Source organism: Microcystis panniformis FACHB-1757, from assembly GCF_001264245.1.
Lineage (GTDB): Bacteria > Cyanobacteriota > Cyanobacteriia > Cyanobacteriales > Microcystaceae > Microcystis > Microcystis panniformis.
In genome coordinates, this window is the sequence record NZ_CP011339.1 from 1,786,058 (window position 1) to 2,247,430 (window position 461,373).

Annotated in this window: 388 protein-coding genes, 3 tRNA genes, 1 other RNA gene and 62 pseudogenes (2 of these 454 only partly in view); 223 read left to right on the plus strand and 231 right to left on the minus strand. The window is 42.9% G+C overall.

The window, feature by feature from the left end:
- Nucleotides 1–566 carry the 5' portion of an ATP-dependent Clp endopeptidase proteolytic subunit ClpP gene (gene clpP / locus VL20_RS08625; RefSeq protein WP_002736918.1) on the minus strand. 136 nt of this gene lie to the left of the window's left edge, so only the first 566 of its 702 coding nucleotides appear in the window; the start codon lies at nt 564–566; the stop codon falls past the left edge of the window.
- A gap of 65 nt (nt 567–631) precedes the next feature.
- On the opposite strand from clpP, the gene VL20_RS32430 reads away from it, so the two are divergent.
- A complete protein-coding gene (locus VL20_RS32430; protein WP_284526056.1) occupies nt 632–766 on the plus strand; it encodes a hypothetical protein in 135 nt (44 codons plus the stop codon).
- A 79-nt stretch (nt 767–845) separates the two neighbouring features.
- Here the strand turns inward: VL20_RS32430 and tig are convergent, their stop codons facing one another.
- Nucleotides 846–2,243 carry a trigger factor gene (gene tig, locus VL20_RS08630; RefSeq protein WP_052276247.1) on the minus strand — a complete coding sequence of 466 codons (1,398 nt, stop codon included), beginning with the start codon at nt 2,241–2,243 and terminating at the stop codon, nt 846–848.
- A 324-nt stretch (nt 2,244–2,567) separates the two neighbouring features.
- Between tig and VL20_RS08635 the strand changes: the two genes are divergently transcribed.
- Nucleotides 2,568–3,605, plus strand: a complete 1,038-nt coding sequence (locus VL20_RS08635) for an aspartate-semialdehyde dehydrogenase (protein ID WP_052276248.1) — start codon at nt 2,568–2,570, stop codon at nt 3,603–3,605.
- A 166-nt stretch (nt 3,606–3,771) separates the two neighbouring features.
- On the opposite strand, the gene VL20_RS31460 is transcribed toward VL20_RS08635, so the two are convergent.
- Nucleotides 3,772–3,942 (minus strand): hypothetical protein, encoded by a 171-nt coding sequence (locus VL20_RS31460; protein WP_162490487.1) that lies wholly within the window; start codon nt 3,940–3,942, stop codon nt 3,772–3,774.
- On the opposite strand from VL20_RS31460, the gene dapA reads away from it, so the two are divergent.
- The 4 genes from dapA to dxs all read left to right on the plus strand — a co-directional run bounded on the left by dapA (nt 3,890) and on the right by dxs (nt 9,690).
- On the plus strand, nt 3,890–4,780 hold the full coding sequence (gene dapA, locus VL20_RS08640) for a 4-hydroxy-tetrahydrodipicolinate synthase (RefSeq protein ID WP_052276249.1): 891 nt from the start codon (nt 3,890–3,892) through the stop codon (nt 4,778–4,780). The two genes, VL20_RS31460 and dapA, sit on opposite strands and share 53 nt — an antisense overlap.
- 239 nt (nt 4,781–5,019) lie before the next feature.
- Nucleotides 5,020–6,768 (plus strand): ribonuclease J, encoded by a 1,749-nt coding sequence (locus VL20_RS08645; RefSeq protein ID WP_052276250.1) that lies wholly within the window; start codon nt 5,020–5,022, stop codon nt 6,766–6,768.
- Between the two features lie 167 nt (nt 6,769–6,935).
- Nucleotides 6,936–7,706 (plus strand): nickel pincer cofactor biosynthesis protein LarB, encoded by a 771-nt coding sequence (gene larB / locus VL20_RS08650; protein WP_052276251.1) that lies wholly within the window; start codon nt 6,936–6,938, stop codon nt 7,704–7,706.
- A 73-nt stretch (nt 7,707–7,779) separates the two neighbouring features.
- The gene (gene dxs / locus VL20_RS08655) at nt 7,780–9,690 is read left to right on the plus strand and encodes a 1-deoxy-D-xylulose-5-phosphate synthase (RefSeq protein ID WP_052276252.1); all 1,911 of its coding nucleotides are present in this window, start codon (nt 7,780–7,782) and stop codon (nt 9,688–9,690) included.
- A 625-nt stretch (nt 9,691–10,315) separates the two neighbouring features.
- Here the strand turns inward: dxs and VL20_RS08660 are convergent.
- Entirely contained in the window at nt 10,316–12,427 is a 2,112-nt protein-coding gene (locus VL20_RS08660; protein WP_052276253.1) for a serine/threonine-protein kinase, read from the minus strand.
- Nucleotides 12,428–12,739: 312 nt separating this feature from the next.
- Nucleotides 12,740–13,366, minus strand: coding sequence for a TetR/AcrR family transcriptional regulator (locus tag VL20_RS08665; protein WP_002785652.1), 627 nt, complete (start codon nt 13,364–13,366; stop codon nt 12,740–12,742).
- Between the two features lie 534 nt (nt 13,367–13,900).
- Here VL20_RS08665 and VL20_RS08670 point away from each other — a divergent pair.
- Both VL20_RS08670 and VL20_RS27850 read left to right on the plus strand, forming a co-directional pair.
- Nucleotides 13,901–15,409, plus strand: coding sequence for a hypothetical protein (locus tag VL20_RS08670; RefSeq protein ID WP_002785650.1), 1,509 nt, complete (start codon nt 13,901–13,903; stop codon nt 15,407–15,409).
- 115 nt (nt 15,410–15,524) lie between these two features.
- A pseudogene (locus VL20_RS27850) lies at nt 15,525–15,803 on the plus strand (hypothetical protein); the annotation flags it as partial.
- 79 nt (nt 15,804–15,882) lie between these two features.
- Here the strand turns inward: VL20_RS27850 and VL20_RS08675 are convergent.
- On the minus strand, nt 15,883–17,037 hold the full coding sequence (locus tag VL20_RS08675) for an ISL3 family transposase (RefSeq protein ID WP_052275466.1): 1,155 nt from the start codon (nt 17,035–17,037) through the stop codon (nt 15,883–15,885).
- 208 nt (nt 17,038–17,245) lie between these two features.
- On the opposite strand from VL20_RS08675, the gene VL20_RS08680 reads away from it, so the two are divergent.
- From VL20_RS08680 to VL20_RS08695, 4 genes and pseudogenes are all read left to right on the plus strand, one after another.
- Nucleotides 17,246–17,506 carry a hypothetical protein gene (locus tag VL20_RS08680; RefSeq protein WP_081417934.1) on the plus strand — a complete coding sequence of 87 codons (261 nt, stop codon included), beginning with the start codon at nt 17,246–17,248 and terminating at the stop codon, nt 17,504–17,506.
- Nucleotides 17,507–17,655: 149 nt separating this feature from the next.
- Nucleotides 17,656–18,495 (plus strand): annotated as a pseudogene (locus VL20_RS08685) (ISL3 family transposase); the annotation flags it as partial.
- A gap of 356 nt (nt 18,496–18,851) precedes the next feature.
- Nucleotides 18,852–20,163: pseudogene (locus VL20_RS08690) on the plus strand (ISAs1 family transposase).
- 18 nt (nt 20,164–20,181) lie between these two features.
- A pseudogene (locus VL20_RS08695) lies at nt 20,182–20,589 on the plus strand (ISL3 family transposase); the annotation flags it as partial.
- A gap of 489 nt (nt 20,590–21,078) precedes the next feature.
- Here the strand turns inward: VL20_RS08695 and VL20_RS08700 are convergent.
- The 4 genes from VL20_RS08700 to VL20_RS08715 all read right to left on the minus strand — a co-directional run bounded on the left by VL20_RS08700 (nt 21,079) and on the right by VL20_RS08715 (nt 27,383).
- The gene (locus VL20_RS08700) at nt 21,079–23,064 is read right to left on the minus strand and encodes a M48 family metalloprotease (RefSeq protein WP_052276256.1); all 1,986 of its coding nucleotides are present in this window, start codon (nt 23,062–23,064) and stop codon (nt 21,079–21,081) included.
- Nucleotides 23,065–23,132: 68 nt separating this feature from the next.
- Nucleotides 23,133–23,855 carry a DNA repair protein RecN gene (locus tag VL20_RS08705; RefSeq protein ID WP_004163389.1) on the minus strand — a complete coding sequence of 241 codons (723 nt, stop codon included), beginning with the start codon at nt 23,853–23,855 and terminating at the stop codon, nt 23,133–23,135.
- 177 nt (nt 23,856–24,032) lie between these two features.
- Complete coding sequence (locus VL20_RS08710; RefSeq protein ID WP_052276257.1) at nt 24,033–25,778, minus strand: VWA domain-containing protein; 1,746 nt, start codon at nt 25,776–25,778, stop codon at nt 24,033–24,035.
- A 450-nt stretch (nt 25,779–26,228) separates the two neighbouring features.
- Nucleotides 26,229–27,383, minus strand: a complete 1,155-nt coding sequence (locus VL20_RS08715; RefSeq protein ID WP_052276258.1) for an ISL3 family transposase — start codon at nt 27,381–27,383, stop codon at nt 26,229–26,231.
- Nucleotides 27,384–27,431: 48 nt separating this feature from the next.
- Between VL20_RS08715 and VL20_RS08720 the strand changes: the two are divergent.
- Nucleotides 27,432–27,740, plus strand: a pseudogene (locus tag VL20_RS08720) (ABC transporter ATP-binding protein); the annotation flags it as partial.
- 102 nt (nt 27,741–27,842) lie between these two features.
- Here the strand turns inward: VL20_RS08720 and murA are convergent.
- Nucleotides 27,843–29,156, minus strand: a complete 1,314-nt coding sequence (murA, locus tag VL20_RS08725; protein WP_052276259.1) for a UDP-N-acetylglucosamine 1-carboxyvinyltransferase — start codon at nt 29,154–29,156, stop codon at nt 27,843–27,845.
- Nucleotides 29,157–29,347: 191 nt separating this feature from the next.
- Between murA and VL20_RS08730 the strand changes: the two genes are divergently transcribed.
- Together VL20_RS08730 and VL20_RS08735 are read left to right on the plus strand one after the other, a co-directional pair.
- Nucleotides 29,348–29,431: transfer RNA gene (locus tag VL20_RS08730), tRNA-Leu, on the plus strand.
- Between the two features lie 62 nt (nt 29,432–29,493).
- The gene (locus VL20_RS08735; RefSeq protein WP_052276260.1) at nt 29,494–30,288 is read left to right on the plus strand and encodes a TrmH family RNA methyltransferase; all 795 of its coding nucleotides are present in this window, start codon (nt 29,494–29,496) and stop codon (nt 30,286–30,288) included.
- Nucleotides 30,289–30,330: 42 nt separating this feature from the next.
- Here the strand turns inward: VL20_RS08735 and VL20_RS08740 are convergent, their stop codons facing one another.
- Nucleotides 30,331–31,068 (minus strand): TIGR02391 family protein, encoded by a 738-nt coding sequence (locus VL20_RS08740; protein WP_052276261.1) that lies wholly within the window; start codon nt 31,066–31,068, stop codon nt 30,331–30,333.
- 482 nt (nt 31,069–31,550) lie between these two features.
- Between VL20_RS08740 and VL20_RS27855 the strand changes: the two are divergent.
- Nucleotides 31,551–31,817, plus strand: a pseudogene (locus VL20_RS27855) (IS30 family transposase); the annotation flags it as partial.
- Between the two features lie 274 nt (nt 31,818–32,091).
- Complete coding sequence (gene purH, locus VL20_RS08755) at nt 32,092–33,627, plus strand: bifunctional phosphoribosylaminoimidazolecarboxamide formyltransferase/IMP cyclohydrolase (RefSeq protein WP_052276262.1); 1,536 nt, start codon at nt 32,092–32,094, stop codon at nt 33,625–33,627.
- A gap of 167 nt (nt 33,628–33,794) precedes the next feature.
- Here the strand turns inward: purH and VL20_RS08760 are convergent, their stop codons facing one another.
- A complete protein-coding gene (locus tag VL20_RS08760) occupies nt 33,795–34,949 on the minus strand; it encodes an ISL3 family transposase (protein WP_052275591.1) in 1,155 nt (384 codons plus the stop codon).
- A gap of 461 nt (nt 34,950–35,410) precedes the next feature.
- On the opposite strand from VL20_RS08760, the pseudogene VL20_RS33680 reads away from it, so the two are divergent.
- The 7 genes and pseudogenes from VL20_RS33680 to VL20_RS27865 all read left to right on the plus strand — a co-directional run.
- Nucleotides 35,411–35,686, plus strand: a pseudogene (locus VL20_RS33680) (BrnA antitoxin family protein).
- A gap of 404 nt (nt 35,687–36,090) precedes the next feature.
- Entirely contained in the window at nt 36,091–36,672 is a 582-nt protein-coding gene (locus VL20_RS08770; protein WP_052278414.1) for a hypothetical protein, read from the plus strand.
- Nucleotides 36,673–36,861: 189 nt separating this feature from the next.
- A complete protein-coding gene (locus VL20_RS08775; protein ID WP_052276263.1) occupies nt 36,862–37,080 on the plus strand; it encodes a hypothetical protein in 219 nt (72 codons plus the stop codon).
- Nucleotides 37,077–37,346 (plus strand): type II toxin-antitoxin system RelE family toxin, encoded by a 270-nt coding sequence (locus VL20_RS08780; protein WP_002748618.1) that lies wholly within the window; start codon nt 37,077–37,079, stop codon nt 37,344–37,346. Before VL20_RS08775 ends, VL20_RS08780 begins: the two co-directional genes overlap by 4 nt.
- A gap of 148 nt (nt 37,347–37,494) precedes the next feature.
- Complete coding sequence (locus VL20_RS08785; RefSeq protein WP_002754145.1) at nt 37,495–37,707, plus strand: type II toxin-antitoxin system VapB family antitoxin; 213 nt, start codon at nt 37,495–37,497, stop codon at nt 37,705–37,707.
- Nucleotides 37,694–38,092 (plus strand): type II toxin-antitoxin system VapC family toxin, encoded by a 399-nt coding sequence (gene vapC, locus VL20_RS08790; RefSeq protein ID WP_052276264.1) that lies wholly within the window; start codon nt 37,694–37,696, stop codon nt 38,090–38,092. Before VL20_RS08785 ends, vapC begins: the two co-directional genes overlap by 14 nt.
- A 342-nt stretch (nt 38,093–38,434) precedes the next feature.
- Nucleotides 38,435–38,557, plus strand: a pseudogene (locus VL20_RS27865) (helix-turn-helix domain-containing protein); the annotation flags it as partial.
- Between the two features lie 48 nt (nt 38,558–38,605).
- Here the strand turns inward: VL20_RS27865 and VL20_RS27870 are convergent.
- Nucleotides 38,606–39,328: pseudogene (locus tag VL20_RS27870) on the minus strand (IS1 family transposase); the annotation flags it as partial.
- A gap of 192 nt (nt 39,329–39,520) precedes the next feature.
- Between VL20_RS27870 and VL20_RS08805 the strand changes: the two are divergent.
- Nucleotides 39,521–40,550, plus strand: a pseudogene (locus tag VL20_RS08805) (RNA-guided endonuclease InsQ/TnpB family protein); the annotation flags it as partial.
- Nucleotides 40,551–40,589: 39 nt separating this feature from the next.
- Here the strand turns inward: VL20_RS08805 and VL20_RS08810 are convergent.
- The 5 genes from VL20_RS08810 to VL20_RS08830 form a co-directional block, all read right to left on the minus strand.
- A complete protein-coding gene (locus tag VL20_RS08810; RefSeq protein ID WP_284526059.1) occupies nt 40,590–40,847 on the minus strand; it encodes a type II toxin-antitoxin system PemK/MazF family toxin in 258 nt (85 codons plus the stop codon).
- 86 nt (nt 40,848–40,933) lie between these two features.
- Nucleotides 40,934–41,179: a hypothetical protein gene (locus VL20_RS08815; RefSeq protein WP_002739747.1), complete on the minus strand. Its 246-nt coding sequence runs from the start codon at nt 41,177–41,179 to the stop codon at nt 40,934–40,936.
- A 76-nt stretch (nt 41,180–41,255) separates the two neighbouring features.
- Nucleotides 41,256–42,518 carry an NAD(P)/FAD-dependent oxidoreductase gene (locus VL20_RS08820; RefSeq protein ID WP_052276267.1) on the minus strand — a complete coding sequence of 421 codons (1,263 nt, stop codon included), beginning with the start codon at nt 42,516–42,518 and terminating at the stop codon, nt 41,256–41,258.
- Complete coding sequence (locus VL20_RS08825; RefSeq protein WP_052276268.1) at nt 42,515–43,474, minus strand: hypothetical protein; 960 nt, start codon at nt 43,472–43,474, stop codon at nt 42,515–42,517. Before VL20_RS08825 ends, VL20_RS08820 begins: the two co-directional genes overlap by 4 nt.
- The gene (locus VL20_RS08830; RefSeq protein WP_052276269.1) at nt 43,474–44,934 is read right to left on the minus strand and encodes an MBOAT family O-acyltransferase; all 1,461 of its coding nucleotides are present in this window, start codon (nt 44,932–44,934) and stop codon (nt 43,474–43,476) included. The genes VL20_RS08825 and VL20_RS08830 overlap by 1 nt, the downstream gene beginning before the upstream one ends.
- 162 nt (nt 44,935–45,096) lie before the next feature.
- Here VL20_RS08830 and VL20_RS08835 point away from each other — a divergent pair, with 162 nt between their 5' ends.
- A complete protein-coding gene (locus VL20_RS08835) occupies nt 45,097–46,068 on the plus strand; it encodes an FkbM family methyltransferase (protein ID WP_052276270.1) in 972 nt (323 codons plus the stop codon).
- A 164-nt stretch (nt 46,069–46,232) separates the two neighbouring features.
- Here the strand turns inward: VL20_RS08835 and VL20_RS08840 are convergent, their stop codons facing one another.
- Entirely contained in the window at nt 46,233–46,658 is a 426-nt protein-coding gene (locus VL20_RS08840; RefSeq protein ID WP_043999872.1) for a hypothetical protein, read from the minus strand.
- A 273-nt stretch (nt 46,659–46,931) separates the two neighbouring features.
- Entirely contained in the window at nt 46,932–47,930 is a 999-nt protein-coding gene (galE, locus tag VL20_RS08845; protein WP_052276271.1) for a UDP-glucose 4-epimerase GalE, read from the minus strand.
- Between the two features lie 208 nt (nt 47,931–48,138).
- Here galE and pap point away from each other — a divergent pair, with 208 nt between their 5' ends.
- The 4 genes from pap (at nt 48,139) to purN (ending at nt 51,204) form a co-directional block, all read left to right on the plus strand.
- Nucleotides 48,139–49,632, plus strand: coding sequence for a polyphosphate:AMP phosphotransferase (gene pap, locus VL20_RS08850; RefSeq protein WP_052276272.1), 1,494 nt, complete (start codon nt 48,139–48,141; stop codon nt 49,630–49,632).
- Nucleotides 49,633–49,736: 104 nt separating this feature from the next.
- Nucleotides 49,737–50,288, plus strand: a complete 552-nt coding sequence (locus VL20_RS08855) for a DUF6036 family nucleotidyltransferase (protein WP_002758648.1) — start codon at nt 49,737–49,739, stop codon at nt 50,286–50,288.
- The gene (locus VL20_RS08860; RefSeq protein ID WP_052276273.1) at nt 50,285–50,569 is read left to right on the plus strand and encodes a hypothetical protein; all 285 of its coding nucleotides are present in this window, start codon (nt 50,285–50,287) and stop codon (nt 50,567–50,569) included. The genes VL20_RS08855 and VL20_RS08860 overlap by 4 nt, the downstream gene beginning before the upstream one ends.
- On the plus strand, nt 50,566–51,204 hold the full coding sequence (gene purN, locus VL20_RS08865; protein ID WP_052276274.1) for a phosphoribosylglycinamide formyltransferase: 639 nt from the start codon (nt 50,566–50,568) through the stop codon (nt 51,202–51,204). The genes VL20_RS08860 and purN overlap by 4 nt, the downstream gene beginning before the upstream one ends.
- Before the next feature lie 51 nt (nt 51,205–51,255).
- Here the strand turns inward: purN and VL20_RS08870 are convergent, their stop codons facing one another.
- Both VL20_RS08870 and VL20_RS08875 read right to left on the minus strand, forming a co-directional pair.
- Nucleotides 51,256–51,840: a Uma2 family endonuclease gene (locus VL20_RS08870; protein ID WP_052276275.1), complete on the minus strand. Its 585-nt coding sequence runs from the start codon at nt 51,838–51,840 to the stop codon at nt 51,256–51,258.
- A 46-nt stretch (nt 51,841–51,886) separates the two neighbouring features.
- A complete protein-coding gene (locus VL20_RS08875) occupies nt 51,887–52,474 on the minus strand; it encodes a Uma2 family endonuclease (protein WP_052276276.1) in 588 nt (195 codons plus the stop codon).
- 381 nt (nt 52,475–52,855) lie between these two features.
- On the opposite strand from VL20_RS08875, the gene VL20_RS08880 reads away from it, so the two are divergent.
- Nucleotides 52,856–55,576 carry a valine--tRNA ligase gene (locus VL20_RS08880; RefSeq protein ID WP_052276277.1) on the plus strand — a complete coding sequence of 907 codons (2,721 nt, stop codon included), beginning with the start codon at nt 52,856–52,858 and terminating at the stop codon, nt 55,574–55,576.
- Nucleotides 55,577–55,645: 69 nt separating this feature from the next.
- Here the strand turns inward: VL20_RS08880 and VL20_RS08885 are convergent, their stop codons facing one another.
- Together VL20_RS08885 and VL20_RS08890 are read right to left on the minus strand one after the other, a co-directional pair.
- Nucleotides 55,646–57,082: an NADP-dependent isocitrate dehydrogenase gene (locus VL20_RS08885; RefSeq protein WP_052276278.1), complete on the minus strand. Its 1,437-nt coding sequence runs from the start codon at nt 57,080–57,082 to the stop codon at nt 55,646–55,648.
- A 1,301-nt stretch (nt 57,083–58,383) separates the two neighbouring features.
- Nucleotides 58,384–58,986 (minus strand): Uma2 family endonuclease, encoded by a 603-nt coding sequence (locus tag VL20_RS08890; RefSeq protein ID WP_052276279.1) that lies wholly within the window; start codon nt 58,984–58,986, stop codon nt 58,384–58,386.
- Between the two features lie 292 nt (nt 58,987–59,278).
- On the opposite strand from VL20_RS08890, the gene VL20_RS08895 reads away from it, so the two are divergent.
- Nucleotides 59,279–60,019: a choice-of-anchor C family PEP-CTERM protein gene (locus VL20_RS08895; RefSeq protein ID WP_052276280.1), complete on the plus strand. Its 741-nt coding sequence runs from the start codon at nt 59,279–59,281 to the stop codon at nt 60,017–60,019.
- A 179-nt stretch (nt 60,020–60,198) separates the two neighbouring features.
- On the opposite strand, the gene VL20_RS08900 is transcribed toward VL20_RS08895, so the two are convergent.
- From VL20_RS08900 to VL20_RS08915, 4 genes are all read right to left on the minus strand, one after another.
- A complete protein-coding gene (locus VL20_RS08900) occupies nt 60,199–60,609 on the minus strand; it encodes a type II toxin-antitoxin system VapC family toxin (protein WP_004268192.1) in 411 nt (136 codons plus the stop codon).
- Nucleotides 60,606–60,911, minus strand: coding sequence for a hypothetical protein (locus VL20_RS08905; protein WP_002752790.1), 306 nt, complete (start codon nt 60,909–60,911; stop codon nt 60,606–60,608). Before VL20_RS08905 ends, VL20_RS08900 begins: the two co-directional genes overlap by 4 nt.
- Nucleotides 60,912–61,054: 143 nt before the next feature.
- Entirely contained in the window at nt 61,055–62,002 is a 948-nt protein-coding gene (locus VL20_RS08910) for an RpnC/YadD family protein (RefSeq protein ID WP_052276281.1), read from the minus strand.
- Between the two features lie 116 nt (nt 62,003–62,118).
- Nucleotides 62,119–63,102, minus strand: coding sequence for an RpnC/YadD family protein (locus VL20_RS08915; protein WP_052276282.1), 984 nt, complete (start codon nt 63,100–63,102; stop codon nt 62,119–62,121).
- Between the two features lie 295 nt (nt 63,103–63,397).
- Between VL20_RS08915 and VL20_RS08920 the strand changes: the two genes are divergently transcribed.
- The 3 genes from VL20_RS08920 to VL20_RS08930 all read left to right on the plus strand — a co-directional run bounded on the left by VL20_RS08920 (nt 63,398) and on the right by VL20_RS08930 (nt 65,600).
- Nucleotides 63,398–64,105: an SIMPL domain-containing protein gene (locus VL20_RS08920; RefSeq protein WP_052276283.1), complete on the plus strand. Its 708-nt coding sequence runs from the start codon at nt 63,398–63,400 to the stop codon at nt 64,103–64,105.
- 151 nt (nt 64,106–64,256) lie between these two features.
- Nucleotides 64,257–65,180, plus strand: a complete 924-nt coding sequence (locus tag VL20_RS08925) for an alpha/beta fold hydrolase (protein WP_081417870.1) — start codon at nt 64,257–64,259, stop codon at nt 65,178–65,180.
- Between the two features lie 42 nt (nt 65,181–65,222).
- A complete protein-coding gene (locus VL20_RS08930) occupies nt 65,223–65,600 on the plus strand; it encodes a hypothetical protein (RefSeq protein ID WP_002758665.1) in 378 nt (125 codons plus the stop codon).
- A gap of 108 nt (nt 65,601–65,708) precedes the next feature.
- Here VL20_RS08930 and VL20_RS08935 read toward each other — a convergent pair whose 3' ends face one another.
- Both VL20_RS08935 and bicA read right to left on the minus strand, forming a co-directional pair.
- Complete coding sequence (locus VL20_RS08935) at nt 65,709–67,124, minus strand: cation:proton antiporter (RefSeq protein WP_052276284.1); 1,416 nt, start codon at nt 67,122–67,124, stop codon at nt 65,709–65,711.
- Between the two features lie 119 nt (nt 67,125–67,243).
- Entirely contained in the window at nt 67,244–68,938 is a 1,695-nt protein-coding gene (bicA, locus tag VL20_RS08940) for a bicarbonate transporter BicA (protein ID WP_052278416.1), read from the minus strand.
- A 302-nt stretch (nt 68,939–69,240) separates the two neighbouring features.
- On the opposite strand from bicA, the gene VL20_RS08945 reads away from it, so the two are divergent.
- Nucleotides 69,241–70,161 (plus strand): LysR family transcriptional regulator, encoded by a 921-nt coding sequence (locus VL20_RS08945; RefSeq protein ID WP_052276285.1) that lies wholly within the window; start codon nt 69,241–69,243, stop codon nt 70,159–70,161.
- 48 nt (nt 70,162–70,209) lie between these two features.
- On the opposite strand, the gene ftsH4 is transcribed toward VL20_RS08945, so the two are convergent.
- The 3 genes from ftsH4 to VL20_RS08960 form a co-directional block, all read right to left on the minus strand.
- Nucleotides 70,210–72,087, minus strand: coding sequence for an ATP-dependent zinc metalloprotease FtsH4 (gene ftsH4, locus VL20_RS08950; protein ID WP_002785593.1), 1,878 nt, complete (start codon nt 72,085–72,087; stop codon nt 70,210–70,212).
- A gap of 67 nt (nt 72,088–72,154) precedes the next feature.
- A complete protein-coding gene (locus VL20_RS08955; RefSeq protein ID WP_052278417.1) occupies nt 72,155–73,348 on the minus strand; it encodes a tetratricopeptide repeat protein in 1,194 nt (397 codons plus the stop codon).
- Between the two features lie 135 nt (nt 73,349–73,483).
- The gene (locus VL20_RS08960; protein ID WP_052276286.1) at nt 73,484–74,698 is read right to left on the minus strand and encodes an RNA-guided endonuclease InsQ/TnpB family protein; all 1,215 of its coding nucleotides are present in this window, start codon (nt 74,696–74,698) and stop codon (nt 73,484–73,486) included.
- A gap of 78 nt (nt 74,699–74,776) precedes the next feature.
- Between VL20_RS08960 and VL20_RS27880 the strand changes: the two are divergent.
- A pseudogene (locus tag VL20_RS27880) lies at nt 74,777–74,983 on the plus strand (IS200/IS605 family transposase); the annotation flags it as partial.
- 168 nt (nt 74,984–75,151) lie between these two features.
- Here VL20_RS27880 and VL20_RS08965 read toward each other — a convergent pair.
- Nucleotides 75,152–76,623, minus strand: a pseudogene (locus tag VL20_RS08965) (leucyl aminopeptidase).
- 234 nt (nt 76,624–76,857) lie between these two features.
- On the opposite strand from VL20_RS08965, the gene VL20_RS08970 reads away from it, so the two are divergent.
- A complete protein-coding gene (locus VL20_RS08970) occupies nt 76,858–77,097 on the plus strand; it encodes a hypothetical protein (RefSeq protein WP_044034906.1) in 240 nt (79 codons plus the stop codon).
- A gap of 60 nt (nt 77,098–77,157) precedes the next feature.
- Here the strand turns inward: VL20_RS08970 and VL20_RS08975 are convergent, their stop codons facing one another.
- From VL20_RS08975 to VL20_RS08995, 7 genes and pseudogenes are all read right to left on the minus strand, one after another.
- A complete protein-coding gene (locus VL20_RS08975; protein WP_002757688.1) occupies nt 77,158–78,567 on the minus strand; it encodes an NAD(P)(+) transhydrogenase (Re/Si-specific) subunit beta in 1,410 nt (469 codons plus the stop codon).
- On the minus strand, nt 78,564–78,860 hold the full coding sequence (locus VL20_RS08980; RefSeq protein ID WP_002785583.1) for an NAD(P) transhydrogenase subunit alpha part 2: 297 nt from the start codon (nt 78,858–78,860) through the stop codon (nt 78,564–78,566). Before VL20_RS08980 ends, VL20_RS08975 begins: the two co-directional genes overlap by 4 nt.
- Before the next feature lie 194 nt (nt 78,861–79,054).
- Nucleotides 79,055–80,202, minus strand: a pseudogene (locus VL20_RS08985) (Re/Si-specific NAD(P)(+) transhydrogenase subunit alpha).
- A 601-nt stretch (nt 80,203–80,803) separates the two neighbouring features.
- A complete protein-coding gene (locus VL20_RS32440) occupies nt 80,804–81,016 on the minus strand; it encodes a hypothetical protein (RefSeq protein WP_052275239.1) in 213 nt (70 codons plus the stop codon).
- On the minus strand, nt 80,991–81,500 hold the full coding sequence (locus VL20_RS32445) for a transposase (RefSeq protein ID WP_284526061.1): 510 nt from the start codon (nt 81,498–81,500) through the stop codon (nt 80,991–80,993). The genes VL20_RS32440 and VL20_RS32445 overlap by 26 nt, the downstream gene beginning before the upstream one ends.
- A complete protein-coding gene (locus tag VL20_RS32450; RefSeq protein ID WP_284526062.1) occupies nt 81,440–81,823 on the minus strand; it encodes a hypothetical protein in 384 nt (127 codons plus the stop codon). Before VL20_RS32450 ends, VL20_RS32445 begins: the two co-directional genes overlap by 61 nt.
- A gap of 164 nt (nt 81,824–81,987) precedes the next feature.
- Nucleotides 81,988–82,503, minus strand: a complete 516-nt coding sequence (locus tag VL20_RS08995; protein WP_052276287.1) for a helix-turn-helix domain-containing protein — start codon at nt 82,501–82,503, stop codon at nt 81,988–81,990.
- A gap of 235 nt (nt 82,504–82,738) precedes the next feature.
- On the opposite strand from VL20_RS08995, the gene VL20_RS09000 reads away from it, so the two are divergent.
- From VL20_RS09000 to VL20_RS09015, 4 genes are all read left to right on the plus strand, one after another.
- The gene (locus VL20_RS09000) at nt 82,739–83,065 is read left to right on the plus strand and encodes a hypothetical protein (protein ID WP_052276288.1); all 327 of its coding nucleotides are present in this window, start codon (nt 82,739–82,741) and stop codon (nt 83,063–83,065) included.
- 92 nt (nt 83,066–83,157) lie between these two features.
- The gene (locus VL20_RS09005; protein ID WP_052276289.1) at nt 83,158–83,739 is read left to right on the plus strand and encodes a papain-like cysteine protease family protein; all 582 of its coding nucleotides are present in this window, start codon (nt 83,158–83,160) and stop codon (nt 83,737–83,739) included.
- 6 nt (nt 83,740–83,745) lie between these two features.
- Complete coding sequence (locus VL20_RS09010) at nt 83,746–84,120, plus strand: hypothetical protein (protein ID WP_052276290.1); 375 nt, start codon at nt 83,746–83,748, stop codon at nt 84,118–84,120.
- Between the two features lie 11 nt (nt 84,121–84,131).
- Nucleotides 84,132–84,326: a hypothetical protein gene (locus VL20_RS09015; RefSeq protein ID WP_052276291.1), complete on the plus strand. Its 195-nt coding sequence runs from the start codon at nt 84,132–84,134 to the stop codon at nt 84,324–84,326.
- A 263-nt stretch (nt 84,327–84,589) separates the two neighbouring features.
- Here the strand turns inward: VL20_RS09015 and VL20_RS09020 are convergent, their stop codons facing one another.
- From VL20_RS09020 to VL20_RS09030, 3 genes and pseudogenes are all read right to left on the minus strand, one after another.
- A complete protein-coding gene (locus tag VL20_RS09020) occupies nt 84,590–85,366 on the minus strand; it encodes a PspA/IM30 family protein (protein ID WP_052276292.1) in 777 nt (258 codons plus the stop codon).
- Between the two features lie 550 nt (nt 85,367–85,916).
- On the minus strand, nt 85,917–86,573 hold the full coding sequence (locus VL20_RS09025; RefSeq protein WP_052276293.1) for a PspA/IM30 family protein: 657 nt from the start codon (nt 86,571–86,573) through the stop codon (nt 85,917–85,919).
- Nucleotides 86,574–86,595: 22 nt separating this feature from the next.
- Nucleotides 86,596–87,490, minus strand: a pseudogene (locus tag VL20_RS09030) (hypothetical protein).
- A 78-nt stretch (nt 87,491–87,568) separates the two neighbouring features.
- Here VL20_RS09030 and VL20_RS09035 point away from each other — a divergent pair.
- The 3 genes from VL20_RS09035 (at nt 87,569) to VL20_RS09045 (ending at nt 90,058) form a co-directional block, all read left to right on the plus strand.
- Nucleotides 87,569–88,129, plus strand: a complete 561-nt coding sequence (locus tag VL20_RS09035) for a DciA family protein (RefSeq protein WP_052276294.1) — start codon at nt 87,569–87,571, stop codon at nt 88,127–88,129.
- A 376-nt stretch (nt 88,130–88,505) separates the two neighbouring features.
- The gene (locus VL20_RS09040) at nt 88,506–88,781 is read left to right on the plus strand and encodes a hypothetical protein (protein WP_052276295.1); all 276 of its coding nucleotides are present in this window, start codon (nt 88,506–88,508) and stop codon (nt 88,779–88,781) included.
- Between the two features lie 278 nt (nt 88,782–89,059).
- Nucleotides 89,060–90,058 carry a Gfo/Idh/MocA family protein gene (locus VL20_RS09045; protein WP_052276296.1) on the plus strand — a complete coding sequence of 333 codons (999 nt, stop codon included), beginning with the start codon at nt 89,060–89,062 and terminating at the stop codon, nt 90,056–90,058.
- A 6-nt stretch (nt 90,059–90,064) separates the two neighbouring features.
- Here the strand turns inward: VL20_RS09045 and VL20_RS09050 are convergent, their stop codons facing one another.
- Together VL20_RS09050 and lgt are read right to left on the minus strand one after the other, a co-directional pair.
- Complete coding sequence (locus VL20_RS09050; RefSeq protein ID WP_002757675.1) at nt 90,065–91,015, minus strand: branched-chain amino acid ABC transporter permease; 951 nt, start codon at nt 91,013–91,015, stop codon at nt 90,065–90,067.
- A gap of 12 nt (nt 91,016–91,027) precedes the next feature.
- Nucleotides 91,028–91,879, minus strand: a complete 852-nt coding sequence (gene lgt, locus VL20_RS09055; RefSeq protein WP_052276297.1) for a prolipoprotein diacylglyceryl transferase — start codon at nt 91,877–91,879, stop codon at nt 91,028–91,030.
- A gap of 73 nt (nt 91,880–91,952) precedes the next feature.
- Between lgt and VL20_RS09060 the strand changes: the two genes are divergently transcribed.
- Nucleotides 91,953–92,035, plus strand: a tRNA-Leu gene (locus VL20_RS09060).
- A gap of 465 nt (nt 92,036–92,500) precedes the next feature.
- On the opposite strand, the pseudogene VL20_RS09065 reads toward VL20_RS09060, so the two are convergent.
- The 4 genes and pseudogenes from VL20_RS09065 to VL20_RS09080 all read right to left on the minus strand — a co-directional run.
- A pseudogene (locus VL20_RS09065) lies at nt 92,501–93,244 on the minus strand (ISL3 family transposase); the annotation flags it as partial.
- A gap of 17 nt (nt 93,245–93,261) precedes the next feature.
- On the minus strand, nt 93,262–94,260 hold the full coding sequence (locus VL20_RS09070; RefSeq protein WP_052275630.1) for an IS630-like element ISMae24 family transposase: 999 nt from the start codon (nt 94,258–94,260) through the stop codon (nt 93,262–93,264).
- Between the two features lie 249 nt (nt 94,261–94,509).
- A pseudogene (locus VL20_RS09075) lies at nt 94,510–94,935 on the minus strand (transposase family protein); the annotation flags it as partial.
- 321 nt (nt 94,936–95,256) lie between these two features.
- Nucleotides 95,257–96,114: an IS5-like element ISMae4 family transposase gene (locus VL20_RS09080; protein WP_052278419.1), complete on the minus strand. Its 858-nt coding sequence runs from the start codon at nt 96,112–96,114 to the stop codon at nt 95,257–95,259.
- A 546-nt stretch (nt 96,115–96,660) separates the two neighbouring features.
- On the opposite strand from VL20_RS09080, the gene VL20_RS09085 reads away from it, so the two are divergent.
- The 7 genes from VL20_RS09085 (at nt 96,661) to VL20_RS09115 (ending at nt 105,460) form a co-directional block, all read left to right on the plus strand.
- Nucleotides 96,661–97,692 carry a hypothetical protein gene (locus VL20_RS09085; RefSeq protein ID WP_052276299.1) on the plus strand — a complete coding sequence of 344 codons (1,032 nt, stop codon included), beginning with the start codon at nt 96,661–96,663 and terminating at the stop codon, nt 97,690–97,692.
- Nucleotides 97,693–97,726: 34 nt separating this feature from the next.
- The gene (locus tag VL20_RS09090) at nt 97,727–98,710 is read left to right on the plus strand and encodes a hypothetical protein (RefSeq protein ID WP_052276300.1); all 984 of its coding nucleotides are present in this window, start codon (nt 97,727–97,729) and stop codon (nt 98,708–98,710) included.
- Between the two features lie 24 nt (nt 98,711–98,734).
- The gene (locus VL20_RS09095) at nt 98,735–100,018 is read left to right on the plus strand and encodes a hypothetical protein (protein WP_052276301.1); all 1,284 of its coding nucleotides are present in this window, start codon (nt 98,735–98,737) and stop codon (nt 100,016–100,018) included.
- A gap of 72 nt (nt 100,019–100,090) precedes the next feature.
- A complete protein-coding gene (locus VL20_RS09100; RefSeq protein ID WP_284526063.1) occupies nt 100,091–102,073 on the plus strand; it encodes a hypothetical protein in 1,983 nt (660 codons plus the stop codon).
- 248 nt (nt 102,074–102,321) lie between these two features.
- Entirely contained in the window at nt 102,322–103,269 is a 948-nt protein-coding gene (locus VL20_RS09105; protein ID WP_128575177.1) for a hypothetical protein, read from the plus strand.
- 21 nt (nt 103,270–103,290) lie between these two features.
- Entirely contained in the window at nt 103,291–104,382 is a 1,092-nt protein-coding gene (locus VL20_RS09110) for a hypothetical protein (RefSeq protein WP_052276303.1), read from the plus strand.
- A 214-nt stretch (nt 104,383–104,596) separates the two neighbouring features.
- The gene (locus tag VL20_RS09115; RefSeq protein ID WP_052276304.1) at nt 104,597–105,460 is read left to right on the plus strand and encodes a hypothetical protein; all 864 of its coding nucleotides are present in this window, start codon (nt 104,597–104,599) and stop codon (nt 105,458–105,460) included.
- An 18-nt stretch (nt 105,461–105,478) separates the two neighbouring features.
- Here the strand turns inward: VL20_RS09115 and VL20_RS09120 are convergent, their stop codons facing one another.
- On the minus strand, nt 105,479–106,111 hold the full coding sequence (locus VL20_RS09120) for a Uma2 family endonuclease (protein ID WP_052278420.1): 633 nt from the start codon (nt 106,109–106,111) through the stop codon (nt 105,479–105,481).
- A 52-nt stretch (nt 106,112–106,163) separates the two neighbouring features.
- Here VL20_RS09120 and VL20_RS09125 point away from each other — a divergent pair, with 52 nt between their 5' ends.
- Nucleotides 106,164–107,162, plus strand: a complete 999-nt coding sequence (locus VL20_RS09125) for a DUF4438 domain-containing protein (RefSeq protein ID WP_052276305.1) — start codon at nt 106,164–106,166, stop codon at nt 107,160–107,162.
- Nucleotides 107,163–107,831: 669 nt separating this feature from the next.
- Nucleotides 107,832–108,308: a response regulator transcription factor gene (locus tag VL20_RS09130; protein ID WP_249264925.1), complete on the plus strand. Its 477-nt coding sequence runs from the start codon at nt 107,832–107,834 to the stop codon at nt 108,306–108,308.
- Here VL20_RS09130 and VL20_RS33685 read toward each other — a convergent pair.
- The 3 genes and pseudogenes from VL20_RS33685 to VL20_RS09140 all read right to left on the minus strand — a co-directional run bounded on the left by VL20_RS33685 (nt 108,287) and on the right by VL20_RS09140 (nt 113,645).
- A pseudogene (locus VL20_RS33685) lies at nt 108,287–108,511 on the minus strand (hypothetical protein). The gene VL20_RS09130 and the pseudogene VL20_RS33685 sit on opposite strands and share 22 nt — an antisense overlap.
- A gap of 185 nt (nt 108,512–108,696) precedes the next feature.
- A complete protein-coding gene (gene clpB / locus VL20_RS09135; protein ID WP_052276307.1) occupies nt 108,697–111,315 on the minus strand; it encodes an ATP-dependent chaperone ClpB in 2,619 nt (872 codons plus the stop codon).
- Nucleotides 111,316–111,743: 428 nt separating this feature from the next.
- Nucleotides 111,744–113,645: a transketolase C-terminal domain-containing protein gene (locus VL20_RS09140; RefSeq protein WP_052276308.1), complete on the minus strand. Its 1,902-nt coding sequence runs from the start codon at nt 113,643–113,645 to the stop codon at nt 111,744–111,746.
- A gap of 369 nt (nt 113,646–114,014) precedes the next feature.
- On the opposite strand from VL20_RS09140, the gene VL20_RS09150 reads away from it, so the two are divergent.
- The 3 genes from VL20_RS09150 to VL20_RS09160 all read left to right on the plus strand — a co-directional run bounded on the left by VL20_RS09150 (nt 114,015) and on the right by VL20_RS09160 (nt 115,946).
- Nucleotides 114,015–114,278, plus strand: a complete 264-nt coding sequence (locus tag VL20_RS09150; protein WP_002785547.1) for a HypC/HybG/HupF family hydrogenase formation chaperone — start codon at nt 114,015–114,017, stop codon at nt 114,276–114,278.
- 116 nt (nt 114,279–114,394) lie between these two features.
- Nucleotides 114,395–115,507: a hydrogenase formation protein HypD gene (gene hypD / locus VL20_RS09155; RefSeq protein WP_052276310.1), complete on the plus strand. Its 1,113-nt coding sequence runs from the start codon at nt 114,395–114,397 to the stop codon at nt 115,505–115,507.
- An 85-nt stretch (nt 115,508–115,592) separates the two neighbouring features.
- Nucleotides 115,593–115,946: a hypothetical protein gene (locus tag VL20_RS09160; RefSeq protein WP_052276311.1), complete on the plus strand. Its 354-nt coding sequence runs from the start codon at nt 115,593–115,595 to the stop codon at nt 115,944–115,946.
- Here VL20_RS09160 and VL20_RS09165 read toward each other — a convergent pair.
- Nucleotides 115,943–116,439: pseudogene (locus tag VL20_RS09165) on the minus strand (HNH endonuclease). The gene VL20_RS09160 and the pseudogene VL20_RS09165 overlap by 4 nt on opposite strands.
- A gap of 384 nt (nt 116,440–116,823) precedes the next feature.
- Here VL20_RS09165 and tumA (VL20_RS09170) point away from each other — a divergent pair.
- From tumA (VL20_RS09170) to VL20_RS09180, 3 genes are all read left to right on the plus strand, one after another.
- On the plus strand, nt 116,824–117,054 hold the full coding sequence (tumA, locus tag VL20_RS09170; RefSeq protein ID WP_002785543.1) for an antitoxin TumA: 231 nt from the start codon (nt 116,824–116,826) through the stop codon (nt 117,052–117,054).
- A gap of 203 nt (nt 117,055–117,257) precedes the next feature.
- Complete coding sequence (locus VL20_RS09175) at nt 117,258–117,539, plus strand: hypothetical protein (protein ID WP_052276312.1); 282 nt, start codon at nt 117,258–117,260, stop codon at nt 117,537–117,539.
- On the plus strand, nt 117,526–117,750 hold the full coding sequence (locus VL20_RS09180) for a DUF2283 domain-containing protein (RefSeq protein ID WP_002766959.1): 225 nt from the start codon (nt 117,526–117,528) through the stop codon (nt 117,748–117,750). Before VL20_RS09175 ends, VL20_RS09180 begins: the two co-directional genes overlap by 14 nt.
- Before the next feature lie 181 nt (nt 117,751–117,931).
- Here VL20_RS09180 and VL20_RS09185 read toward each other — a convergent pair whose 3' ends face one another.
- Both VL20_RS09185 and VL20_RS09190 read right to left on the minus strand, forming a co-directional pair.
- Entirely contained in the window at nt 117,932–118,156 is a 225-nt protein-coding gene (locus VL20_RS09185) for a hypothetical protein (RefSeq protein WP_002785537.1), read from the minus strand.
- Nucleotides 118,134–118,421 (minus strand): BrnT family toxin, encoded by a 288-nt coding sequence (locus VL20_RS09190; protein ID WP_002785531.1) that lies wholly within the window; start codon nt 118,419–118,421, stop codon nt 118,134–118,136. The genes VL20_RS09185 and VL20_RS09190 overlap by 23 nt, the downstream gene beginning before the upstream one ends.
- Nucleotides 118,422–118,905: 484 nt before the next feature.
- On the opposite strand from VL20_RS09190, the gene VL20_RS09195 reads away from it, so the two are divergent.
- From VL20_RS09195 to VL20_RS09210, 4 genes are all read left to right on the plus strand, one after another.
- Nucleotides 118,906–119,100 (plus strand): NAD(P)H dehydrogenase subunit NdhS, encoded by a 195-nt coding sequence (locus tag VL20_RS09195; RefSeq protein ID WP_002759298.1) that lies wholly within the window; start codon nt 118,906–118,908, stop codon nt 119,098–119,100.
- 2 nt (nt 119,101–119,102) lie between these two features.
- Nucleotides 119,103–119,777, plus strand: coding sequence for an HAS-barrel domain-containing protein (locus VL20_RS09200; protein WP_002759297.1), 675 nt, complete (start codon nt 119,103–119,105; stop codon nt 119,775–119,777).
- A gap of 591 nt (nt 119,778–120,368) precedes the next feature.
- Entirely contained in the window at nt 120,369–120,584 is a 216-nt protein-coding gene (locus VL20_RS09205) for a hypothetical protein (protein WP_012268295.1), read from the plus strand.
- Complete coding sequence (locus VL20_RS09210; RefSeq protein WP_072926821.1) at nt 120,581–120,862, plus strand: type II toxin-antitoxin system RelE/ParE family toxin; 282 nt, start codon at nt 120,581–120,583, stop codon at nt 120,860–120,862. Before VL20_RS09205 ends, VL20_RS09210 begins: the two co-directional genes overlap by 4 nt.
- 56 nt (nt 120,863–120,918) lie before the next feature.
- Here VL20_RS09210 and VL20_RS09215 read toward each other — a convergent pair whose 3' ends face one another.
- A complete protein-coding gene (locus VL20_RS09215) occupies nt 120,919–121,254 on the minus strand; it encodes a hypothetical protein (protein ID WP_052276313.1) in 336 nt (111 codons plus the stop codon).
- Between the two features lie 294 nt (nt 121,255–121,548).
- Between VL20_RS09215 and rpe the strand changes: the two genes are divergently transcribed.
- The gene (gene rpe / locus VL20_RS09220) at nt 121,549–122,256 is read left to right on the plus strand and encodes a ribulose-phosphate 3-epimerase (protein WP_002736739.1); all 708 of its coding nucleotides are present in this window, start codon (nt 121,549–121,551) and stop codon (nt 122,254–122,256) included.
- A 48-nt stretch (nt 122,257–122,304) separates the two neighbouring features.
- On the opposite strand, the gene hisN is transcribed toward rpe, so the two are convergent.
- Entirely contained in the window at nt 122,305–123,111 is an 807-nt protein-coding gene (gene hisN / locus VL20_RS09225) for a histidinol-phosphatase (protein WP_052276314.1), read from the minus strand.
- Between hisN and VL20_RS31465 the strand changes: the two genes are divergently transcribed.
- The 6 genes from VL20_RS31465 to hypF all read left to right on the plus strand — a co-directional run bounded on the left by VL20_RS31465 (nt 123,110) and on the right by hypF (nt 127,428).
- A complete protein-coding gene (locus tag VL20_RS31465; protein WP_162490488.1) occupies nt 123,110–123,250 on the plus strand; it encodes a hypothetical protein in 141 nt (46 codons plus the stop codon). The genes hisN and VL20_RS31465 overlap by 2 nt on opposite strands.
- Entirely contained in the window at nt 123,235–123,378 is a 144-nt protein-coding gene (locus tag VL20_RS27890; protein ID WP_167341526.1) for a hypothetical protein, read from the plus strand. Before VL20_RS31465 ends, VL20_RS27890 begins: the two co-directional genes overlap by 16 nt.
- A gap of 161 nt (nt 123,379–123,539) precedes the next feature.
- The gene (locus VL20_RS32455) at nt 123,540–123,671 is read left to right on the plus strand and encodes a hypothetical protein (protein WP_284526064.1); all 132 of its coding nucleotides are present in this window, start codon (nt 123,540–123,542) and stop codon (nt 123,669–123,671) included.
- A 265-nt stretch (nt 123,672–123,936) separates the two neighbouring features.
- On the plus strand, nt 123,937–124,359 hold the full coding sequence (locus VL20_RS09230) for a coiled-coil domain-containing protein (protein WP_284526065.1): 423 nt from the start codon (nt 123,937–123,939) through the stop codon (nt 124,357–124,359).
- A 99-nt stretch (nt 124,360–124,458) separates the two neighbouring features.
- On the plus strand, nt 124,459–125,133 hold the full coding sequence (locus tag VL20_RS09235) for a hypothetical protein (RefSeq protein ID WP_002766973.1): 675 nt from the start codon (nt 124,459–124,461) through the stop codon (nt 125,131–125,133).
- Between the two features lie 27 nt (nt 125,134–125,160).
- The gene (gene hypF, locus VL20_RS09240; RefSeq protein ID WP_369800450.1) at nt 125,161–127,428 is read left to right on the plus strand and encodes a carbamoyltransferase HypF; all 2,268 of its coding nucleotides are present in this window, start codon (nt 125,161–125,163) and stop codon (nt 127,426–127,428) included.
- 355 nt (nt 127,429–127,783) lie between these two features.
- On the opposite strand, the gene VL20_RS09245 is transcribed toward hypF, so the two are convergent.
- Nucleotides 127,784–128,074, minus strand: a complete 291-nt coding sequence (locus VL20_RS09245; RefSeq protein WP_052276315.1) for a hypothetical protein — start codon at nt 128,072–128,074, stop codon at nt 127,784–127,786.
- Nucleotides 128,075–128,558: 484 nt separating this feature from the next.
- Between VL20_RS09245 and VL20_RS09250 the strand changes: the two genes are divergently transcribed.
- On the plus strand, nt 128,559–130,289 hold the full coding sequence (locus tag VL20_RS09250; RefSeq protein ID WP_052276316.1) for a diflavin flavoprotein: 1,731 nt from the start codon (nt 128,559–128,561) through the stop codon (nt 130,287–130,289).
- Between the two features lie 142 nt (nt 130,290–130,431).
- Here the strand turns inward: VL20_RS09250 and VL20_RS09255 are convergent.
- Nucleotides 130,432–131,648 (minus strand): annotated as a pseudogene (locus tag VL20_RS09255) (RNA-guided endonuclease InsQ/TnpB family protein).
- 50 nt (nt 131,649–131,698) lie between these two features.
- Between VL20_RS09255 and tnpA the strand changes: the two are divergent.
- Nucleotides 131,699–132,100 (plus strand): IS200/IS605 family transposase, encoded by a 402-nt coding sequence (tnpA, locus tag VL20_RS09260; RefSeq protein ID WP_052276317.1) that lies wholly within the window; start codon nt 131,699–131,701, stop codon nt 132,098–132,100.
- A 12-nt stretch (nt 132,101–132,112) separates the two neighbouring features.
- Here the strand turns inward: tnpA and VL20_RS33690 are convergent, their stop codons facing one another.
- The 3 genes from VL20_RS33690 to VL20_RS09270 all read right to left on the minus strand — a co-directional run bounded on the left by VL20_RS33690 (nt 132,113) and on the right by VL20_RS09270 (nt 133,039).
- Nucleotides 132,113–132,238 (minus strand): DUF3368 domain-containing protein, encoded by a 126-nt coding sequence (locus VL20_RS33690; RefSeq protein ID WP_369800451.1) that lies wholly within the window; start codon nt 132,236–132,238, stop codon nt 132,113–132,115.
- 131 nt (nt 132,239–132,369) lie between these two features.
- Nucleotides 132,370–132,768, minus strand: a complete 399-nt coding sequence (locus VL20_RS09265; RefSeq protein WP_284526066.1) for a PIN domain-containing protein — start codon at nt 132,766–132,768, stop codon at nt 132,370–132,372.
- The gene (locus VL20_RS09270; protein WP_002754799.1) at nt 132,755–133,039 is read right to left on the minus strand and encodes a UPF0175 family protein; all 285 of its coding nucleotides are present in this window, start codon (nt 133,037–133,039) and stop codon (nt 132,755–132,757) included. The genes VL20_RS09265 and VL20_RS09270 overlap by 14 nt, the downstream gene beginning before the upstream one ends.
- 494 nt (nt 133,040–133,533) lie before the next feature.
- On the opposite strand from VL20_RS09270, the pseudogene VL20_RS09275 reads away from it, so the two are divergent.
- Nucleotides 133,534–133,815 (plus strand): annotated as a pseudogene (locus tag VL20_RS09275) (flavin reductase family protein); the annotation flags it as partial.
- 75 nt (nt 133,816–133,890) lie between these two features.
- A pseudogene (gene bchH / locus VL20_RS09280) lies at nt 133,891–137,555 on the plus strand (magnesium chelatase subunit H).
- Between the two features lie 290 nt (nt 137,556–137,845).
- On the opposite strand, the gene moaC reads toward bchH, so the two are convergent.
- On the minus strand, nt 137,846–138,346 hold the full coding sequence (gene moaC, locus VL20_RS09285; RefSeq protein ID WP_052276318.1) for a cyclic pyranopterin monophosphate synthase MoaC: 501 nt from the start codon (nt 138,344–138,346) through the stop codon (nt 137,846–137,848).
- 43 nt (nt 138,347–138,389) lie between these two features.
- Between moaC and VL20_RS09290 the strand changes: the two genes are divergently transcribed.
- Nucleotides 138,390–138,463: transfer RNA gene (locus tag VL20_RS09290), tRNA-Arg, on the plus strand.
- 291 nt (nt 138,464–138,754) lie between these two features.
- Entirely contained in the window at nt 138,755–140,068 is a 1,314-nt protein-coding gene (locus tag VL20_RS09295) for a tetratricopeptide repeat protein (RefSeq protein WP_052276319.1), read from the plus strand.
- Between the two features lie 15 nt (nt 140,069–140,083).
- On the opposite strand, the gene VL20_RS09300 is transcribed toward VL20_RS09295, so the two are convergent.
- From VL20_RS09300 to VL20_RS09310, 3 genes are read right to left on the minus strand one after another with little or no spacing between them, the layout of a single operon-like run.
- Nucleotides 140,084–140,497: a type II toxin-antitoxin system VapC family toxin gene (locus VL20_RS09300; RefSeq protein WP_052276320.1), complete on the minus strand. Its 414-nt coding sequence runs from the start codon at nt 140,495–140,497 to the stop codon at nt 140,084–140,086.
- Nucleotides 140,494–140,757, minus strand: coding sequence for a hypothetical protein (locus VL20_RS09305; RefSeq protein WP_002766985.1), 264 nt, complete (start codon nt 140,755–140,757; stop codon nt 140,494–140,496). Before VL20_RS09305 ends, VL20_RS09300 begins: the two co-directional genes overlap by 4 nt.
- A 60-nt stretch (nt 140,758–140,817) precedes the next feature.
- The gene (locus VL20_RS09310; protein ID WP_052276321.1) at nt 140,818–141,057 is read right to left on the minus strand and encodes a hypothetical protein; all 240 of its coding nucleotides are present in this window, start codon (nt 141,055–141,057) and stop codon (nt 140,818–140,820) included.
- Between the two features lie 304 nt (nt 141,058–141,361).
- On the opposite strand from VL20_RS09310, the gene VL20_RS09315 reads away from it, so the two are divergent.
- Together VL20_RS09315 and VL20_RS09320 are read left to right on the plus strand one after the other, a co-directional pair.
- Nucleotides 141,362–141,619, plus strand: coding sequence for a type II toxin-antitoxin system RelE/ParE family toxin (locus VL20_RS09315; protein ID WP_284526067.1), 258 nt, complete (start codon nt 141,362–141,364; stop codon nt 141,617–141,619).
- The gene (locus VL20_RS09320; RefSeq protein WP_052276323.1) at nt 141,616–141,945 is read left to right on the plus strand and encodes a helix-turn-helix domain-containing protein; all 330 of its coding nucleotides are present in this window, start codon (nt 141,616–141,618) and stop codon (nt 141,943–141,945) included. Before VL20_RS09315 ends, VL20_RS09320 begins: the two co-directional genes overlap by 4 nt.
- Nucleotides 141,946–142,083: 138 nt before the next feature.
- On the opposite strand, the pseudogene VL20_RS09325 reads toward VL20_RS09320, so the two are convergent.
- A pseudogene (locus VL20_RS09325) lies at nt 142,084–142,452 on the minus strand (DUF5615 family PIN-like protein).
- A complete protein-coding gene (locus VL20_RS09330; RefSeq protein ID WP_002736820.1) occupies nt 142,452–142,691 on the minus strand; it encodes a DUF433 domain-containing protein in 240 nt (79 codons plus the stop codon). Before VL20_RS09330 ends, VL20_RS09325 begins: the two are co-directional and overlap by 1 nt.
- A gap of 287 nt (nt 142,692–142,978) precedes the next feature.
- Between VL20_RS09330 and VL20_RS09335 the strand changes: the two genes are divergently transcribed.
- The 14 genes and pseudogenes from VL20_RS09335 to VL20_RS09390 all read left to right on the plus strand — a co-directional run bounded on the left by VL20_RS09335 (nt 142,979) and on the right by VL20_RS09390 (nt 152,551).
- Nucleotides 142,979–144,121, plus strand: coding sequence for a tetratricopeptide repeat protein (locus VL20_RS09335; protein ID WP_052276324.1), 1,143 nt, complete (start codon nt 142,979–142,981; stop codon nt 144,119–144,121).
- 161 nt (nt 144,122–144,282) lie between these two features.
- Nucleotides 144,283–144,621 carry a XisI protein gene (locus VL20_RS09340; protein ID WP_002743169.1) on the plus strand — a complete coding sequence of 113 codons (339 nt, stop codon included), beginning with the start codon at nt 144,283–144,285 and terminating at the stop codon, nt 144,619–144,621.
- Nucleotides 144,622–144,695: 74 nt separating this feature from the next.
- Nucleotides 144,696–144,815, plus strand: a pseudogene (locus tag VL20_RS33695) (YgiT-type zinc finger domain-containing protein); the annotation flags it as partial.
- 89 nt (nt 144,816–144,904) lie between these two features.
- The gene (locus tag VL20_RS09345; protein WP_284526163.1) at nt 144,905–148,780 is read left to right on the plus strand and encodes a CHAT domain-containing protein; all 3,876 of its coding nucleotides are present in this window, start codon (nt 144,905–144,907) and stop codon (nt 148,778–148,780) included.
- A 122-nt stretch (nt 148,781–148,902) separates the two neighbouring features.
- Nucleotides 148,903–149,118 (plus strand): annotated as a pseudogene (locus tag VL20_RS33700) (hypothetical protein).
- A gap of 12 nt (nt 149,119–149,130) precedes the next feature.
- Entirely contained in the window at nt 149,131–149,460 is a 330-nt protein-coding gene (locus VL20_RS09350) for an LPP leucine zipper domain-containing protein (protein ID WP_052276325.1), read from the plus strand.
- Between the two features lie 344 nt (nt 149,461–149,804).
- Complete coding sequence (locus tag VL20_RS09355; RefSeq protein ID WP_002761387.1) at nt 149,805–150,104, plus strand: type II toxin-antitoxin system Phd/YefM family antitoxin; 300 nt, start codon at nt 149,805–149,807, stop codon at nt 150,102–150,104.
- Nucleotides 150,076–150,375 (plus strand): Txe/YoeB family addiction module toxin, encoded by a 300-nt coding sequence (locus VL20_RS09360; protein ID WP_002761386.1) that lies wholly within the window; start codon nt 150,076–150,078, stop codon nt 150,373–150,375. Before VL20_RS09355 ends, VL20_RS09360 begins: the two co-directional genes overlap by 29 nt.
- A 29-nt stretch (nt 150,376–150,404) precedes the next feature.
- Complete coding sequence (locus tag VL20_RS09365; protein ID WP_043999266.1) at nt 150,405–150,641, plus strand: hypothetical protein; 237 nt, start codon at nt 150,405–150,407, stop codon at nt 150,639–150,641.
- Between the two features lie 36 nt (nt 150,642–150,677).
- Nucleotides 150,678–150,968: a hypothetical protein gene (locus VL20_RS09370; RefSeq protein ID WP_052276326.1), complete on the plus strand. Its 291-nt coding sequence runs from the start codon at nt 150,678–150,680 to the stop codon at nt 150,966–150,968.
- The gene (locus tag VL20_RS09375; protein WP_052276327.1) at nt 150,952–151,350 is read left to right on the plus strand and encodes a toxin-antitoxin system TumE family protein; all 399 of its coding nucleotides are present in this window, start codon (nt 150,952–150,954) and stop codon (nt 151,348–151,350) included. The genes VL20_RS09370 and VL20_RS09375 overlap by 17 nt, the downstream gene beginning before the upstream one ends.
- Nucleotides 151,347–151,502, plus strand: coding sequence for a hypothetical protein (locus VL20_RS09380; protein WP_002767005.1), 156 nt, complete (start codon nt 151,347–151,349; stop codon nt 151,500–151,502). Before VL20_RS09375 ends, VL20_RS09380 begins: the two co-directional genes overlap by 4 nt.
- 269 nt (nt 151,503–151,771) lie before the next feature.
- Nucleotides 151,772–152,014 carry a CHAT domain-containing protein gene (locus tag VL20_RS27910; RefSeq protein WP_284526068.1) on the plus strand — a complete coding sequence of 81 codons (243 nt, stop codon included), beginning with the start codon at nt 151,772–151,774 and terminating at the stop codon, nt 152,012–152,014.
- A 252-nt stretch (nt 152,015–152,266) separates the two neighbouring features.
- Nucleotides 152,267–152,551 (plus strand): LPP leucine zipper domain-containing protein, encoded by a 285-nt coding sequence (locus VL20_RS09390; protein ID WP_052276328.1) that lies wholly within the window; start codon nt 152,267–152,269, stop codon nt 152,549–152,551.
- Between the two features lie 25 nt (nt 152,552–152,576).
- On the opposite strand, the gene ureC is transcribed toward VL20_RS09390, so the two are convergent.
- From ureC to acnB, 8 genes and pseudogenes are all read right to left on the minus strand, one after another.
- A complete protein-coding gene (gene ureC, locus VL20_RS09395) occupies nt 152,577–154,286 on the minus strand; it encodes an urease subunit alpha (protein WP_002735350.1) in 1,710 nt (569 codons plus the stop codon).
- 81 nt (nt 154,287–154,367) lie between these two features.
- Nucleotides 154,368–155,264, minus strand: coding sequence for a polyphosphate kinase 2 family protein (locus VL20_RS09400; RefSeq protein ID WP_046661511.1), 897 nt, complete (start codon nt 155,262–155,264; stop codon nt 154,368–154,370).
- Between the two features lie 178 nt (nt 155,265–155,442).
- Nucleotides 155,443–155,784 (minus strand): XisI protein, encoded by a 342-nt coding sequence (locus VL20_RS09405; protein ID WP_052276329.1) that lies wholly within the window; start codon nt 155,782–155,784, stop codon nt 155,443–155,445.
- A complete protein-coding gene (locus VL20_RS33705) occupies nt 155,772–155,918 on the minus strand; it encodes an element excision factor XisH family protein (protein WP_110980738.1) in 147 nt (48 codons plus the stop codon). Before VL20_RS33705 ends, VL20_RS09405 begins: the two co-directional genes overlap by 13 nt.
- A 31-nt stretch (nt 155,919–155,949) precedes the next feature.
- Nucleotides 155,950–156,915, minus strand: coding sequence for a hypothetical protein (locus VL20_RS09410; protein WP_052276330.1), 966 nt, complete (start codon nt 156,913–156,915; stop codon nt 155,950–155,952).
- A 131-nt stretch (nt 156,916–157,046) separates the two neighbouring features.
- Nucleotides 157,047–157,313 carry a BrnA antitoxin family protein gene (locus VL20_RS09415; RefSeq protein ID WP_002746336.1) on the minus strand — a complete coding sequence of 89 codons (267 nt, stop codon included), beginning with the start codon at nt 157,311–157,313 and terminating at the stop codon, nt 157,047–157,049.
- On the minus strand, nt 157,261–157,554 hold the full coding sequence (locus VL20_RS09420) for a BrnT family toxin (RefSeq protein ID WP_002735016.1): 294 nt from the start codon (nt 157,552–157,554) through the stop codon (nt 157,261–157,263). The genes VL20_RS09415 and VL20_RS09420 overlap by 53 nt, the downstream gene beginning before the upstream one ends.
- A 139-nt stretch (nt 157,555–157,693) precedes the next feature.
- Nucleotides 157,694–160,302 (minus strand): annotated as a pseudogene (acnB, locus tag VL20_RS09425) (bifunctional aconitate hydratase 2/2-methylisocitrate dehydratase).
- Between the two features lie 159 nt (nt 160,303–160,461).
- Between acnB and deoC the strand changes: the two are divergent.
- From deoC to hisG, 3 genes are all read left to right on the plus strand, one after another.
- The gene (deoC, locus tag VL20_RS09430) at nt 160,462–161,139 is read left to right on the plus strand and encodes a deoxyribose-phosphate aldolase (protein WP_052276331.1); all 678 of its coding nucleotides are present in this window, start codon (nt 160,462–160,464) and stop codon (nt 161,137–161,139) included.
- Nucleotides 161,140–161,447: 308 nt separating this feature from the next.
- Entirely contained in the window at nt 161,448–162,200 is a 753-nt protein-coding gene (locus tag VL20_RS09435) for an HAD family hydrolase (RefSeq protein ID WP_052276332.1), read from the plus strand.
- Between the two features lie 60 nt (nt 162,201–162,260).
- Nucleotides 162,261–162,908, plus strand: coding sequence for an ATP phosphoribosyltransferase (gene hisG / locus VL20_RS09440; protein WP_002761364.1), 648 nt, complete (start codon nt 162,261–162,263; stop codon nt 162,906–162,908).
- A gap of 189 nt (nt 162,909–163,097) precedes the next feature.
- Here hisG and chrA read toward each other — a convergent pair whose 3' ends face one another.
- A complete protein-coding gene (chrA, locus tag VL20_RS09445; protein ID WP_052276333.1) occupies nt 163,098–164,255 on the minus strand; it encodes a chromate efflux transporter in 1,158 nt (385 codons plus the stop codon).
- Nucleotides 164,256–164,713: 458 nt separating this feature from the next.
- Between chrA and VL20_RS09450 the strand changes: the two genes are divergently transcribed.
- The 8 genes and pseudogenes from VL20_RS09450 (at nt 164,714) to VL20_RS09480 (ending at nt 169,530) form a co-directional block, all read left to right on the plus strand.
- Nucleotides 164,714–165,829 (plus strand): TIGR03032 family protein, encoded by a 1,116-nt coding sequence (locus VL20_RS09450; RefSeq protein WP_052276334.1) that lies wholly within the window; start codon nt 164,714–164,716, stop codon nt 165,827–165,829.
- 345 nt (nt 165,830–166,174) lie between these two features.
- Nucleotides 166,175–166,435 (plus strand): hypothetical protein, encoded by a 261-nt coding sequence (locus tag VL20_RS09455; RefSeq protein WP_002733873.1) that lies wholly within the window; start codon nt 166,175–166,177, stop codon nt 166,433–166,435.
- Nucleotides 166,436–166,651: 216 nt separating this feature from the next.
- Nucleotides 166,652–166,951, plus strand: a pseudogene (locus VL20_RS09460) (type II toxin-antitoxin system VapC family toxin); the annotation flags it as partial.
- A 208-nt stretch (nt 166,952–167,159) separates the two neighbouring features.
- Nucleotides 167,160–167,768: pseudogene (locus VL20_RS32460) on the plus strand (DUF4347 domain-containing protein).
- Nucleotides 167,769–167,879: 111 nt separating this feature from the next.
- Complete coding sequence (locus VL20_RS33710) at nt 167,880–168,116, plus strand: hypothetical protein (RefSeq protein ID WP_052276336.1); 237 nt, start codon at nt 167,880–167,882, stop codon at nt 168,114–168,116.
- Between the two features lie 36 nt (nt 168,117–168,152).
- On the plus strand, nt 168,153–168,683 hold the full coding sequence (locus VL20_RS09475; RefSeq protein WP_052276337.1) for a hypothetical protein: 531 nt from the start codon (nt 168,153–168,155) through the stop codon (nt 168,681–168,683).
- Nucleotides 168,684–168,704: 21 nt separating this feature from the next.
- Entirely contained in the window at nt 168,705–168,842 is a 138-nt protein-coding gene (locus VL20_RS31680) for a hypothetical protein (RefSeq protein ID WP_167341542.1), read from the plus strand.
- Between the two features lie 160 nt (nt 168,843–169,002).
- Complete coding sequence (locus tag VL20_RS09480; protein WP_052276338.1) at nt 169,003–169,530, plus strand: hypothetical protein; 528 nt, start codon at nt 169,003–169,005, stop codon at nt 169,528–169,530.
- A gap of 67 nt (nt 169,531–169,597) precedes the next feature.
- On the opposite strand, the gene VL20_RS09485 is transcribed toward VL20_RS09480, so the two are convergent.
- Nucleotides 169,598–170,002, minus strand: coding sequence for a type II toxin-antitoxin system VapC family toxin (locus VL20_RS09485; protein ID WP_052276339.1), 405 nt, complete (start codon nt 170,000–170,002; stop codon nt 169,598–169,600).
- Nucleotides 169,999–170,244, minus strand: coding sequence for a hypothetical protein (locus VL20_RS09490; RefSeq protein ID WP_052276340.1), 246 nt, complete (start codon nt 170,242–170,244; stop codon nt 169,999–170,001). The genes VL20_RS09485 and VL20_RS09490 overlap by 4 nt, the downstream gene beginning before the upstream one ends.
- A 254-nt stretch (nt 170,245–170,498) precedes the next feature.
- Here VL20_RS09490 and VL20_RS09495 point away from each other — a divergent pair, with 254 nt between their 5' ends.
- The 6 genes and pseudogenes from VL20_RS09495 to VL20_RS33715 all read left to right on the plus strand — a co-directional run.
- Entirely contained in the window at nt 170,499–170,846 is a 348-nt protein-coding gene (locus tag VL20_RS09495) for a DUF4347 domain-containing protein (protein WP_052276341.1), read from the plus strand.
- A complete protein-coding gene (locus VL20_RS09500) occupies nt 170,843–171,853 on the plus strand; it encodes an RpnC/YadD family protein (RefSeq protein WP_052276342.1) in 1,011 nt (336 codons plus the stop codon). Before VL20_RS09495 ends, VL20_RS09500 begins: the two co-directional genes overlap by 4 nt.
- Nucleotides 171,854–171,874: 21 nt before the next feature.
- Complete coding sequence (locus VL20_RS09505) at nt 171,875–172,846, plus strand: RpnC/YadD family protein (protein WP_052276343.1); 972 nt, start codon at nt 171,875–171,877, stop codon at nt 172,844–172,846.
- A 396-nt stretch (nt 172,847–173,242) separates the two neighbouring features.
- A complete protein-coding gene (locus tag VL20_RS27935) occupies nt 173,243–177,673 on the plus strand; it encodes an ELWxxDGT repeat protein (RefSeq protein ID WP_128575178.1) in 4,431 nt (1,476 codons plus the stop codon).
- 554 nt (nt 177,674–178,227) lie between these two features.
- Nucleotides 178,228–179,202 carry a DUF4351 domain-containing protein gene (locus tag VL20_RS09520; RefSeq protein WP_002785426.1) on the plus strand — a complete coding sequence of 325 codons (975 nt, stop codon included), beginning with the start codon at nt 178,228–178,230 and terminating at the stop codon, nt 179,200–179,202.
- 20 nt (nt 179,203–179,222) lie between these two features.
- A pseudogene (locus tag VL20_RS33715) lies at nt 179,223–179,324 on the plus strand (bluetail domain-containing putative surface protein); the annotation flags it as partial.
- Between the two features lie 5 nt (nt 179,325–179,329).
- Here the strand turns inward: VL20_RS33715 and VL20_RS09525 are convergent.
- From VL20_RS09525 to VL20_RS09550, 6 genes are all read right to left on the minus strand, one after another.
- Nucleotides 179,330–180,109: an HNH endonuclease gene (locus tag VL20_RS09525; protein WP_052276344.1), complete on the minus strand. Its 780-nt coding sequence runs from the start codon at nt 180,107–180,109 to the stop codon at nt 179,330–179,332.
- Nucleotides 180,110–180,149: 40 nt separating this feature from the next.
- Nucleotides 180,150–181,235 (minus strand): alanine dehydrogenase, encoded by a 1,086-nt coding sequence (ald, locus tag VL20_RS09530; protein WP_052276345.1) that lies wholly within the window; start codon nt 181,233–181,235, stop codon nt 180,150–180,152.
- Between the two features lie 83 nt (nt 181,236–181,318).
- Nucleotides 181,319–181,621, minus strand: a complete 303-nt coding sequence (locus VL20_RS09535) for a DUF3181 family protein (protein ID WP_004161125.1) — start codon at nt 181,619–181,621, stop codon at nt 181,319–181,321.
- Entirely contained in the window at nt 181,614–181,868 is a 255-nt protein-coding gene (locus VL20_RS09540) for a hypothetical protein (RefSeq protein ID WP_052276346.1), read from the minus strand. Before VL20_RS09540 ends, VL20_RS09535 begins: the two co-directional genes overlap by 8 nt.
- A 108-nt stretch (nt 181,869–181,976) precedes the next feature.
- Entirely contained in the window at nt 181,977–183,845 is a 1,869-nt protein-coding gene (locus VL20_RS09545; protein WP_052276347.1) for a cation:proton antiporter, read from the minus strand.
- 129 nt (nt 183,846–183,974) lie between these two features.
- Nucleotides 183,975–185,189 carry an RNA-guided endonuclease InsQ/TnpB family protein gene (locus VL20_RS09550; RefSeq protein WP_052276348.1) on the minus strand — a complete coding sequence of 405 codons (1,215 nt, stop codon included), beginning with the start codon at nt 185,187–185,189 and terminating at the stop codon, nt 183,975–183,977.
- Nucleotides 185,190–185,357: 168 nt separating this feature from the next.
- Here VL20_RS09550 and VL20_RS27940 point away from each other — a divergent pair.
- Nucleotides 185,358–185,501, plus strand: a pseudogene (locus tag VL20_RS27940) (transposase); the annotation flags it as partial.
- A 391-nt stretch (nt 185,502–185,892) separates the two neighbouring features.
- On the opposite strand, the gene pta reads toward VL20_RS27940, so the two are convergent.
- Complete coding sequence (gene pta / locus VL20_RS09555; RefSeq protein WP_052276349.1) at nt 185,893–187,989, minus strand: phosphate acetyltransferase; 2,097 nt, start codon at nt 187,987–187,989, stop codon at nt 185,893–185,895.
- Nucleotides 187,990–188,601: 612 nt separating this feature from the next.
- Nucleotides 188,602–190,398: an N-acetylmuramoyl-L-alanine amidase gene (locus VL20_RS09560; protein ID WP_052276350.1), complete on the minus strand. Its 1,797-nt coding sequence runs from the start codon at nt 190,396–190,398 to the stop codon at nt 188,602–188,604.
- A 228-nt stretch (nt 190,399–190,626) separates the two neighbouring features.
- Between VL20_RS09560 and VL20_RS09565 the strand changes: the two genes are divergently transcribed.
- Entirely contained in the window at nt 190,627–191,061 is a 435-nt protein-coding gene (locus VL20_RS09565) for a peroxiredoxin (protein WP_052276351.1), read from the plus strand.
- Between the two features lie 316 nt (nt 191,062–191,377).
- A complete protein-coding gene (locus VL20_RS09570; RefSeq protein WP_052276352.1) occupies nt 191,378–192,382 on the plus strand; it encodes a glycoside hydrolase family 10-like protein in 1,005 nt (334 codons plus the stop codon).
- A 343-nt stretch (nt 192,383–192,725) separates the two neighbouring features.
- Here VL20_RS09570 and cruG read toward each other — a convergent pair whose 3' ends face one another.
- Nucleotides 192,726–193,916: a 2'-O-glycosyltransferase CruG gene (gene cruG, locus VL20_RS09575; protein WP_052276353.1), complete on the minus strand. Its 1,191-nt coding sequence runs from the start codon at nt 193,914–193,916 to the stop codon at nt 192,726–192,728.
- A gap of 1 nt (nt 193,917) precedes the next feature.
- Nucleotides 193,918–194,831: pseudogene (gene cruF / locus VL20_RS09580) on the minus strand (gamma-carotene 1'-hydroxylase CruF).
- A gap of 497 nt (nt 194,832–195,328) precedes the next feature.
- On the opposite strand from cruF, the gene VL20_RS31685 reads away from it, so the two are divergent.
- The 3 genes from VL20_RS31685 (at nt 195,329) to VL20_RS09590 (ending at nt 198,386) form a co-directional block, all read left to right on the plus strand.
- Nucleotides 195,329–195,469 (plus strand): hypothetical protein, encoded by a 141-nt coding sequence (locus tag VL20_RS31685; protein WP_002772241.1) that lies wholly within the window; start codon nt 195,329–195,331, stop codon nt 195,467–195,469.
- A 15-nt stretch (nt 195,470–195,484) separates the two neighbouring features.
- Entirely contained in the window at nt 195,485–196,993 is a 1,509-nt protein-coding gene (locus tag VL20_RS09585; protein WP_052276354.1) for a serine/threonine protein kinase, read from the plus strand.
- A gap of 349 nt (nt 196,994–197,342) precedes the next feature.
- Complete coding sequence (locus tag VL20_RS09590) at nt 197,343–198,386, plus strand: IS630 family transposase (protein WP_052276355.1); 1,044 nt, start codon at nt 197,343–197,345, stop codon at nt 198,384–198,386.
- Nucleotides 198,387–198,461: 75 nt separating this feature from the next.
- Here VL20_RS09590 and VL20_RS09595 read toward each other — a convergent pair.
- A pseudogene (locus VL20_RS09595) lies at nt 198,462–200,049 on the minus strand (glycoside hydrolase family 57 protein).
- A gap of 147 nt (nt 200,050–200,196) precedes the next feature.
- Between VL20_RS09595 and VL20_RS09600 the strand changes: the two are divergent.
- Nucleotides 200,197–201,351 carry a histidine kinase gene (locus VL20_RS09600; protein ID WP_052276356.1) on the plus strand — a complete coding sequence of 385 codons (1,155 nt, stop codon included), beginning with the start codon at nt 200,197–200,199 and terminating at the stop codon, nt 201,349–201,351.
- On the opposite strand, the gene VL20_RS09605 is transcribed toward VL20_RS09600, so the two are convergent.
- The gene (locus VL20_RS09605) at nt 201,329–202,132 is read right to left on the minus strand and encodes an alpha/beta fold hydrolase (protein ID WP_284526164.1); all 804 of its coding nucleotides are present in this window, start codon (nt 202,130–202,132) and stop codon (nt 201,329–201,331) included. The genes VL20_RS09600 and VL20_RS09605 overlap by 23 nt on opposite strands.
- 220 nt (nt 202,133–202,352) lie before the next feature.
- Between VL20_RS09605 and rnpB the strand changes: the two genes are divergently transcribed.
- An RNA gene (gene rnpB / locus VL20_RS26615) (RNase P RNA component class A) lies at nt 202,353–202,850 on the plus strand.
- Between the two features lie 287 nt (nt 202,851–203,137).
- Nucleotides 203,138–203,842, plus strand: coding sequence for a ribonuclease III (rnc, locus tag VL20_RS09610; RefSeq protein ID WP_002748582.1), 705 nt, complete (start codon nt 203,138–203,140; stop codon nt 203,840–203,842).
- Nucleotides 203,843–203,858: 16 nt separating this feature from the next.
- Here the strand turns inward: rnc and VL20_RS09615 are convergent, their stop codons facing one another.
- Complete coding sequence (locus VL20_RS09615; RefSeq protein ID WP_052276358.1) at nt 203,859–204,929, minus strand: WD40 repeat domain-containing protein; 1,071 nt, start codon at nt 204,927–204,929, stop codon at nt 203,859–203,861.
- A gap of 87 nt (nt 204,930–205,016) precedes the next feature.
- Nucleotides 205,017–205,310 carry a hypothetical protein gene (locus VL20_RS09620; RefSeq protein ID WP_052276359.1) on the minus strand — a complete coding sequence of 98 codons (294 nt, stop codon included), beginning with the start codon at nt 205,308–205,310 and terminating at the stop codon, nt 205,017–205,019.
- Between the two features lie 430 nt (nt 205,311–205,740).
- On the opposite strand from VL20_RS09620, the gene VL20_RS09625 reads away from it, so the two are divergent.
- Nucleotides 205,741–207,981 carry a glycoside hydrolase gene (locus tag VL20_RS09625; RefSeq protein ID WP_052276360.1) on the plus strand — a complete coding sequence of 747 codons (2,241 nt, stop codon included), beginning with the start codon at nt 205,741–205,743 and terminating at the stop codon, nt 207,979–207,981.
- Between the two features lie 409 nt (nt 207,982–208,390).
- Here the strand turns inward: VL20_RS09625 and VL20_RS32465 are convergent, their stop codons facing one another.
- The 6 genes and pseudogenes from VL20_RS32465 to VL20_RS31090 all read right to left on the minus strand — a co-directional run bounded on the left by VL20_RS32465 (nt 208,391) and on the right by VL20_RS31090 (nt 213,378).
- A complete protein-coding gene (locus tag VL20_RS32465) occupies nt 208,391–208,609 on the minus strand; it encodes a hypothetical protein (protein WP_230457591.1) in 219 nt (72 codons plus the stop codon).
- Between the two features lie 109 nt (nt 208,610–208,718).
- Nucleotides 208,719–210,003, minus strand: a pseudogene (locus VL20_RS09635) (NF041680 family putative transposase).
- A gap of 539 nt (nt 210,004–210,542) precedes the next feature.
- On the minus strand, nt 210,543–211,613 hold the full coding sequence (locus VL20_RS09640) for an IS630-like element ISMae27 family transposase (RefSeq protein WP_052276363.1): 1,071 nt from the start codon (nt 211,611–211,613) through the stop codon (nt 210,543–210,545).
- 497 nt (nt 211,614–212,110) lie between these two features.
- Entirely contained in the window at nt 212,111–212,323 is a 213-nt protein-coding gene (locus VL20_RS32475; protein WP_052275239.1) for a hypothetical protein, read from the minus strand.
- Nucleotides 212,298–213,131, minus strand: coding sequence for a transposase (locus VL20_RS31690; RefSeq protein ID WP_284525807.1), 834 nt, complete (start codon nt 213,129–213,131; stop codon nt 212,298–212,300). The genes VL20_RS32475 and VL20_RS31690 overlap by 26 nt, the downstream gene beginning before the upstream one ends.
- Nucleotides 213,132–213,222: 91 nt before the next feature.
- On the minus strand, nt 213,223–213,378 hold the full coding sequence (locus VL20_RS31090) for a hypothetical protein (protein WP_158499335.1): 156 nt from the start codon (nt 213,376–213,378) through the stop codon (nt 213,223–213,225).
- A 390-nt stretch (nt 213,379–213,768) separates the two neighbouring features.
- Between VL20_RS31090 and VL20_RS09650 the strand changes: the two genes are divergently transcribed.
- The 8 genes from VL20_RS09650 to VL20_RS31695 all read left to right on the plus strand — a co-directional run bounded on the left by VL20_RS09650 (nt 213,769) and on the right by VL20_RS31695 (nt 223,186).
- Nucleotides 213,769–215,274, plus strand: coding sequence for an IS5 family transposase (locus tag VL20_RS09650; RefSeq protein ID WP_052275229.1), 1,506 nt, complete (start codon nt 213,769–213,771; stop codon nt 215,272–215,274).
- A 320-nt stretch (nt 215,275–215,594) separates the two neighbouring features.
- Nucleotides 215,595–218,900 (plus strand): endonuclease/exonuclease/phosphatase family protein, encoded by a 3,306-nt coding sequence (locus tag VL20_RS09655; RefSeq protein ID WP_052276364.1) that lies wholly within the window; start codon nt 215,595–215,597, stop codon nt 218,898–218,900.
- Entirely contained in the window at nt 218,897–219,913 is a 1,017-nt protein-coding gene (locus tag VL20_RS09660) for a 5'-nucleotidase C-terminal domain-containing protein (RefSeq protein WP_052276365.1), read from the plus strand. Before VL20_RS09655 ends, VL20_RS09660 begins: the two co-directional genes overlap by 4 nt.
- Before the next feature lie 26 nt (nt 219,914–219,939).
- A protein-coding gene (locus VL20_RS27970; RefSeq protein WP_128575271.1) for an IS1 family transposase occupies nt 219,940–220,634 on the plus strand; the annotation gives its coding sequence in 2 pieces (ribosomal slippage) (nt 219,940–220,282 and nt 220,282–220,634; 696 coding nt in all).
- A gap of 115 nt (nt 220,635–220,749) precedes the next feature.
- Nucleotides 220,750–221,232, plus strand: a complete 483-nt coding sequence (locus VL20_RS09670; protein ID WP_052276366.1) for a calcium-binding protein — start codon at nt 220,750–220,752, stop codon at nt 221,230–221,232.
- Between the two features lie 93 nt (nt 221,233–221,325).
- Entirely contained in the window at nt 221,326–221,844 is a 519-nt protein-coding gene (locus VL20_RS09675; protein ID WP_071591795.1) for a PEP-CTERM sorting domain-containing protein, read from the plus strand.
- 437 nt (nt 221,845–222,281) lie between these two features.
- Nucleotides 222,282–222,701: a retroviral-like aspartic protease family protein gene (locus VL20_RS09680; RefSeq protein ID WP_211571687.1), complete on the plus strand. Its 420-nt coding sequence runs from the start codon at nt 222,282–222,284 to the stop codon at nt 222,699–222,701.
- A gap of 308 nt (nt 222,702–223,009) precedes the next feature.
- Nucleotides 223,010–223,186 carry a hypothetical protein gene (locus VL20_RS31695; protein ID WP_002743097.1) on the plus strand — a complete coding sequence of 59 codons (177 nt, stop codon included), beginning with the start codon at nt 223,010–223,012 and terminating at the stop codon, nt 223,184–223,186.
- Here the strand turns inward: VL20_RS31695 and VL20_RS09685 are convergent, their stop codons facing one another.
- Nucleotides 223,187–224,377: a HEAT repeat domain-containing protein gene (locus VL20_RS09685; protein WP_052276368.1), complete on the minus strand. Its 1,191-nt coding sequence runs from the start codon at nt 224,375–224,377 to the stop codon at nt 223,187–223,189.
- 636 nt (nt 224,378–225,013) lie between these two features.
- On the opposite strand from VL20_RS09685, the gene VL20_RS09690 reads away from it, so the two are divergent.
- Nucleotides 225,014–225,235 (plus strand): DUF4926 domain-containing protein, encoded by a 222-nt coding sequence (locus tag VL20_RS09690; RefSeq protein WP_052276369.1) that lies wholly within the window; start codon nt 225,014–225,016, stop codon nt 225,233–225,235.
- A gap of 152 nt (nt 225,236–225,387) precedes the next feature.
- Here the strand turns inward: VL20_RS09690 and VL20_RS09695 are convergent, their stop codons facing one another.
- The 8 genes and pseudogenes from VL20_RS09695 to ileS all read right to left on the minus strand — a co-directional run bounded on the left by VL20_RS09695 (nt 225,388) and on the right by ileS (nt 234,227).
- Entirely contained in the window at nt 225,388–226,170 is a 783-nt protein-coding gene (locus tag VL20_RS09695; RefSeq protein WP_002755908.1) for an energy-coupling factor ABC transporter ATP-binding protein, read from the minus strand.
- Nucleotides 226,171–226,289: 119 nt separating this feature from the next.
- On the minus strand, nt 226,290–227,063 hold the full coding sequence (gene cbiQ / locus VL20_RS09700; protein ID WP_052276370.1) for a cobalt ECF transporter T component CbiQ: 774 nt from the start codon (nt 227,061–227,063) through the stop codon (nt 226,290–226,292).
- Nucleotides 227,064–227,380: 317 nt separating this feature from the next.
- Nucleotides 227,381–228,317, minus strand: a pseudogene (locus VL20_RS09710) (IS110-like element ISMae40 family transposase).
- A 351-nt stretch (nt 228,318–228,668) separates the two neighbouring features.
- On the minus strand, nt 228,669–229,172 hold the full coding sequence (locus tag VL20_RS09715; protein ID WP_052276371.1) for an NAD(P)H-quinone oxidoreductase subunit J: 504 nt from the start codon (nt 229,170–229,172) through the stop codon (nt 228,669–228,671).
- Nucleotides 229,173–229,916, minus strand: a complete 744-nt coding sequence (gene ndhK, locus VL20_RS09720; protein ID WP_002760976.1) for a photosynthetic/respiratory NAD(P)H-quinone oxidoreductase subunit K — start codon at nt 229,914–229,916, stop codon at nt 229,173–229,175.
- A 47-nt stretch (nt 229,917–229,963) separates the two neighbouring features.
- Complete coding sequence (gene ndhC / locus VL20_RS09725) at nt 229,964–230,326, minus strand: photosynthetic/respiratory NAD(P)H-quinone oxidoreductase subunit C (protein ID WP_002739390.1); 363 nt, start codon at nt 230,324–230,326, stop codon at nt 229,964–229,966.
- 572 nt (nt 230,327–230,898) lie between these two features.
- Nucleotides 230,899–231,138: a hypothetical protein gene (locus VL20_RS32480; RefSeq protein WP_284526073.1), complete on the minus strand. Its 240-nt coding sequence runs from the start codon at nt 231,136–231,138 to the stop codon at nt 230,899–230,901.
- A 230-nt stretch (nt 231,139–231,368) separates the two neighbouring features.
- On the minus strand, nt 231,369–234,227 hold the full coding sequence (gene ileS / locus VL20_RS09735; protein ID WP_052276373.1) for an isoleucine--tRNA ligase: 2,859 nt from the start codon (nt 234,225–234,227) through the stop codon (nt 231,369–231,371).
- A 209-nt stretch (nt 234,228–234,436) separates the two neighbouring features.
- Between ileS and VL20_RS09740 the strand changes: the two genes are divergently transcribed.
- Nucleotides 234,437–235,009, plus strand: coding sequence for a Uma2 family endonuclease (locus VL20_RS09740; protein ID WP_052278426.1), 573 nt, complete (start codon nt 234,437–234,439; stop codon nt 235,007–235,009).
- A 368-nt stretch (nt 235,010–235,377) separates the two neighbouring features.
- On the opposite strand, the gene VL20_RS09745 is transcribed toward VL20_RS09740, so the two are convergent.
- Together VL20_RS09745 and VL20_RS09750 are read right to left on the minus strand one after the other, a co-directional pair.
- Entirely contained in the window at nt 235,378–236,109 is a 732-nt protein-coding gene (locus tag VL20_RS09745) for an undecaprenyl-phosphate galactose phosphotransferase family protein (RefSeq protein WP_002760967.1), read from the minus strand.
- A gap of 1,355 nt (nt 236,110–237,464) precedes the next feature.
- On the minus strand, nt 237,465–238,256 hold the full coding sequence (locus tag VL20_RS09750) for an HpsJ family protein (protein ID WP_052276374.1): 792 nt from the start codon (nt 238,254–238,256) through the stop codon (nt 237,465–237,467).
- Between the two features lie 393 nt (nt 238,257–238,649).
- Between VL20_RS09750 and pgl the strand changes: the two are divergent.
- From pgl to VL20_RS09765, 3 genes and pseudogenes are all read left to right on the plus strand, one after another.
- A pseudogene (pgl, locus tag VL20_RS09755) lies at nt 238,650–239,370 on the plus strand (6-phosphogluconolactonase).
- Nucleotides 239,371–239,608: 238 nt separating this feature from the next.
- Nucleotides 239,609–240,245: pseudogene (locus VL20_RS09760) on the plus strand (FHA domain-containing protein).
- 104 nt (nt 240,246–240,349) lie between these two features.
- On the plus strand, nt 240,350–241,597 hold the full coding sequence (locus VL20_RS09765) for a site-2 protease family protein (RefSeq protein ID WP_052276375.1): 1,248 nt from the start codon (nt 240,350–240,352) through the stop codon (nt 241,595–241,597).
- Here the strand turns inward: VL20_RS09765 and VL20_RS09770 are convergent.
- Nucleotides 241,516–242,280: a metallophosphoesterase family protein gene (locus VL20_RS09770; RefSeq protein ID WP_052276376.1), complete on the minus strand. Its 765-nt coding sequence runs from the start codon at nt 242,278–242,280 to the stop codon at nt 241,516–241,518. The genes VL20_RS09765 and VL20_RS09770 overlap by 82 nt on opposite strands.
- 157 nt (nt 242,281–242,437) lie before the next feature.
- On the opposite strand from VL20_RS09770, the pseudogene tpiA reads away from it, so the two are divergent.
- Nucleotides 242,438–243,162, plus strand: a pseudogene (gene tpiA, locus VL20_RS09775) (triose-phosphate isomerase).
- On the opposite strand, the gene VL20_RS09780 reads toward tpiA, so the two are convergent.
- Nucleotides 243,149–243,940: a fumarylacetoacetate hydrolase family protein gene (locus VL20_RS09780; RefSeq protein WP_052276377.1), complete on the minus strand. Its 792-nt coding sequence runs from the start codon at nt 243,938–243,940 to the stop codon at nt 243,149–243,151. The pseudogene tpiA and the gene VL20_RS09780 sit on opposite strands and share 14 nt — an antisense overlap.
- 145 nt (nt 243,941–244,085) lie before the next feature.
- Between VL20_RS09780 and rpsF the strand changes: the two genes are divergently transcribed.
- Nucleotides 244,086–244,475 carry a 30S ribosomal protein S6 gene (rpsF, locus tag VL20_RS09785; RefSeq protein ID WP_004161283.1) on the plus strand — a complete coding sequence of 130 codons (390 nt, stop codon included), beginning with the start codon at nt 244,086–244,088 and terminating at the stop codon, nt 244,473–244,475.
- On the opposite strand, the gene VL20_RS09790 is transcribed toward rpsF, so the two are convergent.
- Together VL20_RS09790 and VL20_RS09795 are read right to left on the minus strand one after the other, a co-directional pair.
- Nucleotides 244,476–245,159 (minus strand): Uma2 family endonuclease, encoded by a 684-nt coding sequence (locus VL20_RS09790; protein WP_052276378.1) that lies wholly within the window; start codon nt 245,157–245,159, stop codon nt 244,476–244,478.
- Between the two features lie 209 nt (nt 245,160–245,368).
- Nucleotides 245,369–245,956, minus strand: a complete 588-nt coding sequence (locus tag VL20_RS09795; protein ID WP_052276379.1) for a DUF3782 domain-containing protein — start codon at nt 245,954–245,956, stop codon at nt 245,369–245,371.
- Nucleotides 245,957–246,675: 719 nt separating this feature from the next.
- Here VL20_RS09795 and VL20_RS09800 point away from each other — a divergent pair.
- Nucleotides 246,676–247,152, plus strand: a complete 477-nt coding sequence (locus tag VL20_RS09800) for a PEP-CTERM sorting domain-containing protein (protein ID WP_284526075.1) — start codon at nt 246,676–246,678, stop codon at nt 247,150–247,152.
- A gap of 240 nt (nt 247,153–247,392) precedes the next feature.
- A pseudogene (locus VL20_RS31095) lies at nt 247,393–247,572 on the plus strand (30S ribosomal protein S6); the annotation flags it as partial.
- Nucleotides 247,573–247,578: 6 nt separating this feature from the next.
- Here VL20_RS31095 and VL20_RS09810 read toward each other — a convergent pair.
- Nucleotides 247,579–248,298, minus strand: coding sequence for a Uma2 family endonuclease (locus VL20_RS09810; RefSeq protein ID WP_052276381.1), 720 nt, complete (start codon nt 248,296–248,298; stop codon nt 247,579–247,581).
- 209 nt (nt 248,299–248,507) lie between these two features.
- Nucleotides 248,508–249,095 (minus strand): DUF3782 domain-containing protein, encoded by a 588-nt coding sequence (locus VL20_RS09815; RefSeq protein ID WP_052276379.1) that lies wholly within the window; start codon nt 249,093–249,095, stop codon nt 248,508–248,510.
- Nucleotides 249,096–249,270: 175 nt separating this feature from the next.
- Between VL20_RS09815 and VL20_RS09820 the strand changes: the two are divergent.
- From VL20_RS09820 to VL20_RS09830, 3 genes and pseudogenes are all read left to right on the plus strand, one after another.
- Nucleotides 249,271–249,716 (plus strand): annotated as a pseudogene (locus VL20_RS09820) (DUF29 domain-containing protein).
- 387 nt (nt 249,717–250,103) lie between these two features.
- Entirely contained in the window at nt 250,104–250,988 is an 885-nt protein-coding gene (locus tag VL20_RS09825) for an Rpn family recombination-promoting nuclease/putative transposase (protein WP_052276382.1), read from the plus strand.
- Between the two features lie 37 nt (nt 250,989–251,025).
- Nucleotides 251,026–251,346 carry a DUF2887 domain-containing protein gene (locus VL20_RS09830; RefSeq protein ID WP_052276383.1) on the plus strand — a complete coding sequence of 107 codons (321 nt, stop codon included), beginning with the start codon at nt 251,026–251,028 and terminating at the stop codon, nt 251,344–251,346.
- A gap of 158 nt (nt 251,347–251,504) precedes the next feature.
- On the opposite strand, the gene VL20_RS09835 is transcribed toward VL20_RS09830, so the two are convergent.
- The 3 genes from VL20_RS09835 to VL20_RS09845 form a co-directional block, all read right to left on the minus strand.
- Nucleotides 251,505–251,744 (minus strand): type II toxin-antitoxin system HicB family antitoxin, encoded by a 240-nt coding sequence (locus tag VL20_RS09835; RefSeq protein ID WP_043996231.1) that lies wholly within the window; start codon nt 251,742–251,744, stop codon nt 251,505–251,507.
- Complete coding sequence (locus VL20_RS09840) at nt 251,731–251,946, minus strand: type II toxin-antitoxin system HicA family toxin (protein ID WP_002767633.1); 216 nt, start codon at nt 251,944–251,946, stop codon at nt 251,731–251,733. Before VL20_RS09840 ends, VL20_RS09835 begins: the two co-directional genes overlap by 14 nt.
- 503 nt (nt 251,947–252,449) lie before the next feature.
- Nucleotides 252,450–252,653 (minus strand): PIN domain-containing protein, encoded by a 204-nt coding sequence (locus tag VL20_RS09845; RefSeq protein WP_284526076.1) that lies wholly within the window; start codon nt 252,651–252,653, stop codon nt 252,450–252,452.
- A gap of 144 nt (nt 252,654–252,797) precedes the next feature.
- Between VL20_RS09845 and VL20_RS09850 the strand changes: the two genes are divergently transcribed.
- On the plus strand, nt 252,798–253,304 hold the full coding sequence (locus tag VL20_RS09850) for an ISAs1 family transposase (protein ID WP_052276384.1): 507 nt from the start codon (nt 252,798–252,800) through the stop codon (nt 253,302–253,304).
- Here VL20_RS09850 and VL20_RS09855 read toward each other — a convergent pair.
- Entirely contained in the window at nt 253,301–254,344 is a 1,044-nt protein-coding gene (locus VL20_RS09855) for an IS630 family transposase (protein WP_052276385.1), read from the minus strand. The two genes, VL20_RS09850 and VL20_RS09855, sit on opposite strands and share 4 nt — an antisense overlap.
- A gap of 411 nt (nt 254,345–254,755) precedes the next feature.
- Here VL20_RS09855 and VL20_RS09860 point away from each other — a divergent pair, with 411 nt between their 5' ends.
- Both VL20_RS09860 and hpf read left to right on the plus strand, forming a co-directional pair.
- A complete protein-coding gene (locus VL20_RS09860; protein ID WP_052275229.1) occupies nt 254,756–256,261 on the plus strand; it encodes an IS5 family transposase in 1,506 nt (501 codons plus the stop codon).
- A gap of 1,071 nt (nt 256,262–257,332) precedes the next feature.
- Complete coding sequence (hpf, locus tag VL20_RS09865; protein ID WP_002771638.1) at nt 257,333–257,932, plus strand: ribosome hibernation-promoting factor, HPF/YfiA family; 600 nt, start codon at nt 257,333–257,335, stop codon at nt 257,930–257,932.
- A 58-nt stretch (nt 257,933–257,990) separates the two neighbouring features.
- Here hpf and VL20_RS09870 read toward each other — a convergent pair whose 3' ends face one another.
- Nucleotides 257,991–258,401, minus strand: coding sequence for an Hsp20/alpha crystallin family protein (locus VL20_RS09870; RefSeq protein ID WP_052276386.1), 411 nt, complete (start codon nt 258,399–258,401; stop codon nt 257,991–257,993).
- Between the two features lie 232 nt (nt 258,402–258,633).
- On the opposite strand from VL20_RS09870, the gene VL20_RS32485 reads away from it, so the two are divergent.
- Nucleotides 258,634–258,816 carry a hypothetical protein gene (locus VL20_RS32485; protein WP_284526165.1) on the plus strand — a complete coding sequence of 61 codons (183 nt, stop codon included), beginning with the start codon at nt 258,634–258,636 and terminating at the stop codon, nt 258,814–258,816.
- A 14-nt stretch (nt 258,817–258,830) separates the two neighbouring features.
- Nucleotides 258,831–259,979 carry an IS4 family transposase gene (locus VL20_RS09875; protein ID WP_052276387.1) on the plus strand — a complete coding sequence of 383 codons (1,149 nt, stop codon included), beginning with the start codon at nt 258,831–258,833 and terminating at the stop codon, nt 259,977–259,979.
- 103 nt (nt 259,980–260,082) lie between these two features.
- On the opposite strand, the gene VL20_RS09880 is transcribed toward VL20_RS09875, so the two are convergent.
- Nucleotides 260,083–260,724, minus strand: a complete 642-nt coding sequence (locus tag VL20_RS09880; RefSeq protein WP_002771642.1) for an L-threonylcarbamoyladenylate synthase — start codon at nt 260,722–260,724, stop codon at nt 260,083–260,085.
- Here VL20_RS09880 and larC point away from each other — a divergent pair.
- Nucleotides 260,701–261,957 carry a nickel pincer cofactor biosynthesis protein LarC gene (gene larC, locus VL20_RS09885; protein ID WP_072925245.1) on the plus strand — a complete coding sequence of 419 codons (1,257 nt, stop codon included), beginning with the start codon at nt 260,701–260,703 and terminating at the stop codon, nt 261,955–261,957. The genes VL20_RS09880 and larC overlap by 24 nt on opposite strands.
- Before the next feature lie 148 nt (nt 261,958–262,105).
- Here larC and VL20_RS09890 read toward each other — a convergent pair whose 3' ends face one another.
- Nucleotides 262,106–262,558, minus strand: a complete 453-nt coding sequence (locus VL20_RS09890) for a DUF29 domain-containing protein (RefSeq protein WP_052276388.1) — start codon at nt 262,556–262,558, stop codon at nt 262,106–262,108.
- 305 nt (nt 262,559–262,863) lie between these two features.
- A pseudogene (locus tag VL20_RS28005) lies at nt 262,864–263,030 on the minus strand (helix-turn-helix domain-containing protein); the annotation flags it as partial.
- 111 nt (nt 263,031–263,141) lie between these two features.
- Here VL20_RS28005 and VL20_RS09895 point away from each other — a divergent pair.
- From VL20_RS09895 to VL20_RS09905, 3 genes are all read left to right on the plus strand, one after another.
- Nucleotides 263,142–264,257 (plus strand): DUF262 domain-containing protein, encoded by a 1,116-nt coding sequence (locus tag VL20_RS09895; protein WP_052276389.1) that lies wholly within the window; start codon nt 263,142–263,144, stop codon nt 264,255–264,257.
- Nucleotides 264,247–264,750, plus strand: a complete 504-nt coding sequence (locus VL20_RS09900; protein WP_052276390.1) for a HEPN domain-containing protein — start codon at nt 264,247–264,249, stop codon at nt 264,748–264,750. The genes VL20_RS09895 and VL20_RS09900 overlap by 11 nt, the downstream gene beginning before the upstream one ends.
- Before the next feature lie 125 nt (nt 264,751–264,875).
- Nucleotides 264,876–265,292, plus strand: a complete 417-nt coding sequence (locus VL20_RS09905; protein ID WP_128575183.1) for a RidA family protein — start codon at nt 264,876–264,878, stop codon at nt 265,290–265,292.
- A gap of 40 nt (nt 265,293–265,332) precedes the next feature.
- Here VL20_RS09905 and VL20_RS09910 read toward each other — a convergent pair whose 3' ends face one another.
- The 23 genes and pseudogenes from VL20_RS09910 to rfbF all read right to left on the minus strand — a co-directional run bounded on the left by VL20_RS09910 (nt 265,333) and on the right by rfbF (nt 292,449).
- Complete coding sequence (locus tag VL20_RS09910) at nt 265,333–267,213, minus strand: DNA-directed RNA polymerase subunit gamma (protein ID WP_052276391.1); 1,881 nt, start codon at nt 267,211–267,213, stop codon at nt 265,333–265,335.
- A 180-nt stretch (nt 267,214–267,393) separates the two neighbouring features.
- Nucleotides 267,394–268,904: pseudogene (locus VL20_RS33720) on the minus strand (WD40 repeat domain-containing protein).
- Between the two features lie 42 nt (nt 268,905–268,946).
- The gene (locus VL20_RS09920) at nt 268,947–270,527 is read right to left on the minus strand and encodes a photosystem II high light acclimation radical SAM protein (protein WP_052276392.1); all 1,581 of its coding nucleotides are present in this window, start codon (nt 270,525–270,527) and stop codon (nt 268,947–268,949) included.
- A gap of 236 nt (nt 270,528–270,763) precedes the next feature.
- A complete protein-coding gene (gene smc, locus VL20_RS09925) occupies nt 270,764–274,294 on the minus strand; it encodes a chromosome segregation protein SMC (RefSeq protein WP_052276393.1) in 3,531 nt (1,176 codons plus the stop codon).
- Nucleotides 274,295–274,466: 172 nt separating this feature from the next.
- The gene (locus tag VL20_RS09930) at nt 274,467–274,736 is read right to left on the minus strand and encodes a YciI family protein (protein ID WP_002762776.1); all 270 of its coding nucleotides are present in this window, start codon (nt 274,734–274,736) and stop codon (nt 274,467–274,469) included.
- 356 nt (nt 274,737–275,092) lie between these two features.
- Complete coding sequence (locus tag VL20_RS09935; RefSeq protein ID WP_052276394.1) at nt 275,093–276,028, minus strand: glycosyltransferase family 2 protein; 936 nt, start codon at nt 276,026–276,028, stop codon at nt 275,093–275,095.
- The gene (locus VL20_RS09940) at nt 276,025–276,405 is read right to left on the minus strand and encodes a GtrA family protein (protein ID WP_052276395.1); all 381 of its coding nucleotides are present in this window, start codon (nt 276,403–276,405) and stop codon (nt 276,025–276,027) included. Before VL20_RS09940 ends, VL20_RS09935 begins: the two co-directional genes overlap by 4 nt.
- A 66-nt stretch (nt 276,406–276,471) precedes the next feature.
- Complete coding sequence (locus tag VL20_RS09945; protein WP_052276396.1) at nt 276,472–277,395, minus strand: transketolase family protein; 924 nt, start codon at nt 277,393–277,395, stop codon at nt 276,472–276,474.
- On the minus strand, nt 277,392–278,195 hold the full coding sequence (locus VL20_RS09950; RefSeq protein ID WP_052276397.1) for a transketolase: 804 nt from the start codon (nt 278,193–278,195) through the stop codon (nt 277,392–277,394). Before VL20_RS09950 ends, VL20_RS09945 begins: the two co-directional genes overlap by 4 nt.
- 10 nt (nt 278,196–278,205) lie before the next feature.
- Nucleotides 278,206–279,156: an FkbM family methyltransferase gene (locus tag VL20_RS09955; RefSeq protein ID WP_052276398.1), complete on the minus strand. Its 951-nt coding sequence runs from the start codon at nt 279,154–279,156 to the stop codon at nt 278,206–278,208.
- The gene (locus VL20_RS09960) at nt 279,153–280,202 is read right to left on the minus strand and encodes an NAD-dependent epimerase/dehydratase family protein (RefSeq protein ID WP_052276399.1); all 1,050 of its coding nucleotides are present in this window, start codon (nt 280,200–280,202) and stop codon (nt 279,153–279,155) included. Before VL20_RS09960 ends, VL20_RS09955 begins: the two co-directional genes overlap by 4 nt.
- An 11-nt stretch (nt 280,203–280,213) precedes the next feature.
- Nucleotides 280,214–280,450: an NAD(P)-dependent oxidoreductase gene (locus tag VL20_RS09965; protein ID WP_052276400.1), complete on the minus strand. Its 237-nt coding sequence runs from the start codon at nt 280,448–280,450 to the stop codon at nt 280,214–280,216.
- 61 nt (nt 280,451–280,511) lie between these two features.
- On the minus strand, nt 280,512–281,258 hold the full coding sequence (locus tag VL20_RS09970) for a Uma2 family endonuclease (protein ID WP_052276401.1): 747 nt from the start codon (nt 281,256–281,258) through the stop codon (nt 280,512–280,514).
- Between the two features lie 34 nt (nt 281,259–281,292).
- Entirely contained in the window at nt 281,293–282,144 is an 852-nt protein-coding gene (locus tag VL20_RS09975) for a Uma2 family endonuclease (RefSeq protein WP_052276402.1), read from the minus strand.
- Between the two features lie 256 nt (nt 282,145–282,400).
- The gene (locus VL20_RS09980) at nt 282,401–283,171 is read right to left on the minus strand and encodes a Uma2 family endonuclease (RefSeq protein ID WP_052276403.1); all 771 of its coding nucleotides are present in this window, start codon (nt 283,169–283,171) and stop codon (nt 282,401–282,403) included.
- Between the two features lie 34 nt (nt 283,172–283,205).
- Entirely contained in the window at nt 283,206–284,036 is an 831-nt protein-coding gene (locus tag VL20_RS09985; RefSeq protein ID WP_052276404.1) for a Uma2 family endonuclease, read from the minus strand.
- 35 nt (nt 284,037–284,071) lie between these two features.
- The gene (locus VL20_RS09990; protein WP_052276405.1) at nt 284,072–284,860 is read right to left on the minus strand and encodes a Uma2 family endonuclease; all 789 of its coding nucleotides are present in this window, start codon (nt 284,858–284,860) and stop codon (nt 284,072–284,074) included.
- Between the two features lie 115 nt (nt 284,861–284,975).
- Entirely contained in the window at nt 284,976–285,716 is a 741-nt protein-coding gene (locus VL20_RS09995; RefSeq protein WP_052276406.1) for a Uma2 family endonuclease, read from the minus strand.
- A gap of 148 nt (nt 285,717–285,864) precedes the next feature.
- Nucleotides 285,865–287,889 (minus strand): hypothetical protein, encoded by a 2,025-nt coding sequence (locus VL20_RS32500; protein WP_284526081.1) that lies wholly within the window; start codon nt 287,887–287,889, stop codon nt 285,865–285,867.
- A 277-nt stretch (nt 287,890–288,166) separates the two neighbouring features.
- Entirely contained in the window at nt 288,167–289,042 is an 876-nt protein-coding gene (locus tag VL20_RS10005) for a Uma2 family endonuclease (RefSeq protein ID WP_052276407.1), read from the minus strand.
- Nucleotides 289,043–289,103: 61 nt separating this feature from the next.
- The gene (rfbH, locus tag VL20_RS10010; protein ID WP_052276408.1) at nt 289,104–290,441 is read right to left on the minus strand and encodes a lipopolysaccharide biosynthesis protein RfbH; all 1,338 of its coding nucleotides are present in this window, start codon (nt 290,439–290,441) and stop codon (nt 289,104–289,106) included.
- 74 nt (nt 290,442–290,515) lie between these two features.
- Nucleotides 290,516–291,634 (minus strand): CDP-glucose 4,6-dehydratase, encoded by a 1,119-nt coding sequence (gene rfbG / locus VL20_RS10015; protein ID WP_052276409.1) that lies wholly within the window; start codon nt 291,632–291,634, stop codon nt 290,516–290,518.
- Nucleotides 291,619–292,449: a glucose-1-phosphate cytidylyltransferase gene (gene rfbF / locus VL20_RS10020; RefSeq protein WP_052276410.1), complete on the minus strand. Its 831-nt coding sequence runs from the start codon at nt 292,447–292,449 to the stop codon at nt 291,619–291,621. The genes rfbG and rfbF overlap by 16 nt, the downstream gene beginning before the upstream one ends.
- 519 nt (nt 292,450–292,968) lie before the next feature.
- On the opposite strand from rfbF, the gene VL20_RS10025 reads away from it, so the two are divergent.
- The gene (locus VL20_RS10025) at nt 292,969–294,540 is read left to right on the plus strand and encodes a hypothetical protein (RefSeq protein ID WP_052276411.1); all 1,572 of its coding nucleotides are present in this window, start codon (nt 292,969–292,971) and stop codon (nt 294,538–294,540) included.
- Nucleotides 294,541–294,808: 268 nt separating this feature from the next.
- Here VL20_RS10025 and VL20_RS10030 read toward each other — a convergent pair whose 3' ends face one another.
- The 7 genes from VL20_RS10030 to VL20_RS10060 form a co-directional block, all read right to left on the minus strand.
- The gene (locus tag VL20_RS10030) at nt 294,809–295,321 is read right to left on the minus strand and encodes a PEP-CTERM sorting domain-containing protein (RefSeq protein ID WP_052276412.1); all 513 of its coding nucleotides are present in this window, start codon (nt 295,319–295,321) and stop codon (nt 294,809–294,811) included.
- A gap of 127 nt (nt 295,322–295,448) precedes the next feature.
- On the minus strand, nt 295,449–295,628 hold the full coding sequence (locus tag VL20_RS32505) for a hypothetical protein (RefSeq protein WP_002756784.1): 180 nt from the start codon (nt 295,626–295,628) through the stop codon (nt 295,449–295,451).
- A 293-nt stretch (nt 295,629–295,921) separates the two neighbouring features.
- Complete coding sequence (locus tag VL20_RS10040; RefSeq protein WP_052276413.1) at nt 295,922–296,929, minus strand: Ig-like domain-containing protein; 1,008 nt, start codon at nt 296,927–296,929, stop codon at nt 295,922–295,924.
- A 36-nt stretch (nt 296,930–296,965) separates the two neighbouring features.
- Nucleotides 296,966–298,642, minus strand: coding sequence for a DUF4127 family protein (locus VL20_RS10045; protein WP_052278430.1), 1,677 nt, complete (start codon nt 298,640–298,642; stop codon nt 296,966–296,968).
- Nucleotides 298,643–298,722: 80 nt separating this feature from the next.
- Complete coding sequence (locus VL20_RS10050) at nt 298,723–299,106, minus strand: hypothetical protein (protein WP_072926339.1); 384 nt, start codon at nt 299,104–299,106, stop codon at nt 298,723–298,725.
- A 117-nt stretch (nt 299,107–299,223) separates the two neighbouring features.
- A complete protein-coding gene (locus VL20_RS10055; RefSeq protein WP_052276415.1) occupies nt 299,224–300,741 on the minus strand; it encodes a glycoside hydrolase family protein in 1,518 nt (505 codons plus the stop codon).
- 79 nt (nt 300,742–300,820) lie between these two features.
- A complete protein-coding gene (locus VL20_RS10060) occupies nt 300,821–301,930 on the minus strand; it encodes a DUF2235 domain-containing protein (RefSeq protein WP_052276416.1) in 1,110 nt (369 codons plus the stop codon).
- Between the two features lie 520 nt (nt 301,931–302,450).
- Between VL20_RS10060 and VL20_RS10065 the strand changes: the two genes are divergently transcribed.
- Nucleotides 302,451–303,179 (plus strand): hypothetical protein, encoded by a 729-nt coding sequence (locus VL20_RS10065; protein ID WP_052276417.1) that lies wholly within the window; start codon nt 302,451–302,453, stop codon nt 303,177–303,179.
- Nucleotides 303,180–303,291: 112 nt separating this feature from the next.
- On the opposite strand, the gene cysK is transcribed toward VL20_RS10065, so the two are convergent.
- The 5 genes and pseudogenes from cysK to VL20_RS28025 all read right to left on the minus strand — a co-directional run bounded on the left by cysK (nt 303,292) and on the right by VL20_RS28025 (nt 307,335).
- Nucleotides 303,292–304,251 carry a cysteine synthase A gene (gene cysK / locus VL20_RS10070; RefSeq protein WP_052276418.1) on the minus strand — a complete coding sequence of 320 codons (960 nt, stop codon included), beginning with the start codon at nt 304,249–304,251 and terminating at the stop codon, nt 303,292–303,294.
- An 88-nt stretch (nt 304,252–304,339) separates the two neighbouring features.
- Nucleotides 304,340–305,574, minus strand: a pseudogene (locus tag VL20_RS10075) (RNA-guided endonuclease InsQ/TnpB family protein).
- A gap of 106 nt (nt 305,575–305,680) precedes the next feature.
- Entirely contained in the window at nt 305,681–305,827 is a 147-nt protein-coding gene (locus VL20_RS31700) for a hypothetical protein (RefSeq protein ID WP_167341543.1), read from the minus strand.
- A 125-nt stretch (nt 305,828–305,952) separates the two neighbouring features.
- A pseudogene (locus VL20_RS10080) lies at nt 305,953–306,960 on the minus strand (RNA-guided endonuclease InsQ/TnpB family protein); the annotation flags it as partial.
- A 138-nt stretch (nt 306,961–307,098) separates the two neighbouring features.
- Nucleotides 307,099–307,335: a helix-turn-helix domain-containing protein gene (locus tag VL20_RS28025; protein ID WP_369800453.1), complete on the minus strand. Its 237-nt coding sequence runs from the start codon at nt 307,333–307,335 to the stop codon at nt 307,099–307,101.
- Nucleotides 307,336–307,636: 301 nt separating this feature from the next.
- Between VL20_RS28025 and VL20_RS28030 the strand changes: the two are divergent.
- A pseudogene (locus VL20_RS28030) lies at nt 307,637–307,801 on the plus strand (helicase); the annotation flags it as partial.
- Nucleotides 307,802–307,819: 18 nt separating this feature from the next.
- Here VL20_RS28030 and VL20_RS10090 read toward each other — a convergent pair.
- Together VL20_RS10090 and VL20_RS10095 are read right to left on the minus strand one after the other, a co-directional pair.
- Nucleotides 307,820–309,273: pseudogene (locus VL20_RS10090) on the minus strand (SAM-dependent methyltransferase).
- 2 nt (nt 309,274–309,275) lie between these two features.
- On the minus strand, nt 309,276–309,935 hold the full coding sequence (locus VL20_RS10095; protein WP_052276420.1) for a type II restriction-modification system restriction endonuclease: 660 nt from the start codon (nt 309,933–309,935) through the stop codon (nt 309,276–309,278).
- Between the two features lie 662 nt (nt 309,936–310,597).
- Here VL20_RS10095 and VL20_RS32510 point away from each other — a divergent pair.
- The 3 genes from VL20_RS32510 (at nt 310,598) to VL20_RS10105 (ending at nt 313,673) form a co-directional block, all read left to right on the plus strand.
- Nucleotides 310,598–310,720: a hypothetical protein gene (locus VL20_RS32510; protein WP_002737208.1), complete on the plus strand. Its 123-nt coding sequence runs from the start codon at nt 310,598–310,600 to the stop codon at nt 310,718–310,720.
- A gap of 24 nt (nt 310,721–310,744) precedes the next feature.
- Complete coding sequence (locus VL20_RS10100; protein ID WP_052276421.1) at nt 310,745–312,385, plus strand: MBL fold metallo-hydrolase; 1,641 nt, start codon at nt 310,745–310,747, stop codon at nt 312,383–312,385.
- Nucleotides 312,386–312,782: 397 nt separating this feature from the next.
- The gene (locus VL20_RS10105) at nt 312,783–313,673 is read left to right on the plus strand and encodes an Rpn family recombination-promoting nuclease/putative transposase (RefSeq protein ID WP_052276422.1); all 891 of its coding nucleotides are present in this window, start codon (nt 312,783–312,785) and stop codon (nt 313,671–313,673) included.
- Between the two features lie 64 nt (nt 313,674–313,737).
- Here the strand turns inward: VL20_RS10105 and VL20_RS33730 are convergent.
- Together VL20_RS33730 and VL20_RS10115 are read right to left on the minus strand one after the other, a co-directional pair.
- Nucleotides 313,738–314,301: pseudogene (locus VL20_RS33730) on the minus strand (PEP-CTERM sorting domain-containing protein).
- Nucleotides 314,302–314,465: 164 nt separating this feature from the next.
- Entirely contained in the window at nt 314,466–315,692 is a 1,227-nt protein-coding gene (locus VL20_RS10115) for a molybdopterin molybdotransferase MoeA (RefSeq protein ID WP_052276424.1), read from the minus strand.
- A gap of 15 nt (nt 315,693–315,707) precedes the next feature.
- On the opposite strand from VL20_RS10115, the gene VL20_RS10120 reads away from it, so the two are divergent.
- Nucleotides 315,708–316,589: a glutaminase gene (locus tag VL20_RS10120; RefSeq protein ID WP_052276425.1), complete on the plus strand. Its 882-nt coding sequence runs from the start codon at nt 315,708–315,710 to the stop codon at nt 316,587–316,589.
- 148 nt (nt 316,590–316,737) lie between these two features.
- Here VL20_RS10120 and VL20_RS10125 read toward each other — a convergent pair whose 3' ends face one another.
- Complete coding sequence (locus tag VL20_RS10125; RefSeq protein WP_128575184.1) at nt 316,738–319,854, minus strand: TIGR03032 family protein; 3,117 nt, start codon at nt 319,852–319,854, stop codon at nt 316,738–316,740.
- A gap of 624 nt (nt 319,855–320,478) precedes the next feature.
- On the opposite strand from VL20_RS10125, the gene tumA (VL20_RS10135) reads away from it, so the two are divergent.
- Nucleotides 320,479–320,721, plus strand: a complete 243-nt coding sequence (tumA, locus tag VL20_RS10135) for an antitoxin TumA (RefSeq protein ID WP_052276426.1) — start codon at nt 320,479–320,481, stop codon at nt 320,719–320,721.
- A gap of 164 nt (nt 320,722–320,885) precedes the next feature.
- Here the strand turns inward: tumA (VL20_RS10135) and VL20_RS10140 are convergent, their stop codons facing one another.
- The 9 genes and pseudogenes from VL20_RS10140 to VL20_RS10175 form a co-directional block, all read right to left on the minus strand.
- On the minus strand, nt 320,886–326,081 hold the full coding sequence (locus VL20_RS10140) for a beta strand repeat-containing protein (RefSeq protein WP_052276427.1): 5,196 nt from the start codon (nt 326,079–326,081) through the stop codon (nt 320,886–320,888).
- A gap of 258 nt (nt 326,082–326,339) precedes the next feature.
- Nucleotides 326,340–326,807, minus strand: coding sequence for a hypothetical protein (locus VL20_RS33735; RefSeq protein ID WP_052278432.1), 468 nt, complete (start codon nt 326,805–326,807; stop codon nt 326,340–326,342).
- 36 nt (nt 326,808–326,843) lie between these two features.
- The gene (locus VL20_RS33740; protein ID WP_052278433.1) at nt 326,844–327,080 is read right to left on the minus strand and encodes a hypothetical protein; all 237 of its coding nucleotides are present in this window, start codon (nt 327,078–327,080) and stop codon (nt 326,844–326,846) included.
- Between the two features lie 50 nt (nt 327,081–327,130).
- Nucleotides 327,131–327,196 (minus strand): annotated as a pseudogene (locus VL20_RS33745) (DUF4351 domain-containing protein); the annotation flags it as partial.
- Nucleotides 327,197–327,260: 64 nt separating this feature from the next.
- Entirely contained in the window at nt 327,261–328,697 is a 1,437-nt protein-coding gene (locus VL20_RS10155; protein ID WP_052276428.1) for a carotenoid oxygenase family protein, read from the minus strand.
- Between the two features lie 116 nt (nt 328,698–328,813).
- On the minus strand, nt 328,814–329,506 hold the full coding sequence (locus tag VL20_RS10160) for a Uma2 family endonuclease (RefSeq protein ID WP_052276429.1): 693 nt from the start codon (nt 329,504–329,506) through the stop codon (nt 328,814–328,816).
- A gap of 21 nt (nt 329,507–329,527) precedes the next feature.
- Nucleotides 329,528–330,178: a Uma2 family endonuclease gene (locus tag VL20_RS10165; protein WP_052276430.1), complete on the minus strand. Its 651-nt coding sequence runs from the start codon at nt 330,176–330,178 to the stop codon at nt 329,528–329,530.
- Nucleotides 330,179–330,199: 21 nt separating this feature from the next.
- Nucleotides 330,200–330,955, minus strand: a complete 756-nt coding sequence (locus VL20_RS10170) for a Uma2 family endonuclease (protein ID WP_052276431.1) — start codon at nt 330,953–330,955, stop codon at nt 330,200–330,202.
- Nucleotides 330,956–330,976: 21 nt separating this feature from the next.
- Nucleotides 330,977–331,606: a Uma2 family endonuclease gene (locus VL20_RS10175; protein ID WP_052276432.1), complete on the minus strand. Its 630-nt coding sequence runs from the start codon at nt 331,604–331,606 to the stop codon at nt 330,977–330,979.
- A 276-nt stretch (nt 331,607–331,882) separates the two neighbouring features.
- Here VL20_RS10175 and VL20_RS10180 point away from each other — a divergent pair, with 276 nt between their 5' ends.
- Both VL20_RS10180 and VL20_RS10185 read left to right on the plus strand, forming a co-directional pair.
- Nucleotides 331,883–332,353, plus strand: a complete 471-nt coding sequence (locus VL20_RS10180) for a DUF29 domain-containing protein (protein WP_052276433.1) — start codon at nt 331,883–331,885, stop codon at nt 332,351–332,353.
- Between the two features lie 54 nt (nt 332,354–332,407).
- Nucleotides 332,408–336,579: pseudogene (locus VL20_RS10185) on the plus strand (DEAD/DEAH box helicase).
- Nucleotides 336,580–336,924: 345 nt separating this feature from the next.
- Here VL20_RS10185 and VL20_RS10190 read toward each other — a convergent pair.
- Both VL20_RS10190 and VL20_RS10195 read right to left on the minus strand, forming a co-directional pair.
- Entirely contained in the window at nt 336,925–337,461 is a 537-nt protein-coding gene (locus VL20_RS10190) for a deoxycytidylate deaminase (protein WP_052278434.1), read from the minus strand.
- An 88-nt stretch (nt 337,462–337,549) separates the two neighbouring features.
- On the minus strand, nt 337,550–338,401 hold the full coding sequence (locus VL20_RS10195; RefSeq protein ID WP_052276434.1) for a zinc metalloprotease HtpX: 852 nt from the start codon (nt 338,399–338,401) through the stop codon (nt 337,550–337,552).
- A gap of 465 nt (nt 338,402–338,866) precedes the next feature.
- Here VL20_RS10195 and VL20_RS10200 point away from each other — a divergent pair, with 465 nt between their 5' ends.
- The 6 genes and pseudogenes from VL20_RS10200 to VL20_RS28050 form a co-directional block, all read left to right on the plus strand.
- Entirely contained in the window at nt 338,867–339,610 is a 744-nt protein-coding gene (locus VL20_RS10200; RefSeq protein WP_052276435.1) for an energy-coupling factor ABC transporter permease, read from the plus strand.
- Nucleotides 339,611–339,620: 10 nt separating this feature from the next.
- Nucleotides 339,621–339,944: a PDGLE domain-containing protein gene (locus VL20_RS10205; protein WP_052276436.1), complete on the plus strand. Its 324-nt coding sequence runs from the start codon at nt 339,621–339,623 to the stop codon at nt 339,942–339,944.
- A gap of 268 nt (nt 339,945–340,212) precedes the next feature.
- A complete protein-coding gene (locus VL20_RS10210) occupies nt 340,213–341,070 on the plus strand; it encodes an IS4 family transposase (RefSeq protein WP_284526085.1) in 858 nt (285 codons plus the stop codon).
- Nucleotides 341,071–341,245: 175 nt separating this feature from the next.
- Nucleotides 341,246–341,596 (plus strand): hypothetical protein, encoded by a 351-nt coding sequence (locus VL20_RS10215; protein WP_284526086.1) that lies wholly within the window; start codon nt 341,246–341,248, stop codon nt 341,594–341,596.
- 408 nt (nt 341,597–342,004) lie between these two features.
- Nucleotides 342,005–342,589 (plus strand): annotated as a pseudogene (locus VL20_RS28045) (ISAs1 family transposase); the annotation flags it as partial.
- Nucleotides 342,590–342,709: 120 nt separating this feature from the next.
- Nucleotides 342,710–342,886 (plus strand): annotated as a pseudogene (locus VL20_RS28050) (ISAs1 family transposase); the annotation flags it as partial.
- Between the two features lie 205 nt (nt 342,887–343,091).
- Here VL20_RS28050 and VL20_RS32525 read toward each other — a convergent pair.
- Together VL20_RS32525 and VL20_RS10225 are read right to left on the minus strand one after the other, a co-directional pair.
- On the minus strand, nt 343,092–343,304 hold the full coding sequence (locus tag VL20_RS32525; RefSeq protein WP_052275239.1) for a hypothetical protein: 213 nt from the start codon (nt 343,302–343,304) through the stop codon (nt 343,092–343,094).
- Complete coding sequence (locus tag VL20_RS10225) at nt 343,279–344,112, minus strand: transposase (RefSeq protein ID WP_284525807.1); 834 nt, start codon at nt 344,110–344,112, stop codon at nt 343,279–343,281. Before VL20_RS10225 ends, VL20_RS32525 begins: the two co-directional genes overlap by 26 nt.
- Nucleotides 344,113–344,211: 99 nt before the next feature.
- Here VL20_RS10225 and VL20_RS10230 point away from each other — a divergent pair.
- Nucleotides 344,212–344,484: pseudogene (locus VL20_RS10230) on the plus strand (ISAs1 family transposase); the annotation flags it as partial.
- 246 nt (nt 344,485–344,730) lie between these two features.
- Here the strand turns inward: VL20_RS10230 and VL20_RS28055 are convergent.
- The 4 genes and pseudogenes from VL20_RS28055 to VL20_RS10250 form a co-directional block, all read right to left on the minus strand.
- Nucleotides 344,731–344,961: pseudogene (locus VL20_RS28055) on the minus strand (transposase family protein); the annotation flags it as partial.
- A gap of 311 nt (nt 344,962–345,272) precedes the next feature.
- Nucleotides 345,273–346,427 carry a pyridoxal-phosphate-dependent aminotransferase family protein gene (locus VL20_RS10235; RefSeq protein ID WP_052276437.1) on the minus strand — a complete coding sequence of 385 codons (1,155 nt, stop codon included), beginning with the start codon at nt 346,425–346,427 and terminating at the stop codon, nt 345,273–345,275.
- Between the two features lie 399 nt (nt 346,428–346,826).
- Nucleotides 346,827–347,717, minus strand: coding sequence for an indole-3-glycerol phosphate synthase TrpC (gene trpC, locus VL20_RS10245; RefSeq protein WP_052276439.1), 891 nt, complete (start codon nt 347,715–347,717; stop codon nt 346,827–346,829).
- 139 nt (nt 347,718–347,856) lie between these two features.
- Nucleotides 347,857–348,069 carry a hypothetical protein gene (locus VL20_RS10250; RefSeq protein WP_002735306.1) on the minus strand — a complete coding sequence of 71 codons (213 nt, stop codon included), beginning with the start codon at nt 348,067–348,069 and terminating at the stop codon, nt 347,857–347,859.
- A 420-nt stretch (nt 348,070–348,489) separates the two neighbouring features.
- On the opposite strand from VL20_RS10250, the pseudogene VL20_RS10255 reads away from it, so the two are divergent.
- Together VL20_RS10255 and VL20_RS10260 are read left to right on the plus strand one after the other, a co-directional pair.
- A pseudogene (locus VL20_RS10255) lies at nt 348,490–349,166 on the plus strand (hypothetical protein).
- 2 nt (nt 349,167–349,168) lie between these two features.
- The gene (locus VL20_RS10260; RefSeq protein ID WP_046662919.1) at nt 349,169–349,459 is read left to right on the plus strand and encodes a DUF3288 family protein; all 291 of its coding nucleotides are present in this window, start codon (nt 349,169–349,171) and stop codon (nt 349,457–349,459) included.
- A gap of 42 nt (nt 349,460–349,501) precedes the next feature.
- Here the strand turns inward: VL20_RS10260 and VL20_RS10265 are convergent.
- Both VL20_RS10265 and VL20_RS10270 read right to left on the minus strand, forming a co-directional pair.
- Nucleotides 349,502–350,406, minus strand: a pseudogene (locus tag VL20_RS10265) (Npun_R2821/Npun_R2822 family protein).
- Between the two features lie 355 nt (nt 350,407–350,761).
- Complete coding sequence (locus VL20_RS10270; RefSeq protein ID WP_052276440.1) at nt 350,762–351,757, minus strand: glycosyltransferase; 996 nt, start codon at nt 351,755–351,757, stop codon at nt 350,762–350,764.
- 238 nt (nt 351,758–351,995) lie between these two features.
- Between VL20_RS10270 and VL20_RS10275 the strand changes: the two are divergent.
- A pseudogene (locus VL20_RS10275) lies at nt 351,996–352,390 on the plus strand (helix-turn-helix domain-containing protein).
- A gap of 60 nt (nt 352,391–352,450) precedes the next feature.
- On the opposite strand, the gene shc reads toward VL20_RS10275, so the two are convergent.
- From shc to VL20_RS10310, 7 genes are all read right to left on the minus strand, one after another.
- Nucleotides 352,451–354,358 carry a squalene--hopene cyclase gene (gene shc / locus VL20_RS10280; RefSeq protein WP_052276441.1) on the minus strand — a complete coding sequence of 636 codons (1,908 nt, stop codon included), beginning with the start codon at nt 354,356–354,358 and terminating at the stop codon, nt 352,451–352,453.
- A 375-nt stretch (nt 354,359–354,733) separates the two neighbouring features.
- Nucleotides 354,734–355,489 (minus strand): translation elongation factor Ts, encoded by a 756-nt coding sequence (tsf, locus tag VL20_RS10285; RefSeq protein WP_052276442.1) that lies wholly within the window; start codon nt 355,487–355,489, stop codon nt 354,734–354,736.
- Nucleotides 355,490–355,605: 116 nt separating this feature from the next.
- Nucleotides 355,606–356,403 (minus strand): 30S ribosomal protein S2, encoded by a 798-nt coding sequence (gene rpsB / locus VL20_RS10290; protein WP_002760998.1) that lies wholly within the window; start codon nt 356,401–356,403, stop codon nt 355,606–355,608.
- Between the two features lie 272 nt (nt 356,404–356,675).
- Nucleotides 356,676–356,843: a hypothetical protein gene (locus VL20_RS31100; RefSeq protein WP_158499336.1), complete on the minus strand. Its 168-nt coding sequence runs from the start codon at nt 356,841–356,843 to the stop codon at nt 356,676–356,678.
- 341 nt (nt 356,844–357,184) lie between these two features.
- Nucleotides 357,185–357,652 carry a thioredoxin-dependent thiol peroxidase gene (gene bcp, locus VL20_RS10300; protein ID WP_052276444.1) on the minus strand — a complete coding sequence of 156 codons (468 nt, stop codon included), beginning with the start codon at nt 357,650–357,652 and terminating at the stop codon, nt 357,185–357,187.
- Between the two features lie 2 nt (nt 357,653–357,654).
- The gene (locus VL20_RS10305) at nt 357,655–358,503 is read right to left on the minus strand and encodes a M56 family metallopeptidase (RefSeq protein WP_052276445.1); all 849 of its coding nucleotides are present in this window, start codon (nt 358,501–358,503) and stop codon (nt 357,655–357,657) included.
- Nucleotides 358,503–358,991: a BlaI/MecI/CopY family transcriptional regulator gene (locus VL20_RS10310; RefSeq protein WP_002761005.1), complete on the minus strand. Its 489-nt coding sequence runs from the start codon at nt 358,989–358,991 to the stop codon at nt 358,503–358,505. Before VL20_RS10310 ends, VL20_RS10305 begins: the two co-directional genes overlap by 1 nt.
- Before the next feature lie 20 nt (nt 358,992–359,011).
- Here VL20_RS10310 and VL20_RS10315 point away from each other — a divergent pair, with 20 nt between their 5' ends.
- The 5 genes and pseudogenes from VL20_RS10315 (at nt 359,012) to VL20_RS10330 (ending at nt 363,980) form a co-directional block, all read left to right on the plus strand.
- On the plus strand, nt 359,012–359,302 hold the full coding sequence (locus VL20_RS10315) for a small RNA NsiR4-regulated ssr1528 family protein (RefSeq protein WP_002732452.1): 291 nt from the start codon (nt 359,012–359,014) through the stop codon (nt 359,300–359,302).
- Nucleotides 359,303–359,453: 151 nt separating this feature from the next.
- A pseudogene (locus VL20_RS10320) lies at nt 359,454–360,733 on the plus strand (RNA-guided endonuclease InsQ/TnpB family protein).
- A gap of 91 nt (nt 360,734–360,824) precedes the next feature.
- Entirely contained in the window at nt 360,825–361,658 is an 834-nt protein-coding gene (locus tag VL20_RS32530; RefSeq protein ID WP_284525807.1) for a transposase, read from the plus strand.
- Nucleotides 361,633–361,845 (plus strand): hypothetical protein, encoded by a 213-nt coding sequence (locus VL20_RS28080; RefSeq protein ID WP_052275239.1) that lies wholly within the window; start codon nt 361,633–361,635, stop codon nt 361,843–361,845. Before VL20_RS32530 ends, VL20_RS28080 begins: the two co-directional genes overlap by 26 nt.
- A gap of 974 nt (nt 361,846–362,819) precedes the next feature.
- A complete protein-coding gene (locus VL20_RS10330) occupies nt 362,820–363,980 on the plus strand; it encodes a nucleotidyltransferase family protein (RefSeq protein WP_004161310.1) in 1,161 nt (386 codons plus the stop codon).
- Nucleotides 363,981–364,256: 276 nt separating this feature from the next.
- On the opposite strand, the pseudogene VL20_RS32535 reads toward VL20_RS10330, so the two are convergent.
- Nucleotides 364,257–364,476 (minus strand): annotated as a pseudogene (locus VL20_RS32535) (IS4 family transposase); the annotation flags it as partial.
- Nucleotides 364,477–365,185: 709 nt separating this feature from the next.
- On the opposite strand from VL20_RS32535, the gene VL20_RS10340 reads away from it, so the two are divergent.
- From VL20_RS10340 to VL20_RS28100, 8 genes are all read left to right on the plus strand, one after another.
- Nucleotides 365,186–365,443: a hypothetical protein gene (locus VL20_RS10340; RefSeq protein ID WP_052276447.1), complete on the plus strand. Its 258-nt coding sequence runs from the start codon at nt 365,186–365,188 to the stop codon at nt 365,441–365,443.
- Nucleotides 365,444–365,743: 300 nt separating this feature from the next.
- On the plus strand, nt 365,744–366,022 hold the full coding sequence (locus tag VL20_RS10345; protein WP_052276448.1) for a hypothetical protein: 279 nt from the start codon (nt 365,744–365,746) through the stop codon (nt 366,020–366,022).
- A gap of 13 nt (nt 366,023–366,035) precedes the next feature.
- Complete coding sequence (locus VL20_RS10350) at nt 366,036–366,650, plus strand: C40 family peptidase (RefSeq protein ID WP_004161316.1); 615 nt, start codon at nt 366,036–366,038, stop codon at nt 366,648–366,650.
- A 141-nt stretch (nt 366,651–366,791) separates the two neighbouring features.
- Entirely contained in the window at nt 366,792–368,219 is a 1,428-nt protein-coding gene (locus tag VL20_RS10355; protein ID WP_052276449.1) for an FUSC family protein, read from the plus strand.
- A 108-nt stretch (nt 368,220–368,327) separates the two neighbouring features.
- On the plus strand, nt 368,328–368,744 hold the full coding sequence (locus VL20_RS10360; RefSeq protein WP_052276450.1) for a XisH family protein: 417 nt from the start codon (nt 368,328–368,330) through the stop codon (nt 368,742–368,744).
- Nucleotides 368,732–369,061, plus strand: coding sequence for a XisI protein (locus VL20_RS10365; RefSeq protein ID WP_004162692.1), 330 nt, complete (start codon nt 368,732–368,734; stop codon nt 369,059–369,061). The genes VL20_RS10360 and VL20_RS10365 overlap by 13 nt, the downstream gene beginning before the upstream one ends.
- A gap of 29 nt (nt 369,062–369,090) precedes the next feature.
- Complete coding sequence (locus tag VL20_RS10370; RefSeq protein WP_052276451.1) at nt 369,091–369,939, plus strand: DEAD/DEAH box helicase family protein; 849 nt, start codon at nt 369,091–369,093, stop codon at nt 369,937–369,939.
- A complete protein-coding gene (locus tag VL20_RS28100) occupies nt 369,849–370,205 on the plus strand; it encodes a hypothetical protein (protein ID WP_128575186.1) in 357 nt (118 codons plus the stop codon). Before VL20_RS10370 ends, VL20_RS28100 begins: the two co-directional genes overlap by 91 nt.
- A 21-nt stretch (nt 370,206–370,226) precedes the next feature.
- On the opposite strand, the gene VL20_RS10375 is transcribed toward VL20_RS28100, so the two are convergent.
- The gene (locus VL20_RS10375) at nt 370,227–371,414 is read right to left on the minus strand and encodes an RNA-guided endonuclease InsQ/TnpB family protein (protein ID WP_052276452.1); all 1,188 of its coding nucleotides are present in this window, start codon (nt 371,412–371,414) and stop codon (nt 370,227–370,229) included.
- Nucleotides 371,415–371,504: 90 nt separating this feature from the next.
- Between VL20_RS10375 and VL20_RS10380 the strand changes: the two genes are divergently transcribed.
- The 3 genes from VL20_RS10380 to VL20_RS10390 all read left to right on the plus strand — a co-directional run bounded on the left by VL20_RS10380 (nt 371,505) and on the right by VL20_RS10390 (nt 374,382).
- Nucleotides 371,505–372,071: a photosystem I assembly protein Ycf4 gene (locus VL20_RS10380; RefSeq protein ID WP_052276453.1), complete on the plus strand. Its 567-nt coding sequence runs from the start codon at nt 371,505–371,507 to the stop codon at nt 372,069–372,071.
- A 31-nt stretch (nt 372,072–372,102) separates the two neighbouring features.
- On the plus strand, nt 372,103–372,795 hold the full coding sequence (locus VL20_RS10385) for a peptidylprolyl isomerase (RefSeq protein WP_052276454.1): 693 nt from the start codon (nt 372,103–372,105) through the stop codon (nt 372,793–372,795).
- 462 nt (nt 372,796–373,257) lie between these two features.
- Complete coding sequence (locus tag VL20_RS10390) at nt 373,258–374,382, plus strand: beta-ketoacyl-ACP synthase (RefSeq protein ID WP_052276455.1); 1,125 nt, start codon at nt 373,258–373,260, stop codon at nt 374,380–374,382.
- Between the two features lie 332 nt (nt 374,383–374,714).
- Here the strand turns inward: VL20_RS10390 and VL20_RS28110 are convergent, their stop codons facing one another.
- Entirely contained in the window at nt 374,715–374,894 is a 180-nt protein-coding gene (locus VL20_RS28110) for a hypothetical protein (protein ID WP_249264973.1), read from the minus strand.
- Here VL20_RS28110 and dnaG point away from each other — a divergent pair.
- Complete coding sequence (dnaG, locus tag VL20_RS10400) at nt 374,866–376,746, plus strand: DNA primase (RefSeq protein WP_052276457.1); 1,881 nt, start codon at nt 374,866–374,868, stop codon at nt 376,744–376,746. The genes VL20_RS28110 and dnaG overlap by 29 nt on opposite strands.
- A 12-nt stretch (nt 376,747–376,758) precedes the next feature.
- On the opposite strand, the gene VL20_RS10405 is transcribed toward dnaG, so the two are convergent.
- The 5 genes and pseudogenes from VL20_RS10405 to VL20_RS31105 form a co-directional block, all read right to left on the minus strand.
- On the minus strand, nt 376,759–377,997 hold the full coding sequence (locus tag VL20_RS10405; protein ID WP_052276458.1) for a glycosyltransferase family protein: 1,239 nt from the start codon (nt 377,995–377,997) through the stop codon (nt 376,759–376,761).
- Nucleotides 377,998–378,123: 126 nt separating this feature from the next.
- Nucleotides 378,124–378,781 (minus strand): annotated as a pseudogene (locus tag VL20_RS10410) (IS4 family transposase); the annotation flags it as partial.
- Nucleotides 378,760–379,119 carry a hypothetical protein gene (locus tag VL20_RS10415; protein ID WP_052276459.1) on the minus strand — a complete coding sequence of 120 codons (360 nt, stop codon included), beginning with the start codon at nt 379,117–379,119 and terminating at the stop codon, nt 378,760–378,762. The gene VL20_RS10415 and the pseudogene VL20_RS10410, both read right to left, overlap by 22 nt.
- A 117-nt stretch (nt 379,120–379,236) precedes the next feature.
- Nucleotides 379,237–380,070: a photosystem II manganese-stabilizing polypeptide gene (locus tag VL20_RS10420; protein ID WP_004160298.1), complete on the minus strand. Its 834-nt coding sequence runs from the start codon at nt 380,068–380,070 to the stop codon at nt 379,237–379,239.
- 311 nt (nt 380,071–380,381) lie between these two features.
- A complete protein-coding gene (locus tag VL20_RS31105; protein ID WP_052276460.1) occupies nt 380,382–380,579 on the minus strand; it encodes a hypothetical protein in 198 nt (65 codons plus the stop codon).
- A 51-nt stretch (nt 380,580–380,630) separates the two neighbouring features.
- Between VL20_RS31105 and VL20_RS10430 the strand changes: the two genes are divergently transcribed.
- Both VL20_RS10430 and VL20_RS10435 read left to right on the plus strand, forming a co-directional pair.
- On the plus strand, nt 380,631–380,975 hold the full coding sequence (locus tag VL20_RS10430) for a hypothetical protein (protein WP_004160301.1): 345 nt from the start codon (nt 380,631–380,633) through the stop codon (nt 380,973–380,975).
- A 187-nt stretch (nt 380,976–381,162) separates the two neighbouring features.
- Nucleotides 381,163–382,596 (plus strand): phosphoglucomutase/phosphomannomutase family protein, encoded by a 1,434-nt coding sequence (locus VL20_RS10435; protein WP_052276461.1) that lies wholly within the window; start codon nt 381,163–381,165, stop codon nt 382,594–382,596.
- A 42-nt stretch (nt 382,597–382,638) separates the two neighbouring features.
- Here VL20_RS10435 and VL20_RS10440 read toward each other — a convergent pair whose 3' ends face one another.
- Entirely contained in the window at nt 382,639–383,994 is a 1,356-nt protein-coding gene (locus VL20_RS10440; RefSeq protein WP_052276462.1) for a (Fe-S)-binding protein, read from the minus strand.
- 9 nt (nt 383,995–384,003) lie between these two features.
- Nucleotides 384,004–385,290 (minus strand): FAD-binding oxidoreductase, encoded by a 1,287-nt coding sequence (locus VL20_RS10445; RefSeq protein ID WP_052276463.1) that lies wholly within the window; start codon nt 385,288–385,290, stop codon nt 384,004–384,006.
- A 371-nt stretch (nt 385,291–385,661) separates the two neighbouring features.
- Here VL20_RS10445 and VL20_RS10450 point away from each other — a divergent pair, with 371 nt between their 5' ends.
- Nucleotides 385,662–386,849 carry an aspartate aminotransferase gene (locus VL20_RS10450; protein WP_052276464.1) on the plus strand — a complete coding sequence of 396 codons (1,188 nt, stop codon included), beginning with the start codon at nt 385,662–385,664 and terminating at the stop codon, nt 386,847–386,849.
- Between the two features lie 97 nt (nt 386,850–386,946).
- Nucleotides 386,947–387,678 (plus strand): RadC family protein, encoded by a 732-nt coding sequence (gene radC / locus VL20_RS10455; protein WP_052276465.1) that lies wholly within the window; start codon nt 386,947–386,949, stop codon nt 387,676–387,678.
- Nucleotides 387,679–387,762: 84 nt separating this feature from the next.
- Here radC and VL20_RS10460 read toward each other — a convergent pair whose 3' ends face one another.
- Nucleotides 387,763–388,053, minus strand: coding sequence for a DUF4164 family protein (locus VL20_RS10460; protein WP_052276466.1), 291 nt, complete (start codon nt 388,051–388,053; stop codon nt 387,763–387,765).
- A 558-nt stretch (nt 388,054–388,611) separates the two neighbouring features.
- Between VL20_RS10460 and purM the strand changes: the two genes are divergently transcribed.
- Nucleotides 388,612–389,637 (plus strand): phosphoribosylformylglycinamidine cyclo-ligase, encoded by a 1,026-nt coding sequence (gene purM / locus VL20_RS10465; protein WP_052276467.1) that lies wholly within the window; start codon nt 388,612–388,614, stop codon nt 389,635–389,637.
- A 657-nt stretch (nt 389,638–390,294) separates the two neighbouring features.
- The gene (locus VL20_RS10470; RefSeq protein ID WP_052276468.1) at nt 390,295–390,669 is read left to right on the plus strand and encodes a putative quinol monooxygenase; all 375 of its coding nucleotides are present in this window, start codon (nt 390,295–390,297) and stop codon (nt 390,667–390,669) included.
- A gap of 325 nt (nt 390,670–390,994) precedes the next feature.
- On the opposite strand, the gene psbA is transcribed toward VL20_RS10470, so the two are convergent.
- Entirely contained in the window at nt 390,995–392,077 is a 1,083-nt protein-coding gene (psbA, locus tag VL20_RS10475; protein ID WP_012264511.1) for a photosystem II q(b) protein, read from the minus strand.
- A gap of 399 nt (nt 392,078–392,476) precedes the next feature.
- Here psbA and VL20_RS10480 point away from each other — a divergent pair, with 399 nt between their 5' ends.
- From VL20_RS10480 to VL20_RS10490, 3 genes are read left to right on the plus strand one after another with little or no spacing between them, the layout of a single operon-like run.
- Nucleotides 392,477–393,694 (plus strand): GUN4 domain-containing protein, encoded by a 1,218-nt coding sequence (locus VL20_RS10480; protein ID WP_052276469.1) that lies wholly within the window; start codon nt 392,477–392,479, stop codon nt 393,692–393,694.
- A 26-nt stretch (nt 393,695–393,720) separates the two neighbouring features.
- On the plus strand, nt 393,721–394,056 hold the full coding sequence (locus VL20_RS10485) for a DUF433 domain-containing protein (protein WP_052276470.1): 336 nt from the start codon (nt 393,721–393,723) through the stop codon (nt 394,054–394,056).
- Nucleotides 394,053–394,238, plus strand: coding sequence for a DUF5615 family PIN-like protein (locus VL20_RS10490; RefSeq protein WP_052276471.1), 186 nt, complete (start codon nt 394,053–394,055; stop codon nt 394,236–394,238). The genes VL20_RS10485 and VL20_RS10490 overlap by 4 nt, the downstream gene beginning before the upstream one ends.
- Here the strand turns inward: VL20_RS10490 and cofH are convergent.
- Entirely contained in the window at nt 394,235–395,371 is a 1,137-nt protein-coding gene (gene cofH / locus VL20_RS10495) for a 7,8-didemethyl-8-hydroxy-5-deazariboflavin synthase subunit CofH (RefSeq protein ID WP_052276472.1), read from the minus strand. The genes VL20_RS10490 and cofH overlap by 4 nt on opposite strands.
- Nucleotides 395,372–395,703: 332 nt before the next feature.
- Nucleotides 395,704–396,390: a photosystem II biogenesis protein Psp29 gene (gene psb29 / locus VL20_RS10500; protein WP_170863942.1), complete on the minus strand. Its 687-nt coding sequence runs from the start codon at nt 396,388–396,390 to the stop codon at nt 395,704–395,706.
- 488 nt (nt 396,391–396,878) lie between these two features.
- On the opposite strand from psb29, the gene smpB reads away from it, so the two are divergent.
- A complete protein-coding gene (gene smpB / locus VL20_RS10510) occupies nt 396,879–397,343 on the plus strand; it encodes an SsrA-binding protein SmpB (protein WP_052276474.1) in 465 nt (154 codons plus the stop codon).
- Nucleotides 397,344–397,461: 118 nt separating this feature from the next.
- Nucleotides 397,462–398,010: a DUF2808 domain-containing protein gene (locus VL20_RS10515; RefSeq protein ID WP_052276475.1), complete on the plus strand. Its 549-nt coding sequence runs from the start codon at nt 397,462–397,464 to the stop codon at nt 398,008–398,010.
- Between the two features lie 98 nt (nt 398,011–398,108).
- Here the strand turns inward: VL20_RS10515 and VL20_RS10520 are convergent, their stop codons facing one another.
- Complete coding sequence (locus VL20_RS10520) at nt 398,109–398,426, minus strand: KGG domain-containing protein (RefSeq protein WP_052276476.1); 318 nt, start codon at nt 398,424–398,426, stop codon at nt 398,109–398,111.
- A 470-nt stretch (nt 398,427–398,896) separates the two neighbouring features.
- Nucleotides 398,897–401,155 carry an IMS domain-containing protein gene (locus tag VL20_RS10525; RefSeq protein ID WP_052276477.1) on the minus strand — a complete coding sequence of 753 codons (2,259 nt, stop codon included), beginning with the start codon at nt 401,153–401,155 and terminating at the stop codon, nt 398,897–398,899.
- Nucleotides 401,156–401,402: 247 nt separating this feature from the next.
- On the opposite strand from VL20_RS10525, the gene pdhA reads away from it, so the two are divergent.
- The 4 genes from pdhA to VL20_RS10545 all read left to right on the plus strand — a co-directional run bounded on the left by pdhA (nt 401,403) and on the right by VL20_RS10545 (nt 405,821).
- Nucleotides 401,403–402,437 (plus strand): pyruvate dehydrogenase (acetyl-transferring) E1 component subunit alpha, encoded by a 1,035-nt coding sequence (gene pdhA / locus VL20_RS10530; RefSeq protein ID WP_002761057.1) that lies wholly within the window; start codon nt 401,403–401,405, stop codon nt 402,435–402,437.
- A 283-nt stretch (nt 402,438–402,720) separates the two neighbouring features.
- A complete protein-coding gene (locus tag VL20_RS10535; protein ID WP_052276478.1) occupies nt 402,721–403,818 on the plus strand; it encodes an RRXRR domain-containing protein in 1,098 nt (365 codons plus the stop codon).
- A 170-nt stretch (nt 403,819–403,988) separates the two neighbouring features.
- Nucleotides 403,989–404,771 carry a hypothetical protein gene (locus VL20_RS10540; protein WP_052276479.1) on the plus strand — a complete coding sequence of 261 codons (783 nt, stop codon included), beginning with the start codon at nt 403,989–403,991 and terminating at the stop codon, nt 404,769–404,771.
- Between the two features lie 111 nt (nt 404,772–404,882).
- On the plus strand, nt 404,883–405,821 hold the full coding sequence (locus VL20_RS10545) for a glycosyltransferase family 2 protein (RefSeq protein WP_052276480.1): 939 nt from the start codon (nt 404,883–404,885) through the stop codon (nt 405,819–405,821).
- A 235-nt stretch (nt 405,822–406,056) separates the two neighbouring features.
- Here the strand turns inward: VL20_RS10545 and VL20_RS10550 are convergent, their stop codons facing one another.
- Nucleotides 406,057–406,398: a hypothetical protein gene (locus VL20_RS10550; RefSeq protein ID WP_052276481.1), complete on the minus strand. Its 342-nt coding sequence runs from the start codon at nt 406,396–406,398 to the stop codon at nt 406,057–406,059.
- 34 nt (nt 406,399–406,432) lie between these two features.
- On the opposite strand from VL20_RS10550, the gene aat reads away from it, so the two are divergent.
- The 3 genes from aat (at nt 406,433) to VL20_RS10565 (ending at nt 409,767) form a co-directional block, all read left to right on the plus strand.
- Nucleotides 406,433–407,014 (plus strand): leucyl/phenylalanyl-tRNA--protein transferase, encoded by a 582-nt coding sequence (gene aat / locus VL20_RS10555; protein WP_128575187.1) that lies wholly within the window; start codon nt 406,433–406,435, stop codon nt 407,012–407,014.
- A 225-nt stretch (nt 407,015–407,239) separates the two neighbouring features.
- Nucleotides 407,240–408,346, plus strand: coding sequence for a hybrid sensor histidine kinase/response regulator (locus VL20_RS10560; protein ID WP_052276482.1), 1,107 nt, complete (start codon nt 407,240–407,242; stop codon nt 408,344–408,346).
- A 47-nt stretch (nt 408,347–408,393) separates the two neighbouring features.
- Nucleotides 408,394–409,767 (plus strand): ankyrin repeat domain-containing protein, encoded by a 1,374-nt coding sequence (locus VL20_RS10565; protein WP_052276483.1) that lies wholly within the window; start codon nt 408,394–408,396, stop codon nt 409,765–409,767.
- A 96-nt stretch (nt 409,768–409,863) separates the two neighbouring features.
- Here VL20_RS10565 and VL20_RS31110 read toward each other — a convergent pair whose 3' ends face one another.
- The 4 genes and pseudogenes from VL20_RS31110 to VL20_RS10580 form a co-directional block, all read right to left on the minus strand.
- Complete coding sequence (locus VL20_RS31110; protein WP_158499337.1) at nt 409,864–410,013, minus strand: hypothetical protein; 150 nt, start codon at nt 410,011–410,013, stop codon at nt 409,864–409,866.
- 11 nt (nt 410,014–410,024) lie between these two features.
- Nucleotides 410,025–410,747: pseudogene (locus VL20_RS10570) on the minus strand (Stp1/IreP family PP2C-type Ser/Thr phosphatase).
- Nucleotides 410,748–410,791: 44 nt separating this feature from the next.
- Complete coding sequence (locus VL20_RS10575; protein WP_128575188.1) at nt 410,792–412,480, minus strand: ABC1 kinase family protein; 1,689 nt, start codon at nt 412,478–412,480, stop codon at nt 410,792–410,794.
- Between the two features lie 90 nt (nt 412,481–412,570).
- Nucleotides 412,571–412,876, minus strand: coding sequence for a DUF6825 family protein (locus VL20_RS10580; protein ID WP_002761072.1), 306 nt, complete (start codon nt 412,874–412,876; stop codon nt 412,571–412,573).
- A gap of 273 nt (nt 412,877–413,149) precedes the next feature.
- Between VL20_RS10580 and VL20_RS10585 the strand changes: the two genes are divergently transcribed.
- Nucleotides 413,150–414,373 (plus strand): ABC transporter substrate-binding protein, encoded by a 1,224-nt coding sequence (locus VL20_RS10585; protein ID WP_052276485.1) that lies wholly within the window; start codon nt 413,150–413,152, stop codon nt 414,371–414,373.
- 328 nt (nt 414,374–414,701) lie between these two features.
- On the opposite strand, the gene VL20_RS28135 is transcribed toward VL20_RS10585, so the two are convergent.
- Together VL20_RS28135 and VL20_RS34055 are read right to left on the minus strand one after the other, a co-directional pair.
- Nucleotides 414,702–414,887 (minus strand): PEP-CTERM sorting domain-containing protein, encoded by a 186-nt coding sequence (locus VL20_RS28135; RefSeq protein WP_221634802.1) that lies wholly within the window; start codon nt 414,885–414,887, stop codon nt 414,702–414,704.
- A gap of 52 nt (nt 414,888–414,939) precedes the next feature.
- Nucleotides 414,940–415,134 (minus strand): IS1/IS1595 family N-terminal zinc-binding domain-containing protein, encoded by a 195-nt coding sequence (locus tag VL20_RS34055; RefSeq protein ID WP_423251347.1) that lies wholly within the window; start codon nt 415,132–415,134, stop codon nt 414,940–414,942.
- Between the two features lie 266 nt (nt 415,135–415,400).
- On the opposite strand from VL20_RS34055, the gene VL20_RS10590 reads away from it, so the two are divergent.
- The gene (locus VL20_RS10590) at nt 415,401–418,421 is read left to right on the plus strand and encodes a plasmid replication protein, CyRepA1 family (protein WP_004161351.1); all 3,021 of its coding nucleotides are present in this window, start codon (nt 415,401–415,403) and stop codon (nt 418,419–418,421) included.
- On the opposite strand, the gene VL20_RS10595 is transcribed toward VL20_RS10590, so the two are convergent.
- Together VL20_RS10595 and VL20_RS10600 are read right to left on the minus strand one after the other, a co-directional pair.
- Nucleotides 418,418–418,909 carry a GNAT family N-acetyltransferase gene (locus VL20_RS10595; RefSeq protein ID WP_004161352.1) on the minus strand — a complete coding sequence of 164 codons (492 nt, stop codon included), beginning with the start codon at nt 418,907–418,909 and terminating at the stop codon, nt 418,418–418,420. The genes VL20_RS10590 and VL20_RS10595 overlap by 4 nt on opposite strands.
- 82 nt (nt 418,910–418,991) lie before the next feature.
- A pseudogene (locus VL20_RS10600) lies at nt 418,992–425,128 on the minus strand (translocation/assembly module TamB domain-containing protein).
- Nucleotides 425,129–425,588: 460 nt separating this feature from the next.
- Between VL20_RS10600 and VL20_RS10605 the strand changes: the two are divergent.
- The 4 genes from VL20_RS10605 (at nt 425,589) to VL20_RS10620 (ending at nt 430,879) form a co-directional block, all read left to right on the plus strand.
- On the plus strand, nt 425,589–426,779 hold the full coding sequence (locus VL20_RS10605) for a DUF3747 domain-containing protein (protein WP_052276486.1): 1,191 nt from the start codon (nt 425,589–425,591) through the stop codon (nt 426,777–426,779).
- A 323-nt stretch (nt 426,780–427,102) separates the two neighbouring features.
- Nucleotides 427,103–428,632 (plus strand): glucose-6-phosphate dehydrogenase, encoded by a 1,530-nt coding sequence (zwf, locus tag VL20_RS10610; RefSeq protein WP_052276487.1) that lies wholly within the window; start codon nt 427,103–427,105, stop codon nt 428,630–428,632.
- 149 nt (nt 428,633–428,781) lie between these two features.
- Nucleotides 428,782–430,137: a glucose-6-phosphate dehydrogenase assembly protein OpcA gene (opcA, locus tag VL20_RS10615; RefSeq protein ID WP_052276488.1), complete on the plus strand. Its 1,356-nt coding sequence runs from the start codon at nt 428,782–428,784 to the stop codon at nt 430,135–430,137.
- A 157-nt stretch (nt 430,138–430,294) separates the two neighbouring features.
- Nucleotides 430,295–430,879, plus strand: coding sequence for a Uma2 family endonuclease (locus VL20_RS10620; protein WP_052276489.1), 585 nt, complete (start codon nt 430,295–430,297; stop codon nt 430,877–430,879).
- Between the two features lie 506 nt (nt 430,880–431,385).
- Here the strand turns inward: VL20_RS10620 and VL20_RS10625 are convergent.
- Nucleotides 431,386–432,594: a phosphoglycerate kinase gene (locus tag VL20_RS10625; protein ID WP_052276490.1), complete on the minus strand. Its 1,209-nt coding sequence runs from the start codon at nt 432,592–432,594 to the stop codon at nt 431,386–431,388.
- A gap of 163 nt (nt 432,595–432,757) precedes the next feature.
- Here VL20_RS10625 and VL20_RS10630 point away from each other — a divergent pair, with 163 nt between their 5' ends.
- From VL20_RS10630 to VL20_RS10640, 3 genes are all read left to right on the plus strand, one after another.
- Complete coding sequence (locus tag VL20_RS10630; RefSeq protein WP_052276491.1) at nt 432,758–433,168, plus strand: universal stress protein; 411 nt, start codon at nt 432,758–432,760, stop codon at nt 433,166–433,168.
- A 418-nt stretch (nt 433,169–433,586) separates the two neighbouring features.
- Nucleotides 433,587–434,069 carry a photosystem I reaction center protein subunit XI gene (locus VL20_RS10635; protein ID WP_002737469.1) on the plus strand — a complete coding sequence of 161 codons (483 nt, stop codon included), beginning with the start codon at nt 433,587–433,589 and terminating at the stop codon, nt 434,067–434,069.
- A 57-nt stretch (nt 434,070–434,126) separates the two neighbouring features.
- Complete coding sequence (locus tag VL20_RS10640) at nt 434,127–434,243, plus strand: photosystem I reaction center subunit VIII (protein WP_002737043.1); 117 nt, start codon at nt 434,127–434,129, stop codon at nt 434,241–434,243.
- A gap of 199 nt (nt 434,244–434,442) precedes the next feature.
- On the opposite strand, the pseudogene VL20_RS10645 reads toward VL20_RS10640, so the two are convergent.
- A pseudogene (locus tag VL20_RS10645) lies at nt 434,443–436,643 on the minus strand (hybrid sensor histidine kinase/response regulator).
- A gap of 353 nt (nt 436,644–436,996) precedes the next feature.
- Here VL20_RS10645 and cobN point away from each other — a divergent pair.
- The gene (gene cobN, locus VL20_RS10650) at nt 436,997–440,638 is read left to right on the plus strand and encodes a cobaltochelatase subunit CobN (protein ID WP_052276492.1); all 3,642 of its coding nucleotides are present in this window, start codon (nt 436,997–436,999) and stop codon (nt 440,636–440,638) included.
- A 737-nt stretch (nt 440,639–441,375) separates the two neighbouring features.
- Here the strand turns inward: cobN and mgtE are convergent.
- Nucleotides 441,376–442,782 (minus strand): magnesium transporter, encoded by a 1,407-nt coding sequence (gene mgtE, locus VL20_RS10655; RefSeq protein WP_052276493.1) that lies wholly within the window; start codon nt 442,780–442,782, stop codon nt 441,376–441,378.
- 815 nt (nt 442,783–443,597) lie between these two features.
- On the opposite strand from mgtE, the gene rplJ reads away from it, so the two are divergent.
- The 5 genes from rplJ to VL20_RS10680 all read left to right on the plus strand — a co-directional run bounded on the left by rplJ (nt 443,598) and on the right by VL20_RS10680 (nt 446,651).
- A complete protein-coding gene (rplJ, locus tag VL20_RS10665) occupies nt 443,598–444,146 on the plus strand; it encodes a 50S ribosomal protein L10 (protein ID WP_002743152.1) in 549 nt (182 codons plus the stop codon).
- 44 nt (nt 444,147–444,190) lie between these two features.
- Nucleotides 444,191–444,583: a 50S ribosomal protein L7/L12 gene (gene rplL / locus VL20_RS10670; protein WP_002736522.1), complete on the plus strand. Its 393-nt coding sequence runs from the start codon at nt 444,191–444,193 to the stop codon at nt 444,581–444,583.
- A 104-nt stretch (nt 444,584–444,687) separates the two neighbouring features.
- Nucleotides 444,688–444,783 carry a photosystem II reaction center protein T gene (locus VL20_RS28150; RefSeq protein WP_012267019.1) on the plus strand — a complete coding sequence of 32 codons (96 nt, stop codon included), beginning with the start codon at nt 444,688–444,690 and terminating at the stop codon, nt 444,781–444,783.
- 127 nt (nt 444,784–444,910) lie between these two features.
- On the plus strand, nt 444,911–445,426 hold the full coding sequence (nrdR, locus tag VL20_RS10675) for a transcriptional regulator NrdR (protein ID WP_052276495.1): 516 nt from the start codon (nt 444,911–444,913) through the stop codon (nt 445,424–445,426).
- 232 nt (nt 445,427–445,658) lie between these two features.
- Nucleotides 445,659–446,651 (plus strand): 30S ribosomal protein S1, encoded by a 993-nt coding sequence (locus VL20_RS10680; RefSeq protein WP_002757124.1) that lies wholly within the window; start codon nt 445,659–445,661, stop codon nt 446,649–446,651.
- A gap of 152 nt (nt 446,652–446,803) precedes the next feature.
- Here VL20_RS10680 and VL20_RS10685 read toward each other — a convergent pair whose 3' ends face one another.
- The gene (locus tag VL20_RS10685; RefSeq protein ID WP_052276496.1) at nt 446,804–447,823 is read right to left on the minus strand and encodes an adenylate/guanylate cyclase domain-containing protein; all 1,020 of its coding nucleotides are present in this window, start codon (nt 447,821–447,823) and stop codon (nt 446,804–446,806) included.
- 162 nt (nt 447,824–447,985) lie between these two features.
- Between VL20_RS10685 and VL20_RS10690 the strand changes: the two are divergent.
- A pseudogene (locus tag VL20_RS10690) lies at nt 447,986–448,612 on the plus strand (RNA-guided endonuclease InsQ/TnpB family protein); the annotation flags it as partial.
- 197 nt (nt 448,613–448,809) lie between these two features.
- Nucleotides 448,810–449,367: pseudogene (locus VL20_RS10695) on the plus strand (RNA-guided endonuclease TnpB family protein); the annotation flags it as partial.
- 471 nt (nt 449,368–449,838) lie between these two features.
- Here VL20_RS10695 and VL20_RS10700 read toward each other — a convergent pair.
- Nucleotides 449,839–450,963 carry an RNA-guided endonuclease InsQ/TnpB family protein gene (locus tag VL20_RS10700; RefSeq protein ID WP_128575191.1) on the minus strand — a complete coding sequence of 375 codons (1,125 nt, stop codon included), beginning with the start codon at nt 450,961–450,963 and terminating at the stop codon, nt 449,839–449,841.
- Between the two features lie 201 nt (nt 450,964–451,164).
- Complete coding sequence (locus VL20_RS10705; protein ID WP_052276497.1) at nt 451,165–451,866, minus strand: DUF3120 domain-containing protein; 702 nt, start codon at nt 451,864–451,866, stop codon at nt 451,165–451,167.
- 163 nt (nt 451,867–452,029) lie between these two features.
- Between VL20_RS10705 and VL20_RS10710 the strand changes: the two genes are divergently transcribed.
- On the plus strand, nt 452,030–452,698 hold the full coding sequence (locus tag VL20_RS10710; RefSeq protein WP_052276498.1) for a hypothetical protein: 669 nt from the start codon (nt 452,030–452,032) through the stop codon (nt 452,696–452,698).
- A 178-nt stretch (nt 452,699–452,876) separates the two neighbouring features.
- Here VL20_RS10710 and VL20_RS10715 read toward each other — a convergent pair whose 3' ends face one another.
- From VL20_RS10715 to VL20_RS10745, 7 genes are all read right to left on the minus strand, one after another.
- On the minus strand, nt 452,877–453,638 hold the full coding sequence (locus tag VL20_RS10715; RefSeq protein ID WP_052276499.1) for a sulfite exporter TauE/SafE family protein: 762 nt from the start codon (nt 453,636–453,638) through the stop codon (nt 452,877–452,879).
- Nucleotides 453,639–454,190: a DUF2854 domain-containing protein gene (locus VL20_RS10720; protein ID WP_002763523.1), complete on the minus strand. Its 552-nt coding sequence runs from the start codon at nt 454,188–454,190 to the stop codon at nt 453,639–453,641.
- 418 nt (nt 454,191–454,608) lie between these two features.
- A complete protein-coding gene (locus tag VL20_RS10725; protein WP_052276500.1) occupies nt 454,609–456,291 on the minus strand; it encodes an alpha/beta hydrolase in 1,683 nt (560 codons plus the stop codon).
- 61 nt (nt 456,292–456,352) lie between these two features.
- On the minus strand, nt 456,353–457,588 hold the full coding sequence (locus VL20_RS10730; RefSeq protein ID WP_052276501.1) for an RNA-guided endonuclease TnpB family protein: 1,236 nt from the start codon (nt 457,586–457,588) through the stop codon (nt 456,353–456,355).
- A 158-nt stretch (nt 457,589–457,746) separates the two neighbouring features.
- Nucleotides 457,747–459,936 carry a chromosome partitioning protein ParA gene (locus VL20_RS10735; protein ID WP_052276502.1) on the minus strand — a complete coding sequence of 730 codons (2,190 nt, stop codon included), beginning with the start codon at nt 459,934–459,936 and terminating at the stop codon, nt 457,747–457,749.
- A 32-nt stretch (nt 459,937–459,968) separates the two neighbouring features.
- Nucleotides 459,969–460,442: a hypothetical protein gene (locus VL20_RS10740; RefSeq protein ID WP_081417847.1), complete on the minus strand. Its 474-nt coding sequence runs from the start codon at nt 460,440–460,442 to the stop codon at nt 459,969–459,971.
- A 186-nt stretch (nt 460,443–460,628) separates the two neighbouring features.
- Nucleotides 460,629–461,373 carry the 3' portion of a mechanosensitive ion channel family protein gene (locus VL20_RS10745; protein ID WP_052276504.1) on the minus strand. 566 nt of this gene lie beyond the right edge of the window, so 745 of the gene's 1,311 nt are visible here — the last part of the coding sequence; the start codon falls outside the window, past its right edge; the stop codon is at nt 460,629–460,631.

The window sequence follows — 461,373 nt, forward strand, 5'->3', positions numbered from 1 at the left end:
GGTTGACCGGTGTGATGAGCCAGCATGGTATTGAGTCTCTGTTTAATATAGAGGATCTCTTTAGCTTGGATGGCGATATCACTAGCTTGACCTTGGGCGCCGCCGAGGGGTTGGTGAATCATGATCCGGCTACTGGGTAGGGACATCCGTTTACCTGCCGCGCCACCACAAAGCAGGAATGCTCCCATACTAGCGGCTAAACCGAAACAAATTGTCGCCACGTCGGGGCGAATTTGTTGCATGGTGTCGTAGATAGCTAGTCCGGCATAAACGGAACCACCGGGGGAGTTGATATAAAGTTGGATATCCTTTTCGGGATCCTCTGCCTCCAAGTAGAGGAGTTGGGCGACGATCGAATCAGCGACCTGATCATCGACGGGAGTTCCCAAAAAGACAATTCTCTCCCGCAAGAGTCGAGAATAGATATCAAAAGCCCGTTCACCCATGCCAGACTGTTCGATTACCACGGGTAAAACGTTAGCTAGGGAGTTTCTCCCCGTGTTGGCGTAGATAGCAGGGCGACAATTACTGGTAATTGGGTAGTCAGGTGATCTCGATTCGAGCATAATTTTTTCGGTTCCGCTATCACAATCTTAGGGGTTTTGCTTGGCTGTGGAGCTTTTACTGGCAAATGTTAAGCATCTTTAGCACTTCTGTCCATCTATTATGCCCTAAGTTTTCCCCGGTTGGCAGGAATCAGTTATCAGTTATCAGTGAGCAGTTATCAGTTATCAGTGAGCAGTTATCAGTTATCAGTTATCAGTGATCAGGGAGTGGGGGAATGGGGGAATTCAAGCAATACCCTAAAACCCCAACACCCCAACACGACTGCTAACTCCTTACGGTTATTCTTCCTCAGCCTCAGCTGCCAACACTTCCACTTCGGTGAATGCGAAGGTTTCTTCTGTTTCCTCCTCCTCGGTTGTTTCTTCCTCTAGGGAACCTTTGGGGACGAGGGTGATAGTAGCCTTTTCTTTCAGCCATTCTAGGGTGTTTTCCGCCAGCATTTCTTCGGTGATCACCTGTTCCAGACGCTGCATATCTATGTCGCGATCGGACAATTGCTCCATGATTTTAGCGATTTTTTCCGCTACCGCTTCGGGACTGACTTCAATGCTGGCGACTTTAGCCAATTCCTGTACCACGAGAGTCTCTTTCAGACTTTCGATCGCATCGGGACGGGTGTTTTCCCGCATTTTGGGAATATTATCTTTTGTAAATAACTGGTTGACATCTAGCCCCATTTGTTGAAATTCCATGAAGCTTTGGGTCAAAATATGCGTCACTTCCTTTTCGATCAGCGTCTCCGGTAAATCTAAAGTCGCACCTTTGACCAATTCCTTGGTTAAAGCGTCATAAATGCTTTCTTTGGTTTCCTTCTCCGCTTGTTCTTGGAAACGTTTCTCTAAACTCGCTCTTAATTCGGCGATTGTTTCCTGATCGCTGACTTCTTGGGCAAAATCGTCGTCAAGCTCCGGTAATTCCTTTGCCTTTAACTCTTTCATCGTAATTGTAAAGATTACCGCTTTTGCTGCCACATCCTCTTTCGGATAATCTTCTGGGAAAGTTAAAGTCATCTCTTTGACTTCTTCCGGTTTCATGCCGATAATTCCTTCCACCATCCCCTCGATAAAGCGTCCTGCTTCCATATCCACCCGCAGATCTTCGCCGTCAATATCCGGGATATCTTCGCCAGTTTCGGCGGATTTTCCCCGATAATCAACGATCGCCACATCTCCCAGCTGCGCCCCGCGATCTTCCACGGGAACCAATGTCGCTAACTGTTCTTGACGCTCTTTAAACCAATTTTCCACGGATTCGGGATCATAAACGGTTTCTTCGGCAGTAACGCTCAGATTTTCGTAATCTCCGAGAATAATTGTCGGGGCCACATCCACGGAAACTGAAAAAGTCAAAGCTTTACCCGGTTCATAGGCAGCGATCAAATCCTCAAACTGAGACAATAGCTGGGGATTACCCAGGGACTCGATCCCCTCCTGTTTTAGGGCAGATTCGAGGCAATTTTCGATTAATTCCTCAATTACCGCCGCTTTTACCGCTTTAGTTCCCAATCTTTGCAGAAGAATCTGACGGGGAACCTTACCGGGGCGAAAACCGGGTATATTGGCCGACTTCGCTAAATTATTTACCACTTTCTCGTGGGTGTTTTTCGTGGTTTCGGCGGGAATTTCAATTTCTAAACCTATCTGACTGGCAGGAAGCTTTTCCTGAATAACTTTCATTGATTTTTCTAGCTCTTACGACAAGGAACGTTTATAATAGGGTGAGCGGTGTTTACGCCTGCGGTGGATCCGTCCCGCTCATGATATTCTAGGGGAATAGCTGCAGTTGCTCCCCAAGCTGTCACAATCTTTTTATTTTAGCGGTCAATGGGGTATATTTAATTTATTCCGTCCTTGGGGCAGTTAAGCCCAATCAGAAAATTTTGCTGATCAAAAGCCGATCAATCCAAGCTTGAGAATAACTCGGCGGACAAAAAAGATTTTTTACTGTAACGATTTCTTCGGATCATCATCATCACCCAACTCGTCAGGAGGTAACACAATTTGAGTCAAAAAGTACGGGTCGCTATTTTAGGGGCCACCGGGGCCGTGGGAACGGAATTACTAGAGTTATTAGCTAGTCGTCAATTCCCTCTCGCTAGTCTAAAATTACTGGCTTCCGAGCGTTCTGCTGGAAAAACCCTCGATTTTCGGGGCGAAAGTCTCCTAATCGAAGCGGTAAACGAGCGCTCTTTTCAGGACGTGGATATCGTTCTCGCTTCTGCGGGGGGATCCACCTCGAAAGCTTGGGCGAAAACTATTGTCGAGTCGGGTGCGACGATTATCGATAACTCCAGCGCTTTTCGCATGAATCCCGAAGTGCCTCTGGTTGTCCCGGAAATCAATCCCGACAGTGTGGACAATCACCGGGGCATTATCGCTAATCCCAACTGTACGACAATTCTTTTAGGAGTGGCGATCTGGCCTCTCCACCAAGTACAGGCGCTCGAGCGAGTAGTAGTTTCTACTTATCAGTCCGCTAGTGGTGCTGGAGCGCGAGCCATGGAGGAGGTAAAACAGCAAGCGCAAGCAATTCTGGACAATCGGCAACCTCCCACTAATTCCTTCCCCTATCCCCTCGCTTTTAATCTTTTTCCCCACAATACCCCGATTAATGGTCAAGGGTACTGCGAGGAAGAAATGAAAATGGTCAACGAAACCCGCAAGATTTTTGCTTGTCCAGAGCTGCGGGTTAGTGCCACCTGTGTGAGGGTTCCCGTCCTGCGCGCCCATTCGGAATCGGTTAACCTAGAATTTAGTCGGCCTTTTTCTGTGCTGAAAGCCAGAGAAATTCTTGAGTCTGCTCCGGGGGTAAGATTAGTGGAAGATTGGGACGCTAATTATTTTCCCATGCCAATTGATGCCACCGGTCGCGATGAAGTATTAGTGGGACGCATTCGTCAAGATATCTCCCATCCTAACGGTCTAGAATTGTGGCTATGCGGCGATCAAATTCGCAAGGGTGCGGCTTTAAATGCTGTACAAATTGCCGAACTTTTAGTTAAGAAAAATCTCGTCGGTTCAAGATTAGCAACAGTTTGATAGTTAAGCTATCAGCCATCAGCTAGATCAAGGCAATGATAACTAGAAAAATAGCTAATTAATCGTCGGATAAATAAAGTCTGAAAGCTGATTGCTGATCGCTCAAAAACTGATAACAAAGGACGAATCTAAAACCTAATTTGTTAAGCTAAAAGCTTCGATGTACTTAGTTGATAACCTTCTTTTTAGGTAGGAGGATTGCCAGATTCTTTCTTTTGCCTCTTGCCTTCAGAAGCTGATAACTGATAACTGATAACTGATAACTGATAACTGATAACTGATCAATGAGTGAAACATATTTTGGACGAGTAATTACGGCGATGGTGACACCCTTCACCGTCGAGGGTCAAGTTAATTATGGGATGGTGGAAAAATTGGCCGATTATCTAGTTACCCACGGTAGCGATGGTATAGTGGTCTGTGGGACGACGGGAGAATCACCCACCCTAAGTTGGCAGGAAGAATACGAACTATTTAGTATTGTCAAAAAAGCGGTTAATGGTCGGGGAAAAGTGATTGCGGGGACGGGTTCTAATTGCACTTCCGAAGCGATCGAAGCGACCCAACAGGCTGCTAAACTGGGTTTAGATGGTTCTTTACAAGTGGTTCCCTACTACAATAAACCTCCCCAAGAGGGTTTATATGAGCATTTTCGCGCCATTGCCAAAGCTTGTCCCGATCTGCCAGTAATGGTTTATAATATACCTGGTCGCACGGGTCAAAATATGACCCCAGAAACGATTATTAAACTGGCAGCAGTTGATAATATTGTGGCGGTAAAAGAAGCTAGTGGTAATTTAGAACAAACCTGTAAGATTTACTGTCATACTCCTGAAAATTTCGCTATTTATTCCGGCGATGATTTTCTTACCTTACCCCTAATGACCTGTGGTGCGGTGGGAGTGGTCAGTGTTGCCAGTCATCTAGTGGGAGAAGAAATTCAAGGAATGATTCAAGCTTTCTTAACTGGAGATGCGGCCAAAGCGATCGAGATTAATTTGAAATTATTTCCCCTGTTTAAAGGTTTATTCTGTGCCACTAATCCAATTCCAATTAAAGCGGCCTTAAATCTAGTCGGTTGGGAAGTGGGGGGTCTAAGACTTCCTTTATGTTCCCTAAGTCCCGAGCTAGAAGAAGGATTAGCAAAAGTTATGCAAGAATTGGCTTTAATCTAGAAAAATATTAGAAAATTTGGCTAACTAAACTAGGATTTTTTCGAGAAATAGGTTATAATGTTAATAGCTTAACTAGAAAAGAAATATAGTTTAGAACTGCTAGAAAGTATTGATACTAAGTGAATTTAACTAGGTGTTATTTCCCTAGTTAGAATAAGTCTAACTATCCATTTTTTGAGATTTCCCGTCCACAAAAACCACCTGAAAAATCACCATAACTTACCATCAAAGGATACCTAATGATTCAAGATAAAACCCAAGCAAAACTAAAGATCATTCCACTAGGAGGACTACACGAAATCGGCAAAAACACCTGTGTTTTTGAATACGATGATGAGATTATTCTCTTGGATGCTGGTTTAGCTTTTCCTTCCGATGATATGCACGGGGTCAATGTAGTGCTTCCCGATATGACTTATCTAAGAGAAAATCGCCATAAAATTAAGGGTATGATTGTCACCCACGGTCACGAAGATCATATCGGTGGCATTCCCTACCATCTCAAACAATTTGATGTACCAATTATCTACGGTCCGCGTCTAGCGATGGCTTTATTGCGGGATAAATTGGAAGAAGCAGGATTAGTAAATCGTACTAAATTAGAAACCGTTGCTCCTCGGCAAATGGTGCGTTTAGGTAAATCTTTCATGGTGGAATATATCCGCAATACCCACTCGATCGCCGATAGTTTTTGTGTAGCAATTCACACTCCTTTAGGGATAATTATTCACACAGGAGATTTTAAAATTGACCATACTCCCGTCGATGGCGAATTTTTTGATCTGCAAAAAATTGCCGAACATGGCGAGAAAGGGGTGCTATGTTTATTGAGTGATTCCACTAACGCGGAAGTACCCGGTTATACTCCCTCGGAAGCTTCCGTTTATCCCGGTTTAGAGCGGGTTTTTAACCAAGCAACGGGACGGATTATGATCACTACCTTTGCTTCCTCGGTGCATCGGATTAATCTGGTGTTGAAATTGGCCCAGAAATTTAACCGGAAAGTGGTGGTAGTGGGTCGATCGATGTTAAATGTCATCGCTCATGCGCGCAATTTGGGGTATATAAAATGTCCCGACGATATATTTGAACCCCTGAAAGCGACCCGCAATTTAGCCGATGATAAAATCGTCATTTTAACCACAGGCTCCCAGGGGGAACCTTTAGCGGCCATGACGCGGATTTCTAAGGGTGAACATCCTCATATTCGTGCGCGTCAGGGGGATACGATTGTCTTTTCCGCTAATCCGATTCCGGGTAATACGATCGCTGTGGTCAATACAATTGATCGCCTGATGATGCAGGGTGCTAACGTAGTTTACGGACGCGATAAGGGAATTCACGTTTCCGGCCATGGTTCCCAAGAAGACCATAAATTGATGCTATCTTTGACGCGGCCGAAGTTTTTTGTGCCAGTGCATGGAGAACACCGAATGCTGGTCAAACACGCTCAGATGGCCCAAAGTATGGGGATTCCCGCCGAAAATATGGTAATTGTCAAAAATGGTGACACGATCGAGTTAACTAGCGATCGCATTGGCCTCGGCGCGCCAGTGCCTTCGGGAATCGAGTTAGTTGATCAAGCGGGTGTGGTCCACGAACACATTATGCAGGAAAGACAACAATTAGCCGAAGATGGTGTGATTACGATCGCCGCCTTCGTTAACGCTGAGGGACAATTAAGCGCACCTCCAGAGATTAATTTGCGCGGTGTGGTGACAAAAGTGGAAATCCCGCTGCTGAATCAGTTAATTATTCGGGCGATCGAACGCTGTTTAAGCGATCGCATTGGTGAATTTAAAACTGCGACGGGGGACCCAGATTGGGCCGGTTTGCGGGCCGAAATCGAGACGACTTTGCAACGTTTAATCAAACGGGAGTTACAGAGTCAACCTCTAGTGATTTTCCTCCTGCAAGCGGCGGCAACGGAACCAGCGAACAATCGTACTTATCGCCGCCGCCGTCCCGCAGCTACCATGGCCTCCTAATATCAGTGAGCAGTGAGCAGTAATCAGTGAGCAGTAATCAGTGAAAAGATGGCAAGAAACTGCTATTTAATACTGGTCACTTAACACATACTGCTCACTTAAAACTCAAATCTGATAACTGTTAACTTACCCACTGATAACTGATAACTGATAACTGATAACTGATCATGTTGCACGCTGCCGATTTGCGATCGCTGCTGACCGCCGTTGCCAGGGGAGAAATTAACCCGGAGACAGCCTTAGATAAACTTAAACATCTGGCCTTTGAACCGGTGGAAGACTTCGCTAAAATTGACCATCATCGTCAATTAAGAACGGGATTTCCGGAGGTTATCTGGGGGCCGGGTAAAACCACCGCTCAAATCGCCCAAATTATCAATGTTTTGCGTCAAAATAGTCCCGTGGTTATGGCCACCCGGATTGAAGCAGAGATAGCAGCCCAGCTACAGGAACAGGTGACAGACTTAGTTTATTATCCCTTAGCCCGCATCTGTGCCATTGCCGCAGCTGCCCCAGAAAATCCCCCAAAAGGGATAATTTCCATCCTAACGGCGGGAACTGCCGATATTCCCGTAGCGGAGGAGGCGGCGGTTACTGCTCAATTATGCGGTTTTTCCGTGCAGCGTCTTTGGGATGTGGGAGTAGCGGGAATTCATCGCCTCTTGAATCATCGCCATCTATTGGATGCCGCCGATGTGTTAATTGTTGTTGCGGGAATGGAAGGAGCCTTACCAAGTGTGGTAGCGGGATTAGTCGATCGCCCGGTGATCGCCGTTCCCACGAGTATCGGTTACGGAACCAGTTTCGGTGGTATTGCTCCTTTGTTAACTATGCTCAATTCCTGCGCGGTCGGCATCGGTGTGGTTAATATAGATAATGGTTTTGGGGCTGCCATGTTAGCCGGCCAAATTTTACGCACGGCGGCCAGATTAGCTTAGATTTTTACTCATCTCAGACTGGAAATCCTATACAGTTGGTATAGGGATAAACTACTTTGAAAAAGAAGCCGATATGCACCTAAGTGAAATTACTCATCCCAACCAGTTACATGGTTTATCACTCCGTCAATTAGAAGATATTGCCCGTCAGATTCGCGAAAAACACCTCCAGACGATCGCCGCTACCGGTGGACATTTGGGACCGGGGTTAGGAGTCGTAGAACTAACGATCGCCCTTTACCAAACCCTCGATCTCGATCGCGATAAAGTCCTTTGGGACGTGGGACACCAAGCTTATCCGCACAAACTCCTCACCGGCCGCTATAACGATTTCCACACCCTGCGCCAAAAAAACGGCGTTGCGGGCTATCTAAAACGTTGTGAGAGCAAATTTGACCATTTTGGGGCTGGACACGCCTCCACGAGCATTTCTGCTGGGTTAGGAATGGCTTTAGCCCGGGATGCCAAGGGGGAAGATTTCAAGGTGGTATCGATCATCGGGGATGGCGCTTTAACCGGGGGTATGGCCCTAGAAGCGATTAACCATGCTGGACATTTACCGAACACCAACATCATGGTTATCCTCAACGATAACGAGATGTCCATTTCCCCCAACGTCGGGGCAATTTCCCGCTATCTCAATAAAGTTCGTTTGAGCGAACCCGTCCAGTTTATCGCCGATAATCTCGAAGAACAATTGAAACACCTACCCTTCTTCGGTGACTCCCTCACCCCCGAAATGGAACGAGTCAAAGAAGGGATGAAACGGTTAGCAGTTCCCAAAGTCGGCGCTGTCATTGAAGAATTGGGCTTTAAATATTTTGGCCCGATTGATGGTCATAATATTCCCGAATTAATCGCCACTTTTAAACAGGCCCACAAGGTTCACGGACCGGTTTTCGTCCACGTTGCCACCGTTAAAGGCAAAGGCTACGAATGGGCCGAAAAAGATCAAGTGGGTTATCATGCCCAAAATCCCTTTAATTTAGCCACGGGTAAACCGATTCCCTCCAGTAAACCGAAACCTCCCGCTTATTCTAAAGTTTTCGGGCATACTCTCACTAAATTAGCGGAAAATGACCCGCGCATTATCGGTATCACCGCCGCCATGGCCACCGGGACGGGATTAGATAAATTTCAGGCAAAACTACCGAAACAGTACATCGATGTGGGAATTGCGGAACAACACGCCGTTACTCTCGCTGGTGGTCTTGCTTGCGAAGGAATGCGCCCAGTTGTCACTATTTACTCTACTTTCCTGCAGCGGGCTTTTGATCAGATTATTCACGATATCTGCATTCAAAATCTGCCAGTTTTCTTCTGCATGGACCGGGCCGGTATTGTCGGGGCCGATGGACCGACTCACCAAGGGATGTACGATATCGCCTACCTGCGTTGTATCCCCAATATGACCATTATGGCCCCGAAAGATGAGGCGGAACTGCAAAGAATGGTCGTAACGGGGATTAATCATACCAGCGGCCCCATTGCCATGCGTTACCCCCGGGGCAACGGTTTAGGGGTTCCCCTGATGGAAGAGGGTTGGGAAGCTTTACCCATCGGTAAGGGCGAAATTCTCCGCAGTGGCGATGATATTCTCCTGTTAGGATACGGCACTATGGTTAACACTTCCCTACAGGTGGCCGAAATCCTCAGCGAACACGGCATCGAGGCCACAGTGGTTAATGCTCGTTTTGTCAAGCCCCTTGATACAGAACTTATCTTTCCCCTTGCCCAACGTCTTGGTAAGGTGGTGACTTTAGAAGAAGGTTGTTTGATGGGTGGTTTTGGTTCTGCGGTTTTGGAAGCTTTACAGGATGCTAATATTCTAGTTCCGGTCAAGCGTTTCGGGGTTCCCGATAAATTAGTGGACCACGCAACACCAGAGGAATCCTTCGCTGATTTGGGTTTAACCAGTCCCCAGATTGCCGAACAGGTTTTGGCGGCATTTTTTAGCCAAAAACAAACCGCTAACGTTGGTTAAAATCTCAAGATTAGCTTGGCCAGTTTTCCCGAAAAATTAGGGAAGACTGGCTTTTTTTGGTCTAGATAGTCAATGAACACTGCCGGCAATAAATAGGGTTTGCGGCAAAAAGTACGGGCGAAGCATTCGGACAATAACCTATCGGTGAAACTGTAGATTTTCGGCGTTGTCAAATTGAAAGATGCTCCCAATCAGCACCGGAACGGAAATTACTTTGATAGGAAAGATTACCCTGCATCTTGACAATTAGTGTTTAATGAACGAATAGTGCCGATAGTTGGGCTTAAGTGGGGAACAAGAGTCGCTCGATTTAGCAGTGGAATTAGCCCTAAAATCGGCGTAGGGCTAATTCATGAATTAGCCCTACAATCGGCGTTGTCAAATTGAAAGATGCTCCGAATCAGCACCGGAGCATTGCATCTTTCCTATTCTGATATGACAACGCCAGATTTTCTATCCGAATGCTTCGCCCGTACTTTTTGCCGCATACCCTATTTAGGAGAAAACTGCTCGATTCAATAATTTGAGCTAAAATCCAACATTTTTAAAGACATGGGTGCAGTTTCCCGCAAGTGTCGCTCATTTTCGATAGACAAAAGTTATTGCTGTCACCCCCAACACAAGTTTACTGTCCCACCCGCCAAATTTTGATAGTATTGTCACCACTTCCACTAGCTAAATAGCGGCCATCGGGACTATATACTACTGAGATAACCACATCAGAATGACCAGTAAGGGTACGCAATTCTTTTCCGGTTGCTACTTCCCAAATTTTGATAGTATTGTCATCACTCCCACTGGCTAAATAGCGACCATCGGGACTATATACCACTGACATAACCTCGCGAGAATGACCAGTAAGGGTACGCAATTCTTTTCCCGTTGCTACCTCCCAAATTTTGATAGTTTTGTCCCAACTCCCACTGGCTAAATAGCGACCATCGGGACTATATACTACTGACCTAACCCAGTCAGAATGACCGGTAAGAGTACGCAATTGTTTTCCCGTTGCTACCTCCCAAATTTTGATAGTTTTGTCATCATTCCCACTAGCTAAATAGCGACCATCGGGACTATATACTACTGACATAACAAAGAGAGAATGACCAGTAAGAGTACGCAATTGTTTTCCCGTTGCCACCTCCCAAATTGTGAGAGTATCGTCATCACTCCCACTGGCTAAATAGCGACCATCGGGACTATATACCACTGACATAACCTCGCGAGAATGACCAGTAAGGGTACGCAATTCTTTTCCCGTTGCTACCTCCCAAATTTTGATAGTTTTGTCCCAACTCCCACTGGCTAAATAGCGACCATCGGGACTATATACTACTGACCTAACCCAGTCAGAATGACCGGTAAGAGTACGCAATTGTTTTCCCGTTGCTACCTCCCAAATTTTGATAGTTTTGTCCCAACTCCCACTAGCTAAATAGCGGCCATCGGGACTATATGCTACTGACCAAACCACATTAGAATGACCAGTAAGGGTTTTATCTAAGAAGCGAAGACTAGATAAATCAGATATTAATAATTGAGGAGTAACCGGAAATCTTTTATATTTTAAATAACCATAAACTTGCGTTATTCCTATTCCTAATAACAAAACTCCACCAAGAGCTATCATTCTGTTTCTCAGATTATTCTTTTTAACCGGTTGTGCTGGTGTTTTTTTGGGTACAGGTGCGGGTGAAACCGGCGGAGAAGGATTAATATTAGGAATAACTGGCGGTTGTTTTTGAGTTACAACAGGCTGCGGATTTCGTTGTGCTGGTGGAGATGGTCTATTAGGAGTTATAGGAGGTAACTTTAATTGCCTTTCAATCTCATCTAAACGTTGTAAAATAACCCTAGTATTAGCCGGTCTATTCCTTGGTAATCTCCCCATCAACTCATCAATAAAATCCAACAATAACGGGTGAATATTTTCCGTTTCTTCTCGCCAAGCTAAAACATCATTAACCGCATCATAAATTTCTAAGGGATGTTTTCCGGTTAATAAATGTACAAAAGTTCGTCCTAAAGCATGAAAATCTGATTGAATCACTGCTTGGCCATGTTGTTGTTCATTGGGTGTATATCCGGCTGAGGTAATACCTGTTACTTGTTGACCTTTTCCCTTTTGATGATAGGTTTGGGTTTCTTCCCTTGCTGTCCCTGCTGTCCCAAAATCAATTAACACCAACTCGCCACTATTCCGCAACATAATATTAGGGGGTTTAATATCTTGATGCAGCCAATTCTGTTGATGAATTTTATCGAGAATTAAAGTAATTTCTCTCAGCCATTTAAAAGCCCGTTTTTGACTTAACTTATCATACTGGTTGAGCCACTGTTCTAAATCAATACCCTCCACTTTTTCCATAACTAAACAGTGTAATATTTTCCCCTCCCTCGTGGAATATTGAAAATAGGCATCTGCTCGAGGAACACCGGTGACATTTTGACGACTCAACTCTAATAAAACGTCATATTCCCGTTTAAATAATTCAACTGCTTTCGGTTCATTATTCCATTTTTCTTGTAATACCTTGAGGATTTTTGCCGTAAAACCTTCAAAAGCCTCATAAACAATGCCAAAACCAGTCGTATCACTCAATAACCGACTCACCCTATATTTACCATTTAACAACAATTGAGAGCCGCAACTTTGACAGTAACGAGTATTCGAGTTATTATTACTCGGATGACCCGGTTGATAACAATTGGGATTAATGCAGTAACAGGGTTTCATCTCGGCTATCAGTTATTTTATTGGGTGAATAATTGAAGGTTCCCTTTACCTGTCTTTGAAGGCATTTTATCATAAGTAGCTGGTTATAATTAAATTAAAAATGGATTTTAGGTTCGATCCCCCCTGCCCCCCTTGATAAGGGGGGTGCCGATCCCCCCTTAGTCCCCCCTTAATCCCCCCTTAATAAGGGGGGCATCTGATAATTTTTAACGCCTACCTACTTAAGTAAGCTAAAACGGATTTTAACCGCCTATCCTTAGATTAGCTGTCTCGGAGTCTCGGAGTCTCGACTAGGAAATTAATTTTGCACGACTACTTAACTAACACTCCATTCAGAAAAATTTCGGCAATACCTTCGGCCATTTCTTGTAAAGCTAAGGGGGAAGCATTGCTATCTAAAATAGTTTCACTGGAAAAACCGGCAATTGCAAACATTCCTAGAAAAACCTGGGCCACAATTTTCGGATTCATGGGACGATAGATACCACGATCGATCGCTGTTTGAAAAAAAGCCTCGGCCACATCGGTCATTTTAGCAATTACCTCCGATTGAATCCGATCTTTTAATTCGGGGTGAAATTGTGCCTCTATAAAACAAACTCGCAATAAATCGCTATTTTCTCGCATTCTCAACACCCTACGTCGCATCACCTGCGCTACCGCTTTATAACTGCCCATTTCGCTCAATTCCGTCAGCAAGTCGGTGAGAATATCCACCCATCCCCTAGTGGCCACTTCGATTAAAATCGCCTTTTTGTTGGGAAAATAACGAAATAAAGTTCCTTCTGCCACATTTGCTTTTCCTGCTAGGTCTTTGGTCGTGGTTCCTTCATAACCCTTAGCGGCAAATAAACGTAAAGCGGCCTGTAGAATACGACTACGGGTATCTTCTTCCCCAGAATTGGTCTCAGTTAGGGAACGTTGAAAAAGACTTTGCATAATTATTGACAGCTAGAACGGGATAGAGCCATTGTCATCGATCAAGTCAGGTGTTTACTCAAATGCTTCATAAAATTTTGAGTAATTGGAGTAACTTGGCCTTTAACAACGAGCGCACGAGCTTGACAATGGGCTAAGTTTCCAGCCAAGATAACCGAAAGATTTTCATTCTCCCAGATAAAGCCTAGTTCTAGACCCAAATACTAGGGCAAAACGTTGACACTTGCTCCCCTATCAATCAAACCTTACTCTGGACTGCTGAAAAACATCGTCAGTGCAAGGCTATAACCAGTATTTTCCACCATTTTTTACTGTCTCTAAACTATTATGGAAAACTACAGGCCGCATCCCACTCAGGCATGAGTATAATTACTCATTGACAAAGTTGTGAGAAAATAGAAAGAAATACAAGGAAAAAAGCCATGCTGGGGATACCCCTGCAAGAAAAAGCCCAACTAGAGAAATATCTCCTGGAAACCGCCAAAATTCTCTGAAAATATACCGAACCAGAAAAGCTCAACGACTTCGAGAATAATGAAAAACTTTCTAGACTCAACCAACCGAGGGGAAAAAAATAATTTCCTCATCCCCCTTGCCTATATCCTAGGAATAGCCCTCCCCTTTGTTTTAGTCTATTTTCTCCCCATTTACCACGTTACCGATACTTTTCTCTTTAGTAGATGGGGGGATTGTCTCGCGGCAGGTACAGTATATATGGATTGTCCTCCCAAAGTCCCCAACTATCCTAGTATAGGCATACTGGCAAGCGGCGGAGTAATTGCGGCGATAAAATCCCTATTGGGAATTAGCGAAAAAACCGAGGCTATCTACTACTTCCGTTTTTACCTAGCGTTTGTTGACGCTCTCAATTTTCTCCTTCTTACCTACCTAGCAAGAATCTTAAAATTCAAACGCCCCGTAATCATCGGTTTCAGCATTACCCTAGTGCTATTTCTCTGGGCGGCAGGTTCTCTCTGGGGACAGATTGACAACGTAGGCTTATTATTTTGCCTCCTGGCGACCATTGCTTTCTTCCAATCTTGGAGTGAGAAAAACACCCTCCTCAAAAATATCCTCTGGTTTCTCCTCGGGATGTTTAGTTTAGTCCTATTCATTCTCACTAAACAACTCTTTATTTTTTCCCTACCCTTTTTTGCCCTAGTTATCCTGACCACAGGTTACAAATTCCAGCAAAGATACCAGACTAAAGGCTTAATCTGGCTGGGAGCAACTCTACTTTTAAGCCTCGGATTTTTCCTCTACCTAGATAGCTTATTTGCAGTTCCCCTCAGACTGATTCAGTCTAGTTTCCTCTTTGTCTTAAAATCTGGTAGTGGTCACGGTGACAAAATCTCAGGAAATGGCTTTAATATCTGGATATTTCTCGGTTTAGAACCCCGCGCTTCCTCCCGAGTACCTTTTATGGATTTGCAACTAGGTAGCTGGAAAAAAGGTATCAGTCCTTACCAAGCAGGGCTTTTACTCTATGCTGGTTTCATGGGTTTTCTTATCTGTACAGGTTTAATCAAGATTTGGCAAATTCTCGCCACCAAAACCGAGGCGATTATCCCTAAATACAATCCTACCTATTTAATGGCACTTCTCTGCCTTTTCCATGGACTAAGTTACCTAGGTTTTAATATTCTTCTCAGTGGCACTCATCAGCGCTATCTCTATATAGGTTATCCTTTTATCCTGATCAGTATTATCTGGCTCTACTATCAGGATTTCCTAGTATCCAGACGCGCCCTACTCGCCTCTTTATTTGCTGCTTTTGCCTACGGTTGTTTTCTTTATTCCCAAGTCTCTAATGCTTATGTGGTACAAGCACAACAGTATTTAGGTTTTCAACAACCGCCGAATGTTCCCTTATTACCCAAGTTCTTCTTTATCTTTGAAAGACATCAGTTTCTAGGTGCTGTTCATCTGTTCTTGCTAGTCTTCCTAGTAGATATTTGGCAACAGCTAAGTAAAAGACAGATTGTTCGTCCTAGTTCAGATAATATAGTCATTCCAAATAAGTATGATGCAAGGGAAAAATAGGGTAAAATAAGGAGAAACGAGCAACCCATACAGAAAAATGTCTTATAGCCTAGACTGGAGAAAAAAAGTAGGTAGTGATCCGATAGTAGTGGCGTAGCTCTCTTGCTTATCTAGCCTGAGTTGTGTAGAATATTTAGAAGAACTCTTAGCGTCTCTGGGAACGATTAAAAAGAGCAAGAAAGTCAAGAGTGAAGTCCAAGAAATCGATGTTTGGTTTGAACCAGCCAGTTCAGCATCAAGGACGGAATTACCCTTGGGTTTACTTGCTAAAATGGCGGCGACTTGCTGCTTATTTGAACCCTTCCGTAACCCACCCTCCGAGGTAGAGATTCGCAGTTGCATCTCAAAGTTATATGCGGTTCATGGCGAAGTCTTAAGGAAGGCAAAACGGACCAGGGTAATCGCGCGTCGTTTTGTATAGATGGTAACAGACAAAAATCCCGGCTCTTCTGGTTTTCGTGTGTTAATTTTTGTTATGAATTAAAGCAAGCAAACAGCTTAAGTCGAAGATGTTCAAAATTGGTAAATCCATAACTCATTCTTTTAATAAGCTTTATTTTGGTATTCATTCCCTCAATTAATCCGTTGGTTGTCTGATTTTCAAAGTAATTACAAATACCTGGCAAATGCTTCTGGATCATCCTGGCACTACTTTCATATAATATCCCGCCTATTCTTATCCATTTTTCCAATTTTCTCTCAGCACCTCTGAACGTTCTACTACTTTGATAAATTTGTCTAATTTCTTCTTTCATTTCCCAGGCTATTCCTAAGCATGGATGTTCTTTCAGAATAACTTCTAGTTGTTGTTTTTGCTCGTCCTTTAAGTCCTCTTTATTCTTCCATAATAAATGAGGTAATCCTTTTTCATGCACCCCCATTAACTTTCTCAATTTATTAAGCTCGTCATTGATGATAGCCATTACATGAAAACGGTCATAGATGATTTTAGCATTGGGAAATAATTCCTTGATCACTGCTGTAAATCCTGACCACATATCGACGCTCACTTCTTTCACTTTCTCCCGAACTGCGTCTGGCTGTGCTTTTAAGGCTTCCATTAATTCTTCTTGCTTATGTCCTTTAATCACATCTAGTAAAATTTTCTTGTCCATATCTACGACCGTTGTGATGAAATCTTTATGTCCTTTTAAGTTACTAAATTCATCTAAGCTTATTCGTTCTGGTGCTTCCCACTCTTCCTTTTCTAGTTCTTTAGCACAGTGATTAAATATTAACTCAACTTCTGACCATCCTAACCCTTCTTCTCGACTTATTTCTTCGATGCTACAATTTTTTACTCTCTCATAAATCATCGATTCATAGCGAATTGTATGATGCTGTCTTAATCTCATAAAACTCAGTCTTTCGCTGATATACTTTTGGCACTTTTGACAATGAAACTGACGGCGTGGTACTTCTAAATATACTGGATTACCTAATATTGACAAGTCTCTGACTAGATTATACTCTGTCTGATTGATTCTGTCTAAGGTTTGATGGCAATTCGGACATTCAATTGTTTCATTTAAAAGAGCAAGCTTTAGGAAAATTGTCTGAGCAATTTTTTGATAATTGACCACTGTTACATTTGGTAAATCGAGGAGTTGATCAAAATTTATCCACATAACCCACCTCCTGTTCTGTGTTACTATTATACCATGCTCACACAGAACCTAGAAGAGCCAAATTGGCTCTTCTGGTTTCTGTGTGGAAACTAGGTCTATACTGATAGAATATCCGCAAAATAGTCCTAAAAGTCTTTCCCAGTAAACATTTCACGATTCCATAAGCAAAAATTATCACACAAAGTCGAGAAGAGCCGCTAATTTAGATTTGGCTAACCCAGCTAAGGAAGAAATTAAAAAACATACTTGGTGGAATCAAGGTAAGGGGTGGAAAAATATCTTAAATAATCTACGATTATTTATTCAACCTTTATGTTATTTCAATCTCTTAAAACCTTGGTTAGTCGTTGTTTTTAGTCCTCAAACAATTCGCTTGTTCTGTCGGTTATTTTCCCTGCTTAATAAATTAATAAATTCTCTTTTAGAGAAGGTTTTTCGGCTCTTCGGGAATTGTTATGCAAATAATTAACTTAAAATAAAATTCGATGAGAGTGCCTAGTCTCAAAAATAGCTGAAATCCATACAGGGAGACACTTAAGGCACAAATAGGTTAATACCAAAAGATAGACAATTGAGTTAAGATTTGATATAATAGCCAAAAACGAGATTATTTTACTTATGATACTTGACAAATTTTTGAACCTACAAGGAACCTGTATTCAAGGCTATCGACACCTAGAAAATATCGGTATAGTTTTCCAAATCGAATCGAAAAATCAAAAAGCAGTCTGTCCTCGTTGTGGGTTAGAGAGCGATAAACTACACCAAAATCATCGACATTTAGTCAAAGATTTACCGCTCTCAGGTCAACCAGTGTACCTACAAGTTAATCGTCGTCAATTTAAGTGCGGTAATTGTCAGAAACCCTTTAGCGAAGAGTTAGATTTTGTCGCCAAGAAACGAACCTATACGAAAAGACTAGCCGAGAATATACTCGAACAATTAAAATCAGGAGATATTTTAAATGTTAGTCGAAGAAATGACGTAACGGAAGAAGAGATTCAAAGAATGATAGAGGACATAGCTGAAGAAATTACAGAGACAGACCTATCGAAATTAAAAAGACTAGGAATTGACGAAATCGCTCTAGTCAAAGGACAAAAAAATTACTGTGCAGTTTTAGTAAATTTAGATACGGGAAAACTAATAGCTATTCTAGAGAAGCGAACACAAGAAGAATTGAGGGAAACGCTTACAGGGTGGGGAAAAGAGGTGTTAGAGCAAATTGAAGAAGTCAGCATAGACCTTTGGTTGCCCTATAAAAATTTGGTGAAAGAATTGATGCCATCGGCCGAGGTAGTCGCCGATAGATTCCATGTAATGAAACAAATTAATCAAGAGTTAGACGAACAGAGAAAAGCAGAAAAAAGAGCGGTAGAAGCGCAGAAAAATAAAAAACAGAAAGCGGAAAAAGAAGCGAAGCTAGAAGTTTTAAACAGGGTAAGCTCATCTAATTTGGTATAAATTGTACTTGACAAAGATTTCTGAATAGGGTAATCAAATCGCCATAGCACCGTCCCGCACTGCCAGTACCCAGACTTAGCCGCTGCTACCTCTGTATAATTTATAAGGCTCTTCGGTTTGTGTTATGCAATGGACTGGGGTTATAGGGGATGGAACCCTTATGTAGAAAGGCATTTGGCGATTTTTGTCAATTGTTTTTGATCTAAAGCAAACTCATCAATTAAGTCTCTTGCCAGATAAGGATTTAGTCAATTTATGCCCCCCTATCGAACCATACCAAGTAACGAAGAGCCATTTATAATTAGCCTTAGTCTCACTGTTGTTGATGAAAATTAATGAGGAAATAGCTCATGGGTAAAGGTTTTGCTCCCGTTCTCCCCACCGGAAATAAAGCTCAACTAAAACCTGAGCTTCCTTTAACATCAATAAATGAAATTCAAGCTAGTTTATTGACTTATCTTCAAGATATTCCTGACCCAAGAGTGTCCCGAACCCAAAAACATTTATTAACTGATATTTTAGTCATTGCTGTTTTAGCAGTTATAAGTACCTAGGCAAAATTATTTACACATGACGATCATTGCCCCGTAAGGGTTTTAGCTCGATCGGGCAGGTAATTAATTTTGCATGACTACTTAGCAGGAGCCAAAGGTTGGGAAGACATGGAAAATTATGGACTCAGTAAGCAGTCTTGGTTATCTGAGTTTTTAGAATTACCTAATGGCATTCCTTCTGATGACACTTTTCGGCGGGTTTTTGAACGGATTAACCCGGAAGTTTTGGCCAAAGTTTTGTCTCAATGGCTGCCCCATTTAATCGGTTCTCTTTCGGGGGAAATAGTTCCCATAGACGGGAAAAGTCTCAGAGGTTCTTACGACCGTAATCAAGGAATTAAAGCCTTGCATTTAGTGACGGCTTGGGCGGGGGAGCAGAAATTAGTTTTAGGACAAGTCAAGGTGGAAGATAAATCCAATGAGATTACTGCTATTCCCGCTTTACTAGAACTGTTAGACCTTCAAGGGGCAATTATCACCCTAGATGCTATGGGAACTCAAACGGCGATTATTAATCATATTCAAGCCAAAAAAGCTGACTACGTTGTCGCCCTTAAAGCTAATCATCCGACTCTTTATACTCAGGTCAAAAACTGGTTTGAGCAAGCTCAAGCACATCAATTTGATGGTATTCAATTTAGTTATGATTACCGTCTGGAAAAAGGTCATCATCGCCTCGAAAAACGTTGGTGTTGGGCTGTACCTTTAGAAGCTTTCGGCGGTCTTTATCAACAGGCTCAATGGCAAGGACTTCAAAGTATTATCATGGTTAAACGAGTTCGTCATCTTTGGAATAAAACCACTTGTGAAGTCCAATTTTATCTCAGTTCTCTCCCTGCTGATGCTCAAAAAATAGGTAATGCTATTCGTAAACATTGGGGCATTGAAAATCAGGCTCATTGGATTTTAGATGTTACTTTTAATGAGGATCAATGTCGGATTCGCTCTGGTCACAGCCCTCGTAATGGGAGCCTTCTTGAGACGAGTAGCACTTAACGCTCTTAACCAGGAATCCACTTACCGACGTAGTCTGGCACAAAAAAGTAAACGGGCGGCCATGGATAATAACTATATGATGGCTGTGCTGAAAGCCTTTTGTCAAGCCTAATTGAGATGCTCTTACCCTGAAGTTTTAAAGCGAAGTAAATATAGCTTGTTAAAAAATGAAAAAGATTTAACGGAAACCCAAAAAATTAAACTAGAAGCTATCAAATAAAAATTCCCAAATTTGAAAAAGATGCAGGAATTAAAGGAAGAATTTAGAAAGATTTATGAAACCTCAGAGAATCCGACAGAGGGAATGCTATCCATCTCGGAATGGTTGGCAAAATCCTCCAGTGTTTTTACCAAGAGTTGTCAAACAATCCGAAACTGGTTTGGAGAAATCATTAGTTATTTCGAGCGAAGGACAACGAATGGGGTGGTCGAGGGAATCAACAATAAACTTAAACTAATAAAACGGAGAGCCTATGGCTTGAGAAACTTTCGTAATTTTTGGGTTAGAAGTATGTTATCTTGGCATCTTGTCTGTTGATTTAGCATAAAGAGTAACGAAGAGCAGGTTTTTCCACGCAATTCCTATTTCTCTTCTGCCTAGAGTCCCTCCAAGAGCGTTAACGCTCTTGGAGGGACTCTGGCAAAAGTCTTACAGTATCTAAACTCTAGCTCTCTTATGGGGTAAGCCTTCAAGCTATCGCTAACTAACAGAAACCCGAAATTTGAGTTTTTATTAGAAAAAAAGTTAGCGTTCGCTTGTCAACCGAGGGTTTCAGAATCTGGATTCGGTCGGGGATTCCCGAAAGTTCCAGAAGAGCGTTAGTGATATGGAAAGAATCCCCTGTCACAGCGTAGCTTGACGGTGGGAGTATAGACCTCTTGCATAAATCCGAAAACAAACGATAGAAACAATAATGGGAGGGACTTTCAGTTAATTATTTATTAGTAGTTGATAATCTTCAAAAATGTTGCTGTACAAGGATCGACTTAAGACTTTTGCAAGAGGTCTTATGTCAATTGATTCAAATTAATTAACTCGCTGCCATAAACGTTGAATTTCTTTCCTCAGTTGTGCATCAGGAGGCTGGCTAAATTGTACAGAAGGATTGACCTGCACACCTGGAATATTCTGATTCCAGGGACTGTTGGAGACTGATTCTAAATTTATGCCACTTATCACAGGGCGAAACCCGTAGCGGACGAATACTTCCTGTTGGGAAGGCTGTCTGAGAAAGGCGACAAACTCCCTGGCTGCTTTCGCTTGTCCCTCATTCACATCCCGCCGTGCGATCGCGGCCGTCGCTACTGTCTCAATAGTCGGGTCAAGATAGTAGATTTGGTAAGGTTTTTCCTGGGTAGTTTGGGCTTGGGACCAGCGATAGAGGGCGATACTTTCGTAGGTAGTCGCCACATCAGCGTCGTTGGAGCCGCGAGCAATAAATTCCCGCAAGAGAATGTCACTCGAAAGGGGCGGCTGATAGACGGAACGCTTAATCAGAGCAAACAAAGATTGAATTCCCGGCCCATTCAAGTTAGTACCAGCTAGGGGACTTCCGCCAAGATTGGACTGGGACCACAAACTTAAGGTTAACTGACCACTGTTGGAACGGCTAGGGTCTGTCATGACAAAATCGAAGCTTCCCCAGGTAGATTGTCCGCCGATAGCAGTCCAGTTACGCTTTTGCATGGCCCGTTCTACACTTTGCCATTGAAAGCGTCTCCCAGGGAAGATAACCTTTCCTCTCTCGGGCCAAGCGATACCCACCAGGAAGGTTTTGACAATGGGTTGGGGCGTATCGTAGAAGGGATTGCTTTCTCCCTGTACCGCCAGGCGATCGCGCAACTCCTCTAAGATTTCCCCATTGGCTGGAATGAGGATAGTAGGCGTAAAGTCATGTTTCTGGTCGATGTAGTTATTAACTATGTCCTGAGAGCCTTGAAACTTCAGTTCTAAGTTAATGTTGGGATGAGATGCCTCGAATTGTGGCTCTAGGACTGCCAATGGTTCTTGAAGTTCCGTCCCACTGACGATGGTAAGGTTTTGCTGCACGCCAGGAAGAGGTGCATAAGCTAAAGCGAAAGCAATTAGGGCGATCGCATCCGAAATTATTGCCCGTCTGCGTTTCGATTGAGGGCTGTTTCTCCTAGTGGGAGGCGTTAAGAGTCCTGGTTGCATGGCGAGTAATTCTTGAATGCGGTTGTTAGTGGGAGGATGGGTGGCAAATAAGCGATTGACAAGTTTACCCTTGAAGGGATTAATAATTAGAAGGGGAGCTAACGCTGGGTTTTCTTCTGTGGATATTGACTGCTGTTGGCTGTTATTTTCTAATTTTTCTAAGGCGTTAGCGAGGGCGCGAGGATTTCCGGTTAAACTTGCTGAACCTGCATCAGCAGCATACTCTCTCGTTCGAGATATGGCTAATTGAGTTAAGGTAGCCGTAAGGGGCGCAAGTAGCAAGGTAGGGAATAAGGCGGCTAGGCGGATGGGATTGGCGTTGCGGTAGTTAAACATGGCAAACATTCCCGTCATTCCTGTTTCCGTGAGGAGAGAAATTGCTACAGAAATAGTGACAGCAACTGTAGCAGTAAGGGCATCACCGTGTTTAATGTGGCTAAGTTCGTGGGCGATAACGGCTTCTAATTCGTCTTCAGGAAGCAGTTTCATCAACCCTTCTGTAATGCAGACAACACCCCGTTGGGGATTCCTTCCAGTAGCAAAAGCATTAGGAGAAGAAGTAGGAATGATATACAGTTTAGGTTCTGGTAAATTTGCCCTGTAGCACAGCACTTCAACTATGGGTTTGAGTATAGCTTCTTCTTGAGAATTGGCAGGACGAACATCAAAAGCGGCTAAAACAACTTGGTCGGAATAGAACCAGAGACTAAAGTTAATTACAGCAGCAACGATTAAGCCGATAACTGCACCAATTATCCCGCCGATGAGTAGATAAGCCGTCAGAACTAAGATGCTGCTTAATAACGCTAATAAAGCAACTGTTTTTAAGAAGTTCATTAATCGTCAATCTCCAGGGTAGTATTGTGGTGTTGATTTTTCCAGTTTAGTTGATTGATTAGTCAGGTTCAAGAAATGATAAAATCAATATTTTCTTGAAAGCCACTCAATTCTTCACTCAAATTTCTTAACTCTATAAGTTCTTCCGAATTAGTCAAGTCAGCCGTCCGCAATTTATTTTGTAATTGTTGCAGAACCCCAGCCGAGTCTTGAATCACAGTGTACAAGCTAGTTAATTTTGCTTGACGAGTATCTTGTCCTTGTTGTGCTAATTCAATATTCCGTTCTAAACTGGCTTGCAACTGTTCTAATTGTTTACGAGATACACCGAAACTCGAACGAATTTTACTTTTAACTTCCAAGAGTTGCTGTTGTAACTCATTGATTGACAATAAGGATTCACTTTCTGGCAAACGTTGAGCAATTTGTTCTATTTTTGGGGGAAGTTCAATAGCACTATCGCAAGCTTGCTGTACGGCGATTAATAAGTCCATTTGCACTGAACTGCTGCTTAATAATTGGTTAGCTTCTTGACGCAGAACTTCTGCCTTTCCTGCTAAACTTTGAGCCGAACCTTGAATAACTTGCAGTTCCTGTTGTAATTGTTGTTTGACCCGTTTCTCCCCATCTGGTTCTCTAGCTTTCAAGGCGGTTGCGCCGACTACAGTTACCGCCAATGCTGTTGGTAAAGTAACAGTATTAGATAATCCCAAAAAGCGAACACCAACAACTAAAACGATCCCGCCTGCTAAAACGGCTAAAGGGTAATAAAGAGGGTTAGCAATTTTCATTTTTAGTTAACCGTTGATGATTGATGGTTGATGATTTAGTAGATTAATTCAGGAATTAATCACAGTCTCTACATTTGGTTGACTTACAAATGCGCCTCGGAACTCCGAATTCCGCCCCGCGCTTGACTCGGCGGCGAAGCCACCTCCGAATTCCATTCATAATTCATAATTCATTACTTAAAACTCTACTTGCAAGTCTCCCATCACAGTTGATATAGTCGCTGGATCTCCTTGACGATAGTAACCGCCGTTAACTTCGGCAATTTTTTGCAAAGCCTGGGGATTAAATTCTCCTTCTTTCCCATAACCAATAGTAAAGAAAGCAATTCGCTGATCGGAAGAAAAGCCACTCTTTTGCAACTCTTGTTCCAACTGATCCAGATTAATTTGTGACCCCGAATCTTCTCCATCAGTTAAGATTAACACGGCATTAATAGTATCAGTCCGCAAATTTTGAGATAGCCAGTTGCGGGCATAGAGGGCGCTATCATAAAGTCTGGTCCCACCACTGGACCGCAGTTGGCCAATAAATTCAATGCCGCGATCTCGCCCCTGTGGAGTTCCTTCTATAATCACAGGTTCGTTAATAACTGAATTGAAACTAATTAGGGCAATTCTTTCCTTCGGTCCCAGGTTCTGAACGTAATTAAGTAAAGTATTCTTAACTGATGTCAGTTTTTGCCCTTCCATCGACCCAGAAGTATCAATTACTACTGCTACTTGCGACGGTTTCTTGGCATAATTTTGCCAGCTTTTAAGCATGGCTTCAACTACTTCTGGTTGGGGCGAACGGTAAGAGTCATAGGTGGGTTGAGGATTCACGCCAAATTCAGCAGAAAACTTGCTTCCCAAGGCTACTCCTGGAACACCCGGTCGCAGTCCTAAATCTGCGGCAATTTGTTGGGTTTCGGGCAAAAGAATGAATTCAATTACCTTTTCAGCAGCTTCTTTTTCTCGGTCACTTATCCAAGGCGCATTGGCTAAAATTGCCCGCATATTGGAACTGAAAGTAGCCTTGGGATAGACGGCTTGATAGCGCGTTTGATTGGAACCAGCTTGGCTGTTAGCAGCAATTACCAAAGACTCGTAAACTGAGGCTACCGAAGCCCAAAAGGGTCCGTTGGCGACCATAGATTGGGCAAGGGAAGCGGTAGAAGTACCATAGCGAGTGATTTTACTCTGGATCTGTTGAATTTGTCCCTGATATTTTTCTACGTCAGCTACAGTCAGATCTTCCGGGCGCTTACCTGCTACAGCAGCAAATTGGGCCACCAGGGTTTGTAAGCCAGAATTAGAACGGGTAGGCGCGGTGTGGACGTAAGTGATGGGGAGGGGTGGGGCTTTGGGATCGAGTTGGCGGTAGTTGTCCAATTTAGCTAGGGCGACGAAGGGATCTTCTACTTTTTCTAAACCCTTGGCGAGGTCAGCGTTTGTCATGAAAACCATCGGACTGTAGGCGATCAGGGGTGAGTCGGTAATTTCCGGGATGTAATTTTGTCCTGGAAATAGCTTGTTCATCTGGTAGATGAGTTGACTCTGATAAATTTCGCCATCGACGGATAAAAGGGTGGGAAATTCGGGCGCATCGGCTTTGAGAGTTCCATTTTGGTACTGTTGGGCCAGCGAGAGAATCGTTTGGACCACATCGCCGCTTCCTTTAGCTTCGCAACTGAGGTAAAAGGCTTCACCGCTAGCGAGTTTGGGTTGGCTTTGGTTCAATTTCGTGGCTGCTTGCTGACAGAATTGGGCTAGGTCGCTTCCCACGAGAAATTTGACTTCAAGTCCCTGTTGTCTGGGTTGTTGGCTTCCTTGTTGTTGGGGTTGCTGTCCACAAGCACCTAGAAATACTAAGGTAGACAGGACGGTTAAGGGAGTAACTGAGGTTAAATAACGAGAAAAAGCAAGATTTTGGCGTTTAATCATGAGTCTTGACAGAGTAATAACCAATAAAGCACGAAGTTACTCGGATCAATGCAGATGGGATGAGAACATATTTACATCCATATCTTACATTCCCCACCCCTAACTATTTACCAATGGTCCTGACTGAGCAATTTTTAGTTAAGGTAAAATTATGAAAAAGTAAATTTTAGGTTAAAATTAAAGGCATCTAGACCAAAAAAACGACCAGTTCTCTTGCCGGCAATGCCCTCAAAACTCAACATAAAAGTAAACTTTTAAGAACGATTTGGGCTCTTTTGGATTTGGTGGGTAAAATGTATTCTGAGATACAGTCCTGCTGGCGAGGGAGTAGAGGGAACCACAGAGACACAGAGGACACAAAGATCGATCGATCCTATGTAAGTTAAACTTATCACACAGAACCTAGAAGAGCCAGATATGGCTCTTCTAGTTTTCGTGTGTTAATTTTTGTTATGAATTAAAGCAAGCAAACAGCTTAAGTCGAAGATGTTCAAAATTGGTAAATCCATAACTCATTCTTTTAATAAGCTTTATTTTGGTATTCATTCCCTCAATTAATCCGTTGGTTGTCTGATTTTCAAAGTAATTACAAATACCTGGCAAATGCTTCTGGATCATCCTGGCACTACTTTGATATAATATCCCGCCTATTCTTATCCATTTTTCCAATTTTCTCTCAGCACCTCTGAACGTTCTACTCCTTTGATAAATTTGTCTAATTTCTTCTTTCATTTCCCAGGCTATTCCTAAGCATGGATGTTCTTTCAGAATAACTTCTAGTTGTTGTTTTTGCTCGTCCTTTAAGTCCTCTTTATTCTTCCATAATAAATGAGGTAATCCTTTTTCATGCACCCCCATTAACTTTCTCAATTTATTAAGCTCGTCATTGATGATAGCCATTACATGAAAACGGTCATAGATGATTTTAGCATTGGGAAATAATTCCTTGATCACTGCTGTAAATCCTGACCACATATCGACGCTCACTTCTTTCACTTTCTCCCGAACTGCGTCTGGCTGTGCTTTTAAGGCTTCCATTAATTCTTCTTGCTTATGTCCTTTAATCACATCTAGTAAAATTTTCTTGTCCATATCTACGACCGTTGTGATGAAATCTTTATGTCCTTTTAAGTTACTAAATTCATCTAAGCTTATTCGTTCTGGTGCTTCCCACTCTTCCTTTTCTAGTTCTTTAGCACAGTGATTAAATATTAACTCAACTTCTGACCATCCTAACCCTTCTTCTCGACTTATTTCTTCGATGCTACAATTTTTTACTCTCTCATAAATCATCGATTCATAGCGAATTGTATGATGCTGTCTTAATCTCATAAAACTCAGTCTTTCGCTGATATACTTTTGGCACTTTTGACAATGAAACTGACGGCGTGGTACTTCTAAATATACTGGATTACCTAATATTGACAAGTCTCTGACTAGATTATACTCTGTCTGATTGATTCTGTCTAAGGTTTGATGGCAATTCGGACATTCAATTGTTTCATTTAAAAGAGCAAGCTTTAGGAAAATTGTCTGAGCAATTTTTTGATAATTGACCACTGTTGCATTTGGTAAATCGAGGAGTTGATCAAAATTTATCCACATAACCCACCTCCTGTTCTGTGTTACTATTATACCATGCTCACACAGAACCTAGAAGAGCCACCTTTTGGGGCTTTAGATGCTTTAACTAAGCGAAAATTACAACAGGAAGTGCTGAAAATTTGGGAGAGTCACCGGCAAGCGGTGATCATGATTACCCATGATGTAGATGAGGCAATTTTCATGTCCGATCGCATTGTTTTAATGACCAATGGGCCCCATGCTAATATCGGTGAGATTTTAACAGTGCCTTTTCCCCATCCCCGGGAGCGTCACGCCATGAGAGAAACTCAAGAATATTATGATTTAAGAAATCATGCTCTCGATTTTCTGGAGCGTTATTTTACGGCAGATGAATAGGCGGTAAAAAAGTCAGATAATATCTGTAGGGGCAAGGCATTCGGATAGGAAATCTACGGTTTCAGCGATAGGTTATTGCCCGAATGCTTCGCCCTTTTTCTATTAAGATGGGGACAGGGTAGCCAATTCTAAGGCTAAAGGATCAACCCGGCGTAAATTTGCCCCTAATGCTCTTAATTTACCCTCTAAATTATCGTAACCTCGATCGAGGTGATGGAGTCCCTGCACAATAGTAGTCCCCTGGGCCGCCAATCCCGCCACCACCAAAGCTGCCGAAGCGCGTAGATCCGTGGCCATCACCGGCGCCCCGGAGAGGAAAGGCACACCGCGCACTAAAGCCACATTTCCTTTGACCTTGATATCTGCTCCCAGACGCTTTAATTCGGCCACATGACGCAGACGATTTTCAAAAACCGTCTCATTAACTACGCTACTGCCCTCGGCTAAAGTTAATAGAGCCATAAATTGGGCCTGCATATCCGTGGGAAACCCGGGATAGGGTAGGGTTTCGATATCGGTGGCTTTTAAGTCTCTAGGGATAATCCGGAGACGATTAGGATCATCTTCCACCACTTCCGGACCGATTTCGTGCAGTTTGGCAATTACCGAAGCTAAATGGCTGGGAATCACGGGATAAAGACTAATTTCTGAGCGGGTAATCGCCCCGGCTATCAGTAAAGTCCCGGCTTCAATGCGATCGGGAATGATATTGTAATCGGTACTGTGCAGACGGGAAACTCCCTCAATGACAATTGTATTGGTTCCGGCACCGCGAATTTTTGCCCCCATGGAAACACAAAAATTGGCCAAATCAATCACCTCTGGCTCCTGGGCCGCATTACCGAGAATGGTTTCCCCGAACGCTAAAGTCGCCGCCATCATTAGGGTTTCCGTCGCTCCCACACTGGGATAATCCAGATAAATATTCGCCCCTTTCAGACGACCATTCCCTTTAACGCGGGCGTGTACCATGCCGCCATCAATTAATACATCTGCACCCATTGACTGTAGGCCTCTAACGTGCAGATCCACTGGTCTGGCCCCAATGGCGCAGCCACCGGGGAGGGGAACTTTTGCTTCTCCTAAACGGGCTAAAATCGGTCCGATGGCAAAAAAACTGGCTCGCAACTGGGAGACGAGATCGTAGGGCGCTTGAGCTTGTTTGAGGTCTCTGCCATTAATCTCTAGTCTATCTCCGGTGCGACGGACTTGCACGCCCAAAGCCGAGAGAATTTGACTCATCCGCTCGATATCGGCTAGAGCAGGTACATTACTAATCTGGCACTCGTCGGAGCAGAGTAAAGCTCCCGCCATAATCACTAGAGCGGCATTTTTGGCACCACTGATCTTAACTTCACCCTTGAGAGAGTGACGACCTTGAATTTCTAAATAGGGATGCTCGGTATCGATGGTCATAGGATCATTCATTTATCTTAGTTGGGAGTCTTGGCTAAGGAAAGCTTTGGTAAAATTAGACTGCATTTTATCAGATTTTTGAACGAATTATCGGTGATTCTACCCTGAAAAACGATTTTTGTCTTAATTATCTCAACTATCTTGACTTATGGATTGTCCGATAGTATAATAGGAGATTGTGAAAGAAAAATGCGGAACTGGCGGAATTGGTAGACGCGCTAGATTCAGGTTCTAGTGTCTGCAAAGACTTTCGGGTTCAAGTCCCGAGTTCCGCATTATCTCCCTCAAAACGTAGTTATTTAGGGCAGCCCTAGCGGGGTGAAAAATACGATTGGCTATGATTAGCAGTGTTCAAAACCCTTTAATCAAGCAAATTCGCAAGCTACACCGCACTAGAGAGCGACAGGAGCAGAATTTGTCCTTAATTGAGGGAACGCACTTACTAGAGACGGCTTTAGCGGTGAATTGTTCCCTAGAGACGGTCTGTTATACTGAAAAGTGGCAGCAAAGACAGGCAGAATTAGCAGAAAAGTTTCAAAATCAGGCGAAACGAGTCGAGATAGTTTCCCCGGAAGTTCTCGCTTCCCTAGCAACAACGGTTAATCCCGATGGTGTGATTGCCACTATTTCCCGTCATCACCTTCATCCAACCCCCCAAAATCCGCTACAATTGGGCTTAGTTTTGGAAAGATTGCAGGATCCGGGTAATCTCGGCACTATTATTCGCACTGCCGTGGCTACGGAAGTACAGGGTATCTGGTTAAGTCTCGATAGCGTCGAAATCGATAACCCGAAAGTGATCCGCAGTTCCGCCGGGGAATGGTTTCGATCGCCCCTAGTGGTAGAATCGGATTTATCGGCTTTAGTGAAAAAATATCAAGCACAGGGGGTAAAAGCGATCGCGACTTTACCCACAGCCACCAAAAACCACTGGGAGATTGATTTTACCCGTCCGACTTTAATATTATTAGGCAATGAAGGAGCCGGTTTATCACCCCAATTAGCGACTTTAGCCGATGAAACGGTGAAAATTCCCCTCTTTGGTGGTGTGGAATCTTTAAATGTTGCGATCGCTACTGCTGTCATCCTCTACGAAGCTAGAAGACAATTATCCTACAGTAGGGTGGATTAGCGTCAGCGTAATCCACCGTTAAACCAGACAAGAATTAGAGATTTATGTATTCTCGTTTTCTGTCTCCCAATCTAAATTATCTAGCATCTTCAACAATAAATTAATGAATACGATAATTTCTCCACCCTCCTCTGGTTTAGGATCGATGAATCGATGAGCGTAACGGTTACGAAAAAGCTTCATTGTACCCGAATATAAATCACGGTATGCCTCTAATTCTTCTGATGGAAGCTTATCTTTTTGTAGAGATTTATTGCTTCCAAAAATTAGGTTAACAATACCATTACCCGTGGCTTTTTGATTAATATTATCTATATTTCCCAGTTTCCTCATGCGGTCTTCTAAAACCACTGTCGCATTGCGAATCGCAGTATCCCACGCTTTTGGATTATCTCCACCCGCACTCACAGAAAAACGGACTCTCTCCCATAGTTCGCAGTCTAAATGTTCAACTTCAGTCAAGGGAATTAGATGACGAATAGCCGAGCGATTGGGTTCAGCAAAGTTAGAATCAACCGCTTCATAAGCTTTTTGTGTTAGAGCGCACTTGTATTCATCCGAGGCTATTGTTTGCAAATTAATATAACCAGATTTTTCTAATCCACCGAGCGTTGGGAATTCGACCTCAGGACAGCTATCAGAACCCGTGTAATTTGGCCAACTAGGACCTCCGAAAACCTGACAACCCCACAAAATATTGTCCTCGGCGGGAAAATCACCAGCCAGTACTCCTTTAACTATCCATCGCAAAAGGTTTTTTTGTTTTTCTGTTAAACTCATATTTACACCTCGAAAGGTAAATAACAGTACTATTATACTATGTAGTTTTGATTTTCGTAACGGGAATTTGCTAAAACCGACATCTATATAGGGTCTGCTGAAAAAGTACGGGCGAGGCATTCGGATAGAAAATCTACGGTTTCACCGATAGGTTATTGCCCGAATGCTTCGCCCCTACAGGACACGGGCCGATGAAGACGCAAGGTTTTGAACGACGATTCTCTCAAAATCTTGCACCTGTGAGAGCAAAACAGAACCCTAAAACCCTTACCTCGTCTATATTTCACATTTATTCAGCAAGCCCTATATAAATCCCTCGGATAGGTGAAACTGTTTCTATGAATAGTGAAATTTGAGACAGTCAACCAATTTTTTAAGTAGGGAGGCACAATTATTTGTAGGATGGGTTAGCGGTAGCGTAACATAATCGGGCGTTGGGTTTCATGCTTCAACCCAACCTACGTTCTATGAATAGTGAAAGTGGACATCAAGAGTTGAGTCAGAAACTAGGAGCAGATTTTTATTTTGCTACTCCTTATCATTCTTGGGAGAGGGGATTAAACGAGCCTACTAATGGACTGTTAAGACAATTTTTTCCCAAGGGAACGAATTTTAAAATCCTTAAGCCAGAGGAGGTGGAAAGAGCCGTAAACTTGATTAACAATCGTCCTCGAAAATGTCTTGACTATCGTAGCCCGAATGAGGTATTCTATGAAGGTAGATCAGACAGTAATGCAATTCAGACTTGAATTGGCCGATGATGGTAATCTGACAACATTTGGCGATGACGGTTGCCAAGGGGTTTTCACTAATCTCGATGGACTTCGTTACCCTAAAAAATCCTGTATTTTTTAACAAGTCAGACTAAATCTTTCAAGGAGGACTTTAAAAATTGCCTTGGCATAAGTTGCTATTTGAGAGATAAAAATATAGAAGCAGCTGATTATTTACTAACCTACTTTTTTTAATTTTTAACGGGTTAGGACTGAGATATACTGAAATGGTTGCTTATAGATCACTACTATGGGACGTTTAGCGCTGATCAGCGTGACTGACAAAACCGGAATAGTTGACTTTGCCCGTCAGCTAACAGAAGAATTTGATTTTGAAATTATTAGCAGTGGAGGAACCGCCAAAACGCTCCAATCGGAGGGAATTCCCGTGATTAAAGTGGGAGAATATACAGGATCTCCTGAAATCTTGGGCGGAAGGGTGAAAACTCTCCATCCTCGCATCCATGGCGGTATTTTGGCTAGACGGGATTGGCAGTCAGATTTAGCGGAAATGGAGGCTAATCAAATTCGTCCTTTTGATTTGGTGGTGGTTAATCTCTATCCCTTTGAACAGACGATCGCTAATCCTGATGTTACCACCGCTCAGGCGATCGAACAAATCGATATTGGCGGTCCGGCGATGTTACGCGCCTCGGCTAAAAATTTCGCCCATTTGACTGTCATCAGTAACCCGAAGTATTACGAGCAGTATTTAAGCCAATTACGGCAAAATAACGGCGAAATCTCCCTGGAATTCCGTCAAAAAATGGCGGGGGAAACCTTCGCTTTAACCAATGCCTACGATGGAGCGATCGCATCCTATTTCGCCAGCTTAAACGGGGAAACGACGCGCTTTAATTTGGCGGGAAATGCCCTGCAAACCCTGCGTTACGGCGAAAATCCCCACCAAAGCGCCACTTGGTATGGTAGCGGTACAATGGCTCAAGGTTGGGGAAAAGCGACCTTATTACAGGGAAAAGAACTAAGTTATAACAATTTAGTCGATTTAGAAGCAGCCCGCCGTTTAATCGTCGAATTCGGCAGGGAAGAACCGGCCGCCGCTATCTTGAAACACACTAATCCCTGTGGAGTGGCGATCGGTGGTAGCTTAGTGGAAGCTTATGCTAAAGCTTTTCATGCCGATGCTATCTCGGCTTTTGGGGGTATTGTTGCCCTAAATCAAGCCATAGATGAAGCAACCGCTAAAGAATTAACGAAAACCTTCCTAGAATGCGTGGTTGCCCCCGATTGTAGCCCTGAAGCCCGGGATATCCTCGCTAAAAAGTCAAAAGTGCGGATTTTATTGCTGCCGGATTTAAGCAGGGGAGAAAAACAAACAGTAAAAGTTATCGCTGGCGGTTTTCTAGTACAAGCGGCCGATGACGTGGTAGAAACCCCGGATGAGTGGCGAGTGGTGACAGAAAAACAACCTACCCCCGCACAATTAGCGGAATTACTGTTTGCTTGGAAAGTATCTAAGCACGTTAAATCTAACGCTATTGTGGTGACAAAAAATCAAACTACTTTAGGCGTTGGTGCGGGACAAATGAATCGCGTTGGTTCGGTAAAAATTGCCCTTGAACAAGCAGGGGAAGCTGCTAAAGGTGGCTATTTAGCTAGTGATGGCTTTTTCCCCTTTGATGATTCTGTTCGCACGGCGGCCCAGTTTGGTATCGAGGCAATTGTTCAACCCGGAGGTTCTTTAAAAGATCAGGATTCGATTAATGCCGCTAATGAGTTAGGTTTAATTATGGTCTTAACAGGCATTCGTCATTTCTTGCATTAATACAAGGTTAGGGTGTGTTATTGCTTAAATTAACGCACCCCAACCAGTTATTAATTAGGGTTTGCTGAATAAATGTGAAATGTAGGCAAGGTAAGGGTTTTGTGGCTTTTCTGGCGAAACAGGTGCAAGATTTTGAGGCTCTTCTGGTTTTCGTGTGTTAATTTTTGTTATGAATTAAAGCAAGCAAACAGCTTAAGTCGAAGATGTTCAAAATTGGTAAATCCATAACTCATTCTTTTAATAAGCTTTATTTTGGTATTCATTCCCTCAATTAATCCGTTGGTTGTCTGATTTTCAAAGTAATTACAAATACCTGGCAAATGCTTCTGGATCATCCTGGCACTACTTTCATATAATATCCCGCCTATTCTTATCCATTTTTCCAATTTTCTCTCAGCACCTCTGAACGTTCTACTACTTTGATAAATTTGTCTAATTTCTTCTTTCATTTCCCCGGCTATTCCTAAGCATGGATGTTCTTTCAGAATAACTTCTAGTTGTTGTTTTTGCTCGTCCTTTAAGTCCTCTTTATTCTTCCATAATAAATGAGGTAATCCTTTTTCATGCACCCCCATTAACTTTCTCAATTTATTAAGCTCGTCATTGATGATAGCCATTACATGAAAACGGTCATAGATGATTTTAGCATTGGGAAATAATTCCTTGATCACTGCTGTAAATCCTGACCACATATCGACGCTCACTTCTTTCACTTTCTCCCGAACTGCGTCTGGCTGTGCTTTTAAGGCTTCCATTAATTCTTCTTGCTTATGTCCTTTAATCACATCTAGTAAAATTTTCTTGTCCATATCTACGACCGTTGTGATGAAATCTTTATGTCCTTTTAAGTTACTAAATTCATCTAAGCTTATTCGTTCTGGTGCTTCCCACTCTTCCTTTTCTAGTTCTTTAGCACAGTGATTAAATATTAACTCAACTTCTGACCATCCTAACCCTTCTTCTCGACTTATTTCTTCGATGCTACAATTTTTTACTCTCTCATAAATCATCGATTCATAGCGAATTGTATGATGCTGTCTTAATCTCATAAAACTCAGTCTTTCGCTGATATACTTTTGGCACTTTTGACAATGAAACTGACGGCGTGGTACTTCTAAATATACTGGATTACCTAATATTGACAAGTCTCTGACTAGATTATACTCTGTCTGATTGATTCTGTCTAAGGTTTGATGGCAATTCGGACATTCAATTGTTTCATTTAAAAGAGCAAGCTTTAGGAAAATTGTCTGAGCAATTTTTTGATAATTGACCACTGTTACATTTGGTAAATCGAGGAGTTGATCAAAATTTATCCACATAACCCACCTCCTGTTCTGTGTTACTATTATACCATGCTCACACAGAACCTAGAAGAGCCGATTTTGAGAGAATCGTGCTTCAAAACCTTGCGTCTTCATCGGCCCGCGTCCTGTAGGGGCGAAGCATTCGGGCAATAACCTATCGGTGAAACTGGAGATTTTCTATCCGAATGCTTCGCCCGTACTTTTTCAGCAAGCCCTAATTATCGGTTAATTTCCCCTATTCAATAGTTTTAAATTTCCCAAAAGCGCGAGTATGTCCAGCTTTTGGGGAACAAAGAAAATAGTGCTATATTTGGCTATTTATTTAGGTCATTTCCTCAAATGCTTTGGACAAAAATTGACCATACTTGGCGATTAATGTTTCCTCTCCAACCATTAAAAGTGTCAAAATAATAGTAAAGTTTTGTGACAAAGTGCAGTCAGATATAAGAATCTTTGCTAGAACTCCAGGACGAAATATGAACAACGAACCTACTTCGAGCAACTCTCAAACTGATTGGCAACGATTGGATGCGATGAGCGATGAAGATATTGATTGATCAGATTGTCCAGAGATTACGCCAGAAATGTTTGCTAAGGCGGTAGTGCGGCGGGGTTTACCTGCTACAAAAGCCAAGGCTCAAGTTACACTCCCCATTGATAGCGATGTATTAGAGTGGTTTAAGTCTCAAGGGCGTGGCTATCAAACACAGATCAATCAATTGCTACGAGCGTATATGGAGGCACATCAATAACAGGCAGATTCATGTTTTTGTATTTGAAAACAAGGATTGCAGCGGCATAACAAGGGATTTACCATACTTTATTAGACTGAAAACCGCTATAACAAATCACCGCACCCGAAATAATAGTAAAATTTTGTGACAAAGTGCAGCCAGATACAAGGATCTTTGCCATAATTCTGGAAAGCTTCTATGATAAGTCTCCTTAAAAGGAGATTGTTGGCAGTAAGCTAATCTGGCTAACAGGCTTTTGAGTGTGATCTGGGGGAAGTTTCTTGCGATTGCGCCTAAATGGAGTGACATACAGAAAGTTGACCCATATCGTTACTCTGAAGAGTGTTATACAGAGAGTTTCCGTATAATTAACAGTTATGCGGCAACCCTCGAATAACAGTACCTACATAGAGTTAAAAGCCATGACTAGAATTCGAATTGAGCTGGTTGATGTATATTGCCGTGACACTGAGGATGTTACTGGTGCAGATGAATTTTACATCTTGGGTGGTGTCGGTTCTTACTCAAAATTAGGAGCGACAGGCGATGATCTGAAAATTCGCCCAGTCTTGACTGTTCCTATTAAAATTAACGACAAGCAGCGCAAACCATTTGGTAAAGGGGGCGGTATTATATTTGATGATGACGTACCTGAAAACAACACTTTGTACATTGCCTTGGCTGGATATGATGAAGACGCAAACAAAGACTGGTCAAAGCATGGTGAAATGGTGACGAAAGTGGGAAGTGCCATATCTGCGGGCTTAAAAGCGGTTCCCTATCCCCCTGCCCAAATTACGGGAACAATTCTTCTGCTTGCGATTGCGGGTGTAGGACTCGCAATGATGCTGGATAAAGATGATGAATTGGGACAACTCAAGCGTGATTTGCCAGTTTCAGCAATTTCCAGTGGGAGCCACGCCCAGTTTTGGACTCTCCGAAAAAAAGGAGGATGGTATTCGAGTTGGGATTACACCGTGACCTATCGAATTCACAAGGGATAATATAGCCGTAGGGTGCGTTCCCTAATCTGGATCCTACTGCTCCACTGATCGATTTTGGGGAACGTACCATGCACATTGATTGAAGCTATGAGTTTAAGTGCGATGCTGAAGGCACTGGGTAGCAGTACGCCATCGCTGTAGCAACTTGGAGGCTAGAATATATTAAGCCCTATACGTTAGATGTTGTATATGACTGAACGACTTGAGCAGGTGATCGCCCAATTACAAACCTTGTCAACCGATCAACAGGACGCGATCGCATCTCTGATTTTGGCAGAACTCGAAGAAGAAAAGCGATGGAATGACTCCTTTGCCGGCTCACCAAACTTGCTGGCTAAACTAGCAGCCGAAGCAATGGCAGAACATCGATTGGGCAAGACTCAAGAATTAGATCCAGAAACGTTGTGAAGTCTTGTACCACTGCTCGTTTTCGGGAGATGTTTGCAAATCTTCCAAAACCGATTCAAGAGCAGACCCGTAAAGCGTATCGGCAATTCAAAGAAGACCCAAGCTATCCCAGCTTGCGATTCAAGAAAGTCCATCCAAAGCTGCCCATCTATTCTGCACGCATCAATAGGGATTATCGTGCTGTCGGTCAATTAGAGGATGATACGGTGATTTGGTTCTGGGTTGGTTCCCATGCAGAGTACGATATGCTGCTGGAGCAATTGTAGTGCGATGCCGAAGGCACTACGCCATTGCCCTATGTAGCTTAAAGCTTGAGAGCCAACTAACAAAGATATGCCCAGAGGTGGGTTAGTCATCTATCGGATTAAAATGTAAAGAAAATAATCACTTATACTTCAATCTAATATCCATCCTATGCAAATTACCCTCAACCTTGATGAATCGCTTCTCAAGGAAGCCTTTCAACTGACTAACCTCACCACCCAAGAGGAACTAATGAATCTTGCTCTACAAGAATTCGTAAAATCCCGCCGTAAGAAAAACCTTCTCGACCTTGCCGGACAAATTCAATTTGCTCCAGATTTTGATTATAAAGCCCTACGTGAAACTCGTCATGTTGCTGATTGACACATCTGTGTGGATCAGCGTCTTCCGCGATCGCAGTGGTCAAGTTCGCCAGCAACTGGAAACGTTAATTGCAAATCGTGAGATTTTACTCACCCGCTTTACCCAGCTTGAACTGCTTCAAGGGAGCTTAAACGAGCAAGAGTGGACAATCCTCTCTACTTACCTCGAAGTGCAGGATTATGTTGAACTCAGTCCTTCTTCCTGGCAAGCGGCTGCACGTATTTACTATGATCTGCGTCGTCAAGGATTGACTGTTCGCAGCCCAATTGATTGCTGTATTGCTCAAGCGGCACTGGAAAATGATCTGCTTCTGATTCACAACGACCGTGATTTTGAAACCATTGCTCAAGTGCGATCTCTTCAAAATCTCCGTTTTCAGCCCTAGGGTGCGTTCCCTAATGGGGGTCCTACTGCTCCACCGATCGATTTTTGGGAACGCACCATGCCCATTGATTGAAGCTGTGAGTTTAGTTGCGATGCCGAAGGCACTGGTTGGTCTATCGGCGCGTTACGAGGGCAAGCCTAATCGTAATCAAATTCAGAATGGTACAGTCACACGAAGGTGGTATTGGAACAGTGGAAGAATGCAAACTAAAACCTGGGCTTGGAGCGCAAATTGGTGAAACTATCTTCATCGAAAATTTTGGGTCTGAAACCCCGTCGTTCTACGACGGCTTTACTGTTAAATATGAGCATCGTTTACGAAATATATGCTAAAATGTGAGGTATGGAAAAAGCCTATTCGTTTCGATTTTACCCCACACCCGAACAAGAGTCGCTATTGCGGCGCACTTTGGGCTGTGTAAGATTGGTTTACAACAAAGCTCTCCACGAACGAACACAAGCTTGGGGTGGTGATTCGGTAGTAGTGATGGCGGCTTAATCCTTTGCTTTGCTGTGCATTGTAGTCATGGATAAAATACCAAAGGGTTCCCCAACGTGATTCTCCATTTTTTTAGAGAAAGATAGACTCTCTCTCACCAGCCGAGAAATCCTTTGTCGAAAGGTATTATTTAATCTTTCAATATGATTAGTTTGACCAGTTTCTTGACCGACTGGTCGATGACGTTTACTGGGAATTACTGTCTTATATGACTCCCAAAAGTCTGTGTAAGCAACTGCACATTGTCGGTAAACGCCTGGTAAACTAGCCCAAAGTTTTTTGGCTGATTGACGACTCCTATCTCCGCGCATAGCAACCAATAATTTCTCTTGTATTTCTATCAATTAACCGCCAAATATAGACTTTTATCGTCTTAGAAAAAACCAAAGACCACATTTCATCACATTCTATAACCAATTTACCTTTTGGTTTGTCCGAAACCTTTATTTGACGGGGAACAGCCGCCAGTTTATTGTTGACATAATTTTGTTACCATGACCAACTTACCCCTGTTACTCTAGCAATTCCTCGTCAGGAAATTCGTTCGAGCAGGAGTTTATCAATTAATTGTTTGGTTTCGTCAGAGACGGTTTTATTAGTGGGATTGATCACAAACGGTTGACCGCAATCTTTACACTGACGTTTCGGCTTGCCATTATGTGTAGAACCATTTTTGATGGTATGATAAGAACCACATTTAGGACAACAAGATGTTGAAGTTTGTGAATCTTTTGTCAGAAGACAATGTTCTAAATCTTCATCGTAATTTAACCAAAGTTTAATTATCCAAGAGAAGATATTGATAAAAATAGCAATCATAAAAAGCAAATCCCCAACATTTATCAAGCAATTATTTTTATTAGTAAATATTCTACACGACTCAGTCCAGATAAGCAAGATGGCTTACCACTACTACCGAATCACTACCCTTCTTCAATGCTAACTGATTGGAAAAAGCAAGAAGAATTAAACTTTCTCAATGAAGTAAGCTGTGTACCCTTACAACAAGGGTTAAGACATTTACAAACAGCTTTCACTAATTTCTTTGCTGGTCGTACTAAGTATCCTAACTTTAAGAAAAAACATCAGGGAGGAAGTGCCGAATTTACCAAATCAGCCTTTAAATTTAAAGACAAACAAATCTATTTAGCCAAATGCACAGAACCTTTACCTATTCGATGGTCAAGACAAATACCAGAAAGCTGTGAACCAAGTACAGTAACAGTCAGATTACATCCTTCTGGACGTTGGCATATTTCAATAAGATTTGATGACCCAACAATTAAGCCATTACCAGTAACAGATAAAGCCATCGGAATTGACTTAGGAATTAGTAGCCTTGTGATTACCAGCGATGGTGACAAAGTATCTAATCCTGAGCATTTTAACAAGCATTATCGGAGACTGCGAAGAGCATCTAAAAGTCTTTCTCGAAAACAGAAAGGGTCAAAAAATCGGGAAAAGGCAAAAATCAAAGTAGCAAGGATTCACGCTCAAATCACCGATAGTAGAAAAGACCATTTACATAAGCTAACCACTCAATTAGTTCGTGAAAACCAAACGATTGTGGTTGATAATTTAGCCGTCAAGAATATGGTCAAAAACCCCAAGTTATCTCAGGCAATATCTGATGTAAGCTGGGGAGAAATCACTCGACAATTAGCCTATAAATGCCGTTGGTATGGGAGAAACTACATCGAAATAGATAGATGGTTTCCTAGCTCTAAAAGATGTAGTAATTGTGGGCATATTGCCCTTGAAAATGCCGTTAAATGTTCGAGAATGGGATTGTCCAGACTGTGGAACACACCATGACCGAGATATTAACGCGAGTAAAAATATTTTGGCCGCAGGGCTTGCGGTGTCAGTCTGTAGAGCGACCATAAGACCAGAACAGAGTAAATCTGTTAAGGCAGGTGCGAAAAATCCTTCGGGAAAGAAGCAGAAACCCAAATCGTGAGGTTTGGGAATCGCCGTCCGTTTTACGGCGGCGAGGATGTCAATACAGTCCCATTAAGATTCTCAGTCTGTCTTCAACCAATGCCAGGGTTTCTGAGGATACAGTTCCCCATCGCTTCTCAAGTCGTTCTACTGAGATTGATCTTACGTCCTCGCACTTGATAAAACTTGGCATTTTCACTCCTCCCTCTGGAGGTTCCACTTTTATGTGAAAAGGGATTCCTTTGTCTTTAGAAGTTACTGGCAAAACAACAACTAAGCCAGATGTACCCTGATTAAACAGGTCTGCTGAAATCACTAAACATGGACGCTTACCAGCCTGTTCATGCCCCCTTACTGGATTGAGGTCTGCTAGTCATATTTCTCCTCTGGTAATTTCTGCCACTACCCTTCTACTCCATCAGCGAGAGTTTGCTCCCATGTCTGCCTTTCAGAAATTTCCTCTTGCCATAAAGTCTCATTCTTCCTTAAGGCGGCGAAGGCTTCATTCGCTTGAACTAGAAAAACATATCTGCGATAATTTTCGATGGCTTTGTCTAATACTGTTGGGAGCGTATCCCCAGAGGAGTCAACGAGTGCTAACAGCGTTTTGTGAGCAGCCTCACTAATGCTAATTTTTAATTCAGGCATACTTTTCTCTCGTAGCTTGTGTAGGGCTATTGTAGCCAATTGTGTAAGGACTAACAACCTGGTTGGAACTGATTATTTATTCTCCCTTTTGCCTTTTTCCTCTCCTAATATGTAGCCTATACTCAACGGATTTAGTATTAGATAACACCTGTGAATAACGGGGTCGGAGAAGAATTTTTTTCGCCCAATGTTGAAACACTTTCAATTGATGGCGTTTGCTGGGTAAACGCAGAATATAGACAAATCGACGCATTATATCAGCTAATCTACCAGTAATATTAAGGCCAAAACTGGAGACAAGGGCTGATTGTTTACCCAGGGTTAACATATCACCTAAATGCAGATAATAATAGGGTTTGAGCGATTTTTTTCTGATCACTGCCGAGATATTTTTGGCTACTACACTGGCTGCTTGATAGGCTGCTTGTGCTGTGGCAGGAATTACCTGTTTACTCGGATAAATTTCGGCTATATCCCCAAGGGCAAAAACTTCGGGATAGTCGATTAATTGTAAACTGGAACGGGTTAATAATTTGCCTTGTGCTGTTTTCTGACAGTCTAAATTATTGATCCAATCCTGTGCTTGGGTTCCTGCTGTCCACAATAATAAATCAATGGGGATAACTTCATTTTTATTATCTTTAAATACGGTTATGGAATTAGCTGCAACTTCCTTTAATCCTGTGTTTAGATAGAGACTAACATTCTTGGCTAAAAGGGAACGACAGGAAGCAATACGCACCGATTTAGGGAAGTTTTGCAGTATTTCCTCGTTCCTTTCCACTAGGTGAACTTTGCCTTTTTTTCCTAAACGATCAGCCACCTTACAGGCTAATTCTACCCCATTGGGACCGCCGCCAATAATTGCTAAATCAATTGAGGATTTTCCTTGAGTTTCTAAGTCATGAATTGCCGTTTGTAATTTTTCTACATCCTCTAAACTCCGAAAAGTTAGCCCATAATCGGCTAACCCCGGTATAGCCGGCCAACGATTCCGCACTCCCACCGCTAAAACGAGGTAATCGTAATCTAAAATTTCCTCATTTTCTAAATATACTTGATGATTGTTTAAGTCAATATTACGGGCTTTTTGAGTTTTTAAATTAACCTGAGTTCCTGTTAATAATTGACGGTAGGAAGGGGCAATTTCCCAGCGTTGCAATTCTCCTGTAATTAGTTCATAGAGAAGGGGAGTAAAGAGAAAATGGTCTTTCGGTTCGACTAAAGTTATTTGCCATTGACCGGATTTTACTGCTGTTAATCGACTCAGATCGAGCGCCGTGTATAACCCTCCAAAACCACCCCCCAGAATGCAAATCTTAGTTATTGGTTTATTCATGGATTTTTATTCTCAGTTGTGTTTAGGATGGGTTTCAGTTCCGAAACTAATTGTTCTGAACGAATAATTCTCGCCGGGGGTAAAAGATGATAGTGAGTATCAGCAAAAATGGTAGAATCGGTCTTAATATTCAAGTCTGTTGGGTCGTAAATTGTTGGCACAACCCGACTTAATTCTTCGGCAGATTTGCGAATATTAGCAAGAGTCTTACCATCATTTTTAGCATAAACCCAGGGCAAAGAAACCACTAAAGTCGCCCCTTTTGCTTCCAAATCTTTCTTGAGTTTTTCAATCAATTTAATCGAGTGAGGAGAAGCAGGAGTATCAAAGGTCATTTGCCACCATTTCCCTGTTCTTTCCTTAACTATAGTCGGATCTCCTCTGTCAGTAATCGGATCGGAAAGATAACCCGTCATTCTGCCTTTAGTGAATAAATCAACCGTGGATTTAGTGACTGCACGCATCCCCGGAATACCTAATAACCAAGTATCCTCGATCATGGTTTTTAAAGGTATCCCACCTAACCCTGGTTTGCCAATAGCGACGCTAAAAGGTGCGGATCCCCAAAGTCCTTCGCCGCGATTAAAACCGTCCTCATCCATGAGCATGAGATATTCAGGAATCAGCAGAATTACGTCTCCTTGGCGCGCTTTTTCGAGAATCATAGCGGCAATGACATTTAACCCGATATCCCCCTGTAAACCGAAGTTAACCACCGGCATTCCCAATTCTTTGGCCATTAATTCCGAATTTATGGTATAATGCGCCCCCGATCCTGCCGTGACGATTAAACGCCGCGGTCCTTCGATCCTAGCTGCGATCGCCGATTTTTCTTCGTACATCATCCGCAACCAGCTTAATTCGCCGCCGTAGATGACATTATAAACAAAGCCGAGGGACCAAGCGACTCCCAGAGAGGCTAACCAGGGGAAAATGTTAAAGGATTTAGTATTCATCAGAATTCAAAGTAAATAAAGTCACCGGTATTAGTGGAAGCTAGGAGAATAGTTAAACCTAGCAATATTTTAGACAGCCAAGGCGATAGTAATAGTTCATATTCAAACTTTTTCTGGGCAATAGCCAGATGTTCGAGGATTAAAACAATGATACCAAGAACTAAAGCGACGCTTAAAACTGCTCCTTGATTGAGAGTATAGGAACTAAAAATCTCCCCGATATTAGCTAAGGAATAATTGAAAGGATTGGCAATAACCAGCATTTTGCCGATTAATCTTCTGGTGTTAATCTCCATGAAAAAGAGACAACCAAAAATGACAGCCAATTGCGTTAAAGCCCAGGAGACAATTTGCGGCTGAGAAACGTATTTTCCGACGAAAGCATAGAAAGGTCGGCCTAGATAACGCAGTAATAATAATAATGCCCCGTGGTAGGCACCCCAAAAGATGAAATTCCAAGCCGCACCGTGCCAGAAACCAGAGAGAGTAAAGGTGATAAATAGGTAAAAAGGCGCCCAATTTTTATTGGAACCCATCAGGGGTAAAAACACATAATCTCGAAACCAAGTGCTAAGGGTAATATGCCAACGTCGCCAAAATTCGTTAATACTTTGGGATGTGTAGGGAGCTAAAAAGTTTAATTCCAATCTAATGCCAACAAAATAGGCTAAACCAACAGCAATAAAGCTATAACCGCCGAAGTCAAAATAGATTCTCAGGGTGAATAAAAAGGCCTCAAACCAGATATACCAAGCATTATCGATCATCTTATCTAATTCGATGTAGGGCGCAATGTTATCGGCGAGGACAAATTTCATAAATAAACCGAGAGAAAGCCAACGCAACCCCTTCTCGAAGTTTTCTCCTGTAAATTTGAGGCGAAATCCCTCCATTTGTGGTAATAAATCCCGGCGACGCTCGATCGGACCTGCGACAATCTGGGGGAAAAAGGAGATAAAATTGACATAATCGAGGACGGCTAGGGGTTTCTTTTTCTTTTCCCGTAGGGAGTCCACCACGAAAGCCACCATCTGGAAGGTATAGAAGGATACCCCCGGCGGTATTTGGCTAGGCACGGGAATTGGGGAAAGTTCCTTCCAGTTAGGGGGGAGAGAAACGAATAATCCGATGATTTCCTCGACAAAAAAGCCGAAATACTTGAAGTAGGCGAGGACGAGAATATCGATGACGATAACGATAGTGGCCAGGAGATTCGCCTTCCAGCCGCTCATTTTCAGCACTAGCCAGACCATAATGTAGTTAAAGGCTAGGGAGACGACGAAAACGAGGAAACTGGTGCGACTGGCGTAATAAAATAGGATTAGGGACAGCGCCGCTAATCCGACTCCATCAAAAACACCTCGCCAGAGATTGAAGGACTTCGCCAGGTAGCGCGCCGTTAGGAAAGGAACGCTAAAAAGGATTAATATCCACCAAAATATAAAATCAGAGTAATTCAAGGCGTGTTAACTCCTGATGGTCTGTGTTACCTTGTTTGAGATGGGTTTCCTGACTTCTGATGCTCAGAGACGAGGGATTTTCTTGACAAGCCTATCAAACTTTGTCAGACTTGTCCATAAAATTACCTTCATCCATCCTAAAAAATCGAGGCTAGACAAGCAATGCTTTATCAAAAACTGTTAGATGCTCATAAACGCTATCGACAATTTAAGACTTATCCCCATATTGCCGATCAATATTGGTCTAGTCAGTTGGCAGAGCATAATATTAATCCTAATTATGTGGCATATGATGCTAAATCTGGTCAACTTTTTTACAAACCCTTAGGGATCAGTTTAAGCAAAAATAAGCAGGATTTCCTCTTGGGTAGTAAAGTTTGTAACAAAGCTGGCGCCTTAAAGGCTCTGGCTGATTGTAAATTTTATATCGATGGGCAACAGGAATTAATTATCGATATCGATGGAGTTAAGTTAATTATCGAGACGGGACAGGATTTAGATATCGCCCATGAAATTTTCCTTTTAGGTGTATATAATTTCCTCTATGACAAGCCCTGTGTAGCGATCGATATTGGCATGAATACGGGTTTTGCTAGTCTCTTTTTTGCCAATCGAGCTAATGTGAAAGCTGTCTATAGTTACGAACCTTTTAAGGCTACCTACGACCAAGCTTTAAGAAATTTTGCCCTCAATCCTAATCTAGCGGAGAAGATTAAAGCTTTTGATTATGGAGTCGGCGCTCGGGATGAAATTATTCAAGTCGAATACGATTACAAGGTTAAAGGTAGTGTTGGTATTTCTGGTATTGACAACCAATTAAAACCTTTTGCCTCGAAACAAACAGCTACAGCCGATTTAATTCTTAAACCTTTCACCGATGTGTTTAAAGGTATTACCTCTGATTATCCCGACATCGATATAGTTGCCAAGATTGATTGTGAAGGTTCCGAATACGAAATCCTCGATTCTTTAGCGGCAACCGGTCAATTAGGACAGATTAAAATTATCATGATGGAATGGCATAAAAAGGGTCCCGATGCTTTAGTCAAACATCTGCAAGAATTCGGTTTTATCATCTTCTCCCGGATGCCTCGCAGTAAAAATGTGGGTACTTTGTACGCAATTAAACCCTAAAGTATAGGAGTGAGGTGATAGGGAAATGGGGAAATGGGGAAATGGGGAAATGGGGAAATGGGGAAATGGGGAAATTTCCACTAATACCCCAAAACCCCAACACCTTCTAACTGATAACTGATAACTGATAACTGATAACTGATAACTGATAACTGATAACTGATTTACTGTGCTTGACAATAGGTATTAAAAGCTTCGCCAGTTTCTTTTTCTAATTGGCCGGCTTTTCTTACCTTTTCCTGTGCTAATTTTGCCCCGTTTTTATTGCGAGTTTCGATAACTTGAATTATTTCACGAGTGGCAGTGGCATAATCTTCATAGACTTGAGCGAAAGCGATTTTATATTTATCTAGTTCAGGATCCTTCACTGCTAATTTTTTCATATTTTCTGCGGCCTGTTCGATTTTATCGGCGGCTAATAGCCAACTTTTTTGGTCAATTTCTGTCCCTTGACCCTTGGTTAAGGATTTGGTTTCTTGGGCGACTTCGTTGGCAATCCGATAGATTTTTTGACATTGAAACTGTTTACTATCAGCACAACTTGCCAAAAAAGTCAAGCCTATAAATATTAAGATTATTTTGTTATTCATAGCATTGTATTTGAGATGATTCTAGGGAAGCTTATAGCGGTAAACTATCAGCCTCTAAGTAGGGAGGCACAATTATTTGTAGGATGGGTTAGGGGTAGCGTAACGTAATCGGGCGTTGGGTTTCATGCTTCAACCCAACCTACGTTCTATCGGCACCCCCCTTATCAAGGGGGGCAGGGGGGATCAAAGACAAAATCTATCTTCAATTTAATTGAAACCACTTACTTAGAATTGTTCAATCCGATAATACTAAAGTTTAGCACTCGATCGCTGTTAATCGTGTCTTTTTTGATGCCAATTCCAAGCGTGTTCAACTATTACCTTGAGATCGGCATATTGGGGATGCCAACCGAGAACCTGTTTAGCTTTATCACTACTCCCGATTAAAATGGGGGCATCACCTGCCCTTCTGGGACTTTCGATGACGGGAATATCTAAACCAGTTACCGCTCGCGCTGTTTCAATCACTTCACGCACGGAAAAACCGTTACCATTGCCCAAATTAAACACATTACTTTCGCCCCCATTTAAGAGATATTCTAAGCCTAAAACGTGAGCTTGGGCTAAATCATTGACATGGATATAATCCCGAACAGCAGTACCATCGGGAGTATCATAATCCGTGCCGAAAATTGACAGGGAATCCCGTTTTTTCAGGGCAGTTAATAAAGCCAGGGGAATTAAATGGGTTTCTGGTTGGTGATCTTCCCCTAATAAACCACTGGGGTCGGCTCCTGAAGCATTAAAATAACGGAAAGCCACCGATTTTAAACCGTAGGCCGCATCAAAATCCCTAAGAATTTGTTCCACCATTTCCTTACTGGCAGCGTAGGGACTGAGGGGATGATGGGGGTGATTTTCCGTCATCGGAATTTCCTTGGGCATTCCATAAATAGCACAGGTGGAAGAAAAAACAAATTTCTTCACATCGGCGGCGATCATCGCTTGCAAAAGAGTCAGACTACCACTAACATTATTTTGATAGTAAATAGCCGGTTCTTGTACCGATTCCCCCACGGCAATAAAAGCGGCAAAGTGCATGACGGCGGCAATATCACGACTAGCAAATAAATTATCCAGCAGCGATCGATCCCTAGTATCACCGACAATTAACTCAACTTTTAACACATCCTTAATAATTTCGGCGTGACCGTAGGATAAGTTATCGAGTACGATGACGGAATAACCGGCATTTTTGAGCGCTAGAACTGCATGGGAACCAATATAACCCGCACCGCCAGTGACGAGAATGGTAGGTTTAACTTGAGACACGCGATCATACCTATTTGAGATTGACTTGTCTATAACTTTATACCCTAATTTTGCTTTTAAGTAAGTCGTTATAATTAAATTGAAGATAGATATTGTCTTGGATACCCCCTTAATCCCCCCTTGATAAGGGTAGTGCCGATCCCCCCTGCCCCCCTTGATAAGGGGGGTGTCTGACAATTTTTAACACCTACCTACTTATTTGACCATCATGTTAAGTCCCCTCGATCTATCTCTTTCCCTTGACAAAGAAACTTATCAATCACAAATTAAAGATTTAATGCAACAACTGCGATCGCTACAGAAGTCCTGTTGGGAATGTAAATTACCCGTGGTGGTGGTTTTGGAAGGTTGGGCGGCGGCAGGCAAGGGAACTTTAGTCAAAAAAATGGTTAACTATATGGATCCTCGCGGTTTTACCGTCCATCCAATTTTAACCCCTTCCCTCCAAGAGGAAAGTTACCCGTTTTTATGGCGATTTTGGCAAAAACTGCCAGCAAAAGGCAGTATCGGCATTTTTTATCACAGTTGGTACACCCATCTACTAGAGGATCGACTCTTAAATAAATTGCCCTCCTCCCAGATTCCCCTAGTCATGCGCGATATCAACACCTTTGAGCGACAATTATCTGATGATCGGGTCGCAATCGCTAAATTCTGGATTCACCTCAGTCAAAAGGAATTAAAGTCACGCATCAGAGAATACGCCGAAAATGAACTAGAATCTTGGCGCGTGCGTCCGGAAGATTGGCAACAGGCCAAACGTTATGATGAGTATGCCAGTTTAGCCGAGGAAATGATTACCTACACTAGCACGGGGGCCGCCCCTTGGACATTGGTGGAGGGCAACTGTCAACGTTGGGCCCGGGTAAAAGTTCTCTCCCAATTAGTCGGTACGATCGCTCAAGCTTTGGATCAGCGGCAATTACCGATCGAACCCCCTGTCAATCTACCACCTCAAGCCCAATTACTGCCCACGGAACCCGATTATCTGGGGAGAGTGGACTTAAGTGCCAAATTGGAAAAAGAAGACTATAAAATCCGTTTGCGTCAGGCACAGGTAGAATTAAGAAAACTGCAATTAGAGATTTTTCAGGCAAATATCCCCGTTTTAGTCCTCTTTGAAGGGTGGGATGCCGCCGGTAAGGGAGGGGCGATCAAACGCTTAACCGATACCCTCGATCCTCGCAGTTATCAAGTGATTGCCTTTGCTGCCCCGACGGAGGAAGAACATCGCTATCATTACCTCTGGCGCTTCTGGCGGAAATTGCCCGCAGCCAAAACTATCGGTATATTCGATCGCAGTTGGTATGGACGGGTTTTGGTGGAGAGAGTGGAAGGATTCGCTAAAGATATGGATTGGCGACGGGCATATCAAGAAATTAACGAATTTGAGGCCCAATTAACCCATTCAGGCTGTGTTTTAGTCAAATTCTGGTTACATATTAGCCCCGAAGAACAGTTAAATCGCTTCAACGAGCGCCAAAATAACCCCTATCGTCAACATAAACTCACCGATGAAGATTGGCGCAATCGGGAAAAACAGCCCCTCTACCATGTGGCAGTTAATCACATGGTAGCCCGCACTAGCACCCCCGTCGCCCCCTGGACGATTGTAGCGGCAAATGATAAGTATTTCGCCCGCGTTAAAGTCATAGAAACAGTAATTGCCGCTATTGAAACCGGTTTGAAACAACGGGGATAGGGGAGATAGGGGTATGGGGATTTTTTCGATTCAGTTGTACAATTTACCTTTGAGTAGGCACTAAACTAAACTGGTAACTTGAGGCAGATAATCACGGCCAAAAAATGCGTGCAAACGTTGACGCTCAGAAGTTAGAACGCCTAATGCAAATCTTAGGTAAAGAAGCTCAGGGTTCAGGCACTATCTACTTTACAGGTGGAGCGAGTGCCTTACTGGTGGGATGGCGGAATTCCACAGTCGATGTGGATATCCGTCTAGATCCAGAACCGCCGGGCATTTTTCAAGCGATCGCCAAGCTAAAAAAAGAATTGAACATCAACATTGAACTGGCATCTCCGCAGGATTTTCTGCCCCCTATTCCGGGATGGCGCGATCGAAGCGTATTCATTGGCAAACGAGGTCAAATCTCTTTCTATCACTATGATTTTACAGCCCAAGCTCTTTCTAAACTATCGAGAGGGTTTGACCGTGACTTGAAAGATATTGAAGCTATGTACGAACACAAATTATTCTCTTTGAATGAGCTAGGGGAATGCTTTGAAGCGATTGCACCGGAACTAATCCGATTCCCCTCCCTTAACCCTGATGTGCTGAGAAGCAGAGTCGAGAACTTTATTGAACGTTTTCAATGTCCACCAGAGGAGAAACAATCATGAATCTCAATGAGTTGCCAGGGGCCGAGATCATCTTACCCGGACTGAGGGATCTTCACAATGGTGAGTCCAATACCATTGGGGCGTTGCTAGTTGCGATCGCATCGACGCGCCTAACGGAAGTCGGTTTCGATATCCCCAAAAATCACCTAGCTGCAGAGCCAGAGCTAACCTTGTATGCCTATCTCCAAGAGGAACGGGATGATGCTTATTCTTACTATAATGCTTTGCTGAATCGCCTCAACAGCTTTTGCAATGCACTCGAACTCGGTTATAAAATATGATGACAATTTCCCCCAGTTTAATTTCTCCCGATCTCAGTTTGGCCGATATTCCCCTAGAGGAAACCCTCTCTTTAGGAGTGATGGCTTCTGGTAGTGGTTCCAATTTTGCTGTTTTAGCAGCAGCGATCGCCAAAAAACAGCTAAATGCCCGGATTTCTGTCCTCATCTACAATAATCCCGATGCCAAGGTAAAAGAAAAAGCCGCTCACTACAATATCCCCGCGGTTTTCCTCGATCATCGTCAATTTAAACCCAGAGAAGAACTCGATCGGGCAATAGTCGAAACTTTCCAAGAATACGGCGTAAAATGGGTAATTATGGCGGGCTGGATGCGAATTGTCACCCCGGTTTTACTAGATGCTTTTCCCGATCGCGTGATCAATATCCATCCTAGTTTACTACCCAGTTTTAAAGGTGTGCGTGCCGTGGAACAAGCTTTAGCCGCAGGGGTAAAAGTGACCGGATGTACTGTGCATATCGCTCGCGCGGAGGTAGATAGTGGACCAATTTTAATGCAAGCAGTGGTTCCCATTCTCCCCGATGATACCGCGGCCAGTCTCCACGAACGCATTCAAGTGCAAGAACATCGCATTTTCCCAGTAGCGATCGCTTTAGCGGCGAAATTGAGCCTATAGAGACAGATTTCTGGACTTCCTTGGCGAGAATACCGGCAAAAAAACGAAAATTCAAAGCAAATCGTTAAATATCACTCCTTCGTAAATTTCCTGAAAACTGAGATCGAAATTGACAGAAGTTAAAGATAAACTGGCATTTTCGCCCTCGTATTCCGTTAATAACCATTTATTTTCTTCAGTTTTGTTATACTGCATGATATAGGGACGACTTTGACTAATGAGAATATATTCTTGCAATTCCGGCAGCGAACGATAATAAAGAAATTTATCACCCTGGTCATAATTTTGAGTCGATTTTGAGAGGACTTCTACTATTAATCTGGGATTGGTAACAGTTGTCCTACCAGTTTCATAATAAATCGGTTCACCCTCAATTAACATCACATCGGGATAGGTTGCTTGACGATATTGCGCTATCCATACTTTAACGTCACCGATAAATATTTTATAGTGAGACTGGGGTAACTTTAGGCGTAAATAAAAGTAAAAATTACCTGCAATTTTATTATGATCGGTAGTGCCTCCTGTCATCGGTACGATTTCCCCGTCTTGATACTCATTTTTATAGGCTGCCGTTTCCTCTAGTTCTAAATATTCGGCAAAGCTATAGGTACTTTTATCTGTGGCTATGGTCATAATTGATTGATTCTTTGGTTAACTTAAGCTGATTAAAACAACTGGTTTAATCATTGATTATATTAAAAGTAACTCCTTCGTAAATTTCCTGAAAACTGAGATCGAAATTGACAGAAGTTAAAGATAAACTGGTATTTTCGCCCTCGTATTCCGTTAATAACCATTTATTTTCCTCAGTTTTGTTATACTGCATGACATAGGGACGACTTTGACTGATCAGAATATATTCTTGAAATTCCGGCAGCGAACGATAATAGAGAAATTTGTCGCCCTGGTCATAATTTTGAGTTGATTTTGAGAGGACTTCTACTATTAATCTGGGATTGGTAACAGTTGTCTTGCCAGTTTCATAATAAATCGGTTCACCCTCAATTAGCATCACATCGGGATAGGTTGCTTGACGATATTGCGCTATCCATAATTTCACATCACCGATAAAAATATTATATTTCTGTCCTTTGAGGGCAAATTTTAAATAAGCGGCAAAATTGAGAGCAATTTTATTATGATCGGTAGTGCCTCCTGTCATCGGTACGATTTCCCCGTCTTGATACTCATGTTTATAGGCTGCCGTTTCCTCTAGTTGTAAATATTCGGCAAAGCTATAGGTACTTTTATCTGTGGCTATGGTCATAATTTAAGTAGCTGGTTATAATTAAATTAAAAATGGATTTTAGGTTCGCTCCCCTCTGTCCCCCTTAATAAGGGGGGTGCCGATCTCCCCCTTATTAAGTAGGGTTGATTCATGAATCAACCCTACCCTTAATAGGGGGGCATCTGAAAGTTTTTAATACCTACCCACTTATTGATTAGCTCTCTCAATTGATTATAGCAATTATTATACTGGTGAGATACAAAAAAGTTACCAGAAATTAGCTATATTTACCCCAGCAAAAGATAACAGCTATCTTAATAAGACTCTTGAAAATTTTTAGCCAGCAACTAAACCAGAATTTGATCTCTCCCAAATGTGGGACAATTGACAAAGAACTAAGAATTGTAGAATCTCCCCATCATGACCTCGGAACTATCGAAGCAATACGATCCCAAGATCACAGAAACCAAATGGCAGCAATATTGGGAAAATCAAGAAATATTTACAGCAAACCCCGAAAAAGGCGGCGAAACCTACTGTATAGTCATCCCCCCTCCCAATGTTACCGGTAGTCTCCACATGGGTCACGCTTTCGAGAGTTCCTTAATTGATACACTTGTTCGCTACAAGCGCATGACCGGCAAAAATACCCTCTGGCTGCCCGGGACAGATCACGCTAGTATTGCAGTACAAGCTATACTCGATCGCCAATTAAAAGCCGAAAAAACCGACCGTTATCAACTAGGAAGGGAAAAATTCCTCGAACGCGCTTGGCAATGGAAAGAAGAGTCCGGTAGTACCATTGTTAATCAACTGCGACGCTTGGGGGTATCCGTGGATTGGACGCGGGAACGTTTCACCATGGACGAGGGACTTTCCCATGCTGTCCGTACTGCTTTTATCAAACTCTATGAGGACGGATTAATCTATCGCGGTCAATACTTAGTTAACTGGTGTCCCGAATCCCGGTCGGCCGTTTCCGATTTAGAGGTGGAAAACAAGGATATTGAGGGAAATCTCTGGTATTTTCGCTATCCTCTTAGCGATGGTAGCGGTTATCTTCAAGTAGCCACCACAAGGCCCGAAACCATGCTCGGTGATACTGGTGTAGCTGTCAACCCGCAAGACCCCCGTTATCGCCATTTAATCGGCAAAACCGTCACTTTACCGATAATGGGGCGAGAAATCCCCATTATTGCCGATGAATTAGTGGATCCCGAATTTGGAACCGGTTGCGTCAAAGTTACGCCGGCCCACGATCCTAAGGATTTTGAGATGGGTAAACGCCATAATTTAGCCTTTATTAATATCATGAATTTAGACGGCAGTTTAAACGAAAATGCCGGAATATTCGCAGGTCAAGATCGTTTTGTTGCCCGCAAAAATGTCGTTAAAAAACTCGATGAAGACGGTTTTTTAGTTAAGATTGAAGCCTATCGCCATAGCGTCCCCTATAGTGATCGAGGTAAAGTTCCCGTGGAACCCCTTTTATCTACCCAATGGTTCGTTAAAATTGAACCTTTAGCCACAAAAGCTTTAGCCTGTTTAGATCAGGAAAACTCGCCCCGTTTTGTGCCAGAAAGATGGACAAAAGTTTATCGCGATTGGTTAGTTAAACTAAAAGATTGGTGTATTTCTCGACAACTGTGGTGGGGTCATCAAATTCCCGCTTGGTATGTTATCAGTGAAACTAATAACGAAATTACTAACCATACTCCCTTCGTTGTTGCCTGGGATGAAACCTCCGCTTTAGCCAAGGCCAAACAGGAGTATGGAGAGGATATAATTATTCAACAAGACCCCGATGTTTTAGATACTTGGTTTTCCTCGGGATTGTGGCCATTTTCGACTATGGGATGGCCAGAAAAAACCCTTGATCTAGACACCTATTATCCCACCACAACCCTCGTCACCGGTTTTGATATTATCTTTTTCTGGGTGGCCAGAATGACGATGATGGCGGGCTATTTTACGGGACAAATGCCCTTTAAAGATGTCTATATTCACGGTTTAGTTAGGGATGAAAACGGCAAAAAGATGTCTAAATCTGCCAATAACGGCATCGATCCCCTAATTTTAATTGATAAATATGGAACCGATGCTTTACGATATACCTTAATTCGAGAAGTGGCAGGAGCAGGACAGGATATCAGTCTGCAATATAACCGTAAAACCGATGAATCGGAATCCGTAGAAGCGGCCCGAAATTTTGCCAATAAAATTTGGAATGCTTCCCGTTTTGTGATGATGAATCTGGAGGGAAAAACCCCAGAAGAATTGGGAGAACCAGTTTTAGAAAATTTAGAATTAGCCGATTGCTGGATTTTATCTCGTTATCATCAAACAGTGCAAAAAACTAGAGATTATCTAGAAAATTATGGCATGGGGGAAGCGGCAAAAGGTCTATACGAATTTATCTGGCGCGATTTCTGTGATTGGTATATCGAGTTAGTGAAAACTCGTTTATGGAAGGATAAAGAATCGGTTTCCTGTGCCACGGCCCGGCAAACTTTGGCTTTTATCTTGGCAGGAACATTAAAACTATTACATCCCTTTATGCCCCATATTACCGAAGAAATTTGGCATCATTTAACCCAAGAAAATCAGCAGGTTTTGGCTTTAGAAACCTATCCAATAGCTGATAGTTCTCTGATCGATCTAGACTTAGAAAATACTTTTGAGTTATTAATTGAAAGTATTCGGGTGTTGCGTAATTTGCGGGCCGAAGCGGGGATTAAACCGGGGGCAACGATCACGGCAATTTTACAGACAGAAAACAGTCAAGAATTAGCTATTCTGCAACGCGGACAAGTGTACTTAAAAGACTTGGCCAAGATCGAAAACTTAATTTTGACGGCAAAATTAACCGAGGAAGTTAATCAAGCGATTGCCGATGTTGTCGCTACGGTAGAAATCCTCATCCCCCTGTCTGGATTGGTTGATATATCGATATTGGCTGGGAAATTAGAGAAGAATTTAGGTAAAGTAGAAGGAGAAATCAAGAGTTTGAGCGATCGCTTGAATAAACCTAGCTTTGTCGAAAAAGCTCCAGAAGCTTTAATCCAAAAAACGAAGCAAGCTTTAGCAGAGTCCGAAAAACAAGCCCAAATTCTCCAAGAACGATTAAAACGCCTGCATTAACGGAGGCAGTGGTTATTTTGGGGATTTTCCGAAAAATAGGGCAGTTTTCAGGCTACCCTAACCGGAAAATTAATCCCCAAAATGGGAGATGATTGCATCGGCAAATTCGGAACATTTCAGGGGAGGATTAACGGGAGGTTCCATCAGACGCGCTAAATCGTAGGTAACTTGTCGATTAGCGATCGCCGCTGCGATGCCTTTTTTAATCAAATCGGCCGCTTCTTGCCATCCCATGTATTCCAACATCATCACCCCAGAAAGAATCACCGAACCGGGGTTAATTCGGTCTAAACCGGCGTGTTTAGGGGCTGTGCCGTGGGTTGCCTCAAAAATAGCGCAAGTATCGCCAATATTCGCCCCGGGTCCCATCCCTAAACCACCGACGATCGCCGCTGCCGCATCGGAGAGATAATCACCATTTAGGTTCATGGTAGCGAGGATCGAGTATTCATCGGGACGGGTTTGGATCTGTTGGAAGATACTATCGGCAATGCGATCGTTAACCATAATTTTATCTTTCCATTGGCCATTGCCGTGGGTTTCCCAGATAGCATCGAGAACACTGGTCACTTCTTGGCAGATTTTTGCTTTTTTCTCGTCCGTGAGAGCATCATAACCCGGTTCCACCATGCGGGCGTTATCTTCGATGGTCAGATCGGGGTTTTTCTCCTTATTACTCAGGATCCATGATTCCATCTCGGTGACGCACACATCCCGGAATTCACTTTTAGCTAATTCGTAACCCCAATCCCGGAAGGCCCCTTCCGTGTATTTCATAATGTTACCCTTGTGGACGAGAGTAACCTGATTTTTCGGTTTCGGTAAAGTCAGCGCTCGTTCGATCGCCCGGCGGACTAATCTTTGGGAACCCGTCTTACTAATAGGTTTGATCCCGATACCCGCATCGAGGGGAATTTGTTTGTTACCGTGTTCGGGAGTGGCGGGAATTAGTTCGGTGTTGAGATAATTAATCAGTTTATCGGCGATTTCCGTGCCTTGTTTCCATTCGATGCCGAGATAGATATCCTCGGTATTTTCCCGATAGACGATGACATCGAGTTTTTCCGGGGTTTTATGGGGGGAAGGGGTTCCCGCATAGTAACGACAGGGACGAACACAGGCATAAAGGTCAAAAATCTGCCGCAAAGCCACATTCAGGGAACGAATGCCGCCACCGATGGGAGTGGTCAAGGGACCCTTGATGGCTATACCATATTCTTTGATCGCTGTCAAGGTATCTTGGGGTAGATATTGATAAGTCCCGTAGATTTCACAAGCTTCATCGCCAGCATAGACTTTAAACCAATGGATTTTCCTTTGACCAGCGTAGGCTGTGGCGATCGCTGCATCGATAACTTTTGCGGTTGCGGGCCAGATATCGACCCCCGTACCGTCACCACGAATGAAGGGAATGATGGGATCGTCGGGAACTAGAGGTTTTCCGTCAGAAAAAGTAATTGTCGAGCCTGTTGTCGGTGGGGTGATTTTTTCGTAGCTCACAGTCATGGGCTTCCAGAAACAGTATTTATCTATACGTTGGGAGTCTAGCGCCGTCAATATCTATACTCAGGGATTTTGGGTAATTTCTTAAAGATTCCTTTGCTGGCATCTCCGTCAAAACAACCTAGAGGAAAAGCCTGAAACCGAGACAGAGAGTAGGGTTAAGCCTAGAGCCGCCCGCCCGACGGTCAAATGTGTAGATACTTAGGGTTTACTGAAAAAGCTTTTCCTGGGGTCAGGGTGTGGGGTGTGGTGCGATTCGTTGGCTAGAAACTAGACAGTAAGACGTTTAGAGGATTAGCCGCTTGGTAAATGTAGTACCTTGATAACTTTATAACCATACAGGTGCGGGTTAGTAATAACCTTAGTCCTGTCCTCTAGATGCCTAGAGTGACGGCATTTCCTGCTGCTTTAGACTTGGTACATCTGAGGTAGTGAGCGAGGAAAAAAAGCGGTATCTGATAGCCTAAATCAGAAACCCGTTGAGCCAGAACCTATGGATAGCCCTGGGGCGAAGATACGAATTAACCATCGTCAACACCCACGAGCCAAAAGGCTGACAGGCTCGAAACAAAAGTTAACAGAGTTGGGGCTGATAGCTCATACCACTATCAGTAAGGCATTCCCGTTACTCTGTTGTGGACAGTATCATCCTAATGGTTCAACCAATGGTTATAGGGAACGAAGTAACCCTGATTGACTCTGCCCGTTTGGGGCAGTAGGAAACCATCCGCAAGTCAATAGAGGGAGAGGATGTCCTTAAAAGCCAAGGCTTTGAGTAATATCAAAGATATGCTGACAAAGGACGGGTAACTAGGAAGTCTAAGCAACAATCAACGGTCATATACGCCCTAAAACCAACAATCTTGTCTGGTGGGGATACAGCCAAGAGGGTTGAATAGACAAGGAAATAATAATTCCCATTATTATTCTACTAATGACAGTAGCCTAGTTACTCAGGAGCCGGATACGGCGAAAGTCGTAAGTCCGGTTTTGAAGCAGGGGGTGGGAAGGCGACTTCCTGCTCTACTGTAACGGGTGTGGGGTTTTATCGATTTTCAGGTGGTCAACTACCTAATTTTCAGGGAAAAAGTCCAGGAATTTTCCCCCTGATCACTCCCATTCCAGTACTTTTTGATTGACAAAAAGTCTAAAAGTCTTACCCAACAAGGTTTTTATATTTATTCAGCCAACCCTAGTTATCGCTGTTCTATCAGTGTTGAGGATTCCCGTGAGCAACAATATAGGACAGCGTTAATCGTGCTTAGTTGTTCTATATTGACGGAACCTTTCATCAGCGATCGCATTTACCAAATCTTAGCCATTACTAATACAAACCCCGGCAATTCTGGATCACCACTAATGGTTTCAGGAGCATTTAAAATCTCCAGTTCTCGATGGGGACGATAAATATAGACTTGGCGATTTTGGCGATCAATTAACCAACCCAATAAAGCACCATTGGCAATATATTCTTCCATCTTTTTCCGCAAACTGGATACTGTATCACTAGCAGAACGCAATTCAATCACAAAATCGGGACAGATGGGGGCAAAAGAGGCTTTTTGTTTTTCTGTTAAAGCATTCCAGCGTTCTAATTTAATCCAAGCAGCATCGGGTGAACGAGTCGCACCATTGGGCAGCGTAAAACCCGCACTGGAATCAAACCCAAGCCCCGTTCCATCTAGTTCTGACCAGTTCCAAAGTTGAGCGGCGATATTAAAATTGCGATTACCCGTATCTGAAAAAGCAGGAGGCATAACGATCACTTCTCCACTAGCGCTGCGTTCAATGCGTAAATCCCGATTGGCTAAACAAAATTCATAAAACTGCTCCTCCGTCATCGGCATAATCCAAGGAAGATCAATCATCAAAGGAGCCGAGGTCGCTTGTACAAGTAGTGTCGTCATATTTTCGCCCTACTCAAGAATTACATGAGTTAACAACTGAATGCCCTTCAATCTTAACTTAGCTCTAGTCATCGGCATTATTGACTACTAAAAGATAGAAGGCGATCGCTCTTATCGTTGCCAAAGAAGCCTGACGGAGAGGAATGTAAATATTTATAAAAATGTAGCTTAGAATACAGTTCGGGGGGGTAATGTGTATTGTTTTGTTATTCGCCTTTGGTGTTGGGTTATTGCTTGACCTGGCTGTGAGGGGGGCGATCGTATTTAAAACAAAATTGTTGGGGGAAGTATAATGGAACTTAAGTCATGTTCTCAAGTAACCACTATAGCTCTTGGAATAAGCAGTTCGATTCTCTTTACTGTTAGTTTTGTATCACCTGCTTCAGCAGTTAATCTGATTATCAATGGTTCTTTTGAAGAAGGAGATTATGACTCTAATGTTGTAGATCCTAATTTTGCACGACTAAGTCAGGGAAGCTCTGCTCTGACAGGATGGACAATAGGTGGTGCAGGCGTTGATTGGCACAACAGTAATGACATGAAATTTCCAATCGAGGGAGATTTAATTATAGATTTAAATCTTGATGGGGGAAGTAGTGGAACTTTATCTCAAACTTTTTCTACAATTATTGGACAATTCTATACTTTAAGTTTCTCTCTAGCGGGACCAGACTTGAGTGCGACTAATCCTTCTTTTCCTAATCCTCGTCAAGTTAGTGTTCAAGTTGCAGCAGTTAACCAAATTTTTTCAACATCCGCGTCTGACCACTTAGATCTTCAATGGCAACTACACGAATTAAGTTTTCAAGCCACTGGTAATCAGACAACTCTAACATTCTCAAGTCTTGACAACTCAGGATTTTGGGGTCCAGCTTTAGATAATGTCACTGTGGTGAGTAATGCTGAATCAGTCCCCGAACCCGCCTCAATCCTAAGCCTCCTCGCCCTAGGCACACTCGGCGCAGCCTCAACCCTCAAGCGCAAATTGAAATCCTCCAAATCCTCAGAAAAAGAAACCACAAAAGTCTCCTAATACCATCAATAAAATCCCACAATTCCCCTTCATTAATTGGAGGGGTTTTTATCAGTTGTCATACTAAATCCGTTGAGTAACGCACAGAAAACGGGTTTCTCCGAGAAACCCGTTTTCTATTAATGCTTGGGAATAGTTTTTCCTAGCTTAGGGGGAGTGAAAGTTTAATTTTCCCTCTGTTATTCAAATAGAATTATGAAACCCTCTTGCTGAAAATGATTGTCGTGAGTTAACACTTGAGTGATTTTTAAGCGCTGCATGACCGTCATTGAAATACAATCTGTCAGGCTATATTCTTTGTCTGGACGGCGGCGGTATAACTCGAAGCCTTGCAGGAATGATTCTCGGTTTTGCGGAATGACTTGAAGGCGGGGATTCTGGAGCAGATCATCGATAAATTCGACAGTACGCCGCTTCCGATTTGCTCCCCGGACTGACATAAAATTCAGTAGCTCTACCAAAACTTCATCCGTCGTCACAAGTTTAACGTTTTTGAGACTGGACGTAACTTCTCTGGCTCGTTGATGCCAATTATCTTGGGGATTGATTAAAGCAACCCAGTAGAAAGTGTCGGCAAAAATTTGTTTCATTGCCTTTTCTTGGGACTCCCATAAAGATAATGGTCATGCTCTTCTGCACCGTCAGATGGAAGCGGCTCAAGTTCTTCTTCGGGGAAGTTCAGATTCAACCTATCAACTATCTTTAAAATTGATTCTCCAGTCTCCTCTTGAGATATATCAGAAGCCATCAGATGAGTTTCCAGGGCATCTTTCAGTCGATTTAAAACGCCTTCTAGAGAGCTATCCTGGTAATCAATTGCTGCTAATTCAGGAGATTTGAGTGAATATCCGTCGGGATTCTTGGAGATGACAATGCTGATTTGATTGACCATAATCCTTCCTATCTCAGGCTAATCAAGAATTGGGACTTCTTTAGTCTAGCAAAATAAGCAGGACATTTAAGGTTCTTCAGGATTTGGAAATGATTGTTCATCGGGAATTTTAATTGTCTGTTTTTGAGATTGGGATTGAAAGTTTAATTTTCCCTGAATCTTTCTAACAGTTCTGAGCGAGATAAATTAGCCAGAGAAAGAAGTAACCCGGTGCGTTCCGAGATGGGAAGTTGGGCAATCTCTTCCACCAGACCAGATAATTCTGCATCTAGGGGGCCAAACCGTCCTTCCAGAAGACTGGTTATCAGCGATAGTTGTCCCTCTAAACTGCCTCGTTGTATCCCTTCTTGTATCCCTTCTTGTTTCCACTCTTCCCGTTGTTGTAAATAAGCTGGTGATAGGTTCATAATCTCCTCCTGTTCCTCGGTACTTAAATTATCTCTTAATTCTAAATTCTTGCGCCAGTTGGCCAGAATTTCTAGTAAATTCTCTTGGAAGGGATTACCTTCAGGCAATTGCACTAATTCTTCTACTGCTCGTTTTTGAGTTCCTCCTTTACCTAGCACCCTCAACCATAAAGTCTCCTCATTGACTGGTAATTGATGGATGGCGACAATTCCTGTTTTGAATAGGTTAGGGGAAAAATAAACTCCTTTTCCCCACTCCTCTTTCATCCCCTCTTCCGGTAGGAATGAAGGGGGGATTCCCACGACTTCTTCAATCATTCTCGCTGAAAAAGTAGGCGTTAAAATCCAGAGAACTGGTAGTTCAGCTTCTGTTAGAGTTTTGTTTGTCCGTTTTGCCTTCCTTAAGACTTCGCCATGAACCGCATATAACTTTGAGATGCAACTGCGAATCTCTACCTCGGAGGGTGGGTTACGGAAGGGTTCAAATAAGCAGCAAGTCGCCGCCATTTTAGCAAGTAAACCCAAGGGTAATTCCGTCCTTGATGCTGAACTGGCTGGTTCAAACCAAACATCGATTTCTTGGACTTCACTCTTGACTTTCTTGCTCTTTTTAATCGTTCCCAGAGACGCTAAGAGTTCTTCTAAATATTCTTTGGCAAATTGGTCGTGAATTTGGCGAGTCATTGCAGGGGATAATTAAGCCGAGAAAGTGCATTAACAATCTTGTTAGATCATAGCAAGTTTTGAGAATTTATCGAAGGAAATTTTAATTGTCTGTTTTTGAGATTGGGAGTGAAAATTTAATTTTCCCTGAATCTTTCTAACAGTTCTGAGCGAGATAAATTAGCCAGAGAAAGAAGTAACCCGGTGCGTTCCGAGATGGGAAGTTGGGCAATCTCTTCCACCAGACCAGATAATTCTGCATCTAGGCTGCCAAAGCGTCCTTCCAGAAGACTGGTTATCAGGGAATACCGTTCTTCTAAACTACCTCGTTGTATCCCTTCTTGTATCCCTTCTTGTATCCCTTCTTGTATCCCTTCTTGTATCCCTTCTTGTTTCCACTCTTCCCGTTGTTTTAGATAAGCTGGTGATAAGTTCATGATGTCCTCCTGTTCTTCTGTACTTAAATTATCTCTTAATTCTAAATTCTTGCGCCAGTTGGCCAGAATTTCTAGTAAATTCTCTTGGAAGGGATTACCTTCAGGCAATTGCACTAATTCTTCTACTGCTCGTTTTTGAGTTCCTCCTTTACCTAGCACCCTCAACCATAAAGTCTCCTCATTGACTGGTAATTGATGGATGGCGACAATTCCTGTTTTGAATAGGTTAGGGGAAAAATAAACTCCTTTTCCCCACTCCTCTTTCATCCCCTCTTCCGGTAGGAATGAAGGGGGGATTCCCACGACTTCTTCAATCATTCTCGCTGAAAAAGTAGGCGTTAAAATCCAGAGAACTGGTAGTTCAGCTTCTGTTAGAGTTTTGTTTGTCCGTTTTGCCTTCCTTAAGACTTCGCCATGAACCGCATATAACTTTGAGATGCAACTGCGAATCTCTACCTCGGAGGGTGGGTTACGGAAGGGTTCAAATAAGCAGCAAGTCGCCGCCATTTTAGCAAGTAAACCCAAGGGTAATTCCGTCCTTGATGCTGAACTGGCTGGTTCAAACCAAACATCGATTTCTTGGACTTCACTCTTGACTTTCTTGCTCTTTTTAATCGTTCCCAGAGACGCTAAGAGTTCTTCTAAATATTCTTTGGCAAATTGGTCGTGAATTTGGCGAGTCATTGCAGGGGATAATTAAGCCGAGAAAGTGCATTAACAATCTTTTTGGATCATAGCAAGTTTTGAGAATTTATCGGCTCTTCTAGGTTCTGTGTGATGAGTTTAACTTACATAGGATCGGTCTTTGTGTCCTTTGTGTCTCTGTGGTTCTTTACACTCATTGCTTAAAGGCCCCTTCTCAAGTTCCCAGAGCCTAGTCACCAATATTCCGAAAGTGACAGAAAAGGGATAATCTTCCACTCAATTGCCCAAAAAAAGGCTAGAATCGAAATATAGTATCGATCGCTAGAGATTTTTGATGAATTACAAAAAATTTTGCTTGGCTTTTTTGCTGTCCCTTATCCTCATCAACACTGGATTAGTTATGCCTAGTTACGCAGACGCAAGAGAATTGAGGACAATTACCGTGACGGGAGAAGGAATAGAAAATATCGCCACTTCTCAAGCAATAGTGCGCTTAGGGGTAGAAGTTCAAGGCAAAGAAGCGGGTAAAGTACAGAGGGAAACCGCCACTCGTAGCGATGCGGTGGTTAAATTTCTCCGTTCCCGTCAAGTGGAAAAATTGGAAACCACCGGCATTAGTTTACAGCCCAATTACGACTTCAGCAACAATCAAAGACGTTTAATCGGTTATATCGGGGCTAATTTGATTAGTTTTCAGGTTGATATAGCCCAAGCGGGGGTTTTAATCGATGAAGCGGTAAAAGTCGGGGCAACACGCATCGATGGGGTAAGTTTTACTGCTGGGGAATCAGCGATCGCAGCTGGACAGAGAACTGCTCTCATCAAAGCCACGGAACAAGCTAGAGAACAGGCCACAATCGTGTTACAGGCCCTTGGTTTAGTGCCAAAAGAAACGGTTTCTATCCAAGTGGGTAATACCAGTAATCCCGTGCCAATCGCCCGCTCAGAAGCGGTTTTTCGGAGTGCCGATGCTGCCAGTAGCCCGGTTATCGGAGGGGAACAAACCCTGCGCGCTGCTGTCACCCTCGAAATTAGCTATTAACATAACCTTTAGCTATCAGTTAAGCTGTACTGCATTTAAACTGTCTATTGAGTATTTTAGTACAAATGCTCAAACTCTCTCTCCTCGCTCTCCTGCTCATAGACAGTCCTAACGAGTAATTTAGATAGTCAACAGCTTAAAATCAGCACCGATGCTCGGAAAATCTAGAAAACTTTCGCCCTTATCCGTGAATTATCCTAACTTTTTACCCACTGTTAGGGAGGGATTGAGTGAAGATACCTCCCTTGCTCTCCTCGAAAATATCCAACAAATTGCCATCGATAGCCCCATCTATCCTCGATCGATTCTAACCACCTATAGTCAACAAGGGCAAGGTCAACCGCCTTTTGTCCTCCTGCACGGTTTTGATAGTTCCCTGCTGGAATTTCGGCGTTTACTACCTTTACTCGCCCAAAATAGGGAAACTTGGGCGATAGATCTACTCGGCTTCGGTTTTACTGAGCGATACCCAGATTTAGAAGTATCTCCGAAAACTATTAAAAGCCATCTTTACCATTTCTGGAGAACTGCGATCGCCGAACCGATAATTTTAGTCGGTGCTTCCATGGGGGGTGCAGTGGCCCTCGATTTTGCCCTCTCCTACCCGGAAATAGTGGCGAAATTAGTCCTCATTGACAGCGCAGGACTAGCTAATCCCCCAGTTTTGGGTAAATTGATGTTTTCGCCCCTCGATAAGTGGGCAACTAATTTTTTAGCCAATCCCCGCGTGCGCCAAAATATCAGTCGTACCGCCTATTTCGATCAAACTTTGGCCACTGTTGATGCTTGCACCTGTGCTAGTCTGCACCTGAATTGTCCCCACTGGAGTGAGGCTTTAATCTCCTTTACCAAAAGTGGCGGTTATGGGTCATTTTTGCCGCAATTAAGCCAAATAAACCGAGAAACGCTGATTATTTGGGGAGAAAACGATCAAATTTTAGGCACAAAAGACGCGAAGAAATTTCAGCAGGCTTTACCTAATAATCAACTGGTCTGGATTCCTCGCTGTGGTCATGTTCCCCACCTCGAAAAACCGGAACTTACCGCAGCCGCGATAGTTAAATTTGCGAGCTAAGAACTTATAATGGGATTATTTGACCCTATAGTGCCAACTTTTATGAAATTTTTGCCGATCGCTCTCGGTACATTCAGCCTTCTGAGTTTATCTGTCAATATTCCTGCTACCGTAGCCACACAACAGCTTTTTTGTCAAGGCCGCATGAATAACGGTTGGTCCTATTCGGCAGAATTTCTCAATGGACGTTTTGAACGCATTCGCTGGACGCGTTCTGGTCAACCTCCCCAAGTTTCTAGCCTTAGTTTTAAAAATACTAACAACAAAGGACAACCGATTTATCGGGGCAGTTTATTCGCCGCAGTCAGTGTGACTCTGATAGACTTATCGAAAGGAGATGTCCGTCCCGGTTCGCAAATTTCCGTGGGGGTGGAAGAATGGGGTTGGTCGCGGGGAAACTGCGCTCTTTCTAACCGTTGACATCCTCACCGCTGTAAACGGACGGTGATTCCTCTCTGTTTTCTAGAACGACAAAAAAGGCTGAAGCATTTTCAGCCTCGTCTAAAAAATCAGATTTTACCCGCCAAATTAAGGAATAGGATTAGCCGAATCCTTGCTTTCTAGGGTTTCGGGAACAGCTTCCGTCTTACCAAAAGCGATTCTCAGGAAGGGAGGGGCCAGGAAAGTCGTTAGGATTACCATAATAATAATCGACACCTCTAAAGGCTTATCCAAAATTCCGCTGGCCGAACCAATCCCAGCAAAAACTAAACCCACCTCACCCCGGGGAATCATACCCACACCGATGGCGAGGCGATTGATGCCGGATATACCAAAAACTGCCCAGCCCGTCACCAGTTTACCGATAATCGCCACAACCATCAAAAAGACAGCGATCAAAAGTCCGGCCCGATTCTCCGGTACCGTTGGGTTTAAAACACCGAGATCGGCACGCGCTCCCACCGTCACAAAGAAAATCGGTACAAGCAAATCGGCGATCGGTTTGATTAATTCATCCAACTCGTTGCGGGTATCAGTTTCATCAAGCACCAAACCGGCAGCAAAGGCCCCTAAAATCGCTTCCAGATGAATAGCATTGCCTAAAAATGCCATAAAGAAAGCGAAGACAAATGCGGGAATAACAATATTTCCCCTGGTTTTCAGCCGCTCCACGATCGCCACAAAACTTTTGTTAAAAATACCTCCCAACAAAATTGATCCGATCAAAAAGGCCGTAGCGCTGACAATCAGATAAATAACATTGGTCACATCAATCTCACCAGTTTTGGCTAAACTAGCGACCACAGCCAGAACAATAATACCGAGGACATCATCGATCACCGCCGCACCGACAATAATTTGCCCTTCTTTGGATTTGAGTTGACCTAACTCTGACAACACCTTCGAGGTAATACCGATACTGGTTGCCGTTAAGGCTGCCCCCGCAAAAATCGCCGGGATAGCCGCCACATGAAAGACGAGCATTAACCCGGCCGTACCCGCCGCAAAAGGTGCCGCCACCCCCACACAGGCCACCACCGTGGCTTGAATTCCCACTTCCTTGAGTTGTCGCAGATCCGATTCTAGGCCAATTTCAAACAGCAGAATAATCACACCGATTTCAGCTAGAACCGAAATCACTTCACTTTGGGACTCAAAGATGCGGTCCACGGCAGCCGGGGCCAATTGATTCAATCCTTGCAGTACCGTCATAATCAGCGAGTCCGAGGCCGATAGTCCCCCTTCGGGAAAGATGAGCAGATGCAGTGCCGAAACGCCGACAATCACACCGGCCACCAGTTCTCCCAGTACGGGCGGAAAATCCAATCGTCTGGCGGCCTCTGCGCCGAGCTTGCTGGCCAGATAAATCACCACCAGCGTCAGCAATACGCCAGAGAGAATAATCGGTGAATCCTCGGCCACAACGGTGGCGAGCAAGGGGAGCGGAGTCATGGGGGCTGCTATCTCCCCGATCGAAGGAGGCAGAATAGGGGACAAAATCATGAGTTTAAAGGGATGAGGGTTAAAGGTTTTAGGTGGTCATAAAACTGGAGGATAGGAAAAAGGGCCACCGCTCAAGGACAGTCAGGCTGCAGATGGGGTTGCCCAGATCAAGACAAGCATTAGTTGTTTAGTTGATTAACCTCAAAATCCTCTGGTTCTTGGTGAGGATGGGTCTTGACAAAAGTTACCGCTTGTTGTAGGGCGATGGTTCTGTCCATTAGCACATGATCGGGGGGGAGTTGGGCTAAAATGCCGAGACGTTCCAAACGATGCTGGATTTTGCTGGTGGCACCAACGATAAAGACTTGTAAACTTTTATCGATCGCATCTTTAATCGCATTTTCGATCGCTAAAGAAGCTGTCACCCCTAACAAAGGCACATCACTCAAGTCCAAGATTAAAACATCCGCTTCCTTCATGGCTGTGTGTTCCCTGGCGATCGCTTTCGAGACTCCAAAGATCATCGGACCACTGAGATAAAATAGGATGATGCGACCGTTAGCTTGGTTGAGTAACCTTTTTTCTTCTGGACTTAGGAGAATCTCGTCATCGTTATCGGTGATTGTTTTCACTTCCTGCGCTTGCAGTTCACTGAGGCGATCGATGGTGAGAATATTAGCAATAAAGACCCCCACACCCACAGCAACGATCAGATCGACGAATACTGTTAATAACAGTACACCGTACATGATTAGCGTCCCTTTCAGAGAAATCTTGTGGGAGCGTTTCAGGAAACTCCAGTCGAGAATATCGATCCCCACTTTTAGGGCAATTCCCGCTAATACCGCCATGGGGATACTCTTAGTTAAACCGGCGGCCCAGAGAACGACGACTAATAAAATTAAAGCGCGAGTAATGCCAGAAAGGGCAGTGGTCGCACCGGTTTGAATATTGACGACAGTTCCCATCGTGGCCCCGGCACCGGGTAAACCGCCACAGATTCCTGATACTAAGTTACCAATACCTTGACCGATCAATTCTTTATTCGATTTGTGTTCGGTACGGGTCAAACTATCGGCAATTACCGCCGTTAATAGGGTATCAATACAACCCAACATCCCTAAAACTGCCCCATCCACCAACATTGTGATCATTTGGGCAGCACTAAAGGTGGGCATTTGCAGGGTGGGTAAACCCACGGGAATATCCCCAATCCGGCGAATTTCAGCACCTTGGAAGAAAAACAGCGAAATCAGAGTTCCTATCACCAAAGCTAATAACTGAGGGGGGACAAAACGCTTGAATTTCGAGGGCATCAGGAAGATGATCGCCAAGGTGATCGCCCCCAGAATGGCTTCAGGGGGATTGATATTAGAGAGTAGTTCCGGGATTTTCTGCACTGTGCCTAAAACCCCTCCTTTGGGAGCGGCTTGCCCTAAAAAGGGCGGAATTTGCAGAATGATCAGGATTACCCCGATCCCAGACATAAAGCCAGAAATAACGCTATAGGGCATCAGGGTGATGTATTTACCCATTTTGAAGATACCGAACAGAATCTGGAAAATGCCCGCTAACATGACTACCGTAAAGGCCATGGGTAGGCCTAATTCGGGATTTCTGGCGGTTAAACTGGCCACGATCGCCGTCATTACTACCGTCATCGGCCCCGTTGGTTCCGAAATTAACGTGGGGGTGCCACCAAAAAGGGCAGCAAAAAAACCCACACAGACAGCACCGTACAAACCAGCGATCGCACCAGCCCCAGAAGCTACACCGAAAGCGAGAGCTAGAGGGAGAGAAACGATGGCAGCTGTGAGACCACCGAATATATCGCCCCGCAAATTGTCAAAATGAATACGATTGGTTATTTGCATGAGAATCCAACTGAGCAAAGGGTTTTTTGCCATAACAAAACCGGCGGTTGAGAGACCAGCCTTGATAGACAAAAGTTTATGGTTTTTAAAGATCGATTGTTATAAATCTATACTAGAACGGATATCTTGACAAGCAAATTTTATAAATTGAGTTTAAATCGATATATCTTTACAAAAGTATTGATTTAAACCTATGATATAAGCGGGGTGGGGAGGTTTTTACTCGTTCCCCTCCATTCCTGCTTCTGTTTAGCAAAGCTCCTCAAGGCAGTAACAGAAGTGTAGCTCTCTAGAGGCCTCTCTTGATTCACGCCACTTTACATCAACTGATTGTCTTTGAAGCGACCGCTCGTCATGGCAGTTTTACCAGGGCTGCTGAAGAACTATCGATCACCCAACCCACCGTTTCCACCCAGATGAAACAACTGACTAAATCAGTGGGTTTACCCTTATTTGAACAGATAGGCAAACGTTTGTATTTAACCGAGGCCGGACGCAGTTTATTAGTCACCTGTCAAGCAGTCCTCAAGGATCTTGATAACTTTGAGATGGCGATCGCCGATATCAAGGGCATTAAACAGGGTAAACTGCGTTTAGCTGCGGTATCCACAGCCCAATATTTAATCCCTCAGATCCTAGGTCCTTTTTGTCAACAGTACCAAGGGGTGGATGTGTCCCTAGAATTGACCAATCACCAAGACCTAGAAACAAGGATGATCAATAATGTTGATGACCTATATATTTTAAGCGAACCCCCCCAAGAGCTAAACCTGGAGATTCAACCGTTTCTGGAAAATCCCCTCGTGGTTATTGCTCGCAAAGATCACCCCCTAGCGGGACAGAAAAAAATTCCGATTAAACGACTGCAAGGGGAACCTTTTATTATGCGGGAAATGGGATCGGGAATTAGACGGGCAGTACAGCAAATTTTTCTCGACCATGGCATCACCGTATCTCTGCGTTTGGAAATCGGCAATAATGAAGCCATTAAACAAGCGATCGCTGGTGGTTTAGGAATTTCAGTTCTGTCTCAGCACGTCTTAAATTTAGATAATCCCAATGGGGAATTTACCATCCTTGACGTGGAAGATTTTCCCATCCAACGCCATTGGTATGTGGTTTATCCCAAGGATAAAAAACTATCTGTGATCGCCAAGACTTTTCTGGATTATCTCCTCAATATTCAGCCCCAATCCCTCTTAAAGGTCAAAATTTCTAGATGAGAAACCCCATCTTTGTTGAAGATGGGGTAAGGTAAAAATCAAATCAATCTAAACAGTAACAGGTTCTCGATCGAGGGGTTTAACGCGATCGAGCAGTGCTTGCAACTGTTCCCCTTCAATCACCTCTTTACTGAGGATTTCTTGGGCAATTTCTTCGAGTAAATCGCGATTTTGAGCAAGGATATCCAGGGCCTGCTGATGACCATTTTCGACAATCTCTTTCACTTCATTATCGATCGCTTTGGCCGTATCATCGCTCACCAAGCGCCGGGGATTCATCATGCCATCTCCCAGAAAACTATTCTGTTGACCTTTTTCGTAGGCTAGAGGACCCAAGGTCTTACTCATACCATAGGTCGTCACCATGCGTTCGGCCAAGTCCGTCGCCCGCTGCAGGTCATTAGCAGCCCCAGTAGTAATACTACCAAAGATAATTTCCTCGGCGGCCCGACCGCCTAAAAGAGTAGCAATTTGGTCGCGTAATTCCGTATCATCCATAAGGAAACGGTCTTCCGTGGGCATTTGCAGGGTATAACCGAGGGCTGCCATACCGCGAGGCACGATCGAAATCTTAGCAACTTTACCACCCCCCGGCATAACTGCACCGACGAGAGCGTGACCAACTTCGTGATAAGCGACGATTTTCTTCTCTTTTTCCGAGAGAACCCGGCTTTTCTTCTCTAAACCGGCCACTACCCGCTCGATTGCCTCATTAAAGTCCTCTTGGGCGACGGTGCTGCGTTGATTGCGGGCTGCCAATAAAGCGGCCTCATTGACTAGATTAGCTAAGTCAGCACCAGCAAAACCGGGGGTACGGGTAGCAATCTGTTTTAAATCCACATCTGAGCCTAATTTTACCTTACCTGCGTAGATTTCGAGGATTTTTAAGCGTCCAGCCAGATCGGGACGATCAACTAACACTTGGCGATCAAAACGGCCGGGGCGTAAAAGAGCGGGATCAAGAGTTTCTGGGCGATTAGTAGCGGCCAGCACGATTACCGTCGCATCACCAGCGTTAAAACCGTCCATTTCCGTCAATAATTGGTTTAAAGTCTGTTCCCGTTCATCGTTACCCCCCATAAAATTACCGTTAGCGCGAGATTTACCGATCGCGTCTAATTCATCGATAAAAATAATACAGGGGGCTTTTTTCTTGGCCTGTTCAAACAGATCTCGCACTCGGGCCGCACCTGCACCGACAAAGAGTTCCACGAATTCCGACCCCGAGATACTAAAGAAAGGAACTCCCGCTTCTCCCGCGACTGCTTTTGCCAGCAGGGTTTTGCCTGTCCCCGGCGGACCGACTAGGAGGACACCCTTGGGAATCCGCGCCCCGATTTGAATGTAACGTTGGGGATATTTAAGAAATTCGACGATTTCTGCCAATTCGGTTTTCGCTTCTTCCACACCGGCCACATCTTTAAAAGTGGTTTTGGTGGTATCTCCTTCCACATAGACTTTAGCGCGACTTTTGGTAATCGATAAAGCCCCGGCTGGACCACCGCCACCGCTGCGAGCGAGGAAAAATTGCCAAATACCGACAAAAATCAGGGGAGGAATCACCCAACTAAGGACACTGCCAATCCAGCCATTTTTTGGCGGTGGCGCGGCGGCGAATTCTACGCCCTTGGCTTCTAGACGTTTGGGCAATTCTAGGTCAAAAATCGGTGTAGTGCTGAAAATTCGTCCGTAGTTGCCCTCTTGGTCGTTTTTAAGCTGATAACGAATCTCATTCTGTCCCACGGATACCCTAGCGACGTTGCCATCTTCCACTTGGTCGATAAAAAGACTATAGGGAACTTTGGGGACGCTAGGGCCAAATAATTGCGGGAAAAGAAGGTTAACAATCAGAAATAAGCCGCCTACGGCTAATAAAACATTACCGATCAGGCGAGATTGTGAAGGAGGTTTGCTTTTTATACTCATTGCTGGGCCTGATTGATTAAAATTAGTCTCTATCCTCTCCTCATTGTAGGCTGTTGACTGCTCAAGTTCAGATTGAATCAGGCGGGGGATTACCGTCGTCTTCGGGCGGTTTTTGCCCTAGTAAAGCCTCTAGACGGGTTTGGGCAAGCTCAAAATCCGGCGCAATCCCTAAAGCTTTTTGATAACAGGCGATCGCTGCTTGGGTTTCGCCTAAATTTTCTAGGGTACTGCCGCGATTGTACCAAGCTTGATAAAAATTATCGTCCGCTTCTAGCACCTGTTGCCAACATTCTAAAGCCTCTTGCCAACGTTGCAGTCCGTATAGGGCGCTGCCTCTAGCGTTAATGACTTGGTGATCGTTGGGGGTGATTTCTAGGGCGCGATCATAACTATTTAAAGCTTCTTCGTAGTTACCGATCATGGCTAAGGCACTACCACGATTATGCCAGGCCGAGGCTAATTGGGGATCGATCGTCAAGGCCTGTTCCCAATCGGCGATCGCATTTGACCAATTGCCTAAATTTGCCTGTTCTAAGCCCTGATTAAACCAATCTTCGGCAGTTTCAGGGTTTTTACCCTCCTGGGGGGAAAATTGAGCGATGAGACTATCAATAATGCTTTCTGCGTCCTTATTTTCGATGCCCAATTGTTCGGCCATTTGGCCCGCTAGGGTAGGATCGTTTTGCAGACGGTCAAATAATTCATCGAGGGTCAGGGTTTCTAATTGGGGATTTTCTGGGTCAGCACCGTTAAAATCGCTAGTTTCACCCGAATATGAGAGATTTTCTGGGGGTTGCGGCTGGGAATAACTGCCCGGGGCCTCATCGTCGCCGGCGTATTCCCAGATTAAAGTGGCAGTTTCTTTGGTGTAGAGTTGATAACCGATCTCGTAGGAAGCTTCACCAATACGTTCAATCCCGGGGAAAGCGCGAGCTAATTCTCCCAAACGGATCATTCTGGTGGCGAGAAGTTGGTTAAGGGAAGCGGAGGATTGCAGACGGCTCCCAAAGCGCTCTAACCATTCTACCCAATCTTTTTGCCGACCTCGATCGCCCAATTTCTCAAAAAATCTCAGAATTCTGCCTTCGTGCCAACCGTGGGACACTCCATCGAGTAACTGCATATAGAGAAACTCGTAGTCTGTATCGGTTAGGGGAACAGATTCGATCGCTTGTACTCTCCCCTTTCCCCCTTGTCCCCCCAAAAGTCGGGTAAAAAAGTTTTCGATCGCACGCCAAAGTTTTCTTAAAAGTCCCTGCATTCTAATCTCGACACTGGTTTTATTAATCTTGCAAGCATCACCCAATTAGTCTAGCAGTTATCAGTTATCGGGGATTGACTCTCCCCCGCTAACCGCGGAGCGCGGTGTAGCGGGGGATTCTCGGTTCTTAGGCTTTTAACTAGATCGACCGAGTTTAACCCAGTCGATCCCCGTCAAATCGCCTCCGCGAGCGTTTTCTAACACGGTCAGTCCGACCGCGTTTTTTCCTCGGTTCTCAATTACCTTCGCTGATGCCGTATCTCTCGGTTCAATGTGGCCGCAAGAATCACACCGGTGAACTCTTTCCGATAACGCTTTTTTACCAGTAATTGCGCCACAATTCGGACACTCTTGCGAGGTTCCGTTTTTATCAACCTTAAGATAATATTTTCCCCGTTTCCAAACAACCAATGGTAGTATCTCGTTAATAAAACTACCAATACCTGAATCCAGAGATTGTTTTCTAACGATCCCTCTAGACCAGGAAACGAAGTTAATATCTTCAACAAAGATATTATCAGCGAGATCGCAAAGGTAATGAGCTAACTTAAAATGCCAATCTCTACGAGTATTAGACACTTTTTCGTGTAATCTCGCTATCTTATCTTGGAGTTTCAACCAATTGTTCGAGCCTTTGACTTGATGTTTCAAGCGTCTTTGTAGCAATTTAAGCTTACTCTGTACTTTCAACAAAAATCGAGGGGCTTTGATTAAATCTCCCCGTGAAGTAGCGACAAAACTCTCAATTCCCGCGTCAATTCCTAAACAGGTCTTCCCTACTGTCATATCGGGAACTAATTCCGTAGATTGGAAAGAAACCAAAACGTAAAATCCCGACGCTTTTTGGATAATTCGAGCTTGTTTAGGCTCAAACCCAGACGGGTACTTCCTAGATTTCCTAATCCGAATTTTTCCCAATTGTGGAAAATTTAAGTATTCGTCACCTAAGAAGTTTTTTGACAGCGCAGGAAAAATAAAACTTCGCATCTTTTTCTTAAATCTAGGAAAGCCGAAGCCTTTCGATTTCATGTGGTCAAACGCTTTATCTACAGTTTTTAAAACTTGCTGTAATACTTGAGCGTTAACTGTCTTTAATATCGGGTAGACTTTTTTAGCTTCCGTTATATTTTTAGCTTGAACGAAGTAATTTGGATAGGGTTGATCCGCAGGAATTATGTACTCAGAAACTAGCGAACAGCGATCCGCAAGACACTTTCGAGAGTTTAACCAATCTTTCCGTTCCGAGAGCGCGTAATTATAAACGCTCTTACAAACATCAAGAATGTGGACAATCTCTCGTTCCTGTTTCTTGTTCACCTTTAGTTTGTACTGGTAGGTAAGCGTTATCACTGTCGTTAGTTTCGTGATGTGATGTATAGTTAAATTGTAACACTTACTGCCTAGTATATCAACTAATTACAATCATGGACCAAACTAATCGCTAACCTTAAAACAGTTAGTAGTCGCTTAATTAGACAAGAATTTCCGGATTTGGCGGCAAAGTATTTCGACAACAAACCCTATTTTTGGGCGGGAGCTTATTTCGTGGCTAGTTGTGGCGACGTTACTGTCGAACAACTAAAAAAATACGTCGAGAACCAAAACTCCCCGAAAGTGGAAACGCTACCGCGTTAGTTTTATTCTGGTCGCGACTCATCTCCCGTTAACCGCTACGCGGTTTAACGGGAGTCCTCTCGCGACCTTGAGATAGGGGTGAGGGGTGGGGCAGATTTTTCAGGGATCGGTAAACAGTAAACAGTGAAAATACTCCTCACCTAATACCGCTTACCGATCACCGATAACTTAATTATTGGCCATTACCCAATTAACTAGAGTGCGGACGGGAAAACCGGTGGCCCCGGAATTATTAACGCCATTTTCTTTATCGCACCAGACCGGTCCTGCGATATCTAGGTGGAGCCAGGGAGTATTATTAATGAATTGCTTCAAAAATAAAGCGGCTGTAATGGAACCGCCGGGGCGCGGGCCGGTGTTTTTCATATCGGCAATTTGAGACTTCATCCCCTCGAAATATTTTTCTTCTAGGGGCATTGGCCAGAATTTTTCGCCGGCTAATTTAGCGGCCTCTTGGAGTTGAACAGTGAGACTCTCATCGCTACTCCATAAACCGGCGATATCGTCCCCCAAAGCGATGACACAGGCCCCAGTTAAAGTGGCTAGATCTACGATCGCATCCACCTCTAATTTTTCCGCAAAAACCAAGCCATCGGCCAGGGTTAATCGTCCCTCGGCATCGGTGTTATTGACTTCAATAGTTTTGCCATTAGAAGCGGTTAAAATGTCCCCAGGGTGCATAGCGCGACCACTAATCATATTTTCCGTAGCCGGACAGATAAAGTGTACTTCCACTTCTGGCTGTAATTGGGCGATCGCCTTGGCTGCCCCTAGGGTGGCGGCACCACCCCCCATATCCATTTTCATGGTTTCGATGCCGCTGCCGGCCCCTTTAATATTCAAACCGCCGGAATCAAAGGTTAAACTTTTACCGACGATTGCTAGTTTACGTTTCGGGGCTACTTGGGGTTTATAGATTAAATGAAGGAATTTCGGGGGAATATCCGAGGCTTTGGCCACTCCAAGGAAGGCTCCCATGCCCAAGCTTTCGCATTCTTCCTGTTCCAGAATTTTGAGACTTAATCCGTATTCGGCGGCAATTTGCTCGGCGGTTTCTGCCATGGTTAGGGGGTGACGGTGTTAGCGGGAGCATTGACTAATTCTCTGGCCAAAATCACTCCGGAACAGATTTGCTCGGCCTTGACGATCGCTGATGTTTGCTCTCCTAAACCCAATAACTCGACGGTTTCTAATTTGGCTCCTTTTTCCTCTTTAGTGGACTTGAAGCGGGTATCCTGATGATTGGCCAGCAGCAGCCCTTCTGCGATTGCTCCGGCAGTGGCGGACTGATCGCCAACTACCGGTAAACTGATGGCCAGAGCTTGGCTTTTTTGTTGTTTGGCCAGACGAGCGATGGCAGCGGCCGCTAGACGCAGGGTTTGCAGGTCGAAATCAGTAGTTTTTCCCAATCCCACCAGGATTAATTTGCGAATCGGACCACCACCTAGACGAGTCGCCGCACTGCTGCCTAATTTTCCCTCGAATTCCGTCTCGGAGATGAGCTCCCCTAGGTTTCCCCCTAGTTTATCGTTTAATTCTGCCAATTCTCCTGCAATCTCGATGGTTCCTTCTGGTAAACCTAGGGCTAAAGTATCTCCTGTCCAAGTAAGGAGCGAGGTGTCAGTCGATCGAATATCCATTCTTTATCTCGATAATTCTTTGCAAATTGCTTCTATTAATCACTATACTGTAAGCTCTATCAGTTATCATCGATCATCTGTTGAGGTTTAGTGGCTCCCTGTCAAGAATCAAGGTCTAGCTCTTGCTAAAATCATTGTCCCTGATTGCTGATGCTGACTGGGGATAACTGCCATGGGTTCCACTACTTAGAAAAAATTACCAAGTTTGTGTTGATCACTCAAGGAGAAATTTTTATGGAAATATCTCGTCCTAATCAAGTAGAATTAACCGCAGAAGAACAACAGGAACTAGAAAAGTTGCGAGCTATTATCGAACAGGCTAGTGTTGATGGCGTGATCACTCAAGGGGAAAGGGAAAGAATCGCCCTAGCTATGAGGTCTGATGGTAAAGTGACCCTAGAAGAATTAGAGTTAGTCAGAACTTTAATTACCGAAAAAGTGAGCAAAGGGGAATTAGTTCTTGATTATCTTTAAACTCTGGAAAATCGGATAAAAAAAAAGACGGGGTTTTCACCCCGTCCTATTTGTTAAGAATTATGACAAATCCTTGACTTGTGATACTAATTGTGCTACCACATCTTGAGCGCTACCAAAGAGCATAAAGGTTTTAGGATTGTAGAATAATTCATTTTCTACCCCAGCAAAACCCGATCGCATACTGCGCTTAATCACGATCGTGTGCTGTGCCTTATCCACGTCGAGAATCGGCATTCCATAAATCGGACTAGCTTTATCGTGACGGGCAGCGGGATTAACCACATCATTCGCCCCAATAATTAACGCCACATCAACGCGCTCAAACTCAGGATTAATATCATCCATATCGTAGAGTTGCGGATAGGGAACATTAGCTTCGGCCAATAATACATTCATGTGGCCGGGCATTCTTCCTGCCACGGGGTGAATAGCATATTTAACCTCAACGCCATTTTTTTCCAACTGTTCAGCCAATTCTCGCACTGCGTGTTGTGCTTGGGCCACCGCCATGCCGTAACCGGGTACAATCACCACAGAACGCGCATAACCGAGCATCATTGCCCCTTCTTCTGAATCAATAGCATGAACTGATTTATCAAGGCTAGAAGTGGCGCTCGCTTCGCCTCCAGCACTAGCACCTGTACCAAATGCCCCAAATAGTACACTAGCCAGCGATCGATTCATGGCTTTACACATGATCTGAGTCAGGATAATCCCCGACGCACCCACCAAAGCACCAGCGATGATCAACATACTATTCATCAGGATAAAACCGACTACGCTGGCGGCAAGTCCCGAAAAAGAGTTTAAGAGCGAGATAACCACGGGCATATCGCCGCCGCCGATGGGAAGCACGAATAAAGCCCCGAAAATTAGGGAAAGTGCCACCAAGGTCAGGAAAACATCGATCGAGGTGGGATCAAAAAAGAGATAGACACTACCCCCTAAAAAGGTGAGTAGCAAGAGAATGTTAAAGGGTTGTTGGAAAGGAAAAGTTACGGGCGCGCCACTGATTAATTCCTGTAATTTGGCAAAAGCGAGGACACTACCGGTAAAAGTGACACCGCCGATCAATATACCCAAAATAGCGATCAGTATCGAGTCAAAGGCAATATTTTCACCACTTTGCAGTAAACGCCAGTATTCGCCAATGGCAATTAAAGCACTGGCAGCACCGCCTAAACCGTTAAAAATCCCCACCATTTGGGGCATAGCTGTCATCGGGACTTTTTGCGCCGAAACTAGGCCGATAATCGAGCCAATCACTAACGCCACGGCGATTAAACCATAGCTGAGGATTTCTTGATTGATTAAGGTGGCAATAATGGCGATTAGCATCCCGATGGCAGCCAGAAAATTGCCTTGACGGGCGGTAGCGGGGGAAGATAATTGTTTAAGACCGATGATAAATAAAATGGCGGCAAGTAGATAGGACAACTCGATCCCTGTGATAAGGGCATTATTCATGATTTAGCCTCTTTTTTCTTGAACATTTGCAGCATTCGATCGGTAACGACAAAACCACCGACCACGTTAACCATCGCCAAAATAACGGCAATTAACCCTAAAATTACGGTTAATTGGTGCCAATCCGTGCCTCCGGCGATGAGGAGCGCACCGACAACGGCGATACCTGAAATTGCATTCGCTCCCGACATCAGGGGTGTATGGAGAGTGGGAGGAACTTTATTGATCACCTCGAAACCGACAAAGGAAGCGAGGACAAATACCACTAAAGCGGTTAAAAGTTGGGCAGTCATTGGTTAAGTAAAAAGGGGATAGGGTTTGGGGATAGGGAAGTGGGGTGATGGGGGATTGGGGAAGTGGGGGATTGGGGAAGTGGGGGATTGGGGAAGTGGGAATTATGAATTATGAATTATGAAGTGGGGAGAACAAAGCTGCCTTCTGACTCCTGACTCCTGACTCCTAACTCCTGACGACCGACTCCTGATAGCTAAAAAGCGGATAACTGTTCACTGAGGGCGGATTTAATGCGTTGGTTGCGGATTTCGCCAGCGTGGGTGACACAGGCACTATCAATGATGTCATCGGCAAAATCGAGGTTTAAACCGCCCTCTTTGCTGACTAAAAGCTGTAGCAGCATTTGCAGGTTTTTGGCGTACATCTGGCTGGCATTGGTGGCCACTGTGGCAGGAAGATTAACGGCTCCAACGATTTTTACCCCATTTTCGATGATTTCTCGTCCCGGTTGGGTGTAGGCGCAATTTCCGCCCTGTTCCGCCGCTAAATCAACGATTACCGCCCCCGCTTTCATGGTGGCGATCATTTCTTTGGTGACTAGCAGCGGGGCCTGTTTCCCTGGTACTTGGGCGGTGGTGATCACCACATCAGCCCGCTTAATTGGTTCCGTTAGGGCTTGACAAATGCGCTCCTGTGTGCTAAGAGAAACCTCTTTGGCGTAACCGTTATCGGCGACGGTATCTTCTTCTAGGGGCATTTCAATAAATTTCGCCCCGACACTCTGCACTTCTTCTTTGACTTGGGGACGAATATCAAAAGCCTCCACCACTGCCCCAAACGGCGGGCGGTGGCGCAAGCTTGCAATCCGGCAACTCCTGCCCCCAATACCAGCACCTTGGCTGGGGCAATCGTACCGGCGGCGGTAGTCATCATCGGGAACATTTTCGGCAGCTGCACGGCGGCGAGGAGTACCGCTTTGTAACCGGCGAGGTTAGCCTGAGAGGAGAGGGCATCCATACTCTGGGCGCGACTACTGCGGGGAATTAATTCCATGCTCAAAGCGGTGATCCCGCGATCGGCTAATTTGGCAATGCGCCGGGGTTGACGCAGGGGATCGAGAAAGCCGATGAGAATACCCCCATTTTTGAGGCGATCGATCTCGCTATCGCTAGGAGGGACGACTTTGAGAATAATATCGGCAGTTTCATAGATATATTCGCTGTTTTCGCTCAGGGCGGCTCCCACGGCACTATAGGCACTATCGGCAAAGTTGGCACTAATTCCCGCCCCATTTTGGACAATTACCTCAAATCCCGCCTTGACTAAACGGGCGACGGTATCCGGCACTAGCGCCACCCGCGCCTCGCCTTGGTCACTTTCTTTGATTACGCCGATTTTCATGGCTGGGTTTCTCCTTAATAAGTCCTTCTCTTGTCTTATGCTGTTAGGGTAAGGGTTTCGTTAAATGCGATCGATCCCCTGGGATAATTTCGAGTCAAAATTGCTTTTCACTTCCATCCTAGCTATCCTCACCTTTCTGGCTCTTTTTCGGGCTAAATCTTAGGATTATCTTCAGAATTAAAGGGTTTTGAGCGCCATTGCTTGAGATTTTTTTATAATTATGAGGTACAAAGCTTTCGTTCTGGGGAACGCCGAAACGCTTAACATTAGACGATATTCTGTCCTAGATACCAGATTAATTTATACTTCATATTTATGAGAAAGGCTGTAAGCTGTTCCTCAATTCTCCCTGACCGAGATTATAAACTAATAAGCAGAGAGACATTAAGGATAACATCTGACTGACGGACACATTTTTCAATACAAAGACAAGTACTGTTATGTGAAAGCCTCAAACTCCTGAATAAAAGAAAAGGTAATTTTGCCATAATAATCCTGACGAGCTTTGCGAGAAGAGCCAACAGGGAAAAGGGTCAACAGAAAATAAGTGGTCAAGTCGCAAGAAGGGACGCGCCTTATGAACAACTCCCGCCAGCCAACGTCAACCAATTTTCAAATAACTCAAACCACGCCGAAAATGAGCATCAACCTGACGGCGAGAGCCAGATTGTTGAACCGCCATGCCAGTTAAAGTAGCAAAGAGAATAGAAATGGCAACAATGAGATAGAGACGTTCTAAACAAGCAGCAGAGCGAACACGAGAATGTTCCCAGTCAAAAACGCCCGATTTACTGCCCTTGAAAGAGATGTTCAATGGGAAAACGAAGACCATACTGCCAGAAGGTGTCAAGGGTAGGAGGTTCATCGCTCAGAATTGCCCAATTATCCTTAACCCCTGGAACAGAGGCTAAAGCAAGATGAGCAGTGATTCTAGCCTCCTGCCAGACTTGAACGTTGCGATCAAAGCAGGCTTGCCGTTTGGGAGGATAGAGTTCTCTGACCTCATAGCCAAAACCCCGACGGCGAACACCGTAAATGAGGGTATCGCAAGGTAAGCGAAGACACCAATGCCAAGTATTTTTCCTGAGCCATTGAATTAATTGCTGATTGGCAAAGCCTCGGTCGGCTAACAGCATGACATTCTCAAAGCCCTGAAGATAGCCTTTGGCTCTGTCCAACAAGGGTTCGTATTTCTCAAAAGCTAGGCTGGCACTACCATGTTCTAATCCCATCCACATCAAGGGACGGCTCTCCCCCCGCAGACCACCGCTAGATAGACAAAGCAGTATTGATTCCACAACAGAGTGGTATCTATTGCTAGATACAGTCTTTCCCCCTTCTCCTTCCAAGTCTCGATGGCTTTCAATATTAAGGGGATGTATATCTTTTCCACCGCTACTCTTCCATTCTGGCAAAAGCGATTCCACCGTCTCTGATAACTATTGGCTTGTTCGGCTCTGCTTTGTACAAAGGGTTCCCATCTGGCTTGATTGAGACTTTGACTACTGAGTAGGGCTGTCACCATCCAACTGAGGACGGTTAAATGTCTTTTATCCACAAATCGGCTTCCTTGTTCTAGATAGGAATAAACTTGGGAGAAGATTCTGTTCTCGGTTTTCATCTTGTAGGGATTCTTGCTTTTTCCCTATCTACCCAGATATTTTTCTTTTTGGCAACCCTTGTCTTGTCAGGTTTTGACCCACTTGTGTCCGTCAGTCAGGGATAACATTGCCTCGATTCTTTGTGAGATTTTGAAAAAAAACTATTGTGCTATCCATTAAGAAATTACCTTAAAGTTTCTAAAATTAATGACAAAGGCAAATCGAGGGCTTGAGCAATTTGTTCAGCAGTTAGCCCTAATTGCACCAGTCTGGGAACGGTTTCTAGTTTTGCTTCTTTTAATTTTTCTTCAATTATCAAGTTTTCGGTTTCAATTATATCAGAATTATCCGTGGCTAAGTTTTCAGGAGATTGAGGGGAGTTAGGACAAAAATTAAGTTTGTCAATTTGTCCAGAATTAACCAAGTTATTGCTACTATTAGTAATTATTAATCTTTCAATTGCTGATCGAACATTTGATTTGTTTAAATCTTCGCCTAATGCTTCTGAGAGAATGTGCCAAAGTTCATAGGCTTTATCTCTAGCATGACCTTCACTGCATTTATAATCTTGGGCGATTTGAGCATATTTATAACCATTAAAAACGCTTTTTAAAATCCCCAATTGTAAAGTATCTAGGTGTTTTCCTGTTTGCCTAAAAACCACCTCATCAATAAGTTTAAAAATCTCTTGAGTATCCATGTTAATGACTTTTTTGCCCTCAGCTAGATTACCGTCATTATCCGTTATTATCCGACTTTTGTAAAGAGGCTTAATAAAAATCCCGACAATATCCGTTGTTTACCGTTTAGTAACTAGCATTTAATAAATAAAAAAATGAAGAATTAATTAAAGAACATATTGATAGTCGATCCAAATGTTATTTTTATGTTAGTCGGATAGACTAAAAACATCAAATGAAAGTAGAGTGTTAAATATGGCGAAAATTGACGGTATTCAATTACCTGCTGACTTAAGTGGTAGCTTAGGAGGCACTCCTGAAGAAGCTGCCAAAGTCTTTTTATCTGCAGCAAGTAAAGGTTTAGCTAAAGTTATTGCTGATGCACTTGTGGATGCAGTGGGAGAAACCATAGGAGATGGTGCCGCTCCTGATTGGACAAAATTAATTACAGGTGCTGCAATTAATCTAGACTGGGAAACACCTCCTAAAACTCTTCCTCAGAGAGTAGTTACCCTTGCTCAGACGGGGGAAAATGCTCTAGGTGGTGTGTCTGTTGGAATTTCTATTAATGCTACGTTTTAGAATCACTGTTCTAATGATAATCAAGAGTAACAAAGTTATGCTGCTGAGTTACTCTTTTTCCAATTACTTTATATCACTCCCAGAAAAAATCGATGCCTTTAAGAGTTGAACAAGGAAAGCCGATCATTTTACAAGCAGCAGCTTTTGTAGCTTTTGTCAGCGATGATACCCTAGGGCAAGCCACTAGAATTAACAAAATCACTTGGATTAAACAAGAACAAACCCAATGGTGTTGGGCGGCTTCAATGCAGATGGTTTTTCAGCAAAATGATGACATCACAACACAGCAATGTAACCTTGCCAATGTTGCTTTTGAATTAACAGGTTGTTGCAGTTCACCTAATAGTTCATTATGCAATAAACCCTTGCCGATTCTTAATATTGCTCCTATGTGGGTAAGGTATAGTTTTAATCCAATTTATATTAATGGTTTGATTGAATTTACCACCTTACAAACTGAACTTGATAATCAACGTGCAGTAGAAATCGGTTTTAAATGGAATGGAGGAGGAGGTCATGCTGTTTTAGCAGTCGGTTGGGATATAATTGATTCAGTCCCCCAGGTCATCATTTATGATCCTTGGCGGGGTGAAATAATTATTCCCTACGATCGAGTTAAAACTGCCTATGGCGAAGGTCAATGGCGATGGACATGGATTAATATTAGGAGATAAACTAAAATGGCACATTTTAAAACTTTACCCGATGACGTTTTAACTCAATTACAAAGAAAAGTAGGTTTTAGCTTGTCTAGAATAACTGAGTCTCTCGGTGCAGTTTCCCCTGCTTTGCATGAAAGTGTAGATGTCTGGAATCTACCCGCAAATGCAGTGGTTGAACCAAGCAACGATTTAACCCGTTTAGCTCGTCCATCAGGGCAATGGCATCTGCAAGTAAAATCAGATAATACCCCGATCGCCTATGCTCGCTCTAGCAGCCTTGGCAGTGAACCTACAGATTGGTCTGTGGATGGAATTTTTCAATCGGAATTAGCAGAAAATTCGATCAAGCTATTAGCTGGATTGATGAAAATATCCCTGAAGAAAATATCATAGTCAGATTATTAGTGATTCCAGCTTATCAAACCCATGCTTTATGGTTGATTGACGAAAGTAACATCAATAATCAAAAAATTCTTGTTATTGATGCTCCTCTTGAATATGGCTTTAATTTACCGCCCAGGATTGATAAACCTCAAGAAATAGAGCAATTTCTTAACCAACTACGCTCGGTTAAACACGCTGAAGGATTAACGGAATAGGGTGGATAATTCTGCTCGGCAAAACCTAATCAGATGTTTAATATCGACAAAGCTGCCATTGTGCGGCACTAACAACAGGGATAAGCTGCCCGCGTATTTAAATTGCTTGTTGAGATGAGGCAAGAGGCAACAGTAAAGGGATTGGGGGAGAACTAATCTAAGGATAGGCGGTTAAAATGCGTCTTAGCTTATTCCCTATCTCAACAACAAAATTAATAAATAGAGACGTACCGTAGATAATACGTCTCGACGCTCTCAAAGTTTTACAGTTCTTTTAACTTCGATCGCAATTCCTCTAATTCCGCATCCACTGCCGAATCCCTGACGGTGGTTGCTTGGGGTAAAGTGGGTTGACTACTAGAAGCTGTACCGGGTAATGCTCCCCCGGACATTTGTGCTTTTAGCATTGCTAATTCATCATCCACATCGCTACCCGATTCTAGTGCAGCGAATTGACGTTCCATGTCGCTACCAGTGATTTCACCGATCGCTTGACTACGGGCTTCTATCTGCATAACTTTTTCTTCCATGCGCTCAAAAGCGGACATGGAACTACTGGTATCGATACTGCCGAGGGTTTTTTGGATTTCTTCGTTAGCTTTTGCGGCTCTGGAGCGAGCTACTAACATATTTTTCTTGGTTTTTGCCTCAGAAATCTTACTTTCGAGCGCAATCAAGTTTTTTCTTAGACTTTCTACCTGTACTGTTTGCTGATCCAGTTGATTTTTGAGAATGGCGGCGGTTTCCGTGAAATCTTTCTTGCGTTTAAGAGCTTCCCTGGCGAGGTTTTCATCCCCTTTAGAAAGGGCTAATTTGGCTCTTTGTTCCCATTTATTGGCTTCTGACTGGTCTTTGCTGTATTTTTGTTCCGTTTGTCGTTGTTCAGCGATCGCTCTAGCGACCGCTTGACGTACCTGTACTAGATCCTCTTGCATATCACTGACAGCTTGTTCCAGCATTTTTTCTGGATCTTCAGCCTTGCTCACCATATCATTGAGGTTAGCTCGGACAACTCGGCTAAGGCGATCGAATAAACCCATGACGCTCTTGTTCCTCTCGGTGTGTACTAAATCAGTTAACTGTTCTTAAAATTTCCTATCTTGCCTAACGGCTCATCCTCTAATTTGACACTCTCCGCCCTAAAAGTGCGGAGATTCTTGGGCTGAATCCGGCCTCTACTAACTAAGTTAGCTTTGGACTTACAGTTTCATATCTAGTCCGACTACACCTATAAGGCAAGCACTCTTAAAGACTACTCCCCAAGCGTAAATTTCTGTGTGTCCCACAGTATTTAATTGTTTTGGGTTCTGACAGTTTGGACTTAATTAAACACCATTGACTGTTAGAAATTTTGAGATCACGGAGTAGGACGTTTAACCTGTTTGCTCACGTTCTCACGGTCGGAACCACTTGTGGGTATTTTAGCACAAGGCCATCCTAAAAGGACGGGGTTTTCAACCCAAATTTCTGATCAACTACAGAAGCAATCAGCAGTCAGTATTCATCAGTCAGATGTGAGTTTACTGATTACTGATTACTGATTACTGATTACTGTTCACTGAAAATACACCCCACACCCCACACCCCACATCACTCATCCAAGTTTTCTTGTTTTAACTTGAGTAATTCCGCTTCAATTTGTTTTTGTCCCTCCAAATCTTGGAATTGTCGCTCTAAGGGGTCTTTATACTGGATTAAATCGGCTTGGGATTCGGCTTCTAGGACTTTTGCTTCTAATTTCTCGAAAATAGTCCCCATCTGACTGCTGTTCAAACTGCCCATAATTTCTTGAGCTTTTTGGCTGGCGCTCGCTGATCGCAATCTGGCCAGATAAAGGCTTTTCTGTGCTTTCATCTCAGCATATTTGCGTTCAATTGTCAAGAGTTCTTTCTTTAATTTTTGTATAATAGCCGTTTGTTGTTGCAGGGAGGTTTGTAGGGGGGTGATCTGACTTTGATAGGTTTGCCATTGGCTGAGAGCTTGACGGGCGAGTTCCTCGTTACCGTGATGTAGGGCTAATTGGGCGCGTTCGTGCCAAGTTTGCGCCGCTTTTTCCTGTTGTTGTCGTTGGCGCTCGGTGCGTTTCTGGGTAGCGACGGCTGCCGCCAGGGCTTGTCGCATTTGGATCAATTCCCCTTCCATCTCCAAGATCGCCTTTTCCAGCAGTTTTTCTGGATCTTGATTTTCCTGAATCAGACTATTGACTTGGGCGCGAATTGCTTGGCCCATGCGCTCAAACAAACCCATTACCGTCCTCCCGATACCAACCCTAATAGTTTACCGAAGTGCCGCTCCTATCAATAATGATAGAACTAGGGACGGGGGACTGGGAGGGATCGGCTGTTTCTGGGGGTGCCGGACTACTGGGAGAGGGAGAAGGGGATACTTGTAATTCTGGCGGTAACTGTTTCATTAACTCCGTGGCATCCTGTCGGTTTTGATTAGCCAGACGACGGGCTTTTTCCCGTTGAAAAAAGGGTAAATTAGCGGGTGATTCTTCTCTTTGACGCAATTCCTCTAACATTCGTTCGTTAATTATCGCGGTCGAGGGGGCGGGGTTGACTTGGGGCGGTGGCGGTGGTGGTGCGGAAACTAGGGAAGATGCTGGAGGGGTACTGGGGTCCGGGGGGCGACGGGTAAAGATTGCTTGATCTTACTGACGGGTAATTGATGGGCCGGCATTGGGGATGGTGGCGGATTCGGGGGTAAGAGGGCATTAGTCAGATTGATAGCGGTGGGGGGACTCTGAACCACTGGTGGGGCGGGAATGTTAGTTATCGGGCTAGTTTTAACCGGAGGAGCGGGAATATTAACGATCGGACTGGTTTGAGGAGTTTTCTGTACTGGACGAGCGATCGCTATCAATCGCTCGAGGTGGCGGGAGTTATTTGGGTGCTGCTCGCGGGGGAATTCTCAGCTTTGCTCGGGGTGGGGGTGGTGCTGGTTAACCATTGATTGAGACTGAGGAGACTATTAGCAATTAAAAAGATCACCATTGCCCGGATGCCCCAAGGGGTAAAAAAGACATCTTTAGCTGGGGGATAGACGTTAATGACAGCAGCTTCTAGGTATTCTGGTTCCTGAGCGGGATCGATGGCTGAACTGGGTTGATGGACGATCGAGAGAGGCAAATCTTGGGAGGATGGGGATCGATCGGATTTCATGAGGGTATTAAAGGTTATGCTGAAAAGTTAGCAGGTTTTTTCGTCCTAGTCTAACGTGGTACTCTCTAGATTTTCCAGATGTCTTTACATTCTCTTGACAAAATTTTGGCGGCTATTACTCAACAGGCGGGTTGGGAAGAATATCGCCACTATGAGCAAGTGCTGCAATTATGGCCAAAAATTATTAATCCCCGTCTGCTGGAGCAAACCCGGCCTTTTTCCCTCAATCGCGGGGTTTTATCGGTGGCTACCAGTAGCGCCACTTTAGCACAGGAATTGTCTTTACAACGCTATAGCTTATTAAAACGGCTTAATAGTCAGTTAGAGACTCCCCTGAGCGATATCCGCTTTTCTGCTGCCCGTTGGCAGCAAGATAGTCAGTTAATTCCTCTAGAAGCGATCGCACCTAAATCCCTGAGAGATCATCCTAGTTATGTCACCCCGGAAAAACCGCCAGAAAATCCCCAGCAACCGGACAGTTTAGAGAGTTGGAGCCAGAAAATACTTCAGAGAAATCGAGCCTGGCCGATTTGTCCTCGTTGTCAGTCTCCCAGTCCCCCCGGAGAGCTTGAGCGTTGGCAATGTTGTGCTTTTTGTTTTGCCCAGTCGGGCGGAGTAAAAGATTCAATTTTTTTATAGTCTTGTGGAAAGAGTGCTTTTGAGTCGGGAATCAATAGGACTATCTTTTCTGTCTTAATTGAACCTGTATTCATCAATTCTATTCGGCTAAGGCTTGATCCCCGGTTTGTTATCGGCGATACTAGAGCCGATAACCGCGGCCACAACTGAGTTAAACTCCTCTGTTTTGAGACAGTGCTGCTTTTTGCAAAGTAACTGTTAAAAGATTCTAAAAATAAAATTTTTTTTGGGGATCACTAAAAACTATATGGCGTATCAGTCCTAGCTATGCTAGTCAGGAAAATACCCTTGGCACGGGGTAGGACAATATTACACAGAGCGAAAAGAGAGTCATCCCTTGAGTTCCTTATAATCATCTTCCTTTTAAAGCCAACCCATGCAAGCCGCAAACTTTCTTACTTCTTCCTGTCGATACTGCCGATACTATCAAACCCAAGGTCGGCGCGGTGGCACTTGTCAACAACTAGATGTTCCCGTCGAAGCTCATTGGAAAGCCTGCGCTCTAGCGATGCCTCCTTTTGGCACTGAATGGCAACAACTCAATCGGGTGGTTAGTTTAGAACAGTCTCTAGAATTAACCTGTGCAGTGTCGCCCACTCCCGTGGTGGTTTCCCCTAGTCGTCATGCTCCCCGACAACCGATCGCAGTTTAGAGTGTCTAGGTCCTAAACAGGAGCAAAAAATTGGCGTTGCCCATTAAAAATATGAATTCACCCTCCCACATCTTTCAGGGCGCTATTTTTGAGATAATAGATGAGTTGATTGCTAAGATAAAGCTGGGAAAAGCAGAATTGCTGTAGAAAGTATTCAGGAGTTGAGAGTTGGGGTTTTAGGGTTTTGGGGTATTAGTTGAAATTCCCCTATCTCCCCACACCCCATACCCCACACCCCACACCCCGCACCCCACTTCCCTATAATTAATGTCGCCAGAATGCCCCTGATGACTTCTCCTCGTCCCCTAAAAATTGGTATAGTTGGCACAGGGTTCGCCGCTCAACGTCGCGCTGAAAGCTTGCAAGCAGACGATCGCGCCCAGCTTCTGTATTTTAGCGGTAATAGTCCCGAATCAATCGCTAATTTCTCGCAAAAATACCAAATTTCTGCCCTAGATTCGGCAATAAGCCTGGCCAGTCATCCTGATCTCGATCTGATTGTCATTGCCAACGTTAATCAGGCCCATGCCTCGATCGCCCGTACTGCCTTAAAATCTGGTAAGCACGTTATCGTCGAGTATCCTCTGGCTTTTCACCCGGCAGCGGCAGCAGAATTAATCACCCTAGCCGAAACCGAGAACAAATTACTGCACGTCGAACATATTGAACTTTTGGGGGGACTGCATCAAACCCAACAGCAGTATTTAGACAGCCTCGGCAATATCCACCTAGCCCGTTATACCACAATCGCCCCCGGCAGACCAGCACCCCGGCGCTGGACATTTCATCGGGATTTATTCGGTTTTCCTTTAATTGCTGCTCTTTCTCGTATCCATCGCTTTACTAATTTATTTGGGGAAGTGGAGTCCGTATCCTGTCATTGTCGTTATTGGAATGTCCCAGAATCCAATTATTTTCTGGCCTGTTTGTGTGAGGCGCAGTTATTATTTAAAAATGGCTTAATTGCCGAAGTTACCTACGGCAAAGGGGAAGTTTTTTGGCAAAATGAGCGAACTTTCACTATTCATGGTGAGGGGGGCAGCTTAATTTTTGAAGGGGAAACAGGGCAGTTAATTAATAGTGAAGGTAGCCAAGCTTTAGAAGTGGAAACCCGTCGTGGTCTTTTTGCTAAAGATACCGCCATGGTGCTAGATTATCTGTTCGATCGGGTTCCTCTTTATGTTACTCCCCAAGCCAGTCTTTATGCCCTAGAAGTGGCCTATGCTGCCTATCAATCTTCTTTGTCGGGAAAAACAGTTTTTCTCGGGGCCAATTAAACCGACTTAGACTTTTTGAATTAACTTTCTGCCTAGTAAACCCTGGGGACGAACTAACAACATAATAAAGAGAATAGCAAAAGCGATCGCTTCTCGATAACCGGAATATTCTGCGGGAACAAAAGCTTCGGCAATACCCAATAATAAACCACCGATTACCGCTCCGGGGATACTTCCCAATCCCCCTAAAACGATCACTCCTAAACCTTTTAATCCGAAAGCAATGCCGAAATAGGGGCCAGCGATACTAACACTAGAACCGACTAAAGTTCCTGCTAAACCTGCCAAGGCACCACTAATAAAAAAGGTAATCACAATAAATTTTTCGGGATTGATACCCAACAAACTGGCAGTGGTAACATCTTCAGCTACCGCTTGTAAAGCTTTGCCCATTTTGGTAAAATTAACCCAGTAAGTTAGTAAAGCTACCATAACTGCTGAAACCAGAAAAATAATAATCTGAATTGTGCGAATTGCCACCGGGCGATCGGCTGTACCGAAATTAATTGCGGGGGGAAGATTGCCATAGATCCCATCGGGAAAAGTATAAATTTCTGCCCCGAATAAGTATTGAATGACATTGACAATCACCACGGCTGCCCCTAGGCTAGAAACCAGAGTTAAGAGAGAATCGGAACCCCGTACCCGGAGGGGTTTAAAGGCCAATCTTTCCAGAAGAACCGAGGTGAAACCTGAAAGGATACAGCCTAGCAAGAGTGCTAAAAAAAAGGGTAAGGAAAAGGGTAATTTGGCATTAGCCAATAAACCATTAAACCCGAAAACTCCCCCCGCTAGAGCGTAGGTAAAATAGGCACCGAGGGTAAAAATTGCGCCATGGGCAAAATTGATAATCCCTAAAATGGAAAAAATCAAAGTGTAACCGAGGGCAAAAATAGCATAGACACTACCGATCGATAAACCGTTTAAAACCTGTTGAAAAATCGTTACTAGATCCATTGTCAGGGTTAGCTAGGGTAACTTTTGATTATAACTGACGGTCGCCACCACATCCGGTAAAGGACGCTGCAGTTTATATAACCAGAATAAACCGAAAATACCAACAGCGATCGCCGCCAAACTAATTATTTGTGCCATTTTCAAAAGCCCAAACATTAAACTATCGGTGCGTAGTCCCTCGATCCAGAATCTACCTAGACTGTAGGCGATAAAATAGACTAGGGTAAGGGTGCCAATTTTTAATTTACTGGGGTGTTTTAACCCCCAGAAAAATAGATAGATGAGTAGGGCAAAAACTGCCAGATTCCAGAGAGATTCGTAGAGAAAAGTGGGGTGAAAATAATCGACGGTGATATATTTTAAAGGACGACTAGCGGGAGGAATAAACAACCTCCAAGGTAAATTAGTCGGACTGCCAAAAGCTTCCGAATTAAAAAAGTTACCCCAACGTCCAATCGCTTGACCGAGAATAACTGAAGGAGCCACCAGATCGAGTAATTGCCAAAGAGAAACTCGATTAATGCGAGCAAAGATTAGGGCTGCCAGCAAACCCCCGATAATTGCCCCGTGAATAGCGATACCTCCCTTCCAAATGGCGATAATATCAGCAGGATTTTGCGCGTATTCTTGCCACTGAAAGAGAACATAGTACAAACGGGCTGCAGGTATGGCCCCCACTACTAACCAAATAGCCAAATCAGCGATTAAATCGGGATTGATCGCTCTTTTTTGGGCGAGGTACTGGGAGAGGGTGACACCCAATAATACCGCCATAGCGATGAGAAATCCATACCAGCGCACCGAAATCGGTCCGATCTCCCAGAGGATCGGGCCGGGGGACTGAAAGACAAAACCTAAGAGCATAAAATTATTAAGAATAAAAAATTTTATCTTTCCTATAGTATCTTATGCTATGATTGAATACGGTAATACATTTGCGGATGTGGCGGAATTGGTAGACGCGCTAGATTTAGGTTCTAGTATCTTTTTGATGTGTGGGTTCGAGTCCCTCCATCCGCATTAACCTTCGGGTCGATGAAGTGTAACCTGATTTGGTATTGACGACCGACGACCCAAAACAAAGACTTCTTACCGATTCAGGAGAGAGGCGACTTCTCGTTTTAGTAAATTCAGGCATTTTGTTCGATAAATAAGGATTCTTTCAGTTCAAAAACTCTTTGGTTTGTAAGTACCTAAGCAAAATTAATTACACATTTCGATAAAGCTTTTGCCTCTTGCCTATTGCCTCTTGCCTGTCTTCACTAGGAAATTTATTTTGCATGACTACTTATTTTTTCCTTTTGACGGCTGACTCAGACAATGCTGACTCAACCAGAGGTTTTAAAATTTTTTAGAGGAAGTCTAATATCATTTTGCAAAAGTAATGACAGACTTAGTTGGTCATTAAACCTCTTGCCTAATTAATTTTTGATGGTTCAAAAATGAGAAAAATAGGCTCTTCTGGTTTTCGTGTGTTAATTTTTGTTATGAATTAAAGCAAGCAAACAGCTTAAGTCGAAGATGTTCAAAATTGGTAAATCCATAACTCATTCTTTTAATAAGCTTTATTTTGGTATTCATTCCCTCAATTAATCCGTTGGTTGTCTGATTTTCAAAGTAATTACAAATACCTGGCAAATGCTTCTGGATCATCCTGGCACTACTTTGATATAATATCCCGCCTATTCTTATCCATTTTTCCAATTTTCTCTCAGCACCTCTGAACGTTCTACTACTTTGATAAATTTGTCTAATTTCTTCTTTCATTTCCCCGGCTATTCCTAAGCATGGATGTTCTTTTAAGATAACTTCTAGTTGTTGTTTTTGCTCGTCCTTTAAGTCCTCTTTATTCTTCCATAATAAATGAGGTAATCCTTTTTCATGCACCCCCATTAACTTTCTCAATTTATTAAGCTCGTCATTGATGATAGCCATTACATGAAAACGGTCATAGATGATTTTAGCATTGGGAAATAATTCCTTGATCACTGCTGTAAATCCTGACCACATATCGACGCTCACTTCTTTCACTTTCTCCCGAACTGCGTCTGGCTGTGCTTTTAAGGCTTCCATTAATTCTTCTTGCTTATGTCCTTTAATCACATCTAGTAAAATTTTCTTGTCCATATCTACGACCGTTGTGATGAAATCTTTATGTCCTTTTAAGTTACTAAATTCATCTAAGCTTATTCGTTCTGGTGCTTCCCACTCTTCCTTTTCTAGGCTCTTCGTTACTTGGTAAGTACCTAGGCAAAATTAATTACATACTCGCCTCCAAAATTGTCCAGCACTTTTTTAACGTAAGCGAGGAGGCTCTTTCGGTCTTTATAGGCGCTAAATTCAATCCATTCATATTTTAAAAATCTCCATAATATTTCAATTAAATTTAAATGAGGTGAATAAGTGGGCAACCAAAATATTTTCAAGTTTTTCTTTTCCCATTCCTCAAGTTTCTCCATAAATGCCTCGCTGGTATGAATGGAAGCTTGGTCAATTATTATGACGGTTTTTTTCTGTATATTTTGGCAATATTTATCCAGAAAATTAATAACTATCTCGCTAGTAACCGTTCCGACCTGTGTCTCATAAAATAATTGATTATCTCGTTTCATTATTCCTAAAATATTTAGTCTTTTACCTTCAATTGGTGGTAACTTTATCGTGGTTTTTTCTTCTTGCCAAGCGTAAGGAATACAAGGCTTTGAATCCCATCCCATTTCATCCAAATATCCTATCTCAATCTCTCCTCTTTTTTCCTGTTTTTTTAGTTCTTCTAAAATAGGTAGTTTGACCTCAAGCTCCCACTCATCAGGGGTTTTGGCGACCCCTCTTCTCACCCTTTTCCACCTCATGTTGATTTTTTTTATGAGTCTTTTTATCGTGTCTTTGCTTACGGTTAATTTCCATTCTTCTACAATTTTTATCTGGATTTTTTTTAAGCTTTTCGGTTCTTCTTTTACCCAGTCAATAACTTGTTGACCTTGTGCTTCTGTCAATTTAGGTTTTCTCCCTCTTCCTCGACGATTATAAAAACCAATTAGTTTTCTATCTTCCCAGGCCGTCAACCAATTATAGATGGTCTTTCTCGTAACTCCAAATATTCCGCTCAATTCTTCTATCGTGGTTCCCTGAAAACTTAAGAGTATACATTTCGCTCGCTCTCTTACTTGATGATGTTTACTAGCTCGATAAATTCTCTCTAGCATTTTCTGGCTCTCGGGGTTTAGGTCTCTAATCAATCTCATTGTATTTTCCTGCTGCTTCGTTTTTTTATGTATTATACTTCTTAATTTTTTATTTGGGTAATTAATTTTGCATGACTACTTATGGTTCGATAGGGGGGCATAAATCGACTAAATCCTTATCTGGCAAGAGATTTAATTGATTAGTTCGCTCTAGATCAAAAACAATTGACAAAAATCGCCAAATATCTTTCTCTATAAGGGTTTCATCTCTTATAATCCTGTCCGTTGCATAAGACAAACCGAAGAACCCTTTTCTAGTTCTTTAGCACAGTGATTAAATATTAACTCAACTTCTGACCATCCTAACCCTTCTTCTCGACTTATTTCTTCGATGCTACAATTTTTTACTCTCTCATAAATCATCGATTCATAGCGAATTGTATGATGCTGTCTTAATCTCATAAAACTCAGTCTTTCGCTGATATACTTTTGGCACTTTTGACAATGAAACTGACGGCGTGGTACTTCTAAATATACTGGATTACCTAATATTGACAAGTCTCTGACTAGATTATACTCTGTCTGATTGATTCTGTCTAAGGTTTGATGGCAATTCGGACATTCAATTGTTTCATTTAAAAGAGCAAGCTTTAGGAAAATTGTCTGAGCAATTTTTTGATAATTGACCACTGTTACATTTGGTAAATCGAGGAGTTGATCAAAATTTATCCACATAACCCACCTCCTGTTCTGTGTTACTATTATACCATGCTCACACAGAACCTAGAAGAGCCAAAAAGGCATAAAATTGCATAAAATAGAACTCTTGCAAATTAATTATATGTTATAATGATGGGTTAACTAATTTTCCCCAAAAAATTAGTTAACCAGTACATTAGTCCTGAATGAAAACTTGAAGTTTAACTTTTAACTCAAAACTCTTTAGATATGCTTTAATTTGGTTATCAAAACCTCTTTATTTAAGCAGCACAAACTATCTCAATTTTTATAATTGAGAATAAATTCTCCTTGACTTGATTAATCTTTAGGCAACTTTTAAGAAGCTGCTATACCTATCCCTAACTCACAGTTATAAATAGCCGCCAACAAGTTAACTCTTAAACTATATCTTCGACGACGATTCCGATATTTACAGGATAAGATTTTAAAGATTTTGAGTTTCCTATTTATATGTTCAATGATAATCCTTTCTTTGGCTAAAGCCTTGTTATACTCTTTTTCTAACTCTGTTAATTTTCTATTTTTCGATTTCTTTTTCGGTGTATAACTATTACTATGGTATGCAGCTATTCCCTGATAACCACTGTCTTCTATGCTGGTAGTTAAAGGATGAAAACGAACTCGACTTTTTTTAAATAAACTAAAATCATGACCTCTACCTTTACCACAAAAGACACAGATAATTTCCTCGGTATTTTGATCAGCTACTAATTGGGATTTTAAAGTATGATAACCTCTTTTACCCCCCAAAAAATCTTTCTGTTTCTTTTTGGGGCGTTCAATGGGAGTTTCCGTTACATCCATTACCGTTACGACCGGTATCTCTGCTTGATTGAGTAAAGCTTTTTTTCCTTTTAAACGGAAGTTTCCCGATTGTAAAAGCATTTTTTCCGTCTTATTTACAATCCGACATATAGTTGATTCTGATAGTTCCCAGCTTGTACCAATGTGAAAATATGTTCTATATTCTCGCCAATATTCTAACGTTACTAAAACTTGTTCTTCTATAGATAGTTTAGGTTTCGGTCTCCTTTTAGATGGTGAATTAGAGTCGGCTTCAACACTTTTTACTGATTCTACCATCTTTCTATATGTTTGTTTATACACACCGAAACGGCGTTTGAATTGTTCATCTGATAAGTTTTGATAATCCATAATTTTGCTAATAAACATAGCAAAATTATAGATGATTTCCTGACCTAAGATCACATTTTATTCTTTTTTCCACTTCAATCTAAGAATTGAGAAAAAAGCAAAACCTTATATTATACCATAAAAAAATTATGCAAGAGGTCTAATCACTAAATAGAGCATTTAATTGATTATTATTCATTCTTAATTCTCCTGACTACTGACTCCTAACCCTCACAACAATTTTTGATTTTTGCAAGAGGTCTATTCTAAGGCGCAATTACGCTCTGAGAGAAGAATTGGGCTTGCAGATGTCAGTCACGACTATTGAAATTGGTATAACGTCCCTTAAATGAGTTACACCAAATAAGTGACCTAGATCGTGTGACTGGTAAGAGGGAGAGGAACAATCTATCCTAAACAGTAATAGAGAGCTAGATAGCAAAATACTCCTTAGCAAGATCTCGCTCTAGCTCTCGATGTGGAATACGAGAAGACAGACAAGGTTAGGTCAGACCTAATTCTGTCGAAATTGTTCTTAATTTTATCGACATTTTAGCGACTACTTGCGCTCAGGAAGGTACTTATATGGATCAGCCTTTTGAAAGTGATGTTATGGAGGACTTAGCCGCTAATTCCTCCTTTGCCGATGAGGGAGCCTTCGATGCTTGGGAAGGTATGGAAAGCGAAGGTTTTGAAGGATTTGAAGCCGAAGACAGTTTTGGCGAAGACCAATTAGGATGGGAAGATATGGGAGGAGAGGGCTTTCTGGGAGAAGACGAATACGAGGCGGAATTAGGGGAAGATTTCGGCGATGATTACCTCATCGATAGCGGAGTCAATGATTGGGATGCCCTAGAAGAAGCCGTTGCCGATGCCCTAGACGCGGAAGACAGCGATGAATTTTTCCGACAATTATTAGGAGGAATTAGCCGGGTGGCGGGGGCAGCCCGTCGGGGAGCCACCACTGCCAGCCGGGTAGCCCGGGGGGTGGGACGGGCGGTCCAAACTGCCGGACGAGTAGCTGGACAGGTGCAGCGAGTGGCAGGCCAAGTGCAGCGAGTGGCGGGACGTGCCGGACGCGCTGCCAATCCCTTGGCCAGCATTTTGGGGCAAATAGCACCACTGCTGCAACAGTATGCCGCCCAGGGCTTTGATGAATTGGATGCCCTAGAAGACTTAGCTGATTTATTTGCCGATGAGGAGCTAGATGAGGCTTTACCCGTAATAGCTGGTATAGCAGCCCGCACTATGGTTAGACCGGTGCTGCGCCGTGCCGCCCTCAGTAGTCCTCTCCGTCGTCAGATCGTTCACAGTACCACCCAAGTGGCTCGAAATCTAGTGCGCCGTCAGGGACCAGCTGCCCTGCGAGCTTTGCCGAGAATAGCTCAGAGTGTCGGACAAACCGCCGCTCGTCGTCGTTTATCCCCCAGTCGCTTACCGCAAGCTATCCGACAAACCGGGGCGAGAGTGGCGGCGCAACCCCGTTTAGTACGGCAGTTATCCCGTCCCGCCCCGGGGATGAGAAGAACTTCTGTTCGCCCCGGCCCCAGTCGCGGTGGTCTGCCCCAGCGCCTAAGACTACAAGGACCGGTGGAAATTATGATCACGCGCCTATAGCTATTTCTGCCCTTGCAATTAGGAGAGAAAAATCATGTATCAAGCCTTTGAAACCGATGTCATGGATGACTTGTTTTACGATCAAGTGGAAGGCCCCGCCCAAAGGGGCGACTATTACGATAGTTACGATGCCGGGGATGAATTCGGGGAATACGATCTGGCCGAAGCCGATGATGATGCCTTTATCGGTGGTTTAATTCGCGGCATCGGATCGATGCTCGGTAGTGGTCAGGGATTTGACGAGATGGAAGACTGGGGAGAACAGGGCTACGATTCTGGTTTCGATGCCCTGGAGGATGCCCTGGCCGATGCCCTGGCCGAGGAGGACACGGACGAGTTTTTCCGACGCTTGGGACGCATCGCTCGCAATGTGGGACGCAGAGTCGGACAAGTTGCTGGAAGAGTGGGCCGGGGAATTGGTTCCGTAGCCCGCGTGGTCGGACCGATCGCCAGTATGATTCCCCTACCGCAAGCGCAATTAATCGGACGTATTGCCAACGTGGCCGGAAGACTTTTGGCTGATGAGGCCGATGAGTTTGAGGCTTTGGAGGACTTATTTGACCTGGCCGAGACGGAAGATGCGATCGATGCGGCCGCTCCCTTTGTTTCCGCCGTTGCCCTGCGGACCGCTATGCCCAATATCTCGCGACTACCGCGGCAAACTCGCCGGCAATTGGTCAGTAGTGTCAGCCAAGCTACACGCACCCTCGCCCGTCGTCAAGGGCCGGCCGCCGCTAGAGCCGTGCCTCGCATTGTGCGCGGTGTTAGTCGTACCGTTGCCCAAAGAGGTTTACCCGCCCGGTCCGTGGCCCCTGCCGTGCGTCGTGCCGCCGCCCGAGTCGCCCAAAGTCCTCGCACCGTGCGCCGTTTAGCCCGTCCGCTCACGACCACATCTGGCCCGAGTCCGCATCGCCCCGGCCGGCAATCGATGTCCGGGGGACGACCTTGCCCCACCTGTGGCCGTAGCCATAGCTATCGTCTGCGCGGACCGGTAACTATTCGCATTCAAGGCAGTTAGGCAACCAACCGCAATGGGGGCAGTATGGGAACGAGAGCTTTTCTACACAATAAAATTTTAGATCTAACGGCGCGAGCGCGTCGTCTAGTCAGGGTAAATTATGCTTCCGTGGGGATTCGCCCCCAAGATTTACCCTACGCTCCCTCTCCCGACCATTTTCGGGCAGCTAATCAACGTCTGGCTAAGATTGATCGCCAAATTCAGCGTCGTCTTCAGCATCTACAAGGGACGTGGAACGAGTCACCGATAGAGCGAGTTTTAATCGATATAGCACTGGTAGAACGGGAAATTGACCGCGCTCGCCGTAGTTTTGGCCTATTTTTTGAAATTTTTAGTCAAAGGGGTTCCTCTTTTGCCGCCGCTCTCGCCGCCCATGATCTGATCGCGATCGATTGTTATCGGGCTGTTCGCGAGTCCTCCCCGGGATTATTTCGCGCACCGATGCTCAAACCCTTGTGTTATATGGAACACGGTTTCTCGCCTGCTACCATGCGTCGTGGAGTTTTGCTGACTCGTCTTTTGGGAGAACCTAATCCCTTCCCGATTATCCGGATTCCTTGGGATCGAGATAATCCTTGGCAACCGGTCTTTATCCACGAAGTAGCCCACAATCTGCAAGCGGATCTGGGTATCTGGCAGGAAAATCGTCAAGCGGTGATCCGTCGCATTCTCGGCACCAGTGGCGACCCCAGTATTACTCGCATCTACGGACGCTGGCATAAGGAAGTTTTTGCCGATTTAGCGGCGATTTTATTAGCAGGTCCAGCTGCGGCCTGGGGAATGGCACTTTTTCTGGCTCATCCCGCTCCCCGTACCCTTACCTATCGTCCCGGAGGAGCGCACCCGACGGCATATCTGAGGATTTTGATCTTAGCGGAAATGTTGCGACGGATGGGATTTGGTCAAGAGGGCGATCGCTTACGGCGCGTCTGGCAGCAACTCTATAACCCTAATCGTTTTCACCGTCTGCCGGCACGTCTGTTAACCACCTCGGAATTGTTAATTCCCCATCTGGTGGATGAAATTGCCTATCAAACCCGTCGCAATCTCGCCCAACAGGCCCTGGCGGATATTATTCCTTTTTCTGAAGATGATGAAAAAGCGATTCAAGCTGGTGCTAGACAATTAGTCCACGGAGAGGTTCCCCCCGATTTACCGCCGCGATTTCTGGTCAGCGCCGCTAGTTATGCCCTCGCTACTGGTCAAATTCCCGCCCGTCAGTTATCCAATCGGGTTATTAATCATCTTACCTCCCCTATTCCCCCATCTTCACCCAGTTTTAAAGAAATACAAGCCGCTTTGCTCTGAAAACTTAGGAATATAGGGGATAACTGATCACTGAAACAACCCCAACACCTTTTTTCCTTGCCCTGATAAATTATGAACACTTCATCTGGCAATCCGTTTAATTATAGTAGTGCCATGGCCAAAAATAATGGCCTGATGGCGAACAGTAGTTCTCGTATGGCGTTGGATAATCTTCTGCGGCGAGAATTAAAAGTCAGCGATCCCAATGATGCCAAACAGATAGCAGAGGCATTACTAAACCGCTATAAAAACAATCCTAGAGCATTAGCCATCAACAAGGAGGCGGAGGGAGTTCCCTTTCTTTTGGCTTCTGGTACACCGATGGCCTTGCAGCAAGCCCCCACATCCTCCGATGCAGAAATGCAGCAAGCGATCAATGATGTGGAGCGGGATTTGCGGGAACTGACCACCAACTCCATCCTCAAGGACGTGACCCCAGAATTGGAAGGCTGGGCGATGGCAGTTCGTTCTGCCATTCAGGAAGGGGTGAATTCGGCTCGTTTTGCCCTCGATCCCAGACAGCGGGATAAAACCTTCGGCATCCGTCGCACCTTGGGGGATTATGCTCGCCTGGCGCGGCTGGTTGGGGCGCTGACTCCTACCATGAGCCTCATCTATCGCAAGTTCGCTCAGAGTTTGGATGAAGTGGCTTCCGTCTTATTTGTGATGATGGGTGAAGCACTCTCTAATGTCGGCTTCGGCGGTCGTTATCTCTTACAGGCTCCCTATAGCGAGTTACAAGTGCGCCGGGATGCTGTTATCTATGCCCTGCGGAATTTAGTCGGGGCAACTCAAGAGGCTTATGCTCCCAACGAATGGCCCAGAGGGATCGATGCCTACCGCCAGCTTTTCCAACGGTTGGAAGAACAGGGACAAGGCGATCTTCGCGCTCTCCTGGTTGAAGGCGAGTTAAGTCGCGTCATGGATGCGCTCATTCAAAGGTCTGGTCAGGGTAGTGTCGCGGGTTTGCGCCAATTAGGGGCAACAGCACAGTTGGATGTCGAACGCCTGCGGCGCCTAGTCATCGTTGGTAAGAACTTGATCTATCCTGCTGCTCCACCTCTGACTGCTTTTCTGGAAGCTTTGCAGCTTTTTGTGGATGGTTTCGAGCCATCCGGTGGATTCCGGTTGCTGCGGATTGCCCGACCGCCGATTTTGTTCTATGGCCTGTATGGGATGTCCGCCTTTGATGAAGCTGAAGAAAGGCTGCTACGGCTGATCATTGAGCGCAATCAGCTTGCGGATAAACTGGACTGCTATTTGCAATGTGGCTGTACTTCTAAAACAGTTCTCTGCCAAATTGTTCTCGATAAAATTCTTTACGATCTCGATCGCGCGATCGACCTCTATGCTGTGGGGACGCAAGATACTAACGATCCTCTGAAGAAATCGCCAGAAAAACGGGCAGTTGCCTATAGCTACATCGTGGATGTTTTCCTATTTCCTAATCAGCCTAAAGGGGAAGCAAACCTTGAGCGAGGTCGCTGTCTCCTAGAAAATGATACTACAGGTTCCGAAGTTTTATTACCTGGCGAACAGGGTAATTCCCAACAGTACCTCAATCATCTCATTTATCAAAGTTGTTTGCAGATTCGCAAGGATCTTTATGTTTCTTCTGGAAACCCTGAACCCGCTGACACGAGGGTACTACTAGCACTTCCTGAAAATGACAAAACAATCAGAGACTTAGTTTGCCAAGAATTACAAGTTCAAAAAGACATGGAAGGTCGTTGGGAAAATCTGGTGCAAACGATGGCTCCGTCGTGCATACCATTTAGGAATGTTCGATGGAATAATTCAAACAATAAACACTCAGTATCAGGAGTATTTAATGTCATGAACAGCCTAATTAATCGAGCTTTACAGAGAGCTTTAGGGAAAACCGAAAATGATAGCCAAATCGATCTTGAAGTTAAATTTGAGTTACCAGGTAACTACGAAGAAAGCCTGAAGATTGTTGCTGATAAGCTCAGTCCTAAACTAGGCGAGTCAGCCCAAAATCTTGCTGAAGATTTTGATGATTTAGTTAATGACAATCCATTAACTGAGCCATGACAATTATTGATCACCGATTCATAAACTGGCTCTTCGGTTTGTGTTATGCAATGGACGGGGGTTATAAGGGATGGAACCCTTATAGAGAAAGGCATTTAGCGATTTTTGTCAATTGTTTTTTATCTAGAGCGAACTAATCAATTAAGTCTCTTGCCAGATAAGGATTTAGTCGATTTATGCCCCCCTATCGAACCATACCAAGTAACGAAGAACCCATAAACTTAGAGTTTTTAAGCAGGAGAGTACGGATGATGACACCTAGTACGAAAAGAGAAACTATACCAGAACCTAACACAGTAATTCACAAGAGGATTCAAGGCATTACTGAGGCAATTCTGAGCCTTGCTGATGCAAAACTAGCACTAAGTGTTGGCGAGGAAGCAGGAAACAACACAAATTCCGCAAATATGACAACAGCTGGATTAGCAGATATCGCCAATGCTATTAACAATTTGCAGCTATCTGTGAAAGTACCTGCTCCAAACATTTCCATCAATATCTCTGTCTACATACTCCTCATTAACCTCAATATCTTTATCTGGTGGTGGCTGTGTCGCAATAAACGAGACAGGATGGGTTGTTTGATGAACAATATGCGGCAATCGAAATTATGGGATCAAGCAATGAAGGGATACAGTGGAAAAAATGAACTTGAAAAGCGATTTACATCTATCTTTGAAACGCCTGTAGAGTCTATCGGTTTAAGAGCAGAATCTTTAGGTGAACCAACTCTACAAGAGGAAGAGGAAGGAGAACAAAAATGGATGGATTGTGCTTTAAAGATCGAGGATTTGTGTATGGAACTGTTGGGTTCTTTTGAGGTTAAATCCCCTGAAGCCGGACAACAAGCCGCTCCCCCAGCACCACCACCGCTAGAATTATTTCCTACTTCTTTAGAGGAGCAACTGACAGAGGAAAACCTAGCGCCAGCCCTGCCCTTACTTCACGAACTCAGTCAAGTTGAAGCCAGCTTGACACAAGAAGATCTGGACGTTGCCAATTTAGATCGTCTAGAAAGACAACTGGAAGTCCTGCAAAACAAATTAGCCGAGCATCCAGATTTGTTCAATGAAGATCTGGCCAGGAGTGCCTCAGAACCCTTGGGGAACAGTAAGCTCGCCCTGCGCTACCAGCGCCTGATCCAACTCCAGCAATTACGTCAATTAATCCTTCAATATTTTGCCTCAAATAGTTAAATCGCCGCAAGGAATCCAACCATGACCTACAACACCACAGAAACCATTCAACGCTTGTGGGCAACCTTTTTGAGAGATCAATTAGGAGCGATGCCACCGGAAGAGCGCCAACAGTACGAACAGCAACTCGAAGACCGTTTCGGTGAACTACTCAAGGGGGCGGCCGACGGTTCCAGTAGTCCCGATAGTTTCCTCGATTTAATGGGATTTGGACCCAAAGGACCGATTCCCTTCGAGAACGTTTCCTATCCCTATATCCAGCCAGATTTCGATGATTCCGTCGTTCCTAGTCAACTCCACGCCGCCGCCGAACTGTACTATATCTACCAACACGAACGGATGAAAGTTTTTCAAGTCATCCAAGTGCTGCAGCGTCTGTTTAGAGAGGGACGGATGCGGATTCAACGGGGACCGGGGGCGCGAGGTCTATATTTACTTGACAAATGGAAACCTTTGCGCTATACGATCCGCGATCGGATGATGGCCTATCGTCGCGCCTTTAACTACGGTAATGCCCAACCAGCTTCGGGGGCGATCATTAACCGCAATTTTCACCGGCAATTAGTCGGGTTTATGGTGGCCGTTGCCCAATATTTCCGGGATTTATTGATCGGGGAAGTAATTCGCGGTGGCACTCTCATTGAACAGCGACCCTTTGGCAGTATCGGCACGGTTCAACGCATCGGCTTGGATCTGCGCTATGCTCTCGATCGCTCCACCTACGGTAACATTTTGGCCCTGACGATGGAAACGGGACATTATCTCAATACGGTTCTCAACCTTTTGGATGCAGCCGATATCAAAAAAGCCTTCGATGCTAATACCAAATGGGATGTGATCGAAATCGTCTCCAATCGCTATCTGGGGGGTATTGCCGAACCTTCCCAACGGGCAAAAATGGCGGAAAGCGGTCGTCGGATTCTGCAATTTGTCGCCGATAACGACTTTAAAACTGCCCTTGACCCGATTTTATTCCAATCGGAACTCAGACCCATGGGTCCCCATTCGGAAGCTTGGTTAGCTGCCTATCGCATGACTCCCGAAGGCCGGGCTTTTCAGGGGGTAACTCCGGCGCTACGCAGTGTTATCGGTTCGGGGTCTGCTGGGGTGTAACGCTATTATTTTAGGGAGCATCTCACTTACGCGATGAGTAATTATACTTAGCCTAAAAGCCACTCTTAATCGTGTCTTGGAACGAAATAGAGGCTTTTAAAGACCGCGTACATGGAGAATTAAAACAAGAATTACCCTCGAAAAGCCTATTTTTCTACTAAGTATTTATGCTCATTGCAAAGGTGAGATGCTCCCTTATTTTAGAGGTGTCCCGATGAGTGCCGCTCTTTTGCCCGATTTCTCCATTAACCTCAATCAACGCCGTTGGTCTTGTGTCCTCGATCCCAACCTGGCCTTATCGGATTATGGTCTGCTCCTGGTCAAACAATTAGGACGATTTCTCGAATTATGGATAGCGCGAGAATTTTGGCATCTAATTGATAATAGCGATGTTTTCGATCGCTGGCGGCCTTGGCTAGAAGCGTCCCCAGAGAAGGGCAATTGCCCATCCCTTCTTACTCCGGAACTTTCTTCTCAAACCCGTCGCACTTTGCGGGAATGGGAAAGACTGCGACTAGAGACGGATTTAGGTAATCATCATCTATTTTGGATCGGCGATGGGCTTGGTGAATCCCTTTTGCCCAAAGAAACCGACAGCAGTTTAGTCAGTCGTTGGGAATGGTTAGCCCGCAGTTTAGATAGACAAATTCACACCGATCTGCTCGGCTATGCTTTCCGAGATGCGATCGCTTTGAGTGCCGCCTTGGGGTCGGCCTTTATCCTAACCCATCGCTCCCCGGAAGATCGGGCCCGCAACTTACCCCCAGTAATCTGTTCTACCTTGGAGAGTTGGGGCATCAACTGTCAGGAAATTGACCAACAAGATGCGATCGCTGCTTTGGAACGGGAACAATTACGCCAGTTATTCATCCAGTCTGGAGTCTCCAAATTGCTCTGGATGGGATTCCACCCAGTGGTTCTGCATTTAGTAGTTCCGGAAGCAATCAGGATCGATCCTCCTCCCAGTTGGTCCGAAGATATTTCTGCGAGCGAATTGGAATTAGAAGACTGGTCAGAAACTAGGGGAGAAAAAATTGATTTTTGGCAGGGTGCAAGGGGATTTTGGTATGAGATTTAACGTTGAAAAACCTTCCTTTTATTTTTCCAACTGACTTCTTACCCAATTCCGAAATGCTTTTACTAACTCTAGGTAATCTGTCTGGCCAGCTTGTTGTAAAAATATAGCAATTTCTAAGATGGGTAAATTAGGAAAAAATTGACTTGTTGGGGAGGTAATATAAGTGCCATTTTGTAATTGTTGGATGACCAGAGATTCCCCATTATAAACCCAAACCTCTGCCACGCCTAAATCTGCATAAACCTGAAGGCGATTTTGAGAACTGCTGGTGACATCAATTTCTATGACTAAATCTGGTGCAGGGTCTTCATTTAAGTCCAGTCGCTTTTTCCCCCGAACCGCCTCAATATTATCAATGTAAAAGCATTCATCCGGTTCTGCACCACTCAATTTAGGGCGTTTAAAGGTGGTAGAACCAAGGGGATAAATCGGGACTGCTGATTCTTCCGCTAGGGTTTCGACAAAGCGACCGATGAGGGTTTTACTAAATTCGTGTTCTGGGGAAGGAGCCATGATTTCTAAATTGCCACGATTGTAGGTCAGCCGCAGACGGCGATCGCTCATTTCTTCTAGCAGCGTTTCGTAGGTTTCCCAGCTAATCCCGGACAGGTGAATTATTTCAGCCGGTGGTGCGAGCAGTGTTGCAGTCATAGATTCAAGCAAAAATCCCATGCTTCCATTTTAGAATACTGATAACTGATATATGAATAATTCACGACCAGATAGTGCCAATTCCCTCCGTATTAACCAACCAGACTTAGTAATGGTGGCCGTTGCCGGTCAAATTGCCCATCCGGTCGGTCAGGCTAATCCCTATCGCATCGGTCATGATGGCATACCCCGAATCCTTCCGGCCACCGGGGGAATTGTCCTCAATCAACGGGTTGGCGATCGCTGTGTGGGTTTAATGGGGGATCATATTGAGCCGGGGGTGGCTCTCCATAATAATAGTCGGGAAATTATCGGCAGTCGTCGCGGCCCCAATCTCGCCCTGATTACCTATGCTTGTCTGGGCAATCGCGCTAGGGTGATTACCGGTCCTGCCACGGGTCAATCGGGTCTGGTGACGGGAAAACATGGGGGAGTAGACCACGTTTTGGTAGATTTTCCCCCTGCGGTTTTGCGTCGCTTACGGATCGGCGATCGAGTGCAAATCTATAGTTATGGTTTGGGGTTAAAATTATTAGACTATCCCGATCTGCGTTTATTTAACTGTTCCCCCGATTTCCTGCGGCGTTGGGGTTTAATTCCGGGTGATCGCGGTTTACAGGTCCCCGTGACTCATTTTGTCCCTGCTGCCGCTATGGGTTCGGGATTAGGCAAAAATACGGTCTGGCGCGGTGATTACGATATCCAGCTATTTGATCCGCAACTTCGCCGTCGCTATCGTCTCGATACTCTTCGATTCGGCGATTTGGTTGCCATTGGCTCGGCGGATACCCGTCACGGTCCTAGTTACCGTCAAGGTCGGATTACTTTCGGGATTATCGTCCATGGCGATAGTACGGTCAGTGGTCATGGTCCCGGGGTTATGCCTTTACTAACAGGTTCCTGCCAACGTTTACAACCTCTCTATGATGGCGGGGCTAATTTTGCCGCTCTGTTTAATTTGCGATCGCTACCCCCCGCTCAAGTCTATTCTCCTCTGGTCAATCCTTCCGGAATTACTCCTCGGTCTAGGGAAGTTTCTGTTAGTCACTAGACCTCTTGTAAAAATCAAAAATTGTTGTTAGGGTTAGGAGTCAGGAGTCAGTAGTCAGTAGTCAGGAGAATTAAGAATGAATAATAATCAATTAAACGGTCTATTTCCAGATTTTATGTAATTTAATCCTTGTTTTTGCCGTTTTTGAATCCTCAAAAATTAATTATGCAAGAGGTTTACTCTTAGTTTTTTATGGTTGAGCTAGAAACTCAATTATTGTTAAGTTTTTCTAATTTATTGGCAAGTTTTTCTGGAAAATTTTACAATGATCGAGCTTCGTCTTGATTAAAACCTCGATGGTTCTTCGTTACTTGGTATGGTTCGATAGGGGTGCATAAATCGACTAAATCATTATCTGGCAAGAGACTTAATTGATTAGTTCGCTCTAGATAAAAAACAATTGATAAAAATCGCTAAATGCCTTTCTATATAAGGTTTCCATCCCTTATAAAACCCGTCCATTGCATAACAAAAACCGAAGAGCCACCCCGATTTTTACCCTAATCTATATTCCCAAATTAAATGTTAAGATTAGCCCAATTATGGGCAGAAATATATTACTGTAATCTTGACAAGACCGTCTTGCACCTACTTTTATTGATTGTTTCCTATTTTCCAGATAGACGAAGCTTTTATTTAGTCAGAAAACAAGTTAGGAGAGAAAAGACAATGAATAACCAGCATCAGCAAAACCTTGGCTCTTTGTTCACCGATGTGTCCTATCAAGTAGTTTCAGAAATTTATAAGCACGATCATCACTACTGTATCATCTATCTAAAGGAAGATCAGAAAAAAAATTATTTAAAAGAATTAAAAAAATCTTTTGTTGAGGTGGATCAATTTGAAGTCAACGGTCAATGTTTTATTATTCTCGATGTATCCAGTCAAATTAAATCTTCCGCCCAAGAAATCGCCCAACTTCTCTCGGAAAGAGAACTACAAATCGCCACCCTAGTGGCCCTGGGACAAGCTAACAAACAGATAGCCCATCGCTTACATATTAGTGAATGGACTGTTGCTACCTATTTACGGCGAATTTTTGCCAAATTAGGGGTAGATAGTCGTGCCGCTATGGTCTATCGTTGTGCCTCTCTCATTCAACTGTTGCAATCAGATTTCGATGTTCAGGAATTAGCAACTATTTGATTAGCTAGTTTATAGGAGAGTGGGAAGCTTTTTTGGTTCTTCGTTACTTGGTATGGTTCGATAGGGGGGCATAAATCGACTAAATCCTTATCTGGCAAGAGACTTAATTGATTAGTTCGCTCTAGATAAAAAACAATTGACAAAAATCGCTAAATGCCTTTCTCTATAAGGGTTCCATCCCTTATAACCCCCGTCCATTGCATAACACAAACCGAAGAGCCGCTTTTTTTCAGTGATCAGTGAACTGATAACTGATACAGCCTTTCCGATCAAGATGAAGTATAACCGAATGTGGTATTGACGACCGCCGACCGACTCCTGACTGCACGAAAAACTTTTTCGGTAAACCCGAAATAATCAAAGGGTGAGCATTGCCCACCCTTGCTAATTAAGCAGTTACTACCGGGGAAGCTAACCGTTTAAAGGTCAATCTTTCATCGGCCACATCGACAAAAATCGTGTCTCCCCCTTTGAACTCGCCGCGCAGAATTGCCTTAGCGATCGGAGTTTCCACATATCTTTGTACTGCCCGTTTTAAGGGTCGCGCACCGTACACTGGATCGTGACCAATTTCTGCTAGATAATCGAGAGCAATATCGGCAAGTTTCAGGGCTAATTTTTGTTCCATCAAGCGATCGCTGAGATTGGCTGTCTGTAGTTTGACAATCGATCGCAGTTGCGCTTTTTGTAAACTATGGAAAATAATCGTTTCATCGATACGATTGAGGAATTCGGGACGGAAACTATTCCGCATTGCTTCCATCACCCGCGCCTGCATTTCCTCGTAACGAGACTCATCACCAGCCACGTCTAAAATGTATTGAGAACCGATATTACTGGTCATAATAATGATGGTATTTTTAAAATCAACCAGATGACCTTGAGAGTCGGTTAAGCGCCCATCGTCAAGGATTTGTAACATAACGTTAAAAACGTCGGGATGGGCTTTTTCAATCTCATCAAAGAGGATGACAGAGTAGGGACGACGCCGGATTGCCTCGGTTAGTTGTCCCCCTTCATCGTAGCCGACGTATCCCGGAGGCGCACCCATGAGACGGGAAACGCTGTGTTTTTCCATGTATTCCGACATATCGATGCGAACTAGAGCCTCTTCCGTGTCAAAGAGATTGCGCGCTAAAGCTTTCGCCAATTCTGTCTTACCAACCCCCGTCGGACCGAGGAAAATAAAGCTGGCCGTGGGACGGTTGGGATCCGATAAACCGGCGCGGGAACGTTGAATCGCTTCGGCCACGGCTGTGACTGCTTCCTCTTGACCGATGACACTTTCGTGTAATTCCTCTTCCAGATTGAGGAGTTTTTCTTTTTCCGATTCGATCAATTTATTGAGAGGAATTCCCGTCCATTTCGAGATAATTTCGGCGATATCCGATTCGAGAACTTCTTCCCTTAATAAACTTTTACCGGTGGTTTGTTTGTCGGCCAATTGAGTTTCTAGGGCGGACATTTGCCGCTGCAGATCGGTTAATTTTCCGAACTTTAATTCGGCGGCACGATTATAATCATAATCTCGTTCGGCCTGTTGAATTTCCAGATTAACTTGTTCGATCGCTTCTTTAACCCCACGAACTTTATCGATAATCTCTTTTTCCCCTTGCCATTGGGCATTTAATCCCGATTGTTCTTCCTTGAGGTTAGCTAGTTCTTTTTCTAACTTTTCTAACCGTTCTCGCGAAGCTGGATCGTATTCCCGTTGTAGGGAAAGTTTTTCCATTTCTAACTGGAGAATTTTGCGATCAATTTCATCGAGTTCTTCTGGTTTAGAAGTGATTTCCATCTTCAATTTGGCTGCCGCTTCATCAACTAAATCAATGGCCTTATCGGGCAAAAAGCGATCGCTAATATAACGATTAGAAAGCAGTGCCGCTGCTACTAAAGCATTATCGGCAATTTTTACCCCATGATGCACCTCATAACGTTCTTTAAGACCGCGAAGAATCGAAATAGTATCGACCACATTTGGTTCATCTACTAAAACCTCTTGGAAGCGTCTTTCTAATGCCGCATCTTTTTCGATATATTTGCGGTATTCATCGAGGGTAGTGGCCCCAATACAACGCAATTCACCCCGGGCTAACATTGGTTTTAATAAATTGCCCGCATCCATTGCCCCTTGAGTGGCTCCCGCACCGACAACGGTATGAATTTCATCAATAAACATGATGATATTGCCTTGGGAATCGGTGACTTCCTTGAGGACAGCTTTTAATCTTTCCTCAAATTCCCCGCGATATTTTGCTCCCGCAATTAAGCCACCTAAATCGAGAGAAATGAGAGTCCGATCTAACAGAGATTCTGGCACATCGCGGTTAATAATACGCTGGGCTAATCCTTCGACAATGGCTGTTTTTCCTACTCCCGGTTCCCCGATTAAAACTGGGTTATTTTTAGTTCTGCGAGAGAGAATCTGAATGGTGCGACGGATTTCGTCATCCCGTCCAATTACGGGGTCTAATTTACCTTCTCGTGCCAATTGGGTGAGATCTCGCCCGTATTTTTCTAGGGCTTCATATTTGCCTTCTGGATTCTGATCGGTCACTTTTTGACTACCTCTGACTTGTTGAATAATTTCTTTGAGTTTGCTTTCGGTAAGTCCGAATTCTTGAAAAATATTTTTACCGAAGCGATCATCTTTAGCGTAACCTAAAATCAAATGCTCGATCGAGATAAAGTCATCTCCAAATTCTCGACGATAATTTTCCGCTCGATCGAGTAAACTATCTAAACTACGACCTAAATAAATCGAGTCGCCGGGGTTAGAGATTTTCGGTTGACGACGGATAAAGTCATCGGTTCGATCCCGCAAACGGGCTAGACTAATATTAGCTTTACTAAAGACACTGCCCGCTAATCCCTCCTGTTCAAGAAGGGCTTTCATTAGATGTTCGCTTTCGATTTGTTGCTGGCTGTTCTGTTTGGCAATGTCCGGCGTTTTGACGATTGCCTCCCAAGCTTTTTCTGTAAATTGTTGTGGATTGGTTGGCTGCATTTTCTATAAGAGATTACTTTTATACCCTAGAGATTATTCTAGATTGACCGGTTTGTTGGCTTCTAGGGGCTTACCGTACCTAGTTCAGGGGGATTTCCCCTCAACTGTGCGATTTAAGCCGCTAAAGTTGATAAGCTGTCAGGGATTTAAACTGCGTCTGGGAAATTTTAGTACAAATGCTCGGATTCTCAACCAAGCTAAAATCTTAAGTAGCTGGTTATAATTAAATTAAAAATGAATTTTAGGTTCGATCCCCCCTGCCCCCCTTGATAAGGGGGGTGCTGATAGGCGGGGGGATCCCCCCTGCCCCCCTTGATAAGGGGGGTGTCTAATAATTTTTAACACCTACCTACTTAATTATTAAAGATGTTCACTGATAACTGATTACTGATAACTGATAACTGATTAATTCCCCCCTAAAATACTATCTAAGCGATTAAAGATTTAACTTTACTGATGATACCAACTGGGTCAATACCTTGGTGGGGGAACTGTTCCCATAAACCGCCACAACCTTCGTGGTGAGTACCGATATAGGCGTATTTAGGAGTTAAACCGCGTTCGAGTAACCAAGAACCATAACGGCTACCTAAACCCGTGCGACGGTTAAATGCTTCTACCACTAAAACAAAGGGAGAACTACCAACTTTAGCGATAATTTCTTCATCCACCCCATTGAGAGTCGGTTTATTAATTAAACCCACGTCGATCCCTTCTTGTTTTAGACGTTCCACTGCATCTAAAGCGCGGTATAAACCATCGCCAAAGCTGATGATATAACCGGCAGTGCCTTCCCGAATTACTTCATCTTTTCCGGGGACAAAGGTGTAACCATCGCCAAAGAAATTATTGCCTTTAGTATCAAGAATATTGGGAGTTTTAGAACGAGTCGAGAAGATAAAACGTAAACCGGGTTGATGGAAAGTTGCCTCGACACAAGCGGTCATTTGTGCCGCATCGGCCGGGAAATAAAGACGGGTTTCGTAACCGTCATCGAGTCCATTATCGGCAAAGAAATTATTCAAACCAAAGTGACAGGTATTATCCGCCATGTCATCGATACCGGAATGGGAAAAATGACATAAAAGATTAGAATAATTCAAGCGGGCCATGGTGATTTCAGAAATACACATTTCTAGAAAAGCGGCAAAAGTAGCGAAAATTCCCTGTTTACCTTTCTCCATACCAAAACCAGCGGCCGCCGAAAGATTGCCCCGTTCCATAATACCGGAAGGAATAAACACTTCGGGATGTTTATCGTGGATAATTTTTAGACCGCAGGAACCCTCTAAATCGCTATCTACTACTAATACCTTAGCCTTGCGTTCTTCCTCGCTCATTTTGCCTAAAAGACTGACTACAGCTTCGCCGAAAACGTTGCGGTTAGAACCCCATTTATCCCCAGAACCGAGGAATTTATAGTCATTAGAAGGCTTCTTAATACTGTTGAGATATTCCACGGCGGTGCTGTGTCCTTTTGCCTCTAAATATTTTAAAGCCAAGGGGACAGAAATCACATCATGACCGTGGTTAGAACCTTCTAAACCTTCAATTCCGGGACACATGGGACGTTTATTAATAATCGCAATCGGGCCCGGAGTATTAATTGCTTCACAGATATTGCGATACAAACTATCGATATCTTCCCCATCTCCCACTAACACTTTTAGACCATGGCCAACGAGAGTTTTGGCCACATCATAACCGGGTAAATATTTGGAGGGATTACCGGCAATCGTCACATCATTATCATCAATAATTAGCTTAACATTGATGTGTTGAGCTACGGCTAAACGGGCAGCTTCCGCGTCATTGCCTTCCTGTTGAGAACCATCGGAACCTAAACAAAAAACGGTTTTTCCGGGGTTAGCTAAAGCGACACCGTTAACGTAGGGCCACATATGTCCTAAACGGCCAGAACTAAATTTGACACCGGGGGTTAATCCTAATTCCGGGTGTCCGGGGAGTTTAGAATTGGCCTCGCGGTAGTGCATTAATTGTTCTGGGGGTAAAGAACCTTCTAACGCAGACATGAGATATTGAGTACCGACGCGGTGTCCCGCTTCATCGAAGAAAATTGGTACAAATTGACTAGGTTGACTGCGGAAAAGAGCATCGAGAATCACCACTTCCGGGACGGTATCGTAGGGGCCGCCGGTGTGTCCACCCACACCCCGGGCTGCACCCGTGGCAGTAAAAAAGATGATAGCATCGCGACAGAGTTGGATATTGGCTTTTAGGGCGCTTCTTTGGTCGTCGGTGAGGGTGGGGTTACTGGGGTCGAGACTGATGGGTTTATAGGCGCTCAAATCGATGGGAAAGGTTGTCATCGTAGATTTTCCTTAATGTAGAGAAATAACTATAGTCAGGGAAATCATAGCCTAGAATGTCACCCGATCGATTGATTGAATAATTTCTTATCATTGATGTAGTCCCTAATACAAAAGTTTTACCCCTGCTGGGATAGCGTCCACGGTGCGGGACGGGGGAAATCTTAAAAAAGATACGGGAAAAAAAGCTGTTCTTGAGGGCAATAGTCCAGAATGGCAGCTAAGACCAAGTAAAAAGGATAACCTTTGACTGTATAGCGTTTCTCACAGGGATGAAGTATGACCTGATTCTCGGTTGATATTACTGCAACCTCTAGCCCAAAAATCAGCGCATAATTAGCAAAAACTAGATTTTTTAAGGTAAAAACTATGTGTTTAGGCATACCGGGACAAATTACAGCAATTATTGATGAAAACCATCATCTCGCTCTCGTCGATGTGGGGGGTGTAAAAAGAGAAGTAAATATTACTTGTATTGTTGATGAAGACCATCCTGCTAATACTTGTGTAGGGGATTGGGTATTAGTTCATGTGGGTTTTGCCATGAATCGAATCGATGAAGATGAGGCGCAAGAAACCTTAAGTTTATTAACACAATTAGCAGAATTAGAGGCAGAATTTAATCATAATTAATGTTCTTAAAGTAGTCACCCATAAATTAATGCTGTTGTCTATCTCTAAGAAATGTAAATTACGGCAATTATTACTGACGACCGACAGCTAAAAATGATAATTAAAGGAGATAAACTATGAAATACGTTGATGAATTTCGTGATCCAGTTAAAGCGTCGGGATTAATTCAACAAATTGAACAATTATCGATAAGAATCTCTGAAAAGCGGGAAAAAGTTACTAAAATTATGGAGGTTTGTGGAGGTCATACCCACTCAATTTTTAGATACGGTATCGAGGCAATACTTCCGGAAACTATCGAATTAATTCATGGTCCTGGATGTCCCGTTTGTGTGATGCCGCGAGGTCGTTTAGATGATGCCATTTTTCTCGCACAACAACCGAACGTAATTCTGACAACTTTTGGCGATACTATGCGTGTCCCTGGTTCCCATTTTAGTCTGCTGCAAGCGCGAGCAAAAGGTGATGATATTCGCATGGTTTATTCTCCTCGCGATGCCTTAAAAATTGCCAGAGAAAATCTCGATAAAGAAGTAATATTTTTAGCATTAGGTTTTGAAACAACCGTTCCTAGTACCGCTTTAACTATTTTAGAAGCGCAAAGAGATGGCATCACTAATTTTAGTTTATTTTCTAATCATGTGGTGATTATTCCCGCTCTGAAAGCTTTGTTAGATAACCCAGATTTACAGTTAGACGGTTTTGTTGGTCCCGGTCATGTCAGCATGGTAATTGGCACAGAACCCTATCAAGTTATTGCCCAAGAATATCATAAACCTGTGGTAGTTTCTGGGTTTGAACCCTTGGATATTCTCCAATCAATTTGGATGGTATTAAAACAATTAGATGAGCAGAGATGTGAGATCGAAAATCAGTATGATCGAGTGGTACAAAATCAAGGAAATAGAGTCGCTTTATCGGCAATCAAGCAAGTTTTTGAACTGCGGGATCAGTTTGAATGGCGAGGTTTAGGAGAAATTGCTCAAGGAGGGTTAAAACTGCGAGATGAGTACAGTAATTTTGACGCGGAGAAGAAATTTACTTTACCCAATCAGCGCGTTAAAGATCACAAAGCTTGTCAGTGTGGCGAAATTCTTAAAGGTGTTTTAAAACCCTGGGAATGTAAAGTATTTGGTACTGCTTGTACTCCCGAACATCCCATCGGTACTTGTATGGTTTCTAGTGAAGGTGCTTGTGCCGCTTATTATAAGTATGGCAGACATCGGTAAATTTTTTTACTGATTAGTTTCCTTTCCCGCGAGGAAACGCTAGAATTTTCAGAGAAAAAATTAACAATCTCTCGATGATAAAAAAATGAAGATCAAAAATAATCTGGGTTTATTTGGCTTAACCACCTCTCTACTGCTAATTATCGCTTCGGAAATCGTTCTTGCTTCCCAAGAACAAACCCTAGAACTGCAACCAAGTCAACCCCCCAGCGCCGATTTTTTCAAACCCGTCACCAATCTAATTAAAGATTTAAACCATCAGGGAGTAACTATCACCGATCCCAATGATCCCATGGCGGTGCGCTACCGAGTCAATACCCCCTGTCCTGGTTGTGCGGTTTATCTAGGCACGGGAGTTGCCAATCCTCGCACCCAGACTAATAATAATGGCATGGGAATCAATTTTGGTCTTGGTTTCACCATGCCTTTTTCACCCTAAATACCGATGACATATTTACGCCATTCGTGATTGTGATTCCCCCTGGTGTGCTTTAATAGCTCAAAGTGGAGACTGCTGTAGGGACGACGTGGCTGGGCGCGTAGGGACATATTGGCCTCTTTTGGTGTACGATTGCCCTTATGCACATTACAACGCACACAAGCCGCCACTAAATTCTCCCAGGTATCACCCCCCCGCGAGAACGGGGAATCACATGATCGATGGTTAATTGTTCACCTCGGTAGAGACAGTATTGACAGGTGTGATGATCTCGTTCGAGAATATTACGACGGGTTAAAGGAATTTCCTTGTAGGGAACACGGACGTATTGCCTAAGACGGATAACAGAAGGCAAGGGTAAGTCACGACAAACCACTTTTCCGTTATGTTCTAGGGATTCAGCTTTTCCTTTCAACAATAAAACGATCGCGCGCCGCCAACTGGTAATATTTAGCGGTTCGTAGGAGGCATTCAACACGAGAACCTTGCTCATAGGTGTCTGGAGATCGCTTGAATTTACCCCGAATGGTAACACAGATAACTGGGATTGGAACCTATTACACTAAATCCGTTGAGTATAGATCTGGTAGGGTGCGTGTTTGCGGCGATAATTTCTGATGAAAAACTAAAATTAATAATCCGCGCCCCACGCACCAACCTTATCATCAAATTGGTGCGTTACGCTTTGGCTAATCCACCCTACTGGACTGTTTCAGCTAATTTGGTGTATTAGAAAAATGCTATAAATTCTATAATCTAAGACTTTAAGCCGAAATCTATTGCCCTATTTTAGCTGAAACAGTCCACTACGATTGATGTTTTTGTTTGAGCGCGATCGTTTATAATCAAAATATCATTATTTTGGAGTCAAAGAAAAATGCGTAAACAGACCATTCAATATACATCTTCTTTAGATGCTTTGATTGCCGTTGCCAAGCGGCTTAGCGTCTATGAAAACCAACATAAAATGGATTCCGAAGATTTTTATAACGAATACAATCAGGGAATATTGTCAGATGATATAATCTTTATAGAATGGGCAAACGATTATCGTCATTACCTTGCTTTGCGTCAAGAATTAGAACAAATATTAAATCATGCTGCTTAAACTTTTATCTGATTACCTCAATCAATTGCGATCGCCGATCTGGTAGGGTGCGTTCCCTGAAACCTTTGCGACTGCGACATGATTTGATATTCGGGAACGCACCACCCTTAAGGTTATGGTTTCGGTTGGTTACGGTGTTGGGGGTTTGGGAAGGAGAATTTAGATTAAAATAGATAACAGATAATTAGCAAAGTCTGCTCATAATGCCGAATATTATCTGGTCGGATTACTTACAATATCGAGCCAAACTGAGAGGATTTGAACTTGCCAAAATAGAAGAGATTCTCAAATACTCTGGAGAAAGGTACTACGATACTGAAACGGGTCGTCTTATTGCCTTAGGCAAGCATGATAATAGTTTAGTAATTATTCCTTATGAATACGATGATAATTTTATAACTCCTGTCACCATTCATGCGACAACACGCCAACAAATTCGATTTCGCCTAACAACTGGGAGATATACTATCCATGAGCAAACCTAAAATGAGATACTTTGAACAAGAAGACATTCTTCATTTAACTATTTCTGATGAACCAGAAGCTAACAGTGTAGAAATTAATCCAAATATTACGGCTGAACTTAATGATTTAGGAGAATTAATTGGCCTAGAGATTACTAATGCTAGTTCTTTTATCCGAGATTCAATTTTAGAGTCAACCCAAGGAAAAATATTAAATTTGTCCCCCCAATGACTTATTGAGTGCGATGCCGAAGGCACTGCCTAGCAGTACGCCGATCTTGTAGGGTGCGTGTTTGCGGCGATAATCCCCGATAAAAAACTCAAATTAACAATCCGCACCCCACACATCAACTTCATCATTAAATTGGTGCGTTACGCTTTCGCGCTTCGCACCCTACAAGATTACTCTTAACTTATTTTTCAGGAATAGCGGATAGGATAGCTCTAAGTGCTTTGTTTACATCTTCAGAATTTTTGAAAACTTTAGCGACATCTGATTCTAAAGTGACAGTTATTTTTGTCTCATTTACCTGAGAAGTAAAACGATTAGGATGAGCCTTAGTATAATTAAAATTATATTCAGGAAGTAGGTCATCTTGTAAATTTTGGTTAGTTTTAGAGTCCTGTGTATTTTTCATAGTCTTGGCGTTCCTTTTTGGTTGTTAAACGTGCGCTGATAATACGAATCATTTGATTTCTTTCAGTAAAACAAACTACTAAAAGGCGATTCTTGTCATCGTGTCCGATAATAATTTCTCGTTTTTCACCGACCGAATGCCACTCATCATCAAAAATGTAGGCTAGAGGATCTCGAAAAACAGCCTTGGCTTCTTCAAAATTGATGCCATGCTTTTTGAGATTAAGTTTTGCCTTAAGGTTATCCCACTCAAATTGTAAGTTCATAAACTCAATTATAGTTCAATCTACCCCTAAACGGTACACTTTTAAATTTTGTCGTTGTCATACTACCAAAGTATCAGAGTTAGAATATAGGGTGTGTTAGGCGGCGATTATCTTTGATAAAAAACCTAAATTAACAATCCGCGCCCCACGCACCAACTTCATTATTAAATTGGTGCGTTACGCTATCGAAAAGCGCATCCTAGGAGTTATTGCGATTGCCTGTAGCTGGGGTTGAGAGTTAAATAGAGCAAATTATAAATTATTAAAGCAAAATCGATGAGAACCATTCCCTTAACTTTAGAACAGCTTATTTAAGCAGTACAACAATTGTCGCCTGATCAACGAATTGCGATCGCCTGATCGGGTAGAGAACAGGGACGTATTGCCTAAGACGGATAACAGAAGGTAGGGGTAAGTCACGACTCCCTGATCACTAATTTTTGATAAGCTAAGAGACAGTAATTATAATTTCGTCGTCAATCCTATGATTTTGCCAGGTAGTACCGTTCGAGTCACCAATCCCGATGATACCTATTATAAATTTGAAGGTTTAGCCCAGCGTTTAAGCGATGGGAAAGTGGCCGTTCTTTTTGAGGGGGGCAACTGGGATAAGTTAGTCACCTTTAATCTCTCGGAATTGGAAGAAGTAATTATTGCCCCCGCTAAAGGCAAAAAATAACCATGCGTCCACCCTTACCGCAATTGGCTACGGATAACCGCCATCCCGATCATATCGCCGAAGTTATCGAGACAACGACGACCGAGTTTTTAGCGCAATGTTTGGAACCAGAGGAGTTAAACTTTCCTTTTATGCCCGCTTTTGGTAGTTGGGTAAAAGCCTACGATGAAGAAACGGGTAATAAAATTTTTGGGATTGTCACCTTTGCCACCACTGCACCCATCGATTCGGTACATCGCGCTAGAGCTTTGGGGTTGTCTTTGGCTGAATTGCGGGAACAACAGCCGCAGATTTTCGCTATGTTAAAAACGGAATTTCGGGCAACTATTGTCGGTTTTGAAACCTTACCCGGACAATTTAATGGCAATGGTGCTGGGCGAGGTTATATCTATCAATATATTCCTCCCCGTCCCCCACAAATTCATCAGGCAGTTTATCAATGTGAGTCGTTGGAAGTAGTTTATTTTAGTGAACAATTAGACTTTTTACGAATTTTATTACAGGTAAAAAATACTCCCGTGGAAGCTTTGGCAGCTGCTTCTATCCGTCAGATGTATCAATTGCGTCAAGCTGATCGACAATGGTTAGTGAATGTGGGCAGACAGTTAAGTGTTTTACTTAAGGATGATTATGATCGCTTGCGTTATATTCTCAGTCAAATTCATATTAGTCCTTAGATGATGGCGTTGTCAGATCAGAAGAGGAAAGATGCAATGCTCCGGTGCTGATTCGGAGCATCTTTCCATTTGACAAAGCCGATTGTAGGGCTAATTCATGAATTAGCCCTACGCCGATTGTAGGGCTAATTCCACTGCTAAATCGAGCGACTCTTGTTCCCCACTTAAGCCCAACTATCGGCACTATTCGTTCATTAAACACTAATTGTCAAGATGCCATGTAATCTTTCCTATCAAAGTAATTTCAGTTCCGGTGCTGATTCGGAGCATCTTTCAATTTGACAACGCCAAAAATGGGTTCTTCGTTACTTGGTATGGTTCTATAGGGTGGCATAAATCGACTAAATCCTTATCTGGTAAGAGACTTAATTGATTAGAACGTAGGTTGGGTTGAAGTATGAAACCCAACGCCCGCATGGGTTACGCTACCGCTAACCCATCCTACAAATAATTGTGCCTCCCTACTTAGTTAGTTATAAATAGTTGACTAGACAAAAAATGTCGATATAATAAATGGTTATGCGGTAACTCTCGCTATTTTTAGCCTTGATTGTAAACCCTAGATAGTTTAATTGATCGCCCCTTAAGAAAATGGCAATACAAACAACCTTTGCAGAGATTCTAGAAGCAGCCGAGCAACTTCCCCTTGAAGATCAAGAAAATCTCATTCATATCTTACAGAATCGTCTTCGAGATCAAAAAAGAACAGAGTTGGTTAGAGATGTTCAAGAAGCTCAACAAGAATTTGCACAAGGTCAATGTCAACCCCTGACACCTGAACAAATCATGGAGGAAATCCTTGCGTGAATTTTGTTTTATTACGCTCGAATATATTTATTAGAAATGCTCGAAAAATTGTGAAAAAACAGGCTTTTTTAGTTCAAAATATCCAAGAAACTTTAGCTTTATTATCCGTAGATCCATTTCAACCTCGATTAAGAACACACAAATTAAAAGGGGAGCTTAAAGACTCTTACGCTTGTAGTTTGGGCTATAATTTAAGAATTGTCTTTAAATTCGTTGAATATGAGCAGAAACAGGCAATTCTTTTAGAGTCAATTGGGACTCACGATGAAGTTTATTAGTGCGGATGATTATTGCGCTCAGTTTGCAGAAACCGAACCAGAATCAAGATAAAAACCTAAGATGCCTCATTAACAGATATTTCAGCTTTTTTGAGCGCAATTTGCCATTCTAAGTCAGCTATTTCTCGATCGAGTTCGGCAATTTCACTATTAACTTGCTTTAAATCGGCGATAATTTCTTGTTTACTGCGTTTTCTACCGTAGATAGCCAGTTCATCCTCTTGTAATTTCTCAAGGATAGAGTCTAGGGAAGCGGTTAAATCGGCCGAGGGACTATCCATAATACCTAAACGCATTAAGACCTGTACCGCTTTGACAACGTCTTGCTGATAAGCTTCTCTAGAGGGGTAATCTTGGGGGTTTTTGAGATTTAAAGCGTCAATGATATTCATATTCCATCTTATGAAGGTTAAATGCGAAACTGTGATTAGGTCACACTTATATACCTCAAGTTTCTGAGAAATTCCCTAACAGGGATTGCAATATCTTTTATTTTAGAGTAGAAATGATTGATTGTCAGTAGCGGTTATTACTTTACAACAATTAAAAATTTTTGTCTGTTACAATTTATACAAAATGCTCTGGGATTACCCCGACTGAAAACTCAAATCCGATTAGTGATCACTGATCACTGATTGCTGATAAGATTGTTACGAAAATATAAACACGAAATTCTATAGTTAGCCATGACCCAAAACGGAAGCTCGAAGTCGATCGTAGTCTCTCCCTCGATCCTATCGGCGGATTTTAGTAAATTAGGAGCCGATATCGAGGCTGTGGATAAGGCAGGAGCCGATTGGATTCACGTTGATGTGATGGATGGTCGTTTTGTCCCGAATATCACCATTGGACCCCTGATTGTCTCCGCTATTCGTCCCTATACGAAAAAACCTTTAGATGTGCATTTAATGATCGTGGAACCGGAAAAATATGTGGCTGACTTTGCGAAAGCGGGTGCTGACATTATTTCTGTTCACGCTGAACATAATGCTTCTCCCCACCTCCATCGTACTCTTTGCCAAATCCGCGAACTCGGTAAACAAGCGGGTGTGGTATTAAATCCCTCCACTCCCTTAGATTTAATCGAATATGTGCTGCATTTGTGCGATTTAGTCCTAATTATGAGCGTTAACCCCGGTTTTGGTGGCCAGAGTTTTATCCCGGAAGTTGTCCCCAAAATCCGTCAATTACGTCAAATCTGCGATGAAAAAGGCTTGGATCCCTGGATTGAAGTGGATGGCGGCTTAAAACCGGCTAATACTTGGCAAGTTCTCGAAGCGGGCGCTAATGCGATTGTAGCAGGTTCGGCGGTATTTAATGCCCCCGATTACGCGGCGGCGATCGAAGGTATCCGTAACAGCAAACGTCCCCAACCTCAATTAGCCACCGTTTAATTGCCGCGGGGGTGGGTTAGCTGTTGACTAATTATCTTGCTATTCGCACTAACCCACTCTGCTGATTTGTTCTAAAACCTGCCGCCATAAACCGGAATTAGAGACGGCTAAAACTTCGCTAGAATCAGCTTTTAGGGGATTACCTGACCAATCGCTAATTATTCCGCCCGCACCTTCAATAATCGGGATTAAAGCACAAAAATCGTAGTATTTTAGGTCTGATTCTAGGATTACCATCGGCATGGCAGTGCAGCCAGTGGCTAACATCATATAGTTATAGCAATCACCCCCAAAAGCGGTACGTTTACAGACGCTTTGCAGCTGACGAGCGATCGCTTGTTGTCGTTCTGTGATAAACATTAAGGGAGTGGTGGAGACTAAACAGGCATTTTTTAAGACAAGTTCCCGATCTTGACGGTAGGGATTAACAATCATCTGGTTATTATAAAGACTCGCTTTTCCCTTCACTCCTAACCAGCGATCGCCTAAAATCGGTTGATCGACAATTCCTAAAATCGGTTGATTTTCTGCCACTAGGCCGATTAAAGTCCCAAAAATCGGTAATCCCTTGACAAAAGAGGATGTGCCATCGATCGGATCCAATACCCAATAACGACCACTTTGGGAGGGAATATTGGCTCCTTCTTCCCTAATAACCCCATCTTCAGGCAATTCTCGCCGAATAATTGCCACCATTGCCTCCTCAGCTTCTTGATCGGCGATTGTTACTATTGAGGAAACTTGATCGAGTTTTGTCTCGGTTTCTAGATCAGGCTGCCGAAAATAGCGCCGGATAATCTCTCCAGAAGCGTCCGCTAATTGATGAGCTAGTTGGATAGTGCGATCGATATTCATGAGGGGAAACAATACAGCAGAATTTAGAAGACAGGAGACAGGAGACGGGAGTAGGGAGTCTGGGGAAGTGGGGGAGTGGGGAAGTGGGGAAGTGGGGAAGTGGGGAAGTGGGGAAGTGGGTAAGTGGGGAAGTGGGTAAGTGGGGAAGTGGGTAAGTGGGGAGATGGGGAAGTGGGGAAGTGGGGAAGTGGGGGATTTAGCGGAAATTTGCCTATCACCCTAAATCCCTATTGCCTCTTGGATAGTGCGAGCGATGTTCATCAATAAAAGTTATCCATACAGGAAAACAATAATGTTTATTTATGGGAAAGGGGAGATGGGGAAGTGGGGAAGTGGGGGAAATTTGCCTATCACCCTAAATCCCTATTGCCTCTTGGATAGTGCGATCGATGTTCATCAATAAAAGTTATTCATACAGGAAAACAATAATGTTTATTTATGGTAAAGGGGAAGTGGGGAAGTGGGGAAGTGGGGAGATGGGGAAGTGGGGAAGTGGGGAGATGGGGAAGTGGGGAAGTGGGGAGGTGGGGGATTTAGCGGAAATTTGCCTATCACCCTAAATCCCTATTGCCCCTTCCATAGTGCGATCGATGTTCATCAATAAAAGTTATCCATACAGGAAAACAATAATGTTTATTTATGGTAAAGGGGAAGTGGGGAAGTGGGGAAGTGGGGGAAATTTGCCTATCACCCTAAATCCCTATTGCGGCATCGAACCTAGAACTATCAATGGGTAACAGTTTGATTTTGACTCCATAATTAAATTAGTCAACGATCGACTCAATCTCAAGACGAGAAAAAATTAATCTATTAGGAGTTTAGCTGATGACGGCTTTTACGGAAAATGACCTAAAAAGGTTAGAAAATCTGATTATCAATGGACAAAAAGCGATCGAAACTCGTTTAACCTCTTTGGAGAATGGACAAAAAGCGATCGAAACTCGTTTAACCTCTTTGGAGAATGGACAAAAAGCGATCGAAACTCGTTTAACCTCTCTGGAGAATGGACAAAAAGCGATCGAAACTCGTTTAACCTCTCTGGAGAATGGACAAAAAGCGATCGAGAATAGCGTCGGAGAGATCAAAAGAGAAATTCAGGTCTTAGAGATAGGACAGACGGAAATTAAGGGAGAAATCAGGACTTTAGACGCAAAAATCACCGGTTTAAATGAAAGAGTGAAACTCATCGAGGCATCCGTGGGAAAAATTCCCGATTTAGCTGAAAAAATTTGGGAGGTATGGATGTGACTGCTTTTGTGGGTGGGGTAATTGGTTGGTTGATTCGGGGAAAATAAAACTAGGCAATGTAACATAGTATTAAGCATTTGTATCTTTTTATTAATTTTTATGGAACAGACAGCTTTAAATCTGATCGCAATTACCGTTTTTTCGATCACTCTTTCCGTATTTGTCACTCCTTTGCTGTCTATTTCGCCTTTTGTCCCCGCTTTAGCTACTTTTAGCCTCTTGGGATTAGTTACCGTCGATACTCTCACCTTTAATAACCGGGGTGTGACTTTACTACTGGATGCTCTTTCTCCTAGTAAACACCGTCAAAGAGTTATTCACCACGAAGCCGGACATTTTCTCACCGCTTATATTTTGGGCATTCCGATCGCCAGTTATAGTTTGACCGCTTGGGAAGCCTTTCGTCAAGGCCAGGAGGGAGTCGGCGGTGTTCAATTTGAACTAGCAGATTTAGAGCAAAAAGTCAAGAACTTTACCGATTTTCCGGCTTTTTTAGAGAGAATTTCTACGGTGTGGATGGCGGGAATTGCTGCCGAAACCTTAGTTTATGGTAAAGCAGCAGGGGGAGAAAGCGATCGATTTTATCTGCAATCGGCCTTAAAATTAGCGGGGGTCCCTGAGAATAATTATGCCCAAAAAGAGCGCTGGAGTTTATTACAGGCAAAAACTCTTTTAGAAAAACAACAGACTGCCTATCAAGCTTTAGTGATAGCTATGGAAAAAAGGGCAAGTGTGGAAGAATGCTGTCGGGTGATTAGTGAAAGTTTAGTATAACGGGAAAAGTAATCAGGGATGAATTTGATGATTTCCCCGTTAAATTATCAATCCGAGCAGCGATTAGCTTTAATTGTGCGCGGAGCAGTACAAGGGGTCGGTTTTCGTCCTTTTGTGTATCGATTAGCAACGGAATTAAACCTAACTGGTTGGGTGAGTAATACAGCAGCGGGAGTTTTTATTGAAGTCGAGGGCAATCGAGACAAACTAGAAACTTTTTTGACTCGATTATCTTTAGAAAAACCACCTCAATCCCTAATTGAAAATATTGAGACTCAATGGTTAAATCCCGTCGGATATCAAAACTTTAGCATACGCCAGAGTAGCGGTGGTGAAAAAAATACAATTGTTCTGCCGGATTTAGCCACTTGTCCCGATTGTTTAGCCGATATTTTTGACCCGAATAATCGTCGTTATCGCTATCCTTTTACTAACTGCACTAACTGCGGTCCTCGCTACAGTATTATCGAGAGTTTGCCCTATGATCGCAGTGCCACAACTATGAGGGGTTTTAATCAGTGTCCCGAATGTCAAAGGGAATACGAAAACCCTCTGGATCGCCGTTTTCATGCCCAACCGAATGCCTGTCCTCGTTGCGGACCCCAAATTAGTCTTTTAGATAGTCAAGGAACTGTATTAGCGGAAAAAGATCAAGCTTTAATCGCTACTGCTAGAGCAATTGAACAGGGAAAAATTATGGCGATCAAAGGATTAGGAGGATTTCACCTAGTCGTCGATGCAAGAAATACGGAAGCAGTGCAAAAATTGCGACAACGTAAACAGCGACCGGATAAACCTTTTGCCGTGATGTATCCTAATCTTGACTTAGTGAAAAACCACGGTTATGTATCTTCTTTAGAATCGCAATTATTGCAGTCTCCTGCAGCGGCAATTGTCCTGATTAAACAGCGAAAAAATTATCTTTCTGCTGCCGTTTCTCCGGGTAATCCCTATCTAGGAGTCATGTTACCCTATACTCCCCTACATCATCTTTTATTAGCAGAATTAGGCTTTCCGATTGTGGCAACCAGTGGTAATCTAGCCGATGAACCTATCTGTATCGACGAAAAAGAAGCTTTAGAAAAATTGGTAACTATCGCCGATTTATTTCTAGTTCATAATCGTCCCATCCTTCGACCAGTGGATGACTCTATTATCAGGGAAATGGCGGGAAAAGCGATGATTTTGCGCCGTGCGCGGGGATATGCTCCCTTTCCAGTTAAAGTTAATGAGGGAGATTTTCCCCCGATTATGGCCGTGGGAAGTTATTTTAAAAATACCGTGGCTATCTACCAAAAAAATCAAGTTTTTATTAGTCAACATATAGGCGATTTAGATACGGTTAATGCCGTCAATCATTTTGAAAATATCCTCGATAGTTTAAAAAAATTATACGAGTTTGCACCCGAAGTTATTGCCTGTGATGCTCATCCTGAATATCTAGCAACCAAGTACGCTTATAGTTTAAATTTACCCGTTATTCCCATTCAACACCATTACGCTCACGTTTTATCCTGCATGGCAGAACATCAGCTACAACCTCCGGTTTTAGGGGTTGCTTGGGATGGAACAGGATACGGTTTAGATGGCACAATTTGGGGGGGAGAGTTTATCCATATTGCTGCCGATTCTTGGGAGCGAGTCGCCCATTTTAAACCCTGGCCATTACCCGGAGGAGAAAAAGCGATTAAAGAACCCAGACGAGTGGCTTTAGGATTACTAGAAGTTATGGAAAATACTGATAGGATAAAATCAGCTTTTAGTGAACAGGAATGGTCGATTTTTAGGCAAATGTTAACAAAAAAAATTAATTGTCCTTTAACTTCTAGTGTCGGGCGTTTGTTTGATGGTGTGGCCGCGATTCTAGGTTTATGTTATCAATTAAGTTTTGAGGGACAGGCAGCAATGCAGTTAGAATTTGCCCTTGATGGCATTAAAACGGAGGAATATTATAATTTTTCTTTATCAGCTGACTCACCCATAGTTATTGATTGGAATCAGCTAATTTTAGGAGTTGTTGAGGATTTAGAAAAACAAGTACAAATCGGCATAATTGCCGCTAAATTTCATAATAGTTTAAGTGAGATTATTGTAGAAATTGCTCAGAAAATAGGTAGAGAAAAAATTCTCCTGACGGGAGGCTGTTTTCAAAATCGTTATCTGACGGAAAGAACAATTAATCGCCTACAAGCTTCAGGATTTCAACCCTACTGGCAGCAAACTGTTCCCACTAATGATGGTGGTATTAGCCTTGGTCAAATTATCGGGGCTTTTTCTCAACTTAAACAGTTCTAGATAGGACAAAATTAACTTCTTGGTTAGGATAGACAAGAGGCAAGGGGTGCCTCTCACATTTGCAGAAATACCGACAATCAGCAATTATCAGTGACCCTTAAATTATTACAGACATATCAGCAGCTGCCTGTAAGCATCCCACCGAAAAACCAATGCGCTCTAGGGTTTGGGTAGGGTTGATTCATGAATCAACCCTACTATAGAGTTCTTGCATAATTAATTCTTGAGAGTGCAAAAATGAGATGCACCCAGAGGTAAGAGGTAGTTATAAGCGTTAAAGATAAACCACAGAGACACAAAGAACACAGAGAGCCGATTTTTTTCTAGAATGTTGGGATGGTCGAAAATTGAGATTTTAGCTTAAACGATGCCACTCAACGATTTTATTGCCTACTTTCAAAATAATTGCTTGACCTAAACCCAGTTCTTGTGTCACATTAACTAGATGGGCGAAATTTTGATGAGTGATTGCTAGTCCCGGCAAACAGGCTAGAAAATCGAGACAGAGAACCGTAGAAAATTCCCAAGTTTGTCGGTAAACACGGCAATTATCCGGTAAAAAAGCCACAAGAGTGCGAAAATGACTCAAAGCGGCTTTCTCAAAATTGGCGCTAGTGCAGTCAAAAGACGAGTGCTGATAGCTCATAAAAACTTTGCCTGATAGGGAAAGAGCAGGGTTTCCCTCAGACTAGCACTTCCCTTCTGGGGATCACCTTCCCTTTAGAATTTCTCAATAGACTGGCAAATCCCCCCAGAGGAGTATTCTTACCCGCGAACAAATTGCTAGAAGCTAGGTTTCTTCCCGGAGATAGTGTACCTTAGATATTGATGTCCTTCCGGCTGGCAAGATAACCTGTAAATTTCCCCACTCGTCCCTAGAACGTAGGTTGGGTTGAAGCATGAAACCCAACCCCCGATCATGTTACGCTACCGCTAACCCATCCTACAAATAATTGTACCTCCCTACTTAACCTGTAAATTTCCCCACTCGTCCCCAGCGATAAAAGGCTGTATTTAGTCAAAAATCAAGTGTTGACTTTAATGCCAAACTTGCCTAATAAAAAATGATGACAGCCTCAAGTTGCCGCTTAACTAATTGACTACTTAACTGATAACTGGTAACTAAGATTATGAATAATGCAATTGTCAAACCGAGAGATGTACAAGTAGCACCGATTGCCGTCGATACTTTTGTCTTTCGTTCCCGCACTTGGGACCGGTTAAAATTCGAGATCGAATATGGATTACAAAAGGGAACCACCGCCAATAGTTATCTGATTAAAGGTGAAAAGGTCGCTCTTTTTGATCCACCGGGGGAATCATTTTCGGCCATATTTTTAGAGGCTTTAACTAAAAGAATCGATCCGAAAACTATTGATTATATTATCCTCGGTCACGTTAACCCCAATCGTGCCGTCACCCTCAAGGCACTTTTAGAAATCGCGCCTCAAGTCACTTTTGTTTGTTCTAATCCGGGGGCAATTTCCCTGAAAAAAATTCTCGAAACCGAAGCATTAAATCTGTTGGTTGTCAAGGGGGAAGAAATATTAAATTTAGGAGCAAACCATCAATTAGAATTTATCCCCACTCCTAACCCCAGATTTCCCGATCAACTCTGTACTTACGATAGCAAAACCGATATTCTCTACACCGATAAATTATTCGGAGCGCACGTTTGTGGCGACCAAATTTTTGATGAGGGTTGGAGCGTTTATAACGAAGATCGGCGTTATTATTTTGATTGTCTCATGGCTCCCTATGCCAGCCAAATTAGCAACGCTTTGGAGAAATTAGCCGCTAAATCGCCCTTATTTTATGCCGTTGGTCACGGTCCTCTGGTGCGTTACGGGATGCACGAATTGACCCTTTCCTATCAACAATGGTTAGCAGTACAAAAGTCCCAAGAGTTGACAATCGCCCTGATTTATGCTAGTGCCTACGGCAACACCGCCACCCTCGCTCAAGCGATCGCCATGGGGATCACGAAAGCGGCAGTAGCAGTGACGGCGATTAATGCCGAGTCCGCTGAACCAGAAGAGATCAAAACGGCGATCGAAAAAAGTGTCGGTTTTATCTTTGGTTCCCCCACTTTGGGAGGACACGCACCGACTCCCATCCAAACCGCCTTGGGGATTACCCTGTCCAATGGCGATAAAAGCAAGCTGGTGGGGGTTTTTGGCTCCTACGGTTGGAGTGGTGAAGCGATCGATCTTTTGGAAGGTAAATTCCGGGATGGCGGTTATCGCTTCGGTTTTGAGCCAATTCGGGTTAAATTTAAACCCACGGAGGCAATTTTAAAGACCTGTGAGGAAGCGGGAACCGATTTCGCTCAAGCAGTCAAAAAAGCTCGCAAAAGCAGACAACCGAAAACTAATGTTAACCAATCCCAAAGCGATCGGCGATCGCAAGCCCTGGGCCGTTTGGTGGGTTCTCTCTGTATCGTCACCTGCGAATTGGGGGAATTGCGCGGCGCCATGTTAGCCTCTTGGGTGTCGCAAGCGACGTTCACCCCCCCCGGATTGACTATTGCCGTGGCGAAAGAACGAGCGATCGAGTCTCTGCTTTATAGCGGTACGCCTTTTGTCCTTAATATCCTCCAAGAAGGTCAACATTTGGCTTTAATGAAGCATTTTCTTAAACCTTTTTCCCCCGGAGAAGATCGTTTTGCTAATATCGAAACCACTAAAGCTGAGAACGGTGGGCCGATTTTGGCCGAAGCGCTCGCTTATCTGGAATGTCGGGTAGAACAACGAATGGAGTGCGGTGATCATTGGCTGCTTTATGCGATCGCAGAAAAAGGCAGGGTTTTACACCAGGGTTTAACCGCCATCCATCATCGCAAATCTGGCAGTTATTATTAACTCATGGTGACGGGCAAGGGATCGCAAAAAACAAGGGTTTCGGCTGATCCCGAAAGTGAACAATACTCTCCCCTATCCTTCTGCTACTGTTTGTAAAACAAGATCATTGACATCCTCACCGCCGTAAACGGACGGCGATTCCCTACAGATCAAACAAACTTAATTGAACGATCTTTGGATGGGTTAACGCTTCACGGGATGCTGCTTCTTTAACAGAAGTCTTACACCTTCCTCTGCGTCCGTTTTTTGAGGTCTCCGATTGCCCACCGGCGACCTTGATATTAATTGCGGCGTTCACGTCTCGATCATGGAAAGTCCCACAAAAAAGACATTCCCACTCACGGATATTTAATGCTTTCTTACCGCCGATATTCCCACAACAGGAACATCGCTGAGACGTTGGCTCCCATCGGGAAATTATCCGAAAATCACGCCCATATTTATCAGATTTTGCCGATAGCATATCTCGAAAAGAACGCCATCCTAAGTCTGATATAGCACGGGATAACTTGCGATTTTTAACCATTCCGATGTGTTTAAATCCTCTAAAATTATCGTTTGATTTTCACGAACAACTCTAGTGGATAGTTTATGCAAGAAATCAGTACGAGTGTCTTTAATCTTTGCGTGGATTTTAGCTACTCGTTTCCTAGCTTTTTCCCGTCGTTTACTTCCTTTCTGTTTTCTAGAAAGGTTTTTCTGTGCTTTTCTTAGTCGTTTTAATCGTTTCTTTAACGGTTTCGGTGCGTCTATCTTTTCTCCTGTTGAGAGGGTAGCAAAGGCAGCAATCCCTAGATCAATTCCCACTGACTCCCCATTATTGGGAAGTATTTCGGACTGAATCTCGACAACAAAGCTGAGAAAATAGCGATCCGCCGCATCTTTAATCACGGTGACGCTAGAAGGTTTAGAAGGTAATGGACGACTCCAAACTATTCTTAGATCACCGATTTTCGCTAAAGTAACGCAGTGTTGGTTAACGGTAAAACCATTGTCAGTAAATCTTGCTGATTGCTTAGATTTACGCTTCTTAAATTGAGGAGGTTTGACTTTTCTTCCTTTTCTCTCTCCCTTGCAAGATGCAAAGAAGTTAGAGTAAGCAGTCTCTAAGTCTCTCAAAGACTGCTGTAAAGGGATAGAAGAAACCTCGGTTAACCACTGCTTTTTTTCTGTTTTTTTGATTTGAGTTAGTCTTTTAGATAACTCGGTATATTTTGGCTTTTTCTCCCCTTGTCGATAGAGTTCTTGGCAGTAGGCTAAGGTATCGTTCCAGACAACACGCACACACCCGAACAACTGAGACAAAAGCCTCTTTTGTTGGTCTGTTGGGTAAATACGGTATTGATACCTCGCTTTCATTGGGTTAAGATGTGTGTGTCTGTACTCTATTCTAACTAGGTCTGTTAATAATGTCAAGTCAGTTGCGAAGAGAAAGAAACTCTGTTTCCGATTTAAAGATACACTTGGTCTGTGTGACAAAATACAGAAGTAAGGTTTTTACTGGTAAAAGTCTGACTTTAGTTGAAAAGTCTTTTAGGGAAGTTGCGGGAAAAATGAATTTTCAGATATTGGAATTTAACGGGGAGTCTAATCATATACACGCATTGATTGAATACCCGCCAAAACTATCTATTTCCGTAATGGTCAATTCTTTAAAGGGAGTCTCTAGTCGTAGGTATGGACAAGCTGGTTATCCTAAACCGCACGGGAAAGACGCTCTTTGGTCGCCCAGTTATTTTGTATCTTCTGTAGGAGGTGCGCCACTGGAAGTTCTTAAGTGCTACATTGAAAATCAGGAAAAGCCGTCGTAAAACGACGGGGTTTTAACCCAAATTTTCGATAAATTTCTGGCTGTAGTATATGCCTTGTTGTTGCATCGTTTCTATGTAAGGTTTGACTGCAGCGATCTTTCCCAACTGTTTTGCTTTAATTAAAAGGGAGCATCTCACTTACGCGATAAGTAATTATACTTAGCCTAAAAGCCACTCTTAATCGTGTCTTGGAACGAAATAGAGGCTTTTAAAGACTGCGTACATGGAGAATTAAAACAAGAATTACCCTCGAAAAGCCTATTTTTCCACTAAGTATTTATGCTCATTGCAAAGGTGAGATGCTCCCTAATTAAAATACCGATCGAACCTGTAATTGGAATATTGAGAGATTTACACACCTGACGAGCAGCTAATTCATCGATAAGCACTAAAGAGGCTTTTTGTTCTAGTGCAAGGACGATGACTTCTGATTCTCCTCGATCTAGAGTCGGTAATAGTAAGGAAACCTGCTGTTGAGAGGCGATTTCTCGGACAGAAATCCACTGTTCTCGTAATAGATCGATCGAGCCAGTTTTGTCCTGATCGTAAGTGCTGATTTCAAGAGCTACTGCCTTAGGAATAACGATGCTTTTAACTATTTCTTGTAAAAGACCGAGTTGACCAATTCGCGCAAAAGCGATGAGGGGAGTAGCGTTACTTACAATCATCAGGCTCCAGTTTTTCTATTCCCTTTAATTCAACCGCTAACGCCGATTCGTCATAATCAAACAATACAATCCCTTTTTTAGACAAAATATCCATAAATTCTAGGCGATTAATTCTCGCTAATTCCGCCGCTTTTCCTAAAGAAAGTCGCTTTTCTTGAAAATAATAAATAGCGGCCAGAAGTTTAATTTCTTGACCGAGTTCATCAATTCCTATTTTTAAAGCGGCAAGAACATCGGGAGAAAATTCTAGATTTAATATTTCATTTTTCATTCTAAGTACCTAGTTAAAAATAAAGTTAACTTTAGAGACAAGGGAACTCCGGAACAGGGAACAGAAGGGTTTCTGACTTTTTTTAAGATGTCTCTTAATTATTACAGCTTACAGCGTTTCTCATAAAGATGAAGTATAATCTGATTTGGCATCGTCTCCTGACTCCTGATTGAGGTGATTAAACCGCACAGTGCGCTATTATAGCAGCGGGCAGAAGGCAGAAGGAAAATCCTTGCCAGAACTGAATTTTAGCGATTTAGGTTGTCCTAACCAACTCGTTCTCTGCTATAAGTCTTATTAAGGGGGTGTTAGACCGATGCAGGTGAGATAGTGGCAGCAATTCTCATTTTGAAACGATTTTGCCTTGTTTCAGCGATCTAGAGATTCGTTAAGAATTATTAACCCCTCTAGATGCAAGGGTTTTGATGTCATGAAACCTTAAAATGAGAATTGCTGATAATACCTCCCATCGACTCTACCCACTTTATATCCATTTTGTCCTTAATATCCTGCAAGAAGGACAACATATAGCTTTAATGAAGCATTTTCTTAAACCTTTTTCCCCCGGAGAAGATCGTTTCGCTAATATCGAAACCACTAAAGCTGAGAACGGTGGGCCGATTTTGGCCGAAGCGCTCGCTTATCTGGAATGTCGGGTGGGACAACGAATGGAGTGCGGTGATCATTGGTTGATTTATGCGATCGCAGAAAAAGGTAAGGTTTTACACCAAGGTTTAACCGCCATCCATCATCGCAAATCTGGCAGTTATTATTAATTTGTTGTTATGATCATTTCAGGGGGTGTGTTAAGGCAAAATAACGCACCCTGATTTATCAGAAAATAAATTCTTATGAAAAGTATTGTTTTAATTGTTGGCTTTGAAACCTTTAACACCAATTTATATCGGCAATCGGGCCTGTTGGCTAGTTCTAAATGTCCCGATTTAGAGGTAAAAGTATTTAGCGATAAATCCTTGACGAGCGAACCGGAAATAGTCGAGCAAGCTTTAGCCACTGCCGACGTTTTTTTTGCTAGTTTGATCTTCGATTACGATCAAGTTACTTGGCTGCGGCAACGAGCGGCACAGATTCCGATTCGCTTAGTTTTTGAGTCTGCTTTAGAGTTAATGAGTTTAACCCGTTTGGGAGAATTTGCCATCGGGGATAAACCAAAAGGAATGCCAAAACCAATTCAATTTATCTTAAGTAAATTTTCCAGTGGCAAGGAAGAAGATAAGTTAGCCGGTTATCTCAGTTTCCTCAAAACTGGTCCGAAACTACTGAAATTTATTCCCGCTAAAAAAGTTCAAGATTTGCGTAATTGGTTAATTATTTACGGTTATTGGAATGCGGGAGGAACCGAAAATGTTGCCGCTATGTGTTGGGTAATTGCCCAAAAATATCTAGGATTAAAAGTACGGGAAATACCCGAAGTTATCGAAACTCCCAATAAGGGACTATTACACCCAGATTATCAGGGTTATTTTCTCACTCCCCAAGAATATTTGACCTGGTATAAAAAAAATAAATCCCTTGATAAACCAGTGGTGGCGCTGCTGCTTTATCGGAAGCACGTTATCAGTAAACTACCCTATATTAATCAATTAATCCGTCATTTTGAAACGGCTAATTTAATTCCCCTACCCGTGTTTATTAACGGAGTGGAAGGTCATACAATTGTTCGGGATTGGTTAACCACAGACTACGAAATTCAGCAAAGAAAAAAAGGAATCATTGAAACTCCTTCTTTAAGTGAAGATGCGGTGACAGTAGATGCAATTGTCTCGACGATTGGCTTTCCTTTGGTGGGGGGTCCTGCGGGTTCTATGGAAGCAGGAAGACAGGTAGAAGTGGCTAAACGAATTCTGTCGGCTAAAAATATTCCTTATCTTATCGCTGCCCCTTTATTGATTCAAGATATTTATTCTTGGACAAGACAGGGAATCGGTGGTTTACAGAGTGTGGTTCTATACGCTTTACCGGAATTAGATGGAGCAATTGATACGATTCCTCTGGGGGATTAGTGGGGGAAACTATCTATTTAATACCCGAAAGATTACAGCGTTTAACTGGACGTTTAAATAGTTGGATTAAGTTACATAAAACCCCTCCCCAAGAACGCAAAATAGCCATCATTCTCTATGGATTTCCCCCGGGTTATGGAGCAGTTGGTACGGCAGCTTTATTAAATGTTCCCCGGAGTTTAGTTAAGTTTTTACAAGCTTTACAAGCGCAGGGTTATAGTGTGGGAACGATTCCCGAAGACGGGGAAGAAATTATTCAAAAAGTTAAATTTGCCGATGATGAAAATCTCTCTAAACAAAATCGTTTATCGATAGAAACTTTAGAAAATTGGCTAGGTTATCTATTAACTTCTCGCATTGAAAAACACTGGAAATCCCTTAAAGATGCGGGAATAAAAACTATTGGCGACCAATATCATTTAGGGGGAATTGAGTTAGGTAATATCTGGATTGGAGTGCAGCCACCTTTAGGAATTGCTGGGGATCCGATGCGGTTAATGTTTGAAAAAGATTTAACTCCTCACCCTCAGTATGCAGCCTTTTATCAGTGGTTACAAAAAGATTTTAAGACCGATGCGATCATTCATTTTGGTATGCACGGAACCGTCGAATGGCTGCCCGGTTCACCCCTAGGAAATACTGGTTATTCTTGGTCAGATATTTTATTAGGAGATTTACCGAATTTATATATTTATGCCGCTAATAATCCCTCGGAATCTATCCTAGCTAAACGTCGCGGTTATGGGGTGTTAATTTCCCATAATGTGCCTCCCTACGGACGAGCGGGATTATATAAAGAATTGATGATTTTACGAGATTTAATTGCCGAGTTTCGAGAAAATCCTGAGAAAAATTACGCTTTAAGAGATAGTATCCTCCAAAAGATTATTGATACAGGTATCTCTAAAGATTGTCCTTTTCTGGAAGCAGAAAAACAGGGAATAGAATTCACTTTAGAAAATGCCAAATTATTTAGCCGCTATGCACTAACTGATTATTTTGTCAAGGTGTATAATTACCTACAAATCGTCGAACAAAGACTATTTTCTTCGGGTTTACACACCCTAGGAACTGCTCCTAATCAGGAAGAATTAAAAGGTTATCTTGATGCTTATTTTACCGATTTATCTGAGCGAGAATTTCAGCAAATTATCGCTGACGAAGCAACCAATGAAAAGCTTAAAGAAGGCATTACTATTAAAAATTTATTAGGACAAAATAGCGAAGAATTAACTAATCTTTTGCGGGGATTAAATGGGGAATATGTACCCCCGGCGCCGGGGGGTGATTTACTCCGAGATGGTGCGGGAGTTTTGCCCACAGGACGCAATATACACGCTTTAGACCCCTACCGGATGCCTTCCCCAGCAGCCTACACCCGCGGACGAGAAATCGCCAAAAAACTGCTAGAACAAAACTTAACCGAAAAAGGAAAATATCCCGAAACTGTAGCGGTTTTACTCTGGGGATTGGATGTGATTAAAACTAAGGGTGAATCCCTGGGTATTCTCTTAGAATTAGTCGGTGCGGAACCAGTGAAAGAGGGGACAGGAAGAATTGTCAGGTATGAATTAAAACCTCTCGGGGAAATTGGACACCCGCGCATCGATATTCTGGCTAATTTATCGGGAATTTTTCGGGATACTTTTATCAATATTATCGAGTTATTGGATGATTTAATGCAGCGGGCAGCCGAGATAGAAGAATCGGAAAATGATAATTATATCCGTAAGCACTATTTAGCCTTAAAAAGTCAAGGAATTGACAATGCCAGCGCTCGTTTATTTTCCAATCCTGCCGGGGATTTTGGCTCTTTAGTTAATGACCAAGTAGTGGAGGGAAATTGGGACAATGACAACGAATTAGCGAAAACTTGGGAAAAGCGTAATGTTTTTAGTTATGGTCGTCAAGATAAGGGACAAGCGCGGCCAGAAGTGCTACAACAGTTATTAAAAACCAGTGAAAGTATTATCCAAGAAATTGACTCGGTAGAATACGGTTTAACCGATATTCAGGAATACTACGGCAACACGGGAGGATTAAAATTAGCCGCAGAAAAACAAAGCGGTAAACGGGTAATGACAAGTTTTGTCGAGAGTTTTTCCAATGATACAACTCCCCGCAAATTAGAGGAGGTTTTGCGCTTAGAATACCGCAGTAAATTACTCAATCCTAAATGGGCCAATGCCATGGTTAATCAAGGTTCCGGTGGGGCCTACGAAATCTCCCAAAGAATGACCGCTTTAATTGGTTGGGGCGGTACGGCTAATTTTAGTGACGATTGGGTGTATGATCAGGCAGCCGATACCTACGCTTTTGATGCAGAAATGGCGGAAAAATTGCGTCAAGCTAATCCCGAAGCTTTCCGTAATATTGTCGGTAGAATGTTAGAAGCACAGGGTCGCGGTTTTTGGCAAGCAGACCCCGACAAATTAGAGAAATTACAGGAATTATATCAATTGACCGATGAAAAATTAGAAGGGGTTACTTAGGTTTTTTAGGCTGCATCTCATTTTTGTCAATCTACCAAGTTGGGATTTTTACGGGGACACTCTCGGCTAAAATCGGTCATTACTTCCGATTTTACCACTCAATCCAAGCCTTTGGGGGTTCTACCCCCCAAACCCCCCGTTGGGGGCGTGGCGCCGCCCCCAAACCCCCCGCGCATTAGTTTTTCGGTGGGATGCTTACACGCAGCCGCTGACCCATCTGTAATAATTTAAGAGTCACTGATAATTGCTGATTGTCGGTATTTCTGCAAATGTGAGATGCACCCGGGTTTTCATCGCAACAGGGAATCCTGATGATAATCTGATTTCCCTCCTGTTTTACTCAGCAGACGGATATTTTCAATCAGGATTGATTTTTCTAACGCTTTGGCCATATCGTATAAAGTCAAGGCTGCCACAGATACCGCCGTTAAAGCTTCCATTTCTACCCCAGTTTCCGATTTTGTCACCACTTCTGCCCGAATTTCGTAGCCGGGTAACTCTGCTTTCGGGATAATCTGAACATTGATTTTTTGCAGGGGTAAGGGATGGCAAAGGGGAATTAAGGAGGAAGTTTGTTTGGCCGCCATAATTCCTGCTAGTCTGGCCGTCCCTAAAACGTCACCTTTAGGCGCATTTCCCTGTTCTATGGCTTCAAAAGTCGTTTTTAGCATTCTCACTTGTCCTAGGGCGATAGCAGTGCGTTTAGTGGGCATTTTCTCCGATACATCCACCATCTGGGCCTGGCCTTGGCCGTCGAGATGAGATAATTTTTCTTTACCCTCTTGCGTCATTGAATGAACCTGTGCTATAGTAGTTTACTGTTGAGAAAAACAAGGGCTTGTAGCTTAGTGGATTAGAGCGTGTGGCTACGGACCACAAGGTCGGGAGTTCGAGTCTCTCCAAGCCCGTTAGATACAATGGCATATACTACAGGAATTAGGGACATATAGTTCCTAATTTCTTTGGTTTTTTGCCCCATCTTCCCACTTTCCTATACTTTTTAAACAGGATTTAGTATCAGCAGCCAGTTTTGCCGAGGTATTTTTTACCCTCAAACAGTGAAAGAAACTAAACTTTTAGGATTGTATAATACTAAATCTGGTTATTAAAAACTGATTATTTATTCCCCCTTTTGCCTTTTGCCTCTTGCCTTTTGCCTGTCCTTATAAGTAACCTATGCTCAACGGATTTAGTATAATATGAATTCTCCTGCACCTGTGCCGACACCCTTTCAAGTTGCTTTAGAGCGTTACCAGAATGCTCTAAATTATTTAGATACTTCTCATAATAAATCTCTGAAAAAAGCACAGGCTTTAGAAATTATTGCCGCCAGAGATGCTCTTCATAAACAAATGGAAGCTGAGGCGGAAATTTCGGTTGATATGTCGTCAAAATTAATCGAACAAGATAATAGATTAAAACAGAAAAGCTACAAAATTACTCAAGTTCTTGACTTAGCTGAATATCGGGAGACTTTACCTATTTCTGCTCAGGCTTGGTGGTGGCATTTAGAAAGTAGGGAATCTCTGCATCCTTGCAATCGCTTTGATTGGCTATTGAGAATCGTTAAACTGGTTTTATTAGGGGTTAATTTTACATTAATCGGAACGATTGCTACTCGGTTTCTTAGTGGTGGTTCAGGTTTGCTAGAAATAGGGGGTGTTATTTTTTCGACTTTCATTTCTTTATTACAAACTGAAAATGCTCTCACACGGACGCGCCAGAAGGGTTTTGTTAAGTTAATGAAATTGCTTGGGATTGCTGAACATTGGTATGAAGAAATACAGTTTTCTGTAACAGTAATAGTCTTTGCTATTCTCTTGGGAATTTATCTAAATTTCTCTTGGTTTTCTGAGCTTTATAAGCAAGAAGGCAACCGTTTACAATCTCCTCCGCCAGCAAGTCAAGAATTTCCTAATTTAGCTTCAGCCGAAGAGAAGTATTTAAAAGCGATTGAGTTAGATCCAGATAATCTAGATGCTCATTATAAGTTAGCAACACTTTATGAAGAGTTACAGGATTTGACTAATGGGAAGAAACACTATTTAATTGCGGCAAAAGGTGGTTTTATAGATGCTTATAATAATCTCGCTTATTGGTATCTGCGCGATAATAAGAATGCAGAAGCAGTAGAGTTACTGGAAAAAGCCAAGAGATTATTAGGAGAAAAAGATGAAAAACTAGACCAATTTACTGAAGAGGAGAAACGCAATTTAGCAGTACAAAAATATAGTATTTATAAAAATCTAGGCTGGGCCAGATTTAAGCAAAATCGCAGTGAAGATGCAGTTCCTAATCTTTTAGTTGCTATTGGTATCGCTGAAAATCCAGCTTATCAGAAATTTATCCGCAATCCCGGTGCTGCTTTTTGTATTTATGCTCAACTTTTAGAAAAAGAAGACAAGAAATTATCTCAGGAAAATTGGCGTAAATGTCTTAATTTAGCTCAAGGGAGGGAAATTAAGACAGAGGAAGAACAATGGTTATATGAAGCGAGGAAAAAATTAAAGTGAAGTAAAGTTTAGTGACTATTCTCTGAGTAATGCGCTAAATCCTTCTTGCTGAAAATGCTTATCAAAGGTTAATATTTCAGAGATTTCCAGTTGTCTCATAATCTGCATGGAAGCACAATCAGTTAAGCTATAACCTTTATCTAATCGTCTTTGATAAAAATCAAAAGCCTGCTCAAATTGTTCACTGGTTTGGGGAATGATTTCTATACTAGAATCGTTTTTCAAATCGTTGGTTAAGTTAATAGCAGATTGGCGTAGATAATCTCCTCTTCCTGACAATGCGTTAAGTAATTCTGTCAAAATCATTTCGCTAGTAATTCCTGTAAATTTTCCTAGTCTTACTGTCATTAGTGTGGCAAGTTCATGGAGATTGTCTCTATAATCAGCGAGTGCTTGCAAATAGGATGTATCTAAGAAAATTTTTCTCATTCTTCCTCATCTTCTCTTGGTGCGCCGTACATATAGTGTTCAAAATTACGCGCAAAGTCTGTAGGTAAGTGTTTTCGCCATTCTGACTGGGGAACAAGTGCGCCAATTTCTGCAATTCTTTGCCAAAAAGGTTTTTTGCGGAATTCGGGATCAGCTTGAAGTTGAGCGAATTTTGCTTGTAATTCAGCTATTGTCGGAAGTTCCTCTATTGTCGGAATTTCTTCTGTGCGAGTGGGATTGTTTGGGGGATTCATAATCATTTAGTGGGATTGGTTTACTACATATATTATAACTTTGAATTGACGTTAGTTCTGTGTTTGTTATTCTTCCTCATCTTCTCTCGGTGCGCCGTACATATAATGTTCCGCGTTGCGCGCAAAGTCTGTAGGTAAGTGTTTTCGCCATTCTGATTGGGGAACAACGTTACCAATCTCAACAATTCTTTGCCAAAAAGGTTTTTTGCGAAATTCTGGGTCATTTTCTAGTGCATCCCATTTAGCATCGAGTTCTTCCATTAAATTGTCTGATTCTGCGTTAGATTGAGGGTTTTGTTTGTCCATACTTGATAAGAAGTGATAGTTTGTTTTTATCATAGCATTTTCGAGTTGGAGCGAGGTACGGAGATTATCGAGGGTAATTAACCACAGAGACACAAAGAACACAGAGATTATTCACCGATGTTATAATTTATAATGATGATGGCAAGAGAGCCGAATGTTTAACTGAAAGCTTGACATTATTTTATGTACAGACTATATTATATTTATGGAATAGAATATTATATTTGATCCAGATTTTAGGTTCTGGTTTTATCAACAAGAACAGGGACTTCAAAATGAAGTATTTGCTGTTTTAACTGTATTGATGAAACTTGGACTAGCACTGGGGAGACCACGAGTTGATACCATTGAAGGAGCTTCTTTTAAGAATATGAAAGAGCTTCGTATTCAGTATAAAGGTGAACCTTGGCGTGTTTTATTTGCCTTTGATCCTCATCGACAAGCAATTTTACTTGTTGGGGGGAACAAGTCAGGTAACAAAAGATGGTACAAAGAAAATATTCCTATAGCAGATCAACGTTATCAAAAATATCTGGAAAAACTTAAGGAAGAAAAGTCATGAAAGAATATACCAACTTCTCGGAAGAATTTAATAAACTTTGTGGAGAACGACAAGCAATTATTAAAGCAAGAGCTTCCCAAATTTATCTGGAGGAACTTACGCTTAAGTATTTGCAGGAAAAACTAGGTTTATCTTTATCAGAATTGGCAAAGTATCTTGAAGTACAGCAATCAATAGTACCTAAACTTAAACAAGAGCAAAATCCAGAGCTAAATACACTGCGCGAAGTAGTTAACGCATTAGGTGGAACTGTCGAAATTATTGTCAAAATTCCCAACAAAGAACCTATAATTATTGGTGACTATTCAGAAACGAAGTGTAATTAACCACAGAGACACAGAGGACAGGGAGATTATTTGCCAATGTTATAATTTGTACTCAATAATAAAGGTGTTCGCTTTTGGAACACAATATTTAAGATGGAATTAACGGGAAGACTCCATGAACGCTATAAAGCAAAAATCTTAAATTGATAAAAGTCTAATCCTAAAAATACGATCTGTCACTGACACAATTGCTCCCGTCTTTAATGCTTTTGTACAATCTCGTAAAACTATAGTTAAACGCTGATTAATTAGATTGTAGTTTTCATTGCCTAAACGGAATAGGATGACACTTGGTAAATTATCACCACTAATAGCGAGAAGTTGAGAAAAATCTAGATCGACAGTTAAAATTATCCGCTTTTCTCTTTTTGCTTTGGCAAGAATTTACTGATCAGATAAAGTTTGTAAGCCTTCATCTCGAAGATGAACGACATCATAACCTTGTTCTCTTAACCATGAGACTGTACGCAGAGAAATCCCCATATCGGCTAGAAACTCTATCTCCATTACTCGATTAATTCAAAATGATGAACTTGTTCTCTGGCTAACCAAGAAGCATATAATAAACATTGGTGAATATCTTCTCTTTCTAGGTCAGGGTATTCCTCTAATATTTCCTCTATCGGCTTTTCGTTAGCAAGTAGATTAAGAATTAAAGAAACAGGAATACGCATTCCTCGAATACAGGCTTGACCTGCCATAATTTTGGAGTTAAAAGTAATTCGGTCTAATTGTTTTAAGGTCATATAGTTTCCAGAAATATGAAGATGATACCTGTGGTAATTTTATTATAGCTAATTCTATAGTTGCGAGCGGAAGTGGGAAATTACTCCTTCAGTGAGGGTGCAAAGCTTGTCTCCAACCCCATAGGGAAGATTAGAGAATGGTGAGGTTTTAAGTTGTAGTAGTATAGTATAACAAGTTAGACGAGAAAACGGGTTTTTTTAAAAACCCGTTTTCTGAAATCGCACCGGATGAGGACTAAAGTCCAACAACGAACCTAATTAAAGCCAAACCTCAATTGATTCTAGTCATGAATAAATTTCTCAAACTCTTTACCCCCATTTCCCTGATATTAATTACGGTAGGATTTCCGGCGGCGACTTTTAGCAACACTGTTGGAGTTAACACAATTTTTCATGTAAAAGGGAAAGTTACCGTTAAAAAAGCACAATGGAAGAAATCTCTTCCCGCTTCTGTCGGACTTACCCTCAGTTTTGATGATAAGTTAGAAGTGGCAGCTAACGCTTCCGTTAAGGTTTATTGTAGTAATCTCAAGCAGTGGATGGTTAAACCGGGAAAGTATATTGTTTCTAATGGCTGTCCTCGGGGAAATCCTGTGATTCGACTTCTCAATAGTAATCATGATACCCTCAGTAGTAATGATACCCTCTATACTTTTGACCCCCGTCCCGCAGGACCTACCCCCCGTCCCGCAGGACAAACAGAAGAAGTCTTAGCAAAATTACCTTATCTAATTACTCCTCGTCAAACGAATATTCTCACCAATCGTCCTCCCCTGCGGTGGAATGCTGTTCCGGGTGCAACTAATTATACTATCAAAATAGATGGGGTTAATTGGGAAACGCAGACAAATAAAACTGAGATAGTCTATCCTGGTGAACCTCCTCTGGAAGCAGGAAGGCGATATCGAGTAACCATAGAAGCTGATAATGGTGCGTCTTCTAGACGTGATGATGAAAACGTCGGGTTTACAGTATTAGATGAACAGACGAAGAAAACGGTTTTAGATGCTGTTAAAGCTGTTCAACAGCAGCAATTATCCCCAGAGGAAGCAGGGTTAGTTTTAGCGCATCTCTATCGAGGTTATGGGTTGTATGGGGATGCGGTTGAGGTATTGGAAGGATTAGTTAAGCAAAATAGTCAGGTTGCTACGGTTTATCAACTGTTAGGGGATACTTACCTTAAGATAGGGTTGCCTCAGTTGGCAAAAAAACCTTATGATAAGGCGTTAAAACTGGCAACAAATACGCAGAATTTGTCAGTGCAAGCGGAGATACAAGCGGGTTTAGGAATAGCTTATCGTCTCTTGGGAAATAAGGATGAGGCGATACAGTGGTTAACTAAGGCGAAGGGGACTTATAATCAGTTAGGAGATACTTCGCAGGTTCAGGAATTGGATAAAACAATTAATGAAATTTTAAAGAGGGAGTAAGGATGGAAGTTATAGCACTCCCGTAGGGGCGAAGCATTCGGGCAATAACCTATCGCTGAAACCGTAGATTTCTTATCCGAATGCTTCGCCCCTACAACTTATTTGAAATTACTATAAATTATGGATAATGGCTACTACTTTTGTACGGAGGTAATTACACAATGGATAAAGATAAACTCATAAAATATCGTCAAGCAGTGCAAAATTTGTTAAGTCGCTATGTAGCAGAAGATGTTACCAGTGAAGACGTAGAAGTACAATTAATATTTGATGTGGAACGGGATCATTATCAGTGGATGAATGTAGGATGGGAAGGTTTAAAACGAGTTTACCGCTCGATTGTTCATTTTGATATTCGTGATAATAAGATTTGGCTACAACAAAATTTAACGGAATTGAATCCAGCAGAGGATTTAATTTCAATGGGTGTTAAGAGGGAGGATATTGTTTTGGGACTGCAACCACCTTATAAACGGCCTTATACTAATTATGGTACTTAAAACAAATTCTCCTTGTCCCCTTGTTCCAAGGCAAAGCCTTGGAACACAATATCTAAGGCTCTGCCTTAAAGTAATGCTATAACTGTGGTGAGGTTGTTTTTAGTAGTGAAACGGCAGAAAAAATCAGAACTTTACTACAGCACAAGGCTCAACCCGACAAATCTATTCAAGTTGATGTTTTTGCCTATCAATAAACTCTAGGGATAAAAAACCAATGAAAGTATCAATCAAATCAGGGATAGCGGTTGTCGTCATTACCGGGATGATGGGATTATCGGGAGTCATGTTAAACCCAACGGTGGGACAGGTGATTTCTCAGGTTTCACCGCAAGATAAATTAGCCGAAGCTGAGAGGCTAACTCAGCAAGTTATTCAATTGTATCAGCAGGGGAAATACAACGAGGCGATTCCCCTAGCAGAACAAGCTTTAGCTATCAGCAAACAACAATTAGGAGACAACCATCCCCTAACTGCACAAAGTCTCAACAATTTGGCATTACTTTACTATTCTCAAGGAAGATATAGCGAAGCCGAACCTCTCTACAAACAGGCTTTAGCTATCTGGAAACAACAATTAGGAGACAACCATCCCCTTACCGTCGCCATTCTCAACAATTTGGCTGCACTTTACGAGTCTCAAGGAAGATACAGCGAAGCCGAACCCCTCTACAAACAGGCTTTAGCTATCAGGAAACAACAATTAGGAGACAACCATCCCGATACTGCCACCAGTCTCAACAATTTGGCAGAACTTTACCGTCTTCAAGGAAGATACAGTGAAGCCGAACCCCTCTACAAACAGGCTTTAACTATCAGGAAACAACAATTAGGAGGCAACCATCCCGATACTGCCACCAGTCTCAACAATTTGGCAGAACTTTACCGTCTTCAAGGAAGATACAGTGAAGCCGAACCCCTCTTGAAAGAAGCCTTAACTATCAGCAAACAACAATTAGGAGACAACCATCCCTCTACCGCCACCAGTCTCAACAATTTGGCATTACTTTACTATTCTCAGGGAAGATACAGCGAGGCCGAACCTCTCTACAAAGAAGCCTTGACTATCATTAAACAACAATTAGGAGACAACCATCCCCTAACTGCACAAAGTCTCAACAATTTGGCATTACTTTACTATTCTCAGGGAAGATACAGCGAGGCCGAACCTCTCTACAAAGAAGCCTTGACTATCATTAAACAACAATTAGGAGACAACCATCCCCTAACCGCCACCAGTCTCAACAATTTGGCAGGACTTTACGGAGTTCAAGCAAGATATAACGAAGCCGAACCCCTCTACAACAGGTCCTTAGCTATCAGGAAACAACAATTAGGAGACAACCATCCCGACACCGCTTCCAGTCTCAACAATTTGGCATTACTTTACAAGTCTCAAGGAAGATATAGCGAAGCCGAACCTCTCTACAAAGAAGCCTTGACTATCATTAAACAACAATTAGGAGACAACCATCCCCTAACTGCACAAAGTCTCAACAATTTGGCATTACTTTACTATTCTCAGGGAAGATACAGCGAGGCCGAACCTCTCTACAAAGAAGCCTTGACTATCATTAAACAACAATTAGGAGACAACCATCCCCTAACTGCACAAAGTCTCAACAATTTGGCAGAACTTTACCAGTCTCAAGGAAGATACAGCGAAGCCGAACCCCTCTATCAACAAGCTTTAGCCATCTGGAAACAACAATTAGGAGACAACCATCCCCTAACCGCCACCAGTCTCAACAATTTGGCAGGACTTTACGGAGTTCAAGCAAGATATAACGAAGCCGAACCCCTCTACAACAGGTCCTTAGCTATCAGGAAACAACAATTAGGAGACAACCATCCCGATACCGCCTCCAGTCTCAACAATTTGGCATTACTTTACAAGTCTCAAGGAAGATATAGCGAAGCAGAACCCCTCTACAAACAGGCTTTAGCTATCAGGAAACAACAATTAGGAGACAACCATCCCGACACTGCTTCCAGTCTCAACAATTTGGCAGAACTTTACAAGTCTCAGGGAAGGTACAAAGAAGCTGAACTCCTCTACAAACAGGCTTTAGCTATCTTCAAACAACAATTAGGAGACAACCATCCCCTAACTGGCACCAGTCTCAACAATTTGGCTGTATTTTACCAGTCTCAAGGAAGATACAGCGAAGCCGAACCCCTCTACAAACAAGCTTTAGCTATCAGGAAACAACAATTAGGAGACAACCATCCCCTAACCGCCACCAGTCTCGATAATTTGGCATCACTTTACGAGTCTCAAGGAAGATACAGCGAAGCCGAACCCCTCTACCACAGGTCCTTAGCTATCATTAAACAACAATTAGGAGACAACCATCCCGATACCGCCATCAGTCTCAACAATTTGGCTGCACTTTACAAGTCTCAAGGAAGATACAGTGAAGCCGACCCCCTCTTCAAACAAGCATTAGCTATCCATAAACAACAATTAGGAGACAACCATCCCGCTACCGCCACCAGTCTCAACAATTTGGCAGGACTTTACTGGTCTCAAGATGATATTCCTCAAGCCATTAATTATCTCAGCCAAGGACTTGCAGTAGAAGAATACAACCTCTCAGAAAATCTAAAAATGGGGGATGACAAGCAAAAACAAGATTATATGGCAAAGGTTTTAGGGACGACTAATTCGGTGATTTCCCTCAATCTTCAAGCTGCACCGAATAACCCAGAAGTAACCCGTCTCGCCTTGAAAACTATCTTAGAACGTAAAGGACGAATTTTAGATGTTTCAACCAATAGCTTACAAATTCTCCGACAACGTACTGATGACCTCGAAAGTCAACAATTATTAACTCAACTGATTGAAGTTCGGACTCAACTATCTAACCTGACTTTTAAAAAGCCTGATGATTTTCCCTCACCAGAAATTTACCGTCAACAACTTGACGAAGTTACCGAAAAAGCAAAAGAAATAGAGGGTAAAATCGGTGTTCGTAGTGCCGAATTTCGTAGCCTATCCCAACCCATTACCCTGGAAGGGATTCAAAAGCTAATTCCTGCTGATGCTGCTTTAGTTGAAATAGTCCGCTATCAACCTTATAATCCTAAAAATGATAGTTTTGGCATCCCTCGCTATGCTGTTTATATTCTCTATCCCAATGGTGACATCAAAGCCAAGGATTTAGGAGAAGCTAAACCGATTGACGACAAATTAATTTACTTCCGTGACAATCTTGCAGACGCAGAAACTCCTCTCCCTCAACTGCAAAAATCAGCGCGTCAACTTGATGAGACATTGATGCAGCCTATCCGTCAATTATTAGGCAATACTAAAACGATTCTGCTTTCTCCTGATGCTGCACTTAATTTAATTCCCTTTGAAGCTTTAGTAGATGAAAATAATCAATACTTAGTGGAAAATTATCATATTACCTATCTCACTTCTGGACGGGATTTACTGCGCCTTAAAGATAAATTTGCCAGTCAACAATCTCCGCTTATTGTAGCTGATCCTTTCTACGGTAAAGCAGGGGAAAAAGTCGCTCTCACTCGTTCCATAGACCTGTCTGAGTTTACTTTTCCCGGTCTTCCGGGTACAGAACAAGAAGCTAAAGCGATTGAAAATATCTTACCTCAAGCCACTGTTTTAACGGGTTCTAAAGCCACAGAAAACGCCGTCAAACAAGTTAAAAAACCGAATATTCTCCACATCGCTACTCATGGTTTTTTTAAACCAGAAAGCAATGTGCTTGAGAATCCTTTATTGCGTTCTGGGTTAGTTTTAGCAGGAGTTACAATCGGTCAAAGTGCAGGAGATGATGGTGTTTTAACTGCTTTAGAAACTACCAATTTAAACTTAGTCGGAACCAAATTAGTTGTGCTTTCTGCTTGCGATACGGGGAAAGGAGATATTAAAATCGGTCAGGGAGTTTATGGATTGCGCCGCGCTTTAGTTATAGCAGGTAGTGAAAGCCAATTAATTAGCCTTTGGAAAGTATCTGATGATGCGACTAAAGATTTAATGGTCGCCTATTATGGACGCTTACAAAAAGGAGAAGGACGCAGTGAAGCTTTACGACAAATTCAATTAGGAATGCTCAAGGGTGAGAAGCAAAAACATCCTTTTTATTGGGCAAGTTTTATTCCTTCTGGTGATGCAACTTCGATGCAATTTGACTGATTAAGGGTTAGGAGTTAAACTTAGTGGCTCTTCTCGACTTTGTGTGATAATTTTTGCTTATAGAATCGTGAAATATTTACCTAGAAAGACTTTGAGGACTATTTTGCTGGCTCTTCTCGACTTTGTGTGATAATTTTTGCTTATAGAATCGTGAAATATTTACCTAGAAAGACTTTGAGGACTATTTTGCTGAAGAAACTATCAGTATAGACCCCGTTTCCACACAGAAACCAGAAGAGCCTTTTGCTGAAGAAACTATCAGTATAGACCCCGTTTCCACACAGAAACCAGAAGAGCCACTTAGTGGTAAGATTATTGGTATCACAAACAATTACTAGGAGAGTCACACAATGGCAACATTTACAGAAAACGACCTCAAAGAATTAAAAGACTTTATTGTAGGACAATTCAAAGAAGTTAATGACAAAATAGACAAGTCATCTGAACAACTTAATGGCAAAATAGACAGATTATCTGAACAACTTAATAGCAAAATAGACAAGCTATCTGAAGAAGTGAATAACTTAAGAGTTGACATAGCAAATATTAAAGGAGAATTAACAGGCGTGAATAAACGACTAGATAACTTGGAATTTACTAATCGAACCATCTTTGTTGCCATTGTTACTGCACTAATGGCAGGATCAGTTAAGTTATTTTTCCCAAATTGGCTCTTCTAGGTTCTGTGTGATAAGTTTAACTTACAATATGATCGATCGATCTTTGTGTCCTTTGTGTCTTTGTGGTTCGTTCCACCCCCTCGCTAGGAAGAATGTATCTTAGAATACATTTTACCCACCAAATCCAAGAGAGCCTCCTAGCCTCCGTTTTGATCCCGTCGCCCGCGCCAACCAACTCGCCAACGACGCTAAAAAGGAAAAATAAAGTCAAAAGTACAATCTGGGAGAGTTTTGGAGTATGAGACTTTATAGCGCTAAAGCGCAACTACGAACCTACTTTTGCCAGAGATCTAATGTTCTGACTTCTGATATATTGATCTTATCTGAAGGAGAAATGAGAAAAAATGAACCCAAAAATTGACCAGACTCAAGCTGGTAGTAACTTTGACAAAATTTGCGATCGAGTCATTTCTACTCGTCAACCAATAGAAATTACACGGGAAGGTGGTGAAAGCATTTCCTTGATTCTTACAGCAGAACTCAATAGCTTGATAGAAACTGCTTATTTATTCAGTTCTCATGAAAATGCAGTACGCCTCCTAGATGCACTACAACGTGCCAAAGCCAGAACGAATCAGCCTCAAACTTTAGAAAACTTATGCCAGGAGTTAGGTATTGACAAAGAAGAAAAAGTCTCAGCCTAAGCCAGAACGCGAACTCGTTTTTGATATAAGGTTTCTAGAAGACCTCAGATATTGGGTAGAAACTGAGAGAAAAATTGCCCTTCGTCTGTTATCTTTAGTTGAAGAAATTCGACGCAATCCTTTTGAAGGAACGGGCAAACCTGAACCCTTAAAATATCAAGATGCCAATGTTTGGTCTCGCCGCCTTACCCAATCTGATCGTATTGTTTATCTGGTTAGTCACGATCGGATAGAATTTTTGCAAGGTCGTTATCATTATAGCGATCGCTAAGTACCTAGACAAACTAAAACGCCAACCCCATGCTCAAAATAGAAATCACCGATACCTCCATCACCCTCATCCAACTCCTCCATGAAGTTGAAAAAGGACAAGACATCATTATTTTCCGAGAAGGTCAACTCATTGCCCAACTCTCGCCCCCGCTAAATTCCCGCCACCCTCTAAGTTCCCACCAGGCTTTGCGATCCCAACATCAACCCTCCGCGATCCAAAGCCTTGACATCCTGCAACAATTACGCCAAGAAGCACACTATTGATTTACCTAGACACCAGCTTTTTAGCTCCATTTTATTATGAAGGAACTCACACTCATCTCTCATCACTCCGGCTCCCTCAAACCTCTAATCGAAGGCGCAATCGCTGAAGCCCTACGTTCCACTGAAGCGGGTATCCAGCGTACCGAACAACGACTGCGAGAATTTGAGGACAAATATCAACTGTCCACAGCAGAATTTCTGCATCGCTACGAAAACGACGAATTTCAGGAAACCCTGGAACTTGACGAATGGATTGGCGAATTGCGAATGCTACAATGCCTACAGGAAAAAGCAGAAAGACTCAGAGGAATTGAATTTATTAATTGAAGATTATTTTCAACAGATTCAAACAATTATCGCAACCTGTTCAGTAGTAAAATTTTTTACGCTAGATTGTGAAAAACGCGATAGTTATGAAGGATTTATTCGAGCCGAAATTAAATTCATTGATAATTCAGTTCTGCATATTCGAGAGTTTGTCAATATCGAAACAATTATTAATCGTAATATGTACGCTTATCAGTATATGAATACCATGAATACCTTAATTTTCCGTTATGATAATACTCCACATCATAAAAAGCTGAACCTCCCAACCTATCCCCATCACAAACATGACAGCAGTGAAGAAAATGTAATCTCGTCCGCTGCTCCAACGCTGTTAGAAGTTCTTCAGGAAATTACCGCCAGAATCAGGAGTTTTCTATGAATGAACTAAAAAGAATCAGTATCAATAAACTGATTGAATATCTTTCCACCAACACTTTAGCCGAATTTGATGCCTATACTAGATTTAAGGAAATGGCAGCTAATGGCAACCCAGAAGAAGGATTGAAAATCTTGGCTAAATTTGATAAGTAGGTAGGCGTTAAAAGTTGTCAGATGCCCCCCTTATTAAGGGGGGATTAAGGGGGGACTAAGGGGGGATCAGCACCCCCCTTATCAAGGGGGGATTAAGGGGGGACTAAGGGGGGATCGGCACCCCCCTTATCAAGGGGGGCAGGGGGGATCAAACCTAAAATCCATTTTTAATTTAATTATAACCAGCTACTTAATTAATATACAGTATAAAGCATTAATTATCATCAAAAAATCACCAAACTAGAAGCGTAGGTGAAGGGATTTATGGATTGCGCCGCGCTTTAGTTATTGCGGGAAGTGAAAGCCAATTAATTAGCCTTTGGAAAGTTTCTGATGATGCGACTAAAGATTTAATGGTCGCCTATTATGGACGCTTACAAAAAGGAGAAGGACGCAGTGAAGCTTTACGACAAATTCAACTAGGAATGCTCAAGGGTGAGAAGCAAAAACATCCTTTTTATTGGGCAAGTTTTATTCCTTCTGGTGATGCAACTTCGATGACATTTGACTGAGTAAGGGTTAGGAGTTAAACTTAGTAGTAAAATTATTGGTAAGTACCTAAGCAAAATTAATTACACATCCAAACCGTCAGCAGTTACTCCGTCAGCTTTTTGCTGTGATCAGTAAACAGTGAACTAAAAACTAAAATCTGATCCCGTCTCCTGTCTCCTGTCTCCTGTCTCCTGTCTCCTGTCTCCTGTCTCGACTGGGAAATTAATTTTGCACGACTACTTATCACAAACAATTACTAGGAGAGTCACACAATGGCAACATTTACAGAAAACGACCTCAAAGAATTAAAAGACTTTATTTTAGGACAATTCAAAGAAGTTAATAGCAAAATAGACAAGCTATCTGAAGAAGTGAATAACTTAAGAGTTGACCTAGCAAATGTTAAAGGAGAATTAACAGGTGTGAATAAACGCCTAGATAACTTGGAATTTACTAATCGAACCATCTTTGTTGCTATTGTTACTGCACTAATGGCAGGATTGGTTAAGTTATTTTTCCCAAATTTTCCTATAAAGAAAAGAAAACGGGTTTTTTGAAAAAACCCGTTTTCTGAAATCGAATTCAAAATAGGAAATAGCGCTGGGCCATGGGTAAAACCGTAGCCGGTTCACAGATTAATAATTCCCCGTCAGCACGCACTTCGTAGGTTTCGGGATTAACTTCCATGCGCGGTAAAGCGTCATTAAGCTTCATACTAGCCTTACTGATATTGCGCGTATTCGACACAGCCACGGCGGTTTTTTTCAGCTTTAACTTCTCAGGAATGCCCGCTTTCATAGCATATTTAGAAACAAATGTCAAGGAAGTTTTGGCGATCGCACCACCAAAAGAAGCAAACATGGGACGCATATAAACCGGTTGGGGTGTGGGAATACTGGCATTAGCATCGCCCATTTGCGCCCAGGCGATTAAACCGCCTTTCAGGACAATTTCCGGTTTTACGCCAAAAAATGCCGGTTTCCAGAGAACCAAGTCGGCTAATTTGCCCACCTCGATGGAACCGACATAATCGGAGACACCATGGGTAATAGCAGGATTAATCGTATATTTAGCAATATATCGTCTTGCTCGCAGATTATCATTCTCTCCCGTTTCCCCGGTCAGTCTGCCCCGTTGTACCCGCATTTTGTGGGCAGTTTGCCAAGTGCGGATAATTACTTCTCCCACCCGTCCCATCGCTTGAGAATCGGAGGAAATGATGCTAAAAGCCCCTAAATCGTGGAGAATATCCTCGGCGGCAATAGTTTCCCGGCGGATGCGGGATTCAGCAAAGGCCACATCTTCGGGAATACTCCGGTCCAAATGATGACAAACCATCAACATATCGAGGTGTTCCTCTAAGGTATTCGTCGTATAGGGACGAGTGGGGTTAGTAGAGGAGGGTAAAACGTTCATTTCCCCGCAAACCCTGATAATATCGGGAGCATGACCACCGCCGGCCCCTTCCGTGTGGTAGGTGTGAATGACGCGATTTTTAAAAGCGGCGATAGTGGCCTCAACAAAACCGGCCTCATTGAGAGTATCGGTATGAATCGCCACCTGCACATCGTACTTATCGGCCACGCTTAAACAGGTATCAATGGCTGCCGGAGTGGTTCCCCAATCTTCATGGAGTTTTAAGCCAATTACCCCCGCTTTTACCTGTTCCGCTAGTCCTTCCGGCTGACTGCTATTGCCTTTACCCAAAAAACCCAAATTCATCGGGAAAGCTTCGGCGGCCTCTAGCATTCGATAGATGTTCCACTCCCCCGGGGTGCAGGTGGTGGCATTAGTTCCCGTCGCAGGTCCGGTCCCGCCACCAATCATTGTGGTAATCCCCGACGCAATCGCTGTCTCAATTTGTTGGGGACAGATAAAATGAATATGGGCATCAATCCCCCCTGCTGTCAAAATCATCCCTTCCCCGGCTAATGCCTCGGTAGCAGGACCGATAATAATATCAACATTATCTTGAATGTGGGGATTGCCGGCTTTACCGATTTTATAAATTTTGCCGTCTTTAATGCCCACATCGGCTTTAACGATGCCCCACCAGTCGAGAATTAGGGCATTAGTAATCACCAAATCCACCGCCCCATCTTCCCTAGAAATGGGGGATTGGCCCATCCCATCGCGAATTACTTTACCGCCGCCGAATTTTACCTCATCGCCGTAGGTGGTGAAATCTTTTTCGACTTCGATAAATAATTCCGTGTCTGCCAGGCGAACTTTATCTCCGACGGTGGGGCCGTAGGTTTCTGCATAGGTGCGGCGATCGATGCGATAATTCATAGGGGGAATTCTTGAAAATCGACATTGATCATACGATCGATTTTCCAGCAATTATCGCTTTTTAGGGATTTTCTTCCATTTTTAATCCGGCTCGTTTTCGAGGATTTCTTTGGCTTTCAGTAAAGCTTGGCGATGTTCTTCGGTGACGGTGGGATATTTTAAACCAAGGGATTCTAGGGTGTGATAAATAACCGCCCCCACAGCTAAACGGGTAAACCATTTGCGATCAGCCGGGATAATATACCAAGGAGCCCATTCAGTACTGGTATGATTGAATACCTCCTCGTAGGCTTTCATGTAATCACCCCAAAAAGCTCTTTCTTTGACATCATTTTCAGAAAACTTCCAGTTTTTTTCAGGGCGATCAATTCTTTCCAAAAATCGTTTTTTCTGTTCTCCTTTAGAAACATTGAGAAAGAATTTCAGGACAATAACCCCATTGTTAACCAGATATTTTTCAAAATTATTAATCTCCTCAAAACGTCGCTGCCAAACTTTCTTGGTTCTGTCTTCTGGGGGGAGTTTTTGCCGTTCCAATAAATTTTGATGGACGCGCACGACTAATAATTCTTCGTAGTAGGAACGATTAAAAATACCGATACGACCTCGCTCCGGTAAGGCTTTATAATATCGCCAGAGATAATCGTGATCTAGTTCTTCGGCCGAGGGTACTTTAAAGCTAAATACCTGACAGCCTTGGGGATTTAAGCCGGACATAACGTGCCTGATTGTACCATCTTTACCCGCCGCATCCATGGCTTGCAGATTAATTAACAGGGCATAGGTATCCTGGGCATAAAGTTTATCTTGAAACTCGGCCATTTTTTCGATCCCCTGTTGCAGCAGCAGCGTGGCATCTTCTTTGGTAATGTAGTCTGGCTTAAACCCAGGATCGTAGTCTTTGTGTAGAGAAATTTCTTTACCCGGTGGCACGATTAAGGATTGTAAAAACGCTTGGCGATCAATTTTGCTGACCATGCTCTTCTCCTTGATTGTTTTGACCCTTAAGATTACATTGTAGCACTTTTGCTCGGAAAATATCTAACTCTTGAACCGGCGAGTCAAGGATGAACTGGCAGAAATGACCTAGAAACAAGTATATTTAAATATTCGATTTTAGCTACTCCTCATCTGACGAGAAAGTAAAGAATAATTTTTAGGCGATCGCAAATTCGGTAAACTGACGCACTTCGGGAGGTTGAAAAGCTAAAACTATCTCACTGCTGGGAATTCCTAAGCGCATTAATTCCGTGGCGATACCTGCTTCTGTCCAATCTTCTTCAATATAAATTTTGTCATTTTTTAGACGAAGATAAACGGAAATTGCTTTAATTCGTTTGCCATTTTTCCAGCCAATATTAAACCAAAGATATTGGTTTCTATCATCGTCAAATATCAATATTTCTTCTAGGTCTTGATCGGGTACTTGTGAGGAAATTTCTGCATATTCTATGAGAATTTTCTTGATTATATTTTGATAACAATTTAGTTTATCCATTGAACTATTCCCTCCTGATTAGTGTCAACAATTAACAATAAAATTTGATACTTTTGCAAGATTATTTGTATGGCAGCTTGAGCGAAAAACTTTTCATAAATTTCTTGTCCGATTAAAAAAATAAAGAAATTAATACATACAAGATATCTATTACAATTTCAACAATTAATCTCGAAAATTGTCCGAACCACAGGTAAGACATGTACCATCATCAGGATCTATGACATTACCCAGACAATCTTCAGCTGTGCAATCTTCCCGCAATACTTCATAAGATTCATTACATACAAGGCAATAAATAGTGTTGCTAGTTGGTTCATTAGGTATTAGTTGAGCTAATCTTGGAATCTGTTCGTCTTCGTAATCTTCCCTAAAACCACTATAACAACTAGGACAGAAATAACGTCTTATTTTTTTATTAAAATTAAAATATTTATTATTTCCTGAAGGTGTTAATAAATCAATTACAAGGTTTATTTCTAAAGCCAGCCAATTATATAATTCTCTGGTTTCAGAGCTATATAGAACAGATTCAGGTTCATTTTGAATGAATTGTCCTCGAATTTTTATCCACGAGTTTGGCTCTATCAAATAATGACAAATTTCTAGAATTTCAACAAACAGATCTTTAATTTTTATATATAATTCAGGATCTACAGTGTGCATAATTATATTTCGCTTGCTTCTCAAATCTTCAAATCTTTGTCGAAAGTTATCTGGTAATCGACCAGTCGATACGGTATTATAAACTTTGACTAAATCCTGTGCATCAATTGTTTTAAATTCACTAAAACGGATATTGCGCTCATGAGATTTACTGGGATAATTACTCGGATATCCTGAAATTAGTAAATACGGGCTAACTGTAGCAATATTACCTTTTAAGAGAAATTCGGTTCCTTGTTGAATAAGGGAAAGGGCTGTACTCAATGGACGTTGTGCTTGTTTCCAATATTGCTCAGATGACAATTGATCGATTACTTCTTCATTCTCATCGCTATAATACACATTATAAAAATATTCCGCATTCTTAAGTTTTGTAGATAAACTTATCAGCGTATCCCAAGCCAGATTTAAAAAATCAATGCCAGCGGATTTAAAATCATCTCCAGTCGGTACATCTATAATCATAATTTTTCGTACTCACTTTTATCATTTCATTTAAGGCGATTTATTGGTAAATGAGATTGTGTGGCTTTTCATCCCGCTCAAAATGATAGCGAACTTTTTTATTGTGTGGCTTGTACCCGAACTAAACTTGACTATACTTTGTGAGCCTCCGCATAAATCCGTAAAGCGGCGGACATTTTTTGTTCACAATCCTCGCCCTGTGATTGAAACCAAGCTAGGGTTTCGGGATCTACTTGAACAAGAACATTTACTTTCTCTACAGGTTTCCACCACCGCGATTTACTAAAAAACTCCTCGGTTAAGGGCGGAATATCGGATGTGTCGATTTCCTCTTCCGTAAGAGCGTCAACTTTCTCCCAATTCGTCTCGGAGGTATTGTTCATATCGTTTTCGTTCATAGGGTAAAGCTTTACGAAGTGAAATAATACGAATTGTATCTCTACTCGGTTCTGTAAAAACGACAACTACCACTCGGCCATCGAGCGTACCGATTCCTATCAATCGATCTTCGCCATAATTTTCTCGTTCGTCAAGGGAAACTCGAATGGGATGTTCAAATATCCGCTGCGCGTCCGCGAAGTCTAGATCGTGCTTGATGATATTCGCTCGGTTCTTTTGTCGATCCCACTCGAATTTCATATTTTTATTTTATCGAGTTGTCATTCCGTATATCGAAAAAAATCCTATAATTGTCGAAAATTCGATCGTTAGAGGGGTCATCTTGATCGAAATCAAAAGAAATCTTTCGCCTCGATCGAAATGACCCATAACCGGTCAACTAACTCAAAACACCAGAAGGAATCCCTAAGATATCCTCAATTTTAGGTAAATCTTCTAGGGGAATTACCCGGCCTTCATCCTCAAAACCAGCGATTTCATTAAAGTTCAAATAGCGGTATAAATCGCCAGCAAAAGGATTAATTTTCTCGGTGACAATTGCCAGGTATTCCTCGACGGTGGGAATGCGTCCCAGCAGCGCACAAACCGCCGCTAATTCGGCGGAACCGAGATAGACTCGCGCATCTTTTCCCATGCGATTATTGAAGTTACGAGTCGAGGTAGAAAATACCGTCGCTCTGTCTTCAACCCGCGCTTGATTACCCATACAAAGGGAACATCCCGGCATCTCGGTACGCGCCCCAGAAGCGGCAAAAATGCCATACATTCCCTCATCGCGCAATTGTTTTTCATCCATGCGGGTGGGGGGACAAATCCACAGTTTAGCCTTAGCAACTCCTGCTCCTTCTAATATCTTAGCGGCGGCGCGATAATGACCGATATTAGTCATACAAGAACCGATGAACACCTCATCAATTTTATCCCCGGCGCATTCCGACATTAACTTGATATTATCGGGGTCATTGGGTGCGGCAACAATTGGTTCTTTAATCTCGTTTAAGTTGACGGTGATAATATCCGCATATTCGGCATCCTTATCAGCCTCCATCAGGACGGGATTAGCTAACCATTGTTCCATTTTTGCTACCCGACGCAGGATAGTTTTAGCATCACTATAACCCCGGGCCGCCATATTCTTTAACAGGGCTACATTAGAGCGTAAATATTCCGCCACTGTTTCCGTACTTAACTTAATCGTACAACCAGCGCAGGAACGTTCCGCCGTGGCATCGGTTAACTCAAAAGCCTGTTCTAATTTCAAATCCGGCAGCCCTTCCATCTCCATAATGCGACCGTTAAAAACATTTTTTTTGTTCTGTTTTTCCACGGTTAATTTACCCTCTTGGATGGCAACGTAGGGAATAGCATTAACAATATCGCGCAGAGTTACACCGGGTTGTAATTCCCCCGTAAAACGCACTAAAACCGATTCTGGCATATCCAAAGGCATTACTCCCAAAGCGGCGGCAAATGCCACTAAACCCGACCCCGCAGGAAAGGAAATTCCCAGGGGAAAACGAGTATGAGAATCGCCTCCAGTCCCCACCGTATCCGGCAATAACATCCGATTTAACCAGGAGTGAATAATGCCATCTCCCGGACGTAAAGCCACCCCACCCCGGGTAGAGAAAAAGTCCGGTAATTGGTGATGAGTTTGAATATCAACCGGTTTGGGATAGGCTGCCGTGTGACAGAAACTCTGCATGACTAAATCGGCGCTAAAACCTAAACAGGCTAACTCTTTTAACTCGTCTCTGGTCATCGGGCCGGTGGTATCCTGAGACCCTACCGTGGTCATAATTGGGTCACAGGAAGTACCCGGCCGCACTCCGGGTAAACCGCAAGCTTTGCCGACCATTTTTTGCGCTAGGGTGTAACCTTTACCGGTGTCATTAGGCATAGTGGGACGAGTAAATAGGGTACTAGCCTCAAGTCCCAAGGCGTGACGGGTTTTATCCGTGAGACTGCGACCGATTAATAGGGGAATACGACCGCCGGCGCGCACTTCATCCAGAATTGTCTCAGGTTTGAGGCTAAAGGTGCTAATAGTTGCGCCCGCTTCGTTGGTGATTTTGCCTTCGTAGGGATAGATTTTAATCACATCCCCCGTGTTCATTTGGCTAACATCGCATTCAATCGGTAAAGCGCCGGAATCTTCAGCAGTATTAAAGAAGATAGGGGCGATTTTACTGCCTAAAATATAGCCACCAGCACGTTTATTAGGTACAAAGGGAATATCATCGCCAATATGCCAGAGAACCGAGTTAATTGCCGATTTTCGGCTGGAACCAGTCCCAACCACATCCCCCACATAGGCGACCGGATGACCTAATTTTTTCAATTCGGCAATGGTTTCTAGGGACCCGGGTTGACGGGTTTCTAACATTACCAAAGCATGGAGGGGAATATCGGGCCGGGTGGTGGCATGGGGAGCGGGAGATAGGTCATCTGTATTGGTTTCTCCGGGTACTTTGAAGACGGTGACGGTAATTTCTTTAGCAAGTTTCGGTTTAGCGATAAACCAAGCGCCATTGGCCCAAGCATCGATAACCTGTTTAGCATAGGGATTGGTGTCGGATAATTCCAAAACCTCGTTAAATGCGTCGAATACTAGCAGGGTTTTACTTAAAGCGCTGGCAGCAGCGGCGGCGATATTAATATCTCTGGATTTCAGCAGTTCAATCAGAGAATGAACGTTATAACCACCGACCATGGTTCCCAGTAAGCTAACCGCACCCTGAGCGGAGATAACGCTAGATTTTATTTCACCTTTGGCAATTCCTGTTAAAAATCCCGCTTTAACGTAGGCCGCTTCATCAACTCCGGGGGAACACGGTCACGCAGCAGGGTCAGCAATTCTCCCTTGAGTTCTTCGGACGGATTTTTGAGTATTTCGCATAATTCCGCCGTTTGTTGAGCATTGAGGGGAAGGGGAGGGATACCTAATTTCGCTCGGTCGGCAACGTGCTGATGATACGCTTCTAACATAGGTCGATTTTCTCCTAGTCTTCACTTGTGACGGTTTCTTCCTAGGTTAATGGATTTTTGCTAGTCTCGGAATTTCTCGGTTAGCGAGACATGACTTTATTGTGCGATTTCCATAAAATGAGAAAATAGCGATCGATTGACTATATTAAGGCGTAGATAATGGCTATCACCGATTCTGATCTAGATTTAGCACAATATATCGACCATTCTCTCCTCATCCCCACCGCCACCCGTGAACAATTAGAGGCTTACTGTCAACAGGCCGAACAATATCGTTTTCCCACCGTCTGCGTTTATCCCGCTGCCGTTAAGCAAGCTGTGCAGTTACTCCACGGCAAAAAAACTTTAGTTTCTACCGTGATTGGTTTTCCCGCAGGGGCCACTACCTCCGCAGTTAAACGTTATGAGGCTTTAGAAGCTGTAGATAATGGTGCCAAGGAGTTAGATGTGGTTATTAATCTCGGTTGGCTAAAAGATGGGAAATCTGAGCAATTATTCCAAGAAATTGCTAGTATTTGTCAGGAAGCTGGCCAGACGGTAAAAGCGATTCTGGAAACCTCGCAACTGACGGACACCGAGAAACGTTTAGCGGCGGAAATTTGCATGGATGCAGGAGTCAGTTATCTAAAAACCAGTACCGGCTGGTTTGGAGGAGCAACGGTTAGCGATGTCAAGTTTCTCAAGGAAATTAGCAAAGGCCGGGTAGGAATTAAAGCATCCGGCGGAATTCGCACCCTAGAACAAGCACTCGCTCTTATCCAGGCCGGGGCCACTCGTCTGGGAACTTCCCGCGGTGTCGATTTAGTCCGTCAGCAAAAAGCTGCTTTTGAGGAGTAATACTAAATCCTGTTTAAAAGGTATAGGAAAGTGGGGTAGTGGGGTAGTGGGGTGTGGGGTGTGGGGTGTAGGGTGTGGGGTGTAGGGTGTGGGGTGTGGGGTGTGGGGAAGTGGGGAAGTGGGGAAGTGGGGTGTGGGGAGAATAAATAAAAAATAATCTCCTGAATCCTGTCTCCTGTCTCCTGTCTCCTGACTCCTGACTCCTGAATCCTGACTCCTGACTCCTGAATCCTGACTCCTGAATCCTGTCTCCTGAATCCTGACAGCTAAAATGATGACTGACATTCAATAAAAATAAGGGGGTTTATTTGCCGATAATTCGCTGTGGTAATCGAGAATTTAGAGATATTCAAGGGATTGTTTTTGATAAGGACGGTACGCTAGAGGATTCGCGAGCTTTCTGGTACGATCGAGCTATAGCCCGGGTACAAGCCATTGAATCGCAAATCCCTGGTTTAGAGTCTTTATTAACTAAAACTTTCGGTATTGGGGCAAATAGTCTCAATCCTGCTGGTTTAATGGCAGTGGGCAGCCGCAGAGATAATCATATCGTCGCTGCCGGTTGTATTGCTTCCACCGGCCGGGATTGGTTAACGGCCATGGCGATCGCAAAAGCGGCCTTCCAAGCGGCCGATGAAAAGGTTCCCCCCCGCTTAAATCCCCTCTATCCCCAATGTTTAGAAGTAATTCGTTATCTGCACGCGGCCGGTTTACAATTGGCGATTCTTTCCTCCGATACCACAGCACGAGTTGAGCAATTTGTCAAGGAAAATCACCTATTAAATTATATTAAAATTGTTCGGGGATGCGATCGAGGTTTAAGTAAACCCGATCCCTTATTATTACAAGAAACCTGTCAAGCTTTGGGGACCGCAGTGGACAAAACCCTGATGGTAGGGGACACTAGGGCCGATTGGGAAATGGCTAAACAGGCAAAATCAGCAGCAGCGATCGCAATTAGTTGGCAACCGGAAAACCATCAAGATTTACAATTAGCTGATGTGGTCATTAGAGAACTGACTGCCATCTCGGTTATCAGAGGCGAATTTTCAGTTCACTGATTACTGATTACTGTTTACTGTTCACTGAAAAACCCCACTTCCCAATTCATAATTCCCTCTATGCTAACAATTGCCTTACCGAAGGGTGCTTTACTAAACGAAAGTATCCAAATATTTCAGAAAATTGGCTTAGATTTTAGTGCCTTTCTTGACTCAAAAAATCGCCAATTACAGATTACCGACCCTACTAACCAAGCGAAAGCGTTATTAGTCAGAGCAACAGATGTACCAGTTTATGTAGAATACGGTCAGGCACAATTAGGCATCGCTGGTTATGATATTTTATTGGAAAAATCTCCCGATGTGGCTAATTTAATTGACCTAAAATTTGGTTATTGTCGGATGTCAGTAGCTGTCCCTGCTGATAGTCCCTATCAAAGTCCTCTAGACATTCCCCATCACGGTAAAGTTGCCTCAAAATTTGTCAATTGTGCTAAGGATTATTTTCGTCGTTTAGATATTCCCGTCGAGATTATACCTCTCTATGGTTCCGTAGAATTAGGCCCGATTACGGGGATGTCAGAAGCGATAGTTGACCTAGTGTCCACCGGTCGAACTTTACGCGAAAATGGTTTAGTAGAAATTGACGAATTATTTGCTAGTAGCGCTCGATTAATCGCCCATCCTCTAAGCTATAGACTAAATCGCGATCAGATTTATAACTGGGTAGAAAAGCTCAGTTTAACGAATCAGCACCCCCCTTATTAAGCGGGTATCAAGGGGGGATCAGCGCCCCCCTTATTAAGGGGGGATCAAGGGGGATCAGCACCCCCCTTATTAAGGGGGAATTAAGGGTAGGGTTGATTCATGAATCAACCCTACCTTGAATCAACCCTAGGGATAAAGGGGGGATAAAAGGCAAAATCTATTTAATTAGAACCATTTACTTATTTACCCCTAACCTAATTGTTTTAAGAGTAAACCAATGAGCGCACCAGCAATAATTAACCAAGTAGAATTAACCTGAAAACGTAGTAAAAGAATACCAGAGACAAGAGATAGAATGATAGCCAATAAATTAAAAGGTAAATTCCCGTAGGGTTGTAACCAAGTAGCTAGAGCTAAATTAAAAATTACCGCTACCATTAAAGCCACTGCACTAGCATTAATTGCGTCTAAAAAAGCCCCTGCCCAAGCAGATTGTCTCAGTTTAGGAATGAGAGGATTAAGTAATAAAACAAAGATAAAAGAAGGAAAGAAAATCGCTAGAGTTGCCACAATTGCCCCCGATACTCCTAATATTTGATAACCGATAAAAGTGGCTGTGGATAACACCGGACCGGGGGTAAATTGACCCACAGCAATAGCATCTAATAATTGTTGCTGGGTTAACCATCCTCTCCCCTGCACTAAATCCCCTTCTAAAAAGGCAACTAACACATAACCACTACCAAATAAAACACTACCCACCTTGAGAAAAAATAGCCCTAATCCTGTTAATGTCGGTGGGATATTGCTAGGAGTAGCAACCGCCGTCGCACCGCCTATTCCTGCCACAATCAGGGGAAAAGTAGCGAATTTTTTTAGGATAAACATCCCGATAATTCCCCCTAAAAGTAAAGCGATAATTTCATTTAAACCTAAAATTAATAATCCGATAACCCCCAATCCGATGAACAGTAATTGACGGGTTTTCAGTGCCTTTTTGCCTAAGCGCCAGAGTGCCTGAAAAATCACCGCAATTACTACCGGTTTAATCCCCGCAAAAATCGGAGCCACATCCGGTAAAGTCCCGTAGGTGGTATAAATCCAAGCTAGAAAACCCGTAATTAACACCGCAGGAGTGATAAAACAAACCCCCGTGATTATTAAACCCGCTAAACCACCAAAAATATAACCGATATGAATAGCCATTTCCGTGGAATTAGGACCAGGAATCAGATTAGTGGCCCCCACCAAATCGAGAAATCGCTCCTTAGTCATCCAACCGCGACGCTTAACCACTTCTTCCTCCATTAAAGCGATATGGGCAGCCGGACCACCAAAACCGATAATGCCGATTTTGAGAAATAAAAGGGCAAGTTGCGAGAGATTGGGAGGCGATGAAGTCAGCATTTTCTGATTACCAATAGTTTTTCTAGAATCAAGTTTATATCCAAAAGAATAAGCCTAAGTTAAATTATTAAGTAAGTAGTTATAGTTAAATTGAAGATAGATTTTGGGTTCGATCCCCCCTTGATAAGGGGGGTGTCTGACAACTTTTAACACCTACCTACTTAGCTAGATTTCGTCAATTCCAAAATTCCATAATTGCAAAAGCTTTTTACTCAAACTCAATTATAAGTATTTAATGCTCCCGTTCAAGTAAATTTGATACAAAAAAAGTTAAGAAAACTTTATAAATAATATTGATTAATTTGTTTATAATGAACCCCATTAATACCCACTGAAACCCATCAGCACCCCCCTTATTAAGGGGGGCAAGGGGGATCAAACCTTACTAAGGTTAGTCAAAAAACCATAGACAATAATCAATTATCACAATCGATGCTAATCTATGCAAAAAAAACTCTATGGACAGCCTACCGCCTAACACTAACCAGTTTTCAGATACCCAAGAGCCAGCAGCGAGTCCATCTCAGCGCCAAGCAGTGCCGGTCAATTATGAGTACAGCCTCAATCTGCCGGAATTACTCAACCAGCTTGACCTCTCGGTGTTGATTTCCACCTACCAAGCGGGACGAGTGGCCAGCATTGGCACTTATCAAGGACAAATGCGGGTGAGTTTCGCCCATTTTGACCAAGCGATGGGTTTAACCCGAACCGCTACCGGAATTGCGGTAGGCGCTCGTCAGGCAATTTGGCATTTACCCGCTAATCGAGAGATTGCCCCCCAGATTAAACCGGAAGGGGAACAGGATATCGCTTTTTTAGCTCGTTCTTCTCACCTCACCGGCCCGATTATGGGTCATGATTTGGCCTTTGGCAGTAATCGCCTTTGGGTGGTCAATACCCTGTTTAACTGTCTGGCAACCATCGAAGGAAATTGGAGTTTTCTCCCCCAGTGGAAACCGCCCTTTATTACCGAGTTAGTCCCCGGAGACCGCTGCCACCTCAATGGCTTGGCTATGGCTGAAAATAGCGGCACTCCCGTATATGTAACGGCATTGGGGGAAACCAACGAGGAAAGCCTCTGGCGAGAGAATAAAGCTCAAGGCGGATGCTTAATTGATGTGCCGAGGGGAGAGGTGATTCTGCGGGGTTTAGCTATGCCCCATTCTCCCCGTCTTTACCAGGGTAATCTCTATTTTCTCAATTCCGGTTATGGAACCTTGAACCGTTGGCATCCCCAAACTGGTAGCACGGAAATCGTGGCGGAATTGCCCGGTTTTACCCGGGGTTTGGACTGTTGGGAAGGTCACGCCTTTGTCGGGTTGTCCCAAATCCGAGAAACGGCGATTTTTGGCGGTTTACCCCTGGATGAGCGGCGTAATCAATTGCGGTGCGGGTTGGCTATTGTCAATCTAGCTACCAGTCAACTGGTGGCGACTTTTTGGTTCAATAGCGGCGTGGAGGAGGTTTTCGCTGTCACTCTGCTGCCGGGCTACCGCAACCCGGCGCTAATTGGACCGGATACCGACCTCGATGGCACTCAATCGGTGTGGATGGTGCCTTCTTTAGGGGCTTAATTTTGTAATTTTCAGCCTTTATTCAGGAAAAAACCATGTCAACTCCTTAAAATGACTAACCCTACTATCTTAGAAGAGCTACTAAAATGAGCAGTTACCGCTAATTCTCTCGCGGAATTTAAGCAGTCTTTGGCAAAAATCAATATCTAGAAAACGGGTTTCTTCAAGAAACCCGTTTTCTGGGTAAGAAACCCGTTTTCTGGACTTATGGCGAATCACCTGAATCAGTGAACAGTTGTTAGCCTTTTGGTAACTGATTCAGGTAATTGCATTTGCGTCTCTTGGTTATAATTCACAAACAGGCTATAATGTTAGTAAAACAACGTTAATCTCTAAGGTTTATCAATGACTCAAATATTGATCGAAATTCCCGACGAATTAATATCTCGTTTGCAAGAACAAAAATCCTCGGTTCAAGAGATTGTTATCAAAGCTTTGGAAAATTATGTTCAAGCTGAATTACCAGATATTACCAAGACTCGTACTTGGGAACTTTGTGGAAGTTTAGAAATTGTCCAACCTGAGCCTAAATATATTATCGGACAAGATAATCGGGGTCAAGTTGTAACTAACTACGCTGAAAACATCGATGAAATTATTTATTAAAAATTGTGGACAAAGAAATTATTGTTGATACTTCTGCTTTAATTGCCTTTTTTGTCAAATCTGAAACTCATCACGAAAGCGCTCAAAAATATTACTTAGAAAATCCTCATAATAAGTAGTCGTGCAAAATTAATTTCCTAGTGAAGATAGGCAAGAGGCAAGGGGCAAGAGGCAAGAGGTGGTTAGATATGTGTAATTAATTTTGCTTAGGTACTTAATTGGATTATTCTCGAATCGGTATTCGATGAAACTGTGACTTGGATTCGGAGCAAGGTATCTAGTCGAGCCTCAATTCAAGTGGGTCAAATACTAAGAGAAGATCATCGTTATATCAATGTGTCAGATAGCGATGATCTGGCAATATGGGAAGCTTTCTGTAAGTACAATGATAAAAAATGGAGTTACACAGATTGTTCTATTTTAGTTATGGCTCATCGTTTACAAATATTTAAGGTATTCGCTTTTGATGATCATATTCGTCAAATGGCAGGATTAGGAATTGTTTGTGTCCCATAAACTAATAAAAATACAATTTATGAACGTCGTTCAGATTGCATATCTTGCAACAACCCACGAAACTGAGAAAATGGGTTTCTCAAAGAAACTATTTAGAAAACGGGTTTCTTAAAGAAACCCGTTTTCTGTAAATTTTTGTTATATCCCCCTTGAAAAATTGGCGATTGTTTGCACAAAATAGTCGAAGTCATCCTTTACAGTCAGCGTCATGACTTCTACCCTGTTGCCGAGCCTTTCTGCTATTGACGATGTTTTGTTCAATTTTGCTCAATCTAATGGCTTGAGTCAAGTTAATCAGGTGGATAGTGTGAGAAATCAGGGTTTAACCGCACCCGAATTAAATACTGTAGTTTTCCTCGATGCTGGTGTTACCGATTATCAAAGTCTCCAAGCTGGGGTAATCCCTGGAGTCGCCACGGTTATTCTCTCTCCCAAGGAAGACGGAATCGAACAAATCTCCGCTTTTTTACGACAAAATCCCCAGATTAGCACCATTCACCTCGTTTCTCATGGTGCGCCTGGATGCTTATATTGAGGGAATTGTCAACTCAATTTAACAAATATTTACGATTACCGCCAACAGTTACAGAATTGGGCAAAGATTAATCGTATTCTACTTTACGGTTGTCAGGTTGCGGCGGGAGATGCGGGGACAGAGTTTATTAATAAATTGTCCCAAATTACTGGGGCAAAAATAGCGGCTTCCAGCGGACGGGTAGGAAATGCCGCCTTAGGAGGAAGTTGGGAGTTAGAGGTGAGTTTACCCGCGACAAAGGGAGAGAATCAAACTTTTGTTGAAACATTAGCTAAGATGTAGATGTAGGTTGCTCTCATGGGAAGTTTGGTGACGACAAGTAGCATTGATGATATTTATGGGGAATAATGAATCTAGAGGATCGCCTAACTTTCTGATTGACAGCGACTCGCCATGAACCAAACAACCGCCAATTATGATGAACCCTGGAAAGAAGCATTAACCGAGTATTTTGAAGCGTTTTTATACTTCTTTTTTCCTGAAGTTCACCAATTAATTGATTGGACAAAAATTCCCGAATCCCTAGAAAAAGAACTCAAACGGATTACCGCTTCCTCTAAAACAAAAAAACGTTTCGCTGACAAACTCTATTCAGTTATCAGTTATCAGTTATCAGTTATCAGTGACTAATTGGAAGCAAGCAGCAATCCCTTTGCTATAATAGTGATGGCACACCTGAAAACAAAAGCGACTACTGGGAAGCTGCCAGAACGGGAACAGTGGAAGTGGAGGTTAATCAGGGGATTATATGAAAAGGAGTTCGAGCGGGAACAGATAATTAAACTGTTTGAAATCATCGACAATATGATGACTTTATCCCCTGAATTGCAGTCAAGTTTAGAGAGTAAAATCAAACAATTTGAGGAGGAAAGAACCATGCCTTTAATGAGTAATATGGAGTTACGAGGAATAGAACGCGGTAAGGAAATTGGTAAGGAAATTGGGGAGTTACGAGGGATAGAACGCGGTAAGGAAATCGGTAAGGAAATTGGTAAGGAAATTGGTAAAGAAATTGGAGCGTTAGAAAATGCTCGTAACTATGTTAAAACGGTGCTGAAAACGCGATTGGGTGACATTCCAATAGACATTGAGCAAGCTGTGGATAAAATTTCTGTATTATCGATTTTAGATGAGTTACTGAAATCGGCATTAACCGTTAATTCTTTTGATGAGTTGCAGCAACTTTTAGAACAATAGTCTCAGGAATTTTCTTCTCCAATGAACCCAACAACCGCCAATTATGATGAACCCTGGAAAGAAGCATTAACCGAGTATTTTGAAGCGTTTTTATGCTTCTTTTTTCCCGAAGTTCACCAACTAATCAGTTATCAGTTATCAGTTATCAGTTATCAGTGACTAATTGGAAGCAAGTAAGTGGGTGAGTGGAATTAAATATAAGATGAACGTAGGTTGGGTTGAAGCATGAAACCCAACGCCAGATTATGTTACGCTACCACTAACCCATCCTACAAATAATTGTGTCTCCCTACTTAGCAATCCTTTTGCTATAATAGTCATGGCACACCTGAAAACAAAAGCGACTACTGGGAAGCTGCCAGAACGGGAACAGTGGAAGTGGAGGTTAATCAGGGGATTATATGAAAAGGAGTTCGAGAGGGAACAGATAATTAAACTGTTTGAAATTATCGACAATATGATGACTTTATCCCCTGAATTGCAGTCAAGTTTAGAGAGTAAAATTAAACAATTTGAGGAGGAAAGAACCATGCCTTTAGTAAGTAATATGGAGTTACGAGGAAGGAAAATTGGTGAGGAAATTGGGGAGTTACGAGGGATAGAACGCGGTAAGGAAATTGGTAAGGAAATTGGTAAGGAAATTGGTAAAGAAATTGGGGTGCTAGAAAAAAGCCGCGATGACATAAAAACAGTTTTAACTGTGCGTTTTGGAGAGATTTCTTCAGAAATTGAAGAGATAATCGGCAAAATGACTAACCCTACTATCTTAGAAGAGCTACTAAAATTAGCAGCTACCGCTAATTCTCTCGCAGAATTTAAGCAGTCTTTGGCTAAAATCAATATCTAGAAAACGGGTTTCTTTGAGAACCTATTTAGAAACCGGGTTTCTTCGAGAAACCCGGTTTCTGGACTTATTAACGAATAAAATTAATCTGACAAATATTAAGAAGAATAATCGGTTCAAATTCTTTTCGGTCAGAAGTAAGTAAAATTCCTTTTTCTTGATTGGCTAAAGTCAAAGCAAAACAATCAGCTAAAGAAATGCGCTTAATTAGTGCCTTATATTGGCTTACTTGTCGCCAAAACTTGCTACTTAAATCAAAGCGAGTTTTTATGTTAATATCACTTAATTCTTGAATTAGTTTTTCTGTTTCTGATTCTCCTATATCGCGATAAAAATTATAGTAAACTTCGCAAAGATTAACAACATGAATCATTTTGTTATTATTTTGATTAGTGATGGTTTCTCTGACAAGATCCGCTCCTGTTTCATTACGAACAAAAGCAATTACAGCACAAGCATCTAAAATGATATTCATCTATTAAGCTCCTCCCAATCAATTTCTGCTTGTTTTTGTTGGGCAAAATCTTCACTACTGGTGGGTGCATGAGCATATTTACCTTGTAATGATTTAATTAACTGTTGTCTTTCTTCTTCTGATTTAGGTTTAATTTGAGGCAAAAAATTTTGCTCGATTAACTCTCTAATTTGCAATAATTGTTCGCCAGAAAGATTAGCTAATGATTCAATTATTTGTTGACGTATTGCTGTAGCATTCATGATTATTACTGACAATTAAGTATAAAAAGTTACTATGGTTACAATCTATCACAAAAAATGCTAATTGGCCAGCAAACCTCTAAAATTAAGCAAATAACTGCCTCGCTTTGACGTTAGCGATCGCATCTTCGCAATAACTGAGAAAACGGGTTTCTTTGAGAAACCCGTTTTCTGTAAATTTTTGTTATATCCCCCTTGAAAAATTCGGGATTCTTTGCACAAAATAGTCGCATTAATCTTTTGCGGTCAGTGTCATGACTTCTACCCTCTTGCCGAGCCTTGCTGCTGTTGACGATGTTTTGTTCAATTTTGCTCAATCTGATGGCTTGAGTCAAGCTAATCAGGTGAATAGTGCGAGAAATAAGCGTTTAACCGCTACCGTAGTCTTCCTCGATGCTGGTGTTACCGATTATCAAAGTCTCCAAGCTGGAGTAATTCCAGAAGTCGCCACGGTTATTCTCTCTGCCAATCAAGACAGAATCGAACAAATATCCGCTTTTTTACCACAAAATCCCCAGATTATTACCACCACCTCTATTATTAAATCAGTGCGTTACGCTATCGCGCTTCACAGCCTACGAGTAAGCAAACAACTCAAATGAACCCAACAACCGCCAATTATGATGAACCCTGGAAAGAAGCATTAAGCGAGTATTTTAAAGCCTTTTTAGATTTCTTTTTTCCTGAAGTTCACCAATTGATTGATTGGACAAAAACTCCCGAATCCCTAGAAAAAGAACTCAAACGGATTACCGCTTCAGCCAAGACAAAAAAACGTTTCGCAGACAAACTCTATAAAGTTTGGTTACTCAGGGGTGAAGAAATCTGGATTTTGATTCATATTGAAATTCAAAGTCAATACGAAGAAAATTTCCCTCAGAGGATGTATATTTATAACTATCGGGCCTTTGATTTGTATCAGAAACCAGTTATCAGTCTCGCTATATTAGGAGATGAACGAGTAAATTGGCGACCAAATGCCTATAATTATACTATCGCCGGCTGTGAAGTCAGCCTGAAATTCCCAACAGTCAAATTACTGGACTATGAGGAAAGCTGGACAGAACTAGAAGCAAGTAGCAATCCTTTTGCTATAATAGTGATGGCACACCTGAAAACAAAAGCGACTACAGGGAAGCTGCCAGAACGGGAACAGTGGAAGTGGAGGTTAATCAGGGGATTATATGAAAAGGAGTTTAAGAGAGAACAGATAATTAAACTGTTTGAAATCATCGACAATATGATGACTTTATCAACTAAATTACAGGAAAGCTTAGAGAGTAAAATTAAACAATTTGAGGAGGAAAGAACCATGCCTTTAATGAGTAATATGGAGTTACGAGGAATCGAACGCGGTAAGGAAATTGGTAAGGAAATTGGTAAGGAAATAGGCAAGGAAATTGGTAAGGAAATTGGTAAGGAAATTGGGGCGTTAGAAAATGCTCGTAACTATGTTAAAACGGTGCTGAAAACGCGATTGGGTGACATTCCAATAGAAATTGAGCAAGCTGTTGATAAAATTTCTGTATTATCGATTTTAGACGAGTTACTGAAATCGGCATTAACCGTTAATTCTTTTGATGAGTTGCAGCAACTTTTAGAACAATAGTCTCAGGAATTTTCTTCTCCAATGAACCCAACAACCGCCAATTATGATGAACCCTGGAAAGAAGCATTAAGCGAGTATTTTGAAGCGTTTTTATACTTCTTCTTTCCTGAAGTTCACCAATTGATTGATTGGACAAAAATTCCCGAATCCCTAGAAAAAGAACTCAAACGGATTACCGCTTCCGCTAAAACAAAAAAACGTTTCGCTGACAAACTCTATAAAGTCTGGTTACTCAGGGGAGAAGAAATCTGGATTTTGATTCATATTGAAATTCAAAGTCAATACGAAGAAAATTTCCCCCAGAGGATGTATATTTATAACTATCGTGCCTTTGATTTGTATCAGAAACCGGTTATCAGTCTCGCTATATTAGGAGATGAACGAGTAAATTGGCGACCAGATTCCTATAATTATACCATTGCTGGTTGTGAAGTGAGTTTGAAATTCCCAACAGTCAAATTACTGGACTATGAGGAAAGCTGGTCAGAACTAGAAGCAAGCAGCAATCCCTTTGCTATAATAGTCATGGCACACCTGAAAACAAAAGCGACTACTGGGAAGCTGCCACAACGGGAACAGTGGAAGTGGAAGTTAATCAGGGGATTATATGAAAAGGAGTTCGAGAGAGAACAGATAATTAAACTGTTTGAAATCATCGACAATATGATGACTTTATCCCCTGAATTACAGTCAAGCTTAGAGAGTAAAATCAAACAATTTGAGGAGGAAAGAACCATGCCTTTAATGAGTAATATGGAGTTACGAGGAATAGAACGCGGTAAGGAAATTGGTAAGGAAATTGGGGTGCTAGAAAAAAGCCGCGATGCCATAAAAACAGTTTTAACTGTGCGGTTTGGAGAGATTTCTTCAGAAATTGAAGAGATAATCGGCAAAATGACTAACTCTACTATCTTAGAAGAGCTACTAAAATTAGCAGCTACCGCTAATTCTCTCGCAGAATTTAAGCAGTCTTTGGCAAAAATCCAATCCTAGAACTTCTTGAGAAACCCGGTTTCTTTGAGAACCTATTTAGAAACCGGGTTTCTTGTCTTTGAGAAACCGGGTTTCTTGTAATCAATGTTAATTTATGTTATGGAAACCTTGAAAGATTGGCGATTCTTTGCGTAAAATAGTCGCATTAATCTTTTGCAGTTAACGTCATGACTTCTATTAATACCCACTGAAACCATAATAAATCATAAGCAAAAATCAATGTTAATAATCGATTCTAATCTATACCAGAGATGAACGTGGGTTGGCTTAAGTACCTAAGCAAAATTAATGACACAAATCTAACCCCCCCCTTGCTCCTTGCCTATCTCCACTAGGAAATTTATTCTGCACGACTACCTAATTGTTTAATTTTCACCCTTTATTCAGGAAAAAATCATGTCAACTCCTTTTTTAGTTAAAGATATCCTCCCCGGTTCCTCTGGTTCTGACCCCCGCTATCTGACGGCGCTGGGCAATACCCTGTTCTTCACTGCCGATGACGGCGTAAACGGTGAGGAATTGTGGAGGAGCGACGGCACGGCCGCAGGTACGGTTTTGGTCAAGGATATCCGCCCCAGTATCTTTGGCTCCGACCCCCGCAATCTAACAGCAGTGGGCAACACACTGTTCTTCACTGCCAGTGACGGCGTGAACGGTCGGGAATTATGGAAAAGCGACGGCACAGCGGCCGGCACGGTTCTGGTCAAAGATATTTTTCCCGGTTTATCTGCCTCCCCCAGCAATCTAACGGCAGTGGGCAACACCCTCTTCTTCCGGGCCAATGACGGCGTGAACGGTTATGAATTGTGGAAAAGCGACGGCACAGCGGCCGGCACGGTTCTGGTCAAAGATATTTTTCCCGGTTTATCTGGTCCCTCCCCCAGCAATCTAACGGCAGTGGGCAGTACCCTCTTCTTCACTGCCAGTGACGACAATGACGGCTTTGAATTGTGGAAGAGCGACGGCACGGCGGCCGGCACGGTTCTGGTCAAGAATATCCGCCCCTACAATCTGACGGTGCTGGGCAACACCCTCTTCTTCGCTGCTTTTGACGGCGTAAACGGTGAGGAATTGTGGAAAAGCGACGGCACGGCGGCCGGTACGGTTCTGGTCAGAGATATCTGGCCTGGTTCCTCTGGCTCCAACCCCAGCAATCTAACGGCGGTGGGCAACACCCTTACCCTGTTCTTCACTGCCAATGACGGCGTGAACGGTACTGAATTGTGGAAAAGCGACGGCACGGCCGCAGGTACGGTTCTGGTCAGAGATATCCGCGCTGGTTCCTCTAGCTCCAACCTGGAAAATCTGACGGCAGTGGGCAGCACCCTGTTCTTCACCGTCGATGACGGCGTGAACGGTAAGGAATTGTGGAAAAGCGACGGCACGGCGGCCGGTACGGTTTTGGTCAAAGATATCCGCGCTGGTTCCTCTAGCTCCAACCCCGGCAATCTAACGGCAGTGGGTAATACCCTGTTCTTCACTGTCAATGACGGCGTAAACGGTGAGGAATTGTGGAGGAGCGACGGCACGGCGGCCGGTACGGTTTTGGTGGCCGACACCCGACCCGGTGCCTCTAGCTCCAACCCCAGCAATCTAAGGGCAGTGGGCAGTACCCTGTTCTTCAGCGCCGATAACGGCGTTAACGGTGCTGAATTGTGGGCCGTGAGTACGCTCCCAGTTCCCACCCTCGCTATTGCCGCCACCAGTGCCAACCAAACCGAGGGCAACAGTGGCAGTAAAGCTTTCACTTTCACCGTCACTCGTTCGGTTATCACCACGGGAAGCAATAACGTTGACTGGGCAGTGACCAGCAGCGGCAGCAATCCTGCCAATGCCACTGATTTTGTCGGGTCCGTGTTACCGTCAGGAACCGTGAGTTTTGCCCCGGGAGAAACCAGTAAAGTGATTACCGTTAACGTTCTGGGAGATACCACATTTGAACCGAACGAAAACTTTACCGTCATCCTCTCCAATCCCACCAACGGCGCTAACATTACCACCGCTACTGCCACGGGAACCATCGAAAATGATGATGTAGCAATCCCCATCCTCACCATTGCCGCCACCAGCAGCAGTCAAACCGAGGGCAACAGTGGCAGCAAGGCCTTTACCTTCACCGTCACTCGTGCGGATAACACCACCGGAAGCAATAACGTCAACTGGGCAGTTACCGGCACCGGCACTTTTCCCGCTAACGCTGCCGATTTTGTCGGGGGAGTGTTACCCAGTGGGGTAGTGAGTTTTGCCCCGGGAGAAAGCAGTAAGGTGATTACTGTTAACGTTCTGGGAGATACAACGATAGAACCGAACGAAAACTTTACCGTCACCCTCTCCAATCCCACCAACGGAGCTACTCTCGGCACTCCATCTACGGCAACCGCGACCATTATTGACGAGGACTCCGTTCCTTTTTTAGTTAAAGATATCTACCCCGGTTCCTTTGGTCCCTACCCCGGCAATCTGACGGCCCGGGGCAATACTCTGTTCTTCACTGCCTATGACAGCGTTAACGGTGAGGAATTGTGGAGGAGCGACGGCACAGCGGCCGGTACAGTTGCGGTCGCCGACATCAACCCGGGTGACTATGGCTCCTACCCCAGCAATCTGACGGTGGTGGGCAGTACCCTGTTCTTCCAGGCCTATGACAGCGTGAACGGTATTGAATTATGGAAGAGCGACGGCACGGCGGCCGGTACAGTTCTGGTCAAAGATATCCTCCCCGGTTCTTCAGGCTCCTTCCCCCGCAATCTGACGGCAGTGGGCAACACCCTGTTCTTCCAGGCCTTTGACAACGTTAACGGTACTGAATTGTGGAAAAGCGACGGCACGGCGGCCGGTACGGTTTTGGTCAAGGATATCAACCCCGGTGACTATGGCTCCTACCCCCGCTATCTAACGGCAGTAGGCAATACCCTCTTTTTCAGTGCCAGCGGCGTTAGCGGTACTGAATTGTGGAAAAGCGACGGCACGGCGGCCGGTACGGTTCTGGTCAAGAATATCCGCCCCAGTTCCTCTAGCTCCTTCCCCCGCTATCTAACACCAGTAGGCAACACCCTCTTTTTCACTGCGGATAACGGCGCGAACGGTCGGGAATTGTGGAAAAGCGACGGCACGGCCGCGGGTACGGTTTTGGTCAAAGATATTTTTCCCGGTTCCTCTTACTCCCCCCTCCGCAATCTAACGGCAGTGGGCAGTACCCTGTTCTTCGCTGCCGATGACGGCGTGAACGGTCGGGAATTGTGGAAAAGCGACGGCACGGCCGCGGGTACGGTTTTGGTCAAGGATATCGGACTCGGTTCCTTTAGCTCCAACCCCCGCAATCTAACGGCAGTGGGTAATACCCTCTTTTTCACTGCTAATGACTACGTTAACGGTGAGGAATTGTGGAAGAGCGACGGCACGGAGGCTGGTACGGTTCTGGTCAAGAATATCAACCCCGGTTCCGGTTTCTCTGGCAACTACCCCCGCAATCTAACGGCGGTGGGTAATACCCTGTTCTTCACTGCCGATGACGGCGTAAACGGTACTGAATTGTGGAAAAGCGACGGCACGGCGGCCGGCACGATTCTGGTGGGGGACATCCGCCCCGGTTCCTCTAGCTCCGACCCCCAAAACCTGAGAGTAGTGGGCAGCACCCTGTACTTCACTGCCGATGACGGCGTGAACGGTCGGGAATTGTGGGCCGTGAGTGGTCCCGCAGTTCCCACCCTCGCCATTGCCGCCACCAATGCCAGTCAAACCGAGGGCAACAGTGGCAGTAAAGCCTTTACTTTCACCGTTACTCGTTCGGTTATCACCACGGGAACCAATAACGTTGACTGGGCAGTTACCGGCACTGGAACCAATCCTGCCAATGCCACTGATTTTGTCGGGTCCGTGTTACCGTCAGGAACCGTGAGTTTTGCCCCGGGAGAAAGCAGTAAAGTAATTACTGTTAACGTTCAGGGAGATACAACAGTAGAACCGAACGAAAACTTTACCGTTACCCTCTCCAATGCCACCAACGGCGCTACTATTACCACCGCTACTGCCACGGGAACCATCAATAATGATGACTTTATCGGTACTTCTGGTCCCGACACCCTTGTGGGTACTTCTGGAGCGGATGCCATGACTGGGTTAGCCGGAAATGATACTTATACGGTAAATAACGCCGGGGATTTGGTGATTGAAGCTCTCAACCAGGGAACCGATACCGTGCAAGCTTCCATTTTCTATACTCTTCCCAACAACGTGGAAAATCTCCTTCTCACTGGTACTGGTAATCTTAATGGCACGGGTAATGGCTTAAATAACCAGATTACAGGGAATAGTGGCAATAATAACCTCAATGGTGCTGCTGGTAACGATAGCCTCAATGGTGCTGCTGGTAACGATACCCTCAATGGTGCTGCTGGACGCGATACTTTAACCGGTGAGACGGGGACAGACATCTTCATCTTCCGATTTGGTCAGTCCACCTCGGCAGCCCTAGACCGAGTTACGGATTTTGCTATTGGTACTGATAAAATTGACCTGCTTAGTCAAGCTGGTGGGGCCATTAATGCCCCGGTCGCTTTTACCCGGGCAACAGACAGCACCACGACCAATATTAACACCATTGTTACTAACGTCTTTACCGATGCTAATGGGGCAACAGCCGGAAATCAAGCTCTCGGAACTAACAGTGCTGTTTTAGTGCGGGACAATAGTTCTTCTACTTACCTAATTATCAACGACGGTACGGCGGGTTTCCAAAGTGCTAATGATTTGGTGATTAATCTGACTGGGTTAACGGGTACTTTACCGGCGCTCGGTACTATTGCGGTCAATAGTTTCTTTGTCTAAATTAATGGGGGGGATTCTTAAATCGAGTTCCCCCATTCACCAGTCATCAACTCATCGGCTCTGACAGGCGATCGCCATTGGTGTGAGTTTCAAACGTAAGCGTCAAAGTTGATCACAGGGAAGGAAATGGCGATCGCAGTGGGAGGCGGTCACTATGGCGTAAACTCAAGGGGGATTAGTGCAATCAGTAACGTTTAGTTCTTGACATCCTCGCCGCCCTAAAAGTGCGGCGATTCCTAAACCTCACGATTTAAGTTTCTGCTTCCACCACCGTCGCATACCACAGTTAAAAAACCATGTACTGTCTTACACAGAGTCCACAGACTTTCGCCCCATTTCAGAAGCCCGATTCCGTGTGTCCCACGGTACGTTGACCGCCTATAGCTTCTTGTACTTGTTGCGCGCGACTTTTTACCCGGCCAAGCTTTTCTGGTCGGAACCCCCTAAGCCGAGTTTTCAAGGTGCTGCGCCGTCCACTTGGTTTTCGAGACTGGCCTTTTAATTCTAACGTAAAGCCAACCTAGAACGGCGGGGTTTCAGACCCAAAATTTCCGATGACCAATGCACCTGACGACTACGATAGTCCTTGGAAAACGGCTCTGGTGCGGTATTTCCAGGAATTTCTGGCGTTTTACTTTCCGGCGGCTTATGAGTCCATTGATTGGACATTCCCCCATAGGTTTCTGGAGCAAGAACTGGCCCAAATTGTGGCAGATGCGGAATTAGGGCGGCGACGGGTGGACTGTTTGGTAGAAGTGACCCTGACCACGGCCAAGCAGGAATGGGTTTATATTCATGTGGAGGTTCAGGGGCGACCGAATAGAACCTTTGCTGAACGGTTGTTTATTTACAACTATCGGCTTTATGACCGTTACCGTCGCCCGGTTGCAACCTTAGCCGTGTTAGCAGATACAAATCCAAGCTGGCGACCCCAGGGATTCAGCTACGACTTGCTTGGTAGTCGGACAAGCATTGAATTTGCGACAGTAAAAATTCTTGACTACGCCAACTGTCTCAATGCTTTGCTAGACAATCCCAACCCTTTTGCCCTGGTGACTGCGGCCCATTTATTAACCCAACAAACCCGCAATAATCCGTCAGGGCGCTATGACGCCAAGTGGCAGTTGGCTCGATTACTATATGAGAGGGATTGGGATAAGCAACGGATTCTTGATTTGTTTGGCATTATCGACTGGTTAATGAAGTTGCCCCAAGACTTGGAGAAACAACTGTGGACATCCATTCAAAATTTGGAGAAAAATAAAGCCATGCCCTATGTCTTATCGGTAGAACGTATTGCCCGTCAAGAAGGTCGTCAAGAAGGTCGCCAGGAGGGTCGTCAGGAGGGGCTTCTCGAAGGAGAATCTCTGCTGATTGTGCGACAGTTGTCAAAACGATTTGGTACCCTGAGTCCGGATGTGGTGGCCCAGATTCGTGGGCTGACGGCGTCGCAATTAGAACAGTTGGGGGAGGCTCTCTTGGATTTTCAATCCTTGGCGGATTTGGATAACTGTTTGGATTCCCTTTAAATTCAGGTTTGTTAAGCGACCAGTTTAGTCAGTCCACTGCCGCAGCCCTAGACCGAGTTACGGATTTTGCTATTGGTACTGATAAAATTGACCTGCTTAGTCAAGCTGGTGCGGCAATATCGTACTTTTAGCCCTGAAATATATGATAGCGATGATAGTTTAAAAAATCTAAATCTGGTGAAAAGCGAGCGGGAACATTTAAAGTTTTACCGCGATAGTTGATAAAATTTAGTGCTAACGTCTCGCTACCTTGATCCTGAGCCTTTTTTTCGATCTCATGGCCAATAATTAATCTTAAATCCTCATCGAAACTAATTAAACCTCGATCGAAAGCAGTATCATGAGTACGAGCTAGGCACAAGCCATTATGAGGGTTTAAACGCTGTTCAGGAAATTGACTCCAGGGTAATATATGACTAGCTGTTAGTAACAGCGGAATGGGATTTCCTGTAATACAGCAACGATAGTTATATAATGCTAAAATTGTCTTTCTAAAAAAGTTTTGTCCGATTCTAACTTTTCTGATTGCCTCGTTTTCTGTTTTAATCTTTTCCGAAAAATCAAGTCTAGTAAAATCCTCTTGCTGTTCGTTGATAACTCCTAAAAGAACCTGTAATCTTTCCTCACTTTCTAGGGCTAATTCTGTCCAGTTATCCTCGAACTCCTGCCAGATTTGCCGATCAGCTTTACTGATACCTTTTAACCCCTGTACTCCTCGCAATTGATGCCTGGGATCGAGAGAACCAAAATTACATAGTTTCATCACCAGGGCCGATGGTGTTCGCTGTAACTTTTGAGCGACTTCGATAATAATAGGATTATTGGTGTGGAATTGTCCATAGGGAAATTTATAGTATAAATTGAGAGCGATCAGCAGCTCATCCCTTGTCCATAAATTCTTAGTCATAGCCCTTGGAAAATACCACCATCAGCCCTGAAATTACTGCTCAAATCAAATCGGGAAAAACTTCGCGCACTGCTGGATGAATTAACCGATGATTGGCGACATTTAACCCCTTAGCGAGGGAAACATCTTGATCCAAAGCTTTTACTCCATGGTCGGCTAATTTAATAACGTAGGGTAGGGTACTATTATTTAAAGCTTGAGTTGCCGTCCAGGGTACTGCTCCAGGCATATTAGGCACTCCATAATGTACTACTCCCGACTCCAGGTAAGTCGGTTGACTGTGGGAAGTGGCCCGCAGGGTTTCCACGCAGCCGCCTTGGTCCACTGCCACATCGACAATTACGGAACCAGGGTTCATTTTGGCGACTAAAGAGCGAGAAACCAGCGTCGGCGCTCGTTTTCCTAAGACTAGCACTGCTCCAATCAATAAATCGGCCCTAGGAACCACATTTTCTAATTGTGCCGAGCTACTATAAAGCAATTCTACCCGCGAACCGAATAAAGTCTCTAAATAGGCCAAGCGCTCGACGTTAATATCTAAAATAGTTACTTTTGCCCCCATACCGATGGCAATTCTGGCCGCTTCCGTACCCACCACACCACCGCCAAGGATAACCACTTGTCCAGGACTCACCCCAGGGAACCCCCCCAGTAAAACTCCCCTACCTCCCTGTTGTTTTTCCAGATAGCGGGCCCCAAATTGTACCGAAAGACGACCGGCAATAACACTCATGGGAGTTAAGAGAGGCAAACGACCATCGGCAAGCTCGACCGTTTCATAAGCGATCGCAGTTGTTCCCGACTCAATTAATGCTTCCGTTAAACAGCGCTCGGCTGCTAGGTGTAAATAGGTGAAAAGGAGAGCCTCCTTGTTTAAAAAGCCGTATTCTGCCTTAAGCGGCTCTTTTACCTTGACAACTAGCGGTTTATCCCAAACTTGGGCCGCTTTTTCCACAATTTTGGCCCCGGCTTTTTGGTAATCTTCATCGCTGAATCCGGCACCTAATCCGGCGGCCGTTTCCACAAATACCCTGTGACCGCGATCATTGAGTACACGCACACTACTGGGACTTAAACCGACGCGAAACTCTTGATCTTTAATCTCTTTGGGAACACCTATTTCCATGGTTTGCTTCTGGGGGACTATTTCTAACTACTTTAGCCTGTTAGTCCTAGTCTGCCAGTTATCAGGCATACTATTGGGGAATTTTAGTGACTTTTTTGGTATTCTTCGAGCAAATCGATTAAATCTATCTGACATTTGCTGGGTAACAAATCCGCTAGGGAAACTTGCAGATGACCACCTCCGAGGGTGACTTTTATCTCCCGCAGGATAGACATGACTGCATTCTCACTTAAACTGTCGTTTTCGAGCAAAGGGAAGACTTTTTCGGCAACGACGCTGTGTAAATGTGCTTCCCGGAGATAGAGATGCCATTTAGCCACGTCAATGTAGATATTGTCCCCGATTTGGGCCGCCAGATTTTCGATGTCCTGAGTTGTGTTAGCCATGGGATGTTACCGAGTAGTCAGCGATCGCCGCTATATAAATCAAATGTCCCACCAATAGGATAGCCCAAATTCCCGTGAACAGATTTAACCAAGTCCAATCGGAAAATTTAATGATATGAAAAAACCACAACCCTGAATTAATCGCTAAAAAACCCGCTACATGAACGGCGAAATTCATGCGATCATCTAAACGTCGGAAAGCGGGATCGTTTTTGCGATCGGGTTGACGGGGCCAACGGGGAGGCATAAGCAGTGATCAGTTATCAATTATCAGTTATCAGTGTACCGTTTTTTTTAGCTAAGTTAAGTTGCCAGAGTGCCTATCCTCACCAAGAAGTTAATTTTGTCCTATTACTTATCTACTGGTGACAATTTCCACTTCGGGTAAGATTTCTAAAGATAAACGGGTTCTGACGGTGCCAGAAAGACGTTTAAGCAGTTGTGGGCGTAAATCGCGCAGAATATAGATTAATTCATCTCCTGTGCGCCATTCTTCCCTTTCTGTGACTACCTGTAGGGAATTATCGCGGCGCAATAGTAGGGGCAGCAGTTCGCCATTTTCGATTAATTTAGTTAATCTGGTTTGTTGTTCGCTCAAATCATCGGCTTTAAAGATAGTTTTACCCAATTTAATCTGATTATCGTCTAAATACTGATTCCATTCCTTGACCGAAAAACTAGGCAGAAAAACCTGATTAACCTTATTTTTATCTGGGTTAGGGGTTCCCGCAAAGGCAGCCAACACCCGGGGAGGATGAAATTCCTCCCCGGCTCTTTGGGCTAAAACCAGATTAACCTCGCTATTATTAGTCAAAACCAGAAAAGTCCCCATGGATTCGATGCCGGCTTCTTGCAGTATTTTTGTATCAAGTGCGCTACTCTGCAGCACCGTCAAACCCTCTTGTTTTGCTTGCTGACAGGCCGCAGCATCCGTATCGATTAAAACCACGTTTTCACCTTGTTCTTGGAATAAACAGCCGATTAAGCGACCTAGGGGATTACAACCGACGATTACTGCCCCTGTTGCCGCAGAAGAAGTGATTTTTAGCCCTTTTGCCACCCACCGCGCCGTTAATCCCTGAATAAAAACGGTCATTAAAATTGTTAAAAAGACTAAAGCTTTGATCGCTTCACCGCCATTAATACCGGCACGGGTGAGTAAAATGGCAAATAAAGAAGCTACGGAAGCAGAAACGATTCCTCTAGGGGCAACCCAAGCGATAAATAACTTATGTCGCCAATTTAGGTCACTTTTTAGGGTACACAGAGCCACACTCAGGGGACGTACCACCAGCATCAAGACTAACACAGTCAGGACGCTGCCCCAACCCAAAGCGATGACACTGGCGATCGAAAGATCCGCCGCTAGTAAAATAAACAGTACCGACACGCAAAGAGTGGTTAATTGACCCTTAAAACGTCTTAATAACCGCTCATCGGGAACTGCCGCTGCTTTTAGCACAATTCCCGCCATTACCACCGCCATTAACCCCGATTCACTGCGGCTAAATTGCGATAAACCAAATAACCCCCAGACTCCCGCTAAAACCACGAGATTCTTTAACTCAAAAGTCAGAAAATTGCAAGTTTTTATAATAAAACTTAACAATCCGCCGCCGACAATGCCGATCGCCGCCCCGATACCTAAACGCAGGGTTAAACCAGTGATAATTGCCATGGGGCGGGAATGACTATCAATAATCGTATTTAGCACCACTACGGCTAAAATTGCGCCCACAGGGTCGATTAATACCCCTTCCCCTTCCAAAAGCGTCGCCACCCGTCGATCTACGGCTACTTGCTTCAGCAAAGGCCCGATCACCGTCGGACCAGTTACCACCACTAAGGAAGCGTAAAGAAATGCGATCGGCCAGGGAAATTCCCCCAACCAGTGGGCTGCCATACCGCCACCGATGAGAGTGATGGAAGTACCGAGGGTGACAAGGTTGCGTAAACTGCCAGAAACTCGCCCTAATTCCCGTCCGCTTAGGCTTAAACCGCCTTCAAATAGGATAATCGCCACAGAGAGGGCAACAAGGACTTCTAAACCAATTCCCAGACTTTGGGGGTGTAAAATTTCCCAACCATCGGACCCTAAAGCAATCCCAAAAATGAGCAGGAAAACAATACTGGGAACTTTCAGGTATTCGGCGATGACTTGGGCTGTAATCCCCGCCACCACAGTGATGACAATTTGCAGAGTAAGGGCGAAAGATGGATCCATGTTTAGCGATCGGTTATCGGCTATCGGTTATCGAGGCGGGGTTATGGTTGGGGTTTAATCATTCTAATTTTGACTCTCCCCCGCTAACCGCTCGCGCGGTGTAGCGGGAGATTCTCGGTTCATAGGTTTTTAACTAGATCGACCTGGTTTAACCCAGTCGATCCCCGTCAAATCGCCTCCGCGAGCGTTTTCTAACACGGTCAGTCCGACCGCGTTTTTTCCTCGGTTCTCGATTACCTTCGCTGATGCCGTGTCTCTCGGTTCAATGTGGCCGCAAGAATCACACCGGTGAACTCTTTCTGATAACGACTTTTTGCCAGTAATCGCGCCACAATTCGGACAATCCTGGGAAGTTCCGTTTTTATCGACCTTAAGATAATATTTCCCCCGTTTCCAAGCGACAAACGGTAGTATCTCGTTAATAAAACTACCGATGCCCGAATCCAGAGATTGTTTTCTAACGATCCCTCTAGACCAGGAAATGAAGTTAATATCTTCGACAAAGATATTATCAGCAAGATCACAAAGGTAATGAGCTAACTTAAAGTGCCAATCTCTACGAGTATTAGACACTTTTTCATGTAATCTCGCTATCTTCTCCTGAAGTTTTAACCAATTGCTAGAGCCTTTAGTTTTCCGTTTCAAGCGTCTTTGTAGCAATTTAAGCTTACTCTGTACTTTCAACAAAAATCGAGGGGCTTTGATTAAATCTCCCCGTGAAGTAGCAACAAAACTCTCAATCCCCGCGTCAATTCCTAAACAGGTTTTCCCCACTGTCATATCGGGAACTAATTCCGTAGATTGGAAGGAAACCGAAACGTAAAATCCCGACGCTTTTTGGATAATTCGAGCTTGTTTAGGCTCGAACCCAGACGGGTATTCTCTAGATTGCCTGATTCTAATTTTTCCCAATTGTGGAAAATTTAAGTATTCGTCACCTAGAAAGCTTTTTGACAGCGCAGGAAAAACAAAACTCCGCATCTTTTTCTTAAATCTAGGAAAGCCGAAGCCTTTCGATTTCATCTGGTTAAACGCCTTATCTAAAGTTTTTAAGACTTGCTGTAAAACTTGAGCGTTAACCGTCTTTAATATCGGGTAAACTTTTTTAGCTTCCGTTAGATTTTTAGCTTGAACGAAGTAATTAGGATAGGGTTCATCCGCAGGAATTATGTACTCGGAAACTAGCGAACAGTGATCCGCAAGACACTTTCGAGAGTTTAACCAATCTTTCCGTTCTGAAAGAGCGTAATTATAAACGCTTTTGCAAACATCAAGAATGTGGATTATCTCCTGTTCCTGTTGTCTGTTTACCTTTAGTTTGTACTGGTAGGTAAGCGTTATCACTGTCTTTCGTGAGCGTGATGTATAGTTAAATTATAACACTTACTGCCTAGGATATCAACTATAGCGGTTCTCACACCTGTGTGGCACAGTTTAACCTTTGCTAATTAAGCTTTTCACCATCGATAATGTATCTCTTGCGAACAGGAAACGCTATAATTACAATCATGGACCAAACTAATCGCTAACCTTAAAACAGTTAGTAGTCGCTTAATTAGACAAGAATTTCCGTATTTGGCGGCCGAGTATTTCGACAACAAACCCTATTTTTGGACGGGAGCTTATTTCGTGGCTAGTTGTGGCGACGTTAAGTAGTCATGCAAAATTAATTACCTGCCCGATCGAGCTAAAACCCTTACGGGGCAATGATCGTCATGTGTAAATAATTTTGCCTAGGTACTTACTGTCGAACAACTAAAAAAATACGTCGAGAACCAAAACTCCCCGAAAGTGGAAACGCTACCGCGTTAGTTTTATTCTGGTCGCGATTCATCTCGCTCCATTGAGATAGTTTTGATTCCCGCTCTGGCCCGGTCGGGAGGAAATAATACCAATTCTCCAAAGTCTGACTACAGAAGTTTAATCCCCCTAAATCCCCCTTAAAAAGGGTGACTTAAATTCGATGTGTAGTTTTCATTTAGAGAAATGGTATAAGCATATTCCAGAAAAAGGGTTTTTTTGAGAAACCCGTTTTCTAACTGATAACTCAAAAAGATTGGGATTGAATGGCTGTGATTACCACCGTATTGATAATATCGGGAACGGTACAACCGCGACTGAGATCATTGACGGGTTTTTTTAATCCCTGTAGGATTGGACCAATCGCTAAAGCTTTTGTTTCCCGCTGTACGGCTTTATAAGTATTATTCCCTGTATTCAGGTCAGGAAAAATAAACACCGTTGCTTGGCCCGCCACCTCTGACCCCGGCATTTTTTGGGCGGCTACTTCCCTATCCACGGCCGCATCGTACTGAATCGGCCCTTCTAGCTTCCAATCGGGGCGTTTTTCCCTGGCGATTTTGGTCGCTTGTCGTACTTTTTCCACGTCTTCTCCCTGGCCCGATTGACCCGAAGAATAGGAAAGCAGGGCGATTCGCGGTTCAATTCCGAATTTTTGGGCGGTTTCGGCGGAAGATAGGGCGATTTCGGCTAATTCCTCGGCACTGGGGTCGGGATTGACCGCACAATCCCCATAAACCAAGACTCGATCCTCTAGACACATAAAAAAGACCGAGGAGACGATCGCACAATCGGGCTTAGTTTTGATAATCTGGAGTGCAGGCCGAATCGTGTGTTGAGTGGTATGCACCGCCCCCGATACCATACCATCAGCATCGCCCTGATACACCATTAAAGTGCCAAAATAGGAGACATCCTGTGCATAATCCCGGGCCATATCGAGATTCATTCCCTTGGCTTTTCTCGCTTCGTAGAGGGTCTGCACATAGCTTTCAAAATGGGGACTAGCCACGGGGTCAATAATTTGCAGGCGATCGAGATCGAGAGTGATACCATGTTTTTTAATCACCATTGCAATCTCGTCCGGTTGTCCCAAGAGGGTTAAATCGACGATATCCTGTTCGATTAAAACTGTGGCTGCCTGGAGGATGCGCGGTTCAGTCCCTTCGGCCAAAACAATGTGACGTTTTTGCGCTTTGGCCTGTTGTACGAGATTATAGGTGAACATCTTCGGGGTAATCCCCTGGGTCCGCAAAGTGCGAATTTGCGCTTCTAGGCGATCGAGATTGATGTTACTGTGAAAAAGCTGCAGACTGAGGTTAATTTTATCGTAGTCCGTCGAGGTCAGGGTGGTTCGCACATCGTGGATGTGTTCGGCCGTGGTGTAGGTATCGGTGGTGACGGAGAGAATCGGTAAGGGATCGGGCAAACCGTCAATTAAACGGGCGATCGAAGGATTGAGGTTATGACCTGCTGTTAAGACTATACCAGCTAATTGGGGATAATTGGCCGATTGGTGGGCCTGTAACATCCCGATAATCACATCGCCGCGATCCCAAGGGGTGATAATTAAGCTATCTTCTTTTAACCGCTCTAGGGCATTTTGCATCTGCATGGCCACCACCAGAAAGTTACTAGCTAAACTATCTAATCTTTGCTGTCCGTAGAGAACTTTTGCCTGTAATTGTTGGGCGATTTCTGCCACTCGCGGGCTGCTAAGTTTGGCATTATGGGGAATCACTCCTAGGGCATATTCTTGGGGGGGAAAAATTTTAGTTAGGGTTTTCCGTAATTCCTCTATTTTTTCCTCTTCAGCTTGATTGATAATAATCCCAATCACCTTACAACCTTTATCTTGGTAGGTGTCGCAGGAAATCAGGATCGGACTAAGGGCATCTTCGATACTGCGCTGGTAGGCATTACCTAATATTAAGATGGGATGGCCGAGATTTTTGGCGATTTCTGTATTTAGTTCAAATTCAAAGGCGGAATTTTCTTGCAGATAATCGGAACCTTCACAGAGGATAAAATCATATTTGTTTTCTAAGTTTTTAAACTTTTTGATAATTTTTCCGATGATTTCATCAAATTTTTGTTGTACCAATAACTCCTTCACTTCGTCGTAACATAAACCGAAGGCCTCTTCGTAGGTTTGTTCTAATTTAAAATAATTGAGGATTAAGTCAATGTCTTCGTCCCGATGACCTTGGGAACAGTCGAGAACAATTGGCTGGAAAAAAGCAACTTTATTAGTTTTGCGGAGAATTAAGTCAATAATTCCTAAAGCTACTAACGCTTTACCGCTTCCCGTTGCCGTCGTGCTGATATATAAAGAGTTAGTCATGGGTAGAGAAGAATAATAACGAATAACGAGGGTGGGATTTAATTGGGCTACCTCAACCTTGAGGTGGTTTTGATCCCCCCTTAATCCCCCTTAATCCCCCCTTGATCCCCCCTTGATCCCCCCTTAATCCCCCCTTAATAAGGGGGGCAGCGATCAAGTTGTCTATAAGGGCGTGAATTGTTGGCAAATTTTCAGTAAACTATCTTTATTTGTTGGCTAATCCAGAGATTTTTGTCCCAGAGCGATCGCTGTTTAAATATCTACTAGAGAGTGATCGACTATACCTTGTAATCTAGCAGTTATTTTGTCCGATTGCTGTTCACTGGTAACATTTTTTCCATCGACTTGATTTAATTTCCTCAGATTACAATAAAGACTCCAGAAAATCCTATCACCGGCTTTCCAGCTAGGGCTTGGTTTTTCATAAAGATTTAAGTAGGTAGGCGTTAAAAGTTGTCAGACACCCCCCTTATCAAGGGGGGCAGGGGGGATCCCCCCGCCTATCGGCACCCCCCTTATTAAGGGGGGCAGGGGGGATCGAACCTAAAATCCATTTTTAATTTAATTATAACCAGCTACTTAAGCTTATCTCCCTCGGATTGCCATTAAATTTTAACTGGAAGCAATTACCCCAGATTGTTGAAACCATTGGCTAATTCCGGCGGCTAAAACTTGCGCTAATTGTTTTTGTGCCTGAGTATCGGTAATCCATTCAAATTCTTGAGGATTACTCATAAATCCTAACTCTAATAACAATGAAGGACTACTATAGGGACGAGTTAAAGCTAAATTATTCCAAAATACTCCATAGGAAGGACGGTTAAGATTTTTGGTTAAATAATCGTGGAGAAAAACTGATAAATCCGCTGCTTGGGGATGATACCAAAATATGCCAATTCCTTGAGTATTTAAGGCATCTCCATCATCAGGTAAAGCATTATAGTGAACTGATATTGCTAGGGTTGGTTGCAGATTATTAATCATCTCTACTCGTGCCGGTAAAGATAAGTCTATGTCAGTTTCTCTGGTTAAATAAACTGTTGCTCCCAATTTTTCTAACTCCTGTTTAATTAATTTAGACATAAGCAAATTAATCTCTTTTTCTGTGTAACCCGTCGGACCGACAGCGCCAGTTTCTTTACCTCCGTGTCCGGGATCTAATAAAATAACTTTGCCCTGTAAATTATCACTTTTTTCCGGGGGATGACGCAGGGTTAAGATTAAATTTGTCCCCTGGTAACGAAGACTATAACCCCACTGTTGTTTTTGGTTAAGATTAAAAGTGTATTCTATCGTAGTCGGGTTGATTTGTCGCCAATCTAAACGTCTGACCAAGGGATTATCCACTAGAAAAATTGTATCGGTTTGGGCAATGGTATTATAAAGGGTCAAAATAAATTTATCATCCTCTTGTGCCACGGCGATCGGTACAGGATGGGAGAGGGGAAAAATAATTTCTGTTGCTTGATTGATACTTCGAGAAGAGAGACCGCGAATATTAGCATTATCTAAGACCTCATTAACTATTAAACGGGTTTCTTGCTCTAAAATCCAACCACCATAATCTAACCGTAACCAATCCCCTTCTTTCCCAGTGACTCTCGCTTTCGTACCTTGGGGTAAAGGAGTTAAACGGGAATAATCACTACCCGGTCCCGTGCGCGCTACCCCTTGGGCAGCTATAATTTCAATCACTGGTAAATTTTGATCGCTAATAATATTAATTTCTCCTTGACCTTGTTGACTAATCGATCGATTATTTAATTGTGCTGTAAAAATAGGTTTTCCTAAGTTAGCCTCTTGCTTAAACTGCTGACAACCTCGATAGTAACCAGTTTTATCCTCGGAATTCGCTTGATTAAGATTAGTTAAAACTGCGGCATTACTAGGCAGTTTTGTGGTTTGAGTTTGGGGTAAAAGAGGCAGAATTTTATCTCCTAACTGCACAGAAACCTGAGCTTGGGGAGTGGCAATCGCACTAAAACAAATCCATTCCCCCACTAACCTCGTCCTATGGACAGAAGGACTGAGAGAGTTATCAGCAAAAGCTAATCCTTGGGGAATAACTGCTTGAGTATCTCGACGAATTATTTGACGATTAATAGTTTGGTTTTGATAGCGAATAGTGAAATTATTTTCGCCAACTTCTAGGGGAAAACTAGGGGCAAAATATCCTTTAGCACTGCGTTGAATCGGTTGATTATTGAGCAAAACTTGACCCGATGGAGGAGCAGAGCCAATAAAAAAGATTCTAGCGGCCGTGGTTTGATGATTATCGGGAGGATAAACAATCATTAATGAGGTAGATTTAGCGCTGATACTGTGATAAAAACCGATTAATAGCACTAAACCCCAACCAATTAAGATATTTTGCCCAAAAGTTCTCACTTTTAACCAGAATGGCCCCATATTATCCCCCTCTTAGCTGACAAATATTATCCTAAAACAAATTCTAGAGGTTTGTTGTTAGTCTTCTCATCTGTACTACATTTAAACTGATCAGGAAATTTAGTACAAATGCTCTGACTTCTTCTCCCCATCACCCCATCACCCCATCACCCCATCACCCCTCTCCCTGTTTTTGACCCTAATCCTTTATGATCGATATAGATTAACTTTTGTAAAGGAATCGGAGTTATGGCTTTAACCGTTGGAACAATCGCACCGAACTTTACCACCACCGACGATACTGGAAAAACCGTTTCCCTGTCGGATTTTCAAGGTAAAGTCGTAGTTTTATACTTCTATCCCAAAGATGATACCCCCGGCTGCACCAAGCAAGCGCAAAGTTTCCGGGATAACTACCAACAATACCAAGACAAGGAAATAGTAGTCTTCGGGGTGAGCATGGATGACCAAGGTTCCCATGCAAAATTTAAAGAAAAATACGGTTTACCCTTCCAATTGCTCGTAGATACCGATGGTGCTATCACCAAAGCTTATGACGTCGATGGGGGTGGCTATTCTAAGCGCGTCACCTATATCATCGATGGAGAAGGCAAAATTAGCCATGTGGATGACAAAGTGAATACCGCTAGTCACGCATCGGATATTCTCTGCGTAGTCGGTTAATTTTCCCTAAAATCTTTTCTGGGTGTGTTAGGGGAGCCTAATACACCAGGTATCTATTTTTTAGTTCACTGATAATCAGTTTTTAATAACCGGATTTAGTATGACTAAATAGGGCCTGCTGATGATGAACTGAATATTAAAAATCGGACTAAAATAAGTGGGTGGGTGGAATTAAATATAAGATGAACGTAGGTTGGGTTGAAGCATGAAACCCAACGCCTGCATGGGTTACGCTACCGCTAACCCATCCTACAAATAATTTGGCCTCCCTACTTAATACTATTATCAAATATCTTGGTGGGATTAATCGGCAATCATGGTTAAGTTTAGCAAGTACCTAAAGAGGTTTGGGATTGTTGTTGGAGTGGCTTTTTTGTTGTTGGTTACTCACCGAGCGGCTCCCCGAAAGGCAGTGGAAAATGAGCAGATGAAGGGGGTTTGGTTAACCAATATTGGCACGATATTGTTACATCACACTACGTCCTTAGACGAGGTGTTAAATCATCTTTCGCGATCGGGTTATGACCGGGTGTATTTTAGTGTTTATGGGTTTAGGGGAACGCTTTATCCGACTTCCCAACGTCCGACGAATTGGTTGTTTGTGCCGCCGTTGAGCAATCCTTGGAGAGCGGCGGTTAAGGAGTCTTTACGGCAGGGTTTGAAGCCCTATGCTTGGTTTGAGTATGGTTTGATGTTATCCCCTAATGATCCCATTGCCAAAAAGCATCCGGATTGGCTATTAAAAACGCCCGCAGGGAAGACGGTGGTGGAAACCAATGTCTGGTTAGATCCGGCGAATCCGCAGGTACAAGCCTATCTTTTGGGCAATATGGAGGATATTTTAAAAGAAAAAGATTTGGCGGGGATTCAGTTAGATGATCATTGGGCAGTTCCGCGTGTTTTTGGTAATAAAAGTCAGGCTTTAACGAATTTAACTCGCAAGTTACATGATCATGTCAAGGCGATTAATCCCAAGTTGGTGGTGAGTCTTTCGCCTAATCCTCACTCTTTTGCGGTGAATAAATATAATCAAAATTGGTTGGCTTGGGTGCGTCAAGGGATTGTGGATGAGGTGGTCTTACAGATCTATCGGAAAACTCCCAATCAGGTGGCGGCAAGTCTTTCGGGATCGGGACTGGCGACAGCTTCCAGGTATGTGCCAGTGGGGGTGGGTTTATATGCGGGTTGGAATCCTGATTTTTCCTTAAAGGGTTTACAAGCTCAGGTGAGGACGGTGGAGCGTCAGGGTTATGGCTATTCGTTATTTTCTTGGGAATTTGTGGTCATGCGTCATCTTTTTAATCATATTCCCCGGTTTTAAGTGAAAAGGCTAGTATAATTAAGGCTGTTCTAAGTAAGTGGTTCTAATTACATAGAAGATAGATTTTGCCTTCGATCTCCCCCTGCCTTCTAGGGTTGATTCATAGTAGGGTTGATTCATGAATCAACCCTACCCTGCCCCCCTTGATAAGGAGGGTGCCAATTCCCCCTTAATACTGGGGCTGATTCATTCTCCAAATCTAATTCTTTTTTTTGCTACTCTTAATGGCTTATGAGGTAAGCTAGGGAGTAGGGGAGTACAGGTTTTTGCTCTCATAGTAGATTGATTCATGAATCAATCTACCGTTAGAGGAGCCTCATACACCCAATGTTTATTTTCCAATTCACTGATACACTCGACCGCGCCAACTTTGGGGACGGGTAAAAGCAGAGATAAAAATGCGGATAACTGCCAGCGGATCCGCTAGGGGAGATAGCCAAAATAATCCTGAAGATAGATTGACTTTTTCGCCCCGATAGTAGCTAGGAGAAACAGCCAATAAAAGGGCAAAACGAATCAATAACAGCAGCAGGTTTAAAGTCAAGACAATTTTTAAACTCAGGAAATTGTAGCCAAAAAACAAAGCTGTGAGCAGTAAAGGGGTGATAATTATCGGTAATCCCTGAGTAAGAGCTAATAAGGCTAAATCGCCCCATAATTGCCCCTGATAGGAGGCATCTTTGAGGTCAAGAGATCTGCCCCATTCGCGCCAAGTTTCCCTGAGTCCTTCGTACATCCGCACGCGAATCAACTTCGCCCCATCGAGAAATCCCACCCGATAGCCTTTCGTTGCCGCTAGACGGGCGAGGGTGACATCATCGCAAAAAGAACCTTTTGCCCCGCTATAACCGTCTAAAGCCGCTAAAACTGACCGCCGGCAGAGAAAACATTGACCATTGGCCATGACTCGTTGGGGATCTTGCCCGCGCACTCCGGCCGCATCAAAGCGATAGAGCAAAGTCATCAATAAAGCCGGCTGTAACCACCATTCTCCCGGATAGGAGAGGATAAATTGCGGCGACAGGGAAACTAAGTCATAACCTTCTGCGATCGCAGCTTTGACCAAACTAGCGACTAAATTTGCTTGGGGTTGGGTATCGGCATCAATGCCCAAAATCCAGTCACTTTCAGGAGAACTAAACAAAAAACCATTGTGTAACGCCCAGGGACGACCTACCCAATCAGGAGGCAAAGGATCATCGGTTTTCAAGCGAAAGCGGGGGTCTTTTGCCGCTATCTCCTTGACTTTTTCCCGCGTACCATCTTGGGAATTGCTATCGACAATCAGAATTTCTCGCACTTCGTAACTCTGTTGACTCAATCCCCTTAAACAACCGTCAATCCTGGCCACTTCGTTTAACGTCGGCACAATCACGCTTACTGTCCCTAACATCTCCGGGGTGGGGGGTTGGGGAGTCAGGGGAGGACGACGACGCGCCCCTTTTAGCAGACGGGAAAGAAGGATAAAAAAGGCAACAGCCTGAGACAGCAGTAGCCCCAGGCAGAATGCACCGAGAATTATCTCAGTTAACAACTTATTTGGCTCCTCTCACCGAAACAACGGGGATTTTTAGGGTTGTTACTTCGCTGGTTGCCACTGTTTGCCCGGAAGCAACAGTCTTGGCGCGATTATAGAGGAGTGTTAAAGGCAGAATACCGGTGAGTAATCCTAAGAAAATCGGCGGATAAATACCGGCACCCATACTCATGACCGTCGCAAAGCCAAAATTACCCAAATACATGACAAAAGGCAGGGTTAAATCTTGACTTGGCAGTTTCACCGGTTGCGCTTGCCAGATTAAAGTGGCCACCGTCATAAAAACACAACCCGTGCCAAACCAACCGGCAAAATTTTCATAGGGCATCCCAAAAAAAGCCCCCGGTTGTTCCCAAATCCAGAAGGGGATGGTAGTTTGACTCATGGCCGGATCTAGGACAAAATCCCATGAAGTTAATAATACCGCCCCGATAGCGATCGCTCCTAGATTTTGTAGCCACTGGGGTATAGCAAGAGTGGATAAACCAACACGAGCGATAATATAGGCACTAAAACCGAGATAAAACCAAGATAGGGGGATAGTAAAGGGTACTAAACCCGCAATTTTGTAACCTAGGCCCGAAAGATAACGATAATGACCGAAAGGAAAGCCGGTACTGGTTCCTAATAGTTCGCTACAAAGGGATAAACTGATAGCGGGAACCATGAATCCTAACCAGTGCCACACTCCTAGAGTCCGATAGGCATAAACAGCCACCGCTGCCATTCCTAACACCATATACACCACACCCCCCCGGCCATTGACCAAGCAAAGAAGGTTTTGCCAAAATCCGGTAAATTGGCCACAAATTCGGGATGGGGCAGAACTAGCAACAATCCCGCTAGTCCAAAAGCCATCGATACAATATGACCGATGAGCAGAGCTTTTTCGATCGCAATTAGTCGTCTCATTAAATCTCTAGCGCTGCGAAAGGATAATCATTTTCAAGTTTACAAATCTTTATTAAAGAATTATTACCCAGATCGGTCACTTTCGGCAAAAAAGTTTTACAGGGGTTAGGGAGTTTCCTGTAGTGGTGGTTTAGGAGTCCCTAGGCAGTCCCGATGAAAAAATTTTCACCCCCACAGATGAAAGAGGTTTCCTTCCCCACACCCTACACCCCACACCCCACACCCCACACCCTCTTTCAAGTCAGGAGAATCAAGAACGAATAATAATCAATCAAATTGTCTATTTAGAGATTTTGTGGTACTCTATACTTAGTTTTTTCATTTTTTCAACCCCCAAAAATTAATTATGCAAGGGGCAATGACTAAAAATGCCTGAAAATAAATATATGTTAAAAATGATGCTTTTAGCCCGAAAAAAAGGTTCTTCGGTTTGTGTTATGTAATGGACGGGGTTATAAGGGATAAAACCCTTATATAGAAAGACATGGCTGCGATTTTTGCCAATTGTTTTCGATCTAGAACGAGCTAATCAATTAAGTCTCTTGCCAGATAAGGATTTAGTCGATTTATGCCCCCTGCTCGAACCAGACCAAGTAACGAAGAACCAAAACTCTCTCCACCAGACTCACTATAATTAACACAGTGGCCTAGCTATGTCGGCAGAATCCAGACATCGGAGTTTACTTGCCAATCGATACCAACTGGTCGAGTTGATCGGTAGCGGTGCCATGGGACAAGTATATCGAGCAGAAGATAAACTCTTAGGTGGCGTAACCGTCGCCGTCAAATTCCTCTCGCAAACTCTCCTCAACCAAAGAATGCGTGAGCGCTTCGAGCGAGAGGCGACTATTTCGGCACTTTTAGGCGAAAAAAGTATTCATGTTGTTAAGGTTCGTGATTATGGTGTAGATGACAAGGAAGTCCCCTTCTACGTCATGGAATTTTTGCCGGGGGAGAGCATGAGTGAAATCATCAAACATCAGCCGCTGCCCCTCCCGCGCTTTCTCAATCTCACCCGTCAGATTTGTTTCGGCCTGGAATGCGCCCATAAGGGTATTATCTTCCAAGGGGAGATCTGTCCGATTATTCACCGGGACATCAAACCAAGCAATATTATCGTGATTCAGGACTCAGGATTAGGGGAATTGGTGAAAATTCTCGATTTTGGCATCGCTAAACTCATCCAATCGGGAGAATCCCAAACCCAATCGTTTATGGGAACCTTAGCCTATTGTTCCCCAGAACAGATGGAAGGTAAAGAACTCGATCATCGTTCCGATATCTACAGTTTTGGGATTATGATGTACGAGATGATCACGGGAGAAACGCCCATTTTTCCCGATAATCCCTCCTTTGGCAGTTGGTATGAGGTTCACCACTACGCCGAACCCCGTTCCTTTCATTCTAGCTTGCAATTACCGCCAGAATTAGAACAGTTAATCCTGCGCTGCTTGGCCAAAGCACCCAGCGATCGCCCGTCAAGTGTTACAGATATACTACAACGTCTCGAACGACTTGAACCCCTAGTCAAAAATGAAATCGTCAAAAAAACCGACGATTACACCCGCAAAATCAAAACCCCTCGTGATTTAAATCAAACCATTGTTTCTGCTGCTAATGCGAGGGATATCTGTGTCAAGTCCAGTTGGCCCGAGGATAAACCGCGCCAAAAAATTGTCTTCTCACGCTGTCTCCAGGCTGCTGACGGCGTTTTTCCCGGTTTATGGGTAATGTTGGATCGAGAAGATATCGCCGTCCGGGTTGCTAGTGTCCGTTATAATCAATTCCTCTTTTTACCCACACCTCACCCGATGATTCTCTGGATTACTGTCCTCTATCATCGTCAATGGGGCCCCCGCTGGTTGCCTTGTTATTTGGACTTAAAAACCCCTCAAGGTCAAAAAATGACCAAAACCCTCGCCGAAGCCGGTCAATACTGGATTTTATTTTTCCCCCTCGAAGGCAGCAACATCTGTGAAAATGTGATCACCGTTAATATTCCCGCCAATCAATGCCAAATTTTGCAGCAATGGCTGACCGATGGTCAATCGGGCCAAGGTGGCAGCCCGCAAATTAGCAAGCGGATGCTAAAACAGAAACTCGATCAACTTAAACCCCAGATTCTAGCCAAATTAGAGTCGGAACTGGCCGGGCAGCCCTAAAAAATCAGGGGGCAGAACGGAGGTTGACGCTATCGGTTACGATCCAAAAATAATCGCTGTTCGGCACTTGACCGAACGTTCAATCAGCTGTAGCCAATAATACATTTGCACTAAATAATAAAATCGGCGTTGCAGCCATCAATATCTGAATGCTAATTGTGCATCGTATCTACAAGTTAACTTAGTCCCAAGTTTTAAGAATGGCCTAGAGAATAATTCATCCTTAAAATCAGCAACGCCGAATTAATTGGCACGGATATACTTTGCACGGCTACAACTTGCATTTTTTACTCAAGGACAATAATATAGTTTAAGAGTCATAATTAGAAGCAAAGCACTCATTAAAAACATGATTAACCTAGAATTCACGGAAGAAGAAAAGAACTCACTGTATTATGAAAGATTTCATCATCCCCATCCCCGGGTTCAACTGAAGATGGAAGTTCTCTGGTTAAAAAGCCAAAAGATACCGCACCAAAAAATTTGTCAGTTAGCAGGGATCTCGCCAAATACCTTATTAACCTATCTTCGCGATTATCAAGAAGGCGGAATAGAAAAATTAAAAGAAATCAACTTCTATCGCCCTAAAAGTCAATTAGAGTTTCAAAAAGAAACCCTCAAAAAATACTTCGAGAAAAATCCACCAGCCACAATAAATGAAGCTGTATATAGGATAGAAGAATTGACGGGAATAAAACGAAGTCCTACCCAAGTGAGAAAATTTTTAAAATCAATGGGAATGAAATGTTTAAAAGTAGGTTCTCTTCCTTCTAAAGCTGACCCAGATGAACAAGAGGACTACAAAGAAAAAAAGCTAGAACCCAGACTAAATGAGGCAAAAGAAGGAAAAAGGGCTGTTTTTTTTGTTGATGCCGCTCACTTCGTCATGGGAGCATTTCTCGGTTTTGTTTGGTGTTTTGAGAGACTTTTTGTTAAGTCACCGAGCGGGCGTAAACGCTTCAATGTTTTAGGAGCATTAAATGCAATAACTCATGAAGTTATTCTGGTAACATATGAAACTTATATTACGGCAACTCAAGTCTGTGAACTCCGGTCAAAAATAGCTGCTTTAGGACTAATGATTCCCATCACTCTAGTCTTAGATAATGCCCGCTATCAAAAATGTAAAATTGTTGAAGAATTGGCTCTTTCTTTGTCAATAGAGCTGCTCTATCTGCCGTCTTATTCACCTAATCTAAATTTAATTGAAAGGCTGTGGAAATTGGTCAAAAAGAAATGTTTATATGGTAAATATTATGAGAACTTTTCTGACTTTTCTTCAGCTATTTATGAATGTCTGAATGATGCCCATCTGAAACATAAAAAAGAACTGGATTCCTTGCTGACTCTACGATTTCAGAAGTTTAATAAATCTCAGATTATGAACGTCTAAAGTATAGAATCAGAAAGCAACAAGGTGCGCTACAGCTTGTAACGCACCAAAATTTTTATTAATCTCTAACAAAGATTACAGAGGTCGATAGACGCGATAATCAATATTGGGGAAAATATTATCGATTTCCTCGACTTTTTCCAACCAACCAGAGTCAATCTTCTCCGATTTCACATCTTCATAGATTTTATTTAACCGCAGCAGGTGGGAACGAGTGCGCCGGACAGCGTAGGGAACCATCGTACCGGTTCGCATAATAAACGCCCAGTCAGAAGATTGTGCTAATAATAACTCCCGGGCCGCCTGATTTAAAGCCCGTTCCTGTAATTCATCCTCCGCTTCATGATGACTTAATTCAATCATCCGTTCCGTGCCTTTGTGCAGGTGAGGATAGATCCAAGCGTTGGTTTCATTTAGCCAGTATTCATGGAAACCCTTATAACCCCAACTGGATTGGGAAGGACGACAGACCTGCTGATGGGGGTTAGACCGGAGATAATCGGCTAAATGGGTCATTTGGTAGATATTTTGGTCATACCAAGACTTGCGGAACAGAAAATCAATAAACCAGGGTCCCTCATACCACCAGTGACCGAATAGCTCGGCATCGTAGGGAGAAACAACCAGGGGAGGACGGCCCATAATTCCCGCTAAACTCTCCACTTGCCGCTCGCGATTATACATAAAATTGCCCGCGTGTTCGGCGGCTTTTTCTTTGGCCCAGTAGGGTCATAAAGCCCTTTTTCCGATAAACCACCGTCCCGGCTAGTAATTTTGTGGTACTTAATGCCTATATTCTTGCGTTGACCGTTGGGCATGATATAGGGCTTAATATACTCGTATTCCGCTTCCCAGCCCAAATCTTTATAGAATCCCGATAAACTATATCCCCCGGATAACCGACTTGGGAAGACCAAACCTGTTGAGAAGATTCGTGGTCACGACCGAAAGCAGCCACCCCAGTTTCTGTGAAAATGGGCGCGTAACTGCCGTAACGGGGACGCGGACGACCGTAGAGAATACCGTGGCCATCGACGAGGAAATAACGAATGCCCGCATCGGCTAACATTCTTTCTACCCCTTCGTAGTAGGCACATTCCGGCAACCAAATGCCCTTGGGACGACGACCGAAATTTTCTTCGTAGTGTTGACAGGCCACCTCAATTTGCGCCCACACCGCTTGCGGGTACATTTTCATCAGGGGCATATAACCATGGGTCGCACCACAGGTGATAATTTCTAGGTTATTACTGTCGAGGAATTGTTTAAATGCCTTGACCAGATCCCGATCGTATTTTTCCCAAGTTTGTCGGATACTTTGGAAGGATTCAGCGTAATATTCGGCTAAGTAGCGAATATGGCCATTATGTTGATTATGGTCGATTTCTTTAGCAATTAATTCTTCTAACTTACCTAAGTGTTCTTCATAGCGCTCTTGCAGTAACGGATCCCGCAGCATCGACACCAAAGGCGGAGTCATGCTCATGGTCATTTTAAAATCGATACCGTCCCGCTTGAGACCTTCAAAAACTTGCAGCAGAGGGATGTAGGTTTCTGTGATTGCTTCGTATAACCATTCTTCTTCGAGGACGTAATCGCTTTCGGGATGGCGGACGAAAGGGAGATGAGCGTGGAGAACTAGGGCAACATAGCCAAAAGCCATAGGATTTCTTCTTAGAATTAAGGAATAAAACTTTAAGATTAGGTTGAGTAGATTTTATACTATCTTAAGCTTCTACAATAAAGAATATGATAAAAGTCGATCGATCGTCGATCGATCTCGTCAATCCCTAGGTTTACTAATTTTCCGATGCTCCCATCTAACGAGCCACTGACTGCTTTAGGAAGAGAGACGACAACGCCTCTCTCGATTCAACTTTTGCTATTTGTTGATGACCGTCCCAGTTCTCAAGAAATTATCCGTCAAATTCAGTCCTATCTCCAGTCTTTAAAGTCTGATTACCCAATTGACCTACAGATCATCGAAATTCGCCAGCAGCCTCATTTAGTCGAACATTTTCGCCTTGTAGCTACCCCTGCCTTGGTCAAAATTGCCCCCGGCCCCCGTCATACCCTCGCGGGCAGTAATCTAGTGGAACAGTTTAAAAAATGGTTGGTACGCTGGCAAAAAGCGATTAAAGAGGAGGTCAAAAATCATCACGCTGAGGATGGACAACGTCAAGAGATGGAACATTCGGGCGAACTCATCCGCATCGCCGATGAGGTTTTTCGTCTTAAACAGGAAAAGGAAGAATTATTAGAACAATTAAAATTTAAAGACCAAATTTTGGCTATGTTAGCCCACGATTTACGCAGTCCTCTCACCGCCGCTTCCATCGCCGTGGAAACCCTCGAATTAGCCTATCATCAACCAGATACGGAGCGCAGTCTGCAATTACGAGAACAACTGCACCAACAGGCCCGCAAACAGTTCCGGATTATGAACCGTTTGATCACAGATATTCTACAAGCTTCTAAGAGCATGGCGGCGCAATTCACTCTCCACCAGAGTAAATTTTATCTGCAAGCTCTTTGTCAGGAAATTTTGTCTCAATTTACTGATACTTTTCAGGAAAAGACTTTAATTCTCCAAAGCGATATCCCCCAAGATTTGCCCCCCGTCTATGCTGATGAGGAGTTAATCCGACAGGTGATTATTAATCTCCTGGAGAATGGGATCAAATATACCCCCCCCGGCGGCGCAATTACCCTTTCTGTCCTTCATCGTACTACTCAAAAAGTACAAGTGAGCATCAGTGATACCGGCCCCGGCATTCCCGAAGAAAAACAAGAGCATATTTTTGAAGGTCATGTGCGTCTGAAACGGGATGAGGGGAAAGAAGGTTATGGCATCGGTTTATCGGTCTGTCGCAAGATTATTCGCGCCCACTACGGTCAAATTTGGGTGGATAGTGTCCCCGACCACGGCAGTAGTTTTCACTTCACTCTGCCAGTTTATCGCTAAAATGCTCCGCTAACCAATTATCAATGTCCCCTAAAACTAGGTCGGGGATTTCCCAGGAGAACAAATGGGCTGTATCCGGGTAACATTTCCACTGAGACAGTTTTAGTTTTTCGGCCGTTTCTTGGCTCGAAGCACTGGTAATATGGCGATCATTTGCCCCCGCCAGAACTAAGCAGGGAATTGTGATTTTGTCAAGAGATTTTAAACAATTGTTACCTTTTTTTAAAGCCCGATTTAAAGCGCGATTAGCAGCTGGAGAAGTGCCTAAGTAGGCGGGAACAGCATCTTGAGCGAGATATTGATAGGATATCGTTTTATGTTGTGAAAAAAGGTACTGAAACAGGGAACGACGAGCAAAAGTATCAATATTCCAACGCCATCCCGGTTTGATCTGATTGAGAATTGCCGCTATCCCCGTCAAGATCAGATCTGTAGTGCTGACAGGAGGATGACTACCCCAAGGCCGCGCAGCCGAGGCCACGAGAATTAAACCAGGAAAGCGCTCGGGATGCCGCAATACTAATTCCAGAGCGATTATACCCCCCAAAGACCAACCGAGAATTAAACATTGCTGGATTTTTTGGCGATCGAGCAGCCCGATTAAATCCTCTAGATGTTCTTCTAGCTGAAAATCCGGGCGATAACGACTTTTCCCGTAGCCGCGCAGATCCGGGGCCAGGGTTTGCCAGCGTTGGCAAAAATGATCGGTAAATACAGACATACTGGCTGCCGAACCGGGATGACCGTGCAGACAGAGGATCGGATAGCCATTACCTTTGATCTTAACGTTGAGAGCGATCGACATGGAGCAGTTATCAGTTATCAGTTATCAGTTATCAGTTATCAGATTTGAGTTTTAAGTGAGCAGTATGTATTAAGCGAGCAGTATTAAATAGCAGTTTCCTGCTGTCTTTTCACTGTTCACTGTTTACTGATCACTGATTATTGACTGGGATATATGAGCGATCGAGTCTCTGGTATGTCAAACTAGAGAATAGGAGAGAGTTGGTCTAGAGGTTGCGGGGTCATTTGATCAATGATTCCGAGGAAAGTCCGAACTCCCGAAAGACCACACTTGCTGGATAACGTCCAGTGCGCGTGAGCGTGAGGATAGTGCCACAGAAAAATACCGCCCCCTTTTTCAGTGTTGCCAAAGGCACGGCGTAGCCGTCCAGTAAACAGTAACGAAAGTAAATTTACTGATAACTAATAACTTTCCACTGATAACTGATAACTGATCACTGATAACTGATTGGGGGTAAGGGTGCAAAGGTGCGGTAAGAGCGCACCAGCAGTATCGAGAGGTACTGGCTCGGTAAACCCCGGTGGGGAGCAAGGTGGAGGGACAAAGGTTGGTCTTTTTCCTGTCCCGTTTTTAGGAACCGCTTGAGGTAATTGGTAACAATTATCCCAGATAGATAACCTCTATTCCAACAAAGGTAAAAGCAATTTTACTGCTGTTGGGAAATACAGAATTCGGCTTATGTCTGACTCTCTCCTTTATCAGTAATCAGTATTCAGTTATCAGTTATCAGCTTCTGAACGCAAAAGGCAAAGGCTCCAAAAAAGAATCTGGCAAATCTCCTACCTAAAAAGAAGGGTGGAAACTAAGTACATCAAAGCTTTTAGCTTAACAAATTAGGTTTTAGATTCGGCCTTTGTTACCATTTCACTGTTTACTGTTTACTTTTTACTTTTTACTTTTTACTTTTTACTGATCATTGAAAAAAATCTCCCCACTTCATAATTCATAATTTATAATTCATAATTTATAATTCCCGCTCCCATGTCCTTAAGTGATCCCCGTCGCCAAAAACAATTAAAAACCCTAGTGGAAAAGCTGGGTTTATCAGCTGATGTCCCCGTCAGGTGGGATTTATTGGATTTAGCTCTAACTCATCCCAGTGTTTCCCGTGATAAGAATTATGAACAATTGGAATTTGTAGGCGATTCTGTGGTAAGACTCGTGGCGGCGGAGGTATTGTTAGAAACCTATCCGGAGGCGCTCGTGGGAGAATTTGCCGCCCTGCGATCGATGATGGTTAGCGATCGCACTCTGGCGGAATTTGCGGATCGCTACGGTTTCGAGCGTTATTTGTTGGTATCAAGTAGTACGAGTATTGATCGGGCAGGGCGAATTTCTCGACTAGCAGACGCTTTTGAGGCAGTTTTGGGAGCTTTATATCTTAGTACACAGACAATGATTTTAGTGCGTTCTTGGTTAGATGAACCACTGCGGGAAAAAGCGGCCGAAATTCGTCGAGATCCGGCCCGACAGAATTATAAGGATGCCTTGCAGGAGTGGACACAAGCAAAATACAAAAAACTGCCGCAATATTTAGTTAAAGAAATCAATGGTTTAGATCAAGAGCGTTTTTGTGCGGAAGTGTGGTTAAATGAGCAAAAATTAGGAGTGGGAACTGGCAGAAGCAAAAAAGCAGCGGAACAGGCAGCGGCGAAATCGGCTTTTCTAGAAGTGGTTAAAGGCTAAATGGGGGCATTTTTGCCTAACGGACGAATTGCCAGAGGCGAATTTTAAAATCATAATTACCACTAGCCAAATACTGCCCATCGGGACTAAAAGCTAGAGATTCCACCCAGTCGGAATTATTATCAAACCAGGCCAATTGTTTACCCGTCGTCACATCCCATAAACGCACACCGTCATTACTGGCACTAGCGAGAATTTGTCCGTTAGGATGGAGTGCCAGGGAGCGAATTCGGGCTGTATGACCGATGAGAGTAAATAATAACTTATTATTGCTCGTATCCCAGATTTTAATCGTGCGGTCTAAACTACCCGTAATTAAATTTTTGCCGTCGGGAGTGTATAAAAGCTTGCTAACCGCTTGGGGATGGGCGGAAAATTTCGACAAAAATTTGCCCTCGCGGATGTCCCAAAAATTTACCTCACCGTTTTCATGACCACTAGCAAGGGTGACACCATCGGATTTCATCCCTAGGGAATAAACAAAATTACCCACCCAATTTAAACGATAGAGGGGACGGCGGGGAGGTTGCACTGTCCAGAGGCGAATTCCTTCCAAACCACCACTAATTAACGTTTTACCATCGGGAGTAACCGTAAGGGCGAGGACAGTATTACCGTGTTCGAGGGCAATTCCTAAATACTTGCCTTCCACCAGATTCCAAAAATTAATAGAACCATCTAAACCGCTACTAACTAATAATCTTTCGTTGGGACTAATGGCTAAAGCTTTGACGCTGGTTCTTTGGGCGCGAGTTTGGGAGACTTTTTCTCCTGTTTTTACCGACCAAATTCTCAGGAGAGGGTCCGTATCACTACCACCAGCGAGAACTAATTGGTTATCGGGGCTGAAAATCACAGCATTAGGGGTGGATTGTTGCCCTTCTAAGGTTTTAGCGAGGGTAAGTCTGCCTAAACCTTCTACTAGGATAGTTTCTGGGGTTTTTTCGCCACTTTCAGCCGCGGGTCGAGCGGGGGCAATGGGACTTTGGGCCTGAGTAAGCTGATGTTGCCCAATTGTCAGCGTGGTTAAGACACTGACCACAATTGCCCCGACAAGTTTCTCCGCACCCGTAAATCGGAATTTCATAAATTTAGTTGAATATTAACAAATGAACCGTGCTATAGATTCTAGCCTTTGAGGGGATTGATTGCCAAGCAAGGTGGGATTTTTGAGCTAGGAAGGTCGATTTTTTTCGTTTTTCAGGGTTGGTAAAGCTACTTGACCCGATTGGGGCGGTAAATAGTATCTCGCTGCTTCTTCTTGGTTGATTGGCTCGGTTTTTTGGCTCTGTTGCCATCGGGCGAAGATAGCGATCGCCATAATCGTTGCCCCTAAAGATAGCAGTGTCCATCTTTGTCCTACAACCCCGATGATGACATCTACTGCCGCTGCGGTAAAGATAAAGCTAGTTATTGGTTCTTGACGGTAAGCTTTCTTGAGAAAACGCGGCCAGAGGAGATTACTCATTTTATCTATTATTTCTACGGTTTCGATAATTCCAGCTTATCCTAAATAGTTGGACAAAGGTAAAGTTAAGTAGCTGGTTATAATTAAATTAAAAATGGATTTTAGGTTTGATCCCCCCTGCCCCCTTGATAAGGGGGGTGCCGATAGGCGGGGGGATCTGAAAGTTTTTAATACCTATCTACTTAACTGTGGGGTAAGGAGTCGGTCGTCGGTCGTCAGTAAGAATTGCGGCAATTGAACTCCCAATACTCATCACCGGAGAATCCGATCCTTTAACAAATACAAAGAGACGATACCCTCTCAAAACCCGTTGATAGGATTATGGTAGTGACCGAAATCAACTTTTAAGAATCTATAACAGGCTTTTTGTCCACTATTATCTAAATAACGGACAAAAAGCCTGTTATATGCACTTTTTCTCGGTATTATCATGACCTATCCTCTCTACGTCGCTTTTATTTGGCATCAACACCAACCCCTCTACAAATCCTGTCAAACTCGCACCGATGCTTCGGGACAATATCGCTTACCCTGGGTGCGACTGCATGGGGTGAAAGATTATCTCGATTTAATCCTGATTCTAGAACGTTACCCGAAATTACACCAAACAGTCAACCTTGTCCCCTCTTTAATCCTGCAATTAGAGGATTACGTCAACGGACTAGCTATAGACCCCTATCTTGCTCTCACTGTCACCCCAGAAGCGCAGTTAACCCTGGCACAAAAACACTTTATCCTCGAACACTTTTTCGATGCTAACCATCGTACCCTGATCGATCCGCACCCCCGTTACGGGCAATTATACGCAGAGCGTCAAGAAAACGGTCATAGTTGGTGTATTAGCCATTGGCATCTCCAAGATTATAGCGATCTCTTGGCTTGGCATAACCTCGCTTGGATCGATCCTATCTTTCACATTGACCCAGAAATCGCTGCCTGGTTAGAACAGGGAAAAAACTTCACTTTAAGCGATCGCCAGCGGATTATCTCCAAACAGCGTCAAATTCTGCGTCGTATCTTGCCGCAACACCGGTTAATGCAGGAAACAGGACAACTAGAAATCATTACCAGTCCCTACACCCATCCGATTTTACCCCTGCTGGCTAACTCGGAAGCCGGCCGGGTAGCGGTGCCGAATATGACCCTTCCTCGCCAATATTTCCACTATCCTGAAGATATTTCCCGCCATCTCCGGAAAGCTTGGCAAATCTATATCGATCGCTTTGATAAACAACCTCGCGGACTTTGGCCCTCGGAACAATCCGTTAGTCCTGCGATTCTCCCCGCTGTCGCTAAACAGGGTTTTCAGTGGTTATGTTCCGATGAGGGGGTGTTAGGTTGGTCTTTGGGACATTACTTTCATCGCGACGAAAAGGGCAATATTAGCGAACCAGAATTGCTTTATCGTCCCTACCTTCTGGAAACTAGCAACGGCAATTTATCGATGGTTTTCCGGGATCATCGTCTCTCGGATCTGATCGGATTTAGCTATAGTGGCATGAAAGCGCAAGAGGCCGCTACAGACTTAGTTAAACACCTAGAAGCGATCGCCGAAGAACTGAAAACCAACGCAGAAACCACGACGCTAGAAAAACCCTGGTTAGTTACCATTGCGCTAGATGGCGAAAACTGCTGGGAAAACTATCATCAAGACGGTTTACCCTTCCTAGAGAACCTGTATCAACTTTTAAGCGACCACCAAGCGATCGAATTAGTCACCGTCTCGGAATATCTCGATCGCTTTCCCGCTAATGCAAAAATACCCAGCCATCAACTTCATAGCGGCTCTTGGATCGATGCCAATTTTACCACTTGGATCGGCGATCCCGCTAAAAATAAAGCTTGGGAATATCTAATTTTAGCCCGTCAAACCCTCGCCAATCACCCGGAAGCGACGGAAGATAATAACCCCGACGCGTGGGAAGCATTGTATGCAGCGGAGGGTTCCGATTGGTTTTGGTGGTTTGGTTATGGCCATTCTTCTAATCATGACGCAATTTTTGACCAACTTTTCCGCGAACACCTGATCGCTCTTTATCAAGCTTTAAATGAGCCAATTCCCTCCTATTTGCTCGAACCGGTGGAAAAACACGGGGATAAACAAAGTAATCGTCCACTAGCTTTTATTCACCCCATTATCGACGGTTTTGGGGACGAACAGGATTGGGATAAAGCTGGACGGATCGAAATTGGTGGTGCCAGTGGTACGATGCACCGGACTTCCTTAGTACAAAGGCTCTTTTTCGGTTGGGATCATCTCAATTTTTATCTGCGTTTTGATTGGAAACCGGGGGCAAAATTAGGAGAAGAAATTCCCGCAGAAGTGCATTTATATTGGTATTATGATGAAGTGCATCGTCTGCAAAGTCCAATTCCCCTAGCAGATATTCCCCCTCGATCGCCCCTCGATTACGGTTATCATCATCATCTAGGAGTTAATTTAATCACGGAATTTACTTGGTTAGAAGTCGCTCAAGAATATTTTACTTGGCAACGAGTTCCTAGTAATGCCAAAGCTTCTTTTAATCAATGTTTGGAAATTGCTGTCCCCTGGGAAGGATTACACATTGAACCCGATGCTCGTCTCCATTTAATCGCAGTTTTAGCCAATCAAGGTCAATACTATGATTTCCTCCCCGTTGAAGAATTAATCTTCCTGCAAAGACCTTAAATCAATAATCAGTGATCAGTTATCAAACGTCAGCAAACCCTAGTTAAGTACCTAAGCAAAATTAAAATAAGGCTTTTGACCTGTTAAAATCCGATGTTAGTGCAAGAATATAGGATTGAGACCTTCAAAAACCTTGCATTATCCTTCTTACAGTATATAAACTGGTACAAAAAAAGAGGGCAACAAAGCCTGAAACGACCGGCTACTGACTCCTACCCCCACGAAAAACTTTTTCAGCAAACCCTAATTACACATATCTAACCACCTCTTGCCTCTTGCATAAGTTCATCTCCTGATATGTAGCCTATACTCAAGGGATTTAGTATAAACTTTCAGCACATATCGACTGTGCGGGAAAGCTCGGAGGAAGAGGAGAAAACTAATGATCTTCGTTACTCTTCATGCTAAATCAACAAATGCCAAGACAATACACTTCTAAACAAAAAATTCCCAAAGTTTCGGTTTTTTGGTTTGTGCGATGGACGTGGGTTGTTGAGATTTTCAATAGAATAGAACTCTGACTCTCTTGGGTTTGGTGGGTACAATGTATTCTAATATATAGTCCTCCCGGTGAGAGGGTGGAACGAACCACAAAGACACAAAGGACACAAAGATTAACCGATCTTATATAACTGTAGTTTAGACTAAAAAATTTGCCTAAAAATAATCCAGCCTTATGAAAATAGCTGAAATCAAAAATCTTGAAGCAAAAAGTAGAGTTAGGATGCTTTTGTTGCCTATTTTTTAGGGGTTGAATGTCGTTTTTTCACAGTAGGATAGGTCTTTCTTTTACTGCGAGTCTTCCCTTTTTCCCAGCCGGGAGACTTTCCTCTAGTTTTAGGTGGTTGAGCGGGCGAACCAATCTCTATCAAAAGGGAAAACAGAGACTGTGCTACCCTTTCAGGAGTTAATAGGGTTTGCGGTTTTTGCCAAGGAAGACGATAATCTGCTACCAAATCTTTGGCTAACCATAATTGCCAAGTCATCAACGGCATTAAATCACTCCATCTCTCACATTGAACAGGTGTACTTAAAGAAGGTAAAGTCCAATGTAATCTTTGCGAGTGCAAAGCGATACCAATGGTCAACTCCAAAACGACGTGCATATTGTGACCAAACTTTTTCTAAGGATAAAAATGCCTCTCCTACCCAAATTAACCATAAGGGGCGATGTGCCTCTCCCGTTTTTTTAGGATTCAACCTTTCCACTTTAATTAGACTTAATTTCTGCTGAGAAGCTGTTTTAAAATGTAACTGTTGCCATTGACTCACTCGGATTAATCCGAGTTTCGGGTCATTGATTTCCACTGTTGCGTCGGTTGGCCACCATGTGGATTCGTCATTGATTTTAAATTGTCTGCCATGTTTTTTCGGTCTTCCCTTACCCCCATAAGCTTCTGGTTCGCCATATAGACAACAATTAGAGCGGATTCTCATCAGTTTACTTGCTTGGATATCTGCTGTTTGATTTACCCATGAACTATTGCCGTATTCACAATCTAATACTACCAAAACTTTTTGTTGAATTGTTTTGCAGACTTCTTGGAGTTGCCATTTGGCTTTAGCTATCGGTGTTTCAAAGGATGTGATTCTTTCATGTCTTAAGGGTAATGCCCAACTTCTTTCCCCTTCGGGTAGCCAGACAATGGTGCTATAGCCTTGTCCTAATACTGTTCCATTTTTTGATGCCGCGCTATGTTGATAGCCTCTATCTTTCATCGTTTTAGCATCCTTCAATTCCCATGCTGTATGATCTATTGCTAACAAAACATACTCCAGTTCTGGTATTTCCTGAACATACCTTTTCATTAACTGGTTTCGGTTGGGACGACAATCTTCAATAGATTCGTATGTACTATGCCATTTCCTTCTGAAGAAAGGGGACAGTGAGAAGTCTCCCAAGCAATAGGCATTTCTGGTGGTCATGATGCTATCCATTAAGTCAAAGGTGGCATCTTTGGCATTACCTAACAGTTGGTAGGTATCTTGGCGAAATCTGGTATATCTGTTATATTTGGTCATAGAGAGCGGATAAATTCTTTAACATCTTTTATTTTCTCTCTATTTTGCTTGATTCTTCCTCTTTTTTCTTTTTAGGTTTCTCATTTAGTCTAAACTACAGATATAAGTTAAACTTATCACACAGAACCTAGAAGAGCCGAACTCTTGCCAGATAACTCATTGTTCGCTTAATTTTTTAAGGGAAGGGTTTTAAAATTGCTGTTACCTTTATCCTGTATGCTTTTTAGCGAATAAGGTAAGCATAACATTGTCGAGAGTGCGATCGCTATTATCACCATAAGTACAGGAGCAGCAAATGCGAATAAGCTCATTGCCTTGGCCTACCTCATTGGCGTATTTTTTGTGATTCCCCTGATTCTGGTGGGGATTTCGATTGTTCTATAAGGGACTCGCACAGAAATAGAATACTAGCTATACAGTCGCTTTCTTTAAGTTCTTCAAGGATTCGCCAGATGATTGGGTACATTATTAGAGCCTAAGTCCTTTACCGAAAATTTCGGTTGAATGACCCGCAGCAATTCTCACTTTATACCATTTTTCTAAATTCCTGACAGACATAGAGCTTCTAAAATCCAAGACCATCCCGTCAAATACCCGATCGTGTCATTGGATAGAGAATTTAAAAGATGGTAAAGTTTACTTCTTAAGTTATCAAGGGAGTTAAAATTGCCCCAGGCCAATAGGTTTTTCAAATATAGCCAAACTCTCTCAATTGGATTTACTTCTGGACAATAGGGAGGTTGATAAAATAGGATAATATTATCAGGTATTTCTAGGTCAGTCGCCGTATGTGCGGGAGCATTATCTAATTGAATAATATGTAATTCCTCAGAAAAAGCTTGAGAAAAAAGCGTTAAATATTGATTAAAACATTCCCCATCTAAATGAGAGAATTCATAGAAAAAACTGCTACATATTCGAGGTTCTATTAAACCATAGAGCCAGAGATATTGAAAATTATACTGAAAATTACCAAGGGGCTTTATGCCTTTAATTGTTATTTTATCTCTGACAATGGTATGACAGCCGAAGCGACTTTCATCTTGACACCAGAAGCGGACTTTTAAATACTGACTAACTTTTTCAGATTCTTTTTCTAGTAAAGCTTGTAGCTGTTCAGATAGATTATTTTGGAATATTTTTACTTCTCCTGGTAATTGTTTTAAATTTTGAGGTCGAGCCACTTTTAATTTAGCTTGTAATTCATTTCTTACGAGACGGTAAACAGTTATATAACTGGCAGGTATTTCTAAAATAATTGATACCCAAAAATGAATTTCTTTATAACTTTGAAATCCTTCTGGGTCTTTTAATTCATTCTGAATTAGAGCGGCTTCTTCCACTGAAATCTTTTTGGGTCTTCCCAGTTTTTCTGGTTCTGACAAGAGATTTTCTATCCCTCCTTCTCGATAACAACTTAACCAGCGATGAATAGTTCTTTCTGAGCGTCCTATTAACACGGCGAGATGACGAACCGTTTCTACCTCCTTAATTTTTAGTAGATACAGGGATTGTACTTTAGCAAAGTTTAAAGAGGTTACTTGTTGCTTCAACAAGGATTTTAAGTCTTCTACTGACTCAGCAACATTAATATTAGGGACTCCACTCATTGCCTTTTTACCACACAAACTATACCTTTACCAAGTATGACATACTTTTTGAAAAATGGTATTACCCATCTTCTGGTACTCTCCGAAAACCCTGACAATTTATAAATTTTGTAGCTCTTATCTAGGAGGTGATCTTGCTGCATAAATGCCCTAGCAATGGCACCTTGTTTTTTGATAAAAATTTGACCAAGTAATCAAAATCAAAAAATTAACAACAAACAACTCAATCTATTGATATTAAATGTTTTGAGAATCTTTTATTAATAAAAAAACTGGGAGTAACAGAGAATAGTCTGACTGACGGACACATTTTTCAATACAAAGACAAGTACTGTTATGTGAAAGCCTCAAACTCCTGAATAAAAGAAAAGGTAATTTTGCCATAATAATCCTGACGAGCTTTGCGAGAAGAGCCAACAGGGAAAAGGGTCAACAGAAAATAAGTGGTCAAGTCGCAAGAAGGGACGCGCCTTATGAACAACTCCCGCCAGCCAACGTCAACCAATTTTCAAATAACTCAAACCACGCCGAAAATGAGCATCAACCTGACGGCGAGAGCCAGATTGTTGAACCGCCATGCCAGTTAAAGTAGCAAAGAGAATAGAAATGGCAACAATGAGATAGAGACGTTCTAAACAAGCAGCAGAGCGAACACGAGAATGTTCCCAGTCAAAAACGCCCGATTTACTGCCCTTGAAAGAGATGTTCAATGGGAAAACGAAGACCATACTGCCAGAAGGTGTCAAGGGTAGGAGGTTCATCGCTCAGAATTGCCCAATTATCCTTAACCCCTGGAACAGAGGCTAAAGCAAGATGAGCAGTGATTCTAGCCTCCTGCCAGACTTGAACGTTGCGATCAAAGCAGGCTTGCCGTTTGGGAGGATAGAGTTCTCTGACCTCATAGCCAAAACCCCGACGGCGAACACCGTAAATGAGGGTATCGCAAGGTAAGCGAAGACACCAATGCCAAGTATTTTTCCTGAGCCATTGAATTAATTGCTGATTGGCAAAGCCTCGGTCGGCTAACAGCATGACATTCTCAAAGCCCTGAAGATAGCCTTTGGCTCTGTCCAACAAGGGTTCGTATTTCTCAAAAGCTAGGCTGGCACTACCATGTTCTAATCCCATCCACATCAAGGGGACGGCTCTCCCCCCGCAGACCACCGCTAGATAGACAAAGCAGTATTGATTCCACAACAGAGTGGTATCTATTGCTAGATACAGTCTTTCCCCCTTCTCCTTCCAAGTCTCGATGGCTTTCAATATTAAGGGGATGTATATCTTTTCCACCGCTACTCTTCCATTCTGGCAAAAGCGATTCCACCGTCTCTGATAACTATTGGCTTGTTCGGCTCTGCTTTGTACAAAGGGTTCCCATCTGGCTTGATTGAGACTTTGACTACTGAGTAGGGCTGTCACCATCCAACTGAGGACGGTTAAATGTCTTTTATCCACAAATCGGCTTCCTTGTTCTAGATAGGAATAAACTTGGGAGAAGATTCTGTTCTCGGTTTTCATCTTGTAGGGATTCTTGCTTTTTCCCTATCTACCCAGATATTTTTCTTTTTGGCAACCCTTGTCTTGTCAGGTTTTGACCCACTTGTGTCCGTCAGTCAGGTTCCCATCTGGCTTGATTGAGACTTTGACTACTGAGTAGGGCTGTCACCATCCAACTGAGGACGGTTAAATGTCTTTTATCCACAAATCGGCTTCCTTGTTCTAGATAGGAATAAACTTGGGAGAAGATTCTGTTCTCGGTTTTCATCTTGTAGGGATTCTTGCTTTTTCCCTATCTACCCAGATATTTTTCTTTTTGGCAACCCTTGTCTTGTCAGGTTTTGACCCACTTGTGTCCGTCAGTCAGGAGAATAGTACAAGTCATGGGGTTTCTCGGCACTTAAGGTATATTTGCTGATAAACCCCTTTTGTGGCAAGAATCTATAGGCAATGCACATTTGTGAGAAACGATACAGTACAAAATTAATCAAGCAAAAGATGATTTTTTAATCTTGTCTTATCTAGGGTTTGCTGAATAACTGTGAAATACTTATGATATAAGGATTACAGCCATATTAAATTCCCAAAAAGTCAAGAAAAAGGGACAGAAAACGGCTAAAATTGCTAAAATACCCTTGCACTTATCCGACAAGAACATATGTACCGAAAAACGAACGAGTCTTCAATTGCCCCAGAAAACTTTGAGTTGCCTTTTGAGGGAAAATTATCAGCAGATAATCGCTGGATAATAATGGCAGAGTTAATTCCCTGGGAAGAATTTGAAGAAGAATATGCCCAAAATTTTGACGAAGAAATGGGTGCGCCAGCCAAACCATTTAGGATGGCATTAGGAGCATTAATTATTAAGGAAAAATTAAAAACAAGCGACAGGGAAACCATAGAGCAAATCAAGGAAAACCCCTATTTACAGTATTTTCTAGGGATGTCAGCCTATAGTAATGAAGCTCTATTTGATGCGACAATGTTCGTTAATTTTCGTAAAAGAATCAGTAAGAATTTAATCAATAAAATTAATAAAAGAATGGTGATGAGAGAGAGAAAAAAGAAGGAAATTGAAGAAAAAAGTGAAAGAAAAGAAGAAGAAAAAGAGAGTCAAATAAAAAATAAAGGAAAATTAATATTAGATGCAAGTTGCGCACCTGCTGATCTAAGTTATCCCCAGGATTTAGGGATATTAAATCAAGCAAGAAAGAAAACAGAAAACATTCTAGATTGTCTCTATCAAAGTTTGAGAATCAAGCTGAAGAAAAAGCCAAGAACTTATAGAAAAAGAGCGAGAAAAGATTATTTAAAAGTAGCCAAAAAACGTCGTTGTTCTCAAAAAGAAAGACGAGAAGCTATCAAGAAGCAACTGCAATATATCAAAAGAAATCTATCTCAAATAGAGAAATTAATCGAGGGGGGATCAGAGTTAAGTAGTCTCAGCAAAAGAAACTACAAAATGTTGTTAGTGGTGACAGAAGTTTATCGTCAACAATTGTGGATGTGGGAAAATAAATCATCGAGAATTGATGATAGAATTGTGAGTATAACCCAACCACACATCCGCCCTATCGTTAGAGGAAAAGCAGGAAAACCAGTTGAATTTGGAGCAAAAATCTCAGTAAGCTGTTTTGAGAGTTATGTATTTTTAGACCATTTAAGTTGGGATAATTTTAATGAATCTGGGGACTTACAAGCGCAAGTAGAAGAGTATAAAGAATTCACAGGATATTATCCAGAATCAGTTCATGTTGATAAAATTTATCGAACTAGAAAAAATCTAGCTTGGTGTAAAGAAAGAGGAATTAGAATCAGTGGAGTTCCTCTAGGAAGACCACCTAAAAATATTAGTAAAGAAACTAAAAAACAAGCTCTTGAGGATGAAGGAATTCGGAATGCAATTGAAGGTAAATTTGGTCAAGCAAAAAGAAGATATAGTCTTGATTGTATCATGACAAAACTTGATAAAACTTCAGAAACTTCCATTGCCATTACTTTTTTAGTCATCAATCTTTCTAACCTGCTTAGACAGGTTAACTGTCTTTTTTTGTCCCTATTTCTTTATACATCTAAATTTAGCTTTATTCATCCCTCTTTGATTAGAAAAGATGATAAAAAAGCTGATTTCTCAACAGAAAAACTTATCTTAAATTCGGGCTGATTTTTGAGAGTTTTTGTTTTTTACTTTTTCAGCAAACCCTATCTAGATGTTAAAGAAAGTCCTATAGCGTTGTTTTTGGGTCTATTATTTTAAGTGCTTTTCCCATTAGAAATTTTTCAGACCCTATCACCGCAGGTTGTAGAAAAAAAGTCGGTATTCGATGAATACCACTCTATATTCGATGGAATCAGAAATTATTCGTCTGTTTCTACCTGTATTTTTTTACACACGGGACTTTTGCTCGATACTCCCCATCGTCACAGATAGACGAAATAAACGGAGCGAGTGTAATTTATCCAGATACAAAGGACAAGAAAGCGATGATTACTTTTGACGATCCAACCGCACTAGAGTTACCTCTTCTGGGACAAGATGATATTTACAACGACCTGAACATAGGCGAGACCGAGACAACCTTTTCGGAAACTCTCCGCATCCGCGACATTCAGGTAACTGGATTAGTATCGGACATGACAGGGACGCTGGTGAGCGATGTAGCTGGAATCTTTACGGCGATCACCAGTAATGGCTTTCACCTACAAGATCCCAATCCAGACGACGATCCGCGAACCTCGGAAGGCATCTTCGTCTTTAGGAACCGGCAGGACCTCATTGATGATATAAACGGACTGAATATCAACATTGGAGCGTCGGTTCAAGTCAGTGGACTGGTGCAGGAAAGACAACTGGATGTTATCAGCGAAGAAGGCGTTAGCGAACCCGCACTAGAGTTACTTCTTCTGGGACAAGATGATACTTACGATACTTACAACGACCAGAACATAACCTTTGACGACCAAGACACATACGATGATCCTTACGATATTTACAACGACCAGAACATAGCCGAGACAACCTTTTACGATCAGGACACAGCCGAGACAACCTTTTCGGAAATTCGCATCCGCGACATTCAAGGAACTGGATTACAATCGCCCCTAGAAGGGCGGGTGTTGCGCGATGGTGGATTTGTAGTCGGAATCGTCACGGGGTTCGCTACTAATGCTAATGGTTTTTACCTACAAGACCCCGATCCAGACAACGATCCGCGAACCTCGGAAGGTATCTTCGTCTTTACGGGATCGGAAAGATTCAAAGAACTTAATCTCACGGTCGGCGACTCGGTTCGAGTCAGTGGACAGGTGCAGGAAAATCGACCGAATGTTACTATAAACGGCGAAAGAGTACCCGACTTGACTGTTCTCAGTACCACACAAATTGCTGCCAATAGAGACACGAACACAATCGACGTGTTAAGTTCGGGCAATCCCTTACCCGCCCCCATTCTCATCGGATCGGGAGGTCGCGTACCCCCCAACCAAATCATCGCGGGAGCGAACTTTTCCCCTGACACCTTCGACATTCCCTTAGATTTAAACACTGGGATCGGCTTCTATGAAAGCTTGGAAGGAATGCTGGTAACGGTACAGGATACCATGGCAGTCAGTCCAACGATTATCCGAAGTACTAGCTCGGATTCAATATGGACGGTGGCGAATCGAGGGGCCGACGCTACCGGCATCAACAGTCGCGGTGGTATTGGCATCGCTCCAGATGATTTCAACCCCGAACGGATTCAAATCAGCGCCATAGACCTGCCACAAGTTGATGTAGGCGATCTCTTAGGGAATCTGACGGGGGTAGTTGATTATGCGTTCGGTGACTACCGGGTCTTAGTAACCGAACCGGTTCAAGCTACTCCTGGCGGATTGCAGCGGGAAGTGACGAATCTAATAGGCACGGCAGATAAGCTAACGATCGCCAGTTATAACGTGGAAAATCTCAATCCCACTGAATCGAACCCAGGTGGCCTCGAGAGATTCGGCGTACTCGCCAATCAAATCGTCAATAACCTGAGAGCTCCCGATATTATCGGACTTCAGGAAATTCAAGACAACAACGGCCCGATCAACGACGGTACGGTAGCGGCGGATTTAACCTATCAAGCTTTAATCGACGCGATCACGGCCGCAGGCGGTCCTACCTACCAGTTCCTGAATATCGATCCCGTCGATGGTCGAGATGGGGGTGCGCCAGGTACTAATATTCGAGTTGGCTATCTCTATAACCCTGATCGTGTTAGCTTTGTAGAAGGTTCCCTCCGACGGATCACCGACCCCATCGCCACGCCCGATAATGATGGTGCTTTTACCAACAGTCGCAAGCCTCTAGTCGCCACCTTTACGTTTAACGGACAGGAAGTGACGGTAATTAACAATCACTTGACCTCCAGACGCGGTGGCAATGGTTTATTTGGCAATGTTCAACCCCCCAATATTGGCGGTGCGGATGTACGAGCCAATCAAGCTACGGTTATCAATAGCGAAGTCAACGCAATTTTGGCGGACGATCCCAATGCTAACGTGGTGGTTTTAGGGGATCTTAACGGCTTTGATTTTGAAGAGTTCCAGCAAATTCTCAGTGGTGGGGTGCTAACCAATCTTTCTCAAACCCTGGATGTCAGAGATCGCGCCACCTTCAACTTCCAAGGTAACTCCCAAGCCTTAGACCATATTTTGATAACCAATAATCTCGCCAGTAAGGCCGAGTACGATATCGTTCGTGTCAACGTTGATTTTCTCGATCAGCCCGCTGATCATGAACCCATCCTTGCAACTCTCAACTTGCCGCAACAATCCCAGAGTTTTACCCTACAAATTCTACAAGCCTCCGATCAAGAAGCGGGTATTCCGGCTTTTCAAGATATTCTGGGCTTCTCGGCGGTAATGAATGCCTTGGATAACAAGTACACCAATACGCTGAAATTAACTACGGGAGATGTTTACATTTCCAGTCCCTTCTTTAATGCCAGCCGCGATATTTATGATAACGCCACAACGGGTAATCCACAGGCCGATCAAGGGGGCATCGCCGACATCCTGATTAACAATGAATTAGGCTGGGATGTGGCCTCGGTGGGCAACCATGAATTTAGCGGTGGTGCTGGTTCTTTCCTCAACCTAGTTGCCCCGAATCCTAATTGGGTTAACGGACAGAATGGCGGTGTCGGTATCGGACCTGGAGGCTATCCTGGAGCGGCATTCCCCTATTTAGCCAATAACCTCGATTACAGTCGGGCTACCCTTCCCAACGGTTTAGCCGTGGTCGCTAACGGGGGAGCGCCTTTACCCAATACCCTAACCGGAAGCGTGGTTAAGGACTTTAACGGCGAAAAAGTGGGAATTATCGGCATTGTTACCCCCTATCTCAAATCGATCGCCGATACGGGAGCGATCGAGGTAACGACCCGAGATATCAACGGCAACGTGATTACCGGAACGACTTCCGTGGATGTGCAAGTGGACTCCATCATCCGCAACATCACCCCCGAAGTCCAAGCTTTAAGCAATACGGGTATCAATAAGATTATTTTGATGACTCACCTGCAAGAATCCCGCATCGAAATCGCTTTGGCCGAGGAAATGGCAGCCCTCGGGTTAGGAGTTGATCTGCTTTTTGGGGGTGGTTCTCACCAACAGATGTCTTCCAGTACCGGAGTTCCCCCCTACGGGAAGATGAAACCCAACAAAATAACGGACAGTTATTGCAACCCTTTCCCCAAGTGTACGGGGGTGGAGATAATCGGGTTATTTACGTCAATTCAGCCGCAAATTATCGCTACTTGAATCAATTGGTCGTCACTTTTAATGATCGAGGTGTAATTACCACGATTGGAGATGATAGCGGTCCTTATGCCACTGATATTGCGGGAGTCGATCGCCTCTACGATGAATCGATTACTACTTTTGACCAAGTAAGAGCCAAAGCAGATCAAGATATAGTCGAAATTGTCGATGGGGTGCGAGGCTTCGTTGACATCCTAGACGGTACGATCTTCGGTCAAACCGATGTTTTTCTCAACGGGGTTCGGGGCGATGTGCGTACCCAAGAAACCAACTTGGGTAACTTGACCGCAGACGCTCAAGACTTCTACGCCGAAGCCTATTTGAATGAGCATAACCTACTTCCTGGCTTTAACCGGATCGATATTTCCTTCACCAATGGCGGCTCGATCCGCGATCAGATCGGACGGTTCGCGATCGGAGACTCGGGAATCATTCCCCTGCCCCCGCAAGCGAATCCCGATGTGGGCAAAGAGGAAGGGGATATCTCACAACTCGATATTTCCAATTCCCTACGCTTTGACGGCGATATCGTTGTCGGTACAGTGAACGCCACCGGATTCCTGCAACTGGCCGAACACATGATTTCTTCAGTGGAAACGGGGAACGGTCGTTTTGGTCAAATTGGTGGCTTTAACTTTAGTTATGACCCCAACGCTCCAACCAGTCAACGGATTCGCAGTCTTGCCTTAGCAGATGCAACGGGCAATAGTGTCCAAACCATTGTGAAAAATGGGGAATTAGTGGTTGCTTCTAACACCATTTTTAGTGTCGTTACCCAAGGTTTCCTGGCAAATGGCGGTGATAGTTATCCCACGGTGATCCAGAATATCCAACGCTTAACCGATTTTGACGAACCCGATTCTCTGGGGAACGCCAATCTCCGACCCGGACGGATACAGGATGCCTTTGCCGAGTATCTTTCGGCTTTTTACAACAATGACAACCGACAACAGCCCTTTAACCAAGCCGACACTCCCCAATCAGAAGATCAACGGATTCAAGGCGTTGCATAATAGAGATATGAATGGAGGAAATCAAAATGCAATGCCCTGAATGTAAATCTACCCATATCCGTAAAAATGGCATCAATAAACAAGGTAAACAAAATCATATTTGTGTAACCTGTGGCCGTCAATTTATTGATAACTATGAAAAACAGAAAGGCTATGACGAAAAAACGAAGCGAGAATGCCTAACTGCCTATGTTAATGGGATGGGATTTAGAGGAATAGAAAGGCTAAAGGGAGTTCATCATACGACCGTAATTAATTGGGTAAAATCTGTGGGAGAATTATTGCCAGTCGCCTATGACCCAGAAACAATTCCTGAAGTAGGGGAACTGGATGAATTGGAAACCTTTGTTGGCTCAAAAAAAACAAAATCTGGGTGTGGACAGCCGTTGACCACTTTAAAAAAGGAATTTTAGGTTGGGTAATCGGAGATCATAGTAGCGAAACGTTTCGCCCATTATGGGAATTAGTTAAGTCTTGGGGATGCTATTTTTATGTGAGTGATGGATGGTCAGTTTATCCATGTTTTATAGCAGAGGGCGACCATATAATTAGTAAGACTTATATGACCAGAGTAGAGGGTGAGAACACACGTTTAAGACATTATCTAGCCCGATTGCATCGCAAAACACTCTGCTATTCTAAGTCTACAGAAATGTTAGGATACTCTATTCGTTTATTAATTCATTATCTGAAGTTTCAAGAAGTGCCTATTCCTTACTGATTCATAGCTTAATTCAGCAACGCCCGGTTTCCGTCAAGATACGGTTCTCGACGGTGTCGCACCTTTACCGACAACCGTCAACGGAACACTTGGCGATGATACCTTTGATGCCGCTTTGCGCGATGGCAGACAATTTATCGGCAATAATCAAATTCTCAATACGGGAAGCGGTAATGACACTGTAAACGTTCGCTTTGCTGTCGGTGGTAATAACATCCGTACCGCTTCGGGCAATGACATCGTTTACGCAGGAACCAATAACCGTATCGATACGGGGGCAGGAGATGACATCCTCTTCTTGGGTTCTGCTAGTGGTAATAATATCGTCACTGGGGGTAGCGGCCAGGATCTATTCTGGATTACAGAAAATGATGCGCTCTTACCGGCAAATACCAACATTATCGCTGATTACAGAGCAAATCAAGGGGATCTGATTGGTTTCTTCTCTACTAGCTTAAGTTGGGATTCTCTCGGTACGGATTGGGATTATCGTCAAGCGGGTGCAAATACCATTATTGAAGCTTTTGGACAAGATATGGCTATTCTCAATGGAATTAATGCTTCTACCTTGACTCAAGCTAATTTCATCTTTAATTAGGCTCTCTAACTAACTAAATTGAGGGGCGAGACTCATCAAACGCGCACCTTTCAACCCTAATATTTTCAGCACATCTTATTGGATGAGGACAAAATGATGAATTCCTGGCAACGCAACGCAGTGATTACTTCTGGGGTAGTTCTAAGTCTTGCAGTTCAGCAAGTCAATCCTGCTCAAGCAGCTATCGTAAGTTACAATCTAGCTGGAACTATCCAAAATGGTTTATTGACAGGGCAAACTTTTTCGGGTACTTTTAGCTATGATAATTCCCTGTTGACGGGTTTAGGCTTTGAATTTTTAGATGTATCTCAAGTCAACTTGAACTTTTTTGGCTCAACTTTTACTGCTGTTGATGATGATTCTTTTCCTGATAGTCCTAAGGTGGAATTTTTAGATGGTATCCTTCTAGGGTTGAATTTTTCAACGTCTAGTTTTACTCCAGAATTTTCTCTAATTCCCGCTTTTGGTAGTACTGAGGCTACTTTTTCCTATATTGGAACTAATGATAGCGGTTCAGGCCCCGTTCAATATGTCCTGATTCCTGAACCTTCAACTGTTCTAGGAATTATTGCTTTAGGTATCGGCGGTTTTTTGGTGGGTAGAAAACGATAATATCATTAAAACTCGTGTTTTACTAATTTAAGCCACCTCCAAGGATTTGCTAGGGGTTTTGAATTGAGTTATGTGGGAGCATCCCACTTAGGCGATAAGTATTGGTACTTGTCGCCTATCAAGTAGGGTGAAAAATCAAAATATAGCACTTTTCACGTTACTGAGGTATCGACAAGTTTTGCCAACAAAGGGCTTAAGCCCTTTGCCCATACCTCATTCTGATGAAAACTGCTATAATACTAAATCCGTTGAGTATAGGCTACATATCAGGATAGGCAAGAAGCAAGAGGCAAGAGGAGCAATAGATAATCAGTCTTTAATAACCAGATTTAGTATCAGTTATCAGTAACCGCTCTAATCTCTAGTTAGTCTCCAAATGTCTTCTCTAATTATAGGGATTACTAAATAATAATATGGAAAAGAAACAGACAAATCCGATGGGCAAAGTTTTCACACCTTTAACAATAATTAATCGTGCCGATGAATCAGCAGCTGCTAGAGGTTTTATCTCTCCTTCAGAAATTCGCTCTGTTACTTTACCAAAAGTTTTAGTTGATACGGGAGCAACAACACTCTGTTTACCTGCTAATATTATTGACAGACTGGGGCTAGATTTACTTAAAGAAGTCGATGTTAGTACCGCGACTGGATTGAGCAAAGCGAGAGTCTTTCAGGATGCTAAAATATTGCTTTGTGGTCGCGAGGGAACTTTTGAATGTTTAGAATTACCCGGTGGTCGCGATCCTTTAATTGGAGTAATCCCCCTAGAAGCACTGGGTTTAGAATTAGACCTACAAAACCAAACTTTGAAAGTTTTACCCTCCGAATCTCTAGATACTTATCTAACAATTCTCTAAAAATTGATAACCTTCATGGATCGATCACCCTTATTTTCTCAATTTAAGTAGGGAGGCACAATTATTGGTAGGATGGGTTAGCAGTAGCGTAACATGAGCGGGCGTTGGGTTTCATGCTTCAACCCAACTACGTTCTGATAACTGTTAACTGATAACTCACACCTGATAACTCACACCTGATAACTGATAACTGATAACTGATAAGTAGGAAGACACAATTATTTGTAGGAAGGGTTAGCAGTAGCGTAAGCGGAATTCTTGAGAAGGAGAGAAGAAAATAGAGAATAAGTTCTGAAGGAATCACGGCGATGAAACAGGAAATTAAGCCCTTTAACCCTGATAAAATCTACGAAATAGTGCTTTCTGTCAATTTTTCCATTAATGCCCAATTTGCTCAAGAAGCGCAGGAGAAATTAAACGCTATCCTTGGGGAAATGGATGCGGATTACTGGCAAATTCACCACATCTGTGCAGCGGGAAATTAGCTATATAGTCCCATGATCTAGCTTTTTTAGGGCGCTGAGAGCATGAAGACGGACGATTGCTTCCCCATCGGCTGCTAAAGTCAGCAAAATACTTTTATTATCCCGCTCTAATTCTCCTAAAGCGATCGCTAGAGACTGTTTAACTCCCGTATCAGTGAAGAGCGCCGGACGGGAGTGATAAAAATTACTGAGAATTTCCCCTGCTTGTTGGCGTAATTTCTGGGAGGTTTGCCGGCCGAGAATAGCGATAATTTCCCGACAAATTAGGACATTTTCGCTATATAAAGCCTTTTCTAGATAATTTAAAGCTTCCTCATCCTCGATCCAGCCTAATGCTCGCACTACAGTTAATTTTAAACTATCGGGAGTTAAGGAAGATTGCAGGAGTGGATTTAAAGCTTTAGCTGAGGTTGCTGTGCCGATACGACTGAGAGCGATCGCAGTTTCTTGACAGATCTCAAGGTGGACATCGAATAACAGCGGTTGCAGATGGTTAACTAAATCTGCTTGGGGATAATTCGTCCCTAGGTAACTACTAGCTTTAATTGCTTCCCGTCGCACCTCGATGGCCGGATCCTGTAAAGCATCGAGGATAATCACAGTAATCTGGGGATGGTGAAAACTGCTTAAAGCTTCGATCGCCATAGACCGAATGGCGCTAGATTGATCCTTAACTACGGTTAAAAGCGGTTCGATAATTTCTGGTCGGCGAATTTGTGATAAAGCTTGTACGGCTAAAAAACGGGTATTAGAGTCGGACAGTAATTGTCCTAAACTGGAGATGGCAGAACTGCCGATATTAGCTAAAGCGGCCGCAGCCATTTGGCTGAGTTCCTCCTCCTCCGATCTTTGCAATAATTGACTGAGAGCGAGAATACAGGCTCGATCGTCAAATTGACTGAGAATTCTCGCCAGAAACCAGCGCATTTCCCCATCTTGTTCCTCGGATTCTAACAGGGCAATTAGAGGAGCGATCGCCGATTGACCGATTTGAGGAAATAGTTTCGCTGTCTCCCATCGCTGTTGAAAATCGCATTTTTGTAAAGCTTCTAGGGCTAAATCGAGGATTTCATCGTTAATAATCGGTTCAATCGCATCTTTTTGGTTTAAAAGTCGCTGTATGCTGGCGTTTACTGTCTCCCAGTCCTTTTTATTCAACGCTATCTGAGCTTTTTCTAGCAGAGCTTGCATCGTGAGAAATGGCCTCGATTTTCGTGCTACCTATCTCAAGAATGTCAGACTTTCTCGCTTTTGTCCTCTCTCATAATGCAAGAAACCGATAATAAATCTCCAAATTGTGCATCAGACATCAGTATTTAGGGTTTGCGGCAAAAAGTACGGGCGAAGCATTCGGATAGAAAATCTACGGTTTCACCGATAGGTTATTGCCCGAATGCTTCGCCCCTACAGGACGCGGGCCGATGAAGATGCAAGGTTTTGAAGCACGATTCTCTCAAAATCTTGCACCTGTTTCACGAGAAAAGCCACAAAACCCTTACCTTGCCTACATTTCATATTTATTCAGCAAGCCCTATTTACTCAGGGCAAGCTATCCACAGACTTCTTGCAGAAGTGGGAATATGGACAAAAGTATATTATCGAAAAAATCGGGTCTAAAACCTCGCCTTAAGGCGAAAAGTTTTGGGAGCGGGGCATAAATCCCCGTTACAAAAACGGCCTCCTGCCCCCTGCCTTCGTTAATGACTTTCCCCTAAATCATCAAAACAAAACAGCTATTATTCCCAGTGTTTGGATAATCAGAAATGATGAAAATTTTCCCCGTTTAATTACTTGTTATGTACTTTAAGTAGATAAGGAGATAAGGAAATGAAACTCTTAGATGTGGTTGCTTTATTAGAAGACTTACCCCAATTGGGATTATATCGCGGGCAAGTGGGAACAATTGTAGAAGTCTATGAGCCAAATGTTTTTGAAGTTGAATTTAGCAATACTTCTGGCCCTGCTTATGCTATCGAAATCTTACAAGAAAATCAATTAATGTTATTACATCATTCTCCCTTAGAATCCCAAAAATTAACCGCTAAGTAGCGGTAAGCTGTTGACTATCTAAATCACTCGTTAAGACTGTCTATGAGGGGGGAAAAGGGAGCTTTTTTTCAGTGTTGCCAAAGGCACGGCGTAGCCGTCCAGTAAACAGTAATCGGTGAACTGAAAACTCACATCTGATAACTGATAACTGATCACTGATCACTGACTTGTGAGGGCGCATCAGCGATCGCACAGTAGGGACGACTATAACAAAGGGGTGTTTCCAAGTCGTGTTGTTCCAAAAATTCCCGATTACTTAAAATCCTAGCGGTTTCTCCCTCTGCTACCACCTGACCACGACTTAACACCACCGTGCGATCGCATAATTCTAAAGCCAGATCGAGATCATGGGTGGCGATCACTTGGGTTTGGGGTAAAGTGGCCAACAGTTGTATTAATTGCCGACGGGACCGGGGGTCAAGTTGGGCGCTAGGTTCATCAAAAACTAAGACCTCGGGCAACATGGCTAAAACCCCCGCAATTGCCACGCGTTTTTTTTCACCCCCCGATAGATTCTGACTGTTTCTCTTACCGTAATGCTGGGAATCCAATCCCACCGCGTGTAAAGCATGATGACAGCGATGGTTTAAATCCTCTCCCCGAATACCCTGATTCATCGGGCCAAAAGTCACATCTTCCCAGACAGTGGGCATAAATAGCTGATCGTCGGGGTTTTGGAAGACTAAACCGACAAAATTGCGGATATTTTCTAAATTCTCTGGTTTAACTTCGTAGGGACCGACGGTGATTCTACCGGTTTGCGGCGGGAGAATACCGTTAAAATGCAGTAATAAGGTGGATTTTCCGGATCCATTGGCCCCGACTAAAGCTACCTTTTCCGTAGCTTCAATGGCTAAGTTAATACCCTTTAACGCTTCTGTACCGTCAGGATAGGTATAAACTAGGTTTTCAATAAAAATCGGGTTGTGGTGCATGAAAAACGAGACTTTTACCGAAAAATTGGGTTCAAGGTTCCCCGTCCTTTAGCGTAGCGGAGGACGGCTTTTTTTGCAACAGGTTGTCAATCTAGCTTCCAGTTTAGGCAACGGCAGTGTCAACTGAGTAGATGTACCATTTGACCCCAGAGGATCAAAATTACTATACAAATTATAGCGAGATAATCGTTCAGCTTGCTTTGGGGAACCTGTAGAGAAGGCAAGGAACCAGTGTAACCCCTCGATAACATGGCTTGATAAATGCGATCGCCACGTTCGTAGGTGCGGATAAATAAAGAGCCGATCATGTGTCCCACTAGCAACCGCTGCCATCGGGGACTACTCATTAAATTACGCGCAATTGCTGCCCTTCGCATGGAATTAAATTCAGCGATCAAAACCGCTAGATAACGGTACATAGAAGCTAAAATTGCCACCAATAAAGGGGGGGTTTTTAGGGTAACTAAGGCTTGTAACAGGTCGGGAATTGCTGTGGTTAAAACCAGAATATTGACCGTACAAAGACAGAGAAAAGCTTTAAAGGCCACACTGCCTAAAACCAGCAATCCCTCGCTAGTTATCCGCAAAAATCCCCAAGACCAAAGAATTTCGCCGCCATCACGAAAAAGAGTTCCCAATAAAACCACACCGATAAAGACAAATTCGATCGCTACTCTTTGTAAAAGTACGCTAATAGTCACCCGACTGATCAGAATTAAAATAATTAATCCTAATCCGTAAATCCCCCAAGTTTCCCAGCTACCATTCGGAGTTAAGGCTGTGGCAAAAACTAACAAAAGAGTCACTAAAACACGGGTATGGGGCGCGAGTCTCTGCCAAAAACCGCAATTTTGGCGCTCATTTTCGCAAGAAAAAGTAGCAATGTGTAGCATTTATTCAGTTATCAGTTATCAGTTATCAGTTATCAGTTATCAGATGAACGTAGGTTGGGCTTCGGCCGTGAGCTTTTGCCGAACGGTTGAAGCATGAAACCCAACGCCCGCATAGTTTACGCTACCGCTAACCCATCCTACCAATAATTGTGCCTCCCTACTTATCAGTTAGAAAGGGGATATAGGGATATAGAACGTAGCGATTGTCTTAAAAGTCAAGGGGAATAAAGAAAATCTTTTGTACCCCAAATAGGCAAGACAAAGTAACGGCACCAGTCATCCGTTTTGTCAGCGATGAAATTGTTCGGAAAACTGGACTAAGCGGGTGCTTGCCAGCATTTATTATCACGAATCATGGCATTGAGGATAACCAGCAATTTCCTCATACAGGCAACTAAGGCCACCTTTTTCAACTTGCCATTGGTCAACAACCGTTCGTAGAACTTCCGAATCACCGGGTTATGACGAATGGCTACCAATGTGGCCATGTACAAGCCACAGCGAACCGAGGTGCGTCCCCCCGAAATCATGCGTTTACCCTTGTGCTGGCCACTATCGTGGTTGATAGGAGCGACCCCGACCAGCCGGGCAATCTGTTTTTCGCCAGAGTGTTCCCATCTCGGGTAATTCCGCCAAACATAGGGCAGATGAAACTTTGCCGATCCCTTTAACGGATTGTAAGATTTCATTTTTGCCTTGCCAATCGGCTTGCTGTTGGGCGAGGGACTGAATCTGCTCGTTGAGGCTTTCAATACGCTGTTGGATTTCCTCAATATGGGCTTTGATATCTAGTTGCACCGTCTCAGACGCACGACTGAGGCGGTTTTTCTCCGCCACCTGCATCTCCACCAACTGCTGTCGTCGTCGTACTAGGTCGCTCAATTGTTGGGCTTGGGGGGCAACCACGGGTTGGGGTTGGGGTTGCACGGCTCGTGCGAATTGAGCGATTACCTGTGCGTCCAATTTGTCCGTTTTTGCTTTCCCCAATGCCGTCGCAAACCCTTTGACCTTGCGGGGGTTGGCGATCGCTACCGGTATGGTGGCGGCTTGTAAGCCCGATACGAGTGCGCGCTCTAATCCACCCGTCGATTCCACCACCACCAAACTCGGTGAGAGAGGATGTAATTGTTCAATCAGCGATTGAACGCCAACGTCGCTGTTGGGTTGTTGCAAGGTCAGACCTTGCGGCAACACGTAGATATCTAGAACCTCTTTACTGACATCGATCCCTACCCATGTTTTTTCTTCTGTCATCGTTTATGCTGGGGTTAAGTTATTTTGTCCCTTTGGTAACTCGTCCTTGCGAAGACGAGGTTAATCCTAAGGGCGATTGTTCGAGCTTGTCTCCTCGGGATGACGGCGTGGCTCCGGTGGCTACCCAACGGTGTCAAGCACCTCGGTTGAACTGGATGTCCACGCCCTTTTTCAGAATATAGGCACCCAAGCTACAAAGCGGTATTTTTTACCTAGGTTGGGACGGGTTGCCTACTTCTCAAGATACAAGGTTGGGTTGAAGCATGAAACCCAAAGCCTGCATGGGTTACGCTACCGCTAACCCATCCTACAAATAATTTTGCCTCCCTACTTAGTGATTAAATTCTCGACTTAGTAAGCGTCCTGTAGTTCGTAGAATTCGGGAGAAACGTAATCTTTGCGTAGAGGCCAACCGACCCAATCTTCCGGCATTAAAATCCGTTTCAGGTGGGGATGTCCTTCATAAATAATGCCGAACATATCATAACTTTCTCTTTCTTGCCAGTCAGCCGCTTTCCAAATCCAGTAAACCGAAGCAACCCGGGGATTATCTCGAGGAAGAAAGACTTTTAAGCGCACTTCCACGGGACTATCGACATTATCGGTTACTTTGACCAGATGATAGAAACTAACCAATTCTTTCCCCGGTCCCAAATCGTAAGCGCCCTGACATTGGAGATAATTAAAACCATAAGCGTATAAAGCAGTGGCCAGAGGAATTAAAAAGTCTGGTTCTACTTTAATCAATTCCACACCACTATGGTCAGCTTCTAAAGCTTGATGCTCAAAACCATTTTCGCTTAACCAAATCGAAGTGGGGCAAGCTTGCACAATAGCTGTCGTTTCTTCAGTCATTTAGATTTCTTCCTTTTGTTTCGTGGTCAAAAGAGCGGGGGGAACAGGCATACCAGTGGCTTCTAGTAACTCTTTCGGGGGTGCTTGACGGGTGGCCGATTGTAGATATTTACCTGTGAGAATCGGTTCTGTGGCCTGCATTTTGTGGGTGGTGCTGTAATAACGATTGGTTTGCTGGAGGACAGTCCCACGTTCTTGAATAGATTCGTTAGCGACTTTTTTCCGCAGTTTAATAATCGCGTCGATAATCGCTTCTGGACGGGGGGGACAACCGGGTATATAGACATCCACGGGGATAAGTTTATCTACCCCTCTGACTGCGGTGGTGGAGTCACTGCTGAACATTCCCCCCGTAATCGTACAGGCACCCATGGCGATAACGTATTTAGGTTCTGGCATTTCTTCATACAGACGCACCAAAGCGGGGGCCATTTTCATGGTGATTGTACCGGCAGTGATGATTAAATCGGCCTGCCGGGGACTAGAACGGGGAACTAAACCAAAGCGATCAAAATCAAAACGGGAACCAATCAAGGCCGCGAACTCGATAAAACAGCAAGCTGTACCGTATAGCATCGGCCAAAGACTTGACAAACGCGCCCAGTTATACAGGTCATCAACGGTGGTAAGGATGACATTTTCCGATAAATCCTGGGTAACTTTGGTGCGTTCGATGGGATTGAGGATTTTTTCGCTTTGTTGTTCGATAATTTGCTTAAATTCGCTGGTAGGGTTGGGACTCATCCGGTTATCCTCTCATGAAAAGTCAAAAATAAGGAAAATTATGGCCGTTATGACCATTCTAAGGCTCCTTTCCGCCAAGCATAGACGAGAGCAACCACAAGGATAGCAATAAAGATCAATGCTTCTACAAAAGCTAATAGGCCCAATTGATTGAAAGCTACTGCCCAAGGGTAGAGAAAGACGGTTTCCACGTCAAAAACCACGAAAACGAGGGCAAACATATAATAACGAATGTTAAACTGAATCCAAGCACCGCCGATCGGTTCCATCCCCGATTCATAGGTGGTACGTCTTTCTGGACCGCCACCACTAGGCCGCAGGACTTTGGAGGCAGTTAGGGATAGGATTGGTACTAAACTGCAAGCGAGCAGAAATCCTAGAAAATACTCGTAACCTTTGAGGACAAACACTGGGTTTTTTTTCTCCTTATTCGCTATCGACAGGGGAAGTTGTCGGCATCTCTATGGGTACTTATTATAGAGGCTTTAGCAACCCGTCTCCTTCTCAAAAGCAGCATTGAAGATGTTTATCGATACCATTAGCTAATCGTCGGGTCAAACTTCGCTTCTGTCCGTGCTTTGCTCTTAACTCTGACGGGGTGACAAGGAAATGACCATAATGGACTGCTGACTATCCAGATTACTCGTTAAGACTGCATGGGAGTGCCAGAATTGCCAGTCCGAGCATTTGTACTAAAATTTCCCATAGGCAGTCTAAATTAGGAGAAATGCTGTCAGACCCACTATACTTTGTTAATGCACCCGCTCAGAAAAGCGATCGCTTTATTTTGGCTCCGGGAAATGGACTTGCGATCAAGTATATCAGGATGGATATTTTTTTACCGTTGAAAAGGGTTAATTAGATTTAATTTACTAAGCCAATTAAAATAATCAATTTTGTTTCATTGATCTTAACCAAGTTTCTGACATAACTATCTCCTCAAAGTTGAGTAGCTTGTTTATGAAGCCAACTTTTCAGACTTTTATACGCTGATAACCACATTTGGTTCACTGCTGGAATAACGCATATTTATCAAATTTTGACTAGGTTTTTCTACTATATTAATCCATTTTCTCACCTCTGGAAAATTTTGAACTCTCGAATAGAGACGATTATGACGTTTTAAAGCAGTTGTCAAACTGTGACCCGGATTAGTTATAGTATGTCCGGGGTTATTGGAATCAGTTTTCCATTCTTGACTGGATACCGAAGCTAAGATCATAGATTTCAGAAAACATTCGATCGTAATACCTCCAAAGTGCATAGCAGCTATTTTCCTATTAGATTTACAAAGTATTTCTGTATCTTGATGACGTTGTAAAAAAGCTGATTGGTAATCTTCCATCCCTAATTATCTATTCGCTAGAGTTAATACCTGTGAATAAGTTTTTTTTTAGCTGAGGATTAAACAAGGGTACTTTATTAGACAATAAAGCACCCTTTTAATTTAGCTTAGAACTCTCCTTTTAAAGCGGCATTACAGCGCTCACAAATAGTGGGATCATCGGCAAATTTTCCCACTTGAGTCGAATAATTCCAACAGCGATCGCATTTTTCTCCGTCCGCTTTGACAATTCCCACCGAAACAAAGTCCGATTCTCCTTTATATTCGGCGGTTTGAATTGCGCTAATATCACTAACTAATTCCACTTGAGAAGAGAGAAATAGATAACGCAATTCATCGACTTTATTCCCCGTTAAACTATCACAATTGTTGAATAATTCTAGCTCCTGTTGTAAGGTTTCATCGGGAACATAAAGTAAAACTTTTGCCTCTAAAGAAGCACCGATCGCCTTATCATTTCTGGCAGTTTCCATCACCTTATTAACTTCGGTGCGTAGCTGCCGGAATTTCGCCCATTTATCGGCCAATTCGCGATTATTCCAAGCAGGATCGATGTTGAGCCATCCTGACTCAAATACCGATAAATAAGGAGTTTTGTAGGGGAGAAATTGCCAGATATCTTCCGCTAGATGAGACAGGACAGGAGCGATCGCTTTAGCAAGATTTTCTAAAGCAATAGCATAAACTGTTTGACAACTGCGACGACGGAAAGAATTAGGATCAGAAATGTATAAACGATCCTTAGCGATGTCGATATAAAAGTTAGATAAATCGACAACACAAAAATTCTGTACCGTCTGGAAAAAGCGGAAAAATTGGAAACTTTCAAAAGCTGCCGTTACTTCCGTAAACACCTCCGAGATACGATGTAACATATAGCGATCGATCTCCGGTAGCTCTTCATAAGCTACCGCATCTTTAACGGGATCAAAATCATTTAAACTCCCCAGTAAAAACCTGGCAGTATTACGGATTTTATTACGGATATCTACCAACTGTTTAAGAATATTTTGACCGATATTCACATCATTGGTATAGTCCACCGAGGACACCCATAACCGAATCACATCCACCCCATAAGCGGGTTCTTTTTTCTGGTCTTTACCACCATTAATGATCACATTGGGATCGATGACATTCCCCAGAGATTTACTCATTTTTCGTCCCTGTTCATCCAAAACAAAACCGTGAGTTAACACCGTTTTATAGGGAGCAATACCATTAGCAGCGACACTGGTTAATAAACTCGATTGAAACCATCCCCGATGCTGATCCGATCCTTCTAGATACATATCCGCAGGATAACTTAATTCTGGTCGAGCATTAGCCACCGCATTCCAACTAGAACCAGAATCAAACCACACATCCATAGTATCCATTCCCTTGCGATAACTGCGACCATTATCGCGATAACTGAGAGGTAACAATTCCTCTACGGATAACTCCCACCAAGCATTAGAACCCTTAACTGCGAAGATAGCTTGAACGTGATTAATCGTCTCCTCCGTTAACAGAGGTTCATTCGTTTCTTCGTCATAAAAAACAGGAATAGGAACCCCCCAACTGCGCTGACGAGAGATACACCAATCGCTTCTTTCACTAACCATAGAAGTGATGCGATTCTTACCCGTTGCAGGAATCCAACGCACCGAATCAATTGCGTCTAAAGCTAATTCCCGGAATCCTTCCACGGAAGCAAACCATTGTTCTGTTGCGCGGAAAATTGTCGGTTTTTTGGTTCTCCAATCGTAGGGATATTTATGCTGATATGCTTCTTCTTTGAGTAAGGCACCCTTTTCTGTCAGTGCTAAAATTATTGCTTCATTAGCATCTTTCAAGACATTTAAACCCGCAAATTGTCCCGCTTCTGCGGTGAAATTTCCCTTATCATCCACGGGAGAAAGTATCGGTAAACCGTAACGTTGTCCGACGATATAATCCTCCTGACCATGGCCAGGGGCCGTATGAACTAATCCAGTGCCGGAATCAGTGGTGACATAATCCCCACCGATGAGAATCGCACTTTCTCTGTCAAACAAAGGATGACGATATTTAGTATGTTCTAATTCCAGACCTTTAACCGTTGCTTTAATCGTCAAAGTTGTGTTAAAAGTGTCGGCCAATTTTTCGACTAAATCCGTCGCTACGATTAGATAATTAGACTCGCTAGTTTCCACCACTGAATAGTTTAATTCTGGGTTCAATGCGACGGCCAAATTCCCGGGTAAAGTCCAGGGGGTAGTCGTCCAGATAGCCACGGATAAATTAGGCAAAAATGGCGTTAAAACCGGGGTTGAAACTGACGTAATTGGAAAAGCAACATAGACACTGCGGGAAGTGTGACCTTCGGGATATTCTAATTCGGCCTCAGCTAAAGCGGTTTGAGAACTAGGACTCCAGTGAACTGGTTTTAGTCCCCGATAAATATAACCTTTTAGGGCCATTTTTCCGAATACGGCAATTTGAGCGGCCTCGTATTCAGGTTTTAGGGTTAAATAGGGATTTTCCCAGTCTCCCCAGACTCCATACCTTTTGAAACCTTCACACTGTTCTTTTTGCGTTTGAAGGGCAAAATCGTGGGCTTTCTGACGTAATTTCAAAGGGGTTAGACCCTCTTTTTCTGAGCTTTTGAGACTTTGTAAAACCTTTAGTTCGATCGGCAACCCGTGACAATCCCAACCCGGCACATAGCGCACTTTGTAGCCTTGCAGCAGTTTATATTTATTGATAATGTCTTTGAGAATTTTATTTAAAGCATGACCGATATGCAGGGACCCGTTAGCGTAGGGGGGTCCATCGTGGAGAATAAATAATTCTTTGGGGTTATTTTGCGCTAATTTCTCATATATTTGCTCATCTTGCCAGAATTTCTGGATTTCTGGCTCACGTTTGCTGGCATTTGCTCGCATATCAAAGTCAGTTTGAGGCAAATTAACGGTATCTTTGTAACTTTTAGCGTTGGACATTCTGGCAAACCTATGGATATCAATCGTTTTTGGGATTCATTCCTAAATAACGTCCCTTTGAGAGTCGTTATCTCTATTCTGTCACATAACTGTAATACAAATATTACAAGTGACAATCATTGATCTATAAGTCTAGCGAGATTGAGTCCAAGAGCGATGATTCCGAAAGGCTATAATTTAGTTATTCGAGGATAGGGAGCATGGGGACGATGGTGACGAATCCTAATTTTTTTTATGTCTCTCCAGAAGTGTATCTAGAAGGGGAAAGAGTCAGTCCCATCAAGCACGAATACCGAAAAGGACGGATTTACGCAATGGTAGGGGCAAAAAAGCCCCATATTGTCTTAAATACAAATATAGCTACTTTATTGAGTATCCATCTCGATGATAGTCCCTGTCTTGTTCTCACTTCCGATATCAAAGTCCGGTTAGAGGAGGCAAATTGTTATTATTATCCCGATATTGCGGTGGTTTGTGACGAGAGAGAGATTAACAATACTGATGATTTTATTCTTTATCCCGTTCTGATTATTGAAGTATTATCGAAATCGACGGAATCCTTTGATAGGGGTGATAAATTTAGCGATTATCAAACCTGTCCCACCTTAAAAGAATACATTCTTATCCATCAAAACCAGAGGAAAATTGAATGTCACCGTCGCGAGGATTCGGGAGTTTGGCAAGAACAGATCTATGAAGCGGGAGATGAGGTAGAATTTGCCAGTGTAGGATTCCGGGGATCGCTCGCTTCTATCTATCGCAAAGTCCCCGGTTTGGTATAATTGCCATTCTTTTTTGACTTCACTTAATTATACTAAATCCGTTGAGTAACGCACAGAAAACGGGTTTCTCCGAGAAACGAAACCCGTTTTCTGCTCATGCACTCATGCAAAAAGGGGAATAAATAATCAGTCTTTAATAACCAGATTTAAGTACCTAGGCAAAATTATTTACACATGACGATCATTGCCCCGTAAGGGTTTTAGCTCGATCGGGCAGGTAATTAATTTTGCATGACTACTTAGTATTACTGTCATAATCTTTATCAAAAAAAGAGGAGAAAAAAGCAATTTTTGCCCTTCTCTCCTCCAGTCTAGCGATTAGTTACATTGAAACAGCAGTGAGTAATTTTTAATTACTATTCACCGCTTTAGTAAGCACCGTTATTTTTGGGAAAAACCACAACACCGATAGTTCTGAAGATTACCCAGATATCAGTTAACCAGTTACGCGAATTAACGTAATACACATCCATCTGCACCCGCAGGGGATAGGGTATGTCATTACGTCCCGAAACTTGCCATAAACCAGTCAAACCGGGGCGAATAGTTAAAACTTTGTCGATGCGATTGCCATATTTCTGCAATTCTTCGGGAACTAAAGGCCGCGGACCGACGACGCTCATATCTCCTCGCAGGACGTTCCAGAATTGGGGAAACTCGTCTAAACTGGTTAAGCGGAGAAACTTGCCAATCCAAGTTATACGGGGATCGTCCTTAAGCTTGAAATTATCCTCGAATTCCGCCCGCAGTTGGGGAGAGTCTTCCATCAGTCTCTCTAACACCTTATCAGCATCCATTACCATAGTACGGAACTTGATACAGTTGAAATGCTGGAAGTTTTGACCGACGCGCTTCTGCACATAGAAGACCGGACCGGGGGAACTAATCGCGATCAATAAGGCTAAGATTAAATAAAGCGGCGAAAAGAAAATTAGAACCGATAGGGAGAAAACGATATCGAATAATCGTTTTGAGGTATCGCCGTCTAAAGCTATTAACCAAGATTTTTGATGCCGTCTACCAGAGACCGAAGGTTTGAACCCTCGCTTCATCAAAGCTTGTAGAGCCTTGACGGAGATAAGTTGGCTATTAGCAGTCATCTTACTCCTTCACATCACACACACCACACAGTACCCATGATAAAGCCACAAGACTGAAAAAACAAGTCTTCTGGCCAATAACTGGCACTGGCCATTTTAGAGCCTTTGTACTGAAAAATCTCTAATTAGGGTTTACTGAAAAAGTTTGTTGCTGGGATTAGGAGTCAGTCCCGATGAAAAAATTTTCACCCCCACAGATGAAAGAGGTTTCCTTCCCTACACCCCACACCCCACACCCGTTACAGTAGAGCAGGAAGTCGCCTTCCCACCCCCTGCTTCAAAACCGGACTTACGACTTTCGCCGTATCCGGCTCCTGAGTAACTAGGCTACTGTCATTAGTAGAATAATAATGGGAATTATTATTTCCTTGTCTATTCAACCCTCTTGGCTGTATCCCCACCAGACAAGATTGTTGGTTTTAGGGCGTATATGACCGTTGATTGTTGCTTAGACTTCCTAGTTACCCGTCCTTTGTCAGCATATCTTTGATATTACTCAAAGCCTTGGCTTTTAAGGACATCCTCTCCCTCTATTGACTTGCGGATGGTTTCCTACTGCCCCAAACGGGCAGAGTCAATCAGGGTTACTTCGTTCCCTATAACCATTGGTTGAACCATTAGGATGATACTGTCCACAACAGAGTAACGGGAATGCCTTACTGATAGTGGTATGAGCTATCAGCCCCAACTCTGTTAACTTTTGTTTCGAGCCTGTCAGCCTTTTGGCTCGTGGGTGTTGACGATGGTTAATTCGTATCTTCGCCCCAGGGCTATCCATAGGTTCTGGCTCAACGGGTTTCTGATTTAGGCTATCAGATACCGCTTTTTTTCCTCGCTCACTACCTCAGATGTACCAAGTCTAAAGCAGCAGGAAATGCCGTCACTCTAGGCATCTAGAGGACAGGACTAAGGTTATTACTAACCCGCACCTGTATGGTTATAAAGTTATCAAGGTACTACATTTACCAAGCGGCTAATCCTCTAAACGTCTTACTGTCTAGTTTCTAGCCAACGAATCGCACCACACCCTACACCCTCTTTCAAGTCAGGAGTCTGGGGAGTCAGTAGTCTGGGGAGTCAGTAGTCAGCAGATTACTTTTATTTATTCTTGCCACTTCCTAATTCCTAATTCCCACTCTCCCGCTCCCCTATACCTTTTAAACAGGATTTAGTATTAGAGGTTTAATCAATAAAAGGGCATCATTTGCTGATGCCCTGTGGCTGAATATTTAAGTAGTTACAGATTTGATCCTAAGCATGAAGTATGCTCTTGTGTGCGCTCGTCTCCTGACTCGGAGAATTCTGAGTACCGAAAACGAAAACTTTATACTTGATCATTAAGATAAATCCCCTGCTTAGGCAGTGCGTTTTTTCACACTACCTAGTTCTCGAATGCCTAACCAACCGATCAAACTATAGCAAATCGATAGCAACATACTTTGAATACCAATTCTTAACCACTGTTTCAAAGCCTCCAAGTTGGCTTGGCTTTCTGCCTGTTTTCGCCGCTCTTGCAGCTGAGTTTGTAGCTGATTTTTGATCTCATCTAATTTCTGTTTAAATTCCTTCGGGCTTTTGGATAAATCGCGTAAATTAGTTAATTGCTCTCTTTGTTGACGAAGGGTTTGTAACTGTTCCGTGTTGATCGGTTGTCCTTGGAAACGACCAGTTTCAATCACTTGAGTTCTCTGAGAGATCTGCTGGTCTAATAGTTGGGGATTTTGCGATAGCGTATTTAACTGGGCTAAGAAAGCTTGAATTTGTCCCTCCCCCTGGTCAACACCCTGTTCAATTTGAGTCAAAGCGTTGTTTTTAATCTGGTTGATATTGTTGATATGAACAGGAATCATCAACAGAAAAACTAAGCCTAACAGTGTGGAAAGAATAAAGATCGGCCAACGCAATTCAAAGCGTGATTTTCTAGGAATGACATCTCTATTGTTAGCGTCAATCCAGTAAGCGATTAAAACGAGAACGATACCCAGAAGAGGAACAATTCCTCGATCGACAAAGGTGGTGACGAAACCTACCTGCCATTGGGATTCATTAAATCGATAGGGCAGCGGTAGGATAAACGCATCCAAAAGGAAGGAAATAATGAAAACCAATCCCGTTAATTTCAGGGACAAAGAAGTAAAACTGTTCATCGCTGTTTCTGTAATGGTATGTCAATGAATAGATTCATTAGTCTGTTTAAAAGTTCTCGCTGGGGGTTCCCAGAAGGATTTTGCCGAGAGGCACTCTGACAAACTGCAATTTCTAATTAACTTTTGCTCAACCTCCCGCTAAACCCTACGCTAAATCGTTCTGCTTGTCAACCTCTTTCGAGAATCGACTCTAGAAATATTACCTCAATATGGCATCGGTAAACCTATCCCTGTCAAAGAATAAAATTTTCCCAAGCTCTCAGACGAGGTTTTCCCCAGATCTCTTCCCTAAGACAGAGACTGTCAAAGAATAAAATTTTCCCAAGCTCTCAGATGAGTCCTCAATGGTTAGCCTATAGTAAAGACAGCCCCCCTGAGTTGATAACAAAACCCATGCAGAAATTGGTGGAAGTTTTAGCTGATAAACAAGCTCTGATCGCAAAATCTCTGGCGCTGGTTCTGGAAAAAATCACAACCGGCCTCGACCAACAGGATTATTTTACGATCGCTCTTTCTGGCGGTAGTACCCCGAAACCTCTCTACGAAGCTTTATCCTCTCAACCCCTCGACTGGTCAAAAATTCACGTTTTCTGGGGAGATGAACGCTACGTTAGTCCCGATCATCCCGACAGTAATCAACGCATGGCCCGATTAGCATGGCTCGATCGCATACCGATCCCGGCCACTAATATTCATCCTATGCCCACGGATGAACCCGATCCCCACCTGGCCGCCCAAAAATACGATGATCATCTCCGCCAATGGTTTGGGGTCAATTCTCCCGATTTTCCCGTTTTTGACCTGATTTTATTAGGAATGGGCGATGATGGTCACACCGCCTCTCTCTTTCCCCACACGGCAGCTTTAACGGTGAGCGATCGCTGTATCACCGTCGGCGAGAAAGACGGCAATCCCCGCTTAACTTTTACCGTTCCCCTGATCAATCAGGCCCGTTGTGTGATCTTTATCGCTGCCGGCGAAAGTAAACGCCCCGCTCTACATGAGATTTTCTCTGCCTATGGTGACTCTTTCTCCTATCCTTCCCGTCTCATCCACCCCCGGCCGGGAATTATATTGGTTGCTCGATGCGGCCGCTGGTTCCTCTTTTGTCTAGAGAATAGGGGAATAGGGGAATGGGGAATGGGGGAATGGGGGAATGGGGGAATGGGGAATGGGGGAATTTCAACTAAAACCCCAACACCCCAAAACCCTAACACCCCCCGCAACGCGCACGCAGTGACCACCCCAACACCCTAAAACCCCAACACCCCAACACCCTAAAACCCCAACACCCCAACACCCTAAAACCTAACCCCTAATCTGCTTTTTTACTTTTTACTTTTTACTTAAAAATGATCGTTTGTCCCAATTGCGAACATATTAACCCGATGAGGCCAGTCAGTGCGAGGCCTGTTATACCCCCTTACCGCGGATGTCTTCCTGTCCTAGTTGTGGGGCAACCATCCAAACTGATGCTACTTTTTGCGGTCAGTGTGGCTACAATTTACAGCCTAATTCCGTTCCCATGGTGGCAGCCGAGGCCGAATCGGAATCGGAATCGGAACCTGAACCCGTCCCACCGGTCCCCACAGCCACCGGCGCCTCGATCGCACCTCCTCCTGTTGCCCCCCCACCGGTTCCGGCTGCCACCCGCTTACAGACGGAAATGGCTAGTCTCCAGCACCTACAAACCGATAGCAAAATTGAATTACCCCTACATCTATCGGTAATTCATGTCGGCAAACCTAACGATCGCATTCCCCCCGATATCGATGTTTCCGGTTTTCCCGATTCTGATATCGTCTCCCGGGTTCATGGCGATATCCGCGTCGAAGGGGCATCTATTACCTTGAAGACAGCGGCAGCGCTAACGGAACCTACGTTAATCACAATCCCCTACCCCCCGGCAATCGTCATCGTCTTCGGGCAGGCGATCGCATTTCCCTCGGTAAAGGGGACAAAATGACTTTTATTTTCCAAATGTCTTAAAAAAGGTTAGGGGGTTAGGGATTTAGGGTGATAGGGAAATTTCAGCTAAATTCCCCATTCCCCCACTTCCCACTTCCCCACTTCCCACTTCCCCACTGAAAATTATGCGTACAAATTGGCGAATCGGCTCTTTATTGGGCATTCCTCTCTATATTGATTCCTCGTGGTTTTTGATTTTGGCTTTTGTCACCCTGATCAATGCCACCGATGCAGAAATTCAGTCTCTGGCTGGCCAGAGTTCTGTTTTAGCGTGGTTACTTGGTTTAATCATGGCTTTATTGCTATTTATCTCGGTTTTACTCCACGAATTAGGTCATAGTTTAATGGCTCGGTCGCAAGGCATCGAGGTCAATTCCATTACCCTGTTTCTTTTTGGGGGAATGGCCTCGATCGAGCGAGAATCTCGGACTCCTCCGGAGGCCCTGCAAGTAGCGATCGCTGGACCCCTCGTCAGTTTTCTCCTGTTTTGTCTCCTATCCCTAGCCAGTCACTTACCCTATTTAAACGCTAATTTAACCTATATATGCGGGCATTTAGCGATAATTAACCTGTTTTTGGCTCTATTTAATCTTATCCCCGGTTTACCCCTCGATGGCGGTCAAATTTTCAAAGCAATGGTCTGGCAAGCAACTGGCGATCGCTGGAAGGGTTTACATTGGGCTGCGATCAGTGGTCAATTCATCGGTTGGTTAGGGATTATTTTGGGGATTTTCTTGGTTCTCTTGACGGCAGCTGTGGAGGGTGCTTGGTTAGGATTAATGGGCTGGTTTATCCTCAGAAATGCCCGCGCCTACGATAATTTAACTAATTTACAGGAAAGTCTCCTCAATTTGCAAGCGGGAGAGGTGATGAGCAGAAATTTGCGGGTTTTAAACGCCCATCAAACCCTAGAGGAATTCGTCCAGGAATACGTTTTAGACCGAGCGGCTGCCAATACTGCTTATTTTGCCGCTTCCGAGGGACGTTATCGGGGATTAATTCGGGTGGAAGATTTACAGGCGATCGAGCGGAGTTTCTGGTCAGAAAAACAACTGCTTGATATTGCCCATCCCCTCACGGAAATTCCCACTGTTGAGGAAAAAACCCCCTTAGTGACGGTGGTGCAAAAATTGGAAACCATCCCAGACCGCATGATCACGGTGTTAACACCAGCCTCCGCCGTAGCGGGAGTGATTGATCGCGGCGATATCCTCAAGGCAATTGCGATTAAATACCAACTTCCCCTAGAGGAAACGGATATTAAACGCGCTCGCGAGGGAGTTTACCCCAGTTATTTGCCCTTAAATGTCATTGCTGCCGCTCTCGACAAAAGCGAACCGCCAAAAATCGGCGAACCTTCCTTAATGTCCTGACCTAGAGAGGATGGACGATAATAATCTTGAATATGGCTAATCCGAAAATTTCCTCGCTGGTTAACCTGCCACAATTTCCCCGCTTCCACATCTAAACAACTTAACCAGCCTTTACCGTAAGCCCAAGTATCGATACAAATGGCATGGCCGAGATTAACTGGTTTACCGCTTTTTTGGCTGGTATGGCCGCAAATCATGGTTTTTCCCGAACTATGGGCGGCGGGGTATTGAAATTTCTCCCAAAAGAGTTTGTATTCTGGTTGTCTGGCCAGGGGTAGATGGGGATCGAGATTAGCGTGAACAAATAAATGATTTGCAGTTTCGTAGCTATTTATACAGACTTTTCCTAAAAAATCCCAGTGGGATTCGGGAATTTTAATCAGTTGGCCTTCGCTATAGGATTTTAGAGTAGCTTTACCGCCTTTTTCTAACCAGAGACGCTGTTTGAGGGGGTTGTGACGGGCCTGTAGCATGATAATCTCGTGATTACCCTTGAGGGGAATCAAATTTCCCTGTTTATGTAGGGAAATAAGGCGCTCGATCACCCCTTTCGAGTCTCTGCCCTTATTAACGTAATCACCGAGGGTGATTAAAGTATCTTGCGGTTTGGGATTGACGATCTCTAGCAAGTGATCTAGAGCTTTCGAGCAACCATGAATATCGCCGATCGCTAAGGTTCGCATGAGGATTTGGTAGGGGATTAGGGCATAGGTACAGGTAAGAGTATTAAAAAAATCTGTTCATGACAGACAGCGATTATCGGTGATCTTGCTTAGGGTAACAAAAAGGCTTACAGTAAAATGTACCATAAATTATCAAATCTACTAAATTAATTAAGCTGTGCCGAAAGTTGTTATTGCAGGTAACTGGAAAATGCACAAAACCCAGAGAGAAGCTTTGGAGTTTTTGCAAGATTTTAAATCCCATCTAGAGGAAACTCCCGACGACCGAGAAGTGGTTCTTTGTGCGCCTTTTACAGCTTTAGCTGTCCTCTCTAAAACCCTCCACGGCGGTCGTATTCGCTTGGGGGCGCAAAATGTCCACTGGGAAAAATCGGGGGCTTATACGGGCGAAATCTCGGCGGATATGTTAACCGAAATTGGGGTTCACTATGTGGTTATCGGTCACAGTGAACGCCGGCAATATTTCGGCGAAACCGATGAAACCGTCAATTTAAGGGTTATATCTGCCCAAAAACAAGGTTTAATCCCGATTATCTGCGTGGGAGAAAGTAAAGCCCAAAGAGATGCCGGAGAAACGGAAAAGGTAATTATCAAGCAAATTCAAGGGGGTTTAGTCAATGTTGACCAAAAAAACCTCGTTATCGCCTACGAACCCATCTGGGCGATTGGCACGGGGGAAACCTGCGAAAGCGAGGAAGCGAACCGCGTTATCGGTTTAATTCGGCAACAATTAGACAATCCCGAAGTCACCATTCAGTACGGTGGTTCTGTAAAACCGATAATATCGATGAAATTATGGCTCAATCGCAGATAAACGGGGTTTTAGTCGGTGGGGCTAGTCTAGACCCCGCCGTATTCGCTAGGATTGTTAATTATCGTTAATCGATGCTGCTGCCATGACGCGATTTTCCAAAACCCCGATGCCTTCTATTTCCACCCGAACCTGATCCCCCACCTGCAGCGGTCCGATTCCTTCGGGAGTTCCCGTTAAAATCACATCCCCCGGCAGCAGGGTCATCACTTGGGAGATATAAGCCACCAAGACATCGGGGGGAAAGACCATATCGCTGAGATAACTGCTTTGTTTGGGGTCGCTGCCATCATTGAGAAAAGTGGTTAATTGCGCCCCGATACTCAATTCCCGGACAATCCAGGGGCCGAGGGGACAAAAACTGTCAAATCCTTTCGCCCGCGTCCATTGGCTATCTTTTTTCTGTAAATCCCTAGCGGTGACATCGTTAGCAATGGTATAACCCCAGATTTTGCTTCTGGCTTGGGCTGTGGTGCAGTTTTTGGCGGTTTCTCCGATAATTAATGCTAATTCTCCCTCATAATCTACTCTTTCCGATTGGGGCGGATAGAAAATCGTTTCACCATCGCCGATAATTGTCGTCGGTGGCTTGAGAAATAAAAGCGGTTCTTCTGGTACAGGTGTTCCCATCTCGGCGGCGTGGGCGCGGTAATTTTTGCCCACAGCAATAATTTTCGACGGGAAACAGGGGGCTAATAGTTGGTAGCTATCAGGTTCTAATTCTAGTTTGGTTAGTTGCCCTCCTTGCCAGGGAGGGGCATCAAAGACAGCAACGCTACGGTTTAGCTGTAACAGTCCGTAGAAGATTTGTCCTTGACGATGTTTCACTCGTACATAGCGTTGCGCCATATTTTTCTGGGAATGACTAGCGATCGACTCTCGGATAGTAGTATGATCATATATCCTTGCTTCTTTATTAAAGGCTAGAGAGTTATTAAAATCAATTAACCTCCGGTCTTGACAAAGAAGCCTTCTAGTCCATAAGGATTCTGAGATGAGCAATAACTACGAAACTCTTTACATTCTCCGTCCCGATTTAGGGGAAGAAGTCGTTCAGCAACAAGTGGAACGTTATCGAACTCTGATTAGCGAACACAGCGCCACAGACATTCAAGTTAAGGTGTGGGGTAAAAAACGTCTGGCCTATCCCATCAAAAAACTCAATGATGGTGTCTATGTGCAGATGAATTATCAGGCAACCGGCAAACAAGTCGCCCCCATGGAACGGGCCATGCGTTTAAGTGATGAGGTTATTCGTTATTTAACCCTAAAACTCGATCGCGTGGTAGCCCCCCCTGCCGATTTATCTCCCCTAACGGAAATTCCCCCCTCTCCTATCACCGAAGCGGTGGTGGAAGATGACGGTATCTCCGCTGAAGATTAATTATAGTCTCAACTGTGTCGGGTCAATGCCCAATTCCCGTAATCGAGCAAAAGCGCGATCGCGTTCTTGTTGTGCTTGGTTGCGTTCTTGTTGTGCTTGGTTGCGTTCCTCAAAGAGGGTTTCAGGGTCTTTAAATCGTTCCCCATTGGGATAAAAGACCTCTAAACCCTCTTCAAACATCTCAAACCGAATCCCTAGGATTGGGGAAGTCCAAGGAAAATTCAAGGCCGTTACTGGGAAAAAATCCTCTTGCTGATTGGCCCGCACCAATCCCCAGAAATCATGGGAGTCTGGGTCATAGAAAAACATTTCTAATACCCCATGCTCCCGATAGAAAGACTGCTTTTTGAGCATTTCCCTGGCACTATTGCTCGGAGAGAGGATTTCAAACACTACCTGGGGAGCAATATTGTCTTCTTCCCATTGTTTATAGCTGCCGCGCTCACCCGGTGGACGGCCGAAAACTACCATGGCATCGGGAGCTTGACGGGGAGCGGGGGGTACAGTTACCTGCTGGGGATACCAGAGCAAATCTCCAGCGACAAAGACGGTTTGCCCTTTAAATAAATACTTGAGATTGGCAACCAAGCGAACAATCCAGCGATATTGAACTGTGTTGTCGGCCATAGGTTTACCGTCGGAGTCAGGATAGAAAAGTTGGGGTTCGATGGGTGCTTGAACCATGCTTTATCTCTTGCGATCGCATTTTTGCCTAGCTTTATTGTATCACCGCAAATCCTCGGTTTGAAACCCTGTCCTTTTATACTAAATCCGTTGAGTAACGCACAGAAAACGGGTTTCTCCGAGAAACCCGTTTTCTACTCATGCAAAAGTCAAAGGGGGGAATAAATAATCAGTTTTTAATAACAGGATTTAGGATTACATCTAAATTTTTAATAAAGTCGAGGTTGAAAATTATCGGGAATATCCAATTCAAATACTTGGTCATGAATCCGAGCCACATAAAGCCCTTCTTGCAGAATTTTTTCCCGTAATTCTGATGATAAATGAACCGCCGCTAATATGCCATAGAGTTTTTTATCTTTGTGTTCAGGGAAAAAGCGGCGAAACCGTTGCAAAATACTTTTTAATTGTGAAATAGACTCCTCTCTAGCATGACTTTTAACCTCGACGATATAGGCAGTATTTAGCTGACCATTGGTATAGGCAAGAACATCAATTTCTAGGTGTTTTCCATCTTTACTGACTCGCACACTGGGACTAACAACTTCCATACCAAAGCGTTGTCTGAGAATCGTTTCCATTGAAGGGAGGGCAAGTCCTTCGGTAAAGCTGCCGAATTTTGCACCGAGTCCCCCAATTTGCTGACCTAATTCTTTGAGTTGTTTGTCAGTTTTCTTCTGTTGCTGACTAACTTCCTTCAGTTGTTTGTCGGTTTCTTTTTGAGCGGCAGTTAATTCAGCTTGAGCAGTCGCTAATTCGACTAAGAGTCGCCATACGTCTTCGGATGTAGTTGCCATAGCTAATTTTTTCTCTCTGATTTGGTCTATTGCTATTTTACTGAATTTTGCCGATTCATGAAGAAGATAGTGCTTTTGCCTTTGAGTAAGAGAGCGATAAGTAGGGCGTGTTACGCTGTCGCTAACATACCTTTATTTTTATAAGTACCTAAGCAAAATTAATTACACATATCTAACCCCCTCTTGCCTTTTGCCTCTTGCCTATCGGCTCTTCTCGACTTTGTGTGATAATTTTTGCTTATGGAATCGTGAAATGCTTATCAGGCAAGACTTTTAGTGCTATTTGGCGGAATAAACTATCAGTATAGACCTCGTTTCCACACAGAAACCAGAAGAGCCGCCTATCTTCACTAAGAAATTAATTTTGCACGACTACTTAAGTAACTTAGAGTATTTTTAAGATTTGATAAATTTAACGGCAAGGGCTTGACATCTACAGACAAAAATGGTAGTTTTGCGAGTGCAACGCCATCTTTTAGGAGACATTTAGTCATGACATTAGTAAAACTGATTGATTGTCGGGGGGGGGGGGAAGAATAGCTTATCAAAAAATAGCGATCGCTTCCTCTGCCATTGCTTTTAGCGCTCTAGCAATATCACCAGTTCAAGCTGCTCAGCTAATTATTCCCAACACAACTGTTTTAGGGACTAATGTTTTTTCCGGGCCAACTTTCACGGTTTCTCAAAACTTTCTCCCGTCAGACACCTTAAGTGTTAATGTGTCTGGAACAGTAGATGTCTGGTCTGGAACATTGACTATGAATGCTGCGGGTATTATTACCCAAACAACAGCTGCAGGATTCAGTGTGGGACAAACTGCCGCGACGGGTTCCGGGGGAACACTTCCAGGTAAACCCAATGGTTCTCTACTTATTGGTAATAGCACACTGGGATTTTTTCCTCTATTCTCAGCTAATGCAGCCAATGGTTTAGGCAATGCCAATCCACCAACAAATTTATCATTATCTGGTGTGCCTTTATCCAGCATCTTTACAAATGTAGGCTTTACGGGTATTACTAATGGCACTGTTCTTCAGTTTCGTGTCAACGATATTAATGCTTTTGATAATAGCGGTCAATTTGTCATTACCTCAACCCCTGAACCTAGCACAATTTTAGGCTTGGGTTTATTGGGATTGGGTGCTTTCTGCCAGCGCAAACTATCTCAAGGGAAGAAGTCAAAACAGGATAATTGAGTTGGGAACTTTGGGATTTATCCCCCCTTGATCCCCCCCTTAATAAGGAGGGTATATGACAGTTTTTAACACCTACCTACATATAGAAAAATAGGGGTTGGGTTGAGCAATAGCAAGGCCCAACCTGCTATTTTATAATTGTCAAAGGTAGGTCTTTTTCTTTTCTAACTTCTCAACATAAGTCAATCGCCTCTTTGATATTTTGTAGAGCTTCTTCTTGAGTCTCACGAAGTCGTTCAGCAACAAGTCGCCCCCATGGAACGGGCCATGGGTTTAAGTGATGAGGTTATTCGTTATTTAACCCTAAAACTCGATCGCGTGGTGGCTCCCCCTGCGGATTTATCTCCCTTAACGGAAATTCCCCCCTCTCCTATCACCGAAGCGGTGGTGGAAGATGACGGTATCTCCGCGGAAGATTAATTATAGTCACAACTGTGTTGGGTCAATGCCCAATTCCCGTAATCGGGCAAAAGCGCGATCACGTTCTTGTTGTGCTTGGTCGCGTTCTTGTTGTGCTTGGTTGCGTTCTTGTTGTGCTTGGTTGCGTTCTTGTTGTGCTTGGTTGCGCTCCTCAAAGAGGGTTTCAGGGTCTTTAAATCGTTCCCCATTGGGATAAAAGACCTCTAAACCCTCTTCAAACATCTCAAACCGAATCCCTAGGATTGGGGAAGTCCAGGGAAAATTCAAGGCCGTTACTGGGAAAAATTCCTCTTGCTGATTGGGTCGCACCAATCCCCAGAAATCATGGGAGTCTGGGTCATAGAAAAACATTTCTAATACCCCATGCTCCCGATAGAAAGACTGCTTTTTGAGCATTTCCCTGGCACTATTGCTCGGAGAGAGGATTTCAAACACTACCTGGGGAGCAATATTGTCTTCTTCCCATTGTTTATAGCTGCCGCGCTCACCCGGTGGACGGCCGAAAACTACCATGGCATCGGGAGCTTGACGGGGAGCGGGGGGTACAGTTACCTGCTGGGGATACCAGAGCAAATCTCCGGCGACAAAGACGGTTTGCTCCTTAAATAAATACCTGAGATTGGCAACCAAGCGAACAATCCAGCGATATTGAACTGTGTTGTCGGCCATAGGTTTACCGTCGGAGTCAGGATAGAAAAGTTGGGGTTCGATGGGTGCTTGAACCATGCTTTATCTCTTGCGATCGCATTTTGGCCTAACTTTATTGTATCATCGCAAATCCTGGGTTTGAAACCCTCTCCTTTTATACTAAATCCGTTGAGTAACGCACAGAAAACGGGTTTCTCCGAGAAACCCGTTTTCTACTCATGCAAAAGTCAAAGGGGGGAATAAATAATCAGTTTTTAATAACAGGATTTAGGATTACATCTAAATTTTTAATAAAGTCGAGGTTGAAAATTATCGGGAATATCCAATTCAAATACTTGGTCATGAATCCGAGCCACATAAAGCCCTTCTTGCAGAATTTTTTCCCGTAATTCTGATGATAAATGAACCGCCGCTAATATGCCATAGAGTTTTTTATCTTTGTGTTCAGGGAAAAAGCGGCGAAACCGTTGCAAAATACTTTTTAATTGTGAAATAGACTCCTCTCTAGCATGACTTTTAACCTCGACGATATAGGCAGTATTTAGCTGACCATTGGTATAGGCAAGAACATCAATTTCTAGGTGTTTTCCATCTTTACTGACTCGCACACTGGGACTAACAACTTCCATACCAAAGCGTTGTCTGAGAATCGTTTCCATTGAAGGGAGGGCAAGTCCTTCGGTAAAGCTGCCGAATTTTGCACCGAGTCCCCCAATTTGCTGACCTAATTCTTTGAGTTGTTTGTCAGTTTTCTTCTGTTGCTGACTAACTTCCTTCAGTTGTTTGTCGGTTTCTTTTTGAGCGGCAGTTAATTCAGCTTGAGCAGTCGCTAATTCGACTAAGAGTCGCCATACGTCTTCGGATGTAGTTGCCATAGCTAATTTTTTCTCTCTGATTTGGTCTATTGCTATTTTACTGAATTTTGCCGATTCACGAGGAAGATTTTTGACTAATTTACCAATGCGATGGAGTAAATTTTATGTTAATCACTAAACTTCCCTGATGTCAAGATACTCAAAACGATAAAACTGCTAATGGAGACAATCAATGATGCAAAGAATTCACGCCTTAAAACAACTCTATGAGATTGATGACTCTCAATGGCTAGGAGAAACCGTTAGCTTGCTTAGAAATCATCAATTTCAACAGCTAGACTTAGAACATTTAATCGAGGAATTAGAGGATTTTGGCAAAGAAAAGAAAAATGCGGTAGCCAGTCTTTCAGAACAGATTATCCGCCATCTATTATTACTGCAATACTGAACAAAATAGGCAGAATATAAGACAATTCATTAGCAGGAAGAAATTTATAATTTTCGGACTCAATTAAGGCGAAAAATGACGGCTAATCTCCGCAATTCTTGAGAAGAAGAATTAAACTCTATCTACCAAGATGCGTTAGGTTTTGTCAAAATAAAACCAGTGAATACTGTGATTTTCCCTCTCAATGTCCTTACTTACTAGAAGAATTACTAGATCGCTCTTGGTTGCCATAAAAATCAGATCAAGAAAAGGATGTTATGACAGCAATTAAAGAATTAGGCTCTTCGGTTTGTGTTATGCAATGGACGGGGGTTATAAGGGATGGAACCCTTATAGAGAAAGGCATTTAGCGATTTTTGTCAATTGTTTTTATCTAGAGCGAACTAATCAATTAAGTCTCTTGCCAGATAAGGATTTAGCCGATTTATGCCCCCCTATCGAACCATAACAAGTAACGAAGAGCCAAGAATTAGAACAATTAGAACAAGGAAAGGTAGTTTTTTTCTGGAGAAAATTATTTTCAAATTATTTTGATAAAACTTAACAAAAATCCACCAAAAAACTATTGACTTGGAACCCTAAAAGTAGTACAGTTGGCTTCAATTGTATTTACTCAAATAATGAAAACTGATAAAATATTTTATACCTTATTTCAAGTCTTTCCCGAACTTCTCTTTCAACTGCTAGGAAAATCTCCCAATCTGGCGCAAAATTATCAATTTAAATCAGTCGAAATCAAAGAATTAGCTTTCCGACTCGATGGGGTATTTATTCCCGATGCAGACCCCCCAGATTATCCGCTTTACTTTGTGGAAGTTCAATTTCAAAAGGATGAGGATTTTTATTGGCGATTCATCACTCAAATTTTCCTCTATCTCAAGCAGTATAAGCCTGAACGTACTTGCTGTCCCGTAATTATCTGGGGAAGGCGACGCTTAGACACCGGGTTTCCCCTCGCTTACCAGAATTTGCTAAACTTAGAGCAGATGCAACGGATATATCTCGATGAAATCGAGGGTGAGTCCCCTCCATCTCTTGGGATAAGTATCCTCCAGTTTATCGTCATCAGCACGAAAAAAGCACCAGAACAGGTTCAATCCTTGATTGACCAAACTCGCCAACAGATTGTTGACCCTAACACTCAAAGAAATGTTATCGAGTTAATCGAGAAGATTATTATCTACAAATTTCCGCAGAAAAGTCGCCAGGAGTTAGAAGCCATGTTTAATCTCACGGAATGGAAACAAACCAAGTTTTATCAAGAAGCTAAGGAAGAGGGAAAACTTGAAGGAAAACTTGAAGGAAAACTTGAAGGAAAACTTGAAGGAAAACTTGAAGGGAAACTTGAAGGGAAACTTGAAGGAAAACTTGAAGGAAAACTTGAAGGGAAATTAGAAACAATTCCCCTTCTGGTTAGGTTGGGACTTAATGAAGAACAAATTGCGCGGGAATTAAATCTAAAAGTTGAGATTGTTCGTCAATTTATTACCAATCAGAACAATTAACCAAACCTTGGCTAATTTACTAAAATAGGTTTAATCCTTGATTGACCAAACTCGCCAACAGATTGTTGACCCTAACACTCAAAGAAATGTTATCGAGTTAATCGAGAAGATTATTATCTACAAATTTCCGCAGAAAAGTCGCCAGGAGTTAGAAGCCATGTTTAATCTCACGGAATGGAAACAAACCAAGTTTTATCAAGAAGCTAAGAAAGAAGGAAAAATTGAAGGTAAAATTGAAGGTAAAATGGAAACAATTCCGCTTCTGGTTAGGTTGGGACTTAATGAAGAACAAATTGCGCGGGAATTAAATCTAAAAGTTGAGATTGTTCATCAATTTATTACCAATCAGAACAATTAAAACTTTTGAGAGATTGCTTCGGGGAGGGATTACTTTTCCCCAAAAGGGAGAATCTCTCAATCTCCCCTCGCAATGACAATCTTCCTTTCGGTATCCTGTATAGTTCTGGTAGCAATAGGTGAGAGTAGGGTAAACTTCTAAGTATTCTTCTAGTTTTGTTAATTTATTTTTGTCAAAATTTCTCCCTTTTTAGTTATCTCAGGATGAGGTAAAGATTCCCCTAATTTCTGATAAAGTTGTATCAGAGATTCTAGGACTTCTTCAGCATTTTTCACAGCTTCAGCATAAGTATTACCATGAGTCCGCCATTTTTGTCCAGGAAAGTCGGGTAAGCCAACTAGATAACAATTATCTTCATCAGACCACTGAAGCACTATTCTATATTTAAGTTTTTTCATCTTCTTTTCTCCTGACCTCTTCAATAGCATTTTTGACTTCTTGTTCTTGGTAACGTTTAGCATCTGCTCCGTCTTTTCCCGATAGGGTGATTTTTCCTGTATATAGAGGGTGTAACCAATGGTTGTGACTGCCTTTTCCCGGAAAATCAATAAATCCAGCTTTTTTGAGCATTTGTTTTAATTCTCTGATTTTTTTGGGCATCAGTCAAGATTTGCTGGATAAGGTAATTTGCTGGAGGGTGTGACAAGTCTTGTATAATTTTTATTATATAAGGATTTCGACCATTGAGCGGTTAGTGGAGAAGCAGGGGAGCGGGACCAGGGGAGAGGGGAAGCAGGGAAGCGGGGGAGTACAGGTTTTTGCTCTTCTGTTGTCTCCCTTTTCCTTGGCTCACCAGTGCTAGAAGATTTAGTCAATGCTAATTAAAAGGTCGGGGATTATCTTTGATTTCTCTTGGTCAAAAATTAGAGTTTTCAATAAGTCCCCGATTGATGTTCTTAACAGTAAATCGCTTATTTTAAGAGCGATTTAGTCTTTGTTGCCTGTGCCTTTTTTGTTGCTAAATTGTTACAAAACTAAATAAAAAAAGCCTTGACAATTGAGTTACTTTAGGTAAAAAATAAGACCAACCTAATGTTGTTAAGACTTAGGAAAAAAGACAATTTAAAAAATCAATGGCGTTAGCTAAAGCGGTTAAACGAGGATTAAAATAGCCTTATTTTTTTATTTAAAGAATTTAGATACTTATTTACAAATTCAGAAGGCGTTAAACATTCAAATTCACCTGTTTGTTGAACCAAAATCTTAATTAACTTATGATTAGCAGATATAAAACATTGAGATTGACCAACTTTTGCCGTTAAATAGACTCCTACATCTTCACGAGGAATTACTCCCAAAGCCTCCATTTCAGCTAACTCAAAATCATCAATCGGGACATAAAAAACTTAAAGTTTTGCCAAATCCTTCCAATTATTTCTCCACTCCAATAAGTGCTTGGAGTAGCGAACATGGGTTAGTCTTAGCCCAAGAAAAAGTGGACAGTAAATCCAATGAAATTACCGCCGTGCCGCTCAGAAGTGCAATTGCTCAATCTCAAGGGAGCGATAGTCACTTTGGATGCCATGGGAACCCAGACGGAAATTGCCCAACAAATCAAGTCTGGGGGCGGAGATGACGTCTTAGCCCTCAAAGGCAATCAGGGCAAGCTCTTTCAACAAGTAGAAGGCTGGTTTGACCAAGCTATAGCCGGGGATTGGCAAGGGATTGAATACAGCTACCACGAAAAGGTGGAGTCGGGGCATCACCGGATCGAAACCCGTCAAATTTGGGTGGTGCCGGTGTCCCAATTACCGCCCCTGCATCGGCAGAGTCTGTGGCCTGGCCTAACCACCGTAGTCATGGTTCGCAGTGTCCGCCAATTATGGAATAAAACTACTACAGAAATTCGCTTCTTCATCAGTAGTTTAGCAGCGGATGCCCAAAAACACGCCGAGGTGATTCGCGGACATTGGAGTATTGAAAATAGTCTCCATTGGGTACTCGATGTTATACTTTAGACGTTCATAATCTGAGATTTATTAAACTTCTGAAATCGTAGAGTCAGCAAGGAATCCAGTTCTTTTTTATGTTTCAAATGGGCATCATTCAAACATTCATAAATGGCTGAAGAAAAGTCAGAAAAGTTTTCATAATATTTACCATATAAACATTTCTTTTTGACCAATTTCCACAGCCTTTTAATTAAATTTAGATTAGGTGAATAAGACGGCAGATAGAGCAGTTCTATTGACAAAGAAAGAGCCAATTCTTCAACAATTTTACATTTTTGATAGCGGGCATTATCTAAGACTAGAGTGATGGGAATCATTAGTCCTAAAGCAGCTATTTTTGACCGGAGTTCACAGACTTGAGTTGCCGTAATATAATTGTCATATGTTACCAGAATAACTTCATGAGTTATTGCATTTAATGCTCCTAAAACATTGAAGCGTTTACGCCCGCTCGGTGACTTAACAAAAAGTCTCTCAAAACACCAAACAAAACCGAGAAATGCTCCCATGACGAAGTGAGCGGCATCAACAAAAAAAACAGCCCTTTTTCCTTCTTTTGCCTCATTTAGTCTGGGTTCTAGCTTTTTTTCTTTGTAGTCCTCTTGTTCATCTGGGTCAGCTTTAGAAGGAAGAGAACCTACTTTTAAACATTTCATTCCCATTGATTTTAAAAATTTTCTCACTTGGGTAGGACTTCGTTTTATTCCCGTCAATTCTTCTATCCTATATACAGCTTCATTTATTGTGGCTGGTGGATTTTTCTCGAAGTATTTTTTGAGGGTTTCTTTTTGAAACTCTAATTCACTTTTAGGGCGATAGAAGTTGATTTCTTTTAATTTTTCTATTCCGCCTTCTTGATAATCGCGAAGATAGGTTAATAAGGTATTTGGCGAGATTCCTGCTAACTGACAAATTTTTTGGTGCGGTATCTTTTGGCTTTTTAACCAGAGAACTTCCATCTTCAGTTGAACCCGGGGATGGGGATGATGAAATCTTTCATAATACAGTGAGTTCTTTTCTTCTTCCGTGAATTCTAGGTTAATCATGTTTTTAATGAGTGCTTTGCTTCTAATTATGACTCTTAAACTATATTATTGTCCTTGAGTAAAAAATGCAAGTTGTAGCCGTGCAAAGTATAGATAGAGCGGGGGGTCTAGCCAAACGACCCCCTAAAGAAATAGAGTGGTTAGGACAACCACTCAAAATTTTAAAATGTTACCTTCATTCTATCAGGCTTGTTTACAGGCGAACCTTAGCGAGGCGAGCTATTTGACCTTACAGCTCCTAATCCTGCTCTTACAAAGTCATCGGATAGTCCAACTAGGGTTTGCTGAATAACTGTGAAATACTTATGATATAAGGATTACAGCCATATTAAATTCCCAAAAAGTCAAGAAAAAGGGACAGAAAACGGCTAAAATTGCTAAAATACCCTTGCACTTATCCGACAAGAACATATGTACCGAAAAACGAACGAGTCTTCAATTGCCCCAGAAAACTTTGAGTTGCCTTTTGAGGGAAAATTATCAGCAGATAATCGCTGGATAATAATGGCAGAGTTAATTCCCTGGGAAGAATTTGAAGAAGAATATGCCCAAAATTTTGACGAAGAAATGGGTGCGCCAGCCAAACCATTTAGGATGGCATTAGGAGCATTAATTATTAAGGAAAAATTAAAAACAAGCGACAGGGAAACCATAGAGCAAATCAAGGAAAACCCCTATTTACAGTATTTTCTAGGGATGTCAGCCTATAGTAATGAAGCTCTATTTGATGCGACAATGTTCGTTAATTTTCGTAAAAGAATCAGTAAGAATTTAATCAATAAAATTAATAAAAGAATGGTGATGAGAGAGAGAAAAAAGAAGGAAATTGAAGAAAAAAGTGAAAGAAAAGAAGAAGAAAAAGAGAGTCAAATAAAAAATAAAGGAAAATTAATATTAGATGCAAGTTGCGCACCTGCTGATCTAAGTTATCCCCAGGATTTAGGGATATTAAATCAAGCAAGAAAGAAAACAGAAAACATTCTAGATTGTCTCTATCAAAGTTTGAGAATCAAGCTGAAGAAAAAGCCAAGAACTTATAGAAAAAGAGCGAGAAAAGATTATTTAAAAGTAGCCAAAAAACGTCGTTGTTCTCAAAAAGAAAGACGAGAAGCTATCAAGAAGCAACTGCAATATATCAAAAGAAATCTATCTCAAATAGAGAAATTAATCGAGGGGGGATCAGAGTTAAGTAGTCTCAGCAAAAGAAACTACAAAATGTTGTTAGTGGTGACAGAAGTTTATCGTCAACAATTGTGGATGTGGGAAAATAAATCATCGAGAATTGATGATAGAATTGTGAGTATAACCCAACCACACATCCGCCCTATCGTTAGAGGAAAAGCAGGAAAACCAGTTGAATTTGGAGCAAAAATCTCAGTAAGCTGTTTTGAGAGTTATGTATTTTTAGACCATTTAAGTTGGGATAATTTTAATGAATCTGGGGACTTACAAGCGCAAGTAGAAGAGTATAAAGAATTCACAGGATATTATCCAGAATCAGTTCATGTTGATAAAATTTATCGAACTAGAAAAAATCTAGCTTGGTGTAAAGAAAGAGGAATTAGAATCAGTGGAGTTCCTCTAGGAAGACCACCTAAAAATATTAGTAAAGAAACTAAAAAACAAGCTCTTGAGGATGAAGGAATTCGGAATGCAATTGAAGGTAAATTTGGTCAAGCAAAAAGAAGATATAGTCTTGATTGTATCATGACAAAACTTGATAAAACTTCAGAAACTTCCATTGCCATTACTTTTTTAGTCATCAATCTTTCTAACCTGCTTAGACAGGTTAACTGTCTTTTTTTGTCCCTATTTCTTTATACATCTAAATTTAGCTTTATTCATCCCTCTTTGATTAGAAAAGATGATAAAAAAGCTGATTTCTCAACAGAAAAACTTATCTTAAATTCGGGCTGATTTTTGAGAGTTTTTGTTTTTTACTTTTTCAGCAAACCCTAGATATCTAGAACCTCTTTACTGACATCGATCCCTACCCATGTTTTTTCTTCTGTCATCGTTTATGCTGGGGTTAAGTTATTTTGTCCCTTTGGTAACTCGTCCTTGCGAAGACGAGGTTAATCCTAAGGGCGATTGTTCGAGCTTGTCTCCTCGGGATGACGGCGTGGCTCCGGTGGCTACCCAACGGTGTCAAGCACCTCGGTTGAACTGGATGTCCACGCCCTTTTTCAGAATATAGGCACCCAAGCTACAAAGCGGTATTTTTTACCTAGGTTGGGACGGGTTGCCTACTTCTCAAGATACAAGGTTGGGTTGAAGCATGAAACCCAACGCCTGCATGGGTTACGCTACCGCTAACCCATCCTACAAATAATTGTGCCTCCCTACTTAAATTTAACAAACTTAACATCTGAGTCAGCAGCGAGAGTGTAAGTCGGGATTAGCAATTCTCGCTGGCACTAGCGATCGCTGTTGTCCCGAGAGCAGCGGGAGTAATTGCCCGAATTTTTAGCCCACAGAGACGAGGTATTTTTTGAGCATTCATTGCGAAATTTGTCAAATTATTTAAGAAATGTGAAGGAGCGCAAAGGAAAATTAAAAGAAGGGAAGATATAGATGTTGGGGAGAATACTAAGTGCTAATCTAGGGTTATCCCATCTATTCCGAGGTTAACCGTCCCACGGGAGAAACAATCACCGGATTCCCCTGCTGGCGGCGAAAATCGGTTTCTTTAAATAAAAGTTAACAGAACTTCGCACTTCTGTTAAGAAAAGGTTTACAGAAACTTGTTAGAATAGAGGTAGATAAATCCAGTTGCAAATAGGCGCTCGACCCGATGAATTTTCCGCGCGATCCGACAAAAAAAAGAGAACGAGAACACCGACAATATCTAGACTGTGACCTCTAATTGACTTTCACTCAACAGCGCAATCGAGCAGTTTTTTGAGGATTAAATTCCTAGCATCAACACCCCTTAAAAATAGTTGATGTGGGCAGTCCATAGCAAAATTTTTAGATGGAGTAGTGAGTATGAAGCTATTGATTCAGGGCAATAATATCGCTGTCACCGAACCTATTCATGATTATGTGGAACAAAAGCTGGAGAAAGCGGTGAAACATTTTAACGGCATAACCACAAAAGTCGATGTTCACCTCTCCGTGGAAAAGAATGCGCGCATTCCCGATCGCCACAAGGCAGAAGTAACGGTTTATGCTAATGGAACAGTGATTCGCGCTCAAGAAGGAAGCGAAAATTTGTACGCAAGTATTGATTTAGTTTCTGATAAAATCGCTCGTCAACTCCGCAAGTATAAAGAAAGACTGGTGGATCATCGCACCAACGCCACCGTTAAAACTAGCGAGGTGGTGCAAGAGAAACCCTTAGATGATAACCTAATTGGCGATCGCACTCCCGAATTACCTGCGGAAGTAGTGCGGATGAAATACTTTGCCATGCCACCGATGACTATTGAGGAAGCACTAACACAATTGCAATTAGTCGATCACGATTTCTATATGTTCTGCAACAAAGACACGAACGAAATCAATGTTATCTATCAACGCAATCACGGCGGTTTTGGTGTTATTCAACCCCGTCCCGTCAACCTAAATGGCAAAGAATCCAATTAACAGTTAGCGACTACAAATAAAACAAAAGACTGGAGAAATTCTCCAGTCTTTTTCTCATCTAACCAAGATTAACTTTAACCACTTTATTTTTTTCTGCCACCGCTTTCGGGAGGGTGAGATAAAGAACACCGTCTTGATAGTTAGCGGTAACTTGGCTATTTTGCACCTCCACTGGTAGGGTAATCAAGCGACTAAATTTACCATAATAAAACTCGCTGTTTTCTACCTCGGCAGGGCATTCACGTTGCCCGTTAATAGCCACCATTTGCTTGCTAACCTCCACATCGATATCTTTAATATCCATGCCGGGTAATTCGATTTTTAATTCCACGGAATCCTCGTTAACAGAGATTTCCACCGGGGGACGAGACACCAAGGAAGTTGTCGGTAATACTTCTTGAAAAAGTTGATCGATTTGACGTTGGACAGAATTAATTTCGAGGAAGGGAGAATAAAGAGTGAAAGCCATAGTAATAATTTCCTTGAGAGGTTTTCTCTGACTGCGATTACCTCTATCTTAAGCAACTAACTTGACTTCCACAAGGCGGTTTTCAGGAAATAAAAAGTAGCAATAACCGATACAGTTTCAGTTGTCAGTTATCAGTTATCAGTGGGAAGTTGTAGGGTGTGGGGTGTGGGGTGTGGGGTGTGGGGTGTGGGGTGTGGGGAGAATAAATAAAAATAATCGGCTCTTCTCGACTTTGTGTGATAATTTTTGCTTATGGAATCGTGAAATGTTTACTGAGAAAGACTTTTGGGACTATTTTTCTGAAGAAACTATCATTATAGACCCTGACAGGGGGACAAGCCAGCTGAAAAGCTTATGTAGCATGGAATACAGACACAGACTCCAAAAAAAGATAAGTCATATTTACCATATATGACCTAAATAACGAAAATGATAAGTGAACTATACCAGAAAGTGTTAGAAAATGAACTGGGGCGAGCCAGATATCTACTGTTGTTAATGGTAGTTGGAACCTTGCAAATATTGAAGCAAGCAAAGTTAGAGATATTAGCTGAAGCCTTACCAATACCAATCCTGTTTGAGAGTCGGAGAAAAAAACTAAAAAGATTTTTAAAGCTGGAAATTCTGAATATTGAAAAAATCTGGTTTCTCTGCTTAAAAGAGATGTTAAAACAGCAGGAGAGATTCACAATAAAAGGATTAGTATATATTGCCATAGACCGAACGAGTTGGGGAGCAATTAATATCTTGATGGTGAGTCTAATTTATGACAAGAGAGCCATCCCAATCTATTGGGAGATATTGGATAAAAAAGGAAGTAGTAATCTCGAAGAACAGCAGCGAGTATTGGGGAAAATATTGAAGGTGCTATCAGGTCATAAAATCGTGGTGTTAGGAGATAGAGAATTTTGCTCAGTCAGTCTTGGAAAGTGGCTTTGGGAGCAGAGTTTATACTTTTGTTTAAGACAAAAAAAAAGTACAAATGTCAAGACAAAAGAAGGAATTTATCAAGAAATGAGAGAGTTAGGTTTAAGTCCAGGAACTCAACTATTTTTGAATGATGTCAATATTACAAAAGAGCAGGGATTTGGACAGTTTAACTTAGCTGGTAAGTGGAAAAAAACCTATCGGGGTTTTCAAACAAAAGAACCTTGGTATATTCTGACAAATTTTGGGGATTTAGAGACGGCAATAATTGCCTATCAAAAAAGATTTGATATTGAGGAGATGTTCCGAGATTTTAAGTCGGGAGGCTATAGCTTAGAAGGTTCTCAATTAGCACCGCAATACTTATCAAAGCTGATAATTGTTATAGCTATCGCCTATACAAGTGCCACACTGCAAGGTAAAAAAATTAAGGATATGGGAATCCAAAAATATGTCACAAGACCTGAAAAAAGATATAAAGGTCAACGCAGACACAGTAGTTTTTATGTGGGTCAACATCTCTATCATTGGCTCCAGCTACATCAAATGTTCCAAAAAAATATAGAAGAGTTAATGCAAATTAGCCGCTATCGGTTGAAGGATTACATCAAAGGACAAAGAGCGATATCGCTTGCCCTATCTACCTTCTAGCTCGCTTGTCCCCCTCTCAGTTATAGACCTCATTTCCACACAGAAACCAGAAGAGCCAATAATCTCCTGTCTCCTGTCTCCTATCTCCTGACGACCGCCTTCGTTATAACCATTGTTGTAATTCTGGCCAACCCAAACCCTGACGCACGATATCCGGTTGATCGCCGGTAAAATCAACAATTGTTGACACTTCCGAACCGGGAGCCGAACCATCTTCGATAATTAAATCAACGATATGATCGAGGGCATCGAATAGCCTAGCGGTTTCTAATCCCTTGGTGGGAAAATCCCCCTCCTGATCGGGAAGATGAGCAGAACTAGAGATAATGGGATTTTCTAGGGTTTCGAGAATAGTGCGACAAATAACGTGATCGGGAACCCGGATACCAGTGGTTTTCCGCTTCGGATTCATCACCACTTTCGGCACTAATTTAGTCGCCGGTAAGAGAAAAGTGTAGGGACCGGGTATAACTCGTCGCATAATTTTATAAGCATAATCGCTGACCACTGCGTACTCGGAAATATTCGACAAAGAAGAACAGAGAAACGTCAAGGGTTTATCATTAGATAGTTGCTTGATTTGGCGAACTCGTTCGACGGCGGATTTCACATTGAGATCGCAACCGATCGCATAGACGGTATCGGTAGGATAAAGCATAATTGCCCCATTTTTCAGGGCATGACAGATTTCTTGGATAGAACGTTGTTGGGGATTTTCCGGATGGAGAGAGTAAATAGTAGCCATGATAGCAAAATCGTCGCCTATTGGGATTGTCCCACGGGAATCGCCGGGGATATGTGTTTAGGGGCATTAGTAGATTTAGGAGTCCCCTTAGAATACCTGATTGCACAACTAAAAACTTTAGGAATCGAGGATGAATATCAGTTAAAGGCCGAAAAACTGCATCGTCGCGGTCAAATTGCCACTAAGATTCACGTCGATGTCACTGCCGAGAAGTCCTCTGATCATCACCACCATCACCATCATACCCCCGCTCGCCATTTACCGGAGATTGAAAATTTAATTAAACAGGCAAATTTACCCCAGAAAGTCCAAGAATGGAGTTTAGCGGTTTTTCAACAACTTGCGATCGCAGAAGGAGCCGTTCACGGGATCGCACCGGAAAAAGTGCATTTTCACGAAGTCGGGGCAACCGATGCCATTATCGATATCGTCGGGACTTGTTTGGGTTTGGATTGGCTATCGGTAAGTGAATTATACTGTTCTTCTCTACCCACCGGCGGCGGTACAGTTCAGGCCGCCCATGGTCGTTTACCGGTTCCCGTGCCAGCAGTAGTACAATTGTTCAGCCAGCGACAAGTACCAATTTATAGTAATGGCATCGAAGCGGAGTTAGTAACACCCACGGGGGCAGCTATTGTGACAACTTTAGCTAAAAGTTTCGGTAAACCGCCGAAAATGCAGTTAGAAAAGGTCGGTTTAGGAGCAGGGACAAAAGATTTACCGATTCCCAATCTTGTCCGACTTTGGTTAGGGAAAAAAGAATCAGAAAAGCTAGATGAAATTGAAACTGTGGCAGTTTTAGAAACTCAAATTGATGACTTAAATCCACAAGCGATCGCCTACTTAAGCGAGGCTTTATTACAAGCGGGTGCCTTGGATGTATTTAGTCAAGCAATTACTATGAAAAAATCTCGTTTGGGGATACTTTTGACAGTAATTTGTGCCTTGGATAAAATTGCTATTTGTGAAAATATGATCTTTCAGGAAACCACAACTTTAGGCATTAGAAGGACAATTCAAGAGCGATCGATCTTAAAAAGAGAGATACAATCGATCGATACTGTCTATGGACAAATTCGGCTAAAAGTTGCCTACAAAGAGTCAATTAATCAACCGATTACCGTACAACCAGAATACGAAGATTGTGCCGCAATTGCCCGTCAGCATCATCTACCTTGGCGATTTGTTCATCAAATGGCCTTAGCTATTTGGCAAGAAAAAAATCAGTCTTGACAGCAGGGCAATTTTATCATAAAACTGGTATATCCATTTTTCAAAAGAACGTAGGTTGGGTTGAAGCATGAAACCCAACGCCCGCTCATGTTACGCTACCGTTAACCCATCCTACAAATAATTGTACCTCCCTACTTATATCCATTTTTCAAAAGCTATTTCCAGGAAGATAATCCCAATTTAAAACCTGTTCTTGGCTAAAAGGACAATCAACAGGAAAAGTTTCTTTTGGTAAATTAGTTTCATTTACCGTCCCTCGCACTGCTTTTTGATAACATTCAGCGAAAATATCGGCTAAATAGGGTTTTAAGCTAGGACTATCCCTGAAAATAAACTCTAATTGTTCTCTTTGCTCATCAATGGTATTTATCCAGCTATTAGTCGGTTTTTCTGGTTGATATTGCCATTTAAGTAAGTGCATCAAGAGAACTTTTAAACGACTGAATACCTCCCGTCTATTATTACGTCCTATATCGGATATTTCTTCGATTAAGTTATCTAAATCGAGGGCTGCTAAATTGCACTTTTTTAAGTGATTTACGGTTTGCTCAATCCACAAATTAAAATCAGTTTCATAAAGCTGAGATAATTGATTTTTCATGTTGAAAATATCCCATTTAGAAGTCGGTGGTAACGCACCACTCTCTTAACTATAACCGCTGACGGGGAGGTAAGTAGTCGGACATAAGTTTTCGCTGCTGTATAAAGTTTTGTAAATAGGGTAGAAGGCTGTATGCAGCAGCGAAAACCGGCTATTTTACATTCCTTAACATAGTGTTGTTTATTTATGTCCGACTACTTAAGTAGTCATGCAAAATTAATTACCTGCCCGATCGAGCTAAAACCCTTACGGGGCAATGATCGTCATGTGTAAATAATTTTGCCTAGGTACTTACCAATTTTCAGTAGATAGCATCCGAGGGAACCTTGATTCCTTCTTAATTCTCGCTTTAGTCGTGCTTTGATGACATCCCAGCTGCCATTTGCCGTTGAGATAAATTTCCCTCTTGACCAAGTTGGTAGAGCAAGTTTCTTTGTTCTATGTTAAGATATTGGAGGCTTCGTTTTTGGATCTGATTTGTTGTTGTATTGATCAGACAGTACCTGATAATCCTTTTTCTGTCAACTCTTAAGGAGTCGTGCGTTTCATTTTTGAATTGGCAATATTAGGAGGGATAAAAATTATGGTTAATTATCTCAGTCAAGAAGAGGAATTACTAGCAGCCGAAGAAGAAAAGTATCTAGAGGAAGAAGATGATGTGGATTTTCCTCCTGCGGATATTATTGCTTACAATGAGCAGCGTTCCTGCTCTGATCTAGTTAGAATGTATCAAAAAAAACAATTGGTTATCGATCCAGATTTTCAAAGAGATATGGTGTGGACTGATCCACAACAAACTCGTTTTATTGATAGTTTAATGAAACAGTTACCGATTCCTAGTATGTGTATTAGTCTTGACTATAAGACAGATAAACGCTATATCATCGATGGATTACAACGAATTAGTACCATAGTCAAATTTTTAACTACTGAAGATTGGAAGCTATCAAAATTAGCTGATGTAGATTCGTCTATTTCTGGAAAAACAGTTGAGGAAATAAAAACTCAGCATGAAGAATTATATGAACGCGTAGAAAATATGACTATTCCCATCACCATGATTCGCTACGACTCCAGCAAAAAAACTCATAATAATTATATTTTTAACATTTTCCATCGCTTAAATACCGGTGGAGTAAAACTTAATAATCAGGAGATCAGAAATTGTATCTATAATGGCGAGTTTAATACTTTTTTAAAAGAATGCGCTCAATATGAAAACTGGCTTTTGCTGATGGATCGAAAGCAGAAAAAAGCATCTCGATTTGAAGATGAAGAATTAGTTCTTCGTTTCTTTGCTTTTTATGATGGATACCAGAACTACAAGGGGAAATTGACCGGATTTTTAAATGATTATATGTATAAACATAGATTTGCCCACCAAGATTTTATTCAAGATAAAGATCAATTATTTAAGCAAACTGTTGACTTGATTTATGATAGAATCTTCAAAGAGGAACCTCTCAAAACCAGTAAAGTTATTGCTGAGGGAATTCTGTTAGGAGTTGCCAAAAATTTAGATACTTTAGTCAATCTCTCCAATGATGAATTACAAGACAAGTATTCTAGATTAATAAAATCTGAACCATTTTTAACTAAAAATTTATCTGGTGGTATGTATCGAAAAGATAAGGCTTTAGAGAGAATTAATACATCTATCAAAATTTTTTCATCTACTTCTACTGGTAATGATTACTAAAAGTTATTTATTCAAGACGCTAAACAGGCTTGATAAACTCTATAATGACTCTACAACTGATGATCAAAAAATTTTTTATTCTAAACTAGCTCTAATAGAATTATGTGGCTGGATCGAGGAAACTATGGATGATATAGTTTTAAGATGTGCTAAACGATGCTTAAAGTCCGAAGCTAACCAAAAATTCATCAAAGACGAGATTATTAAGCCTAACTCTAAATTTCAATATGAAGCTTTTAGAAAAATGTTGATGATGGTTATTGGTTTAGCAACATTAGAAAAAATTGAAAAAAAGTTAGAAAAAACTGGTAAAATTAGTGCTTTAAAAGGTGATCTGGGTAATCTAAAGAGAAGTCGCAATCGAGCGGCTCATACTCATACTAAAGGTACTTTGAGAACCTATGACGCTCCTTCTAAAACTAAACATGATTTTGATAGAATATATGCTTTGTTAACAGAGTTAGATGCAGAATTGCAACGTCATAAATGTTGACTTATTTCTCGTACAATCGCTTTTAGCGCACCTTCGACAAAGACAATCAGTAAAAATTAAGCTTCCTAACCGGTGAAAATTAACTACAAGCGATCGAAAAACTGGGAAAATATTCAATTGATTCAATGTCATCTTTTTTAACTATCCTGCCCATGAATAATCAGGTCATCCGTACTCATAAAGCTCCAGCCCCTGTGGGTCCCTATAATCAAGCGATCGCCGCTACTGGTCCTTTTCTCTTTGTTGCGGGACAAATTCCCCTAGATCCCGTCACGGGTGAAATCGTCTCCGGGGAAATTAGCGCCCAAACCGAACAAGTTATGGCCAATCTAGAGGGCATTTTAACCGCTGCCGGGGCTAATTGGTCAAATGTGGTGAAAACTACCGTCTTTCTCTCGGATTTAGCCAATTTCGGGGCGATGAATCAAGTTTATGCCCGTTATTTCCCCCCGGAAACTGCCCCGGCCCGGGCCTGTGTGGAGGTGGCCCGTCTTCCCAAAGATGTGCTAGTGGAAATAGAATGTATTGCCGCTTTAGCCTAAAAATTAAGGTGGGCATTGCCCACCCTAACCTAATCTCTCTCTAGACCACCAAAGCTTCTAGAATCGTCTTATTGTAGATAATTCGCCCTACTGTAGTACGCACATACTGAGCAATTATCTGACCATCCTTCTCGCGGGTTTTGCGTTCCCGATAATATTTCCAGATGCTGCCATCGGGGAGAGTTTCCGTTTCCAGGACTTCCTCATCGGGTTTATTGGTTTTCACCTTTTCTCCCACCGGTAAACGCAACCACACGGAAGCGTGCAGATCTACCAATCCCTGATCAAAAGCGCGAATAGCGTCATCCATGCTGGCGAAATAACGACCTCCACCCTTTTGGGCCTTGGGATTTTCGGCCGTGAGATAATAACAACCCAAAACCATATCCTGAGAAGGGGCAACAATCGGGCGACCGGTCGCCGGTGAGAGAATATTATGACAGGCCAACATCAACAAGCGCGCTTCCGATTGTGCCTCCAGGGAGAGGGGAATATGTACGGCCATTTGGTCCCCGTCAAAGTCAGCGTTAAAAGCGGGACAGACGAGGGGATGTAACTGAATCGCCCGGCCCTCCACCAGTATCGGTTCAAACGCTTGAATGCCCAAACGGTGCAGGGTAGGGGCGCGGTTTAACATCACCGGGTGTCCCGTGATTACTTCATCCAAGACGTGCCAAACATTGGCATCCCCCCGTTGGATCATTTTCTTGGCTGCCTTGATATTATTGACGATGCCTAATTTAATTAAACGATGGATAACGAAGGGTTGGAACAATTCGATCGCCATTTCCCGGGGTAAACCGCATTGATAGATCTTCAATTTCGGACCAACAACGATAACCGAACGTCCCGAATAGTCCACCCGTTTACCGAGGAGATTTTGACGGAAACGCCCCTGTTTACCCTCGATAATATCCGATAAAGACTTCAGGGCGCGATTATTGGCCCCCACCACCGTGCGACCGCGACGACCGTTATCAATTAAAGCATCGACGGCCTCCTGTAACATCCGTTTTTCATTGCGGACGATAATTTCGGGGGCGAGAATTTCTTGCAGACGGGATAAACGGTTATTGCGGTTAATCACCCGACGGTAGAGATCGTTCAGGTCAGAGGTGGCAAAACGGCCGCCGTCCAACTGCACCATCGGGCGTAAATCGGGGGGAATCACGGGAATTACGCTTAAAACCATCCATTCTGCCTGAGAACCCGTGGCGACAAAGTTATCGATTACCCGGAGACGTTTAATTAATTTTGCCCGTTTTTGCCCCTTACTTTCGACAATTTCCGTCCGCAGTCTTTCCGCTTCTTCTTCCAGGTTAATTTCCTGTAAGAGTCTTTGGATAGCCTCGGCCCCGATACCCACTTCAATACCGACTAATTCCGAATCCTCCGCGTAGATTTCCTCTTCGATCTCTAACCATTGATCTTCGCTGAGGAGTTGTTTATAACTAAGATTGCCGGCATTACCCGGATCGAGAACCACATAGGCATTAAAATAGACGATTTGCTCCACGTCCCGCAGGGGCATATCGAGCAGGATACTGAGATAGCTGGGAATACCTTTGAGATACCAAACGTGGGTGACGGGGGCAGCTAATTTGATAAAACCCATGCGATGACGACGTACCCGCGACTCGGTGACTTCCACTCCGCAACGTTCACAGACAATTCCCCGGTGACGGACGCGTTTGTATTTACCGCACCAACATTCCCAGTCCTTCGAGGGTCCAAAAATTTTCTCGCAGAATAACCCATCCATTTCCGGTTTGAGAGTCCGATAGTTGATCGTTTCTGGTTTGGTTACTTCTCCGACGACTTGACCGTTAGGCAGGTTTCTTTCTCCCCATTGCCGAATTCTTTCGGGGGACGCTAAACCGATTTTGACGTAATCAAATCTTTGATCTGTTGGAGTCTTCATTCTGAATTTTTTACTATGGGTAATGATTCTGGGATAAGCGATCGCTCGCGCGTTCTCGATGCCCCGATGACAACTATTAGGCAGAAACGACAGTTAACTCAGTCACTTTTTCTTGGGGTCAAACTGGCCCGATCGAGTCCGGGACATTACATTATACAATTTTTCTAGTTCGATCGACCATTAAGTGATATTTTCCCAGATGATGATGCTACCGTCGGCCGCAGCCGCTGCTAGGTGACAATAATCGGGGCTGAGAACTAAACTGGAGATCGGCGATGATCGCCCATTGTCGCTGCTAAGAGTTGCGATCGCCTGTTGAGAATTGGCTAACCAGATTTTAATCTCTCCGTCGGTTCCCCCGGTAAATAACCATTGACCCTCCTCTGCAAATACCAAGCTTGTCACCTGACCATTATGGGCATTAATCACCCGAATTGGCGCAAAATGACCGCTTTTCTCTGGGTCGTATTGCCAGATTTTCACCGTCCCATCCACACAACCGGCGGCAATAATCTGACTATCGGCAGCGATCGCCAGACTCTGCACCGAAGAAACGTTACCAGATAGGACGGCGATTTTTGCTCCCGATCCCAATTGCCAGAGGGTGACAGTGCCATCACCTCCAGCTGCGGCGATAAAATCTTGATTAGGAGCCACTGCTAGGGCATAAATTGCCCCTAGACTGTCATAGGAGCTAAATGCTTCGTTTTCCTGCTCTAAATTCCACTGTTTTAGGGTTTGATCGTAACTACCGCTAACCAAAAAATGCCAACGGGGGGCAAAATCCAGGCCGTGAATCGAACCGAGATGACCGAGGAAAATTTGATTTAATTCCAGACTACTGCCATCGCCGGCTAACGTCCATAATTTAACGGTTTGATCGAATCCTCCCGTCGCTAGATGATAATCGCCATTTCCGGTCACTGCTAGGGCTAAAATGCCCTGATCGTGAGCTTCTACCGTATTAATCAGGGTTCCTGTGGCAAAATCCCAGATTTTTAGGGTACGATCCCAACTAACGCTAATTAAAAACCGTTGATCCTCGGTAATTGCGATCGCTGTAATCATTTCCCGATGGGCGGCCAGACGGCGATAATAGTGCCAATGGGGTATATCGACGGGGGGGAAGTGGGAGTTAAATTAAGGGTAGGTAGGGTGATTTGTGGCTCATTTTCCGCTTTTGTGGCGGGAATATCGGCCGATTCTTCGTTAAGCGGCAAAATATCTCTGTGTAAGCGACCGTAGGATTTTTCCAGATGTTCGATGCGTTCCAGCAGCCCGTTACGGTTGATATATTGAATAATTTGATTGTGGGACTGTTCGAGGACGAGAATATTCTCCTCTAATTCTGCGACCGCACGAGCGTTATCCCTGGCCACTGCGGGACTGAGGGACTGTATTTGTGCCGATAAAGCTTCTTTTTCTTCTTCCCACTGACTCTGTAAATGACCGGTTATCTCGGTTAAGCGTTGACGTTGCCTAGTTCTTTCTCGGAGACGATTGAGAATATTCAACCCGAAAGTCACGACTAGGAGGAACAAAGGCAAAAACTCCGCACCCATGGCCATAAGGGTAAGCAGGGTTAATCCTAGGGCGATATATTCCGCTAATTCTAGCCAATGGGGGCGATGGTCGGTCATTTTGCAGTTACCGGTAAAGGGATTTTGATCATCTCCTGATTTCAGACTCATGGTAACGCTAATTGCCGCCTTGGGATTGACTAAAATTAATTTTTAAGCAGGAGTTAAGACTTTTTTCTTAGTTTCTATCGGTGCGGTTAAAGCGGATTCTAAATCGGCCTTCCCTAGTCTTGCTTCCAAAATTTTCAGCACTTCCCGTCCAAAATCATCAGGATTCTGTCGCCATGCTTGCAGACAAACTTCGCCAAAGAATGACCCCAAAGGTTCGGGATTCCAGAGCAGTTTTTTGGCTGTCCAGGGCATTAAACTCATGGGATCATAGTCGGGTTTAATAATTTCTTTTTTGAAGGCGTATTCTTCTAGATGGGTATGGGGTTGTAGTCCGATAAAAAAGATGGCTGGTTCCACTTTATCGACTCCAAAAATGTTTTCTAATTCCCGATGATAGGTGATAGTTTGACGAATAGTTTCTAGGGTTTCATCAATAACATTAAAGGAATAATTTACCGAAACCAGATCATTAAAACCCGCCGCTTTTAAGTCTCGACAATTTTGCAGAACTGTCCGCAAATTATAGCCCATCCGCATTTTACGGACTAATTCCTGAGAACCACTGGTGATGCCAATTTCAAAGTAGTTCATGCCTGTTTTTACCATTAAATCGCACAGTTTCGGAGTGAGATTATCGGCACGAATATAGGCAGCCCAATGGATATCTTTCATCCCAGAAGCGAGAATTTTTTCTAATAGTTCTTCCACGTCGTTGATAAATTTTCTGGTGGGGATAAATTGGGCATCAGTAAACCAGAAATTGCGAATGCCGCGGTCGTATAATTGGCGCATTTCCTTAACTACTTCATCCGCGGGATTAATGCGTACTTGTTTGCCTTCAACGACGGTATAGATGCAGTAGCAGCAGTTATGGGGACAGCCGCGCTTGGTTTGTACCCCGATATAAAAGTCGTTTTCTTGGAAATAGTAGGAAAATTCCGGCCAAATACCGGCGATATAGTCGTAGTTACAAGCGGATTTTTCTAAGGGGGTGGGGGATTCGTGGATTAAACGCGGCCGGGGTGTGGTTTCTCCGACCACATAACAACGTTCATCGCTAAAGTCCTGGCCGGAGAGGAATTTTTCTAGCAGGGTTTCCCCTTCTCCGACTGATACAATTGTTCCTGTGGGCAGTTTGGTTTTTAGTTGTTCGTAGAAAACACTGACGGCACCACCCCCGACGATAACTCGCGCTTCGGGATGGTATTTTCTGGCCCGCTGCAACCCTCGGCGAATTAGTCCCTGATTGCGCCATAATTCGCCGTAGTAGGCGGTTGTCACCTTTAAACCTCCTAAAGCACCGCGCAGCTTGATTAGGGGGTTTTTAGCGTAGTAAAATTCAAAGGCGTTTTGCAGGGGATTACCACCGCGACCACCGACGGGAGCATATATTTGAATATCCCGCCAGGAGAATACTAGCAGGGTGGGCCGAAATTCGTCAACACAGCGATCGAGTGCCTGGTTAAAGTCTAAGGGGGGGACGGTGCCAAGGTCAAAGATTCTTTGTTCGATGTCGGGGAAGAGTTTATGAACGTGGTCGGAAAGGTAAACCACACCGATGGGGAAAATGGGGTTACAGGGGAGTCTAACGTAGAGGATGCGTTGTGCTTGCGGTTGAGTCATGAGATTTCTGAAGGGGATGGAGACGCATTCTGAGTAATCTTAATATAACTTAACTTTGTCCGGCTTGTCTGGCAGTTATCAGTCATCAGTTATCAGTTATCAGTTATCAGTTATCAGTTATCAGATGTGAGTTTTCAGTTCACTGATTACTGTTTACTGAGTCACTGAAAAGCTTCCCACTTCCCCACACCCCACACCCCACACCCCACTTCCCCACACCCCACTTGCGTCTTAGGTTAAACTTTAATTCCTAGTACCTGTGTATGGGTTCCCCGCGCTTGGGTGACACCGATGGTTCTTTCCGATGCTTCAATCATCGGCCGACGCAAACTAACGACAATAAATTGCGCTTGTTGTGCTTGTTTTTGAATCATTTTGGCCAATTTCTCTACATTGGCCCCATCTAAAAACATATCCACTTCATCAAAGGCATAAAAGGGAGAAGGACGATATCTTTGTAGGGAAAAAATAAAGCTTAAAGCGGTTAAAGATTTTTCACCTCCAGACATGGAACTTAATCGCTGTACGGGTTTTCCTTTCGGATGGGCCACCAGATTTAAGCCACCATTAAAGGGGTCATTTTCGTCTTCTAGTTGTAAGTAACCATCACCGTCGGACAGGGTGGCAAATATAATCTTAAAGTTTTCGTTAACGGCCGTAAATGCTTCCTGAAAAGCATTAAATCTGAGGGTGGTAAAGTTTTCTATGCGTAAAAGTAGTTCGGTTCTTTCTCCTTCTAGAGTTTGCAGTTTTTCTGATAGTTCATCTAATCTCTCTTTAGTTTTTTGGTATTCTTCTAAAGCTAACATATTCACAGGTTCTAAAGCTTCCAATTTCTTTTGTAACTGCCGAATATCGCTTTGAATTTTCTCGAAATCTCGATCGCTTTCAGGAATTTCGGGCAAGGGATTGGGTAGGTCGCTTTCTAGTTGACTAATTTCTGTCTGTAAAGTGGTTAGTAATGCTTGTCTTTCCTCTTGATTGTTGACTAACTTTTCCGATTGCCAGATAGCCTGTTGTTGCTGGTTTTGTTGTTGTCGCAAAACTGTTTCTAATTGGTCTCTTTTTTGCTTGGTTTCCCCTAGTTGTCGGGATAATTGCTGTAAAGCTTGATTGATTTCTAAAATATTGTGATTAAGTTTTTCTATCTCCAGATTACCGATATTTCTCTGATTAACTGCATCGGTAATTATTTTCTCAATCTCAATAATTCTATCCCCAGACTCTTGACTTTTTTCCTCTAGTCTGATCTGTTGATTTTGTAGGTCTTTTAACTGTTCGCGGACTGTAGCGAGGTGATTTTCTTGGGTTTGTAACTCTAATTCTTGAGCGCGAATTATTCCCTGCACCTGTTGCCATTCGCTATGGGTATGATTGGCCTCTAAAGCAGTTAATTTCTCCTGTTCTTGCTGTAAGGATAACTCTAACTGAGGAATTTCTCTAGTTAATACCTCTAACCGTTGACTAGAAATACTAATTTCCTCTTGCTGTCCCGATAATTGACGGGTTAAATCCTCTTTTTCTGTGGTTAAACGTTCTAAATCCTTGCTTAATTGTTGTAGAGATAATTGATTTTCCCGATGACTTTGACGGGTTTCGGTTAACTGTTGGGTTAACTGACTGATAAGATTATTGACTTGAGTAATTTTTTCTTCGTTGCGGGTAAGAATGCGATCGATTTCTGCTAATCTTTCCCGTAGAGATTCCGCTTCACTAGACTCCTTGGCAGAAATTTTACCAAAACGCAGCCCCGATCGCGTCGGTTGGCTGCCTCCAGTCATAGCACCAGTCATCTCTAATAACTCGCCATCCAAAGTAACGATGCGATATTGATTGATATAATAACGGGCAGAGTCTATATCCTCAAAAACCACCGTACTGCCAAAAATATAGTTAAAAACCTCCCGATACTGGGGTTGAAACTTAACCAAATTCACCGCTAAATCCAGATAACCCCGCGCGTGACGCACAGAGGAAATATCTTGGGGACGGGGGGGACGAATTTTATTCAGGGGTAAAAAAGTGGCCCTACCGATGCGACGCTGTTTTAGCAAGGCAATTCCGGCGGCCGCAACGCTATCATCTTGGACGACTACATGACCTAAACGACCTCCGGCGGCGATTTCAAGAGCAATTTGATAACGTTCCTCTACTTCCCCCAATTGTGCCACTAATCCGCAGATTCCGGGCAAATCTGACTGTAATAATATTTGAGTGGCATAGGTTCCCTGGGCCTCTTGTTGTGCTTGCTTGGTCGCTTCCAGTTTATCTAATTCCCTCTGTTTGTCCCGTTGTTCCTTGAGCAGACGTTTTTGGGTGTCCTGACTGATGACGCGATTTTGTTCAGCAAGGGTGAGTTTTTGGGCTAAATTTTGGCTATCGGGTTCCGCTTGATTAATTTTTTGTAATATTTCTTGACTTTCTTCGGTTTTTGTGCTAATAACTTGCTCTAATTCTTGCAGACGTTGACCAGCTTCTACTATATTAGTTTGCAATCGATCGCATCTTTCGGTCAATTGGGCCTGTTGGCTACGGTAGGGGTTTAATTGTTCCTGAAGACGGGTAATATTGCGGGAAAGGTCGCTTTGTTCTTTTACCCAAGCTTCTGACGCTTCCGCGAGACTACTTGCTTGCAGACGATGGTTTTCTAGGGTTTCCCTTGCGGTTTGGGTTGTCAGTAGGAGATTGGGTAAAATTTCAGTTTCTAAACGGCTTTTTTCAGCAGTAATCTGATTTAATTCGAGATTGTAGCGATTAATTTCCTCTAAAAGCCTGTTTTTCTGTGCCTGAGATTCTTTTTCGAGGTTTTCTAACTCTTTTTGTCGTTGTTGCTGTTGTTGTCGTTTGGCCTGTTGACTCGCTAATCGGGAAGTCAGGGACAGGTGTTCATCTTCCCCGAAAGCTTTGACCTGTTGATTGAGTTTCTCTAATTCTTGACTATTTTGGGCGATTTGTTCGGATAAATTGGCGATAGTCTCGGTTAAAACCTGTTTTTCCTTTTCCCCAGCTTGAATTTGTTCTTTTAATTGCTGGCAGCGCTGCTGGAGATTTTGCCAATGCAGGACAATTTCCCATTGTTGTTTTTCTTGGACTTGGGCCTTGAGTTTTTGGTATTTTTCGGCTTTAATGCGATCGAGTGCTAATTTCTCCAGAGATTTTTGCAATTCTGTGGCAATAATTTGGCAGCGTTCTTCTCTTTCTTTAACCGAATCGATATTATCCTTAGTTTTCTCAATTTTGCGGTCAAATTCGGCTACTCCTGCCAATTCGTCGATAATTTCCCGTCTTTCCTTAGCATTCATGCTGATAATTCGGGTTACGTCCCCCTGTAACACCACGTTGTACCCTTCGGGATAGATGCGTAAACGGTTCAACTGGTCGTGAAGTTCGCTAACCGTACAGGTTTCCCCATTGATATAGTAGGTAGAAGTATAGCTGCCACCCTTAGCCACTTTTAAGCGTCGGGAAACCGTCCAATCCCTATCGGTTGCGTCGGGAATATCGCTAACATCAAAAGTCACCGAAACACTCGCTTCGGTGCTATGACGTTGACTGTTATAGCTGTGATTGACTAAATCCGGTAATCTTTCGGCCCGCATTCCCTTGGATGTAGCTAATCCCAAGCAAAATAGCAATGCGTCGAGAATATTCGACTTTCCCGAACCATTTGGACCAGAAACCACCGTAAACCCCGGTAAAAAGGGGATGGGAGTCGTTCCCCCGAAGGATTTGAAGTGTGAGAGTTCGACCTTTTTGATGTAAACCATGGCGATAAGCAAAAATTAGGCAAGCTATCAGCTGTCAGCTTGAATCGATAAGGGATAACTCCGGTTTATCCTTGAAAATATCCTCAGACTTGACCGGAGATGAGTTTGATTAGTTGCGTAGTTTGAGAATTTTATGGGGATACCCTTATGAAAAATATAGCTGATAGTCCCCTTAGATGGCTTGAATCCATTCTTTGACTTGGTACTCTGTCCAGATGCCATTTTGCCAATAGGGATCCGCTTCGATTAATTCTCGCACTTCTGACTCGCTGGCTGCCTGATAAATTCCAAAAACTTGGCTTAAATCTGCCGTTGGTCCGATAGTAATGAGAATTCCCCGTTCTTTCTGTTGATTTAATCCCTCTAGATGCGCTTGACGATAGGGAGCGCGTTTTTCCAGCACGTTTTCACAATAACTACCCCAGATAACAAATTTCGGCATATTTGACCTGTACTCTCTTGATCTGTTGCTATTTTACGATCGAATCGTCAATCAGACTAAATCGATATAGAAAAGTGGGGGGTACACAGAATCTACATTTTACTATAGCGGTTTTCACAGAAGTGAGTCCCGATTGAAACCCTGAAACGCCTATCTATCGATGGATTCACTATACCTCATTAGACTGAAAAACGCTATATATAGATTAGCTAATCCAGATAGGTTTTCTATTGTATTTAAGTAGGTGGGTGGAATTAAATATAAGATGAAAGTAGGTTGGGTTGAAGCATGAAACCCAACGCCTAACCATTACCATTTGTCCTCCAAGATTAAGTTAGTATAACAAATACAGTCACTCACTCAAAGTTAATCCGTTCTCGTTCGACAACTAAAGGTCTTTTTAAAATTCTCATGTGCATTAAGCCAATATATTCCCCAATAATGCCGATAAAAAATAACTGCACCGAAGCGAGTAAAAATAGTCCGACAGTAACGGGTGCGGTTCCTAAAGGAAAATAATCCCAGAACAACAATTTGGCGATTAAATAACCTAACGCCACTAGCAAACTCAGCAGAGACAAAGCAAAACCCAAAAATGTAGCAATCCTCAAAGGAACACTAGAATGGCTGGTAATGCCTAACATTGCAGCGTCATAAAGCCTATAAAAATTTCGATAACTACTCTTCCCTTTTTTACGCTGCCGTTGTTTGTACTCAATCTCAGCACTGTCAAAGCCGATCTCTGAAATAATACCTCTTAGGTATGGATAAGGATCGTCAATTTTTTTCAAAACTTCCACGACCTTTTTATCATAGAGTCCAAAACCTGTAAAATGAGCAGTAGGCTTAATATCCGATAACTGAGTGACAAGAAAGTAATAAAAACTCCGGATACTATACAGTAGAAAATTTTCTTCACTTGAAGTTTTTATTCCTTTGACTATGTGATAGCCCTCTTCCCATTTTTTGATAAAATCAACAATCAAGTCTGGTGGATCTTGTAAATCAGCAAAAATTAAGACAACAGCATCAGCATCTGGCTGAGTTATTCCATAGTAAATCGATCGAATTGCCCCAAAGTTTCGAGCATTAACGATAATTTTGACATTGGAATCTTTGATGCCAATACCTTTAAGAATGTCCACCGTTTTATCCTGAGAAGCATTATCAATAAATAGATGTTCATAATCATATTTTTCTAAGTCCGCAAAAATCTGTTTGACTTGAAGATAAATCTCTTCGATATTCCCCTCCTCATTATAGCAAGGAGTCACTACACTAATTTTTTTCATTGTCTATTTCCTCTAAAAACAAAGGTTTTATTCAAGAAATAAGAAACAATTGCTAGAGGCAATACTAAGATAGCTTGTGCCACTAAGATATTGATTCCTAGCATCTTAACAATTCGTAAGGATTCAGCGTTTAATAAGTAAATCACTAAATAAACACCAATAAAGCGAGTTAGTAGTCGATTATTTTGGTCTTTAAAAACGATAGCTCCGATAGTTTTAAAGTTGAATAATACCCCGCAAATAGTAGCGATAAGTAAGGAATAGCGATAATCTAATCCTAGACAAATCAGCAAGGCAAAGACGGAATAACCAAATAAGGTATTAATTACCCCCACTAACAAAAATCTAACAAATTTACTTTTTTGGAACAGATACATTTTTCAAGTTTATTTTGACAATTAGTGATTACATTGGTCTTTACCTTCTCCTCACCTGTAAAATGGCTAATACACTCTTTGTAGCATGGCCAGAGCCGATTGCACAATGCCATCCAAATCAAGTCCTTGTTGGGAACGTAAAACTGTTTGACTACCGGCGGTTTTAACTGCTTCTCTTTTTAACCTTAAAGGCTTAAATTCAACAGTTTCGCTCGACTGTGCCAGAACTTCTGCAACTGCACTTCCTAAACCGCCAATTCCATGTTCTTCTAGGGTGATTATCTTCTTAGTCTTTTGGGCAGATTGTAAGATAGATTGTTCATCTAGAGGGTAGAGAGTCGGCATACTCAAAACTTCAATAGAATAACCCTGCATCGTCAGTTTTTCAGCCGCTTTAACGGTTAAATCTAGCATTCCCCCTATACTGATTAAGGTCAAATCTGTTCCCGACTGTAACTCGATTGCCTTACCAATTTCAAACTGAGGTTCCCTAGGGTGAACTTGAGGTTCACCGGCTTTCCCTAATCTTAAATAACACGGACTAGATAGGTTAACAATAGCTTGAGTAGCTAATTTAGCTTCTAGAGGATCCCCTGGAGCGATAACAGTCATATTAGGCAACACTCTCATCACCGCCAAATCTTCCATGCCATGATGAGTATAACCCAGAGAACCGTAGGTCAGTCCACCACCAACAGCAACAATATTAACATTGAGATTGTGATAACAGACATCATTACGAATCTGTTCAAAACATCGCATGATCGGAAAATTGACAATAGAATAGGCAAAGACGATTTTGCCAGACATTGCTAGACCCGCAGCTATGCCGATCATGTTTTGTTCGGCAATACCCACATTCACAAATCGTTGAGGAAATTGGCCTGCAAATCCTTCGAGGACAGAATAGCCTAAGTCTCCGCAAAGAAGCCAAATCCTCTCATCTTTCTTGGCTATTTCACAAAGCGTATTGATAAAAGCTGTTCTCATGATTTCCCCTCAATTTCTGCTACGGCTTGTTCTAGTTGTTCTTGATTCGGTGACTTGTAATGCCAAGCCAGTTGATTTTCCATAAAACTGACTCCTTTTCCCTTAACAGTATGGGCGATAATACAGCTAGGTTTGCCCTTTTCAAAAGGAACACTATTGAAAGCATCTTCAATCTGCTGGAAATTATGACCGTCAATTTCTCGCACTGACCAACGAAATGCCTGGAATTTAGCTGTTAAGGGTTCAAGGTCAAGCACTTCTTTGACCGTGCCAAAACTCTGAATCTTGTTATAGTCCACAATAACAACTAGGTTATCGAGTTGATGCTGAGGCGCAAATAAAATTGATTCCCAGTTTGAGCCTTCATCCATTTCGCCATCACTAACTAGAACAAATACTCGGTAGGGTTTATCTTCACGTTTACCAGCTAGAGCTATACCACAACCGATAGGTAAACCATGACCTAAAGACCCGGTAGAGGCTTCTATTCCGGGTAGATAATGACTGATATGACCAGTTAACTTAGAACCATCTTGACAATAGGTTTCTAGCCATTCTAGGGGAAAAAATCCCCGTTCAGCCAGTACTGCGTAGAGAATAGCCGCACTATGACCTTTACTGAGAATAAATCGATCGCGGTCTAGCCAATTTGGGTTAGTCGGATCAACTCGGAGAATTTTGCCATATAGCACAGCTAATAAATCAGCCATACTTAAGCAACTGCCAATGTGAGAGGCATTGGCTCGATGAACCATTTGTAAGGAAATTAGACGGATTTGTTTGGCTAATTTTTCGAGCATTGGCGTTCAATCATGAGGTAGTTTTTGTTGATATAAAGTTTTGAATTTGTTGGCTATGTTTTTCTCGATGAAGAAAGAAAAAGTTAGTTTCTAGAGTCGTATCGTCCATGAGGGAAAATCGGGATAAATTATGATCACAGACGGTAAAGCAATCATAACCGATCTCAGTCATTAAGTCAATGATCTGATTAGGGTGGTAATTAAATTTGGCTGACCATTTTCTGAGCATCTCTGTAAAAATTATTGGTTTGTCTCGTTTAATTGTCTCCAGACCTCCTTGATAAACTAAAAGTTCTGCTCCTTCCACATCACATTTAATAAAATCTATCTTGACAGGATTTTCATCGATAAATTCATCCAACCTTTTCACTTCGCAAGTTATTTCTTTAATGGTTTCACTCTCTGTAATATTCACTAAAGACGCACTCACAGAAGCTTCTGGTTGAACGTAAAATTTTAATCTTTCATTTTGATTAGAAAATCCAAAATTGTAGAGAGTTATGTTGTTAATCTCTAAGTTTAAGTCTAGATTTTTTTGAAAATAATCAAAAGTTGATTTTACTGGTTCAAATGACCATATCTTAGCTTGATTAAATCGCTTGGCAATACTTAGAGAATACCAGCCAATATTAGCTCCAATATCAAAGATATTACAGGAGTCTCCCAAGGTTGAAATTAACTCAAAAATTAAATGACTTTCTGCTGGTTCATAGAAACTAAAATTGAGTATTTCAAAGGGGGCTGCTCGTTTATCTGGCTGATTACACCAGACATTGATTCCTTGTTCCCTAGAAGTAAATACAACTCCATCGTCTTGAATCCTAATACTAGCAATGTCAGTATCCTTGAGAAGTTCAGAATAGTCAAACAGAAGCTGGTGAAATTGATACATTTCATCAATATATTGCTGTTTATTGCTCTGTCCCAAATGATAGTGTTGTTTCCTGTCCAATAACTTCATAAAAAACTCCCAATTGTACGTTTAAAACCTTCTTCAATGCTGGTTTGCGGTTGCCACCCTAAGGCCAATAACTTAGAAATATCCGGACAATTCCGGGAGACTTGACTCGGAATATAATCGGGATTATCTTGGATGGGTTGGCGAAGGAGTTTTAATCCTTTTTCAGGAAATAAATCCACAAGTTTCACCGCCAATTCTAATATACTTATCTCCCCTTGAGGATTTCCTAAATTATAGGCTTGTCCATTCTCCCCCTTCAGAAGAATAGTTAAAAAACCTTGAACGGCATCGGCTAAATAACAAAAAGCGCGACGAGCGCTTCCGTCACTTTTCATAATTATATCACGATTGTTGACAATATCAGCTACAAAATCTGCATAGACTCGACCATCATCCAAGCTTAACCCCGGCCCATAAGTATGAAAAGGACGGACAATTTTAGTAGGAATGTTGTATTGATGAAACCAAGAAACACACATATTTTCGCCCATACGCTTGCTTTCAGCATAACAGGAACGAACTAAGGTCGGATCCAGATAACCATAATTATCTTCCCTAATTTGCTCACAAGAGGGATCAACTTTTCCATACACCTCACTACTACTGAAATAGAGAAAGCTTTCCACTTGATGGAGTTGAGCAAGTTCGAGAAGATTATAAGTTCCTACAGTATTCGCTAATAATGTTCCCACTGGATCTTTCCCATAATACTTCGGACTGGCTTGACTGGCAGCATGAATGATAAAATCTATTTTCAAGTCTAAAGAAATCGGACTAGAAACATCCTGCTCAATTAACTCTAAATCGGTTCTATTCTGGTAAAACTCCAATCGTTTTAAGGCTTTCTCCTTATTTCTGACTAAGCCAATCACTTTGATAGAAGAATGTTTTTTTTGTTCATTCAAATAGAGCAAGGTTTCCACGATGTAAGCTGGTAAAAATCCATTGGCTCCCGAAATAAAAACTGTTTTTCCTGCCAAAGTTTGCCAAGGTAAATCAGCTGCAATAATTTGCCTCAAATCTTGTTCAACAATTTTATGTCTCATAATTTTCTAACTCAGAAAAATATTGGTTTGTGATCCCGAATAATATCTAGTATCCCATCGAGGATAGATTTCCTTGCCGATGCTTTTAAGTCTAGCTGATCATTAGCCCAAATAAAACTCTCTAAAAGCCAGCAGCCAAAAAAGCCTGTACCTCCAGTAATAAATATCCGTTGTCCCCGCAATTCCTCCCACAGGGTTTTAGTATGGGCAAGAATGTGATTTAAGTCATTTGTTAGGTTAGGTTGCATCTTCAGCCCCGAATCATTACCAAGATTTCTTCCATGATTTTATCAGCATTTGACAAGTCTCCTACAAGGTTTCTGGTTCAACGCCTATTTCTCTTAATTTTTCAGCTAATTTGTGCCGTAACATTCGCTCCTGTTCGAGTTGATATTCAGTTTGTGCGACTCGTTCACTCCCCCATAATAACAGATTGCCCGACTTATCCCACCAACGCAACCAATAGGCTGTCACTTCAGCTTTTTTTCCCTGCCAGACTCCCAAAAATAAGTTAATCTCTGCTATCCAATAACGATTGTTTTCATCAGGTTTTTGTTGTTCATACCTTCCTTGATTTAATCGATAAATTTCTAATTCTCCTGTTTTTGGCTGAAAAATTCCATAGACAGGTACTTGTAAGATTTGCTCGTAAAAATACCATTTTCCATAGGGATAGTGAGGGTTGATGGAATACTCACCCCCTTCGGTTTCCGAGATAAACTCTAGGACGATGGTAGGAATTTCTCCTTCAATATGGGGAGTATAACTGCGCCGAATTTTTCCGCTAGGAATCGGTTTTACTGAGGGAATATAAACCCAGTCAGGTGCTTTGACAACTGTTTGAGTTTTAACGGTAGCACACAAGCCAAAATTAGAAGCAATTAGCATTGATTCTAGAATTAGTCCTGCTAATTCTAGGGATTCGCGTAAAGCTGCTGCTAAGAGAGGTTGCAGGTTATTGTCCACAGGTTCGTCAGGTAGAATAAAATCATCTGGCAGTTTTTCCCAGGTAATAGTTGGTAAGGGGTTTGACTGAAGTAGTTGCATGGCTGTCATAAGTAATTTCACTAATTCAAATATCTAAAATGGGTTATAGATTTTCAGGATTAACTCCCAACTCTTTTAACTTTTGCACCAAACGTTGGCGAGAAATTTGTTCTTGCTTAAGTTCTAACTCAGCTTGTTCGGCTCGTTGACGCTCTTGCTCGGTTCGTTGCCGCTCTTGCTCGGCTCGTTGCTTTTCCTGTTCGGCTCGTTGCCGCTCTTGCTCGGCTCGTTGCCTTTCTTGCTCTACTAACTCACTGCCCCATAATAGCAAATTTCCCGACTTATCCCACCAACGCAACCAATAGGCTGTCACTTCAGCTTTTTTTCCCTGCCAGACTCCCAAAAATAAGTTAATCTCTGCTATCCAATAACGATTGTTTTCATCAGGTTTTTGTTGTTCATACCTTCCTTGATTTAATCGATAAATTTCTAATTCTCCTGTTTTTGGCTGAAATATTCCATAGACAGGTACTTGTAAGATTTGCTCGTAAAAATACCATTTTCCATAGGGATAGTGAGGGTTGATGGAATATTCACCCCCTTCGGTTTCCGAGATAAATTCTAGTACAATAGATGGCATTTCTCCTTCAAGATGGGGAGTATAACTGCGCCGAATTTTTCCGCTAGGAATCGGTTTTACTGAGGGAATATAAACCCAATCAGGTGCTTTGACAACTGTTTGAGTTTTAACGGTAGCACATAAGCCAAAATTAGAAGCAATTAACATCGATTCTAGAATTAGTCCTGCTAATTCTAGGGATTCGCGTAAAGCGGCTGCTAAGAGAGGTTGCAGGTTATTGTCCACAGGTTCGTCAGGTAATACAAAATCATCTGGCAGTTTTTCCCAGGTGATTGGCGGTGATTTTGGGGGTAAATCAATAGCAGATGGTGTCATTGTCGTCAACAGTCCTTCCTAATATTTAATAAGCTCTCATAAACTGCCCGCGACTAAGTAGGTGCATTAAATTAATTATAAAATAGACCTGTAGGTGGACAATGCTGGCAATTATTGGCTCTTCTCGACTTTGTGTGATAATTTTTGCTTATGGAATCGTGAAATGCTTATCAGGCAAGACTTTTAGTGCTATTTGGCGGAATAAACTATCAGTATAGACCTCGTTTCCACACAGAAACCAGAAGAGCCAATTATTTCATACACTATCATCAACTTCAACTCCTAGCGCTCTTAATTTTGCTGCCAAGCGCTCGGCTCGTTGCTTTTCCTGCTCGGCTCGTTGCTTTTCTTGCTCGGCTCGTTGCTTTTCCTGCTCTACTAACTCACTGCCCCATAATAGCAAATTTCCCGACTTATCCCACCAGCGCAACCAATTAGTAGTAAATTCAGCTTTGATTCCTTGCCAGACTCCCAAAAATAAGTTAATCTCTGCTATCCAATAACGATTGTTTTCATCAGGTTTTTGTTGTTCATACCTTCCTTGATTTAATCGATAAATTTCTAATTCTCCTGTTTTTGGCTGAAAAATTCCATAGACAGGTACTTGTAAGATTTGCTCGTAAAAATACCATTTTCCATAGGGATAGTGAGGGTTGATGGAATATTCACCCCCTTCGGTTTCCGAGATAAATTCTAGGACAATAGATGGCATTTCTCCTTCAAGATGGGGAGTATAACTGCGCCGAATTTTTCCGCTAGGAATCGGTTTTACTGAGGGAATATAAACCCAATCAGGTGCTTTGACAACTGTTTGAGTTTTAACGGTAGCACATAAGCCAAAATTAGAGGCAATTAGCATCGATTCTAGAATTAATCCTGCTAATTCTAGGGATTCTCGTAAAGCTGCTGCTAAGAGAGGTTGCAGGTTATTGTCCACAGGTTCGTCAGGTAGAATAAAATCATCTGGCAGTTTTTCCCAGGTGATAGTTGGTAAGGGGTTTGACTGAAGTAGTTGCATGGCTGTCATAAGTAATTTTACTAATTCAAATATCTAAAATGGGCTATAGATTTTCAGGATTAACTCCCAACTCTTTTAACTTTTGCACCAAACGTTGGCGAGAAATTCGTTCTTGCTCAAGTTCTAACTCAGCTTGCTCGGCTCGTTGACGCTCTTGTGCGGCTCGTTGCTTTTCCTGCTCTGCCCTTAGTTTTTCCTGTTCAGCCCGTTGCTTTTCTTGTTCTACTAACTCACTCCCCCATAATAATAAATTTCCTGACTTATCCCACCAGCGCAACCAATTAGTAGTAAATTCAGCTTTGCTTCCTTGCCAGATACCGATAAACAAATTAAGTTCTTTTATCCAATAACGATTGTTTTCGTCTGGCAACTGCTGCTCATACTTTCCTGCCACTAAACAATAAACATCTAATTCTCCCGTTTTTGGCTGAAAAATTCCATAGACAGGTACTTGTAAGATTTGCTCGTAAAAATACCATTTTCCATAGGGATAGTGAGGGTTGATGGAATATTCACCCCCTTCGGTTTCCGAGATAAACTCTAGGACAATAGCTGGAATTTCTCCTTCAAGATGGGGAGTGTAACTGCGCCGAATTTTTCCGATGGGAATCGGTTTTACCGAGGGAATATAAACCCAGTCAGGTGCTTTGACAACTGTTTGAGTTTTAACGGTAGCACATAAGCCAAAATTAGAGGCAATTAGCATCGATTCTAGAATTAATCCTGCTAATTCTAGGGATTCTCGTAAAGCTGCTGCTAAGAGAGGTTGCAGGTTATTGTCCACAGGTTCGTCAGGTAGAATAAAATCATCTGGCAGTTTTTCCCAGGTGATAGTTGGTAAGGGGTTTGACTGAAGTAGTTGCATGGCTGTCATAAGTAATTTCACTAATTCAAATATCTAAAAATGGGCTATAGATTTTCAGGATTAACTCCCAACTCTTTTAACTTTTGCACCAAACGTTGGCGAGAAATTCGTTCTTGCTCAAGTTCTAACTCAGCTTGTTCGGCTCGTTGCTTTTCCTGTTCAGCCCGTTGCTTTTCTTGTTCTACTAACTCACTCCCCCATAATAATAAATTTCCTGACTTATCCCACCAGCGCAACCAATTAGTAGTAAATTCAGCTTTGCTTCCTTGCCAGATACCGATAAACAAATTAAGTTCTTTTATCCAATAACGATTGTTTTCGTCTGGCAACTGCTGCTCATACTTTCCTGCCACTAAACAATAAACATCTAATTCTCCCGTTTTTGGCTGAAAAATTCCATAGACAGGTACTTGTAAGATTTGCTCGTAAAAATACCATTTTCCATAGGGATAGTGAGGGTTGATGGAATATTCACCCCCTTCGGTTTCCGAGATAAATTCTAGGACAATAGCTGGAATTTCTCCTTCAAGATGGGGAGTGTAACTGCGCCGAATTTTTCCGATGGGAATCGGTTTGACTGAGGGAATATAAACCCAATCAGGTGCTTTGACAACTGTTTGAGTTTTAACGGTAGCACATAAGCCAAAATTAGAAGCAATTAACATCGATTCTAGAATTAGTCCTGCTAATTCTAGGGATTCGCGTAAAGCGGCTGCTAAGAGAGGTTGCAGGTTATTGTCCACAGGTTCGTCAGGTAATACAAAATCATCTGGCAGTTTTTCCCAGGTGATTGGCGGTGATTTTGGGGGTAAATCAATAGCAGATGGTGTCATTGTCCTAAACAGTCCTTTCTATATTTAATAAGCTCTCATAAACTGTCCACGACTAAGTAGGTGCATTAAATTAATTATAAAATAGACCTGTAGGTGAACAATGCCTGCAATTATTTCATACACTATCATCAACTTCAACTCCTAGCGCTCTTAATTTTGCTGCCAAGCGTTCAGCCCGTTGCTTTTCCTGCTCGGCCCGGTGCTTTTCCTGCTCGGCCAACTCCTCTATGGTGGGGAGCAATTGCCCCTCTGCTGTTGCCCAACGTAGCCAAGTAATCGGCTCTTGTTCATCCCCATAAATTCCCTGCCACCGCACTAACACTAGCCCTAATATTTCGCTGCTGAACCTGCCTTGAGCATCTGGGTTTAAAGATTTATAAACACCCCCTTCTAAGCGATGTCCCGCTAAATCTTCTGGGTCAAAGGGATCATACCAAAAGTATTCTGTCACCCGCAAACGATTCTGATAGATAAGCTTTTTCTCTTCTTTATCTTTTTTTGCTGTACTTTCAGAAAGCAACTCAATCACCACATCAGGAGCTTTTTCTTCTTCCCAGACGACCCAGCTTTTCCGTTCTTTTCGAGGCACGTCCACAACGACAAATACATCGGGCCCGCGATAATCCTCGTTACGCACTTGATTGGGGCTAAAGTAAACAAACATATTGCCTCCGACAAACGCTTCCCGTCCTTGGTTTTTTAACCACCGGGAGAGAGGTCTGACTAATAACTGCATTTGCAGTCCGTGTCGCTGGGTTTCCATGGGAATACCATCATCAGAAGGTAGTTCATCTTCGGTCGGTGGTAGCTTGATCCCTTGTGGGTTAGCTGCAATTAGGAGGGTTTCTTGAGCCATTGGTTGGTTGGGGTGAACAACTGATGCCACTTTCTTATCATAAACCATTGTCAATGTCAACCCAATTGCTACCGCATTTGTGCTGCCAAGCCTTCGGCTCGTTTTAGGTTATGTGATTTTGTCAAGATTCTCTGATTCTATTACAATTCTAATCTTTTATGTAAATCTGACAATTTTTCAGGATAGGGTCATCTATGTTTTTCCCTGACTCTACAAGCTTGTAATTATTCTCATAGAGTAATTGTAAAAAAGTGTCATGAAGATTTTCTTTTATGACAGGTACATTTATGGGACATAGGGTGACAATTGGATTGAATTTATTGAGAGCATCAATAAAACGGGGCTGAAAAGAATTGTCCTCAGAGAAAATAGAAGTTATCTCGGGATAAAACAATACTTTTCTGTTTTTGTGAAGATAATAATAGGATTCAAATGAATCTGAAAGAAGAATTGATGGGCGGTTTAATTGTTTTTCTAATGTAGCCACTCTCTCGGACAAGCTGACTAAAGCAGACATTTGCGAATAGCTTTTAGGGCTTTTAAAATTGGATATAGTTAAGGGGATAAATTTTACACAAGCGATTAGGGACATAATAATAAAGGGCATGACTAATACACTGACAAGGGAGAGTCTGAATAGCTCAAACGAATTGGGCAATAGGATTGGCAAGAACTCCCTCAATGCAATTTTATTCTGCATCAATTTCGGTTCAGATTCAGACATTTTTTGTTGATAAGAACTAAAGGCATAATCAATCAAACAACCATAGGAAAGAAAAAATGGAAGTGATACAAATAACAAATTCCAAGGATGACTTCTATTGACAAAATAAAAGAGGCTAACTATTCCCCAGATGGCAATTACAAAACGATACTTAGCGTTTTTATCCTCAATAGGACTCTGAAAAGATTGTATGATGTTAAAACCGTAAACAACCATAAATATCATCCATATATTATCTGGAAAAGGCAAACCTAGAAAGCCAGAGCCAAATTTAAGAGTAGAACCCGTATAATTGAGAAAATTTATAAATTCTCCAGCAATAATTCTAAAGCCAAAAATAACTATGGACATGATAATTATGAGATTTATACTAAATCCCGCTAATCTTTTAATCATGTTTTTTGCGCTAAAACCATCTATTTTAAACTCATTCCAAATGTAAATAAAAAAGTACATAATCAACACAACTACACCAGAATCAAAATTACTTAATAGAGCCATTGCCACTATAAAATCTAGAATCAAATCTCGTAAGTTAATTGTTAAAAATCCAATGGAAAAAGTAGCTTTATCGAGAAATTTTCTTTCAGATATATAGAACGAAGTGACCAGTAAAAGACAAGGAAATAAAGTTCTTAAAGGAAAATATTGAAAGTATAAATCTCCTCCTACTACCCTAAAATAAAAATAACTCCAAAATAGGCAGCTGATGAATACCAAAATTCTGAACAACGGATTTTTGTAAATAGCTTTAACTATTAAATAGTAAAGAATAATCTGAAGAGCAATCAAACTACATACAACAATTTTAATAGACAATAGACTATTTCCCATTAATCGTGATAGTAGGCCAAGCCAAAGATAATATCCGCCATATAAAGTTTTAAACCCATCATCAACAAGAGGAATAAAAGGGGAATCGCTATTAATGGCCGCTAATGGGAAGAGAAACGCATTAAAATGGTAGTTAGATGGATCAGTATAAACCAGACTCCAAGCAACTGATGTAACCGTTACTAAAACTCCAATAAAAATTATATTCTCAATCAATAATGTTCTCAAAAATTTACGAAGGGAAAATAGATGTAAGAGAAAAAAGAAAATAACTGTTAAAATTAATGCGACTGGAATTAGCACCAAAAAATTCAAGCTTGATAAATAGGTTGTCAGTTCACGCCAATTGTATGACATCTCAGGTGTCATATAGAGCCTGAGACTTCCACCAGTTCCTTGGGTAAAGAGCTTTTGAATTGCTATCGTGTTGAAAACAAGACCAAGTCCCCACGAAATTAAAAACTCAAGATTACGACTTTGATTTGTGACTTGCCAATTATTGATTATTTTTGATAAAATAGAACTGAAATAGTTCAAAACTTTACCCAAAATAGTAGGTAAGAAAATAATAGAAATTGAAATGAATAGATACCACACTGCTTCATAAGTAGTCATGCAAAATTAATTACCTGCCCGATCGAGCTAAAACCCTTACGGGGCAATGATCGTCATGTGTAAATAATTTTGCCTAGGTACTTACCTGTCATTTCCTTTCAATCTGCCAAATCTTGTGGTAAGAAGATAATTTACATCAATAAAAATAAGTAGAAACGCACCTACTCCTTTGAGCCATTGATCGATCATATTTTTGTTCATTTATCTAATTTAATTTGAAGTATTGGAGTCAACATAAAGTAAGGGAAAAGACAGTAAAGAATAAGTTTATTTCCTATCATAAACTATCATCAATGTCAACCCCTAGCGCTCTCAATTGTGCTGCCCAGCGCTCGGCTCGTTGCTTTTCCTTTTCAGCCCGTTGCTTTTCCTTTTCAGCCCGTTGCTTTTCCTTTTCAGCCCGTTGCTTTTCCTGTTCGGCTCGTTGCTTTTCTTGCTCGGCTCGTTGCTTTTCTTGCTCGGCTCGTTGCTTTTCTTGCTCGGCTCGTTGCTTTTCTTGCTCCACTAACTCACTGCCCCATAATAACAGATTGCCTGACTTATCCCACCAGCGCAACCAATTAGTAGTAAATTCAGCTTTGCTTCCTTGCCAGATACCGATAAACAAATTAAGTTCTTTTATCCAGTAACGATTATTCTCATCTGGCAACTGCTGCTCATACTTTCCTGCCACTAAACAATAAACATCTAATTCTCCCGTTTTTGGCTGAAAAATTCCATAGACAGGTACTTGTAAGATTTGCTCGTAAAAATACCATTTTCCATAGGGATAGTGAGGGTTGATGGAATATTCACCCCCTTCGGTTTCCGAGATAAACTCTAGGACAATAGCTGGAATTTCTCCTTCAAGATGGGGAGTATAACTGCGCCGAATTTTTCCGCTAGGAATCGGTTTTACTGAGGGAATATAAACCCAGTCAGGCGCTTTGACAACTGTTTGAGTTTTAACGGTAGCACATAAGCCAAAATTAGAGGCAATTAGCATCGATTCTAGAATTAATCCTGCTAATTCTAGGGATTCGCGTAAAGCTGCTGCTAAGAGAGGTTGCAGGTTATTGTCCACAGGTTCGTCAGGTAGAATAAAATCATCGGGCAGTTTTTCCCAGGTGATTATCTTTGATTTTGTCGGTAAATCAATGGCAGATGGTGTCATGTTTATCTCTTTTTCATTAAGAAAAGCCAAGAATACTTAAAAAAAGTCGGTTTTCCCTTAATCACCCTTGGCAGAAACTTTTTAGCGTCAAGACAACATATTCTAACATTTCCTCCGTTAATCCGGGATAAATGCCTAGCCAAAAAACACTACTCATGATTTTATCGGCATTACTTAAATCCCCAATAACTCGATAATTTAAACCCTTATAAAGAGGTTGTCGCAACAAATTTCCTCCAAATAATAGCCTTGTGCCGATGCGTTTTTCCTCCAAATGCTTAACTAAATCATTGCGGCTAAAAGGCGCATTTTCCTTGACAAAAATCGGAAACCCGAACCAACTCGGTTCAGAATCGGGGCTGGCTTCAGGCAGAATTAAAACATCTTGAAGCTCCTGTAACTTTTGATGCAAAAAGTCGAAATTTTCCAGGCGCTTTTTGATAAATCCTGGCAATTTATCCAGTTGCGCTACCCCGACGGCGGCTTGCATATCGGTCATCTTTAGGTTATAACCCACATGAGAATAGGTGTACTTATGGTCATAGCCAAAGGGCAAATCTCCTAACTGCCAACCGAAGCGCTTATTACAGGTATTATCTACCCCCGGAGGACACCAACAATCTCTCCCCCAGTCACGGAATGACTCGACAATCTTTTTCAAGCGGGTATCACTGGTTAAAACCGCGCCCCCTTCTCCCATAGTCATGTGATGGGCAGGATAAAAGCTAACCGTTGCTAAATGCCCAAAGGTGCCGGTTTTTTGCCCTTTATAGAGACTTCCCACCGCATCACAGTTATCCTCGACTACCCAGAGGTCATGTTTTTCGGCAAAAGCCATCACCGCTTCTAAATTAAAGGGATTTCCCAGGGTATGAGCGATCATAATCGCTTTAGTCTTCTCTGACAAGGCCGATTCCAGTTGCTCGATGTCGAGGTCATAACCGGGTAATTTAACGTCTAAAAAGACGGGAATTAGCTGATTTTGAAAGATGGGATTAACTGTGGTCGGGAAACCGGCGGCGACGGTAATGACTTCATCCCCCGGTTTAAGTTGTTTTTCCCCCAATTTAGGGGAAGTTAAGGCACTTAAGGCCACTAAATTGGCCGAAGAGCCGGAATTGACTAATAAACAATGTTTTACCCCCATCCACTGGGCAAAACGTTCCTCAAATTCCGCCGCATATCTGCCCGTCGTTAACCAGAAATCTAGGGAAGAATCCACTAATTTGACTAATTCTTGCTCATCAAATACCTTACCCGATGCCGGAATATAGGTCTGCCCCGCCACAAAAGCCCGGGGTTGAAATTTGTGCTTATAATATTCTTGTACTGCTTGAAAGACTTGCTCTCGCAGTTCTGTTTCAGTATTGGTATTGGGGGGAGAAATAGATTGAGTCATGGTTAATTTCCTTTCAGGGGAGAAATTTGTACTTAATTATTACTTAATTTGCACTATTATCAGCCTTGAGTTCGCTAATCGGTCAGACAACTTTGATAATATTCGATTTGTTGGCGAGTAAGGTCTTGCAATTGTGCTTTATCTTCAGAGTCCATTTGAGCCGCTTGATAATACCATGTCACCGTTTCCTTGAGGGTTTGCCGAAAATCCCAGACGGGTTGCCATTTTAGGGTATGGAAAGCCTTATCTGTGACTAGATTAAGCAATTTAGCCTCATGAACAGCATTCGGATCACTTTGATCGAGCCAAGTTCCCGGCCAAAGTTGTAGGATAGACTCAACTAACTCTTTAACCGGACGATTAGAAGTCAGAGACGGACCGAAATTAAACGCCCCATATAACCCCCGGCTGTCTTGCTGCCAATTAGCCGTCATCAACTGCTCATAAATCGACTCAGCTAACCGTAAATAGCCACCTAAAGGCTCTAAAACGTGCTGCCAAGGGCGAGTCGCTAGAGGGTTCCGCACCGGAATTGGTTCGGATTTCATCAAAGCTCGCATCGCATCGGGTACAATCCGATCTAGGGACCAATCTCCGCCACCGATGACATTTCCTGCCCTGGCGCTGGCAATACCGATGGGGGTTTGAGGGGTTTTAAAGAAGGAATTTCGCCAAGATGCGATCGCTAATTCCGCCCCCGCCTTACTAGAACTATAGGGATCATAACCCCCTAATGGGTCATTTTCCCGATAACCATAGACCCATTCCCGATTCTCATAGCACTTATCGCTAGTAATAAACACGGCGGCACAGGGATGAGTCAGGCTTTTCAGGGCCTCTAAAACGTGAATAGTCCCCATGACATTTGTGTTCCAGGTTGCCACCGACTCCAGATAAGAAAGTCGCACTAAGGGTTGCGCCGCTAAATGAAAGACTACATCCGGTTGCCATGAAGCGATTAAACGAGCCACTAACTCAGCCTCTCGAATATCCCCTATATGATGACTCAGGTTTTGAGCTAAGTCTAATTGCTCAAATAAAGCGGGGGTAGTATTGGGAGCTAAACTGAGGCCTTTTACCGCTGCCCCTAGATGGAGTAACCAAAAAGCCAGCCAAGACCCCTTAAAGCCAGTATGACCAGTAATAAAGACCTTTTTGCCCGACCAAAATGTTTCCTTTACCATATTTTCCATCTAGCTTGTCCAGTGTCATAAAGGTGATTGAGCATTTCCATTTCTCGATAAGTATCCATGCACTGCCAAAACCCTTCATGCTTATAGACGGCGAGTTCTCCCAAAGCAGCCAGGGTTCTGAGGGGCTGTGCTTCAAAAGTCGTCGCATCTCCCTCAATTAAATCCAAAACCTTGCGATTTAAGACAAAATAGCCCCCATTAATCCATCCTTCAGATGTTTGGGGCTTTTCTTGGAATTGAGTGACTAAATTACCCTCAATGATTAACTCGCCAAAGCGAGAAGGAGGACGAACCGCCGTCAAGGTGGCTAATTTACCATGAGAGTAATGGAAATCCAACAGATCCGCAATATTCACATCACAAACCCCATCCCCATAGGTGGCTAAAAAGATATCACTTCCAGTTTGATCTATATAAGAGGTGAGACGTTTAAGACGGCCTCCGGTCATGGTTTCCTGTCCCGTATCAACTAACCAAATACGCCAGTCTTCCTCATCATGTCCACTATCGAGTTTGGTCACTTTTTTATTGCCTAACTCTAAGAGGACATCACTGTGATTCCAATCATAGCTAAAGAAATAGTCCCGGATTATTTCCCCTTTATAACCTAGACAGAGCATAAAGTCAGTTAAGCCATAGTGGGCATAAGTTTTCATGATATGCCAAATAATCGGTCGATTTCCGATGGCAATCATCGGCTTAGGTCGAAATTCGGTTTCTTCCCGCAGTCGGGTTCCTTTGCCACCACACAAGATGGCCACGGGAATGTTAGACTTATAGTCCTTAACTGTTAAACTAACCGATTGTATTACCATTGGATTATATAGTGAAATACTTTTAGAGTGACATCATCTTATCGAGGCAGTTTAACACGGGGTTCCCGATTGTGTCCAAGATCTGTCTAAAAAAATTTTTGTTAAGCGAGTGTACCCAGTTTATTGCTAAACAGGCTCTTAAATCTTATAGCAGTTATCTTCATGGTGAGGTACGAAGTTTGGTTCTTCCGAACTTACACTGTAGAAAATTCCTCAAGTTCCCTCTCTGCCCAGCAATGCTCTAAAGTTGATAAATATCAATCTAATAAAAACTCAAAGCCTTAGTATATAAGCTTTTTAAGCATGAGTTGTTGATAGTTTTACATGACAGGTTCGGTAGAGCCCGAAGTTTTCGTTTTGGGGAGTCGGCCAGTAATGCTAAATCAGGTTATACTTCATCTTTAACGCTATAATTCTGACCGAGTAGGACTAGAAATTCGTGCTACCATGCGAAGATAAATATTCGGGTATACGGTCACGAAGCTACCAGACAATTTTAGGATAAAAATACCGACACTTATGGGGAAATCAATCAATAAAGTCCGAGTAACGGCACTGATTTTAGGGATTCTAGCGATCGCCTTTGCCTTTTTCACCAGGATTGTCAGTATCTTTGAATACGTTACCTTCGATATCGGACCGGATCCCGATCAGATTACCCTTGGTTATCTTTCGATGGATATGTGGAAGGGAAACTTTCCTCAATTGGGACCACCGGGGGGTGGTGGAAAATATGGATTCACAATCCCCCCCCTCTATACTTATTTAGCCTTTCCTCTGACAATTTTCGGTACCGCTCCCGAATTTCAAGTCCTTACCAATGGACTATTTTCTTTTCTATCGATTCCCCTCTTAATCTACTTTGTTTATCAACTTTTAGAAAATGTAGAACAAGATAAACGTCTTCTCCTGTCCAGTTTGGCAGGATTTTGGTATAGCACGATCTATGCGGACTATTTCATTAATAATTTTTCCTGGGCCCCTAGCCCAATACCCTTTTTCCTGCTCGTTTTTGCTTTACTCTATCGGTTCCAGATGGAAACGACTAAGCCGCTGCTCTATCAGGCTATAGCTTGGATATTCTTCGGGATTACCGTCGCTATATTGGTGAGTTTACACACCACCACGATGTTAATTATCCCAGTGACTTGTGTTATTGCCTGTCTATGGTTTGTTTATCGCAATCGCAAGAATACTCGTAAATGTCTTTTGCCTTTTCTATCGATTCTCTCGGCAAATCTCGCCTTATTTATGTATTGGCACAGTGAGATCGTTCGGAATTTCGCTAATACGAGGGGAATCGTGAGAGCACTCACGGAGAAGGGGGCGAGCGGTGAACCATCGAGCAATCTGTTCACTCGTCTATTTAAAGCGATTTGGGAAACGGTTTATCTGGGTAATCAAGTGTTTTTTTTGAATGACAATATATCGATTTTCAATGTCGTAGTTTCTGCTATTTTTTTCGGCATTTCTCTATACATAGTCATCAAAAAATATCGAGGCAATAAAACACTTATCGGCTTTTTGGCGATCACTTGGATAATTTTTCTCTACGCTTCCTCTAATTATCCTGATGAGCATTTTTATTCCCATCGTAAAATCTTACTCTGGTTTGCTCCTATCCTCTTGGCGATCGCTAGTCTGGCCTATCTAAACTTGACTAAGACTTTCGACAGGATCCTCGCTCTAGTTCTAGCAATTATCATCGGCTATTCTATCGCAACTAATCTCTATTTCAATCAACGTTATCTTGCCAGTAAATACGGTTCCGAAAGACTCCTATCCGTGGCCGATACAGTGGAAATTATCAATCAGATTCCCGTTGGTTCAACCCTTTGTGATCCAGCCAAGAAACGCAAAAGAAAAGAGCGCGGTCAGTACGATTATATCGATACCTTTATGACCAAAAGAGAGCTAAAGATCACCAATGCCTGCCCATCGGGTAGTTATTACATCCAGCCGAAATTTAAAATGGCTATCCAAATGAACGATTTATTTCCAATTTTTACCCTCGTCAAAACTCACCCTCTCGATCGCCCGATGACTTCCCTTCTTGAAACCCCAGAAGCCTATCTCTATAAAATCGAGTAGCAATAAGTAGGTGGGTGGAATTAAATATAAGATGAACGTAGGTTGGGTTGAAGCATGAAACCCAACGCCTGATTATGTTACGCTACCGCTAACCCATCCTACAAATAATTGTGCCTCCCTACTTACCATCGTGCTAAAATAGGGAACCTCGAAATAGACAACTTATCGCCTTCCCCCGGAACTTCATTACAGACCAAAATATATTCTTGAGTTACTTTAGCAAGAGCTTTAGACGTAGGCGTTTTTAGCGAAGGAAGTCTCAAATTAGTTATGGCCTTTTGCGGAGGACAAAACCTATTCCTCCTAAAATGATTAAACCGATAACGATAGAAGGTTCAGGAACTTTGCTAAAAGTTAGGCTACCTTGTCCCGCAATACCCAAGCGAGGAGTATAGGCAAAAGCCGCTTCACTGAGGTTAAACAATCCGCTAGTCAGGGCAAAATTAGCGATGGGAAAGAAAGCATTAGTAGAGGTGACACTATAATCGATGCCAATAAAAGTCTCATCGAAATAATTGACCACGGGAGGGGCATCGGCCGAAGCGAGATTAAAGGTATTGGAGAGTAGATTAAAACTAATATTGGTCAAGGGGATAGATTCAAAATCCACTCCTGTAATCGCCGCATTATCGAAACTAGCCGAACTGGAATAAGTTCCCGTCAGACTTCCATAAGTTATGACACCTTGAAAATTGTAGGTGATATTTGCCCCTTGCAAACTATTGACATTAACACCAAAATATGCTAGGGCTAAACCTGTGATTACAGCAACTTTATTCATGGTAATTACTCCTTAAAAAAAACTCAGGTGGGCATTGCTCATGCTCACCTTTGTAACCCCTAAATCAGGTTTTATGTCAAGCTATTTTGAAAGCCTTGCTAGAAACCAGTTTTAGGGACAAGTATAATTACTCGCTTGCATAAATGAGATGCTCCCGTTGCTCATAAGCTCGATTAGGATTTTGAGGGTCAGGGACAAGAATATTCTTCCACCAAGACGTATTTGGATAACCGGCATTTTTCAGATCATCTAAGCCAATATTGTCGGGATGATAGGCATTCGGCGCACCATCGGCATCAATACTCATTTTTGATTGATAGAAAAAAGCGGTTTGTCCTGAAATTTGCCAAACAGAATAACCGCCAATTTCAAAGAGTTTCGTTCTTAGTTCACAGCTTATGGAAGAAGCTTCAATTTCTAAAGTAATCTTTTCACTAGCAACAGAATGATTATCTTGATCAAATCCTCTCGCTTCAATTTGACGTTTGCCGTTGTCAGTAAAACGATAAGAGACTGACCAATTGCCATTAGAAACTGAGCTATTACCGAAGTGCCACTTACTTTAAACGGTCGGCCCATGGGCATTGTTAGAATACGGAACTAAAGATTCGACAGATTGAAACCACGATTTAAAGGATAAATACCCGGTGGCAACCAAAATCCTTCTGTGTAGCCATTCTCCCATTGTATATAAACATGATCGAAGAAATCGAGGTTTTCAGCATGAAGGTCTTTAATTTGCCATTTAGGCCCGTTTATTCCGGTTTCGTGTTTGCCCTGTTGATCATCCCAATCATTCTCTGGGTTAGGAAACTCGGTACGTTTTTCTCCATCTTTGGTAATGAAATAAATGTGATACGATTGATCCTGATTATTTCGAGGCGCTCTTGCTCCAATTGCCCCACGAGGTGCTAGGTAATCTTCTTTCAAAAAGTAGAGAAATCCCAGACGACGCAGTTTTTTCTCAACGCCTGTAACTTGAACATTATCAATTAAACAGGGGTCTTGGAAAAGTGCTTTGACGGTGGCTAATCCTAACTTTTCAGCCAGATATTTCATCACACAGGAGACAGAATAAGCACAGGGTGCATGATGAATACCGTATTTATCTTTGTTTTGTGCAACTAATTTCTCTAGTTTCTTATGACCTTCCTCCGTTGCTTCCATAAAGGTTTCTTTGGACTGAAGAATGGGCAGGATTTCTTGTTCAAATAACCGGCACCCTTCGGCATCAGTTAACCTGTGATCTGTCGGCAGAGACTTGGTGTGTTTAAGCTTTTTGTAATCATCTAAAACCAGACCCCCATAAATAGTTTTAGTATAATCTGAGGAATCTGCCACATAAATTATAATGCTGGTTTCTTCTTCATGATTAGCTTGATCATAGCCAAAGGCAGTAATTTTGCGCTTCCCAGGATTCGTGAATCCTGAATAAGTAATCGACCAAGAACCGTCTGCTTTAACCTGATTATTACCTAGGGAATATTTGTCATCTGCTGTGAGTTCTACAGTGACTATTCCAGGATCGACTTTGCCTGTAAAAGTAACAGGTTTTAGACGTTCAAAGCGAGCATCATTGATGGGACTAAGAATTTGTAAGGAAGTCATGGTATTTCTCCTATGAGATTGTTGAAAAATTGACTGTTAGACGAATTGATCACCCAATGAAGGATTAAAAGCGATCGCTTCCAGATCGGTACGATAGATACCAACTTTATGAATTTCCTCTGGTAATCTTGGCCAGATGTGGACTTCACTCTCAAAAGTGCGCCAAAGTTGGGGAGTAATTCGGAAGACTCGGTTATTAACACTGGAAAGTCCTGCAAAATGTTCTTGCATTCTGACATTAACGTGCCGATTTAAGACCTCAAAGACTTTTTTGACCGTAGCAGGATTATCATATCCGTCGTAATGATTGAAAGTGATTCCTGTTTGATTTTTTAGCTGATTACAGAAGCTTTTAGGTTCTTCGGATCGTTGAACTTCTTTATAGCCATTAGCAAAAACATCATGAGCAATGGCTTCTAAATAAAGTTGTCTTTGAGCGGCGGGATTTTTAGCGTAGAAAAGAATTTTTGCCACCGCCAAAGTTGAGCCAACACAATTGCCAAATGTTCCCCAACTACCGAAGGCCAATAAATCATCGTAAGGTAACACAGAAGTGGCATTCCAAGCCCCATTAAAAAGTCGGCCATCAATGATGACTAATTTAGCGCGTTGCTCGGAAGAATAGTTCTTATATTTAGCCAGAAATTGCTCATCTAACTGGGCTTGTTTCTGGTCGTCTTTCTGATAATCATCAATACTACCATTTTGACGACGAGTTAGGATAGCGACCTCGAAATCCCAGTCAGTTTCTGATTCTTCTAACCCAACTGCTTGTAATTTTTCAGTCACAAGTTCTCTGGGTGGTCGTCTCCCGTCGTACCACATTTCAGTCTCCTTATTAGAGATGCGGACACGCACTTTAGTTTTAGGAAGAGTTTGAGCGATTCCCATTGCTACTAATTCATCTGCTCCCCAAGTAATTGGCTGTTTGATAGCCGAGAGATTATACTTATCCAGAAGATTGTATAATCTCGTTTGCATTGTTTCTCGCACATCTTTGGATGAATTTTTTTGAGAATCTCCCATCGCACAAATGACAGCTGAGATTTTTCGATTCATCGACTGTAATAGACGGATAGATTGTTCGAGTCTCCACAACTCTTTGTCGTGTCTTTCTTTTGCCCAATCTGGATAAGGAGTTGGATCCGGTTGAGGAGGACCGACACCAACAAAAGATTGGACGATGACCGCTTTTTCAAATTGAGAAATAGTGGGGAGATAATCTTCGGGATATTGTAGCAATCGTTCTGCAATAATGAACGCTGTATCCTTGACCCGAAGCAGTGTAATCAGTTGTCTGACTAAAGAATCTGTTTGTCTTCTTGGACTAAGAACGTAAACAGGACAAATTCTTTCTGAACGGTTGTCTTGTCCATTAGGGGGAATCCCCACTCCATCTCCATCTTGTTCTGTTGGTCGATGATACACCTTAAATTGAGACTGCTTAATATCTTGCAATATCTTGGCCACAGGGTCATTACTTTTAATTTCGACATGGGGCATATAAGCGAACCATTTCGTCATCTGATTAACAGGAGTTGTTAATTCTAATTCCCAGTGATTATTGTTCGCAGATTTGTAATTATTAATCTCAATTTTATCTCCTGCTGTCAAGGAAAATTTTTGAGTAAGATCAGTAATCTGACTGCTATCTAGGGTAGATTGTTTGATAACAGTATTGACTAGAGCTTTCAGTTTTTGGGTAGTCATCATTTTTGCTCCTTTTTTGCCTGATTCTGGACAGGTTACTTTAACAAAAGCAGACGGTTCACAAATAGGATATTTTCCCTTTGTCAAGTTAAGGAAGTTACAGTGAGTTGGATGCTATCTCGATTATTGCCATAGGCGATGATCACATCGTTAGCAAAGCAGTAAAGCCGTCCTGTTTTTGGGGCTATAAACTGTTTATTTGCGCCGATGAGGAACAAACTATCTTGATCTTTATCAATTGAACCAATCAGTGAAAACCAAGCTGAATTAGGCATTCGTCGTAGTCCTTCACATAGTTTCAGCAAGAAATTAGGACTTTCATAACCATCAGCATTAGAGGTAATTGTCCAGTCTGTCCATTGACCTGTTGCTTGAAAATGATATTCTTGTCCAGCGACAAGATTAATTCCTGTATCGTTCCAGATTAGTTTTGAGTCTATGTTTATAGGGAGATTTGTGTTTTGCATTACCTGTTGTAAGGCTGATGCCAGTAAAAGTTTGTACATTGTTCGTGAGTAAATCACCGAATCAAAAAAGAGTAGGGTGATCACTATGAAAGATCATTATGATCACCCTTGAGTGAGTTATTCTTGAGGTTGAGGACAAGTTCCTAGACCCCAATCCACATATAGATCATGGGGATTAGTATCTCGTAGCCAACTAACTAATTTTTTGTAGTCAGCAATATCGTAGATACCAAGGCAACCTGCCGTTCCTGGACAGGGACCATGACAATATTTTCCATTCCAATCAATATGGATTTCAATAGCACTTCGCCGTGTGGAATTCGGTCCGACATATTTGATAGGGGTAGTAACTGGACCCAGACCATTACTAAAAACAGTCGGTCCATATTTATCTTTGCCACCTGCCCAGAGAATGTCATTAATGTACCATTTGCCTTCAGGCAGCGGTTCCATGGAACCCGATACACTTTGAGGACCTGTACGGAATAGTTGTTTACTCCGTTGTCCAGAGCAAACTTTAAGATGATCTTTTACCTGTCCATTCTTGATATATTCCAAAATGAGAATATATAAACCATCACCGTCTTTCTGGTTAGTTTTAGTCAGTCGGAGATAAGTTCCTTCAGCAGGTTGAGGAGTAGGTGTGGGTGTTGTTTCTTCTCCCCACAATTTAGCCCAAGTTTTTGGTCCGACTTTCCCATCTGCTTCGGAGTGACCAAAAACGTCAGCTTGGAATTTTCTGACCGCCTCATCCGTGCCACTGCCAAAGATACCATCCAATTCTTTCTGGTAATAGCCTAAATCTTTTAAGCGTTCCTGCATTTCTCGGATGTCATAACCGGGGGCATCTTCATCACTCATGCCTTTCAGTAACAGTCCTCGATTTAATTGAGGTGGATTTTCCACTAGAGAAAGTGTCTGATTACGACCTGCGAATACAATTTGTGTAGCTTGCGGAATAGGACTCCCAGGTTCGGCAAGATGAAAATTCCGAGCATTGGGATATTGTTGCAACAGATCGATCAAATCATCTTTAAGATGGGTTTCTAGTTTAACAACCTCTACCACTTGTTGATCATTGTAGGCAACAACTACTGTATTTCCCCCATCTAAATATCCTTTCAACCAAGTTACAGAATGTTCAGGAGAGACTTCAAGCTCAATAGGAGTTCCAAAACTATCATTTTTACGGAATAAAGCTTCCTCATCTTTACGGCGATTGGTTAACCCCTCAAGCACAACTTGTACTCCGTTAACTGTTGCTTTATTCCAACGTTTAAATTCATTGGCAGCCCCCTCATAATCCTTCTCATTCAGTTTACGTCGTAAGGTACTTTCTTTAAAAGCTCCGATGCCTACGTTATAAGCAAAGGAAACTAAAGCGTCAAACTGATTTTGATGAAGATCAACATTTACTAATTCATCTACAGCTTTGGCTTTTTCCTCACATTCATTGACAAGGAAGCCTTCCGCCTGTTGATCAGTAATCTTATCCCCTTCCCGAACACGTCGTCCATCAGGATAACAAGTTGTTCCAATCCCAATTGTCCAAACGCCAGCAGGACATTTATAAGCGGTAAGCTTACAACCTTCCCACTTTTTGATCAGATCAATACAGTTCTGTGATACTTTCATGGCAAATCCTCCTAATTAGGTCAGATTATGAGTGTTTATGTAAGTAAAGTGAAGGCGACATTTTTGAGGCAGCGAAGTGCTAAACAGAGACTATTTCTTTCTTTCTCAAAGCACCAAGCTCTTGCTCAAGCATCATTTGAATTTCGGGAATAGCGGGTTTATAAGGGGGATTAACATTCAGGTCTGTCCAGCGATTTTTAACACTTTCATGCAAATTGCTAACATCCCCTTCAAATTGGCGAGGTGCTGTTCCCGCTACATTAAATGGCCATTTTGACGTATTATCAAAATACGCACTACAATTGGGATGAACTCCATGTTGAATATAACTTTTATCTAAGGTCAAACCCAAGGCTTCGACTTGTTCCATCATCCACAATAAAGCTCCATCGGATAGGCCAGATTCTTCCTGAGAACCTCCACCAACGCAACCATGACCCCCCGGAAACCAAACTTGAACCACTTGTTCTTTTTGTTGTCTGATGTGGGTAGAATGGGGACGCATTAGCGTTACATCAAAGACTTTACGAATTTCATCAATGGCAACTGCATGAAACGCCTTTTCAATTGTGGGATTGATGGTCGAATCATAAAAGTGATAACGTTCGTTGAACTTTTCATCTAAATGCAGAGAATGAACGATATCGGGGATACCTAAAGAAGCAACCGTATCCCAACAGCATAAGGCTTTAATGGGAACCCGTCGTCCATACTGATTACGGAAATCAATGGCATTTTTACCGTTAGGTGCGTTATTTGGGTCTTGTTTTTCTCGGTAAATTTCGTAGGCTTTGGGGATTTGTCGGATAAATTCCCGATACAACAAACCACAATTATAAATTAACCCGGCTAAACAGCGTACAGTGTAAGCTCCCCGACTAAACCCAAAGAGATAAATTTCATCTTCAGGTTGATAGTTTAAGCACAGAAAACGATAGGCATCCTCAATCTTATGATCCATGCCAATGCCTAAAGCACCTCCACCAATTTTAATTAAAATATCAGTCACCTCGGCATTAGTTTGTTTTGTCCCAATGCCTTCGTCATAATAGATGATTTGACGGATGGGGTTGCCCTTAGTATCATCAAGTGGCGTGATAGCCTGCACCATTTTGACAACATTGGTAGGATAACCTTGTCCTAAATCTTGCCAAGTTCCATCACAACAAACAATAAGACGGCTTTTCATAGCGATGAACCTCCTAGGTTTCTTAAAAGTCGCCAGTTTACGGAATATTTGAGGATTCTAGTGAATCATGACTCAAAATTATCGAGATTTTCCTTAAGGTAAAATTTCCGCAAGACTCAACCAAGATAAAGGAAGTTCTAACTCTGTTCGGAAGTGAAATAGATGAGTTAGATAGCTGGCGTGACTAGGTAAAATTAGATGCGGTATTTATACTTACTACTTTAGATCGTCTATCAGAATTTACTGCCCTAAGGACTGCAAATTAATACATTTCTTTAGGTTTCTGTATATAAGTTTACAGAATATTGTTGAGCTATTTATTAATAAAAAAAGTTGAGTTTGATTGCAAACCATCTTAACACCTAAGCTCGCCAAACTGAACTTTAGCCGATTCTCGATCGCAATTTTGGACCACCCTAACACTTCCCTCTTTTGCCACGAGGATTTTTACCGAGAAAAATGATCTGTCTGCCTGAGAACAGGCTATAGTGATCATCAAACCCTCAGTGAAAAACTTCCCGTGTCTTCAGTATTCCGTCTTCCTCCCTATTTTTCCCCCGCTCTGCAGCGTCGAGTCATGAGAACTCTCGCTGCAAAAAAAACCCGTCAATTCTTGACATGGGCGGCAGCTTGTGCTAGTTTTTTGATCCTCTGGGCGTGGAATTGGCAGTTAGTTCTGGCCACTTTAACCGGAGTGGGGGCAATGATTGGAGTTTACCATCTCCAGGGGCAAAACTGGCCATCGCTGTGGCTGTGGGGGCGTGCTTTTTTCAGTGCCGATAGCGGTAAGTTAACTTTAGCGGTAGTCTGTGGCGGTTTGGGCAGTTTAGCCACCTATCTCGCTGTGGCAATTTGGACCTATGCCGAAAATCGCTGGTTGGCCCTGGCCTCAATTTTGCAAGGATTTGGCACGGTTTTGACTTTAATCCTGCTAGGATGGCATTTTCTCGACCATCGCGGTCAAAATGAGTCAAAAAACTTCGATCGCTGGTTAGAAAAATTAACAGTCAATGATCCCTTAATGCGCTTAATGGCCGTCCGACGTTTAAGTGAAATGGAACTTTCCCCCAGTCGTCGAGAACAATGCCAAGAATACTTCCGTTATCTTCTCTCGCGAGAAACCGACACGCAAGTGCGATCGGCTTTATTGGATAATTTTTCTGGCAAAGAGGCAATCAAACCGCAACCTTTACAAATACCCCTACAGGTGAAAAAATCCCTCCTCAAATCAGTGAACAGTAATCAGTAATCAGTGAACAGTGAACTGAAAACTCACATCTGATAACAGATAACTGATAACTGATAACTGAATCCTACCCCACCATGAAGATGACGGCTAGAGGCTGAAGAGGATATTTTTTTTACACCAAAGTTAACTCGCGCTCCTCGATATTTTGGAACATCAGGGTACTCAGATAACGTTCCCCAAAACTAGGCTGAATCACCACAATTAATTTACCCTCATTTTCCGGTCGTTGGGCCAGTTGAATCGCGGCGCAAAGATTGGCACCGGAAGAAATCCCCGAAAGTAAACCCTCTTCTTTTGCCAGACGACGACCAAATTGAAAAGCTTCCTCATCACTGACAGTAATTACCTCATCAATCAGATCTGTGCGTAAAACTTCCGGAATAAAACCCGCACCGATACCTTGAATTTTATGGGGACCGGGATTACCCCCAGAAATCACCGGACTATTGAAAGGTTCCACCGCGACTACTTGAAAACTAGGTTTACGAGATTTAATCAATTCAGCGACTCCCGTAATCGTGCCTCCAGTACCCACACCCGCAACAATAAAATCTACCTGTCCCTCCGTATCTTGCCAAATTTCCTCAGCAGTGGTGAGACGGTGAATTTCTGGGTTAGAAGGGTTGCGAAATTGTTGCAACATATAAGCGCCGGGGATACTATCGACAATTTGCTGCGCGCGTAAAATTGCCCCTTTCATACCTTGGGAACCGGGGGTAAGTTCTAGGGTAGCACCGTAGGCTTTTAACATCGCCCGGCGCTCTAAACTCATCGTTTCCGGCATAGTTAAAATTAAGCGATAACCCTTAGCTGCCGCAGTCATCGCTAGGGCAATTCCCGTATTGCCAGAAGTGGGTTCCACTAAAACCGTGGTTTCTGGATTGATTAAACCCGCTTTTTCGGCACTATTAATCATGTGAGTGCCAATGCGGTCTTTGACGGAAGCAGCGGGATTCATCCCTTCTAATTTCATCACAATTCGGCCAAGACAGCCCTCCGCTTGGGGAATCCGATTCAATTGTACTAAAGGTGTGCGGCCAACCAATTCGGTGACATCGTGAGCGATACGCATGATATTTTCTCTGTCTGGGTGATTCGTGTGCTTAGTTATAGCGTTGACATACTCCCCGCATGAACGACGGGGGATTCTTATTCATAGTTCAAAGAAATCCACTTGTTATCTCTGGTTTCCCTTCAATAGTAGAGGCGGTTTTCTCCCCATGCTTTCGGTCTTCCGACCCAGATTCCCAATGCCCTTGGGTACTGTTTTGCCATTCCATCCCGAGAACTTCCATTCCTCTTTTAAGAATATTTAAAGCCGCATTTGTATCACGACAGATTTTAATTCCACAGTGAGGACAAGAGTGAGTTCTAGTGCTTAGTGACTTTTTCACCCGATGACCACAATTAGAGCAATCTTGGGAAGTATAGTTGGGTGCAACCGCAACTATTGCTTTATCCCAAATTTGGCCATAGTAGTCTAGCCATTGAGTGAATTGATACCAACCTGCATCAGTAATAGACTTAGCCAAGTTATGATTCTTGACCAGATTCGACACTTTTAAAGCCTCATACACCACAACATCGTTAGATGCCACTACGTTTCGGGCTAACTTAATCGCCCAATCTTTCCGCTGGCGTTGAACTTTCAGGTGGAGTTTACCCAGTCTTTTTCTGGTTCGATGGTAGCTCTTGGATTGAGGTTTTGCCCCTTTCCTATACTTTTTACTTAATCGTTTTTGTTGACGTTTTAGCCTTTTTTCTGCTTTTCGCAAATACTTAGGATAAACTACAGCATTGTCGTTTTGGTCTTTGTAAAAATATTGCAATCCCAGGTCAAGACCGATAACATTGCCTGTATAGTTTCCCTGCTCTTTGCGGTCAGCATCAAAGCAAAATTGGGCATAATACCCGTCGGCTCGGCGTACAACACGAACACGATTAATCTTTAGTCGAAAGAGGTCTTCTCTTGTTTCCTTGTCGCAATAAAGAGAAAAAGCACCGGCATTAAAACCGTCAGTGAAAGTAATATACATACAATCCTCTGAGAGTTTCCATCCCGAAACCTTATACTCAACAGAGCGACAATGCTTTTTGAATTTTGGATAGCCTTTTTTCTTTTCTCCTTTTCGACAACGAGTATAGAAGTTAGAAATAGAAGCCCAAGCTCTTTCTGCACTGGCTTGACGAGCGGCAGAGTTTAACTTTTTGGCAAAAGAGAACTCTTGAGCAAGGACTTTGCACAGTGCATATAAATCATTTCTTCCTACCCCGAATTATCCATCCAGTATCTAACCGCTTTGTTACGAATAAATTGGGCGGTACGGATGGCTTCATCCAGAGCTTGGTATTGCTCTTTAGTGGCGTTTAGTAGCTTGGCTTCTCTAACTATCATGTCTTGATTTTATCACAAGAGGTGGTTGATAAGCAACTATTGAGAAGAAAAAGCCGCCAGGTCGGGCGGGGAACTTTAAACCCAATTTTTCGGTAAGCTCTCAGCTTTAGCGTTTGAGAATTTCCTCACTAGCCAAGGAGGCGCTATATAGCTCACTTATAGCAAAGGCCAGCCCTAGATCGGCAAAATTTCCATTTTCCTTTGTTTCTTCACCCAGTCCGAGTTGATTCCCAGAGACAGGCAAAACTACCATGACCGATAAGATTGCTTTTTTCCCAAAGCTTATACTTGTACTAAAATAACTATGGATAGTTTACTAAAGTCAGAATTACGGTCTTGACATCCTCACCGCCGTGAACGGACGGTGATTCCCAAACCTCACGATTTAGGTTTCTGCTTCTTTCCCGAAGGATTTTTCGCACCTGCCTTAACAGATTTACTCTGTTCTGGTCTTATGGTCGCTCTACAGACTGACACCGCAAGCCCTGCGGCCAAAATATTTTTACTCGCGTTAATATCTCGGTCATGGTGAGTCCCACAGTCTGGACAGTCCCATTCTCGAATATTTAACGGCATTTTTTCAGCAATATACCCGCAATTACTACATCTTTTAGAGCTAGGAAACCATCTATCTATTTCGATGTAGTTTCTCCCATACCAACGGCATTTATAGGCTAATTGTCGAGTTATTTCTCCCCAGCTTACATCAGATATTGCCTGAGATAATTTCGGGTTTTTGACCAGATTCTTAACGGCTAAATTCTCAACCACAATCGTTTGGTTTTCACGAACTAATTGAGTGGTTAGCTTATGTAAATGGTCTTTTCTACTATCGGTGATTTGAGCGTGAATCCTTGCTACTTTGATTCTTGCTTTTTCTCGATTATTTGAGCCTTTCTGTTTTCTAGAAAGATTTTTTTGTGCCTTTCGCAGTCTCCGATAATGCTTTTTAAAATGCTTGGGATTAGACACTTTGTCGCCATCGCTGGTAATCACGAGGCTACTAATTCCTAAGTCAATTCCAATGGCTTTATCTGTTACTGGTAAAGGCTTAATCGTTGGGTCATCAAATCTAATTGAAATATGCCAACGTCCAGACGGATGTAATCTGACTGTTACTGTGCTTGGTTCACAGCTTTCTGGTATTTGTCTTGACCATCGAATAGGTAAAGGTTCTGTGCATTTGGCTAAATAGATTTGTTTGTCTTTAAATTTAAAGGCTGACTTGGTAAATTCGGCACTTCCTCCTTGATGTTTTTTCTTAAAGTTAGGATACTTAGTACGACCAGCAAAGAAGTTAGTGAAAGCTGTTTGTAAATGTCTTAACCCTTGTTGTAAAGGTACACAGCTTACTTCGTTTAAAAAGTCTAATTCTTCGGTTCTTCGTTACTTAGTATGGTTCGATAGGGGGGCATAAATCGACTAAATCCTTATCTGGCAAGAGACTTAATTGATTAGTTCGCTCTAGATCAAAAATAATTGACAAAAATCGCCAAATGCCTTTCTATATAAGGGTTCCATCCCTTATAACCCCCGTCCATTGCATAACAAAAACCGAAGAACCAATTCTTCTTGCTTTTTCCAATCGGTCAACATTGAAGAAGTTTGAGCGTAGCCTACTCTTTCTTGCTTTTCGTACCAAGCTTGTGTTCGTTCGTGGAGAGCTTTATTGTAAACTAATCTTACACAGCCCAATGTGCGCCGCAATAGCGACTCTTGTGTTGGTGTGGGGTAAAATCGAAACGAGTAGGCTTTTTCCATACCTCACATTTTAGCATATATTTCGTAAACGATGCTCATATTTAACAGTAAAGCCGTCGTAGAACGACGGGGTTTCAGACCCAAATTTTCGATGACCATTAAATCTAATCTAAGTAGGTGGGTGGAATTAAATATAAAATGAACGTAGGTTGGGTTGAAGCATGAAACCCAACGCCCGATTATGTTACGCTACCGCTAACCCATCCTACAAATAATTGTGCCTACCTACTTAGCCCTATTGAAAGAACAACACATAGAAATTAAAGGCGTATATTCTAGAGTAGTTATGATAATGTATAAAGATCAATATAAAGAAAAGAAACCTAAAGATAAAACCATCGCTGAGAAATTTAATACCTATCATTTTGTAAAGTATAAAGAGCAAGTGGTTGACTTATTAACCCGTGGGTGTAACGTTAGCGTCGAGACAAGGACAATTATCGAGGAGATGAAAAAATTATCATAAAATATCCCGTGAGCTGCGTTACTTAGCTGCGTTAGCGTTAGTAATACACCCTAATTCTGATAAATTCAAACTATTTAAAATACGGGTTTTTATTGGTCTTTTTCATCCCAGAATATCAGAGATGAATAAAATTCCATCGCTAGGGAAGAATTGAGAAGCTGTAGTGTTTTCTGAGCAGTATCTAAATCATCAAAGCTTAAGAAGTAAACAGTATCATCGAAAATAACTGGTTGATTTTGATAGGGTGATATAAGTTGAAAATTCAGTTTCTTATAAAGTCCAGAAATGGCAATTTTAAAAGGAGAGAAGGTGTAAGAACCAACGCCGAATATAGAAAAATCTGGTTGATTTTGATAGATTTTGCTTTTTCTATTCCCAAAGTAATCTACATGATTAACTAGATACTGCCAAGTTTTTGGCGCTATATCTCGCATATTTTCTGTAGATTCACCAATAAACTTCTGAGTTACTAAAACGTATTTATTGATAATTTCTAGGCGATTTTGTGCCACATCTGAACCTTTAAGGAGAGGATAAAGATAGGTGGTTTCAATATCAACGATTTCCTTTAAACCATTGACAAAAATTCCATTAACTAACTGCAATTCCATGACTTTTGAGCAATCATGTTTAATACCTGAACGCCATTTTTCTACTAGAGGATGCCGATGATATAACTTCTCTAGTCTGATAAAAGTATTTAAATCTCTGACTAGAATATCATTTTGATAACCAATACGCTGAAACTCCCTTTCCTCAAAACTCTTGAAAACATCACAAAAGTAATTTTCTGATTGAGAATCAAATTGACAAAATAGGAGACAAGCATCTACATTAGCTTGAAAATATTTTTGAGTGTTTATCGGATAAATTGCCGAATAGGTGAGATTAATTTTCTGAGTATAAATATAGTTCAAAATTTTTCTAGAAACGGCTGTTTTGCAGATAATTGCCAGATAAGCTGAACGATGATTAAGACATTCAATCAATTTAATTAACATCCATTCTGAAATATCAAAGTTACTTTTTCCTGTGATAGCATCTAAACCCTGATAACCTTGAAAGTTACTTTTTTGCGGTAAATTGCTACCATTAATCAATCCCTGTTTTGAGTTTGTTATCCAAGGTAGATTCCCCAAGAATAAAATATTCTCTTTCCATGCTTGAGTTAGAGCATTCCAATCACAGTCAAAAAAATTATTTTGATGAACTTGTATTCTTGTATCTTGGCATAATTGCTCATCTTGGGCTATCTGTGCAACATAATTAGGATTAATTTCAAAGCCAAGAATTTTTTCAGTTTGTTTGAAGGTAGCTGCTGCCGATTTTAAAAAGTTTCCTGTACCACAAGTTGGCTCAATAATTACCTTGGGATTAACATTTATTTGTGATAACTTTTGGCAAATCTTTTCGGCTAACTCTAAAGGAGTTTGAAAGTCGCCGTATTCAACTTTAACTGGAGAAACTGACATGACTAATTCTCTCTATAAATAGCTATTAATCCTTCTTCTTGACCAGCAAGATCAATTACTCTAGTATATTGTAGTCTCCACTGTAAGGCGTTGGAAATGGTTAAAAATCCTTGTACTGGAGGATTAGCAAGAATTTCATCGGCTATATTGGCTGCTTCCATTTCATCAACGGGTAAGTTTTTATCTAACATAAAGGCAATTAAATCATCTTTGTTACCCTGATTGTTTAAGATGTTGCGAATACCACGAGTCATCTGGAAATCAGCTGTTCTTTCAGCCGATACAAAAATTGTCGTGATCATTCTTAAATTGGCAGTGCGATTGAGACTATTATCTAACTTTTCATAAACAAAAATAATTAAGGAATATCCTAAGCCAAAAATCTTTTGTCTTGCGGATTTAAAAGGACAAGATGATTGTGGTTGTTTAGTACTGGTTACTTTTATATCAACCAGCAACTCAGGAAAATCGATACCACTGGCTGCATTACCCTCAACAAAATCATATTTTTCTTTTAGATATAGTTTAAACTTTTGTTCTAAGTAGGTTCCGATCGCTTTACCATCTGTAACACCGTAGAGCGAAGCTTCTTGATGTTGAGACTCTAAAGCTGAAAATATAGCCGCCTCATTACCTAAAGATTCTTGGGTTAATCTTGACATATATAGCTAAATTAATTAATCTCCTCGTTTTTTCTATCTGACAAAATTAGCAAGCTTTCTTAATTATAAGTCAACTGCCATCTATGTAATACATCGCTGTGAAGCTTGAGACAAAATATTATCGCTCATAGTTTTTTCTTAATATGAGATACAGAAAAGTAGTCCTGTGACTTGGGATTAGCTTTGCTCAAGACTTTTAAATTAACTAAAATTATCGCGCACAACCCTTGTCTAAAACCTATCCCTTATAGAGATATTTCTTAACAATTTGGTCAGTAAGGACTCTAACCCTTATCCTGACTTGATTTCAGTTTTTTCTTTGTCATTAAGGGTGTCAACAAGGAATATTACAGATTGTTAACCGAGTCTTGAAAGCCCTGTGCTAAAAAGGTTTGAAATGTTAAGAAAGATGTGACTAATGGACAGGTCTAAAACCTCGCTCCTGGTTGGCGAAAAGTTTTTGGAGCGGAGTATAAATCCCCGTTACAAAAACGGACTCCTGCCCTCCGCTTGCTGCCTTCGTTAATTATTAACATAGACTGGGCGATGGTGGGGGAAAGAGGGTGAGCACCCATGGCCAAACTCGAAACCTAGCTGCTAACAAGCGAAAAAGTTGGGTTAGTATGAGGGGAGATTACCCTCTGAGGAGTTGCACTAATTATATGGACATCAAATTAATCCTGTTGGCACTAACGGCTGTATTCACCGTCTCTTGTCTCTTTTTCGGCACCCGCAACGGTTTTTATGATAGCGATAACTACGATGGCAATGGTTCCGCTCACTAACCAGTTATCATGATCAGGGTTGCCATGGTTCAACGCTCTACTGCTGTCTGGGGGTCAAAATCCCTTTTATCCTGTTTACCTTTTGGTGTCGGTCACGCATCGGAAGGGGTTTGTCTCCTACTGAAAATCGGTCCCTATCGCATACTTTTAGATTGCGGTTTGGCCGATATGCAACCCCTCACCCAAAATAAAAAACCCCCCGTGGATCTGGTGTTCTGTAGTCATGCCCACAGCGATCACATCCGTGGGTTAATGGCTCTCCATCAGACCTATCCCCAATTGCCAGTTTATGCCAGTGAGGTGACAGTACAACTGCTGCCCCTACAATGGCCCGATTCTGCTGAGGAAATCGGCAGTTTTTGTCAGGGTTGGCCATGGCGATCGCCGTTCGCTCTCTTTGATGATCTCACCGTCGAGATTTTTCCGGCCGGCCACCTACCCGGGGCTGCCGCGGTCCTATTCACCTACAAAACCCCCAAACGCACCTATAAAGTCCTCTATACCGGCGATTTTTCCCTATCTAATTTTCAACTGGTGGAAGGATTATCGATCGATCTGCTGCGGGGAGTATCCCCCGATGTGCTGATTATTGAAGGCAGTTACGGCACAGAGCGCCATCCCCACCGACGACAGCAGGAAAAACAGTTGATGAATCGCATCTATCATGCGATCGCTGAGGGACAAAATGTCCTACTACCCGTCCCCGCTTTGGGATTGGGTCAAGAAATTTTAAAATTACTGCGATCGCACCACCAATTCACAGGTCGCGACATTGATATCTGGGTTGGGGGCAAGATCGCTAAAGCCTGCGATGCCTACCTAGAAATTTTACCGCAATTTCCCGCATCTGTCCAGAATTTTGCCAAACATCAGCCCTTATTTTGGGATGAGCGCATCTGTCCCCGGTTGCGAAAGTTGCCAGAAAAACCGACACCTCTAGGGGGAACCACTCCGATAATTTTACTAATCGATCGCCTAGAGGAGGTGAGTAAATATCTGCAAGGGGATAAACCTTGGTTAATCTTAGTTCCCCAACACCTGCACGATATCAACCTGGAGAATCCCCGATTAAAAGCGGCACAGCGTTCGCGATTAATTAGCCAAGAAACCTATCTACTCGCGGAACATAGCGATAGTCGCAACACCACCCAACTAATCCATAACCTGCGACCGCAGCATATCATGTTCGTCCATGGCTCGCCCCTATATCTAGCGGATTTGACCAGTTTAGAAGAATTACAAAGCCGTTATCAACTCCATTCCCCGGCCGTGGGAACTCTGGTGGAATTGCCTATTGGCGATCGCTTTATGCAACCGACACCCCCGGCCCCCAGCCACTATGAGGGAGAATTAAATGAATCGGATTCGACCATCACTATCACCTTACCAGAGCCGATCACCCGGGATCCCCGGTGGAGTAATTTCGCCGATACGGGACTGGTGGAAGCGCGCTGGCAAGGGGAAGAATTATTATTGCGGGGAGTCTCCCAACGGGAATTATTAAGCGAGAGTCCCAATCGCATCACCAAAGCTTTAGAGGAGATGGATTGCTGTCGTGTCTGTGTCCACTACAAAAGTCAGCGCTGTTGGAATCCCGCTTCTCCCCTCTACGGTTTTAAAGTGGTTCCCGAAGGCTATTGTCCCGTTTTTGAGGCCAATATATAATAATTAGGGAGGCACAATTATTTGTAGGATGGGTTAGCGGTAGCGTAACATAATCGGGCGTTGGGTTTCATGCTTCAACCCAACCTACGTTTATCTTATATTTAAGTAGGGAGGCACAATTATTTGTAGGATGGGTTAGCGGTAGCGTAACATAATCGGGCGTTGGGTTTCATGCTACGTTCATCTTATATTTAATTCCACCCACCTACTTAATTCCACCCACCTACTTAATTAGGGCTGGCTGAAAAAGTTTCAGGGTTAGGAGTCAGTATTCCTGGATTTGCTCCATACAGAAATACTAAAAAATTAACAAAACCCTTATGAAGATTTTAACTCAGGCTCTGTAAGACTTTCCATAGCTAGTATAATACTGGGGGGGAGGTTCAGAAATAAAAGCATGAAAACTGACACGATTTTTTATCAACTCTTTCAATCATTCCCCTCTATCTTCTTTGAATTAATTCAACTCCCTATCAACGAAGCCAATAACTACCGCTTTGACTCAGTGGAAGTCAAACAACTTTCCTTTCGTCTTGATGGAGTCTTTCTGCCGCAAAATAATCACCCCCAGACTCCTATCTACTTCTGTGAGGTACAATTTCAAGAAGATGAGGCTTTTTATCAGCGCTTTTTCACTGAAATCTTCTTATATCTCAGTAAAACTAACTTAACCAATGATTGGCGGGGTGTGATTGTCTATCCTAACCCTCAAGTAGAAACCGATAAAGTTCAACGCTATCGGGAACTCCTCAACTGCGAGCGAGTGAGACGGATTTATCTGAATGAATTAGAAAACACTCCTCAAACTTCGATTGGTTTAGCCACAGTGCAATTAATCACCCTATCTAAAGCAAAAGCGCTTGATAGCACCCGAAAATTAATCCAAAGAGTGCGGGAAGAATTAACCCCCGACCAAAAACCGCAAGAACTCTTACAATTAATAGAGACGATTCTCGTTTATAAGTTACCGCTTCTCAATCGTCGGGAGATAGAAACTATGTTTAGTTTAGATGAATTAAAACAAACTCAGTATTTTCAAGATGTGCGCGAGGAAGCGCGTCAGGAAGGTCGTCAGGAAGGTCGCGAGGAAGGTCGTCAGGAAGGCATTGAGCAAGGCATTGAGCAAGGCATTGAGCAAGGCATTGAGCAAGGCATTGAGCAAGGCAGACTAAACAAAGCACTAGAGGCGGTCCCTCGTTTGTTAGCCTTAGGGTTAAGCGTTGAGCAAGTCGCATCCGCCTTAGAGTTAGAGGTTAAACAGGTTAGAGCTATGCAAAAAGGGACATAAGACTATATCGCCCCCTAACCAAAAAGGAAGGCGTTTAAACCTTCCTTACCATAGAATTGGTCATTTATTGACGTTTGCGAGCCAATAAACCCAGAGAACCCACCGCTAATAAGCCTAAAACGGTACCTGGTTCCGGGGTTGTCTGTGTCTGGGTGCCTTGAATGGTCCAGTTAGCAGCAACTATATTACCTGATACATTGGTCAAATCGACAGAGTAGTTCAAATCATTAGTAAAGTAAATGCCATTGTCTCCATTCACGAACCATGCGTTAGGTGTTTGTGTAGAATTGGTTGAGACGACATTGACATTAGAGTAATCAATCCAATCAGAAGGAACAGAGGTTAATTGTCCTAAGGCATTGGTGACAAAGCTTCCTACACTAAAATCCAACCCATCACCCCCATTAGGATTAAAGGTGGTAAGTAGTCATGCAAAATTAATTACCTGCCCGATCGAGCTAAAACCCTTACGGGGCAATGATCGTCATGTGTAAATAATTTTGCCTAGGTACTTAACGTGGGTCCCATTACCAAAATTGAAGGTGACACTCACAATGTTGCTGGCGGTCCATGTGCTTGGGGGGAAAATTCCGGCACTTTTTCCCTGAAAATGGGTAAAACCCCACACCCCACACCCTGCCACCAGGAAAAACTTTTTGCCGCAAACCCTAATTAGGGTCTATAGAAAAAGTTCCTAAGCGTAATTCCCCGGCTGCTGTCCTTCGACCTGATTCTTACCGAGAAGGAAATCAAGTCAAAAAAAGAACCCTTGCCAACATCTGAAACTGGCTCTCAAAGGGGAAGTCCAGTCATAACTTCTACTGTTTCTCCCGCTTGTATAGTAGTTTTACCCTGGGGAATTATGGCTAAAGCATTAGTACCCGCTAAATTAATTAAATTAGCCGAATTGTGTTGTCCAGAAGCAAGTTGAAATTGATAAACTCCCTCGATAATTTCTATTTTTCCCCAGAGATAAACTTCTCTTTGTCCCTTAGATTTGAGAGTATCGCGGGTGATAACTCGCAGAAATTTGTTCTGATAATCTGTCAATCCCGATAATTTTTTAATGGCCATTTGCACGAAGCGCCAACAGGAAACTAAAGCAGAGACGGGATTACCAGGGATACCAAAGTAAATACAACCGTTAGGAAAAGTAGCGAAGGTTAAGGGTTTACCCGGTTGAATAGCAACGCTGCGAATTAGAATTTCTGCTCCTAATTCCCCTAAAATTCCCTCGATATAATCGTAATCTCCCACGGAAACACCGCCGGTGGAAAGGACGATAGCACTAGAATTAACGGCTTTTCTGATAGTTTCTCTGAGAAGTTCGGGACTATCTTTGATTATACCTAAAGGTCTAGGAATTGCCCCTAAACTGGCGACAAATGCCGTTAAAGCGTAGCGATTTGAGTCAATAATTTGACCTTTTTGGAGGGTTTCATCGGGATTAATTAATTCATCTCCCGTGGAGAAAATTGCCACTTTGGGACGGGAAAAAACTGTTAATTCGGTAGCTTGTGCCGTGGCTAAAACCGCTATTTCTGGGGAATTAATGGCAATACCAGCTTTTAATAAAGTATTTCCCGCTTGATAGAATGTGCCGCGTTGACGCACGAAAAGACCTATTTTTTCGGGAGGGATAAGAATCGCCACCCGCTCCCCTTTTTGTTGAGTATTTTCCTGCATAATAATCGTATCACTGCCGGCGGGTAACATCGCTCCCGTAAATATTCGCGCTGTTTCTCCGGGTTGAATAATTTTTTCGGGGACTTTGCCGGCGGGAATTTCGGCGATAATCTTTAAAGTAACGGGATTTTCTGGATTAGTGTCTTTGACATCTTCGTAGCGGACAGCATAGCCATCCATTGCGGAATTATCCCAGTAGGGAAAGTCTAAATCACTGCTGATATCTTCGGCTAAAATGCGCCCAAAAGCTGCCTCTAGAGAAACTTTTTCTGTTTCCTGTTGGGGTTGAATTTGAGTTAAAATTATAGATTCTGCTTCTTTGACTGAGTACATGGATTAAACAAACAAATGAACCGATTAGCTAGATTAAGGGTGGAAGATATACAAGCTTGGGTCGGGGAAGTGCATTTATCGGATAGGAAGGGTCAGACTCCCTATTATATACCGGTTTTGAACCAAGTTAATCCCGAGATTTTCGCTCTCCAGATTCACTGTCTTGAGGGGGAGATTTTGTCTTGGGGAGATGAAACTTTAACTTTTCCTTTGATGAGTGTGATTAAACCTTTTTTGTTATTATATCTTTTAACCCATTTAGGGGAAGATGCTGTTTTTCGTCGCGTGGGAAAACAAGCTTCTAGTTATCCTTTTAATTCTTTAACTCAACTGCAAGAGGATCGCGGTTTTCCCCGTAATCCTCTGATTAACAGTGGTGCGATCGCTTTGGCGGATTTATTAGCAGGAGAAACGCCGGAATCTCGCTGTGAAAATTTGCTTTTATGGTTAAATGAAATGGGTAATTGTCAATTATTTTTAGATCGATCTGTGCTTGAGTCTGTTCACTCTTCTCCTAATGTTCACAATCAATCTTTAAGCTTAGAATTAGAAAAAAATGGTTATATCAGTCATCGTTATTTAGCTCTAGAAACCTACAATCGAATCTGTTGTTTATCTGGAAAAATTGCCGATCTTGCTAATTTAGGTAAGTTAATTTTAGCTTCTTCTTTTGCCGATATAGTTCTGGAAATTATGACTAATTGTGGACTCTATGAAGCTTCCGAAAAATTTGCTATTGAGGTGGGTTTTCCCACTAAATCGGGAGTTAGTGGGGCCTTATTATCAATTGTACCGCAACAGGGAGCGATCGCTTGTTATAGTCCTCTGTTAAATGAGCAAGGTAATTCAATTTTAGGACTTAATTTACTAACATATATCAGTCATTTTGTCAAGTAAATTTAATCTATGAAAATAAGCTTTAATTCCTCAAAAAAATGCCGATACTTTTTCTGATTTTTCTGGCCAAGTACCGTGAAAACTGGGAGGGATAAAGTTGATTTTGTCAAGGATTGTTAAGATGCGCTTACCCTGATAATTCCAGTGATCAATTGGCTATCCTGATCATCTCCGGTGATTTTCCCGCAGCATAAACATCCCACATTGTCCGATAAGCTTTTTCTAAATTGCGGGTAAAACGAAGCGTATCAAATAACGGATAAGTAAGACGATTTTGTGCTAGTTTCTGTTTAATTTCGTGCAATTTATCAGGAGATTTTGCTAAATTAATCGCTAAATTTTTATACTCCTCTAAATTCTTAGTAATTAATTCAGGTAGGCCAATAGCTGTCAGTAAACTAGCACCAACACGGGAAGGAAAAGTCTCCCCCAAACAAGTTATAATCGGTAAACCTGCCCATAAAGCATCACTCCCAGTAGTATGAGCATTATAGTATAAAGTATCAAGAAATAAATCAGCTAGTTGATGTCGCGCCAAATGTTCCGACTTAGGTTGGAGATGGGCAAAAATTAAGCGATCGCCATCAATTCCTCGCGCTTTTGCTTCCCGACGTAGATTTGCTTCCGCTTCAGCTACTCTCGAAAATAACCATAACACACTACCTGGAACATTAGCCAAAATTTGCATCCATACAGTGAATATTTGCGGCTCAATTTTATAGGTATGGTTGAAACAACAAAAGACAAAACCCGATTCAGGAAGACCATAATGGGAACGAGTAACAGGTTTAGATGATATAATTTGTTGATAATCATTAGCCTGATAACTATCCGGTAAAATTACCAATTTTTCAGTAAAATCATCAGCAGACTCTGGTGGTGTAACTATGGCATCACCAATAATATAGTCGATAAAATCTGCTCCCATTGTCCCCGGATAAACCAAATAATTAACTTGAATCGGTGCCGGTTTTAAAGCCAATATTTGTGTCCGCGCCTTATCAATATATCCCATCAAATCAACTAAAATATGCACCCCATCATGAAAAATCCGTTGTGCAGATTCCGTAATTGATAAAGTAGCAATATCATAAAAGCGATCGCAATCATTAGCAATGCGACGACGATATTCACTACCATCATCAGGACCATAGGAATAGGCAATTATTTCAAAGTTATTGCGATCATGTAAACCAAAGACACTTTGCATCAAATGACTGGTGGGATGATTACGAAAATCATGGCATAAATAACCTATTTTTAATCGTCCAGATCGGGTGCGTGAATGGTTAAAGTTGAGGGGTTTAGTAACTAAGGCTAATTGTCTTTTAACCTCTTGAGCATAGTTAGAAGCTACTTGCAATTGTTGACTAGCAGACCAAGGTTTATATAAGGTATCAAAGGGAGTTACTGCGGTAGATTTTCCCTCTTGTAACTGGTTTTCGGTTAATTGCCAAAGTTGAATTAAATCAGCTTCTCTTGTCTCCCAATTACAAGTCATTTCCTTCATAGAAAATAAGCAAGCAAAAGCCTCTGGGGAATTAGGTTGAATAGCTAAAGCTTGCTTAAATACGCTCATAGCTGCTTCTACTTTGTCCTGTCTTCCTAACGCTAAAGCCAAACTATTATAAGCTTTAATGTATTTAGGATTAAGCTTAATTGCTGTTTGAAAATAAGCGATCGCTTCTTCAATTTTTCCCTGTAGTTGTAACACATTGCCTAAATTAAAGTGTGCTTCTGGATAATTAGGGTTTTTCCTGATTGCTTCTTGAAAATTGACCACAGCATCCCCTAACTTATCCTGCATTTGTAAGACTAAACCTAAATTATTATCAGCAAAAGCATAGTTTTGATTGCTACGAATAGCTTGGTTAAAGCAAATAATCGCCTCGTCTAAATCTCCCTTGCTAACTGCTATTATTCCCAAATTATTGTGAGCTTCTGCATAATTAGGATTAATCAATAAAGCTTGCTTGTAAGCCAAAATAGCTTGATCAATTTGTCCTAAACTATCCATGATTACCCCCAACTGATGCCAAGCAGCTGCATATTGGGGATATTGATTAATTAATTGTTGATAGAGAGCGATCGCATCTTCAAGCTTAAGCTGTTTTTGCAAGGTGTATGCTTGCTGATAAAGGGTATCTGCTGGGGAAGTATCAGGCTGATTATTTGCTATATTTCCTCCAACTAAAGGAGAAATAGGATCAAGAGTAATAATTTTACTGATGTCATCATTTTGAAATCCTAAAGCTTGGGGACGTTTAACTCCTTCTAAGATTTGTATATCATAAAGTTCAGTCACTTCACCTTCTAAGCGTATCCAGTGAACAACTTCACCTGTTTTCAAGTCAATAATTAGCAGACCACAGCGAGGATCTGCTTCTTTAGCCATTAAATTATCATCTAAGATTAACCCCGAAAAAGTCTTATCTACCCCACGATTTTTAGATAATCCAACAATGGCATAATTTCTGACAAATGCTAAACCGCGCAGAAAACCAGGACAAAAAGTAACAGGCTCAAAAATGCCTTTGTCTTGATCAATATAACCAAAGTAACCCGTACCCGCATTTAATAACCATAACTTACCCTGATAAAATCGGGGAGAATGAGGCATAGATAAACCAGTAGCAATTACTTCATTAGACTGAATATCAATGACACAACCGCCAGTTTGTCTTCTGTCTCTCCACCCATCCACCACATCTGATTGACTACAAGCGGTGACATAACGCGCCTTCCCATCTACCAAAGCTAAACCATTGAGATGACAACGATCTTCATTGACTAAAGCGGAAATAAACGATGGTTTCCATAGGGGAATACAACTATGGCGATCGCTGACTGTCGCCAGACAATTTAACATCGTACTGATAAATATAATTCTTTCAGAGAGATTTTCTATTGCTAAATCGTGAATATCTAAATCACTCGTAGTATAACCAATTCTAGGAATATAAAGTTTATCGTAACCATCATAAAGTTGTCCCGATGATAGCACATTATCTAGTTGCCAGATTTGATAGCGGGAACTAAGATAAATCCTTTCTGGGGTAGTATATAAACCCATGGCGCGGTCAAATATTCGCTCAAAACCGGAAAGTCCTCCTTGAGGGTTAACTCCTAAAAACATCAGTCGAGAACTTTGATAAGTAGTAAAAGCCAGACTAATCTGCTGAGACTCTAACCAATCGATGAAGTTACGGGAAGCAATTATCTCTACGGGGATAGATTGATTAGTATTGGGAGTTGATTGATTCATCGGTTGTCTAGTCCAAATCTAAAGCAAATTTTATTTTTACATAAGTAGGTAGGCGTTAAAAATTATCAGATGCCCCCCTTATTAAGGGGGGATTAAGGGGGGACTAAGGGGGGATCGGCACCCCCCTTATCAAGGGGGGCAGGGGGGATCGAACCTAAAATCCATTTTTAATTTAATTATAACCAGCTACTTATCGTAGGGTGTGAAGCGCGATAGCATAACGCACCAATTTAATAATAGAGGTGGTGCGTTACGGCGGCTTGTTAATTTTGGTTTTTTGACGGAATTGATAGCCGACTAACGCACCCTACACCTAAATTAGGTGTGTCAGTCCACTACGATTTATGTTTTTGTTTGAGCGCGATCGTTTATAATCAAAATATCATTATTTTGGGTTTGCTGAATAAGTACGGGCGAAGCATTCGGATAGAAAATCTACCTTTTCACCGATAGGTTATTGTCCGAATGCTTCGCCCCTACAGGACGCGGGCCGATGAAGACGCAAGGTTTTGAACGACGATTCTCTCAAAATCTTGCACCTGTTTCGCTCGTAAAGCCCCAAAACCTTTACTTTGCCTACATTTCAAATTTATTCAGCAAACCCTATTTTGGAGTAAAAGAAAAATGCGTAAACAGACCATTCAATATACATCATCTTTAGATGCTTTGATTGCTGTTGCCAAGCGACTTAGCGTTTATGAGAACCAACATAAAATGGATTCCGAAGATTTTTATAACCAATACAATCAGGGAACATTATCAGATGATATAATATTTATAGAATGGGCAAACGATTATCGTCATTACCTTGCTTTGCGTCAAGAATTAGAACAAATATTAAATCATGCTGCTGAAACTTTTATCTGATTACCTCAATCAAGTAGAGCAAGCAATTGTGGAGCCAGTAGGGTGTGAAGCGCGATAGCGTAACACACCGATTTAATGATAGAGGTGGTGCGTTACGGCGGCTTGTTAATTTTGGTTTTTTGACGGAATTGATAGCCGACTAACGCACCCTACACCTTAGACACTTAGATAAAGAAATTACTCACTGGAATGCTCCCTAAAGCTGGTAAAGTGCCAGTAAATCCGGTGATATTTATTAATAAATCATTGCTGGATTGGAAGCCATCTGTGCTATCATTAATAACGAGGTAAGTTCCAGCGATCGCACCGGTTGTTACCTGCACTAAGGCGGCACTATTAACCCCTAATCCTTGATTACCTGTAGTCGCTCCATTGGCATCAGTAAATACCTGATTGACTAAATTCTGTAAAGTGGTGACAGTGCTATTAGCAGCACGACTGAAACTACTAGGCGCACTCGTGGCAGTTCCACCTTGAGTTAATAAGTCAATTTTATCACTATTGATGGCAAAATCTGTGATACGATCGCTTGTTGATATGGTAGATTGGCCAAATTGGAAGATGAAAGTATCTGCACCTAAACCACCGGTTAAGGTATCGATTCCCGCACGTCCATTGATTTGATTATTGCCACTATTTCCAGTGATTTTATTGTTACCAGCGTTACCTGTACCATTAATATTATTAGTGCCAATTAGTCTGAGATTTTCCACATTGTTGGGTAAGGTGCGAGTAATTGCGCTTTGTAGGGTGTCAGTAATAATTACCTGTCCAATTGCTTCGTCGGGATTAACGGTAGCATTAACCGGATTGGAGAGGGTGACGGTGAAGACTTCATCAGGTTCATTGAGGTTATCATTGAGGAGGGGAATGCTAATAGTAGCGGTGGAAGTATTAGGTGCAATGGTGAGGGTTCCTGTCTGGCTAGTGTAATCTACATTGGCGGTAGCGTTAATGGGTGCAGTAGTATAATTGACGGTAATTTGTTGCGGATTGGGATTATCAACCGTGACGGTGAGGATGGCATTATTATCTTTACCTTCCACTACGGTGATGTCGTTGATGGAGAGTTGCGAGGTGACACTGGTATCATCATTGGTAATTGTCCCCGTGGCTGCGTTAGGAGTACCTACTGTATAACCTGTCCCCGCAGCGAGGGTTAAAATGACAGTTTCATCACTTTCTACTATTGTGTCAGCAGTGGAATCAACGGTTACGGTAGCAATCGCAGAATTAGCCTCGAAGATAACGGTTGTAGGAAGCAAAGTGTAATCGGTTCCGTTGGTTGCTGTCCCACCAATACTATAGTTAACCGTTAAGGGATTAGTTGTATCTCCTGTACGAATGAAGATATAGATGAGATTACTTGTCCCGTCTTCAGTAACACTACTAGGAGAAATCGCAAGAGTAATACTAGGAAGTATGAGATCATCATTCGTAATTGTCCCCGTAACTGGAGTAGTCGTACCTATCGTATAATCAGTCCCCGCAGTGAGGGTTAAAGCGACGGTTTCATCCGCTTCAACAGTAGTATCAGCAGTCGGGTCAACTGTTACAGTCGCAGTTGTAAAATTAGCCTCGAAGGTGACACTGGTAGGAAGCAAAGTGTAATCGGTTCCGTTGGTTGCTGTCCCACCAATACTATAGTTAACCGTTAAAGCATTACTTGTTACTCCGGTACGAGTGAAGATGTAGATGAGATTACTTGTCCCGTCTTCAGTAACACTACTAGGAGCAACCGCAAGAGTCACACTGGTATCGTCATTGAGAATTGTTCCCTGTCCCTGATTATCGGCTAAGGTGACGTTACGACCATTGGTTTGTAAATTACTCAGATTAACGAAGAAAGTCTCGTTACTTTCAACTTGGTTATCGCCATTAACAGCAACAGTAATCGTCTTAGAAGTCTCACCAGCATTGAAGATTAAGGGAGTAGTAGCAATCGCCGTATAATCGTTATCCGCTGTGGTAGCGGTTCCATCGGCTGTGGCGTAATTAACCGTTACTGCTGTATCAACTGCATTAGAAAGAGTGACAGTAAATACTGCATTAGTCGTCCCGCTATTTCCTTCGGTAATTGTGACATCACTAATCGCAATCGATGCGCTGTCATCATTGGTAATCGTACCTTGACCTTGATTATCAGCTAAGATGACATTACTGCCATTGGCTTGTAAATTGCTGAGATTGAGGAAAAATGTCTCATTGAGTTCAACTTGGTTATCGCCATTAACTGCAACTGTAATCGTTTTAGAAGTTTCTCCCGGATTGAAGGTTAAGGTGGTGGGAGGAATAGCAGTGTAATCGGTTCCGGCGGTGGCTGTACCGTTAGCGGTGGCATAATTGACGCTCACAACGGTACTAGCAGCACTAGAAAGGCTCACGGTAAAGACCGCGTTAGTGGTGCCGCTATTGCCTTCGGTAAGGGTAACATCGTTGATAGTAAGAGAAATTGCGGGTTGAGAAACATCGGTAATGGTGACGGTGGCGGTGGGGTCGGCATTGAGGAGGACTGAGATGTTGTTGCCGTATCGGTTCGCTGTTGCCAAGTCGGATTTGCCGTCGCCGTTGAAGTCCCCTACCGTCACGGACCAGGGACTAATCCCCACGGTAAAGTTAGTGGCGGTGCCGAAACTGCCCGTACCGGTTCCCAATAGCACCGAGACGGTGCTGCTACCAGTGTTCGCCACAGCCAAATCGGATTTGCCGTCGCCGTTGAAGTCTCCTACTGCCACGGACACGGGTTCACTCCCCACGGAAAAGTTGGTAGCGGGTCCAAAACTGCCCGTGCCGGTTCCTAATAGCACCGATACGTTGTTGCCGTTAGCGTTCGCCGTAGCCAAATCGGATTTGCCGTCGCCGTTGAAGTCCCCTACCGTCACGGAAAAGAGACCACTCCCCACAGAAAAGTTAGTGGGCGTGCCAAAACTGCCCGTGCCGGTTCCTAATAGCACTGAGACGTTGTTGTCCAAAATGTTCGCCGTAGCCAAATCGGATTTGCCGTCGCCGTTGAAGTCCCCTACTGTCACGGAAAGGGGATTAATCCCCACAGAAAAGTTAGTGGCGGGTCCAAAACTGCCCGTGCCAGTTCCTAATAGCACTGAGACGTTGTTGTCCAAAATGTTCGCTGTTGCCAAGTCGGATTTGCCGTCGCCGTTGAAGTCCCCTACCGTCACGGACCAGGGACTAATCCCCACGGTAAAGTTAGTGGCGGTGCCGAAACTGCCCGTACCGGTTCCCAATAGCACCGAGACGGTGCTGCTACCAGTGTTCGCCACAGCCAAATCGGATTTGCCGTCGCCGTTGAAGTCCCCTACCGTCACGGACCAGGGACTAATCCCCACGGTAAAGTTAGTGGCGGTGCCGAAACTGCCCGTACCGGTTCCCAATAGCACCGAGACGGTGCTGCTACCAGTGTTCGCCACAGCCAAATCGGATTTGCCGTCGCCGTTGAAGTCCCCTACCGTCACGGAACGGGGACGATTCCCCACGGAAAAGTTAGTAGCAGGATTAAAGCTGGCGCTAGAGTTGGCACCAAGGATGTAGTCTCCCCCCGATGTCAGGTTGACTTTGACGGTTTCGTTGGGGTCATTTACTGCATCGGATACGGCGACCACGTTGAGGGTAGCGGTGGTGGCTCCAGCAGCGATGGTGAAGGTGTTGGCGGTTACTGCGGTGATATTTGTGCCAGCAGTGAGGGAATAGTCGGCGAGAATGGTGGCGGTACTGCCAGTGGTGTTGAAGTTGACCACTATCCCACCCGTGGGCGCGGGGGTGTCTAGGGTGATGATAAAGTTGCCGACGGTTCCCCCTTCTACGGGGTTGGTGCCGGGGGCGATGGTAATTTTCGGGGTGGTATTGAGGATGACTGAGACGTTGTTGCTGTTAAAGTTCGCCGTTGTCAAGTCAGATTTGCCGTCGCCGTTGAAGTCTCCCACCGTCACGGAACGGGGACTACTCCCCACAGTAAAGTTAGTGGCGGGTCCAAAACTGCCCGTGCCGGTTCCTAATAGCACCGATACGTTGTTGCTGGACAAGTTCGCTACAGCCAAATCGGATTTGCCGTCGCTGTTGAAGTCCCCTACTGTCATGGACAAGGGACCATTCCCCACGGAAAAGTTGGTGGCGGTGCCAAAACTGCCTGTGCCGGTTCCTAATAGCACCGATACGTTGTTGCCGTGCAAGTTCGCTGTTGCCAAATCGGATTTGCCGTCACCGTTGAAGTCTCCTACCGTCACGGAAAAGGGACGACTCCCCACGGAAAAGTCAGTGGCGGTGCCAAAACTGCCTGTACCGGTTCCTAATAGCACTGAGACGGTGCTGCTGAAATAGTTCGCCACAGCCAAATCGGATTTGCCGTCGCCGTTGAAGTCTCCTACCGTCACGGAAGCGGGACCATTCCCCACGGTAAAGTTAGTAGCAGTACCGAAACTGCCCGTGCCGGTTCCTAATAACACTGAGACGTTGCTGCTGAAATAGTTCGCCACAGCCAAATCGGATTTGCCGTCGCCGTTGAAGTCCCCTACCGTCACGGAAAAGGGACGACTCCCCACGGAAAAGTCAGTGGCGGGTCCAAAACTGCCCGTGCCGGTTCCTAATAGCACCGAGACGTTGTTGCCGTACAAGTTCGCTGTTGCCAAATCGGATTTGCCGTCGCCGTTGAAGTCCCCTACTGTCACGGAATAGGGAGCAGTCCCCACGGAAAAGTTAGTGGCGGTGCCGAAACTGCCCGTGCCGGTTCCTAATAGCACCGAGACGTTGTTGCTGAAAGCGTTCGCCGTAGCCAAATCGGATTTGCCGTCGCCGTTGAAGTCCCCTACTGTCACGGAACGGGGAAAAATACCCACGGAAAAGTTAGTAGGGGTACTAAATGCCATTTCCACACTAATCGCTTGCCCATCAACGGTAATAGTCGCCGCGTCATTTTCTCCTTGAATCGCCGCGATTTGCTCCCCTGTCAGCACTTCCCCCCGCACCAGCGCCGAAAATAACTGCCCCTCATCCCCCGGCGTGTCGCTGCTGTTGATTTGCGCGTCGATAAAATGCCCAATTTCTTCTAATAACACCGCGCTGAGGGTGGTAGCGTCCCCCGAATCAATCAGGGTTTGAGAAATATAAATCTTATTGGTACTGCTGGAATATGCGCCGAAAATCCCTGAATTGCCAAGGTTTTTAACTGTAATAGGGGGAAGTTGACTAAAATCTCGACTTTGCCACTGCTGTCGTAATTGCGTCGCTTTAACCACATCATAACTTGTGCCAAAAGCAGTTTCTAAATTTGCCCAAAAACCATCAGATTGAGCGAAATCGAACAAAATATCGTAAACAGCAGGAAGGCTCGGCAACAGGGTAGAAGTCATGACATTGAACGCAAAAGACGACTGGTGCTATTTTATACCATTTTTCTTTATTCGTGTCCCTCATCCCCTTGCCCCTCTCCCTTTCTGAGATAGGGATTGGGGGTGAGGGCAATTAACCATCTCTGCCATTACTTTAGAAAAATGGTATTATGCAAAAAATCGCCAATCTTTCAAGGGTGCTATGACAAAAATTAACATTTATACAAGAAAACGGGTTTCTAAATAGGCGTTTGCAGAAACCCGTTTTCTAAAGAAGTTCTAGGATTGGATTCTTGCGAAAGACTGCTTAAATTCTGCGAGAGAATTAGCGGTAGCTGCTAATTTAACAATCTCTTGTAATGTAGATAGTACCGAAACTTTATTCAGGTATTGTTCCACATCTAAAGTAACTTCACCTAAGCGAGCTTGCAAAACTGTTTTGACAAAATCACGAGCATTTTCTAACGCGCCAATTTCCTTACCAATTTCCTTACCGCGTTCGATTCCTCGTAACTCCATATTACTCATTAAAGGCATGGTTCTTTCCTCCTCAAATTGTTTGATTTTACTCTCTAAACTTGACTGTAATTCAGGGGATAAAGTCATCATATTGTCGATGATTTCAAACAGTTTAATTATCTGTTCCCTCTCGAACTCCTTTTCATATAATCCCCTGATTAACCTCCACTTCCACTGTTCCCGTTCTGGCAGCTTCCCAGTAGTCGCTTTTGTTTTCAGGTGTGCCATGGCGATTATAGCAAAGGGATTGCTACTTGTTTCCAATTAGTCACTGATAACTGATAACTGATAACTGATAACTGAATAGAGTTTGTCAGCGAAACGTTTTTTTGTCCTTGCTGAAGCGGTAATCCGTTTGAGTTCTTTTTCTAGGGATTCAGGAATTTTTGTCCAATCAATCAATTGGTGAACTTCAGGAAAAAAGAAGTATAAAAACGCTTCAAAATACTCGGTTAATGCTTCTTTCCAGGGTTCATCATAATTGGCGGTTGTTGGGTTCATTATGACAATTTTAGTGGGTGATGGACAAAAGGCGATCGCTAACATAAGAACTAAGCAGTTAAAGTATTTAACCAATTGATTAAATCTTCAACCGTAGAGAAGTCGAATAAAGCTTCTCTCTCACAAGTCCAGAAAACGGGTTTCTCGAAGAAACCCGTTTTCTAAATAGAAACCCCTTTTCTAAGTTGAGATTGCTTCTGCACCTTTTTCTGATTTTTCTTGCCAAGTACCGTGAAACCCCGGAGGGATAACACTGGGTAATTGCAGACAGCAAAGGGGTTCTTTTTCTAGCTGCTGACTATCATAGATTCTCACTTGGCTGCTGTGATTATTGCCGTCGTAAACCACGACGATTAACCATCCCGTTTCTGGAGATAAACCATCGGAGACAAAAATCGGTTCACTTCCATAACAGTTATTTTCTAGATAAGCAATAGTTAACTTACCTGTGGAGTGATTATAACAAGCGGGAAGTCCGATAATTTCCCGACGAATATCGCTATCGGGACGATGGACAGCTAAAAAAGTATTTTGCCATTTTTGTCCCACCAGCTGCGGGGAAACCACGGGAAAATCACAGCTTAAATCCGAGAGAATTTCCTGATTAATCACTTTTGCTGATAGGGGATTAATAGTGATACTTGCTAATTTTCCGATGGCTAAGGTTTCGGTTTCACCCGTGGGAACTTCTTTTAAAAATTGATTAGTTTTAAAGTCATCATAACGGACAAAAACAATTTCAAGATTGCCTTGGTCACTCACACAACCATTAGCGAAGTGCCATTGAAACCATGAATCTGTAACACTTTCACTGACTAATTGCAGAGAATCTCGATCAAAAATTAGTATTCTTGTTCCTAATTCTGGCTGCCACTGCATAGCATCACTAAAAGTTTTAAATCCCAACAGTATCGATAATTTATCCGCTTTTATCGGTGGAACGAAAAAGACGAGATACTGTCCTGCTAAAACAAAGTCATGCAGCAGAGACAATCTATCTAACTCAAAAGTATTTTTCTGGATAATTTCACCAGTGGAGTCAGACTTATAGAGATTTAAACTAACTTTGGCACTGATTGTCACCCCGAAATTAAAAATCTCTCCTCTGGACAAATCTAGCTTAGGATGAGCGGAAAAAGTTTCCTTTGCTTGTAAGCTAGATAAATTATCTAAACCTAGGGTTTCTAAAGATTGTAAATCTAATTTATGGGGAAAACCCCCTTCCCAGAGAGCTAATAATTTATCGGGTAAAGCTAACACCGAGGTATTAGCGGCATTTTTTACCTCTTTTCCCCAATTATTCCAAAAGAAGCCGGGGGCATTCATGCCATAATTAGGAAATAAATATTGATTAGCGGCACTTTCTTGCTGATAACCGGCAGTCTGAACATAACGATAGGTGGCACTGGCTCCCTTATCATGAAAATGTACAGCTAAAACTGCCCCATCTCCGTCAAACCAATGACCAACTTTTTGCTTACCTCTTTCTAATCTCCCCGGACCATTGCGATAGAGACTACCCCGCAATCCATCGGGAATTTTCCCCGATAATAGGGTTAATTGGGTTTCAGAAAATTCCACTGCTGGTTTTTCTAAAGATTTTGCCCAAGCTTTCATAGATTTGCTTTTTTAGTGATTACATAATTGAGTATAGCCCTAGACTAGGTTCAATGACAATAATTTCGGCAGTTTACCAGTTAATTAGTATTCGTCACAACCGATAAATTATATCATTATAAAGTATCGGGATCAATTCCCAGAGAACGGATATATTCAGCTAAACGTTCAGCTTTAAGACGCTCCTGTTCTAATTGTAAACTTGCTTCTTCAGCTTTAAGACGCTCTTGTTCTAACCTTTGAGATAACTCGATAGAACTTAAAAATTTCTGACCATCTAAACCATAAATTTCTAACCCCTTTTCTGTCAAATCAAATCGGATACTTAACCGAGGACTAACCCATCCCTTAATCTCAGGTATAGAACTTAATAGTCCTTCCTGTCTCAACCATCCTTGAAAATTATGAGAATCGGGATCATAAAGATAGTATTCTTCCACTCCATAACGTTGATAAAACAGGAGTTTTCGCTCCATTTCTTCTAAGCTATTAGAAGGGGAGAGAATTTCAAAAACCACTTGAGGAGCGATATTATCTTCTTGCCATTGTTTATAGGAACCCCTTCTTCCTTTCGGACGACCAAATACTACCATAACATCGGGAGCAACCGGTCCGGTAATTTTCTTATCTTGGACGGGATACCAGAGCAGATCCCCGGCAATAAAAACCTGAGGAGAATTAGCAAAAAGAATCTCAAGATTTTCTTTAATTTTAACGATCCATTCGTATTGTTCGGTATTATCGGCCATGGGTTTACCGTCACTGTCGGGGTATTCAATATCTGGATCAATAGCTGGTGTAAAGGTCATAATTTCTGCTCCTTTAAATATTCATAAGGTATCGGGATCAATTCCTAGAGAACGGATATATTCAGCTAAACGTTCAGCTTTAAGACGCTCTTGTTCTAACCTTTGAGATAACTCAAGAGAAGTTAAAAATTTCTGACCATCTAAACCATAAATTTCTAACCCATCTTCTCTCAAATCAAATCGGATATTTAACCGAGGACTAACCCATCCCTTAATCTCAGGTATAGAACTTAATAGTCCTTCCTGTCTCAACCATCCTTGAAAATTATGAGAATCGGGATCATAAAGATAGTATTCTTCCACTCCATAACGTTGATAAAACAGTAGTTTTCGTTCCATTTCTTCTAAGCTATTAGAAGGGGAGAGAATTTCAAAAACCACTTGAGGAGCGATATTATCTTCTTGCCATTGTTTATAGGAACCCCGTCTTCCTTTCGGACGACCAAATACTACCATAACATCGGGAGCAACTGGTCCAGTAATTTTCTTATCTTGGACGGGATACCAGAGCAGATCCCCGGCAATAAAAACCTGAGGAGAATTAGCAAAAAGAATCTCAAGATTTTCTTTAATTTTAACGATCCATTCGTATTGTTCGGTATTATCGGCCATGGGTTTACCGTCACTGTCGGGGTATTCAATATCTGGATCAATAGCTGGTGTAAAGGTCATAATTTCTGCTCCTTGAAATATTCATAAAGTATCGGGATTAATTCCTAGAGAACGGATATATTCAGCTAAACGTTCAGCTTTAAGACGCTCTTGTTCTAATTGTAACCTTGCTTGTTCAGCTTTAAGACGCTCTTGTTCTAATTGTAACCTTGCTTGTTCAGCTTTAAGACGCTCTTGTTCCAATTGTAACCTTGCTTGTTCAGCTTTTTGAGATAACTCGATAGAACTTAAAAATTTCTGACCATCTAAACTATAAATTTCTAACCCATCTTCTCTCAAATCAAATCGGATATTTAACCGAGGACTAACCCATCCCTTAATCTCAGGTATAGAACTTAATAGTCCTTCCTGTCTTAACCATCCTTGAAAATTATGAGAATCGGGATCATAAAGATAGTATTCTTCCACTCCATAACGTTGATAAAAGAGTAGTTTTCGCTCCATTTCTTCTAAGCTATTAGAAGGTGAAAGAATTTCAAAGACCACTTGAGGAGCGATATTATCTTCTTGCCATTGTTTATAGGAACCCCTTCTTCCTTTCGGACGACCAAATACTACCATAACATCGGGAGCAACCGGTCCGGTAATTTTCTTATCTTGGACGGGATACCAGAGCAGATCCCCGGCAATAAAAACGTTAGGAGAAGTGGCAAAAAGAATCTCAAGATTTTCTTTGATTTTAACGATCCATTCGTATTGTTCGGTATTATCGGCCATGGGTTTACCGTCACTGTCGGGGTATTCAATATCTGGATCAATAGCTGGTGTAAAGGTCATAATTTCTGCTCCTTGAAATATTCATAAAGTATCGGGATTAATTCCTAGAGAACGGATATATTCGGCTAAACGTTCAGCTTTTTGAGATAACTCGATAGAACTTAAAAATTTTTGACCATCTAAACTATAAATTTCTAACCCATCTTCTCTCAAATCAAATCGGATATTTAACCGAGGACTAACCCATCCCTTAATCTCAGGTATAGAACTTAATAGTCCTTCCTGTCTTAACCATCCTTGAAAATTATGAGAATCGGGATCATAAAGATAGTATTCTTCCACTCCATAACGTTGATAAAACAGGAGTTTTCGCTCCATTTCTTCTAAGCTATTAGAAGGTGAAAGAATTTCAAAGACCACTTGAGGAGCGATATTATCTTCTTGCCATTGTTTATAGGAACCCCTTCTTCCTTTCGGACGACCAAATACTACCATAACATCGGGAGCAACCGGTCCGGTAATTTTCTTATCTTGGACGGGATACCAGAGCAGATCCCCGGCAATAAAAACGTTAGGAGAAGTGGCAAAAAGAATCTCAAGATTTTCTTTGATTTTAACGATCCATTCGTATTGTTCGGTATTATCGGCCATGGGTTTACCGTCACTGTCGGGGTATTCAATATCTGGATCAATAGCTGGTGTAAAGGTCATAATTTCTGCTCCGAGGTTATTTGTCTGAAAATTAAATTCTAGCAGCGACGTTATCTTTCCCCTCTAGTCCCAAAATAACATCGCCAATAAGGTTGATCAAAATGTTTGTGTACTTTTGTTAAAAAGAAAAAGTTTTTTTGACAAAAAGAACAACTTGTGCCAGTGAATAAATCTCTAACTTGGCAAAAATTCCCCAGACTAGAAGCTGATCGAGGATAGCGATCGAGCGTTATAATCGAGCCATTACCCCGCGCTCCCGGTCGGGATGAGAAATCTATGATGACCGCTCTCTACGAAGAAGATTTTGTTCTCTGGACGGAAAAAACCGCCGAACTGTTAAAGCGAAAAGAGTTTGACCGGGTGGACTGGGAAAACCTGATCGAAGAGGTGGAGTGTATGGGAAAAAGCGACAGACGGGCTGTAGAGAGTTTGTTAACTCAATTATTAATCCATCTCCTGAAACTATCCTATTGGGAATCGGAAAAAGAACGGAATGCCCGTCATTGGCTCGAAGAAATCGCCAATTTTAGGGTTCAATTGGAAAGAAAGGTAGATAGTCCGACTCTCGCCAATCATCTGCGGGACACTTTCGAGACAGCCTACTCTGATGCCAGAAAATCCCTGATTAACGCGCGGATAGTCGATAAAAATGCGATTCCCCTAGAGTCTATATTCACTCTCCAACAGGTATTAGACGGGGACTGGTTCCCGATCGATATCGAACCTTTTTTGGAAACCCGTCCATAAATTGCAGTCATATCCCCGCAAAAAGATTAGGATTATCCGCGAATATAACCGAATATGCAAGATATAGAGCAAATCCGCCGCCAACTCATCGAACGCTACCAAAAATTATCGACACTAGATCAGGTGATCGTCCGTTTTTTTTCCCTAATCTATGAACCGATCGCCCGCAGCACTTTTCTAGACTGTTTAAATCAAGCTCATTACCGCGACGAGAACAACCGGCGATTTAACGGCCAAACCCTGAAATCCCATTTAGATCTCCTCCTAGAAGCGGAAGTGATCACCCAGGACAAAGGCTACGGGCCGCGCTGTCATCCCCTCCTCGTCGAGATTGCCAGCCGTGATAGCATTAGCAAGGGAGAATTCAAGCGTTTTGCCGAGATTATCAAGGCAAAACTGCCGCAGCCCCGAACTCGTTGGGATGAAAGCCTAGTTTTTCAGGGAAAAGAGCAATTAATCCGAGAAATCCGTCTGGCCATCTATCGTCAGGATTTCGACTCGGTCGAACAACAAATCGCCGATTATCAGAAAACCAGCTATTCTTCCCCAAAAACCAGCCTAGAAGACCTTCTTATCCTCATCTACGATAACCCCTTCGATGGGGATTGGTTACGGACGCAACCGACCAAATTTCAAGCCATAGCACTAAATAGCATTCTTGTCAAGGCTTTTGAAAAAATAACTCGCGCCGATGGGGCTTTTTCCCTCCTAGAAGAACTCTGTCAAGACCAGACCAGTGTTTCCGAAGCCCATTTGTGGCTCGAACAGGCAATCATCCGAGGACAAAGCGATAAAGTGCGTCGGTATCTCGATCGCCCCTTCCCGGAAAGCCAAGCAGCAGCAATCGGGGCGATACGGGGTTGGATTGCCTTTCTGGGCGGGGAAAACAGCAAAGCGATCCAAGAATATACCCTCGCCCTTAAAGCCCTAAAAAAAGCCAAAGGAAAACAAAAAATCTATTTTTCTTCGATTAGCGGCTTCTCCTTTATTTTCGCCCTCCTCAAAGAAGGAACCCCGAACGTCTCGCCGAGGCCGCCAGCTATACCAGTTGGGTGACGCGTCAAAACGATCATCCTTTCAGTCCTATCTATGCCCGTCTGGAAAAAATCATCGCTGCCCGTCAGGGAGATATGCAGGCCAAAGACGCAATCATCGACGCGACGATCAATCCCTACCAAATGGGCCAGGGTCTAGAGACTCTTATCTGTAGTATCTGTCTCTACTGGATGAGCAGCGACATCGCTAAAAAACATCTGCCCCGCCTACTCTTGCCCCTCTACAAAGATGCCAAGGCGGCCGGCTACCATTGGTTAGCCCTAGAAACCGGGGCCCTACTGTCCCGACTCGATCGAGCGCCGGAAGCGGAGGTGGTTATAAAATGGCATCTCCCTTCCCCCCTGGTAGATGCGATCGAACCCCAAGAAGCTTGGCAACTGTGCCTGAATGCCTTGACTAATCTGTGCGCGCCAACACCAACCCCGGGTAAATCTAACCCCGTCGTCCGCCTTGCTTGGTTTCTCACTATCCATTCCGAGGATTATTTCCTGCAACCAAAAGAACAGAAACTCGACGCGCGGGGTAATTGGAGTCGCGGCCGTCCCGTCTCCCTTAAACGTCTGCGAAAAACTGGAGAAATTGACTATTTAACCCCGCAAGACCTGAAAATTTGCGCCCATATCTTCGTGGAATCCAGTTACTATGGCCAGAACGAGTATCACTTTGAGCGCCGGGCCATTATCGAACTGATCGGTCATCCCCTGGTGTTCTGGGAAGATTCCCCCGGAACGCGGGTAGAAATCGTCGCTGGGGAACCGGAATTGCGAGTAAGAAAGGGAAAATCGGGTAAATTAATCCTGTCTTTACTGCCCGATCTCAGCGATCGCCAAGAAGTGCTGATTTGGAAAGAAACCCCCACTCGCGTTAAGGTAATCGAAGTCAAGCCGGAACACCGAAGCATCGCCGACATTATCGGCAAAAGCAACCGCCTAGAAGTCCCCGACAAGGGCCGGGAAAAAGTCCTGGCTGCGATCAATTCCCTGTCCGGGATAGTGACAGTACATTCCGATATCGGGGGAGGAAAAGCAGCCCGGTCAGTGGCAGCCGATAGTCAACCCCGGATTCATCTCTTACCGGCCGGAGAGGGTTTAAAAGTGGCGGTTCTCAGCCGTCCTTTTGGGGCAGCCGGTCCCTACTTCCAGCCTGGAAAAGGGGGAGAAACAGTAATCGCCGAGATCGAGGGGGAACGGCTGCAAACCACTAGGGATCTGGCCCTAGAGAAAAAACTGGCCCAAACAGCGATCGATTCTTGTCCGATCCTGATCAGTTTCGAGGAAGAAAATGGGGAATGGCGGCTAGAAAATCCAGAGGATTGTCTAGATCTACTGCTGGAATTGCGGGAATTAAGCGATAGCGTCCTTGTGGAATGGCCGGAAGGGGAAAAATGGCGGGTGACGCGTCAGCTTCGATTACAGGACCTACACCTAAATATCCACAGTCAACGGGATTGGTTTGCGGTCAGTGGGGAACTGCACCTAGAGGAGAAATCGGTGCTGAGTATGCAGGAGTTGATGAAATTGCTAGAGGGATCGCCGGGGCGGTTTATTCCCCTCGGAGATGGTCAATTTCTCGCCCTAACCGAGGCATTTCGGGAACGGTTACAGGAAATGCGCGCTTTCTCGGAAAAGTCCGGCGACGGTTTGCGGTTTCATCCCTTCGCTGCCCCGATTCTCTCGGAACTCAGCGAGGAAGTGGGACAACTCAAGGCCGATAAACGTTGGCGCGATAATTTACAACGCTTTCAGGAGAGTCAGGATTTTACCCCAGAAGTCCCCTCAACTCTACAGGCAGAATTGCGCGACTATCAACTGGAAGGCTTTCGCTGGTTAGCTAGGCTGGCCCAGTGGGGGGCCGGGGCCTGTTTGGCCGATGATATGGGATTAGGGAAAACTTTACAGGCCCTAGCAGTGATCCTAACCCGCGCCTCGGAGGGACCGACTTTAGCGATCGCCCCTACTTCAGTATGTTTGAACTGGATCAGTGAGGCGGAAAGGTTCGCACCTACCTTAAATATCATCCAATTGGGTACAGGCGATCGGCAAGCACTACTCGATCGACTGCAACCTTTTGATCTGTTGGTCTGTAGCTATGGGTTATTACAGCAGGAAGAAGTGGCTACCATGTTGGCCGGGGTGGAATGGCGAACAATCGTTCTCGATGAGGCCCAAGCGATTAAGAATTTCTCCACCAAGCGATCGAAAGCAGCGATGAATCTGCGGGGGGATTTTAAACTAATCACCACGGGAACACCGATCGAGAATCATTTAGGGGAATTATGGAATCTTTTCCGTTTTATCAACCCCGGATTGTTGGGATCCTTGGAAAGTTTTGATCGCCGTTTCGCCACCCCGATCGAAAAATACGGCGATAAAACCGCTCGCGAACAGTTAAAAAAACTGGTGCGGCCTTTCCTTCTCCGGCGCACTAAAAACCAAGTTCTGGCGGAATTACCGCCCCGTACCGAGATTTTAGTCCCGATCGAGTTAAGCGTCGAGGAGAAGGCGTTTTACGAGGCCTTACGGCGGCGTGCTTTGGAGAAATTAAGCGAGAGTGACAGTACCGCCGGAGCGAAACATCTCCAGGTACTGGCAGAGATTATGAAATTACGCCGGGCCTGCTGTCACCCGCAGTTAGTGGCTCCAGATTTGGATTTAGCCGGCTCGAAATTGTCCCGTTTCGGGGAAATTCTGGATGATTTATTGGATAATCAGCATAAAGCGTTGGTGTTTAGTCAATTTGTCGATCATTTAGCGATTATCCGCAGTTATCTCGATCAAAGACAGATAAAATATCAATACCTCGATGGTAGTACCCCAGCCAGCGATCGGCAGAAACAGGTGAAAGCGTTTCAAGCGGGGGAAGGGGACGTATTTTTAATTAGTTTAAAAGCCGGGGGGACAGGATTAAATCTCACCGCAGCCGATTATGTTATCCATCTTGATCCCTGGTGGAATCCCGCAGTGGAGGATCAGGCCTCCGATCGCGCTCACCGCATCGGCCAAAAACGTCCGGTGACGATTTATCGCTTAGTGGCCAAGGATACGATCGAGGAAAAAATTGTCGATCTGCACCACCATAAACGCGATCTCGCCGATAGTTTATTGGAGGGAACCGACGCCAGCGGCAAGCTATCCACTGACGAATTATTGCGCTTAATGGCCGAGGGATAGTAGGACTGCAAAGTTTTTCGTGGGGGCAGGGTGTGGGGTTTTACCGATTTTGAGGTAGTCAGTTACCTAATTTTCAGGGAAAAAGTCCAGGAATTTTACCCCCGATCCCTCCAATGGTCGGCACTTTTTGAGGGAAAAAAAGTCTAAAAACCTTGTTGGGGAGGAATAGATAATCAGTTTTTAATAACCGGATTTAGTATTAGACGGGGATTGGTTGGCCATGCCTATAGAAGCTTTTCTGGAAACCCGCCCATAAAAAAATTTTCACTATTTTATGCCAATTCAACTAACTTTATCTACCGTATAGATAGAGATTTTTCCTAGTAATTACCATCCTGATAATAACTACCTGAGATCGATCAAAATGGGATTTAATAAAAATAAGGCCGCATGACTAGCCATTTCTGCTGATAAATAAATCTTTTTATATTTAATAATCCCCGTTTCTAGAAAAGAATCCCTTAACATTGCTTTTGTCCCACTATTAAAATCCGCTTCGTAAAAAACTTCTTTAATTCCCGAAGAAATAATTAGTTTTAAACAGGAAATACAGGGTTCTAAAGTAACGTAAATACTAGCTCCTTGAGTAGAAATACCGTGTTTGGCCGCTTGAGCGATCGCATTAGCTTCGGCATGAATTGCCCGAGAGGGAATTTCTCCGGATTCTCGACAGGTTCCCAAACCGCGATAACAAAAACCCTGGGCAGTACAATGAACCGTTCCCGATGGAGAACCATTGTAACCCGTGGCTAAAACCTGCCGATCTTTGACAATTACCGCACCGACGGGAAAAGCTAAACAGGTGGATCTGGTGGCGGCTAATTTAGCGATCATTAAAAAGTATTCGTCCCAAGTCGGTCTTTTTTCTTCAGAGTTGATCACGGTTTCATACCAAGCTAGAAAAAGCAAAAAAGATGGGGTTCTCTCTGATAGCTTATCATTAGATGACCTCTAAAAATTAAGAACGGGATCAGGTTAATAATTCCTGTTGAATGCGACGCAAATTTTCGATTCTTGCCTCGGTGGATGGGTGAGTAGCGAATAAATTAGCCAGAAACTGCCCCGAAAAAGGACTGCTAATTAACAGGGGTTCAAAGGCAGGATTGGCATTTAAGGGCATTTGACGACCGATCAATTCTAAACGGGTTAAAGCCCTGGCTAAAGCTTCGGGATTCTCGGTCAAGCGAGCGGAACCAGCATCGGCCTCGAATTCTCTGGTACGAGAGATAGCCATCTGAATCACAGTGGCGGCAAGGGGGGCGAGAAAGATGGTAAGTAGCAAACCGATGGGATTGCCCCCTTGACGATGGCGAGAATTGCCAGCAAACAGGAAACCATAACTCAGCATTCTGGCGAGGTAGGAAATCGCCCCGGCAACGGTGGCCGCAACAGCTTGGGTTAAGGTATCCCGGTTACGCACATGAGTTAATTCGTGGGCGATAACTGCTTCTAATTCGTCGGCGGGCAGCAGGTTTAAAATCCCCTCGGTAACGGCGACGGCGGCGTGTTCGGGATCTCTGCCGGTGGCGAAAGCATTAGCGGCGGGGGTGGGGACGATATAGAGTTGCGGCGTGGGAATATTGGCTTGACGAGAGAGGTTTTCTACCATTTGGTAGAGTTCGGGGGCTTGTTGGCGGCTGACTGGTTGGGCTTGGTAAGCGGCCAGAGCAATGCGATCAGAATAGTACCAAGAACCGATATTAGTAATGGCGGCGATTACTAAACCAATTAAAGCACCGCCCTGACCACCGATCGCGTAGCCAATAGCGACAAGTAAACCGGCTAGTAAACCCAATAAAGCAACAGTTTTAAGCTGATTCATCTTTATTTATCCTAGTAAGTGAGAGGTATAAAAGATGTGGGGAGACCTTTCAGTTATCAGTAATCAGCAATCAGTAATCAGTGATCGGTGAATAATATTACTTAAAACTCATGACCTTAGTTAGTCAATAGTGGTTAGTGGTTAGTAGTCACCAGCCTCTTCTAACTACTCACTGCTCACTGCTCACTGATTAAGGACTAGCATAAAAACCGAAAAAAAGCTCTAAATTTAATAATAATTTAAATAATTTGACTGCTTGAGAATAATTGAGATTTTGGCTGATAGCCAAACCCTGACGGCTGGCCAAATAACAGAAATTCTTAAGAAGCTAAAGGGTTTAAATCCCCAGAGAGGGCATTGTAGAATAAAGCGGTTAGTTATCTACTAGAAGAGAGGACTTTTCCGTCCTAGCGACGCAATTCTCTGCAAATCTTGAACCCAAATTGCCAAGGAGACTGAATTTTAATGTCTGTTAATTTTCTGGGAGTGGGTTTGTTTCACCATCTCCTTACCCCTTATCTCGCCCTCCATATTCCCGACGGCTTTTTGAGTCCACCGGTGAGTCTATTTACTTGGATAATTGCCGTTGTCCTGATTGGCTTTTCTCTCAAAAAAGTGCGCGGCCACTACGCTGAACGGGCTGTACCTTTGATGGGAGTTTGTGCCGCCTTTATTTTTGCCGCCCAGATGATTAATTTTCCCATTCCGGGGGGAACCTCCGGACATTTGTTAGGGGGGACTCTGGCGGGGGTTCTGCTCGGTCCCTGGGCGGGTTCTCTGGTGATGGCGGTGGTTTTTATCGTTCAAGCTTTATTTTTTCAAGATGGCGGTTTAACGGTTTTAGGGGCGAATATCGTCAATATGGGTTTGATCGGGACGTTTGGCGGTTATTATCTCTATCTAGGGATTAGGAAAGCCCTTGGTTTTAATAGTTGGCGCAGTATGGCGATCGCTATTGCCGTAGCTGCTTGGACAAGTGTGGTGGTGGCGGCGTTAGCTTGCGCCCTGCAATTGGCTTTATCTGGCACTGTACCGCTTTTAGTCGCCCTTTTTGCCATGTTATCTTGGCATATCCTCATCGGTATCGGGGAAGCGGTGATTACGGTTTTCGCTGTCGGTTATATCTGGCGAACTCGTCCCGATCTCCTCTACGATCCGCCCCATTCCGTTAATACTTCTGTTTCCCCTGCCTACGCTTCTCGTCAATAAAGATTAGCCGATGAATATTCGCAGAAATAGCCAATTTTTTCTGATTGGCTTGGTATTATCCCTAATTATCGCCGTTTTTCTTTCTCCCTTTGCTAGTCCCGATCCCGACGGACTCGATCGAGTGGCGGAAGACTTACAATTTAGCCAAAAGGAAGAGCCTAACGCCCTTGGTAATCAATTACCCTCCGCCCGAATTTTTGATGGTTATGCCCTCAAAGGTGTTCCCGAAGGTGTCGCCACTCCCCTCGCCGGTTTTCTGGGAACTCTTGCCACTTTCGGCATCGCTTGGGGTATCGGTAAATTAGTGATTGCAAAATCCCAAAATCAGGAGTAAGTAGATAGGAGTCGAGAAGTGGGGCATTTAGCTGAAATTTCCCTAAACCCCTATATCCCTATATCCCCTTTCTAACTGATAAGTAGGGAGGCACAATTATTGGTAGGATGGGTTAGCGGTAGCGTAAACTATGCGGGCGTTGGGTTTCATGCTTCAACCCAACCTTCAAGGGGTGACAGAGGGGCTACAAGCTAGATAGAGCGGGGGGTCTAGCCAAACGACCCCCTAAAGAAATAGAGTGGTTAGGACAACCACTCAAAATTTTAAAATGTTACCTTCATTCTATCAGGCTTGTTTACAGGCGAACCTTAGCGAGGCGAGCTATTTGACCTTACAGCTCCTAATCCTGCTCTTACAAAGTCATCGGATAGTCCAACTAGAGAAACTGGCCGCTCTTTTCCCGCAACCGATAACCTTTGAAAGTAGAAGACGGAATTTGCAGAGATTTCTTAAGCTCCCGCAACTAAACGTGAAACTCTTGTGGTTTCCTTTGATCAAACAGATCGTCAAGCTAGAATTTAGCGGAAAAAATAAAAATCGAGAGCCAAGAAGAAGGCTCAAAAAACTGAAACACGCGGGAAGATTATTAGTCGTCATAGATAGAACCGATTGGAAGGGTAGAAATTTATTCGTCGCCAGTGTGATTTGTGGTCGGAGAGCTTTGCCCGTATATTGGGTGTTACTGAATAAAAAAGGAAGTAGCGCTCTCGGGGAACCGAAAAAATTCCTCAAGCCAGTCTTAGGGTTGTTGAAACCCTATCCGCTCGTCGTAATGGGAGACCGTGAATTTCAGTCAGCGCAATTAGGGAAGTGGCTTGACGACAGAGGTGTAGCTTTTATCTTCCGTCAAAAGAAAAGTACCTACACGCGATTGAAAGATGGAGAAAACTATCAAGCCCTTTCCGAGTTAGAACCGAACCGGGGCGAGCGAAACTTCTTTCGGGGAGTGACCCACACGAAAAGCCATGAGATCGAGGGGTTCAACCTAGCAACTTATGGGAAAAGAGGTTATCGAACTAAAGGGTCTAAAGAGCCTTGGTATTTATTGACCAACCTAGAATCTTTAGAGATAACTCTCAAGTTATATAAATCTCGATTGGGAGCATCTCATTTACGCAATGAGTAATTATACTTAGCCTAAAAGCCACTCTTAATCGTGTCTTGGAACGAAATAGAGGCTTTTAAAGACTGCGTACATGGAGAATTAAAACAAGAATTACCCTCGAAAAGCCTATTTTTCCACTAAGTATTTATGCTCATTGCAAAGGTGAGATGCTCCCTCTCGATTCGGGATTGAAGCGATGTTCAAAGATTGTCAAACGGGAGGATATAATCTTGAAAAAACGAAAGTGAGCGAGCCTCGCTTTCTCGCCTTAATTTTATTAATCGCTATCGCTTACTCTTTGAATACAACCCGTGGTCAAAATCTCAAGAAATCGGGAACTCGCGATTATATTTGTCGCTCCAAAGAAGCGAAACGCGGTCCGGAAAGACATAGCGATTTTTGGATAGGTACTTATGGGAGCTTCTGGATCGAGTCGATGGACGCGTACTCGGAACTCGCCTTTTCTTTGATCCGCCTCAAGCCAGGAAAACACCCCGATTTTTCTAGGGGTCTAACGGCTATGCGCCTTATCCAGCAAGCCTTTTAGTCGCCTTGTCACCCCTTGAAGACAATCGCTACTTTCATCTTATATTTAACTCCACCCACCCACTTAATATCGGGTTAGAAGATATTTCTAGCCCGATTTTTGCTGTTGACTATTTAGGGTTTGCTGAATAAATCTAAAAACCTTGTTGGATAATATTTTGGTTCTTCGGTTTGTGTTATGCAATGGAGGGGGGTTATAAAGGATAAAACCCTTACATAGAAAGACATTGCTGCGGTTTTTGTCAATTGTTTTTTATCTAGAGCGAACTAATAAATTGAGTCTCTTGCCAGATAAGGATTTAGTCGATTTATGCCCCCCTATCGAACCATACCAAGTAACGAAGAACCCCAAAAGTAAAAGCGATCACTATCAGGTAAAATGATAAGTGACCGGCAACTTTTAAAATATATGTTGAGCTTAATAGAAAAACTGAAACAAGTCAAGGACTTTCGGAAAGATCAAGGAAAAAGACACCCTTTATGGATAGTATTAGTAGTAATAATACTGGGAACAATGCTAGGATACTCAGGTTAGAGAGAGCTAGGAGAGTTGGCTAAAAATAATCGGCACAGGCTCAGTCAAGAATTTAACATAATTCCAGAAAGAGTCCCATCCTCTTCAACAATTAGAAGGGTAATGATGGGAGTTGACTGGCAGAGTTTGTTAAAAATGTTTAAGGAATGGGCCTTAGAAGAATATGGACAAAGAGATGATATAAATTGGCTAGGGATGGATGGAAAAAGTCTCAAAAACACCCGAAAGAATCCCAACAATGAACAACAAAATTTTATCATGTTTGTCTCATTGTTTAGTCAAGAAAGTGGCTTGGTATTACACCTAAAAAGAATCGAAAACAAAAAAGGGTCTGAAATCGACGAAGGTCAAGCTATAATTGAAGATTGCTCTCTCCAAAATAAAGTTTTTACTGGGGATGCTTTACACTGTCAGAAAAAAACAATCAGCTTAATAGCCAAGAGTAAAAATGATTATGTTAAGTAGGTAGGCACAATTATTTGTAGGATGGGTTAGCGGTAGCGTAACCCATGCGGGCGTTGGGTTTCATGCTTCAACCCAACCTACGTTCATTTTATATTTAATTCCACCCACCTACTTATCACCGTTAAAGGAAATCAGAAAAATCTTTATAAGCGAATACAAGACCTGAGTAATTCCTCAAAGCCAGAAAGTTGCTTTCTTGAACAAGATAATAGTCATGGACGAAAAATATCAAGAAAAATAGAAGTTTTTAAAGTGAGGAACAATGAAAGACAAGGGTTTGAAAATCTGCGAAGCTGACTGACGGACACATTTTTCAATACAAAGACAAGTACTGTTATGTGAAAGCCTCAAACTCCTGAATAAAAGAAAAGGTAATTTTGCCATAATAATCCTGACGAGCTTTGCGAGAAGCAAAACAGGGAAAAGGGTCAACAGAAAATAAGTGGTCAAGTCGCAAGAAGGGACGCGCCTTATGAACAACTCCCGCCAGCCAACGTCAACCAATTTTCAAATAACTCAAACCACGCCGAAAATGAGCATCAACCTGACGGCGAGAGCCAGATTGTTGAACCGCCATGCCAGTTAAAGTAGCAAAGAGAATAGAAATGGCAACAATGAGATAGAGACGTTCTAAACAAGCAGCAGAGCGAACACGAGAATGTTCCCAGTCAAAAACGCCCGATTTACTGCCCTTGAAAGAGATGTTCAATGGGAAAACGAAGACCATACTGCCAGAAGGTGTCAAGGGTAGGAGGTTCATCGCTCAGAATTGCCCAATTATCCTTAACCCCTGGAACAGAGGCTAAAGCAAGATGAGCAGTGATTCTAGCCTCCTGCCAGACTTGAACGTTGCGATCAAAGCAGGCTTGCCGTTTGGGAGGATAGAGTTCTCTGACCTCATAGCCAAAACCCCGACGGCGAACACCGTAAATGAGGGTATCGCAAGGTAAGCGAAGACACCAATGCCAAGTATTTTTCCTGAGCCATTGAATTAATTGCTGATTGGCAAAGCCTCGGTCGGCTAACAGCATGACATTCTCAAAGCCCTGAAGATAGCCTTTGGCTCTGTCCAACAAGGGTTCGTATTTCTCAAAAGCTAGGCTGGCACTACCATGTTCTAATCCCATCCACATCAAGGGGACGGCTCTCCCCCCGCAGACCACCGCTAGATAGACAAAGCAGTATTGATTCCACAACAGAGTGGTATCTATTGCTAGATACAGTCTTTCCCCCTTCTCCTTCCAAGTCTCGATGGCTTTCAATATTAAGGGGATGTATATCTTTTCCACCGCTACTCTTCCATTCTGGCAAAAGCGATTCCACCGTCTCTGATAACTATTGGCTTGTTCGGCTCTGCTTTGTACAAAGGGTTCCCATCTGGCTTGATTGAGACTTTGACTACTGAGTAGGGCTGTCACCATCCAACTGAGGACGGTTAAATGTCTTTTATCCACAAATCGGCTTCCTTGTTCTAGATAGGAATAAACTTGGGAGAAGATTCTGTTCTCGGTTTTCATCTTGTAGGGATTCTTGCTTTTTCCCTATCTACCCAGATATTTTTCTTTTTGGCAACCCTTGTCTTGTCAGGTTTTGACCCACTTGTGTCCGTCAGTCAGGCTTACTATATCAGTAGCCTAACTGAATCCGCTCAAGTATTTGCTAAAATTATTCGAGGACATTGGAAAATAGAAAATCAGTTACATTGGGTAAAAGATGTAATTTTTGAGGAAGATAAAAGCGAGATAAGTGATTTTCAAGCGGCCAGCAATTGGTCAATTCTCACAACTATAGGATTGAATCTTTTCAGAGGTTTGGGTTTTCTCTCAATAACAGAGGGACAGAGGTGGTTAGCTGAACGTTGGGAAAAACTGATAGTTTTATCGACGTAAGAAGCAGAAAAATTATCTAAATTAACAGGATGTACTCTCAGAAAATTTCAAGAGAGATAGGCTTTTAGTGGCTTGGGAACAAGCTTTATCAATTTATTCATAATAAACATTGGCAGAGGATTAAAGATTAGTTATTGTGACTAACTCTTTTGATTAGAGAAAGATAAACGTGAGAATCTTCAGTCAAATTTATTGACTCAAAATCAGCTGTACTTAATTTAAATGAATCAACCCTAGGGTTGGGGGGCGGCGTGGTACTTCTAAATATACTCGATTGCCTAATATTGACAAATCTCTGACTAGATTATACTCTGTCTGATTGATTCTGTCCAAGGTTTGATGGCAATTCGGACATTCAATTGTTTCATTTAAAAGAGCGAGCTTTAGGAAAATTGTCTGAGCAATTTTTTGATAATTGACCACTGTTACATTTGGTAAATCGGCTCTTCTCGACTTTGTGTGATAATTTTTGCTTATGGAATCGTGAAATGTTTACTGGGAAAGACTTTTAGGACTATTTTGCGGATATTCTATCAGTATAGACCTAGTTTCCACACAGAAACCAGAAGAGCCGTAAATCGAGGAGTTGATCAAAATTTATCCACATAACCCACCTCCTGTTCTGTGTTACTGTTATACCATGCTCACACAGAACCTAGAAGAGCCAAGGATTGAAAGCCTTGTAAATCAAGACCAAAAATATAGTTGCACACGGGTATTAGATAATAAACTATATCTTCCGGCAAAAATCCCCCTCTTTGGGGAGAAGGGGAAAAGCCAAACCAAGATTAACCCTGCACCATCACCGAGGCAGCCGCAGCCACACCGGCACCGGGGGTGACACCTTCGACACCTAACTCGATTAAAGTCGCTTCAATGGCAGCGATAACCGTGAGGATATCCCTCTCACTAGCAAAACCTAAATGACCGATACGGAAGATTTTACCCTTGAGGTGATCCTGACCACCAGCCACAGCGATGTCGAACTTTTTATTGAGAGTCGAGCGAATTTTTTCCGCATCCACCAGAGTGGGGGCCACCGCAGTAATCGCCGTGGAAGCCCAGGAATCCGCCGCATAGAGGGGCAAATCCAGGGCGCGCATACCTGCCCGCGTCATCTGCGTTAAGCGTTGGTGACGGGCGAAAATTGCCGCTAATCCCTCCCTTCTCATCATTTGCAGAGAAGCTTGTAAACCGTACATCAGGTTAACTGGAGGGGTAAAGGGGGAACTATCCTCATCGGTGGCTTTTTTGTATTTGCCCAAATCTAGATAAAAACGGGGCAGTTTGGCGGTTTCGTAGGCTTTCCAAGCTTTTTTGCTTACGGAAACAAAACCTAAACCGGGAGGAATCATATAACCTTTCTGGGAACCAGAACCGACCACATCTAAACCCCATTCGTCGATGGGAATATGATAAGCTCCTAAACTGGTGACAGCATCGACGATAATTAAAGCTTCCCCGTGGTCTTTTACCGCTTTGTTAATGCTTTCCAAGTCATTGAGAACCCCGGTGGAAGTTTCTGAATGGGTGATAATTACCGCTTTGATGGCTTTTTCCTTGTCTTCGGTCAGTTTAGCGGTGAATGCCTCTGTATCTAGGGGTTTACCCCATTCTGCCTTAACTAGATCCACATTTAAGCCGTAGGCTTTTGCGACTTTCCCCCAACGTTCCCCAAATTTACCATTATCCCCCACCAAAACTCGATCGCCGGGGCTGAGAAAATTAATAATTCCCGCTTCCATGACACCGGTTCCCGAAGCGGTTAACATTAAGACATCGCCACTGGTTTGATGCAACCATTTAAGATTTTCGGTTAATTCGGCGATTACCTTGCTAAAAGCACCCGTCCGATGACCTATAGGTGCTTTAGCCATAGCCAATAATACCGCTTCCGGCACTGGTGTGGGGCCGGGAATCATCAACATATTTTTATTTTCCATGGTTCGTCCTCTCTCGTTGGGCCATATTTAACAAAGATAAAAAACCAAATCTCGATCGCATCAATTCTGAGGAGATGATTTAAGATTCGGCAAACTCTGATTATATCCCGGTACTCAGTCTTCAGGAGATAGGAGTCAGTCCCGATGCCAAAGTTGGCACCGCCAAACATGAAAATATTCTGCTCCTAAATCCAGTTATTAAAAACTGATTATTTATTCCCCCTTTTGCAGGAGTGCCTCTCCTGATATGTAGCCTATACTCAAGGGATGGCCGTATTACTTCAGAGCTGATTACTCAATCCAAGCTTTTGGGGGGTTCTACCCCCCAAACCCCTAGGGTTGATTCATAGTAGGGTTGATTCATGAATCAACCCTACCCACTTCCCCACTTCCTAACTCCTATTCCCGATTTTCAAAGAGTTTCTGGATACCGAGGGCAGCATCGGGCAGTTTTACCAAAGATTCGCCGATTAGAACCGCATTTGCTCCCGCTTGCTTCACTGTGGCTAGATCTGTTGCTGTGTGTAATCCCGATTCGCTGACGATCAGAATACCTTTTTCTCGCACCTTTTCGCCCCTGGCTTCTAGTAATTGGCGAGTATTGTCTAAATCGACTTTAAATGTCTCTAAATTGCGGTTATTGATGCCGATTAGTTCGATTCCCTCAATGGCTAACACTCGATCGAATTCGGCCAGACTATGCACCTCTACCAAAGCTGTCATCCCTAAACCCTTGACAATTTTGACAAAATATGCTAGGTCTTGATCGCTTAAAATAGCGGCAATTAAAAGGACAGCATCGGCTCCTTTAGAGCGAGCGTAGTAGATTTGATAGGGATAAAGGATAAATTCTTTGCATAATAGGGGTAAAGATACCGCTTGCCGGACGAGGCTAAGATTTTCGTAACTACCTTGAAAAAACTTACTATCGGTTAAAACCGATAAACAAGTGGCTCCTCCCTGTTCATAGGCACGCGCGATCGCTACAGGATCAAAATCTTCCAGGATAACTCCCTTGCTCGGGGAAGCTTTTTTGACTTCGGCAATCAAAGCGGGTTGGGTTTTACCCTGTTTTAAGGCGGCTAAAAAGTCGCAAGGTGGCGCAGTATTGGCTATTTTTTGGCGTAATTCTAATAAAGGCAACCTTTCGCGCAATTTATCGACTTCGATCTCTTTATGCCAAACGATTTCTTCTAAAATATTTTGTGGTTGTGCCTCTGGCACTTTCACCACATAACTCAAACTCTCAACTTTAACGGCAGGATTGGGGTGTTTTCTTCGGATCTGCATTTTTTCACTGTCCAGAGCGTGAACAGTGATTAGTTTAACAGTGATTAGTTATCGGGAATTGAAATAGAGACGGGGAAAACCACGTCTCTACAGACATTTAACTCTACTTGTGTGGATATTGCCAGTCTTCACCGAAAGGCTATTGCATAGCTTCGATCGAACGTTCTAAAATTTTATCTTGAAGTTTTTCGTCTTCTTGACGATTTTCGGTTAATAAAACCCGCGCTTTCGCAGTTTCTGCCTCCCCTTCCCCTAAAAGCTCCTCTGTACGAGTTAAGACGTTTTCTTCGAGCATTCCTTCTGCTTGTCGCTCTTGGGTTAGATTAAGACGTGCTTTTTCTTCAATATTCATAAATTTATCCCTGCCACAGGTGCGATCAACTTCTACCTTCAGTCTGACACAAATTTACTATTCTGTATCATTAACTACAGAAAAATTTAGAATCTTACCAGCGAAACCGAGATTTAGGTATTTGTTCTCATTCCTTAAATAGACAGGGATCGATCGACCTCAAGCTATACAATAAAACCTATGGAACAATTCCCCAGCTTAATCAAGCCCGTATATCGGGGTAATTAAGTAGGGAGGCACAATTATTTGTAGGATGGGTTAGCGGTAGCGTAACATAATCGGGCGTTGGGTTTCATGCTTCAACCCAACCTACGTTCATCTTATATTTAATTCCACCCACCCACTTAATTATCGATTGCCTAAACCAAGAGATTTCTTGACAGTATCCGATTCTATCGTAATATCCTATTTGCACAGCTTATGACCAAAGGTAATTTAAACGATCTCATCCGTACAGAAGCTAATAAAGAGGTAGAATCCCAAACCTCTCCTTCTCCCAAACGTCCGAAGGAAACAAACGCCACCCTACAGGCAAAAATTAACGACTTGACAACAGAGTTAGAAAAAACCGAGAAAAATCAGCAAACTCTCCAAGAAAAGGTGATTTCTCTGGAAAAAGAACTTCAAGAACATCTGGAACTCTCTGTCAGGTTACAGCAGTTACAACAACAGACCGAGCAGTTAGAATCTGTCCTCTTGGAAAAAACTACTTTGGTGGCACAATTATCGAGTCAATTAAGTCAATCCCAGACGGAATTAACCGAGAAAAAACAGTTAATTGAAAAACTATCGAGTCAATTAAGTAAGACAGAAACAGAACTGACTGAGAAAAAACAGTTAATTGAAAAATTATCGAGTCAATTAAGTCAATCCCAGACGGAATTAACCGAGAAAAAACAGTTAATTGAAAAATTATATAATCAAATTAAAACCCTAGAAAATAGTCCCCCCCCACCCCTGAACCCTCACCAATTAGCAAACCTGCGCCGAAGAAACCCAGTCTTTATAACTTTGAAATGGCAACTTTAGCCCGTTATATTGCCCCCAATCCTACCCCCACAGAGTTAACGGATTCCGAAATCGGTTGGTTCGATTAATTATGGCTAGTAAAAATCAAGAACAACAACATCCACAGGAAAGACTAGATCGCCCGATTGTTGATCAGCTGCTGCAATCAGAACCCAATGATTTAAACTTAGCTGAATGCGCTCGTTTACGCATACGTTATCAAAACTTTCCGGGAGCAAGAGAAATCCAAAGAGATTTAGATTTAATCCTAGAAAAATGGCAGTTAGATGAAGCTAGTTTATGGGCAAAAACTCGACAACTGCACAGTCACGGACAAGTGTATCAAATTCGCCAAAGCGAGGAGCAACAGGATTGGAGTTAAATTGCAGCAGTTATCTTAGTGATGCGAGAGGAAAAATCAAACCTATAATTTGATTTTATCTAATAATCTCTGCAAAGGATTTTTGGGTTTGCTTGCTGGCGGATCTGCGGGGGATTAGGATCATCTAGATAACGATAATATTTCCAGATATCCCAGTAGGGACATCCCGGTTCGATGCGAATTCCTGCCCAATGTAAATATTTTAAGGGCTGATTTAATCTCGGATCGATTAAGATATTCCCCTGACGTTGAAAATGAGAACTTCCCCCCCAATTTCCCGCTTGACAACCCGGGGCGCGGACAATATTAAATCGATTGGGAACTCGTTTGAGAATGGTATAATTAATAATCGGTTGATCGGAGGTTTTTTGAGAAAAATCAAAATATTCTGGATGAGCGGCACATTCTTGAAAAGAACTATATAACTCCTGTTCTGAGAATAGATTCTTTTTACTAGCCCAAAAACCACCGTTAAACATCCCAGTTAGATCATTTTCTGTGAAGATTCCCTGTTCTAAAACAATCGGATTAAAGACATCAGTAATCCCTTTTTTGTGTTGGTAATCACAGCAGAGAAAATCGTAGGTATCGAGGAAATTTAGATTATCTATTATTTTTTCAAAAACTACGATATCGGTATCGATATAAAGAAATTGATCTAATTCTCCAAACCAACACACCTGCTTGCGAAATTGATTGGGACGAGCAAAGAATTTTTCTCCAAAAATATCATAGATTTTTTGTGCTAATTCTTCCACTAATTGCAGATCGGGATAGAGAATAACGCCATATTTTTCTGCTAATAAATCGGCAATTTTTTGATAATTATTGTCGTAGGGAATCAAGATGACGGGAGAATCAGGATCGTACAAACGAATACTATTCATTAATGCGATCGCTTGATCAATAACTCGATCATTAGCGGTAATGTAAATTCCTCGCTTCATAAATATCCTAGGGGTAAGAGTTAGAAATAATTATATAGCAGTTATCTTAATGGTGAAGTAGAAAGTTTTCCTTTTGGGGAGTCAGCCATCAGCTTTTTTCTCCCGATATCCCTGTTCACTGATAACTGATAACTGATCACTGATAACTGAATAGCTGATCAGCCTTTCTCTGTCAACTCTTAAGGAGTGGTGCGTTTGATTTTTGAATTGGCGAATAAGTAGGGAGGCACAATTATTTGTAGGATGGGTTAGCGGTAGCGTAACCCATGCTGGCGTTGGGTTTCATGCTTCAACCCAACCTACGTTCATCTTATATTTAATTCCACCCACCCACTTAATTAAGGAAAGATCACCACTACTTAAACAGTTTTTTCTTAAGTTTAGCCAGAGAACTCTGCATCCATAATTTTTTAAGTCGCAGGGGTTCTAAACCTTCTATATCAGCCGGATAGCGTTTTTTAATATCAAAGAAATCATTAATTTCTCTTAAAATTGTTTCAAAACGTGGTAGTAATTTTTCGGGATGATAATCATCGAGAAAATTAGCCGGTAAAGAATTGACGGGAAAATTACGGGCATAATTAAGAATACGTTCCAGATCGTATTGAGTGGAATAAGCCCCGATTTTTTGACAATTGAAACCGGGATCGAGATAATCGGCTAAGGCGCTATTAACACTAGAAAATACCGTACAACCACAGGCTAAAGCTTCCAGGGGCGGTAAGCCAAAACCCTCCGTTAAACCGTTTACAGCCCAATATTCAGCCGAATCGTAGAGATAAACCCGACTGCGATTGAATAATCCCACTAAATCCTCCACATAGCTATCTAAAACCTTAACGCGGCAGTGGGGACGGAGGGCGGGAACTAGACGATTGAGAAGATACTTTGAGGATTTGCGCCCCTGTACTAGGACATCGATATCTCTTTCTAAGCCTAAATTGAGAAATTCTGAGCCAATTTGATTAGGAAGATAGTAAATTAAAGCATTAGGAGCCTTTTCTCCCCAATACCCCATAGTATTACGGCTAACAGTGATAATTGGTATTTGGGAGGGTAAACGGAAGCCGTAACCTGTACTATGGGCATGATAAATGATATTATGCGATCGCAATTTTTGCACCAGTTTAGGAACATCAAAACCCCAGCTAACCACAAAAATACTGTCATCGGAGCTTATTTTTGCAAGTATATCCTCTAAAAAAGGATAATTTAACTCTTTTTGACGATAAGTCACAATCTGGGCGCTACAAATTTGACTAGCCAAATTGACAGTTTTCATTTCTGCCCACAGTCCACCCCCACCAAAAGGAGAAGTAGTACCGGGCAAGAGAAAATAGAGGTTTCTCATCAGGATAATAAGTGGGTGGGTGGACTTAAATATAAGATGAACGTAGGTTGGGTTGAAGCATGAAACCCAACGCCCGCATAGTTGACGCTACCGCTAACCCATCCTACAAATAATTGTGCCTCCCTACTTAGAAGTTTTGGTTAAGCGGCAGTCTGGAGACTTGGCTATTCTATACTTAATTATTAGGGTGTGAGGTATCTAAAGGCAATAGTCGATCAACCATAGATATTATTAAATTATGTTTGCCACTGATAAATACTTAGAATTATTAAAGCAATACCCTCCTCGTCCTATTCACAATGAGGAAGACTTAGAAATGATGCAGGAGGTTATTAATCGCCTGTTAGACAAACCCCAATTAACGGCAGAAGAAAGGGAATATCTAAATGTTTTAGGGGCTTTAATTTATGAGTATGAGGAAAATCAAGAGCCAATACCTGATATTTATGGACTTGAATTGTTGAAATTCATATTAGAGGAAAAAAAACTACAAAAGCAAGATTTGCTATCTATTTTTGAAAGCAAGTCAACCCTGGATGACATTCTTGATGGGCAACAAGAGTTAACTCCTATCTACATTCAAAATTAGCCAATTTTTTAAATATATCTCCTGATTTATTTTTTCCTAGTTAGTTACAAAAAATGCGCTAGACAGTTAGGCTTATTTCCTGTCCTAACGCATAGATTAACGGACTAAATTAAAGCCCGATAACGCCCCAAAGCTAGTAAAGGGAAATACTGCTGATAGAAATGATATTTCAGGTAAAAATGACAGGGAAAACCTGTACCGGTGAAGTAATCTTCATTCCATGTACCATTTTCTTTTTGGGTAACAAGAAGATAGTTAACGCCCTTTTCAATCACTTCTCGCTGATAATTGCCGGTGACTTTCCCGACGGCTAATAAACCGATTAATGCCCAAGCAGTTTGGGAAGCGGTACTATTTCCCTGTCCTTTAAATTTAGGGTTATTGTAACTAAAACAGGTTTCACCCCAACCACCATCAACATTTTGACAACCGCTTAACCAATTGGCTCCTTTTTGCAATTGCTGGCGATATTTATTCGGTTCCAGAAAAGCTAAAGCAGATAAAACCCCACTGGTTCCATAAATATAATTTACACCCCAACGACCAAACCAACTACCATCAGCTTCCTGTTCTTTTTCCAGATAATCCAAAGCTTTTTTAACTCGATTTTCTTCCATGTTAACATCACAAGTGCCTAACATTTCTAGAACTCTGGCAGTCACATCAGCCGTATTAGGATCGATCATTGCTTTTAGATCGGCATAGGGCAAAGAATTAAGCCAGTTTTGATCGTTATCGATGTCAAAAGCCCCCCAACCACCAGCTTTACACTGCATAGTAGCCATCCAATTAACTGCCCGTTTCATCACAGCTTTTTTAATATTTTCATCGGGCATTTTAATTAACTCTAAAGCCATCACCACCACAGCCGAATCGTCTAAATCCGGATACCAGCGATTGTCAAATTCAAAAGCCCAACCGCCGGGGGTTCCGATTTTATTTTTAATCGCCCAATCGCCATAATCAAGAATTTGTTGATCGATTAACCATTGTCCTGCTTTAATCATAGCTGGATGAGCAGGATTTAGCCCGGATTCAATTAGCGATCGAATTACCCAAGCCGTATCCCAAACCGGCGACACACAGGGCTGTACACAATAGGTATTATCGGTCTCAATACCAAAATTATCCACCGCTTTTAAACCCCTGGCAACAATCGGATCGTCAACATCATAATCTAGGGCTTTTAAAGCTAACAGGGAATTTAACATCGCCGGGATAATCCCCCCCCAATCCCCCGTGTCTTCCTGTCGTTCAATCACCCATTTTTCCGCCGCTTTCAGACTTTCTTGACGGAAGGGAACTAAATTAGTTTTTTCTGCCCATTTAAACAGCCCATCTAACCAAAGAAAAACATCTGACCAATTGTTACTTTTTGGTAACTCATACTTGACATTATTCACCCCTTCTGTATAGAGTTCATCGAGATTAAAACCCATTTTATACACGGGTTTTTTGTCGAAAACAATTAATAAAGGAACCGTACTTCCCCGCGCCCAACTGGACATTTCATAGATAGTAAAAGGGAAATTTTCCGGCAGTAGCATGATCCAAGCGGGGATAGAGGGAACCCCCAGCCAATCATAACAACCAATCAAAGCGAGGTGCATTTTGGTGAAAATGCGGGTTTTGCTGATGCCACCTTTAGCTAAGATAAATTCTCTGGCTTTTTCTAAAGTAGGATCATTAGCGGGAATTCCCAATAGTCGCAGTCCCATGTAGGCTTCCACAGTGGTGCTAAGATCGCCACCATCCCCATAAAATAACTCCCAAGCGCCGTTAGGACACTGTTGCTGACGCAGATAGGTGGCTGATTTGTCTAGGGGGCGATTTTTGTCAGTTTTCCAGATTTTGTGTAGTAAAATTGCTTCTGAGGTGATGGTGACATTAGATTCTAATTCTGCCCACCAGTAACCCTCAGAGTATTGGGTAGAAAGTAAATAATTTTGAGAAAGTTCGATCGCTTTCGCTGTTTTAGCGGCTATTTCGGTGATTTTGTCCTGAATCTGCATTTTTTTTCCGTTCGACAACCTCTAGGGACCACCAGTGCAAATAAGATAATCTTAATTTACAAAGTTTTTAATAAGTAGCCAAAGAATAGGCTTTTGTTCCCAAACAATCCAGTCAAGGAATCTGCTTTGGTTGCCACTTTCTTTTTTCTTTTGACTGATTACTGTTTACTGATAACTGATAAGTGGGTGGGTGGAATTAAATATAAAATGAACGTAGGTTGGGTTGAAGCATGAAACCCAACGCCCGCATGGGTTACGCTACCGCTAACCCATCCTACAAATAATTGTGCCTACCTACTTAAATCAGGTCCCCCACCCCCCTGAAGACAAAAAGGGTACGAAACTCGCACCCCACCAGATTGATCTTCATTTAACTTACTTTTTCTTTTTGCCTTTAGCGGGCGGATTATCCTTCGCTGCCGGTTCCGGAGCTTTTTCCTCCACTTGCGGGGCTGCTGCTACGGGTTCCGGGGCTTTTTGTCCCATTTGGGCGGCTACTTCGGCGGCGAAATCCGTTTCTTCTTTCTCGATCCCTTCACCTAGTACAAAGCGTTGGAAACGACGCACCTGAATATTTTCTCCCAAAGCGGCGATCGCTTGTTTGATCAACTCCTCAATACTAATGTTCTGGTCGCGGATAAAGGGTTGATCAAGCAGAGAAAGTTCTTTCAAACGTTTTTCAATGCGGCCGGCCACGATTTTTTCTTTGATATTATCGGGTTTATTGGCTAAATCGTCCCGTCCCATCTCAATTTCTTTTTCTTTGGCGGAGATTTCGGCGGGAATATCGGCCACTTTCACATATTCGACGTTAGGACAAGCGGCAATCTGCATCGCCACGTCATTAACTAATTTTTTGAACTCCTCGCGACGGGCAACAAAATCGGTTTCGCAGTTCACTTCCACTAAAACACCGATGCGACTGCCGGTGTGGATGTAACTGCCGATCATCCCTTCTGCCGCTACCCGACTGGCTTTTTTCTCGGCGGAAGTAATCCCTTTTTGACGCAACCATTCGATCGCTTTAGTTATATCCCCCGCGTTTTCCGTCAGCGCCCTCTTGCAATCCATCATGCCGGCGCCGGTCTTTTCCCTAAGTTCTTTAACCTGTTGTGCTGTAATTTCTGCCATAAAATTCCTAACCTACTGCTTATAGTTGATCATGCCACGAGAAGGGCAGGTTTTGCCGATCGATAGGTCCGGAAAGTTTACCCCCGAACCTAGCGGCAATCAATAGCTAATTTTCCCTAGTTATCGTCGTCTCCACTGGCAAATTCGGCGGCGTATTGGGAATAATCACCTTCTTCCTCGTACTCGGTTTCATCCTCGTAGTCTTCCTCGTATTCTTCCACCGCTGCTTGACCACCGCGACGACCTTCGATGATCGCATCGCTAATTTTGCCTAAAATCAGTTTAACTGAGCGAATTGCGTCATCGTTGGCGGGAATCGGCACATCTACTAAGTCAGGATCGCAGTTAGTATCCAAGAGGGAGATGATGGGAATGCCCAATTTTTGGCATTCTTGGATAGCGTTGTATTCCCGACGCTGATCCACTACGATGACTAAATCCGGCAGCCGGCGCATGGTTTTAATGCCACCGAGGTATTTTTCTAGTTTGCCTAATTCCCGACGCAGTACCGATGCTTCTTTTTTCGGTCGTTTATCAAGGGCGCCGCTATTTTCTAATTCTTCTAATTCTTTGAGTCTTTCTACCCGGCCGCGAATGGTTTCCCAGTTGGTTAACATTCCCCCCAACCAGCGTTGGTTAACGAAGTGGCTACCGCTGCGTAAAGCTTCCTGTTTAATGATTGCTGCCGCTTGCCGTTTCGTACCGATGAATAAAAAGCGTTTACCGCGATCGGCTTCTCCTCGGACAAATTCGTAAGCTTCTTCGATTAATTGGGCAGTTTGCACCAAATCAATGATATGAACCCCATTCCGGGCAGTGTAGATGTACTGAGACATTTTCGGGTTCCAACGGCGCGTTTGATGGCCAAAGTGAACCCCAGACTCTAGCAATTCTGCGAGAGAGACAACGGGCATATTTTTCTCCTTTTCGGGTTTATCCTCCATCTAGGGCTGGATTTCTAGATTCCTAGAAACACCCGATCGCCTAGATGTGCGATTTTTGACAACTTTTCTAGTCTAACATAAGTAGTCGTGCAAAATTAATTTCTTGGTTGAGACAGGAGACAGGAGACAGGAGACAGGAGACAGGAGACAGCTATCAGTTATCAGATTTGAGTTTTAAGTGAGCAGCATTAAATAGAAGTTTCCTACTGTCTTTTCACTGATTAATGATTACTGTTTACTGATCACTGATGGTTCTTCGTTACTTGGTATGGTTCGATAGGGGGGCATAAATCGACTAAATCCTTATCTGGTAAGAGACTTAATTGATTAGTTTGCTCTAGAGCAAAAACAATTGGCTCTTCTGGTTTCTGTGTGTAAACGAGGTCTATACTGATAGTTTCTTCTTTCAAAATAGTCCTAAAAGTCTTGCCCAGTAAGCATTTAACCTTACATAAGCAAAAATTATCACACAAAGTCGAGAAGAGCCAACAATTGACAAAAATCGCTAAATGCCTTTCTATGTAAGGGTTCCATCCCTTATAACCCCCGTCCATTGCATAACACAAACCGAAGAGCCTCACTGATCACTGATTACTGTTTACTAATCACAGCAAAAAGTGTTCATGTTAGTGAGCTTGTCGAACTACTGATCTCACGACGAAGTCTGACGGCTTAGATGTGTAATTAATTTTGCTTAGGTACTTAAAAGAGCGCGATCAGTACCCAGAAAAAATCGACTACTAGGGGCTTCCTACTGCAATTCCTCAAGTTTTTTCAAAACCGCTTCTGCATGGGCTTTTACCTTGACATTTGACCAAATATAGGCAATATTTCCCCGGGGGTCGATCAGGAAAGTGGAGCGTCTAATCCCCATATATTCCTTGCCCATAAATTTTTTTAATCCCCAGACTTGATAAATTTCCGCCAGTTGATGCTCGGGATCGCTCAATAATTGAATAGTTAAATTGTGTTTTTCAATAAAACGACAGTGGGACTTTTCTGAATCGGGACTAACTCCCAGAATTACCGCATTTAATTGCTGAAATTGCGGCGACAAAGCGGTAAAATCGATCGCTTCTGTGCTGCAGCCCGGAGTGTTATCTTTGGGATAAAAATATAAGACCAACCATTGACCGGCAAAATCTGCTAATTTACTAATTTCCCCCCTTTGGTTGGGGGTGGCAAATTCGGGGGCTTTTTGTCCAACTTCTAGGGTCATTTTTAGGAGTGTAAAGGCAAGAGTAAGAAAGGAGCGAGGGAGAGGGAAAGCAATAGCCAGACTTGATAGTTAAATCTGGGAAGTTCGGGGTTTTCTGACTCGACTAAAGCATCGATTCTCTCTAATAAACGATTATTTAAAGAATGATCATTGAGAGCGACACAGCAACTATCGGAGAAACTTATTTCCGCTACTTGATTAACTTTTTCTGCCACTAAAAGCAGCGATTCAGCTAATAGTAAATAATCCACTTGTCCAGAAGCATACTTATCGGCGCGCAATTCCCGCAAGAAGACCAATTCTGACCATAAATTCTCGCTATTGGGCAGCCAAGAAGACATCGATCGCAACCAACCTAACCAGAAAAACCAGAAAGTGTCATGATATTCTTGGTGAGCTTGTTCGTGGGCTAAAACTGCTTGTAAATGTTCTTGATCTAAGAGATTTAATAATCCTTGCGTCACAATTAATTCCGACTTCCAGAAGCCAACTCTGGCACTGTAGGGAAAATCCACTGCTAAAACTCTCGCCTTCTGAGCGGTGATTTTTTTGAGGGGATAACTGCTAAAATCCCGATGGGTTTGCCAAGTTTGATAGGAGAGTTTTATCAAACAAAATATAGCAAAAACTAGCCAAATTATAGCACTAAAGTAACTAATTAAACTGGAGTTATAACCCAACATTTGCCCGCGATAGCCCATACAAACCACCGATGTAACTGTCATTAACAGCAGCAAAGGAGGAAAGAGGAAGAAAAATAGCGTTGTCTGCCAACGACGCTGATAGCTAGGCAGAAACCAACGTAAACCAATAGCGATAGTTAATGCTAGTAATAACATTAAACTGTGCATTAGCTTTCTCTCCGTTGTTGACGCAGGGTATCTAAACGAGATGCGATCGCTTTTAATTGTTCGACACTAGCAGTATCGAGACTATCGGCAAAAGAAGCCACCACATCCGCATTACCAATAGCCAAAAAACGATGTAATTGTTCGTAGGCTTTAATTGCCTGTGCTTGTTCCTTAGAAACCATCGGTTTCCAGTAGAAAATCCGACCCTTTTTATAACAACTTAACCAGCCTTTATTAGTTAAACGACGCAGTACCGTAGTCACAGAAGTATAGGCTAGATCTCGTTCTGGATCCGCTAAAATGCGATCGTGGACATCCTTAACGCTAACGGGTTCCAATTCCCAGACAATATTGAGAATTTCCGCTTCCAGGGGGCCCAGGGATAACTGTTTTGGTTGATAGGTCGGCAATTGAGCCATAGTTACACAGAAATGAAGATTACTTTCCTGATCATAGCGGCGGATATCGATCGCCTGATAAAATAGCAACGATCCTTTATATTGTCTTTATGTCCACCGAAACTAATTTAACCACAACTACGGGCGCTGATGCCATTGATGTGGCGATCGCTAATGGCATTGATTTTGATGGTTCCCCAATTCCCCCGGCAAAATTGGAACTTTATCACCGGGTAATGGGTTTGGAAGCAGGACGACAAAGAAGCGGGGTTTCTAACACGATGAGATCGCGAATTGTCCGCATCGGGGCCAAACATATCCCCCAAGAGGAATTAAATCAGCTGTTGTTAGCCGCCGATTTTGCCCCTCTCAAGGAGAAAGAAATCGCTTTTTACCTATAATGTCGGCTTTTCATCTCTCGGTTTCACCTCGGAGATGAAAAGTTCCGCCAGCATAGAACAGCGAAGCACGACTAAGAATAACTCTAATCTATAGTTGCCAATTTAACTTTAGTATGCTAGAGTAGTTTGCGTGGTAGGTCGATAACGCAAAATGTTTGTTTTAGAGTACAAGCTTAGAGGAAAACCATCTCAATATCAAGCCATTGATGAGGCTATTCGGACAGTACAGTTTGTTCGGAATAAATGTCTTAGATATTGGGAAGACAATAAAGGTGTAGGACAAAAGGATGTATATAAATATGTCACTCAATTAAGAAGTCAATACCCTTTTGTTCAAGACCTTAACTCTACAGCTTGTCAACAGGCTTGCGAACGGACTTGGACTGCTATTCTTAGGTTCTATAATAACTGTAAGAACAAAATTGCTGGTAAGAAAGGATATCCTAAATACTCTAAACGTACTCATTCTGTTGAGTTTAAAAAGTCAGGTTGGAAACTTAATCGAAATTCCAAGAGAATAACTTTCACTGATGGAAAAAACATTGGGGAGTTAAAACTAATTGGTAGTCGAGACTTGTTGGATTTTCAAGAATGGCAAATTCAACGGATAAGAATAGTTAAAAGGGCTGATGGATATTATTGCCAGTTAATGCTAAAACTCGATGCTAGAGATATAACCCCACAATTAGAATCGACGGGTCATTGCCTAGGATTAGATCTGGGGTTAAAATATCTTTATGCTGACAGCAACGGGAATACAGTAGAGCCTCCTAAGTATTATCGAAAAGCCGAGAAGCGTCTTAATAAACTGAATAGAAGAAAGTCGAAAAAGTTTAAGAGAGGACAAAAGCAGTCTAATAACTACAAAAAAGCTAGTCAAAAGTACGCTAAGGGACATTTAAAAGTAAGTAGGCAACGAGAAGAGTTTACTAAAAAATTGGCACTCCGTTTAATTCAGTCAAACGACTTGATAGCCTACGAGGATTTAAAAGTCAAAAACCTTGTGCGTAATCGAAAACTAGCTAAGAGTATCAATGATGCTGGTTGGTCACAATTGAGAAAATGGATAGAGTATTTTGGTATTAAATACGGCCGATTAACTATTGCAGTTAATCCAGCCTATACAAGTCAAGAATGCCTTAATTGTGGTCGGTTAGTCAAAAAGTCTCTATCAGTCAGAACTCATGTTTGTTGGCTCTTCTCGACTTTGTGTGATAATTTTTGCTTATAGAATCGTGAAATATTTACCTAGAAAGACTTTGAGGACTATTTTGCTGAAGAAACTATCAGTATAGACCCCGTTTCCACACAGAAACCAGAAGAGCCGTTTGTTTGTGTGGGTATATAGAAGATAGGGACAAGATGGCGGCATTAAATATACTCAAAAAAGCTACGATAGGGCATATCGGAAGCTGGTCGTCAGCTGACTGACGGACACAAGTGGGTCAAAACCTGACAAGACAAGGGTTGCCAAAAAGAAAAATATCTGGGTAGATAGGGAAAAAGCAAGAATCCCTACAAGATGAAAACCGAGAACAGAATCTTCTCCCAAGTTTATTCCTATCTAGAACAAGGAAGCCGATTTGTGGATAAAAGACATTTAACCGTCCTCAGTTGGATGGTGACAGCCCTACTCAGTAGTCAAAGTCTCAATCAAGCCAGATGGGAACCCTTTGTACAAAGCAGAGCCGAACAAGCCAATAGTTATCAGAGACGGTGGAATCGCTTTTGCCAGAATGGAAGAGTAGCGGTGGAAAAGATATACATCCCCTTAATATTGAAAGCCATCGAGACTTGGAAGGAGAAGGGGGAAAGACTGTATCTAGCAATAGATACCACTCTGTTGTGGAATCAATACTGCTTTGTCTATCTAGCGGTGGTCTGCGGGGGGAGAGCCGTCCCCTTGATGTGGATGGGATTAGAACATGGTAGTGCCAGCCTAGCTTTTGAGAAATACGAACCCTTGTTGGACAGAGCCAAAGGCTATCTTCAGGGCTTTGAGAATGTCATGCTGTTAGCCGACCGAGGCTTTGCCAATCAGCAATTAATTCAATGGCTCAGGAAAAATACTTGGCATTGGTGTCTTCGCTTACCTTGCGATACCCTCATTTACGGTGTTCGCCGTCGGGGTTTTGGCTATGAGGTCAGAGAACTCTATCCTCCCAAACGGCAAGCCTGCTTTGATCGCAACGTTCAAGTCTGGCAGGAGGCTAGAATCACTGCTCATCTTGCTTTAGCCTCTGTTCCAGGGGTTAAGGATAATTGGGCAATTCTGAGCGATGAACCTCCTACCCTTGACACCTTCTGGCAGTATGGTCTTCGTTTTCCCATTGAACATCTCTTTCAAGGGCAGTAAATCGGGCGTTTTTGACTGGGAACATTCTCGTGTTCGCTCTGCTGCTTGTTTAGAACGTCTCTATCTCATTGTTGCCATTTCTATTCTCTTTGCTACTTTAACTGGCATGGCGGTTCAACAATCTGGCTCTCGCCGTCAGGTTGATGCTCATTTTCGGCGTGGTTTGAGTTATTTGAAAATTGGTTGACGTTGGCTGGCGGGAGTTGTTCATAAGGCGCGTCCCTTCTTGCGACTTGACCACTTATTTTCTGTTGACCCTTTTCCCTGTTTTGCTTCTCGCAAAGCTCGTCAGGATTATTATGGCAAAATTACCTTTTCTTTTATTCAGGAGTTTGAGGCTTTCACATAACAGTACTTGTCTTTGTATTGAAAAATGTGTCCGTCAGTCAGGGTCGTCAGACCTAAACGCTTGGGGAGATTTAAGCTCTATTTTGGTTGGTAGAAATACCTGCTAAGACAACTTGAGTCAGTGAACCAAGAATCCCTCGCATAAGCGCGACGGGAGTGTCAATATCTCAAGTAGTCAAATTTTTGCTCACCATTTTTCGCCTAGACTTCTTGGGGTTAACCGGATTGTTGGGGAAATTAGGCAAGGAGTCTAGGTTGATCTAATGCTCAAGGACACCTCGAATAAAAGATTTTGTTAACAAAGTGTTGGTCGAGGAAATCTCCTTGATCTACATTGATGAAGAGGGAATTATTTTCAAGAACTAACAAGGCGCTCCGTCCCTCAAAATTCGATTTTTCGAGGTAGCCTAGACATAACGCCTTGGTTATTGGCTAAAATTAAACTTTTTTTGCCCATCAATTTAAAAACTTGCGTTTTTTTGATCATCTTAGCCTAGAGGACTGAGTAGTATGAGTTACAGCAAAGTTGATTTGTTAATTTTGTCCATCAGTGTAATCTGGGTTAAATCTCTCACTTTTTCCCGTTATCAATTACTCAAGGGGTAGCTCGATCAATTGGACTTATTGAGAAAATCTTCGCACTAATTGAGAGTAAACCAAGGTTTGATCAGGGTTTCAGGCGGTGCAATGCTGAAGTAAATCTATTTTTCGAGGTACCCCCAAGAGGATCGATAACCACTGATTCCGAGCCAGTAATGATACACTAGGCATGATTTAACTACAAACCTCGATCGCAAAAGGAAATAAACATCAATGAAAGCCATGATTTTGGCGGCTGGCAAAGGAACTCGCGTCCGTCCGATTACCCATACGATTCCCAAACCCCTGATCCCGATTTTACAAAAGCCGGTGATGGAGTTTTTGTTGGAACTGTTGCGACAGCATGGCTTTGATCAGATCATGGTGAATGTCAGTCATTTAGCCGAAGAAATTGAGAGTTATTTCCGCGATGGTCAGCGTTTTGGGGTGCATATCGGCTATTCTTTTGAGGGTAGAATCGAAGAGGGCGAGTTAATCGGTGATGCCCTAGGATCGGCGGGCGGTTTACGACGAATTCAAGATTTTAATCCCTTTTTTGACGATACTTTTGTGGTTCTCTGTGGTGATGCGCTGATCGATCTTGATTTAACCGCAGCCGTTAAATGGCATCGGGAAAAGGGAGCGATCGCCACTATTGTCACCAAAACCGTCCCCAAAGAGGAAGTATCCAGTTATGGGGTGGTAGTTAGCGACGAGGAGGGAAGGATTCTCAGTTTCCAAGAAAAACCCGCCATCGATGAAGCTTTAAGTACCTGCATTAACACGGGTATCTATATTTTTGAGCCAGAAATCATTGATTTTATTCCCCCTAATAGTAAATACGACATCGGTGGCGAGTTATTCCCCCAATTAGTCGCTAAAGGTGCGCCTTTCTACGCTTTAAACATGGATTTTGAATGGGTGGATATCGGTAAAGTCCCCGACTACTGGCAGGCAATTCGCGGGGTGTTGTCCAGGACAATTAAAAATGTTGCTATCCCCGGCATCGAAGTTAAACCGGGCATCTACACGGGCTTAAATGTGGGGGTAAACTGGGATCGAGTCGATATCACCGGACCTGTGTATATCGGGGCAATGACGCGCATTGAAGACGGGGCGAAAATTGTCGGTCCGAGTATGATTGGCCCAAATTGTTGGATTTGTGGCGGCGCGACAGTGGATAATAGCGTTATTTTTGAATATTCTCGCCTCGGTTCAGGGGCCCGTTTGGTGGATAAGTTGGTCTTTGGGCGCTATTGTGTTGATAAAACCGGCGCGGCGATCGATGTGGAAGCGGCAGCCTTGGATTGGTTGATTACCGATACCCGCAAGGTTCCCCCAGAATTTGATCACCCTAAACATCAGGCAATTCGTTCTCTATTCAATAGCAAGTAGGCAACACCGCAACAGGGAACTTTTTACTTTTACTTGATAAGTACCTAAGCAAAATTAATTACACATATCTAACCACTGCTTGCATTAGTGCCTTTTGCATGAGTGCCTTTTGCCTATCCTAACCAAGACATTAATTTTGCACGACTACTTAAGTAGTTAGGTGTTAAAAACTGTCAGATCCCCCCGCCTATCGGCACCCCCCTTATCAAGGCTATCCATTAGTCACATCTTTCTTAACATAAAATTTGACAAAAAGAGAAAAGTCTGCAAGATGGCTCAAGGGGGTTCTATGGGGGGACTAATTTGATGAGATAGTTTCCAAGTCTGGCTGATATCATGTTACCTTCGCAGTCCCAACCAAATAGTTTTAACACCGGGTTCACCGTCGCCTTTTCTACCTAAAAAACCCCCAAGAGAAGCAATCATTCTGACCGCTTCTGGCCAAGGAGGGCGGCTTTTCAGGTGGCGGACCCTTTTTATGAATAGTGGCACACAAAAGGGAGCATCTCACCTTTGTAACCCCTAAATCAGGTTTTTATGTCAAGCTATTTTGAAAGCCTTGCTAGAAAACAGTTTTAGGGATAAGTATAATTACTCACTTGCATAAATGAGATGCTCCCCACACAAAAGAGATTAGGATTAATCCCATCGCTGAGGGTAAATATCAAGTGGAGTTATTGGGGTTGGATGTGTTTGACCCGGTTACAATGAAAGTGGACTCAGAACCGGGTAAGAATGTCCCCGCTTGGTTTCTCGATACTGACTACAACGGCCTATGTTTCCACGTCAATCAGGCATTTTTCCCCGTACCGGCGCTTGGGATTCGATTAAGAAAGCGGCTCTTCGGTTTGTGTTATGCAATGGACGGGGGTTATAAGGGATGGAACCCTTATATAGAAAGGCATTTAGCGATTTTTGTCAATTGTTTTTGCTCTAGAGCGAACTAATCAATTAAGTCTCTTGCCAGATAAGGATTTAGTCGATTTATGCCCCCCTATCGAACCATACCAAGTAACGAAGAACCAAGAAAGCTTTAAAGGGAACCTATGAGGAATCAGTCTGGGAACATCTAGCAGGGACAACCAGCGCACCTTTTGCAGTGGGAGAACATCGGCAAATTGCCGTTAAAGTGATTGATGACCGGGGGAATGAGTTGTTAGTGGTTAAGAGTTTAAATTAGCAGAATTAAAGAAAAGAAAACTAATATGAATGCTTACAAAAAATATGTGACAATTGAGCGATCACATCAGTTGATTTTATCCGATTTACCCTTTCGATCCAGTCAAAGAGTAGAAATTATTATTTTAGGCGAAGATAGTCAGGAAACTAACCATCAATTAGAGGAGTTACGGCAAAAAATTGATAGTGCAACCGAGCAAATTTTAGCGGGTAATGTAACCGATGAGGAATTAGTTTTTGAGCAGTTAAAAACAAGATTAAGAGAAGAATATGGCTTAAAATAATGGCAATTTATCAATTCTCCCAAGAGGCAATTAATGATCCGGGGTCAGCGCATCTCAAACGCCATTGACAATTGACCAATTTTGTTATCCGTTTGCTGTGTGAGCATTTCAAGCGATACCAGTCAATCAGAATAGTTACGAACTCGATCCATTTGGTCGATTGTTGCTCAACAATTGAGAAGGCAAATTCTACCCAAATATGCCCAAATTGTGGGTAGGCAACCTACATAAAGTTCATTTTGTCAAGAATTTTTAAGATGCACTTACCCTGTGTTAATTTTCTGGTTTGACCCGGTTACAATGAAAGTGGACTCAGAACCGGGTAAGAATGTCCCCGCTCGGTTTCTCTATACTAACTACAATGGCTTATGTTTCCACGTCAATCAGGCATTTTTCCCCCGTACCGGCGCTTGGGATTCGATTAAGAAAGCTTTAAAGGGAACCTATGAGGAATCAGTCTGGGAACATCTAGCAGGGACAACCAGCGCACCTTTTGCAGTGGGAGAACATCGGCAAATTGCCGTTAAAGTGATTGATGACCGGGGGAGTGAATTGCTAGTGGTTAAGCAATTAAAATGAGTTGGAGGTCGTTATGGCAATTGAAATTAAATCTCTAGTTCCTAAATTTGGACCTGATGGTAACTACCATGTAGGCTATATTGGATTTACCTACAGTGAAGGAAATATCATCTCTGAAGGAATCGCCTATTTTACCCGTTGGCATCGAATGAGCGACATAAAGGTTTCTCATGCTTTAATTGTCACCGGAGACAATAAATGTGTTGAAGCTCATCTTGAAACCGGAGTTGCTGAAAAAGATTTGAGTGAATATTTTAATGATCCGCACTGTCAAATCTTTTTCAGAAAACCGAAAGGATTAACTTCGGATATAGCCAAAAAAATTGTCGAAAAAGCCGAGGAGCAAAAAGGCTGTAAGTATGACCTTGATTTAATTGAACACATGGTAGAAGTCCACAGCATTGTAGGGTGGACAATTAATAAGCTAACCCGAGGTGGCTACGAAAACCGTATTACTCTGGCTCATGAAGGAGATGACAAGTGGATTTGCAGTGAATTAGCTGCTCATTGCTTAGATGAACAGCCAGAATACAAAGACAAGGGAATACTAAGCAAGCTAGATGCAACAATAGATCCTCAAGAATTATTTGAAGATCAGACGATATTTGAGCCTTGGAAAAAGGCGTAATTTTCTGGACACCTCGAAAACTAAAGATGCTTATTGAGAATAACCCGGTATATGATGGTTAGTTTTCGCAATAAGACAATTTATCGGGGTGTCCTTCTTTTTTTCCTACTACTTCCCACTTAACATCAAAACCGTCAAGCCATGAATCCTAGCGAGTTTCTCAGTCGTGAGATTATACGTCCTTTAATCACCCTTGCCATTCCGGGAGGAGTGGCGATCGCTCCTTATGTTTACTTATTACATAGCAACGATACAGTTCGTGGTTTTTGGGAACAGCACGAAGTAGCGATGATTTTCTTTCTGCTAGTCATTTCTTTAGCAGTTGGATTACTTTTAGAAGATATTGGCGCAGAAATCGAAAAATTCTATCGAGATCAGTTTGATCCGACAGGAACCACTTGGAATAGTTATCTAAAAAAACCAGCTTACTCAGAATTAAAGGATTTAGAAACTCCCCCGACAGGTATTTATATTACTGAAACAGCTAAAGACTATATTAACTCAATTGTCCTTCGGCTGAAGTTTGAGTTAGGAATGTTTATAGCGATACTTTTTGCTTTTCCTGGTCTAGTTTGGATATGGCATTTGAATTGCGATCCGATAAACTACGTTTGGTTAGTAGGTTTACCTTTATTATTATCCTTGTGCGGATATCTCTTATATGAAGCTCTGAATAGCGTTGAATTACTTCATGAAACCCGAAAAGCTATTTTAAATGATAAGAGAAAATCTGGGATAATAAATGTCGGAGCAATTTTCAAAGCAGCAATTTTCGGAGCAATTTTCGGGACAATTTTAGGAGCAATTTTAGGAGCAGGTATCGAAGGAATTCCCGTAGTAATTCCCAGAATATTTAGCTCTATTAGCTTTAGCCAATTCGGTAGCTGGTTACAAACAGGAGCAGTCTTAGGATTTCTTTTGGGAACAACTAATGGAGCATTGTTTGGAGCATTGTTTGGACTATTGTTTGGATTGAGTGATCCAACATGGCAGCCAGTTCTTGGACCACTTTTTGGAGCAGTTTTTGGACTACTTTTTGGAGCAGTTTCTGTATTATTTTTTGGAGCAGTTTTTGGATTATTTTTAGGACTCGGTTCTAGGGGATTAATCAGTGCGGTGTTCGGAGCATTTTTTGGGGCATTTCTTGGAGCAGTTCTTGGATTATGTTTCAGTAACAACTCAGTAAATAAACCTATTTATGTAGTTATTTTATGCTTGATTTGGTTTAGTGTTTTAATATTTGTTGCTTCAGCATTTTTAGATACAAGACTATGTATTATAAATCCAGCAAATAATACTACAAAGTTTTTCGCAAATCACCCCATTATTTTTCAAGGGAAAGCCTATGGACATATTGAGAAAATAAAAGCAAAAGTATCACAAAATGGAATAAATTTCCCTGAAAAAGAGAAGGTTGCCTTTCCCAGCCAAAATAAATGGTCATTTGACGAAACCTTGAGCAATACCAACAACTCTGAAATTCCCTACGATATTACTATAGATGGGTTAGATAAGCAGGATAATTTGATTGCAGAAGGCAAAGTAAGAGTAATTATTGTAGATCCTTAAAATATGTCCTACGAAGTAAACCAACCCATCCTCAACTCCCCCTTTAATGAACCCTTGATGAAGTTAAATCAGCCGTTTATCGAGCTTGCTTATACTTAGAATAATTCTATGTCAGCCAAAGATATTTTTCATCAATCCGTGTGTATTGCCCTCGAAAAAGATGGCTGGAATATCACCCATGATCCCCTTTATCTTAAAGTCAATGACGTAGAATTTTACATCGACTTAGGTGCGGAAAGATTAATTGCCGCCGAAAAATTAGGTCAAAAAATCGCCATAGAGATTAAATCTTTTTTAGGGACATCTGAAGTCACCGAATTTCATCTCGCATTAGGACAAATCCTCAATTATCGGTTAGCATTAAAACAGGAAGAACCCGAAAGGATTCTTTATCTAGCCATTCCTCAAGATACCTATGAAGACTTCTTCTCTCGTCAATTTATTCAAGACGCTGTAGCAGAATATAAAATTAAACTTTTAATCTTTAATTCTCTCAAACAAGAGGTGGTATTATGGAAAGAATAAACTACTCTCAACTGATTCAAGACATTCTCACCCAACATTCAGTTAATGACAGCAAAAATGACAGAGAAACTCAACTTATTTTTGACACAAAACGCCATCATTATCAAGTCTTAAATATTGGGTGGAAAGAGCAAAAGCGAATCTATGGTGTGATTATTCATCTTGACATAAAAGATGACAAAATCTGGATTCAAAGAGATGGAACAGAAATCGGCATTGCCAATCAATTAATCGCTGCTGGTGTTCCTAAACAAGATATAGTCTTAGGTTTTCAGGCTCCCTATAAACGCAGTTTAACCGAATTTGCCTTGAGTTAATACATAAGAAAAAAATCCTAAATAAGTGTATGTCCTACGAAGTCAACGAACCTATCCTTAATTCCCCCTTTGATGAACCCTCACAATACTGGTTCATCCGAGAAGGTTATGAACCGGAATTAAAAGAAGGGAGAAGACCAGCTATCGTTTACCCACCCCGGGAAGGTAATACCGAATGGGAATTAGGACAAGTTCTCAAACTTTCATCCCCCGATGAATTTTTCCCAGGTTATGAAATGACCCTAGTTAACCGCATCAGGAAAGAAGTTAAAGAATGGAGAAGACAACAGTATCCCGGTGTCAGCCGTACCACCTTAGAACTATTAGAATACTGGAGCCGAGAAGGAAGAGAACATCGCCTATTTTTTGCTCAAAAAGAAGCAGTAGAAACCATCATTTTCTTAATTGAATCTCGCACCGACTTTCGCCAAGGGATTCATATTCCCCAAGATACCCCCATTGACAGCACCCTGAAAGCTTTCATCCGCTACGCCTGTAAGATGGCAACCGGAAGCGTCAAAACAACAGTGATGGGGATGTTAGCAGCATGGTCTATCCTCAACAAAGTAGCAGATCGCAGTAACGCTAAATTCTCCGATATTGTCCTGATTATCTGTCCCAATATCACCATTAAAAGTAGATTACAGGAACTCAACCCTGACAACGGCGAAGCTTCTTTGTATCGCACCCGTGACCTCGTACCTTCTCACCTGATGGACAAACTGAGACGGGGTAAAGTCTTAGTGACAAATTGGCATATTTTTGAAAAGCGAGCGCCTGCCACGTGGTGGCTGATACCGATCAATGGGAACAGGCAGCCGCCTATATTATTGACAATCATCCCGCCACTGCAGCCTTTGTTAAAAATGAACGCTTAGGGTTTACTATTCCCTATTTTCATAATGGGGAATACCACGATTATATCCCAGACTTTATTATCCGTCTGAAGACAGCTAAATATAACTATTTAATCCTAGAAACTAAAGGATGGGACGAACTGAGGGAAGTGAAGGAAGCAGCCGCTAAACGCTGGTGTAATGCCATTAATACCGACGGCAAACACGGTCATTGGCAATACTTTTTAACTGGATTGAGCAAAGTTAAGGAAGGAATTGATCAAGCATTGACATCCTCACCGCCGTGAACGGACGGTGATTCCCAAACCTCACGATTTGGGTTTCTGCTTCTTTCCCTTGCGGGGTTCCGCACCTGCCGCCCCAGTTTTACTCTGTTCTGGTCTTATGGTCGCTCTACAGACTGACACCGCAAGCCCTGCGGCCAAAATATTTTTACTAGCGTTAATATCTCGGTCATGGTGCGTCCCACAGTCTGGACAGTCCCATTCTCGAACATTTAACGGCATTTTCTCAGCAACATACCCGCAATTACTACATCTTTTAGAGCTAGGAAACCATCTATCTATTTCGATGTAATTTCTGCCATGCCAACGGCATTTGTAGGCTAATTGTCGAGTGATTTCTCCCCAGCTTACATCACATATTGCCTGAGATAATTTCGGGTTTTTGACCAGATTCTTGACGGCTAAATTCTCAACCACAATCGTTTGGTTTTCACGAACTAATTGAGTGGTTAGCTTATGTAAATGGTCTTTTCTGCTATCGGTGATTTGAGCGTGAATCTTGGCTACTTTGATTCTTGCTTTTTCCCGATTTTTTGACCCTTTCTGTTTTCTAGAAAGATTTTTCGCTGCTCTTCGCAACCTCTGATAATGTTTCTTAAAATGCTTGGGATTAGATACCTTGTCTCCATCGCTGGTAATCACGAGGCTACTAATTCCTAAGTCAATTCCGATGGCTTTATCTGTTACTGGTAATGGCTTAATCGTTGGGTCATCAAATCTTATTGAAATATGCCAACGTCCAGAAGGATGTAATCTGACTGTTACTGTACTTGGTTCACAAGCTTCTGGTATTTGTCTTGACCATCGAATAGGTAAAGGTTCTGTGCATTTGGCTAAATAGATTTGTTTGTCTTTAAATTTAAAGGCTGATTTGGTAAATTCGGCACTTCCTCCCTGATGTTTTTTCTTAAAGTTAGGATACTTAGTACGACCAGCAAAGAAATTGGTAAAAGCTGTTTGTAAATGTCTTAACCCTTGTTGTAAAGGTACACAGCTTACTTCGTTTAAAAAGTCTAATTCTTCTTGTTTTTTCCAATCGGTTAGCATTGAAGAAGTTTGAGCGTAGCCTACTCTTTCTTGTCTTTCATACCAAGCTTGTGTTCTGAGATGGAGAGCTTTGTTGTAAACTAATCTTACACAGCCCAAAGTGCGCCGCAATAGCGACTCTTGTTCGGGTGTGGGGTAAAATCGAAACGAGTAGGCTTTTTCCATACCTCACGTTTTAGCATATATTTCGTAAATGTGCTAATATTTAACAGTAAAGCCGTCGTAGAACGACGGGGTTTCAGACCCAAATTTTCGATGAAAGCGCAAACAACAAGTAAAGATAGCCTGATCCTACGGCAAGAAGTAGTGGGAGCGCGTCGCCCTAGTAACTATTTTTGGGCTGTAATCGTCTCTATTGGCGGTCTAGGGTTTCTCCTCGCCGGTCTTTCCAGTTATTTGAAGGTCAATCTACTTCTCGTTAGCGATGCCAGTGCCTTACAATTTATTCCCCAAGGAGTCGCCCTCCTCTTTTACGGTACTGCGGGGACTCTTTTAGCCATCTATCTCTGGTTATCTCTCCTCTGGAATGTCGGAGGTGGTTACAACGAGTTTAACAAGGAAACCGGCAAAGTTAAAATCTTTCGTTGGGGCTACCCTGGCAAAAATCGTCGCATTGATCTCGATTGGCCTCTCGAAGATGTGCAAGCTGTGCGGGCCGAAGTGCGAGAAGGACTCAACCCGAAACGGGAACTATTCCTGCGGATTAAACAGCGTCGCGATATCCCTTTAACTCGCGTCGGCGATCCTATGTCCCTCTCGGAATTGGAAAATCAAGGAGCGGAACTCGCTCGTTTTTTGGAAATTCCTCTAGAGGGATTGTAGTCCTTTTTTCGCTCTTTTTGGCTATAAAATAATGATGAAGATAAGAAAATCTGGCTGGCTGTCTGTAGTTTGTCTTTTTTTGATCACAACGACGACACTTTTCGGCTGTTCTTCCCCAGAAGCTAACTCCACCCCCGATAATTCTATGGATAATTACAAACCCCGCTTAGATGGAACTGCCGTGGTCGAGATGATCATCAAAGGTAAACCGGTAACGATCGAAATTGATGGTAATGCAGCCCCAGTTACTGCCGGTAACTTTGTGGATCTGGTCGCGAGAGGTTTTTATAATGGTTTAACTTTCCATCGCGTGGTTACAGAACCGCAGCCTTTTGTCGCCCAAGGGGGTGATCCCCAAGGTCGCGGAACTGGTGGTTTTGTCGATCCAGAAACCAAGCAACCCCGTTATGTTCCTCTAGAAATTCTCCTCAAAGACGAAAAAGAGCCGATTTATGGGCAAGCAATCGGTCAACAGGCCACGGCCCGCACTCCTATCGTCGCTTTACCCCATAAACGCGGTGCGATCGCGATGGCCCGTTCTCAACAACCTAATTCCGCTTCTTCTCAGTTTTATTTTGCCCTGTCGGATATCAATTTCCTCGATGGTGATTATGCCGTTTTTGGTTATGTCACTAAGGGAATGGAAGTGATTGATACGATTAAACAAGGGGATAAAATTGACTCGGCCAAAGTTATTTCCGGTGCAGAAAACCTGAAAAAATAGCGATCGGATTGGGTGAGTCCGCGCGACGATAATTTAATGTTCGCCGTCACCCACCCAATCATTTAATATTCCGATAACTGATAACTGATAACTGATAACTGATAACTGATAACTGATAACTGATAACTGATAACGGCTCTTCTCGACTTTGTGTGATAATTTTTGCTTATGGAATCGTGAAATGCTTATCGGGTAACACTTTTAGGACTATTTTGTCGAAGAAACTATCAGTATAGACCTCGTTTCCACACAGAAACCAGAAGAGCCTGATAACTGATAACTGATAACTGATAACTGATAACTGATAACTGATAACTGATAACTGATAACTGATAACTGATAACTGATAACTGATAACTGATAACTGATAACTGATAACTGATAACTGATAACTGATAACTGATAACTGATAACTGATAACTGATAACTGATAACTGATAACTGATAACTGATAACTGATAAATGAATGTTGTGGTGACGGGAATTGGGTTGATCAGTTCTCTGGGAAATTTAAGTCAGAGTTGGCAAAGATTACTAGAGGGCAAAACTGGTATAACTAGGCAACAACCCTTTTCTGATTTACCCGCTTTACCCTTGGGTTTAATCGGTCACAAACCGGCATTTTTAGAGGATTTAACCAAAATTGCCCTGATTGCTGCCCTTGAAGACGCGAAGTTAACCCCTCCCTTAAAGGATTGTGGTGTCACTATCGGTTCTAGTCGCGGTTGTCAGGGTTTATGGGAACGGATGGCAGCGACGGGAATAGTAGAAAACTGGTTAGATAGTTTACCCGATCGCGCCTCGGTATTGACCGCTAGATTGATAGAAACCGGCGCCCCAGTCTTAGCACCCATGGCGGCCTGTGCCACGGCTATCTGGTCGATCGCCCAGGGTGTAGAATTAATTACTATGGGAGAATGCGATCGAGTTTTAGCCGGGGCGATCGAAACCCCGATCACTCCCTTAACTTTGGTGGGATTTGAACAGATGGGAGCTTTGGCGAAAACGGGCTGTTATCCTTTTGATATAGCTAGAGAGGGCTTGGTTTTGGGGGAAGGTGGGGCGATTTTAGTCCTTGAATCGGAGGAACGGGCTTTAAGTAGAAATGCCCCCATCTACGGGCAAATTTTAGGCTATGGTTTTACCTGCGATGCCGATCATGTCAGCGCCCCAGCGGTGAATAATCGTAGTGCTACCAAAGCCATAGAACTATGTTTGCACAGAAGTCAATTAAGAAAAGATGAAATTAATTACATTCACGCCCACGGCACTAGCACGCGTTTAAACGATGAACGGGAGGCAAACCTGATCGCCAGTATTTTTGGCTCGCAAGTGGCTGTAAGCTCGACAAAAGGGGCAACAGGACACACTTTAGGGGCTTCGGGGGCATTAGGTGTGGCTTTTTGTTTAATGGCTCTGAAAAATCAGCGAATTCCCCCCTGTGTCGGTGTGCGCGAGTCGCCTTTTCAATTAAATTTAGCTAGATCGGCTGTTAATTTTTCCCTGCACAATTGTCTCTGTCTTAGTTTCGGGTTCGGAGGACAAAATGCAGCCATCGCAGTGGGGAAGTTGTTCAGTAACCAGTAACCAGTAATCAGTAATCAGTAATCAGTAATCAGTAAACAGTGACCATTTCTTTCCCTGCTGGTCTCTGCATTTCTTTTTAACAAAACTTAACAATTATGGGCGAAATTTTGCTGGCTTTTGTCGGGAGATTTTGAGATAATATTTTTAAAAGATTTTATTCATAATGGTAATATTTAAGCTCGCAGAAATTGGCACGGATTCCGATTATGAGAAAAGCATAGCACAAGCCGCCGCCAAAGTCAAGTCCTTTCTTATTACTTATGGGTGCGAATTTCCGAGAGTCAAAAAGGGCCTTAGGGGGGGTGCTAGGTGTTGGGGAGATTTTTCAGTGATCAGCGATCGGTAAACAAAGGGGGAGACGGGGAGAATAAATAAAAGCAAATCTCCTGGTAACTGATAACTGGTAACTGATAACTGATAACTGATAACTGATAACTGATAACTGATAACTGATAACTGATAACTGATAACTGATAACTGATTATGGATACACCGCGACTACATCCGGACACGATCGAAGAAGTTAAACAAAGAATTGATATTGTGGATTTAATTTCCGAGAGAGTCGTCCTCAAAAAAAGGGGAAGGGAATACGTCGGTTTATGTCCTTTTCACGAGGAAAAATCCCCTAGTTTTACCGTTAGTCCTGCCAAACAAATGTATTACTGTTTTGGCTGTGGTGCGGGGGGAAACGGGATTAAATTTTTCATGGAAGTGGGGAAACAATCTTTTAGTGAAGTGGTTTTCGATCTCGCTAGAAGGTATCAAATCCCGATTAAAACTCTGGCAGTAGAACAGCGTCAGGAATTAGAACAGCAATTATCCCTCAAGGAACAATTATACGAGATAATGGCCGTGGCGGTGAGTTTTTATCAACACGCCCTTAGTCAACCTCAAGGGGAAAAAGCGTTAGATTATCTCAAGGTACAACGACAACTAACCGCGGAAACTATCGCAGCTTTTCAACTGGGATATTCTCCGGAAGGTTGGGAAACTCTCTATCGTTATTTAGTGGAACAAAAGCGCTATCCTGTGGCTTTAGTGGAACAAGCGGGATTAATTAAAGCGCGTCAAAATGGTAGTGGTTATTACGATCAATTTCGAGATCGTTTAATGATTCCTATTTTTGATAGTCAAGGACGAGCGATCGCTTTTGGTAGTCGCACTTTAGGTAATGAGCAGCCAAAGTATCTAAATTCTCCCGATACTCCTCTATTTGAAAAGGGAAAAACTCTCTTTGCTCTCGATCGAGCTAAACAGGCAATTATTCAGCAAGATTTAGCGATAGTTGTCGAGGGTTATTTTGATGCGATCGCTCTCCATGCTACTGGTATTAGTAATGTGGTTGCCTGTTTAGGAACAGCTTTAAGTCAAGAGCAAATTAAATTACTTTTGCGCTACAGTGAAAGTAAACAAATAATCTTTAATTTTGATGCTGATCAAGCGGGAATTAAAGCGACACAAAGGGCGATCGAGGAAATTAACTCTCTAGTTTATTCGGGACAAGTTAACCTAAAAATCCTCAATCTTCCCGATGGTAAAGATGCCGATGAATTTCTTAAATCCCATGCTGACGGGGTGAATACTTATCAAGAACTAATCGAAAAATCTCCTTTTTGGATTGATTGGCAAATATCGCAAATTTTGGTTAATAAAGATTTAAAACGGGGACTACATTTTCAACAAATAGCCAATAGTATGGTGAGTTTGCTGCAAAAGTTAATTGATAGCAATCAACGGACTTTTTATCTAGATTATTGTTCGGAGATTTTGGCTCAAAAAGATGCTACTCGTTTGCCTTATATTTTAAAAAATCTCTCTAAACAGGTTAATAAACCTCAAGGAAAATCTCTGGCAATTAAGAGGAAAAATATCTTAGATAAATCCGAAAAAAATGGCTCAGAAAAAGCCGAATGGTTATTATTATTAATCTATCTCCATTCTCCCGAATATCGGAGGCTCATTTGCGAACTTTTGGATGAAAAAGATTTAATTTTTAATGTCCCTGATTATCGTTGGTTATGGCAAGTAATTCTAGAGTTAGAAACCCAAATTACTAAACCAAGAGATTTGATGTCAGCTTTACAGAATCATTTATTGATAATCACCACAGACAAAAATCGTGATTTTAATTCTTTATTTCACTTAAATGAACATACCAGTCAGGAAATATTGCAGCCAGAAGAACAGATCAAAAATGCTATTATAGCTATGGAAAAAATTAGTTTAATGGAATATCGTCGCTACTGTCAAGAACAATTAATTAATGCTCTCGACAGCAATCAACGGGAATTTTATCAGCAGGAATTCTATCAAACTGTTAATAAATTAATCGCAATTGATCCTCACTACCAACAAGCTTAATTCTCTGATTGCTTAGAAGCTAGACAGTTGTTCGGCAATAATAGATACTAACTTATCCACTGCTCCCGCTTGCCCGCGCACTGCCCGCAATTTTTGCCGGATAGCCTCTAATTGTTCGGGATTTTCTAACCAAGATATAGCCATATTTGCCACTTCTTCTGGTTGTAATTCCCCCAATAATTCCGGAACAATTTCTGCACCAGCCCAAATATTTGGCCAAGCATATAAACGCTTTTTCCGCAACATATAGAGATTAATCATCTTAGCAAATAAAGAACCCACCCCCGGCAGTTGGGCTAATAAACCGGGTAAACCGTCCCAAGTTCTCATCGCATCTAGTTGCTGAGTCGGTAGTAAAATAATCATCGGGATTGCCAGCGCCCCTAATTCGGCAGTATTAGCTCCCACCGTCGTTAAAGCTAAATGACAGCGAGAAAGCTGGTTATGGGCGGGAAAATCGGTAATTAGGTCAACTTTTACCCCCTTATCTGTTTCTAGATAGGGTTTTTCACCGTTTTTTAATTTGGCAGCACTCCAACCGGTTTTAGTGATCATCGGATTAGAGCTAGGATCGGCAAATTTCGCCAAATAAGCTAAATTTAGGGTAGGAGCGACGGGAATTAAGAATTTAGTCCGGGGATCCTGCGCGTGTATCTTTTCGGCAATGGCTAGGGTTAGGGGTACACCCTGAGCTAATTTCGAGGGTTTGGAACCCGGGAGGAGTGCAATTAAGGTAGCATCATCGGGGGTGATAGCAGTGGGCAAATCCACCATTAAATCGCCGATAACGGTAAATTTAGATTGATATTGTTCAGGAATATTTTTTAATACACTTGTATTCATCACGGCAAAGCGATCGATACCCCGATACCAACGCGCTTCCCATTCCCCATAGATAACCGTGCGATAACCCAAACGTTTACCGATGGTGAGGGCAAAAAATTGATCGCCCCCTAAAAATAAAACGATGCCCTTGGGGTGCCAATCCCAATTATCGGCGGTTTTTCCCCAGAAAAGAAAATTAAAGAAGTTTTCTGGCGACTGGACTCGATCGACCTCTGGATATTTCCTAACTACTTCCGTTTCCGCCCCCATAGAATGAGTACAAGGGGAAAGAATCACCGAAATCCGCAACAGCGATCGATCTTCTGTTAAGTTTTGTCGCAATCTCTTGACAACTGGACGCACCCATGTAGATATTTCTCCAGGGCCATTGGAGAGAATGAGAAGATCAACAGGAGAATCAAACATGATAAGTAGCTGGTTATAATTAAATTAAAAATGGATTTTAGGTTCGATCCCCCCTGCCCCCCTATCCATTAGTCACATCTTTCTTAACATAAAATTTGACAAAAAGAGAAAAGTCTGCAAGATGGCTCAAGGGGGTTCTATGGGGGGACTAATTTGATGAGATAGTTTCCAAGTCTGGCTGATATCATGTTACCTTCGCAGTCCCAACCAAATAGTTTTAACACCAGGTTCACCGTCGCCTTTTCTACCTAAAAACCCCCCAAGAGAAGCAATCATTCTGACCGCTTCTGGCCAAGGAGGGCGGCTTTTCAGGTGGCGGACCCTTTTTATGAATAGTGGCACACAAAGATTGCCATTCATGTTCTTCCAAAAAACTTTCACAACTCTCCTCTCCGTGTAAGCGTGCTTGATAGGTTAACCAGAGTAATCTCCAGGCTACAATTGAATAGGTAGCTAAGGCCATCTCAATTCTCCGACCCGTTTCTAATTGCAGTTTTTCTAATCCACAACCACTTTTTAAAACAAAATGATAGCGTTCTATTAACCAGAGATAACTGTACCAGCGCACACAGGTTATCGCCGATTCAAAGCTACTAATGTCTAGGCTAGTTAAGAGGAGCCAACTGATAGGATTAACCCCGGTATGAGGATTTTCTTCTTCAGCTAAAATTACCTGTAATTTGAGAGATTGACTAGGCTTCGCTTTCGAGTGATGCTTAGGTACTTGTATTTCAAAACTGGCAAATCTAACTGTTAGTTTAGCTAGTCTAGCCTCGTGATATGGACAAACAGGGGTAAAGTCGGCACTTCAAAAGATAATCTTTCGGCCTTTCCTGTCCAATTTAAAAACGGTTCACCGATTGCCTTGAGTTTACGCGCTGCTATTTTGGCGGTTTCTAAATCTTCGGCTGCGAGAATTTGCTCAATTAAGGCCTCAGCTTCTTCTCGTGCGGGGTTTTCATCCCAGTTTAACTCCGGGGACAAGGAGGAATCATAACAATAGGTGACAGGGGGTTTTTTCTTCTTGAAGTGGGGTTCCGTGCCAATATCGGGGCGCTGGGGATGTTCCTCGCCATGGTTGTAACTTTTGGCTTCCGTTTTCTTGTTCGTCTTCTTGGGCATGAGCAACTCTTCCTCCCTGGCGAGGTCAACCTTTATTTTAACCCAAGAGAGCCGAAAAAAAGCGAACTTCTCTAGGGAGAAATTCGCCTTAATTTCCAGAAATTCTGAATTTATTAATTAGGCACGAGCTTCGAGACGACCGTAGAAAATGCCGCGAATTTTCACTTCTTCAGCATCTTTTGCCCCTAAATCGGTGTCGGAAGGCTGTTCACTTTCAAAAACACCAGCAAACTCGCCAGTAGAAGCATCAACTTTAGTCACCTGTAAAGACATAGTACCTTTACCCAGTTCCGTCGCTTTGACGTTAGCACGCTGGAAATCTTGACTATCAGCACTAGCGGGTAAAGCGACAGCATTATCATAACCCGTCACCACACCCCGACCTTTGGGATCTAAGAAACCAGCGCCACGATAGGAGGGAACTTTAAATTCGCCTTCAAAATCCGTGGAACTGTTGATAGAGCTAAATCCAGCTTCGGTTTTGCCGGTGAAACCTTTAATGGTAAAGAAGAGGGGAACTCTTTCACCTCCGGGTAATTGTACGGTAATGGGTTGGAAATCAATACCGTCTTCTTCCTTGAGGGTTAAAACACCGTCTTCACCTACGGTTAAGGTCGCTGTCATCTGTTCTAAACTGGTGGTATCTCTGGTTAGGAGTTTACCCGGGATAAAGGTGGCTGCTTCCCGCTTATTAATGGGTTCACCCTTGACAAAATATTCTTGGGGTTCCAAACATAAATCTGTCACCACATAACTTTCGCCGCTTTCTAAGGGGAGAGTACCCCGGGTAAACTCGGAAATCTGCGGACATTTGTTAGCTAATCCAGTGTTTAAAATTTCATCATAGGTTAGCTCGTTTCTATTCAGGACGGCACTAGGCGCGTCGCTACAAGCTGTCAACACCCCTAAGCACAAGGCTAAAAAGGCAACTAACAAGGCACGAAATCTCATCTATGTCAACCTCTCTTTGTCAATCTTTACAATTACTACCCTTGATCCATAGCCTGATGAATTATCGAATCGGTTGCGCCAATTCACCGAAACTCAGTTTATCAAAGATCAGTGACCATTGAGAAGATGGGAGACAGGGGACGGCAGGCAGGGGATAGGAGTCAGGAGATAGGAGTCAGGAGATAGGAGTCAGGAGACGGGAGGCAGCCGGCAAGAGGCAACAGTAAAGAGATTGGAGGAGATTCGGCTAATCGAAGAATAAGCAGTTTAAATACGTCTTAGCTTAGGAGTCAGTCCCGATGAAAAAATTTTCACCACCACAGATGAAAGAGGTTTCCTTCCCCACACCCCACACCCCACACCCTACACCCCACTTCCCCACTTCCCCACTTCCCCACTTCCCCACTTCCCCACACCCCACACCCCACACCCCACTTCCCCACTTCCCCACTTCCCCACACCCCACACCCCACACCCTCTTTCAAGTCAGGAGGCTCTAAGTAACTCATAACTGATGACTGATATGATTGGTGTGACTGTTTTCAGGGGCAGAAATTTCGATGAATAGCCGATTGCCGGGAGATAATAGCCAATTAGATAGCCAACTAGATTCCCTTGTAACGACGGTGACAGCGATCGCCGAAGAACAGCAGGGAGATTGTAACGGTTTGTTAATGTTGCTGCGAACTTTAGAAAATTTACATCGGCAAATTCGCGAGCAGATGTTCGAGCCATCTTTACCCAATACCCGTAAGGACTTATACGGATTACTCCGGGATATCGAGGAAACCGGGGGATGGCCCTATATAGAACGGATGAAGTTACAAATGTTAATGGAAAAATTATTAGCCAGTGAAGTCGGCGCGCTCGATTCGGCGGCAAAAACCGATGATCGAGAAACCTGAAAAGGTATTGGGTTTTTAGGGTGTTAGGGTGTTGGGGTTTTGGGGTTTTAGGGTTTTAGCTGAAATTCCCCATTTCCCCATCTCCCCATCTCCCCATTTCCCCATTTCCCCTATCCCCCCATTGCCTATCGCCAAGGGGTACGGAGCGGGTTACAGTATTGGGAAAATGGATATTTAGGGGTAAATCATGACCACCGTGAACCCGATTAAATTTGGAACCGATGGCTGGCGCGGGATTATCGCCGCCGATTTTACTTTCGATCGAGTCGCTCTGCTCGCTCCCTTGGCGGCTCAGGTTTTAGCGGATAATTATGGTCAGATCACAGGTTCGCGGACGATGATCGTCGGCTATGATCGGCGGTTTATGGCGGAAGATTTTGCTCAAACTGCGGCGGAATCGCTTCAAAAAGCTGGTTTTGATGTGCTTCTCTCCCAATCCTACGCTCCGACTCCCGCTTTTAGTTGGGCAGCTCGAGCGGAAAATGCTCTCGGTGCGATCGTGTTAACCGCCAGTCATAACCCGGCTAAATATCTCGGTTTGAAGGTTAAAGGTTATTTTGGTGGTTCTGTCTCGCCGGAAATTACCCAACAAATTGAAGCTTTATTGTCTAATCCGCCGCAATTTAAGGACAATGCAGGTAAATTAAGCACTTTTGAGCCTTGGTCAAGTTATTGTCAGGGTTTACGCCAAAAAGTTAATATTGCCGCTATTGCCAACGCGATCAAATCGGGACAACTAAAAGTTTATTCCGATGTCATGCACGGTGCGGCGGCTACCGGTTTAGAGCGTCTTTTGGGGGTGGGGATCACGGAATTACGCGGCAATCGCGATCCTTTGTTCGGTGGCGGCTCTCCGGAACCTTTACCGAGAAATTTGAGGGAAATCATCGATAAACTGGCTCACAGCGCAAATTTAGCCCCTTTGCGAGTAGGTTTGGTCTTCGATGGCGATAGCGATCGAGTGGCGGCGATCGATGGTCAGGGGAATTTTTTAAGCACCCAAAATCTCATCCCGATTTTAATCGAGCATTTAGCCGGCAAAAAGGGAATGAGAGGGGAAATTGTGAAAACGGTGAGCGGTTCCGATTTAATCCCCAAATTAGCCAGTTTATACGGTTTATCGGTCTTTGAAACCCCGATCGGTTATAAGTATATCGCCGATCGAATGTTGACCACTCCTGTGTTAATTGGTGGGGAAGAGTCGGGAGGTGTCGGTTATGGTACTCACATTCCCGAACGGGATGCTTTATTATCAGCTTTATACGTTTTGGAAGCAGTGGTAGAATCGGGCCAAGATTTAAGCGATCTTTACGCGCAATTACAGGATAAAACTGGTTTTCATTCTGAGTATGATCGTATTGATTTACCCCTAGCTAATATGGAAGCTCGCAATCAGTTAATTACTGCTTTGGATAAGGAACCCTTAAGGGAAATTGCCGGTAAACAAGTGACTGATTGTAATACTATGGACGGTTATAAGTTCCGTTTAGAAGATGGCAGTTGGTTGTTAATTCGCTTTAGTGGCACAGAACCGGTTTTGCGTCTCTACTGTGAATCTTCAACCCTCGATCGAGTTCAGGAAATTCTCGCCTGGGCCAAATCTTGGGCTACTTATATCTAATCTAATAGAAAAGGGGTTTCTTGAAGAAACCCCTTTTCTATTTTAGGAAATTTTCAGCCCGCGAATCGCATAATCTAATAATTCGATAGGATGAATAACGGGTGTATCTTTTCCCTGTAATTGTAGATGTTTTTTAATTTGTAGGGAACAACCCGGATTAGGAGAAGCAATCACCGCAGCCCCAGTATTTAATAAATTGCGTACTTTCTGCTGACCTAATTCATCGGCAGTATCTGGCTGTAGCATATTATAAACTCCGGCACTACCACAACACAGGGCGGCATCGATAGGTTCTTTTAAGTTAATATTGGGGATTTTTTGCAATAATTGCCGTGGTTGCACGGAGATTTTTTGTCCGTGTAAAAGATGACAGGCATCTTGATAAACTAGGGTTAATTCTGTCTCGGTAATCGGCGATAAATCAGCAGTTAATCCCACTGTTGCTAAAAATTCTTGAGCATCGCGGACTTTAGCCACAAACTCCTTAGCCTTATCTTTATATTCAGGATCATCGGCTAAAATATGATGATATTCCTTGAGAGTATGACCACAACCTGCCGCATTGATAATAATATAATCAACCTCGGTTTCTGCAAAACTATCGATCATTTGTCTGGCTAAACTTTGTGCTTGTTTTTCCTGTCCTTGGTGTGCGGGTAAAGCGGCACAACAACCCTGGGTTTTTGGGATAACCACTTCACAACCATTGGCAGTTAAAACCCGCACTGTTGCTTCATTTACTGGTGAAAAAAAGAGTCTCTGCACACAACCTAAAACTACTCCCACCCGATAGCGTTTTTCAGTCTGGGAGGGAATAACATCGGCATAGTTTTTAAACAGAGAATTTAGAGTAATTCTGGGTAAAATTGATTCCATTGCTGCTAGACGGGGAAAGAGCATTTTTAAGATACCCGATTTCCTGACTAGGGTTTGTAATCCTAGGGTTTGATATAACCAGAGGAAAGGTAAAAATAATTTGAGACGGACGGGATAGGGAAAGAGATTAAAAATGAGAAAACGAATAATTTTATCTTTAAAACTGCGGGGTTGATTGCGTTCCACTTGCGGACGAACTGCGGCGATTAATTGATCGTATTGTACTCCCGATGGACAGGTACTAACACAGGCTAAACAACCTAAACAAGTATCAAAATGTTGGCTAGTGGTTTCGTCTAAAACCGCTTCTCCTTTGTTGATGGCATTCATCAGATAAATTCTACCCCGGGGGGAGTCCATTTCTTTGCCAATGACTCGATAACTGGGACAGGTAGAAAGACAAAAACCACAGTGAACACAACTATCGATTAATTCTTGAGCGGGGGGATTTTTGGGGTCAAATCCTTGATTTTTTTGGTCGATTAATTCTTGAAAGTTAACGGAATGTTCGGAGGTTTGCATAATTTTTAATTAGATTTTGTTAAGAAAGCGTTCAGGACTAAAAATACCGTGAGGATCGAATTTAGTTTTTAGGGTTTTCATCATGGTGATTGCGTTACCTGTATAACCCCAAGGTTCAATTTTTTCCTTTAGCGATGGAGGTGCGGTTAACACCGTTAGATAACCCTGATTGGCACTGCATAAAGAGCGAATTTTGTCAAGATTTTCCTCCGATTTTAAGATAACTTTACCCACCCCGCTACTAATATTAATCGAGGCTAGTCCGTTAATTTGGTCGATAACTAGAGCTAAATTGCTGGGTAATAATCCTATTTTGCCGAAAAAATTGCCCTCTTGGCCGGAATTATCCATTGTTTTTCGGTATCTTTGCCATAGAGAAACTGCTGCCTCATCCCGATAATAATTAGTCTGACAATCTAACTGTTGTCCTAAATAACTCACCTGTTGCGATTGTTCGCTAATACTTTCGGGAATGCTTTGAAAACGCAGCAGTAAAGCGACTTTTTCCCCTAATCCTAGTGCTTGCGTCATCCCTGGGTTTAAACATTCAGCCACGGTGGGAGTTAAGGCCGATTGCCGAATAACTTGACTTAATTTACTAATATTTTCGCTATTTCCAGTGATTATCAGGGTTTCTGAGTTAGCAGTTTCGGGATACAGTCGTAGGGTAATCTGATCGATAATCCCTAAAGTGCCGTAGGAACCCGTAAATAGCTTCATCATGTCGTATCCCGCCACATTCTTGACCACACGCCCTCCAGCTTTAGCAATCTCGCCATCGTGACGGATAAAGGAGAATCCTAGGATCAGATCCCGGACTCCACCGTATCTTTGCCGCCATGTTCCCGCATCGGCCGTGGCCATAATACCGCCAATCGTGGCATTATCAGCGAAACTGGGATCAAGAGGAATAAATTGACCGCTAGGAGCTAAAAAAGCCTGTAAATCCGCTAGTTTAAGCCCAGCTTGCACGGTTATAGTTAAATCTCCCCTAGCATGGTCAATAATCCGGTTGAGATTTTGGGTACTAACTAAAATATCGGGCGACTCGACTAACCCACCCCAATCTAATTTACTGCCTTGACCGTAGGCCAGTAAAGACAGACGATTTTCGTTGGTAAAACGCACCAGAGAGGATAAAGCGGTTGTATTAGCGGGATAGACTAGAATTTCAGGACTTTTGCCCCTAATTGCCCTTGATAATCTTTCTTGTTCCTCTTTTGGCACTTGTGGCCAGGCAATAACCGTCGTGTCGGGGGGTAAAATAGAAGTTATCTGAACAGCGATCGCAGTCATATTTTACAAAAGAATTGAGGAGTGAGGAGTCAGGACTTACCGGCCGCTAATGGCGAAGAATGGGGGTAATGCTGGGGCTAATCAGTAATTTTGGGCCTCTATTAATTAGATTACCTTAGTTTGGCTCTCCATCTCCGATGTCGGGCAATTCCAGCAATATTGAGGCACAAAGAAGTCAGCTAATAACTAACTGCTAAGTAGCTGGTTATAATTAAATTAAAAATGGATTTTAGGTTCGATCCCCCCTTAGTCCCCCCTTAATCCCCCCTTAATAAGGGGGGCATCTGATAATTTTTAACGCCTACCTACTTAAATTAGCCATACACTCGTGCCATAATGGTAGATTACCTCGATCAGTAAGCCAAGAAGTAATGAGTGTAGATTGGACGAATAGCCGCGCCAAGCGATTAAGTGCCTTACCCCCCTACGTTTTCGCCCGCTTGGATGAATTAAAAGCCTTAGCCCGCAAAGAAGGACTAGATTTAATCGATTTAGGTATGGGCAACCCGGACGGTTTTGCTCCGCGTCCGGTTATCGAAGCGGCCATTCAAGCTTTTGAAACGCCCCAATTTCACGGTTATCCCCCCTTTGAAGGAACCGCCAGTTTTCGAGAAGCGATCGCTAAATGGTATGATCGCTCTTATGGTGTGGAACTCAATCCCGATAACGAAGCTTTACCCTTGCTCGGTTCCAAAGAGGGCCTATCTCACCTCGCCCTAGCTTATGTTAACCCCGGCGATGTGGTCTTAGTTCCCAGTCCCGCCTATCCCGCCCATTTTCGCGGTCCTTTGATTGCTGGGGCGACGCTATACCCGATTATTTTAAAAGCAGAACAGGATTGGCTGATAGATATCGATTCTATCCCCGAAGATGTGGCTAAACAGGCGAAAATCCTCTATTTTAACTATCCCAGTAACCCCACCGCCGCCGTTGCCCCTCGGGAATTTTTTGAAAAAATCGTTGCTTGGGCCCAGCAATATGAGATTATGCTCGTCCATGATCTCTGTTATGCTGAATTAAGTTTTGATGGTTATCAGCCCACCAGTTTATTAGAAATTCCGGGGGCAAAAGAGATTAGTGTGGAATTTCATACCCTCTCGAAAACCTATAATATGGCCGGGTGGCGCGTCGGTTTTGTCGTGGGCAATGCCGATATTATTCAAGGGTTACGCACCCTGAAAACTAATCTCGATTATGGTATCTTTTCCGTCATCCAAAAAGCGGCCGAAACCGCCCTACAACTGCCGGATGAATACGTCAAACAAGTACAGGAAAGATACCGGCAGCGACGAGATTTTTTAATCAAAGGTTTGGGGCAATTAGGTTGGGATATTCCCCCCTCTAAGGCGACAATGTATCTCTGGATTCCCTGTAGCGTCGGCATGACTTCCACGGATTTTGCCCTCAGCGTCCTGCAAAAAACTGGTGTCGTCGTCACTCCGGGTAATGCTTTTGGAGAGGGAGGGGAAGGTTATGTGCGCGTCAGTTTAATCGCCGATATCCCGCGATTAGGGGAAGCTTTACAGCGCCTCGAAGATGCGGGAATTCGCTATCGGTAAGGAGAGTTTTTCCCCTTGATTTACCGGCCAAATCCCTCTAGGCACTGGCTAAAATTGCGATTATGATGGAATTTTATCGCGGTAGCTTGCCACTTCCATGACCTACAGCTTAAGAATTGCCGATATTCCCGTCAGTGAAAGACCAAGGGAACGTTTAATCAGTGTCGGGGCGAAAAACCTCAGTAACGCCGAATTATTAGCGATTTTACTGGCTACAGGTCAAGGTAAGGGGAAACTCTCGGCCGTGGGTTTAGGACAGCATATTCTCAACGAATTGAGTAAATATCGCCGGGAGCCTTTGGACGTTTTGAGGGATATTCAGCCCCAAGAATTAACCGCTATTCATGGCATTGGACCGGCTAAGGCTACTACTATTCTAGCGGCGATCGAATTGGGAAAACGAGCTTTTCAACGACGACCGACGGAAAAAATGGTTATCGATAGTCCCGATACCGCTGCCGCCATACTTGGACACGAACTAATGTATCAGTCTCAGGAACGTTTCGCCGTTATTTTACTCGATGTCAAAAATCAGTTAATCGCACTCAAAGTGATTACTATCGGCACAGCTACAGAAACACTGGTACATCCGCGAGAAATCTTTCGAGAAGTAGTGAAACAATCAGCTACTAAGTTAATTATCGCCCATAATCACCCCACCGGGTCACTTGTGCCTAGTCAAGACGATATTTTACTCACAGAACAATTATTACAGGGAGCTACCTATCTAGCCATTCCTCTCCTAGATCATTTGATCCTCGGTAATGGCAACTTCCAAAGTCTTCGCCAAATCACGGATCTTTGGGAAAAATATCCCCAAGAAGATTGACAGAAAAGACACTCGATCTTTGTAGTTTAATTTTTTAGCCGTTTCAATTGGGCGTTAATTTCTTCAAACATTATGCGATCGCTGTCAAGGATTGGGGAGAAAACCAAAAATTTTGGCCGCTCCTCCTAAAATGGCAACAACCAAAGCTATCAGAATCCCCCGATTGGTAAATTCCTGATCAGCGACTCTTGCAGTTAACCCTTTAATTTCTCCGGTTAGTCGTTCATCTAAAGCTTTAATGTCCCCTCTTAATTCTGATTGTCCTATCTCTAGCTTGTTTAAACGCTCGTTGACATCTCTTTGTAAAAAGTCGATTTTCCCCTCAATCCTTGTCAAGACAGCCTCAAGGGAATAAGTGACCGTTTCGTTAGACATTTTGCTAAACTCCTAATTAATTAGGGCTTGCTGAATAAATGTGAAATGTAGGCAAGGTAAGAGTTTTGTGGCTTTTCTTGCGAAACAGGTGCAAGATTTTGAGATAATCGTGCTTCAAAACCTGGCATCTTGAGCGGCGATTGCGTCCTGTAGGGGCGAAGCATTCGGGTAATAACCTATCGGTGAAACCGCAGATTTTCTATCCGAATGCTTCGCCCGTACTTTTTAAGCAAACCCGAATTAAGTAATCTCAATTAATTGTTAGATAGTGGCGCAGACTTCTGATTCTTTGTATCTTATCTTTAATTGTAACCGGCTACTTAGTCGATGATAGGTGCTGGGTTACTTTAATCATAGTCCATCACACAATCACACCAATCACAGTCGATGATAGGTGCTGCGTTACGACGGATTCTCACCTTCGAGTCAAAGCAGCAATTTTCCGTCTCACGCACCCTACGCTTTACCTCCCACTTCCCAATTCATAATTCATAATTTATAATTCCCATGGGACCGAAATCTGGGTAAAATTTGAGAGATACAATCGGTCAATTGGGCATGGATTATAAAGAAGCGGGCGTGGATGTGGAAGCGGGACGCGCTTTTGTCGAGAAAATTCGCCAAAATGTGGAAAGTACCTTCCGTCCCGAAGTTATCGGCGGTTTAGGCGGTTTTGGCGGCTATTTTCAGTTACCTTCCGGTTATCGGCAACCAGTGTTAGTATCGGGAACTGATGGTGTAGGAACCAAGCTAAAAATTGCCCATAGTCTCAATCGCCATGATACGGTCGGAATTGACCTGGTGGCCATGTGCGTCAACGATGTCCTAACCTCCGGGGCTGAACCTTTATTTTTCTTGGATTATCTGGCCACTGGTAAACTGGAAGCGTCACAGTTAGCGGCGGTGGTATCGGGAATCGCTAGGGCCTGTCGTGATAGTGGTTGTACTCTTTTGGGAGGGGAAACGGCGGAGATGCCGGGGTTTTATTCGGCGGGAGAGTACGATTTAGCCGGTTTTTGCGTCGGTATTGTCGAAAAAAGTCAATTACTCGACGGCAGTAAGGTGCAAATCGGCGATGTGGCTATCGGTTTAGCCAGTAGTGGGGTTCACAGTAACGGTTTTAGTCTTGTTCGTAAGATTATCGACACCCAGGGCTTAAATTGGCAAGATTGCCCCGAAATTTTGTCCGGCTCTAGCTTAGGTGAAGTTTTGTTAACTCCCACTAGACTTTATGTCAAACCTGTGCTAGAACTGCTGCGCTCTGGGTTAGATATTCACGCCATGGCCCACATTACTGGGGGTGGCATCCCGGAAAATTTGCCCCGCTGCTTGGGTAAAGGGCAGTCTGTGCGGATTTACCGCGAAAGTTGGCCAGTTTTGCCAATTTTTCACTGGTTAGCCCAGATGGGTTCGGTTAATCCCGAAGCCATGTTTAATACTTTCAATATGGGTATCGGTTTTGTGATCATTGTCCCATCAGATCTGGCGCAATTGACTATTAATCAACTACAATCCTCTGGGATTAATGCCTACCAAATCGGCGAAGTGATTGCCGGTAAGGGGGAAATTGTTGGGCTTGATTAAAGTTAGTTGAGGCTAAGAAGATTTTGCCATCAATTCCACCAAAAAATCAGGTTGACTGGCTGGGATAGCAGCAGAGTTTCGGCCTATCCCCAACCCAATTTATATTAAGTTTTTTTACTTAGGGACTTGCGCTTTGATAATGTACCTTTTGGGCGAACGCAGTTCGCTCCTACATTGTGGACAAAATCCGTTACTGTAGGGGCGCAAAGCTTGCGCCCTCCGATCAATTGGGATATTATTCTCACGCAAGTCCCTTAAGTAGTTAGGGTCTGCTGAATAAATCTAACAACCTTGTTGGATAAGACTTTTGGACTTTTTTTCCCTCAAAAAGTGCCAGCCATTGCGGGGATCGGGGGGAAAATCCCTGGACTTTTTCCCTGAAAATTAGGTAGTTGACCACCTAAAAATCGATAAAACCCCACACCCCACACCCTGCCCCCAGGAAAAGCTTTTTCAGCATACCCTACTTATACCTAGATAGAATTAGGTCAGAACCTCATCAACTTGCTTCCAATTCGTGAAGCGTCTGAATGGAAACCCGTGAGAAACAAAAGACGAGGGTTCTTTTGGACTAACTTGCTTCCAATTCGTGAAGCGTCTGACAGAAGAGACCACAAACGCGGGATACCCCTCCGCACCACCTAAAAGGAGAATCTAATGTTCAAAATCGATACTTGCTGTACTCTAGTACCCTACTTTGAAGTACAAGAAGGAAAAATTGCTGCGTTTAAGGAACTAGGCCCCAAGTTCATTGAGAGAACCCGCACCGAAGAGGGCTGTATCCATTATGCTTTTTCCTTTAGCGGCAATATTGCTCATTGCCGCGAGGGTTACGTCGATGCCTCCGCAGTTCTTGCCCACCTACAAAACGTCGGGGAACTGCTAGACGAAGTTCTCAAAATCGCCAAGATTATTCGCCTAGAAGTTCACGCTCCCGCTGCCGAAATCGAAAAACTGCGAGAGCCGTTGGCTTCTCTTAACCCTCAGTTCTTCATTCTCGACGAAGGTATTCGTCGCACCAGCGAAGCTTAACCGCGGACTGACACAAAAGAGAAGGAGTAAACTAGAGATTAAGTAAAGGATCATCTAGAAAAATGCTCCTTCTAGAACAATTCGAGCAAATATCGGACTATCGTGGCAACCATGGCTAACGGGGTGACAAGCAGATTGAAAGCGATACGGGGTGTGGGAGAAATCTTAAGACCAACGAAAGAATTGATACTTATTTCAGCCAACCCAAATCAATTAGCCTGATTGTCCCCCATTATCCCTAGATTCTGGCATCTTCTCTGAAAGTAACCAGAAAGCCACAAAAAAGCACCCCCTTGCGGGAGTGCCTTTTCGTTCAGACTAGGAATTAACCATTGATAGCGGGAGCAATCAGAGCCACAGGAGCCTGTTCACCACTAGCTAAGTCTAAGGGGAAGTTGTGTGCATTGCGCTCGTGCATTACTTCCATACCGATACCAGCGCGGTTTAACACATCGGCCCAAGTACCGATTACACGACCTTGAGAATCGAGAATCGACTGGTTGAAGTTGAAACCGTTGAGGTTGAACGCCATGGTGCTAACACCCATTGCCGTAAACCAGATACCGATTACCGGCCATGCACCTAAGAAGAAGTGCAGAGAGCGGCTGTTGTTGAAAGAAGCGTATTGGAAGATTAAACGTCCGAAGTAACCGTGAGCGGCAACGATATTGTAGGTTTCTTCTTCTTGACCGAATTTGTAACCGTAGTTCTGAGATTCGATTTCAGTGGTTTCACGCACTAAAGAAGAAGTTACTAGGGAACCGTGCATTGCACTGAACAAGGAACCGCCGAACACACCAGCAACACCTAACATATGGAAGGGGTGCATCAGAATGTTATGTTCTGCTTGGAACACAAACATAAAGTTGAAGGTTCCAGAGATTCCTAAAGGCATACCATCAGAGAAGGAACCTTGTCCGATGGGATAGATTAAGAATACAGCAGTTGCGGCGGATACAGGTGCAGAGTAAGCTACACAAATCCAAGGACGCATTCCTAAACGGAAAGACAGTTCCCACTGACGACCGAGGTAGCAGAAGACACCTAGTAAGAAGTGGAAAATGACTAACTGGTAGGGACCACCGTTGTATAACCACTCATCTAAGGAAGCTGCTTCCCAGATGGGGTAGAAGTGGAGTCCAATTGCGTTAGAAGAGGGAACAACTGCACCAGAGATGATGTTGTTTCCGTAGAGTAGGGAACCAGCTACAGGCTCGCGAATACCGTCGATATCTACAGGAGGAGCGGCGATAAAGGCGATGATGAAGCAGGTGGTGGCGGTGAGCAGGGTGGGGATCATGATGACACCGAACCAACCGATGTATAAACGGTTGTTGGTGCTGGTAATCCACTGGCAGAACTGCTCCCACAGGGAAGCGCTCTCGCGCTGTTGTAGAGTGGTGGTCATTGGTTTATGATTCCTATTAAGTTATCGAGGTACGATTGATTGATGATGTTTCTATCTTAGAGAGTTTGTAACGGTTTGTAAAGGGGTTTGACGATATTGTTACTTATGCTATTGATAAGTTTAGCTGATATTAGAGGGGGAAAAATAGAAACCCACTGTAAACGTCGCTTCCCTCTATGCTTTCTCCAGAAAAATGGCGACAATCAATAGCACGGCGAGTAAGATAGTTACAGATGAGCAACGTGGCACTTCTAAGATGGATGTGGTTGTTATTGCGGTGCGCTCAATATCTGGGCTGTGCTGAGACTGTACCATTGAATCAGAGATTGGCTGAGTTGGTGAGCCGAATAACAGCACTGAAAGCGAAAGAAAAGGTAAAAGCAAAGTAGGGAAACTACGATGGGTAATGAAATCATTAAAATCATTAAAATCATTAAAATCTTTCTCGCCTCCTCATCTGAATTGAAAGATGATAGAGAACAATTTGAAATATTTATCAACCGTAAAAACAAAGAATACATAGAAAAGGGAATATTTTTAGAATTAGTTGTCTGGGAAGATTTTATCGATGCTATGTCAAAAACGCGCCTACAAGATGAATACAATAAAGCGATTACACAGTGCCATATTTTTGTCAGTCTCTTTCATACTAAAGTAGGTAAATACACTGAAGAAGAATTTACCAAAGCGTTGGAAACCTTTAAAGCAAATGGTAATCTACGGATTTATACCTATTTCAAAGATGCACCCATCAATGCGAGTCAAATTAGACCAGAAATTATGACTTTGTTGAATTTCAAGGAAAGACTCCATAATTTAGGACATTTTCATACTATCTATGCTGACATTAACGACCTGAAACATAAATTTAGCGAACAACTAAATAAGATTATGCCAAAATTAGCCGGGGAAATCGAGCCGGCTTTTCATCAAGAACAGCAGGAAATAGAACAAGCACCGAAATCTCAGATTCAGCAGTTAGAACAACAGTTAGAACAAGAGCGACTAAAAAACGCTCAATTACTAGAAAGAATATCTCGCTTAACTGAACAGCTAATAAATTGTTCAAGTGTAACGGAGAAGGATCGTATCCAATCTAGAATTAAAATACAGCAAAAAAAACTAACAGAAAAAGAAGCAATAATTTCTCAGATGCAAGAACAAATAAAGCAGCTACAATTTTCTTTAAAAATTGTTATAACAGGAGAAATCGAACTCGAAAGTGAGAAAGGAATCGACTACACTAAACTTCGTGACTTACTAGCAGCAGGTAAGTGGGAGGAGGCGGATCAAGAAACAGTTAAAGTCATGTGTCAAGCAGCAGGAATAGACAACAAAGGCCGCCTAGACTCAGTGTCTATCGGCAACTTCCCCTGTATAGATTTACGAACTATTAACCAACTCTGGCTGCACTACAGTAGCGGTAAGGACGGCTTCAGTGTCCAATGTCAAAATATTGAAGCGATTGGTGGCGTAGAGGGATTAAGGAAGCGAGAAACCTTGTGTTTGTGCCGCCCGTACCTACTAGGTACATCCCTTGATTTATTAGAGGCTCTCTTCTCTCGCGTAAAGACTTGTAACCTGGGACATATAACGATTTGGCGGTGCTACAATTAAAAGAGAAAGTTTGCTCCAAGAAAACCATGCAACTAGAAGAATACTTTGAAGTTTTTGAGCCAGATGACATCCGCATTAAAGGACATCGCATTGGGATTGAGGATGTCATCAACTACCATTTAAAAGGTTATACTTCCCAGCAGATTCTCCAAGAGTTACCCACCTTAAACCTAGAGAAAATTTACGCTACTCTCACCTATTACTATCAAAATAAGACCCTGATAGATGCTTATCTTCAGCGCCTCCGTGACTGGCAGGAAGAACAATATCAGCAGTGGTTAAATACCGAGCCATCCCCCCTGATTCAACGCCTAAGACAACTAAAACTAAAACGGAAACAGCAAGAACTAAACCTCGCATGAGAATCTGGTTTTTGTTAGATGAAAACTTATCCCCAAACCTCAAAATATCTCTGTTGCGATTGAATCCTAATCTCGATATTTTGCGAGTAGGTGAACCCGATGCACCACCACTGGGAACTTTAGACCCAGAAATCCTAGATTATGTTGCGTCATTTCAACGGTTATTAGTCACCAGGCTCTAATAGATTGTATCTCGTTGACGGGCCGGGCGATCGAGGGATTTAATCGCCGTTGCTAATTCCTCGACGGTCAAACAAGTGCCGCCCAGGGCCCCGGCCATAGTGGTAATATGTTCTTCCATGAGAGTGCCACCGAGATCGTTGCAACCCCAGTTTAAGGCTTCTGTTGCCCCCTGTAAGCCCAATTTTACCCAACTGGGTTGATGATTTTTAATGCTATTGCCCAAATAAATCCGCGCCACTGCCGTTAATTTTAATGTATCGGCTAAAATTGGTTGATCTCGTCCGACTCGATTTCTCAGGGGTTTGGGGGCTGATTGTCCCACAAAAGGCAATAAAATAAATTCGGTGATTTTAGCCGGATAATTATTTTCTAGGGCGATTTCTTGCTGTTTTCTAATTTTTTCAAGGTGCTGCACCTGTTGACTAGGGGTTTCAATATGACCGCAGAGCATGGTACTGGTGGTATGTAACCCCAAGCGATGAGCAGTACCGACTATTTCTAACCAAGTGGCAGCATCGATTTTTTCTGGACAAATTACCCGTCTTACCTCATCGACTAACACCTCGGCAGCCGTCCCCGGGAGAGAATTTACTCCTGCTTCTTGCAGGGAAGCGATAACTTTTTCGTAACTTAAACCGTCTTCTCTAGCAATAAATTGGAGTTCTTGGGGCGAAAAAGCGTGTAAATGCAGGTTAGGAAAGGCTTGTTTCAGTTTTTTAACAATTTCGAGGTAATAGTCTAAGGAATTGCCCTTAATCTTGGCTTTTGGGTTTAATCCTCCCTGCATACAAATTTCTGTGGCCCCACGATGGACAGCATCCGCCGCTTTAGCGATAATTTCCTCTAAATTAAGCCAGAAAGCCCCCTCTTCATTTTCATCGCGTCTGAATGCACAAAAACTGCAATGCTGCTCACAAATGTTACTAAAATTAATATTGCGATTGATAACGTAGGTGACGGTATCTCCTGCCTGTTGACGACGCAAAAAGTCGGCCGTTTCCCGAATCTGGGCAATTAAACGGTTATCGGTAGTTTCTAGCAAGATAATCGCTTCTTTTGCCGATAAATTTGCCCCTGACCGCGCTTTGGCCAAAATATCGGTTACGGGTGCGGTGATGGAGGAGTTAGTCACGGGAAATAAATATGGCTCTTCGGTTTGTGTTATGCAATGGACTGGGGTTATAGGGGATGGAACCCTTATGTAGAAAGGCATTTGGCGATTTTTGTCAATTGTTTTTGATCTAAAGCGAACTCATCAATTAAGTCTCTTGCCAGATAAGGATTTAGTCAATTTATGCCCCCCTATCGAACCATACCAAGTAACGAAGAGCCATAAATATTGAGGGTTGCCGATCCTAATTGTAGAACGAGGTCAGAAGGAACAGTAAAGAAAGAGAGCCGATTTAATCCTTTTTCTGTTCCCTATTCCCTTGTCTGCACGCGGTAATTTCCGGTTGAGAGCCTTTATTGCAGGGTGGTTTGTTTTTCCTGTTCTTTTTGTTGACGTTTTTTCTTTTCTGCTTCTAGGGCATCTTCGATAACCTTGAGCAGCTGATCCATTTTATCAAGATTACCGCGATAAACATCGAGGTCTTTTTGCAGTTTCTCGCTGGAGAGACGGAGAATTTCTGAGAACTTTTGCAAAATTTGTTCGCGTTTTTCTTTTTCCTTGATCATGTCCGGTTGTGCTTCGGCTAAAATGGTATAGAGACCGATGGCAAACAGGCGACTATACTTAAACTTAGGAGCGTTGATCACCGAAACTAGACTATCAGACAACTGATTGTTACCACCTAGAGCAGGGTTTTGCAGTTGGGAAAGCAAGGAATCAATATTAGTTTCTTTGGCAATAGCGATCATATTTTCGGCATCACGACGATAGACTTCGGGATTACCATTAACCGCTTGGCACAAAGCATTAAAAATATTCGGTTTATCCTCCCCCGGACGATAGCCTTCCATGAACTTCTCGAAAGAAGTAACCACCCCAAGGGCATAAATTGGATCATAATGGAAATCTACATTAACGGAGAGCAGGTGCATCTCGACTAATAATTCCTCAACCACGCGCCGATACACCGAATTGATGGGGCGGGTGTGGCGAGTATAAAAATCACGCTTACTATCGGAAACGGTGCGAATTTTATCCACAGAACCAAACTTCATAAAAATTTAACACTGCTCTCATTTTCCCCCTTCTGGTTCCCCCTGACAAGGCCGGTGATTACCAAAGAGCAGCCCGGGGTCAGTCCAGAGAGAGCAAAAGAGCGAGTAAGATGGGGAAATGGAGAAATGGAGAAATGGGGAAATGGGGAAATGGGGAAATGGGGAAATGGGGAAATGGGGAAATGGGGAATTTCAACTAAAACCCTAAAACCCCAACACCCTAAAACCCTAACACCCTAAAACCCTAAAACCCCAACACCCTAAAACCCCAACACCCCAACACCCTAAAACCCTAACACCCTAAAACCCCAACACCCCAACACCCTAAAACCCCAACACCCCAACACCCTAAAACCCCAACACCCTAAAACCCCAACACCCTAAAACCCTAAAACCCTAAAACCCTAAAACCCTGACCCCCAAAACCCCAACACCCCAACACTCAACAGCTTTTTCACTTTTCACTTGACTATATGGCCAATCAAGACGACAAAATCAAAATTATCAGTGATAACCGGCAAGCACGCCATCTCTACGAGATTTTAGAGACTTTTGAAGCGGGGGTGCAGTTGGTGGGGACCGAGGTTAAATCCGTGCGTGCCGGTAAGGTAAACCTGCGGGATGGTTACGTTTTAGTCCGCAATGGTGAAGCGGTGTTAATTAACGTTCATATTTCCCCCTACGAACAGAGTAGCGAATATTTTAATCACGATCCGCGCCGGACGAGAAAATTGTTGATGCACAAAAAGGAAATCAGCAAACTCATCGGTCAAGTGGAACAGAAAGGTTTAACTCTTGTGCCTTTGAAGATGTATTTTAAAGGTAGTTGGGTAAAAATCAGCATTGGCCTCGGTAGAGGCAAGAAATTACACGATAAACGCGAAGATTTGAAACGTCGTCAGGATCAACGGGATATGGCACGAGCGATGAAGCGTTAACCAAGACACTTATCGGACTGGCAAAGGTCTAGGTAAGAAACGATCGAGTTTTGTTAGAGTTGAACTGTATTAGGCTCCTTGCGGCCGTCACCATCTCCCTCACCTTGGGTTAAAATTTATGTTAAAAGTCTTGACAAAAGTAATTAAATATGCTAAGGCACCCGCTTTAATTGCTCTATCTTTAGCTGTGGGTGCGGGAATTATTTTACCAAAAATAACTTTAGCCAATGGCAACCCCGGCCTAACAATTTTTAGTGGCGTTGATCGCAAGGATATCTTAGATTATTTCTTGCAATTTGGCGGTCGTCCCAAGCAAATGGATCGTTATAAATTCTATATTCCGCCGAAAAAACTCTCCCAAGGGGCTTCAGCTTTTTTTATTTCCTATCCCGATTATTTTAACGGCCAGTTTGACACCAATAAAATCGAGGTACGCATCAACGGCAAATCTTTACCTTTAAAGGAAGTGGTTTGGGATAAGGATAGTCGCGTTATTCAAATTGTCCCCGAACAAGCGATCGATCCGACCAGCAAAGTTGAAATCGTCATGTCTAATGTCAGAAATCCTCAATTAGGCACTTATTACTTTACCTGTGATGTGATTGCCTCTGGCAATATTCCCGTCCGTCTCTACGTTGGGACTTGGATTGTCAGTATCGAACCTTAAAGTATTTATTGATGAAATGGGGAAATGGGGGAATGGGGAATTCAACTAAAACCCCAACACCCCAAAACCCTCTCAGTCTGAGAAAAAGTCAACAAAAGTTAACTATTCGCCTCCGAGTTGCTAAAATCTGAGGAATTTTCACCTATAGACTCGTTGGTTGGGTAATTTTCCTCGGAGTTTAAGTTTTTGCGACTGCCTTTGTGGGAATTTTTCCCCCCTTCTCGTCCAATAGCTGCCATGTGGGCGCGATCCCGGCTAACCGCTTCACCACCCTTTCGTCCCGCTTCGCGAGCTTCTTCGGAGGTAAATTCGTGGGCTGTACCTTTTTGATGAGCAGCTTTACCACCTTTACTAGCGATTTCCTTTTGTTTAGCTTGATCCATAGAGGCAAAACCGCGTTTACTCTTACCTGTCATAATATCCCTCCTGTGTGAATGCTGATTTTGAAAGTTCTTAAAGACTTATGCGAGATTTTTAAAACATCAAAATCATGGTCTTGTGGGTGGGCAAAACATTGAGATTGCCCCGCTTTTTCCTCTAAGAACTATGTATTCCTACCTAGGATCATAACTCATTAGCTTGACTTCTAGGGAACCAATGACAGCAATCAAAGAGCAGATTTTATGTTAAAAAATATTAAGAGAATCGAGCATTTATCAGTCTAAAGATATAGAAGTTATCTTAATGGTGAGGTACAAAGTTTGCCTTTGCAGGAGTCGGTCTTCAGTTATCAGTTATCAGTTATCAGTTATCAGCTTTTTTGGCTCTTCTCCCTTCTCCCCACTTCCCCACTTCCCCACTTCCCACTGAAAAGGCTGCCATGCAGCCTTTTTTGGGTGTGCGGGCAGCCTAAAGCCTAGTTTTTTGGGGATTTAATCGGGAAAAATCAGGGTAAAACTTTGGTTTTTAAGACTTCGGTGTTTTCGATCAACCATTTATCTCCTTGCCGTACCAAATCATAGCGCACGTTCAAGGACTTATTATAGGAACTATTGACAATTTCTTTGCCATTATGGAAATACATGGCCTTTTCGTTGACTATCGCTTCTACTGTCGCTAAATTAGGATTTTTCGCATTATTAGTAACCGATCGCACATCCACTTGATGATCGTAGCGCCAATAGTTATTTCCCTGTAAAGCCGCCGCCCGTTTTTGCCAAAGTTCCAAGGCTGAACCCGTTAAAACCTCTTTCAATTGCTCTTTTTGGTGTTCACTGCCAAAAGCGGCCGATTTTGCTGCTAACCAAGCTTGAATCGTCTCCTTGGCTGTTTCCTTGTCCAAGGGAATCCCTTCCATCACTTCCGCATTAGCCGAAGGAATTTCTAGTATGGGAGTATTTAAAGAAATCGGTAACTGTTCCCCTTGCAAGGCTGCCAAAGGAGATTGACTATCGACAATTGCCTTTATCCCCAAGGACAAAACTGCGAGCGTTCCCACTAATCCTACCCCCAATATTGCCACTCGATCGAGTCGTAGTTTTCTGCGGGCCGGTCGTCTCCGTTTCGGTGGGACTAGGGCAGTTTTTACCGTTTCTGGGGCTGCCGGCCCGGAGTTACCCGCTGCTGGGGTACGCGAGCGACGGGGACGACGACGGAGGGGATTAAGTGCCGGTTGACGATAGGCTGCTGTCACCACCACACTGCCCTGAGTATAGGGGGTGAAAGTTTCCTCCTGAGCAGTGGCTCTCAGGGCAGGTACAGCAGAGCTTGTCCGCTCACCGTTAGCTCTAGCTAAAGACGGTTTTTGGGGACGAGAGTGGGAAGAATAAGCAGATTCCCTCATCGGTGTCGCTCCTGGCACTGGGTTTAAATGGGTGGGGGGGGTGTGGGTTTTGAGAACAGTTACTTCCGATTCTAAAGGTTCGCCAACCTTTTCTTGAACCGACACGGGAACTTTTTCGTCAGGAAAACCTGACAATTCTTCTAAATAATTTTGTACCTCTTCCTCGGCAAAATACTCTTTTAGTGAGGCTTTCCGCTCAACCAAATCACTAAAATGGCAGAAAACTTCTGTTTGTAACCAACGCTCACCGTAACGACATAACCCAGGTAAGAGATCGGGAGATTGCCCGGATTGTTCCTTAATATAATTTAATATTTCTTGCTCTTGACTTTTTTCTAAAATTGTGCTTGCTTGTTCGGTTTGACCGAGCAGTAGGGCGCAGATCGATCGCTCGAGGGAGACATCCTGATGTTTTTGTAATTGCTGCAAGCGAGCGCTGGCCGCAACGATAGCGGCGGGTTGTTTTTGGGCGAAACCGCGGGCAATCAAGGCATAAACCAACAGATAATTACCCACCGACGAGGGGCGTTGTGCCTCTTTTGCCCAGATTTTTTCCTGTTCGGCCTGAGTTAAATAAACCCGTAACTGTTGAATAAAGCGTAAAAAATTATCCACCCCCAACCCAGAGCGATCGTCGCCCTGGCCATCGATGCCGCCGCGAGCGGCCAACATCTCCTCCAAGAGATTTAAGCCGCGCTGACGGGCAAGACTAGGTTTTTTTTCCTGGGATAACAATTCCAGAACCCGGTAGGGACGCAAGCGATCACAATCATGGCGAATCTCGCTGGCCACTTGCGGGAACATTTGTTCTTGTTCCAACCAAGTCAGGGCTTTGGCCGCGGTGCTGGCCGCCTGTTCATAATTTTTATCCTGCCAATATTCCCGACTTAATTCCCCGTAGGCCAAAGCCAAGGTTAAGATCATGTCTGGGCGAGTAGTTGGCTCCAAATCTAGATAAGTTTCCGCCAAACGAATCACTAACTCGTACTCTCCCAACTCTTGCAGGATGAGCAAAGCTCCCACTAGATCGGCGGGGGCAATGGTAATCTGGGGAGTGGGATATTCTGAGGAAGCAGCAGCCACCTCCCCAGCCTGAGAATCGAGGTTTTCGGTGCTGCTTTCTGGGTTGAGAAGCAGGGGATTGGGGTCGAAAAATTGGGCATCGTAATCACGACGGCGATCTGGATCACTTAACACTTGGTAAGCTTGATCTAACAAGTGCTGACGGGCAACGATCGCTGTTTGACTGTATTCTTGACGTGGCAATTGCCGTCCCCGATCGGCGTGGGCCAAATCAATCTGCTCGGCACTCACCTGAAAGGGGATTCCCAATATCCTGTAGTAGTCAAGAGGAATTCGCACGGTTAGCTGTACCTCAACTCTGGAGAGTCCTTAGTGAATTAAATGATGTAAGTGAGAGCGGAGCGAGTAAAATAACAAGATACCATCTTATCCTAGCCAATCTCTGACTGACTAAGATTAGATTTGAGAGAGAAAATACTAAGAACCCCTTGGTTTAAGACCAAAAAATTCACTGCCAGAATTCTCGAAAAATCTACCGCTTCCTCTCCCCTTGCCTTTTTGTTGTCTAAATGATACTACAGACCCTATGATTTCCGAACGTACTTTACCAACCTTTAATCCTGCTTCCATCATTATTACCAAAGCTGAAGGTCTTCGCCTATACGAGGATATGGTTTTGGGGCGGATGTTTGAAGATAAATGTGCCGAAATGTATTATCGAGGCAAAATGTTCGGTTTTGTCCATCTCTACAACGGTCAAGAAGCGATATCTAGCGGTATTATTAAAGCCTTGCGTCAGGGAGAAGATTACGTTTCCAGCACCTATCGCGATCACGTCCACGCCCTCAGTGCCGGAGTTCCCGCTCAAGAGGTAATGGCGGAGTTATTCGGCAAAGCTACCGGCTGTAGTAAAGGACGGGGCGGCTCCATGCATATGTTTTCCGCCGAACATAAGCTTTTAGGGGGTTACGCTTTTGTGGCCGAGGGGATTCCCGTCGCAACCGGGGCGGCTTTTCAAAGTAAATACCGTCGGGAAGCCATGGCTGATGCCAGTGCCGATCAGGTAACGGTCTGTTTCTTTGGGGATGGGGCGAGTAATAATGGCCAGTTTTTTGAGTGTCTGAATATGGCCGCCCTCTGGAAGTTGCCGATTATCTATGTGGTGGAAAATAATAAGTGGGCGATCGGTATGGCCCACGATCGAGCCACTTCTCAACCGGAAATCTATAAAAAAGCCAGTGTTTTTAGTATGGTCGGTGTGGAAGTGGACGGTATGGATGTGGTCGCCGTTCATGCCGCCGCCAGAGAAGCTGTAGCCCGCGCCCGCGCCGGTGAGGGGCCGACTTTGATTGAGGCCTTAACCTATCGTTTCCGGGGTCACTCTCTGGCAGATCCCGACGAGTTACGCAGTGCTGACGAGAAACAATTCTGGGGCGAAAGAGATCCGATCACTCGCTTTGCCGCCTATCTCTACGAGCGAGATCTGGCCACGAGAGAGGAATTAAAAGAAATCGAGGAGAAAATTCAAGCTGAAATCGAAGCCGCGGTTAAATTTGCCGAATCTAGCCCCGAACCCGATCCTAGTGAACTAACTCGCTTTATTTTCGCCGAAGACGAGTAATTTCAGTGATCAGTTACCAGTTATTCAGATTTGAGTAATCAGTGATCACTGATTACTTAAGGTATTCTGTCACTAACCCCGCCCTAAAAGGGACGGGGCTTGCCTAGACCAATTTAGGCGACGCAAGTAGAGACTACCGCATCGAGACACAATCTGGCACAGACTTCCGAATACTTCCCTAGTTCGGATTACCTCTAAGCTTTATTGGTAAAGCGTTGTTAGACAAGACATCTTGATTGTGTTGCGGTAAGGGACTTTAACTTTACTCTTAAGGATTATCTCCATGGCAAGAGTTCCTGTTATTTCAAAAGACGGAAAACCGTTGATGCCCACTAAACCCAGTCGGGCCAGGCGGTGGATTAAGGAAGGAAAAGCTATCGGTAAATTCAACGACTTAGATATTTTCTATGTCCAGCTAACCGATGAACCTTCCGATAACAAAACCCAACCGATTGCTATTGGTATTGACCCGGGTAAATTATTCTCTGGAATTGGCGTTCAATCCTCTCTTTTTACTCTTTGGAAGGCTCACTTAGAACTTCCTTTTAAACGAGTAAAAGAGCGCATGGACAATCGCTGCTTAATGCGAAGAGGACGTAGAGGAAGACGGATTAACCGCCAACTTCCTTTTAATCTAAGAGCGCATCGACAAAAACGATTCTTAAATAGAAGACAAGGAAAATTAGCTCCCTCAATCAGAGCTAATCGTCAACTTGAACTTCGAGTCGTTTCCGAACTAACCAAAATCTATCCAATTACCGATATTTATTTTGAGTACATCAAAGCCGATGTTGATTTAACTTCTGGTAGAAAAGGGGCTAAGTCTGGAAAAGGTTTCTCGCCGGTTATGGTTGGACAAAAATGGGCTATTGAGCAACTGTCTCAATTGGCAACAGTCCATACTCGCTTTGGTTGGCAAACCTCTAATCTCAGAAAACATTTGCGACTAGAAAAGTCTAAAAATAAAGCAGAACAATCACCCGAAAGTCATGCTAACGATGGAATTGCTCTTGCCTGTTTTCAATTTTTAGATTATTTGCCATTCCACACTTCTAATGGACATGGATATGATTGGAAGGGTTCTGTTAAAGTAACGAACGCTCCCTTCGCTGTCATCAAACGTCCTCCTATTAGTCGTCGTCAACTTCACCTGATGGTTTTTTCTAAGGGTGGTAAACGACGTAAATATGGTGGCTCTACCACAAGACATGGGTTCCGTAAAGGAGATTTAGTTTCTTCTCCTAAAGGAATTGGTTATGTTAGTGGAGATACCGAAAAACAGCTATCTGTAAGCGATGCCAATGGTCAACGATTGGGACAGATAGCCGTTAGCAAGATTCAGTTAATTCGTCGTTCTAACGGTTTAATTGTTTCTCACTAACTTATATAAAGCCGCCCTCCGCTATCGCTAAAGGGCGGGGTTTCAGACCCAGTTTTTGATGAGGGGGAGAAGAAAAATCCCGACTAGAAGATTCTTGTTGTTGAAAAAATCCGTAAAAAATAGTTACGCTCCTGTATAATACGCTAAAATCCAGAGAAATAGCTTTTGCCATGGCGACAACAGAAGCATTGAACCCCAGTCAGTTCGCATTCTTAACCAACCTCACCGCTGATCGTTCAAGTTCACCCAACCCACAACAAGAAATGGACAAAGTTATCATTCTCGTTAATGCCGAAGCTCAAGCCAGTGGTCAGATGTCTCGGCTATCGCCCGTTACCGAAAAAATGGTGATTGCCTTAAAAAATGCGGTTCCTAAATCCCTAGCGGTGGAGGTGACGGGGACGGCTTCCTTGTGGTCAAAAATGGAGTCGGGTAAAACCAGCCAAAATAATTTAATCTGGTGTCCCTTAACAATTCAATTGCCCAATTGGGTGAATTTTCCGGGTAAAAAAGTTTATCAAGCTTGTCGGGATATCGAAGAAAGACGCGCTTGGGTTGCCCATACCCTGCACTATAAAACCAGTCAGGGAGATTCTTCTTTTGGGGATCTTTGGTTGCCAATCACGGTGACATCTAAGGGTTTAGAATACGGTGAGGTAATCGGGGAGGGTATGATCCCTAACGCCTACAGTCAACCGATTAGTCTAGAAAGAGAGAGTCTTAAGTCTTTACACCGGCTGGCAGCGCAATTACTGGATAATTTACAGGCTCCTGCCTCTGTTTATTTGCTACAGTTTCGTTTGGCTCATCGAGAAGTGGTTTTTGATCGTCTCTGGCCTTTTCCTGCTGCCCCTGCGATCGCTTCCCTGCGCGGTCAACAGACGGATCTCTATGCAGCCTACTGGAATTGTTTACGTCGGCAAGCAATGGTCGATCATTCTTTGGCAATTTAAAGGCACTGTCTAGCAGTAATTTATTAAGTTGACAAAAGGGATACTTTGGCAGAATATTTAGCGTAGCGGCCGCCATAAAAACACGGCTTGTGTCCGTTCAACCTCTCGAAAATGCCGAAATACTCGCTAATTATCCCGATTTATAACGAGGAAGAAACCATTCCAGAACTCTATCGCCGTGTCAGTGATGTCATGGATAGTTTAGATGATTCTGTGGAACTGATTCTGATTAATGATGGCAGTCGGGACCGTTCCTTAAATTTAATGCGGGAACTACAGGAAAGAGATGCTAGGGTCTGTTACATTAGCTTTGCTCGTAACTTTGGCCATCAGGCTGCAGTAACGGCAGGACTTAATTTTGCTAGGGGTCAAGTTATTGTTGTCCTCGATGCCGACTTGCAAGATCCACCAGAATTGATTCCCAAAATGATTGAGTCTTGGCAAGCAGGTTATCATGTGGTTTACGCCCAGAGAACAAAACGGAAAAAAGAAAGTTGGTTTAAACGCCTAACTGCCTACGTTTTCTATAGATTGCTGCGACAATTAGCCGACGTGGATATCCCTGCGGACACGGGGGATTTTTGTCTGATGGATCGTCAGGTGGTGGAAGTATTAAACTCTATGCCAGAACGGAATCGTTATATTCGCGGTTTGCGCGCTTGGATTGGTTTCCGACAAACTGCTGTTAAATTTGAGCGGGATCCCCGGTTTGCCGGAGAAGTCAAGTACACTTTTAAAAAATCCCTAGCTTTAGCGATTAATAGCTTGGTGTCTTTTTCTAAGATTCCCCTGCGTATTTCCACTTATTTAGGCTTATTTTCCGCTTTAATTGCCCTGTTTATGGCTTTACTGGTTCTCTACTGGCGCTTACAGCAACCCGACTCTCCCGTTACTGGTTTAGCTACTATCTTGATCGCCGTGTTTTTCTTGGGTTCGGTACAATTGATCAGTATTGGCATATTAGGGGAATACATCGGTCGAATTTACGAAGAAGTTAAGGGCAGACCCGCTTATACGATCGCTGAGATCGCTGGGTTGGAAATCAATTAAACCTTCCCAACAACTATCAATCAATTCTTGTCGATTAAAGATTTTGTTAACTTCTTAAATAAGCAATAAGCTGTTGACTCTCTAAATTACTGGTTAAGACTGTCTATGATCGAGGAGAGAGGTTTTGATTATTTGTCCTAAAATTTCTAATAGGCAGTGCAGCTTACCCCATTCGTACAGAAAAATCAGCAGGGCTGCTCATAGAAATTAAACTCCAATAGCAGAGAAAAACTGTCTAACTTTGGCCACAACAGCGATCGATCCCTAAACTATCTAAAATTAAATCACTAACGGCGTTAGCGATGGCAAATTCACTATAAAAACTTTCGCGAAAATCAAAAGCTTGCATCTCGGTAACGATCGCAATTACTAGGCAACCGAGATCGTTTTCCCCTTCCAAACGCTGACGCAGAAAAATCTGACTAGCGCGTTCAGCGATAGTTTCATTAATAGCTTCGGGAATAAATTCCGCATCTAACCAACGATGCAAAGCGGTGCGCAGCCAAGTTTGTTCCTGTTGGGGATTTTCGATCGGTGGTAAAGTAATGGGCGGAATTGCTGGGGGATGATCAGGCATAATTAGAGAATTATCAGGCTACGAGACTGAATTCTTGGGGGGAGTCGTGGATACCGCCTCTATTATACAAGGATACGCACGCGGTTACTTTCTCATGGCCGATGAGGGGGGCAGATTGGATTGGTATTCTAGTAAAAATCGCGCTCTTATCCCTCTTGATCGGCGTTTTAGGTATCCCAAGTCCCTAAAACGAGTTTTGAATCAAAATCGCTTTAGCGTGGCTATTAACCGCGATTTTGCTGGGGTTTGTGCCGGTTGTGCCGATCGCTCGCTGACTTGGATTTCCCCGGAGTTAATGCAAATCTATCAGCAATTACACCAGGCCGGTTGGGCCTACAGTTTCGAGACTTGGCAAGGGGATCAATTAGCGGGGGGGATTTTAGGTTTAGCAATTCGCGGGGTTTTTATCGGGGAATCGATGTTTTATAAAATTCCCGATGGTTCTAAGGTTGCCATGGTCAAGTTAGTTGAACACCTCAGAGAACGGAATTTCTCTCTATTTGATGCCCAAATGCAAAATCCCCATCTGGCTAGATTTGGGGCCTATACTATCCCCGAAAAAGAATATCATCCCCTACTAGAAAGCGCTCTGCTGAAGCATTGCCGTTTTGTTTAAGTATTGTTTCTGATTCTGGAAGTCATCTTAATAGTGAGGTACTAATTTTTCGTTTTGGGGGGCCAGTCGTCACGATTCGGTCGTCAATAGCAAATTAGGTTATACTTCATCTTTAAGAAAAAAGCTGTAAGAATCGACCTCGAAAATGTCTTGACCATCGAACCCGATTCGAGGTATTCTATCAGGGTAGATCAGACAGTAATAAAATTCAGATTTAAATTGGCAATGTTAAACCAGTTAAGAATTCTAATTGTTGATGATAATGAAGTAGATCGGATCGCCGTGCGCCGATTCTTAAGAACATCGGAGATGGCGATAGAAATAACAGAAGCCGCTGACTATCAAGAGGCTAAAGAAAAGATGTCCAATAATCTTTTCGACTGTATGTTTATCGATTATCTTCTACCCGATGGAGATGGTTTGACTTTGGTGCGGGAAATTCGGCAGCAGGGAGTTAAAATACCCCTAATTGTTTTAACCGGTCACGGAGACGAAGGAATTGCCGTAGATATGATGAAAGCCGGTGCTTCCGATTATCTGAGTAAATTTCGTCTTTCTGCCTCGCGCTTAAATCAAGCGATGCGAAACGCCCTACGCATCTATGAAGCGGAACAAGAAGTGGCGATTGCCAAACAAGAAAAAGAGCAATTGGCTAGACAAAAAGAAGATTTTGTTTCGAGGATGACCCACGATTTGCGAACTCCCTTAGTGTCTGTCAATCACATATTAGAACTATTTCAAGAAGGTTTATACGGTGAGATTACTCCCGAAATGAGTCGAGTCATTCATGTGATTATTCGCAGTAATACAAATCTCTTGGAAATGGTTAATAATCTTTTGGAAGTTTATTGTTATGAAAACGGCGAAAAGATACTTAATTTTACTAAATTAAAGATTATCGATATTCTCGAAGAAGTCTGTCAGCAGTTAACTCCCCTTGCCCGAGAAAAAGGACTAGAATTAAGCTTAAATGCCGAAAATGCCGGGGAAATTTTCCTAACTGGCGATCGCTTGGAACTGCGGCGCGTTTTTACCAATCTCATCGGCAATGCGATTAAATTTACCCAAAAGGGTGATGTGAAAATTCATCTCATCCCAGCTACAGAGGAAGATACTTTTGTCACCATTGTCGTCGAGGATACTGGTATAGGCATTTCAGCAGAAGAACTACCCCGGATTTTCGAGCGCCTGTACTCCAGTTCCCCAGACAGTTCCAACAATGGGTTAGGACTTTATCTCTCCCGTCGCATTATCGATGCTCATGGGGGAACTATTGCCGTCACCTCAGAATTAGAACGGGGTAGTAGCTTTTCTGTCCGTTTACCTGTCTAGAAAGATCGATAATAGAAAAAATACTTTCTGCCGATCGGTCACTGTTAATGGCTTCTAATTGGGATATCTTGTTAATACAAGCGGCGCGTCAGGGCAATCTCGCGCGGGTTCAAGCTTTACTGAGTCAGGGGGCAAATGTCAACGCCACCGATGGCCACAATACGACGGCTTTAATCTATGCCGTGCAGGGGGGTCATCAGGAAATTGTGGCAATTTTGCGAGAATTTGGGGCTGATATCAACAAAAGTAAACAACCTCAAGGTTTAACCCCTCTCATGTTAGCGGCTGCCCTCAATCACAGTGAAATCCTCGCTCAATTAATCGCCGCCGCTGCTAATGTCAATCAGGTCAATCAAGATGGTACACCAGCACTAATGATTGCCGCTTATAAGGGTCATACAGCGATCGCAGAACAGTTATTAACCGCCGGCGCTCGGGTCAATATGCGCGATCGGGATGGAGATACGGCTTTATCTGTAGCGATAAGCCAAAATTACGCCGCAATTGTCGGTTTACTGCTCGATAGTGGTGTAGATGAAGAAATCCGTCAAGAAGCTTGGTTAGAGGCTCTCACCGCTAATCGTCCAGAAATCCTCCAATTGTTTATTAACCGTGGTCTGCCCCTCGATTCTCCCACTTTATCCGGGGAAACTCCCCTAATTTTGGCTGTAGAGAAGGGAAATCTCGGCAGCGTACAAACTTTACTGCAAGCGGGAGCCAATCCGAACATTAGCACGGAGGAGGGAGAAACTGCCCTGATGATCGCCGCTGCTGAGGGATATTTCGATATTGTCCGACTTTTACTCGCTCAGGGGGCTAGTATTGACAATCAAAATCAGGCGGGAGAAACGGCCTTACATTTAGCCACGATCGAAGGACATTTAGAGATCGTTCAGGCCCTACTACAAGCTGGCGCTTTTGTCAATCACCGCAACCATTTTGGTGATACACCCTTGCTTATCGCCACGGTGCAGGGATACGAAGCGATCGTTTTAGAATTGTTAAAACAGGGAGCCGACCCTAACCTAACTCAGCAGGGAGAAACACCGTTAACTTTAGCTCTACAGCGCCAATTTACGGAAATCTGCCGTTATCTCCTCGACTACGGGGCTAATCCCAACGCCGTTTATCCCGATGGCAAAACCGTCCTTATGAAAGCTTGTGAGGACAATAATAGTCAATTGGTGCGCTGGTTAATCGCTATCGGTGCCGATGTCAATAAACTCGATTTTAGCGGCGCTTCCCCGTTAATGTGGGCGAGTTATCACGGTTGTCTCGACACGGTTAAAGTTTTGTTAGACGGGGGAAAAGTGAACTTAAATCAGAAAAATCAAGGGGGAATGACCGCTTTAATGTTAGCTAAATTTAATCACCATCAGGCGATCGTTTCTTTATTACAACAAGCAGGAGCGATCGAGTAAGCTGCCCACGCATTTAAATTGCTTGTGGAGATGAGGCGATCGGCGATCGGCAGGTTTTAGGGTTTTAGGGTGTTAGGGTGTTAGGGTGTTAGGGTTTTAGGGTTTTAGGGTTTTAGGGTGATAGGGTGTTAGTTGAAATTCCCCCACTTCCCCACTTCCCCACTTCCCCACTTCCCCACTTCCCCACTTCCCCACTTCCCCACTTCCCCACTTCCCCACTTCCCCACGAGAAACTTTTTGCCGCAAACCCTAGATAGTCAACAGCTGACCATGACCACGGTGATATTATCAGAACCGCCGGCTTCTTTGGCCGCTGCCACTAAATTCTCGACAATTTCCTGACAATCGGCACTGGTTTGCAAATAATCGCTAATTTCCTCGTCGGACAGTTCTTCCGTCAAACCATCACTACAGAGAATTAAACTATCGCCAGATTGCAGATCGAGGGGAGATACCGTCACTGGGGGCAAATCGCGACGACCCGAGACATTGAAATAAAACGTGCCGCCAAGGGTGGTTTTTCGCATCTTCTTCGGACAGATCGCCCATTTTTATCGCCCTAGCTATCCACGTATGATCTTCCGTCACCTGTTCTAATTTTTGCTCACGAAAGCGATAGAGACGGGAATCACCAATATGGGTGTACCAAGAGCCATCATCTCGGACGATAGCCATGACTAGAGTTGTCCCCATGTCCTGTCTTTCGGGATGTTTCAGTTGATCTTCAATAATCTTCTCGTTAGCGACAGTAATTGCCTCCTGCAGCAATTCCCCGGCAGCCTGGGGCGAATTCCAGTGTTCTTCTAGATGAGCTTGGATAGTTTCAGTGGCGATTTGACTAGCTTCCTGTCCCCCCGCATGACCCCCCATACCATCAGCAACGATAAAAAAGCGCCGCTCGGGTCGATATAATAACTATCCTGATTAACCGATCGCACTACACCAGGATCGGTCAGTCCTCCAAAAGAAAGATTGTTCATCGAAATTTCTGCTTTTAACACAATATTTATTATCCCGCAATCAATTACATCATGCGATCCTGACGTTCAATTTTTCGCCAGAGTCTCACAAGAGCTATCCCCGGCAGCAGGGAAATCGCCATTGGTAATAAAGTTAACCAACCAAAACCACTGACGAATAGAAGCGTCGCTGAGATAAGTAAAGCACTGACCAGTAAAGTATAGTTGGTTCCCATTTGAATCATACCCAATCGCCGCAAAAGTCGATCGGATTCGCTGGAACGTACCCGGACACGGATATCACCCCGTTCTAATTTTTCGATCGTATCATCGATGCGTCGGGGTAAACTCAGGGCGGTGCTGCTCACTTGGGCTGCTTGTCGTCCTAACTCATCGAGGATATTACTGCCATTATTTCCTGTCATATCATTTACTAATTGCAGGGCAAAAGGTTGGGCCACTTCCATAAAGTTAAATTCGGGATCGAGTCCTTTGCCTACCCCTTCTAGGGTAGAAAATGCCCGCATGACGAAGGTAAAGGTAGCGGGAAAGCGAAAAGGCTGATCGTAGGCGATTTCATAGAGATCATCGCTGATAGAGGCTACGGATTGCTCCTCAAAGGGTTTATCCATGAAGTTATCGAGCATATACTGGATCGATCGCCGCACTGCTCCCATATCACCATTAGCAGTTAATGCTCCTAAATCCACCAGAGAAGTGACCACGCGATCGGCATCTTTTTGGGCAATTCCCAAGAGAGTCTGCATTAATTTTTCGCGCACATTGGTTTTAATTTGTCCCATCATGCCGAAATCGTAGAAAATTAAGGAGCCGTCACTATCAACGGCAATATTGCCGGGGTGAGGATCTGCGTGAAAAAAGCCGTTATTGAGTAGTTGAATTAGATAAGCTTTTGCCCCTAGTTTAGCCAACAATTTGCGATCGAGTCCAGCCGCTTCTAGGGCCTCATAATGACTGATTTTGATGCCGGGGAGGTATTCTAGGGTTAAAACCCGGGGAGCGGTGTAGCGCCAATAGACTTTCGGTACTTTCACCCAATCTTCCCCGCGAAAATTACGGCGAAAAGTGTCAGCGTTACGACCTTCGTTGAGATAATCGGTTTCTTCCCAGAGAATTTTACAGCATTCTTCATAAATACCCGTCCAATCGCGACCTTTACCCCATTTGGGATGATTTTGGAAGTATTGGGCGATTTTTTTCAGGATGGTCAGATCGATACTAAATAATTTTTTCAATCCGGGCCGTTGGACTTTGACCACCACATCTTCCCCGCTCTTCAGTTGGGCCCGGTGAACTTGCCCTAAACTAGCGGCTGCTAGGGGAATAGGATCAAAGCTTTTAAAGAGTTGATTGAGGGGTTTACCGAGGGATACCTCGATGATTTTGCTGGCCTGTTCGTAGGTAAATGCGGGAACCTGATCCTGTAGTTTCGAGAGTTCTTCCACATATTCCAGGGGAAACAGATCGGCCCGGGTGGAGAACAGTTGACCGACTTTAATAAAAGTTGGACCCAATTCTAGCATGGTTTCCCGAATCCAAGCGGCTTGTTTTCTGCGTCTGCTGGCGAGTTTTTCCTGGCTATAGCCACCGTTATAGCTCCATTTTTTACCGTTGAGCCAGAATTGATAAAGTACAGTCAGAACGAATCGCCAAATATCTAGACGACGACGATTGATGGAATAGTTTTCTCGATTCCAACGATAGCTATTTTTGGCGACTTGGAGGGCCGGCATTGCTGGGTTTAACTCTAGGGTAACGGGGACTGGTAGAAGGGCTGACACGCAATTTTTGGGGCTTTAAAGCGACTAAAAGAGGGTTTTGGGTTAATTCTGGTAGTTTTTTAGTTCCGAGCGCAATTGGGCGATTTCGGCCCGCATTTCGTCGATGTTTTCCTGCACATCGGCACTGGAGGAACCACTGGAGTCTGTCTCAGTATATACTCCCTTTTCCATGGCTCGATCGGCTCTCATTTGCACTTCTTCGACGAATTGCCGCAGGTTTTCCCGTTGTTCGGCATCAAATTTGCCTAATTCGCTTAAAGCGTTGGTGAACGCATCTTCTAGCTGTTCACTGACCACTTCAGCGATCGCTCGTCCGAGGAAAAAGGCGTGAATAACGGGGTTAGTCATAATCTTAAATGGATGTTTTCGCTTGCTGGGTTTTGTGAACGGGAAAGGCGATAATAAATTCCCTAACTACTAGGTTAGGCGACAGAACCAGAAAAGGCAAATCGTTTTTCTGAAAACGGAGGTGAGACGGGGAGGTTAATCGACAAAATTAGGGGAAACAAAGGGCGCTAAGGGAGCAGAATCTGGTTTGATCGCGTCGAGAATTATCGCTGAAATCAACCCGATTAGCGAAATAATAGTGTCATCAACAATATCAGTCCCCGGAGAGTTAAGATGCTCAGAAAACGTTTATTAATCCCCTTAATACTATCCCTAGTCACTTTTGGTTTAGTGGTGGCCTGTAATTCCGGCACTCCCACCAGTCAAACTAACCCCAGTCCCGCAGAAAACGCCGCCACTGCTGCTATTCCCATCGGTGCAGCTTTAGCTCAAACCAGTAATCTCGCCCTATTGGGACAGGAACAGGTGATCGGTGTCAAGATGGCTGAAACATATTTTAATAAAAAGGGCGGAGTCAATGGAACACCGATTAAAGTTATTATCCAGGATGTGGCCGGGGATGAACAGGGCGCGATCAACGCCATAAATACCCTAATTACTCAAGATAAAGTGGTGGGTATTCTCGGTCCGTCCCTGTCCCAGCAAGCTTTTGCCGCTAGTCCGATCGCCGATCGAGCCAAAGTTCCCATTCTCGGCCCGTCTAACACGGCTAAAGGTATCCCCCAGATCGGTGAATATGTAGGTAGGGTGTCCGCTCCTGTGGCTGTGGTCGCTCCCAATGCGGTTAAAACTGCTTTAAAAATCGATCCCAAGATTAAAAAAGTGGCTGTCTTTTTTGCCCAAAATGATGCTTTTAGTAAATCGGAAACGGAAACTTTTCAAGAAACCCTAAAGAGTTTAAATCTTGATATTGTCACCGTGCAGAAATTCCAAACCACCGATACAGATTTTCAAAACCAAGCCACCGCCGCTATTAATATTAAACCAGATTTAGTGGTTATTTCTGGTTTGGTTGCTGACGGGGGCAATTTGGTCAAACAGTTGCGACAATTAGGTTATCAGGGGTTAATTATTGGGGGCAATGGTTTAAATACTTCTAATATTTTCCCGGTTTGTCAAGCTCAATGTGATGGTATTCTCATCGCTCAAGCTTATAATCCGGAATTAGATAATCCTATTAATCGGGATTTTGTCGCCGCTTATACAGCAGAAAATAAAAAAGCACCGCCCCAATTTACTGCTCAAGCTTTTACGGGAATTCAAGTTTTTGTCGAGGCCTTAAAACGAGTAGATGATAAAAATAAACTCAGTACACTTTCCCTCGAACAAATTCGCCAACAATTAAATCAGGAAATTTTAGCGGGTAAGTATGTCACTGTCCTGGGAGATATTGCTTTTACTCCCGAAGGGGAAATCATTCAGGATAAATTCTCCGTGGCACAAATTAAAATGGATGCCGATGGTAAAAATGGTAAATTTACTTTTGTGAAAAATTAATCAGTAAAGGGTTCTTCTCATTTCCATCTCGTTGCCAGTCCCTCCCTTGCAACGCACTTCCAGAACGTAGGTTGGGTTGAAGCATGAAACCCAACGTCCGATCATGTTGCGCCACCGCTAACCCATCCTACAAATAATTGTGCCTCCCTACTTACCTCGTTGCAAGCATCTCCCTTGCAACGCACTTCCAGAGGTTCTAGTTCTTGTGTAACCCATCAGGGAAGGGAGGAATATCCTCCCTTTTCTCGTGCCAATGTAGAACCTTGGCACGAGACAAAAGGAATAGGATCAAGGTTATTTCTGTCCCTTTTTCTTATTTTTGCGGGACTTATTTTTTCTGACTATTCTTAGCAAGTTTCCGCCGCAAGCCGGTACCGAATCCGATAACGGTTACTAAACCTAACATGGCTAGAGGTTCAGATTCGGGTACGGGTACGGGTACGGCTACGGTACTCACTATTAAATCATCAAAGGCAATATCAGAACTATCGTTAGGAGTCCCAAGTATTCCCAAAATCTCAAGAGTGCTTTGACCACTGGTTGCCGTGAATGTGAAATTACCCGAGCTATTGATCCCAAACTATTAATTTTTTGTTTTCGTTAGAGACGGTTTTATTACTAGGATTAATTACAAACTGACGACCACAATCTTTACCCTTACGTTTTGGTTTGCCATTATGTGTAGAACCATTTTTGATGGTATGGCAAGAACCCCATTTAGGACAACGAAATATTGAAGCTTGTGAATCTTTACAACTCAGGCTAGATAAGCAAGAGAGCTACGCCACTACTATCGGATCACTACCGGCTGAGCTCACCGTCGAAGCCTGATCTCACGGCCGAAGCCTGTCTCCTTTTGCACGACTACTTAACTTTTCGATAATCTCAGACAAGAGTGGATTAAAAGTCAAATTTCCTCCGAGAACCTCTGAGAGAGTAAAATTTCTCTTTTCGCTATTTAGTGGCTTACCGCTAGAATAATAGGACAAAAACGCTATATATAGCGTCTAGCCAGTAGAGGACAAGGATGAAATATTTAGAAGAATGGCGTGGTAGCGGGGTGGACGCGGAGTTAATCCATCTCAATGTCACCAGTTTAGCGGGGTTATCTCCCAGTGAATACCTACTCTACTCCCAAGAATTACCGCGACGCAATGATGGCAGGGTTAGGGATAGTATTCTCAAGCGTTATGAACATACCAGTCAAGGCGGTTGGTGGTGTTCAGGAATTGACTTATTAACTGGTAATTATGACCTTTGGGGCTGTTTTAAGCCCGATTTTCCCCGTTTAAGCTTCGATAAGGCTAAACCGATTAAGTACGAACATCCCCCCCAAACCCCTACGGGAGTCTTTGCTTTGCGGGTTCCCCTGAAAATTTGGCAAAGGATAGCCCAGTCTATCAGTATTAATATTTTAACTGAAGAAGTGGATAATAAGCAAGAGGATCTCGGTTTTTGGTCTTGGGTAATCAAACATCCAGAGATACCTATTTGTCTTACGGAAGGAGCGAAAAAAGCGGGGGCATTACTAACAGCAGGTTATGTGACAATTGCCTTACCAGGGATTCACAATGGTTATCGTACTCCCAAGGACGAACTAGGTAGGAGAATCGGCAAATCTCATTTAATTCCGCAGCTAGAAAAATTAGCTAATTCCGGACGAAAGATTTATCTAGTTTTTGATCAAGAAACTAAACCAAAAACCCAACAAGCGGTTAATTTAGCTTTACAGAGAATGGGTTATCTATTCAGTCAGGCTAACTGTGAGGTAAAGGTGGTTACTTGGGATGCTGCTGATGGTAAAGGGGTGGATGATTTACTAATCAATCGAGGGGAAGATTACTTCCAACAAGTCTATCAAAAAGCTACCTCTTGGGAAATTTGGAAGGCAGCGAGTTTAAATAGTTTAACTCTCCCACCTCATCTAGAGTTAAATAGCCGTTACTTGCCAGATATTGCCATCCCTACATCAGCGCAGTTAATGGCGATTAAATCGGCTAAAGGTACGGGGAAAACTGAGTTTTTAGCCAAGATAGTTAAACAGGCTATTGCCAATCAACAAAAAGTTTTAGTTATCGGTCATCGGGTGAAACTGGTGGAGGAGTTATGTCAACGCTTTGGTTTAAACTATATCAGTCAAGTTAGGGACAATCCTGCGGCACAAATTTACGGTTATGGTTTATGTATTGACTCTCTCCATCCCCAATCACAAGCTAAATTTCAAGCGGAAGATTGGCGAGAAGCTATCATTATTATCGATGAGATCGAACAGGTTCTATGGCATGGGTTAAATGGGGATACTTGTAAAACTAATCGTGTGGCAATTTTAAAATCCCTAAAGTCCCTGCTGCAAACTGTGGTCAGCAGTGGGGGCAAAGTCCTAGTTGCCGATGCTGATTTAAGTGATATTTCCCTAGAATACTTAACTTCTCTAGCGGCGATTAAACTAGAAACTTTTTTAATTAGTAACGATTGGAAACCTAATTATCAGGAAGCTTGGCGAGTTTATAACTACTCTGATAATACTCCCCAACAGCTAGTTAATGATTTAGTCAAACATATTAAAGAGGGAGGAAAACCTTTTGTTTGTCTGTCAGCACAAAAGTTAACCAGTAAATGGGGGACAATTACTCTAGAATCTTATCTAAGAAAGCAATTTCCCCAGAAGAAAATTTTGCGGATAGACTCAGAGTCATTGCAAGATTCTAGTCACGCTGCCTATGAGGCGATTGGCAATTTAAATCAATTGTTGCTTAACTATGATATAGTTCTAGCTAGTCCTGCGATCGAAACGGGAATTAGTATTGATATTCAGCAACACTTTACCTCGGTTTGGTGTTTAGCACAGGGGATTCAAACTCCCACTTCTATCGCTCAATTTTTAGGGAGAATTAGAGAGAATATTCCTCGTTATATTTGGTCAGCAGTGTACGGATTTAATCAGGTGGGCAATGGTTCCACTTCTATCCCCAAACTTCTCACCTCTGGACACCGACTAACGGAGGTTAATATTCGCTTACTACACCAATCAGATTTAGAATCTCTGGAGGATTTAGATACAATTTTTCAAGCGGAATCTCTCCTCTGCTGGGCTAAAATGGCTGTACGAGTAAATGCTTATATGCTTAATTATCGTCAGTCAATTCTAGGAATTTTACAAGCAGAAGGCCAGAGAATTAAAGAACGGAATCAGGAAGAAGAACTAGAAATAAATAATCAGTTAACGGAAGCAATTGAGGAAATTAGGGAACATAATTATCGTTCTGAATGCGAGGAAATTGCCAGCGCAGCCGAGATCACAGAATCAGAATATCGTTGGCTAAAAAAACAGTTAATTAAGTCAGTGAAAGAAAGGAGAATTATCAGGAAATATGACCTATATAAACGCTATGGAATCCCCGTCACACCGCAATTAGTGAGTAAAGATGATCAGGGATGGTATCAAGAACTACGCTTACATTACTTTTTGACAATTGGGCGACAATTTTTGTGTGATCGAGATGCTTTAATTGCGCGTAAACTGATAGAATCAGGTCAGGGAAGTTTATTTATTCCCGATTTTAATGGTAGTCAATTAGGAGTGATTATCGGGACGTTAGAAGTGTTAGGAATTCCCGTATTATTAGCTAATCCTGAAAGAGAATTAACTAATCATGATGCCGACTTACAAAAAATGGCTGAAATCGCCATTAAAAACCGCAACGAGATTAAAACTATCACCAAGATTAATCTCTCTAATACTTCCCGTCCTCTGACGATTATTCGTAATTGTTTGAACTTGTTAGGTTATGAATTAACCAGCAAGGGCAGCCGGAGAATTGCTAAAAAATCTCTTAAAGTTTATCAGATTGTTGCCCCTCAGGATGGTAGAGAACAAGTGTTTCAACAATGGTTATTTAGAGACGAAAAATGTGCGGGAAGTTCTGAGATTTGGTATGAGGACTATCTCTTTTCTCTCACCCAGAAACCATCTCTAGGCGAATCAGAAAATGCTTATATTCAATTAAGTCTAGAATTTAGTCTAGCTATGGAGAAATTGCCTATTTAAGCGACTTTTTTCCCTAAAATGACCACATCAGCCAGAAAATCGTCTAGAGCGGCAATTTGGGGTAAATAACCCCATCGTTGAAAGCCGAATTTTTCAAAGAGACAAATACTGGCTTGATTGTGGGCAAAAATAATACAGATAAGATTAGATATACCCAATTGGGGACAGCGCTCCAAGGCATATTCTACTAATAATTTACCGATTCCACGACCTTGATAATCGGGGGCAATATATAAACTAACCTCTGCCGTTTTTTGGTAAGCGACACGACCATAAAACATCTGTAAACTCAGCCAACCCACCACCCGACCTTCGATCACTATTACCCAGATGGGATACTGTTCAGGATCGTGCTTTTCAAACCATTCTCGCCGACTTTCGAGGGAAATAGGCTTTAAATCTGCGGTTGCCTTGCGAGTGGGAACAGCAGCATTATAAATCTCGATAATTGTTGGTAAATCTGTTTCTTTAGCCTCGCGAATAATCATAGAATATCAAGTAAGATGAAGTATAACCTAATTTTCCCTTGTCTCCTAACTTCTGAATTATGCTATATCTCTCAATCTTACTTTAAAATTGGGTTTGATAGCGGACGGTAAACTCATTCAAATTGTAATCGTAGGAGAAGCGGATAAAAGACTGGGAATTAACTCGATAGACGGTTTCCAAATTGGGAAGAATATTAAAATCCGTTGCTCCGATCGCATTACTAACCGCATTTTCCACATCATACACGACTCCTTGAGCTAAGAGGGGAATCGCCAACTGAACCACTCCAAATTGAATTAATTGTTCTGTATTTCTCCCCTGTAAACCATTAAAAACTGACAGCAATTGTTCCCCCAAAAGTCGAACGATTTCCCCTTGGCTGCGGGGGGGAGTGCTGGTTAATTTAACTAGGGGAGTATTAAGCAATCCCTCATCTTCACCTCTAGCAAAAGCCAATGCTTGTAAACAATTAGCGACTTTTTGTAATTCTGCATTTGTATAGTTTTCCTCTAGGGGAAAAGGGGGACTATCGGGACGAATTTGGCACACTTCATTGACGTTACGACCTAAATTTGGTAGCAAGCGATTTAATTCACCTTCAACGCTGAGGGTGACATCGATCCTTTGAATGCGATTGAGGCTATCATCGGGAATTTCATTACTAGGAAAATCCCCCCCGGACGGGAGATAGCAAAATCACGAGATTGAGAAAATTCGCTGAGAATTGTTCGCAGTTGAATATCAACAAAGGGATTAAAAAGTCCCAACCCGCGACTAGAATCGAAAACAATAACATTCTGATTGCGTCGGTTAAGAAGAAAACGCGTATCGATGTAACTAACCCGTCCTCGATCGAGATTAATCACTCCATTGGTTTGTAATCTCTCCAGTGAAGTGAGCGGACCGTTCAAGGTTAAAGCACCACTAAAATCAAATTGATACAAAGGTTCTTGTTCGATGGATAATCCCGCTAAAGACACTTGGAAATTATTTAAAACTGGAGTAATATTTGTCGTCTGAGGAATGTTGAGAGGCTGCAGCCAGCGACTCACCGGTTTATCGGTTTCTTGATTAATTTCTGGGGTGCGAGGAAGAAAAACTTTCCCCCTAGAAAGACGCACATTCCCCCCGATAATTGGTTGCTGAATTGTTCCCGTTACCATGGCATTCCCAGCAATTAATCCCCGATAAAGACCATTAATTGCTATATCTCCCTCTTGAATATTAACTGTTAAGGGATTAGGATTATTTTTGATGGCTTGAAAGAAAGGTAAAACTCCCACCACAGAAATTTGTCTGTCAGCGATCGAGCCTTGTAATTCCTCTACTGTTAAGTTTTCAGGGGTTAACCCAATGCGGCCATTTACGGTTAAAATCTCTGGAAAAGCAACACTGCGGATAGCGGCATTATTGAGAGTAACTATACCATTTGCTTCTAAATCTTTGATTTTTAAACCCTCTTTTATATCTAATCTTCCCGTCGCTGAAAGAACTACCTCTCCCTCACCGTTAACCCATTCGATGGCGTTTTGACTGATAGCTTCAATTAATTTGATTGCATCGGTTCCCAATTTTGCTTGGATTTTTAATTGATCATTACCCGGTAAGGGAGGATAGGGAATGCTGGCATAGAGTTGGATTGATTCGGAGGAGGTTGTCCGCAAATCAAAACGATACTGGTTATAGGTAAATAAACCAATTATATCTTGATTAATATTTTGGGCATTAATTGCACCATCAATAAAGGCAAAGTTACCCTGAATACGAGGATTTAATAAAGTTCCTGTAATTTGTCCTTGAGTTTTTAGACTACCGGACAAATCTAAGGGAAACTGCACAAAATTTCTCAAGAGATCGAGAGAAAGATTTTCCACGGCAAAACTTCCCTCTACTTTTTTTATGGAAAAATCACCCGCTAAAAATACGGAAGAATCTCGTGATTTTAATCTAATCGGTTCTATCCTGAGCAACTGACGATTTAAGTTAAGATTAATTGTTACTTCATCAATCGGAATTAATTGGGTATCGGTGGTGACAATTCCGAGAGGGTTAACAATATTTACTGTCGGTCTTTGGGGTCGCCATTCCCATCTATTGCCCTGAAATTGTACGCTAAGATCGGGATTTTTTAAAGTCCCGGTTAAGGCTATATTTGCTTGATAACGGCCGCGAAAATCTAGTTCGGAAGGTATCCCGACTACCCCTCTTTCCCCTGCTAATTGCTGGATTATTTCTTCAATTTTTGCCCGCAAATTTACCTGTTGTGCTAGGGAAGCTTCGGGATTACCTACTCCTAGGGGACTAAGTTGAATAGCTGGGTCATTCTCTGAGGAGAAAAAGTTGATTAAACTGGTTAAATCATAGATACTAGCAACTGATAATAAATCTTGAATATAACCTTGATCTACCCTGAGTTTAGCTTCTATTTCCTGGGTTTGCCAATTAAATAAACCTTGCAGATTATATTGACTTGCACCCGCTTGTAAACTACCTTCTTGCAGTTGAACTATGGAATCCCGATAAACCAAATTTGCCGTTAATTTTTCCCCAATTAAGTTACCTAAACTAGGTTGATTAATCTCTAGTTGTCCCTGTCCCTGTAAGTCAAATAAATTGATGTCTAGATTGGCACTCAATTGGCCAGTAATAATCCCCGGAATATTGTAGGCTGCCGTGGGAGATATTTTCAGGATTTCTAGGGGAAAATTGGCAATCTGAACATTTAAATTTTCTCCGCTTCGTTTAGCTGTTGCTAGAAAAGGAGTTTGATTTCCAAAAGCTTGGCGAATATTTATCTCTAAGGGAAGATAGGGCAGCAGACAATTATTTTGTTGACAAGGATCAAAAGTTAAGTCAATAATGTCCTGATTTCCCCGCAGATTTAAACTAATATTTTGACAGATTCCTGCTTGCATACTTCCTTTTAAGACAGGTTCAAAAAGTCGCTCATTAATGCTAAAGTTAGCTAAATTGATATCCCCTTTGATTTGTATATTTCCCACTTTTTGCCAAGCAGTTAAGAGATTTTTCCCCGTGATTTGTCCTTGAAATTCTCCGATCCCTGTCAGTGTCGATTCTTTGGGTTTTAGGTTAGAATCAATTGGTAAAAGCGATATAATCTGAGTTAGCGGTACAGCAGCAAGATCGGTTTTTGCCTGTAGATTTAAGTTAACCTCAGCGATATCGGGTTGACTGATAAGATTAGCTAAAAGAATATTTCCTCGCACATCAAAGCTATTTTCTCCCCACTGTGCCGAAAGATTATTAACCTGAATTGGTGTTACTCCCTGCCAAATTTCTTTAATATTTCCCGCTAAATTGGCACTAAAATCTAGGTTAGGAATCGAGATTGATTTTATTCCTGGCAATTGCCCCAGTAGGGCAGCGGGATCGAGATTAGCGGCAATAATATCACTTTGCCAGAAGTTATTATTCAGTCGTGCCTTAGCTTTAATCTCTCCTTTGGCTACATGAATACGAGAGTTAAAAACTGCTTTGACACTGCCTAAGTTGAGTCGTTTTTCTAGCAGAGAGTCGAAAATAGTTTGGGCATTTCCTGTTGCTTGAAACTTCGTTTGGTCAATATTCAACGCTAGGGGAACATTAGTCTGAAAATTCTCTAAGCTACCCAGAATATTAAAAATACCTTTGTTTAACTGAATATCAGTATTAATCGGATTCTTATCTACTAATAAGCGAGTATTTACCCTAGCATTGACGCTGGACAAATTAGGGATTTTTCCCGCTAGTAAATTATTGATTGCACCCGTGAAATTGACTTGGGTTTTTCCTAGACTAACAGGAATATTTATATTGGGTAAAAACGGATTTAAGTTAATGCCAGCCGTATTAACTATACCGCTTAAAATACCTTGTTCCAGTTGGGTTGTCGTTCTCAGGGATTGATTATTGACAAATAACTGTATATCTCCCTCTCCGCGCCAAGTTTGTAAATCCGTTAAAGTACCGCTAATCAGAGCATTTATTCTGCCAGCAAAGCTGATTTTTGCCCTGCCTAAACTAACGGGAACTGTTAAATTTTCCACTAGAGGATTGAGACTAATTCCCCCAGTGTTGACTGTTCCTGTCAGGAAACCTTGATTTAGTTTGGCTGTGGCAATTAAAGGATTATTATCTACTAATAAATCCAGATTCCCTTGACCTTGCCAACTGCTGAAAATATTATTTTTATTCTTCAGCAATTCCCCTAAATAACCTTGTAAATTAATTTGCGATCGCAGTAATTTAACCTGAGTTGGTAAGTTAGGCAATAGGGAATTAATCGGCAATCCCGCTAAGACAGCTTTAGCCTGAAAATTTCCTTGCGATACTTGACTATTGACTAAAATTGTGCCTTGTTTACTGCTAATTCCTAAGTTAGCAATTCCGTTTAAGGTATTAACATTGATTTGGTCAATTTTGCCACTAATTTGAATATTAGCTGTCTCTAAATTTAAGGGTTCTAAGGTTTTTAGGTAGGGGCAAATACTATCCAAATATTGACAAACGATAGGCACAAAAGGAGTAAATAAAAAGTTATTACCCGTGATTTTTGCCTGGACTAATTTGCTAGTAAAATCACTATTAGCATTAACCTGTAGTTTGCCGCCATTTGTTTTAATGACCGTATCGGTTAAATTGATTTTGTTGCCCCCTAAAAATACTTTGCCCTCCCCAGCAACATTGATTAATCCTGACTGATTAACCCTGGGTATTTGCCAATTAATTAATAATTGTGGCAGTCCTAAACTACCTCTAGCTTTAATCTTAGCTTGCAGATCGCTTATATTAATTTGAGCGGGAACTGTTGCCAATTGAGATAAAATTTTTCTCGTGGGAAAATTGGCTTGTAAATTCAAATTGATCGGCATTTTTGTCCCGTCAAGAGGTTGATTTTTTTGCAGGGATTGCAGAATATTTAACTGTAATTTTCCTTCCCCTTTAATTTCTCCACCTGCGAGGGGTTTAATTTGAATTTTGTCTAAATTAAGACGATTGAGATTTGTTTGAAAATTACTGGTTATTGATTGAATAGGAATTTGCTCAAAAATAATCGGTTTGCTGTTGCTAACGGTTCCTGTAATTAGAGGTTGATCTAGTTTTCCCGTCACTTGAAAAGTAGAGCGCACTTCTCCCCGTAAATCTAGAGGTGATTGCAGATAAATAATTCTTAAAAGCTGTTGTAAATCCACCGATTCTAGAGCGACCTTGAGATGATAACCAGTTTGCCAATTTACCTCTCCTCTCACCTCAGTTTTAATCTTGCCAATACTTGCGATCGCTTGTTCAACTAATACTTTATCTCCCTGTAAATTTAACTTAGTATTTAGCTTAATTGGATACTGAAAAGGTTGGAATTTTCCCGCTACATCCGTCACCTGAAAATTACCATTTCCTTCGGTTTTATTTAGCTTTGCCCAACTGGGAATATTGAGAGCAATATTAGCATTTACTTGTCCTTGATTTAATTGAAAATTGCGATTAGGAATTAAAGTTAATAGTTCACTTAAATTTAAACGATCAATCTGAAGATTAGTTTGACTTTCCCCCGTTTTTAACGCCGTTTCTCCTTGAATTTTTACTTGACTTTTGAGGATTTCTGCGCTCAAATCGTAGCTGAGAGGTTGCTCTTGATTATCGATAAATCTTCCCTGACCATCGGCCTTAATTTCTATCGGGTTTTTCAGGGCATGGGGTTGGATAGTAATAGCTGCCTTCTCCACCTGAAAACCCAGATTTAACCTAATGGGGGCCTCCCGGTCTAAGTTACTAGATATTTTATCTAAATTATCGAGCCATTGACCATTTTTATCCTGATCGAGATAAATACTGGGATTAATTAACTTGACATCAACCGGCAGCGGCAGACCTAAAAGTAAGGGCAGTGGATTTAATCCCAATTCGATCGCATCAATAGATAAACTATCAGCAGAATTGGCCGTAGCTGGAATTTCCGATTTACCGATACGAATGCGATTAAAATAAAAGCCCTCTATCTTACCTACCCTGACAGGTCTGTGCAGCATTTCACTGAAGATATTATCTAAAATTGGGGTGAGACGTTCATAAACTAAATAACGAGTCGTAAAATAGCCAAGGGAGGTAAGTCCTAGGAGAGTAATTCCCCCGACAATCAAAGTAGAAGGCTGGCGTAAAAATCGACCGATACTCAGAAAAAGATTAGGACGAGGAGAAGGATCGCCAGGGGAGTTACTCATAATTGTTTACCTCACACACACCAAAGAAAGGGCAACGGCTCACCAGAGCTATTGAACCATGATAATTCACCGCGGCACTGATAGCACTAAATCGATTAATCTCAAGTTTTTAGGCGATTATTGGGCTGAAATCGTGTGAGGAAGTCAAGGGCCGCGGCCAATTAAAAGCCTCTCTCCCCATCTTAGCCTAAGACTCGAATGGCTGGCTAAAATTTTCAACAATCCGCCAAAATCTCCCTAGCTTCAACAGCTAACCGAATTAATATTGATCAATCCACCAGTTCAAGCAGAATATTGCTCGGATCAATAGGTTCGGAAATTGAAGATTGAGAGAAAACTTGTGCAGACAGACAACAATCTGGCGCAGTCTGGAACAACAACCGCAATTATTCAGTCTTAGAATATTGGGATTAGCACGTCTATTATTTTTACTGCAAAAATCGTCTTATAGATAAAGATCATGAAAGCCAGATTATCGATCGCCCTAACCGCCCTAATGACCTTGGGCATAACTGCCACACCAGCGGCCAACTTTGACGAACAGGACATCGAGCAGACCCAGGTAGTAGCGATCGCTCGTCCCTACGGAGGTAATAAATTTGACCTGCTAGTCTTGGAACAAATCCAGGGAAAACAGAAGTGTTGGAGCGAAAGCGGCTCAAATCCCGTCATGATCGACCCTCTACTCCTCAACTTTGACTTTACCGGCATTTGTCGCCGCGCCACCGATAGTAATGGTTATTCTATCCGTCTGGATGGCCGGGATTTTGGGCTAGATTACATCCTGCGTATTGTGGAACGCAATGGCGAATTATACTTAGTGGGAACTCCCCGGGATGCCCGCAGACCGGAATTAGTGGTGGGAAGAACCCGAGGAATGCAAACAGGATTTATGAAAATTATCCTCGAACCGGGTTGGAGATTTAGCCGTCGTACTTTCCAAGGCAAAAGTTTAGGCCACTTCTACTTTAGCGGCAAAGAAGCGGAAGTTCTCGCAGCCGCCGGCAGACCTCCCATCAACGAAACCACTCCCCCCCCCACTTCCGGGGCCAGTTTTCAGGATATTAGCGGCGATATCTATAAAACTGAGATTGAAAAAGCGATCGCTATTGGTGTAGTGGCCGGTTTTAAAGAAGATAACACCTTCCGCCCCGAAAATCCCGTCACCAGGGAACAATTCGTCTCAATGATTATTGAAGGGATGGGAACTGTCACCAAAATTAACCTAGAAGAGATTCCCCCCGGCAGCGGCAGTTTTAACGACGTAGAAGCGACGCGTTGGAGTGCCAAAAAAATCCAATGGGCCCGGGCCAATGGTATTGTTGCCGGCAAAGCTAACGGCGAATTCCGTCCCACCGACCCCATCACCCGGGCCGAATTGATGGCGATTCTCAAACAGGCCGCCACCTACCTGAAAACTCAGCAAAAACAAGCCCCCGATTTAGCCCAAACTAAAACCCCCGTCAATTTTTCCGATACTTCCGGTCATTGGGCTGCCAGTTTAATTACCCAGATGTCGGGATTTTGCGGTGTGGCCTCTCCCTTGAACGAACGGGGTAGTTCTTTTGTACCAAATGATCCCGCCCGTCGTAACTACGCAGCAGCCGCCATCGTCCGTACCCTCGATTGTGTTAAAACCGCCAAAAAATAAGTAGGGTTTGCGGCAAAAAGTTTTTCCTAGGGGTAGGGTGTGGGGTTTCACCCATTTTTGGGTGGTCAATTAGCTAAAATTCAGGGAAAAAGTCCCTGAATTTTCCCCCCGCTCACTCCCATGCCCAGAACTTTTTGAGATCAAAAAGGCCTAAAGATATTATCCAATTACTGATGACTGATGACCGATGACTGATTACTGATTACTGGTCACTGATTACTGATTACTGATTACTGATTGTGGTTATTAATTTTTACTTTAGGTATGCCGTCGAGTATTCCCGCTAGACTGGAAAATAATGCACCTCGGCTAGACAAAATCCTATGGTAAAGCTGCTCGAAAATCCTCTCCGAGTGGGATTGCGACAAGAAAGAACCCCAGAACCCTTAATCTTAGTCATTTTTGGGGCATCGGGAGACTTAACCCAAAGAAAACTGGTTCCTGCCCTCTATCAACTGAAACGGGAAAGACGACTGCCGGCCGAATTAACCATCGTCGGTACAGCGCGCCGAGAGTGGAGTCATGATTATTTTCGCCAACAGATGCGCCAAGGCATCGAAGAATTTTCCGACGGGATTGGTAGTGAGGAATATTGGCAAGACTTCGCCCAAGGGTTGTACTATTTCCCCGGCAACATGGACGACCCAGAAAGTTACGCCAAAATGAAAGTCTTTCTGGAAGAATTAGACGGAATCCGGGGAACCCGCGGCAATCGAGTCTTTTATCTAGCGGTTTCTCCTAATTTCTTTCCCCCCGGTCTTAAAAACCTCGGGGCAGCCGGAATGCTGAAAGACCCGATTAAACACCGGTTAGTGATCGAAAAACCCTTTGGCAAAGACCTCAGTTCTGCCCAAGTTCTCAATCGAGTCGTACAAGAGGTTTGTCAGGAGAACCAAGTTTATCGCATTGACCACTATTTAGGCAAGGAAACCGTCCAAAACTTACTGGTGTTCCGATTTGCTAACGCCATCTTTGAACCCCTCTGGAATCGTCAATTTATCGATCACGTCCAGATTACCGTGGCCGAAACCGTGGGAGTGGAGGAGCGGGCCGGATATTACGAAAAATCGGGAGCTTTGCGCGATATGGTGCAAAATCACCTGATGCAGTTATTCTGCTTGACGGCGATGGAAGCACCCAACGCTATTAACGCTGATAGTGTCCGTGGCGAAAAAGTCAAAGTCCTGCAAGCGACTCACCTGGCCGATATTAATAACCTGGAAAAATCCGCCATCCGCGGCCAGTATAAAGCCGGTTGGATGAAAGGAAAACCCATTCTGGGCTATCGGCAAGAACCGGGGGTTAATCCGGAATCGACCACTCCCACCTATGTGGCCATGAAATTAATCGTCGATAACTGGCGTTGGCAAGGTGTCCCCTTCTACCTGCGTACCGGTAAACGTCTGCCCAAAAAAGTTTCCGAGATTGCCATCCAATTCCGCCATGTGCCGTTATTAATCTTCCAATCGGCGGCCCAACAAACTAATGCAAATGTACTGAGTCTGCGAATTCAGCCTAACGAAGGTATTGCCCTCCGTTTTGAGGCGAAAATGCCGGGGTCGGAATTACGCACACGCACGGTAGAAATGGACTTTAGCTATGGTTCCTCCTTCGGTGTCACCAGCGCCGATGCCTATAATCGCCTACTGTTAGACGCTATGTTAGGAGATCAAACCCTATTTACCCGTTCTGACGAGGTAGAAGAAGCATGGCGCATCGTTACTCCCGCTCTCGCCGCTTGGGACGCTCCCGCCGATCCTGCCTCCGTACCCCAATACGAAGCGGGTACCTGGGAACCCACAGAAGCGGAATTTCTCCTTAACCGCGATGGCCGTCGTTGGCGACGACTCTAATACAGTGAACAGTAATCAGTGAGCAGTAATCAGTAAACTAAAAACTCACATCTGATAACTGATAACTCACATCTGATAACTGGTAACTGAATCACTGATAACTGGTAACTGAATCACTGATAACTGATAACTGATAACTGATAACTGACATGACTACCCAAAGCCCCCCCATTGTCTCCCTGCAAGCACCGAAAGATGTTTCCATCGATGTGATCGAGCAGGAACTGCGCGATATCTGGCAATCCTATAATAATAATGAGGATGGTATGGCCGCCACCCGGGCCACTACCTTTAGCTTTATTGTCTATGAACCCGACGCGGTACAGGAATTGTTAACCCTTCTCGGCTATTACACCGGCCCGATTGATGGTATTGCCGGTCCGCGGACCCACGCCGCCATCAAAGTCGCCCAAAAGGACCTAGGACTAGAAGTAACTGGGCTTTCTAGCGATGAATTTGTCGCCCGGTTAAGGGCAGCCTGGGAAGCGGAAAAAAACGCCGAGGACGGGGCTAATCATCGTCAATACGCCGCCGATTTGGATGCGATTGGGGTCGCAGATGCGATCGCTGCTTCCAATCCCTGTCGCATTATTACCCTCTGTCCCACTGCCGAGGCCGATGAAGGGGTAAAAGCCTCCGTTTCTGCCTATTGTCCCGTTAACAAACGTAGTCAGAACACTTTAGTTTGCTGTGAATACGTTACTTTAAGCGGTACGGCGGAAGCTTTGGAACGAATTGGCGGCATTATTTCCGAGTTAACTATTCCCAGTTTGCCAAAATTTCTCTGGTGGAAAGCCAGTCCCGATGCGGAATATGGACTATTTAAACGTCTGGCCAGTCAATGTGATACGATTATCGTCGATTCCAGCACTTTTCGGGAGCCAGAAACGGAACTGCTGCAGGTGGGGGATTTATTAGCAACAGATGTACCATTAGCTGACCTGAACTGGAGTCGTCTCGCTCCTTGGCAAGAACTAACCGCCGAGGCTTTTGATCCCCCAGAGCGCCGGGATGCTATTCTGGAAGTCGATCGCATCACTATTGATTACGAAAAGGGCAATCCTTGCCAAGCTTTTATGTTCCTCGGTTGGATGGCCAGCCGGTTACAATGGCGACCGGTGGGATATACTCACGAGTCGGGAGATTACGCTATTCATCGGATTAGTTTCCTCGGTCAGGACCAGCGTTTAATTGAGGCGGAATTAGCCGGTATTCCCGTGGCCGATTGGGGTGAGATACAAGGGGATCTGATTAGTATTAAACTCAGTTCTACTAATCTTCACGCCGATTGTTGTACGGTAATTTGTTCGGGAACTACCGGCTGTATGCGGATGGAAGCTTCGGGAGGGGCCCAATCTTGCCGCATTGAACAAGTGTCCCATCTGGAAGACCAAAAAACAGAAACTCTGCTAGGTAAACAGTTACAGCGTTGGGGCCAAGATGTGCTTTATCAAGAAAGCATGAAAGTCACCGGCGCTATCCTCAAATTATCCCAACCAGACTAGCAAATTAGAGATAATAATCCCACCCACTTTCGAGAGACCTTGTTAACAAGGTCTCTCAATATTTATACGGCAGTCAGCACCTGATTAAAACCGATAATTGTAGCTTTTTGGAAAACAGGTTATCATAAAGACAGAGCTTTGCTTTCAAGGGGGCAATATGGTCGCAACCACTGAGAAACGCTACACAGTCGCAGAATACTTTCAACTAGAGGAAACTGCCACCGACAGACACGAGTATCGAGATGGAGAAATTATTGTTATGACCGGGGGAACTCCTAACCATAATCGCATTGCGGGAAATTTTTACAGAAGATTTCCCTTAACTATCCAGAATCAAGCCTATGATATATTTATCACCGATCTACGCTTGGCCATACCCGCCTATAATGTGTACACCTATCCCGATATTATGATCGTTAAGGGGGAACCAATTCTTGAAAGAGGACGCACCGATACGATTACCAATCCACAGGTTATTATCGAGGTTTTATCAAAATCTACTCAAGACTATAATCGGGGTGATAAGTTTAAATTTTACCGTTCTCTTAATAGTTTTGAAGAATATATTTTAATCGATCAATATGGTTATTATATAGAACAATTTCATAAAAGAGGCGATCATTGGGAATTTCGGGATTATCACAGCCAAGAAGCGATTTTAACTTTGTTTTCTCTAGATTTTCAAATATCCCTGACAGATTTATATCAGCGAGTGGATTTTACCGCGATTGAAGTATCCTAATGACTCAACTAAGCTGTTCGTAATTTAAATTGCTTGTTGAGACGAGGCAAGAGGCAAGAGGCAAAAGGCAACAGTAAAGGGATTGAGGGAGATTCGGCTAATAAGAATAAGCGGTTTAAATACGTCTTAGCTTATTTAGGGTTTGTCGCAAAGGTCTTGGTATGATTAACTCCCAATCCAACTTGAAAAACCCACTCCCTAATTCATAATTCATAATTCATAAAAAAAAGGTGGGGCAACACCCACCTTTTTTAAACCTTAGATATTAGAGATAATTAGGGTTTGCTGAATAATGGTAAAACCCTTTTAAAATAAAGCTTTTGACCTGTTAAAGTCCGATGTTAGTGCAAGAAAATAGGATTGGGACGTTCAAAAACCTTGCATTATCCTTCTTGTAGTACATCGCTTGGTACAAAAAACAAGGGCAACAAAGCCTAAAACGACCGACTCCTGACTCCTGACTCCTGACTCCTACCCCCAGGAAAAACTTTTTCAGCAGACCCTAATTAGGCCTCATCGAGAGCGGCAATACCGGGTAAAACCTTCCCTTCGAGTAATTCCAAACTAGCGCCACCACCGGTGGAAATATGGCTCATTTTTTCCGCCACTCCCACTTTTTCCACCGCCGCTACCGAGTCACCACCACCGATAATGGTAGTTGTACCCGTAGCGGTTAAATCGGCTAAAGTGTGAGCGATCGCATCTGTACCCGCCGCAAATTTATCGAACTCGAACACCCCCATCGGGCCATTCCAGAGGACAGATTTACAGTTAGATAAAGCTTTTTGGAAAACTTTCACCGAATCCGGACCGATATCCAATCCCATCCAACCATCGGGAATATTTTCGACGTTGACGATTTGGGAATTGGCATCTTTATCGAATTTATCCGCTAACACCACATCGGTAGGAAGGAGGAATTCCACCCCTTTTTCTTTAGCTTTTGCCTCTAGGGATTTAGCTAACTCTAGTTTGTCTTCTTCCACCAAAGACTTACCAACACTTAAACCGCGGGCCTTGTAGAAAGTAAAGATCATACCGCCACCGATGAGCAGTTTATCGCACTTTTCCAATAAAGTTTCGATCACGCCAATTTTACTAGAAACCTTAGAACCGCCGATAATCGCCGCTAGGGGACGTTGGGGAGTTTCAATAGCTGCTTGTAGGTAGTTTAACTCTTTTTCAATCAAATAACCCGCCACCGAGGGGCTGAGATAGTGGGTAACGCCTTCCGTGGAAGCGTGGGCGCGGTGGGCGGTACCAAAAGCATCATTAACGTATAAATCGGCATTAGCGGCTAATTTTTTGGCAAAATCGGGATCATTTGCCTCCTCTTCACCGTGGAAACGCAGATTTTCTAAAAGGGCCACTTGACCGTTAGACATTTGACTAATCGCTGCCGTAACTCCCTCACCAATACAATCGGGACACATGACCACTTCTTGGCCCAGTAATTCCGAGAGACGTTTAGCTACAGGGGTCAGACGCAAATTTTCTTTAACTTGACCGTCGGGGCGACCCATGTGGCTGCATAAAATAACCTTAGCCCCTTTTTTGATTAAATCCTCAATAGTTGGTAGTGCCGCCCGAATGCGGGTATCATCGCTGATTGCCCCGGTGGCTTTGTCCATGGGAACATTAAAATCGACCCGGACTAAGACCCGTTTGCCCGCTAAATCAGCCTCTGTTAAATTCGCTACTGTTTTTTTTGGCACAGCCCATAACCTCCTAGATTGCTTACCGTACAATAAAGATTAAATCAGGGTATCGCTACTTGCGGCAATTACTTTGACAAAGATTATTTCAGATTTGGGGATCAGTTTTGCAGTTCCAAGACCGATTTGCCCAGAAAAATTTGATTGGAGAGACTTGCTAATTATGTTTGAGACGATTTTATTTCCCATCGACCACAGCCGCGAAAGTCGTGACGCTACCAGTAGTGTGATCGAATTAGTCAAAATCTTTGACAGTCGTTTGGTGCTGTTGTCGGTGGTGGAAACGACAGCCACCGGGGAAATTGCCGCCGACGATAAGATGAATTCGATCGAAGCGGTGGATAGATTGTTACAATCGGTGCGGGCGATTTTTGCCCAAGCTGACATCACTGCGGAAATGATTGAACGGGAGGGAATACCCTCTTTTGTCATCTGTGATGTGGCCGATGAAGTTAATGCCGACCTGATCGTTATGGGTTGTCGCGGTTTAGGATTAACTAGCGAAGGTGTGTCCGAAAGCGTCACCACCAAAGTTATTAACCTTGCCCCCTGTCCAGTGTTGATTATCCCTTAATCAGTAATCAGTTATCAGTGAGCAGTTATCAGTGAGCAGTTATCCTACTAAATCCAGTTATTAAAGACTGATTATCTATTCCTCCTTTTGCCTCTTGCCCCCCCGACGTCGGGGGGGTTGCCTCTTGCCTATCCTGATATGTCGCCTATACTCAACGGATTTAGTATCAGATGTGAGTTTTCAGTTCACTGATTACTGTTTACTGTACGGCTACGCCGTGCCTTTGGCAACACTGAAACAAGGCTCCCCATCTCCCCCGTCTCCTGAGAGAAATGTAACGAATTGTGAGAGTTTCAGCCGTCAACCCTTGAAAACTCGATCGATGGGGTTGCTTGAAGTAATTCTTAGGCCTAAAGTGTAATCTTAAAGTTTTATGATCAATTTTCCTGTTGATCGGAAAAAGGAGAACTCAAACACAATGGCTGAAACTGGATACAAACAGGTGGTGACACCCTACAATGATGATCCGTTCATTGGTCATCTAGCTACCCCCATTTCCGCTTCTGGTTTTACCAAAGCTTTTATTGGTAACTTACCTGCCTATCGTCCCGGTCTAGCTCCGATTCTGCGCGGTCTAGAGGTGGGTATGGCCCACGGTTATTTCCTCGGTGGTCCCTGGGTTGTCCTGGGTCCCTTGAGAGACTCGGAATATGCTAATCTCGGCGGCTTAATCCCCGCTTTAGCCATGGTTCTCTTGGCTACGGGTTGTTTAGCTAGTTATGGTCTTGTCTCCTTCCAAGGTAAGGCCGCTAGTGGTGATCCTCTGCAATCCTCCGAGGGTTGGAGTCAATTCGCCGCCGGTTTCTTTATTGGTGGTATGGGTGGCGCTTTTGTGGCCTATTTCCTCCTAGAAAATCTTGGTGTCGTTGATGGCATCATGCGCGGGGTTTTTAATCAATAATTAACCCTTGTTCTACCTGATTATCATTTCCTTATTTTTTTACTAGGAGCATTTGACATGACTGGTGCCTACGCAGCTTCTTATCTGCCTTGGATTTTAATCCCGATCGTCTGTTGGTTAATGCCAGCCGTAGTGATGGGTTTGTTATTTATCTATATCGAAAGTGAATCCTAATTTAGCCTAGGATTCCTACAATTCAGGACTTGAAAATTAGCTATTTAATAGTTAGTTTTCAAGTCCTATTTTCTGAGGAAAAAAGAAAAGTATTGACCAGATGAAAATGGGTAAAACCCCACACCCCACACCCTACACCCCACACCCCACACCCCACACCCCTTACCCGCACCGAAAAACTTTTTGCTGCAAACCCTACTTATAAAGCGGTTAGATAGCGGATTTTTTCCAACAATAGGGAGGGTTGAATCGGTTTGAGCAGATAGTCGTCAATGCCATGACGACCGAGAAAATTAACGCTGATTTCAGGGGTATCATTCAAGATTAGCACTTTACTGGCTTGAGTTTGGCTAGATTTTTTTAAGAGATGACAGAGATGATATATATCGGGCATTTTCCGATCGACAATTATAATACTTGGCTGCACGATCTCAATTTTTTTGATAGCGGAGACACTATCGATTAACCAAATAACTTGATAATGTGCCACCATCAATAACTCACAAATAAGATTGGCAATTTCTTCGTCACTTTCAATTAAAACTACAGTGGGATGGTGGTGATTAAAATGGGGATTATTATCCGAGGGTTGGCGCTGGGATTTGGGGGCTTTTGTTGAGGTAAACGGACGGTAAAAATGGAACCTTTATCTAAGCAAGATTCTACCTCGATCGTGCCGCGATGCAGTTCCACTAATTGTTTAGTTAAAGCCAATCCTAATCCCATACCACCATAACGACGTTTTCGGGAGCCATCCAACTGGGTAAATTTTTCAAACAGAAGCGGTATTTTTTGAGCAGGAATGCCGATGCCCGTGTCCTCTACCTGAAAAATGACCTGACTGCCTTCTTTCCACAGTCTCAGCGTGATAGCACCCTGTTCGGGGGTAAATTTCAGGGCATTTTTTAACAAGTACAAAAGTATCTGCTGAACTCGATCATAATCGGCATAAAAATAATGCTCTTTTTCGGTAATTTTCATCTCTAAAATTAGATTAATTTCTTTAATTTCTGCCTCTGTTTTGATAATTTCTAAAACATGATGACAGAGGTATTTTAGCGAAAATTGTTTAATATCTAAAACGGCTTTTCCTGCCGAAACTTGCGAAAAATTAAGCAAGTCATTAATTAATTCTAATAGTTTATTGCCGTTATCCTGAATAACTTTTAGATAGTGTTTTTGTTTGTCGGGAGGTAAAAAATTACTGGCTGCCGAGCATTTTTGCAGGGTACTGGACAAACCGATAATACAAGTTAGGGGAGTTAATAACTCATGACTCATATTATTTAAAAATTCACTTTTGCAGAGGTTAGCGGCTTCCGCAGTCATTAAAGTATCTTGTAATTCTTGGGTTCTTTCTATTACCCGGCGCTCAAAAATATCTTTTTGTTCCTGTACTTGAGAATATAATTGCGCTTGATAGATAGCGATGGCGAGATGTTCACCAATCTGACCTAAAAATTTCTTTTCCTGCGGCAACCATTGGCGTTTTTCTTGACATTGATGGGCAATTAATAAACCCCACAATTCTTCTTGTACCACAATCGGGGCGATTAATTTTGATTGCACTTGGTGTTGTCGCAAAAATTCGGACAAACAGAAGGAAGAAGAATAGTTAACATCCACATCATCCACAGCCAGAATTAATCCTTGACGGTACTTTTCTTTGTATTGGGGAATATAGGAAAAACAATCGTCTTCGGGGGTTAAATTTAACACGGAATTTATCTGGTCAGAAACACGCGACTCGGAAGTTATTTTTCCCTTTCCCTCACCGATACCGGGGAAAAATTGATAAATTAACAATCGGTCCACTTGCAGAAATTCCCGCGCTTCCCTGACCACGGTTTCCAGAATCACCGGTAACTCCAGACTCTGACGCATTTGGGTGATGACTTGGTTTAATAATCTTTCCTGTTGGATTTGTTGGGATAGGGCAGCTTCTATCGGTTGACAAACGGAGAAGATGCGGGAACAACCCCCATCAGCAGCCGGAGAAGAAATTATCGAGAGAATTTTGACTAAAATTTTATTTTGAAAACTGCTGACATTAATGGATAGAGGCAGATTTAAAATTTGATAACCCTGCTGAATTTTTGGGTTGTGGAGAGACTTGACGGCCAGTCCTTGCAGAAAACTTTTAATCGTGTTCGCTTCAAAACTAATGCGGACTTCGTACTGAAAATTATGCCCTTGGGGACTGGCTAACAATAAAGCTTGTAGGTCAGTGGAAAGCAAGAGTTGATAGATTTCCCCTGTCTGTGGGGGAATATCTCTTTCACTGAGACTAATCCTCGGCCCTGTCACCTGTATTGCCAACTGTCCCCACCAAGAACGAATTTGTTCGAGGTGAGTAGATGACAACACTTGACAGCAAACATAAGCGGGAGAAGCGTTCATTTATCATTTATCAGTTATCATTTATCAGTCATCATTTATCAGTTATCAGAAGGCAGGAGGCAGGAGGCAGGAGATAGGGTGGTGGGGTGTTGGGGTGTTGGGGTTTTAGGGTTTTAATTGAAATTTCCCCACTTCCCCACTTTCCCACTTCCCCAAACCCCAGTCATCATTAAGGGGACTGGGGTTGGGGTTTTAGTGAAGATTTTTCTTAATCCCTATCCCCTAACACCTATTCCCTATTCTTTAAATTGCCGCAGACAGATATAATCATCTCTATCTACCTAAGAATGATCCCTCGATCGAGACCCTGATTCTCAAAACCTAATCATTATTTAACCTGACTCTCAAAATTTATGCATCGTATTGCTCCCCAAGCGGGTGGTTGGACAGCAGATACCGAAGGGGTGATTATTATTGACCAAAATCCGGCCCCGATTGTCCTCCTCACCATGGCTGATACCGATATTCAAACTCTAGCGGCAGCTATCGACCATCTACCGGATAATTTTCCCGCAATTCGCGCCCTCAATTTATCCCAGTTACAGCAGCAATACAGTATCGATAACTATGGGGACAAGGTACTATCCCAAGCAAGGGTGATTATTCTTCGCTTATTGGGGGGACGGGGGAGTTGGTCCTACGGGTTGGAAGTAGTTAAGGAAATTGTCGAGGAAACCGGTGCGACTTTATTTGTCCTCCCGGGAGAGGATAAACCGGATTTAGAGTTGATGAGTCATTCCACTGCTTCCCTGACTACTGTTAACCAGTTATGGTGCTATTTCACGGAAGCAGGGATAGATAACTGGATTAATGCTGCTAAATTTATCGCGCATACCTGTCTCCATCTCGACTATTCTCCCTCTCCTCCTAGGGTTGTCCCTAGGTGGGGAATCTATTCCCAGACAACCCTATCCCAACCCCAAGCACGGACTTGGATACTTTTCTATCGTTCCCATTATCTCGCAGGTAATACCAAAGCTATCGATGCTTTAATCAGCGCTTTCACCCAAAGAAATATTGAAACTGTCCCCATCTTTCTCTCCTCTCTCCGGGAAATCGAAGTGCAAGAGGAACTATTAACCCTCTTTTCCCACCATCCCCCAGACCTAATTCTCGATACCACTAGCTTCTCTATCCAGCGACCGGAAGACAAACAAAATCATCACTTCTGGCAGTCTCTCAATAAACCCATCTTCCAAGTTATCCTCAGCAGCAGCAGTTTAGAAGCTTATCAACAGGGTTATCAGGGTCTTTCCCCCCGGGATGTGGCTATGAATATCGCTTTACCGGAAATGGATGGCAAAATTATCACCCGCGCTATTTCCTTTAAATCTGTCCTCACCCGACATCCCAAACTAGAAACGGAAATAGTTATCTATCAACCCCTCCCCCACCGGGTTGATTTTGTCGCTGATTTAACCGCAAACTATTGTCAACTCTCCTCCCTTCCCAACTCCCAGAAAAAAATTGCTCTCATTTTCCCCAACTATCCCAATAAGGATGGTCGTATCGCTAACGGAGTCGGTTTAGATACTCCCGCTAGTGGTCTGGAAATTCTTCGCGCATTACAAACCCAAGGTTATACCCTCACCGACCTCCCCGACCATAGCGATGAATTAATGCGATTGCTTATTTCCGGTATCACTAATGACCTGGAGACAAGGGAATTAAAACCTATCTATCAATCTCTCTCCCTAGAAGCATATCTAGATTATTTCTCCTCCCTTCCCCCCGATAATCAAAGCGCTCTGCTTGACCGTTGGGGATATCCAGACAAGGATTTTCCTATCCCCGGCATCCAGCTAGGTAATGTCTTTATCGGTATTCAACCTTCTCGCGGTTATGACCTTGACCCGACTCTTAATTATCATTCCCCCGACCTGGAACCTACCCACAGCTATCTCGCTTTTTACCATTGGTTACGACAGGAATTCCAAGTCACTGCTGTGATTAATCTCGGTAAACACGGCAATTTAGAATGGCTGCCGGGGAAAAGTCTCGCTCTTTCTCCCAATTGTTATCCCGAAATTGCTTTCTCGTCGCTGCCGAATTTCTATCCGTTTATTGTCAATGACCCCGGAGAAGGTTGCAGCGCTAAAAGACGTTCCCAAGCTGTTATCATCGACCATCTCACCCCCCCAATGACGCGAGCGGAATTGTATGGGGATTGGGAAAAGTTAGAGTCCCTCATCGATGAATATTATCAGGCAGAATCTCTTGATCCTTCTCGTTTAGCTCTGATTCGCGAGCGGATTAACGATCTGGTGGCGAAAACTAATCTCGATCGAGAGCTAGGCACGATCTCGCGTAGCGAGCGCGTTGCGACCAACGCTTCCTTTGGTCAATTTCTCACCCTCGTGGATGGTTATCTCTGTGAACTCAAGGAAGCACAAATCCGCGACGGTTTACATATCTTCGGTCAATGTCCCCAGGGTCAGCAGTTAATTGATTTAATCCAATCGATCGCCCGTTCTCCTAGTCCCGACCGCCCCGGTTTAACCCGTTCGATCGCCCTTGACCTCCATCTCGACTGCGACCCCCTGACGGAATATAACGATACTACTACCTATCTGGAAGGTCTCGCTCAGGATTTAATTAGCCAGAAAATTGAACCTCTAGGCGAAAATACGGCAAAAGAATTGGTTTGGCTAGAAAATCAGTTAATTCCTGCTTTAAAACAAACCCCCGATGAACTTATCTATCTCTTAAAAGGTCTCGCTGGCCAATACGTCCCCAGTGGTGCTTCCGGCGCTCCTACCCGCGGCCGTCCCGATGTTCTCCCCACCGGCAGAAATTTCTATTCCGTCGATACCCGCGCAATCCCCACAGAAACCGCGTGGGAAGTGGGAAGAAAGGCCGCAGAGGCACTAATTGAACGTTATACCCAAGAAAATGGCGAATATCCCCGCACTTTGGCGATTTCTATCTGGGGAACTTCGACGATGAGAAATAGTGGCGAAGATGTGGCCGAAGCCATGGCTTTACTGGGAATTCGTCCCCTTTGGGATGGTTTTTTCCGTCGGGTGGTCGGGTTTGAAATCCTTACCCCGTCTAGCTTAGGCCGTCCTCGTATTGATGTGACCGTTCGGGTATCCGGCTTTTTTAGGGACAGTTTCCCCAGCATACTACATCTTCTTAATTCTTGCATAAATGCGGTAGCTTGTCAAGAGGAAGAGGAAAAAATTAATCCTTTAGCGGCGAAAGTGAAGACAGAGAGGGAGTTTTGGCTAAGTCAGGGCTTAGGAGAAAAAGAGGCGAAACTGAGAGCTACTGCCAGAATCTTTGGCTGCAAACCGGGTGCTTATGGGGCCGGTTTACAGGGGTTAATCGAGTCACAAAACTGGCAAAATGATCAAGACTTAGCTAATGCTTATATTAACTGGAGTTGTTATGCCTATGATAGTCAAGGAACTGCCCATTCTTTACCAGAAGTATTGAGAAATAGACTGCAAGAATTAGAGATAGTGCTGCACAATCAGGACAATCGAGAACACGATATTTTCGACTCCGATGACTACTATCAATTTCAAGGCGGCTTAACTGCCAGTGTCCGGGCATTAACCGGCAAAAATCCCGTCACCTATTTTGGTGATCATTCCCGTCCGGAAAATCCCCGCATCAGAACCCTAGAGGAAGAAATTCGTCGCGTTTACCGTTCGCGAGTGGTTAACCCCAAATGGATAGCGGGAGTGATGCGACACGGCTATAAAGGCGCCTTTGAGATGGCTGCAACCGTAGATTATATTTTTGCCTACTCTGCCACTACTCACCTAGTGGAGGATTTTATCTATCAGGGAGTAGCCGAAGCTTATTTATTTGACGAGAAGGTACAACAATTTATTCAGGAAAAAAACCCCTGGGCATTGCGAGATATGGCCGAAAGATTATTAGAGGCTCAACAACGGGGATTATGGACCCAGGTGGACCAGAAAACTTTAGATCAATTGAGGGCAATTGTCCATGAGGCCGAAGGAGCGATCGAATCGGGTCAGTAATTAGACCTCTGGCAAAAATCAAAAATCTGACCTTAGGTGAGGAGTTAGTAGCCAGTAGTCAGTAGTCAGGAGAATTAAGAATGAGCATTAATCAATTAAATGCTCTATCTAGGGATTTTATGCAATTTTATGCCTATTTTTCTCATTTTTGAACTCTCAAAAATTAATTAGGCAAGAACTCTATTAATAACCGCTCTAGAATCAGTCTATACTATATATTCTCCGGGGAGAAATTGCTCAAATTACGGCTCTCTTATTCTTTGTGTGATCAGTTTAACTTATAAGTACCTAAGCAAAATTAATTACACATATCTAACCACTTCTTGCCTCCTGCCTCTTGCCTTTTGCCTATCTTGACTAGGAAATTAATTTTGCACGACTACTTATAAGTACCTAAGCAAAATTAGTTACACATTTCGATAAAGCTTTTGCCTTTTGCCTATCTTGACTAGGAAATTAATTTTGCACGACTACTTATAGTAGTGATCGATCTTTGTGTCCTCTGTGTCTCTGTGGTTCCTTCCGCGCGCTCGCCAGCAGGACTGTATCTTAGAATACATTTTACCCACCAAACCTAAGAGAGCCAAATTACTTTAGTAATGAGAAACAGGACTAAATAATGGCTGGAATTGAGGGATTGAGGATTAAAAATTATCGAGCGCTCAAGGATATAACCCTGGGGAAGTTATGGAAAGCCAATTCAGACTTAAATCGGCCTAATCTTTTTGCCTTGCCCATCAATTTCTCAAGCTTTCCTTTAGGATTAATTGAGCAATACTGAAATAAATAAAAATTCCTAAAACATCAACCACTGTCGTAATAAAAGGAGCAGACATTAAAGCAGGATCAAATCCCATTTTGTTAAAGACAAAGGGTAATGCTGTACCTGTCGTTGCTGCAATAATTGAGATAGCAATTAAACTAATTCCCACTATAAAACCAATCTCTGGTTTACCTAAGAATACAAAAATCATGGCAATCACAATGACGGCTAAAATTATTCCTAATAATCCCCCTGTTATTAACTCTTTCACAATAATTGAAAACGGTTTTTTATCTCTTAATTCATCGGTACTTAATCCCCTAATAACAACGGTTGATGACTGCGCACCTATATTTCCCCCTGCATCAATTAATAATGGCGTAAAAAAGGCTAAGGCAACTACTTCTTCTAATACTTCCTCAAAATTACTCATTAAAAAAACTGTTCCAGAATTCGTGATTAGTAAAATTAATAACCAGGGTATTCGTTTTTTTGTGATTTTATACAAGCCCAATTTAAAGTAATTTTGATCATCAGATTCTGTATTAATTGCTCCCATTTTATAAATATCTTCAGTTGCTTCTTCCTCTAAAATATCGATAACATCATCTACCGTAACTACCCCTAATAAGTTTTCATCTTTATCAACAATTGGCAAGGCTAATAAATCATAGCGTTGAATCAATTTAGCGACTTCTTCTTGGTCGGTATCGGTATAGGCATAAATAATGTTTCTGTTCATAATTTCAGAAATTATGGCTTCTGGTTTAGCAACAATCAAATCTTTTAAAGATAAGGTTCCTTGTAATCTCTTGTTATTATCTGTCACATAGATATAGTAAGCCACTTCAATTTTATCGGCTAAATTTCTGATTTTAGCTTGGGCTTCATTAGCGGTAATAGTTTCTTTAACATAGATATATTTCGGGGTCATAATTCGCCCTGCTGTATCAGCAGAATACCCGAACAATAAAGCATTTAACTCTCTTTCTTCAGGGGATAATTGAGCTACTAAAGTCCTCGCTAATTGAGGAGGTAACTCATCAAATAACTTGACTCGATCATCAGGAGACATATTATTAATAATTTCATTTGCTTCCGCATTTTTAAACTTTTCGATTAATAAATATTGGGTATTTCTATCTAAATGTTCATAAACGTCAATGGCTTGAGATTTATTTAAAAGTCGGAAAGCAATGATTTGTAGGGTTTTAGGTAAGTCCGCAATCGCTTCTGCTATATCCACGGAAGCCACGGGAATTAACAGAGTTTTAGCTGCATCATAATTTTGGGCTTCTAAAAAAATGAGTAACTGATTTGTGATAACATCTCTTAGATCACTCTTAGAGCCTTTGGGAAAGTCGATTTCAGTGTTATTCATAATTGATAATTGGGTAAGGTAACTAAAAAGGGAAGCTCGGAAAATTGATGGAGGAGACAAAAGGATTATAAGCGAAGAAAGTAGCGTGGCACAAGCGAACAAATGAACCAAGCTAATTTCGCTTCTTGAAAAGCTAGATTAAAAAAGCTCAATCAACAGAAAGACTTTCTCCTAAGACTGAATTAGATACAGCGTTTCTGATCAAGAACTGTAACCTAATTTGGTATTAATAACCGACTCCTGAAAACGAAAACTTTTGATCTCATAAGTAGTCGTGCAAAATAAATTTCCTAGTGAAGATAGGCAAGAGGCAATAGGCAAGAGGCAAAAGCTTTATCGAAATGTGTAATTAATTTTGCTTAGGTACTTACTAAATCCAGTTATTAAAGACCGATTACCTATTCCTCCTTTTGCCTCTTGTCTCTTGTCTATCTTGATATGTAGCCTATACTCAAAGGATTTAGTATTATTCCCCCTTTTGCCTCTTGCATGAGTGCCTGTACTGATAAGTAGCCTATACTCAAGGGATTCAGTCTTAAATGCAATCACCATGCTCGTTCCTGTCCAAGGCTTGACATAAAACGCGCAATACTGTTATAATAGGGGACTGGCTTAAGCCAAAGACAGCAGGGGCGAAACAGCTTAAATACCCTGCCGAGGTCAAAGCGAGAAAACAGCAGCCAAAAAGACTAAAGAGAGATATTTTCTGTCTTGGTCATGCCTGAACTGGATTCTCTCCACTCAACCCCGGCGCTACAAGGGGTTATTTTTGCGCCTCTGGAACAGGTCCCCCGCATACAGGAGGTGAACAAGGGATGGGGAGAAGCAGAGAAAGCAAGGGAGTAATTCTAGAAGAATTAAAAACCTCCCTTAGCGAAGCTCAATTAACGATGGTCATCGACTATCAAGGTTTAACCGTCGCCGAAATCAGCAATCTACGCCGCAAATTGCGCCCCACGGGAACGATTTGTAAAGTCACCAAAAATACTTTGATGGGATTGGCGATCGCTGAAGATAGTGGCTGGGAACCGATGAAAAGCCTTTTATCGGGAACATCCGCCTTTCTGCTCGTAAAAGAGGATATCGGTGGAGCTTTCAAGGCCTATCAAGAGTTCAAAAAAGAAAGCAAAAAAACCGAATTGCGCGGCGGTGTCCTCAAAGAAGGGACAAAAGGTCAACTGTTAACAGAAGATCAGATCAAAGCGATCGCCGATTTACCGTCGAAAGAACAGTTAATCGCTCAGGCCGCCGGAGCAATCAACGCCATTGCTGCCAAACTGGCCCGCAGTATCAACGAAGTTCCCGCATCTTTGGCCCGTGCCGTCGATGCCGTGGCCCGTCAAGAAGAAAAAGAAGCGGCTTGACACCGCGCCAATCAATCACTTACAAACAATTAGGAGTCTAACCCATGTCTGCTGTAGCTGAAATCTTAGAAAAACTCAAAACCCTGACCCTCTTAGAAGCTGCGGAATTAGTCAAAGGTATCGAAGAAACCTTTGGAGTTAGTGCCGCCGCTCCGACTGGTGGCATAATTATGGCTGCCCCCGGGGCTGCTCCCGCGGCTGCTGCTGAAGCGGTGGAAGAACAAACCGAATTTAACGTCGTTCTCGAAGAAGTTCCCGCCGACAAGAAAATTGCTATCCTTAAGGTGGTACGCGAATTGACCGGTTTAGGACTCAAAGAAGCGAAAGACCTGGTAGAAGCCGCTCCCAAAGCGGTTAAAGAAGGCACTAACAAAGATGATGCCGCCGCCATCAAGAAAAAACTGGAAGATGCCGGGGCAAAAGTTAGCGTTAAATAGATTGCCACTGATTCTGGGGATGTAGATTATATCCCCAGACAAGCTGAAAAGCTCATTTCCTGATACTATAGGATTGTTATAGCAGTCTTGTAGGATGTCCAACCATGGAAAGCGTCGCTTACATTTTAGTTTTAACTATGGCTTTGTCGGTAATTTTCTTCGCCATCGCCTTCCGGGAACCTCCCCGGATTCAAAAGTAAATTTCTTAACTCCGTTTAGGTTAATAATTTTCTTCCCTGAGCCGCCCGCTTGTCAAAAGCAGGTTAGCGGCTCTGGTTTTCGTATTTAAAGGCTTAAATTAAAGGTTCCCCTCACCGAGCGCCTCCTATGCAGTGTCCTAATTGTCAGCATACCGATAGTCGCGTTTTAGAGTCCCGCTCCTCCGAAAACGGTCAGAGCATTCGTCGTCGTCGTGAATGCTTACAGTGTAAATATCGGTTCACCACCTACGAGCGCATCGAATTCGTGCCGATCACGGTGATTAAAAAAGATGGTAAACGGGAATCTTTTGATCGCTGCAAACTGCTCCGGGGGATCGTTCGCGCTTGCGAAAAAACCGGCATTCCCCCCTCAAGATTAGAGGCGATCGTCAATGATATCGAATCCCGTCTGCAGCAAGACTCAAAACGGGAGGTAACAAGTCAGGAAATCGGTCAATTAGTCCTAGAATATCTCCGGCAAGAATCGGAAGTGGCCTATGTGCGCTTTGCTTCAGTTTACGGCAATTTTCAGGGAATTAGAGACTTTATCGCCGCTTTAGCTCTGATCCAGTCCTCCGAAATGGAACGCACTCATCCTTCTTGGTCTCCAGTGGAAGAAGCCAGCGTGATTACCTCGTCTTAAATAGTTCCCGATTCAGTTATAATGAGGATCCCTTGTGCTATTTCAAGCCCAAGCTCTGGTTAGATTCTTAAAAGTCATTCTTGAGGCAGATTGCCTGCAAGAAAGCCGGATGCGGCAGTTCATCCCCTAGGCCCTGCCTAGAAACTAAATTGGGAGGCATCTCCTTGATTTAGAAACTGTACATCACATAGGAGGAAAAACCTACGGAAATTCCGAGGCCCAAACAACGTACATGACCACCCAAAAAACTGCAAACAAAAACATAGGCTTTACCCATGAAGATTTTGCCGCCCTTCTAGACAAATACGATTATCATTTCAGTCCGGGAGATGTTGTCGCTGGGACTGTTTTCAGCATGGAACCCCGGGGAGCGCTCATCGATATCGGTGCTAAAACCGCCGCTTTTATCCCCGTGCAGGAGATGTCGATCAACCGCGTCGATAATCCCGAAGAAGTTTTACAACCCAACGAAACCAGGGAATTTTTCATTCTTACCGACGAGAATGAAGATGGACAGCTAACCCTGTCGATCCGTCGCATCGAATATATGCGCGCTTGGGAACGGGTGCGTCAATTGCAAAAAGAAGATGCTACCGTGCGCTCGAATGTTTTCGCCACTAACCGTGGTGGAGCATTAGTCAGAATTGAAGGTCTCCGCGGCTTTATCCCCGGTTCTCACATTAGCACCAGAGAAGCGAAAGAGGATTTAGTCGGTCAGGAATTGCCCTTAAAGTTTTTAGAAGTGGATGAGGATCGCAACCGTCTGGTTTTAAGTCATCGTCGCGCTTTAGTGGAACGCAAGATGAACGGTTTAGCCGTGGGACAGGTGGTAATCGGTTCCGTGCGCGGAATCAAGCCCTACGGTGCTTTCATCGATATTGGTGGAGTCAGTGGTTTACTGCATATTTCCGAAATCTCTCACGATCACATTGACACCCCCCACACGGTTTTCAATGTCAATGATGAGTTGAAAGTGATGATTATCGATCTCGATGCCGAAAGAGGTCGCATTTCCCTCTCGACTAAACAATTAGAACCCGAACCGGGAGATATGCTCAAAAATCGCCCGTTAGTGTTTGAAAAAGCGGAAGAAATGGCGATTAAATACCGAGAAAAACGTCTAGCGGAAGCGGAAGGCCGGACTGTCTCGGAAGTAGTCGCAGAAATCGAAGTTCCTCCCGCCCTGGAAGAGGAAGATTTAGTTCTCGCCGCTGCCGAGGAGTAGGTCAGTTATCAGTTATCAGTTATCAGTTATCAGTTATCAGTCATCAGATTTGAGTTTTAAGTGTACAGTATTAAATAGAAGTTTCCTACTGTCTTTTCACTGATTACTGATTACTGTTTACTGATCACTGAAATGTCGTTTAATTTCAATCTTCAGACACTGCCGATAAATCCTGTAATTCCAGTTATCTCCTCACTAATATTGACATCGAGGAAACGATCCAAGTCATCGAAAGTGGTTCCGTAGGTAATAGTTTTATCGTCGTATCCTTTCAGACTGAGGGTATGTTGCTCAAAAGCTTGGTGGAGATGGGGTAAACCGATGAGATGACTGTAGGTAGTTGCTCCGATGGCTAAATCCCTACCTATTTCTTTAGTGGCCGACTCTAAACGAAAAGCGGCGTTGACCGTATCACCGATCGCCGTATAATCTGGATGTTCACCGCTGCCAGTATTGCCCACCATGGCATAACCGGTATTCACTCCCGCACCGATGCGTAATTTAAAGGGTAAGGGATATTCTTCGCTTAAGGCGCGGGTCATCTTGTATATTCGCGTAATTGCTTGGAAAATTTGCAAGATATCGTCTTGATTGACTTCCTGTTGGCCGTGAAACCAGATGGCCATGATCGCATCACCAATATATTTATCTACCCAACTGCCGGAACTGCGGATAATACTCCCGGCATGGCGAAACCAATTGCCAATCAGAGAAGAAAGCACTTTTTCGTCTAATTGCCTCGTTAAAGCCGTAAAATTTCGTATATCCACCACTATCACCGATGTTAAGCGACGTTCATGGACGGTGGAGGTGGGGGGATCCAATTCTAAATTGTGCGGTTGCTTGCCTATATTAGTGGGAGTAGGACGATAGAACTGCACTTCGGTTTTGCCAAAGGCGATCCGATCTTTGTCATGGATAGTCACGGGAATAGCTACCCTTCTGCCATTGACAAAAGTTCCATTGCGACTACCGAGATCGATCAGATAAAAATCTCCTGTTTCCGTGGATTGTAAAATAGCGTGATTGCGAGAGATACACTGATCTTTAATCACGATAGCGTTATCTTTGCTCCGTCCGATTGTCCAGTAAGGTCTCCCCACGAGAGGGAAAAAACGCTGTCCCTTCTCGGTATGGAGTAGTAAATAAGGATTTTGTCCTAGTATATCCACGGTTACATAAGCGGCAATATTATAGATGGAGGTGACTACACATTATACAGCGAGATTCCGCACATTTTCATCGAAAATTTGGGTCTGAAACCCCGTCGTTCTACGACGGCTTTACTGTTAAATATGAGCATCGTTTACGAAATATATGCTAAAATGTGAGACATGGAAAAAGCCTACTCGTTTCGATTTTACCCCACACCCGAACAAGAGTCGCTATTGCGGCGCACTTTGGGCTGTGTAAGATTAGTTTACAACAAAGCTCTCCACGAACGAACACAAGCATGGTACGAAAAGCAAGAAAGAGTAGGATATGTTCAAACTTCTTCAATGCTAACCGAGTGGAAAAAGCAAGAAGAATTAGACTTTCTCAATGAGGTAAGCTGTGTACCTTTACAACAAGGGTTAAGACATTTACAAACAGCTTTCACTAACTTCTTTGCTGGTCGTACTAAGTATCCTAACTTTAAGAAAAAACATCAAGGAGGAAGTGCCGAATTTACCAAGTCAGCCTTTAAATTTAAAGACAAACAAATCTATTTAGCCAAATGCACAGAACCTTTACCTATTCGATGGTCAAGACAAATACCAGAAGCTTGTGAACCAAGCACAGTAACAGTCAGATTACATCCGTCTGGACGTTGGCATATTTCAATTAGATTTGATGACCCAACGATTAAGCCTTTACCAGTAACAGATAAAGCCATTGGAATTGACTTAGGAATTAGTAGCCTCGTGATTACCAGCGACGGCGATAAAGTATCTAATCCTAAGCATTTTAAGAAACATTATCGGTTCTTCGTTACTTGGTATGGTTCGATAGGGGGGCATAAATCGACTAAATCCTTATCTGGCAAGAGACTTAATTGATTAGTTCGCTCTAGAAAAAAACAATTAACAAAAATCGCTAAATGCCTTTCTATATAAGGGTTCCATCCCTTATAACTCCCGTCCATTGCATAACACAAACCGAAGAGCCACATTATCAGAGGTTGCGAAGAGCATCGAAAAATCTTTCTAGAAAACAGAAAGGGTCAAAAAATCGGGAAAAAGCAAGAATCAAAGTAGCCAAGATTCACGCTCAAATCACCGATAGCAGAAAAGACCATTTACATAAGCTAACCACTCAATTAGTTCGTGAAAACCAAACGATTGTAGTTGAGAATTTAGCCGTCAAGAATCTGGTCAAAAACCCCAAGTTATCTCAGGCAATATCTGACGTTAGTTGGGGAGAAATTACCCGACAATTAGCCTATAAATGCCGTTGGTACGGCAGAAATTACATCGAAATAGATAGATGGTTTCCTAGCTCTAAAAGGTGTAGTAATTGCGGGCATATTGTCGAAAAGATGCCGTTAAATGTTCGAGAATGGGATTGTCCAGACTGTGGGACACACCATGACCGAGATGTTAACGCTAGTAAAAATATTTTGGCCGCAGGGCTTGCGGTGTCAGTCTGTAGAGCGACCATAAGACCAGAACAGAGTAAATCTGTTAAGGCAGGTGCGGAACCCCGCAAGGGAAAGAAGCAGAAACCCAAATCGTGAGGTTTGGGAATCGCCGTCCGTTTTACGGCGGCGAGGATGTCAACTATCTAATTGACATACTCCCACCGTCAAGCTACGCTGTGACGGGGGATTCTTGACCTATCACTATCGGAAATTCCTTGCTCGACGAGACAACTTAGATTCTCAATGTCTCCACTGAAAATCTTTCTTGCCGGACTCTCCCCCCCCCTTGCCCCCCTGCCCCCCGATGTCGGGGGGGCAGGGGGGGTGGGGGGTTGGGGGGGGTTTCTGTTTGCCCAACAGTACCGTTGAGATGATTTCCCAAATATTTCAACCCTTTTTTAAGAATATTTAGGCTCTTCGGTTTGTGTTATGCAATGGACGGGAGTTATAAGGGATGGAACCCTTATATAGAAAGGCATTTAGCGATTTTTGTTAATTGTTTTTTTCTAGAGCGAACTAATCAATTAAGTCTCTTGCCAGATAAGGATTTAGTCGATTTATGCCCCCCTATCGAACCATACCAAGTAACGAAGAACCAATATTTATTGCTGCATTATGATCCCTATCTAAGACTGTTTGACAATTAGGACATTGATGAGTTCTAGTGCTTAAGGTTTTTTGAACTCTCGTCCCACAAACTGAACAATCTTGGCTAGTGAAATGAGGAGGAACAGCAACACAAACAATCCGATAAATCTTAGCAAAATAATTCAACCATTCGGTGAATTGATACCAAGAAGCATCGGAAATCGACTTGGCCAGCTTACGGTTTTTGACTAAGTTTCTTACCTTTAAAGCTTTATAGACTACCAGATCATTAGACTGGACTAACGCCAAAGCGTCTTTAATTGCTTTGTCTTTACGTTGTCTTGATACTTTCAAGTGAAGTTTAGCTACTTTTATCCGTTGCTTGTGATAGTTTTTAGACTGTTTCTTTCCTTGACGAAATCGTTTTGATAATCTCATTTGTGCTTTTTTAAGTCGTTTTTCTGACTTGCTTAAATAACGTGGATTCTCTACAGTATTACCTTGAGCGTCGGTATAAAACTCTTTTAACCCTAAGTCAATTCCTGTTATTTGTCCCGTTGGTTCATGGTATTCTTGCCGTTCTCCGTCAATCAAAAACTGGCAATAATAACCGTCAGCACGTCTAACAACTCTTACCCGTCTAATCTGTTGCTCTGAATAATAAACTAAGGTTTTCTGACTACACCATAAATCAAATTCTCCTGCTTTAAAGCCATCAGTAAATCTGATTTTACGTCGATCATCTGATAGTTTGTAGCCCGTTAGTTTATACTCAACCGAACGGCTATGCTTTTTGAACCGAGGAAAACCTTTTTTTCCTGGTATCTTAGCATGACAATTCTGGTAAAATCGACTAATTGATTGCCAGGCTCTATCAGCAGCCGATTGACGAGCTTGAGAGTTTAATTTATTAACCCAAGGTGTCTCTTTATTATTAGCTAGTACCGCACAAAGTTTTTGAAGGTCATTACGGGTTGTTCCTTGATTGTCCATCCAATAACGAACACAAGAGTTACGCACAAACTGAGAAGTTCTGATAGCTTCATCAAGCTTCTGATATTGCTCTAGTGTCCCGTTTTTTAGCTTCGCTTCTACGACTAGCATTTAACAATCATCGACCATTGGATAGTTTAATTATAACACAGTTTACCCATAGATGGTAGTATTAAATCGATGCTCTGCGGTTTATTTTCTGGTCGGATTTCATCCCCCGCAAAGGTTGATGTCTTGTCGAAAAATTTAGCGGGGGCATTCATCCGACATTTTAGGTAAATAGGTGGAAACGGGAATTAGCTAGGAAAACCCTTAGGCCAGAGAAGCGGTAATCCAAAATAAACCATCGACTAAAATTGTACTCAATACGGCTCCGCTAAATGCCCACCAATGGCATACCCGTTTTTGCAAAGGATAGATACCGATCGCTAGGAGCAGGTTGAGCAGTACGATCGCCCAACTGATGCCCCAGGGGGTCTGAATTTGGGCCAAAGCGTTATGAAATATCGGCGATACTAGGTTGGCATCTAGTTCCACGGTCATTAATTGTCGCCAGTAGGGAATTAGTCCCGTTAGATAGAAATATAAGTCGGTGATGGCGGTTCCTAACAAAGAACCCAGATAGAAAAGATTGCCCACTTTGCCGCGACCTTTGCATAATCCCCAGAGAACAAAGGGCAGCCCGATCGCTTCCATGGGAATATGGAGCAAGGGTTCCCAACGCCACCAACCCCAGTACAGAGAACCGGCTAACCAACTCCAACTAAAGCCCAAAAGTAAATCTCCCCAAAGACTGATTTTTGCTTGTTTGAGCAGCCAAATCCCTAACCCCACCCAGAAAACGGTTAAACCTAGGCTAATTTCGGGATAGTAGCGCACTAGGGGCGCTTGTATGAACACGGGGACTGATACCAGAAATGCTGCTGTCCAAAAGACGGATTGACATTTTTCCCAGTTAGGGACTAGGGGTTTCAGGCGATTGGGATTGCTGGGGACTAGGGTAGAGTTGAGCAAAGGATTTCAGAATTGTTACAAAACTTTACTTATATTAAGATACATCATTCTCTCTCTACTATATCCCCCCTAGGGGGATTTGGGGAAATTAAAAAATTGTTTTTGGCAATGCCCTATCCTGTTAGAATCGAAACGACAGCAGCGATCGAGGAGTGCAAAAAATATGGCAGCGGGCGATGAAGAAAATCCGAGAATGCCCCTAGATAAAGTTATTTTTGTCATTGCTTGCGTCTATCTAGGTTGGGTGGTGGCATGGCTAATCAGTCAAAAAAATGCCCCTGTCTCTCAAAATGGCACGATTTCCCCAGAAGATCAAAAGTTTATCGCCTATCTGCAATCATCTCTGACTATTATCGATCGCCAAGGTGCAACTTCATCCCCCGATCCTGATCCTTCTCCTAAAAATAACCCTTCTCCGGTAGCCACGGTTCCACCACCACCCCCCGCTAATTTACCGGTTAATAATACTCCCCAGATCATAGAAAGAATTTACGTTCCCGTTTATCCCCAAACCCCTGAAACGGCTGCCAAAATTGCCCCGGTTACACCCGCAAATCCCGACATTTCCGCGCCACCATTACCGGCTGCCCCCCAAGTGCATCGGCCGACAGCAGCGGTTATTCCCACTAATAATCAGGTGAAAAATACCCTGGTGGGGGTGATGGATTTAGGCGATCGATCTTCAGCTTTATTTGATAATAAGGGGATAACGACGCGTATTTCTCCGGGGGAATTTATCAACGGTTGGACTTTAGTGGAAGTTGGTAGTCAACAGGTTATTTTGTCTCGCAACGGACAAACGAAAGTCTTAGAAGTGGGACAATCTTTTTAGGGTGAACTACCGGCTGGGCGAGATTGTCGGGGCTTCTGAAATCACGGGGGAATGCCTGAAGATAGACTTACGCCCACCTTGCGGATTTGGTATGACAGAGACAATTAGAACAGGTTTGAGAACTAGGAAAAAATCTATCAATCTCCATCAATAAAACACCTTATTGACAAACATTTTGTTAACGAAGAAAATAAACTGTAGCGATAATAATACTCAGAATTACTACAGTCCAGCGCAGATAACTAGGAGAGATAATTCTGGCTAGTTTTCCCCCCAATAAACCCCCAATTAAAGAGCCAATTGCTACCACTATCGCCGCCGACCAATCTACCTGATTAGAAAAGAGAAAAAACCAAGATGCCGCTACATTAACCACCAAAGAAAGCAACTGTTTTAAAGCATTTAATCTCGTGAGATTATCCTTGATAAATAAGCCCAAAATTGCTAACTCAATCACCCCTAAACCCGCCCCAAAATAACCACCATAAATTGAAGCGAGAGCGATGGGTAAAACCGCCAAAATTTCTGGGATATGACCATTTTCGTCCCCCTGTCGCCGCTGTAGCCAAGAGCGTAAAGTATCTTGAAAAGCCAATAAAGCCGCCGCTAAAAGAATCAGAAAAGGAATCAGGCGGTCAAACACTTGATCGCTGCTATTTAACAGCAAAATACCACCGATAATGCCGCCAATAACTGCCGATGGTAGTAATAACCTAATCCGTTTTTGTTGCCCGTGCAGGTCTTTTTTTTGGGCGAGAGTTGCCCCCAGATAACCGGGGCATAAAGCGACGGTATTAGTCACATTTGCCATCACTGGTGGGATACCCACCGCCATCAGCGTCGGAAAAGTAATCAGACTACCGCCACCGGCAAGAGCATTAATTAAGCCGGCAGCCACGGCAGCGATTGCTAGGAAGCCATACTGAATAGGCGTGAGCATTTAGGCGTTAGGGATAGTAATTAGGGCTAAATCAATTTTTTCCTCGTCAACTTGCTTAATTTCGGCTTTAATTCCTGGTCCAAAATATCTTTCGATTTTTTCCTGTTTTGCCAGCCACTTTTCTAGGGGTAAAAGGGGCGATTCAAATTCTAGGGTGAGACAATAGGCGGAATCAACAGCAGTTTCACGAATTGCCACTAAAGTCGGTCTTTCCTCGTCCGTGGGGCTTAATCCCAGCTTTTCTAGGGCTTCATCCAGATGCACTTCCTGTCCGTAGCGATAGCGGGTGACATCGTTGCGAAGTTTGGTTTGGGTGACAGTGGCCTGTTGTTGGCGCAATTGCAAGATTTCGGGGCTAGTGGGTTGACTGAAGGGTATAGGTTTGATTTCTGAAGCTTTTAGGGCTAAACCTCCCAATAATAACGGTAATCCGTAGAAAAACCCCGCTAAATTTACCGTGGCGTTACCTTGGGCATAACCGATGATCCCGATAACCGTTAAAATACTGCCTAAAATTAAGCCAAAGTATGATAGTCTAATTTTTCTGAGCATGAAATAATTTTTTTCTTGAGTACGCTAATCCTTTAGAGATTATACAACTCAAGAGAATCTTTTTTGCAGGGGGGCAGTGGGGAGATTTTTCCGTTATCAGTCATCAGTCATCAGTCATCAGTCATCAGTGAAAAGAAAACAACGAACTTGACACTTAATAAGTAAGTAATCTCAATTAACTGTTAGATAGTGGGACAGGCTTCTGGTTTTTTGTATTTTATCTTTAATTGTAACCAGCTACTTAGTTGATGATAGGTGATGCGTTAGGACGGATTGTTACCTTCAAGTCAAAACAGGAATTTTTGCCGTCTAACGCACCCTACGTTTTACTTAGTTGATGATAGGTGGTGCGTTAGGACGGATTGTTACCTTCAAGTCAAAACAGGAATTTTTGCCGTCTAACGCACCCTACGTTTTACTATTGCCTATGTACTCGCAATTTTTCAATTAATTGAGATAATTTCTCGTCAGAAGCGGCAGTAATAAAGTCTAATTTAAACTTTTGTCCCTGACTGAGATATTCTGCATAGCTAGACAGAAGAAAAGGACGAAACTTTTCATTATTAGCAATATAAACTTCAAAAAAAGAGACCAATAAAGCTCCAGTATAATCCTCGATTAGATTTTGATTGGGTAAAGTGATATCGACCACAGACTCTAGGGTTTTTTGCATTCCTGCATCCAATTCCGTAAAATTTACATGAGCTTGTCCCTCCACCATGGCCAGATATTTATCCGGGGTTTTTAACCAAGTAAAAGGAATAGCCTGTTCAAAAATTGGATTAGCTGCCGGGTCATAACTTCCGGAACCCAAGAGGACGGGAATCGAGATTTTACTTAAACCTTTTTCCCCAAAAATACTGCGGTTAACGGGATTAGCTGCAAAAACAGCTGCGACTCGTTCATCGCGAAAATTATAGACCTGTCTAGGCAATTCTAGGGCGCGACATTCCAGTAAAATTGCGATATTAATCCCGGAATAAGGACGGTTACAATCTTTAGCAAGATTATCAAAATCTATTGACGCACCAGCAACAGCTAGAGATGTATAACCTCCAAAGGAATGACCCGCTACTCCCACATTAGTTAGGTTAAGTTTACCTTGAAATTGACTAGCATTTCGTCTGGCTAATTCATCGATGACAAAGCTAATATCTTTGGGTCGATTAATAAACTCATTGCCATCAAAAATATTGCGATAATATCCCCCTAACATTCCTTGCAGGTATTTGATATCACTGCCGGGGTGTTGCGGTGCCGCTACTAAAAACCCGTAGGAGGCTAGATGTTCGATTGCTTGGGCATAATCTTCCGGTCGCGAGGCTAATCCGTGGGAAAAAATAATTACAGGTGTTTTACCGTCTCGGAAAGTTTGCGGGATATAAACATTGACATATAAACTGCGATTGCGACTACTATCGGTTAGGTTCCAAACTTCTTTTTTTACCTGAAAGCTACCGCGCTGACGCAAATCGGGTAAACTGGCATAATTAATCGCTGGTTTAACGGCAGCGGCTTCCTCGGCCGTCCAGAGGTGCATATCTTTAATAAATATTTCCGCCACATAAACCGCATAATCGATGGTTTTAGCTAATCCGAGGATTTCTTCCCCCTGTAACTGGATATTATTGGGGAATTTTTTCAGCACATTTAAAAGGGTTAATCCTCCCGGATCGAAAGCGGCACTAACAATCGCACCCCGCAGAGCATATTTACCATTAATTCCCCCTTCAATGGTGATGCCTTTGCCCAAACGAAAGAGCATATCAGCACCCATCACACTATTAAAAAAACGAGATAGTAAAATGGGATCGATGTCAATCTTTGTTAATAAAGCCTCACGAAACTTCTCTCTTGCTTCGGGAGTTGCTCTGGACAGAAATCTTTTTAAATTAGCGTCGATTTTTCCTTCTTTAGCAAAGGTTTCTAGGGATGCTACCGATACGGAAAAGACGAGGGGAGTATAGACAAATTCAATTTCTTCGGCGGCTTTTAGGGGTAAAGCGGTCATACCCGCGGCGAAAAGACCTAGGAGAAAAGCTCGCAGCCGACGGGTGGGATTATTTCTGGGAAAACGACCTGGTAAACTATGGCTAATCATGCGGTTTTTGGCTAGGGTAAATGACAATAAGTGAACTACTCTCAAGGTCGTTGAGAGCTTCCTATTTCACAGGGGATTGCCTCAAGACAGACTTACGCCCAGCTTTTGGTCTGACATCCCCTCTATAGGCAGTATCGCTAGTTCCTAACGACAATATCCGTAAGCTTTCATCTCGAATATTTATTGCCGCATTTATGTCCCGGTCATAAGTTGTCTGACAATGTTCACAAGTCCATATTCTCATATCAAGGGATAAACTACCCACTTGATTTAGACAGACATGACAAGTCTTAGAACTAGGGAAAAACCTATCAACTTCGATATAGGTTTTTCCTTGCCATTCTGCCTTGTATTTAAGCATTGTACAAAACATTACCCAACTACAATCACTAATAGCCTTAGCTAAATTATGATTGCGTACCATGGCTTTAACATTGAGGTTTTCTACAGCAATAACTTGGTTTTCGTTAACTATCTTACGGGATAGCTTGTGGAGAAAATCCTCACGACATCTTGAGATTTTAGAGTGAACTTTAGCTACTTTACGTCTAGCTTTTTGACGGTTGTTACTTCCCTCCTTTTTACGCGATAGCTTTTGTTGTTTCCTTTTTAGATTGCGTTGATGTTTAGCAAAATGTTTAGGATTATCATATTTACTACCATTGCTGGTAATAGCAAAATGATTAAGTCCTAAATCAATTCCTATGGCTTTTCCATCTATCCCCCCGTCTTCGTCACCACCCTGATTAAGGGTAGCTCCCCCCGCCTTCGGCACCCCCCTTATCAAGGGGGGCAGGGGAGATTGTCCATCATCAACTAAAATAGAAGCGTAGTATTTACCGTCTGGGTTTTTTGAGATAGTAACGGTTTTAATTGTTCCTGCAAATTCCCGATGACGAACACAATAAACTAAGCCAACTTTACCCGGTAATTTGAGGTAGTCACCTTCAAATTTGACCTTAGCTGGATAGCTAATTGATTGTTTACCATGTTTAGATTTGAATCTTGGTAATCTAGCTCGTTTCTCAAAGAAATTTTGATAAGCTTGCGATAAGTTCAAAGCAACAACCTGTAAGCACTGGGAATAAGCATCTGTCAACCACTCATATTCTTTTTTGAGACTGGGCAATAGTCCTTGAATATAGTTTCGTGTCAGTCCTTTTCCCGTGGTTTTATAGGTTTCTTGGCATAAATTCAGGGAATAATTCCAAAACCAACGACAACAGCCAAAGCTTTTAGCTAAGGCTATTTCTTGCTCGGTATTAGGCTTAAGTCTGAATTTGTACGCTTTGTACATAAGAGTTATCAAGAAACTATAACTATGATAACATGGTTTTTGAGAATTGTCTATATGTTGGTCAGTATTCTTGAGGGGAACCCTGGGGCGAATTACTTCGCCCCTTGAAAAGCCCCGTCCCATCGCACTAAGCGCGAGGGACGAATGCTGACACTAAGTTAAAAGTGAAAAGTGGCGGCGAGAAAGGGTCCGTTAAAGTTTTCCGTAAAACCGAATGCGTTATCGCCACTACCGTTTTTATACTCGATCCCGTAGAAACGATAGGCGAATTGCAGGGAAATTTGGCGATTCACCCACCAATCGACTCCGAAGAGGAGGTTCCAGCTTAGATCTGTATCGCCGGCCAGCCCGAAACCGGAAGCGTCTCCCCGAATCCATAAAGTGATCGGATCGGACACCTGTACCCCAAATTTCCCGCCGAGGAGCGGTTCAAACCAAGTTCTCCCCTGACTGAAGGTTTGTTGGAAGGTTTGGCTGAAGTTGACGAGGGGACTGGATAGCTGTACGGTAAGCGTTTCCTCGATATCGATGCTGATACTATTGAGACGAAGGCCCGCATAGGGCTGGAACCAAATTAAGGGAAAAGAGCGATTAGAGGGTTTTTCGGGCAGTTCGTGGCTGATCGGAGCGCCGATGTGGTAACTGACGGCGAAATCGTAGATGCCCTGATCGAATTGTAGGTTTGTTTCCGAATCCGCTTCGAGTTGCTGTAATTGGCGATTGTCGGCGAATTCTTGTACCTGTTGCATTGTTTGTTCTAGTTGTTCGAGCGATTCTCGGGCGTTCTGAATTTCTTGTTCGAGTCGTTGCAGGGGTTCGCTATCTTTTAGCTCCCGTAACTCTTGGAGTTTCGCTTGCAGTTGTTGCAGGGGTTCGCTATCTTTTAACTGCTGTAGCTCCTGAACTTTCGCTTGCAGTTGTTGGAGGATTTCGCTATCTTTAGTCTGCCGCAACTCCTCAATCTTCCCTTGCAGTTGTTGCAGGGGTTCCCTATCTTTTAACTGCTGTAGCTCTTGAATCTTCCCTTGCAGTTGTTGCAGGGGTTCGCTATCTTTTAACCCCCGCAATTCTTGAATTTTTTCCTGCCCTCTAGCCAGTGCTTCCTGTATTTGCGAGAGCTTTTCTTGAAAATCCTTCAAATTTCCTAGCCGATCGCTAAAGGCAGGATCGCGGGGTAATTCTGCTATTTTCTTCTCTAAATCCCGGAGATCTCGAATATCGATATTATCCCGAATCTCACCTATATCCACCTCGGGGAGAGTCTGAATTTTTACGACCATTTCTTGTAAAGTATTCTGGCGTTCGGCCAATTGTCCTTGAAGGCTGTCAAGAGCCTGTTTAAATTCGTTTAGGCGCTCGGCTTTTCGCTCGACCTCTTGCCGCACCTCCAGTCGAATTTCTGCGAGGGTCGTCTTTAGTTCCTGCGCCTGCTCGATTTTCGGAACGATCTCTTGCTGGAAACGTTGCCGAGCGTTATCGATCGCCGTTTCCAGTTCCTGTAATTGTTCCTCCCGAAGGGCGACTTCTTGCCGTATCTGATCGCGCAATTCTTGGGCTGCCGCCGGTAATTGGCTTAATTGTTCGGTTTTTAGGGCTATATCCTGTCGTAAGGCTCGAATTTTGTCTCCTGCCTCTTGAAAGCTCCCCTCTTCTTTTAATCCTTGTATCCGATCGACCGACTGGGAGATGCCTTCGAGTCCATTGATCGCTTTTTGAATTCTCTGGTTGGCATCCCGACTCAGCAACCAATTCAAGGAGTTGATAAAATTCGGCTCTCGAACCCTTGTCTTCTGGAGGTTGATCACGTTTCTCAAGCTGGCGTAATAACCGTCGAAAATCAAACCGAAACGACCGTTCCAGGCTTCCACGCGCGCGCTACCCGTCACCCGGAGCGATTGTAATACTTCCCCGAGATCGAGATGATAGTTGACGGTACGTCCCCGGGCCGTTGCGGTTCCGTAGGTATTGATCGGAATGGTCGCGTAGGGCTGAAATTTAATCTGCCAACCTCGATCCTCTTGGCCTTGGGGAGCGGGATTTTCCGGTGCGTTCGGGGTCCGAGCCGGGGTGGGTTCTGTGGGAGGAGAGGCTGGCAAAACGGGCGCTCCTACTCCCGCCAGATCCTTGGCACAGGCACTGTCGGGTAATTCCTCGGTTCGGGTTTCCCCCTCGAATACCAAGGGGGCGACCCTATTGGTCAAGGGGGTAAAACCCTCACAGAAGGAAGGGGCAACGGTCAGGGGAGCGATCGCTTTCCCGTCATCTATCGCTTCGGCGAGAACACTGGGGACAGGAAACGATAAACCGAGCAAAGTCCAGATCAGCAGGCGGCATGGCGAGAATCCCATAATTTTTCACTCCTCACTATTAAAAAAACGCTCTAGCGGTAGCAGCCGACAACAGTTACCGTGTAGGTCTTGCCGAAATGGTTGACACCACCGATAAAAAGATTGACTTGATAGGGTTCATCGTTGGGTTCCGGTGTGGCGGTAATAGTCAGGGGTTTACCCGGGTCGATCCGTACATCTTGTTGGTTAAAAAACTGTCCCGTGGTTTGATCGCTGTACTTGAGGTACATCTGAATATCGAAGGAACCACCCTCATCCGAGGATATAGTGGCCACGAATTTTTGCCAGTTGCGATCGCTCGGAACCGCCCAATCGGTATTCCAGTTATTGCGAGTGATATCGACACCGAACACAGTAGGAACGGTCGGTTGAGAAACGGTCTTGGTTACTTGGTTTCCTTGACCACCGATCAAAGGTATCGGGACGCAGGTTTCTGAGGCACTAAGGGGCAAATTTAAGGCAAGGACAAGCGATAAAGTACCAAGCCAAGTAGGACGAAAAAGCATCAGCAAAACCTCGATAAATTAATCTGGGAGATTTTGATTCTATATGATTGAGTATCTCTGAATATACTATCTTATGTCAAGACATTAACTATTAATAAAAAACAATAAATACATGGATTTAATAAGTGGAATTGATATATCTTCAGATGAAAATAATCAGCTAGGGTTTTTGACCAGAATAAATTGCTAATCATTGCGAATGTGAATATTTTGTTGCGGGAAGGGAATCTCGATACCCTGTTGAGTAAACTTGGCGAGAATAGCACAATTAATATCACTAATTACTCGCTTTTTTCTGTTGACATCATCCAACCAGAACTTTAATTCAAAGTTTAAACTAGAATCACCAAAATTAAGAAAAAATGCTACTGGTTGCGGGTTTTTAAGTATGTGAGGATGTTGATCAGCAATGTCTAGCAATAAATTCATCACCTGTTGTGCGTTAGAGTTATAACCAACTCCGATAACAATTGAACAATAAATCAAGTTATCACTACCCGTATAGGTGGTGACATCCTCAGTAAAAAACTTTTGATTGGGGATAATTTTTTCAGAATTATCCGTGAGGATTTGCACTGTTGTCGCTCGAATACCTAGCTTTTTTACCTGAGAAGTTTGCCCTTCAATATTAATGATATCACCGGGTTTGAGAACTTTTTCAAATAATAGTAAAATACCGCTAATAAAATTACTGACTACTTGCTGCATACCGAAACCAATACCCACCGATAAACCGCCAGTAATTGCCGCTATTGCCGTGGCATTAACTCCCACATAACCCAAGATGAGAATAAAACCTAAGACAATGAAAAAATAACGTCCTAAAAGTAAAGTTGCTTCAATTTCACCGCGACTAGCTTGCTGATTTAAATTAGTAATACTCAGAATTATACTTTCTATAAGAATAACAATAATTACCAGAAAATAGGGA

Coding starts and splice junctions, on each gene's coding strand:
- VL20_RS10360 (WP_052276450.1), top strand. CDS start 368,328: ATGTCAGCCAAAGATATTTTTCATCAATCCGTGTGTATTGCCCTCGAA.
- VL20_RS10005 (WP_052276407.1), bottom strand. CDS start 289,042: ATGACACCATCTGCCATTGATTTACCGACAAAATCAAAGATAATCACC.
- VL20_RS08770 (WP_052278414.1), top strand. CDS start 36,091: ATGACTAGAATTCGAATTGAGCTGGTTGATGTATATTGCCGTGACACT.
- VL20_RS09410 (WP_052276330.1), bottom strand. CDS start 156,915: ATGATTATAGATGTACCGACTGGAGATGATTTTAAATCCGCTGGCATT.
- VL20_RS09020 (WP_052276292.1), bottom strand. CDS start 85,366: ATGGGTTTATTCGATCGCCTTAGCCGAGTTGTCCGAGCTAACCTCAAT.
- rpe (WP_002736739.1), top strand. CDS start 121,549: ATGACCCAAAACGGAAGCTCGAAGTCGATCGTAGTCTCTCCCTCGATC.
- VL20_RS09205 (WP_012268295.1), top strand. CDS start 120,369: ATGGCAATACAAACAACCTTTGCAGAGATTCTAGAAGCAGCCGAGCAA.
- VL20_RS09490 (WP_052276340.1), bottom strand. CDS start 170,244: ATGAATGCTACAGCAATACGTCAACAAATAATTGAATCATTAGCTAAT.
- VL20_RS09570 (WP_052276352.1), top strand. CDS start 191,378: ATGGTTAAGTTTAGCAAGTACCTAAAGAGGTTTGGGATTGTTGTTGGA.
- VL20_RS08775 (WP_052276263.1), top strand. CDS start 36,862: ATGACTGAACGACTTGAGCAGGTGATCGCCCAATTACAAACCTTGTCA.
- VL20_RS10195 (WP_052276434.1), bottom strand. CDS start 338,401: ATGAATCAGCTTAAAACTGTTGCTTTATTGGGTTTACTAGCCGGTTTA.
- VL20_RS09400 (WP_046661511.1), bottom strand. CDS start 155,264: ATGGTCAGCAAAATTGATCGCCAAGCGTTTTTACAATCCTTAATCGTG.
- VL20_RS09040 (WP_052276295.1), top strand. CDS start 88,506: ATGCAAGCCGCAAACTTTCTTACTTCTTCCTGTCGATACTGCCGATAC.
- VL20_RS09965 (WP_052276400.1), bottom strand. CDS start 280,450: ATGCAACCTAACCTAACAAATGACTTAAATCACATTCTTGCCCATACT.
- VL20_RS09150 (WP_002785547.1), top strand. CDS start 114,015: ATGTGTTTAGGCATACCGGGACAAATTACAGCAATTATTGATGAAAAC.
- VL20_RS08670 (WP_002785650.1), top strand. CDS start 13,901: ATGAAAAACTTTCTAGACTCAACCAACCGAGGGGAAAAAAATAATTTC.
- VL20_RS09110 (WP_052276303.1), top strand. CDS start 103,291: ATGACCTACAACACCACAGAAACCATTCAACGCTTGTGGGCAACCTTT.
- VL20_RS09950 (WP_052276397.1), bottom strand. CDS start 278,195: ATGCTCGAAAAATTAGCCAAACAAATCCGTCTAATTTCCTTACAAATG.
- VL20_RS10170 (WP_052276431.1), bottom strand. CDS start 330,955: ATGACCTTTACACCAGCTATTGATCCAGATATTGAATACCCCGACAGT.
- rpsF (WP_004161283.1), top strand. CDS start 244,086: ATGAGCAATAACTACGAAACTCTTTACATTCTCCGTCCCGATTTAGGG.
- VL20_RS10340 (WP_052276447.1), top strand. CDS start 365,186: ATGAATGCTTACAAAAAATATGTGACAATTGAGCGATCACATCAGTTG.
- VL20_RS10380 (WP_052276453.1), top strand. CDS start 371,505: ATGAAAGCGCAAACAACAAGTAAAGATAGCCTGATCCTACGGCAAGAA.
- VL20_RS08885 (WP_052276278.1), bottom strand. CDS start 57,082: ATGACTGTGAGCTACGAAAAAATCACCCCACCGACAACAGGCTCGACA.
- VL20_RS08660 (WP_052276253.1), bottom strand. CDS start 12,427: ATGAAACCCTGTTACTGCATTAATCCCAATTGTTATCAACCGGGTCAT.
- VL20_RS08840 (WP_043999872.1), bottom strand. CDS start 46,658: ATGAATAACAAAATAATCTTAATATTTATAGGCTTGACTTTTTTGGCA.
- rplL (WP_002736522.1), top strand. CDS start 444,191: ATGTCTGCTGTAGCTGAAATCTTAGAAAAACTCAAAACCCTGACCCTC.
- VL20_RS09890 (WP_052276388.1), bottom strand. CDS start 262,558: ATGAAAAATCAATTATCTCAGCTTTATGAAACTGATTTTAATTTGTGG.
- ureC (WP_002735350.1), bottom strand. CDS start 154,286: ATGAATTATCGCATCGATCGCCGCACCTATGCAGAAACCTACGGCCCC.
- VL20_RS33740 (WP_052278433.1), bottom strand. CDS start 327,080: ATGAACCCAACAACCGCCAATTATGATGAACCCTGGAAAGAAGCATTA.
- VL20_RS09855 (WP_052276385.1), bottom strand. CDS start 254,344: ATGATTAACCTAGAATTCACGGAAGAAGAAAAGAACTCACTGTATTAT.
- murA (WP_052276259.1), bottom strand. CDS start 29,156: ATGACCATCGATACCGAGCATCCCTATTTAGAAATTCAAGGTCGTCAC.
- VL20_RS08825 (WP_052276268.1), bottom strand. CDS start 43,474: ATGAATACTAAATCCTTTAACATTTTCCCCTGGTTAGCCTCTCTGGGA.
- VL20_RS08915 (WP_052276282.1), bottom strand. CDS start 63,102: ATGACTCGCCAAATTCACGACCAATTTGCCAAAGAATATTTAGAAGAA.
- VL20_RS10175 (WP_052276432.1), bottom strand. CDS start 331,606: ATGACCTTTACACCAGCTATTGATCCAGATATTGAATACCCCGACAGT.
- VL20_RS09050 (WP_002757675.1), bottom strand. CDS start 91,015: ATGGATCTAGTAACGATTTTTCAACAGGTTTTAAACGGTTTATCGATC.
- VL20_RS09035 (WP_052276294.1), top strand. CDS start 87,569: ATGTCTTTACATTCTCTTGACAAAATTTTGGCGGCTATTACTCAACAG.
- VL20_RS09875 (WP_052276387.1), top strand. CDS start 258,831: ATGATAAGTGAACTATACCAGAAAGTGTTAGAAAATGAACTGGGGCGA.
- VL20_RS10330 (WP_004161310.1), top strand. CDS start 362,820: ATGAAAGCCATGATTTTGGCGGCTGGCAAAGGAACTCGCGTCCGTCCG.
- VL20_RS09715 (WP_052276371.1), bottom strand. CDS start 229,172: ATGACTGAAGAAACGACAGCTATTGTGCAAGCTTGCCCCACTTCGATT.
- VL20_RS09415 (WP_002746336.1), bottom strand. CDS start 157,313: ATGAACGAAAACGATATGAACAATACCTCCGAGACGAATTGGGAGAAA.
- VL20_RS09845 (WP_284526076.1), bottom strand. CDS start 252,653: ATGGAGGCTTTGGGAGTAATTCCTCGTGAAGATGTAGGAGTCTATTTA.
- tsf (WP_052276442.1), bottom strand. CDS start 355,489: ATGGCAGAAATTACAGCACAACAGGTTAAAGAACTTAGGGAAAAGACC.
- VL20_RS32455 (WP_284526064.1), top strand. CDS start 123,540: ATGTTTATTTATGGTAAAGGGGAAGTGGGGAAGTGGGGAAGTGGGGAG.
- smpB (WP_052276474.1), top strand. CDS start 396,879: ATGGCCAATCAAGACGACAAAATCAAAATTATCAGTGATAACCGGCAA.
- cysK (WP_052276418.1), bottom strand. CDS start 304,251: ATGCGTATCGCTCACGATGTCACCGAATTGGTTGGCCGCACACCTTTA.
- VL20_RS09945 (WP_052276396.1), bottom strand. CDS start 277,395: ATGAGAACAGCTTTTATCAATACGCTTTGTGAAATAGCCAAGAAAGAT.
- VL20_RS10480 (WP_052276469.1), top strand. CDS start 392,477: ATGGGTAATGAAATCATTAAAATCATTAAAATCATTAAAATCTTTCTC.
- hisN (WP_052276314.1), bottom strand. CDS start 123,111: ATGAATATCGATCGCACTATCCAACTAGCTCATCAATTAGCGGACGCT.
- VL20_RS09930 (WP_002762776.1), bottom strand. CDS start 274,736: ATGCCGAAATTTGTTATCTGGGGTAGTTATTGTGAAAACGTGCTGGAA.
- VL20_RS10545 (WP_052276480.1), top strand. CDS start 404,883: ATGCCGAAATACTCGCTAATTATCCCGATTTATAACGAGGAAGAAACC.
- VL20_RS08815 (WP_002739747.1), bottom strand. CDS start 41,179: ATGCCTGAATTAAAAATTAGCATTAGTGAGGCTGCTCACAAAACGCTG.
- VL20_RS09320 (WP_052276323.1), top strand. CDS start 141,616: ATGAAAGAATATACCAACTTCTCGGAAGAATTTAATAAACTTTGTGGA.
- tumA (WP_052276426.1), top strand. CDS start 320,479: ATGCGTAAACAGACCATTCAATATACATCATCTTTAGATGCTTTGATT.
- VL20_RS10210 (WP_284526085.1), top strand. CDS start 340,213: ATGTTACCTTCATTCTATCAGGCTTGTTTACAGGCGAACCTTAGCGAG.
- VL20_RS32505 (WP_002756784.1), bottom strand. CDS start 295,628: ATGAGTATTGATGCCGATGGTGCGCCGAATGCCTATCATCCCGACAAT.
- VL20_RS09970 (WP_052276401.1), bottom strand. CDS start 281,258: ATGACAGCCATGCAACTACTTCAGTCAAACCCCTTACCAACTATTACC.
- VL20_RS08675 (WP_052275466.1), bottom strand. CDS start 17,037: ATGTGGATAAATTTTGATCAACTCCTCGATTTACCAAATGTAACAGTG.
- deoC (WP_052276331.1), top strand. CDS start 160,462: ATGGCTATCACCGATTCTGATCTAGATTTAGCACAATATATCGACCAT.
- VL20_RS10315 (WP_002732452.1), top strand. CDS start 359,012: ATGTCCACCGAAACTAATTTAACCACAACTACGGGCGCTGATGCCATT.
- mgtE (WP_052276493.1), bottom strand. CDS start 442,782: ATGAATAACACTGAAATCGACTTTCCCAAAGGCTCTAAGAGTGATCTA.
- hpf (WP_002771638.1), top strand. CDS start 257,333: ATGAAGCTATTGATTCAGGGCAATAATATCGCTGTCACCGAACCTATT.
- VL20_RS10440 (WP_052276462.1), bottom strand. CDS start 383,994: ATGCAAACCTCCGAACATTCCGTTAACTTTCAAGAATTAATCGACCAA.
- VL20_RS09545 (WP_052276347.1), bottom strand. CDS start 183,845: ATGGATCCATCTTTCGCCCTTACTCTGCAAATTGTCATCACTGTGGTG.
- VL20_RS09675 (WP_071591795.1), top strand. CDS start 221,326: ATGATGAATTCCTGGCAACGCAACGCAGTGATTACTTCTGGGGTAGTT.
- dnaG (WP_052276457.1), top strand. CDS start 374,866: ATGGATACACCGCGACTACATCCGGACACGATCGAAGAAGTTAAACAA.
- VL20_RS10355 (WP_052276449.1), top strand. CDS start 366,792: ATGAATCCTAGCGAGTTTCTCAGTCGTGAGATTATACGTCCTTTAATC.
- VL20_RS10595 (WP_004161352.1), bottom strand. CDS start 418,909: ATGATTATTCGCGAGGCTAAAGAAACAGATTTACCAACAATTATCGAG.
- VL20_RS10235 (WP_052276437.1), bottom strand. CDS start 346,427: ATGGAAAATAAAAATATGTTGATGATTCCCGGCCCCACACCAGTGCCG.
- ftsH4 (WP_002785593.1), bottom strand. CDS start 72,087: ATGAGTATAAAAAGCAAACCTCCTTCACAATCTCGCCTGATCGGTAAT.
- VL20_RS32430 (WP_284526056.1), top strand. CDS start 632: ATGTTAAGCATCTTTAGCACTTCTGTCCATCTATTATGCCCTAAGTTT.
- VL20_RS10100 (WP_052276421.1), top strand. CDS start 310,745: ATGGTTCAACGCTCTACTGCTGTCTGGGGGTCAAAATCCCTTTTATCC.
- VL20_RS09190 (WP_002785531.1), bottom strand. CDS start 118,421: ATGAACTTACAATTTGAGTGGGATAACCTTAAGGCAAAACTTAATCTC.
- VL20_RS09355 (WP_002761387.1), top strand. CDS start 149,805: ATGAACCCAAAAATTGACCAGACTCAAGCTGGTAGTAACTTTGACAAA.
- VL20_RS10375 (WP_052276452.1), bottom strand. CDS start 371,414: ATGGAAAAAGCCTACTCGTTTCGATTTTACCCCACACCCGAACAAGAG.
- VL20_RS09160 (WP_052276311.1), top strand. CDS start 115,593: ATGAAGATCAAAAATAATCTGGGTTTATTTGGCTTAACCACCTCTCTA.
- VL20_RS09130 (WP_249264925.1), top strand. CDS start 107,832: ATGAATAACCAGCATCAGCAAAACCTTGGCTCTTTGTTCACCGATGTG.
- VL20_RS32500 (WP_284526081.1), bottom strand. CDS start 287,889: ATGACTACTTATGAAGCAGTGTGGTATCTATTCATTTCAATTTCTATT.
- VL20_RS10520 (WP_052276476.1), bottom strand. CDS start 398,426: ATGACAGGTAAGAGTAAACGCGGTTTTGCCTCTATGGATCAAGCTAAA.
- VL20_RS09495 (WP_052276341.1), top strand. CDS start 170,499: ATGACTTCTACCCTCTTGCCGAGCCTTGCTGCTGTTGACGATGTTTTG.
- VL20_RS09185 (WP_002785537.1), bottom strand. CDS start 118,156: ATGAAAAATACACAGGACTCTAAAACTAACCAAAATTTACAAGATGAC.
- VL20_RS10155 (WP_052276428.1), bottom strand. CDS start 328,697: ATGAAAGCTTGGGCAAAATCTTTAGAAAAACCAGCAGTGGAATTTTCT.
- VL20_RS09770 (WP_052276376.1), bottom strand. CDS start 242,280: ATGCGAACCTTAGCGATCGGCGATATTCATGGTTGCTCGAAAGCTCTA.
- VL20_RS10215 (WP_284526086.1), top strand. CDS start 341,246: ATGTTCAAAGATTGTCAAACGGGAGGATATAATCTTGAAAAAACGAAA.
- VL20_RS09200 (WP_002759297.1), top strand. CDS start 119,103: ATGCGTCCACCCTTACCGCAATTGGCTACGGATAACCGCCATCCCGAT.
- VL20_RS08760 (WP_052275591.1), bottom strand. CDS start 34,949: ATGTGGATAAATTTTGATCAACTCCTCGATTTACCAAATGTAACAGTG.
- VL20_RS09345 (WP_284526163.1), top strand. CDS start 144,905: ATGTTAAACCCAACGGTGGGACAGGTGATTTCTCAGGTTTCACCGCAA.
- VL20_RS08870 (WP_052276275.1), bottom strand. CDS start 51,840: ATGACCATAGCCACAGATAAAAGTACCTATAGCTTTGCCGAATATTTA.
- larB (WP_052276251.1), top strand. CDS start 6,936: ATGTTGCACGCTGCCGATTTGCGATCGCTGCTGACCGCCGTTGCCAGG.
- VL20_RS09085 (WP_052276299.1), top strand. CDS start 96,661: ATGGATCAGCCTTTTGAAAGTGATGTTATGGAGGACTTAGCCGCTAAT.
- hypD (WP_052276310.1), top strand. CDS start 114,395: ATGAAATACGTTGATGAATTTCGTGATCCAGTTAAAGCGTCGGGATTA.
- VL20_RS10270 (WP_052276440.1), bottom strand. CDS start 351,757: ATGAGAAACCTCTATTTTCTCTTGCCCGGTACTACTTCTCCTTTTGGT.
- psbA (WP_012264511.1), bottom strand. CDS start 392,077: ATGACCACCACTCTACAACAGCGCGAGAGCGCTTCCCTGTGGGAGCAG.
- VL20_RS08855 (WP_002758648.1), top strand. CDS start 49,737: ATGCGTGCAAACGTTGACGCTCAGAAGTTAGAACGCCTAATGCAAATC.
- VL20_RS09100 (WP_284526063.1), top strand. CDS start 100,091: ATGAACACTTCATCTGGCAATCCGTTTAATTATAGTAGTGCCATGGCC.
- VL20_RS08955 (WP_052278417.1), bottom strand. CDS start 73,348: ATGCAGGGACTTTTAAGAAAACTTTGGCGTGCGATCGAAAACTTTTTT.
- VL20_RS08705 (WP_004163389.1), bottom strand. CDS start 23,855: ATGAAAATTGCTAACCCTCTTTATTACCCTTTAGCCGTTTTAGCAGGC.
- pdhA (WP_002761057.1), top strand. CDS start 401,403: ATGATTTCCGAACGTACTTTACCAACCTTTAATCCTGCTTCCATCATT.
- VL20_RS09995 (WP_052276406.1), bottom strand. CDS start 285,716: ATGGCTCAAGAAACCCTCCTAATTGCAGCTAACCCACAAGGGATCAAG.
- rfbF (WP_052276410.1), bottom strand. CDS start 292,449: ATGGTAATACAATCGGTTAGTTTAACAGTTAAGGACTATAAGTCTAAC.
- VL20_RS10460 (WP_052276466.1), bottom strand. CDS start 388,053: ATGTCTAACGAAACGGTCACTTATTCCCTTGAGGCTGTCTTGACAAGG.
- VL20_RS10585 (WP_052276485.1), top strand. CDS start 413,150: ATGCTCAGAAAACGTTTATTAATCCCCTTAATACTATCCCTAGTCACT.
- VL20_RS10740 (WP_081417847.1), bottom strand. CDS start 460,442: ATGCTTTTTCGTCCTACTTGGCTTGGTACTTTATCGCTTGTCCTTGCC.
- VL20_RS08700 (WP_052276256.1), bottom strand. CDS start 23,064: ATGAACTTCTTAAAAACAGTTGCTTTATTAGCGTTATTAAGCAGCATC.
- VL20_RS10095 (WP_052276420.1), bottom strand. CDS start 309,935: ATGTCAAGATTAACCCAAGAATCTTTAGGTAATGAGGCGGCTATATTT.
- VL20_RS08925 (WP_081417870.1), top strand. CDS start 64,257: ATGCTCGGAAAATCTAGAAAACTTTCGCCCTTATCCGTGAATTATCCT.
- VL20_RS10370 (WP_052276451.1), top strand. CDS start 369,091: ATGTCCTACGAAGTCAACGAACCTATCCTTAATTCCCCCTTTGATGAA.
- VL20_RS10260 (WP_046662919.1), top strand. CDS start 349,169: ATGGCTAGTAAAAATCAAGAACAACAACATCCACAGGAAAGACTAGAT.
- ileS (WP_052276373.1), bottom strand. CDS start 234,227: ATGTCCAACGCTAAAAGTTACAAAGATACCGTTAATTTGCCTCAAACT.
- dxs (WP_052276252.1), top strand. CDS start 7,780: ATGCACCTAAGTGAAATTACTCATCCCAACCAGTTACATGGTTTATCA.
- hisG (WP_002761364.1), top strand. CDS start 162,261: ATGCTAACAATTGCCTTACCGAAGGGTGCTTTACTAAACGAAAGTATC.
- VL20_RS10200 (WP_052276435.1), top strand. CDS start 338,867: ATGTCTGTTAATTTTCTGGGAGTGGGTTTGTTTCACCATCTCCTTACC.
- VL20_RS09765 (WP_052276375.1), top strand. CDS start 240,350: ATGCGTACAAATTGGCGAATCGGCTCTTTATTGGGCATTCCTCTCTAT.
- VL20_RS10575 (WP_128575188.1), bottom strand. CDS start 412,480: ATGCCGGCCCTCCAAGTCGCCAAAAATAGCTATCGTTGGAATCGAGAA.
- VL20_RS08875 (WP_052276276.1), bottom strand. CDS start 52,474: ATGACCATAGCCACAGATAAAAGTACCTATAGCTTTGCCGAATATTTA.
- bicA (WP_052278416.1), bottom strand. CDS start 68,938: ATGCAAATAACCAATCGTATTCATTTTGACAATTTGCGGGGCGATATA.
- hypF (WP_369800450.1), top strand. CDS start 125,161: ATGATTTCCCCGTTAAATTATCAATCCGAGCAGCGATTAGCTTTAATT.
- VL20_RS10640 (WP_002737043.1), top strand. CDS start 434,127: ATGACTGGTGCCTACGCAGCTTCTTATCTGCCTTGGATTTTAATCCCG.
- VL20_RS09340 (WP_002743169.1), top strand. CDS start 144,283: ATGGATAAAGATAAACTCATAAAATATCGTCAAGCAGTGCAAAATTTG.
- VL20_RS10515 (WP_052276475.1), top strand. CDS start 397,462: ATGTTAAAAGTCTTGACAAAAGTAATTAAATATGCTAAGGCACCCGCT.
- VL20_RS09330 (WP_002736820.1), bottom strand. CDS start 142,691: ATGACCTTAAAACAATTAGACCGAATTACTTTTAACTCCAAAATTATG.
- VL20_RS08905 (WP_002752790.1), bottom strand. CDS start 60,911: ATGGTCAATCAAATCAGCATTGTCATCTCCAAGAATCCCGACGGATAT.
- VL20_RS09525 (WP_052276344.1), bottom strand. CDS start 180,109: ATGACTAAGAATTTATGGACAAGGGATGAGCTGCTGATCGCTCTCAAT.
- VL20_RS10060 (WP_052276416.1), bottom strand. CDS start 301,930: ATGAAAAGCCGTCTTATTGTTTGTTGTGATGGAACTTGGCAAGATTTA.
- VL20_RS09475 (WP_052276337.1), top strand. CDS start 168,153: ATGGCACACCTGAAAACAAAAGCGACTACTGGGAAGCTGCCAGAACGG.
- VL20_RS09655 (WP_052276364.1), top strand. CDS start 215,595: ATGATTACTTTTGACGATCCAACCGCACTAGAGTTACCTCTTCTGGGA.
- shc (WP_052276441.1), bottom strand. CDS start 354,358: ATGCAGATTCAGGACAAAATCACCGAAATAGCCGCTAAAACAGCGAAA.
- VL20_RS08930 (WP_002758665.1), top strand. CDS start 65,223: ATGAAATTTTTGCCGATCGCTCTCGGTACATTCAGCCTTCTGAGTTTA.
- VL20_RS09740 (WP_052278426.1), top strand. CDS start 234,437: ATGGTGACGAATCCTAATTTTTTTTATGTCTCTCCAGAAGTGTATCTA.
- VL20_RS10725 (WP_052276500.1), bottom strand. CDS start 456,291: ATGATTAGCCATAGTTTACCAGGTCGTTTTCCCAGAAATAATCCCACC.
- VL20_RS08890 (WP_052276279.1), bottom strand. CDS start 58,986: ATGACGACACTACTTGTACAAGCGACCTCGGCTCCTTTGATGATTGAT.
- VL20_RS09585 (WP_052276354.1), top strand. CDS start 195,485: ATGTCGGCAGAATCCAGACATCGGAGTTTACTTGCCAATCGATACCAA.
- VL20_RS09840 (WP_002767633.1), bottom strand. CDS start 251,946: ATGCCCAAAAAAATCAGAGAATTAAAACAAATGCTCAAAAAAGCTGGA.
- VL20_RS09910 (WP_052276391.1), bottom strand. CDS start 267,213: ATGAAGACTCCAACAGATCAAAGATTTGATTACGTCAAAATCGGTTTA.
- VL20_RS09505 (WP_052276343.1), top strand. CDS start 171,875: ATGAACCCAACAACCGCCAATTATGATGAACCCTGGAAAGAAGCATTA.
- VL20_RS09000 (WP_052276288.1), top strand. CDS start 82,739: ATGGCGAAAATTGACGGTATTCAATTACCTGCTGACTTAAGTGGTAGC.
- VL20_RS10180 (WP_052276433.1), top strand. CDS start 331,883: ATGATGACCGCTCTCTACGAAGAAGATTTTGTTCTCTGGACGGAAAAA.
- VL20_RS09920 (WP_052276392.1), bottom strand. CDS start 270,527: ATGACTCAACCGCAAGCACAACGCATCCTCTACGTTAGACTCCCCTGT.
- VL20_RS08970 (WP_044034906.1), top strand. CDS start 76,858: ATGGAAATATCTCGTCCTAATCAAGTAGAATTAACCGCAGAAGAACAA.
- VL20_RS09485 (WP_052276339.1), bottom strand. CDS start 170,002: ATGAATATCATTTTAGATGCTTGTGCTGTAATTGCTTTTGTTCGTAAT.
- VL20_RS10620 (WP_052276489.1), top strand. CDS start 430,295: ATGGTCGCAACCACTGAGAAACGCTACACAGTCGCAGAATACTTTCAA.
- VL20_RS10470 (WP_052276468.1), top strand. CDS start 390,295: ATGTTCAAAATCGATACTTGCTGTACTCTAGTACCCTACTTTGAAGTA.
- VL20_RS10605 (WP_052276486.1), top strand. CDS start 425,589: ATGAAAGCCAGATTATCGATCGCCCTAACCGCCCTAATGACCTTGGGC.
- lgt (WP_052276297.1), bottom strand. CDS start 91,879: ATGCTCTTAGGTTTTGTCTTTCAGTCCCCCGGCCCGATCCTCTGGGAG.
- VL20_RS32530 (WP_284525807.1), top strand. CDS start 360,825: ATGAAAACCGAGAACAGAATCTTCTCCCAAGTTTATTCCTATCTAGAA.
- vapC (WP_052276264.1), top strand. CDS start 37,694: ATGTTGCTGATTGACACATCTGTGTGGATCAGCGTCTTCCGCGATCGC.
- VL20_RS09535 (WP_004161125.1), bottom strand. CDS start 181,621: ATGGCTAACACAACTCAGGACATCGAAAATCTGGCGGCCCAAATCGGG.
- chrA (WP_052276333.1), bottom strand. CDS start 164,255: ATGCTGACTTCATCGCCTCCCAATCTCTCGCAACTTGCCCTTTTATTT.
- VL20_RS08835 (WP_052276270.1), top strand. CDS start 45,097: ATGCTTTATCAAAAACTGTTAGATGCTCATAAACGCTATCGACAATTT.
- VL20_RS09120 (WP_052278420.1), bottom strand. CDS start 106,111: ATGACTGCAACACTGCTCGCACCACCGGCTGAAATAATTCACCTGTCC.
- rfbH (WP_052276408.1), bottom strand. CDS start 290,441: ATGACTCAATCTATTTCTCCCCCCAATACCAATACTGAAACAGAACTG.
- VL20_RS09900 (WP_052276390.1), top strand. CDS start 264,247: ATGATTACTAAAAGTTATTTATTCAAGACGCTAAACAGGCTTGATAAA.
- VL20_RS32450 (WP_284526062.1), bottom strand. CDS start 81,823: ATGAAAACCGAGAACAGAATCTTCTCCCAAGTTTATTCCTATCTAGAA.
- VL20_RS10405 (WP_052276458.1), bottom strand. CDS start 377,997: ATGTTTGATTCTCCTGTTGATCTTCTCATTCTCTCCAATGGCCCTGGA.
- VL20_RS10250 (WP_002735306.1), bottom strand. CDS start 348,069: ATGAATATTGAAGAAAAAGCACGTCTTAATCTAACCCAAGAGCGACAA.
- VL20_RS10350 (WP_004161316.1), top strand. CDS start 366,036: ATGGCAATTGAAATTAAATCTCTAGTTCCTAAATTTGGACCTGATGGT.
- cobN (WP_052276492.1), top strand. CDS start 436,997: ATGCATCGTATTGCTCCCCAAGCGGGTGGTTGGACAGCAGATACCGAA.
- VL20_RS09980 (WP_052276403.1), bottom strand. CDS start 283,171: ATGACAGCCATGCAACTACTTCAGTCAAACCCCTTACCAACTATCACC.
- VL20_RS08980 (WP_002785583.1), bottom strand. CDS start 78,860: ATGACTGCCCAACTTTTAACCGCTTTAGTGGTATTTGTCCTCGCTTCC.
- VL20_RS09640 (WP_052276363.1), bottom strand. CDS start 211,613: ATGAGTGGAGTCCCTAATATTAATGTTGCTGAGTCAGTAGAAGACTTA.
- VL20_RS09935 (WP_052276394.1), bottom strand. CDS start 276,028: ATGAAAAAAATTAGTGTAGTGACTCCTTGCTATAATGAGGAGGGGAAT.
- VL20_RS09140 (WP_052276308.1), bottom strand. CDS start 113,645: ATGACAACCTTTCCCATCGATTTGAGCGCCTATAAACCCATCAGTCTC.
- VL20_RS09370 (WP_052276326.1), top strand. CDS start 150,678: ATGAAGGAACTCACACTCATCTCTCATCACTCCGGCTCCCTCAAACCT.
- tumA (WP_002785543.1), top strand. CDS start 116,824: ATGCGTAAACAGACCATTCAATATACATCTTCTTTAGATGCTTTGATT.
- VL20_RS09880 (WP_002771642.1), bottom strand. CDS start 260,724: ATGGCTACTATTTACTCTCTCCATCCGGAAAATCCCCAACAACGTTCT.
- pta (WP_052276349.1), bottom strand. CDS start 187,989: ATGACTAACTCTTTATATATCAGCACGACGGCAACGGGAAGCGGTAAA.
- VL20_RS10120 (WP_052276425.1), top strand. CDS start 315,708: ATGAACCGATTAGCTAGATTAAGGGTGGAAGATATACAAGCTTGGGTC.
- clpB (WP_052276307.1), bottom strand. CDS start 111,315: ATGCAGCCAACCAATCCACAACAATTTACAGAAAAAGCTTGGGAGGCA.
- cbiQ (WP_052276370.1), bottom strand. CDS start 227,063: ATGCTACACATTGCTACTTTTTCTTGCGAAAATGAGCGCCAAAATTGC.
- VL20_RS09600 (WP_052276356.1), top strand. CDS start 200,197: ATGCTCCCATCTAACGAGCCACTGACTGCTTTAGGAAGAGAGACGACA.
- VL20_RS08900 (WP_004268192.1), bottom strand. CDS start 60,609: ATGAAACAAATTTTTGCCGACACTTTCTACTGGGTTGCTTTAATCAAT.
- VL20_RS10125 (WP_128575184.1), bottom strand. CDS start 319,854: ATGAATCAATCAACTCCCAATACTAATCAATCTATCCCCGTAGAGATA.
- VL20_RS09790 (WP_052276378.1), bottom strand. CDS start 245,159: ATGGTTCAAGCACCCATCGAACCCCAACTTTTCTATCCTGACTCCGAC.
- VL20_RS09455 (WP_002733873.1), top strand. CDS start 166,175: ATGACTCAAATATTGATCGAAATTCCCGACGAATTAATATCTCGTTTG.
- VL20_RS32480 (WP_284526073.1), bottom strand. CDS start 231,138: ATGATCTTAGCTTCGGTATCCAGTCAAGAATGGAAAACTGATTCCAAT.
- VL20_RS10305 (WP_052276445.1), bottom strand. CDS start 358,503: ATGCACAGTTTAATGTTATTACTAGCATTAACTATCGCTATTGGTTTA.
- nrdR (WP_052276495.1), top strand. CDS start 444,911: ATGCAGTGTCCTAATTGTCAGCATACCGATAGTCGCGTTTTAGAGTCC.
- VL20_RS09300 (WP_052276320.1), bottom strand. CDS start 140,497: ATGAGAAAAATTTTCTTAGATACATCCTATTTGCAAGCACTCGCTGAT.
- VL20_RS09335 (WP_052276324.1), top strand. CDS start 142,979: ATGAATAAATTTCTCAAACTCTTTACCCCCATTTCCCTGATATTAATT.
- VL20_RS31465 (WP_162490488.1), top strand. CDS start 123,110: ATGAGGGGAAACAATACAGCAGAATTTAGAAGACAGGAGACAGGAGAC.
- VL20_RS10365 (WP_004162692.1), top strand. CDS start 368,732: ATGGAAAGAATAAACTACTCTCAACTGATTCAAGACATTCTCACCCAA.
- VL20_RS09940 (WP_052276395.1), bottom strand. CDS start 276,405: ATGTATCTGTTCCAAAAAAGTAAATTTGTTAGATTTTTGTTAGTGGGG.
- VL20_RS10030 (WP_052276412.1), bottom strand. CDS start 295,321: ATGAATAAAGTTGCTGTAATCACAGGTTTAGCCCTAGCATATTTTGGT.
- VL20_RS09835 (WP_043996231.1), bottom strand. CDS start 251,744: ATGAAAAAACTTAAATATAGAATAGTGCTTCAGTGGTCTGATGAAGAT.
- VL20_RS10490 (WP_052276471.1), top strand. CDS start 394,053: ATGAGAATCTGGTTTTTGTTAGATGAAAACTTATCCCCAAACCTCAAA.
- VL20_RS09315 (WP_284526067.1), top strand. CDS start 141,362: ATGAAACTTGGACTAGCACTGGGGAGACCACGAGTTGATACCATTGAA.
- VL20_RS09895 (WP_052276389.1), top strand. CDS start 263,142: ATGGTTAATTATCTCAGTCAAGAAGAGGAATTACTAGCAGCCGAAGAA.
- VL20_RS33710 (WP_052276336.1), top strand. CDS start 167,880: ATGAACCAAACAACCGCCAATTATGATGAACCCTGGAAAGAAGCATTA.
- VL20_RS10540 (WP_052276479.1), top strand. CDS start 403,989: ATGGCGACAACAGAAGCATTGAACCCCAGTCAGTTCGCATTCTTAACC.
- VL20_RS10710 (WP_052276498.1), top strand. CDS start 452,030: ATGGCAGCGGGCGATGAAGAAAATCCGAGAATGCCCCTAGATAAAGTT.
- VL20_RS09905 (WP_128575183.1), top strand. CDS start 264,876: ATGTCATCTTTTTTAACTATCCTGCCCATGAATAATCAGGTCATCCGT.
- VL20_RS09560 (WP_052276350.1), bottom strand. CDS start 190,398: ATGGGGCCATTCTGGTTAAAAGTGAGAACTTTTGGGCAAAATATCTTA.
- ald (WP_052276345.1), bottom strand. CDS start 181,235: ATGGAAATAGGTGTTCCCAAAGAGATTAAAGATCAAGAGTTTCGCGTC.
- tig (WP_052276247.1), bottom strand. CDS start 2,243: ATGAAAGTTATTCAGGAAAAGCTTCCTGCCAGTCAGATAGGTTTAGAA.
- VL20_RS10635 (WP_002737469.1), top strand. CDS start 433,587: ATGGCTGAAACTGGATACAAACAGGTGGTGACACCCTACAATGATGAT.
- VL20_RS10560 (WP_052276482.1), top strand. CDS start 407,240: ATGTTAAACCAGTTAAGAATTCTAATTGTTGATGATAATGAAGTAGAT.
- ndhK (WP_002760976.1), bottom strand. CDS start 229,916: ATGAGTCCCAACCCTACCAGCGAATTTAAGCAAATTATCGAACAACAA.
- VL20_RS10420 (WP_004160298.1), bottom strand. CDS start 380,070: ATGAGATTTCGTGCCTTGTTAGTTGCCTTTTTAGCCTTGTGCTTAGGG.
- VL20_RS09265 (WP_284526066.1), bottom strand. CDS start 132,768: ATGATTGTAAGTAACGCTACTCCCCTCATCGCTTTTGCGCGAATTGGT.
- rpsB (WP_002760998.1), bottom strand. CDS start 356,403: ATGCCCGTTGTCTCTCTCGCAGAATTGCTAGAGTCTGGGGTTCACTTT.
- opcA (WP_052276488.1), top strand. CDS start 428,782: ATGACTACCCAAAGCCCCCCCATTGTCTCCCTGCAAGCACCGAAAGAT.
- VL20_RS09095 (WP_052276301.1), top strand. CDS start 98,735: ATGGGAACGAGAGCTTTTCTACACAATAAAATTTTAGATCTAACGGCG.
- VL20_RS09590 (WP_052276355.1), top strand. CDS start 197,343: ATGATTAACCTAGAATTCACGGAAGAAGAAAAGAACTCACTGTATTAT.
- VL20_RS10450 (WP_052276464.1), top strand. CDS start 385,662: ATGAGTGTAGATTGGACGAATAGCCGCGCCAAGCGATTAAGTGCCTTA.
- VL20_RS09690 (WP_052276369.1), top strand. CDS start 225,014: ATGAAACTCTTAGATGTGGTTGCTTTATTAGAAGACTTACCCCAATTG.
- VL20_RS10055 (WP_052276415.1), bottom strand. CDS start 300,741: ATGAAAGTATCACAGAACTGTATTGATCTGATCAAAAAGTGGGAAGGT.
- VL20_RS09125 (WP_052276305.1), top strand. CDS start 106,164: ATGAATAATTCACGACCAGATAGTGCCAATTCCCTCCGTATTAACCAA.
- VL20_RS31690 (WP_284525807.1), bottom strand. CDS start 213,131: ATGAAAACCGAGAACAGAATCTTCTCCCAAGTTTATTCCTATCTAGAA.
- VL20_RS09025 (WP_052276293.1), bottom strand. CDS start 86,573: ATGGGTTTGTTTGAGCGCATGGGCCAAGCAATTCGCGCCCAAGTCAAT.
- VL20_RS09080 (WP_052278419.1), bottom strand. CDS start 96,114: ATGTTTATTAGCAAAATTATGGATTATCAAAACTTATCAGATGAACAA.
- VL20_RS10390 (WP_052276455.1), top strand. CDS start 373,258: ATGAATGTTGTGGTGACGGGAATTGGGTTGATCAGTTCTCTGGGAAAT.
- VL20_RS10735 (WP_052276502.1), bottom strand. CDS start 459,936: ATGGGATTCTCGCCATGCCGCCTGCTGATCTGGACTTTGCTCGGTTTA.
- VL20_RS08995 (WP_052276287.1), bottom strand. CDS start 82,503: ATGGATACTCAAGAGATTTTTAAACTTATTGATGAGGTGGTTTTTAGG.
- dapA (WP_052276249.1), top strand. CDS start 3,890: ATGAGTGAAACATATTTTGGACGAGTAATTACGGCGATGGTGACACCC.
- VL20_RS09500 (WP_052276342.1), top strand. CDS start 170,843: ATGAACCCAACAACCGCCAATTATGATGAACCCTGGAAAGAAGCATTA.
- VL20_RS10415 (WP_052276459.1), bottom strand. CDS start 379,119: ATGCCCAAGAAGACGAACAAGAAAACGGAAGCCAAAAGTTACAACCAT.
- VL20_RS10205 (WP_052276436.1), top strand. CDS start 339,621: ATGAATATTCGCAGAAATAGCCAATTTTTTCTGATTGGCTTGGTATTA.
- VL20_RS08880 (WP_052276277.1), top strand. CDS start 52,856: ATGACCTCGGAACTATCGAAGCAATACGATCCCAAGATCACAGAAACC.
- VL20_RS09825 (WP_052276382.1), top strand. CDS start 250,104: ATGAAAACTGATAAAATATTTTATACCTTATTTCAAGTCTTTCCCGAA.
- VL20_RS09230 (WP_284526065.1), top strand. CDS start 123,937: ATGACGGCTTTTACGGAAAATGACCTAAAAAGGTTAGAAAATCTGATT.
- radC (WP_052276465.1), top strand. CDS start 386,947: ATGACCTACAGCTTAAGAATTGCCGATATTCCCGTCAGTGAAAGACCA.
- VL20_RS08735 (WP_052276260.1), top strand. CDS start 29,494: ATGATTAGCAGTGTTCAAAACCCTTTAATCAAGCAAATTCGCAAGCTA.
- VL20_RS31090 (WP_158499335.1), bottom strand. CDS start 213,378: ATGAAAACCGAGAACAGAATCTTCTCCCAAGTTTATTCCTATCTAGAA.
- VL20_RS10590 (WP_004161351.1), top strand. CDS start 415,401: ATGAAATATTTAGAAGAATGGCGTGGTAGCGGGGTGGACGCGGAGTTA.
- VL20_RS08935 (WP_052276284.1), bottom strand. CDS start 67,124: ATGATTTTGTCCCCTATTCTGCCTCCTTCGATCGGGGAGATAGCAGCC.
- VL20_RS10565 (WP_052276483.1), top strand. CDS start 408,394: ATGGCTTCTAATTGGGATATCTTGTTAATACAAGCGGCGCGTCAGGGC.
- VL20_RS09780 (WP_052276377.1), bottom strand. CDS start 243,940: ATGGCGCAACGCTATGTACGAGTGAAACATCGTCAAGGACAAATCTTC.
- VL20_RS08715 (WP_052276258.1), bottom strand. CDS start 27,383: ATGTGGATAAATTTTGATCAACTCCTCGATTTACCAAATGCAACAGTG.
- VL20_RS09105 (WP_128575177.1), top strand. CDS start 102,322: ATGATGACACCTAGTACGAAAAGAGAAACTATACCAGAACCTAACACA.
- VL20_RS10700 (WP_128575191.1), bottom strand. CDS start 450,963: ATGCTAGTCGTAGAAGCGAAGCTAAAAAACGGGACACTAGAGCAATAT.
- pap (WP_052276272.1), top strand. CDS start 48,139: ATGTTAAGTCCCCTCGATCTATCTCTTTCCCTTGACAAAGAAACTTAT.
- VL20_RS09860 (WP_052275229.1), top strand. CDS start 254,756: ATGTACCGAAAAACGAACGAGTCTTCAATTGCCCCAGAAAACTTTGAG.
- VL20_RS31695 (WP_002743097.1), top strand. CDS start 223,010: ATGAAACAGGAAATTAAGCCCTTTAACCCTGATAAAATCTACGAAATA.
- VL20_RS09215 (WP_052276313.1), bottom strand. CDS start 121,254: ATGAATATCATTGACGCTTTAAATCTCAAAAACCCCCAAGATTACCCC.
- VL20_RS09685 (WP_052276368.1), bottom strand. CDS start 224,377: ATGCAAGCTCTGCTAGAAAAAGCTCAGATAGCGTTGAATAAAAAGGAC.
- VL20_RS09975 (WP_052276402.1), bottom strand. CDS start 282,144: ATGACACCATCTGCTATTGATTTACCCCCAAAATCACCGCCAATCACC.
- zwf (WP_052276487.1), top strand. CDS start 427,103: ATGGTAAAGCTGCTCGAAAATCCTCTCCGAGTGGGATTGCGACAAGAA.
- VL20_RS09695 (WP_002755908.1), bottom strand. CDS start 226,170: ATGCACCACAACCCGATTTTTATTGAAAACCTAGTTTATACCTATCCT.
- VL20_RS09420 (WP_002735016.1), bottom strand. CDS start 157,554: ATGAAATTCGAGTGGGATCGACAAAAGAACCGAGCGAATATCATCAAG.
- VL20_RS08665 (WP_002785652.1), bottom strand. CDS start 13,366: ATGCAAAGTCTTTTTCAACGTTCCCTAACTGAGACCAATTCTGGGGAA.
- VL20_RS09245 (WP_052276315.1), bottom strand. CDS start 128,074: ATGAGCTATCAGCACTCGTCTTTTGACTGCACTAGCGCCAATTTTGAG.
- VL20_RS10045 (WP_052278430.1), bottom strand. CDS start 298,642: ATGATGACTACCCAAAAACTGAAAGCTCTAGTCAATACTGTTATCAAA.
- VL20_RS10115 (WP_052276424.1), bottom strand. CDS start 315,692: ATGTACTCAGTCAAAGAAGCAGAATCTATAATTTTAACTCAAATTCAA.
- VL20_RS09745 (WP_002760967.1), bottom strand. CDS start 236,109: ATGACTGCTAATAGCCAACTTATCTCCGTCAAGGCTCTACAAGCTTTG.
- VL20_RS09390 (WP_052276328.1), top strand. CDS start 152,267: ATGGCAACATTTACAGAAAACGACCTCAAAGAATTAAAAGACTTTATT.
- VL20_RS09750 (WP_052276374.1), bottom strand. CDS start 238,256: ATGAACAGTTTTACTTCTTTGTCCCTGAAATTAACGGGATTGGTTTTC.
- VL20_RS10165 (WP_052276430.1), bottom strand. CDS start 330,178: ATGACCTTTACACCAGCTATTGATCCAGATATTGAATACCCCGACAGT.
- VL20_RS31680 (WP_167341542.1), top strand. CDS start 168,705: ATGAACCCAACAACCGCCAATTATGATGAACCCTGGAAAGAAGCATTA.
- VL20_RS09850 (WP_052276384.1), top strand. CDS start 252,798: ATGAAATTACCGCCGTGCCGCTCAGAAGTGCAATTGCTCAATCTCAAG.
- VL20_RS32510 (WP_002737208.1), top strand. CDS start 310,598: ATGGACATCAAATTAATCCTGTTGGCACTAACGGCTGTATTCACCGTC.
- VL20_RS10550 (WP_052276481.1), bottom strand. CDS start 406,398: ATGCCTGATCATCCCCCAGCAATTCCGCCCATTACTTTACCACCGATC.
- VL20_RS09310 (WP_052276321.1), bottom strand. CDS start 141,057: ATGGACAAACAAAACCCTCAATCTAACGCAGAATCAGACAATTTAATG.
- larC (WP_072925245.1), top strand. CDS start 260,701: ATGGAGAGAGTAAATAGTAGCCATGATAGCAAAATCGTCGCCTATTGG.
- VL20_RS10680 (WP_002757124.1), top strand. CDS start 445,659: ATGACCACCCAAAAAACTGCAAACAAAAACATAGGCTTTACCCATGAA.
- smc (WP_052276393.1), bottom strand. CDS start 274,294: ATGGTTTACATCAAAAAGGTCGAACTCTCACACTTCAAATCCTTCGGG.
- VL20_RS09795 (WP_052276379.1), bottom strand. CDS start 245,956: ATGGCAACTACATCCGAAGACGTATGGCGACTCTTAGTCGAATTAGCG.
- VL20_RS09010 (WP_052276290.1), top strand. CDS start 83,746: ATGGCACATTTTAAAACTTTACCCGATGACGTTTTAACTCAATTACAA.
- VL20_RS09985 (WP_052276404.1), bottom strand. CDS start 284,036: ATGACAGCCATGCAACTACTTCAGTCAAACCCCTTACCAACTATCACC.
- VL20_RS09350 (WP_052276325.1), top strand. CDS start 149,131: ATGGCAACATTTACAGAAAACGACCTCAAAGAATTAAAAGACTTTATT.
- VL20_RS10160 (WP_052276429.1), bottom strand. CDS start 329,506: ATGACCTTTACACCAGCTATTGATCCAGATATTGAATACCCCGACAGT.
- VL20_RS09960 (WP_052276399.1), bottom strand. CDS start 280,202: ATGAGACATAAAATTGTTGAACAAGATTTGAGGCAAATTATTGCAGCT.
- VL20_RS09070 (WP_052275630.1), bottom strand. CDS start 94,260: ATGAGATTGATTAGAGACCTAAACCCCGAGAGCCAGAAAATGCTAGAG.
- VL20_RS09295 (WP_052276319.1), top strand. CDS start 138,755: ATGAATTCTCCTGCACCTGTGCCGACACCCTTTCAAGTTGCTTTAGAG.
- VL20_RS09565 (WP_052276351.1), top strand. CDS start 190,627: ATGGCTTTAACCGTTGGAACAATCGCACCGAACTTTACCACCACCGAC.
- VL20_RS09235 (WP_002766973.1), top strand. CDS start 124,459: ATGGAACAGACAGCTTTAAATCTGATCGCAATTACCGTTTTTTCGATC.
- tnpA (WP_052276317.1), top strand. CDS start 131,699: ATGTCAAGTCAGTTGCGAAGAGAAAGAAACTCTGTTTCCGATTTAAAG.
- VL20_RS09810 (WP_052276381.1), bottom strand. CDS start 248,298: ATGGTTCAAGCACCCATCGAACCCCAACTTTTCTATCCTGACTCCGAC.
- VL20_RS10105 (WP_052276422.1), top strand. CDS start 312,783: ATGAAAACTGACACGATTTTTTATCAACTCTTTCAATCATTCCCCTCT.
- VL20_RS09480 (WP_052276338.1), top strand. CDS start 169,003: ATGGCACACCTGAAAACAAAAGCGACTACTGGGAAGCTGCCAGAACGG.
- VL20_RS28150 (WP_012267019.1), top strand. CDS start 444,688: ATGGAAAGCGTCGCTTACATTTTAGTTTTAACTATGGCTTTGTCGGTA.
- VL20_RS10535 (WP_052276478.1), top strand. CDS start 402,721: ATGGCAAGAGTTCCTGTTATTTCAAAAGACGGAAAACCGTTGATGCCC.
- VL20_RS09815 (WP_052276379.1), bottom strand. CDS start 249,095: ATGGCAACTACATCCGAAGACGTATGGCGACTCTTAGTCGAATTAGCG.
- VL20_RS31700 (WP_167341543.1), bottom strand. CDS start 305,827: ATGGTAGTTTTGCCTGTCTCTGGGAATCAACTCGGACTGGGTGAAGAA.
- VL20_RS09305 (WP_002766985.1), bottom strand. CDS start 140,757: ATGATTATGAATCCCCCAAACAATCCCACTCGCACAGAAGAAATTCCG.
- VL20_RS09005 (WP_052276289.1), top strand. CDS start 83,158: ATGCCTTTAAGAGTTGAACAAGGAAAGCCGATCATTTTACAAGCAGCA.
- VL20_RS08820 (WP_052276267.1), bottom strand. CDS start 42,518: ATGAATAAACCAATAACTAAGATTTGCATTCTGGGGGGTGGTTTTGGA.
- purN (WP_052276274.1), top strand. CDS start 50,566: ATGATGACAATTTCCCCCAGTTTAATTTCTCCCGATCTCAGTTTGGCC.
- VL20_RS09195 (WP_002759298.1), top strand. CDS start 118,906: ATGATTTTGCCAGGTAGTACCGTTCGAGTCACCAATCCCGATGATACC.
- trpC (WP_052276439.1), bottom strand. CDS start 347,717: ATGCAGATCCGAAGAAAACACCCCAATCCTGCCGTTAAAGTTGAGAGT.
- moaC (WP_052276318.1), bottom strand. CDS start 138,346: ATGACGCAAGAGGGTAAAGAAAAATTATCTCATCTCGACGGCCAAGGC.
- VL20_RS09270 (WP_002754799.1), bottom strand. CDS start 133,039: ATGAAAAATGAAATATTAAATCTAGAATTTTCTCCCGATGTTCTTGCC.
- VL20_RS10025 (WP_052276411.1), top strand. CDS start 292,969: ATGGGGAAATCAATCAATAAAGTCCGAGTAACGGCACTGATTTTAGGG.
- VL20_RS09250 (WP_052276316.1), top strand. CDS start 128,559: ATGAATAATGCAATTGTCAAACCGAGAGATGTACAAGTAGCACCGATT.
- VL20_RS31105 (WP_052276460.1), bottom strand. CDS start 380,579: ATGAGTTACTTAGAGCCTCCTGACTTGAAAGAGGGTGTGGGGTGTGGG.
- VL20_RS10040 (WP_052276413.1), bottom strand. CDS start 296,929: ATGACTTCCTTACAAATTCTTAGTCCCATCAATGATGCTCGCTTTGAA.
- VL20_RS09380 (WP_002767005.1), top strand. CDS start 151,347: ATGAATGAACTAAAAAGAATCAGTATCAATAAACTGATTGAATATCTT.
- VL20_RS08710 (WP_052276257.1), bottom strand. CDS start 25,778: ATGATTAAACGCCAAAATCTTGCTTTTTCTCGTTATTTAACCTCAGTT.
- VL20_RS08910 (WP_052276281.1), bottom strand. CDS start 62,002: ATGACTCGCCAAATTCACGACCAATTTGCCAAAGAATATTTAGAAGAA.
- VL20_RS09990 (WP_052276405.1), bottom strand. CDS start 284,860: ATGACACCATCTGCTATTGATTTACCCCCAAAATCACCGCCAATCACC.
- VL20_RS09405 (WP_052276329.1), bottom strand. CDS start 155,784: ATGGATAAACTAAATTGTTATCAAAATATAATCAAGAAAATTCTCATA.
- VL20_RS10140 (WP_052276427.1), bottom strand. CDS start 326,081: ATGACTTCTACCCTGTTGCCGAGCCTTCCTGCTGTTTACGATATTTTG.
- VL20_RS08785 (WP_002754145.1), top strand. CDS start 37,495: ATGCAAATTACCCTCAACCTTGATGAATCGCTTCTCAAGGAAGCCTTT.
- VL20_RS09520 (WP_002785426.1), top strand. CDS start 178,228: ATGACCAATGCACCTGACGACTACGATAGTCCTTGGAAAACGGCTCTG.
- VL20_RS09115 (WP_052276304.1), top strand. CDS start 104,597: ATGAGTGCCGCTCTTTTGCCCGATTTCTCCATTAACCTCAATCAACGC.
- VL20_RS09955 (WP_052276398.1), bottom strand. CDS start 279,156: ATGAAGTTATTGGACAGGAAACAACACTATCATTTGGGACAGAGCAAT.
- rnc (WP_002748582.1), top strand. CDS start 203,138: ATGTCCTTAAGTGATCCCCGTCGCCAAAAACAATTAAAAACCCTAGTG.
- VL20_RS09540 (WP_052276346.1), bottom strand. CDS start 181,868: ATGCCTCCCCGTTGGCCCCGTCAACCCGATCGCAAAAACGATCCCGCT.
- VL20_RS10730 (WP_052276501.1), bottom strand. CDS start 457,588: ATGTACAAAGCGTACAAATTCAGACTTAAGCCTAATACCGAGCAAGAA.
- purH (WP_052276262.1), top strand. CDS start 32,092: ATGGGACGTTTAGCGCTGATCAGCGTGACTGACAAAACCGGAATAGTT.
- VL20_RS10050 (WP_072926339.1), bottom strand. CDS start 299,106: ATGCAAAACACAAATCTCCCTATAAACATAGACTCAAAACTAATCTGG.
- VL20_RS08860 (WP_052276273.1), top strand. CDS start 50,285: ATGAATCTCAATGAGTTGCCAGGGGCCGAGATCATCTTACCCGGACTG.
- VL20_RS10445 (WP_052276463.1), bottom strand. CDS start 385,290: ATGACTGCGATCGCTGTTCAGATAACTTCTATTTTACCCCCCGACACG.
- VL20_RS10435 (WP_052276461.1), top strand. CDS start 381,163: ATGACCACCGTGAACCCGATTAAATTTGGAACCGATGGCTGGCGCGGG.
- VL20_RS09870 (WP_052276386.1), bottom strand. CDS start 258,401: ATGGCTTTCACTCTTTATTCTCCCTTCCTCGAAATTAATTCTGTCCAA.
- VL20_RS09680 (WP_211571687.1), top strand. CDS start 222,282: ATGGGCAAAGTTTTCACACCTTTAACAATAATTAATCGTGCCGATGAA.
- VL20_RS09175 (WP_052276312.1), top strand. CDS start 117,258: ATGCCGAATATTATCTGGTCGGATTACTTACAATATCGAGCCAAACTG.
- VL20_RS09620 (WP_052276359.1), bottom strand. CDS start 205,310: ATGAGTAATCTCCTCTGGCCGCGTTTTCTCAAGAAAGCTTACCGTCAA.
- VL20_RS09365 (WP_043999266.1), top strand. CDS start 150,405: ATGCTCAAAATAGAAATCACCGATACCTCCATCACCCTCATCCAACTC.
- VL20_RS08920 (WP_052276283.1), top strand. CDS start 63,398: ATGAATTACAAAAAATTTTGCTTGGCTTTTTTGCTGTCCCTTATCCTC.
- VL20_RS27935 (WP_128575178.1), top strand. CDS start 173,243: ATGTCAACTCCTTTTTTAGTTAAAGATATCCTCCCCGGTTCCTCTGGT.
- VL20_RS10720 (WP_002763523.1), bottom strand. CDS start 454,190: ATGCTCAGAAAAATTAGACTATCATACTTTGGCTTAATTTTAGGCAGT.
- VL20_RS09625 (WP_052276360.1), top strand. CDS start 205,741: ATGACCTATCCTCTCTACGTCGCTTTTATTTGGCATCAACACCAACCC.
- VL20_RS09090 (WP_052276300.1), top strand. CDS start 97,727: ATGTATCAAGCCTTTGAAACCGATGTCATGGATGACTTGTTTTACGAT.
- VL20_RS09650 (WP_052275229.1), top strand. CDS start 213,769: ATGTACCGAAAAACGAACGAGTCTTCAATTGCCCCAGAAAACTTTGAG.
- rfbG (WP_052276409.1), bottom strand. CDS start 291,634: ATGGAAAATATGGTAAAGGAAACATTTTGGTCGGGCAAAAAGGTCTTT.
- VL20_RS10485 (WP_052276470.1), top strand. CDS start 393,721: ATGCAACTAGAAGAATACTTTGAAGTTTTTGAGCCAGATGACATCCGC.
- VL20_RS28025 (WP_369800453.1), bottom strand. CDS start 307,335: ATGGAAAAAGCCTACTCGTTTCGATTTTACCCCACACCAACACAAGAG.
- VL20_RS10345 (WP_052276448.1), top strand. CDS start 365,744: ATGAAAGTGGACTCAGAACCGGGTAAGAATGTCCCCGCTCGGTTTCTC.
- VL20_RS09450 (WP_052276334.1), top strand. CDS start 164,714: ATGGACAGCCTACCGCCTAACACTAACCAGTTTTCAGATACCCAAGAG.
- VL20_RS10430 (WP_004160301.1), top strand. CDS start 380,631: ATGAATAGCCGATTGCCGGGAGATAATAGCCAATTAGATAGCCAACTA.
- VL20_RS09045 (WP_052276296.1), top strand. CDS start 89,060: ATGCCCCTGATGACTTCTCCTCGTCCCCTAAAAATTGGTATAGTTGGC.
- VL20_RS10630 (WP_052276491.1), top strand. CDS start 432,758: ATGTTTGAGACGATTTTATTTCCCATCGACCACAGCCGCGAAAGTCGT.
- bcp (WP_052276444.1), bottom strand. CDS start 357,652: ATGACCCTAGAAGTTGGACAAAAAGCCCCCGAATTTGCCACCCCCAAC.
- VL20_RS10715 (WP_052276499.1), bottom strand. CDS start 453,638: ATGCTCACGCCTATTCAGTATGGCTTCCTAGCAATCGCTGCCGTGGCT.
- VL20_RS10225 (WP_284525807.1), bottom strand. CDS start 344,112: ATGAAAACCGAGAACAGAATCTTCTCCCAAGTTTATTCCTATCTAGAA.
- VL20_RS08975 (WP_002757688.1), bottom strand. CDS start 78,567: ATGAATAATGCCCTTATCACAGGGATCGAGTTGTCCTATCTACTTGCC.
- VL20_RS09615 (WP_052276358.1), bottom strand. CDS start 204,929: ATGAAATTCCGATTTACGGGTGCGGAGAAACTTGTCGGGGCAATTGTG.
- rplJ (WP_002743152.1), top strand. CDS start 443,598: ATGGGGAGAAGCAGAGAAAGCAAGGGAGTAATTCTAGAAGAATTAAAA.
- VL20_RS10580 (WP_002761072.1), bottom strand. CDS start 412,876: ATGACTAACCCCGTTATTCACGCCTTTTTCCTCGGACGAGCGATCGCT.
- VL20_RS08895 (WP_052276280.1), top strand. CDS start 59,279: ATGGAACTTAAGTCATGTTCTCAAGTAACCACTATAGCTCTTGGAATA.
- VL20_RS08740 (WP_052276261.1), bottom strand. CDS start 31,068: ATGAGTTTAACAGAAAAACAAAAAAACCTTTTGCGATGGATAGTTAAA.
- VL20_RS10385 (WP_052276454.1), top strand. CDS start 372,103: ATGATGAAGATAAGAAAATCTGGCTGGCTGTCTGTAGTTTGTCTTTTT.
- VL20_RS08645 (WP_052276250.1), top strand. CDS start 5,020: ATGATTCAAGATAAAACCCAAGCAAAACTAAAGATCATTCCACTAGGA.
- VL20_RS33735 (WP_052278432.1), bottom strand. CDS start 326,807: ATGGCACACCTGAAAACAAAAGCGACTACTGGGAAGCTGCCAGAACGG.
- VL20_RS09180 (WP_002766959.1), top strand. CDS start 117,526: ATGAGCAAACCTAAAATGAGATACTTTGAACAAGAAGACATTCTTCAT.
- purM (WP_052276467.1), top strand. CDS start 388,612: ATGGATTATAAAGAAGCGGGCGTGGATGTGGAAGCGGGACGCGCTTTT.